388 protein-coding genes, 7 tRNA genes, 3 pseudogenes and 1 riboswitch (1 of these 399 cut by a window edge) are annotated in these 461,373 nt (G+C 51.9%); of the genes and pseudogenes, 237 read left to right on the forward strand and 161 right to left on the reverse strand.

Translation table 11 applies throughout. From position 1 onward, the window contains the following. Positions 1-166 precede the first annotated feature (166 nt). The 5 genes from PJU73_RS00330 to PJU73_RS00350 all read left to right on the forward strand — a co-directional run bounded on the left by PJU73_RS00330 (position 167) and on the right by PJU73_RS00350 (position 4,947). Positions 167-445: a hypothetical protein gene (locus PJU73_RS00330; RefSeq protein ID WP_237090270.1), complete on the forward strand. Its 279-nt coding sequence runs from the start codon at positions 167-169 to the stop codon at positions 443-445. 323 nt (positions 446-768) lie between these two features. Next, positions 769-1,863: a DUF7146 domain-containing protein gene (locus PJU73_RS00335; RefSeq protein ID WP_237090269.1), complete on the forward strand. Its 1,095-nt coding sequence runs from the start codon at positions 769-771 to the stop codon at positions 1,861-1,863. Between the two features lie 89 nt (positions 1,864-1,952). Next, entirely contained in the window at positions 1,953-3,743 is a 1,791-nt protein-coding gene (locus tag PJU73_RS00340; protein ID WP_237090268.1) for a DUF927 domain-containing protein, read from the forward strand. A 582-nt stretch (positions 3,744-4,325) separates the two neighbouring features. Next, complete coding sequence (locus PJU73_RS00345; RefSeq protein WP_237090267.1) at positions 4,326-4,712, forward strand: terminase small subunit; 387 nt, start codon at positions 4,326-4,328, stop codon at positions 4,710-4,712. Positions 4,713-4,722: 10 nt separating this feature from the next. Then, positions 4,723-4,947 carry a helix-turn-helix domain-containing protein gene (locus tag PJU73_RS00350; protein ID WP_237090266.1) on the forward strand — a complete coding sequence of 75 codons (225 nt, stop codon included), beginning with the start codon at positions 4,723-4,725 and terminating at the stop codon, positions 4,945-4,947. A 492-nt stretch (positions 4,948-5,439) separates the two neighbouring features. Here PJU73_RS00350 and PJU73_RS00355 read toward each other — a convergent pair whose 3' ends face one another. The 3 genes from PJU73_RS00355 to PJU73_RS00365 form a co-directional block, all read right to left on the reverse strand. Further along, positions 5,440-6,240 carry an IS3 family transposase gene (locus tag PJU73_RS00355; RefSeq protein ID WP_237092029.1) on the reverse strand — a complete coding sequence of 267 codons (801 nt, stop codon included), beginning with the start codon at positions 6,238-6,240 and terminating at the stop codon, positions 5,440-5,442. After that, positions 6,237-6,584, reverse strand: a complete 348-nt coding sequence (locus PJU73_RS00360; protein WP_272607428.1) for a helix-turn-helix domain-containing protein — start codon at positions 6,582-6,584, stop codon at positions 6,237-6,239. Before PJU73_RS00360 ends, PJU73_RS00355 begins: the two co-directional genes overlap by 4 nt. An 83-nt stretch (positions 6,585-6,667) precedes the next feature. After that, positions 6,668-7,477, reverse strand: coding sequence for a DNA ligase (locus PJU73_RS00365; RefSeq protein ID WP_237092007.1), 810 nt, complete (start codon positions 7,475-7,477; stop codon positions 6,668-6,670). 144 nt (positions 7,478-7,621) lie between these two features. On the opposite strand from PJU73_RS00365, the gene PJU73_RS00370 reads away from it, so the two are divergent. The 7 genes from PJU73_RS00370 to ptsP all read left to right on the forward strand — a co-directional run bounded on the left by PJU73_RS00370 (position 7,622) and on the right by ptsP (position 13,447). Next, positions 7,622-8,257 carry an MBL fold metallo-hydrolase gene (locus PJU73_RS00370; RefSeq protein ID WP_237092006.1) on the forward strand — a complete coding sequence of 212 codons (636 nt, stop codon included), beginning with the start codon at positions 7,622-7,624 and terminating at the stop codon, positions 8,255-8,257. 234 nt (positions 8,258-8,491) lie between these two features. Next, entirely contained in the window at positions 8,492-9,004 is a 513-nt protein-coding gene (locus PJU73_RS00375) for an outer membrane protein assembly factor BamE (RefSeq protein ID WP_237092005.1), read from the forward strand. 51 nt (positions 9,005-9,055) lie between these two features. Then, positions 9,056-9,451 carry a murein L,D-transpeptidase gene (locus PJU73_RS00380; RefSeq protein WP_237092009.1) on the forward strand — a complete coding sequence of 132 codons (396 nt, stop codon included), beginning with the start codon at positions 9,056-9,058 and terminating at the stop codon, positions 9,449-9,451. A gap of 711 nt (positions 9,452-10,162) precedes the next feature. Beyond that, the gene (locus PJU73_RS00385) at positions 10,163-10,726 is read left to right on the forward strand and encodes a hypoxanthine-guanine phosphoribosyltransferase (protein ID WP_237092004.1); all 564 of its coding nucleotides are present in this window, start codon (positions 10,163-10,165) and stop codon (positions 10,724-10,726) included. 123 nt (positions 10,727-10,849) lie between these two features. Then, complete coding sequence (locus PJU73_RS00390; protein ID WP_237092003.1) at positions 10,850-11,269, forward strand: PTS sugar transporter subunit IIA; 420 nt, start codon at positions 10,850-10,852, stop codon at positions 11,267-11,269. A gap of 143 nt (positions 11,270-11,412) precedes the next feature. Beyond that, positions 11,413-11,682, forward strand: coding sequence for an HPr family phosphocarrier protein (locus tag PJU73_RS00395; RefSeq protein ID WP_237092002.1), 270 nt, complete (start codon positions 11,413-11,415; stop codon positions 11,680-11,682). A gap of 1 nt (position 11,683) precedes the next feature. Further along, complete coding sequence (gene ptsP / locus PJU73_RS00400; RefSeq protein WP_237092001.1) at positions 11,684-13,447, forward strand: phosphoenolpyruvate--protein phosphotransferase; 1,764 nt, start codon at positions 11,684-11,686, stop codon at positions 13,445-13,447. Positions 13,448-13,515: 68 nt separating this feature from the next. Here ptsP and PJU73_RS00405 read toward each other — a convergent pair whose 3' ends face one another. The 3 genes from PJU73_RS00405 to PJU73_RS00415 form a co-directional block, all read right to left on the reverse strand. After that, positions 13,516-14,529 carry an IS110 family RNA-guided transposase gene (locus tag PJU73_RS00405; protein ID WP_272607434.1) on the reverse strand — a complete coding sequence of 338 codons (1,014 nt, stop codon included), beginning with the start codon at positions 14,527-14,529 and terminating at the stop codon, positions 13,516-13,518. Positions 14,530-15,103: 574 nt separating this feature from the next. Continuing rightward, positions 15,104-16,183: an iron-sulfur cluster carrier protein ApbC gene (gene apbC, locus PJU73_RS00410; protein ID WP_237091698.1), complete on the reverse strand. Its 1,080-nt coding sequence runs from the start codon at positions 16,181-16,183 to the stop codon at positions 15,104-15,106. Positions 16,184-16,238: 55 nt separating this feature from the next. After that, positions 16,239-18,065 carry a bifunctional chorismate-binding protein/class IV aminotransferase gene (locus tag PJU73_RS00415; protein WP_237091697.1) on the reverse strand — a complete coding sequence of 609 codons (1,827 nt, stop codon included), beginning with the start codon at positions 18,063-18,065 and terminating at the stop codon, positions 16,239-16,241. A 139-nt stretch (positions 18,066-18,204) separates the two neighbouring features. On the opposite strand from PJU73_RS00415, the gene ppk2 reads away from it, so the two are divergent. Further along, positions 18,205-19,134, forward strand: a complete 930-nt coding sequence (gene ppk2, locus PJU73_RS00420) for a polyphosphate kinase 2 (protein WP_237091695.1) — start codon at positions 18,205-18,207, stop codon at positions 19,132-19,134. A 235-nt stretch (positions 19,135-19,369) separates the two neighbouring features. On the opposite strand, the gene PJU73_RS00425 is transcribed toward ppk2, so the two are convergent. From PJU73_RS00425 to PJU73_RS00435, 3 genes are read right to left on the reverse strand one after another with little or no spacing between them, the layout of a single operon-like run. Next, positions 19,370-20,230 carry a PHP domain-containing protein gene (locus PJU73_RS00425; RefSeq protein WP_237091694.1) on the reverse strand — a complete coding sequence of 287 codons (861 nt, stop codon included), beginning with the start codon at positions 20,228-20,230 and terminating at the stop codon, positions 19,370-19,372. Positions 20,231-20,275: 45 nt separating this feature from the next. Further along, positions 20,276-20,497, reverse strand: a complete 222-nt coding sequence (locus tag PJU73_RS00430; RefSeq protein ID WP_237091692.1) for a hypothetical protein — start codon at positions 20,495-20,497, stop codon at positions 20,276-20,278. Continuing rightward, positions 20,475-20,708, reverse strand: a complete 234-nt coding sequence (locus PJU73_RS00435; protein ID WP_237091691.1) for an RNA-binding S4 domain-containing protein — start codon at positions 20,706-20,708, stop codon at positions 20,475-20,477. Before PJU73_RS00435 ends, PJU73_RS00430 begins: the two co-directional genes overlap by 23 nt. 167 nt (positions 20,709-20,875) lie before the next feature. Between PJU73_RS00435 and PJU73_RS00440 the strand changes: the two genes are divergently transcribed. From PJU73_RS00440 to PJU73_RS00465, 6 genes are all read left to right on the forward strand, one after another. Then, a complete protein-coding gene (locus tag PJU73_RS00440) occupies positions 20,876-21,064 on the forward strand; it encodes a YgaP family membrane protein (protein WP_237091690.1) in 189 nt (62 codons plus the stop codon). Between the two features lie 123 nt (positions 21,065-21,187). Further along, positions 21,188-21,736 (forward strand): rhodanese family protein, encoded by a 549-nt coding sequence (locus PJU73_RS00445; protein ID WP_237091699.1) that lies wholly within the window; start codon positions 21,188-21,190, stop codon positions 21,734-21,736. Positions 21,737-21,790: 54 nt separating this feature from the next. Further along, on the forward strand, positions 21,791-22,087 hold the full coding sequence (locus PJU73_RS00450; RefSeq protein WP_237091689.1) for an ArsR/SmtB family transcription factor: 297 nt from the start codon (positions 21,791-21,793) through the stop codon (positions 22,085-22,087). Positions 22,088-22,196: 109 nt separating this feature from the next. Further along, entirely contained in the window at positions 22,197-25,631 is a 3,435-nt protein-coding gene (gene dnaE, locus PJU73_RS00455) for a DNA polymerase III subunit alpha (protein WP_237091687.1), read from the forward strand. Positions 25,632-25,938: 307 nt separating this feature from the next. Further along, a complete protein-coding gene (locus PJU73_RS00460) occupies positions 25,939-27,324 on the forward strand; it encodes a GntP family permease (protein ID WP_237091685.1) in 1,386 nt (461 codons plus the stop codon). 9 nt (positions 27,325-27,333) lie between these two features. Next, positions 27,334-27,852, forward strand: coding sequence for a gluconokinase, GntK/IdnK-type (locus PJU73_RS00465; protein WP_237091684.1), 519 nt, complete (start codon positions 27,334-27,336; stop codon positions 27,850-27,852). 161 nt (positions 27,853-28,013) lie between these two features. On the opposite strand, the gene dtd is transcribed toward PJU73_RS00465, so the two are convergent. The 4 genes from dtd to parC all read right to left on the reverse strand — a co-directional run bounded on the left by dtd (position 28,014) and on the right by parC (position 34,606). Beyond that, positions 28,014-28,478 carry a D-aminoacyl-tRNA deacylase gene (gene dtd / locus PJU73_RS00470; protein ID WP_237091682.1) on the reverse strand — a complete coding sequence of 155 codons (465 nt, stop codon included), beginning with the start codon at positions 28,476-28,478 and terminating at the stop codon, positions 28,014-28,016. 326 nt (positions 28,479-28,804) lie between these two features. Further along, positions 28,805-30,979, reverse strand: coding sequence for a primosomal protein N' (locus PJU73_RS00475; RefSeq protein WP_237091680.1), 2,175 nt, complete (start codon positions 30,977-30,979; stop codon positions 28,805-28,807). 574 nt (positions 30,980-31,553) lie between these two features. Further along, entirely contained in the window at positions 31,554-32,306 is a 753-nt protein-coding gene (locus PJU73_RS00480) for a class I SAM-dependent methyltransferase (RefSeq protein WP_237091679.1), read from the reverse strand. Next, positions 32,303-34,606 (reverse strand): DNA topoisomerase IV subunit A, encoded by a 2,304-nt coding sequence (parC, locus tag PJU73_RS00485; RefSeq protein WP_237091677.1) that lies wholly within the window; start codon positions 34,604-34,606, stop codon positions 32,303-32,305. Before parC ends, PJU73_RS00480 begins: the two co-directional genes overlap by 4 nt. A gap of 197 nt (positions 34,607-34,803) precedes the next feature. On the opposite strand from parC, the gene PJU73_RS00490 reads away from it, so the two are divergent. Then, positions 34,804-35,487 (forward strand): 2,3-diphosphoglycerate-dependent phosphoglycerate mutase, encoded by a 684-nt coding sequence (locus PJU73_RS00490; protein WP_237091676.1) that lies wholly within the window; start codon positions 34,804-34,806, stop codon positions 35,485-35,487. A 170-nt stretch (positions 35,488-35,657) separates the two neighbouring features. On the opposite strand, the gene PJU73_RS00495 is transcribed toward PJU73_RS00490, so the two are convergent. The 6 genes from PJU73_RS00495 to PJU73_RS00520 all read right to left on the reverse strand — a co-directional run bounded on the left by PJU73_RS00495 (position 35,658) and on the right by PJU73_RS00520 (position 40,925). Further along, a complete protein-coding gene (locus PJU73_RS00495; RefSeq protein ID WP_237091674.1) occupies positions 35,658-36,044 on the reverse strand; it encodes a ClpXP protease specificity-enhancing factor in 387 nt (128 codons plus the stop codon). Positions 36,045-36,114: 70 nt separating this feature from the next. Next, positions 36,115-36,720 (reverse strand): glutathione S-transferase N-terminal domain-containing protein, encoded by a 606-nt coding sequence (locus PJU73_RS00500; RefSeq protein ID WP_237091672.1) that lies wholly within the window; start codon positions 36,718-36,720, stop codon positions 36,115-36,117. 579 nt (positions 36,721-37,299) lie between these two features. Continuing rightward, entirely contained in the window at positions 37,300-38,088 is a 789-nt protein-coding gene (locus PJU73_RS00505; protein ID WP_237091671.1) for a cytochrome c1, read from the reverse strand. Between the two features lie 14 nt (positions 38,089-38,102). Continuing rightward, positions 38,103-39,452 (reverse strand): cytochrome b, encoded by a 1,350-nt coding sequence (locus tag PJU73_RS00510; protein ID WP_237091670.1) that lies wholly within the window; start codon positions 39,450-39,452, stop codon positions 38,103-38,105. 17 nt (positions 39,453-39,469) lie between these two features. Then, positions 39,470-40,051 carry a ubiquinol-cytochrome c reductase iron-sulfur subunit gene (gene petA, locus PJU73_RS00515; RefSeq protein ID WP_237091669.1) on the reverse strand — a complete coding sequence of 194 codons (582 nt, stop codon included), beginning with the start codon at positions 40,049-40,051 and terminating at the stop codon, positions 39,470-39,472. A 124-nt stretch (positions 40,052-40,175) separates the two neighbouring features. Further along, positions 40,176-40,925, reverse strand: coding sequence for a Nif3-like dinuclear metal center hexameric protein (locus tag PJU73_RS00520; RefSeq protein ID WP_237091668.1), 750 nt, complete (start codon positions 40,923-40,925; stop codon positions 40,176-40,178). Positions 40,926-41,205: 280 nt separating this feature from the next. Here PJU73_RS00520 and PJU73_RS00525 point away from each other — a divergent pair, with 280 nt between their 5' ends. Together PJU73_RS00525 and mgtE are read left to right on the forward strand one after the other, a co-directional pair. After that, positions 41,206-42,147: a LysR family transcriptional regulator gene (locus PJU73_RS00525; protein WP_237091667.1), complete on the forward strand. Its 942-nt coding sequence runs from the start codon at positions 41,206-41,208 to the stop codon at positions 42,145-42,147. A gap of 333 nt (positions 42,148-42,480) precedes the next feature. Next, positions 42,481-43,938, forward strand: coding sequence for a magnesium transporter (mgtE, locus tag PJU73_RS00530; protein ID WP_237091666.1), 1,458 nt, complete (start codon positions 42,481-42,483; stop codon positions 43,936-43,938). An 89-nt stretch (positions 43,939-44,027) separates the two neighbouring features. Here mgtE and PJU73_RS00535 read toward each other — a convergent pair whose 3' ends face one another. The 3 genes from PJU73_RS00535 to wrbA form a co-directional block, all read right to left on the reverse strand. Beyond that, positions 44,028-45,107 (reverse strand): calcium:cation antiporter, encoded by a 1,080-nt coding sequence (locus tag PJU73_RS00535; protein WP_237091664.1) that lies wholly within the window; start codon positions 45,105-45,107, stop codon positions 44,028-44,030. A 321-nt stretch (positions 45,108-45,428) separates the two neighbouring features. After that, a complete protein-coding gene (gene xth / locus PJU73_RS00540) occupies positions 45,429-46,199 on the reverse strand; it encodes an exodeoxyribonuclease III (protein WP_237091663.1) in 771 nt (256 codons plus the stop codon). Positions 46,200-46,768: 569 nt separating this feature from the next. Further along, on the reverse strand, positions 46,769-47,377 hold the full coding sequence (gene wrbA, locus PJU73_RS00545; RefSeq protein WP_237091662.1) for an NAD(P)H:quinone oxidoreductase: 609 nt from the start codon (positions 47,375-47,377) through the stop codon (positions 46,769-46,771). Between the two features lie 114 nt (positions 47,378-47,491). Between wrbA and PJU73_RS00550 the strand changes: the two genes are divergently transcribed. The 3 genes from PJU73_RS00550 to PJU73_RS00560 all read left to right on the forward strand — a co-directional run bounded on the left by PJU73_RS00550 (position 47,492) and on the right by PJU73_RS00560 (position 52,116). Then, positions 47,492-48,724 carry a YihY family inner membrane protein gene (locus PJU73_RS00550; RefSeq protein ID WP_237091661.1) on the forward strand — a complete coding sequence of 411 codons (1,233 nt, stop codon included), beginning with the start codon at positions 47,492-47,494 and terminating at the stop codon, positions 48,722-48,724. A gap of 182 nt (positions 48,725-48,906) precedes the next feature. Further along, positions 48,907-50,679 carry an extracellular solute-binding protein gene (locus tag PJU73_RS00555; RefSeq protein ID WP_237091659.1) on the forward strand — a complete coding sequence of 591 codons (1,773 nt, stop codon included), beginning with the start codon at positions 48,907-48,909 and terminating at the stop codon, positions 50,677-50,679. A gap of 423 nt (positions 50,680-51,102) precedes the next feature. Next, the gene (locus tag PJU73_RS00560; protein ID WP_272607443.1) at positions 51,103-52,116 is read left to right on the forward strand and encodes an IS110 family RNA-guided transposase; all 1,014 of its coding nucleotides are present in this window, start codon (positions 51,103-51,105) and stop codon (positions 52,114-52,116) included. A 401-nt stretch (positions 52,117-52,517) separates the two neighbouring features. Here the strand turns inward: PJU73_RS00560 and dnaK are convergent, their stop codons facing one another. Then, positions 52,518-54,443, reverse strand: coding sequence for a molecular chaperone DnaK (gene dnaK, locus PJU73_RS00565; protein WP_237090950.1), 1,926 nt, complete (start codon positions 54,441-54,443; stop codon positions 52,518-52,520). Positions 54,444-54,649: 206 nt separating this feature from the next. Between dnaK and PJU73_RS00570 the strand changes: the two genes are divergently transcribed. Beyond that, positions 54,650-55,048 carry a hypothetical protein gene (locus PJU73_RS00570; protein WP_237090951.1) on the forward strand — a complete coding sequence of 133 codons (399 nt, stop codon included), beginning with the start codon at positions 54,650-54,652 and terminating at the stop codon, positions 55,046-55,048. Here PJU73_RS00570 and grpE read toward each other — a convergent pair. Next, positions 54,985-55,545, reverse strand: a complete 561-nt coding sequence (gene grpE / locus PJU73_RS00575; RefSeq protein WP_237090952.1) for a nucleotide exchange factor GrpE — start codon at positions 55,543-55,545, stop codon at positions 54,985-54,987. The two genes, PJU73_RS00570 and grpE, sit on opposite strands and share 64 nt — an antisense overlap. A 221-nt stretch (positions 55,546-55,766) precedes the next feature. Here grpE and cysE point away from each other — a divergent pair, with 221 nt between their 5' ends. Beyond that, the gene (gene cysE, locus PJU73_RS00580) at positions 55,767-56,585 is read left to right on the forward strand and encodes a serine O-acetyltransferase (RefSeq protein WP_237091058.1); all 819 of its coding nucleotides are present in this window, start codon (positions 55,767-55,769) and stop codon (positions 56,583-56,585) included. Positions 56,586-56,784: 199 nt separating this feature from the next. Here cysE and PJU73_RS00585 read toward each other — a convergent pair whose 3' ends face one another. Next, entirely contained in the window at positions 56,785-57,666 is an 882-nt protein-coding gene (locus PJU73_RS00585; RefSeq protein WP_237090953.1) for a lysophospholipid acyltransferase family protein, read from the reverse strand. 451 nt (positions 57,667-58,117) lie between these two features. On the opposite strand from PJU73_RS00585, the gene metK reads away from it, so the two are divergent. From metK to PJU73_RS00615, 6 genes are all read left to right on the forward strand, one after another. After that, entirely contained in the window at positions 58,118-59,287 is a 1,170-nt protein-coding gene (gene metK / locus PJU73_RS00590) for a methionine adenosyltransferase (RefSeq protein ID WP_237090954.1), read from the forward strand. Positions 59,288-59,422: 135 nt separating this feature from the next. Further along, positions 59,423-59,719: an accessory factor UbiK family protein gene (locus PJU73_RS00595; RefSeq protein ID WP_237090955.1), complete on the forward strand. Its 297-nt coding sequence runs from the start codon at positions 59,423-59,425 to the stop codon at positions 59,717-59,719. Between the two features lie 6 nt (positions 59,720-59,725). Next, positions 59,726-61,216, forward strand: coding sequence for a YifB family Mg chelatase-like AAA ATPase (locus PJU73_RS00600; RefSeq protein ID WP_237090956.1), 1,491 nt, complete (start codon positions 59,726-59,728; stop codon positions 61,214-61,216). A gap of 151 nt (positions 61,217-61,367) precedes the next feature. Then, entirely contained in the window at positions 61,368-62,381 is a 1,014-nt protein-coding gene (locus PJU73_RS00605) for an SPOR domain-containing protein (protein ID WP_237090957.1), read from the forward strand. Between the two features lie 31 nt (positions 62,382-62,412). Next, on the forward strand, positions 62,413-63,030 hold the full coding sequence (locus tag PJU73_RS00610; RefSeq protein WP_237090958.1) for a thiol:disulfide interchange protein DsbA/DsbL: 618 nt from the start codon (positions 62,413-62,415) through the stop codon (positions 63,028-63,030). 294 nt (positions 63,031-63,324) lie between these two features. After that, entirely contained in the window at positions 63,325-64,149 is an 825-nt protein-coding gene (locus PJU73_RS00615) for an undecaprenyl-diphosphate phosphatase (RefSeq protein ID WP_237090959.1), read from the forward strand. A gap of 194 nt (positions 64,150-64,343) precedes the next feature. Here the strand turns inward: PJU73_RS00615 and PJU73_RS00620 are convergent, their stop codons facing one another. From PJU73_RS00620 to PJU73_RS00630, 3 genes are all read right to left on the reverse strand, one after another. Then, entirely contained in the window at positions 64,344-64,535 is a 192-nt protein-coding gene (locus PJU73_RS00620; protein WP_237090960.1) for a zinc-finger domain-containing protein, read from the reverse strand. A 168-nt stretch (positions 64,536-64,703) separates the two neighbouring features. After that, positions 64,704-65,702 carry a branched-chain-amino-acid transaminase gene (ilvE, locus tag PJU73_RS00625; RefSeq protein ID WP_237090961.1) on the reverse strand — a complete coding sequence of 333 codons (999 nt, stop codon included), beginning with the start codon at positions 65,700-65,702 and terminating at the stop codon, positions 64,704-64,706. A 222-nt stretch (positions 65,703-65,924) separates the two neighbouring features. Then, a complete protein-coding gene (locus tag PJU73_RS00630) occupies positions 65,925-66,158 on the reverse strand; it encodes a hypothetical protein (protein ID WP_237090962.1) in 234 nt (77 codons plus the stop codon). Between PJU73_RS00630 and PJU73_RS00635 the strand changes: the two genes are divergently transcribed. Beyond that, positions 66,157-66,480: a LapA family protein gene (locus tag PJU73_RS00635; protein WP_237090963.1), complete on the forward strand. Its 324-nt coding sequence runs from the start codon at positions 66,157-66,159 to the stop codon at positions 66,478-66,480. The two genes, PJU73_RS00630 and PJU73_RS00635, sit on opposite strands and share 2 nt — an antisense overlap. Positions 66,481-66,482: 2 nt before the next feature. Further along, positions 66,483-67,652 carry a lipopolysaccharide assembly protein LapB gene (gene lapB / locus PJU73_RS00640; RefSeq protein WP_237090964.1) on the forward strand — a complete coding sequence of 390 codons (1,170 nt, stop codon included), beginning with the start codon at positions 66,483-66,485 and terminating at the stop codon, positions 67,650-67,652. Positions 67,653-67,820: 168 nt separating this feature from the next. Here lapB and PJU73_RS00645 read toward each other — a convergent pair whose 3' ends face one another. Further along, positions 67,821-68,615 (reverse strand): thymidylate synthase, encoded by a 795-nt coding sequence (locus PJU73_RS00645; protein ID WP_237090965.1) that lies wholly within the window; start codon positions 68,613-68,615, stop codon positions 67,821-67,823. Between the two features lie 336 nt (positions 68,616-68,951). Here PJU73_RS00645 and gdhA point away from each other — a divergent pair, with 336 nt between their 5' ends. Beyond that, a complete protein-coding gene (gene gdhA, locus PJU73_RS00650) occupies positions 68,952-70,286 on the forward strand; it encodes an NADP-specific glutamate dehydrogenase (RefSeq protein ID WP_237090966.1) in 1,335 nt (444 codons plus the stop codon). 489 nt (positions 70,287-70,775) lie between these two features. Here gdhA and PJU73_RS00655 read toward each other — a convergent pair whose 3' ends face one another. After that, positions 70,776-71,705: an AEC family transporter gene (locus tag PJU73_RS00655; protein WP_237090967.1), complete on the reverse strand. Its 930-nt coding sequence runs from the start codon at positions 71,703-71,705 to the stop codon at positions 70,776-70,778. Between the two features lie 255 nt (positions 71,706-71,960). On the opposite strand from PJU73_RS00655, the gene PJU73_RS00660 reads away from it, so the two are divergent. The 15 genes from PJU73_RS00660 (at position 71,961) to PJU73_RS00730 (ending at position 90,834) form a co-directional block, all read left to right on the forward strand. After that, on the forward strand, positions 71,961-73,274 hold the full coding sequence (locus tag PJU73_RS00660; protein WP_237090968.1) for an NCS2 family permease: 1,314 nt from the start codon (positions 71,961-71,963) through the stop codon (positions 73,272-73,274). A gap of 582 nt (positions 73,275-73,856) precedes the next feature. Continuing rightward, positions 73,857-74,732 carry a methylisocitrate lyase gene (gene prpB / locus PJU73_RS00665; protein WP_237090969.1) on the forward strand — a complete coding sequence of 292 codons (876 nt, stop codon included), beginning with the start codon at positions 73,857-73,859 and terminating at the stop codon, positions 74,730-74,732. 206 nt (positions 74,733-74,938) lie between these two features. Next, complete coding sequence (prpC, locus tag PJU73_RS00670; protein WP_237090970.1) at positions 74,939-76,087, forward strand: bifunctional 2-methylcitrate synthase/citrate synthase; 1,149 nt, start codon at positions 74,939-74,941, stop codon at positions 76,085-76,087. A gap of 166 nt (positions 76,088-76,253) precedes the next feature. Next, positions 76,254-78,857: a Fe/S-dependent 2-methylisocitrate dehydratase AcnD gene (acnD, locus tag PJU73_RS00675; RefSeq protein WP_237090971.1), complete on the forward strand. Its 2,604-nt coding sequence runs from the start codon at positions 76,254-76,256 to the stop codon at positions 78,855-78,857. 293 nt (positions 78,858-79,150) lie between these two features. Continuing rightward, positions 79,151-80,104 (forward strand): bile acid:sodium symporter family protein, encoded by a 954-nt coding sequence (locus tag PJU73_RS00680; RefSeq protein WP_237090972.1) that lies wholly within the window; start codon positions 79,151-79,153, stop codon positions 80,102-80,104. 129 nt (positions 80,105-80,233) lie between these two features. Then, a complete protein-coding gene (gene prpF, locus PJU73_RS00685; RefSeq protein ID WP_237090973.1) occupies positions 80,234-81,406 on the forward strand; it encodes a 2-methylaconitate cis-trans isomerase PrpF in 1,173 nt (390 codons plus the stop codon). An 87-nt stretch (positions 81,407-81,493) separates the two neighbouring features. Then, positions 81,494-82,117, forward strand: a complete 624-nt coding sequence (locus PJU73_RS00690; RefSeq protein WP_237090974.1) for an L-threonylcarbamoyladenylate synthase — start codon at positions 81,494-81,496, stop codon at positions 82,115-82,117. A 429-nt stretch (positions 82,118-82,546) separates the two neighbouring features. Beyond that, complete coding sequence (locus PJU73_RS00695) at positions 82,547-83,200, forward strand: site-2 protease family protein (protein ID WP_237090975.1); 654 nt, start codon at positions 82,547-82,549, stop codon at positions 83,198-83,200. A 190-nt stretch (positions 83,201-83,390) separates the two neighbouring features. Continuing rightward, positions 83,391-84,389 carry a tRNA dihydrouridine synthase DusB gene (dusB, locus tag PJU73_RS00700; RefSeq protein WP_237091059.1) on the forward strand — a complete coding sequence of 333 codons (999 nt, stop codon included), beginning with the start codon at positions 83,391-83,393 and terminating at the stop codon, positions 84,387-84,389. Positions 84,390-84,532: 143 nt separating this feature from the next. After that, positions 84,533-84,778: a Fis family transcriptional regulator gene (locus PJU73_RS00705; protein WP_237090976.1), complete on the forward strand. Its 246-nt coding sequence runs from the start codon at positions 84,533-84,535 to the stop codon at positions 84,776-84,778. After that, positions 84,775-86,031, forward strand: a complete 1,257-nt coding sequence (locus PJU73_RS00710) for a chloride channel protein (protein ID WP_237090977.1) — start codon at positions 84,775-84,777, stop codon at positions 86,029-86,031. Before PJU73_RS00705 ends, PJU73_RS00710 begins: the two co-directional genes overlap by 4 nt. Positions 86,032-86,231: 200 nt before the next feature. Beyond that, the gene (locus PJU73_RS00715; RefSeq protein WP_237090978.1) at positions 86,232-87,101 is read left to right on the forward strand and encodes a DMT family transporter; all 870 of its coding nucleotides are present in this window, start codon (positions 86,232-86,234) and stop codon (positions 87,099-87,101) included. Between the two features lie 425 nt (positions 87,102-87,526). After that, complete coding sequence (gene purH / locus PJU73_RS00720; protein ID WP_237090979.1) at positions 87,527-89,104, forward strand: bifunctional phosphoribosylaminoimidazolecarboxamide formyltransferase/IMP cyclohydrolase; 1,578 nt, start codon at positions 87,527-87,529, stop codon at positions 89,102-89,104. A gap of 86 nt (positions 89,105-89,190) precedes the next feature. Then, the gene (locus PJU73_RS00725) at positions 89,191-89,325 is read left to right on the forward strand and encodes a hypothetical protein (RefSeq protein WP_272607451.1); all 135 of its coding nucleotides are present in this window, start codon (positions 89,191-89,193) and stop codon (positions 89,323-89,325) included. Positions 89,326-89,571: 246 nt separating this feature from the next. Continuing rightward, positions 89,572-90,834, forward strand: coding sequence for an NRAMP family divalent metal transporter (locus PJU73_RS00730; RefSeq protein WP_237090980.1), 1,263 nt, complete (start codon positions 89,572-89,574; stop codon positions 90,832-90,834). A gap of 791 nt (positions 90,835-91,625) precedes the next feature. On the opposite strand, the gene PJU73_RS00735 is transcribed toward PJU73_RS00730, so the two are convergent. Beyond that, entirely contained in the window at positions 91,626-92,768 is a 1,143-nt protein-coding gene (locus tag PJU73_RS00735; RefSeq protein WP_237090981.1) for an extracellular solute-binding protein, read from the reverse strand. A gap of 319 nt (positions 92,769-93,087) precedes the next feature. On the opposite strand from PJU73_RS00735, the gene rpsT reads away from it, so the two are divergent. The 17 genes from rpsT (at position 93,088) to PJU73_RS00820 (ending at position 111,957) form a co-directional block, all read left to right on the forward strand. Further along, positions 93,088-93,351, forward strand: a complete 264-nt coding sequence (rpsT, locus tag PJU73_RS00740) for a 30S ribosomal protein S20 (protein ID WP_237090982.1) — start codon at positions 93,088-93,090, stop codon at positions 93,349-93,351. Positions 93,352-93,487: 136 nt separating this feature from the next. Continuing rightward, positions 93,488-94,627: a phospholipase A gene (locus tag PJU73_RS00745; protein ID WP_237090983.1), complete on the forward strand. Its 1,140-nt coding sequence runs from the start codon at positions 93,488-93,490 to the stop codon at positions 94,625-94,627. Between the two features lie 185 nt (positions 94,628-94,812). After that, positions 94,813-95,496, forward strand: a complete 684-nt coding sequence (locus PJU73_RS00750) for a DUF502 domain-containing protein (protein WP_237090984.1) — start codon at positions 94,813-94,815, stop codon at positions 95,494-95,496. Positions 95,497-95,616: 120 nt separating this feature from the next. Beyond that, the gene (gene aspS / locus PJU73_RS00755; RefSeq protein WP_237090985.1) at positions 95,617-97,425 is read left to right on the forward strand and encodes an aspartate--tRNA ligase; all 1,809 of its coding nucleotides are present in this window, start codon (positions 95,617-95,619) and stop codon (positions 97,423-97,425) included. Positions 97,426-97,618: 193 nt separating this feature from the next. Next, positions 97,619-98,326 carry a UDP-2,3-diacylglucosamine diphosphatase gene (gene lpxH / locus PJU73_RS00760; protein WP_237090986.1) on the forward strand — a complete coding sequence of 236 codons (708 nt, stop codon included), beginning with the start codon at positions 97,619-97,621 and terminating at the stop codon, positions 98,324-98,326. Between the two features lie 404 nt (positions 98,327-98,730). Further along, entirely contained in the window at positions 98,731-99,492 is a 762-nt protein-coding gene (gene recO / locus PJU73_RS00765; RefSeq protein WP_237090988.1) for a DNA repair protein RecO, read from the forward strand. Between the two features lie 89 nt (positions 99,493-99,581). After that, positions 99,582-100,796: a DUF711 family protein gene (locus PJU73_RS00770; protein ID WP_237090989.1), complete on the forward strand. Its 1,215-nt coding sequence runs from the start codon at positions 99,582-99,584 to the stop codon at positions 100,794-100,796. A gap of 74 nt (positions 100,797-100,870) precedes the next feature. Continuing rightward, positions 100,871-101,599, forward strand: coding sequence for a pyridoxine 5'-phosphate synthase (gene pdxJ / locus PJU73_RS00775; protein ID WP_237090990.1), 729 nt, complete (start codon positions 100,871-100,873; stop codon positions 101,597-101,599). A gap of 228 nt (positions 101,600-101,827) precedes the next feature. Continuing rightward, positions 101,828-102,211 (forward strand): holo-ACP synthase, encoded by a 384-nt coding sequence (acpS, locus tag PJU73_RS00780; RefSeq protein WP_237090991.1) that lies wholly within the window; start codon positions 101,828-101,830, stop codon positions 102,209-102,211. A 48-nt stretch (positions 102,212-102,259) separates the two neighbouring features. Next, positions 102,260-103,063: an NUDIX domain-containing protein gene (locus tag PJU73_RS00785; RefSeq protein WP_237090992.1), complete on the forward strand. Its 804-nt coding sequence runs from the start codon at positions 102,260-102,262 to the stop codon at positions 103,061-103,063. Between the two features lie 36 nt (positions 103,064-103,099). Continuing rightward, complete coding sequence (locus tag PJU73_RS00790) at positions 103,100-103,519, forward strand: hypothetical protein (protein WP_237090993.1); 420 nt, start codon at positions 103,100-103,102, stop codon at positions 103,517-103,519. A 209-nt stretch (positions 103,520-103,728) separates the two neighbouring features. Next, positions 103,729-104,349 carry an Abi family protein gene (locus tag PJU73_RS00795; RefSeq protein ID WP_237091060.1) on the forward strand — a complete coding sequence of 207 codons (621 nt, stop codon included), beginning with the start codon at positions 103,729-103,731 and terminating at the stop codon, positions 104,347-104,349. A gap of 152 nt (positions 104,350-104,501) precedes the next feature. Beyond that, a complete protein-coding gene (locus PJU73_RS00800) occupies positions 104,502-105,641 on the forward strand; it encodes a THUMP domain-containing class I SAM-dependent RNA methyltransferase (protein WP_237090994.1) in 1,140 nt (379 codons plus the stop codon). Between the two features lie 267 nt (positions 105,642-105,908). Then, a complete protein-coding gene (locus PJU73_RS00805) occupies positions 105,909-106,472 on the forward strand; it encodes an opacity family porin (RefSeq protein ID WP_237090995.1) in 564 nt (187 codons plus the stop codon). An 841-nt stretch (positions 106,473-107,313) separates the two neighbouring features. Then, positions 107,314-110,382, forward strand: coding sequence for a formate dehydrogenase-N subunit alpha (gene fdnG, locus PJU73_RS00810; protein ID WP_237091061.1), 3,069 nt, complete (start codon positions 107,314-107,316; stop codon positions 110,380-110,382). 10 nt (positions 110,383-110,392) lie between these two features. After that, on the forward strand, positions 110,393-111,313 hold the full coding sequence (gene fdxH, locus PJU73_RS00815; RefSeq protein ID WP_237090996.1) for a formate dehydrogenase subunit beta: 921 nt from the start codon (positions 110,393-110,395) through the stop codon (positions 111,311-111,313). Next, a complete protein-coding gene (locus PJU73_RS00820; RefSeq protein WP_237090997.1) occupies positions 111,313-111,957 on the forward strand; it encodes a formate dehydrogenase subunit gamma in 645 nt (214 codons plus the stop codon). Before fdxH ends, PJU73_RS00820 begins: the two co-directional genes overlap by 1 nt. Before the next feature lie 94 nt (positions 111,958-112,051). Here the strand turns inward: PJU73_RS00820 and PJU73_RS00825 are convergent, their stop codons facing one another. Beyond that, positions 112,052-112,516 carry an Lrp/AsnC ligand binding domain-containing protein gene (locus PJU73_RS00825; RefSeq protein ID WP_237090998.1) on the reverse strand — a complete coding sequence of 155 codons (465 nt, stop codon included), beginning with the start codon at positions 112,514-112,516 and terminating at the stop codon, positions 112,052-112,054. Between the two features lie 241 nt (positions 112,517-112,757). On the opposite strand from PJU73_RS00825, the gene PJU73_RS00830 reads away from it, so the two are divergent. From PJU73_RS00830 to PJU73_RS00845, 4 genes are all read left to right on the forward strand, one after another. Further along, on the forward strand, positions 112,758-114,014 hold the full coding sequence (locus PJU73_RS00830; protein ID WP_237090999.1) for a D-amino acid dehydrogenase: 1,257 nt from the start codon (positions 112,758-112,760) through the stop codon (positions 114,012-114,014). A 94-nt stretch (positions 114,015-114,108) separates the two neighbouring features. Beyond that, positions 114,109-115,167 (forward strand): alanine racemase, encoded by a 1,059-nt coding sequence (gene alr, locus PJU73_RS00835; RefSeq protein ID WP_237091000.1) that lies wholly within the window; start codon positions 114,109-114,111, stop codon positions 115,165-115,167. Between the two features lie 233 nt (positions 115,168-115,400). After that, positions 115,401-115,673 (forward strand): ACT domain-containing protein, encoded by a 273-nt coding sequence (locus PJU73_RS00840; protein ID WP_237091001.1) that lies wholly within the window; start codon positions 115,401-115,403, stop codon positions 115,671-115,673. A gap of 15 nt (positions 115,674-115,688) precedes the next feature. After that, positions 115,689-117,044 carry a PFL family protein gene (locus tag PJU73_RS00845; RefSeq protein ID WP_237091002.1) on the forward strand — a complete coding sequence of 452 codons (1,356 nt, stop codon included), beginning with the start codon at positions 115,689-115,691 and terminating at the stop codon, positions 117,042-117,044. A gap of 322 nt (positions 117,045-117,366) precedes the next feature. Here PJU73_RS00845 and PJU73_RS00850 read toward each other — a convergent pair whose 3' ends face one another. The 3 genes from PJU73_RS00850 to secA form a co-directional block, all read right to left on the reverse strand. Then, on the reverse strand, positions 117,367-117,819 hold the full coding sequence (locus PJU73_RS00850; RefSeq protein WP_237091003.1) for a ProQ/FINO family protein: 453 nt from the start codon (positions 117,817-117,819) through the stop codon (positions 117,367-117,369). Between the two features lie 108 nt (positions 117,820-117,927). Continuing rightward, positions 117,928-119,025, reverse strand: coding sequence for a chorismate synthase (gene aroC, locus PJU73_RS00855; RefSeq protein ID WP_237091004.1), 1,098 nt, complete (start codon positions 119,023-119,025; stop codon positions 117,928-117,930). Between the two features lie 104 nt (positions 119,026-119,129). Further along, positions 119,130-121,889, reverse strand: coding sequence for a preprotein translocase subunit SecA (gene secA / locus PJU73_RS00860; RefSeq protein WP_237091005.1), 2,760 nt, complete (start codon positions 121,887-121,889; stop codon positions 119,130-119,132). Positions 121,890-122,190: 301 nt separating this feature from the next. Between secA and PJU73_RS00865 the strand changes: the two genes are divergently transcribed. The 7 genes and pseudogenes from PJU73_RS00865 to PJU73_RS00895 all read left to right on the forward strand — a co-directional run bounded on the left by PJU73_RS00865 (position 122,191) and on the right by PJU73_RS00895 (position 127,695). Next, positions 122,191-122,619 carry a DciA family protein gene (locus tag PJU73_RS00865; protein ID WP_237091006.1) on the forward strand — a complete coding sequence of 143 codons (429 nt, stop codon included), beginning with the start codon at positions 122,191-122,193 and terminating at the stop codon, positions 122,617-122,619. Positions 122,620-122,833: 214 nt separating this feature from the next. Then, on the forward strand, positions 122,834-123,418 hold the full coding sequence (gene azu, locus PJU73_RS00870) for an azurin (protein WP_237091007.1): 585 nt from the start codon (positions 122,834-122,836) through the stop codon (positions 123,416-123,418). Between the two features lie 78 nt (positions 123,419-123,496). Continuing rightward, positions 123,497-124,009, forward strand: a complete 513-nt coding sequence (locus tag PJU73_RS00875) for a hemerythrin domain-containing protein (RefSeq protein WP_237091008.1) — start codon at positions 123,497-123,499, stop codon at positions 124,007-124,009. A gap of 41 nt (positions 124,010-124,050) precedes the next feature. Next, positions 124,051-124,668, forward strand: a complete 618-nt coding sequence (locus PJU73_RS00880) for an HI_0552 family protein (protein ID WP_237091009.1) — start codon at positions 124,051-124,053, stop codon at positions 124,666-124,668. Between the two features lie 257 nt (positions 124,669-124,925). Beyond that, a complete protein-coding gene (gene dapE, locus PJU73_RS00885; protein ID WP_237091010.1) occupies positions 124,926-126,074 on the forward strand; it encodes a succinyl-diaminopimelate desuccinylase in 1,149 nt (382 codons plus the stop codon). 91 nt (positions 126,075-126,165) lie between these two features. Then, positions 126,166-126,675, forward strand: a pseudogene (locus tag PJU73_RS00890) (methylated-DNA--[protein]-cysteine S-methyltransferase); the annotation flags it as partial. 24 nt (positions 126,676-126,699) lie between these two features. Then, positions 126,700-127,695: an ornithine carbamoyltransferase gene (locus tag PJU73_RS00895; RefSeq protein ID WP_237091011.1), complete on the forward strand. Its 996-nt coding sequence runs from the start codon at positions 126,700-126,702 to the stop codon at positions 127,693-127,695. 41 nt (positions 127,696-127,736) lie between these two features. Here PJU73_RS00895 and PJU73_RS00900 read toward each other — a convergent pair whose 3' ends face one another. Continuing rightward, positions 127,737-128,522: an AraC family transcriptional regulator gene (locus PJU73_RS00900; protein WP_237091012.1), complete on the reverse strand. Its 786-nt coding sequence runs from the start codon at positions 128,520-128,522 to the stop codon at positions 127,737-127,739. Between the two features lie 184 nt (positions 128,523-128,706). Between PJU73_RS00900 and PJU73_RS00905 the strand changes: the two genes are divergently transcribed. The 5 genes from PJU73_RS00905 (at position 128,707) to PJU73_RS00925 (ending at position 135,059) form a co-directional block, all read left to right on the forward strand. Beyond that, on the forward strand, positions 128,707-129,660 hold the full coding sequence (locus PJU73_RS00905; protein ID WP_237091013.1) for a 4-hydroxyproline epimerase: 954 nt from the start codon (positions 128,707-128,709) through the stop codon (positions 129,658-129,660). Positions 129,661-129,775: 115 nt separating this feature from the next. Beyond that, a complete protein-coding gene (locus PJU73_RS00910) occupies positions 129,776-131,032 on the forward strand; it encodes an NAD(P)/FAD-dependent oxidoreductase (protein ID WP_237091014.1) in 1,257 nt (418 codons plus the stop codon). A gap of 74 nt (positions 131,033-131,106) precedes the next feature. Then, positions 131,107-131,976 carry a 4-hydroxy-tetrahydrodipicolinate synthase gene (gene dapA / locus PJU73_RS00915; protein WP_237091015.1) on the forward strand — a complete coding sequence of 290 codons (870 nt, stop codon included), beginning with the start codon at positions 131,107-131,109 and terminating at the stop codon, positions 131,974-131,976. 7 nt (positions 131,977-131,983) lie between these two features. After that, on the forward strand, positions 131,984-133,468 hold the full coding sequence (locus tag PJU73_RS00920; protein WP_237091016.1) for an aldehyde dehydrogenase family protein: 1,485 nt from the start codon (positions 131,984-131,986) through the stop codon (positions 133,466-133,468). A 145-nt stretch (positions 133,469-133,613) separates the two neighbouring features. Next, entirely contained in the window at positions 133,614-135,059 is a 1,446-nt protein-coding gene (locus PJU73_RS00925; protein WP_237091017.1) for an alanine/glycine:cation symporter family protein, read from the forward strand. 190 nt (positions 135,060-135,249) lie between these two features. Here the strand turns inward: PJU73_RS00925 and PJU73_RS00930 are convergent, their stop codons facing one another. The 3 genes from PJU73_RS00930 to aroE all read right to left on the reverse strand — a co-directional run bounded on the left by PJU73_RS00930 (position 135,250) and on the right by aroE (position 137,714). Then, entirely contained in the window at positions 135,250-136,068 is an 819-nt protein-coding gene (locus PJU73_RS00930; protein WP_237091018.1) for an HpcH/HpaI aldolase/citrate lyase family protein, read from the reverse strand. 135 nt (positions 136,069-136,203) lie between these two features. Then, positions 136,204-136,905 (reverse strand): monofunctional biosynthetic peptidoglycan transglycosylase, encoded by a 702-nt coding sequence (mtgA, locus tag PJU73_RS00935; protein ID WP_237091019.1) that lies wholly within the window; start codon positions 136,903-136,905, stop codon positions 136,204-136,206. Then, the gene (aroE, locus tag PJU73_RS00940; RefSeq protein WP_237091020.1) at positions 136,905-137,714 is read right to left on the reverse strand and encodes a shikimate dehydrogenase; all 810 of its coding nucleotides are present in this window, start codon (positions 137,712-137,714) and stop codon (positions 136,905-136,907) included. Before aroE ends, mtgA begins: the two co-directional genes overlap by 1 nt. A 226-nt stretch (positions 137,715-137,940) precedes the next feature. On the opposite strand from aroE, the gene glnA reads away from it, so the two are divergent. Then, a complete protein-coding gene (glnA, locus tag PJU73_RS00945) occupies positions 137,941-139,359 on the forward strand; it encodes a type I glutamate--ammonia ligase (RefSeq protein ID WP_237091021.1) in 1,419 nt (472 codons plus the stop codon). 215 nt (positions 139,360-139,574) lie between these two features. Here glnA and PJU73_RS00950 read toward each other — a convergent pair whose 3' ends face one another. Together PJU73_RS00950 and PJU73_RS09625 are read right to left on the reverse strand one after the other, a co-directional pair. Beyond that, positions 139,575-140,294: an IS256 family transposase, variant Zn-binding type gene (locus tag PJU73_RS00950; RefSeq protein WP_443094053.1), complete on the reverse strand. Its 720-nt coding sequence runs from the start codon at positions 140,292-140,294 to the stop codon at positions 139,575-139,577. Next, positions 140,219-140,410, reverse strand: a pseudogene (locus PJU73_RS09625) (IS1/IS1595 family N-terminal zinc-binding domain-containing protein); the annotation flags it as partial. The gene PJU73_RS00950 and the pseudogene PJU73_RS09625, both read right to left, overlap by 76 nt. A gap of 232 nt (positions 140,411-140,642) precedes the next feature. On the opposite strand from PJU73_RS09625, the gene PJU73_RS00955 reads away from it, so the two are divergent. Next, on the forward strand, positions 140,643-140,936 hold the full coding sequence (locus tag PJU73_RS00955) for a DUF2288 domain-containing protein (RefSeq protein WP_237091023.1): 294 nt from the start codon (positions 140,643-140,645) through the stop codon (positions 140,934-140,936). Positions 140,937-141,054: 118 nt separating this feature from the next. Here the strand turns inward: PJU73_RS00955 and PJU73_RS00960 are convergent, their stop codons facing one another. Continuing rightward, positions 141,055-141,537: an Lrp/AsnC family transcriptional regulator gene (locus tag PJU73_RS00960; protein ID WP_237091024.1), complete on the reverse strand. Its 483-nt coding sequence runs from the start codon at positions 141,535-141,537 to the stop codon at positions 141,055-141,057. A 342-nt stretch (positions 141,538-141,879) separates the two neighbouring features. Further along, a riboswitch (glycine riboswitch) is annotated at positions 141,880-141,975 on the forward strand. Positions 141,976-142,146: 171 nt separating this feature from the next. On the opposite strand from PJU73_RS00960, the gene gcvT reads away from it, so the two are divergent. From gcvT to recC, 7 genes are all read left to right on the forward strand, one after another. Continuing rightward, a complete protein-coding gene (gene gcvT, locus PJU73_RS00965; protein WP_237091025.1) occupies positions 142,147-143,247 on the forward strand; it encodes a glycine cleavage system aminomethyltransferase GcvT in 1,101 nt (366 codons plus the stop codon). An 80-nt stretch (positions 143,248-143,327) separates the two neighbouring features. Next, positions 143,328-143,519 carry a YqaE/Pmp3 family membrane protein gene (locus PJU73_RS00970; protein ID WP_237091026.1) on the forward strand — a complete coding sequence of 64 codons (192 nt, stop codon included), beginning with the start codon at positions 143,328-143,330 and terminating at the stop codon, positions 143,517-143,519. 79 nt (positions 143,520-143,598) lie between these two features. Continuing rightward, the gene (gcvH, locus tag PJU73_RS00975) at positions 143,599-143,982 is read left to right on the forward strand and encodes a glycine cleavage system protein GcvH (protein WP_237091027.1); all 384 of its coding nucleotides are present in this window, start codon (positions 143,599-143,601) and stop codon (positions 143,980-143,982) included. Positions 143,983-144,054: 72 nt separating this feature from the next. Beyond that, positions 144,055-144,606 (forward strand): DNA-3-methyladenine glycosylase I, encoded by a 552-nt coding sequence (locus PJU73_RS00980; RefSeq protein ID WP_237091028.1) that lies wholly within the window; start codon positions 144,055-144,057, stop codon positions 144,604-144,606. A 151-nt stretch (positions 144,607-144,757) separates the two neighbouring features. Then, complete coding sequence (locus PJU73_RS00985; RefSeq protein WP_237091029.1) at positions 144,758-145,912, forward strand: MFS transporter; 1,155 nt, start codon at positions 144,758-144,760, stop codon at positions 145,910-145,912. A gap of 117 nt (positions 145,913-146,029) precedes the next feature. Then, positions 146,030-148,873 carry an aminomethyl-transferring glycine dehydrogenase gene (gene gcvP / locus PJU73_RS00990; RefSeq protein ID WP_237091030.1) on the forward strand — a complete coding sequence of 948 codons (2,844 nt, stop codon included), beginning with the start codon at positions 146,030-146,032 and terminating at the stop codon, positions 148,871-148,873. Between the two features lie 159 nt (positions 148,874-149,032). Further along, positions 149,033-152,260, forward strand: a complete 3,228-nt coding sequence (gene recC / locus PJU73_RS00995) for an exodeoxyribonuclease V subunit gamma (protein WP_237091031.1) — start codon at positions 149,033-149,035, stop codon at positions 152,258-152,260. A 343-nt stretch (positions 152,261-152,603) separates the two neighbouring features. Here recC and PJU73_RS01000 read toward each other — a convergent pair whose 3' ends face one another. Both PJU73_RS01000 and hemN read right to left on the reverse strand, forming a co-directional pair. Next, entirely contained in the window at positions 152,604-152,852 is a 249-nt protein-coding gene (locus PJU73_RS01000; RefSeq protein ID WP_237091032.1) for a DUF1289 domain-containing protein, read from the reverse strand. A 242-nt stretch (positions 152,853-153,094) separates the two neighbouring features. Further along, positions 153,095-154,501, reverse strand: coding sequence for an oxygen-independent coproporphyrinogen III oxidase (gene hemN / locus PJU73_RS01005; RefSeq protein ID WP_237091033.1), 1,407 nt, complete (start codon positions 154,499-154,501; stop codon positions 153,095-153,097). Between the two features lie 202 nt (positions 154,502-154,703). Between hemN and fnr the strand changes: the two genes are divergently transcribed. Then, entirely contained in the window at positions 154,704-155,438 is a 735-nt protein-coding gene (gene fnr / locus PJU73_RS01010; protein WP_237091034.1) for a fumarate/nitrate reduction transcriptional regulator Fnr, read from the forward strand. A gap of 165 nt (positions 155,439-155,603) precedes the next feature. On the opposite strand, the gene PJU73_RS01015 is transcribed toward fnr, so the two are convergent. After that, on the reverse strand, positions 155,604-156,554 hold the full coding sequence (locus PJU73_RS01015; RefSeq protein WP_237091035.1) for a CysB family HTH-type transcriptional regulator: 951 nt from the start codon (positions 156,552-156,554) through the stop codon (positions 155,604-155,606). 427 nt (positions 156,555-156,981) lie between these two features. Here PJU73_RS01015 and PJU73_RS01020 point away from each other — a divergent pair, with 427 nt between their 5' ends. The 8 genes from PJU73_RS01020 (at position 156,982) to PJU73_RS01055 (ending at position 164,701) form a co-directional block, all read left to right on the forward strand. Then, the gene (locus PJU73_RS01020) at positions 156,982-157,743 is read left to right on the forward strand and encodes a DUF561 domain-containing protein (protein WP_237091036.1); all 762 of its coding nucleotides are present in this window, start codon (positions 156,982-156,984) and stop codon (positions 157,741-157,743) included. 128 nt (positions 157,744-157,871) lie between these two features. After that, positions 157,872-158,840, forward strand: coding sequence for a thiamine-phosphate kinase (thiL, locus tag PJU73_RS01025; RefSeq protein ID WP_237091037.1), 969 nt, complete (start codon positions 157,872-157,874; stop codon positions 158,838-158,840). Continuing rightward, positions 158,827-159,318 (forward strand): phosphatidylglycerophosphatase A family protein, encoded by a 492-nt coding sequence (locus PJU73_RS01030; RefSeq protein ID WP_237091038.1) that lies wholly within the window; start codon positions 158,827-158,829, stop codon positions 159,316-159,318. Before thiL ends, PJU73_RS01030 begins: the two co-directional genes overlap by 14 nt. Before the next feature lie 28 nt (positions 159,319-159,346). Continuing rightward, positions 159,347-160,153, forward strand: coding sequence for a glycosyltransferase family 2 protein (locus PJU73_RS01035; RefSeq protein WP_237091039.1), 807 nt, complete (start codon positions 159,347-159,349; stop codon positions 160,151-160,153). Between the two features lie 201 nt (positions 160,154-160,354). Then, positions 160,355-161,647, forward strand: a complete 1,293-nt coding sequence (locus tag PJU73_RS01040) for a paraquat-inducible protein A (RefSeq protein ID WP_237091040.1) — start codon at positions 160,355-160,357, stop codon at positions 161,645-161,647. Further along, on the forward strand, positions 161,637-163,298 hold the full coding sequence (gene pqiB / locus PJU73_RS01045; RefSeq protein ID WP_237091041.1) for an intermembrane transport protein PqiB: 1,662 nt from the start codon (positions 161,637-161,639) through the stop codon (positions 163,296-163,298). The genes PJU73_RS01040 and pqiB overlap by 11 nt, the downstream gene beginning before the upstream one ends. Beyond that, positions 163,298-163,816: a PqiC family protein gene (locus PJU73_RS01050; RefSeq protein WP_237091042.1), complete on the forward strand. Its 519-nt coding sequence runs from the start codon at positions 163,298-163,300 to the stop codon at positions 163,814-163,816. The genes pqiB and PJU73_RS01050 overlap by 1 nt, the downstream gene beginning before the upstream one ends. 117 nt (positions 163,817-163,933) lie before the next feature. Further along, a complete protein-coding gene (locus PJU73_RS01055) occupies positions 163,934-164,701 on the forward strand; it encodes a sulfite exporter TauE/SafE family protein (RefSeq protein WP_237091043.1) in 768 nt (255 codons plus the stop codon). A gap of 50 nt (positions 164,702-164,751) precedes the next feature. Here PJU73_RS01055 and PJU73_RS01060 read toward each other — a convergent pair whose 3' ends face one another. From PJU73_RS01060 to PJU73_RS01110, 11 genes are all read right to left on the reverse strand, one after another. Then, entirely contained in the window at positions 164,752-165,243 is a 492-nt protein-coding gene (locus PJU73_RS01060; RefSeq protein ID WP_237091044.1) for a disulfide bond formation protein B, read from the reverse strand. Positions 165,244-165,248: 5 nt separating this feature from the next. Then, positions 165,249-166,502 (reverse strand): glutamyl-tRNA reductase, encoded by a 1,254-nt coding sequence (hemA, locus tag PJU73_RS01065; protein ID WP_237091045.1) that lies wholly within the window; start codon positions 166,500-166,502, stop codon positions 165,249-165,251. Positions 166,503-166,867: 365 nt separating this feature from the next. Beyond that, complete coding sequence (gene rpoH, locus PJU73_RS01070; protein ID WP_237091046.1) at positions 166,868-167,734, reverse strand: RNA polymerase sigma factor RpoH; 867 nt, start codon at positions 167,732-167,734, stop codon at positions 166,868-166,870. A 365-nt stretch (positions 167,735-168,099) separates the two neighbouring features. Further along, positions 168,100-169,701, reverse strand: coding sequence for an apolipoprotein N-acyltransferase (gene lnt, locus PJU73_RS01075; protein ID WP_237091047.1), 1,602 nt, complete (start codon positions 169,699-169,701; stop codon positions 168,100-168,102). 66 nt (positions 169,702-169,767) lie between these two features. Continuing rightward, complete coding sequence (locus PJU73_RS01080) at positions 169,768-170,640, reverse strand: DUF808 domain-containing protein (protein ID WP_237091048.1); 873 nt, start codon at positions 170,638-170,640, stop codon at positions 169,768-169,770. A gap of 291 nt (positions 170,641-170,931) precedes the next feature. Beyond that, entirely contained in the window at positions 170,932-172,017 is a 1,086-nt protein-coding gene (nagZ, locus tag PJU73_RS01085) for a beta-N-acetylhexosaminidase (protein WP_237091049.1), read from the reverse strand. A gap of 94 nt (positions 172,018-172,111) precedes the next feature. After that, positions 172,112-173,632, reverse strand: coding sequence for a Na+/H+ antiporter NhaC family protein (locus PJU73_RS01090; protein ID WP_237091062.1), 1,521 nt, complete (start codon positions 173,630-173,632; stop codon positions 172,112-172,114). Between the two features lie 363 nt (positions 173,633-173,995). Continuing rightward, on the reverse strand, positions 173,996-175,486 hold the full coding sequence (locus PJU73_RS01095; protein WP_237091050.1) for a DegQ family serine endoprotease: 1,491 nt from the start codon (positions 175,484-175,486) through the stop codon (positions 173,996-173,998). A 254-nt stretch (positions 175,487-175,740) separates the two neighbouring features. Further along, positions 175,741-176,373 carry an endonuclease III gene (nth, locus tag PJU73_RS01100; RefSeq protein ID WP_237091051.1) on the reverse strand — a complete coding sequence of 211 codons (633 nt, stop codon included), beginning with the start codon at positions 176,371-176,373 and terminating at the stop codon, positions 175,741-175,743. A gap of 26 nt (positions 176,374-176,399) precedes the next feature. After that, the gene (gene nqrM / locus PJU73_RS01105; protein WP_237091052.1) at positions 176,400-176,630 is read right to left on the reverse strand and encodes a (Na+)-NQR maturation NqrM; all 231 of its coding nucleotides are present in this window, start codon (positions 176,628-176,630) and stop codon (positions 176,400-176,402) included. After that, positions 176,627-177,679 (reverse strand): FAD:protein FMN transferase, encoded by a 1,053-nt coding sequence (locus tag PJU73_RS01110; RefSeq protein WP_237091053.1) that lies wholly within the window; start codon positions 177,677-177,679, stop codon positions 176,627-176,629. The genes nqrM and PJU73_RS01110 overlap by 4 nt, the downstream gene beginning before the upstream one ends. 219 nt (positions 177,680-177,898) lie before the next feature. Here PJU73_RS01110 and PJU73_RS01115 point away from each other — a divergent pair, with 219 nt between their 5' ends. Continuing rightward, positions 177,899-178,360, forward strand: a complete 462-nt coding sequence (locus tag PJU73_RS01115) for a DMT family transporter (RefSeq protein ID WP_237091054.1) — start codon at positions 177,899-177,901, stop codon at positions 178,358-178,360. Positions 178,361-178,506: 146 nt separating this feature from the next. On the opposite strand, the gene PJU73_RS01120 is transcribed toward PJU73_RS01115, so the two are convergent. Then, positions 178,507-178,950 carry a hypothetical protein gene (locus PJU73_RS01120; protein WP_237091055.1) on the reverse strand — a complete coding sequence of 148 codons (444 nt, stop codon included), beginning with the start codon at positions 178,948-178,950 and terminating at the stop codon, positions 178,507-178,509. A gap of 233 nt (positions 178,951-179,183) precedes the next feature. After that, a tRNA-Ile gene (locus PJU73_RS01125) sits at positions 179,184-179,259 on the reverse strand. A 211-nt stretch (positions 179,260-179,470) separates the two neighbouring features. Between PJU73_RS01125 and ubiD the strand changes: the two genes are divergently transcribed. Both ubiD and pepN read left to right on the forward strand, forming a co-directional pair. Beyond that, positions 179,471-180,949 (forward strand): 4-hydroxy-3-polyprenylbenzoate decarboxylase, encoded by a 1,479-nt coding sequence (ubiD, locus tag PJU73_RS01130; protein ID WP_237091056.1) that lies wholly within the window; start codon positions 179,471-179,473, stop codon positions 180,947-180,949. A 69-nt stretch (positions 180,950-181,018) separates the two neighbouring features. Further along, entirely contained in the window at positions 181,019-183,640 is a 2,622-nt protein-coding gene (gene pepN / locus PJU73_RS01135) for an aminopeptidase N (RefSeq protein ID WP_237091057.1), read from the forward strand. A 231-nt stretch (positions 183,641-183,871) separates the two neighbouring features. Here the strand turns inward: pepN and PJU73_RS01140 are convergent, their stop codons facing one another. The 8 genes from PJU73_RS01140 to PJU73_RS01175 all read right to left on the reverse strand — a co-directional run bounded on the left by PJU73_RS01140 (position 183,872) and on the right by PJU73_RS01175 (position 197,201). Beyond that, the gene (locus PJU73_RS01140) at positions 183,872-184,834 is read right to left on the reverse strand and encodes an IS110 family RNA-guided transposase (protein ID WP_443094073.1); all 963 of its coding nucleotides are present in this window, start codon (positions 184,832-184,834) and stop codon (positions 183,872-183,874) included. Positions 184,835-185,091: 257 nt separating this feature from the next. Continuing rightward, positions 185,092-187,107 (reverse strand): BCCT family transporter, encoded by a 2,016-nt coding sequence (locus PJU73_RS01145; RefSeq protein ID WP_237091623.1) that lies wholly within the window; start codon positions 187,105-187,107, stop codon positions 185,092-185,094. A gap of 766 nt (positions 187,108-187,873) precedes the next feature. Then, positions 187,874-191,362 carry a chromosome segregation protein SMC gene (gene smc / locus PJU73_RS01150; protein WP_237091625.1) on the reverse strand — a complete coding sequence of 1,163 codons (3,489 nt, stop codon included), beginning with the start codon at positions 191,360-191,362 and terminating at the stop codon, positions 187,874-187,876. 124 nt (positions 191,363-191,486) lie between these two features. After that, positions 191,487-192,893 carry a PepSY-associated TM helix domain-containing protein gene (locus PJU73_RS01155; protein WP_237091626.1) on the reverse strand — a complete coding sequence of 469 codons (1,407 nt, stop codon included), beginning with the start codon at positions 192,891-192,893 and terminating at the stop codon, positions 191,487-191,489. Positions 192,894-193,257: 364 nt separating this feature from the next. Continuing rightward, positions 193,258-194,094 carry a phosphoserine phosphatase SerB gene (serB, locus tag PJU73_RS01160; protein ID WP_237091628.1) on the reverse strand — a complete coding sequence of 279 codons (837 nt, stop codon included), beginning with the start codon at positions 194,092-194,094 and terminating at the stop codon, positions 193,258-193,260. Between the two features lie 179 nt (positions 194,095-194,273). Continuing rightward, on the reverse strand, positions 194,274-195,566 hold the full coding sequence (gene hisD, locus PJU73_RS01165) for a histidinol dehydrogenase (protein WP_237091630.1): 1,293 nt from the start codon (positions 195,564-195,566) through the stop codon (positions 194,274-194,276). 250 nt (positions 195,567-195,816) lie between these two features. Beyond that, complete coding sequence (gene hisG, locus PJU73_RS01170; protein ID WP_237091631.1) at positions 195,817-196,470, reverse strand: ATP phosphoribosyltransferase; 654 nt, start codon at positions 196,468-196,470, stop codon at positions 195,817-195,819. 89 nt (positions 196,471-196,559) lie between these two features. After that, positions 196,560-197,201 (reverse strand): SCO family protein, encoded by a 642-nt coding sequence (locus PJU73_RS01175; protein WP_237091632.1) that lies wholly within the window; start codon positions 197,199-197,201, stop codon positions 196,560-196,562. 250 nt (positions 197,202-197,451) lie between these two features. On the opposite strand from PJU73_RS01175, the gene PJU73_RS01180 reads away from it, so the two are divergent. From PJU73_RS01180 to PJU73_RS01230, 11 genes are all read left to right on the forward strand, one after another. Continuing rightward, a tRNA-Leu gene (locus PJU73_RS01180) sits at positions 197,452-197,536 on the forward strand. Positions 197,537-198,052: 516 nt separating this feature from the next. Further along, the gene (gene ilvB / locus PJU73_RS01185; RefSeq protein WP_237091633.1) at positions 198,053-199,837 is read left to right on the forward strand and encodes a biosynthetic-type acetolactate synthase large subunit; all 1,785 of its coding nucleotides are present in this window, start codon (positions 198,053-198,055) and stop codon (positions 199,835-199,837) included. After that, positions 199,834-200,325 (forward strand): acetolactate synthase small subunit, encoded by a 492-nt coding sequence (gene ilvN, locus PJU73_RS01190; RefSeq protein ID WP_237091634.1) that lies wholly within the window; start codon positions 199,834-199,836, stop codon positions 200,323-200,325. Before ilvB ends, ilvN begins: the two co-directional genes overlap by 4 nt. A 145-nt stretch (positions 200,326-200,470) precedes the next feature. Then, entirely contained in the window at positions 200,471-201,484 is a 1,014-nt protein-coding gene (gene ilvC / locus PJU73_RS01195; protein ID WP_237091635.1) for a ketol-acid reductoisomerase, read from the forward strand. 604 nt (positions 201,485-202,088) lie between these two features. Beyond that, complete coding sequence (locus tag PJU73_RS01200) at positions 202,089-204,440, forward strand: NosR/NirI family protein (RefSeq protein WP_237091636.1); 2,352 nt, start codon at positions 202,089-202,091, stop codon at positions 204,438-204,440. Between the two features lie 116 nt (positions 204,441-204,556). Then, on the forward strand, positions 204,557-206,515 hold the full coding sequence (gene nosZ / locus PJU73_RS01205) for a TAT-dependent nitrous-oxide reductase (RefSeq protein WP_237091637.1): 1,959 nt from the start codon (positions 204,557-204,559) through the stop codon (positions 206,513-206,515). Positions 206,516-207,005: 490 nt separating this feature from the next. Continuing rightward, positions 207,006-208,355, forward strand: a complete 1,350-nt coding sequence (locus PJU73_RS01210; protein ID WP_237091638.1) for a nitrous oxide reductase family maturation protein NosD — start codon at positions 207,006-207,008, stop codon at positions 208,353-208,355. Between the two features lie 114 nt (positions 208,356-208,469). Then, the gene (locus PJU73_RS01215; RefSeq protein WP_237091639.1) at positions 208,470-209,357 is read left to right on the forward strand and encodes an ABC transporter ATP-binding protein; all 888 of its coding nucleotides are present in this window, start codon (positions 208,470-208,472) and stop codon (positions 209,355-209,357) included. Beyond that, entirely contained in the window at positions 209,354-210,187 is an 834-nt protein-coding gene (locus PJU73_RS01220) for an ABC transporter permease (protein WP_237091641.1), read from the forward strand. Before PJU73_RS01215 ends, PJU73_RS01220 begins: the two co-directional genes overlap by 4 nt. Further along, complete coding sequence (locus PJU73_RS01225; protein WP_371871511.1) at positions 210,187-210,684, forward strand: nitrous oxide reductase accessory protein NosL; 498 nt, start codon at positions 210,187-210,189, stop codon at positions 210,682-210,684. The genes PJU73_RS01220 and PJU73_RS01225 overlap by 1 nt, the downstream gene beginning before the upstream one ends. A 243-nt stretch (positions 210,685-210,927) precedes the next feature. Then, entirely contained in the window at positions 210,928-211,932 is a 1,005-nt protein-coding gene (locus PJU73_RS01230) for an FAD:protein FMN transferase (protein WP_237091643.1), read from the forward strand. A gap of 393 nt (positions 211,933-212,325) precedes the next feature. Here PJU73_RS01230 and PJU73_RS01235 read toward each other — a convergent pair whose 3' ends face one another. The 5 genes from PJU73_RS01235 to folP all read right to left on the reverse strand — a co-directional run bounded on the left by PJU73_RS01235 (position 212,326) and on the right by folP (position 218,753). Then, the gene (locus PJU73_RS01235) at positions 212,326-213,663 is read right to left on the reverse strand and encodes a sodium-dependent transporter (RefSeq protein ID WP_237091644.1); all 1,338 of its coding nucleotides are present in this window, start codon (positions 213,661-213,663) and stop codon (positions 212,326-212,328) included. Positions 213,664-214,150: 487 nt separating this feature from the next. Continuing rightward, positions 214,151-215,140, reverse strand: a complete 990-nt coding sequence (locus PJU73_RS01240) for an asparaginase (protein ID WP_237091645.1) — start codon at positions 215,138-215,140, stop codon at positions 214,151-214,153. Positions 215,141-215,502: 362 nt separating this feature from the next. Beyond that, a complete protein-coding gene (locus PJU73_RS01245; RefSeq protein WP_237091646.1) occupies positions 215,503-216,180 on the reverse strand; it encodes a DedA family protein in 678 nt (225 codons plus the stop codon). 82 nt (positions 216,181-216,262) lie between these two features. Then, positions 216,263-217,600, reverse strand: coding sequence for a phosphoglucosamine mutase (gene glmM, locus PJU73_RS01250; RefSeq protein ID WP_237091647.1), 1,338 nt, complete (start codon positions 217,598-217,600; stop codon positions 216,263-216,265). Between the two features lie 298 nt (positions 217,601-217,898). Beyond that, complete coding sequence (gene folP, locus PJU73_RS01255) at positions 217,899-218,753, reverse strand: dihydropteroate synthase (protein ID WP_237091648.1); 855 nt, start codon at positions 218,751-218,753, stop codon at positions 217,899-217,901. Positions 218,754-218,880: 127 nt separating this feature from the next. Here folP and PJU73_RS01260 point away from each other — a divergent pair, with 127 nt between their 5' ends. Further along, positions 218,881-220,068, forward strand: coding sequence for an amino acid aminotransferase (locus tag PJU73_RS01260; RefSeq protein WP_237091649.1), 1,188 nt, complete (start codon positions 218,881-218,883; stop codon positions 220,066-220,068). Between the two features lie 47 nt (positions 220,069-220,115). On the opposite strand, the gene PJU73_RS01265 is transcribed toward PJU73_RS01260, so the two are convergent. After that, positions 220,116-220,191: transfer RNA gene (locus PJU73_RS01265), tRNA-Arg, on the reverse strand. 280 nt (positions 220,192-220,471) lie between these two features. On the opposite strand from PJU73_RS01265, the gene PJU73_RS01270 reads away from it, so the two are divergent. After that, on the forward strand, positions 220,472-221,323 hold the full coding sequence (locus tag PJU73_RS01270) for a c-type cytochrome (RefSeq protein ID WP_237091651.1): 852 nt from the start codon (positions 220,472-220,474) through the stop codon (positions 221,321-221,323). Positions 221,324-221,439: 116 nt separating this feature from the next. On the opposite strand, the gene PJU73_RS01275 is transcribed toward PJU73_RS01270, so the two are convergent. Further along, complete coding sequence (locus tag PJU73_RS01275) at positions 221,440-221,850, reverse strand: YqaA family protein (RefSeq protein ID WP_237091657.1); 411 nt, start codon at positions 221,848-221,850, stop codon at positions 221,440-221,442. 160 nt (positions 221,851-222,010) lie between these two features. Between PJU73_RS01275 and PJU73_RS01280 the strand changes: the two genes are divergently transcribed. The 7 genes from PJU73_RS01280 to PJU73_RS01305 all read left to right on the forward strand — a co-directional run bounded on the left by PJU73_RS01280 (position 222,011) and on the right by PJU73_RS01305 (position 228,354). Beyond that, entirely contained in the window at positions 222,011-223,237 is a 1,227-nt protein-coding gene (locus PJU73_RS01280) for a sugar MFS transporter (protein WP_237091653.1), read from the forward strand. Positions 223,238-223,861: 624 nt separating this feature from the next. Next, entirely contained in the window at positions 223,862-225,241 is a 1,380-nt protein-coding gene (gene nhaC, locus PJU73_RS01285; protein ID WP_237091655.1) for a Na+/H+ antiporter NhaC, read from the forward strand. Positions 225,242-225,431: 190 nt separating this feature from the next. Further along, on the forward strand, positions 225,432-225,656 hold the full coding sequence (locus tag PJU73_RS09630; RefSeq protein WP_443094078.1) for a transposase-like zinc-binding domain-containing protein: 225 nt from the start codon (positions 225,432-225,434) through the stop codon (positions 225,654-225,656). Positions 225,657-225,704: 48 nt separating this feature from the next. Then, positions 225,705-226,184 carry an IS256 family transposase, variant Zn-binding type gene (locus tag PJU73_RS01290; protein ID WP_272607472.1) on the forward strand — a complete coding sequence of 160 codons (480 nt, stop codon included), beginning with the start codon at positions 225,705-225,707 and terminating at the stop codon, positions 226,182-226,184. A gap of 195 nt (positions 226,185-226,379) precedes the next feature. Next, the gene (locus PJU73_RS01295; RefSeq protein WP_237091386.1) at positions 226,380-227,393 is read left to right on the forward strand and encodes an IS110 family RNA-guided transposase; all 1,014 of its coding nucleotides are present in this window, start codon (positions 226,380-226,382) and stop codon (positions 227,391-227,393) included. 123 nt (positions 227,394-227,516) lie between these two features. Beyond that, a complete protein-coding gene (locus PJU73_RS01300; protein WP_237091385.1) occupies positions 227,517-227,825 on the forward strand; it encodes an IS630 transposase-related protein in 309 nt (102 codons plus the stop codon). Continuing rightward, on the forward strand, positions 227,725-228,354 hold the full coding sequence (locus PJU73_RS01305) for an IS630 family transposase (protein WP_237091384.1): 630 nt from the start codon (positions 227,725-227,727) through the stop codon (positions 228,352-228,354). Before PJU73_RS01300 ends, PJU73_RS01305 begins: the two co-directional genes overlap by 101 nt. 217 nt (positions 228,355-228,571) lie before the next feature. Here the strand turns inward: PJU73_RS01305 and nqrF are convergent, their stop codons facing one another. Genes nqrF through PJU73_RS01335 form a run of 6 tightly spaced genes read right to left on the reverse strand, consistent with a single transcriptional unit; the run spans position 228,572 to position 234,372 of the window. Next, positions 228,572-229,789: an NADH:ubiquinone reductase (Na(+)-transporting) subunit F gene (gene nqrF, locus PJU73_RS01310; protein WP_237091383.1), complete on the reverse strand. Its 1,218-nt coding sequence runs from the start codon at positions 229,787-229,789 to the stop codon at positions 228,572-228,574. Positions 229,790-229,802: 13 nt separating this feature from the next. Beyond that, positions 229,803-230,396 (reverse strand): NADH:ubiquinone reductase (Na(+)-transporting) subunit E, encoded by a 594-nt coding sequence (gene nqrE / locus PJU73_RS01315; RefSeq protein ID WP_237091382.1) that lies wholly within the window; start codon positions 230,394-230,396, stop codon positions 229,803-229,805. 3 nt (positions 230,397-230,399) lie between these two features. Next, positions 230,400-231,026 (reverse strand): NADH:ubiquinone reductase (Na(+)-transporting) subunit D, encoded by a 627-nt coding sequence (locus PJU73_RS01320; protein ID WP_237091381.1) that lies wholly within the window; start codon positions 231,024-231,026, stop codon positions 230,400-230,402. After that, entirely contained in the window at positions 231,026-231,802 is a 777-nt protein-coding gene (locus PJU73_RS01325; RefSeq protein WP_237091380.1) for a Na(+)-translocating NADH-quinone reductase subunit C, read from the reverse strand. The genes PJU73_RS01320 and PJU73_RS01325 overlap by 1 nt, the downstream gene beginning before the upstream one ends. Further along, positions 231,795-233,027, reverse strand: a complete 1,233-nt coding sequence (locus tag PJU73_RS01330) for an NADH:ubiquinone reductase (Na(+)-transporting) subunit B (RefSeq protein ID WP_237091379.1) — start codon at positions 233,025-233,027, stop codon at positions 231,795-231,797. The genes PJU73_RS01325 and PJU73_RS01330 overlap by 8 nt, the downstream gene beginning before the upstream one ends. 1 nt (position 233,028) lies before the next feature. Further along, positions 233,029-234,372 carry a Na(+)-translocating NADH-quinone reductase subunit A gene (locus PJU73_RS01335; protein WP_237091378.1) on the reverse strand — a complete coding sequence of 448 codons (1,344 nt, stop codon included), beginning with the start codon at positions 234,370-234,372 and terminating at the stop codon, positions 233,029-233,031. Positions 234,373-234,949: 577 nt separating this feature from the next. On the opposite strand from PJU73_RS01335, the gene ettA reads away from it, so the two are divergent. Beyond that, complete coding sequence (gene ettA, locus PJU73_RS01340) at positions 234,950-236,626, forward strand: energy-dependent translational throttle protein EttA (protein ID WP_237091377.1); 1,677 nt, start codon at positions 234,950-234,952, stop codon at positions 236,624-236,626. 231 nt (positions 236,627-236,857) lie between these two features. Here ettA and PJU73_RS01345 read toward each other — a convergent pair whose 3' ends face one another. Further along, positions 236,858-238,273, reverse strand: a complete 1,416-nt coding sequence (locus PJU73_RS01345) for a sodium:proton antiporter (protein ID WP_237091376.1) — start codon at positions 238,271-238,273, stop codon at positions 236,858-236,860. Positions 238,274-238,678: 405 nt separating this feature from the next. After that, entirely contained in the window at positions 238,679-239,314 is a 636-nt protein-coding gene (gene mtrR, locus PJU73_RS01350) for a multidrug efflux system transcriptional repressor MtrR (protein ID WP_237091375.1), read from the reverse strand. A gap of 166 nt (positions 239,315-239,480) precedes the next feature. Here mtrR and PJU73_RS01355 point away from each other — a divergent pair, with 166 nt between their 5' ends. The 4 genes from PJU73_RS01355 (at position 239,481) to dacB (ending at position 247,256) form a co-directional block, all read left to right on the forward strand. Continuing rightward, positions 239,481-240,725: an efflux RND transporter periplasmic adaptor subunit gene (locus tag PJU73_RS01355; RefSeq protein WP_237091374.1), complete on the forward strand. Its 1,245-nt coding sequence runs from the start codon at positions 239,481-239,483 to the stop codon at positions 240,723-240,725. Between the two features lie 13 nt (positions 240,726-240,738). After that, positions 240,739-243,939, forward strand: coding sequence for an efflux RND transporter permease subunit (locus PJU73_RS01360; protein WP_237091373.1), 3,201 nt, complete (start codon positions 240,739-240,741; stop codon positions 243,937-243,939). Between the two features lie 56 nt (positions 243,940-243,995). After that, positions 243,996-245,423, forward strand: coding sequence for an efflux transporter outer membrane subunit (locus PJU73_RS01365; protein WP_237091372.1), 1,428 nt, complete (start codon positions 243,996-243,998; stop codon positions 245,421-245,423). Positions 245,424-245,852: 429 nt separating this feature from the next. Then, entirely contained in the window at positions 245,853-247,256 is a 1,404-nt protein-coding gene (gene dacB, locus PJU73_RS01370; protein ID WP_237091371.1) for a D-alanyl-D-alanine carboxypeptidase/D-alanyl-D-alanine endopeptidase, read from the forward strand. A gap of 84 nt (positions 247,257-247,340) precedes the next feature. Here dacB and PJU73_RS01375 read toward each other — a convergent pair whose 3' ends face one another. Next, positions 247,341-247,673, reverse strand: a complete 333-nt coding sequence (locus PJU73_RS01375; RefSeq protein WP_237091370.1) for a DMT family transporter — start codon at positions 247,671-247,673, stop codon at positions 247,341-247,343. A 710-nt stretch (positions 247,674-248,383) separates the two neighbouring features. On the opposite strand from PJU73_RS01375, the gene putP reads away from it, so the two are divergent. Continuing rightward, positions 248,384-249,901, forward strand: a complete 1,518-nt coding sequence (gene putP / locus PJU73_RS01380; protein WP_237091369.1) for a sodium/proline symporter PutP — start codon at positions 248,384-248,386, stop codon at positions 249,899-249,901. Positions 249,902-249,972: 71 nt separating this feature from the next. Here putP and lhpI read toward each other — a convergent pair whose 3' ends face one another. After that, a complete protein-coding gene (gene lhpI / locus PJU73_RS01385) occupies positions 249,973-250,917 on the reverse strand; it encodes a bifunctional Delta(1)-pyrroline-2-carboxylate/Delta(1)-piperideine-2-carboxylate reductase (RefSeq protein ID WP_237091368.1) in 945 nt (314 codons plus the stop codon). A 287-nt stretch (positions 250,918-251,204) separates the two neighbouring features. Here lhpI and putA point away from each other — a divergent pair, with 287 nt between their 5' ends. Then, complete coding sequence (putA, locus tag PJU73_RS01390; RefSeq protein WP_237091367.1) at positions 251,205-254,813, forward strand: bifunctional proline dehydrogenase/L-glutamate gamma-semialdehyde dehydrogenase PutA; 3,609 nt, start codon at positions 251,205-251,207, stop codon at positions 254,811-254,813. 101 nt (positions 254,814-254,914) lie between these two features. Here putA and PJU73_RS01395 read toward each other — a convergent pair whose 3' ends face one another. Further along, on the reverse strand, positions 254,915-255,256 hold the full coding sequence (locus PJU73_RS01395) for a helix-turn-helix domain-containing protein (protein ID WP_237091366.1): 342 nt from the start codon (positions 255,254-255,256) through the stop codon (positions 254,915-254,917). A gap of 139 nt (positions 255,257-255,395) precedes the next feature. Here PJU73_RS01395 and PJU73_RS01400 point away from each other — a divergent pair, with 139 nt between their 5' ends. Next, positions 255,396-255,818, forward strand: coding sequence for a hypothetical protein (locus PJU73_RS01400; protein WP_237091365.1), 423 nt, complete (start codon positions 255,396-255,398; stop codon positions 255,816-255,818). A gap of 221 nt (positions 255,819-256,039) precedes the next feature. On the opposite strand, the gene hemH is transcribed toward PJU73_RS01400, so the two are convergent. After that, positions 256,040-257,050 (reverse strand): ferrochelatase, encoded by a 1,011-nt coding sequence (gene hemH / locus PJU73_RS01405; protein ID WP_237091364.1) that lies wholly within the window; start codon positions 257,048-257,050, stop codon positions 256,040-256,042. 357 nt (positions 257,051-257,407) lie between these two features. On the opposite strand from hemH, the gene PJU73_RS01410 reads away from it, so the two are divergent. Next, positions 257,408-258,727, forward strand: a complete 1,320-nt coding sequence (locus PJU73_RS01410; protein ID WP_237091363.1) for a dicarboxylate/amino acid:cation symporter — start codon at positions 257,408-257,410, stop codon at positions 258,725-258,727. A gap of 148 nt (positions 258,728-258,875) precedes the next feature. On the opposite strand, the gene tgt is transcribed toward PJU73_RS01410, so the two are convergent. Together tgt and PJU73_RS01420 are read right to left on the reverse strand one after the other, a co-directional pair. Beyond that, positions 258,876-259,991 (reverse strand): tRNA guanosine(34) transglycosylase Tgt, encoded by a 1,116-nt coding sequence (tgt, locus tag PJU73_RS01415; protein WP_237091362.1) that lies wholly within the window; start codon positions 259,989-259,991, stop codon positions 258,876-258,878. Between the two features lie 272 nt (positions 259,992-260,263). Then, positions 260,264-260,491: a hypothetical protein gene (locus tag PJU73_RS01420; protein WP_237091361.1), complete on the reverse strand. Its 228-nt coding sequence runs from the start codon at positions 260,489-260,491 to the stop codon at positions 260,264-260,266. Between the two features lie 31 nt (positions 260,492-260,522). Between PJU73_RS01420 and thrS the strand changes: the two genes are divergently transcribed. From thrS to PJU73_RS01480, 12 genes are all read left to right on the forward strand, one after another. Next, the gene (gene thrS, locus PJU73_RS01425) at positions 260,523-262,436 is read left to right on the forward strand and encodes a threonine--tRNA ligase (protein WP_237091360.1); all 1,914 of its coding nucleotides are present in this window, start codon (positions 260,523-260,525) and stop codon (positions 262,434-262,436) included. A gap of 20 nt (positions 262,437-262,456) precedes the next feature. Beyond that, positions 262,457-262,975: a translation initiation factor IF-3 gene (gene infC / locus PJU73_RS01430; protein ID WP_272607653.1), complete on the forward strand. Its 519-nt coding sequence runs from the start codon at positions 262,457-262,459 to the stop codon at positions 262,973-262,975. Positions 262,976-263,122: 147 nt separating this feature from the next. Continuing rightward, a complete protein-coding gene (gene rpmI, locus PJU73_RS01435) occupies positions 263,123-263,320 on the forward strand; it encodes a 50S ribosomal protein L35 (RefSeq protein ID WP_165008337.1) in 198 nt (65 codons plus the stop codon). A gap of 11 nt (positions 263,321-263,331) precedes the next feature. After that, positions 263,332-263,691: a 50S ribosomal protein L20 gene (rplT, locus tag PJU73_RS01440; protein ID WP_016687291.1), complete on the forward strand. Its 360-nt coding sequence runs from the start codon at positions 263,332-263,334 to the stop codon at positions 263,689-263,691. A gap of 724 nt (positions 263,692-264,415) precedes the next feature. Beyond that, positions 264,416-265,405, forward strand: a complete 990-nt coding sequence (gene pheS / locus PJU73_RS01445) for a phenylalanine--tRNA ligase subunit alpha (protein WP_237091358.1) — start codon at positions 264,416-264,418, stop codon at positions 265,403-265,405. A gap of 65 nt (positions 265,406-265,470) precedes the next feature. Beyond that, positions 265,471-265,878, forward strand: a complete 408-nt coding sequence (locus PJU73_RS01450) for an HI0074 family nucleotidyltransferase substrate-binding subunit (RefSeq protein WP_237091357.1) — start codon at positions 265,471-265,473, stop codon at positions 265,876-265,878. Further along, positions 265,875-266,174 carry a nucleotidyltransferase family protein gene (locus PJU73_RS01455; protein WP_237091356.1) on the forward strand — a complete coding sequence of 100 codons (300 nt, stop codon included), beginning with the start codon at positions 265,875-265,877 and terminating at the stop codon, positions 266,172-266,174. The genes PJU73_RS01450 and PJU73_RS01455 overlap by 4 nt, the downstream gene beginning before the upstream one ends. Positions 266,175-266,241: 67 nt before the next feature. Then, a complete protein-coding gene (pheT, locus tag PJU73_RS01460) occupies positions 266,242-268,605 on the forward strand; it encodes a phenylalanine--tRNA ligase subunit beta (protein ID WP_237091355.1) in 2,364 nt (787 codons plus the stop codon). A 110-nt stretch (positions 268,606-268,715) separates the two neighbouring features. Next, positions 268,716-269,018 (forward strand): integration host factor subunit alpha, encoded by a 303-nt coding sequence (locus PJU73_RS01465; protein WP_237091354.1) that lies wholly within the window; start codon positions 268,716-268,718, stop codon positions 269,016-269,018. Continuing rightward, a complete protein-coding gene (locus PJU73_RS01470) occupies positions 269,002-269,319 on the forward strand; it encodes a helix-turn-helix domain-containing protein (protein WP_237091353.1) in 318 nt (105 codons plus the stop codon). The genes PJU73_RS01465 and PJU73_RS01470 overlap by 17 nt, the downstream gene beginning before the upstream one ends. Positions 269,320-269,660: 341 nt before the next feature. Continuing rightward, complete coding sequence (locus tag PJU73_RS01475) at positions 269,661-271,004, forward strand: DUF2868 domain-containing protein (protein ID WP_237091352.1); 1,344 nt, start codon at positions 269,661-269,663, stop codon at positions 271,002-271,004. Between the two features lie 20 nt (positions 271,005-271,024). Further along, positions 271,025-272,359 (forward strand): DUF3482 domain-containing protein, encoded by a 1,335-nt coding sequence (locus tag PJU73_RS01480; RefSeq protein WP_237091351.1) that lies wholly within the window; start codon positions 271,025-271,027, stop codon positions 272,357-272,359. 744 nt (positions 272,360-273,103) lie between these two features. On the opposite strand, the gene rfbD is transcribed toward PJU73_RS01480, so the two are convergent. After that, complete coding sequence (gene rfbD, locus PJU73_RS01485; protein WP_237091350.1) at positions 273,104-273,961, reverse strand: dTDP-4-dehydrorhamnose reductase; 858 nt, start codon at positions 273,959-273,961, stop codon at positions 273,104-273,106. Positions 273,962-274,424: 463 nt separating this feature from the next. Between rfbD and PJU73_RS01490 the strand changes: the two genes are divergently transcribed. The 4 genes from PJU73_RS01490 to recN all read left to right on the forward strand — a co-directional run bounded on the left by PJU73_RS01490 (position 274,425) and on the right by recN (position 279,598). Then, positions 274,425-275,288 carry a phosphoribosylaminoimidazolesuccinocarboxamide synthase gene (locus PJU73_RS01490; protein ID WP_237091349.1) on the forward strand — a complete coding sequence of 288 codons (864 nt, stop codon included), beginning with the start codon at positions 274,425-274,427 and terminating at the stop codon, positions 275,286-275,288. A 23-nt stretch (positions 275,289-275,311) separates the two neighbouring features. Beyond that, the gene (locus tag PJU73_RS01495; protein ID WP_272607490.1) at positions 275,312-275,443 is read left to right on the forward strand and encodes a hypothetical protein; all 132 of its coding nucleotides are present in this window, start codon (positions 275,312-275,314) and stop codon (positions 275,441-275,443) included. Between the two features lie 110 nt (positions 275,444-275,553). Further along, complete coding sequence (gene pnp, locus PJU73_RS01500; protein WP_237091389.1) at positions 275,554-277,674, forward strand: polyribonucleotide nucleotidyltransferase; 2,121 nt, start codon at positions 275,554-275,556, stop codon at positions 277,672-277,674. A 262-nt stretch (positions 277,675-277,936) separates the two neighbouring features. Next, a complete protein-coding gene (recN, locus tag PJU73_RS01505; RefSeq protein ID WP_237091348.1) occupies positions 277,937-279,598 on the forward strand; it encodes a DNA repair protein RecN in 1,662 nt (553 codons plus the stop codon). 267 nt (positions 279,599-279,865) lie between these two features. Here recN and PJU73_RS01510 read toward each other — a convergent pair whose 3' ends face one another. From PJU73_RS01510 to PJU73_RS01540, 7 genes are all read right to left on the reverse strand, one after another. Further along, positions 279,866-281,773 (reverse strand): ATP-binding cassette domain-containing protein, encoded by a 1,908-nt coding sequence (locus tag PJU73_RS01510; protein WP_237091347.1) that lies wholly within the window; start codon positions 281,771-281,773, stop codon positions 279,866-279,868. 180 nt (positions 281,774-281,953) lie between these two features. Then, positions 281,954-282,745 (reverse strand): NAD(+) synthase, encoded by a 792-nt coding sequence (gene nadE / locus PJU73_RS01515; protein ID WP_237091346.1) that lies wholly within the window; start codon positions 282,743-282,745, stop codon positions 281,954-281,956. A 519-nt stretch (positions 282,746-283,264) separates the two neighbouring features. Next, positions 283,265-283,341 (reverse strand) — tRNA-Pro (locus PJU73_RS01520). Positions 283,342-283,567: 226 nt separating this feature from the next. Then, positions 283,568-286,024, reverse strand: a complete 2,457-nt coding sequence (locus tag PJU73_RS01525) for a heavy metal translocating P-type ATPase (protein WP_237091388.1) — start codon at positions 286,022-286,024, stop codon at positions 283,568-283,570. A 408-nt stretch (positions 286,025-286,432) separates the two neighbouring features. Continuing rightward, positions 286,433-287,602 (reverse strand): GTPase HflX, encoded by a 1,170-nt coding sequence (gene hflX / locus PJU73_RS01530; RefSeq protein ID WP_237091387.1) that lies wholly within the window; start codon positions 287,600-287,602, stop codon positions 286,433-286,435. A 205-nt stretch (positions 287,603-287,807) separates the two neighbouring features. After that, entirely contained in the window at positions 287,808-288,593 is a 786-nt protein-coding gene (locus tag PJU73_RS01535; RefSeq protein WP_237091345.1) for a phosphatidylserine decarboxylase, read from the reverse strand. Between the two features lie 251 nt (positions 288,594-288,844). Then, positions 288,845-289,075 (reverse strand): hypothetical protein, encoded by a 231-nt coding sequence (locus PJU73_RS01540; RefSeq protein ID WP_237091344.1) that lies wholly within the window; start codon positions 289,073-289,075, stop codon positions 288,845-288,847. Positions 289,076-289,280: 205 nt separating this feature from the next. Between PJU73_RS01540 and uvrA the strand changes: the two genes are divergently transcribed. From uvrA to PJU73_RS01560, 4 genes are all read left to right on the forward strand, one after another. Continuing rightward, a complete protein-coding gene (gene uvrA / locus PJU73_RS01545) occupies positions 289,281-292,124 on the forward strand; it encodes an excinuclease ABC subunit UvrA (protein WP_237091343.1) in 2,844 nt (947 codons plus the stop codon). A gap of 271 nt (positions 292,125-292,395) precedes the next feature. Further along, complete coding sequence (locus PJU73_RS01550) at positions 292,396-293,811, forward strand: Fic family protein (protein ID WP_237091342.1); 1,416 nt, start codon at positions 292,396-292,398, stop codon at positions 293,809-293,811. 375 nt (positions 293,812-294,186) lie between these two features. Continuing rightward, positions 294,187-295,200, forward strand: coding sequence for an IS110 family RNA-guided transposase (locus PJU73_RS01555; RefSeq protein ID WP_272606889.1), 1,014 nt, complete (start codon positions 294,187-294,189; stop codon positions 295,198-295,200). Between the two features lie 112 nt (positions 295,201-295,312). Beyond that, positions 295,313-295,380 (forward strand) — tRNA-OTHER (locus tag PJU73_RS01560). 167 nt (positions 295,381-295,547) lie between these two features. On the opposite strand, the gene PJU73_RS01565 is transcribed toward PJU73_RS01560, so the two are convergent. Then, entirely contained in the window at positions 295,548-296,135 is a 588-nt protein-coding gene (locus PJU73_RS01565) for a transposase (RefSeq protein WP_307727557.1), read from the reverse strand. Continuing rightward, positions 296,027-296,377: an IS630 transposase-related protein gene (locus tag PJU73_RS01570; RefSeq protein ID WP_237091995.1), complete on the reverse strand. Its 351-nt coding sequence runs from the start codon at positions 296,375-296,377 to the stop codon at positions 296,027-296,029. The genes PJU73_RS01565 and PJU73_RS01570 overlap by 109 nt, the downstream gene beginning before the upstream one ends. 435 nt (positions 296,378-296,812) lie before the next feature. On the opposite strand from PJU73_RS01570, the pseudogene mqo reads away from it, so the two are divergent. The 3 genes and pseudogenes from mqo to PJU73_RS01585 form a co-directional block, all read left to right on the forward strand. Beyond that, a pseudogene (mqo, locus tag PJU73_RS01575) lies at positions 296,813-298,354 on the forward strand (malate dehydrogenase (quinone)); the annotation flags it as partial. Positions 298,355-298,674: 320 nt separating this feature from the next. Beyond that, positions 298,675-298,983 carry a hypothetical protein gene (locus PJU73_RS01580; protein ID WP_237091999.1) on the forward strand — a complete coding sequence of 103 codons (309 nt, stop codon included), beginning with the start codon at positions 298,675-298,677 and terminating at the stop codon, positions 298,981-298,983. A 303-nt stretch (positions 298,984-299,286) separates the two neighbouring features. Then, positions 299,287-300,273: a malate dehydrogenase gene (locus PJU73_RS01585; protein WP_237092000.1), complete on the forward strand. Its 987-nt coding sequence runs from the start codon at positions 299,287-299,289 to the stop codon at positions 300,271-300,273. Positions 300,274-300,535: 262 nt separating this feature from the next. Here the strand turns inward: PJU73_RS01585 and PJU73_RS01590 are convergent, their stop codons facing one another. Continuing rightward, the gene (locus tag PJU73_RS01590; protein WP_237091996.1) at positions 300,536-301,645 is read right to left on the reverse strand and encodes a methyltransferase; all 1,110 of its coding nucleotides are present in this window, start codon (positions 301,643-301,645) and stop codon (positions 300,536-300,538) included. Between the two features lie 265 nt (positions 301,646-301,910). Here PJU73_RS01590 and PJU73_RS01595 point away from each other — a divergent pair, with 265 nt between their 5' ends. Both PJU73_RS01595 and PJU73_RS01600 read left to right on the forward strand, forming a co-directional pair. After that, on the forward strand, positions 301,911-303,701 hold the full coding sequence (locus PJU73_RS01595) for a 2-isopropylmalate synthase (RefSeq protein ID WP_237091997.1): 1,791 nt from the start codon (positions 301,911-301,913) through the stop codon (positions 303,699-303,701). A 600-nt stretch (positions 303,702-304,301) separates the two neighbouring features. Then, the gene (locus tag PJU73_RS01600; RefSeq protein ID WP_272607494.1) at positions 304,302-305,315 is read left to right on the forward strand and encodes an IS110 family transposase; all 1,014 of its coding nucleotides are present in this window, start codon (positions 304,302-304,304) and stop codon (positions 305,313-305,315) included. Positions 305,316-305,487: 172 nt separating this feature from the next. Here the strand turns inward: PJU73_RS01600 and rraA are convergent, their stop codons facing one another. The 4 genes from rraA to PJU73_RS01620 all read right to left on the reverse strand — a co-directional run bounded on the left by rraA (position 305,488) and on the right by PJU73_RS01620 (position 309,263). Continuing rightward, positions 305,488-305,997, reverse strand: a complete 510-nt coding sequence (rraA, locus tag PJU73_RS01605) for a ribonuclease E activity regulator RraA (protein ID WP_237091858.1) — start codon at positions 305,995-305,997, stop codon at positions 305,488-305,490. A 271-nt stretch (positions 305,998-306,268) separates the two neighbouring features. Further along, positions 306,269-307,150, reverse strand: coding sequence for an ABC transporter permease subunit (locus PJU73_RS01610; protein ID WP_237091859.1), 882 nt, complete (start codon positions 307,148-307,150; stop codon positions 306,269-306,271). Continuing rightward, complete coding sequence (locus tag PJU73_RS01615; RefSeq protein WP_237091860.1) at positions 307,150-308,121, reverse strand: ABC transporter permease subunit; 972 nt, start codon at positions 308,119-308,121, stop codon at positions 307,150-307,152. The genes PJU73_RS01610 and PJU73_RS01615 overlap by 1 nt, the downstream gene beginning before the upstream one ends. A 17-nt stretch (positions 308,122-308,138) precedes the next feature. Beyond that, positions 308,139-309,263 carry an ABC transporter ATP-binding protein gene (locus PJU73_RS01620; RefSeq protein ID WP_237091861.1) on the reverse strand — a complete coding sequence of 375 codons (1,125 nt, stop codon included), beginning with the start codon at positions 309,261-309,263 and terminating at the stop codon, positions 308,139-308,141. 591 nt (positions 309,264-309,854) lie between these two features. Here PJU73_RS01620 and radC point away from each other — a divergent pair. Then, positions 309,855-310,532 carry a RadC family protein gene (gene radC / locus PJU73_RS01625; RefSeq protein ID WP_237091862.1) on the forward strand — a complete coding sequence of 226 codons (678 nt, stop codon included), beginning with the start codon at positions 309,855-309,857 and terminating at the stop codon, positions 310,530-310,532. An 18-nt stretch (positions 310,533-310,550) separates the two neighbouring features. Here radC and PJU73_RS01630 read toward each other — a convergent pair whose 3' ends face one another. Beyond that, a complete protein-coding gene (locus PJU73_RS01630; protein ID WP_237091863.1) occupies positions 310,551-311,051 on the reverse strand; it encodes a DUF1841 family protein in 501 nt (166 codons plus the stop codon). Positions 311,052-311,294: 243 nt separating this feature from the next. Here PJU73_RS01630 and greA point away from each other — a divergent pair, with 243 nt between their 5' ends. Further along, on the forward strand, positions 311,295-311,771 hold the full coding sequence (gene greA / locus PJU73_RS01635; RefSeq protein ID WP_237091864.1) for a transcription elongation factor GreA: 477 nt from the start codon (positions 311,295-311,297) through the stop codon (positions 311,769-311,771). A gap of 150 nt (positions 311,772-311,921) precedes the next feature. Next, positions 311,922-312,347, forward strand: a complete 426-nt coding sequence (locus PJU73_RS01640; RefSeq protein ID WP_237091865.1) for a DUF4149 domain-containing protein — start codon at positions 311,922-311,924, stop codon at positions 312,345-312,347. Between the two features lie 169 nt (positions 312,348-312,516). Here PJU73_RS01640 and PJU73_RS01645 read toward each other — a convergent pair whose 3' ends face one another. From PJU73_RS01645 to PJU73_RS01665, 5 genes are all read right to left on the reverse strand, one after another. Further along, positions 312,517-313,002: a hypothetical protein gene (locus PJU73_RS01645; RefSeq protein ID WP_237091866.1), complete on the reverse strand. Its 486-nt coding sequence runs from the start codon at positions 313,000-313,002 to the stop codon at positions 312,517-312,519. Beyond that, positions 312,999-313,352 (reverse strand): hypothetical protein, encoded by a 354-nt coding sequence (locus tag PJU73_RS01650; RefSeq protein WP_237091867.1) that lies wholly within the window; start codon positions 313,350-313,352, stop codon positions 312,999-313,001. Before PJU73_RS01650 ends, PJU73_RS01645 begins: the two co-directional genes overlap by 4 nt. 31 nt (positions 313,353-313,383) lie before the next feature. Further along, the gene (locus PJU73_RS01655; protein WP_237091868.1) at positions 313,384-315,306 is read right to left on the reverse strand and encodes an ATP-binding cassette domain-containing protein; all 1,923 of its coding nucleotides are present in this window, start codon (positions 315,304-315,306) and stop codon (positions 313,384-313,386) included. A 203-nt stretch (positions 315,307-315,509) separates the two neighbouring features. Then, on the reverse strand, positions 315,510-316,094 hold the full coding sequence (gene mog / locus PJU73_RS01660) for a molybdopterin adenylyltransferase (protein WP_237091869.1): 585 nt from the start codon (positions 316,092-316,094) through the stop codon (positions 315,510-315,512). A gap of 95 nt (positions 316,095-316,189) precedes the next feature. Continuing rightward, positions 316,190-317,260: an AI-2E family transporter gene (locus PJU73_RS01665; RefSeq protein WP_237091870.1), complete on the reverse strand. Its 1,071-nt coding sequence runs from the start codon at positions 317,258-317,260 to the stop codon at positions 316,190-316,192. A gap of 220 nt (positions 317,261-317,480) precedes the next feature. Between PJU73_RS01665 and purM the strand changes: the two genes are divergently transcribed. Beyond that, positions 317,481-318,515 carry a phosphoribosylformylglycinamidine cyclo-ligase gene (purM, locus tag PJU73_RS01670; protein WP_237091871.1) on the forward strand — a complete coding sequence of 345 codons (1,035 nt, stop codon included), beginning with the start codon at positions 317,481-317,483 and terminating at the stop codon, positions 318,513-318,515. 316 nt (positions 318,516-318,831) lie between these two features. Here the strand turns inward: purM and purE are convergent, their stop codons facing one another. From purE to PJU73_RS01690, 4 genes are all read right to left on the reverse strand, one after another. Next, complete coding sequence (purE, locus tag PJU73_RS01675; RefSeq protein WP_237091872.1) at positions 318,832-319,314, reverse strand: 5-(carboxyamino)imidazole ribonucleotide mutase; 483 nt, start codon at positions 319,312-319,314, stop codon at positions 318,832-318,834. Between the two features lie 374 nt (positions 319,315-319,688). Beyond that, positions 319,689-320,420 (reverse strand): tetratricopeptide repeat protein, encoded by a 732-nt coding sequence (locus PJU73_RS01680; protein ID WP_237091873.1) that lies wholly within the window; start codon positions 320,418-320,420, stop codon positions 319,689-319,691. Between the two features lie 2 nt (positions 320,421-320,422). Then, the gene (locus tag PJU73_RS01685; protein WP_237091874.1) at positions 320,423-321,091 is read right to left on the reverse strand and encodes a class I SAM-dependent methyltransferase; all 669 of its coding nucleotides are present in this window, start codon (positions 321,089-321,091) and stop codon (positions 320,423-320,425) included. Between the two features lie 12 nt (positions 321,092-321,103). Then, entirely contained in the window at positions 321,104-321,289 is a 186-nt protein-coding gene (locus tag PJU73_RS01690) for a DUF3460 family protein (protein WP_237091875.1), read from the reverse strand. Between the two features lie 351 nt (positions 321,290-321,640). Here PJU73_RS01690 and PJU73_RS01695 point away from each other — a divergent pair, with 351 nt between their 5' ends. Then, a complete protein-coding gene (locus PJU73_RS01695; RefSeq protein WP_237091876.1) occupies positions 321,641-322,993 on the forward strand; it encodes a polynucleotide adenylyltransferase PcnB in 1,353 nt (450 codons plus the stop codon). A gap of 178 nt (positions 322,994-323,171) precedes the next feature. Here the strand turns inward: PJU73_RS01695 and PJU73_RS01700 are convergent, their stop codons facing one another. Continuing rightward, positions 323,172-323,573 carry an RNA-binding S4 domain-containing protein gene (locus tag PJU73_RS01700; RefSeq protein ID WP_237091877.1) on the reverse strand — a complete coding sequence of 134 codons (402 nt, stop codon included), beginning with the start codon at positions 323,571-323,573 and terminating at the stop codon, positions 323,172-323,174. Between the two features lie 354 nt (positions 323,574-323,927). Between PJU73_RS01700 and PJU73_RS01705 the strand changes: the two genes are divergently transcribed. The 4 genes from PJU73_RS01705 to PJU73_RS01720 all read left to right on the forward strand — a co-directional run bounded on the left by PJU73_RS01705 (position 323,928) and on the right by PJU73_RS01720 (position 328,032). Beyond that, positions 323,928-324,887, forward strand: coding sequence for an acetyl-CoA carboxylase carboxyltransferase subunit alpha (locus tag PJU73_RS01705; RefSeq protein ID WP_237091878.1), 960 nt, complete (start codon positions 323,928-323,930; stop codon positions 324,885-324,887). A 264-nt stretch (positions 324,888-325,151) separates the two neighbouring features. Next, positions 325,152-326,477, forward strand: a complete 1,326-nt coding sequence (gene tilS, locus PJU73_RS01710; RefSeq protein WP_237091879.1) for a tRNA lysidine(34) synthetase TilS — start codon at positions 325,152-325,154, stop codon at positions 326,475-326,477. A gap of 75 nt (positions 326,478-326,552) precedes the next feature. Further along, the gene (locus PJU73_RS01715; RefSeq protein ID WP_237091880.1) at positions 326,553-327,335 is read left to right on the forward strand and encodes a TrmH family RNA methyltransferase; all 783 of its coding nucleotides are present in this window, start codon (positions 326,553-326,555) and stop codon (positions 327,333-327,335) included. Positions 327,336-327,375: 40 nt separating this feature from the next. Next, positions 327,376-328,032, forward strand: a complete 657-nt coding sequence (locus PJU73_RS01720; protein WP_237091881.1) for a YecA family protein — start codon at positions 327,376-327,378, stop codon at positions 328,030-328,032. Positions 328,033-328,334: 302 nt separating this feature from the next. On the opposite strand, the gene PJU73_RS01725 is transcribed toward PJU73_RS01720, so the two are convergent. The 3 genes from PJU73_RS01725 to PJU73_RS01735 all read right to left on the reverse strand — a co-directional run bounded on the left by PJU73_RS01725 (position 328,335) and on the right by PJU73_RS01735 (position 331,388). Next, complete coding sequence (locus PJU73_RS01725) at positions 328,335-329,348, reverse strand: IS110 family RNA-guided transposase (protein ID WP_272607501.1); 1,014 nt, start codon at positions 329,346-329,348, stop codon at positions 328,335-328,337. 668 nt (positions 329,349-330,016) lie between these two features. After that, positions 330,017-330,589 carry a hypothetical protein gene (locus tag PJU73_RS01730; RefSeq protein WP_237092027.1) on the reverse strand — a complete coding sequence of 191 codons (573 nt, stop codon included), beginning with the start codon at positions 330,587-330,589 and terminating at the stop codon, positions 330,017-330,019. Between the two features lie 139 nt (positions 330,590-330,728). Further along, complete coding sequence (locus PJU73_RS01735; RefSeq protein WP_237092026.1) at positions 330,729-331,388, reverse strand: hypothetical protein; 660 nt, start codon at positions 331,386-331,388, stop codon at positions 330,729-330,731. A 538-nt stretch (positions 331,389-331,926) separates the two neighbouring features. Between PJU73_RS01735 and PJU73_RS01740 the strand changes: the two genes are divergently transcribed. Then, a complete protein-coding gene (locus tag PJU73_RS01740) occupies positions 331,927-332,940 on the forward strand; it encodes an IS110 family transposase (protein ID WP_272607494.1) in 1,014 nt (337 codons plus the stop codon). Positions 332,941-333,195: 255 nt separating this feature from the next. Here the strand turns inward: PJU73_RS01740 and argS are convergent, their stop codons facing one another. Further along, a complete protein-coding gene (gene argS, locus PJU73_RS01745) occupies positions 333,196-334,914 on the reverse strand; it encodes an arginine--tRNA ligase (protein WP_237091135.1) in 1,719 nt (572 codons plus the stop codon). 144 nt (positions 334,915-335,058) lie between these two features. Beyond that, positions 335,059-336,660: an FAD-dependent 5-carboxymethylaminomethyl-2-thiouridine(34) oxidoreductase MnmC1 gene (gene mnmC1, locus PJU73_RS01750; protein WP_237091209.1), complete on the reverse strand. Its 1,602-nt coding sequence runs from the start codon at positions 336,658-336,660 to the stop codon at positions 335,059-335,061. 90 nt (positions 336,661-336,750) lie between these two features. On the opposite strand from mnmC1, the gene PJU73_RS01755 reads away from it, so the two are divergent. Together PJU73_RS01755 and PJU73_RS01760 are read left to right on the forward strand one after the other, a co-directional pair. Beyond that, positions 336,751-337,392 carry a phosphoribosylanthranilate isomerase gene (locus PJU73_RS01755; RefSeq protein WP_237091136.1) on the forward strand — a complete coding sequence of 214 codons (642 nt, stop codon included), beginning with the start codon at positions 336,751-336,753 and terminating at the stop codon, positions 337,390-337,392. Between the two features lie 165 nt (positions 337,393-337,557). Beyond that, the gene (locus PJU73_RS01760) at positions 337,558-338,172 is read left to right on the forward strand and encodes a DNA glycosylase (RefSeq protein ID WP_237091137.1); all 615 of its coding nucleotides are present in this window, start codon (positions 337,558-337,560) and stop codon (positions 338,170-338,172) included. Between the two features lie 1,116 nt (positions 338,173-339,288). Here the strand turns inward: PJU73_RS01760 and PJU73_RS01765 are convergent. The 3 genes from PJU73_RS01765 to PJU73_RS01775 form a co-directional block, all read right to left on the reverse strand. Then, the gene (locus PJU73_RS01765) at positions 339,289-339,858 is read right to left on the reverse strand and encodes a hypothetical protein (RefSeq protein WP_237091138.1); all 570 of its coding nucleotides are present in this window, start codon (positions 339,856-339,858) and stop codon (positions 339,289-339,291) included. A 137-nt stretch (positions 339,859-339,995) separates the two neighbouring features. After that, complete coding sequence (locus tag PJU73_RS01770; protein ID WP_237091139.1) at positions 339,996-340,646, reverse strand: hypothetical protein; 651 nt, start codon at positions 340,644-340,646, stop codon at positions 339,996-339,998. Between the two features lie 243 nt (positions 340,647-340,889). Next, complete coding sequence (locus tag PJU73_RS01775; RefSeq protein ID WP_237091140.1) at positions 340,890-342,821, reverse strand: TonB-dependent copper receptor; 1,932 nt, start codon at positions 342,819-342,821, stop codon at positions 340,890-340,892. Positions 342,822-343,137: 316 nt separating this feature from the next. On the opposite strand from PJU73_RS01775, the gene trpB reads away from it, so the two are divergent. From trpB to scpB, 10 genes are all read left to right on the forward strand, one after another. Beyond that, the gene (gene trpB, locus PJU73_RS01780; protein WP_237091141.1) at positions 343,138-344,340 is read left to right on the forward strand and encodes a tryptophan synthase subunit beta; all 1,203 of its coding nucleotides are present in this window, start codon (positions 343,138-343,140) and stop codon (positions 344,338-344,340) included. A gap of 137 nt (positions 344,341-344,477) precedes the next feature. Next, positions 344,478-345,761, forward strand: a complete 1,284-nt coding sequence (gene bioA, locus PJU73_RS01785; protein WP_237091142.1) for an adenosylmethionine--8-amino-7-oxononanoate transaminase — start codon at positions 344,478-344,480, stop codon at positions 345,759-345,761. Beyond that, positions 345,758-346,402 carry a dethiobiotin synthase gene (gene bioD, locus PJU73_RS01790; RefSeq protein ID WP_237091143.1) on the forward strand — a complete coding sequence of 215 codons (645 nt, stop codon included), beginning with the start codon at positions 345,758-345,760 and terminating at the stop codon, positions 346,400-346,402. The genes bioA and bioD overlap by 4 nt, the downstream gene beginning before the upstream one ends. Beyond that, positions 346,396-347,013, forward strand: a complete 618-nt coding sequence (locus PJU73_RS01795; protein ID WP_237091144.1) for a chorismate--pyruvate lyase family protein — start codon at positions 346,396-346,398, stop codon at positions 347,011-347,013. The genes bioD and PJU73_RS01795 overlap by 7 nt, the downstream gene beginning before the upstream one ends. Positions 347,014-347,107: 94 nt before the next feature. Beyond that, a complete protein-coding gene (gene ubiA / locus PJU73_RS01800; RefSeq protein ID WP_237091145.1) occupies positions 347,108-348,007 on the forward strand; it encodes a 4-hydroxybenzoate octaprenyltransferase in 900 nt (299 codons plus the stop codon). 257 nt (positions 348,008-348,264) lie between these two features. Beyond that, complete coding sequence (ptsN, locus tag PJU73_RS01805; RefSeq protein WP_237091146.1) at positions 348,265-348,714, forward strand: PTS IIA-like nitrogen regulatory protein PtsN; 450 nt, start codon at positions 348,265-348,267, stop codon at positions 348,712-348,714. A 6-nt stretch (positions 348,715-348,720) separates the two neighbouring features. After that, positions 348,721-349,683, forward strand: coding sequence for an HPr(Ser) kinase/phosphatase (gene hprK / locus PJU73_RS01810; RefSeq protein ID WP_237091147.1), 963 nt, complete (start codon positions 348,721-348,723; stop codon positions 349,681-349,683). Further along, the gene (gene rapZ, locus PJU73_RS01815) at positions 349,664-350,518 is read left to right on the forward strand and encodes an RNase adapter RapZ (RefSeq protein ID WP_237091148.1); all 855 of its coding nucleotides are present in this window, start codon (positions 349,664-349,666) and stop codon (positions 350,516-350,518) included. Before hprK ends, rapZ begins: the two co-directional genes overlap by 20 nt. Positions 350,519-350,617: 99 nt before the next feature. Next, positions 350,618-351,601 carry a ribosome biogenesis GTPase YlqF gene (ylqF, locus tag PJU73_RS01820; protein ID WP_237091149.1) on the forward strand — a complete coding sequence of 328 codons (984 nt, stop codon included), beginning with the start codon at positions 350,618-350,620 and terminating at the stop codon, positions 351,599-351,601. Then, positions 351,598-352,209 carry an SMC-Scp complex subunit ScpB gene (gene scpB / locus PJU73_RS01825; protein ID WP_237091150.1) on the forward strand — a complete coding sequence of 204 codons (612 nt, stop codon included), beginning with the start codon at positions 351,598-351,600 and terminating at the stop codon, positions 352,207-352,209. Before ylqF ends, scpB begins: the two co-directional genes overlap by 4 nt. A gap of 107 nt (positions 352,210-352,316) precedes the next feature. On the opposite strand, the gene pyrG is transcribed toward scpB, so the two are convergent. From pyrG to PJU73_RS01865, 8 genes are all read right to left on the reverse strand, one after another. Continuing rightward, on the reverse strand, positions 352,317-353,951 hold the full coding sequence (pyrG, locus tag PJU73_RS01830; RefSeq protein WP_237091151.1) for a CTP synthase: 1,635 nt from the start codon (positions 353,949-353,951) through the stop codon (positions 352,317-352,319). 116 nt (positions 353,952-354,067) lie between these two features. Continuing rightward, entirely contained in the window at positions 354,068-355,738 is a 1,671-nt protein-coding gene (locus PJU73_RS01835) for an AMP-binding protein (protein WP_237091152.1), read from the reverse strand. A gap of 102 nt (positions 355,739-355,840) precedes the next feature. Next, positions 355,841-356,944, reverse strand: coding sequence for a tRNA 2-thiouridine(34) synthase MnmA (gene mnmA / locus PJU73_RS01840; RefSeq protein ID WP_237091153.1), 1,104 nt, complete (start codon positions 356,942-356,944; stop codon positions 355,841-355,843). 156 nt (positions 356,945-357,100) lie between these two features. After that, a complete protein-coding gene (locus tag PJU73_RS01845; protein ID WP_237091154.1) occupies positions 357,101-357,571 on the reverse strand; it encodes a copper chaperone PCu(A)C in 471 nt (156 codons plus the stop codon). 239 nt (positions 357,572-357,810) lie between these two features. Further along, positions 357,811-358,215, reverse strand: coding sequence for a diacylglycerol kinase (locus tag PJU73_RS01850; RefSeq protein WP_237091155.1), 405 nt, complete (start codon positions 358,213-358,215; stop codon positions 357,811-357,813). Positions 358,216-358,240: 25 nt separating this feature from the next. Further along, entirely contained in the window at positions 358,241-359,197 is a 957-nt protein-coding gene (gshB, locus tag PJU73_RS01855) for a glutathione synthase (protein ID WP_237091156.1), read from the reverse strand. A 36-nt stretch (positions 359,198-359,233) separates the two neighbouring features. Next, a complete protein-coding gene (gene paeA, locus PJU73_RS01860) occupies positions 359,234-360,538 on the reverse strand; it encodes a polyamine export protein PaeA (protein ID WP_237091157.1) in 1,305 nt (434 codons plus the stop codon). Between the two features lie 52 nt (positions 360,539-360,590). Beyond that, entirely contained in the window at positions 360,591-361,892 is a 1,302-nt protein-coding gene (locus PJU73_RS01865; protein ID WP_237091158.1) for a replication-associated recombination protein A, read from the reverse strand. 271 nt (positions 361,893-362,163) lie between these two features. Here PJU73_RS01865 and thrC point away from each other — a divergent pair, with 271 nt between their 5' ends. Together thrC and PJU73_RS01875 are read left to right on the forward strand one after the other, a co-directional pair. Next, the gene (gene thrC / locus PJU73_RS01870; protein WP_237091159.1) at positions 362,164-363,576 is read left to right on the forward strand and encodes a threonine synthase; all 1,413 of its coding nucleotides are present in this window, start codon (positions 362,164-362,166) and stop codon (positions 363,574-363,576) included. A 230-nt stretch (positions 363,577-363,806) separates the two neighbouring features. After that, positions 363,807-364,583: a ferredoxin--NADP reductase gene (locus PJU73_RS01875; protein ID WP_237091160.1), complete on the forward strand. Its 777-nt coding sequence runs from the start codon at positions 363,807-363,809 to the stop codon at positions 364,581-364,583. 323 nt (positions 364,584-364,906) lie between these two features. Here PJU73_RS01875 and PJU73_RS01880 read toward each other — a convergent pair whose 3' ends face one another. Then, entirely contained in the window at positions 364,907-366,283 is a 1,377-nt protein-coding gene (locus tag PJU73_RS01880; protein WP_237091161.1) for an FAD-binding oxidoreductase, read from the reverse strand. A 91-nt stretch (positions 366,284-366,374) separates the two neighbouring features. Next, entirely contained in the window at positions 366,375-366,665 is a 291-nt protein-coding gene (locus PJU73_RS01885; protein ID WP_237091162.1) for a hypothetical protein, read from the reverse strand. Positions 366,666-367,326: 661 nt separating this feature from the next. On the opposite strand from PJU73_RS01885, the gene PJU73_RS01890 reads away from it, so the two are divergent. After that, positions 367,327-367,806, forward strand: a complete 480-nt coding sequence (locus tag PJU73_RS01890) for an FKBP-type peptidyl-prolyl cis-trans isomerase (protein WP_237091163.1) — start codon at positions 367,327-367,329, stop codon at positions 367,804-367,806. A gap of 104 nt (positions 367,807-367,910) precedes the next feature. Here the strand turns inward: PJU73_RS01890 and clpP are convergent, their stop codons facing one another. From clpP to PJU73_RS01915, 5 genes are all read right to left on the reverse strand, one after another. Then, positions 367,911-368,534 carry an ATP-dependent Clp endopeptidase proteolytic subunit ClpP gene (gene clpP, locus PJU73_RS01895; RefSeq protein ID WP_237091164.1) on the reverse strand — a complete coding sequence of 208 codons (624 nt, stop codon included), beginning with the start codon at positions 368,532-368,534 and terminating at the stop codon, positions 367,911-367,913. A gap of 148 nt (positions 368,535-368,682) precedes the next feature. Beyond that, positions 368,683-369,990 carry a trigger factor gene (tig, locus tag PJU73_RS01900; RefSeq protein WP_237091165.1) on the reverse strand — a complete coding sequence of 436 codons (1,308 nt, stop codon included), beginning with the start codon at positions 369,988-369,990 and terminating at the stop codon, positions 368,683-368,685. A gap of 255 nt (positions 369,991-370,245) precedes the next feature. Next, positions 370,246-370,716: an acyl-CoA thioesterase gene (locus PJU73_RS01905; protein ID WP_237091166.1), complete on the reverse strand. Its 471-nt coding sequence runs from the start codon at positions 370,714-370,716 to the stop codon at positions 370,246-370,248. 70 nt (positions 370,717-370,786) lie between these two features. Further along, entirely contained in the window at positions 370,787-373,204 is a 2,418-nt protein-coding gene (locus tag PJU73_RS01910) for a DNA translocase FtsK (protein ID WP_237091167.1), read from the reverse strand. 268 nt (positions 373,205-373,472) lie between these two features. Then, entirely contained in the window at positions 373,473-375,728 is a 2,256-nt protein-coding gene (locus tag PJU73_RS01915) for a nitric-oxide reductase large subunit (protein WP_237091168.1), read from the reverse strand. Between the two features lie 394 nt (positions 375,729-376,122). On the opposite strand from PJU73_RS01915, the gene nirK reads away from it, so the two are divergent. The 6 genes from nirK (at position 376,123) to PJU73_RS01945 (ending at position 382,360) form a co-directional block, all read left to right on the forward strand. After that, positions 376,123-377,274 carry a copper-containing nitrite reductase gene (gene nirK, locus PJU73_RS01920; protein WP_237091169.1) on the forward strand — a complete coding sequence of 384 codons (1,152 nt, stop codon included), beginning with the start codon at positions 376,123-376,125 and terminating at the stop codon, positions 377,272-377,274. A 146-nt stretch (positions 377,275-377,420) separates the two neighbouring features. Further along, a complete protein-coding gene (locus PJU73_RS01925) occupies positions 377,421-377,846 on the forward strand; it encodes a c-type cytochrome (RefSeq protein ID WP_237091170.1) in 426 nt (141 codons plus the stop codon). Between the two features lie 47 nt (positions 377,847-377,893). Beyond that, positions 377,894-378,646 (forward strand): formylglycine-generating enzyme family protein, encoded by a 753-nt coding sequence (locus PJU73_RS01930; RefSeq protein WP_237091171.1) that lies wholly within the window; start codon positions 377,894-377,896, stop codon positions 378,644-378,646. Positions 378,647-378,983: 337 nt separating this feature from the next. Then, positions 378,984-379,253, forward strand: a complete 270-nt coding sequence (rpsO, locus tag PJU73_RS01935; protein ID WP_237091172.1) for a 30S ribosomal protein S15 — start codon at positions 378,984-378,986, stop codon at positions 379,251-379,253. A 334-nt stretch (positions 379,254-379,587) separates the two neighbouring features. Further along, positions 379,588-381,648, forward strand: a complete 2,061-nt coding sequence (locus PJU73_RS01940) for a TonB-dependent siderophore receptor (protein ID WP_237091173.1) — start codon at positions 379,588-379,590, stop codon at positions 381,646-381,648. Between the two features lie 178 nt (positions 381,649-381,826). Next, a complete protein-coding gene (locus PJU73_RS01945) occupies positions 381,827-382,360 on the forward strand; it encodes a glutathione peroxidase (protein ID WP_237091174.1) in 534 nt (177 codons plus the stop codon). A 123-nt stretch (positions 382,361-382,483) separates the two neighbouring features. On the opposite strand, the gene PJU73_RS01950 is transcribed toward PJU73_RS01945, so the two are convergent. Together PJU73_RS01950 and PJU73_RS01955 are read right to left on the reverse strand one after the other, a co-directional pair. Further along, the gene (locus PJU73_RS01950) at positions 382,484-383,278 is read right to left on the reverse strand and encodes a basic amino acid ABC transporter substrate-binding protein (protein WP_237091175.1); all 795 of its coding nucleotides are present in this window, start codon (positions 383,276-383,278) and stop codon (positions 382,484-382,486) included. A gap of 88 nt (positions 383,279-383,366) precedes the next feature. Continuing rightward, complete coding sequence (locus tag PJU73_RS01955) at positions 383,367-383,618, reverse strand: NGO1151 family protein (RefSeq protein ID WP_237091176.1); 252 nt, start codon at positions 383,616-383,618, stop codon at positions 383,367-383,369. A gap of 90 nt (positions 383,619-383,708) precedes the next feature. Between PJU73_RS01955 and PJU73_RS01960 the strand changes: the two genes are divergently transcribed. The 3 genes from PJU73_RS01960 to PJU73_RS01970 are packed head-to-tail and all read left to right on the forward strand — an operon-like array spanning position 383,709 to position 385,672. Beyond that, entirely contained in the window at positions 383,709-384,497 is a 789-nt protein-coding gene (locus tag PJU73_RS01960; protein WP_237091177.1) for a hypothetical protein, read from the forward strand. 24 nt (positions 384,498-384,521) lie between these two features. Beyond that, positions 384,522-384,995 (forward strand): DUF3465 domain-containing protein, encoded by a 474-nt coding sequence (locus tag PJU73_RS01965; protein ID WP_237091178.1) that lies wholly within the window; start codon positions 384,522-384,524, stop codon positions 384,993-384,995. Beyond that, on the forward strand, positions 384,995-385,672 hold the full coding sequence (locus tag PJU73_RS01970) for a sulfite exporter TauE/SafE family protein (protein ID WP_237091179.1): 678 nt from the start codon (positions 384,995-384,997) through the stop codon (positions 385,670-385,672). Before PJU73_RS01965 ends, PJU73_RS01970 begins: the two co-directional genes overlap by 1 nt. A 549-nt stretch (positions 385,673-386,221) precedes the next feature. Here the strand turns inward: PJU73_RS01970 and PJU73_RS01975 are convergent. Continuing rightward, a complete protein-coding gene (locus PJU73_RS01975) occupies positions 386,222-387,250 on the reverse strand; it encodes an IS1595 family transposase (RefSeq protein WP_237091180.1) in 1,029 nt (342 codons plus the stop codon). A gap of 245 nt (positions 387,251-387,495) precedes the next feature. Between PJU73_RS01975 and PJU73_RS01980 the strand changes: the two genes are divergently transcribed. Together PJU73_RS01980 and PJU73_RS01985 are read left to right on the forward strand one after the other, a co-directional pair. Continuing rightward, a complete protein-coding gene (locus PJU73_RS01980) occupies positions 387,496-388,710 on the forward strand; it encodes a hypothetical protein (protein ID WP_237091181.1) in 1,215 nt (404 codons plus the stop codon). Then, the gene (locus PJU73_RS01985; RefSeq protein ID WP_237091182.1) at positions 388,707-389,279 is read left to right on the forward strand and encodes a hypothetical protein; all 573 of its coding nucleotides are present in this window, start codon (positions 388,707-388,709) and stop codon (positions 389,277-389,279) included. Before PJU73_RS01980 ends, PJU73_RS01985 begins: the two co-directional genes overlap by 4 nt. A gap of 595 nt (positions 389,280-389,874) precedes the next feature. Here PJU73_RS01985 and PJU73_RS01990 read toward each other — a convergent pair. Further along, on the reverse strand, positions 389,875-390,768 hold the full coding sequence (locus PJU73_RS01990) for a chorismate mutase (protein ID WP_237091183.1): 894 nt from the start codon (positions 390,766-390,768) through the stop codon (positions 389,875-389,877). A 174-nt stretch (positions 390,769-390,942) separates the two neighbouring features. On the opposite strand from PJU73_RS01990, the gene PJU73_RS01995 reads away from it, so the two are divergent. From PJU73_RS01995 to trmA, 5 genes are all read left to right on the forward strand, one after another. Further along, positions 390,943-393,048 (forward strand): AsmA family protein, encoded by a 2,106-nt coding sequence (locus PJU73_RS01995; protein ID WP_237091184.1) that lies wholly within the window; start codon positions 390,943-390,945, stop codon positions 393,046-393,048. Positions 393,049-393,061: 13 nt separating this feature from the next. Then, on the forward strand, positions 393,062-393,814 hold the full coding sequence (locus tag PJU73_RS02000) for a TatD family hydrolase (protein ID WP_237091210.1): 753 nt from the start codon (positions 393,062-393,064) through the stop codon (positions 393,812-393,814). A gap of 97 nt (positions 393,815-393,911) precedes the next feature. Next, the gene (gene prfA, locus PJU73_RS02005; RefSeq protein WP_237091185.1) at positions 393,912-394,988 is read left to right on the forward strand and encodes a peptide chain release factor 1; all 1,077 of its coding nucleotides are present in this window, start codon (positions 393,912-393,914) and stop codon (positions 394,986-394,988) included. Positions 394,989-395,198: 210 nt separating this feature from the next. After that, positions 395,199-396,230, forward strand: a complete 1,032-nt coding sequence (gene pta / locus PJU73_RS02010) for a phosphate acetyltransferase (RefSeq protein WP_371871498.1) — start codon at positions 395,199-395,201, stop codon at positions 396,228-396,230. Positions 396,231-396,511: 281 nt separating this feature from the next. Beyond that, complete coding sequence (gene trmA / locus PJU73_RS02015; protein ID WP_237091186.1) at positions 396,512-397,597, forward strand: tRNA (uridine(54)-C5)-methyltransferase TrmA; 1,086 nt, start codon at positions 396,512-396,514, stop codon at positions 397,595-397,597. 82 nt (positions 397,598-397,679) lie between these two features. Here trmA and lolA read toward each other — a convergent pair whose 3' ends face one another. Next, complete coding sequence (gene lolA, locus PJU73_RS02020) at positions 397,680-398,300, reverse strand: outer membrane lipoprotein periplasmic chaperone LolA (protein ID WP_237091187.1); 621 nt, start codon at positions 398,298-398,300, stop codon at positions 397,680-397,682. A 243-nt stretch (positions 398,301-398,543) separates the two neighbouring features. Between lolA and PJU73_RS02025 the strand changes: the two genes are divergently transcribed. From PJU73_RS02025 to PJU73_RS02040, 4 genes are all read left to right on the forward strand, one after another. After that, positions 398,544-399,374, forward strand: coding sequence for a ferritin-like domain-containing protein (locus PJU73_RS02025; RefSeq protein WP_237091188.1), 831 nt, complete (start codon positions 398,544-398,546; stop codon positions 399,372-399,374). Positions 399,375-399,448: 74 nt separating this feature from the next. After that, a complete protein-coding gene (locus PJU73_RS02030; RefSeq protein ID WP_237091189.1) occupies positions 399,449-400,099 on the forward strand; it encodes an HAD family hydrolase in 651 nt (216 codons plus the stop codon). Between the two features lie 124 nt (positions 400,100-400,223). Continuing rightward, entirely contained in the window at positions 400,224-401,417 is a 1,194-nt protein-coding gene (locus tag PJU73_RS02035; protein WP_237091190.1) for an amino acid aminotransferase, read from the forward strand. A 449-nt stretch (positions 401,418-401,866) separates the two neighbouring features. Continuing rightward, positions 401,867-402,154 (forward strand): hypothetical protein, encoded by a 288-nt coding sequence (locus tag PJU73_RS02040; RefSeq protein ID WP_237091191.1) that lies wholly within the window; start codon positions 401,867-401,869, stop codon positions 402,152-402,154. 7 nt (positions 402,155-402,161) lie between these two features. Here the strand turns inward: PJU73_RS02040 and PJU73_RS02045 are convergent, their stop codons facing one another. Next, positions 402,162-402,698, reverse strand: a complete 537-nt coding sequence (locus tag PJU73_RS02045) for a gamma carbonic anhydrase family protein (protein WP_237091192.1) — start codon at positions 402,696-402,698, stop codon at positions 402,162-402,164. Between the two features lie 169 nt (positions 402,699-402,867). Here PJU73_RS02045 and adk point away from each other — a divergent pair, with 169 nt between their 5' ends. From adk to rfaD, 4 genes are all read left to right on the forward strand, one after another. Further along, positions 402,868-403,515 carry an adenylate kinase gene (gene adk / locus PJU73_RS02050; protein WP_237091193.1) on the forward strand — a complete coding sequence of 216 codons (648 nt, stop codon included), beginning with the start codon at positions 402,868-402,870 and terminating at the stop codon, positions 403,513-403,515. Positions 403,516-403,896: 381 nt separating this feature from the next. Next, entirely contained in the window at positions 403,897-404,637 is a 741-nt protein-coding gene (gene pyrF, locus PJU73_RS02055) for an orotidine-5'-phosphate decarboxylase (protein ID WP_237091194.1), read from the forward strand. 16 nt (positions 404,638-404,653) lie between these two features. Next, entirely contained in the window at positions 404,654-405,616 is a 963-nt protein-coding gene (gene rfaE1 / locus PJU73_RS02060) for a D-glycero-beta-D-manno-heptose-7-phosphate kinase (RefSeq protein WP_237091195.1), read from the forward strand. A gap of 58 nt (positions 405,617-405,674) precedes the next feature. Further along, on the forward strand, positions 405,675-406,679 hold the full coding sequence (rfaD, locus tag PJU73_RS02065; protein ID WP_237091196.1) for an ADP-glyceromanno-heptose 6-epimerase: 1,005 nt from the start codon (positions 405,675-405,677) through the stop codon (positions 406,677-406,679). A gap of 262 nt (positions 406,680-406,941) precedes the next feature. On the opposite strand, the gene kdsB is transcribed toward rfaD, so the two are convergent. From kdsB to lpxK, 3 genes are all read right to left on the reverse strand, one after another. Beyond that, positions 406,942-407,700: a 3-deoxy-manno-octulosonate cytidylyltransferase gene (kdsB, locus tag PJU73_RS02070; protein WP_237091197.1), complete on the reverse strand. Its 759-nt coding sequence runs from the start codon at positions 407,698-407,700 to the stop codon at positions 406,942-406,944. Beyond that, positions 407,697-407,879: a Trm112 family protein gene (locus tag PJU73_RS02075; protein ID WP_237091198.1), complete on the reverse strand. Its 183-nt coding sequence runs from the start codon at positions 407,877-407,879 to the stop codon at positions 407,697-407,699. The genes kdsB and PJU73_RS02075 overlap by 4 nt, the downstream gene beginning before the upstream one ends. A gap of 84 nt (positions 407,880-407,963) precedes the next feature. Then, complete coding sequence (lpxK, locus tag PJU73_RS02080; RefSeq protein WP_237091199.1) at positions 407,964-409,145, reverse strand: tetraacyldisaccharide 4'-kinase; 1,182 nt, start codon at positions 409,143-409,145, stop codon at positions 407,964-407,966. A gap of 166 nt (positions 409,146-409,311) precedes the next feature. Here lpxK and xseA point away from each other — a divergent pair, with 166 nt between their 5' ends. Beyond that, positions 409,312-410,667 (forward strand): exodeoxyribonuclease VII large subunit, encoded by a 1,356-nt coding sequence (gene xseA, locus PJU73_RS02085; protein WP_237091211.1) that lies wholly within the window; start codon positions 409,312-409,314, stop codon positions 410,665-410,667. A gap of 384 nt (positions 410,668-411,051) precedes the next feature. Here the strand turns inward: xseA and ligA are convergent, their stop codons facing one another. The 3 genes from ligA to ampD all read right to left on the reverse strand — a co-directional run bounded on the left by ligA (position 411,052) and on the right by ampD (position 415,557). Beyond that, complete coding sequence (ligA, locus tag PJU73_RS02090) at positions 411,052-413,490, reverse strand: NAD-dependent DNA ligase LigA (protein WP_237091200.1); 2,439 nt, start codon at positions 413,488-413,490, stop codon at positions 411,052-411,054. A 143-nt stretch (positions 413,491-413,633) separates the two neighbouring features. Then, on the reverse strand, positions 413,634-414,803 hold the full coding sequence (locus PJU73_RS02095; RefSeq protein WP_237091201.1) for a cell division protein ZipA C-terminal FtsZ-binding domain-containing protein: 1,170 nt from the start codon (positions 414,801-414,803) through the stop codon (positions 413,634-413,636). A 181-nt stretch (positions 414,804-414,984) separates the two neighbouring features. After that, on the reverse strand, positions 414,985-415,557 hold the full coding sequence (gene ampD / locus PJU73_RS02100; protein ID WP_237091212.1) for a 1,6-anhydro-N-acetylmuramyl-L-alanine amidase AmpD: 573 nt from the start codon (positions 415,555-415,557) through the stop codon (positions 414,985-414,987). Positions 415,558-415,724: 167 nt separating this feature from the next. Between ampD and mltG the strand changes: the two genes are divergently transcribed. The 8 genes from mltG (at position 415,725) to rho (ending at position 424,074) form a co-directional block, all read left to right on the forward strand. After that, positions 415,725-416,720: an endolytic transglycosylase MltG gene (mltG, locus tag PJU73_RS02105; protein WP_237091202.1), complete on the forward strand. Its 996-nt coding sequence runs from the start codon at positions 415,725-415,727 to the stop codon at positions 416,718-416,720. A 105-nt stretch (positions 416,721-416,825) separates the two neighbouring features. Next, positions 416,826-417,455: a dTMP kinase gene (tmk, locus tag PJU73_RS02110; RefSeq protein ID WP_237091203.1), complete on the forward strand. Its 630-nt coding sequence runs from the start codon at positions 416,826-416,828 to the stop codon at positions 417,453-417,455. A gap of 102 nt (positions 417,456-417,557) precedes the next feature. Further along, on the forward strand, positions 417,558-417,989 hold the full coding sequence (locus tag PJU73_RS02115) for an OsmC family protein (protein WP_237091204.1): 432 nt from the start codon (positions 417,558-417,560) through the stop codon (positions 417,987-417,989). Between the two features lie 222 nt (positions 417,990-418,211). Continuing rightward, on the forward strand, positions 418,212-418,925 hold the full coding sequence (locus PJU73_RS02120; RefSeq protein WP_237091213.1) for a GntR family transcriptional regulator: 714 nt from the start codon (positions 418,212-418,214) through the stop codon (positions 418,923-418,925). A 132-nt stretch (positions 418,926-419,057) separates the two neighbouring features. After that, on the forward strand, positions 419,058-419,957 hold the full coding sequence (locus PJU73_RS02125) for a LysO family transporter (RefSeq protein WP_237091205.1): 900 nt from the start codon (positions 419,058-419,060) through the stop codon (positions 419,955-419,957). A 45-nt stretch (positions 419,958-420,002) separates the two neighbouring features. Further along, complete coding sequence (locus PJU73_RS02130; protein WP_237091206.1) at positions 420,003-420,782, forward strand: DeoR/GlpR family DNA-binding transcription regulator; 780 nt, start codon at positions 420,003-420,005, stop codon at positions 420,780-420,782. A 111-nt stretch (positions 420,783-420,893) separates the two neighbouring features. Then, entirely contained in the window at positions 420,894-422,585 is a 1,692-nt protein-coding gene (locus PJU73_RS02135) for a glutamine--tRNA ligase/YqeY domain fusion protein (RefSeq protein WP_237091207.1), read from the forward strand. A gap of 229 nt (positions 422,586-422,814) precedes the next feature. Next, complete coding sequence (gene rho / locus PJU73_RS02140) at positions 422,815-424,074, forward strand: transcription termination factor Rho (protein WP_237091208.1); 1,260 nt, start codon at positions 422,815-422,817, stop codon at positions 424,072-424,074. A 232-nt stretch (positions 424,075-424,306) separates the two neighbouring features. Here the strand turns inward: rho and PJU73_RS02145 are convergent, their stop codons facing one another. Further along, entirely contained in the window at positions 424,307-425,320 is a 1,014-nt protein-coding gene (locus PJU73_RS02145; RefSeq protein WP_272607434.1) for an IS110 family RNA-guided transposase, read from the reverse strand. Positions 425,321-425,949: 629 nt separating this feature from the next. On the opposite strand from PJU73_RS02145, the gene PJU73_RS02150 reads away from it, so the two are divergent. The 4 genes from PJU73_RS02150 to PJU73_RS02165 all read left to right on the forward strand — a co-directional run bounded on the left by PJU73_RS02150 (position 425,950) and on the right by PJU73_RS02165 (position 432,539). Further along, entirely contained in the window at positions 425,950-426,912 is a 963-nt protein-coding gene (locus tag PJU73_RS02150; protein WP_443094073.1) for an IS110 family RNA-guided transposase, read from the forward strand. 909 nt (positions 426,913-427,821) lie between these two features. Beyond that, positions 427,822-429,270 carry an oligopeptide:H+ symporter gene (locus PJU73_RS02155; protein WP_237091919.1) on the forward strand — a complete coding sequence of 483 codons (1,449 nt, stop codon included), beginning with the start codon at positions 427,822-427,824 and terminating at the stop codon, positions 429,268-429,270. Between the two features lie 110 nt (positions 429,271-429,380). Next, positions 429,381-431,168 carry an aminopeptidase P family protein gene (locus tag PJU73_RS02160; protein ID WP_237091918.1) on the forward strand — a complete coding sequence of 596 codons (1,788 nt, stop codon included), beginning with the start codon at positions 429,381-429,383 and terminating at the stop codon, positions 431,166-431,168. A 156-nt stretch (positions 431,169-431,324) separates the two neighbouring features. Continuing rightward, positions 431,325-432,539: a PDDEXK-like family protein gene (locus PJU73_RS02165; protein WP_237091917.1), complete on the forward strand. Its 1,215-nt coding sequence runs from the start codon at positions 431,325-431,327 to the stop codon at positions 432,537-432,539. An 85-nt stretch (positions 432,540-432,624) separates the two neighbouring features. Here the strand turns inward: PJU73_RS02165 and PJU73_RS02170 are convergent, their stop codons facing one another. Both PJU73_RS02170 and PJU73_RS02175 read right to left on the reverse strand, forming a co-directional pair. Then, positions 432,625-433,113, reverse strand: coding sequence for a nuclear transport factor 2 family protein (locus PJU73_RS02170; protein ID WP_237091916.1), 489 nt, complete (start codon positions 433,111-433,113; stop codon positions 432,625-432,627). 95 nt (positions 433,114-433,208) lie between these two features. After that, the gene (locus PJU73_RS02175; protein ID WP_237091920.1) at positions 433,209-433,865 is read right to left on the reverse strand and encodes an NAD(P)-dependent oxidoreductase; all 657 of its coding nucleotides are present in this window, start codon (positions 433,863-433,865) and stop codon (positions 433,209-433,211) included. 167 nt (positions 433,866-434,032) lie between these two features. Here PJU73_RS02175 and PJU73_RS02180 point away from each other — a divergent pair, with 167 nt between their 5' ends. Then, a complete protein-coding gene (locus PJU73_RS02180; RefSeq protein WP_237091915.1) occupies positions 434,033-434,404 on the forward strand; it encodes a winged helix-turn-helix transcriptional regulator in 372 nt (123 codons plus the stop codon). Positions 434,405-434,478: 74 nt separating this feature from the next. Here PJU73_RS02180 and PJU73_RS02185 read toward each other — a convergent pair whose 3' ends face one another. Further along, the gene (locus PJU73_RS02185) at positions 434,479-435,171 is read right to left on the reverse strand and encodes a hypothetical protein (RefSeq protein ID WP_237091914.1); all 693 of its coding nucleotides are present in this window, start codon (positions 435,169-435,171) and stop codon (positions 434,479-434,481) included. A 121-nt stretch (positions 435,172-435,292) separates the two neighbouring features. On the opposite strand from PJU73_RS02185, the gene PJU73_RS02190 reads away from it, so the two are divergent. From PJU73_RS02190 to PJU73_RS02205, 4 genes are all read left to right on the forward strand, one after another. Beyond that, positions 435,293-435,838, forward strand: a complete 546-nt coding sequence (locus PJU73_RS02190) for a TetR/AcrR family transcriptional regulator (RefSeq protein ID WP_237091913.1) — start codon at positions 435,293-435,295, stop codon at positions 435,836-435,838. Between the two features lie 120 nt (positions 435,839-435,958). Further along, a complete protein-coding gene (locus PJU73_RS02195) occupies positions 435,959-437,317 on the forward strand; it encodes a deoxyguanosinetriphosphate triphosphohydrolase (RefSeq protein WP_237091912.1) in 1,359 nt (452 codons plus the stop codon). A gap of 151 nt (positions 437,318-437,468) precedes the next feature. Beyond that, a tRNA-Arg gene (locus tag PJU73_RS02200) sits at positions 437,469-437,545 on the forward strand. Positions 437,546-437,558: 13 nt separating this feature from the next. Continuing rightward, a tRNA-Glu gene (locus PJU73_RS02205) sits at positions 437,559-437,633 on the forward strand. Between the two features lie 168 nt (positions 437,634-437,801). Here the strand turns inward: PJU73_RS02205 and PJU73_RS02210 are convergent. Next, positions 437,802-439,070: a glutamate-5-semialdehyde dehydrogenase gene (locus PJU73_RS02210; RefSeq protein ID WP_237091911.1), complete on the reverse strand. Its 1,269-nt coding sequence runs from the start codon at positions 439,068-439,070 to the stop codon at positions 437,802-437,804. A 92-nt stretch (positions 439,071-439,162) separates the two neighbouring features. Next, complete coding sequence (gene waaF / locus PJU73_RS02215; protein ID WP_237091910.1) at positions 439,163-440,182, reverse strand: lipopolysaccharide heptosyltransferase II; 1,020 nt, start codon at positions 440,180-440,182, stop codon at positions 439,163-439,165. Positions 440,183-440,561: 379 nt separating this feature from the next. On the opposite strand from waaF, the gene PJU73_RS02220 reads away from it, so the two are divergent. The 5 genes from PJU73_RS02220 to PJU73_RS02240 all read left to right on the forward strand — a co-directional run bounded on the left by PJU73_RS02220 (position 440,562) and on the right by PJU73_RS02240 (position 445,454). Beyond that, positions 440,562-441,188 carry a CatB-related O-acetyltransferase gene (locus tag PJU73_RS02220; RefSeq protein ID WP_237091909.1) on the forward strand — a complete coding sequence of 209 codons (627 nt, stop codon included), beginning with the start codon at positions 440,562-440,564 and terminating at the stop codon, positions 441,186-441,188. After that, positions 441,181-443,253, forward strand: a complete 2,073-nt coding sequence (locus PJU73_RS02225; RefSeq protein WP_237091908.1) for a glycosyltransferase — start codon at positions 441,181-441,183, stop codon at positions 443,251-443,253. Before PJU73_RS02220 ends, PJU73_RS02225 begins: the two co-directional genes overlap by 8 nt. A gap of 2 nt (positions 443,254-443,255) precedes the next feature. Next, positions 443,256-443,543, forward strand: a complete 288-nt coding sequence (locus tag PJU73_RS02230; RefSeq protein WP_237091907.1) for a hypothetical protein — start codon at positions 443,256-443,258, stop codon at positions 443,541-443,543. Between the two features lie 58 nt (positions 443,544-443,601). Continuing rightward, a complete protein-coding gene (gene kdsA, locus PJU73_RS02235) occupies positions 443,602-444,456 on the forward strand; it encodes a 3-deoxy-8-phosphooctulonate synthase (RefSeq protein WP_237091906.1) in 855 nt (284 codons plus the stop codon). A 62-nt stretch (positions 444,457-444,518) separates the two neighbouring features. Then, a complete protein-coding gene (locus PJU73_RS02240) occupies positions 444,519-445,454 on the forward strand; it encodes a KpsF/GutQ family sugar-phosphate isomerase (RefSeq protein ID WP_237091905.1) in 936 nt (311 codons plus the stop codon). A 69-nt stretch (positions 445,455-445,523) separates the two neighbouring features. On the opposite strand, the gene PJU73_RS02245 is transcribed toward PJU73_RS02240, so the two are convergent. Further along, positions 445,524-446,537: an IS110 family RNA-guided transposase gene (locus tag PJU73_RS02245; protein WP_272606690.1), complete on the reverse strand. Its 1,014-nt coding sequence runs from the start codon at positions 446,535-446,537 to the stop codon at positions 445,524-445,526. A gap of 409 nt (positions 446,538-446,946) precedes the next feature. On the opposite strand from PJU73_RS02245, the gene PJU73_RS02250 reads away from it, so the two are divergent. Next, the gene (locus PJU73_RS02250; RefSeq protein ID WP_237090818.1) at positions 446,947-449,013 is read left to right on the forward strand and encodes a capsule polysaccharide biogenesis protein; all 2,067 of its coding nucleotides are present in this window, start codon (positions 446,947-446,949) and stop codon (positions 449,011-449,013) included. A gap of 313 nt (positions 449,014-449,326) precedes the next feature. On the opposite strand, the gene PJU73_RS02255 is transcribed toward PJU73_RS02250, so the two are convergent. Together PJU73_RS02255 and PJU73_RS02260 are read right to left on the reverse strand one after the other, a co-directional pair. Next, positions 449,327-450,496 (reverse strand): NAD(P)H-dependent flavin oxidoreductase, encoded by a 1,170-nt coding sequence (locus PJU73_RS02255; protein WP_237090819.1) that lies wholly within the window; start codon positions 450,494-450,496, stop codon positions 449,327-449,329. A 519-nt stretch (positions 450,497-451,015) separates the two neighbouring features. Next, a complete protein-coding gene (locus tag PJU73_RS02260) occupies positions 451,016-452,212 on the reverse strand; it encodes an acetate kinase (protein WP_237090820.1) in 1,197 nt (398 codons plus the stop codon). 267 nt (positions 452,213-452,479) lie between these two features. Between PJU73_RS02260 and PJU73_RS02265 the strand changes: the two genes are divergently transcribed. Genes PJU73_RS02265 through PJU73_RS02275 form a run of 3 tightly spaced genes read left to right on the forward strand, consistent with a single transcriptional unit; the run spans position 452,480 to position 454,294 of the window. Beyond that, positions 452,480-452,797: an HLGFF motif protein gene (locus tag PJU73_RS02265; protein WP_237090821.1), complete on the forward strand. Its 318-nt coding sequence runs from the start codon at positions 452,480-452,482 to the stop codon at positions 452,795-452,797. Further along, positions 452,797-452,994 carry a cbb3-type cytochrome oxidase assembly protein CcoS gene (gene ccoS, locus PJU73_RS02270; RefSeq protein WP_237090822.1) on the forward strand — a complete coding sequence of 66 codons (198 nt, stop codon included), beginning with the start codon at positions 452,797-452,799 and terminating at the stop codon, positions 452,992-452,994. The genes PJU73_RS02265 and ccoS overlap by 1 nt, the downstream gene beginning before the upstream one ends. After that, positions 452,975-454,294 (forward strand): MFS transporter, encoded by a 1,320-nt coding sequence (locus tag PJU73_RS02275; protein ID WP_237090823.1) that lies wholly within the window; start codon positions 452,975-452,977, stop codon positions 454,292-454,294. Before ccoS ends, PJU73_RS02275 begins: the two co-directional genes overlap by 20 nt. Before the next feature lie 79 nt (positions 454,295-454,373). Here PJU73_RS02275 and ppsR read toward each other — a convergent pair whose 3' ends face one another. After that, positions 454,374-455,195 carry a posphoenolpyruvate synthetase regulatory kinase/phosphorylase PpsR gene (gene ppsR, locus PJU73_RS02280; protein WP_237090824.1) on the reverse strand — a complete coding sequence of 274 codons (822 nt, stop codon included), beginning with the start codon at positions 455,193-455,195 and terminating at the stop codon, positions 454,374-454,376. Between the two features lie 423 nt (positions 455,196-455,618). On the opposite strand from ppsR, the gene ppsA reads away from it, so the two are divergent. After that, positions 455,619-458,009 carry a phosphoenolpyruvate synthase gene (ppsA, locus tag PJU73_RS02285; protein WP_237090825.1) on the forward strand — a complete coding sequence of 797 codons (2,391 nt, stop codon included), beginning with the start codon at positions 455,619-455,621 and terminating at the stop codon, positions 458,007-458,009. 214 nt (positions 458,010-458,223) lie between these two features. Next, positions 458,224-458,958, forward strand: coding sequence for a toxin-antitoxin system YwqK family antitoxin (locus PJU73_RS02290; protein WP_237090826.1), 735 nt, complete (start codon positions 458,224-458,226; stop codon positions 458,956-458,958). Between the two features lie 246 nt (positions 458,959-459,204). Here the strand turns inward: PJU73_RS02290 and prmB are convergent, their stop codons facing one another. The 3 genes from prmB to PJU73_RS02305 all read right to left on the reverse strand — a co-directional run. Next, complete coding sequence (gene prmB / locus PJU73_RS02295) at positions 459,205-460,104, reverse strand: 50S ribosomal protein L3 N(5)-glutamine methyltransferase (protein WP_237090827.1); 900 nt, start codon at positions 460,102-460,104, stop codon at positions 459,205-459,207. A 190-nt stretch (positions 460,105-460,294) separates the two neighbouring features. Further along, positions 460,295-461,263 carry an SPFH domain-containing protein gene (locus PJU73_RS02300; RefSeq protein WP_237090828.1) on the reverse strand — a complete coding sequence of 323 codons (969 nt, stop codon included), beginning with the start codon at positions 461,261-461,263 and terminating at the stop codon, positions 460,295-460,297. Between the two features lie 12 nt (positions 461,264-461,275). Then, a protein-coding gene (locus PJU73_RS02305) for an NfeD family protein (protein WP_371871487.1) crosses the window boundary here: on the reverse strand, positions 461,276-461,373 show its end. The gene runs 334 nt beyond the window's last position; the window shows 98 of its 432 coding nt (coding positions 335-432); its start codon lies off the right edge, out of view — the gene reads right to left on this strand; the stop codon is at positions 461,276-461,278.

Here is a 461,373-nt window from a genome sequence, read left to right on the forward strand (position 1 = left end):
GCCGGCAATTTCCCGACCTATGCACAATCGTAGGCACAGCGAAATTATCGGACGGCTATTCAAGCTATGGCGGTGTCTGCTAACCGTAAGGCGCAGGCTGGACTTTTCGACCAGAGAGAGCACCGCCCCCTAATGGGCTTCTCAATCTCTAAAATCGGAAAACATCATGACTTCAAAAAACCAAATCCCCAACACCCAATCCCCAAAAACCCACGAAGTAAGCGAAGAGCTGCTGGCACGCTTGAGCAATGCCGCCTATTTTCTTGAAACGGCAAGATACAACATCGCCCGTTCTTATATCCCTGTCTTAAAACATCTGCTGCAACACAATCAAACCTATCTGGCTGATAACCTGCTAGACGCACTGAATGACTATCTTATCGAACTGGAACAACACAACGGCGAACAGGCGAGCATAGACATCAACGAACTAATGCACGGCTGATTTTTCCGCCCCTGCTATTGCTGATATGCGTTACAGCAGGGCAAAACCACATCTTCAATTTGGCGGGCGTGTTTATAAGTGATTGATTTTAATCAGCACCAATCAGCCCGCCCGAACATGGGAAAACCATCATGAAACCCACTATCAAAATCCTGTTATTGCTTTCCGCCTTTGTATGCCTGCACTACTGCACCGCCCCCGCCGTAGCAGAGCCGCAGCAGAGCGTAGAAGAAGCCGCCCAAGCCTAACCCCTTGGACTGGACGGAAAACCCCACCGCAGCCATCGTTTACGAGCCTGTAAACGATATGGAAGGAGAACAGCCATGAAATCCCAACGCTTAGACTTTACCGCCGTGAAGCAGCAGGCACAGGGCAACTGGCGGGCAATCCTGACCGCCTTAGGCATACCCGCCGAGAGTCTGACCGACAAACACCAGCCTTGCCCCGCTTGCGGCGGTAAAGACCGTTTCCGTTTTGACGACCGCCACGGCAACGGCGGCTTTATCTGCAACCATATGGACGGCCTAAGCGGCGACGGCTTCACGCTGTTAATGCACGTTTACGGCTACACCTATCCCGAAGCAGTAAGAGCCGTAGCAGGCGTGTTGGGCATAGATAAGGCAGAACCCTACCGAGCCGCCCCCTTGCCGCCTACAGCCCCCGCAGAGCCGCCCCAAGACCGCAGCGACAAACTGGCCGCCGTGTGGCACGCCGCCCAAGAGCTGCAACACGGCGACCCCGTAACCCAATATCTGGCAGGGCGGGGCTTGGATATGGGCAGCGAGCTACCGCAGTCAATCCGCTATCACGCAGCCTTGCCCTATTGGGTGCAATGTTCGGACGGCTGGCAGGAAACAGGCCGCTATCCCGCCATGATTGCCGCCATAACCGAAGCAGACGGCACATTAGCAGGCCTGCACACAACCTACCTCAAACCCTGCTACACCCCGCCCGCAGGCGACAACGCCGCCCATGCCTTGAGTCATACCAAACTTAACGCCCACCACCCCGAAACAGGCGCATTATTGCCCGCCAAGAAAATGCAGACCCGTTTCAGCGGTATAGGCTGGCTGACAGGAAAGGCGGTAAGGCTGTATCAGCCCCATCATGGAGAACTGTTGGTGTGCGAGGGCATAGAAACCGCCTTAGCCGCACGGGAGCTGACAGGCTGGCCGTGTTATGCCGCCTTGAGTGCCAACGGCATGGCCGCTTTCCAGTGGCCTGAAAACCTGCAAACGCTGCTGGTGTGTGCCGACCATGACACAGCAGGCCTAGCCGCCGCCGAGAAGCTGGCAAGACGGGCAAAACTGGCAGGCCTCAACGTCTATACCATGACCCCGCCCAATCCCGATACAGACGCACTGGATTTACTCAACGCCCGCAAAGCCGCAGAGCAGGCAGGCGGCATAGATGATTGAGACGGACAAAGGCCGTCTGAAAATCACTTCCAGACGGCCAACCCCAGTTGCACACCAAATTCATAGAAAACTCAAGAAACGAGGATATTATGACTAAAAACACCAACCAAAACAAGAGCCAAGCCCCACATTTGAAACTTTTAAAGGGCAATCCCGCCCTGATTGAAGAATACCGCTTAAAGCCCCGCTATGAATGCACCGCAGGCGGCGTGAACTATATCGCCATCGAAACCGACAAAGAGGGCAACACCAGCGAAAAAGCCCCGCTGCACCTGTCCGACCCAATCCGCCTGATTGGCCGAGGCACAGACCACAGCGGCAACCATTACCGCATTATCCAATGGCAAGACCGCATTACCCGAGCCAAACGCACCGCCGCCCTACCCATGGCAGAAATCGGCACACAGCAGAGCTGGCAGAAGCTGCAAGGCAGCGGCATAGCCATCAACAGCCAACGCCGCAAACGGGAGCTGCTGGCCGACTATCTGCAAACCGAGGGCAAACAAACCCCCTATACCGTAACCGACAAAAGCGGCTGGTGTAAAACCGCCTATATCCTACCCAACGGCGAAATCATCGCCCCCACCGACAGCGACAGCCCCAACATCATCTACAACGGCGACACCGCCCACGCCTATCAGAGCAGCGGCACGCTGGAGGAATGGCAAACCCACATTGCCCGCTATGCCGCAGGCAACAGCCGCCTATGCCTGATGATTGGCGCAGCCCTTGCCGCCCCGCTGCTGCACCTGATGGGCATGGAATCGGGCGGCTTCCATCTCTTCGGCGACAGCAGAGACGGCAAAAGCACCGCCGCCAAAGCCGCCCTAAGCGTATGGGGCAAACCCGCCGAGCTGATGGCAAGCTGGACAGGCACATCACTAGGCTTCAGCAACCTAGCCAACGCCCGCAGCGATAACCTGTTAGTCTTAGACGAAATCGGGCAGGCCAACCCCCGCCATGTATCGCAAACCGCCTATGCCGTGATTAACGGCGTTTCCAAAATCCAAGGCGCAAAAGACGGCGGCAACCGAGACATCAACCGTTGGCGGCTGCTGCTGCTTTCCACCGGAGAAAAACCGCTTGATATGTTTCTGCACAACGCAAAAGAAGACTGGAACGCAGGCCAAGCCGCCCGCCTACCGTCTGTCCCTTCAGATGCAGGGCAGGGCAAAGGCATCTTTGACACCCTGCACGGTTACGACAAAGGCAGCCACCTAGCCGAAGCCATTACCCAAAACGCCGAACGCTATCACGGCACAGCAGGGCGGGCATTTATCCGCCTGCTTACCGACAAGCCCGACACCATCGCCGAAGCCCGCCACCTGCAAGCCGGCTTTATGGCAACCCTACCCGATATGGACGGCCAAGCCCGCACCGTTGCCACCCGCTTTGCCCTTGTCGCCGCCGCCCTAGAGCTGGCCGCCCGCCACGGCATCACAGGCATTTCAGACGGCCTAGCCTTTCCCGCCGTCAAACAATGCTTTGATGATTGGCTGGAACGCAACGGCAGCGGCAAATTTGAAGACCGCCGCATTATGGAAAACGCCCTAGCCTTTGCCCAAATCCACTTTGACAGCGGCCGCTTTGTTTCCCTGTCCGCCGCCCAACCATACGACCTACCGCACAACTTCGCAGGATACCGCCGCTTTACCGACAACCAAGACGAAGACCAGTTCTACATTGTCCCCAAAATCTTTCTAGAAGAAATATGCCAAGGCTATGACAAAGACAAAGTATGCAGCGTTTTACATCACGCCCGCTGGCTGGAACGCAACCAAGCAGGCAACCGCTGGAAACACCAGCTAAGAGGCAAAGGCCGCCTGTACAAATTCAAGGGCAAACTACCGCCCGAAGAGCTGGCAGAAGAGCAGCCGTAAACAGCCAAACCTAAGAGCAGCGGGGATTTCCCCGCTTTTTTCATGCCCACCCAAGCCCGAAAAACACCCCCGAAAAAAAAGTGCATATATAAAGAACGCAAAAACAGCGGTTACAGCGGTTACATAACAAAACTTAACTATGAAAACCCTTATACCATAAGGCTTACAGCGGTAACCGTTACAAAAAAAAGCAGCGGTTACCGAGCGGTTACAGCGGTTACACATTTAAAAACAAAGATTTATGGAAAGGCGTAACCGCTGGTAACCGTTGGTAACCGCTAATGTAACCGCTAAAAAACGTTAAGAAAAAAATTAAACCGTTTAAAAACAGAAGATTATTTGTAAAGTAACCGCGTAACCGCTGTAACCGCTGGTGTTTCTGTATATATACACTTTTTTTATTGCCGTTTTTTTACCGCTTTTTTACCGTTTTCACTATCAACACCGGCAAAGGCCGTCTGAAAACCTGTCTTGCAGCATGGCGGCTAACCCCTACATTTCATTACTTTTCAGACCCCATAAAAACTTGCAGCGCAGCACGGAAGCCGTACAATGGCCTATTCAGCAACAGGGAAACCCAACATGGCACGACCAAGCGAACTAACAGCGGAGCTTATCGCCGCCGCACAAACCTACATTGCGAACCTACCCGCAGGCGAAACCCTACCCACCTTAGCAGGCCTAGCCCTATACCTAGGCAAAAACCGCAGCACACTGGCCGAATATACCCGCCAAAGCCCCGAAATCGCCGCCGTAGTAGAGCAAGTGCAGACCATGCAGGAAATGCGCCTGATTAACGGCGGATTAACAGGCGAATATAACGCCGCCTTTGCCAAACTGCTGCTTACCAAGCACGGCTACAGCGACAAGCAGGAAATCGACCACACAGGCGCAGCCGTCAGCCCGCCGCCGCCATTGAGCGCAGCCGAAATGATGGCCTTATTGGAAAAAGCCAAAGAAATCCTATGAGAGAACAAACATGACCCCCGAACAAATCCGCACCATACGGCACACCGTCAAACTGACCGGCCGCCACCCACTGCACACCACCACCCAAACCGAATTTGCTCGCCTGCTCAACACATCGGCGCAAACCGTCCAATCATGGGAGCAAGGCCGCCGCCACCCCAGCGGCACAGCCCTGAAACTTCTGCACCTGCTGCACCAATCCCCCAAACTGGCCGAACAGTTACAGACCATCTGAACAGGCAACACTTTCCAAATTGGAAAATAACCGCCCTGCAAGCCGTCTGAAAAACGGGTAAAAAAGTAATCACGGTTTAATCACGATTTAATCACTTTTACCCCCAAAAAACGGGTAAATCTGAAAACGGGTAAAAAATTAACCACGGATTAACCACGGATTAACCACGGATTAACCACGGATTAACCACGGATTGACCACGGATTGACCATTTCCAGACCAAAAAAACCGCTAATCTACCCCTGCAACTATCACACCAAGAAATTTTGACTTTGACAAAATGGGGGTATTTTTGGGGGTATTTTTGAATTTAACCAAAGTTATATTGTTTAATAACATATATTTATTTCATTAATTCAAGTCTCGATGTCAACCGTCTGATTTTCAGGCGGTTTTTCTTTATATGTGTAGTCGGCAGGCCGTCTGAAAACCAAGGTTGGGCAACAACCAAATGAACTGCCCCCCAATACTTGGACAAGTTAAGAATCTTTCTCAAACAGCCTTTTCAAGCTGGGTTCTGTAGCCGACAGGACTCAGCTTTTTTAAGTTTAAACTAATCCGCTCATGATTGTAGTAACGTATGTAATCATCTATTACCTCTGTCAGCTCTGCCACCGACAACGCACCTTCCTGATAGAAGCTCTCTTCTTTTAATGTACCGAAGAAACGCTCCATCGGCGCATTGTCCCAGCAATTTCCTTTGCGCGACATGCTTTGCACCATTCCTTTCTCAGCCAGTTTCGCCCGATAAGCCCCGGTGCGGTAAAGCACACCCCGGTCGGAATGCAGCAGCGGCGTTTGGCCTTTCAGACGACCAAATGCTTTATCCAACATTTGCGCCACCATTTTACTGTTTGCTCTGCGGCCTAAAGAATAGGCCGCAATCTCCCGATTAAACACATCCAATATCGGCGACAAGTAAAGCTTCCCGTCTGTGCATTTGAACTCCGTCACATCGGTCAGCCATTTGTCTGCCGGTTTGCCGGCAGTAAATTCACGATTAAGAATATTATCCGAAGCCTCTCCTGTTACCTGCGGACGGTAGGCTTTTTTGCTGCGGACTTTGGCTTTCAGTCCCAACAAACCCATAATGCGCTGCACTTTCTTTTTGTTCCACGACAATACGGCGGCAATCCGCCGATGACCGTAGCGGCCTTTGTGTCGGCGATAGACTTCACTTACTGCGGTTTTGGCCGCCGCATCGGGATCGGCTTTGCCGATATGGTAATGAAAGCTGCTTTTGGGAATGCCGGCACTGTGCAGCAGATATTTCAGCGGGTGCTTCGCTCTCAACGTTTGAACGGTTTCGCAGCTTTGGCGGCGTTCTTTTCGTTGAGGGCTTTCATGTGCTTTAGGTAGTCGTTCTCCGCCCTCATGTAACGTAACTCTTCAATCAGTTCCGCCCGGGTTTTTTGGTGGTCGGGTTTGTCGGCGATAAACGGGTTTTTGCGTTTGGTCTTCATAAACGTAGCCTGCGGGTGTTGAAGTGCGGCGATACCGCCTTGCCGATAGGCGGCTATCCAACGGCGCAGGTGGGTGCGCGAGACGTTGAAGTGCTCTGCGGTGCGCTGTTGGCTGTGCACTTGGTGATAATGGAGTACGGCTCGGTATTTGAAGTGTAGGTTATATTTGGACATAAGAAAACTGCACCTTTTAAAGTTGGAGGGGTGTCCAACTTTTGGGGTGCAGTTCATGGTTTTCAGACGGCCTGTTTTGATACTTAACGGTCGCTGCGTTTGCGGAAATAAGTGGCAAATCTTGGTGTACCTTTTTTGGTAAAGCCACGATAGCGGTAGGTGATGACCGAGCCGACGGGTGGTGGGTTGAGGCGGTCGGCATCTTTGAAACCGCTACCGATTTTGAATTCGCCCAGTTGGTTTTTACAGCCGATTGCGCCCAGTTTGCCGCTGTTTTTACCTTTGCCTTCGTAGTGGCGGGTTACGGTGCATTCAGCATCCTGAATGCTTTTGAGTTTGAGCAGTTGGTCGCTGCGGCCGCCGGTATAGGCAAGATTGGGGTTGCGTAGCATCACGCCTTCGCCGCCCAAGGCTTCGATTTGTTTCAGGTATTGGAACACATGTTCCCGATTTTTGACGGGTATTTGTTTGATGATGACAATCGGGGCTTTGGGATGGGCGTGCAGCCATTTTTGCAGTACAGCCAGACGTTGGTAAAGGTTGCCTTGGGCGGCGGGTACGTCGAAAACGTGCAGTTTGATGTCGTGCCAACTGCTGTTGTGGCGGCGGACGGTGGCGGAAATGTGTTCAAACTGTTGGCGGCCGCTGTACAATTCGCCGTCCAGCGGATAGGGCGGAAAATCGGCGGTATAGCCTTGGGGTGGCGTGAAGGCGTAACCTTGGCGGCTGATGAGTTTGTTGCCGTCCCAATAGGCACGCACGCCGTCCAGTTTTTCGCTCATTGCCCAATGGGTAACATCTTGGGTGGTATATTGTTTGGCCAACAGAAAATCAACGGCAGTGGCGGGGGAGGCGGCCAGAGCAATGGCCAATATGGGGATTAGGGTTCTCATATTTCTCTCTTTTATTTATGTTGCTGCTTATTTTATAAAGCATTTTATGGTATAACAGGCCGTCTGAAAACAGCTTTTCCGGTAAGAGAGTGGATTTTTACCGGAATGTTGAGATGAAAACGACAATAAAAACAGGTATTTTTTATGGCTCTGCAATTTGAAATCAATGCGGTAACGCCGTTTCGGCAAAACTGTACGTTATTATGGGACGATGAAAGCGGCGAGGCGGTATTGACCGATGTTGGCGGTGATGTGCCGTTTCTGCTGCAAAGTGTCGCAGATAAGAATTTGAAATTGAAAGAAATCTGGCTGACGCACGGGCATTTGGACCATGCCGGCGGCGTGGTGGAATTTTTAAAACACTGCGATGTGGCGGTTTTGGGGCCGCATGAGGGTGATGATTTTTTGCTGCAGTCGCTTCCTGAAACAACCGCCCAATACGGTTTCCCCGTTTCGCCTGTGCCGCAGACCCGTTGGCTTAATGAAGGTGAACAACTGGCGGTCGGACGCTATGTGTTTGATGTACTGCATATTCCGGGGCATACACCCGGCCATGTGGTGTTTTACTGCAGCGAAGCAGGGTTGCTGATTGCCGGTGATGTCTTGTTTTACGAAACCATAGGCAGAACCGATTTCCCAAGAGGCAATCACGCCGATTTAATCCACAATATCCGTGAAAAACTGCTGACCTTGCCCGAAGAAACCCGTGTTATCGCCGGACACGGCAGAATGACAACCATCGGCCACGAAAAACGGCATAATCCGTTTTTGCAAGCATAAAAAGCATTTTCGGGCGAAGAAAACGGCAATGGGCAGATAATGTTGTAAAAAATACCAATAATCAGACGGCTAAGGCCGTAAATCTTGACATTTTTGCGTTAAATTGATAAAAAGCACACTATCCAGACGTACCGTGTGTATGACTGTCGAGAAATTTATTTAGCAAACGGAAACCAACCGCACCCGGATATTTTTTGAAAACAGGGCGGGAGAATTCCCAAAGGATATAACATCATGAACAAAAAGCAAATTTTCAAACTGGGTTTGTCAGTGTTGGCAGCCGGCCTGTTGGCTGCGTGTGCGACCAAAAGCCATGTAAAACCGGACGGTACAACCGACGAGCCGGTGTTCCCAAAACCATACTCGCTGACTTTCAATAACGACCGCGGTACATTCCCGACTTACGACGAACTGGATCAAATGCGTCCGGGTCTGACTAAAGACGACATCTACAAAATTTTGGGTCGCCCTCACTATGACGAAGGCCTGTACGGCGTGCGTGAATGGGATTACCTGTTCCACTTCTACACTCCGGGCGTAGGCGTTGATCCTGACAACACTTCAGGTGTTGAAGGCATTACTACCTGTCAATACAAAGTGATTTACGACAAAGACAAATTCGCACGCAGCTTCTACTGGAATCCGGTATTCCCTAAAGATGCCGCTTGTCCGCCACCTGCACCTAAAGCAGAGCCGCAAGTGATTATCCGCGAAATCGTGACTACACCGAAACGCATTCGTCAATAATCGGAAAAAATGCTGAAAAAACTGACTTTGGCGGCCACGCTGCTGCTTGGTATGGGTATGCACGCACATGCTGAAAACGATGCGGTAAATGCCTACATCATGTCTAAGAAAGTGATTGTCCATAAAGACAAAGCGGAATTGTGTTTTGCCGACGACAAACAGTGCCATCCGGTGCTGGTCGGTAAAACCACGCCCAGAGGTACGTTTGATTTAACGTTGATGAAAACCGAAAAACCCGGCTACGGCGGAGAAGTAATCGGCTTCAAGCAGGATAAGGATTTTCTGTTTGCCCTGCATCGGGTTTGGACTCGGATTCCGGCAGAGCGGCGTTTGGAACGCATTGCTTCGCCGCTGGTCGCTGATCGGATTATGACCAACGGCTGCATCAATGTTACCAACCCGGTTTACGATAAATTGCGTAACTACTTTGTGTTGGAAGTAATTTAAGGCCGTCTGAAAACGGGTATTGCTTAAGCAATACCCGTTTTTCTATGGGAAAAGAGTGGACGTTGGTAACGCTGTTTTCCATGGTAATCAAAAAAATCGCCACGATATAGTGGATTAACTGAATAATCCATACCATTTAATCCGGCACTTGTAGAGTGTGTACCAAAGTACGCACGGGTTCTGTGCATTTTATATCGAAGCCGTCTGAAAATCTGATTTTAGCTGCGCAGAAACTCGTTACCCTCGTTTTCAGACAGCATTCATGTGGAATTTAAAGAACACGTGCATGCTTAGGCAAGCACGTTATAGTGAATCCACTTAATAAACCGTACGATTTTCAAACATACTTGTCATTCCGACGAAAGTCGGAATCCATCTGTCAGATTCAGAAACCGTAAAGAAAAACAGTTACCTAATCCGCCGAAATGGATTCCGACTTTCGTCGGAATGACGGGCATGTTGGGTTTGATATGTACTGGAAATTTGGCTAATTCACTATACACACCGTTCCCCGTCCCGCTGGCAGGAAGGGTGGTTCTCTTGGGTTGTAATATTTTTTGGTTAATTCACGATATAGTCAATCCACTATACCCTTCCAAGCCCAAGCTACGCCTGATTTTATATGGAAAATAAAGTATTTCCGCAATATATCGGTTTGTACCGAATTCCTCTATAATAAAGGTTTTCACTGATTTTAACGAATGCGGGAAGATGATGGATTTGGAAGTCAAACGCCGTGAAACGCAGGCCATGCTTGATCAGGCCGAATTATTGTTCAACGAACAGCAGTGCCGTGCCGCACTTTTGCGCCTTGCCAATGAAATCGGCCGTGATTTGGGCGACAAATATCCGCTGCTGTTGCCGGTGATGGGCGGGGCGGTGGTGTTTACCGGCCAGTTGTTGCCGCTGTTACGCTTTCCTTTGGATTTTGACTATGTGCATGTTTCCCGTTACGGCGATAAATTGGCGGGCGGTGCATTTCATTGGAAGCGGATGCCGTCTGAAAATCAGATTAAAGGCCGCCATGTGGTGGTGTTGGACGATATTCTCGACGAAGGCCATACCATGTCGGCGATTTGTTCCAAGCTGCTGGAAATGGGGGCGGCGAGCTGTCGTTCGGCGGTATTTGCCAATAAGCTGATTTCAAAAGAAAAACCGATTCAGGCGGACTATGTCGGCTTGGATGTGCCGGACCGTTATGTATTCGGCTACGGTATGGATGCCGCCGGTTGCTGGCGCAATTTGGGCGAAATCTACGCTCTGAAACAAGAATAAAACGGTTTTGTTTGCAATCAGGTAGAGCGGTTTTTATCTATTGCTTTGTAATCAAAAAAATACAAGCCTTGCCGGATCCGCTGTCTGCAAAACGGCGGTCGGCGGGCAACGAGAATAATACAAATGATTAGTTTGCTGGTTATCACACACGAATCTGTCGGCGAAGCCTACCAAGGTTTGGCACGCCATTTTTTTGCCGGAGGATTGCCTGATTATGTGCAGATTCTCGGCGTACAGCCCGACGAAGATCAAGACGACATCATCAATCGGGCGATTGCGTCTCTGCAGGATTTCCCGCCCAACCACGGCGTATTGATTATGACCGATATTTTCGGTGCGACCCCGTGCAACGCTGCCCGCAGAATGGTGCGGGAAAACAAATCGGCGATTTTGACCGGCCTGAATGCGCCGATGATGATTAAAGCCATGCAGTATGCGCCGCAGGCAGAAGATTTGCAGGCGTTTACCGAAACCGTGCGGGAAGCCGCCGTAAAAGGGATTTTCGCCATTACCGCCAGACCCGACGATTTGCAGTGCTGCTGACTTGAGGCCGTCTGAAAAACGGGTTTGCGGTTGGAAAAAGTAGGGCGGCAAATCAAAACGAAACAATAGTGTTTATACAGTGCGACACAATACCGTATAACCATAAAAGTCCGAACCATACCGCCGATTTGGAAAGAAAATTTATGCTGAAACAAGAAATCGAAATCATCAACAAACTGGGGTTGCACGCCCGAGCGTCCAGCAAATTTACCCAAACCGCCGCCCAATTCCAAAGCGAAGTGTGGGTTACCAAAAACGGCAACCGCATCAACGGCAAAAGCATAATGGGCTTGATGATGCTGGCCGCCGCCAAAGGCTCGGTTATCGAATTGGAAACCGACGGACCGGACGAAACCGCCGCCATGCAGGCGCTGGTAGAACTGATTAACGACTATTTCGGCGAGGGCGAATAAAATGAGTATCGTGCTGCACGGCGTAGCCGCAGGCAAAGGCATTGCCATCGGACACGCCCATTTGGTTACCCGGGGCAGCGCAGAAGTGCCGCAATACGATGTTGCCGAAGAACACCTAGACAGCGAAGTTGCCCGCTTTGAAGCCGCCGTCAAGGCCACCCGCCGGGAGCTGGAACAGCTGCGTACCGCCATTCCCGAAAACGCCCCCACCGAATTAGGCGCATTTATTTCCCTGCACATCATGCTCCTAACCGATGTAACCCTCTCCCGAGAGCCGGTGGACATCTTACGCAGCCAAAAAATCAACGCCGAATGGGCGCTCAAACTGCAAAGCGACAAACTCGCCGCCCAGTTCGACAGCATCGACGATGCCTATCTGCGGGAACGCAAACAAGATATGCTGCAAGTCGTACAGCGTATCCACAACAATCTGGTCGGCCTGAGCAACGAATTAAACCTCGCCAACCACCTCTTCGAAGACACCATACTCATCGCCCACGACCTGTCGCCCGCCGACACCGTATTGTTTAAAGAACAACACATCATGGCATTCGTAACCGATGCCGGCGGCCCGACCAGCCACACCGCCATCCTCGGCCGCAGCCTCGACATACCGTCCGTTATCGGCCTGCACAACGCCCGCAAACTCATTACCGAAAACGAAGTCGTCATCGTGGACGGCATCAACGGCATTCTGATTATCGACCCCGACGAAATCATCTTACAGGAATACCGCAAACTCGAACGGGCCTACCGCAGCCACAAACGGGAACTCAACAAACTCAAAAAAACCGCAGCCACCACCGCCGACGGCATCAACATCGAACTCTCCGCCAACATCGAATCCGCCGAAGACATCAAAGCCCTGCACAACTTCGGTGCCGACGGTGTCGGCCTGTTCCGCAGCGAATTTCTCTATCTCAACCGCGACAACATGCCGTCTGAAGACGAACAATACGAAGTGTACAGCGCCATCGTCAAAAAAATGAAAGGCAAACCCATCACCATTCGTACCGTCGATTTAGGCGTAGACAAAAACCCCCGCTGGTTCGGCCAAAACAGCACACCCAACGGCAGCCTCAACCCCGCCCTCGGCCTTACCGGCATCCGCCTGTGCCTTGCCGAACCCGTCATGTTCCGCACCCAAATGCGAGCCATACTGCGGGCCGCCCAACACGGCAACGTCCGCATCATGTGGCCGATGATTACCTCCGTATCCGAAATCCGCCAATGCCTGACCCACTTAGAAACCGCCCAAAAACAACTCAAAGAACGCTTTGAAACCTTCGGCGAAGTCAGCATCGGCTGCATGATCGAAATCCCCTCCGCCGCCATGACCGTCGGCAGCATACTCAAACTCGTCGATTTCATCTCCATCGGCACCAACGACCTGATTCAATACGTCTTATCCGTGGACAGGGGCGACGACAGCGTCAGCCACCTCTACCAACCCAGCCACCCCGCCGTATTGAAAATGCTGCAACACATCATCCGCACCGCCAACCGCATGGACAAAAGCGTCTCCGTCTGCGGCGAAATGGCCGGCGACACCACCTTCACGAGAGCCTTACTCGGCATGGGGCTGCGCTGCTTCTCCATGAACCCCAACAACCTTTTGGCGGTCAAAAACATCGTCTTACACAGCGACACCATGCAGCTCGAAAACCAAACCGCCAAACTCCTGCGCAACGAAGATCCCGAAAAATCCGAAAAACTGCTAAAAACCCTCAACAGCCTCGAAATGGATGAAACCAAGGCCGTCTGAAAATATATCGTTCAAATACCGGATTTCTATGCCAAATTAGGATTAGATACTATAAGCCCCCCAACAAATCAAGCCTTATCCAGACACATTTTCGCATAGCGTTCTTCATTAAAGGGTTGTTGGTACTTCAATACAGATTGGGCAATGGTCACGAGTTTACGCATCAGAGCCACAATCACGGCTTTTTTCGCCAGTTTATTACGCTCCAGCAAGCGTTGGACAAACGGGCTGTAAATACTGTCTTTATGTATGCCGAAGCAAAACACCATCGCAGGCATATAGAGTATCTTCCTCAAATCACTCTGTCCGATACGGGAGATACCGACCCGCTTATCTACACTCGTTCCCGATTGTCTGACCATCGGGGTCAGTCCGGCGTAGGTCGCAGCAGCCCTTCCATTTTTAAACCGAGTGCCGTCGCCCAGTATGGCGAGCAGCCAACAGGCTGTGGTTTTGCCGATGGCGGGAATACTGCTCAACAGACGATGGTTGTGTTTCAACTGATCATCCTGTTTCACCAACTGATGAATATGTGTTTCAACGGTTTTGACTTCGCACTCAAGAAAAGCAATCAGACGTTCGGACGAAACCATTGCATACTCGTCCAACAGCATCTGCAGCCGGACTTTTTCTTTGGTCAGCGCTGCTTTTAAATGTTCGAGATGGCGAAGTTGGCGCAATAAGGCTTTTTCGTTATTGCCCTTCGGTTGCCACAGGTCAAATTCATGAACATAGCTTTCGGCTAAGCGGGCAAGTAATTTGGCATCCGCTTTGTCGGTTTTGGAACGTAAGTTCAAACCTTTGGCAAAGTTGGCGGCACATTTGGGATTAATCACGACTACCGAATGTCCGGCCGTATATAAGTATTCGCACAACCTTTCGTGATAGACGTTTGTCGCTTCCATCACGATATAGAGCGGCTTATCTGAAAAGCTGTTCAGCCATTCGCTCAAAGCAGCAAATCCTTGAGGATGGTTCTCAAACCGGTGGTGTTGATACACTTTTGCGGATTTTTTGACCGCAACATCGAACTTTAACTTGGCAATATCGATGCCGATAAAATAAAATGGGGTGTCCATCATGCTCCTAACCTTGTGAATGCAGACTATGCACAGCATGTCTATGATACTATTCGGGGTGTTTGGACATTGAAAACAGGCTTTTATCTACGTCGCGGGCTTTGAAGCCCAAGGTTGGCGTACAACTCTGTTTTCAATCCCGCCCCTGATAGCTGCTTCTGTCGGGGGCTTTTTATTTTATCTTGTGGTTGGTGTTTCTTATACAAGGTTGAGTTAGCGAGGCACGAGCGTAACCCAACAAAATCTTATGTTTCCAAGGTATTTTCAATCGTGTTGGGTCTCGACCCAACCTATTCCCTGTTTAAAAACCGTATGAATTATTCAGTATATTCACTATAGTTAAAACACTGAATTTTCTGTACAAGCCAGTAAGCTAATGCCATCCTTCCCCTAACCCCTTCCCGCCAGCAGGACGGGGAACAAAGTGCAGGTGGACCAATTTAGCTTGCCGATTTGTACAGAAAATTCGGTGTTTTAACTATATATAATACTGGCGAAAAAGAAAGCCGTCTGAAAACTGCGTTGCTGCGTTTTCAGACGGCCTTTTGTTATCCAAACGGTTTTGTTTTTCTCAGCTTTATTCAACCACGATTTTCGGGAAGCGGCTGCTGAAGTCTTTGCCTTTGTCGGATACGGCGAGGGCGAGTTGGAAGGCGGCTTGGGTATAGACGGCTTCGATTTGCGGCTGTTGTTCAAACAGGGCGGTGGCGGTGCCGTTGTCCATGGCTTCCCGTACGGGGAGGCTCAGGGGGAGTTGGCCCAAGAGCGGGACGTTGAGTTTGGCGGCGAGGTTTTTGCCGCCGTCGCTGCCGAAGATGGCTTCGCTGTGGCCGCAGTTGCTGCAGATGTGGACGGACATGTTTTCCAATACGCCGAAAATCGGGATATTGACTTTGTGGAACATATCGATGGCTTTGCGGGCATCAATCAGGGCGATGTCTTGCGGGGTGGTTACGACCACCGATCCGGTTACGGGGATTTTTTGCGACAGGGTCAGTTGGATGTCGCCGGTGCCGGGCGGAAGGTCGATAAAGAGGTAATCCAAATCGTCCCATTCGCTTTGGAACAGTAATTGCTGCAGGGCTTGGCTCAACATCGGGCCGCGCCAGACAACGGCTTGGTCGGTATCGACCAAAAAGCCGATCGACATTACCTGTATGCCGTTGTCGGCGGTTACGGGAATCAGTTTTTGGCTTTTTTGGTCGGGTTTGCGTTCTGCTACGCCGAGCATGGTCGGTTGGCTCGGGCCGTAGAGGTCGGCATCCAACACGCCGACACGGGCGCCCATTTTGGCCATGGCGGTGGCGAGGTTGGCGGTGGTGGTGGATTTGCCGACGCCGCCTTTGCCGGAGGCGACGGCGATGATGTTTTTCACGCCTTTGATGGTTTGGATGCCGGGTTGGACTTTGTGGGTGGCGATGTCGGTGTGTATGCTTAAATGAATGTCGGTTTCGCCGATTTGGGCGAACACGGCTTCTTGCACGAGGTTGGCGATGTCGCTGCCGATGTGGGCAACGGGAAAGCCGAATTGCAGGTCGATGTGCAGGCCGTCTGAATTTTGGCTGATGTTTTGAACGGCTTTTTCGCTGCCCAAAGTACGTTGTGTGGCGGGGATAACGAGGGCTTCGAGGGCGCTTTGTATGGCTGGGATATTCATGGTTTGCTCTGTTCTGGGTTTGTGTGGCCTATAAATCGGGACGTGTCGGCAAATTTCAAGTTTCGGGGCGGATAATGCGGGCTTCCATCACGCCCCGCAGGGCGTTGCTGATGCAGATGTGTTCGGCGTTTGCCAGCATGTCGGCGCTGATACGGCTTTCTGCAACGCTGTCTGCACCGAGATAATGCTGTGGATTATCCAGAATTTCCTGCCGCATCACGCCGTTGAGAATGTCCAAATCCAAGGCGGGGGTGTGCCATTGGCCGTTGATTTTGACAAACACGCTGCTTCTGCCGCCTTCGAGCAACACGCCGTCGGTATTGAACAGCAGGCTGTCGAATGCGCCGTGTTGCTCGGCGGTCTGCCACGCAGCGTCAAAAGCGGCACGGCGGTCGGTTTTGAAGCGGCGCAGATAGTCGCAAACGGGTAGGGCGTTTGGTGAGAGCAGCAGGTTTTGGATGCCGGAAACGGGCTGAATCGGTGCATGGCTGAAGCTGAGGCCGTCTGAATTCAAGCTGATTTTCAGGCGGCTGTTTTCAGACGGCATGGCGGCGAGATAATGTTCGATTTGCTGCACATAATCGCTTGGAAGCCGGAGGTTTAAGGCGTGGGCGGCGGTTTTCAGACGGCCTAAATGGCGGTGCAGCAGGCGGCATTGGCGGTTGCGGACGTTTAAAGTTTCAAAAATGCCGAACGGCGGCGCAAGCTCGGTCAGGAAACGGGCTTTCCAGCCGCATTCCTGATATTCGCCCTGCGGGTCGCTGTCGATAACAATCCCCGAACCGACACCGTACACACCATGATAAACGTCGGCCCGTTCGGTTGGGGTCAGGCTTAAGGTGCGGATAACCACGTTCAACACGCCTTCAAAACCCAAGCCGCTGCCGCAGGGATTGAGATAGCCGATGCTGCCGGTATAAAGCCCCCTTGCTTCGCTTTCCAATGCCTGAATAATCTGCATACTCATGCGTTTGGGTGCGCCGGTAATCGAGCCACAGGGAAATGCCGCTCGAAAAATATCGGCTGCGCCGGTTTGCGGCTGCGCCTGCGCACTGATGGTGCTGGTCATTTGCCAAACGCTGCCGAAACGGCTTACTTTCAGCGGTTCGGGAACACGCACGCTGCCGGTTTGCGAAATTTTGCCCAAATCGTTGCGCAGCAAATCGACAATCATAATGTTTTCGGCACGGTTTTTCGGGTTGCTCTGCAAGATTTCCGCCCGCTGCTCGTCCAAACCGTCGTGCAAAATCGGCGCTGTGCCTTTCATCGGCTCGGTGGTGATTTGGCCGTCTGAATGGATTTTGAGAAACAGTTCGGGCGAAAAACACAGCGTCCAGCCGGTTGCCCCGTTTTGATCGGGCAAACAGGTCAGGGCGGCGTAGGGAACGGGTTGGCGCAGGCGGCGGTAAAGTGCAATCGGGCTGCCGTAGGTGTCGAAATGCAGGCGGGTGGTGTAATTGATTTGGTAAGTGTCGCCCCGGCGGATGGCATCGTGAACCGCCGCCACTGCCGCCAGATAATCCGCTTCGTTTGTGGACGATTGCGGCGTGGAAATACCGGCAAGGCCGTCTGAAAATTGATTCAGCCAGTCTTCAATGTCTACCTCGGCGCAATCGGCAAACCAATGCACCGCCAATACTCCGGATGCGTTTTCAGACGGCATGCCCATCAATGCCTGACCGAAAGTGTAGTCTGCACACAACACGGCATGCAGCCCGCTTTGCCAGCCCTGCTGTAAAACGTTATCGAGAAGGTGTAGGGAATCCGCAGTCAGGAAACGACTGTCTTTATGATTTTGATAGCATTTTGTCCGACCCGAAACAGCATCGTCGAACACAGCAAAAAAAGACGCAGCCTTGCTGCAAATATTTTCATTATACATGGTTTTTACATAAATTATCAGATGACGGCGGAAAAATACCGGAAATGTAATTTTCTGTAGTGTTTATCGGCGGGGTATGCGTTAAAATAAACCCAGAAAAGACAATCATATCATTCTCAAACACCAAACAGGAGCAAATATGACCGATCATCAGTTGAAACCATTCGAAGAAATCCAGTTGGACGACAAACAGGACAAATTGGAAATTTTTGAAAAATCCGTTTTGGAACACGAAGGTAAAGGCGAAGCCGAAGATTCCAACCGTGCGCCGCTGCCGGAAAACTATCCGTACAAACACCGTATGCGCCGCAGCGTTTACGAAAAAGAAAAGCAAAAGCTGCAAATCGAATTGTTGAAAGTACAAAGCTGGGTTAAAGATTCCGGCCAACGTGTCGTATGCCTGTTTGAAGGTCGCGATGCCGCCGGTAAAGGCGGTACCATCAAACGCTTTATGGAACACCTCAACCCCCGCGGCGCACGGGTGGTGGCATTGGAAAAACCGACCGACACCGAGCGCGGCCAATGGTATTTCCAACGCTACGTGCAAAACCTGCCGACTGCCGGCGAAATGGCATTCTTCGACCGCTCATGGTACAACCGTGCCGGCGTAGAACGTGTAATGGGTTTCTGCGAACCGAACGAATACCTGCTGTTTATGCGCCAAGCTCCTGAATTGGAACGCATGTTGGTGGCCAGCGGTATCCACCTGTTCAAATTCTGGTTCTCCGTAAGCCGCGAAGAACAGCTGCGCCGCTTCATTTCCCGCCGCGACGACCCGCTGAAACACTGGAAACTGTCGCCTGTGGACATCCAATCCCTCGACCGTTGGGACGATTACACCGAAGCGAAAAACGCCATGTTCTTCCACACCCACACCGGCGATGCACCGTGGACGATTATCCGTTCGGACGACAAAAAACGTGCCCGTCTGAACTGTATCCGCTACTTCCTGCACCAGCTGGACTATCCGGGCAAAGACGAAAAAGCCATCGGCAAAGTGGACGAAAAAATCGTTTTGGTACCGAATACCCGTTACAAAGAAAAAACCATGGATGTCGGCGTAGATTGATTTAAACGCTGAACGGAGATAAAAAGCGGCAAGAGCATTGCCGCTTTTTTTGCGTGTTTTTTTGGGAGGAGGAAGTTTACGGAATGGTTTTTCAGACGGCCTATAGTTAATCAACCGAAAAAATATGACACCACAGCGAGCCACCCTTCCCCTAACCCCTTCCCGCCAGCGGGACGGGGAACAAAGTGCAGGTGAACCAACTTAGCTTGCCGATTTGTACAGAAAATTCGGTGTTTTAACTATCTGCCGACAAGCCCCTGCTTGTTCCCCGAAATTCCTTCCAAACTGCCCGACAGTTATCAGGTAAGGGCGGGCAAGCGCCGAGGGTGCCGCCGCTGAAATCGCCTTGGCGGTGGAAGTCGCTGCCGCAGCTTGCCGACAGGCCGTAGCGTTCGGCGAGCAGGGCGTAGTTGAGGCTGTCGTTGCGGCTGCAGCTGCCGCTGTGGACTTCGATGCCGCTGCCGCCCAGTGATTTGAATTCTTCAAACAGGTTGCGTTTGGCGGTGGCGGAAAGTGAATAGCGCATCGGGTGGGCAATAACGCTCAATCCGCCGGCGGCTTTAACGGCGGCAACACAGTCGGCGAGTGTTGCCCATTCGTGTTTGACAGCGCAGGGTTTGCCTTCGCCCAGATATTTGGTAAACGCCTGCTGTTTGTTGCGTACATGGCCGCCGTTGATGAGAAATTCGGCGATATGGGTGCGGCTGGCCATTTCGGGGTTGGCGGCCAAGGCAAGCGAGCCTTCGTATGCGCCGGTGATGCCTTTCTTTTCCAGCTTTTCGGCAATCGCTGCCAGCCTTTTCAGACGGCCTTGGCGCACTTGTGCCAACAGGTTTTGCAGTGTGTCGCAGCGTTCGTCAAAATCCAAGCCGACCACATGAATGGTGCGGCCCCGCCATGTTACCGAGATTTCCACGCCGTTGATAAAGCGTAAACCGAGTTTGTCCGCTTCGGCACGGGCTGCGGCCAAGCCGCCGGTGTGGTCGTGGTCGGTCAGCGAGAGCATGGTGCAGCCGTTGGCATGTGCCAGCCGCACCACTTCGGCGGGGCTTAATGCGCCGTCTGAGATATTGGAATGGCAATGTAGGTCTATCATGGTTTTTTCTGTGAAAAGGCCGTCTGAAATTTGGTTCATTGATTTTCAGACGGCCTTGGAATCAATGTCTGCTGGTTGTTCTTCCGCTGCCGACAAAGCCTGCAAACGCCGTTGTTGGGCATCATAGGCGGCTTTGTCCTGCCAGTAAATGGTTTGGATGCACGCATCGCCGCAGTCCGAACCGCAGCATTCCCAGCTTTCGGGGCGCACGGGTTCGGCCAGCAGCGGCTCGCCCAACAGGGCTTCAGGCTTCGGGGTCGTATCCATCGGCAACTTCCAAGACTGCGCCGTCAAACTCAATCACTTCGCCGCCCCGAATTTTGGCGGTTTTGCGGGTTTCCACTTCGCCGTTGCGCAACACCAGCCCCTCGGCAATCAGGGCTTTTGCCTGTCCGCCGCTTTCGGCAAGACCGGCCAGTTTCAATAAGTCGCATAAGGCGATGTATTCGTTGGCTTCGAGATAAACCGTGGCTTCCATTTGGGATTTCCTGTTGATTTTTGTGCAATATTGTAGCATAGGCCGTCTGAAAACCGCAGGTTTCGCTAAAATTCGTTTTGCTCATTTTTCAGACGGCCTTGACAAGCATTCCGCTTCATATTATATTTTTGTAACATTTAAAAAAACTGATATAAAAGGAGTTGGATATGAAACGCAATGTCGGCGGTTTGGACCGTGCAATCCGCATTATCGTAGGCTTGACATTAATCATCGCTGCGGCGGCCGGTGTGATTGGCTGGTGGGGGTGGCTGGGCGTGTTGGTATTGGCCAGCGGGGTGTTTTCGTTTTGCGGTTTGTACAGTTTGCTTGGTGTGAATACGTGTCCCCGCAAATAGGCTGAGACCTTTGCAAATTCCCTATCTTTGGTACATTTCTTCGTTATGCGCTGCTATAACTTCGAACTGTACTCAAATCTAGGGTTTTGCAAAGATCTCATGCCGTCTGAAAAAGGTAAAATGATGAAAATTCAAACTATTTCGGCTGAAGAAGTGCAGCAGAAGCTGGCTGCCGGTGCGGTGTTGGTTGATGTACGCAGTGCGGCCGAATACGGGCGGGAATATATTGACGGTGCGGTCAATGTGCCGCTGGATCAACTCGGGAAACACGGTTTGCCGGACGGATTGGCCGGTGCTGCGGCGGTGGTGTTTCATTGTCAGTCGGGTATGCGTACGGCGCAAAATGCGGAAACATTGGCGCAGTCGGCGCAGGGAAAAACGGCGTATATTTTGGAACGGGGCATACAGGGCTGGAAGGATTCAGGTTTTGCCACGGTTATCAACCGCAGTCGGCCGCTTGATTTGATGCGGCAAGTGCAAATCGGTGCAGGCTCGCTGGCTTTGTTCGGCGCATTGGGCGGTTGGCTGGTGTCGCCGTGGCTGTATGTGTTGTGCGGTATGGTCGGTGCGGGGCTTTTGTTTGCAGGGCTGACCGGCTTTTGCGGCTTGGCACGGCTGCTGTTGCTGATGCCGTGGAACCGGAGTTTGCGACAACAGGCAAAATCAAGCTGATGTGTCTGCCATTGTGGTAAAATACGGCACGATATTTTTCATTTCAGCAACATTATGAACGTTGAAGCCCCACCGTATGCCGAGGCGGCCGACTTTTTGAAACTGTTGGCCAACTCCAACCGCTTGGCCGTGTTGTGCAAGCTGCACGAGCAACGCCGCAATGTAACCGAGCTGGCGCAGATTGCCGGTCTGCCGCAGGCCGCCATGTCCAGCCAGTTGGCCTTGCTGCGGGAAGCGGGTTTGGTCGCTTGCGAAGTCAATCATCGGGAGCGGCTTTACTATATTGCCGATGATCGTGTCGGCAAAATGATTGAATTGCTGTATTCGTTTTACTGCACGCCGTCTGAATAAGCGGCGCAGCCGACAAAGGCCGTCTGAAAATCATTTTTCAGACGGCCTTCGGTATGTCAAACCTGCTACAATACCGTTTCCGATTTTCTTCTGCACAACATAAATCCCTATGAATGCCCCAACCTATATTCCCCTGCGCCTGCACACTGAATTTTCGATTACTGACGGTATGGTGCGGATTAAAAACGTGGTTGCCCAAGCCAAGGCATACGGTTTGCCGGCGTTGGGCATCAGCGACCTGATGAATGAATTCGGGCTGGTGAAATTCTACAAAGCCTGCCGTGGGGCGGGGATTAAGCCCATCGGTGCGGCGGATGTGTGGATTGAAAATCCGGCTGCGCCCGACAAGCCTTTCCGTGCCATGCTGATGATCCGCAACACGCAGGGTTATCTGCGTTTGAGCGAGTTATTAACGGCGGCGTATGCGGGCGAGGGACGCAATGTTCATCATGCGGAATTGAAACAGAGTTGGCTGGCGGAGGGCGACAACAGCGGCTTGATTTGCCTGTCGGGAGCGCATTACGGCGAAGTCGGGGCGAATTTGCTCAACGGCAATGAGGAAGCGGCGGAAGCGGCGGTTCGGAAATATGCGGCGTGGTTTCCCGATGCGTTTTATCTGGAACTGCAACGCCTGCCCGAACGTCCCGAATGGGAAGTGTCGGTATCGGGAAGCGTGAAACTGGCGGAGCGTTTCGGCCTGCCGGTAGTGGCGACGCACCCGACGCAGTTTATGGACGAAACCGATTTTCAGGCGCACGAGGCACGGGTGTGCGTGGCGGGCGGCTGGGTGCTGACCGATAAAAAACGCCCCCGTGATTTTGCGCCGAGCCAGTATTTTATTGCGCCTGAAGTGATGGCCGAACGTTTTGCCGACCTGCCGGAAGCCTTGGAAAATACGGTGGAAATCGCCAAACGCTGCAATCTGCATATTACTTTGGGCAAAAACTTTCTGCCGCAGTTTCCCACGCCCGAGGGCATGAGTTTGGACGATTATCTGACGGTATTGTCCAACGAGGGGCTGCGGGAACGCATGGCGCAGCTGTATCCCGATGAATCGGAGCGGGCGGCAAAAATGCCCGAATATCAGGCACGGCTGGATTTTGAGTTGAACATCATTATCCAGATGGGTTTCCCCGGCTATTTCCTGATCGTACAGGACTTTATCAACTGGGCGAAAAACAACGGCTGTCCGGTCGGGCCGGGACGGGGTTCGGGTGCTGGCTCGCTGGTGGCGTATTCCCTGAAAATTACCGATCTCGATCCTTTGAAATATGCGCTGCTGTTTGAACGTTTTCTGAATCCGGAACGGGTGTCCATGCCCGACTTCGATGTCGATTTCTGTCAGGCAAACCGCGGGCGGGTGATTGAATATGTGCGGGAAAAATACGGTGCAGAGGCGGTGAGCCAAATTGTTACTTTCGGCACGATGTCGTCAAAAGCCGTGTTGCGGGACGTGGGGCGGGTATTGGAATTGCCGTTTATGCTGTGCGACAAACTGTCCAAGCTGATTCCGCTGGAGGCCAACAAGCCGCTGAGTCTGGAAAAGGCGATGGAAGCCGAGCCGCAGATTCAGGAAGTGATTGATGCCGAAGAAGCCCACGAGTTAATCGATTTGGCGAAAAAGCTGGAAGACCTGACCCGGGGCTTGGGGATGCACGCCGGCGGTGTGTTGATTGCGCCGGGCAAAATTTCCGATTTCAGCCCCGTGTATCAGGCGGACGAATCCGCTTCGCCGGTGTCGATGTACGACAAAGGCGACGTGGAAGATGTCGGTTTGGTGAAATTCGACTTTTTGGGTCTGCGCAACCTGACCATTATCGAAATGGCGCAGAACAACATCAAAAACACCACCGGTGAAACGGTCGATGTCGGCAAAATCCCGCTCGACGACCAAGCAGCCTATCAAATTTTCCGTGATGCCAATACCACCGCCGTGTTCCAGTTTGAATCGACCGGCATGAAAAAAATGCTGAAAACGGCGCACACCACCAAGTTTGAAGAACTCATCGCCTTCGTATCGCTCTACCGTCCCGGCCCGATGGACAATATTCCCGACTTTGTGGCACGCATGAAAGGTCAGCAGTTTGAATATATCCACCCGCTTTTGGAAGGTATCCTCGAACCGACTTACGGCATTATGGTGTATCAGGAACAAGTGATGCAGGCGGCGCAGATTATCGGCGGCTACTCGCTCGGCGGTGCGGATTTGTTGCGGCGTGCCATGGGTAAGAAAAAGCCCGAAGAAATGGTCAAACACCGTGAAATCTTCGCCGAAGGTGCGGCGAAACAGGGCATTCCCCGTGAAAAATCCGACGAAATTTTCAACTATATGGAAAAATTCGCCGGCTACGGTTTCAACAAATCCCACGCCGCCGCCTACGCCCTGATTTCCTACCAAACCGCATGGCTCAAAGCCCATTATCCCGCTGAATTTATGGCGGCAACCATGTCGAGCGAGTTGGACAACACCGACCAGCTCAAACATTTTTACGATGATTGCTGCGCCAACGGCATCGAATTTTTACCGCCCGACATCAACGAATCCGACTACCGCTTCATGCCGTTGGGCGGCAAGCAGATACGCTACGCACTCGGTGCTATTAAAGGCACGGGCGAGGCGGCGGTCGAATCGATTATTGCCGCCCGAAAAAGCGGCGGAAAATTCACCGGTTTATTGGATTTCTGCGAACGGGTCGGCAAAGAACACATGAACCGCCGCACCATCGAAGCACTGATTCGGGGCGGTGCATTCGATGCACTCGACCCCAACCGTGCCAAATTATTGGCCAACATCGAACTGGCGATGGGCAACGCCGACCAAAAAGCCGCCAACGCCAATCAGGGCGGGCTGTTTGACATGATGGACGATGTGATTGAGCCGGTCAGACTGCTCGAAGCCCCGATGTGGAGCGAATCGGAAAAACTCGCCGAAGAAAAAACCGTAATCGGCTTTTATCTGTCCGGCCACCCCTTCGGCCCGTATGAAGAAGAAGTCCGCCAGATTGCCCCGATCAAAATCAGCCGTCTGAAACCGCAAGAGAGCGTACGCATTGCCGGATTTGCCACCGCCATCCGCACCATGATGGGCAAGCGGGGCAAAATCGCCTTTATTACCTTGGAAGACCTGAGCGGCCAAGTCGAAATCCTGATTAGCGGCCAAGCCTTGGAACACTGCGCCGACATTCTCAAAGCCGACCAAGTGCTGATTATCGAATCCAGAGTCAGCAAAGACGACTATGGCGGCGGCGACGGCCTGCGGATACTCGGCAACCAAGTGATGACCCTGCAGATGGCACGCCAAAACTACGCCCGCAGCCTCAGCCTCAGCCTGCGCCCCGAACACGACATCGCCGCATTGGCCGCATTGTTGGGTGAAAAACCGCAGGCGGGCGGCAACATGATTCCGCTCAAACTCGCCTACGGCAACGAACACGCTTACGGCGAACTTGTGCTTCCACCCAAGTGGCGGATTCAGGCAAACGTCGATTTATTCGACCGCCTCGAACAACTGCTCGGCAGCCGTGCCGTCAGAGTGAATTGGTAAGCGGCGTAAACAGGCCGTCTGAAAACGGGATAGTCCGATTTTCAGACGGCCTTTTGTCGGGCGAACGATATCGGATAACAAAAAACCCGCCAGCCGCCAATCTGATGTAATACAAAGTTTCACGCTGCGGTTTTGATATGGGTTAGTAAATCAGATATTGCCGGAAAAATTTGTGATTAAAAATAAACAGGTTATTTTTTGTTAAAAAATGGCAGATTATTTTAGGGGGAATCTGTGATAAGGTATTTCCGATTGATGTAATGACGACAATAATCTGTATTTTTCTTACAGGGAAAGGCCTCAAAAAATGGAAAATTGGACGCAGACTCTAAGCACCCAGTCTTTGCTGGGTATTGCGGCGGCGGCGATTGTGCTGATTTTGGTGTTAATCGTCAAATTCCGCCTACATGCGCTGCTGACGTTGGTGTTGGTCAGCCTGCTGACGGCAGTGGCGACCGGCTTGCCGATGAACAGCATTGTGAACGATGTGTTGGTTAAAAATTTCGGCGGCACGCTCGGCGGCGTGGCGCTGCTGGTCGGCTTGGGTGCCATGCTCGGCCGTTTGGTGGAAACTTCGGGCGGGGCGCAGTCGCTGGCGGACGCTTTAATCCGTGTGTTCGGCGAAAAACGGGCACCGTTTGCCTTGGGCGTGGCATCGCTGATTTTCGGTTTCCCGATTTTCTTTGATGCCGGTTTGGTGGTGATGTTGCCGATTGTGTTTGCAACCGCCCGCCGCATGAAGCAGGACGTGTTGCCGTATGCGATGGCCTCTATCGGCGCATTTTCGGTGATGCACGTGTTTTTGCCGCCGCATCCGGGTCCGATTGCGGCATCCGAGTTTTACGGCGCCGGCATCGGCCAAGTATTGTTGATCGGTTTGCCGATTACCCTGATTACTTGGTATTTCAGCGGTTTTCTGCTGGGTAAAGTGTTGGGCCGTACCATTCATGTGCCGGTGCCGGATTTGCTCAGCGGCGGTGCGCAGGATGACGATTTGCCGAAACAGCCCGCCGGTGCGGCAACGGTTGTCGGCATTATGCTGATTCCGATGGTGCTGATTTTCCTGAATACCGGTTTGTCCACCTTAATCAGCCAAAAAGCCGTGGCCGCTGATGAAACGTGGGTGCAGGTGCTGCGTATGCTCGGTTCGACACCGGTGGCACTGCTGATTTCGGTATTGGCGGCACTGCTGATTCTGGGTGCAAAACGGGGCGAAAAAGCCGGCGCTTTGGAAAAAACGATAGACGGTGCGCTTGCGCCGGTCTGCTCGGTGATTCTGATTACCGGTGCCGGCGGTATGTTCGGCGGCGTGCTGCGTGCTTCGGGTATCGGTCAGGCTTTGGCCGACAGCATGGCGGATTTGGGCATTCCCGTATTGCTGGGCTGCTTCTTGGTAGCGCTGGCGCTGCGGATTGCCCAAGGCTCGGCAACCGTGGCACTGACTACCGCCGCTGCGCTGATGGCACCTGCAGTGGCGCAGGCAGGTTTCAGCGACTGGCAGCTCGCCTGCGTGGTTTTGGCAACCGCCGCCGGTTCGGTCGGCTGCAGCCACTTTAACGATTCTGGCTTCTGGCTGGTCGGCCGCCTGCTGGATATGGACGTACCGACCACGCTGAAAACATGGACGCTCAACCAAACTCTGATTGCCCTGATCGGCTTTGCCCTGTCGGCACTGATGTTCGCCATCGTTTAGGAGCGTGGAATGACCGTACATTTCGTGATTATGGGCGTATGCGGCTGCGGCAAAACCACGGCGGCACGCTCGCTGCAAAACAAACTCAACCAATGCCCGTATGCCGAGGGCGACGATTTCCACACGCAGGCCAACCGCGACAAAATGGGTGCAGGCATTCCGCTGACCGATGAAGACCGTTACCCGTGGCTCGGTAATCTGCGGGATTGGATGACGCAGCGGGCAGAAGAGGGGGCGGCGTATTCCGTGGTAACCTGTTCCGCCCTCAAACGCCAATATCGGGATATTCTGAGGCAGGCGCAAGGGCAGGTTGCCTTTATCCACCTCGCCCCGCCGCAGGCAGTAAACCTCGAACGGATGCTGGCTCGCAAAGGCCATTATATGAAAGCCGGTATGCTCGACTCGCAACTGGCGATTTTGGAAGAACTCGCCGCCGACGAATACGGCGTGAAAATCAGCAACCCCGGCAGTCCCGAAGCCGTAGAAGCCGATATGCTGGCTTGGCTGCAGGCTGAAAAACTGCTGTAGTATTTCCGTATCGCCAAATCAAACCATGCCGTCTGAAAACTCGCTTTGTTCGTTTTCAGACGGCATGGTTTTTTGGAAACATTATAGTGAAATAATTCCAAAGCAAAACAAGGCAGTAAGTCGAATCCAGCGCTGTAGTGCTTTGAAGTTATTTCACTATATCAAAACATCTTCTGCGAATCCAACAACAGCGTAACCGGCCCGTCGTTGCACAGCGACACCTGCATATGCGTTTGAAAACGCCCCGTCTCCACCGTCAGCCCGTGGCTGCGGAGCAGATCGGCAGTGTGGCGGTAGAGCGTGTCCGCCTGAGCGGCGGGCGCGGCGGCGGAAAAAGACGGCCGCCTACCGCTGCGGGCATCGGCATACAGAGTAAACTGCGACACCAGCAGCACCGAACCGCCGACATCTTTCAGCGACAGATTCAGCTTGCCCGCATCGTCTTCAAAAATTCGCAAATGAGCGATTTTATCGGCAATATAACGGGCATCGCTTTCCGTATCGCCGTGGGTTACGCCCAGCAGCACCATAAACCCCTGAGCGATCGCACCGGCCGTTTCTTTCGCCCCGTTCTCATGGCAGACATCGACTTGGGCATGGCTGACTTTTTGAATCACTGCACGCATTGTCGTTCCTTTGTATGAAATGATGGGAAATCATATAGCGAAAACGGGTTGTTTGCCAGATAAAGTGAAGTTATATCGTGAATTCACTTTAAAAGTATTACAGCGTTGGCTCGCACGGCTCAAAGAGAACGGTTTTTGTAACCGGATGAAACAACAATCCGGACAAAACCTGTCCCGTACTACCTGTACTGTCTGTGGCTCGCCGCCTTGCCCTCTTTTAAATTTCACATTGATGCCGTCTGAAAACCGTAGGTTTCGCCAAAACGAGTGTAGCGAGTTTCTGCGAAGCTAAAACCCGATTTTCAGACGGCCTTTTTTTATGCTTCCTACATTTCCTGCACATCAACATCAACCGACCAGCGGATATTGGGCTGACGGTTTTGCTGCAGCATTTGAACCCACAGCGAAACGGCTCGGTGCAGATCTTTGCGGGACGGGGATTCGAGGAAAATCTGCGCCCGTTCCCGTTCGGCGAGGCGCACCATCAGCATGGGGACTGCGCCGAAACAGGCAACGTTTTCGGGTAACAGGAGTTCAAGTTCTGCTTTGATTTCATTGAGAAAACCGGCGGCTTCGGCAAAGGTCGGGGCATCGGCACGGATAGCGGTTTGGAAACCGAAGGGCGGCATGGAAAAGGGTTGGCGTTCCAGCAGCGCCTGTTCGGCAAAGCGGCGGTAGTCTTGCGCTTTGACGGCGGCGAAGACGGGGTGATCGGGCAGTTGGGTTTGGATTAACACGTGTCCGGCGCTGTCGGCACGTCCGGCACGTCCGGAAACCTGCATCAGTTCGGCAAACAGGCGTTCGGGCGCACGGAAGTCGGAGCTGTAGAGGCTTCCGTCGGCGTTGAGGACAATCACCAGATTGAGGCGGGCGAAGTCGTGGCCTTTGGCGAGCATTTGCGTGCCGACCAGAATGTCGATTTCTTCGCCGGCGATTTGGCGGTAGAGTTCCGCCCAGTCGTTTTTGTGGGCGGTGCTGTCGCGATCGACCCGCACCACTTTGGCATTGGGAACGGCCAGCCGCAGGGTTTCTTCGACACGCTGCGTGCCGAAGCCGACGGCAGTCAAATCCTGATTGCCGCAGTCGGGGCATTTGTAGGGAACGGGCTGGCGGTAGTCGCAATGGTGGCAGCGCAACTGTTTGGCACGCTGGTGCAGCACCATTTTGGCGGAGCAGTTGGGGCAGCCGAAAGTGTGGCCGCAGTCGCCGCAAAACAGGGCGGGCGCAAAACCCCGCCGGTTGAGGTACACCAGCGACATGCCGCCTTGTTGGTGATTTTGCTGCAACAGTTTCAACGCCTGCGGCGAGAAGCCGTTGTCCATTTTCAGGCGGCCTACATTGAGGATTTCGACTACGGGCAGACGGGCGGCGGCATGGCCGCGGCGGGTAAGTTCGAGCAGGCGGTAGGTGCCGCTTTGGGCTTTGTGCCAGCTTTCCAGACTCGGCGTGGCGCTACCCAACACAATCGGGCAGTTGTGCTGTTTGGCACGCCATACCGCCAAATCACGGGCGTGGTAGCGCAGCTCGTTGTCTTGTTTGAACGAAGTATCGTGTTCTTCATCGACCACAATCAGCCCGACATCGGGCAGCGGCGTAAACACGGCAAGGCGGGTGCCGATAATCAGCCTTGCCTGACCGAGCAGCGAGCGCAGATAGTCCTGCGTACGTTTGCCGGCGGCGGTTTGGCTGTGCAGCACAGCCAGCGGCACATCGCCGAAGCGTTCGCCGATGCGTTTTAAAAGCTGCGGCGTGAGGTTGATTTCGGGCAATAGAAACAAAACCTGTTTGCCCGAAGCCAAGACTTTTTCCACCGCATCGAAATAGACTTCGGTTTTGCCACTTCCGGTAATGCCGTAGAGCAGAAACGGTTGGAATCGGCCGAAGGCCGTCTGAATTTCGGCGGCGGCGGCCTGCTGTTCTTCGTTGAGGGTATGGCGAGGGGCGGCGGCGTGCGGCGGAATTTCGGCGGTGCAGTCTGTCCAGCCCTGCTGCTGCCATGCGGCAACGGTTTTTTCCGCCTGTGCATGAATCCGTTTCAAATCTGCCATGTCCACGCCGTGCGCCGTTTCCGCCAATGCCGCCCACAGCGCCGCCTGTTTGCGGAAACGGGCGGGCGGTGCGGGCTGTTGCCGTCCGATGGCATTGAGGCGGTAAAACAGCGGCGGCTGCGGTAGGGCAACGGCTTTGGGTTCTTTCAAACCGTGCGGTAGCGCCGTAAATACCGCCTGCCCGAGCGGATAATGGTAATAGCGTGCCGTAAACGAAAGCAGCGCCTGCCAGTCGGGAGGGAGCAGCGGTTCGCCGTCAAAAACTTCCTGTATTGGCAGGATTTTCGCCGCCGCAATCTGCGGCTCAACCCTCGCCGCCCACACAACCCCCACCTGCGGCCGGTTGCGGAACGGCACGACCACCCGCCGCCCGACAGGCAATGCTTCGGGGTGAACATAAGTCAAAAGGCCGTCTGAAAGCGGCACATTGAGGGCGATATGGTGGTAAATCATGATAATCGGCAATCGGTGGCGGGTTGGGGGCGTAGTTTGTCGGATTTCATGCCGTCTGAAAATCTATAGTGAAATAACCGAATTTTCCATACAAAAGCAGGGCAAGGCGCAGGCTGGGTTGTAATCCGGCATAATGTGAAATCCAGCGACCCCGTGCGTGCTTTGGCACACACGCTACACCGAACTCATCAGTAGCACAGGTCTGTTAATGTATCGTGAATTTAAAAAGTGTGCGTGAAATTTAGTTAATTCACAATATAGTGAATCCACTTAATAATCCATACAATTTAATCCGATACTTGTAGGGTGCGAGCCAAAGCACGCACCTGTTCTGTGAGTTTTATGTCGAAGCCGTCTGAAAATCTGATTTTAGCTTCGCAGAAACTCGCTTTGCTCGTTTTCAGACGGCTTTCATGTGGAATTTAAAGAACACGTGCCTGCTTAGGCAAGCACGCTACACACCGTTCCCCGTCCCGCTGGCGGGAAGGGTGGTTCACTTTGGTTGTAATATTTTTTTGGTTAATTCACTATATATTGCTGAACGGCATACTTTTGCTCCCCGACAATTCCCCGTTTAATCATGTTCGGGAAAGTCGGGTAAATACACATCGAAGCGGGTGCTTTTGCCTTCGTAGCAGTAGGCGGGCGTTTGGCCGGCGAGGTGTGTGCCGAGGCGGGGGCGTTTGACCACCACCCGTTTTTTGGCAACGGCTTTGGCGGCGGCGAGCAGGCCGGTTTCGTCTTGGGCTTCGGCAATCAGGCCGTGGAAATACGCCATTTCTTTTTTGACGGCGGCGGATTTTTTGCGTTCGGGATACATCGGGTCGAGATACACCACATCGGGGCGGCATTCGGCGGCGAGTGCTTTCATCAGCGTGCAGGCGTTGCCGAAGTGCAGCGTGATGCGTGCGGCTGCTGTGGCGGTGTCGCTGTCGGCGGCTGCGGCACGGTTGAGGCCGTCTGAAAGCAGACAGGCAACGGCGGGGTTTTGCTCGAATGTGGTAACGTTCAGACCCAGCGAGGCCAAGACGAAGCTGTCCCGCCCCAAGCCGCCGGTTGCGTCCCACACGGTGGGGCGGGCGGTGTGGGCAACGGCTTTGGCAATCAGTTCGCCGCCGCCTTTGGTGCGCCGGTATTGGGCTGTACCACCGGCAAAGTCCACCCGCACCCTGCCTTTTTCTCCGGCACGGCACAAGCTGATGCCGTCTGAATCCGCCGTCAGATATTCGCCTTGCGGCGGCGGGGCGGATATGCTCGGCAAACCGAATGCGGCGGCTTGAGCTGTGGCGTTTGCGGGTGCATCGGGGGCAAGGTAGAACGGGGTCATAACGGGTTACCCAGCGTTTTCAGACGGCCTGTAAACGGGAGGGCTTTGCCTTTTTTGCCCCGTTTGCCGCCGATGTCGGCAAGGGAAATGCGGTGCTGATGGGCGGCACCCCGTTTGCCTTCGCTTTCGGCGTGGATTTCGGGCGTGGAGACAACGGCGGTAAACGCCAGTTGGTCGCCTGCGTCGAGACTCATCAACTGTAAACCTCTGCCTTTTGCCATAACTTTCAATTCGTTGAGGGTGAAGGCGAGGGCTTTGAGGCCGTCTGAAACGGCAACGACTTTGCAGTCGGGGTTAATCAGCGAGGAGGCGAATACGCTGACCGGCGGCAAGACGGTTTCGCCTGCGTCCAAGCTCATCACGGCTTTACCGGCTTTGATTCTGCCGCTCATGTCGCCGAGTTTGGCGATAAAGCCGTAGCCGCCGCTGCCCGCCAGCAGGTAATGTTGTTCGGGAAGGCCGGTCATCATGGCGGCGGCCTGTGCGCCGTTTTGCAGCTCGATGAGCGAGGACACGGGTACGCCGTCGCCCCGTCCGCCGGGGATTTCGGCGGTATCGAGGGTGTAGGTTCTGCCTTGGGTGTCGAGTATCACCACCGGCCATACGGTGCGTCCTTCGATGACTTGTTTGAGGCTGTCGCCTTCTTTAAACGAGGTTTGGCTCAGGTCGAGATTGTGTCCGGCACGGCTGCGTATCCAGCCTTTTTGCGACAGAATCAGCGTAACCGGCTCGTCGGCGGTGGTGTGTGTGAGTGCGGCACGGTCGGCTTCCTGCACCAGTGTGCGCCGCTCGTCGCCAAACTGTTTCATGTCCGCCTGCATTTCTTTGATGATGAGCTTTTTCTTTTCGTGTTCATCGGCAAGCAGCAAATTCAGACGGCCTTGTTCCGCCAATAATTCGTTTTGTTCTTTTTCCAGCTTGAAGCCTTCCAAACGGGCAAGTTGGCGCAGGCGGATTTCCAAAATGTCGTCGGCTTGGATTTCGCTCAGGCCGAATGCCGCCATCAGTTCGGGCTTGGGTTCGTCCGATTCCCGAATCACTTTGATGACTTCGTCGATATGCAGGAATACGATAAGGCGGCCGGCGAGAATGTGCAGGCGTTTTTCCACTTGGGTGAGGCGGAAGGCAAGGCGGCGGGTAACGGTGGCAACACGGAAATCCAGCCATTCCTGCAAAATGGTTTTCAGGTTTTTCTGCGCCGGACGCTGATCCAAGCCCATCATCACCAGATTGACGGAAACATTGCCTTCCAGCGAGGTTTGCGCCATCAGCGTGTTCATAAAGGCATGAGGGTCGAGGCGGCTGGATTTCGGTTCGAACACCAAGCGGATCGGGTGTTGCCCGTCGCTTTCGTCCCGCACTTTTTCAATCAGGTCGAGCATCAGTTTTTTGGTGTTGAGCTGGTCTTGCGAAAGCTGTTTTTTGCCTGCTTTCGGCTTAGGGTTGGTCTGCTCTTCGATTTCGGCAAGGATTTTCTGGCTGCTGGTGTTGGGCGGCAACTGGGTAACAATCACCCGCCATTGGCCGCGCGCCAGTTTTTCGATTTCATAGCGGGCGCGTACCCGCACGCTGCCTTTGCCGCTTTCGTAAATCTGCTGCAAATCGTGGGCGGGCGTGATAATCTGACCGCCGCCGGCAAAATCGGGAGCGGGAATATACTGCATTAAATCAGCGGTTTGCAGAGACGGTTTTTTCAGCAGCGCAATCGCCGCCTGAGTTACTTCGGTTAGATTATGCGGCGGGATTTCGGTCGCCATGCCCACGGCAATGCCCGAAGCGCCGTTGAGCAGCACCATCGGCAATCTGGCCGGAAGCTGGGTCGGTTCTTCAAATGCGCCGTCGTAGTTCGGCACAAAATCCACCGTTCCCTGATGGATTTCCGACAGCAGCAATTCGGCAATCGGCGTGAGTCTTGCCTCGGTATAACGCATCGCCGCCGCACCGTCGCCGTCGCGCGAACCGAAGTTGCCGATGCCGTCGATTAGGGGATAACGCAGGGTAAAATCCTGCGCCATGCGCACCATCGCTTCATACGCCGAGCTGTCGCCATGCGGATGGTATTTACCTAGAATTTCGCCGACCACACGGGCGGATTTCACCGGTTTCGCACCCGAAACCAAGCCCATATCCCGCATGGCATATAAAATCCGCCGCTGCACCGGTTTTTGGCCGTCTGAAACTTCAGGCAAGGCCCGGCCTTTGACCACGCTCATGGCGTATTCCAAATAAGCACGCTCGGCATAGCGGCCGAGCAGCAGACGTTCGCCGTCAATCGGCGCGGCAACAGTTTGATCGTTCATGGTTGGCACATAGAAATAAGAATGGGCATATTGTAAAGCAAAACCGGTTTTTCTGCTAAACCGTCGGAGCGCTTAGGCCGTCTGAAAACAAGTAAGCCGAGTTTCTGCGCAGTTAAAACCGCAATCGGCTTTCCCCATGCCGAAAGCCGCAAAATATGTTATAAATAAACTTTTCACAAATACTTTTGGGAGAAGCTATGGAATTGGTATTTATCCGCCACGGACAAAGCGAATGGAACGCAAAAAACCTGTTTACCGGCTGGCGTGATGTCAAATTGAGTGAAAAAGGCTTGGCCGAAGCCGCCGAAGCCGGCCGCAAACTGAAAGAAAAAGGCTACGAATTCGATATCGCCTTTACATCAGTGCTGACCCGTGCCATCAAAACCTGCAACATCGTATTGGAAGAAAGCGACCAACTGTTTGTGCCGCAAATCAAAACCTGGCGTTTGAACGAGCGCCACTACGGCCAGCTTCAAGGTTTGGACAAAAAACAGACCGCCGAAAAATACGGCGACGAACAAGTCCACATCTGGCGCCGCAGCTACGACACCCTGCCGCCATTGTTGGACAAAGACGACGAATTTTCCGCCCACAACGACCGCCGCTACGCCCACTTACCGAGCGATGTCGTGCCTGACGGTGAAAATCTGAAAGTAACATTGGAACGGGTTTTACCATTCTGGGAAGACCAAATCGCCCCCGCCATTTTGAGCGGCAAACGGGTTCTGGTCGCCGCCCACGGCAATTCCCTGCGTGCCTTGGCAAAACACATCGAAGGCATTTCCGATGAAGACATCATGGGCTTGGAAATCCCGACCGGTCAGCCGCTGGTGTATAAACTGGACGACAATCTGAACGTGATTGAGAAGTTTTATCTGTAAAACCTCAAGCTAAAATATTCGGCTTAAACCGAATACCGGAAAACAGGCGGCAAAATTAGATTTTGCCGCCCGTTTTGTTTCGAGCTTGAGTGGTCGAGATAAGGAAAAAGCCGTCTGAAAATTGATTTTCAGACGGCCTTTGTTGCATGGTATTTGTATTGGAAGTCGGATTATTTGACCAAACGCAGTTTGGTTTTTTTGTCGGTTTTAGGTGTGTCTTCGGGGGGAGGGGGGGCGTTTTGTTCCAAGGGAACAACTTCAAAACCCATGCCTTCGCCGCTTTCTCTGCCGAAGATGCTGACAACGTGGCCGATGGGAATCCAGATGTCTTGTGCCACGCCGCCGAAGCGGGCGGAAAAGTTGATCCATTCGTTGTCGATATTCAGCTGGCGGCAGGCGTTTGGGCCGATGTTGAGGACGATTTCGTTATCCCGTACATACTGCATGGGTACTTTGGTATGTTGGTTGACCCAAACGACGATATGCGGGGTTTGGTTGTTGTCCAAACACCATTCGTATAAGGCTCGGATCAGATAGGGTTTGGTTGAGCTGCTCATATTTTTCCTTGCTGGCTAGGGAAATAAACGGCGGCAGCTCTGGGGAAGCTGCCGCATGGTGGCTGCGGGTTTATTTGCGCATGGCTTTTTCGGCCGGAGTCAGGGCTTCGATAAAGGCCTCGCGCTGGAAAATGCGTTCGGCGTATTTGAGAAGTGGGGCGGCGGTTTTGCCCAGTTTGATTTCGTAATGGTCCAAACGCCACAGCAGTGGGGAGAGGGCAACGTCGATCATGGAGAAGTCGTCGCCTAAGATGTATTTGTTTTTGGCAAATGCGGGGGCAAGCATGGTCAGGCCGTTGCCGATAGCTTCACGGGCTTTGGTTTTTTCTTTGGCGCTGGCTTCGGGATTTTCCAGTGTTTGCACCAGGCTGAAGAGTTCTTTTTCCATGCGGTGTAAGACCAGACGGCCGCGGCCGCGCATTACGGGATCGCCCGGCATCAGTTGCGGGTGGGGGAAGCGTTCGTCGATGTATTCGTTGATGATGTTGGATTCGTGCAGAATCAAATCCCGCTCGACCAAAACGGGTACTTGGTTGTAGGGGTTCATCACGGCCAAATCTTCGGGTTTGTTGAAGATATCGACATCTTTGATTTCAAAGTCCATGCCTTTTTCGTATAAAACGAAGCGGCAGCGTTGGCTGAACGGGCAGGTGATGCCTGAGTATAAAGTCATCATAATCGGAAGCTCCGAGGCAAAACCGTCTTTTCAGACGGCCTGTTTGTGTTGGGTTTACTGAATTTTGTGGAAAGGGGTAACGGCGAAAGGTCTCGGGCGATATTGCCTTGTATCGAAAACGTTTATTCGCTGAGTTGATTTTGGTATTATAGACAATTATGAATGTTTAATCCATGATTTCGTTTTAGTATATTGTTTTTAATGGGAATAATGGTATAGTGAAATAAGCTCAAAGCACTACAGCGTTGGCTTCGCCCGGCTCAAAGAGGACGGTTTTATAACCGGATGAAACGACCATCCGGATAAAACCTGTCCCGTATTAATCATACTGTCTTCGGCTTGCAGCCTTATATTGCTTTTGGGCTATTCCACTATAGTAAATCAACCGAAAAAATATGACACTACAACGAGCCACCCTTCCCCTAGCCCCTTCTCGCCAGCGGGACGGGGAACAAAGTGCAGGTGGACCAACTTAGCTTGCCTGTTTGTACAGAAAATTCGGTGTTTTAACTATATATTTGGTGCTGAGTGGACAAAAAAAGGCAAACCTTATGGTTTGCCTTTTTGATGTTTGCCGGATTAGTGGACATCTTTCCAGTATTCTTTTTTCAGGAAGTATGCCAACGGCAGCATGATTGCCAACAGGAAAATCATCACGATATAGCCGGTGCGGTGGCGTTGCAGTTGTGCAGGCTCACCCATGTACACCAAGAAATTGACCAAGTCGCGAGCGTAAGCGTCGTATTCTTTTTCAATTACTTTGCCGTTTGGCAGGCGGCGGCTGTGCAGGCCGGTGGATTCCCAGTAGAGTTTAGGCTCTTTGACACCGTGTTCGTTTTCAACCCAAACCGGTTGGCCTTTGGCATCCAGCTCGACGGCTTTCACACCTTGTTGTTCCCACAGTGGGTGCGGCATACCTACTTTGTCGAATACGGTGTTGTTCCAGCCGCTCGGACGGGTAGGGTCTTTATAGAAGCCGCGCATGTAGGCATACAGGTAGTCTGCGCCGCGGGAACGGGCAATCAGCGTCAAATCAGGCGGTGCGGCACCGAACCATTTTTGCGCATCTTTCGGGTTCATTGCACCCATCATGACATCGCCGACGTTGTCGGTGGTGAACATCAGGTTTTTCTTGATTTCTTCATCAGACAAACCGATGTCTTTCAGACGGTTGAAGCGCATGCCGCTTGCAGAGTGGCAAGACAGACAGTAGTTGGTGAAAATCTGTGCGCCTCGTTGCAGGCTGACTTGGTCGCGCAGGTCGATATCGACTTTTTCATACGCAGCATGGCCGCCGGAAGCAACTGCTGCACTCATCGGTACTGCCAACAGCAAGGCAGCAAACCAGTTTTTAAGCGTTTGTTTCATTTTAGCTGCCCTCATCAGATATTGGTTGCAAACAGGTAAGCACCTACTGCGGTAATCGCAACATAAACAAAGAACATGATTTTTTGTTTGCCGGTGCTCATGGTTACACGTTGCGGTACTTCTTTGTTGATGTCCAGCTTGGTGTAGAAAGGCATGCCCAAGAAGAACGCAAAGTAGATAACAGACAGGATTCGTGCAACCAGCGTGCGGGTGTCGGTAGCAACCATTGCGCCCAAGATACCCAAGCCGATGAAGGAAATGATGAACAGGACAACGGCGGTTTTGAAAATCGGACCGCGGTAGCGGATAGATTTAACTTCGCCTTTATCCAGCCAAGGCAGCAGGGCAATCAGAACCACGGCTGCACCCATGCCGATTACGCCCCAAACCTGTGTACCGAGGAAAGACGGAATGGCACGCAAAATGGCGTAGAACGGGGTGAAATACCATACCGGCGCAATGTGCGGCGGGGTTTTCAGCGGGTTGGCTGCATCGAAGTTAGGCGCTTCGAGGAAGTAGCCGCCGCCTTCCGGTGCGAAGAACAATACGGCACAGAATACGATCAGGAATACCACAACGCCCAATACGTCTTTGACAGTGTAGTAAGGGTGGAACGGAATGCCGTCCAAAGGTACGCCGTTTTCGTCTTTCAGTTTTTTGATTTCCACGCCGTCAGGGTTGTTGGAACCGACTTCGTGCAGGGCGATCAAGTGGGCAACTACCAAGCCGATCAATACCAGCGGCACGGCAATGACGTGCAGGGCAAAGAAGCGGTTGAGGGTAACGTCGGACACGTTGAAGTCGCCTCGAATCCAAGTAGAAAGGTCAGGACCGATTACCGGAATGGCGGAGAACAGGTTGATAATCACCTGTGCGCCCCAGTAAGACATTTGACCCCAAGGCAGCAGGTAGCCCATAAAGGCTTCAGCCATCAGCGCTAAGAAAATCAGCGAGCCGAAAATCCACACTAATTCACGGGGTTTTTTGTACGAACCGTACACCAAGCCGCGGAACATATGCAGATAAACCACGATAAAGAAGAATGATGCACCGGTAGAGTGCATGTAGCGGATAATCCAGCCGCCGGATACGTCGCGCATGATGTATTCGACTGCGGTAAAGGCGGCAGGCAGGTGGTAGCTGTTCAGGTTACCGTCCGGCTTGTAGTTCATGGTCAGGAAAATACCGCTGACGATTTGAATCACCAGCACCAAAAGTGCCAGCGAGCCGAAGAAATACCAGAAGTTGAAGTTTTTCGGTGCGTAGTATTGACCGACATGGTCGTTCCACATTTTGGTCAGGGGGAAGCGTGCGTCCACCCAGTCCAGCAATGCTTTTGATTTGCTATTGGTTTGGTTTGCCATAGTTCAGTTCCTTATTTTTAGTCTTCGCCAACCAAGATGGTGGTGTCGCTCAGATATTTATAAGGCGGCACGACGAGATTGGTCGGTGCAGGAACACCTTTATATACGCGGCCGGCGAGGTCGAATTTCGAGCCGTGGCAAGGGCAGAAGAAGCCGCCTTTCCAATCGGCACCCAAGTCGGCAGGGGCGATGTCGGGACGGAAAGTCGGCGAGCAGCCCAAGTGGGTACAGATACCGATGGCAACCAGAATGTTCGGTTTGATCGAACGGGTTGCGTTTTTAGCGTATTCAGGCTGCTGGTCTGCATCTGAAGCAGGGTCGGCCAGTTGGCTGTCGAGCGATTTCATGTCTTTGAGCTGCTGATCCGTACGGTTGAGCACCCAAATCGGTTTGCCTTGCCATTCGGCGGTAAGCAATTGGCCTGCTTCGATTTTGCTGACATCTACTTCAATGGCAGCACCGGCGGCTTTGGCTTTTTCCGATGGGAAAAAACTTGCCACAAAAGGCGTTACCACGCCCAAGGCGGCCACACCGCCCGCACCGCAGGTTGCGAGTGTCAGGAAACGGCGGCGGCCGTTATTGATTTCTTGATTATCCATATATTCAGTCGTCCTAATGTTTGGGAATACCGATCCATTAAACAGTGTAATTCTACCTAGTTTGTTGTAATACTGAAAGCATTATTTAAAATAAGGTAAAGTTTTTGTGGTATTTCTCAATCACTCATGCCGGATTGGCTTCGTCAAAATGAATGACTTCGACCGCAAATGCCTGTTTGAGGGCTTCGCCGAGCGCCCGTACGCCGTAGCGTTCGGTGGCGTGGTGGCCGGCGCTGATAAAGGCCGTGCCGCTTTCGTTGGCAAGGTGGTATTGCGCTTCGGAAATTTCGCCAGTGATGTAGGCATCGACACCGGCATCAACCGCCTGCTGAAAGAAACCTTGCGCACCGCCGGTACACCATGCGGCGGTGGTGATAAGCCGGTCGGGGTTGCCGACGACGGTCGGACGGCGCTCAAGGGCGGCTTCGATGCCGTCTGAAAATTGCGCCAGCGTCTGCGGGGTTTTCAGACGGCCTGTGTTGAACAGATTCTGTTCGCCGCAGCGGTTGTCGGTCTGTAAACCCAATACCGCCGCCAGTTGCGCATTATTGCCCCATTCGGGGTGGGCATCCAGCGGCAGGTGGTAGCCGACCAGATTGATTTGGTGGCGCAACAATGCTTCAATACGGGCTTTTTTCCAGCCGGTGATGGTTACAGGTTCGCTTTTCCAAAACAGGCCGTGATGCACCAGCAATATATCCGCCTGCTGTTCGGCGGCAAACTCAATGGCGGCAAGGCTGGCGGTAACGGATGTGGCGATGGTGGCAATCTTTTCCTTGCCTTCGACCTGCAGGCCGTTGGGGGCGTAGTCTTTGAATTGTGCGGTTTGCAGGGCGTTGTCGCACCATGCGAGGATTTCCTGTCGGGAAACCATAGGCGTACTCCTTCAAAATGTGTTTTGTTCGGGCGGGATTGTAGCGAAAAACCGGCACAGATGGCGGAAAAATCGGCGGCGGTTTGATGGCGGTCAGGTTTGTCGGTGTTTCTGTATGAATGGTTTGCATGGAAACATGAATTATTTTATAGTGAATTAAATTTAATTCACTATAATCCGGTACAACGGATAAGCAGCCGATGCCGTCTGAAAATCCGTTTTTCAGACGGCATCGGCCGAGCGTAAAAAATAACGGCTTTATTAACATCAACAGGAATTTATGGATTCAATTATCGAGCTGCGGCACTTGAAAACGCTGCTGGCATTGGAAGAAACCGGCAGCGTGTCGCTGGCGGCAAAGCGTATGTTTCTCACCCAGTCGGCGCTGTCGCACCAAATCCGTGCGTTGGAAAACTATTATGAAACCCCGCTCTTTGAACGCAAATCGTCGCCGATACGTTTCACACCGGCGGGCGAGCGGCTGTTGCAGCTCGGGCGGGAACTGTTGCCGCTGGTGGCAACCGCCGAGCGGGACTTGGCGCAGATTATCGAGGGCGAAGCGGGCGAATTGCGGCTGGCGGTGGAATGCCATACCTGTTTCGACTGGCTGATGCCGGCGATGGGCGAATTTCGTCCGCTGTGGCCGCAGGTCGAATTGGACATCGTTTCCGGTTTCCATGTCGATCCGGTCGGGCTTCTGCTGCAGCACAAAGCCGATGTGGCGATTGTGTCCGAAGCCGAACCTCAAGCCGGTATCCGCTACCGGCCGCTGTTTGCCTACGAAATGGTCGGCATTTGTGCCAAAGACCATCCGTTGGCGGCAAAGGCCGTGTGGGAAGCCGGGGATTTTGTCGATGAAACCTTGATTACCTATCCCGTTCCCGACGATATGCTCGATTTGCTGAAAAAAGTGCTGTTGCCCCAAGGCATCAATCCGCCCCGCCGCCACAGCGAGCTGACGATTGCGATTATCCAACTGGTGGCCAGCCGACGGGGTGTGGCGGCGTTGCCGTATTGGACGGTGATGCCGTATCTGGAAAAAGGCTATGTGATTTCCCGCCAGATTACCGAAACGGGGCTGCACAGCGAACTGTATGCCGCCACCCGCAGCGAAGACAGCGGCAAAAGTTATCTGGACAATTTCTGTCAGATTGTCCGCGACCGCAGCTTTGCCGACTTGCCGGGTTTGACGGTATTGGAATGGAAAGAGGGCGGAAAATAAGGTTTTGCTTTGAGGCCGTCTGAAAATCGGGTCGAGGTTGTTTTGCTACACAAATCACGGTGCAAACGGTTTTGCTTTGCAGAAATTCAGTTCCTCTGTTTTCAGACGGCATATTCATTGGCGGGCAAACGTTAAGATGTGCTAAAATAGCAGCAGATTTTTATATTATGCAGCCCGCCAGTTTATTACTGAACCCGCTGCAATTCACATTCAACAATGCCTGACAAGGCAGGCTGCTATGGATTATCCCAGTTCGGCAATAATGCCCCGTATTTTAAAAACTGACTGACATCCTGTCCCGACGTTCCGCCGTCTGCGACAGGCGGAGCGCTTATGAGCTTAGAAAACCAACCACTTTCCCCCGAACAAGAAACCGAAAACGGCCGCGATGTAGAACGCATTTCCGCCGATTTCGAGCGTATTCACAATCTTTGTGCCGTTTTAGAACCGGCGTTTGCCCAAATCGAAGCCGGACAGCCGATTGAAGACGAAAACCTGCGCAGCCCGTTTACCGAATTATCGGCACTGCTGGCAGCGCTGCACCCGGCCGACGTAGCGGCGGTGTTGGAATCCTTGCCGCAGCGGGAACGCCATATCGTCTGGCTGCTGGTTGCGCCGGAAGACGACGGCGAAGTCTTGCTGGAAGTGTCCGACTCGGTGCGGGAAACGCTGATTGAGTCGATGAACGAAGACGAGCTGCTGGCGGCGGTGGACGATTTGGATGCCGACGAATTGGCCGAACTCGCCGACGATTTGCCGCACCAAGTCGTTTTTGAAGCCTTGCAGACCCGTGATGAAGAAGAGCGGGCGCAGGTGCAGGCGGCGATGTCGTATAAAGACAGTCAGGTCGGCGCAATTATGGACTTCGAACTGGTGAGCATCCGTGCCGATGTCGCCTGCGAAGTGGTGCTGCGCTACCTGCGCCGATTCGACAGCTTGCCCGACCATACCGATAAAATCTTCGTGGTCGATGAAGACGATATTCTGCAAGGCGTGTTGCCGATCCGCAAATTATTGGTGGCCGACCCTGATGAATTGGTTGAAAACGTGATGTCCACCGATGTGGTGCGCTTCCGTCCGGAAGACGATGTCGAAGAAGCAGCGCAGGCGTTTGAACGTTACGACTTGGTAACCGCCCCCGTTATCGACGAACACAAAAAACTCATCGGCCGGATTACCATTGACGAAATCGTGGACGTAATCCGTGAAGAATCCGAAGCCGATATGTTGAACATGGCCGGTTTGCAGGACGAAGAAGACCTGTTTGCACCGGTGTGGGATTCGGTGAAAAACCGCTGGATGTGGCTGGCAGTCAATCTCTGCACCGCCTTTCTCGCCAGTCGGGTCATCGGTGCATTTGAAGGCAGTATCGAAAAAATCGTCGCCCTTGCCGCCTTGATGCCGATTGTGGCGGGTATCGGCGGCAACTCAGGCAACCAAACCATCACCATGATTGTGCGGGCGATGGCAGTGAGCCAGATTTCCGGCACGCAGGCACGCCGCCTGTTGCGCAAAGAAGTCGGCGTGGCACTGGTAAACGGCGTGATTTGGGGCAGCGTGATGGGCTTGGTGTCGTGGCTGCTTTACGACAGCATCGGCATCGGTCTGGTGATGGTGGCCGCCATGACGCTCAACCTGCTGCTGGCAGCGACAGTCGGCGTATTGATTCCGGTGTTGATGGAAAAATCCGGCCGCGATCCGGCGCTGGGCAGCTCGGTTTTGATTACCGCCGTTACCGACTCCGGAGGCTTCCTGATTTTCTTGGGCTTGGCGACCATGTTTTTGCTGTAGAACCGATTTGGTTGATATACCAAACCAAAGGCCGTCTGAAAACCGCATGATGCAGTTTTCAGACGGCCTTGCTGTATCGTTTGAATCCGTCAGGGAACGATAACGGTGAAAATATACGCCGCCAGATTCACCAGCAAGACCACGCCGTAGAGCATGTTTGAGCGGCCGTGGTTGAGCGATACCATCACCACAAAGGCAGATAAGGCGAGCAGAATCATGGATGTCCAGTCCAGCCCCAATACGAGGTTGATGTCGTAGAGCAGGCAGACGAGAACAACGGCAGGAATGGTCAGGCCGATGCTGGCGAGTGCCGAGCCGAGGGCAAGGTTGACGCTGGTTTGCAGGCGGTTGCGTCCGGCGGCAGTGAGGGCGGCGAGGCCTTCGGGCATCAGAACCACGGCGGCGATAATCACGCCGACCAGTGATTGCGGCGCACCTGCGGCGGCAACCATCTGTTCGATGGCGGGCGACAGGGCTTTGGCCAGCAGCACGACAATGCCCAAACAGATAATCAGCAGCAACAGGCTGGCCAGCGCAATCCGTGTCGAAGGCGGCGCAGCGTGGTGTTGAGGGTTGTCGCTCTCGGCAAGGAAATAGTCGCGGTGGCGGCCGGTCTGCACCATAATGAATGTGCCGTAGAGAATCAGCGAGGCGATGGCGACAAAAATCAGTTGGTAGTCGTTATAGGTCGGGCCGTTGGAGCTGACGGTGAAGTTGGGCAGGATCAGGGTCAGCACCAAAATCGACATCAGGGTAACGAGGGCGGTGCTGATGGATTTTTTGCTGAACGACTGTTCATGGTGTTTCAAGCCGCCAATCAGCAGGCAGCCGCCGAGAATGCCGTTGAGAATCAGCATGATGGCGGCGAAAACAGTGTCTCGTGCCAAAAAGGCGGCGCTATCGCCGCCGGCGACCATCAGCGAGATAATCAGGGCGACTTCGATAACGGTAACGGCAAGAGCGAGAATAATCGTGCCGAACGGCTCGCCGACTTTGTGGGCGACCACTTCGGCATGGTGGACGGCAGACAAAACACTACCGATCAACAGCATACCGGCGGCAAGTTGCCAAATCAATTCGGTTTTCATGCCGGTAAAATAAACCGCCCAAGCGGCGACGGGCAGGACAACGGACCAAAGGGGCAGTGCAGAATGGGTTTTGCTGGACATAAAGGTGTGGGCCTCCTGTGAAGTGGGAAAATCGGGTTGAGGTGGATGGCGGACACGGATAAAAGGTTGAGGTGCCGCTTGAATAATGATTATTTTTCTATCGTGAATTCACTTTAAAAGTATTACAGCGTTGGCTCGCCCGGCTCAAAGAGAACGGTTTTTGTAACCGGATTAAACAACAATCCGGACAAAACCTGTCCCGTACTACCTGTACTGTCTTCGGCTCGCCGCCTTGTACTACTTTTAAAGTGAATCCACTATAACAGGCCGTCTGAAAACCGCTACGATGCCGTTTTCAGACGGCTTTAATGGTTTGCAACATCAGTCGGCAAACGTTGCCGTTACCGGCGCATGGTCGCTCGGACGCTCTAAGGCACGCATATCGAGTTCGACTTCCACATTTTCCAAAACGGCGGCGAGTGCCGGCGTAATCAGCAGATGGTCGATACGCAACCCCTGTTTACGCTGGAACATTGCGCCCCGATAGTCGAACCAAGTATAAAACGCCCCTTCGGGGTGGATTTGGCGCAGGCTGTCGGTCAGACCCAAATCGAGCAGGGCTTGGAACCACGAGCGTTCTTCGGACGAGCAGTGGATTTTTTCATGCCATTTTTCTGGGTCGTAACAGTCGGCATCGGCAGGAGCGATATTGAAATCGCCCAGCAGCACTAGCTTGTCGTGGCGGCTCATTTCGTCCCGTACAAAAGCCGTGAGGGCGGCGAACCATTCCCGTTTGTAGGCGAATTTCGGGCTGTCGAGCGCTTCGCCGTTGACGCAGTACACATTGATGATCCGCACGCCGTCAATCGTAGCGGCAATCACCCGCCGTTGCGGGTCGTCGGGCATCAGCGGCAGGCCGGTATGGACATCCTGCGCTTGGCTGCGGCTGATGACGGCAACGCCGTTGTAGGTTTTCTGACCGCTCCACACCGTTTGCCAGCCCATCATATTGAGGGCGGCGGCGGGAAACTTGTCCTGATCGAGTTTCAATTCCTGCAATACCAGAATATCGGTGCGGCCGTCGGCAAGGAAATTCTGCACATGCGGCAGGCGGACATTAAGCGAATTGACGTTCCAAGTGGTGATTTTCATAGCGTTTCCTGAAATGCGGTGCGACAGGCCGTCTGAAAAACGGGTTTGGCGGTTTTAGCTTCGCAGAAACCCGCTTTGCTCGTTTTAGCAAAACCTGCGGTTTTAGCTTCGCAGAAACCCGCTTTGCTCGTTTTAGCGAAACCTGCGGTTTTAGCTTCGCAGAAACTCGCTTTGCTCGTTTTCAGACGGCATCAATCGGCGGAAAGCCTGAAATTATACAGCAAAACCGCCCGACAGACGGGCTTCGGGCGTATTTTTCAGACGGCAGGAAAATGGTGTTTTCTGTATCGGAAAGCCGGTTTCTGCAAAATAAACGGTGTATTACCTTATTCGCCGGTTCAAATTTGCCATAGTGAATTTACTTAAAAAGAGAACAAGACATGGGCTAAGTATGCCCCGGTATGATGTGAAATTTAGAAAACCCGTGCGTGCTTTGGCACACACGCTACACCAAACTCGGCGTAGCGTGCATGCCAAAGCATGCACGGGTTCGCTGACGACACAACGCTATCTATTCCCAAGCTGCATTGCTTTGTAGTTAATCCACTTAATATAAAAAATAATTCTGATTATTCCGCCGCCAGTTTCACCGCCAATTCCGCCAGCCGCCGCCCTTGGGCAAATGCCAGTCTGCTTTCGTCTTCCGTCAGTTCCGCCGAGTGGTCCGAACCCGCCACATGGCTTGCGCCGTAAGGCGTGCCGCCGCTTCGGGTGTGGCTGAGGGCGGTTTCGCTGAACGGTATGCCGCTGATAATCATGCCGTGGTGCAGCAGCGGCAGCATCATGCTCAACAGCGTGCTTTCCTGTCCGCCGTGCAGGCTTGCGGTGCTGGTGAACACGGTGGCGGGTTTGCCTGAAAGTTCCGCCCCAATCCATTGTGGAATCGTGCCGTCGATAAAATATTTCACCGCCGCCGCCATGTTGCCGAAACGGGTCGGACTACCCAGTGCCAGTCCGGCGCAATGGCGCAAATCTTCGGCGGCGGCATAAGGTGCGCCGTTGTCGGGAACGCTGTCTTCGACCGCTTCGCAGACGGTGGAAACTTTGGGAACGGTGCGCAATACTGCTTCGCAGCCGCCCACGCTTTCGATGCCTCTGGCGATTTGCAGGGCGAGATTGCGGGTAGCGCCGTGTTGCGAATAGTATAAAACAAGGATTTTTAATGGGTTTGGGTTCATGGCGGGTTTCCGTTACAATATGGTTTTTCAGACGGCATGCCGTCTGAAAAACAGTATTTCGACAAAGTGCAATCACATACTTGCACCAAAAGTAAAAATAAAGAGGAAAAGGGTATGCGGTTTTTCAAGCATTGGCAAGGGCTGAAGGATAAAAAAACGGTGGCGTTTCTGGGCTTTGTGGCGAAACGTTTCCGTGACGAGCGGGTGCCGCAGGTAGCTTCCAGCCTGACGTTTACCACGCTGCTGGCGCTGGTGCCGGTATTGACGGTTACGGTGGTGGCGGCTTCGGCGTTTCCGGTGTTTGACGAATGGAGCGGCTCGTTTGTCGAATTTGTCAACCGCACGATTGTGCCGCAGGGTGCGGACGTGGTGTTTGACTACATCAATCAGTTTAAGGAAAAAGCCACCAAGCTCACCGCCATCGGCAGCGTGATGCTGATGGTTACGTCGCTGATGCTGGTACAGACCATCGACAGCGTGTTCAACCGCATTTGGCGGGTCAATACGCAGCGGCCGCTGGTTTATCAGTTTTTGGTGTATTGGACGCTGCTGACGTTCGGGCCGCTGTCGCTGGGCGTGGGGCTGTCGTTTCTGTTCGGCTCGGTACACGCCGTGAGCGTGGGCGGTTTGCCGATACAGGCGGTGGAACTCTTGAAAACGGCAGCATCGCTGGCGTTCAGCACCATCTTGCTGGGCAGCCTGTATTGTTTCGTGCCGAACCGTTTTGTGCCGCTTCGCCACGCCGCCATCGGGGCGTTTGTAACGGCGCTGTGTCTGGAAATCGCCCGCTCGCTGTTTGCGTGGTATATGCGCAATTTTGACGGCTATCAGTCGATTTACGGGGCGTTTGCGGCGATACCGTTTTTCTTGGTGTGGCTCAACCTGCTGTGGTCGCTGGTGTTGGCGGGGGCGGTGCTGACCTCGTCGCTTTCCTACTGGCAGGGCGAAGCCTTCCGCCGCAATATCGATGCCCGCGGGCGGTTTGACGATGTATTGAAGATTTTGCTGCTGCTCGATTCGGCGCAGCAGGAAGGGCGGGCGATGCCGGTGCAGGAATTCCGCCGCCACATCAATATGGGCTACGATGAATTGGGTCAGCTTTTGGAAAAACTGGCACGCCACGGCTATGTTTATTCCGGACAGCAGGGTTGGGTATTGAAAACCGGTGCCGATGCGGTCGAATTAAACAGCCTGTTCCAACTGTTTGTATACCACCCCGCCGCAGTGCAGGCGCAGGACAGGGTCAATCAGTCGGTACACCACATCATGCAGCCGTGTTTGGACGCTATGAATATGACGCTGGCGGAATTCAGGGTGCATACCGACAGGCAGAACAAGACCGTCTGAAAATGAGGGTAACGAGTTTTTGCGAAGCTATAATGAAATAACCCAAAGCAATACAAGGCGGCAAGCCGAAGACAGTACAAATAGTACGGCAAGGCGAAGCCAACGCTGTAGTGCTTTGAGGTTATTTCACTATAAATCGGATTTTCAGACGGCATAAGAAATTACAGCAGAAAAGGAACAGCATGAACAAACTGTGGACGGCGTTGCTGGCCTTGGCGGTTTCGCCCGCATGGGCAGCGTATGCCTTGAGCTTGGGGCAGCCGCCGAAATATCCGGCCGGATTTCAGGCGTTTGACTATGTCAATCCGAACGCCCCCAAAGGCGGCAGCCTGTCGTTGCCGGTGGCGGGCGGTTTCGATACGCTCAACCCGTTTACCCTCAAAGGCGACCACGAAAGCGGCATTTCGCTGACGATGGATACGCTGATGGAAAAAAGTCTGGACGAACCGTTTGCCGTGTACGGCCTGCTGGCGCAGGACGCAACGCTCGCTGCAGACGGCCTTTCGGTTACCTTCCGCCTGAATCCCAAAGCCCGTTTCCACAACGGCGACCCTGTGCTGGCAAAAGACGTGGCGGCCTCTTTCCACACCCTGACTCAGGACAAAGCCGCTTCGCCGGTGTACCGCTTTTATTGGAACGATGTGGCGAAAGTCGAAACGCCCGACAGCCGCACCGTCGTGTTCCGCTTCAAACAACGCAACGCCGAACTGCACATGACGCTCGGCTCGCTACCGGTGTTTTCCCACAAAAGCTATCCCAAGGGCTTGGCCGCCGCCGCCAACCGTTTGCCCATCGGTTCCGGCCCCTACCGTTTTGCCAAAGCCGAAAGCGGCCGCCTGAGCGAATACCGCCGCGATCCGCATTATTGGGCGCAAAACCTACCCACACGCAAAGGCCGCTACAACTTCGATACCGTCCGTTTCAAATACTACAAAGACGACAGCGTCCGCATCGAAGGCATTAAAGGCGGACAATATGATTTTGTACAGGAAAACATCGCCCGCAACTGGGCCAGAGCCTATCCCGAAAGCATTTTGCAGAAACGGCAGTTATCCAAACACGAATGGCGGCACAGCAATACCGCCGGTATGCAGGGCTATGTAATGAACCTGCGGCGGCCGCCGTTTGACAATATTCTGGTGCGCCAAGCCATGATCGCCAGCTTCGATTTTGAAAGCCTCAACAGCCGCCTGTTTTACGGCAGCTACCGCCGCAGCAACAGCTTTTTCACCAACAGCAATATGGCGGCAACCGGCAAAGCCGAGGGCGACGAAAAAGCCTTGCTGGAACAAGTCGGCAAACAGCTTCCGCCGGAAGTTCTCACCCGCAACGTTCCCGAACCGCCGACTACCGCCGCCGAGGGCGTACGCCCCAACCTGCTTAAAGCCCGAGCCTTGCTGGAACAGGCAGGCTACCGCTACCACAACGGCAAACTGGTCGATAAACAGGGCAAACCGCTGCGTTTTGAATTTCTCTCGCCGGGCAAAACCTACGAGCGGGTCAATGCCAAATGGCAGCGGGATTTGGCAAAAATCGGCGTAGAGATGGCCATCCGCACCGCCGATTCCGCCGTATTCCAAAAACGGCTGGGGCAGTTTGATTTCGACATGACGATTACCGTTTACGCCAACAGCGAAAGCCCCGGCAACGAACAGTTCAACTTCTTCAGTTGCCAAGCCGCCCAAACCCAAGGCAGCCACAACTGGGCAGGCGTGTGCCACCCTGCTGTTGAAAAAATCCTGAAAAACTTCGAACATTTCGACAACCGCCGCCAACTTACCGCCGCCGCCCGTGCGCTCGACCGGGTATTGCGCCACCAATACATTATCGTACCGAATTGGTTTGCCGACCGCCATCGGGTGATTTACCGCAACACTTTGGGCATCCCCACAACCTTGCCGAAATACTACAGCCCGACCGACTGGGTATTAAGCAGCGCATGGCAGAAACAGTAGCGGGCGATGGAGTGAGGCCGTCTGAAAACGAGTGTAACGAGTTTTCAGACGGCCTTGTGATGAAAAGCAGGACAGTTCGGCTTGTTTTCCACTATATAGTTAAAACACCGAATTTTCCATACAAAAGCAGGCGTAGTTTGTGGTTAGCGAGGCACGGGCGTAACCCAACAAAATCTTATGTTTCAAGGTATTTCCAATCGTGTTGGGTTGCGACCCAACCTTGTATAAGAAACACCAACCACAAGATAAAATAAAAAGCCCCCGACAGAAGCAGCTATCAGGGGCGGGATTGAAAACAGAGTTGTACGCCAACCTTGGGCTTCAAAGCCCGCGACGTAGATAAAAGCCTGTTTTCAATGTCCAAACACCCCGAATAGTATCATAGACATGCTGTGCATAGTCTGCATTCACAAGGTTAGGAGCATGATGGACACCCCATTTTATTTTATCGGCATCGATATTGCCAAGTTAAAGTTCGATGTTGCGGTCAAAAAATCCGCAAAAGTGTATCAACACCACCGGTTTGAGAACCATCCTCAAGGATTTGCTGCTTTGAGCGAATGGCTGAACAGCTTTTCAGATAAGCCGCTCTATATCGTGATGGAAGCGACAAACGTCTATCACGAAAGGTTGTGCGAATACTTATATACGGCCGGACATTCAGTAGTGGTGATTAATCCCAAATGTGCCGCCAACTTTGCCAAAGGTTTGAACTTACGTTCCAAAACCGACAAAGCGGATGCCAAATTACTTGCCCGCTTAGCCGAAAGCTACGTTCATGAATTTGATCTGTGGCAACCGAAAGGCAATAACGAAAAAGCCTTATTGCGCCAACTTCGCCATCTCGAACATTTAAAAACAGCGCTGACCAAAGAAAAAGTCCGGCTGCAGATGCTGTTGGACGAGTATGCAATGGTTTCGTCCGAACGTCTGATTGCTTTTCTTGAATGCGAAGTCAAAACTGTTGAAACACATATTCATCAGTTGGTGAAACAGGATGAGCAGTTGAAATACAACCATCGTCTGCTGAGCAGTATTCCCGCCATCGGCAAAACCACAGCCTGTTGGCTGCTCGCTATATTGGGCGACGGCACTCGGTTTAAAAACGGACGTGCTGCTGCGACCTACGCCGGACTGACCCCGATGGTCAGACAATCGGGAACGAGTGTAGATAAGCGGGTCGGTATCTCCCGTATCGGACAGAGTGATTTGAGGAAGATACTCTATATGCCGGCCGTGTCGTTTTGCTTTGGCAAATATAAGGACAGTATTTACAGCCCGTTTGTCCAACGCTTACTAGAGCGTAATAAACTGGCGAAAAAAGCCGTGATTGTGGCTCTGATGCGTAAACTCGTAACCATTGCCCAATCCATATTGAAATACCAACAACCCTTTAACGAAGAACGCTATGCGAAAATGTGTCTGGATAAGGCTTGATTTATTGGGGGGCTTATAGTATCTACGTCCTGTTTAAAAACCGTATGAATTATTCAGTATATTTACTATAGTGGATTCACTTTAAAAGTAGTACAAGGCGGCGAGCCGCAGACAGTACAGATATAGTTAAAACGCTGAATTTTCTGTACAAGCCAGTAAGCTAATGCCACCTGCACACTGTCCCCCGTCCCGCTGGCGGGAAGGGGTTAGGGGAAGGGTGGCTCGCTGCGGTGTTATATTTTTTAGGTTAATTGACTATAACCCTATTCTGATTGTTATTAGCTCGTTGAGCGGTACAAAATTCGGTTGATTTACTTATTACCTGAACCATAATTTCCCTGCAGAAAAATAAAAAAGCACAAACCATACGGTTTGTGCTTTTCGGTTTTCAGACGGCCTGATTATTTCTTGTCGTCTTTCACTTCTTCAAAATCGGCATCAACGATGTCGTCGTCTTTTTTCGCTGACGAATCTTGTGCCTGTTCGCCGGCTTGGGCTTCGGCTTGAGCCTGTGCGTACACCATTTCGCCCAGTTTTTGGCTGGCTGCGCCCAGTGCTTCGGCTTTGGCATCGATGTCGGCTTTGTCGTCGCCTTTTACGGCTTCTTCGGCTTCTTTCAGTGCGGCTTCGATTTTTTCTTTCTCGGCAGCGTCGAGTTTGTCGCCGTAGTCGGCCAGCGATTTTTTCACGGAGTGAATCAGGGCTTCGGCTTGGTTGCGGGAAGCGACCAATTCGGTCAGTTTTTTATCTTCTTCGGCGTTGGCTTCGGCATCTTTCACCATGCGTTCGATTTCTTCTTCGCTCAAGCCTGAAGAACCTTGGATGGTGATATTGGCAGCTTTGCCGGTGCCTTTGTCTTTGGCCGAAACGTGCAGGATACCGTTGGCATCGATGTCGAAGGTTACTTCGATTTGCGGCATACCGCGCGGTGCGGGTGCGATGTCGCCCAAGTTGAATTGGCCCAAAGATTTGTTGGCGGAAGCACGTTCGCGCTCGCCTTGCAGCACATGGATGGTTACTGCGCTTTGGTTGTCTTCGGCAGTCGAGAACACTTGCGATGCTTTGGTCGGAATGGTGGTGTTTTTCTGAATCAGCTTGGTCATCACGCCGCCCATGGTTTCGATACCCAGCGACAGTGGGGTAACGTCCAGCAGCAATACGTCGTTGCGGCCGCCGCCCAATACTTCGCCCTGAATCGCAGCGCCCACGGCCACAGCTTCATCTGGGTTTACGTCTTTGCGGGGTTCTTTGCCGAAGAAGTCTTTAACGGCTTCCTGTACTTTTGGCATACGGGTTTGACCGCCGACCAGAATCACGTCGTCGATGTCGCCGGTGCTCAAACCTGCGTCTTTCAATGCGATGCGGCAAGGTTCGATAGAGCGGGCGATCAGGTCTTCTACTAGACTTTCAAATTTGGCACGGGTGATTTTCAGCACCAAGTGTTTCGGGCCGGTGGCATCCATGGTGATGTACGGCAGGTTGATTTCGGTCTGTTGGCCGCTTGAAAGCTCGATTTTGGCTTTTTCGGCAGCTTCTTTGACACGCTGCATCGCCATCGGGTCGCCTTTCAAATCAATGCCTTGTTCTTTTTTGAACTCGGCGATGATGAAGTCGATGATGCGTTGGTCGAAGTCTTCGCCGCCCAAGAAGGTGTCGCCGTTGGTGGCCAATACTTCAAACTGTTTGTCGCCGTCCACATCGGCGATTTCGATGATGGAAATATCGAAGGTACCGCCGCCCAAGTCGTAAACCGCTACTTTGCGGTCGCCGCCGGAAACTTTGTCCATACCGAATGCCAGTGCGGCTGCGGTCGGCTCGTTGATGATGCGTTTTACGTCCAAACCGGCGATGCGGCCTGCGTCTTTGGTAGCTTGGCGCTGGCTGTCGTTGAAGTAGGCCGGAACGGTAATCACGGCTTCGGTTACTTTTTCGCCCAAGTAGGCTTCGGCGGCTTCTTTCATTTTGCGCAATACTTCGGCAGAGATTTGCGGCGGAGACAATTCTTTGCCTTGCGCTTTCACCCATGCGTCGCCGTTGTTGGCTTTGACGATTTCAAACGGCATGGTTTCGATGTCGCGTTGGACTTCTTTGTCTTCAAATTTGTGGCCGATCAGACGTTTGGCGGCGTAAACCGTATTTTTGGCGTTGGTTACGGCTTGGCGTTTGGCCGGTGCGCCGACCAGAATTTCGCCGCCGTCCAAATAAGCAATCACGGAAGGGGTAGTGCGTGCGCCTTCGGCGTTTTCGATTACTTTGGTTTGACCGTTTTCAGAGATGGCCAAACAAGAGTTGGTTGTACCTAAGTCGATACCGATTACTTTTGCCATTGTTGATTACTCCTAAAAATATTTAAATCAAATTCAATTTTCAAATCAGTTGCGGGCAAGCGGTTTGCCCGTGCGAGCGTTGCGCTCAGATGACCAGTAAATAGGGTTTTTCGGGAATTTTTCAAGGCTTGGATTTAAATTTTTTTGTATTTTAATTCAAGTGCTTGATTTATTTATCCACAAGATGGGTATGATGATTGGGCCTTGTGGGTAAACTGTTTTCCGTTTCTTTTGTTTTGGTCGGGCTTGGCGGCTGCTTCGGTTTTGCTGCTTTGCGTTGCAAAACTGGTTTCACTACTTGTTCCACTTGTTTTGGCTTCGCAGAAACCCGTTTCGCTCGTTTTGGCGAAACCTTCGGTTTTAGCTTCGCAGAAACCCGCTTCGCTCGTTTTGGCGAAACCTTCGGTTTTGGCTTTGCAGAAACTCGCTTCGCTCGTTTTCAGACGGCCTTGTCGGGCTTGGGCAGTGCCGGTGTGCTGCGTTTGACGGGTTTAGGCCGTCTGAAAACGGTGTATTTGATGAAACAGGCCAAGCGGTGCTTTCAATCTTCTTTTTTCGCCACGGTAACCATCGCCGGACGCAATACCCGTTCGGCAAGGGTGTAGCCTTTTTTCATTACGCTGACAATCGTGTTCGGCTCTTGTTCGCTGACCACGGTCTGCATTGCCTGATGGTGGTGCGGGTCGAGTTTGTCGCCCACGGCGGGGTTGATTTCTTTGATTTGGGTGGCATCAAATGCTTTTTGCAACTCGTTCAAAGTCATCTGCACGCCCATTTTCAGTGCATCGAAATTACCGCTTTGATCCAGCAGTGCCATTTCCAGATAGTCTTTTACCGGCAGCATTTCGGCGGCGAATTTCTGACCGGCGAATTTGTGGGTGTTGGCGATTTCTTCCTGATGGCGGCGGCGCAGGTTCTGCTCGTTGGCCAAGCCCCGTAGCTGTTCTTCTTTGACTTGGGCTTCCAATTCGGCGATACGCTCTTCAAGCGCTTCGTAAGACGGTTTTTCCGCTTCGCTGTTTTCAACGGCGGTTTCAACGGTTTCAACTGCTTCGGCAGTTTCGGCGGCTTCCGTTTCAACGGTTTGGTTTTGTTCGGTCATTTTATTCGTCCTTAATGTGGGATACACGTCAATGCCCGATATATAAGGCCGTCTGAAAAAATTTCAAGTCGTGTTTGGTATGGCGGCGGGTGTTTTGGGTGTACAGGGGGCGTGCAGACAAGGTAAGATATATCGTGAATCCATTAGCGGGTTCACCATGCAAAACAGACAACACACGCATTGACCGCCCGTTTTCAGACGGCCTTTCTTTAGGGGAAATTATGAAAAAAGATCATCTCAACACCGAACATTTCGACCTCTGGCAGACCATTCGCGAAGAAACCGAAGCAGCGGCCGCCGCCGAGCCGATGCTGGCGAGTTTTCTGCACCAAACCGTTTTGCGCCACGAATCTTTGGATTCCGTGTTGGCATACCACCTTTCCAGCAAACTGAGCAGCGCCATTATGGATGCCCGCGCCTTGTTTGAAATCTACCAGCAGGCACTGTGTTGCGATCCCCAAATCAGCCGCTGCGTGGAACGGGACTTAAAAGCCATTTACGAACGCGACCCCGCCTGCGACGAATATTCGTTACCGCTTTTGTATTTCAAAGGCTTTCACGCCATTCAGGCGCACCGCATCAACCACTGGCTCTACCAAAACGACCGCAAAACGCTGGCATATTTCCTGCAAAACCGCATGTCCGAAGTGTTCGGCACCGACATTCACCCGGCGGCACGCTTCGGCCACGGCATCATGCTCGACCACGCCACCGGTTTCGTCGCCGGCGAAACCGCCGTATTGGGCAACAATATTTCCATTCTCCACGGCGTAACCTTGGGCGGCTCGGGCAAAGAGAGCGGCGACCGCCATCCGAAAATCGGCGACGGTGTGATGATTGGTGCGGGCGCTTCGATTTTGGGCAACATCAAAATCGGCGAAAACGCCAAAATCGGTGCCGGCAGCGTGGTGGTGGCCGATGTACCGTCCGCCATTACCGTGGTCGGCGTACCCGCCCGTCCCGTGGGTCGTTCGCTGAAAGTACCGTCTGCGGATATGAATCAGAATATCGAAATTTTACATTTGGATTTTGTGATTTAAAACAGATATAGTTAAAACGCTGAATTTTCTGTACAAGCCAGTAAGCTAATGCCACCTGCACACTGTTCCCCGTCCCGCTGGCGGGAAGGGGTTAGGGGAAGGGTGGCTCGCTGCGGTGTCATATTTTTTAGGTTAATTTACGATACATCAAGGCCGTCTGAAAATCCGGTTTTCAGACGGCCTTGATGTATCGAACAACTCAATCCTGCGGCGCAGACGGCGCACCGGCGGGCTGTTTGTAGCGGTTGTACATAAACAGATACTGCAATGGAAAGCGGCGTATCCAGCGTTCCACATTCTGATTGACCGTGCGGGCATCGTGGGCTTTGTCGCCGTTCAGCTCCCCTTCGAGCGGGCGGATATGCAGGGCGAAGCCCCGACCGTTCGGCAGCCGCTCGCCGACAAAAAACAGGGTGCTTACGCCCTTAACCTGCGCCAGCTTGCCCGCCAGCGTCATGGTGTAGGCCGGTTTGCCGAAAAAATCCACCCACACGCCGTCGCCGCCTTCGGCCGGATCGGGAACATGGTCGGGCAGCACAATCGTTGCCTCGCCTGAACGCAGCGCCTTGATAATCTGCTTCACGCCCTGAATGCTGGTCGGTGCCGTTTTGCCCTTGCCCCGCACCCGTCCTGCCTGCATCACTTGGTCGAACGCCTTGATTTTTGGCGGTTTGTACATCGCCGTCAGCGGAAAGGGCAGACGCTGGCTGATGTAGCGGCCCGCCAAATCGTAGCTCCCCAGATGCGGCGTGATAAACAGCAGGCCGTTGCCCGCCGCCAGTGCCGCCTCGACATATTCCCAGCCGTACACTTGGCGGAACAGCGTTTCGATTTCTTCAGGCCGTCTGAAAAACGCCACCGGCAATTCCAAGCCGCTTTTGGCGGTTTCACGGAAAACGGTTTTCACAGCCGCCGCATGATTCGGCAGCCCCGCCTGCGCCAGATTAGCCCGCACCCGCCGCCTGTCGGCAGGCAGCAGATAATACGCCAAACCGCCCAACAAATTGCCGAGCCTGTGCAGTAGCGGCAGCGGCAGAGCGGCGGTCAGGCGGAACAGAAAGGAGAGTAGGGTGTGAGTCATACCAAATATTTGAAAACGAACGTGCTGGCGATTGTATCACTAACCCGCCAACAACGGCCTGTTTCTTAAACACGCCGCCAACGCCGTGCCGCCCAATCTTGCAGCGCAGCGGGAAATCTGCTAACATCGCCGCTGCATTAAGAGTTGGGAAATTCCATGCCAACCTGCTGTTGCGGTTTTCGCAAGGTAAGGTGGACGGCGGTTCGAGCCGATGTGGTCTGCGGTTTTGCGGCAGACAATCCGACATTCCCGCTTAATGCGGGTATTTTTTTGCCCGTTTGAAACGTGTTTTGATTTTCAGACGGCCTCGGTTTGAAAATCCCCGCATCTTGCACAGCAGGCGGCAGCGAGGCCGTCTGAAAAACGTATTTGAAACCTATTTATATTTAACAGTGCCGCCGTTTAGATTGCGGGCGGCGTTTGCAGCGATTATTTTTGGGAACCATTAAAAATGAGCGAATTTCTGTTTACCTCTGAATCAGTATCCGAAGGCCATCCGGACAAAGTGGCGGATCAGATTTCCGATGCAATTTTGGATGCGATTTTGACGCAGGACCCGAAAGCCCGTGTGGCGGCGGAAACCTTGGTAGCAACCGATTTGTGCGTGCTGGCGGGCGAAATTACCACCAGCGCCAAAGTGGATTACGAACAAGTGGCACGGGAAACCGTGCGCCGTATCGGCTACAACGATCCGGCGCTGGGCTTTGCCGCCGATACTTTCAAATTGGTGCTGAACTACGGTGAGCAGTCGCCCGACATCGCCCAAGGTGTGAACGAAGGCGAAGGTTTGGATTTGGAACAGGGTGCGGGCGACCAAGGTCTGATGTTCGGCTATGCCTGCGATGAAACGCCGGTATTGATGCCGCTGGCGATTTATTACAGCCACCGCCTGATGCAGCGTCAAAGCGAGTTGCGCCGGGACGGCCGTTTACCTTGGCTGCGTCCCGATGCCAAAGCGCAGATTACCGTGGTGTACGACAGCGAAACCGGCAAAGCCAAACGCATCGATACTGTGGTATTGTCTACCCAGCATGATGAAAGCGTATCGTATGACGAATTGCGGGAAGCCGTTATCGAGCAGATTATCAAACCGGTTTTGCCTGCGGAAATGCTGACCGACGACACCAAATATCTGATTAACCCGACCGGCAAATTCATCATCGGCGGCCCGCAGGGCGACTGCGGTCTGACCGGCCGTAAAATCATTGTCGATACCTACGGCGGCGCAGCGCCGCACGGTGGCGGCGCATTCTCAGGCAAAGACCCGTCTAAAGTGGACCGTTCCGCCGCCTATGCCTGTCGCTATGTGGCGAAAAACATTGTGGCCGCCGGTTTGGCAAGCCAATGCCAGATTCAGGTTTCCTACGCCATCGGCATTGCCCAACCGACTTCGATTTCCATCGATACTTTCGGTACGGGCAAAATCAGCGAAGAAAAACTGATTCAGATTGTGCGCGAACATTTTGACCTGCGCCCGAAAGGCATCGTGAAAATGCTCGACCTGCTGCACCCGCGTTACCAAAAATCCGCCGCCTACGGCCATTTCGGCCGGGAAGAACCGGAATTTACTTGGGAACGCACCGATAAAGCCGCTGCATTGAAAGCCGCCGCCGGTCTGTAAACCAAACCCAACAGCCATGCCGTCTGAAAATCCGATTTTCAGACGGCAATTTACTTTTCGCCAACGGCGGTTTTCAGACGGCCTGTTTCACTATACAATAAGCCCATTCTGATATTTGAAAAAAGGACTACCGCCATGTTCGGTAAACAGTTATTTGAAGAAATCGGCAACAAATTGAGTGAAACCATTGCCAACAGCCCGGCAAAAGACATGGAAAAAAACGTCAAAGCCATGCTCGGCAGCGCCTTTAACCGCATGGATTTGGTTACCCGTGAAGAATTCGATATCCAGCAGCAGGTGCTGATTAAAACCCGTACCAAACTGATCGAACTGGAATCCCGTCTGGCACGTTTGGAAGCCGCCTTGCCGCAGGAAACCGCCGCCCAAGCCGAAACGCCGGCCGCCGAAGCAGCCGAAACCGCAGCGGAATAAACCGCCGTGTCGCTCGCTCTGGTTTACAGCCGCGCCCTCAGCGGTATGGACGCACCCTTGGTCGAAGTGGAAGCCCATCTTGCCAACGGCTTGCCTGCGTTCAATATCGTCGGCTTGCCCGATACCGAAGTCAAAGAAAGCCGGGATCGGGTGCGGGCGGCAATTATCCAGAGCGGCTTTGATTTTCCCGCCAAAAAAATCACCGTCAATCTCGCCCCCGCCGATTTGCCCAAAGAATCCGGCCGCTTCGATTTGCCGATTGCCTTGGGCATTTTGGCCGCTTCGGGGCAGATTGATTCAAGCAAACTGGCGCAATACGAATTTGCCGGCGAATTGGCATTGTCAGGATTGTTGAGACCGATACGGGGTTCGCTGGCCATGGCGTGGCAGGGCGGCAGAGCAGGGCGTTCGTTTGTATTGCCGTCTGAAAATGCCGTTCAGGCAGCGGTCATGCAGGGCATCAACGTGTACGGCGCAAACACTTTGGCAGAAGTAGCCGCCCATCTCAACGGCATCGCGCCGCTGACGCTTGCCCAAGCCGCCGAAAGGCCGTCTGAAAATCAGGTTTTGCCCGACTTGAGCGATGTCAAAGGCCAGCATACCGCCCGACTGGCACTGGAAATCGCCGCCGCAGGTGGCCACAGCCTGCTGATGGTCGGTCCGCCGGGTACGGGCAAATCCATGCTGGCGCAGCGTTTGCCCGGCATTTTGCCGCCGCTCACCGAAGCAGAACAGATTGAAGCATGGGCGCTGCGTTCGCTCTTGCCCCAGCACCAACAGGACTGGAGCAGGCAGCGGCCGTTCCGTTCGCCGCACCACAGCGCCAGCGCCGTGGCCATGGTCGGCGGCGGTTCCGATCCCCGACCCGGCGAGATTTCGCTGGCTCATCGGGGCGTATTGTTTTTAGACGAATTGCCCGAATTTGACCGCAAAGTGCTGGAGGTCTTGCGCGAGCCTTTGGAAAACGGCGAAATCCATATTTCCCGTGCCGCCAAACAGGCCGTCTATCCGGCACGTTTCCAACTGGTCGCCGCCATGAACCCCTGTCCGTGCGGCTATTTGGGACACAACACCAAACCGTGCCGCTGCACGCCCGAAAGCATCGCCCGCTACCGCAGCAAAATTTCAGGGCCGCTGCTCGACCGCATCGATTTAACGATAGAAGTACCGAGCTTGTCGGCGGCCGAGCTGACCCAGCAGCAGGCGGGCGAATCCAGTGCGTCGGTGTTGGCAAGAGTACTGGCGGCACGGGACAGACAATATGCAAGGCAGGGTAAAGTCAATGCCGATTTGAGCGTAACCGAGCTGGACAACGCCGCCGCCATCGAAGCCGAGGCCCGCAATGCCTTGGCGGAAATGCTGGAAAAACTCTCGCTTTCCGCCCGCAGCTTCCACCGAATCCTGCGGGTCGCCCGCACGCTGGCAGACTTGGCGGGCGATGAAACCGTCAGCCGCCGCCATATTTTGAAAGCCATCGGTTTCCGCCGGGCTTTGTAAAATTTAATGTTCCGTGCCGAATCGGCAACACAAACGCACAAATCAGGGCGGGCAGTTTTCCGAATGTAGCGATTATTGGTAGAATATCCCCCATCAGACAGAAACCGGCGGCAAAGTCGGTTTCACTTTCCTGAAAACATTAAGGTAAGCTATGAACAAACACGCACAATCCGGCAAAGGACTTTCCGGATTCTTATCAGGCCTGCTGTTGGCAACCGCCATCATCGCCGGCATTTTATATTTCCTCAACCAAAGCAGTCAGAACGTTTTTAAAGAACTACCGCAACCCGAAAAACCGGGCAAACCGGAAGTTTTGAAACCGAAAAGCACCGCCAAGCCGGAAGCGCCTAAAGCCGATACAGCAGCAGAACAGAAAGCACCGCAGACGGCGGTTGAAAAACCGGCCGAGAGCGGGAAACCGGCGGTAGAAAAAGCCGACGATAGGCCGTCTGAAAAAGCCGCCGAGCCGACACCGGCAGAACGCAGTGAAGCGCCGGACACCGCCAAAGCCGAGCAAGGCGGCCGTGAAAACAGTGCGGCCAAGCAGGAAGCCGAAGCCGATAACGCCGCCAAAGCCGCCGAACAGGCCGCCACCCGAGAAGCAGCCAAGCGGGAGCGTGAAGCCGCCGCTGAAGCCGAACGCAAACGGGTTCAGGCCGAAAAAGCCAAAGCCGAACGCCTGAAAGCCGAGAAAGCCCGTTTGGAAAAACAGGCCGAAGCCAAGAAAAAAGCCCGTTTGGAAGAACAGCGCAAACTGGAAGAGAAAAAGGCCGCCGAACGCCGTGCCGCTGAAAAACAGGCTGCTTTGAAAAAAGAAGCCGCCCAAAAAGCAGCCAAACCGACCCCTGAGCAGATTTTAAATGCCGGCAGCATTGAAAAAGCCCGCAAGGCAGCGGCCAATGCGCAAAACAAAGACACATCAACAGCGGCTTCGGGTAAAAAAGTCGTGGTGCAGATGGGTTCTTACGGCGACCGTGCCGCAGCCGACAGCCAGCGTGCCAAACTGGCGCTGTTAGGTGTGCAGTCGAATGTGGCGGAAGCGTCGGCAAACGGCAAAAAAATCTACCGTGTCCAAAGCGGCAGCATGAGTGCCGAAGCCGCCAAACGTGTGCAGCAAACCTTGCAAAAACACGGTGTCAGCAGTTTGACCCGCAGCGTTCAATAATGATTTCCGCCGGTAATCGGGAGGATAAACGATGAAAAAAGCAGCATGGCTGGTGCTTTTACCTGCTTTGGCTCAGGCAGCAGTGGTGGGCGAGGATTACACGGTTTTGGCAAAACCGATTCCGCAGCTTCAGCCCAATAAAGTGGAAGTGTTGGAATTTTTCGGCTATTTCTGCGTGCATTGCTACCATCTTGATCCGATTCTGTTGAAACACAGCCGCTCGTTTGCGCCCGATACCTATCTGCGCACCGAGCATGTGGTGTGGCAGCCGGATATGCTGGGCTTGGCAAAAGTAGCGGCGGCGGTGAACCGTTCGGGTCTGAAATATCAGGCGAATCCGGCGGTGTTCAAAGCGGTTTACGAACAGAAACTGGATTTGGCCGATGCTGATGAGTTCCGCAAATGGGCAACGGCACAAAAAACCTTTGACGGCAAACGCCTTTGGGTAGCCTATCAGCAGCCGCAAACGGCAACCGTTGCCAAAAATATGCAGAAGCTGACCGAAACCTACCAAATTAGCGGCACACCGACAGTGATTGTCGGCGGCAAATACCAAATCAAATTCGATAAAGGTTTCCCGCAAGGCATGAAAACGATGGACGAGCTGATTGCCAAAGTGCGTGCCGAACGGGGGTTGAAAACGCATTAAACCGTTTTTGCAGTGAGCATTGTGAATGAGTTAAATCAGGGCAGGCGGATAACGCTGTACCGGTTTAACTCATTTTCGATAAATAAAGAACAGACGGTTGTACTTATATAGTGAGTTCGCCGAAAAAGTATAACAACACAGTGTGTAGATTGTGGTTAGCGAGGTATGAGCGTAACCCAATAAAACCTTATATTTTAAGGTGATTTAAATCGATGTTGGGTCTAGGCCCAACCTATGCCCGTTCTCTTTATTAAGTGAATTAACCGTATTCGCAGGCCGTCTGAAAAGAGCATTATGGATATTTTAATCTTATTCAAAGCCCTGATTTTGGGCATTATCGAAGGTTTGACCGAATTTTTGCCGGTGTCCAGCACCGGCCATTTGATTGTGTTCGGCGATTTAATCAATTTCCACAGCAACGGCAAAGTATTTGAAATCGCCATCCAGTTGGGGGCGGTGTTGGCAGTGGTATTTGAATACCGCCGGCGTTTTCAGCAAGTGATGACCGGTATCGGCAGAGACCGTCAGGTAAATCGTTTTGTTGTCAATCTGGCGGTGGCGTTTGTTCCGGCGGCGGTGGTCGGATTGCTGTTCAGCAAACAGATTAAGCAATATCTGTTTAACCCGCTGACCGTGGCAGCAATGCTGGTTTTGGGCGGCCTGTTTATCTTGTGGGTGGAAAAACGCCAAAGCAGCCGCACGCCGAAAGTGAAGACCGTAGAAGAAATGCGTCCGATTGATGCTTTGATGGTCGGCTGCGCCCAAATCTGCGCCCTGATTCCCGGTACGTCCCGTTCCGGCAGTACAATCATGGGCGGTATGCTGTGGGGCATCGAGCGCAAAGCGGCAACTGAGTTTTCCTTTTTCCTTGCCGTGCCGATGATGATTGCGGCAACAGGTTATGATGTTTTGAAACACTACCAATTATTCACTCTGCAGGACATCGGCCTGATTGCTGTCGGCTTTACCGCCGCCTTCTTCGCCGGCCTGCTGGCAGTGAAAGCCTTGCTGAAATTCGTATCGAGCAAAAACTATGTACCGTTTGCCTATTACCGGATCGCCTTCGGCGGCCTGATTCTGCTGACTTGGGCGACAGGCTGGGTCAGCTGGGGCGAGTAGAAAATATAGTGGATTCACTTTAAAAGTAGTACAAGGCGGCGAGTCGAAGACAGTACAGGTAGTACGGCTAGGCGAGCCAACGCTGTAATACTTTTAAAGTGAATCCACTATAATTGAATAAAACCATGCCGTCTGAAAACCGCGTTTGAACACGCAGTTTTCAGACGGCATTGATTTGGGATTTAATCAGCGGATTAAGAATGATGGTGCGGAATTTCCCCGTCCAAACGGTAAACCGTGCCGCAATACGGGCAGGCGGTTTCGCCGTTGGATTCAATCGGCAGAAACACTCTTGGGTGGCCGTTCCACGTTTCATGATTCGGGCCGGAGCAGTATAAAGGTAGGTCTTTCGGTGTAATCACCACCGGTTGGCTGGTGTTTGGCATTTGGTTTGTCCTCGTAAAATTTGCTTTATTATATCGCCGGAAAAATGAATTTTCCATATTGAACACAAGTGCAGATTGGTTTGAAATTGAACCACTCTTACGCAACAAGCCGTCTGAAAATGCAGTTTTCAGACGGCCTCGGCTTTATGTCAAACGTTGAACCGGCAATCAGCAGACTTCAACCAGCCAGCCGTATTTGTCTTCCGCCAAACCGAATTGGATGTCGGTAACGGCTTTGCGGATGGCATAGCCGCGCTCTTGGCTTTTGACTTCGATTTCTTTGCCGTCAATCACAAACGAGGTAATCGGCGAAATCACGGCGGCGGTGCCGGTTAAGATGGCTTCTGCGCCGTTTTCAACCATGGCTTTCAGTTCGTCCACGGTGAAGTTGCGTTCGCTGATGCGGTAGCCCAAATCGGCGGCAACGGTTAAAACGGATTGGCGGGTAACGCCGTGCAAAAACTCGTCAGTCAGCGGTTTGGTAACGATTTCGTCGCCGTTAATCACCATAAAGTTTGATGCACCGGTTTCCTGAACGTCGCCGTTCGGGCAGAACAATACTTGGCTGGCACCGTGTTCGGCTTTGGCTTTCAAAATCCACGGCATGGCGGAAGCGTAGTTGCCGCCGCATTTCACCCGACCCATGTGCGGTGCGCAGCGGATATGTTCGGTTTCCACCAGAATTTTGACCGGCGAACCGGCTTTGAAATAATCGCCGACAGGGGAGGCGAGAATATACAGCAGGGCAGTTTCAGACGGCGCACCGGCTTTGCCGATAACCGGATCAGTGCCGATTAAGGTCGGGCGCAGATAGAGCGAGGCGGGCGCATCGGGGATTTCGTCGGCGGCACGTTTGACCAGTTCGACCAAGGCGGCTAAAAACGGCTCGGTTTCCGGTTTCGGCAGCGACAGGATTTCGGCGCTTTGCTGCATACGTTTGATGTTTTCGGTCGGGCGGAACATCACGATTTTGCCGTTTGCCTGACGGAAGGCTTTCAAGCCTTCAAAACATTCGCTGCCGTAGTGCAGGGCGTGTGCGCCGGCGGGCAGAGTCAGGTCTTGGGAAGATTGCCAGCGAACCGGCTGCCATGCGCCGTCTTGGAAAGCGATAACGGGCATTTGGGCATGAAATACGCTGCCGAATACGGCGGGAACGGGTCTGCTCATGATTTGTAGCCTTTCTTTTTTTCTGATGGTATCGGATTCGGTTGTCGGCAGGCAGTGTATTCCGCCTGCAATCATTTGATAGATGAAAGGCTAAACAATACGCCTGAAAACCTTAGTTTGGCAAGCGGAAAAAGCGGATTTTTGCGGGGCGGATAAGCACAGATTTGACCATAACCGTGTCGGATGCGGCGGCCGGTGGCTATCCTAAAAGCGGCAAATCGTTTAAACTGTTGCACCGTGATGATTGGCGGGTGTGTTGAAATTCGTTACACTTATTTCGGTTGCGCTGAAACCCGCTTTGCTCGTTTTGGCGAAACCTTTGGTTTTAGCTTCGCAGAAACCCGCTTTGCTCGTTTTCAGACGGCCTGATTGCCGAAAGATGTTTTTCTGTGCAGTATCGCCCCGATTGATTTGGAAAACACATTTCGCCGTAACCGGATTTTCGGAGAATTTCATGAAAATTGTATTAAATGTGATTAAAATTTTGGTATTGCTGGTATTTTTGCTGCTGGCAGTCAGCAATACGCAGACAGTTTCCCTGTTTTACTTACCGGGCCAGCCGCTTGAGTTGCCGCTGATTGTGGCGCTGTTTGCCGCTTTTGTGATCGGTATCGTATTCGGACTGTTTGCCCTGTTTGGCAGACTGCTGGCGCTGCGCAGCGAAAACAACCGCCTGCGTGCCGAAGTGAAAAAAACGGCGGTTATTACCGAGCAGGAAATCCGTGCCGCAGCGCCGGTGCAAACGGTTCAAACCGCAGAGCAGGCGGCTAAGGAATAAGTATGGAAAACGAATTATGGTTTTTTCTGCTTCCGGTGATTCTGTTGCCGGTGTTTTTCGCCATGGGCTGGTTTGCCGCACGAGTGGACATGAAAACCGTGTTGAAACAGGCGAAAAGCATTCCCAGCGGCTTTTACCGCAGCTTGGATGCGCTGGTTGATCACAACAGCGGCCGTGCCGCACGGGAACTGGCGGAAGTGATTGACCAGCAGCCTCAGTCTTACGATTTAAACCTGACTTTGGGCAAACTCTACCGCCAGCGTGGGGAAAACGACAAAGCCATCAGTATGCACAAAGCCCTGCTCGATTCGCCGGATACCGTGCATGAAAAGCGGGAACAGGTATTGTTTGAGCTGGCGCAAAACTACCAAAGCGCCGGATTGGTCGATCGTGCCGAACAAATTTTTCTCAGCCTGCTCGAAGGCGATATGGCACGCCAAGCCTGCCAGCATTTGATGAGCATTTACCAGCAGGATAGAGACTGGGAAAAAGCCATCGACATGGCGCAGCGGCTGAATAAAGACGATCAGACTTATCAGTTTGAAATTGCACAATTTTATTGCGAATTGGCGCAAGCGGCGCTGTTTAAATCCAATTTCGATGTGGCACGTTACCATGTCGGCAAAGCATTGGAAGCCAACAAAAAATGCACCCGTGCCAATATGATTTTGGGCGACATCGAATACCGTCAGGGCAATTTCGCTGCAGCGGTGGACGCATACAGCGCCATCGAACAGCAAAACCATGCCTATCTGACCATGGTGGGCGAAAAATTATACGAAGCCTACGCCGCACAAGATAAGCGGGAAGAGGGTTTGAACCAGTTGTTCGGTTATATGAAAACCTTTCCCGATCTCAATCTGATAGACGTGATTTACGAAAAAGCCCTGCTGCTCAAGGGCGAGAGCGAAGCAGCGCAGCTGGCCTTGGAACTGGTGCGGCAAAAACCCGACTTGGGCGGCGTGTACCGCCTGCTCGGTTTGAAACTCAGTGATATGAATCCGACGTGGAAAGCCGATGCCGATATGATGCGCTCGGTGATCGGCCGCCAACTGCAAAAAGCCGTGATGCACCGTTGCCGCAACTGCCATTTCAAATCGCAGGCATTTTTCTGGCTCTGCCCGGCGTGCAATAAATGGGAAACGTTTACGGCAAATAAAATCGAGGTTTGATGGGATTGGTTTAATCTGAAAAGGCGGACGTGATAAGCGTCCGCTTTTTTGTTTTGACTGATAATGCCGTCTGAAAAACGGCATGGTATAGTGGAATAATCCCAAAGCAATACAAGGCGGCAAGGCGAAGCCAACGCTGTAGCGCTTTGGGGTTATTTCACTATATTTTCAGACGGCCACCGCCGCTTTGATATGCGGGTGCGGATCGTAATCGGTCAGCTCGAAATCTTCAAAAGTAAAGTCAAGCAGATTATCAACGTTCGGATTCAGCTTCATTTTCGGCAGCGGTCGGCAAGCCCGCTGAAGTTGCAGCTGCGCCTGTTCAAAATGGTTGCTGTATAAATGGGCATCGCCGAACGTATGGATAAATTCGCCCGTTTCCAAGCCGCAGACTTGGGCGATCATCATGGTCAGCAGGGCATAGCTGGCGATGTTGAACGGCACGCCTAAGAAAATATCGGCGCTGCGCTGGTAAAGCTGGCAAGAAAGTTTGCCGTCGGCAACATAAAACTGAAACAGGGCATGGCATGGCGGCAGCGCCATTTCGTCTACCAACGCCGGATTCCAAGCCGACACAATCAGGCGGCGGGAATCGGGATTGTTTTTGATTTGATTAACCAAATTGGTAATCTGGTCGATATGGCGGCCGTCGGGTGCGGGCCAGCTGCGCCACTGGTAGCCGTAAACCGGCCCGAGATCGCCGTTTGCGTCCGCCCATTCGTCCCAAATCGAAACATTGTTGTCTTTCAGATATTTGATATTGGTATCGCCTTTGAGAAACCACAGCAATTCGTGAATAATCGAACGCAGATGCAGTTTTTTGGTGGTCAGCAGGGGAAACCCTTGGCTTAAATCGAAGCGCATCTGATAACCGAATACCGAGCGGGTGCCGGTGCCGGTGCGGTCGGCTTTGTCGGTTCCGTGCGTCAGCACATGGTTCATCAAATCGAGATAGGCTTTCATGGCAATCCTTAGGTTGGTGGGGCGGGTATTTTAGCACAGCGGCGGAATATGCTGCTAAAACCGCTGCGCTGTCGGCATGATTTCAGCGTAAAACGGCTTAAAACAGCTTTGCAAGGCTTTGGAGCTTTGGAATTTAGGTCTAAAAAAGTTCCATATTTGAAATTAAATTTTGAGGTTTACGAAAAAATACCTTTTAAAATCCAACGATAATCAAATTGTAAAGAAATATTGTCAACAATTTTACAAAAAAATATTGGCAAGCAAAAAAAATAGGTTTATATTTGAAACTCATAATTTTAGACGTTTTGTACAACTTTTTTCTTTGGAGAATTAAAAATGACAGATTTAAATGCCCTGTTTGCCGGTCTGAAAGCCCGCAACCCGAATCAGGAGCCGTTTCACCAAGCGGTTGAAGAAGTCTTTATGAGTCTTGATCCGTTTTTGGCGAAAAACCCGAAATACACCCAGCAAAGCCTGCTGGAGCGTTTGGTCGAGCCGGAGCGGGTGATTATGTTTCGAGTTACTTGGGTGGACGACAAAGGTCAGGTTCAAGTCAACCGAGGCTACCGCATTCAGATGAACTCAGCTATCGGCCCGTATAAAGGCGGCCTGCGCTTCCACCCGACCGTGGATTTGGGTGTATTGAAATTTCTGGCATTCGAACAAGTGTTCAAAAACGCCCTCACCACCTTGCCAATGGGCGGCGGCAAAGGCGGTTCGGATTTTGACCCGAAAGGCAAATCCGATGCCGAAGTGATGCGTTTCTGCCAAGCCTTTATGACCGAACTCTACCGCCACATCGGCCCGAATACCGACGTTCCCGCCGGCGACATCGGCGTGGGCGGCCGTGAAATCGGTTTCTTATACGGCCAATACAAAAAAATCCGCAATGAATTTACTTCCGTGCTGACCGGCAAAGGTCTGGAATGGGGCGGTAGCCTGATTCGTCCTGAAGCCACCGGCTACGGCGCTGTTTATTTCGCCCAATCCATGCTTGAAACCCGCAACGACAGCTTTGCCGGCAAACGTGTCGTGATTTCCGGTTCGGGCAACGTCGCACAATACGCCGCCGAAAAATCCATCCATTTGGGCGCAAAAGTGCTGACCGTATCCGATTCCAACGGCTTTGTCCTGTTTGCCGACAGCGGCATGACCGAAGCCCAGCTGGCTGCTCTGATTGAATTGAAAGAAGTACGCCGCGAACGTTTGGCCGTATATGCCCAAGAACAAGGCCTGAAATACTTTGAAAACCAAAAACCGTGGAACGTCGCCTGCGAAATCGCCCTGCCTTGCGCCACCCAAAACGAGCTGGACGAAGCAGATGCCAAAACTCTGCTGGCAAACGGCTGTTTCGTGGTTGCCGAGGGTGCAAACATGCCATCGACACTGGGCGCAGTCGAGCAGTTTATCAAAGCCGGTATCTTGTACGCACCGGGCAAAGCCTCAAATGCCGGCGGCGTAGCCACATCCGGCTTAGAAATGAGCCAAAACGCCATCCGCCTTTCATGGAGCCGCGAAGAAGTCGATCAACGCCTGTTCGACATCATGCAAGCCATCCACGAATCCTGCGTGAAATACGGCAAAGAGGGCGACAAAGTCAATTACGTCAACGGTGCTAATATCGCCGGTTTCGTCAAAGTTGCCGATGCCATGCTGGCTCAGGGGATTTAAAACGGTTTGAGTTTTAAATAGTCCGTATCATTGAGGCCGTCTGAAAATCGAGTTTTCAGACGGCCTTGTGTTATCTTGTGTTATCTTGTGTTATCTTGTGTTATATAGTGGATTCACTTTAAAAGTAGTACAAGGCGGCGAGCCGCAGACAGTACAGGTAGTACGGCAAGGCGAGCCAACGCTGTAATACTTTTAAAGTGAATTCACGATATATAGTGGATTAACTGAATAATCCATACCATTTAATCCGGCACTTGTAGGGTGCGGGCCAAAGCACGCACCTGTTCTGTGCATTTTATGTCGAAGCCGTCTGAAAATCTGATTTTAGCTGCGCAGAAACTCGCTTTGGCGAAACCTACGGTTTCAGACGGCATTCATGTGGAATTTAAAGAATACGTGCATGCTTAGGCAAGCACGCTACACACCATTCCCCGTCCCGTTGGCGGGAAGGGTGGTTTACTGGGGGGGTAATATTTTTTGGTTATTTCACTACACAATCCACTGATAAAGCACGATAATCAGCGGCATGGTCAGGATACACAGCAGGGTGGTTACGCCGTAGATGGCGCTGGCTTTGGCGGCGTTTTGCTTATACACCACGGCCATTTGGGTGATGGTGGCGGCGGCGGGGCTGATGGTGGCGAGGAAGCTGATTAAGACTACGGTGCGGCTGTGTGCGTCTTGACCTGCGAGTCCGGACAGTTTGACGGCAAACATTAAAATCATCGGAATCAGCAGCCGCAGAAAGGCGATCAGGTAAATGCGTTTGGACAGCATAATCTGTTTGAGCGGCAACGAGGCAATCAGCATACCTGCCACCAGCATGGCCACCGGCCCGATCATGCTGCCGACGGTTGCCAATGCGCCGTCCACTATTTTGGGTAGTTTGATTTGGAGGCTGAACAGGATTACGCCGCAGAGCATGGACAGAATATTGATGTTGCGCAGCAGGCTTGTCCATGAAACTTTGCCGCTGCCGCAGATTAAGAGCCGCAAGTGCGTCCAAAACAGCAGCATTTGCACGATAATGAATCCGCTGGTGTAAATCACCCATTGCGGCCCGAAAATGGACATCACCAGCGGGATAATGAGGTTGCCGGAATTGGTATAGATGGTAGCGGCGTGTTCGAGGGCATCGAGTTTGAGCAGATGGCTGAACAGTTTGCCTAAAATAATCAGTAGGATATGGAATAATACCGCCAGTTTCAGCGACAGCCACAAGCCGTCGAGGATTTCGGGCGAATAGTCGGCTTGGAAGGCGTGTATCATCACCGAGGGGCTGATGAGGTAGAGGGCGATGACGGACAGCGGGTAGCTGTTTTCGGTTTTGAGCAGTTTGAATTTCACCAGCGCAATGCCCATCAGTACAATCAGCGTGAGTTCGGTAATTTTTCCGGCAAGCAGCAGGGCGGTTTCCATAGTGTTTGATTCGGGACAAAAGGTGGATTGTACGCTTTAGTCTGCAAGGGGGAAAGCGTGAGGCCGTCTGAAAACGGGGTGTGGCCGGCATGGTTGCGTTGCGCCGCTCTTCCTTCTGTTTTCAGACGGCCTGACAGGAGAGTGGTGCGATTTCTTTACTTGTCGATAAAATTGTCAACAAAACTTTACCGAAACCGGGCAAAGTTCAGTATAATGTGCGCCTGAATTTTTTCCTCTCTCTATCAATCTATTTATATGAATACTTCAAATAATCATTTACTTGAGCGAATTTTTAATTTGCGAGCCAGCGGGACCGACGTACGGACGGAACTGATGGCGGGTCTGACGACCTTTCTGACTCTGTGTTACATCATCATTGTCAATCCGCTGATTTTGGGCGAGGCGGGTATGGACGTGGGCGCTGTGTTTGTCGCAACCTGTATTGCAGCGGCTGTGGGCTGTTTTGTGATGGGTTTTGTCGGCAATTATCCGATTGCGCTGGCACCGGGCATGGGGCTGAATGCGTATTTTACCTTTGCTGTGGTCAAAGGCATGGGTGTACCTTGGCAAGTAGCATTGGGTGCGGTCTTTGTATCGGGCCTGATTTTTATTGTGTTTAGCCTGTTTAAAGTCCGTGAAATGCTGGTCAATGCGTTGCCGACCGGTTTGAAAATGTCGATTGCCGCCGGTGTCGGCCTGTTTTTGGCACTGATTGCGCTGAAAGGGGCGGGCGTGATTGTCAGCAATCCGGCAACTTTGGTCGGTATGGGCGATATTCACCAACCGTCTGTGCTGCTGGCGATGGGCGGCTTTGTGCTGGTGTCGGTGTTGGGCTATTTCCGTATCCGTGCCGCCATCATCATCACCATTCTGGCGATTACTGCGGTTTCTACGCTGCTGGGTTTGAGCGAGTTCAAAGGCGTTGTCGGAAGCGTGCCGAGCATTGCACCGACCTTTATGCAGATGAATTTTGAAGGTCTGTTTACCGCCAGTATGGTCAGCGTGATTTTCGTGTTTTTCTTGGTGGACTTGTTTGACAGTACCGGCACGCTGGTCGGCGTGTCGCACCGTGCTGGCTTGTTGGAAAACGGCAAACTGCCCCGCCTGAAACGTGCATTGCTGGCCGATTCCAGCGCCATTGTGGCGGGTGCGGCATTGGGTACGTCTTCTACCACGCCTTATGTGGAAAGCGCCGCCGGTGTGGCCGTCGGCGGCCGTACCGGTCTGACGGCGGTAACAGTCGGCGTATTGATGCTGGCGGCTTTGGTCTTCTCGCCGCTGGCGCAAAGCGTGCCGACCTTTGCCACCGCACCGGCGCTGCTGTATGTCGGCGTGCAGATGCTGCGCAGTACCAAAGATATCGATTGGGAAGACATGACCGAAGCGGCACCGGCATTTTTAACCATCGTATTCATGCCGTTTGCCTACTCGATTGCCGACGGTATCGCCATGGGCTTTATCAGCTACAGCCTGATCAAACTGCTCTGCGGCCGTGCCAAAGACGTGCCGCCTATGGTGTGGATTGTTACCGTATTGTGGGCCGTGAAATTCTGGTTCTTGGGCGCATAAAACGTTTGTTTTGCAAAAGCCTGCCGCAACAGCGGCGGGCTTTTTTGTCGTTATTTTGTAAAAATATCGACAAAATGCCGTCTGAAAACGGCTTTTTGCAAACTGTTTAAAATAAATTAAAAACTTCAAGTTTCAAAAAAGTTACATTTAAATTATATTAAATTCAATTATATATATAATAGTTAATGAGTAATTGTTATTAATGTTTCCCCAATTTTTTTCAGGCCGTCTGAAAATTAGTATGGAAAGGCTAAAAAAGTATTTGACACTCAAATAATTATGAATTAAATTTTGTTAATAATAAAACTACACCATACTACATAAGAAAAACACAGGAGCAACCATGAACAGCCAATCTCATCACCGCCGCTTCCGGCAACCGCTTTTCCGTTCCGCCCATGCAGCGCTGCAGCCCGCAGCAGCATATTAACCAATCCCCACCCGATTTGAATGACCGAAACCGTTTTCCGTTAAACGTTTTCTGTTTTGCCGTATCTTAACCCTGTGCGGCGCAGGAAGCAGCCTTAAACACAACCGGCTGTTTCACAAGAAGTATTCCGAATATAAATAGAGGAGAAAAACATGACTCAATCATCTGCCGGTTTGCGTTTCCGCGAGGCCGTTCGAGATTCCAATCCGCTGGCCGTTGTCGGCTGTGTCAATGCCTATTTTGCCCGTTTGGCAACCCAAAGCGGCTTTAAAGCCATTTATCTGTCGGGCGGCGGCGTGGCGGCGTGTTCGTGCGGCATTCCCGATTTGGGCATTACCACCATGGAAGACGTGTTAATTGATGCCCGCCGCATTACCGACAATGTGGATACACCGCTGCTGGTGGATATCGATGTGGGTTGGGGCGGCGCATTCAATATCGCCCGCACCATCCGCCAGTTTGAACGTGCCGGCGTGGCGGCGGTGCATATCGAAGACCAAGTGGCGCAAAAACGCTGCGGCCACCGTCCGAACAAAGCCATTGTTTCGCAAGCCGAAATGGTGGACAGAATCAAAGCGGCGGTTGATGCCCGTGTTGATGAAAACTTTGTGATTATGGCCCGCACCGACGCTTTGGCGGTGGAAGGTTTGGATTCGGCAATCGAACGGGCGCAAGCCTGCGTAGAGGCCGGTGCCGATATGATTTTCCCGGAAGCGATGACCGACTTGGGCATGTACAAACAATTCGCCGAAGCGGTAAAAGTGCCGGTGTTGGCGAATATTACCGAGTTTGGCGCAACGCCGCTCTACAATCAAAAAGAATTGGCGGAAAACGGCGTATCGCTGGTGCTGTATCCATTGTCGTCTTTCCGTGCGGCCAGTCAGGCGGCTTTGAATGTGTATCAGGCGATTATGCGGGACGGTACGCAGGAAAACGTGGTGCAGACCATGCAGACCCGTGCCGAACTCTACGAACATTTGGATTATCACGCATTTGAACAGAAGCTGGACCAACTGTTTCAAAAATAAATTCGGTTTTCAGACGGCCTGATGAGAGAGGCCGTCTGAAAACTGCAAAACACAATATTAAAGTGGACTCACGATAAAAAGGGCGGGACAGCCCGAACGGTCGGTTAGAGAGGAAGCCGCCCGATGTCTGCAACTGTTTCAACCGGTGCTGCAACATTGTCGTTCCGGCTTAAATATACGCTGTTTCCAGTAAAAGGAGAAAAATCATGACAACCGAAACCCCGACTTTCAAACCGAAAAAATCCGTAGCTCTTTCAGGCGTGGCGGCGGGCAATACCGCATTGTGTACCGTAGGCCGTTCCGGTAACGATTTGAGCTATCGAGGCTACGACATCTTGGATTTGGCCGAACACTGCGAATTTGAAGAAGTCGCCCACCTGTTGATTCACGGCCATCTGCCCAATACGTTTGAACTGGCGGCCTACAAACAGAAACTGAAATCGCTGCGCGGCCTGCCGATTCGGGTGATTCAGGTATTGGAAAGCCTGCCGGCGCATACCCACCCGATGGACGTGATGCGTACCGGCGTATCCATGCTCGGCTGCGTTCACCCCGAGCGTGAAAGCCAGCCTTTGAGCGAAGCCCGAGACATTGCCGACAAACTGATCGCCTGCTTGGGTAGTATGCTGCTGTATTGGTATCAGTTCTCGCACAACGGCAAACGCATCGAAGTGGAAAGTAAAGAAGAAAGCATCGGCGGCCATTTCCTGCACCTGCTGCACGGCAAACGCCCGACCGAATCGCAAATCAGAGCCATGCACGTTTCCCTGATTCTGTATGCCGAACATGAATTCAACGCTTCCACCTTTACTTCCCGTGTGATTGCCGGTACCGGCTCGGACATCTATTCCGCCATCACCGGTGCCATCGGCGCATTGAAAGGCCCGAAACACGGCGGTGCCAACGAAGTGGCATACGATATTCAAAAACGCTACCGCAATGCCGACGAAGCCGAAGCCGATATTCGGGAACGCATCGCCCGCAAAGAAATCGTGATCGGTTTCGGCCATCCGGTGTACACCATTTCCGACCCCCGCAATGTGGTGATTAAAGAAGTGGCACGCCGCCTGAGCGAAGAAAAAGGCGATATGCGCCTGTTTGACATTGCCGATCGTTTGGAAACCCTGATGTGGAACGAGAAAAAAATGTTCCCGAATCTGGACTGGTTCTCCGCCGTTTCCTACCAAAAACTGGGCGTACCGACCGCCATGTTTACGCCGCTGTTTGTGATTTCCCGCACCACCGGCTGGGCTGCCCACGTTTTGGAACAACGCCAAGACGGCAAAATCATCCGTCCGAGTGCCAACTACACCGGCCCTGACGAATTGGCTTTCGTTCCGCTGCAAGAACGCTAATCCGCAAAAAGGCTGCCTGAAACCCTGTTTTCAGACGGCCTTTTTTGTTTACCAGTATAGATAATGATAAATTTTTATTAAAAACAGTCGGATATTATTTTAAATCACAGTTCCCGACTGAAAGCATTTTCCCCAAACAAGAAAAACATAATTGAAGGAGTAACGCATGTCTGCCAACCAAACCTACCGCAAACCCTTATCCGACAGCAATCTGCATTATTACGATGCCCGCCAAGCCTGCGAAGATATTCAGGCGGGTTCTTATGACAAGCTGCCTTATACAAGCCGTATTCTGGCGGAAAACCTGATTAACCGTGCTGAAAACGTGCCGCTGGAAACCTTGCAGTCATGGCTGAAGCAGTTGATTGAAAACAAACAGGAGCTGGATTTTCCGTGGTATCCCGCCCGTGTGGTGTGCCATGATATTTTGGGACAGACGGCATTGGTCGATTTGGCGGGGCTGCGTGATGCGATTGCCGACAAAGGCGGCGATCCGAGCAAAGTCAATCCCGTGGTGCAAACCCAGTTGATTGTCGATCACTCGCTGGCGGTGGAATGCGGCGGCTACGACCCCGATGCTTTCCGCAAAAACCGTGAAATCGAAGACCGCCGCAACGAAGACCGTTTCCACTTCATCAACTGGACGAAAACCGCTTTTGAAAATGTGGACGTGATTCCGGCGGGCAACGGCATTATGCACCAAATCAATCTGGAAAAAATGTCGCCCGTGGTTCAGGTGAAAAACGGCATTGCCTTTCCCGATACCTGTGTCGGCACCGACAGCCACACGCCGCATGTGGACGCTTTGGGCGTGATTTCGGTGGGTGTGGGCGGTTTGGAAGCGGAAACTGTGATGTTGGGTCGGGCTTCCATGATGCGCCTGCCCGATATTGTCGGCGTAGAATTGACCGGCAAACGCCAAGCGGGCATTACCGCCACCGATATTGTGTTGGCGCTGACCGAATTTCTGCGTAAAGAACGGGTAGTCGGTGCATTTGTCGAATTTTTCGGCGAAGGCGCACGCAGCCTGTCTATCGGCGACCGAGCCACGATTTCCAACATGACCCCCGAATTTGGTGCAACCGCCGCCTTATTTTCGATTGACGAACAAACCATTGATTATTTGAAATTAACCGGCCGTGATGAGGCGCAGGTCAAATTGGTGGAACAATACGCCAAAACTGCGGGTTTGTGGGCCGATGATTTGAAAACCGCCCGCTATCCCCGTGTGCTGACTTTCGATTTGTCGTCGGTTACCCGCAATATGGCGGGGCCGAGCAATCCGCACGCCCGTTTTGCCACCGCCGATTTGGCGGCCAAAGGTTTGGCGCAGCCTTATGAAATTCCGGCCGACGGCAAAATGCCTGATGGCGCAGTGATTATTGCGGCGATTACTTCGTGTACCAACACGTCCAACCCGCGCAACGTGGTGGCCGCCGCTCTGTTGGCTCGCAATGCCAACCGTTTGGGCTTGAGCCGCAAACCGTGGGTGAAAACTTCGTTTGCTCCCGGCTCGAAAGTGGCGGAAATCTATTTGAAAGAAGCAGGTTTACTGTCGGAAATGGAACAACTCGGCTTCGGCATTGTCGCCTTTGCCTGCACCACCTGCAACGGCATGTCGGGCGCACTCGATCCGAACATCCAGCAGGAAATCATTGACCGTGATTTGTATGCTACTGCCGTATTGTCGGGCAACCGCAACTTTGACGGCCGTATCCATCCGTATGCCAAACAGGCATTTTTGGCATCGCCGCCGTTGGTGGTGGCGTATGCGATTGCCGGTTCGATCCGTTTCGACATTGAAAACGATGTATTGGGCATTTCAGACGGCAAAGAAATCCGCCTGAAAGATATTTGGCCGAGCGATGAAGAAATCGATGAAATCGTTGCCCGATATGTGAAACCGCAGCAGTTCCGTGATGTGTATATCCCGATGTTTGACACCGGCGAAGCGGAAAAAGCACCGTCGCCGCTGTATGACTGGCGGCCGATGTCCACCTATATCCGCCGCCCGCCGTATTGGGAAGGCGCATTGGCCGGAGAGCGCACACTGAAAGGTATGCGCCCGCTGGCGATTTTGCCCGACAACATTACCACCGACCATCTTTCGCCAAGTAATGCCATTCTGCCGACCAGTGCAGCCGGCGAATATCTGGCGAAAATGGGGCTGCCCGAAGAAGACTTCAACAGCTACGCCACCCACCGCGGCGACCATCTGACCGCCCAGCGTGCCACGTTCGCCAATCCTAAGCTGTTTAATGAAATGGTGAAAAATGAAGACGGCACCACCCGCCAAGGTTCGCTGGCAAGGGTCGAACCAGAAGGCAAGGTGATGCGCATGTGGGAAGCGATTGAAACCTATATGAACCGCAAACAGCCGCTGATTATCGTGGCGGGTGCGGATTACGGGCAAGGCTCAAGCCGCGACTGGGCGGCAAAAGGCGTACGCTTGGCCGGTGTGGAAGCGATTGTTGCCGAAGGTTTCGAGCGTATCCACCGCACCAATCTGATCGGCATGGGCGTGTTGCCGCTGCAATTTAAAGACGGCACCAACCGCCACACGCTGCAACTGGACGGTACGGAAACTTATGATGTTATCGGCCAACGTGAAGCCCGCTGCGATTTGACGCTGGTGGTTCACCGCAAAAACGGCGAAACACTGGAAGTTCCCGTAACCTGCCGCTTGGATACCGCCGAAGAAGTGTTGATTTACGAAGCCGGCGGCGTGTTGCAGCGCTTTGCCCAAGATTTTTTGGCGGGGAATGTTTAACTTCGGGTTAATTTGTGTAAAATGAAACAGATCGGCGGATAAGTTGTCTGCAGGCGGCTTATCCGCTGTGTAATCCGTTCGGGTTTCCGCAATCCGATACCGGTTTTCAGACGGCCTTGAGGCCGTCTGAAAACAGACACGGTTGGTTTTTGTGTATTTGGATTTGTATCATTGCCAAAACGGTTATATAGCCAAAATATAAATTCCATATTGCCGACCGATGCAGTATGGAAATAACCGTTTTCAGCAGCCGGACGATGTTTTATCTGTTTGATTTTACGAGGTGAAAATATATGCAGTCTTTAGTATGGATCAGCCGGCAATTAACCCGCCTGACCGCATGGGTGATTATTCTGGCGGCACTGGTGGCGATGGCCGAACCGGCAACATTTGCTTGGGTAAAAGGCGATACGCAGGTTGCCGTGTTGGGCGTGATTATGCTCGGCATGGGCATGACGCTGGGTAAAGAGGATTACCGCATTTTGGTGCAGCGGCCGCTGGATATTCTGATTGGCGCTGTAGCGCAATACACCATTATGCCGCTGCTGGCGATTGCGGTGGCGAAAATATTGGGTTTGTCGCCGGGGCTGACTTTGGGCTTGGTACTGGTCGGCACTTGCCCGGGCGGTGTGTCGTCCAACATTATGAGTTTTCTGGCAAAAGGCGATGTAGCATTCTCAGTGGGCATGACCACGGTTTCCACGATTTTAGCGCCGGTGATGACACCGCTGTGGATGACGGTTCTGGTCGGCCAAACCGTGGATATGGACGGCTGGGGCATGTTCCGCTTTATGCTGCTGGTTACGCTGTTGCCGGTGGTGTTGGGTTCGGTTGCCAATATCCTGCTGCAACGCAAACACTGGTTTGAAGATGTCCGCAACATTATGCCCGGCGTAGCGGTGCTGGCGTTTGCCTGCATTGTCGGCGGTGTGGCGGCGGTACACGGACATCACTTCCGAAATTCCGTTGCCGTGATGCTGGTGGCGATTGCCATTCACAATATTGGCGGCTATGTTTTGGGCTATTACAGCGGCGCACTGATGGGCATGAGTACCGCCAAAAAACGCACGCTGGCGATTGAAGTCGGCGTACAGAATGCCGGTTTGGCAACCGGATTGAGCGCCAAATTCTTCCCCGGCAATGCCGAATCCGCCGTTGCCGCCGCAGTCGCCTGCGTGTGGCACTCAGTTTCGGGAACGGTGTTGGGCAATCTGTTTGCCTTTTGGGACAAACGCCGAAGCCGATGACACTTGAAACCGGTGTGAACTTTGCAGAAACTTGGTTTTCAGACGGCCTTCGGGCGGTATGCCGTTTTGTCTAAGGGTAATATAGGCTGTTTGTTGATTTTTTAAAACACAAAACAAAGGAGAAATACCATGCCGCAAATCAAAATTCCCGCCGTGTATTATCGGGGCGGTACATCAAAAGGTGTGATTTTCAAACGCAGCGACCTGCCGCAGCAAGCGCAGCAGGCGGGGCGGGTGCGCGATCAGATTTTGCTGCGGGTTTTGGGTAGTCCCGACCCTTACGGTAAACAGATAGACGGTTTGGGAAATGCCAGTTCGTCCACCAGTAAGGCCTTGATTTTGGATAAATCTTCCAAGCCGGATCACGATGTGGATTATCTGTTCGGACAAGTGTCGATTGACAAACCGTTTGTCGATTGGAGCGGCAACTGCGGCAATATGACGGCGGCGGTCGGTGCGTTTGCCGTGTCGCAGGGCTTGGTGGACGCGGACAAAATTCCCGAAAACGGCATTTGCACGGTGAAAATCTGGCAAGCGAATATCGGCAAAACCATCATTGCCCATGTGCCGATACAAAACGGCGAAGTGCTGGAAACCGGCGATTTCGAGCTGGACGGCGTAACCTTTCCCGCCGCCGAAGTGGTAATTGAATTTTTAGACCCCGCCGACGATGCGGGTAGCCTGTTTCCAACCGGCAATGTAGTGGATACTTTGGAAATCCCCGGTATCGGCAATATTCAGGCGACACTGATTAATTCGGGCATTCCCACCGTGTTTGTCAATGCCGCCGACATCGGTTACAGCGGTACGGAACTGCAGGACGACATCAACGGTGATGCCGAAAAACTCGCCTTTTTTGAAACAATCCGTGCCTACGGCGCATTGAAAATGGGGCTGATTGCCGATTTGGACGAGGCCAAAACCCGCCAGCATACACCGAAAGTCGCCTTTGTCGCCCCCGCTGCAAGCTACAGCGCTTCCAGCGGCAAAACCGTTGCGGCGCAAGACATCGATTTGCTGGTGCGTGCTTTTTCTATGGGCAAACTGCATCATGCAATGATGGGGACGGCTTCGGTTGCGATTGCCACCGCCGCCGCCATTCCCGATACGCTGGTCAATCTTGCCGCCGGTGGCGGAGAACGTGAAAGCGTGTGCTTCGGCCACCCGTCCGGCACGTTGCGGGTCGGTGCCGCCGCCGCTGTGGAAAACGGACAGTGGGCGGTGAAAAAAGCTGTGATGAGCCGCAGCGCCCGAGTGATTATGGAAGGTTGGGTGCGGGTGCCGGAAGAAGCGGCGGTATAAACCGTTTCCGCCCATGCCGTCTGAAAACTGCGTTTTCAGACGGCATTCTGTTATGATGTAGGCTGTGATTGAATGTAAGGAAACCTCATGGCACAATTTTTCGCCATTCACCCCGATAATCCGCAAGAGCGCCTGATTAAACAGGCGGCCGAAATCGTCCGCAACGGCGGCGTGGTGGTTTATCCTACCGATTCCTGCTACGCCCTCGGTTGCCGTTTGGGCGACAAGGCGGCGATGGAACGGATTTTGCAGATCCGCAAAATCGACCTCAAGCACCACCTCACGCTGATGTGTGCCGATTTGAGCGAATTGGGAACTTATGCCAAAGTGGACAACAGCCAGTTCCGCCAACTCAAAGCCGCCACACCCGGAAGCTACACCTTTATTTTGGAAGCCACCAAAGAAGTGCCGAACCGCACATTGCACCCGAAACGCAAAACCATAGGCCTGCGTGTGCCGGACAACAAAACCGCTCTGGCGCTGCTGGCCGAATTGGGCGAACCGCTGTTGAGCTGCACCCTGATTTTGCCCGAAGACAACGGCGAGCCGCTGACCGATCCGTATGAAATCCGAGACCGTTTGGAACACAGCGTCGATTTGGTGATTGACGGCGGCTGGTGCGGCACCGAGCCGACCACGGTAGTGGATATGACCGACGGCACCGAGTTGATTCGGGAAGGCAAAGGCGACAAAAGCCTGTTCGGATTTTAAGCCGCAACAGGCCGTCTGAAAATCATGTTGTCTGTGTTCAGCCGCTACGGCAAACCGCTGTTTACTTTCCCGAAACAATCGGCAAAAACCGTTTCGGTTGATGAGATAATCTGGCAGTTTGACGAAAAAAACAAGACCAAACAGATTTGGAATAAGCTGTTTGGAAAAAATATAACTATAGTCAAAATACCGAATTTTTTGTACAAATCGGCAAGCTAATGACAGTCGTCATATGTGGTGGGCGACAAGCTAAGTTGGTCCACCTGCACTTTGTTCCCCGTCCCGCTGGCGGGAAGGGGCTAGGGGAAGGGTGGCTCGATGTGGTGTCATATTTTTTCGGTTGATTTACTATGATTGTTAAAAATAAAGCCGTCTGAAAATACGCCCTGCACATTTTCAGACGGCCTCAAATCAGGAAAAATAAAAAATATGTTTCAAAAATTCGATTTAGGCATCTTTTTATTGGCCGTGTTGCCGGTATTGCTGGCGCTGGTCGGGCGTGAAGTGGCAAAAGGCTATATGGCAAGGCATTGGGGCGACCCGACCGCCGAGCAGCACGGTTTTCTAACCTTCAACCCGTTGCCGCATATCGACATCGTCGGTACCATCATCGTGCCGCTGTTCACCTTTATGCTCACACCGTTTATGTTCGGCTGGTGCAAACCGATTCCCATCGATTCGCGCAATTTCCGCAACACCCGTCTGGCATGGCGCTGGGTGGCGGCTTCCGGCCCGCTGGCCAATCTGGCGATGGCGTTTTTCTGGGGACTGATTTTGGTGCTGGTGCCGCACGCCCCGACCGATTTCCAATATCCTTTGGGCGAAATGGCAAAATACGGCGTGCAGATCAACGCCGTACTGACCGCCCTGAGCCTGTTACCGATTTTACCGTGGGACGGCGGCATCATCATCGACAGCTTCCTCCCCGCCCACTTGTCGCAACAATACCGCAAAATCGAACCATACGGCACGCTGATTGTTATCCTGTTGCTCATCAGCGGCCTGCTGGGCAGCATTATCCAACCGCTCTACACCCTGATTGTCGGTCTCGTCAGCTTGCTGGTCAGCCTGCTCGGCGGATAGTTTGTTCAATATTCCAAACATTAAAGTAAGGCCGTCTGAAAACTTAATTTTCAGACGACTTGGTTTTTTTGTTTTAATTTGATTGTCCGAATGCTCTGTTTTTTCCATTTTCCCTGTCGCTAAAGATTGGAAAAACTGCTTAAAAATTGTACAATCCCTACCCTTTTTGCCTTTCTGTTCCGTTACCATGATGAAAATCGGCGATTATTCCATTGCCTGCCCGGTTGCGCTTGCGCCGATGGCGGGGATTACCGACAAACCGTTCCGCAAACTCTGCCGTGATTTCGGCGCGGGGTGGGCGGTTGGGGAAATGCTGACCAGTGATCCGACGTTGAGAAATACCCGTAAAACTTTGCGCCGCAGTGATTTCAGTGGTGAAAACGGGGTGGTGGCGGTGCAGATTGCCGGTAGTGTTCCTGAGCAGATGGCGCAGGCGGCCCGTTATAATGTGGCGTTGGGGGCGCAGGTGATTGATATTAATATGGGTTGCCCTGCTAAAAAAGTCTGCAATGTGCAGGCGGGTAGTGCGTTGCTGCAAAACGAGCCTTTGGTGGCGGCGATTTTGCAGGCGGTGGTGGCGGCGGTGGACGTTCCCGTTACCCTGAAAACCCGTTTGGGCTGGCATGATGAGCATAAAAATCTGCCGGTGATTGCCAAAATCGCCGAAGAGAGCGGCATTGCGGCGCTGGCGGTACATGGTCGTACCCGTACGCAGATGTATCGGGGCGAGGCGGAATATGATTTGATTGCCGAGGTGAAAGGCCGTCTGAAAATCCCGTTGTGGGTCAATGGCGACATCACGTCGCCGCAAAAAGCCGCCGCTGTGTTGCGGCAAACCGCTGCCGACGGGGTGATGATCGGGCGGGGTGCGCAGGGGCGGCCGTGGCTGTTTCGGGACATCAAATATTTTCTGGAACACGGCGAATTGCCGCCGCCTTTGGATTTGGCACAATGCAGCCAAACTGCTTTAGACCATTTGCGGGCGATACACGATTTTTACGGCGACTATGCCGGTGTGCGCATTGCCCGCAAACACATCGGCTGGTATATCGGCGCTTTGCCCGAAGGCGAAGCCGCCCGCCGGGCGATAAATACGGTGGACGAAGCCGCCGCCCAATATGATGCTTTGGCGGCTTATTTGGAACGCTTGCCGGAATATACGGATTCTTGGCCGTGCAGCTATCGGTAAACCAGCTGAACAGCGTGTCCGCCATACCGCCGAGGCCGTCTGAAAACCGATATATTGCGTTTGCGCAAAATATTGATATCCATATTTTTTTACAATCTCATCATTCATTATTGAAATCTCAAAATCCAACAGAAAGACCGAATATGAATACGCAAACAGTCGATATCGCTCAATGTATTACCCAAAACCTGCAGCAGTATTTTCACGCCTTGGAGGGGGAAACGCCGTGCAATGTATATGATATGGTGCTGACCCAAGTAGAAAAGCCGCTGCTCGAATGCGTGATGGCGCAATGCGGCGGCAATCAATCCAAAGCCGCCGCCGTATTGGGGCTGAACCGCAATACGCTGCGTAAAAAGCTGGCGCAATACGGTATGTTGGGCGTATGACGCAGCAGAAGAAACTATGGGCGGCGCTGCTGCTGACCGGCATTGTCGGCGGCGTGGTCGGCATGGTGCTGACCGAACTGATGCACTTTATCCAGCACCACGCCTACGGCTATACCGCATTCGGGGCAGACGGAACGCCTATTTCTTTTCGGGAGGGCGCAGAACAGGCCGCACCGCTGCGGCGTTTGGCGGTGTTGGCAGGCTGCGGGGTTGCAGTCGGCTGCGGCTGGTGGGCTTTGCAGCGTTTCGGCAGACCGCTGGTCAGTATTCAGACGGCCTTGAAGCGGCCGCTGGCAGGTTTGCCGTTTGGCGAAACCGTGTGCCATGCGCTGCTGCAGATTATCACTGTGGCGCTGGGTTCGCCGTTGGGGCGGGAAGTTGCCCCGAGGGAAATGAGTTCGGCGTTTGCCTCGCTGTGGATTAAACGCTTGGGGCTGGACGAAGACAGCGCCCGCCTGCTGATTGCCTGCGCTTCCGGTGCCGGTTTGGCGGCGGTGTATAACGTGCCGCTGGCAGGAACGCTGTTTGTGCTGGAAACCCTGCTGGGCGTGTGGACGCAGCAGGCGGTGGCGGCGGCGTTGCTCACTTCGGTATTGGCAACGGCGGTGGCCCGCCTCGGTTTGGGCGATGTGCAGCAATATCCCTTGCCCGAATTGGCAGTCAATCAGGCTTTGCTGTGGTGGGCGGCGGCAGTCGGGCCGCTGCTGGGCGGTGCGGCAATACTGTTTCAGCGTACGGCCAAACCGTTTCCCCTGCTCAAGCGGGACAATATCCGCATGGTGCCGCTGGCATTGGCGGCATTTGTTGCGATTGGTTTCATCAGCATGTTTGTTCCCGAAATTCTGGGCAACGGCAAAGCGGGCAATCAGCTGGTGTTTGCCGGTTTGATTGACTGGCAGGGCAGCCTGACGCTGACGGCATTGAAATGGGCGGCGGTTTTGCTGGCGCTGGCGGCCGGTGCATACGGCGGCCTGATTACGCCCTCGATGATGCTCGGCAGCACGCTGGCGTTTGCGTCCGCCGCTTTGTGGAACACATTTTTGCCGCACATGCCGTCTGAAACCGCCGCCGTGGTCGGGGCAACCGTATTTTTGGGCGTGTCGATGAACATGCCGCTGACCGCCGTGGTGTTTATCTTAGAGCTGACCCGTGCGCCCGCCGCCCTCTTAATGCCGCTGTGCGCAGGCATGGCTACCGCCGTTGCCGCCGAAAAGGCTTGGAAAAGCCGCTATAGTGGATTCACTTTAAAGTAGTACAAGGCGGCGAGCCGCAGACAGTACAGGTAGTACGGCAAGGCGAGCCAACGCCGTAATACTTTTAAAGTGAATTCACGATAATCGGCGTAGTATGGGTAAAGTGTTGTAAATAAAAATACGCCGAGGCCGTCTGAAAACCGAGTGGCGCAAAATCCCGTTTTCAGACGGCCTGTCAAAGCGAATCAAAGGAGAACAAAATGCTTTACCTGATTGCGGCGCTGCTGATTTGGAGCAGTTCGTTTGTGGCGGCGAAATATGCCTACACCATGCTCGATCCGGCGCTGATGGTGGAAGCGAGGCTGCTGATTGCCGCTTTGCTGGCATTGCCGTTTTGCCGCCGCCATTTCGGCAAAATTCCGAAAAACAAACGCAAAACGCTGTTGTGGCTGGTATTTGTCAATTATGTGCTGGTGTTGCTGGGGCAGTTTATCGGCGTGAAATACACTTCGGCGGCAAGTGCGGCGACCATCGTCGGTTTGGAACCGGTTTTGATGGTGTTTGTCGGCCATTTCTTTTTTCGCGACAAAGCGGCATGGTATCACTGGGTGTGCGGGCTGGCAGCGTTTGCCGGTGTGGCGGTGATGATTGCGGGCGGGTCGGAAGCGGGCGGCGGGATTGATTTGCGGGGCTGTCTGCTGGTGCTGCTGTCGGGTTTTGCGTTCAGCATGGTGTTCCGCCCGACGCAGAAATTTATCGCCGAAGTCGGCGCACCGGCCTTTAGCGCCGTTTCGTTTGTGGCGGCTGCGGTATTGTGTTTGCCGTTTTCGCTGCTTTTGGCGGAAAGCTACCGCATTAATTGGAACTGGCAGGGCATGGCGGCGCTGCTGTATTTGGGCGTGGGCGCAAGCTGGCTGGCATACCGTTTGTGGAACAAAGGCATCGGCAGCGTGTCGGCGAACGTGTCCGGTATCTTGACGGCGCTCGAACCGGTGTTCGGCGTGTGTATGGCGGTGCTGCTGTTGGGCGAACGGATTTCGCCGGTATCGGGAATCGGCATTTTTATTGTGATTTCCGCCACATTCTTTGCCGTGCTGATTCCGAAAATCATCTTAAAAAATAACCGTTAAACTTATTTTTAACGGAAAACGGCAACAGAGGCCGTCTGAAAATTGTCAACATTTTTACTGCAAAAAAACGCAAAATAACGGATAATAGCGGCGGCTGGAAAATCGGCCTGTTTTAAGGGTGCAGCCGTTTGCATGATACGTTTTCAGACGGCCTGCTGCTTTGCGGCGGTTTTCATTCTCTATTGTGAATTCATCATAATAGTGAATTCACTTTTAAAGTATTACAACGCATACCACCTTTTCCCTATTTTCAAACGGCACTTATGTGGAATTTAAAGAACACGTGCATGTTTGGGCATGCACGCTACACACTGTTCCCCGTCCCGCTGGCGGGAAGGGGCTAGGGGAAGGGTGGCTCGCTGCGGTGTCATATTTTTTAGGTTAATTCACTATATCTTCCCGTTTTTTATTAAAAAGGAATACAAATGGCAAGCGTAAAACGTGCCCTGATCAGTTTGTCCGACAAAACCGGCGTGGTCGAATTTGCCCAAACCCTCAACCGCTTGGGCGTGGAAATCCTGTCCACCGGCGGTACGGCGAAATTATTGGCTGAAAGCGGCGTTCCCGTGATTGAAGTGGCGGATTACACCGGCTTTCCGGAAATGCTCGACGGGCGTGTGAAAACGCTGCACCCGAAAATCCACGGCGGCATTCTCGGCCGCAGGGATTTGCCGGAACACGTTGCCAAAATGGAAGAACACGGCATCGGCAACATCGATTTGGTGTGCGTAAACCTGTATCCGTTTGCCGCCACCATCGCCAAGCCCGACTGCACGCTGGAAGATGCGATTGAAAACATCGACATCGGCGGCCCGACCATGGTGCGTTCTGCGGCGAAAAACTGGAAACATGTTGCGATTGTAACCGATACCGCCGATTTTCCTGCAGTGGCCGCCGAATTGGAAGTAAACGGCGCATTGAGCGACAAAACCCGTTTCAACCTTTCCCGCAAAGCCTTCAGCCACACCGCTCAATACGACGGTATGATTGCCAATTATCTGACTGCGCTGTCGGACGAAAAACTCAGCGGACAGCCTGAAAGCAGCCTGTTCCCAAGCCAATTCAACCAAAGCTGGGTTAAAGTTCAGGATATGCGCTACGGCGAAAATCCGCACCAGCAGGCGGCGTTTTACCGTGATATTGCCCCTGCGGCAGGCAGCCTGAGTGCCTACCGCCAGCTTCAGGGCAAAGAATTGTCGTATAACAACATTGCCGATGCCGACGCTGCTTGGGAAGCGGTCAAAGCATTTGACGAACCCGCCTGCGTGATTGTCAAACACGCCAATCCGTGCGGCGTTGCCGTTGCCGCCGACACGCTCACCGCCTACCGCCTTGCCTACGCCACCGATACCACCAGCGCCTTCGGCGGTATTATTGCGTTTAACCGGGAAGTGGACGGCGAAACAGTCAAACAGATTACCGACAATCAGTTTATGGAAGTATTGATGGCACCGGCATTCACCGCCGAAGCCTTGGAAATCGCCGCCGCCAAGAAAAACGTTCGGGTGTTGGAAGTGCCGTTGAGCGCAGGTGCCAACCGCTTCGAGCTGAAACGTGTCGGCGGCGGCCTTCTGGTGCAAACGCCGGACATCCACCAATTAAGAGCAGCCGATTTGAAAGTGGTCAGCAAACGCCAACCAACCGAACAAGAGCTGAAAGACTTGCTGTTTGTGTGGAATGTGGCCAAATACGTTAAATCCAACGCCATCGTGTTCGGCAAAGGCGGCCAAACCTACGGTATCGGTGCTGGTCAGATGAGCCGTGTCGATTCCACCCGCATTGCCGCCCGCAAAGCCCAAGATGCCGGTTTGGATTTGCACGGCGCATGTGCCGCTTCCGATGCCTTCTTCCCGTTCCGCGACGGCGTGGACGTGATTGCCGAGCAGGGCATTAAAGCGATTATCCAGCCCGGCGGCTCAATGCGGGACGAAGAAGTGTTCGCCGCCGCCGACGAACACGGCATCGCCATGGTGATTACCGGCGTGCGCCATTTCCGCCACTAATCGCTGATGGTCTGAATGCCGTCTGAAAATGCCGAAATGCGTTTTCAGACGGCATTGGCTTTAGAATAATGAAAGAATCAAACATTATGAACAAACATCTTTTTCTCGCCGTTTTGACCGCACTGATACTCGCCGCCTGCAGCAACGCCCGCACCGGCGGTTTTTTCGGTGCGTCCAACAATGGTGCCGCAGGCGGCATTACGCAGTCGTTCAGATGGTGAGTTCGGATTTGCCTGAAAAATAACCCGTTCACGATAAAAACAATTTTACATTTTGATTTTCAGATTATTGAAATATAGAAATAATATTTCTTCATTTAGTGAAGCATTTAACCAAAGTATTAAAATTTCAGGCAGATTATTTTAATGCGATGGAAAGTGTTAAGATTAATTTACGCTAAAATGCCGATTTATTTAAATTATTTTCAATCTGATTTTATATGCCGTCTGAAAAGGCGGGAGGTCATCATGAACACATCTTCTTCACACACTTCAACATGGCGCAGCCGCATGAATGCGCTGGGGCCGGGCATTATGATGGCTTCGGCGGCAGTGGGCGGCTCGCACCTGATTGCGTCCACGCAGGCGGGGGCGCTCTATGGCTGGCAGTTGGCGCTGATTATTATCCTGACCAACCTGTTCAAATATCCGTTTTTCCGTTTCAGCGCACACTATACGCTCGACAGCGGCAAAAGCCTGATTGAAGGCTATGCCGAAAAAAGCCGGCTGTATCTGTGGGTGTTTCTGATTTTATGTTTCGCAGCGGGAACCATTAATGCCGGTGCGGTGGCGATTGTAACGGCGGCGATTGTGAAAATGGCGTTGCCGGGGCTGGCCTTGGACACCGGCATGGTGGCGGGGCTGGTGATGCTTTCCTGCTTGCTGATTTTGGTCAGCGGCCAATATAAGGCTTTGGACAATGTTTCCAAAATCATCATCGTCAGCCTGACGATTGCCACCGTGGCGGCGGCGGGCATTGCCATGTCGCGCGGTATGCAGATGCAGCCCGACTTCATCGAGCCGTCGCCTTGGAATCTGGCAGGCTTGGGCTTTTTGATTGCCCTGATGGGCTGGATGCCGGCACCGATTGAGATTTCCGCCATCAATTCGCTGTGGGTAACGGCAAAACAGAAAATCAACCCGTCCAGCTATCGCGACGGCATTTTCGACTTCAACGTCGGCTTTATTACCAGCGCCGTATTGGCAGTGGTGTTTTTGGCACTCGGTGCGTATGTGCAATACGGCAACGGCGAAGAAGTGCAGATGGCAGGCGGCAAATATGTCGGCCAGCTGATTAATATGTATGCCGTAACCATCGGCGACTGGTCCCGTCCGCTGGTAGCGTTTATCGCCTTTGCCTGCATGTACGGCACCACGATTACCGTGGTGGACGGCTACGCCCGTGCCATTTCGGAATCGGTGCGTCTGGCACGCCGCAAACAGGAAGAAGTCGGCAGCAAAGAGCTGTTTGCATGGGACATCTGGGTAGCCGGCAGCGGCATGGCCATCATTTTGTGGTTTAACAGCGCCATGGCAGAACTGTTGAAATTTGCCATGATTACCGCATTCCTCGCCGCCCCCGTGTTCGCATGGCTGAACTACCGTTTGGTATGCGACGATAAAAAACACGTTTTAAGCACCGGCATGAAAGCCTTGAGCATTATCGGCCTGATTTACTTAATCGGCTTCTCGGTTATTTTTATCCTGAACTACGTCGGCATCTTGGCTTGATTGCGGGAATAAATAAAAAACAGGCAACGGTTCGGTTGCCTGTTTTTATGGGGAAATAATCGGGAAAACGATAGTGTAAATCCGTTTAATAATCCATACGATTTGCAGATACCCCGTTATTCCGACTTTCGTCGGAATAACGGGCGTGTTGGGTTTGGAGTGTACTAGAAATTTGGTTAATTCACTATATATCGTGAATTCACTTTAAAAGTATTACAGCGTTGGCTCGCCCAGCTCAAAGAGAACGGTTTTTGTAACCGGATTAAACAACAATCCGGACAAAACCTGTCCCGTACTATAGTGGATTAACTGAATAATCCATACAATTTAATCTGGCACTCGTAGGGTGCGAGCCAAAGCACACACCTGTTCTGTGCATTTTATATCGAAGCCGTCTGAAAATCTGATTTTAGCTGCGCAGAAACTCGCTATGCTTGTTTTCAGACGGCATTCATGGGGAATTTAGAGAACACGTGCATGCTTTGGCATGCACACTACACACAATTCCCCGTCCCGCTGGCGGGAAGGGTGGTTCACTTGGGTTGTAATATTTTTTTGGTTAATTCTACCTGTACTGTCTTCGGCCCGCCGCCTTGTACTACTTTTAAAGTGAATCCACTATATATTAACGGACACGTGCATACTGAGGCATGCACGCTACGACTTTTCGGTATGCTGGCGCTGAATGTGTCGTAGCGTGCGTGCCTCAGTACGCACGTGTTCTGTGAACTTCATATTAAAGCCGTCTGAAAATCAGATTTTCAGACGGCTTTGCTTATCGGCGGACTAAATCAGTTTGAGCCGACTTTGATTTTTTGCCACAGATTGACGGTCAGTTTTTTCGCATCGCTGCTCATTTGCGGCATTACGAAACCGTTTTGCATATCTTCCGAAGTCGGGAAGATGGAACGGGTATTGACCAGTTCGGCAGGCATTTTTTCGCGTGCCGGTTTGCTGGCAGGGGCGAAGGTTACGGCGATACCGTTTTTCGCAGCGATTTCCGGATCCAGCGTGTAGTTGATGTATTTGTGGGCATTGACAACGTTTTTCGCATCGGCAGGAATCAGCCAAGATTCAATCCAGAAGCCCATGCCTTTCGGGGTCAGTACTTCGATGCCGACGTTGTTTTTCACTTCTTCCGAACGGGCTTTGGCCAAGTTCAGGTCGCCGCCGTTACCGGCCGCCAAGCAGATGTCGCCGCGTGCCAACTCGTCAATGATAGACGGGCTGAAGCGTTTCACGTCAGGGCGGATGGCTTTCAAGACTTCGGCTGCGGCTTTGATGTCGTCAGGGTTGCTGCCTTTAGGGTCTTTGCCTAAGTAGTTCAGCAGCAGCGGGAACATTTCAGACGGCGTATCCCACAAGGCGATGCCGCATGATTTCAGCTTGTTGGTGTATTCCGGTTTGAACAGCAGATCCCAGCCGTTTTCAGGCAACTGGCCGCCCAGCAGCTCTTTGCCTTTGGCGGTAATCGCCAAGGTATTGACACCGGAGAAGTAAGGCACGGCATATTGATTGCCCGGGTCGGCGCTTTCCAGCATTTTCAGCAGCTCGGGATCAATGTTTTTGTAGTTCGGAATCAGGTCTTTATTGACTTTTTGGTAAGCACCTGCTTCGATTTGGCGAGGCAAAAAGGCGATGCCCGGTACAACCAAGTCGTAGCCGGATTTACCGGTCAGCATTTTGGCTTCCAGAGCTTCGTTGTTTTCATACAAGTCGTAGGTCAGCTTGAGGTTGTTGGCTTTTTTGAAGTCTTCAACCGTGCTTTCATCAACGTAGTTGGACCAGTTGTAGATATTTAAAGTGTCGGTAGCGTCTGATTGAACATTGGCAGCAGGCTCGCTACCTGCTTGAGGTTGTTCGGCTTTGTTTTCGCTACCACCGCAGGCGGCCAGTGAAAATGCGGCCAATACGGCTAATACAGATTTTTTCATACGGGTTGTTTTCCTGATGAAAGGTTGGATAAAAATAAACAACACTTGTGCCCCATAAATACCCCAGCACAGTGCAGGCCTATTGTAATGTAAGTGTAATGAAACGCAAAGCAAAATCTGTCTTATACGCCGAAAAACCGGATACCGTGCCTTAAAACGGCTTTGAGGCCGTCTGAAAATCGTGATTCGGGCGGTGAGTGTGGCTTTTGCGTAAAATTATCCGCCGATTTGGCGGATTTGCGGATAAAATACTTGCACAAAGCGGTGTTCCTCTTTAGAATAATGCGTTTACAGAATTTATTTTTAGGAGATATTCACTATGGCAAACAGCGCACAAGCCCGCAAACGTGCCCGCCAGTCGGTTAAACAACGTGCCCACAACGCCAGCCTGCGTACCGCTTTCCGTACTGCAGTTAAAAAAGTGTTGAAAGCAGTTGAAGCCGGCGACAAAGCTGCTGCTCAAGCAGTTTACCAAGAATCTGTTAAAGTCATCGACCGTATCGCCGACAAAGGCGTTTACCACAAAAACAAAGCAGCTCGTCATAAGAGCCGTTTGTCTGCCAAAGTAAAAGCCTTGGCTTAATTTTTGCAGAATCGGCTGCACCTGATGCGCAGCCGGCCAAATGCCCCTGACGAACCTTTCCAGTTTCAGGGGCATTGTTGTATGGAAATATGAATGGCGGCGCTTAACGGCTGCCTTGCAGTAGAAAGATTTGCGAATGAACAGGCTGAAACATTATCTGCCTGCCGGTGCATTATTGCTGACGGCGGTATCGGCGGCGTGGGGCGAAGCGCCGGCACTGGCGTGTACTTCGATTACCGACAATACCCTGCGTTTGGCGTGTTACGACAAAATCTACGCTGCCCAATTACCGCCGAAATCGCCGCTTACCGAATCCCCCGATGTTGCCCCAAAAACGCCGGTGGATTTGGAAAAAACGGTCGATGCCAGTTTGGAGGGCAAATCGGCAACCATTGTATTCGACCAAAATCAGCCGATTTTTTCGCAACAGGATTTAATCGAGGCGGCGGATGCTTACACGCCTTTGAGCGAACTGTATGATTTGGATGCCAATAATGCCTCCGGCCTGCTCAGTGTACGGGAACACAACCCGATGTATCTGCTGCCGGTTTGGTATCATTCCAGCCCGAACTATACGCCCGAATCACCTTCGCGCGGCGTTACCGCTGCCGAGCGGTTCAAAACCCAAAAACGGCTGGAAACCAAAATGCAGATTTCTTTCAAAAGCAAGATTATGGAAGATCTGTTCAAAACCCGTGCCGATTTGTGGTTCGGCTACACGCAGAAATCCGACTGGCAAATTTACAACCAAGGCCGCAAGTCTGCGCCGTTTCGCAATACCGATTACGAGCCGGAAATTTTCCTGACCCAGCCGGTGAAAGCCGATTTGCCGTTTGGCGGTAAATTGAGAATGGTCGGTGCCGGTTTTGTCCACCAGTCCAACGGCCAGAGCCGCCCTGAATCCCGTTCGTGGAATAGAATTTACGCCATGGCGGGCATGGAATGGGGTAAATTGACCGTGTTGCCGAGAGTATGGATGCGCACCGACCCCAACGGCAATGACGACGACAATCCCGACATCAACCAATATATGGGTTACGGCGATGTGAAACTGCATTACCGCCTGAACAATCAGCGCAGCGTGTATTCGGTGTTGCGTTATAATCCGAAAACAGGGTATGGGGCGGTGGAAGCGGCCTATACTTTTCCGATTAAAGGTAAACTCAAAGGCGTGGTACGGGGTTTCCACGGCTATGGCGAGAGCCTGATCGACTATAACCACAAACAAAACGGTCTGGGCTTCGGTTTGATGTTTAACGGGGGCGACGGTCTGTAACGCAGGCCGCAGAGGGAAAGCTGAAAAATTTATTAAAAATACTCGTTTCTTGGCGGTCAAATGCGTATAATGGTTCGCTTGGCCGCAGGGTTTTTATGGTCGGCGGTTGGGAAGCAGAGCGGCGTAAGTCGATTGCGCCGGATTGCCCCTTATGCTTGGCCGGAAGATTTTTCGGGTAGATGAACATGGCTGAAAAAAAGGCTGACAGCGGAAAAGTAGCGAACGCATTGAAAAAATATCTGATTACCGGCGTGTTGGTGTGGCTGCCGATTGTGGTTACGATTTGGGTGATAACCTATATTGTATCGGCTTCCGACCAACTGATTAACCTGTTGCCGCAGCAATGGCAACCGAAACAGGTTTTCGGCTTCAATCTGCCTGGTTTGGGCGTGATTGTGGCGGTGGTGGTTTTGTTTGTAACCGGCCTGTTTGCCGCCAATGTGCTGGGTAAACGCATTATTTCGTTGTGGGACAGCGTGTTGGGGCGGATTCCGGTTGTCAAATCAATTTATTCTAGCGTCAAAAAAGTTTCCGAATCGCTGCTTTCCGACAGCAGCCGTTCGTTTAAAACCCCGGTGTTGGTGCCGTTTCCGCAGCCCGATATTTGGACGGTTGCCTTTGTGTCCGGCAATATTCCGACCGAAGTTGCCGCTGCGCTGCCCGAAAGCGAATATGTTTCCGTGTATGTACCGACCACGCCCAATCCGACCGGCGGTTATTACATCATGGTGAAAAAAAGCGATGTCCGCCCGCTCGATATGAGTGTGGATGAAGCCCTGAAATATGTGATTTCGCTGGGCATGGTGCAACCGGATCAGCAAACCGCTCTGCTTGCCAAACCTGCAGCAACCGAAAGCGAAACCGAATAAACAACCATAGGCAAAGCCGTGGATGCGGTTTTGCAGCAATATAAATACACAGGCCGTCTGAAAATCAGGCGGTTTGTCCGTTATCCCTGATTTTAAATCAACATCATAAAAGGTGATTGTATGCGTACCAATTATTGCGGCTTGATCAGCGAGCAATATTTAGACCAAACCGTAACCGTAAAAGGTTGGGTACACCGCCGCCGCGACCACGGCGGGGTGATTTTTATCGACTTGCGCGACCGTGAAGGCATCGTACAGGTGGTGATCGACCCTGATACCAAAGAAGCATTTGAAACCGCCGATTCCGTGCGCAACGAATACGTTTTGAGCATTACCGGCCGGGTGCGCAACCGTCCCGAAGGCACGACCAATGACAAAATGGTTTCCGGCAAAATCGAAATTCTGGCCAAAGAAATCGAAGTATTGAATGCCGCTGCAACGCCGCCGTTCCAAATCGACGATGAAAACATCAGCGAAAACGTGCGCCTGACCAACCGTGTGATTGACCTGCGCCGTCCGGTGATGCAGCACAATCTGAAACTGCGTTACCAAGTTGCCATGGGCGTACGCCGCTATCTGGACGAACAGGGCTTTATCGACATCGAAACCCCGATGCTGACCCGTTCCACCCCCGAAGGCGCACGGGATTATCTGGTGCCGAGCCGTGTCCACCCCGGCGAATTTTTCGCCTTGCCGCAATCGCCGCAGCTGTTCAAACAACTGCTGATGGTGGCCGGTTTCGACCGCTATTACCAAATCACCAAATGCTTCCGTGACGAAGATTTGCGTGCCGACCGTCAGCCCGAATTTACCCAAATCGACTTGGAAACCTCGTTTTTGAACGAGGACGAAATTATGGACATCACCGAAGGCATGGCGAAAAAAGTCTTTAAAGATGCCATCGGTGTCGAATTGGGCGATTTCCCGCGTATGCCGTTTTCCGAAGCCATGTTCTATTACGGTTCGGACAAACCCGATTTGCGTATCAGCCTGAAATTTGTCGAGCTGACCGACTTGATGAAAACCGAAGAATTTAAAGTTTTCCGTGGTGCAGCCGATATGAAAGGCGGCCGTGTGGTGGCGCTGCGTGTGCCGAACGGTGCCAAACTCAGCCGCAAAGAAATCGACGAATACACCAAATTTGTCGGCATTTACGGTGCAAAAGGTCTGGCATATATCAAAGTCAATGATGTAAGCAACCTGAGCAACGGCGAAGACAGCGGCTTGCAAAGCCCGATTGTCAAATTCCTGTCTGAAGCGGCCTTGAAAGAAATCATCGAGCGCACTCAGGCGCAAAACGGCGACATCATCTTCTTCGGTGCCGACAAAGCCAAAATCGTTAACGAAGCCATCGGCGCATTGCGCATTAAAGTCGGCTTGGAACACGGCGCAGAAAACGGCTATTTTGCCGATGAATGGAAACCTTTGTGGGTGGTCGATTTCCCAATGTTCGAATACGACGACGAGGCCGACCGCTATACCGCCGTCCACCACCCGTTTACCGCCCCGAAAGCCGGCCACGAAGATTTGATGGAAAGCGAACCGGAAAACTGCTTGGCACGAGCCTACGATATGGTATTGAACGGCTGGGAAATCGGCGGCGGTTCAATCCGTATCCACCGTGCCGACGTTCAGGAAAAAGTATTCTCCGCCCTGAAAATCAGCCCGGAAGAGCAGCAGGAAAAATTCGGCTTCCTGTTGGACAACCTGAAATTCGGCGCACCGCCGCATGGCGGTTTGGCTTTCGGCTTAGACCGTTTGGTAACGCTGATGGCGGGTGCGGAATCCATCCGTGATGTGATTGCCTTCCCGAAAACCCAGCGTGCGCAATGTCTGCTGACCAACGCACCGAATGCGGTTGATGAAAAACAACTGCGCGAACTGAGCCTGCGCCTGCGTCAGAAAGCTGCGGAAAACAAAGAAGCGTAATTGAAGCGCAGCGAGGCCGTTTGAAAACGGGTTTGAATATTCAAACACAGTTTTCAGACGGCTTTTTTACGGTATGGCAGGCGGTCGATTTGGTTTATCGAGCCGGATTGCCAATAATCCGCAACACTTTTCCCCATATGCCGCCGCATTCCGCTATATAATGCCTGTTCCGTTTCCATCACAGAATATTCCCATGCCGATTTATTTTATTGCCGATTTACATTTGAGCGAAGGGCGGCCGGATTTGCTGGCGCTGTTTCTGCAGTTTCTGCAGGGGCGGGCGTTGCGCTCGGAGGCGGTGTATATTCTGGGCGATTTGTTTGATTTTTGGATTGGCGATGACGAGCATTCCGAACTCATCGATACCGTGGCGCAGGCGTTGCGGCAGGTCAGCAGCAGCGGCGTGCGCTGTTATTTCGTCCACGGCAATCGGGATTTTTTAATCGGGCGCAAGTTTGCCGAAAAATGCGGCATGACGCTGTTGCCGGAATATCATACGCTCGACCTGTTCGGCACTAAGGCGCTGATTTGCCACGGCGATACGTTGTGCATTGACGATATACGCTATCAGCAGTTCCGCCGCAAAGTCCATCAAAAATGGCGGCAGCGGCTGTTTTTGTGCTTGCCTTTATCATGGCGGCTGCACATCGCCCGCAAAATCCGCAGTGTGAGCAAACAGGACAAACAGCACAAATCCGCCGAAATTATGGATGTGAACCCCGAATTTACCGCCGCCACCGTGCGGCAATACGGCGTGCCGCTACTGATTCACGGCCACACCCATCGCGAGGCGGTTCATCGTGAAAACGGTTGGACGAGAATTGTGCTGGGCGATTGGAAAAGCGATTACGCTTCGATTTTGAAATATGATAAAAACGGTTTTGAATTTGTCGGCCGATAACAGGCCGTCTGAATTTGCCGCCCTGTTTTCAGACGGCCTGTTGTGCCGCCAGCCGTGTGTCGGGCGGCTAAAAACAGCAGGCGTAGCTTGGGTCGAGACCCAACATTATTTAAACACCTTGAAACATAAGATTTTGTTGGGTTACGCTCGTGTTTCGCTATCGTGAATTCACTTTAAAAGTATTACAGCGTTGGCTCGCCTAGCCGTACTACCTGTACTGTCTGCGGCTCGCCGCCTTGTACTACTTTTAAAGTGAATCCACTATAACCGCAATCTACCCCCGATTTTGTAGGGAAATATCGTGTTCAGCTATATCCCGCCTGCGTGTCGGACAGTTGAAAACAAGGTAAGATAGCCCTGAGTTCCCTTAACAATAACCCGAATTTCCGCTTTGATAATCCGCCATGACCGCACACCGTATCAACCACGAACCCGTTTTCCTGCTCGCCGCTGCGCCGTGGCGGGAAAGCAGTCTTCGGCTGGAAGTATTCAGCCGCCATTACGGGCGGGTGGCGCTGTTGGCACGCAGCGCCCGCAAGCGGCAGAGCGAACTCAGGGGCGTATTGGTGCCGTTTGTGCCGATAGACGCTTCGTGGTACGGCTCGCAGGAACTCAAAACGCTGCACCGTGCCGAATGGGTGGGCGGCTGGCCGCAGCCGCAGGGCAGGGCGGTGTTCAGCGGCTTGTATCTCAACGAAATCATGCTCAAGCTGACCACCCGCGAAGACCCGTTGCCCGAACTTTACGACAGTTTGGCACACACCATGCGGCAAATCTGCAGCGGCAACGACCACGCCGCCGCCCTGCGTGCCTTTGAGTGGGAACTGCTCGGCCGCATCGGCTATGCCCCCGATTTAACGCAGGACAGCAACGGCAGCACCATCGATCCCGAAATGCAATACTGGCTGCGCCCCGAAGAAGCCGTGATGCCGCTGGCCTTGGCACACCGTTTGGATGTCCACCGCAGCCGGGGACTGGTTGTCGCCGGCGAAGCCCTGATTGCTTTGCGGGAAAAACATTTCGCAACCGGCAACAGCCTGCAGCAGGCGTTGCGGATTACCCGTTTCCTGCTTGATTTCCGCATTCCCGAAGGGATTAAGTCCCGACAAGTGCTGCAACAGCTTCAGCAGCTCGAATTCGGCGGAACGCAGGGCGGAAACGGTTGAAACATCAATTTGAGGCCGTCTGAAAATCGGGTTTGCCCGTTTTCAGACGGCATTGTTAAGCAAGTAGTCATTAAATAAAGGAGAAACTGATGAACGAATTATGCAGAGTGCGGGCGATTACCGCTTTTACCTCGCTTTCCCCCGACCGCAATACTTGGGAAGCAGTGCTGACCGAAGCCAAGCAGCAATGCGATGCCTTGAGCGGCGCATTGGCGGCGGCGGGTTATACGGTGCAGTCGGTGCGGATTGTGTCCAACCCGTTCGGCGAATACATCGATACGTCGGACAGTGCGGCGGCCAAGCGGGATTTGGCGCAGATTCAGGATATTCTGCAACGGATTAACCGGGGCGGGCTGCGTATCCGTTTTGCCGTCGGAGAGGCACGCAATGAGCAGGAAATTGCGCTGTTGCCCGAACTGATTCGGGATTACGGCGACTTGTGCAATGCCTGCGTTAATGTCGAAACCGATGAACACGGTTTTCTCAATCAGGAAAAAATCCGAATCTGCGTGGAAGCTGTGCAGAAAATCGGGGCGATTACGCCGCGCGGTGAAGGGAATTTCAATTTTACCGTTAATTTCAACTGCAAATCCTATATCCCTTATTTCCCAGCAGGTTATCATCGGGGCGAGCGGGGTAAATGTATTGTTATCGGTTTGGAAACGCCCGATTTGCTGGTGGCCGCTTTGCAGGATTTGGAAAACCGTCCTACCGAGCATGCCGACTATTTCCAAGCGGCTTATCAGGCAATGAGTTGCGCCCTGCAGCAGCATGTCGATACCGTTCAGGCAGTCGTGGCAGCAACGCCTTTGGCGGCAGGCTGGCAGTATATCGGCATGGATACGTCCGCTGCGCCGTCGAAAAACTGCGCTTCGATGGTGGACGTGTATAAATTGCTGCGTGTGCCGTATTTCGGTGCGGCGGGAACAGTAGAAGCCTCGGCGCTGCTGACACGGGTGTTTAAATCGCTGAAAGGCGTTGAAGCCGTCGGTTTTTCCGGCCTGATGCTGGCAGTAACCGAAGATGAGGGCTTGGCGGCGGCGACCCGTGCCGGACAATTCGATATCCGTGCCTTGCTGACATACAGCAGCGTGTGCGGCATCGGTTTGGACACTGTGCCGGTCGAGGGCAATACGTCGGCCGATAAAATCGCCGCCATCATGCGGGATACCGGCACCATGGCATTCCGCCTGAACAAGCCGCTGACCGTGCGCCTGTTTCCCGTACCGGATTTGCAGGCAGGAGAGATTACGGCGTTTGAAAGCGATGATTTGTGTAACTGTGCAGTGTTGGCCATACCGTAACCGTTTGCCGGCCTGTATCTTTTCAGACGGCATTAAGGCCGTCTGAAAACCATGATTGAACGAAAGGAATTGTTATGTTGTTGGGCGTGAATATCGACCATGTGGCGACTGTACGCAATGCACGGGGAACGGTGTATCCGAGTCCGGTAGAGGCGGCGCTGATTGCCGAAACCCACGGGGCGGACCTGATTACCATGCACTTGCGTGAAGACCGCCGCCATATCAAAGATGCCGATGTGTTCGCAGTCAAAAATGCGATTCGCACCCGCCTGAATCTGGAAATGGCGCTGACCGAAGAAATGCTGGAAAATGCCTTGAACGTGATGCCGCAAGACGTGTGCATCGTGCCGGAAAAACGGCAGGAAGTAACCACCGAAGGCGGTTTGGACGTTTTGGCGCAGCAGGAAAAAGTAGCGGAATTTACCCGCATTTTGAGCGATGCCGGCATTCGGGTGTCGCTGTTTATTGATGCCGACGAAGCGCAGATTCGGGCGGCGAAAGAGGCGGGCGCACCGGTGATTGAAATCCACACCGGCGCTTATGCCGATGCCGCCAACCATGCTGAACAAATGCGGCAGTTGCAGCGGATTGAAAACGCCGCCCATTTTGCCAATGATTTGGGCTTGGTGGTCAATGCCGGACACGGGCTGACGATTCACAACGTAACCCCGATTGCCCGCATTTTAGCGGTTCGGGAACTGAATATCGGCCACGCCCTGATTGCCCAAGCCGTGTTTTTGGGTTTGCCCGAAGCCATCCGCCAGATGAAAGACGTGATGTTTAAAGCCCGCCAATTACCTTGAGGCCGTCTGAAAACCGTGTTTTTAGTGGATTTGCCTTGGGTGAAACATCGAAGTTTCTATGCAAATCGGTAAACTGATGACAATCTGAAAATAATTGGTGTGCAACATTGCGTTATGCGGCACACTATTCCCCGTCCCGCTGGCGGGAAGGGGATAGGGGAAGGGTGGCTCGTTGGATTATCATTTTTTGATTATTCCACTATATATTGAAAAAACAGAGGAACAGCCATGATTTACGGTATCGGAACAGATATAGTGTCGCTGCGCCGCATTGAGCGGCTCTACCGCAAATACGGGCAGGCGCTGGCGCAGCGGATTCTTACGCCCGAAGAATTGTTGGAATTTCCGCAGGCAGCGCAGCCGGAGCGTTATCTTGCCAAACGGTTTGCCGCCAAAGAAGCGTTTTCCAAAGCCGTCGGCACCGGCATTCGGGGCGCAGTGGCGTTTGACCGCATCGGTGTCGGGCATAATGCCTTGGGCAAACCGGAATTTTTCTACGCCCCGCCGCTGGAACAATGGCTGCAAGAACAGGGAATCGGCTGTGTCAGCCTGAGTTTGAGCGATGAAGAAGACATGGTGGTGGCGTTTGCCGTTGCCGAACAGGCAGACTAAGCTGCGACCATTTTATTGCACGACCATCAATCGGAAAGCAAACCCCAAATGACCCCAAACGACCCACGCCCCTTAGTTCGGGTGGTTGCCGGAATCGTGTTGAACGAAAACGGCGACTATCTGCTCAGTTCCCGCCCCGAGGGCAAACCCTATGCCGGATATTGGGAATTTGCCGGCGGCAAAGTCGAAGCCGACGAAAGCGAATTTGCCGCCCTGCAGCGTGAATTTGCCGAAGAACTCGGTATCCGCATTCACCGAGCCACGCCGTGGCTGACCAAAATCCACGCCTACGAACACGCCCATGTCCACCTGCGTTTCCTGCGGGTGGCGGCACACGAATGGTCGGGCGAATTGCAGGCAAAAGAAGGGCAGCAGTGGAGCTGGCAGAAAGCAGGCGATTTCACCGTATCGCCGATGTTGCCCGCCAACGGCCCTCTGCTCAAATCCCTGTCGGTGCCGACCGTATTGACAGGCCGTCTGAAAACCGCCGTTTGCGGCGAAAACCGCATGGGTGAATACCGTGTCGTGCCGTATCATTTGGCAGAGCCGCACCACCGCCGCCTACTGATAGACGCAGCAGAATGGGGCGGCAAACCCTTGCCCCAAGCCGAAAGCATCTGGCTGCTGATCCGTTCGCCCGAAGAATGGCCGCAGGTGCAGGATGCCGATGTCGTGGTGTGGCAGGTTGCCGATCCGCAGACGGCAGAAGCCGTGGCGGCACGGCTGACGCAGGGCGTATCATTGCCGCTGGTTGTCGCCGCCCCGCCGCCCCTGCTGGCGCAATACCGTTCACGTTGGCTGGCCGCAGGAGCGCACGCCGTATTGGCAGACGAAGAAACCGAGGCCGTCTGAAAACGACCTGCAGCGAAAAACAAAGGCTTTGCAAAAATGAGTACACGCAAATTATTCACCATCGGCATTGCGCTGCTGGTGTTTGCCGCCATCAAACTGATCCTGCTGGATATTTTCTGGCAGCAGAGCGCCGCCGAACAAACCGCCTGCGATGTCCGACAAGGCTGCACCTTGCCCAACGGCGCATACGTCAAATTCAGCGGCACTGTCTCGGCAAAAACACCATTTAGCGTCGAACTGCGCAACGTTGCCGCCGAAGTCGGCGAAGTCAGCGTCAGCTTCGCCATGAAAGATATGGATATGGGCTTCAACCGCTATCCGCTGCAACGCAGCACAGACGGCGCATGGCAGGCCGACCATATCCGCCTTCCCCTGTGCGTTGCCGGACGGCGGGACTACCTCGCCGACATCAATATCGGCGGACAGGTTTTTCAGACGGCCTTTAGTGCGGAATAGGCCGTCTGAAAATGGTATGGGGCAATTTCATTATTAATGAAATTGCCCCATCGTCATGACCTGCTGTGCAGGAATTAATGCTACAATTATAAATCAGATTTTTCCCAATTACAAATCAATTCATGAAAAGCAGGGTTTTTGAACAACTGATTTCCAGCGAACGTTTTTTACGTTATCAGGCAGCAAGTGCATATAATAATCGCAAAGCAATGATATTGTACCGCTATAATTTGCAGCTTTCGCAAGAGTTGTTCAGCATGATTTCCATATTTGAAATCATTTTGCGCAATAAAATCGACCAAGAAATGTCGCAAAGCGACTGGCTTAGAGATGCCGTGCAGAGCGGGGGAATTTTTGACACGCCGGCCTGCATCAAAACCAAAGAAATCATTGAGAAAAAATATAGAAAAATTCATCGCAACGGATCATATTCACATGGAAAATTGATTGCCGAACTGAATTTTGGTTTGTGGACCAATCTTTTTCAGCCGAATCAATACAATGCTGTTTTGAATACCGGTAAGGACATTAGTCGGATTGCAGTATTGTCATCGGTTTTGCCTTTGATAAATTGTTCCGGCGACAACAAACGTGAGCAAATCCATAAAGTATTGGGTGAAATCAACCAAATACGCAATAGAATCGCACATCATGAACCGATTTGTTTTAACCGCCGATTAGGCAGACATACCCGCAAAAATACCTATTATGTCCGCAAAAAATATCAGCTGATTATCAATATGTTGAAAGATATGAGCGTGGATACCGACGGTTTGTTTTACGGCTTGGATCATGTACTGAAAATCTGCGATAAGATTGATGCACTTTAAAAAAACGAGAATAAAAAATCTGAAAAATAAAAATTTGAGAAACCGTAATCTGCACTAGAATCCGCCGCTTTACATTTATTCCCCTCTAAAATACAGTAAATTCACAACACAATACAGAAAGCCTGTGTTGCCCAACCCCGAAAGGAAACCCCATGACCCAATATTCCCTGTTTGCCACCTGTCCGAGAGGTTTGGAACAGCCTTTGGCAGACGAGCTGGCCGCCTTAGCGTGCCAAGAAATCCGCCCTGTGGAGGGCGGCGTGGCCTGCAAAGGCACGTTGGAGCAGGTGTACCGCATCAACCTGCATTCACGGGTTGCCAGCCGTGTTTTACTGCGCCTGAGCAAAGCCGCTTACCGCAACGAAAACGACATCTACAAACTGGCGAAAAATATCCGCTGGTTCAACTGGTTTACCCTTGAACAAACCTTCAAAGTCAAAGTCGAAGGCAAGCGGGCCAATGTTAAAAGTCTGGACTTCACCGCCCTGAAAATCAAAGATGCCGTGTGCGACGCTTTCCGTGAAATCTACGACCAACGCCCGAATGTCGGCAAAATCCACCCCGATATCCGCATTCATGCCTTTATCGCCGAGCGGGAAATCGAAATCTTTATCGACACTTCAGGCGAAGCCCTGTTCAAACGGGGCTACCGCCAAGACACCGGCGAAGCCCCGCTGCGGGAAAACCTTGCCGCCGGACTGCTGCTTTTGGCAGGCTACAACGGCAGCCGGCCCTTTCAAGACCCGTTTTGCGGCAGCGGCACGCTCGCCATCGAAGCCGCATGGATTGCCGCCAACCGTGCGCCGGGACTGATGCGCCGATTTGGTTTCGAGCAGCTGCAAAACTTCGACAAAGCCCTGTGGGTCAAACTGCGCCAAGAAGCCAAAGCCGCCCTGCGTCCCGTTGCCGCTCCCATCGGCGGCAGCGACAACGACCGCCGCATGATACACGCCGCCAAAGCCAATGCCGAAGCTGCAGAAGTGGCAGAATATATTGATTTTGAAATCAAAGATGCCCAAGCCGTCCGACCCAACGGCGACAACGGCATCATGCTGTCCAACCCGCCCTACGGCGTACGCCTCGCCGAAGTCCAAGCCCTGCAGGCCCTGTATCCGCAACTCGGCTCGTGGCTCAAACAACATTACGCCGGCTGGCTGGTCGGTATGTTTACCGGCGATCGGGAAATGCCCAAATTCATGCGCCTGTCGCCGAAACGCAAAATCCCGCTCTACAACGGCAATCTTGATTGCCGGCTGTTTCTGATGGACATGGTCAAAGGCTCAAACCGCTGACCGTTGATTGTTAAGGCCGTCTGAAAATAGGGAAATTTCCGTTTTCAGACGGCCTTTGTTGTATTGGTGCAACAAAAAAATCAGAAAAAGAGTAGATAAAACAATTAGGTAAGTAAATATGCCGTCTGAAAACCGTTATCATCGGGCATCAAGGCGGCGTTTGATTGCCAACACCGGAAGCGGCGGTTAGAATGAAAAACACCAACACACTTGTTGGTAAAGTCTGAAGCTGTTGAATATACCGATATTTTGATAAGGAACAGAGACATGAAACAAAAAATTTTCGCCGCTGCACTGGCAATCGCATTACCTGCTGCCGCATTGGCACAAAGCACTCCGGGTTTTTACGTTCAAGGCGATGTAGGCCATGCGACTTTGAATGGTAAAGTAGCCAATGGTGTAAATAATAAAGTAAAAGGCTTTAGTCCACGAGTTTCCGTCGGTTATGATTTTGGCAACAACATTCGTGCAGCAGTAGATTATACACACTACAAAAATCGTAAAAATAATTCTGAAAATTTTAGCAGCGAATTTAAGCCTTATGGTGTAGGCGTATCTGCGATTTATGATATTGAAACAGGGTTGCCTGTAAAACCTTATGTTGGTGCGCGTTTGGGCATTAACCATGTTTCAGCAAAAGTAAAAATTCCTGGCAGAGATCTTTCTTATAGTGAAACCAAAACCGGTATCGGTGCTTTAGTTGGTGTCAGCTATGATGTTACCAGCAACATTGCACTGGACGCTGGTTACCGCTACAACTACTGGGGTAAATTCGGTGATGTGAAACTGCACAGCAACGAATTCCACGGTGGTGTACGTGTGAAATTCTAATCTCTAAACAGATTGCAGGTCGTCTGAAAATCGGATTTTCAGACGGCCTTTGTGTATTTTGGAAAAGCAGGTATTTGAAAATCATTTTATATATAGTGGATTAACTGAATAATCCATACCATTTAATCCGGTACGTGTAGAGTGCGAGCCAAAGCACGCACCTGTTCTGTGAGTTTTATGTCGAAGCCGTCTGAAAATCTGATTTTAGCTGCGCAGAAACTCGCTTTGCTCGTTTTGGCGAAACCTTCGGTTTTAGCTTCGCAGAAACTCACTTTGCTCGTTTTCAGACGGCATTCATGTAGAATTTAAAGAACACGTGCCTGCTTAGGCAAGCACGCTACACATTGTTCCCCGACCCGCTGGCGGGAAGGGTGGTTTACTGGGGGGTAATATTTTTTGGTTCATTCACTATAGTGAATTTAGAGTGTGTTAGAAATTTGGTTCGTTCACTATATATATTCACGAACACGTGCATGTTTTGGTATGCACGCTACCACTGAGTTTGGTGTGGCGTGTGTGCCGCAGCACGCACGTGTCTCAACTTGTGTCTGGATTTCTATAAAAAATTCGGTGTTTCAACCATATTGCTTTAGGGCATTTACGGCAAGGCCGTTCGTTGCCGTTTTCTGTCTTGTATTACTTGAGCGATTTACTCTGTTATTAAGAATAAAAATCAATAATTTAAACTAAATAAAATTAGACTATGAAGTATGAATGCCTTACAATTTAGGGTAACAGCTTTGATAGTAATAATAGATATGGCTGCAAAAATATCTGCAAAACGGTATTGGCGCAGTAAAAGGCCGTCTGAAAAGCGGCTTGGTGATTGAGGAACACAATGATGAATGTATCAAGACGGCAGTTTTTTAAAGTTACCGCCGCCGGCGCAGGGGCGACGGGTTTGGCGGTGATGGGTGCGATGCCGACCAATGCGTGGGCGGAAGTGCGGCAGTACAAGCTCGCCCGTGCGACCGAAACCCGCAACAACTGTACTTACTGTTCGGTAGGCTGCGGCACGCTGTTGTACAGCATGGGCGATGGTGCGAAAAATGCGAAAAAGGTAATTTTCCATATTGAGGGTGATCCGGATCATCCGGTGAGCCGTGGTTCGCTGTGTCCGAAAGGGGCTTCGCTGCTGGATTTTGTGCATAGTCCCAACCGTGTGCTGTTTCCGGAGGTGCGCGAGGCGGGCAGCAATGAGTGGAAACGGATTTCATGGCATGAGGCGCTGACCCGCATTGCCAAACATATTAAGGCCGACCGTGATGCCAATCTGATTGTGCAGAACGAAGCGGGCGTGCCGGTTCACCGTTTGCCGACTTTGGGGATGCTCACGGCTTCGGCTTCTTCCAATGAAACCGGTATTCTGACGCAAAAATGGATGCGTTCGCTGGGGATTGTGGCGACTGATGCGCAGGCTCGGGTGTGCCACGGTCCGACGGTGGCGGCGCTGGCTTCGACTTTCGGTCGGGGTGCGATGACGAATACGTTTGTCGATATCCAACACGCTGATTTTATTATGGTGATGGGCGGCAATGCGGCAGAAGCGCACCCTGTAGGCTTTAAATGGGTGATTGAGGCGAAAAAGAAAAAAGGCACGAAATTATTTGTGGTCGATCCCCGCTTCAACCGTACGGCTTCGGTAGCGGATTTTTATGCGCCGATACGTTCCGGCTCGGATATTGCGTTTTTGGGTGCATTGATTAATTGGTTGGTCGAAAACGATAAAATTCAATGGAAATATGTCAAAGCCTATACCAATGCTTCGTTTATTGTGGCGGAAGGTTTTGATTTCAATGAAGGTTTGTTTTCGGGTGCAGGCGATTTGCCGAGTGCGGCAAAAGGCGGTTTCTACGACAATGAATCGTGGTTTTATGAGTTGGACGGCGAAGGCCATGCTAAAACCGATCCGACGCTGCAACACCCGCGCTGTGTGTTCCAGTTGATGAAAAAACATTATTCCCGCTATACGCTGGATATGATGACGGCGACCTGCGGCACGAGCAAGGAAGATTTCCTGAAAGTGGCCGAAGCATGGGGCGAAATGTCGGCACCGGACAAGGCGGGTACGATTCTGTATGCGTTGGGCTGGACGCAGCACACTACAGGCAGCCAGATTATCCGTACCATGGCGATGATTCAGCTGCTGTTGGGCAATATCGGTATGTCGGGCGGCGGCGTGAATGCTTTGCGCGGCCACTCGAATATTCAGGGTTTGTCGGATTTGGGACTGCTTTCTACTTCGCTTCCGGGCTATTTGGTATTGCCGAACGAGAAAAACCATCCGACTTTCCAAGATTATCTGGCCAAGCAGACACCGAAAGCCCTGCGTCCGGGACAGTTGAACTATTGGCAGAATACGCCGGCGTTTATGGTCAGCTTCCTGAAATGGATGTATGGCGAACATGCGCAGAAAGAAAACAACTGGGGTTACGACTGGTTGCCGAAATGGGACAAAATGTATGATGTGATGCAGTTGGTCGAGCTGATGTATCAAGGCAAAATCAACGGCTTGCTGGTGCAGGGTTTCAATGCGCAGGCTTCTTTCCCCGATACTAACCGGGTTACCGAGGCATTTTCTAAGCTGAAATATATGGTGGTGATGGACCCGATGAAAACCGAAACGGCTTCGTTTTGGGAAAACCACGGCGAAGCCCACGAAACCGATCCTGCCAATATCCAAACCGAAGTATTCCGCCTGCCGACTCCGTGTTTTGCCGAAGAGGCCGGTTCGATTGTGAACTCGTCCCGCTGGCTGCAATGGCATCATCCGGGTCAAAACCCGCCGGGCGAAGCATTGCCTGACTTGGATATTTTGGGCGAATTGCACGTGTTGCTTAAAGAAATGTATGAAAAAGAGGGCGGCACAGCGCCCGAGCCGATTACCAAACTGGCATGGCATTATCAAAATCCGAATGCGCCGACGCCGGAAGAAATGGCAAAAGAGTCAAACGGCTATGCACTTGCCGACATCAAAGATTCAGACGGCAATATCGTCCGCCGCAAAGGCGAGCTGCTTGACGGTTTCGCCCAGTTGCGGGATGACGGAAGCACATCGTGCGCCACTTGGATTTTTTCCGGTTCGTGGACGCAGGCGGGCAACCAGATGGACCGTCGGGACAATACCGATTCCGGTTTGGGCAACACGCCGAAATGGGCGTGGGCATGGCCGGCCAACCGCCGCATTCTGTATAACCGTGCTTCCTGCGACCCGAGCGGCAAGCCGTGGAATCCGCAGCGGGAATTAATCCGCTGGGACGGCAAAAAATGGACGGGTGCCGATGTGGCGGACTTTAAAGCCGACGCTGCGCCTGATTCGGGTATGAATCCGTTTATTATGAACGAAGAGGGCGTAGGCCGCCTGTTTGCCGCCCGCAAGCTGGTGGACGGCCCGTTCCCGGAACATTACGAGCCGGTCGAATCGCCGATTGCGACCAATCCGCTGCACCCGAAAGTGGTGCAGACACCGGCCATGCGCCTGTTTGACAGCGTGAAAGAACGTATCGGCAACAAAGAAGAGTTTCCGTATGTCGGCACGACATACCGTCTGACCGAGCATTTCCAATTCTGGACGAAATCCGTGAAGCTGCTGATGATTGCCCAGCCGGAACAGTTTGTCGAAATCAGCGAAGAATTGGCGCAGGAAAAAGGCATTGTCAAAGGTGATTGGGTTAAAGTCAGCTCAAAACGGGGCTTTATCAAAGCCAAAGCGGTGGTTACCAAACGGGTGAAACCGCTGACCGTAAACGGCCAAACCGTCCATCAAATCGGTATTCCGCTGCACGGCGGTTGGGAAAACGTTTCGGGCCGCCAGCAGTTTTTGGTGAACTCGCTGACCCCGTTTGTCGGCGACTGCAACACGCAGACCCCCGAATACAAAACCTTCTTAGTCAATATTGAGAAAGCATAAGGAGCGGAAAATGGCATTACAATCATTAGACATCAAACGCCGCTCTGCTACTTCCGGCGTTACCCCGCCGCCGGGCGTACGTAAGCCGACAGAAGTGGCCAAGCTGATTGACGTGAGCAGCTGTATCGGCTGCAAAGCCTGTCAGGTTGCCTGTTCGGAGTGGAACGATATCCGTGACGAAATCGGCGAGAACATCGGTGTGTACGACAACCCTGTCGATTTGACGGCAAAAAGCTGGACGGTGATGCGGTTTAGCGAAACCGAAGAAAACGGCAAGCTCGAATGGCTGATCCGCAAAGACGGCTGTATGCACTGCGCCGATCCGGGCTGTTTGAAAGCCTGTCCGTCGCCGGGGGCGATTATCCAGTATGAAAACGGGATTGTGGATTTCCATCAGGAAAACTGTATCGGCTGCGGTTATTGCGTGGCGGGTTGTCCGTTTAACATTCCCCGTATCAACAAGGAAGACAACCGTGCCTATAAATGCACGCTGTGTTCCGACCGGGTGGCGGTCGGCCAAGAGCCTGCTTGTGTGAAAACCTGTCCGACCGGTGCAATCCAATTCGGTTCGAAAGAAGACATGAAAGCCGTGGCTCAAGAGCGGATTGAAGATTTGAACCGCCGGGGTTTTGCCAATGCCGGCCTGTATGACCCGCAAGGCGTGGGCGGTACGCATGTGATGTATGTGCTGCACCATGCCGACAAGCCGAATCTGTATCACGGTTTGCCGGAAAATCCGAGCATCAGCACCACGGTCAAACTGTGGAAAGGCCTGCTCAAACCATTGGCGACGTTCGGTATTGCCGCCGCCGCTGTAACCGGCTGGATGCACTATATTACCGTCGGCCCGAACCGTGCGGTAGAGGAGGGCGAAGAGCCGGAAGTAATCGGCAAAGACGGCAAAATCTTATCGCGTGAGGAGGACGCATAATGAAAGAAAAGCTGATTCAACGCTATACGCGTCCCGAACGGATCAACCACTGGGTGGTTGCCCTGTGTTTTGTGCTGCTGGCGATTTCCGGTTTGGCATTTTTCTATCCCGCCTTTTTCTGGCTGACCGGCGTATTCGGTACGCCGCAGCTGGCAAGAATGGTGCATCCGATTATCGGCGTGGTGATGTTTTTGGGCTTTGCCCGCCAGTTTCTGCGTTATTGGCGGCATAACTTTTTCAGCGGCGATGACTTCAAATGGATGATGTCGGTGTGGAAAGTGTTAAACGGCCACGAAGTCGGCGATACCGGCAAATACAACGGCGGTCAGAAAGGCATGTTTTGGCTGATGACGGCGTGTATGCTGGTGTTGGTGGTAACCGGCATTATCGCTTGGCGGCCGTATTTCGCCCCGCATTTTCCGATTCCCGTTATCCGCTTGGCGCTGCTGGCGCATGCTTGGGCGGCTACGGTATTGATTGCGGGTATTATCGTCCATGTGTATGCCGCCATTTGGATTAAAGGCACGATTCGGGCGATGGTCGAAGGTGTGGTAACGCAGGCTTGGGCGAAAAAACACCACCCGAAATGGTATCGTGAAATGCTGGCGAAATCGCAGCAGCAATCGGGCAGCGATAAGCCTTAATCGGGCATAAAGCCGACAACAAAGGCCGTCTGAAAACCGTGTTTCTTGTTTCGCAAACTTGAAACCACGGTTTTCAGACGGCCTGTTCTTGTTTTCAGATTTCCAAAAATCCCCCGTTTTCCTTGACTTCTTCCATCACCACATAGCTGCGGCTTTCGGCGGCGGCGGGCAGTTGCAGCAGAATATTGCCCAGCATATCCCGATAAGCCGACATATCCGACAGACGCACTTTAATCAGATAGTCGTATTCGCCCGAAACCAGATGGCATTCCAAAATCTGCGGAATACGGAGTACTTCGCGGCGGAAGTCTTCAAAAATATTGCCCGATTTGGAACGCAGCTTGATTTCGACAAAAACCAGCAGATTTTGCCCCAACGCATTCGGATTGAGGCGGGCGTGGTAGCCGGTGATGAAATTGTCCCGTTCCAAGCGGCGCACCCGCTCGGTAACCGGCGTGGTCGAGAGGCCGACTTTTTCCGCTAGCTCGGTCATCGGCAGGCGTGCATTTTGTTGGAGCAGCTTGAGGATTTTCAAATCGATTTTATCGAGTTTTTTCATATTGCCAATCTCTTTTTACCGGATATTATTTAGGGATAAAACCAAAAAAAATCGGAAAATAAAGTGAAATAAACTATGAAAATTTCACTACACTAGACTACGTTTTGCTGCTTGAAGCAGCCGGCAGCAGTATATCAGGAAAACTGCTGTTGATTGCAAATAAACAGAGTGTCCGGTGATCGTTGGCAGCGATATTTCCCAGATATTTTATGCCTGACGATACCCGCAAAGGAGAGAAACAATGAAAACAGTTGTATTGGGTGCCGGTATTGCCGGTGTCAGCACCGCATGGTTTTTGCTGCAGGCTGGGCATGAAGTAACCGTTATCGACCGTGCCGAATCATCGGCGATGGAAACCAGTTTTGCCAATGCCGGCCAGCTTTCCTACGGCTATACCACGCCGTGGGCTGCGCCGGGGATTCCGACCAAGGCGGCAAAATGGCTGTTTAAAGAACATTCGCCGCTGATTCTGCGTCCGGACGGCAGCCTGTATCAGCTGCAATGGCTGCTGAAAATGCTGAAAAACTGCAACGAGGCCAGCTACCACATCAACAAAGAACGCATGGTGCGGATTTCGGAATACAGCCGTGAAATGTTCCGCCGCTTCGAAGCCGAAACAGGCCTGAATTTCGAAGGCCGCAACAAGGGAACCCTGCAGATTTTCCGTACCGAAAAAGAAGTGCAGGCGGCAGAGAAAGATATTGAAGTATTGGCGGCTTACGGCGTGCCATACAGCCGTCTGAAAGCCGAAGAATGCCTGCAATTCGAACCGGCGCTGCATCATGCGGTGAACAAAATCGCCGGTGCGCTGCATTTGCCAAACGATGCCACGGGCGACTGTCATCTGTTTACCCAACGATTGCAGAAAATGTGCGAAGAAAAAGGCGCTGTGTTTGCCTTTAACCGCAACATCGAGCGGATTGAAACGGCGGGCAAACGGGTAACGGCGGTTTATGCGGGAGGCGAACGTTTTGAAGCAGAACATTTTGTCTGCGCCTTGGGCAGCTTCAGCCGTCAGGCAATGGCGCAGCTGGGCTTGGATTTGCCGGTGTATCCGGTCAAAGGCTATTCGCTGACCTTGCCGGTCGTTAATAGCGACGAAGCGCCGGTGTCCACCATTTTGGATGAAACCTATAAAGTCGCCATTACCCGCTTCGACAACCGCATCCGTGTCGGCGGCATGGCCGAATTGTCGGGCTACGGTCTGGCATTGCCGCAAGAGCGTTACGAAACCCTGAGCTTGGTGGTCAATGACCTTTACCCGAACGGCGGCGATTTGTCGCAGGCAAAATTCTGGAGCGGCCTGCGTCCGATGACACCGGACAGCACCCCGATTATCGGCGCTACCCGTTTCGACAATCTGTTTTTAAACACCGGCCACGGCACTTTGGGCTGGACAATGTCGCTCGGTTCGGCAAAAATAACCGCCGATTTAATCTGCGGCGTGCAGCCGGAAGTGCGCTATGATGATTTGGCACTGACACGCTACGCAGCCTGACCTATCGTGAATTCACTTTAAAAGCATAACGGCGTTGGCCGCCTTATCCTACTTTTGAATTGAATTCACTGTATTTTGCAACAGGAAACCGATTATGCGCCCACTAAACGCCCAAATCCGCTTGGATTATCTGAGAGAAAACTATCAAACCCTGAAAAATCTTCACGGCGGCAAAATGCTGGCGGTGGTCAAAGCCGATGCCTACGGCCACGGTGCAGTACGCTGCGCCCACGCCTTGGCCGATTTGGCAGACGGTTTTGCTGTCGCCACTTTGGACGAAGCGGTCGAACTACGGAAACACGGTATCAAGCAGCCGATTGTGCTGCTCGAAGGCGTGTTTGAAGCCGAAGAATACGCCAAAGTCGATGAATACCGCCTGTGGCCGGCGGTCGGCAGTCAATGGCAGCTTGAAGCCCTGATTGCCTATCCGTGGCAGCAGCCGGTCAAAGTCTGGCTGAAAATGGATTCGGGTATGCACCGGGCCGGTTTTTTCCCGCACAACTATTCTTCCGCCTATACCGCCCTCAAACAATGCCCGAATGTTGCAGATATCGTCAAATTCAGCCATTTCGCCTGTGCCGACGAACCCGAAAACGGCATGACCGAAATGCAGCTCGAAGCCTTTGATTTGGGCTGCGAGGGCTTGGCAGGCGAAGAAAGCCTCGCCAATTCCGCCGCCATTTTGAACGTGCCTCAGGCTCGGCGGGACTGGGGGCGTGCCGGTATCGCCCTGTACGGCATTTCCCCGTTCGGCGGCACAGACGAACGCCTGAAACCGGTGATGCGGCTGGTTACGCAGGTATTCGGCGAACGGGTTTTGCAGCCACACTCCCCAATCGGCTACGGCGCAACGTTTTACACCAGCAAATCCACCCGTGTCGGCCTGATTGCCTGCGGTTACGCCGACGGCTATCCCCGCCGTGCTTCCACCGACTCGCCCGTTGCCGTGGACGGTAAACGCAGCCGTGTGATCGGCCGAGTGTCGATGGATATGATGACCATCGAACTCAATGCCGCCCAAGATGGCTTAGGGCATGAAGTCGAACTGTGGGGCGATGTGGTCAATATCAACGAAGTCGCCCAAGCCGCCGGTACGATTGCCTACGAATTATTGTGCAACATCAAACGGGCAAAATTCACGTATTATGAATAAAACCGTTTGGTTTTGACGATAAGGCCGTCTGAAAATCGCATTTTCAGACGGCTTTTTAGTGGGTTCACGATATATCTCATCAATTTTGCAATCTGTTCCCCGTCCCGCCGACGGGAAGGGGGTTAGGGGAAGGGCGGCTCGTTGTATCATCATATTTTTTGCTTAATTCACGATAGCTTTCCGGTTTTGTTTCACTATATAATGAACCACATTTTCATTTGCGGAGCAAACCCATGAGCCATTCTGTGATTACCGTTATCGGCAAAGACCGTGTCGGCATTGTCTATGACGTATCCAAAATTCTTGCGGAAAATCAAATCAATATCCTCAATATCAGCCAGCAGCTGATGGATGATTTTTTCACCATGATTATCTTGGTGGATACGGCGCAATGTCCGAAATCCCGTCAGGAAATGTTGGACGTGTTTGCGGCCGAGAGCCAAAAACTGGCACTGGATATCCGTATGCAGAACGAGGAAATTTTCCAAGCCATGCACCGTATTTGAAAGGCCGTCTGAAAAATGAGTATCCAGTCCAACGAGATTTTAGAAACCGTCAAAATGGTTGCCGACCAGAATTTTGACGTACGCACCATCACCATCGGCATTGATTTGCACGACTGTATCAGCAGCGACATCAATGAGTTAAACCAAAATATCTACAACAAAATTACCACCGTCGGCAAAGATTTGGTGGCAACCGCCAAACATCTGTCGGCAAAATACGGCGTACCGATTGTGAACCAGCGCATTTCCGTTACGCCGATTGCCCAAATTGCCGCAGCGACCAAAGCCGGTTCTTACGTCAGCATCGCCCAAACGCTCGACAAAGCCGCCAAAGCCATCGGCGTATCGTTTATCGGCGGCTTTTCCGCCTTAGTGCAGAAAGGCATGTCGCCGGCGGACGAAATCCTGATCCGCTCGATTCCCGAAGCCATGAAAACCACCGATATTGTGTGCAGCTCCATCAATATCGGCAGCACCCGTGCCGGTATCAATATGGATGCGGTCAAACTGGCGGGCGAAACCATCAAGCGTACGGCGGAAATCACCCCCGAAGGGTTCGGCTGTGCCAAAATCGTCGTATTCTGCAATGCCGTTGAAGACAATCCGTTTATGGCAGGCGCATTCCACGGTTCGGGCGAAGCGGATGCAGTGATTAACGTCGGCGTATCCGGTCCGGGCGTGGTGAAAGCGGCTTTGGAAAATTCAAATGCGGCAACGCTGACCGAAGTTGCCGAAGTGGTGAAGAAAACCGCTTTTAAAATCACCCGTGTCGGCGAATTAATCGGACATGAAGCGTCTAAAATCCTCAATATTCCGTTCGGTATTTTGGACTTGTCGCTTGCCCCGACTCCCGCCGTCGGCGATTCCGTCGCCCGCATTCTCGAAGCCATGGGCTTGAGCGTCTGCGGCACGCACGGCACGACAGCGGCTTTGGCATTGCTGAACGATGCCGTGAAAAAAGGCGGTATGATGGCTTCAAGCGCAGTCGGCGGTTTGAGCGGCGCATTTATCCCCGTTTCCGAAGACGAGGGCATGATTGCCGCCGCCGAAGCAGGCATACTGACGCTGGACAAACTCGAAGCTATGACCGCCGTCTGCTCCGTCGGGTTGGACATGATTGCCGTTCCCGGCGACACACCGGCGCACACGATTTCGGGCATTATCGCCGACGAAGCCGCCATCGGTATGATTAACAGCAAAACCACCGCCGTGCGCATCATTCCGGTAACAGGTAAAACCGTCGGCGAAAGCGTCGAATTCGGCGGTTTGCTGGGCTATGCACCGATTATGCCGGTGAAAGAAGGCTCGTGCGAAGTATTCGTGAATCGGGGCGGCCGAATCCCCGCACCGGTGCAGTCGATGAAAAACTGACAGATACAGAAAACGGCGGTTCGGGCGAACCGCCGTTTTTATATAGTGAATCAACCGAATTTCCAGTACACTTAAAATCTAATGCACCTGTCATTCCGACGAAAGTCGGAATCCATTTGTCGGCTCAAGTAACTGTTTTTTCTTTACGGTTTCCGAATCTGATAGATGGATTCCGACTTTCGTCGGAATGACGAGTGTATTTGGAAATTGTATGGATTTTTGAGTGGATTTACTATGGTGGGAATATTTCAGAGACAGGCAAAGGCCGTCTGAAAATACGCAAAGCGAATTTTCAGACGGCATGGTTATCAAAGCGGCAGGCTTATTCCGCAGCAGGGGTTTCGGAAACTGCTTCTGCTGCTTCAGCAGGGGTTTCTACAGGCGCTTCGGCTGAGGCTTGTTCGGCTTTTTTAGCGGCTTGGGCGGCTAAGGTTTGCTGTACGGCCGGGTGTTGTTGGGCGATGGCTTGCTCTTCCGGGCTGACTTCGCCTTTGAAACGGTTGTTCAAATCAAAACGTTTGCCGCCTCGTGCCAAGGCTTTGAGGTAGCGGGGGCGGCGGCAGTGGTTGGCCAACACTCGGGCAATCAGCGTCGGATCGAATTGCGGCAGGGCGGCGACCAGATCTTGGTCGATGCCGACGGCCAGCGGTTTGAACCGTTTGAACACGTCGTATTTATTGTAGATATGATCGGCGATCATATCGGTCTGTTTCTTTTTGCTCATGGTTTGGACGGCAGATTTCAATGCGGCGCCCAAGGCGGTTTCTTGTGTCATGTTGCTTGTATTCCTGTCAATGAAAGGCGTGCACGTCCGACGGCACGATAATGGTTGCCATTGTATTATAAAAACTCGGGTTTTGGCTAACGATTCGTGTGTTGCGGTTTATTTTGCCCGTGTAATATCGGGCGTGGCTACGGATACATCGGCATTTTGCGCACGCTGGCGCAGGGCGTGGTCGATCAGCACCAAAGCCAGCATGGCTTCGGCAATCGGGGCGGCACGCAGGCCGACGCAGGGGTCGTGGCGGCCGTGGGTGGCGAGTTCGACCGGATTGCCGTCGATGTCGATGCTGCGGCGGGGCGTAGCAATGCTGCTGGTCGGTTTGACGGCAATATTGATGTGGATATCCTGTCCGGTGCTGATACCGCCGACTACGCCGCCGGCATGGTTGGACAAAAAGCCCTGCGGTGTCAGCTCGTCGCCGTGTTCGCTGCCTTTTTGGCTCACGCAGCCGAAACCGGCACCGATTTCTACGCCTTTGACGGCGTTAATACTCATCATGGCGTGGGCAATGTCGGCATCGAGGCGGTCGAAGACCGGTTCGCCCAAGCCCAGCGGAATGTTTTTCGCTTCGATATGCAGCTTGGCCCCGACCGAATCCAAAGATTTGCGCACGCTGTCCATATATTGTTCCAAGTCTTCGATTTGGCTGTGGTTGGCGGCAAAAAACGGGTTTTGGGCAATCCATTCGTAGCCTTCAAAGGCGATTTCTTTTTCGCCGATTTGGGTAACATAGGCGGTGATTTCTACGCCGAAAGTTTCCCGCAGCCATTTTTTGGCCACAGCACCGGCGGCAACACGGGCGGCGGTTTCACGGGCGGAGCTGCGGCCGCCGCCACGATAATCCCGAATGCCGTATTTGTGCCAATAGGCATAATCGGCGTGGCCGGGGCGGAAACTTTGGGCGATGTTGCCGTAATCCTTGCTGCGCTGGTCGGTGTTGCGGATTAACAGGGCAATCGGCGTGCCGGTGGTTTTGCCTTCAAATACGCCGGAGAGGATTTCCACTTGGTCGGCTTCGCGGCGCTGGGTAACGTGGCGGCTGGTGCCGGGTTTGCGCCGGTCGAGATCGCTCTGAATATCGGCTTCGCTCAGAGCCAGCCCCGGCGGACAGCCGTCGATAATGCAGCCCAACGCCGGGCCGTGGCTCTCGCCGAAAGTGGTTACGCTGAAAAGTTGTCCGAAAGTATTGCCTGCCATATATTTCTGCTCTGTGGATTGGATAGATAAAGGAATAAGATGGGGATTTTAGCATAAAAGGCCGTCTGAAAATCGGTTTTCAGACGGCCTGTTTGATGCTTTTATCAGCTTAGTTTGCCGTGGCACTGTTTGTATTTCAAACCGCTGCCGCACGGACACGGGTCGTTGCGGTGGATGACGATGCCGGCGGCGGCGAGGGCATCGGCGCTGTAGTCGGCGGTTTGGTTGGGGTCGAATGCTTCGGTTACTAAGTCGGTTTTGGAGTTGCCGAGCAGCTCTTCCATATCCGGCGCTTGGGAGTGGACGGTCTGGATGTCGGTTGGTGCGTGTTCGGCGGTTTCTTGGGCGACGTTTTCGTTGCGTTCGATTTGGACGGCAATCAGCAGGGAGGCGATGTTTTGCTTGATGCCCTGCCACAGGTTTTCAAACATGGCGAAGGCTTCCCGTTTGTATTCCTGTTTCGGGTTTTTCTGGGCGTAGCTGCGCAGGTGGATACCTTGGCGCAGGTAGTCCATTGCGGCTAAGTGTTCCCGCCATTGGTTGTCGATGACCTGCAGCATGACGTTGCGTTCGAAACCGGCCATGGCGTGTTTGCCGACCAGTTCGACTTTTTCGGCGTATTCCTGTTCGACTTGGGCAATCAGGCGTTCTTTGATGTCTTGGTTGTCCAAGGTGTTTTCGGCTTTCAGCCAGCCTTGAATGTCGGCGGCAAGGCGGAATTCGGCGGCAAGCTGCTGCTCGAGCGCTGGGATTTCCCATTGTTCTTCCATGGTATCCGGCGGCATGTGCAGATCGACAAGATCGCTGATGATTTCTTCGCGAATGTTTTTCGCTAAATCGCTTACGTCTTGATTGGTCAGGATTTCGTTGCGTTGGTGGTAAATCACTTTGCGCTGGTCGTTGGCAACGTCGTCGTATTCCAATACCTGTTTGCGCATATCGAAGTTGCGGCCTTCGACTTTGCGTTGTGCGCCTTCGATTTGGCGGGTCAGCAGGCTGTGTTCGATGGCTACGCCGCGCTCGGGAGCGAGGCGGTTGAGAATGGCGGCGGCTCGGTCGAGGGCAAACAGGCGCAGCAGCGGGTCTTCAAACGAGAGGTAGAAGCGGCTGGAGCCGGGGTCGCCCTGACGGCCGGCACGACCACGCAACTGGTTGTCGATACGGCGGCTTTCGTGGCGCTCGGTGCCGATGATGTGCAGGCCGCCTGCGGCCATTACTTGGTCGTGTTCTGCCTGCCAGCCGTTTTCCAGTCCGGCAATTTTTGCCTGTTTGTCTTCATCGCTGAGTGCGGCATCGGCATGAATGGCATCGATTTGGTGCTTGAGGTTGCCGCCCAAGACGATGTCGGTACCGCGACCCGCCATATTGGTGGCCACGGTAATCGCACCGACTTTGCCTGCCTGCGCCACAATCAGGGCTTCACGTTCGTGTTCTTTGGCGTTCAACACGTTGTGTGGAAGACCGGCCTGTTGCAGCAGGCGGGAAACTAATTCTGAATTTTCGATGCTGGTGGTGCCGACCAAAACCGGTTGCCCACGTCCGTAGCATTCGGCAATGTCTTTGACAACGGCTTCGAATTTTTCTTCGGCGGAACGGAAAATCTGGTCGTTGAAGTCTTTGCGCTGTACCGGACGGTTGGTCGGGATAATCACGGTTTCCAAGTTGTAAATGCTTTGGAATTCAAAGGCTTCGGTGTCGGCGGTGCCGGTCATGCCGGAGAGTTTGGTGTAGAGGCGGAAATAGTTTTGGAAGGTGATGGATGCCAGCGTTTGGTTTTCACGCTTGATGTCCACGCCTTCTTTGGCTTCTACGGCCTGATGCAGGCCTTCCGACCAGCGGCGACCCGCCATCAGACGGCCGGTAAATTCGTCCACAATCACGATTTCGCCGTCCTGAATCACATAATGCTGGTCTTTGTGGAACAGCGAATGGGCGCGCAGGGCGGCCATCAGGTGGTGCATCAGGGAAATATTGGCGGCGGAGTAGAGCGAATCGTTTTCCTGCAGCAAGCCCATTTGGGTGAGAATCTGTTCGGCGTGTTCGTGGCCGGCTTCGCTCAAAATCACTTGGTGGGCTTTTTCGTCCACCCAGTAATCGCCTTCGCCGTCTTCGGTTTCTTGGCGTACCAAATGGGCCGGTACGGTGTTCATTACTTGGTAAAGCTGGATATTGTCGTCGGCCTGACCGGAAATAATCAGCGGCGTGCGGGCTTCGTCAATCAGAATCGAGTCCACTTCATCGACAACGGCGAAATTCAGTTCACGCTGCACTTTGTCGTATTGGTCGGTTACCATATTGTCGCGCAGGTAGTCGAAACCGAATTCGTTGTTGGTGCCGTAAGTGATGTCGGCACCGTAGGCGTTTTGACGGTCAAACGGCTGCAGGTCGGCAAGAATCACGCCGACAGTCAGGCCTAAGAAGTTGTAGAGCGGCTGCATGGTCGCAGCGTCCCGTGCGGCGAGGTAGTCGTTGACAGTAACAACGTGTACGCCTTTGCCGGACAGGGCGTTGAGGTACACTGCCAGTGTGGCAACCAGCGTTTTGCCTTCGCCGGTACGCATTTCGGCGATTTTTCCGTTGTGCAGCACCATGCCGCCGATCAGTTGCACATCAAAGTGGCGCATACCCAGCACACGGCGGCTGGCTTCGCGACAGACGGCGAAGGCTTCGACCAAAATGTCGTCCAGCGTCTGACCGTCGGCAAGGCGTTGTTTGAATTCGGCGGTTTTGGCCTGCAATGCGGCATCGTCCAAGGCTTGGAGGCCTTCTTCCAGCGCATTGATTTTGGCTACGGATTTACGGTATTGTTTCAGCAGGCGGTCGTTGCGGCTGCCGAAGATTTTTTTAGCGATATTTGTCAGCATGTATAGAAATTCCTACGCCTGATTCTGATAAAATAACCGGTGAAACGCCTGATTTTCCATGCAGGGCAAACCTGCGGTGCATGAAAAACGGTGCTTTTGACCGAGACCCTGTCGGGGCGGAATGTGGCGAAACTGTGATTTTAACACAAGCGGCGGGATAAAGTGGAAACGGCTGTAAAATGATGGCGGTTTGGCGGATTTCAATATGGGTTTGAAACAAAATCGGTTTTGGCATAGGCCGCATGGCGGCTGAATGTTGCCGCACCGCTTCAGGCCGTCTGAAAAACAAAAAAGGAATATCATGGATTTAACCCGCTTCGGTAGGAAAGACCACCATTTGTCGGGATTGCTGCAGCAGGCGCAGCAGTGGCGGCTGCTCGATGGCCGGATTAAAGAATTGCTGCCCGCCAATCTGCGCCCCCATTTTCAGACGGCCTGTGTCAAGCAGGGCTGTTTGGTGTTGCTGGCGGCCAACGGCATGGCTTCGTCCCGCCTGAAAATGATTGTGCCTTCATTGCTGCCGCAGTTGCAGCGTTTGGACGACCGGATAGACGAAGTGCAGATTCGGGTGCTGCCCCGTAACAATCCGCCGCCCAAGACCAACCGTTTGCAGTTGAGTACGGCGGCGCTTTCGGCTTTGGAACAGACGGCGCAGCAGGTTGGGGCAAAACATCCCGAGTTGTCGGCGGCGTTGTCGGCATTGGCGGGTAAACACCGCAACGGAAGTTAAATTGTGTAAATAACGTTCTGTGAGTATCGGGGTGATGGGTGATATGGGTGAATGTTTTATGTAAACGGATGTAAAGTCCGGTTGAAATTTTGATTTAGATTAAAGTTTGTAGCAGAATAAAACAGCATACTGACCGCAGTATGGGATAATACTGCAGGAAAATGCCTGTTTTAATCCTTTTTAAACGATTTGACCCTTGATTTAGGAGATTTTGATGAAAGCTTATTTGGCTCTGATTTCTGCCGCCGTAATCGGTTTGGCTGCCTGCTCACAAGAACCTGCTCCTGCCGAGCAGCCTGCTGCCGAAGCTGCTGCTTCTGAAGCCGCTTCTGCCGAAATGCCTGCTTCTGAAACTGAAGCTGCGCCTGCTGCCGAAGCTGAGGCCGCTGCTGCCGATGCTGCTGCACCTGCCGGTGATTGCGCAGTAACTGTTGAATCCAACGACAATATGCAGTTCAACACCAAAGACATTCAAGTCAGCAAAGCATGTAAAGAATTCAGCGTAACCCTGAAACACACCGGCACCCAGCCTAAAGCCAGCATGGGCCACAACTTGGTAATCGCCAAAGCCGAAGATATGGACGGCGTATTTAAAGACGGCGTGGGCGCAGGTCCTGATGCAGACTACATCAAAGCCGGCGACGAGCGCATCGTTGCCCACACCAAACTGATCGGCGGCGGTGAAGAAGACACCGTAACCTTCGATACAGCCAAACTGGCCGAAGGCAGCTACAAATTCGCCTGCACCTTCCCAGGTCACGGCGCTTTGATGTCCGGTACCGTTACTTTGGTTGACTAATCCGACCGAAGCATGATTTGCCTTGCAGCCTGTGTCCGAACACAGGCTGTTTTGCTTCCCGAACCGATTGGAAAAAACATGAATCCTTTTGAAACCCGCAGCGTAACCTTTGCCGAGCCGATTGAAATGCTGTATGCCTGTCACGGCAAAGTACGCCGTTTTTGCAGACAAGTCGGCATGTTGTCGGCCTATCTTGAAGAAAACGGCTGCAACGATGTGGTTTTGCAGAGCATACGCAGTATCCGCCAGTATTTTGATGTTGCCGCACCGCTGCACCATCAGGACGAAGAAAACGATTTTTTCCCGCTGCTGCTGCGTTATGCACCGCAGGCGCAGGAAGGCGTGGACGAATTGTTGCGCCAACACGCCGCACTGCACGACAACTGGCAGGCAGTGGCCGCCGAATTCGAGCGTTTGGAACACGACCGCAGCTACAGGCCGTCTGAAAAAGTGCTGGCAAGGTTTGTCGGCAGCTACGATGTACATTTGGGCATTGAAGAACCGCTGTTCGAGCTGGGCAAACAGTTTGTACCGCAGGAAGAACTGGCAAAAATCGGCGAACGTATGGCCGCCCGCCGCCGCCCGAAGTAAACAAGGCCGTCTGAAAAACAACCATTAATCAAGGAACAACCATGCTGAGTCCCGCAAGTTGCGACTTATTCAATATCCCGTTTTTCCAGTTTGCCCAACTCAAAAAATACCAACCTGAAACTATCGAGCCGTTCAAAGCGGAATACAAAGCCCGCTGGCAGGTGTGGCAGCAGCTGATTCAGGCGGTGGCGGCGGATTTGGGCGAACCGTTTGCGCCGCCGCATATCGAACGCTGGTGCAACGGCTGGCAGGTGCGGGCGCACTTTTTTGCCTATTTCAAATATGCCCAATATCAAAATTCCGCCGCCATTTTATCGGTGCTGCTTAACCGCCGCCGCCTGACCGTCAGTCTGGATTGGCACTGCTACAAAGCCGGCGTGTCGCCGATTGCCTTGCCGCAATACAATCAGTGGCTGGACGGGCTGGACACGCAGCGTTATGCCGATTGGGATATGTGGCACGGCAGTGAGAGCGAATATGCCGACTATGCCCGTGTGGGCGAACAAAACGACAGCCAACGGATTTTGCAAAATGCCGATGATTTTTTCTGCATCGGCAAACACATCGAGCGGGACGATTTGGGCAAACAGGACGAAGAACGTTGGATTGCAGACAGCATCAGGGCATTAACGCCTTTATACGAAGCCTGTTTTAAATAAATATAGTGGGTTCAATTCAAAAGAGGACAAGGCGGCGAGCCGCAGACAGTACAGGTAGTACGGCAAGGTGAGCCAACGCCGTAGTCTTTTGAATTGAACCCACTATAATTTGCGCCTTGACCCGCCAATCCGCTTATCGTTATCATCTTTGTTTCCCGATACAGGCCGTCTGAAAACCTGTTTTCAGACGGCATTCCTTCCTTTTGCAGCGCAGCGGCCAAACACCTGCGCCGCCCGAATATGAAAAAAGAACCATCATGAGCGAAACCCAATCTCTGGCACTGGCAAAAGCACTGATTGCCCGCCCGTCCGTTACCCCCGACGACCAAAACTGTCAGCAGCTTTTGGCAGAACGTCTGCAGAAAATCGGTTTTACCGTTGAAGAAATGAATTTTGGCGACACCAAAAACATCTGGCTGCGGCGGGGCAGCGCCGCACCGCTGGTGTGTTTTGCCGGACACACCGACGTTGTGCCGACCGGCCCGCTGGAAAAATGGGATTCGCCGCCGTTTGAGCCGACCGAGCGAGAAGGCCGGCTGTTCGGGCGGGGCGCAGCGGATATGAAAACCAGCATCGCCTGTTTCGTAACCGCCTGCGAACGATTTGTGGCGGACCATCCCGACCATCAAGGCAGCATTGCCCTGCTGATTACTTCGGACGAAGAGGGCGACGCTTTGGACGGCACCACCAAAGTCGTGGACGTTTTGAAAAACCGGGGCGAAACCATTGATTACTGCGTGGTCGGCGAGCCGACCGCCGTCAGCCGTTTGGGCGATATGCTGAAAAACGGCCGCAGAGGCTCGCTGTCGGGCAATCTGACCGTAAAAGGTAAACAGGGCCATATCGCCTACCCGCATCTGGCGGTCAATCCCGTGCATACCTTCGCTCCGGCGCTTTTGGAACTGACGCAGGAAGTTTGGGATGCGGGCAACGAATATTTCCCGCCGACCAGTTTCCAGATTTCCAATATCAACGGCGGCACCGGCGCAACCAACGTGATTCCGGGCGAATTAAACGTCAAATTCAACTTCCGTTTTTCCACCGAATCAAGCGAAGCGAGCCTGAAACAGCGGGTACACGCCATTTTGGACAAACACCGCTTGGATTACGATATACAGTGGTCGTGTTCCGGCCAGCCGTTTCTGACCCACGCCGGCCGCCTGACCGATGTCGCCCGCAGTGCCATCAGCAAAATCTGCGGTGTCGAGGCCGAATTGTCCACCACCGGCGGCACGTCTGACGGCCGTTTTATCAAAGCCATCGCCAAAGAATTGATTGAACTAGGGCCGAGCAATGCCACCATCCACCAAATCAACGAAAACGTATTGTTGGACGATATTCCCAAGCTCTCCGCCGTTTACGAAGCCATGCTGCAAGCATTGTTGAGCGGGAACGACCATGCCTGATATGCCGTCTGAAAACCGCAATTCCCCCGAGTTGCCCGCTATTTTGACCGCCGCCCCGAGCGGCAGCGGCACGCCTTTGCCGTACAGCCTGATCGACACGCCGCTCGGTACTATGCTCGCCATTTTCGGCAACAAGGGTTTGTGTGCCTTGGAATTTTCAGGACAAAAATGGCTGGATCGGGAATTAAACGCCGTGCAGCAGGCTTACGGCAGCAGCGGTTTTGTCCAAAGCGAAAGCGAATACAGCGGCCTGCTGCGGCAGGAATTGGCCGACTATTTCGCAGGCCGTCTGAAAACCTTCAGCGTGCCGTTGGAAATGATCGGCACAGCGTTTCAGCAGCAGGCATGGCAGGCATTGCTGGCGATTCCCTACGGCGAAACCCGCAGCTACAAACAGCAGGCAGAATTTATCGGCAAACCCAGTGCCGTGCGGGCGGTTGCCGCCGCCAACAGCCAAAACAAAATTTCCATTCTGATTCCCTGTCATCGGGTCATCGGCAGCAACGGCAAACTCACCGGCTACGCCGGCGGCGTAGAACGCAAACAGTTTCTGTTGGCGGTCGAGCAGCGGCAGGTTGAGCCGGATTTATTTGAACAATAATTCACGATATACAAAGGAAGTTTTATGAACCTGAAAAACCGCCATTTTCTCAAACTGCTGGATTTTACCCAAGCCGAAATCCAATACCTGATCGATTTGGCCGCCGAACTCAAAGCCGCCAAAAAAGCCGGTTGCGAACAGCAAAAAATGAAAGGTAAAAACATCGCCCTGATTTTTGAAAAAACCTCCACCCGCACCCGCTGCGCCTTTGAAGTCGCCGCCCGAGACCAAGGCGCAGGCGTAACCTACCTCGAACCCAGCGGCAGCCAAATCGGCCACAAAGAAAGCATCAAAGACACCGCCAGAGTATTGGGCAGAATGTACGATGCCATCGAATACCGCGGCTTCGGGCAGGAAATCGTCGAAGCCTTGGCGCAACACGCCGGCGTTCCCGTCTTCAACGGCCTGACCAACGAATACCACCCTACCCAAATGCTGGCCGATGCCCTGACCATGCAGGAACACAGCCGCAAACCACTGTCGCAAACCGCCTACGCCTACGTCGGCGATGCCCGCTACAACATGGGCAATTCCCTGCTGATTTTAGGCGCAAAACTCGGCATGGACGTACGCATCGGCGCTCCGAAAACCCTGTGGCCGTCTGAAAACATCATTGCTGAAGCCCGTAAAATCGCTGCCGAAAGCGGTGCCAAAATCCTGCTTACCGAAGACCCGCAGGCCGCCGTCGCCGGCGTTGATTTTATCCATACCGACGTATGGGTCAGCATGGGCGAACCGAAAGAAGTATGGCAGGAACGCATCGAACTGCTCAAACCCTATCGGGTTACCCCCGAACTGATGGCCGCCTCCGGTAATCCCGATGTCAAATTCATGCACTGCTTACCCGCCTTCCACAACCGAGAAACCACCGTCGGCGAATGGATTTACCAAACCTTCGGTCTCAACGGCGTAGAAGTAACCGAAGACGTATTCGAAAGCCCCGCCAGCATCGTCTTCGATCAGGCCGAAAACCGAATGCACACCATCAAAGCCGTTATGGTTGCCGCCTTGGGCGGATAATCAAAGGGTTGTTTCACAACAGGCCGTCTGAAAAGTGATTTTCAGACGGCCTTGTTTCTTTCCTGATGGGTCTTACGGAAGGTCAGCGGCGAAACGCCGGTAAGCTGCTTAAACTGGCGGCTGAATGCGCTGTGGTCGGCATAGCCGCACATCACGGCAATTTCGACAATCGGGTGCTGCGTGTCTTTCAACAAGTTCAGTGCCGCTTCCAATCTCATTTTCTGAATCATTTGCAGCGGTGTAATCTGCAACACCGATTTAAACAGCCGTTCCAAACGGGAAACGCTGATGCCGGTGTGCTGCGCAATCAGCGCAACGCTCAGTTTCTGATCCAAATGTTCCCTGATACAGTCCACGGCCGCCGCCAGTTTTTTGTGCCGCCGAAGCTGGTGGCTGTCGTCTGGTGCCAAATCAATCGACACGCCCGCCATCGCCGCAATATTGCCTGCTGAATCGTAAATCGGAATTTTGTGGGTCATGCACCAGCCTAATTGTCCGGAACGGTAATTGTGCAGTTCCAGCTTGTTTTCAATCACTTTCCCCGCCAATACTTTCAAATCCTGCAAAGTGTATTCCAAACCCTGTTGCCCGCTGAAAATTTCGCCCGGTGTCAAACCGATCAGGTCTTGTTTGCTGCTGAAACCCGAACGCTCCAGCAGGGTTTGATTGACTAAAATATATTGTGCCTGCGGATTTTTGATGAAAAAAACCACATGGTTCATGCTGTCGAAAAGCGGCATCAGTATTTCGATGTGCCGGATAAATTGTGCAGGATCGCTGCAGCGGTGGAAATTGCTGATTAATCCAACGGCGGTCGGCGGGTTCATTATTTTCTCCAATATTCTGATTTATTGATGTCTTTGTATCCGAAAACTATAAAACGTTTCCGTCAAAAAAGCCATGCCGTCTGAAAATTGTGCAGAAATCGGCTTTTTTTCGTCAAGAAGCGACAAGAGCCGTTTGAAAAAATCCCGTAATATCAAAAACAGTTTGATTGCCAAGGAATATGCCATGACCGAAACACTGCACACCTTCCACATCATTGATTCCCACACCGGCGGCGAGCCGACCCGTATGGTTTATGACGGTTTCCCCGAACTGCAGGGCGTTTCGCTGCGTGAAAAACTGACAGACTTCCGCAACCGTTACGACCATCTGCGCCGTGCCGTGATTCTCGAACCGAGAGGACATGATGTGATGGTGGGGGCGCTGTTGTGCCGGCCGGAAAATCCGCAGGCAGCGGCCGGCGTGATTTTTTTCAACAACGAAGGTTATCTCGGCATGTGCGGCCACGGCAGTATCGGCGTGCTGGCATCTTTGTTTTATCAGCAGAAAATCACTCCGGGTACGCATCTGTTGGAAACGCCGGTCGGTACGGTAACGGCGGTTTTGCATGAAGACGGCAGCGTCGGCATTACCAATGTACCGTCTTACCGCTATCGAACGAAAGTAGCGCTTGATGTGCCGGAAATCGGGCGGGTTCACGGCGATATTGCATGGGGCGGCAACTGGTTTTTTCTGGTGGACGACCACGGGCAGCGCATCACCGCCGACAATGTACAGCGTCTGACTGAAACCGCATTGCAGATTAAACGGGCTTTGGAACAAAACGGTATTTGCGGCGAAGACGGTGCCGCCATTGACCATATCGAACTCTTCGGCGGCAGCGAAACAGCAGACAGCAGAAGTTTTGTATTGTGTCCCGGCGGCGCATACGACCGCTCGCCCTGCGGCACGGGAACCAGTGCCAAGCTGGCGTGCTTGGCGGCGGACGGAAAATTGCAGCCGCAGCAGAAATGGAGGCAGGAAAGCGTAATCGGCAGCATTTTTGAAGCAGATTTTGTTGCGGCGGAAGGTGAGGATAAGCCGAATGCGGTGATTCCGACCATCAAAGGGCGGGCGCATGTGTGTGCCGAAAGCCGTCTGATTATTCAGGCAGACGATCCGTTTGCTTACGGATTTTAAATTGACCGCAGAACAGTCAGCCTGCTTTGGTATGGGACGCAGAAAATAAACGGTTTCGCAAGATTAAAAACGGCAAATCCGATTTTCAGACGGCTTAGTTGGTGGAGAAAAGGTAATGAAACAGAATGCGCAGGTTTATGTTATCGGCGGCGGCATTGTCGGCTTGTGCAGTGCATTAAAACTGCAAAGTTCGGGTGTGCCGGTGGTGTTGCTGGAAGCGCAGACCGTATGCAGCGGCGCATCATTCGGAAATGCCGGACATTTAGCCTCGGAACAGGTATTCCCGATTGCCGGGCCGGAGGTTATCCGCCGTATTCCCGCCATGCTGCTCGATCCCTTGGGGCCGCTGCGTCTGGATGCCGCCTATTTGCCCCGCCTGATGCCGTGGGCGTTGCGGCTGGTGTGGAATATGCGGCCGCAGGCGTTTGAGCGGATTCATCAGGCATTGCGGCAGATAAACGGTTTGAGTATGGCGGCGTGGCAGCGGTTTGTAGAGGAATGGCAGTTGGCGGCGTATATCCGCTTTCAAGGTTCGCTGTTGTGCAGCGAAACGGCGGCAGGAGTACAGGCACTCCGGCATCACGGTGAAAAACTGGCGGCAATCGGCGTGGCAAACCGTTTTCTGACGCAGTCGGAGTTGGCCGCCGCCGAACCGTCTCTGTCTGCGGCGCAACAGGGGGCATTGCTGTTTCCCCAAACGGGACACGTTACCGATTTGTCGGGCGTTGCAGCGGTGTTGCTGCGGCACTTTTTGGAAGCGGGCGGCACGGTGTACGAGCATTGCCGTGTTCATGCGGCAACCCCGTTTTCAGACGGCATCGTGCTGGATACCGAAGCGGGGCAGTTTAAAGCAGACCATGTTTTACTGGCGGCAGGAGCATTTGCCAAACCGTTTGCCGAACAGCTCACCGGCGTGCGTGTGCCGCTGGATACCGAGCGGGGCTACCACCTGATGTTGCCCAACGAAACCGGCAGGCTGAATCTTCCTGTAACCAGTTGGGAGCGGCGGTTTATCATGACACCGATGGACGGCGGGTTGCGGCTGGCGGGAACGGTCGAATACGCAGGACTGAATGCCCCACCGAATATGGAAAGGGCGCACAACCTGCTGCGGCTGGCGCAGCCGATGTTTGCCCGACCGTTGGACGCAGGCGGACAAAATCCTTGGATGGGATTCAGACCGTCCACCGCCGATTCTTTGCCGGTAATCGATAAAGTCGGGCGGGTATTGTGCAATTTCGGCCACCAGCATTTGGGTTTGACACAGGCGGCGGTCAGTGCCGAATGGATTGCCGATCTGTATTTCAACCGCCGTTGCGCCGCCGATTTGACCCCGTATGCCTTGTCCCGCTTCGGCAAACCGAAGATTTGATTTTCAGACGGCATCATCAGGCCGTCTGAAAATCAGCATTTTAAATTTAATTGACTACACAGGAGCAATTCATCATGGATATGACCGGTATTTTCGTTCCCATCGTTACCCCGTTTGATGCTGACGGGCAGATTGATACCCGACAACTGGCGGAACTGGTGCGGGCATTTGTCGACAAAGGCGTGGCGGGTATTGTTGCCTGCGGCACGACCGGCGAATATTACACCTTCAGCCCACAGGAGCGGGAAACGGTATTGCGTACCGTTGCCGAAGCGGCACAGGGCAGAGTGAAACTGATTGCCGGCATCAACAGCCTTTCCACCGACCATTCCATCGAATTGGCGGAGCAGGCAAAAGCCTTGGGTTATCAGGGACTGATGTTGTCCGCCAATCCCTACAGTTTGCCCGATCAAAACGGCATCGCCGCCCATTTTGAAAAAGTGGCGGACACCGTAAACATGCCGATTGTGATGTACAACTTTCCGGCACGGGTCGGCGTGAATATCGAATTTGAAACCGTGCAGCGGCTGGCACGCCACCCTTCGATTATCGGCATTAAAGAGAGCAGCGGCGACTTCAGTCAGGCATTGCGGCTGCTGCAGGCGGATTTTGAAAATTTCGAAGTAGTGTGCGGCTGCGACGATCAGGCATTGGATTTCTTCTTTTGGGGTGCAAAAAGCTGGATTGCCGGTGCCGCCAACGTGTTTCCCGAAGAACAGGTGGCTTTGCTGAATGCAGCATTGGCGGGTAACTGGGAAGAAGCACGCCGGATTATGCGGGCTATGTATCCTGCGATTCAGTCTATGGAGTCAGGCAACTACAACCAAAAAGCCAAAGCCGGCTGTCTGAAAGGCGAAGCCGACGCAGGCGGCGTGCGCTTGCCGTTGAGCAATATGGCGGCGGATGAAAAACAGGCATTTCTTGCCTTGGTCAAACATGTTTGAGGAGCAGATGATGACACACGTTGTAAGCAAAGAAACCGTATTTGCCCGAGCGGCCGCAGGCAGCCTGTTTGCCGGAAATCTGATTGCCGGAGCAAGTTCGGACGGCACGGTCGATAACACCACGCCGATTGACAACAGCGTTATCGGCAAAATCGGCGATGCCGTCGCTGCAGATGTCGATATTGCCGTTGCTGCCGCCCGCCGCTGTTTTGAAAACGGCGAATGGCGGCAGCTTGCTCCCGCCGAGCGCAAACAGATTATGCTGGCATGGACGGAACTGATGACCCGGCATGCCGAAGAATTGGCAGCGTTGGACTGTATTGATGCAGGCAAACCGATTACCGAGTGCCTGAACACCGATTTGCCGGCGACTTTGGAAACCTTCCGCTGGTATGCGGAAGCGGCAGACAAAGTGTTCGGTAAAACCGCTCCGGCAGGCAATGCTTGGTCGTGGATTGTCAAAGAGCCGATAGGCGTGGTGGCAGCGGTTTTGCCGTGGAACTTTCCGGCGCAGATGTTTGCCTGGAAAGTCGCCCCGGCACTGATTGCAGGCAACAGCGTGATTGTCAAACCCGCCGAGCTGACCTCGCTTTCCGCCTACCGCATGATCGAGCTGGCGCATCAGGCAGGTGTTCCCGCAGCGGCACTGCAAATGGTGTGCGGACGAGGCGAAACCGTCGGTGCCGCCATCGGCAGACACATGGACATCGATATGGTGTCGTTTACCGGTTCGACCGAAGTCGGACGGCTGTTCCTCACTTATGCCGCCCAAAGCAATTTGAAAGAAATCGTGTTGGAATGCGGCGGCAAAAGCCCGCAGATTGTGTTTGAAGATGCAGTATTGGACGAAGCGGCGGTCGGCAATATTCTGTCGGCGGCATTTTGGAATATGGGCGAAAACTGCAGCTGCGGCTCTCGATTGCTGGTACACCGCAGCCGCAAAGATGAATTGGCGGAAAAACTCAAAGCCGGTTTGTCGGGCTGGCGTTTGGGCGACCCGAGAGAAGAGGGCGTGGCTTTGGGGCCGATGATCGAACAGGCGCATTTCGACAAAGTGGCGGCATATCTGCAAACCGCCGAACAGCAAGGCGCACAGCGGATTATCGGCAACGGCGTCCGCACCGATTTGGGCGGCTGGTATATCGAACCGACCGTATTTGACAATGTCCGCCCCGATTCGTCGCTGTTTCAGGAAGAAGTGTTTGGGCCGGTGCTGGCGCTGACGGTGTTCGACAGCGAAGAAGAAGCTGTGGCACTGGCCAATAACAGCGTTTACGGTTTAGCCGCTTCGTTTTACACGCAGGATGTGAAACGGGTATTGCGGGTGGCCTCTGCGCTTCAGGCAGGCACAGTGTCGGTAAACGGTTTTTCCGAAGGCGACATCACCACACCTTTCGGCGGCTACAAACAGTCCGGCTTCGGCGGTCGGGATAAAGGTTTGGAAGCGCTGGAACAATATTGTCAGACCAAAACCGTATGGGTGTGTGAATAAAGCAGGCACGATGCCGTCTGAAAACCGCTTTGTCTGTTTTCAGACGGCCTTGCCCGATAAATTGATGAAAACGGTATCCATTCGACAAAAAACGTATTCCGGCTGAAATACGTTTCAGCCATAAACGGCGATAAAGGAGAAAATCATGGAAAAAATCATCAACGACATAGTCGGCTATATTTGGAGTGATGCGCTGGTTTATCTGGCGTTGGCGGTCGGCATTTATTTCACCGTTGCCACGCGCGGCGTGCAGTTTCGCTATTTGCGGGAAATGATACGCCTGCTGTTTGATAAATCCCATTCCAAACAGGGGATTACATCGTTTCAGGCATTCTGTATGGCATTATCCGGCAGGATCGGTGTCGGTAATATTGCCGGTGTGGCGACTGCAATTTTTTCGGGCGGCCCCGGTTCGGTGTTTTGGATGATTGTGATGGGTCTGTTGGGCAGCGCCAGCGCTTTTATCGAATCGACACTGGCGCAGATTTATAAAGAAGACCTCGGCGGACAATATCGGGGCGGCTCGCCTTACTATATTGCCAAAGGCTTGAAATGGAAACGGTTTGCCGTATTGGCATCGGTTATTACCGGCGTATCCTACGGCGTGCTGGTGCCGGGCGTGCAGGTCAATACAATTACCGACTCTTTTCAGACGGCCTTCGGCCTTTCCGCAGGCGTAACCACGGCGTTGGTGGTGTTGCCCTTGGCGTTTATCGTCTTCGGCGGCATTAAACGCATTGCCCGTTTTGCCGATATTGTCGTACCGTTTATGACGGTTGCCTATCTGGTGATGATGGCCGTGGTGCTGCTGGTTAATTTGCCGAACATTCCGGCGATGTTTGCCCTGATTGTGAAAAGTGCGTTTGGCATGGATGCCGTTTTCGGCGGTATGGTCGGCACTGCGGTATCATGGGGCGTACGCCGTGCGGTATTTTCCAACGTGGCAGGGGCAGGCGAGGCTACATTCAGTTCGGCAGCCGCCGAAGTATCGCACCCCGCCAAACAGGGTTTGGTACAGAGTTTTTCCGTGTATGTCGATACCGTAATGGTCTGCACGGCAACGGCAGTGATGATTTTATCGACCGGAATGTACAACGTTGCCGCCGCCGACGGTTCGTTTTTGGTTGAAAACCTACCCGGCGTGCGTGCCGGAACGGCATTTACCCAAGCCGCCGTGTCCACCGTATTCCCCGATTTCGGCGCAGGTTTTGTGGCATTGGCAGTGTTTCTGTTTGCCTTTACCTGTTTGATTGCTTATTACTATATTGCCGAAACCGCATTGGCCTATCTTGACCAAAAAATGCGTTATCCCCTGATTCGGCCGCTGCTGAAAATCATTTTCTTGGGTGTTTGTGCCTTCGGCGGCATCAAATCCGCCGGTATGATGTGGGCATTGGGCGACATCGGCTTCGGCAGTATGTGTTATTTCAACTTCATCGCCATTGTTTTGCTCGGCAAACCGGCATTCAAAGCCTTGAAAGATTACGACCGCCAGAAAAAACAAGGGCTGGATCCAGTATTCGATCCCGAACGGGCAGGTATAGAAAACGCCGCTTTCTGGTCGGAATATTGCCGACGCAAGCAGGATTAATGCCACTATATATCGACATGTAGATAAGGCCGTCTGAAAACCGGGTTATAGTGAAATAACCTCAAAGCACGACATCGTTGGCTTCGCCTTGCCGTACTATTTGTACTGTCTGCGGCTTGCCGCCTTGTATTGCTTTGGGGTTATTCACTATGTATTAAACCCCGTTTTCAGACGGCCTTGTTTATTCGGATTACCGGTTTTCCGCCAAAACCTGTTTGGCCCAAGCGATGACGGGTTCGTCCACCATTTGCCCGTTTACCTGAAACACGGCTGCGCCGCTGTGTTCGGCCTGTTGCACGACTTCTTGTGCAAAGGCGAGGGTGGCTTCGGTGGGGGCGAGGGCGGTTTGGGTGGCGGCGACTTGTTTGGGGTGGATGCACAATACGCCGCCGAATCCCATGTCGTGCCAGTGGCGGGTGTGGCGGTGCATGATGTCGGGGTTTTGGAAGTCGGGCAGGGTGGTTTCCAGCGGCGGATGCAGGCGGTTGATGCGGCTGTGCAGCAGCAGGTCGCTGCGCAGGCGGTCGAAGAATGCGGCAGCGGCGGGCGAGCCGTAGCGTATGCCCAAATCGTTGGCTAAGTCGAGGCAGCCGTAGGTCAGGGCGAACGTGCCTTTGGCTTGTGCCAGTTCGGCTACCGCCGCCATGCCTTGTGCGGATTCGATGTCGGCAATGACGGGTTTGCCCAGTGCTTGATAAACGCTTTCGATTTCGGCGGCGGTTTCGGTTTTGCCCAATATCACGCCTTTCAGATTCGGGATTTCGGCGGCGGCACGCAAATCGTCGGCGTGGTGCGGGCTGCGTGCGGCATTGAGCCGCAGCCAGAACGACGGGGCATTGCTGCTGCGGGCGTAGGCTGATGTGTGCGTACGTGCGGCGGCTTTGTCGGCGGCGGCGACGGTGTCTTCCCAGTCGATGATGATGTCGTCTGCGCCGCTGGCAAAGGCTTTGTCAAACCGTTCTGGGCGGGTGGCGGGGACGAACAGGAAGATTTTGGTTGGGCGGGACATGGGGGTTTCCTTTGGATTGAGGCCGTCTGAAAACGGGCGTGTTGGGTTTGGAATGTGCTGGAAATTCGGTTGATTTACTATATTTCGCAGCAATTCATTTTTCAGACGGCATAAATTTTGTGTCGGCAATTATTCCTATTCCAAATCGCTTTCAGGCAGGGCGGCGGAACCCATGCGGCGCAGGATGATGTTGGTTTTGTTGTGCAGCCGTTTGCTTTTGGGGTTGTCGGCGTAAAACAGCGGGGCGGGAACTCGGGCGGCGAGTTTGGCGGCCTGCTGTTTGCTCATGGATTCGGCGGGTTTTTTGTAGAAATATTGGGCGGCGGCTTCGGCACCGAAGATGCCGTAATGCCATTCGATGGCGTTGAGGTAGAGTTCGAAAATGCGGTCTTTGTCGGTAACGGCTTCCATCATGGCGGTGATGGCGGCTTCTTCGCCTTTGCGGATATAGCTGCGGCTTTCGTTGAGAAACAGGTTTTTGGCAAGCTGCTGGCTGATGGTCGAGCCGCCGGATTGGATTTTGCCGCTTTTTTGGTTGCGTTTGAGGGCGGATTGGATGCCGCTCCAGTCGAAGCCGTCGTGTTCGGCAAAACGGGCATCTTCAGAGGCAATCAGGGCTTTTTTGAGGTTGGTGGAAATGCGGTTGTAGGGAACCCAGCGGTAGTCGAGTTCGATGTCCCGCCCTTCTCGGGCAAACTGGTTCATGCGCATACTCATAAATGCGGTTTGGTGCGGGGCGACGGCACGGTAGGTGATGATGTTGCCGTAAACGTAGGCGTTGAAGAGAATAAATAGGGCAACGGGCAGGGCGAGCAGCCATTTGAGCAGACGCAACATCAGACGTGTTCCTTCATATAGGCGAAAACCGGACGGATATCGGGTTGGAACCCCCGCCATAATTGGTAGGAAAAGGCGGCTTGGCCGATCAGCATTCCCAAGCCGTCTGCTGTTTGGCGGGCGCCTGATTGGCGGGCAAACTGTAAAAATGTTTCGGCACCGCTACCGTAAACCATGTCGTAGGCGAGGGTGCAGTTTTGGAAAACACCGGCGGCAACGTCGGGAAGCTGCTGGCTGAGGCCGCCCGATGTGCCGTTGATGACGATGTCGAAATGGGCGGCGGGCAGTTGTGCCAAAGGCAGGGCTTCGACACCGAATGCGGCGGCAATGTCGGTGGCTTTGCTGTCGGTACGGTTGCTGATGACCAGTTGTGCCGGATTTTCGGCCAGCAACACGGGAACAACGCCGCGTACTGCGCCGCCTGCACCCAAAATCAGGATTTTTTTGCCTTCGAGCGGGATATTCCGTATTCGGGTGATGTCTTGCACCAAGCCCACGCCGTCGCTGTTGTCGCCGAGAAACTTGCCGCCGCCCAGCGGAATGATGGTATTGACGGCACCGGCGGCTTTTGCCCGTTCGGAATGTTCGTCCACAAAGTGATAAGCATCGATTTTGAAGGGAACGGTTATGTTTGCGCCCAAACCGCCTTCGGCGAAGAAACGGTGTGCCGCTTCATCAAATGCGCCGATTTCGGCGTAAATGCGTTCGTATTCGATGTCGGCGTGTTCCTGCAGGGCAAACTGCTGATGGATTTGCGGCGATTTGCTGTGGGCAATCGGGTTGCCGAATACGGCGTAACGGTCGGACATGGCGTTTCCTTAGCTGCTGAATGTATCTGATGCCGTCTGAAAATGCGGCTCACTCATTTTCAGACGGCATGGATCAGTTTTTTCAGATTGTACGTTGTTTTGACGGTTTTCAAAATATCGGCGTTCACTTTTATTCTGGCAAGATATTTTACTACCGCAGCAACGGCGATTGTGGCACAATAAAACCCGTTCAATTCTTCATTATTTTCGCCACAGGAGCTTTAGAATGTCGATTAAAGATGTAGTAACGATGATAGAAGAAAACGAGGTGCGTTTTATCGACCTGCGTTTTACCGATACAAAAGGCAAACAGCATCATTTTACCATTCCGGCACGCATTGTTTTAGACGATCCGGAAGAGTGGTTTGAAAACGGTCAGGCATTTGACGGCTCGTCAATCGGCGGCTGGAAAGGCATTCAGGCTTCTGATATGCAGATGCGCCCCGATCCCGATACCGCCTTTATCGATCCGTTTTACGACGACACCACGTTGGTGCTGACCTGCGACGTTATCGACCCCGCCAACGGCCAAGGCTACGACCGCGACCCCCGCTCGATTGCCCGCCGTGCCGAAGCCTATCTGAAATCTTCCGGTATCGGCGACACCGCATTCTTCGGCCCCGAACCGGAATTTTTCGTGTTTGACGGCGTAGAATACGAAACCGGCATCAACAAAACCCGTTACGAAATCACCTCCGAATCCGGCGCATGGTCGAGCGGCAAACATCTTGACGGCCAAAATACCGGCCACCGTCCGGCACTCAAAGGCGGCTACGCACCGGTTGCCCCTGTGGACAGCGGCCAAGACCTGCGTTCGGCCATGGTAAACATTCTCGAAGAAATCGGCGTAGAAGTCGAAGTACACCACGCCGAAGTCGGCACCGGCAGCCAAATGGAAATCGGTACCCGCTTCAACACACTGGTGCGCCGTGCCGACCAAACCCAAGACATGAAATACGTGATTCAAAACGTAGCACACAACTTCGGCAAAACCGCCACCTTTATGCCCAAACCGATTTTGGGCGACAACGGCAGCGGAATGCACGTTCACCAATCCATCTGGAAAAACGGCCAAAACCTGTTTGCTGGCGACGGCTATGCCGGTTTGAGTGAAACAGCACTTTACTATATTGGCGGCATCATCAAACACGCCAAAGCGCTCAACGCCATCTGCAACCCTTCGACCAACTCCTACAAACGCCTCGTGCCGCATTTTGAAGCACCGACCAAGCTGGCCTATTCCGCCAAAAACCGCTCGGCCTCAATCCGCATTCCCGCAGTGAGCAGCCCCAAAGCCGTGCGTGTCGAAGCCCGTTTCCCCGATCCGACCGCCAACCCGTATCTGGCATTTGCCGCCTTACTGATGGCAGGCTTGGACGGTATCCAAAACAAAATCCACCCCGGCGATCCGGCCACCAAAAACCTCTACGACCTTCCGCCGGAAGAAGACGCTCTGGTGCCGACCGTCTGCGCCTCTTTGGAAGAAGCCTTGGCAGCATTGAAAGCCGACCACGAATTCTTAACCCGAGGCGGCGTGTTCAGCCAAGACTGGATCAACAGCTACATCGAATTTAAAGAGGAAGACGTCCGCCGCATCCGCATGGCACCGCACCCTCTGGAATTTGAAATGTATTACAGCCTGTAATTTGTTCGGGATTGGGTATTGTGAAATAACTTCAAGCACTGTATTGCTTTAGGGTTATTCACCATGCCGTCTGAAAACGCAGTTTTCAGACGGCATGGTTTGTATTAAGGTTTTAGGCTTAATGGACATTTAGGTTGGTTTTCCAACCATTTTGTCCGTTCAGATACCCTCAGATCCCAAAAAAATTATCAATAAACAGTTTCTTAGTTTCCCTACTAATCTCCGCATGACAGCGCTTTTTTGGTTTTTAACTTACCAAACTTTGCTTCAAGCCGGTTGGCAGTGTTCGGCATCATCAACTCCTGATTCTGCTCATATGTGAATAAATAGCCCGGATTGCGTTTTAGGCTGTTGTAGGCACTTCTCAATCTCTTATGGGTATACCGTTTCTGTCCTCCGTCAGAGCTATACCTGACTTCGTCCAAGTAACTTTTATACCGTCTATGCCACAGCTTCAGTTCCTGTTCAAAGTCGGAATAAGACGCTGTGAACAAACTGTCTGTCAATGCTTTTAATTCTTTCGCTGCAGCAGATTTTGGGCGGCGAGTCAGGTAACGGCGGATGGTTTGCTGTTGATGGAATTGACACAGTTGGAAAGGAATTTCGGGAAAGAGTTTTGCCAATCCTTTAAAAGCGTCTGCAATGATGCTTTGAATATGGATGCCTTTATCCATCACAGCCCTCAATCCTGACTCATAAAGTGCTGCATTTTCTCGGCTGACGCATTGCTTATGAATGATTTGATTATTGAGGCTGTTCATCAATACCATAACGCCGAAACCTCTGCCGAAATAGGTGATATCCATGATGATGTCGGCAACAGGATGCAATTTGACATCAGGTGGCGGTATACTTTGTTTCAGACGGCGTTGTATGGTTTTGATGCTGCATTGATGGCGTGTGCATAGGTTTGTTTGGGATGTATGTATTCGTATAGGAGTTGGCGGCTGTCAGGCTTGTTGGAAACGGGTAAGAATTTGCTGCAGACGGAGCATCTGTATCTTTGTCTGCCTTTTCTGCGACCGTATTTGATGAGGGTGTTTTGACTGCAAAACGGGCATTTTTTACGAACATTGGCAAAAAACTACTGAAATGTCCGTATGGTAAGGCTTTCAGCAGTTTTTACCAACCTAAATGTCCATTAAGCCAGTTTTTAACTTTTTTGTTAAGGATAGGTTGAACAATAATGAGGGAAAAATGATGAAATCTGTTTCGGAAAAGTTATAGTAGGATAAAAATATAATATTTTTGTGTACAAGTAAAATTTTTAATTTAGGAAAAATATGTCATCAGATTTGTTAAATGAAAAGCTGAATTTGGAAACAGCAAAAATCGACTGGCAGATGTTGCAGCCGCATTTTGCCCGTGGTGCTGCGGTGTATGTGGCACCGGATTTGGATTTGATAACCGTGGCTCGTTATGTGGCCGATGATTGCGCAGCAAAATTGTCACCGCTGATGGCAGCAGGTCAGTTTCAGCTTGTCAGTGATGAACAGGCAAAGACGTTTTTAGCGGCTAATCAGGAAATGTGGGCAGTGGTGGTTGCGCCTTGGGTATTGGTGCAACCTGTATTGTGAAGCCACTATAACCATTTAAAATGTAAGCCAAGGCCGTCTGAAAATGCCGAGTTGTGCATTTTCAGACGGCTTTGGTTGTATTCTAAGAATTTAATTCAAACCAGTTCCAACCCGAATTTCAGTCTTTCTGCAAATGCTGCAGCGGTAGGGCGGTGGTGTGTTTGATTTCTTTTAAGACGAAGCTGGATTTGGCATCCTGTACGCCGTGGTGGGAGAGCAGGGTATCTAATACGAAATGCGAAAAGGCGTTCATATCGGTGAAAAAGGCGTGCAGTAGGTAGTCGGTTTCGCCGGTGAGGGCGAAGCAGCTTAAGACTTCGGGCCAGGTTTGGACGGCGTTGGAGAAGTCTTCCCGTGCGTCTTTGGCTTTGCTGATGGATACCCGGATAAATGCCTGCAGGCCCAGTTGGACGGTAACCGGCGAGAGCAGGGCGGCGTATTTGCGGATAATGCCGGCATCTTCAAGCTGTTTGAGGCGGCGCAGGCATGGCGAGGGCGAGAGGGCGACCCGTTCGGAAAGCTCGACATTGGTCAGGCGGCCGTTTTCCTGTAAAACCTGCAGGATTTTTAAGTCGGTTTTGTCTAAAGTGATTTGCGTCATGATGTTTTCTCCTTTTGCAACCGGCTTGGCCGCCGGTATTTTGTGTGTCGTTTATTTGCAAATGATACAGCCGAAATGCCGGTTGGATACGGCATGAATCTGCTTTGCCGTATGGTCGGAACCGGATTGTTTGCAATCTGAATAACGTGCAAACGGCGGTTAAACTGAATAGTATTGGAAATATATTTGATATACAACCCCAAAATAGCCGAAATTTTAAAAATATTCTGTGTTAAGCGGCGGTGTTTTGTTCAGTTTCGTTTAATTTCAGCGGTTTTTGGGTGCGGCGGCGGAAATATTTGGTTCAGGGCTTGCCGAAAAAACAGAATTTCTCCATAATCAGGCTTGTGTGCAGGAGAGTGCTGCGTCTGACTAATGCAGCCACCGAAGGCGCAAATGCCCTTAAATCGCTCAGGTATCAGGGACTGCACGCTGAAATAAAACATCTGGAGAGAGGCACCCGTTGCCCACCGAAGGGGAGAAGGCTCTGAACCACCATTCAGAAATGCGCCAGTGAGCAGACTGCGCAGCCGAAAATCTCAGGTTGAAAGGACAGATAGGGTTATTCCTGCGTTTGCAGGTGTAACAATAATATCGGAGAATGTAGCGATGACTGCCCTGAAAACCACCCCGTTCCACCAAGCCCATATCGATGCGGGCGCCAAACTGGTTGATTTTGCCGGTTGGGATCTGCCTGTCAATTACGGTTCGCAAATCGTCGAACACGAAGCCGTGCGCACTGATGCCGGTATGTTTGACGTATCCCATATGCTGGTAACCGATGTTACCGGCGACAAAGCCAAAGATTTTTTCCGCAAACTGATTGCCAACGATGTCGCCAAGCTTTCTTTTGTCGGCAAAGCCCTCTATTCCGCTTTGCTCAACGACAACGGCGGCGTGATTGACGATTTGATTGTGTACCGCACCAACGAAGCCGAAACCCAATACCGTATCGTATCCAACGGCGCAACCCGTGAAAAAGACTCTGCCCAGTTTGCCAAAGTCGGCGAAGCATTCGGCATCAAATTAAACCCTCGCTACGACTTGGGTATGCTGGCTGTGCAAGGTCCGAAAGCCGTTGAAAAACTGCTGGCCGTCAAACCCGAATGGGCGGAAACCGTGAACGGCTTGAAGCCGTTTCAAGGTGCCGATTTGGGCAACGATTGGTTTGTCGCCCGCACCGGCTACACCGGCGAAGACGGCGTGGAAGTGATTCTGCCTGCCGCCGAAGCCGGCGCATTCTTCAAAGCCCTGCATGCCGCAGGCGTTCAGCCTTGCGGCTTGGGCGCACGCGATACGCTGCGTATGGAAGCGGGCATGAACCTTTACGGCAACGATATGGACGACGACACCAGCCCGCTGGAAGCCGGTATGGGCTGGACGGTTGATTTGAAAGACGAAAACCGTGATTTTGTCGGCAAAGCCGCACTTGTAGCCTTGAAAGAAAAAGGCGTTGCCGTGAAACAGGTTGGCCTGCTGCTGGAAAAAGGCGGCATTCTGCGCTCGCACATGGAAGTGGTTACCGACAAGGGCAACGGCGTAACCACCAGCGGCGTATTCTCGCCGAGCCTGAAACAGTCCATCGCCATCGCCCGTGTGCCGAAAGATTTTGACGGCGACGCTGCCAAAGTGATTATCCGCGGCAAAGAAGTGGACGTGCGTGTCTTGAAACTGCCGTTTGTCCGCAACGGTCAGAAACAGTTTGATTAAATCTCAACCCCTGTTTTCAGACGGCATAGCTATTGAGTCAGGCCGTCTGAAAACGGCTTTTGATTTTACAAGGAACAAGAATGCGTTTGATTTTAGCGATTTTGCTGCCGTGGCTGCAGTTTTTTACCATCGGCCGCCCGTTTGCGGGCATTATCTGTCTGATTTTGCAGGTTACGCTGGTCGGCTGGCTGCCTGCGGCGATTTGGTCGGTTTATGCTTTGAGTCAGTATAAAACCGATCAGAAAATCAAAAACGCCCTGCATAAGCGCTGAACACTGTTATCAAAGTTATTAAATTCGTTCATTCGTTCCGAACACATTTACCGCAACATTTTCCAAAAGGAGAACCACCATGAGCAATATCCCAGCAGAATTGAAATACGTTGCCAGCCACGAATGGCTGCGCCCTGAAGCAGACGGTACGGTAACTGTCGGCATTACCCACCATGCCCAAGAATTGTTGGGCGACATCGTATTTGTCGAATTGCCCGAAGTCGGTGCCGAATTGGCGGCTGAAGATCAGGCGGGCGTAGTGGAATCGGTGAAAGCCGCTTCCGATGTGTATGCGCCGATTGCCGGCGAAGTGGTGGCGGTAAACGAAGATTTGCCGAGCGCCCCTGAAGCGGCCAACAGCGATCCTTACGGCGAAGGCTGGTTCTTCCGTATCAAACCGGCCAACCCTGCCGATTTGGACGGCTTGTTGAGTGCCGACGAATACGCTAAAGAAGTGGATTAATTAAAAAAAGGCCGTCTGAAAACCGTTTTTCAGACGGCCTTCTTTGACAATGTCTGCCGATTGGAACAAACGATGACATATTGCCGTTTTGTTGCCGCCCTGCCTGAAGACACGGATAACCCCAACAAGCATTATCACGATTGCGAATACGGTTTTCCGGTTACAGACGATAATGAGCTGTTCAAACGGCTGGTGTTGGAAATCAATCAGGCGGGATTGAGCTGGACGCTGATATTGAACAAACAGGCCGAATTTCAGACGGCCTATTGCGGTTTTGACATTGCCGCCGTGGCGGCATTTGGCGAAGCGGAACGGACACGGCTGCTGAACGATGCCGGTATCGTGCGCAACCGCCTGAAAATCGAGGCGGCAATCTACAACGCCCGCCAAATCCTGTTGCTGCAACAGACGCACGGATCGTTTTACAACTGGCTGGCGGCGCATCATCCCTGTTCTAAAAACGAATGGGTGAAACTGTTTAAACAGCATTTCAAATTTGTCGGCGGCGAAATCGTTGGCGAATTTCTGATGAGTATCGGCTACCTGCCCGGTGCGCATGAAACCTGTTGTCCGGTTTTTGCCGAAGTGATGAAGCGTAAGCCTAAATGGGCGGAAGCCGTCTGAAAAGCTGATTTGACAGTGGCTTAACTAAAAAGTATCACGCTGGTTTACCTTATGGACGGTATTGTTTTCAACACCGGCTTTTTCAGTTAATCCATTGCTGCCCGAAATAATCTGAGCCATATCAAGCGGGTGGAGAATAAAAGAAAACCTAATGAAACTCAACCGCTTATTGAAATATGCCGTTTTTCTGGTCGGCATGTCTGCCTTTATCCAAGTGTATTCGGTGCAGGCGGTGTTGCCGCTGTTGATGGCGGAATTACACGCCGGAGAAGTGCAGGCGGGTTTGGCGGTGGGCGCGACGGTGTTGGGCGTGGCGCTGATGTCGCCGTTTATGGGTATGCTTTCGGACGCTTTCGGCAGAAAATGGCTGATTGTCGGCTCGGTACTGTATCTGGCATTGCCTACGGCGTTGCTGGCGTTTGCGCCGAATATCGAAATATTGACCCTGTTCCGCCTGCTGCAAGGCTTGGCCGTGCCGGGGATTACTGTGGTTTTGATTGCCTATATCGGCGAGGAATTTAAAAAACACGAAGTGGTGCAACTGATGACACTGTATGTGTCGGGAACAGTGTTCGGCGGTTTTTCCGGCAGATTTATGCTCGGACATTTGACCGAATGGCTGGGCTGGCGCAGCGCATTTCTGGTGATGGCGGCATTAAGCGCCGCCTGCGCCGTGTTTGTGTGGAAACAGTTGCCCAAATCGCAGAATTTTGTCGCCAAACCGCATATTCAGACGGCTTTGGCAACGCTGAAATCCCATTTGCACAATCGGGTGGTACTGGCGGCGGGCGCATTGGGCGGCTGCGTGCTGTTTTCGCTGGTCGGCTGCTTTACCTATATCAACCTGCACTTGGCGCAGCCGCCGTATGCCTTGGGCAGCAGCGCTTTGGCGAATATTTTTACCGTGTATTTAATCGGTATGGTGATTACGCCCTTGTCGGCAAAACTCATCCGCAGCTTCGGCAGCCGAATCACCATTTTTATCGCCGTCGGCCTGTCGATGGCGGGCGTATTGCTGGCGTATGCCCAACCCCTGTGGCTGATTGTTGTCGGCTTAACCATGATGTCGTCCGGCGTGTTTATCACGCAGGCGGCAACGATTAACTACATCGCCGAACATGTGAAAGAAGGCCGATCGCTGGCTTCAGGGCTGTATTACATGGCGTATTACAGCGGCGGCACCATCGGCGCATGGCTGTGCGGGCTGGCGTATGCCGCCGGACAGTGGACGGCGGTGATATGCGTGCTGCTGTCGGTGCAGACCGCCGCCCTGCTGATTGCCAAAAAAGGCATGCAGGCCGTCTGAAAACCGCATTGTTCCGCAAACCGCATTTTCAGACGGCATCGTGCCGCCAACAACCCATGAAAATAAGGCAGGCCGTTGCCGACGGCATTGCTGTTTACTGTAAAGGAAAGAAACGATATGGACTTGAACGAACTTTTTAACCCCAACGAATTTGCCGCCCGTCATTTGAGCTTCAAAGATGAAGCGGAACTTTTGGCGGCACTCGGCGAAGAGAGCATGGAAACTTTTGTGGACAACACCGTGCCGCAGAGTATCCGTATGCCGTCCGAACTCGACTTGCCCGAAGCGCTGACCGAAGCGCAGGCATTGGCCAAGCTCAAAAGCATTGCCGCCAAAAACAAAGTGGCGAAAAGCTATATCGGTTTGGGCTATTATCCGACCCGTTTGCCGAACGTGATTTTGCGCAATGTCTTGGAAAATCCGGGTTGGTACACCGCCTACACCCCGTATCAGGCAGAAATCGCCCAAGGCCGTTTGGAAGCCTTGCTGAATTTCCAACAAGTCTGTATCGACCTGACCGGCTTTGAAGTAGCGGGCGCATCGCTGCTGGACGAAGCCACCGCCGCCGCCGAAGCCATGGCAATGGCAAAACGGGTCGGCAAAGTCAAAAGCAATCAGTTTTTCGTTGACGAACGGGTGTATCCGCAAACCTTAGACGTGATGAAAACCCGTGCCAAATACTTCGGCTTTGAATTGGTGGTCGGCAGTCTGGCGCAAGCCGCCGAGGGCGAATATTTTGGCGCACTGCTGCAATATGTCGGCAAAGACGGCGACGTTGCCGATTTGGGCGGCGTGATTGCCGGTTTGAAAGAAAAAGGCACAATCGTTGCCGTTGCCGCCGACATCATGAGCTTGGTATTGCTCAAATCGCCGGCCGAACTCGGTGCCGATATTGCACTGGGCAACACCCAACGTTTCGGCGTACCGATGGGCTTCGGCGGCCCGCACGCCGCCTATTTCGCCTTTAAAGACGAGTTCAAACGCTCTGCTCCCGGCCGCATCATCGGCGTGTCCAAAGACGCTTCCGGCAAACCGGCGCTGCGTATGGCACTCTCTACCCGCGAACAGCATATCCGCCGCGAAAAAGCCACGTCCAATATCTGTACCGCCCAAGCGCTGCTGGCGAATCTGGCGGGCATGTATGCCGTGTACCACGGCCCCGAAGGCGTGAAACGCATTGCCAACCGCATTCACGCCTTGGCCGCCGCATTTGCCGATGCGCTGGTTTCAGACGGCATTCAAGTGGTGCATGAAGTCTTCTTTGACACCGTATTGGCAGACTTGGGCGAGCGTGCCGAAAGTGTGTACCAAAATGCCCTCAACGCAGGCTACAACCTGCGCCGTGTCGGCGGCAACCGCTTGGCCGTTGCATTCAGCGAAGAATCCGACCCGCAGGAATTGGCAGAACTGGTGCAGCTCTTTACCGGAAAAGCCTTTGCCGCAAAAAGCATTGAAGGCCGTCTGAAAACCGACCTGCTGCGCAGCGACGACATTCTCACCCACGAAGTGTTCAACCGTTACCATACCGAACACGAAATGCTGCGCTACCTGAAAAAACTCGAAGAGCGAGATTTGGCGATGAACCGCAGCATGATTTCACTGGGCAGCTGCACCATGAAACTCAACGCCACCGCCGAAATGTTGCCGGTAACTTGGGCAGAATTTGCCAATATCCACCCGTTTGCCCCGCAAGAACAGGTCGCAGGCTACCGTGAAATGCTGGCGCAACTGACCGGTTTCCTGAAAGCAATTACCGGTTTTGATGCCATATCCATGCAGCCGAATTCCGGCGCACAAGGCGAATACAGCGGTATGCTCGCCATCCGCCGCTACCACGAAGCCAACGGCAACCCCGACCGCAACGTTTGCCTGATTCCGAAATCGGCACACGGCACCAACCCCGCCACCGCCGCCATGCTCGGCATGAAAGTCGTGGTGGTCGATACCGACGAACACGGCAACGTCAAAGTGGACGATCTCAAAGCCAAAGCCGAACAATACAGCGACACCCTCGGCGCATTGATGATTACCTATCCATCGACCCACGGCGTGTACGAAGAAAGCATTCGCGAAATCTGCAGCATTATCCACGACCACGGCGGCCAAGTGTATATGGACGGTGCCAACCTCAATGCCCAAATCGGCATCATGCAGCCGGCCGAAGTCGGCGCAGACGTGTTGCACATGAACCTGCACAAAACCTTCTGCATTCCGCACGGCGGCGGCGGCCCCGGCATGGGTCCGATCGGCTTGAAAGCCCACCTCGCCCCATTCGCCCCCGGCCATGTCCTGACCGACAACGGCAGCGAAAGCGCCACCCAAGGCGCAGTATCCGCCGCCGCATTCGGTTCCGCCAGCATTTTGCCGATTACCTGGATGTACATCACCATGATGGGCAAACAAGGCATGAAACAGGCAACCCGTTGGGCGCTCCTAAACGCCAACTACGTTGCCAAATCCCTGAGCGAAGACTACCCGATTCTCTACACCGGCAAAAACGGCAGAGTAGCGCACGAATGTATCGTTGATCTGCGTCCGCTCAAAGCCGAAAGCGGCATCACCGAAACCGACATCGCCAAACGCCTGATGGACTACGGTTTCCACGCCCCAACTGTGTCCTTCCCTGTGGCAGGCACACTGATGGTCGAACCGACCGAGTCCGAAAGCAAAGCCGAACTCGACCGCTTTATCGCCGCCCTGAAACAGATCAAACAGGAAGTGTTGAAAGTGCAAAACGGCGGCTGGCCGCAAGACGACAACCCGCTGGTCAACGCCCCGCACACCGCCGCCAACGTTACCGCCGCAGAATGGACGCACCCATACAGCCGAGAAGAAGCCGTATTCCCGCTGCCGTATGTCCGTGAAAACAAATTCTGGCCGAGCGTGAATCGGGTGGACGATGTGTACGGCGACCGCAACCTAATCTGCACCTGCCCGCCGATTGAATCCTACGAAAGCTGATTGCCGCTAGGTTAGCGTGCATAAACCAAGCCGTCTGAAAACTTAATTTTCAGACGGCTTTTTTCATAGCAAGAGTTTGCCGTTTTGCCGGCCTGCTTTGTCTGAAATACGGTGATTTCGGCTATAATGAACCTACTATTTTTGCCGGGTCGCTATCTTATGTTTTATCTGTATCAATCCAACCGTTTGGAATCGCTTGCGGCGCTGTTTTGCCGTATTCAGAAAATCAATCCGCTGTCTGATCCGTGGGCGGAAGAGGAAGTGGTGGTGCAGAGTCAGGGCATGCGCCGTTATTTGAGCGCTTGTTTGGCAAGGGAAACGGGGGTGGCGGCGAATTTGAAATTCAGTTTGCCGGCGGGGCTGACGTGGCGGCTGATGCGGCGGGTGTTGCTGGATATTCCGGAAAACAGTCCGTTTGCGCCGGAGGTGATGCGTTGGCGGCTGGTGGATTTGTTCCGCAGTGATGGTTTTCAGACGGCCTCTGAATTTGCGCTCAGCCGTGCAGCGTTGCAGAGTTATCTTGCGGGCAGCGAGTCGGCGGATTATCAGTTGGGCGGGCTGCTGGCGGATATTTTCGACCAGTATTTGGTGTACCGCCCGCAGTGGATTGAGGCGTGGCGGCAGGGGAAACTGCTGGATTTGGGCGGCGATGAGGGCTGGCAGGCGGAGTTGTGGCGTTATCTTGACGACGGTTCGCAGTCGGCGCTGCACCGTGTGGCGTTGTGGGCGCAGCTTTTGCAGCGGTTGGAACAACGGCATTTGCCCGAACGGCTGTTTGTGTTCGGGATTTCGACGATGGCGCCGATGTATCTGCAGCTTTTGCAGAAGATTGCCGAACATTGTGATGTGTTTATGTTTGCCTTGAACCCGAGTGCGCAGTATTGGGGCAATGTGATTGAACCGGCGCAGATTCTGCAGGGCGGCGACGAGGCGGATTTGACGCAGAGCGGCCACCCGCTGCTGGCTTCGTTGGGCAAACAGGGGCGGGACTTTTTTGATTTTCTGTCGGAAATCGAGATGGAAACGCCGGTGTTTGAAAGCGATGACGTTGAGGGTGCGCCCGGTCTGCTGCACCGTTTGCAGCAGGATATTCAGAATCTTCGGATGCCGTCTGAAAATCGTGAGGATAATGTCGGCAGTCTGCACGACGGTTCGATTCAGATTGTGTCGGCACACAGTCCGCTGCGGGAATTGCAGATTCTGCGGGATAAACTGTTGAAAATGCTTGCCGACCATCCGGATTGGCAGCCGCACGATATTGCGGTGCTGACACCCGACATCAGCCCGTACACGCCGTTTATCGAAGCAGTGTTCGGCAAGGCGGCGGGCGGCGGGCAGCCGTTGCCGTATTCTGTTTCCGATGTCAAAATCAGCCGCAACCAGCCGTTGCTGACCGCATTGGCGCAACTGCTGGCATGTTTGGAAGGGCGGTTTGAAGTCGATCAGGTGTTGGCTTTGCTGGACAACCGTTTGGTGCGGGAACGCTTTGAATTGTCGCAAGACGATATGCCGCTTTTGAAAGATACGGCGGCGCAGCTCAATATCCATTGGGGCTGGGACGGCAGTATGCGTGGCGGAGGCGACAATCTGTTTACTTGGCAGCAGGCGCTGGAACGTTTGGTGTCGGGCTGGCTGATGCCCGAAGGGGCGGCGATGTGGCACAACATCAGCGCATGGCATGCCGACATCAACCGGCTGGCGGTGTTTGCCCGTTTTACCGCATTTGTCCGCACGTTGGCGGAAATCTATCAGGCTTGGCAGCAACCGGCCGATACGGCGGTTTGGGTGCAGCGTATCCGTGATACGTCGGCGGCGCTGTTTGCACCCGATAAAGCAGATCAGGCAGCATTGCAACAGTTTGAACAGGCGCTGGCGGCGTGGCAGCAGGATACCGATACCGCCGGTTTCAACGGAGATTTGCCGCTGCATACCGTAATCCGCCACATCAGCCGTTTTCTCAACAGCGAAAGTCAGGCAGGCTTCCTGCGGGGCGGGATTACTTTTTGCAGCATGGTGCCGATGCGCAGCCTACCGTTTAAAGTGATTTGCCTGCTGGGACTGAACGACGGCAGTTTCCCCCGCAATACCCGTGCCGCCGAATTCGACCTGATTGCCCGCCACCCGCAAAAAGGCGACCGCGCCCGCCGCGATGACGACCGCTATCTGTTTTTAGAAGCCTTAATCAGCGCACGGGACGTGCTGTATCTGTCGTATGTCGGCCGCAATATCCGCACCGATGAAGCACTTGCCCCCTCGCCGCTGCTCAACGAACTGGTCGATACCGTGGCCGCCATGACCGGCGTTTCCGGCAAAAACCTGTTGGAAAACTGGATAGAGCAACACCCGTTGCAGGCGTTTTCGCACCGCTATTTTGCCGCAAGGCCGTCTGAAAACGGCGTTTCCGCCTTTATCAGCACCCGCAGCGACTACGCCCAAGCCCTTGCCCAAGCACCTGAAACAGCGCAGCCGTTTTGGGTGGAAGCATTAAACGAAGCCGAACCCGAAACCATCATCGCCCAACACCGTTTGACCGCATTCTGGCGCAATCCGCTGAAATATTGGCTGCAACACAATCTGGCGTGGCGGGAACCGTATTTTGACGAAACATTGGCTGCAGGCGAACCGTTTGAGCCGGAACATACCGAAAAAATCATGGACGCTTATCTCGAAGCCCGCCGCAACCGGCAGGATTTTGCCGAAACCGCCGCCCGCCTGCAGGCCGAAAGCCTGTTGCCTTCGGGCGAACTCGGCAAATTGTGGCAGCAGGATTTCCAAACGCTCGCCAAACAAATCGACGGCGAACTGCTCGACAGCCGCCTGTTACCGCCGCAAACCTATGAACTGACCATCGGCGGCGCAACGCTGCACGGCAGTCTCAGCCATCTGCATCAGGCGGGCAGAATCATCTTTAAAAACCGCAATCTAAGCTATCCCGACAAAGTCGCCGCTTTGCTCGAACATTTACTGTTTTGCGCCGTAAGACCGTCTGAAACCGACAGTTGCCGCACCTATTGGGTTATCGGCGGCGAAACCCAAATCCTGAACGACATTCCGCAGCAGCAGGCATCGGCATTTCTGGAAAGCTGGGTGCAGTATTTCCAAATCGGGCAACAACGCCCGCTACCGTTTTTCGCCCGCCTAAGCTGGCAGACGGCGGAAAAATACTGTAAATCCGAATCCGATTGGGATACCGCCCGTCAAGAAGCATGGACGCTGTATCACGGCAAGAAAAACCAAACCGCCCAAAAAAGCTATACCGAAGCAGCGCTGGTGTTCGGCAATGATGAACAAGAACCGGTGGAAACGCCGCTGTTCCGACATCTGATTGAAGATATGCTGGCACCGGCAATGGCAGCAGCGTTTGGGGAAGAAAAAGCAGCGGAATAAATAAAAGAAGAGAGGCCGTCTGAAAACCGTAGGTTTCGCTAAAACGAGCAAAGCGAGTTTCTGCGAAGCTAAAATCGTGATCGTGCAACGGGCTTGATTTATGGTTGAAATCCCGAATGTTCCGTAAAAATCGGTAGCTATAGGGCGTAGGTTGGGTCTCGCCCCAACATTATTGAAAAAACCTTGAAATATAGTGGATTCACTTTAAAAGTAGTACAAGGCGAGCCAACGCTGTAATACTTTTAAAGTGAATTCACGATATAATATTTTGTTGGGTTACGCTCGTACTTCGCCCGCCGCAGCCTACGCTGGTTTTGTTTGGAAAATATAGTTCCATTCAGTCTTAAAACCCGAAATCCATCTGAATATCGTCCGGATTCACGGTTTCGCCGGATTGGGCGGCACGCTGGCGGATTTTTGCCCGCCGCTGTGCCAACAGCCGCATTACTTGGTGTTTTTGGTCGTCCGACATCTGCAGCCAATACAGCCGTTCTTCACGGCTGCGCAGGCAGCCTTTGCAATAGCCTTTGGCATTGGCTTGGCATACGCCGATACACGGGCTGGGAATGGTAAAAAAATCGGGCTGCTGCATAAGGGTGTCGGATACGCAGGAATAATGGTTTGATTGTATATAGTGAATTTACTTTAAAAGTATGACGGCGTTGTCTCGCCTAGCCGTATTATTCATACTGTCTTCGGCTCGCCGCCTTGTCCTACTTTTAGTAAATTCACTATAGCAGAATCGGTAAAAAAGACAAACCGAAAATATCTGTCTGATGTATCAATGCCGTCTGAAAATCGGGTTTTCAGACGGCATCATCGTTTCGGTTTTATCTAAACCGTTTGCGAATATTTGGCGGTGGTTTCTTTATGCCGCAGGTGGTAGTCGAACACCATTGCAATATTGCGGATTAGGAAGCGGCCTTTGGGCGTAACCTGCAGGCCGTTGGCTTTGAGCTGCACCAGTCCCAATTCCGCCATCTGCTGCAAATCGGCGAGTTCGTCTTTGAAATAAACGGGAAACGGGATGCCGAACATATCTTCGTACAGGGAAAAATCCAGTACGAAGCGGCACATCAGGTCTTGAATGATGTTGCGGCGCAAGATGTCGTCTTGGTTGAGCTGGTAGCCCCGCATAACGGGTAGGCGGCCTGCGTCGATGGCGGCGTAGTAGGCATCGATGTCCCGCTCGTTTTGGGCGTAGGTACTACCGATTTTGCCGATACTGGATACGCCGATGGCCACCAAATCGCAGTCGGCATAAGTCGAATAACCTTGGAAGTTGCGTTGCAGCCAGCCTTCTCTGAGGGCGATGGAAAGCTCGTCGTCGGGTTTGGCGAAATGGTCCATGCCGATAAAGACATAGCCGCGCTCGGTCAGGGTTTGTACGCAGTATTGCAGCATATCGAGTTTTTCTTCGCTACCGGGAACGGCGGCGGTGTCGATGCGGCGCTGCGGTTTGAAAATGTGCGGCAGGTGGGCGTAGTGGTAGAGGGCGAGCCGGTCGGGGTCGAGGCTCAATACGGTGTCGATGGTGGTTTTGATGCTTTCGACCGACTGGTGCGGCAGGCCATAAATCAAATCGACACTCACGGATTTGAAACCGGCTTCGCGGGCGGCATCAATCACTTCTTTGGTTTCTTCAAAACTCTGAATGCGGTTCACGGCTTCTTGAACTTTGGGATCGAAATCCTGAATGCCCACGCTCATGCGGTTGAAGCCGAGTTTGCCCAAATGCAGCACGGTTTCCCGGCTGACTTTGCGGGGGTCGATTTCGATGGAGTATTCGCCGTTGGGAATCAGCTCGAAGTAGGTGCGGATCATGGCGAAAACCCGTTCGAGCTGGTCGTCGCTCAAAAAAGTGGGCGTGCCGCCGCCGAAATGCAGTTGCGCCAGTTTTTGCCGGCCGTTGAGGTGCGGCGCAAGCAGTGCCATTTCTTTTTCGAGATACTCGATATAGGCATCGGCACGGGATTTGTCTTTGGTGATGATTTTGTTGCAGCCGCAGTAGTAGCAGATGGTGTTGCAAAAAGGAATGTGGATATAAAGCGAAAGGGGCTTGTTTAAAGCCCCTAAGTTGCGCAAGCTCAGAGCGTGGCGGTATTTTTCTTCGTCAAAGCCGCTGTGGAAACGGTCGGCGGTAGGGTATGAAGTATAGCGGGGGCCGCTTTGGGGCAGGCTGGCAATCAGGTCGCGGTCGAACTCGGGTTGTTCGCTGTTTTTGATGGTAATGATTTTCATATTATAAAAAGCAGTGTGTGTTAATGAAGGGATTAGTAAAAAAGCAGATAATTTGATAGAATGCCACACTACCATATTATGGTAAACCTGCATTGATGTATGTCAATCATGGATAAGTTCCCTTCAAACGGGGTATGCCCGCTTTCGGGCCGCTACTTCAATCAGCCGCTGCAAGAAGTTTAGAAAAAAGGTATTCTGCGTTATGACCGCTCACAACCCTCCGTCTCAGATGAAAGCACTCTGCTCAACGTGTTCGCTGCGTGAGCTTTGCCTGCCTGTCGGCCTGCTGCCCGGCGAGTTTTCGCAACTCGATGCCGTTATCCGCCAAAGCCGACGTCTGAAAAAGGGTGAATACCTGTTTCGTGCCGGCGAGCCGTTTACCTCGCTGTTTGCCATTCGTGCGGGCTTTTTCAAAACCACCGTTGCCAGTCAGGACGGTCGGGATCAGGTAACCGGCTTTTTTATGTCGGGCGAACTGATCGGTATGGACGGCATTTGTTCGCATGTCCACAGCTGCGATGCGGTGGCGCTGGAAGACAGTGAAGTGTGCGAGCTGCCGTTTGCCCATATGGAAGAGTTGGGTCAAAATATCCCCAGCCTGCAAACCCATTTTTTCCGTCTGATGAGCAGGGAAATCGTCCGAGATCAGGGCGTAATGCTGCTGTTGGGCAATATGCGTGCCGAAGAGCGGCTGACCGCATTTCTGCTGAACCTGTCCAACCGCTTGTATTCCCGTGGCTTTGCCGCTAATGAATTTGTCTTGAGAATGTCCCGTGAAGAAATCGGCAGTTATCTGGGCCTGAAACTGGAAACCGTCAGCCGCACATTGTCCAAGTTCCATAACGAAGGCTTGATTTCGGTGGAACACAAACACATTAAAATCCTCGACCCGCAGGCGCTGAAAAAAATCGTGTCCGGATGTACGCAGGCGATTTAAGACAAGATTTGGAATACAAAAACAGCAGCGGAATGCTGCTGTTTTTTAGTGTCGGATAAATCACCAAGGCCGTCTGAAAACCTGATTTAGCTTCGCAGAAACTCGCATTACCCGTTTTAGCGAAACCTACGGTTTTCAGACGGCCTCTTAACATCAAACCGGATATTAAATCGAGAAATCCTCTTCAATCGGCGCATACAGCATACGGTCAATCGTTTCACGGGTCAGTTTCGGCGCAAACATATTGATGAAATCATAAGCATAGCCGCGCAGATAGGTATCTGCACGCACCGCCACCCAAATCGGCGAAGCATCAAACAAATGGCCGGCATCGACCAGCTGCAAATCGGCATCGATAGTTGGGTCGTAAGCGATTTTCTCGATAATGCCGACCCCCAAACCCAGTTTGACATAGGTTTTCAACACATCAGTATCGTCCGCCGACAACATTTTTTCCGGCAAAGGCAGGCGTGCTTTTTGAAATGCACGGGAGATATTGCTCTGCGGATGAAAGCCGAATTCGTGCATAATCAGCGGAAATGTTGCCAAATCTTCGATTTTCAAAGGATTTCGGCACTCAAGCAGTGGGTGGTCGTGCGGCACGATAACGGCGTGTCCCCACTCGCCGCAAGGCAGTTTGCGCAGTTCGGGGTGGATTTCCACGCTTTCGGTGATGATGGCCAAATCCGCCTCATTATTACCGACCATCTGCGCCACCGCCGACGGGCTACCCTGTTTGACGGTCAGATTTACCTTGGGATAACGTTTGACAAACGCCGCCACCACCGCCGGTAAGATATAACGTGCCTGCGTATGCGTGGCGGCAACCGCCAGCGAGCCGCTGTCGTGGTCGGTAAATTCGCTACCGATGTTTTTAATGTTTTGCACATCACGCAAAATCCGTTCAGAAATTTCCAACACCGCCTTGCCCGGTTGCGAAACCGATACCACCCGCTTGCCGCTGCGGATAAAAATCTGAATGCCCAATTCTTCTTCCAAAAGCCGGATTTGCTTGGAAATGCCCGGTTGCGAAGTAAACAGCGCCTCCGCCGCCTCCGATACATTAAGGTTGTGGCGGTAAACTTCGAGGGCGTAGCGGAGCTGTTGTAATTTCATAATAATCGGTGTGGGTTTTATGCGACAAAACGGTGTCTAATTTAGCATATTTTCCCCGCTTCTGCGCCGGTTGCGATAATTAATGGATTAAATTTTTGTTTTTAAAAAAATTATCCGTACGGTTTGATAGGCGGTAGGCCGTCTGAAAAAGCTAATGTTGTTTTTGTACAACGAGAATGGCAGCAGAGCGGCAATTTCCGCTTAAATAAATGACACGGCGTTGATTTTTCGGCATGATTAACGCTGAGGAAGCAGACGGTCGGAGAGTGGTTCAGAGGCATTCAGTCTTGACGTTTGCCCCTTGCTTCTTTATAGTGTAATCCGACATATCCGATTTGCCGACATTTTATATGCGGCCTGTATATTGGTAATTTGCGGCGGTTGCCTTCAGTATCCGTTGCATAATAAATTTTGATGAGGGAATAAAATGACCAAACAGCTGAAATTAAGCGCATTGTTTGTTGCCTTGGTTGCATCTGGTACTGCAATGGCAAGTGAAGCACATACCAAACACGGTTACACCGTAAGCAGCAAATCTCAAGAAGTTGTTCGCAACAACTACGGCGAGTGCTGGAAAAACACATACTTCGACAAAGCCTCTCAAGGCCGTATCGAATGTGGCGACCGTGAAGCCGTTGCTGCTGTTGAGCAAGCTCCTGAGTACGTTGAAGAAACCGTATCTCTGTCTTCTAAAACTCTGTTCGGCTTCGACAAAGACGCTCTGCGTGTAGAAGCTCAAGAGAACCTGAATACTTTGGCTCAACGTTTGAGCGATGTTAAAGTACAAACTGTACGTGTTGAAGGCCACACCGACTTTATGGGTTCTGACGAGTACAACCAAGCCCTGTCTGAGCGTCGTGCCAATGTTGTAGCCAACTACTTGGTGGCTCAAGGCGTACCTTCAAGCAAAATCTCTGCTGTAGGTTTGGGTGAATCTCAAGCACGCATGACTGCTGCTTGTGAAGCCGAAGTTGCCCAACTGGGTAAAAAAGTTTCTAAAGCTAAGAAACGTGCTGCTCTGATCGCATGTATCGAGCCTGACCGTCGTGTAGATGTGAAAATCCGCAGCGTGGTAACCCGCCAAGTTGCTCCGGGTCAATCTGTTGAAGGCCAAGGCGAGCGTCCTGCTGTTGATGAAGGTTGGATTCCTTCTCCATACAACGGCGTACACGGTTACGCTAAACCTTAATCAGGTTTGTGAAAAATCCCCGCTTTTGCGGGGATTTTTTGTTGGGTGGAGATGTATTCGCAACAGGGCAAAACTTCACGCCTGCTTTATCGGCTGGTATGATAACCGGCTTTCGGAAAGGATAAACGATGACGGAATTTGATTTTATCCGGCGTTATTTAAAACAGCAAAACGATGCTGATGTGGTGTTGGGTATCGGCGATGATGCGGCGATTGTCCGACCCCGCAGCGGCTTCGATTTGTGTTTCAGCAGCGATATGCTGCTGAAAAACGTCCATTTTTTTGCCGATGTTTCGCCTGAAGATTTAGCGTGGAAAGTGTTGGCGGTCAATATTTCCGATATGGCGGCGATGGGTGCAGTGCCTCGCTGGGCGCTGCTCAGCGCCGGTTTGCCAGAATTGGAAGCCGATTGGCTGCAGCGTTTTTGCGACAGTCTGTTTGCCTTGGCGCAGCGTTTCGGGGTTACACTGATTGGCGGCGATACCACACGGGGCGATTTGGTGTTTAATGTTACGATTGCCGGAGAGTTACCGCAGGGGCAAGGCTTGCAGCGACATGCGGCGCAGGCGGGGGACGATATTTGGGTCAGCGGTAGAATCGGCTTGGCGGCGGCGGCGTTGCAATGCCGTCTGAAAAAGTGCGAATTGCCGCCGGCGGTGTTTGCCGTTTGCGAACAGGCGCTACTGCGGCCGTTTCCCCGTGTGGCGTTAGGGCAAGCCGTGTTGCCGTTTGCCCGTGCCGCTTTAGATATTTCAGACGGCCTTGCCCAAGACCTCGGGCATATTCTGCAGGCTTCGGGTGTGGGCGCAACAGTGTGGCTGGACGCTTTGCCGACCTTGCCTGAATTAAAAACGCTGTTGCCCGAAGCCCAATGGCAAGCTTGTGTGTTGGCGGGCGGCGATGATTACGAGCTGGTGTTTACCGCACCCGCCGAGCAACGCCGTGCCATTTTGGAAGCGGCACAACGCAGCAATACGCCGGTCAGCAGAATCGGCATTATTACCGAAACAGGCCGTCTGAAAATCACCCGTTCGGCCGATGACGATAGCGAAATTCAATTAACGAATACAGGATTTGATCATTTTGACTCCATTTAAACCGACTTTCTCATGGTTGCGCCAGCGGCCGCAGTGTCTGCTGGCATTCGGCTTCGGGAGCGGCTTGGCACCGAAAGCCCCCGGTACATTCGGCACGCTGGCGGCGTTGCCGATTGCCTTTGTTGCCCATTTATGCGGCATTTCCGGCGGATTGCTGGCAATAGTGAGCATGCTGCTGTTTATTCTCGGTATCGGCATTTGCAACCGTGCCGAGCGGGAACTGGGTATTCAGGACTACGGCGGCATCGTGTGGGACGAAATGGTCGCCATGTGGCTGATACTCGCCTGCGTGCCGTTTAAATGGTCGTGGTGGCTGGCGGCGTTTGTCTTGTTTCGGATTTTCGATGCCGCCAAACCGTGGCCGATTAAATGGTTTGACCGGCGGGTACACGGCGGTTTCGGCATTATGCTGGACGACATTATCGCTGCCCTGATGACCATGCTGGTGCTGCATAGCGCCGCATGGCTGTTCGGTTGAATACTTCGATATTGAAACGGAAGACCTGATGCCTCCGAAATTAGATGTCGTGATCCCTTGTTACAACGCCGAAGCCACGCTGCCTCAGGCGGTGGCTTCGGCGGCGGCGCAATCGACAGTCGCAACCATCTGGCTGGTGGACGACGCTTCGCAAGACGCTACCCGCAGTGTTATGGCGCAACTGGCGGCACACTATCCGCAAGTTCGCTGCGAATATCTGGCGCAAAACGGCGGCGCAGCCAAAGCCCGAAATTGGGGCGCATTGCAAAGTCAGGCCGATTTTATGGCATTTTTGGACGCAGACGATGTGTACGAACCCAGCGTATTGAGTGCCGCCTATCATTCATTGGCGCAATTCGGCTACTTGGGTGCTGTGCGGTTAAAATTGCAACCGGTCGGTTTCCCCGAACATTATTTGGCACACAGCGGTTTTGCCGAAGCATGGCGGCGTTTGGAAATGACCGTCGGCGGCAATATGGTCTGCCGCCGCAGCCTGTTTCTCGCCTGCGGCGGCTTCCCGCAAGACGAACTGTTCCGCCGCTTCGGCGGCGAAGATGCCGCATTGGGCATCGCCCTGACCCGCAGCAGCGTGGTCGGAACACTGTTTTCCGAACAAGATGCCGCCGTCCACCACATCTACCGCCCCGGTATCCACGCTGAAAAACTGCTCGATTCCGCCCTGTTCGGCATACAAAACCCGAATTTGACGGCGCAACACCTCGAACAGGCGGAAGCCGTTACCCAAACCATCTGCCGCCGCCTGAACGAACTCGCCGCCCATACCGCATTTGAACAACGGGGAATTATGCCTTTGCAGGTGAACTATGCCGTCTGAAAATTGGGTTTTCAGACGGCATCTGCCTGTATTAATGTTTAAATTTACATTCCGCCGTGTATTTCTTAAGGTTTTTTCCATTATAATAGCCGCCCGAATACTTGCTCTATTGTAAATTCACGCTATTGCGTCCGGAATATGTGCCGGACGCATTTTCAGACGGCCTTGCGGCGCTGTTTCGAGTGCCGGAATTGTTATTTTATGAATTGGATTGCCAACACTTTATCCCGCTGGCGGGTGAAGGCTTACCGTGATGATGCGGTGTTGCCGGCGCATACGGTGGACTGTCCCGATTGCGGTACCCGTATCGCTATTCCTCCTTTGAAACAGGGGCGGGAGGCGTTTTGTCCGGCGTGCGGGCATGAGGTGGTGCAGGTGGAGGACAATCCTTATGTTGCGCCGCTAGCGTATGCCGTTGCTTCGCTGATTCTGCTGGCGTTTGTCAGCGGCATGATGTTTGTGCAGGTGGAAATGGCGGGTGTGGCATCGATTTTGTCGCTGCCGGAAATGATGCGGCTGCTGATTGCGCAGGATTTCGGTTTTTTGGCGGATGTGATGTTTGTTTTGACATTCGGCACGCCGCTGCTGTTTTTGCTGTTGTGCGTGTATGTGTACACTGCCTTAATCCGCAATCTGATGCTGCCCGGCCTGTTGCGGGCGACCCGTCTGCTGGTGCGGCTGCGGCATTGGATGATGGTCGATGTGTTTTTTATTTCTACGCTGGTGGCGTATATCAAACTTTCGGCGGTGGCGCAGGTTACGTTCGGGCCGGCATTTTATCTGATGTTGGGTTTGGGCGTGATGTTGATACGTACTTCGGTGTCGATTCCGCAGCATTGGGTGTATTATCAAATTCATCAGATTTTGGGCAACAATGCCGTTCAAGAGGCTTCTGAAGATAAAATCTGCTGCAGCCGCTGTCTGTATTTCCGTGATAAAGATGAGGAAACCTGCGGGGTGTGCGGTGCGGATTTATACCGCCGCCGCCCGCACAGTCTGCGCCTGTCGTCGGCATTTCTGCTGACGGCGGCGATTCTTTATGTGCCGGCAAATCTGTTGCCGATTATGATTTCGTCCAATCCGACCAATCTGCAGGTCAATACCATTTTCAACGGCATTGTGTATATGTGGAACGACGGCGACAAGCTGATTGCGGCGATTATTTTCAGCGCCAGCATTATGGTGCCGGTGTTGAAACTGATTGCGATGGCGGTGTTGATTGCGTCCGCTTATTTCAAACCGCCGCTCGATGGCGGCAAAATGTCCCGCCTGTATCGGATTACCGAGGCGGTGGGGCGGTGGTCGATGATTGATATTTTTGTGATTATTATTTTGATGAGTGCGTTTCACACCAATCTGGCACGGGTCGTGCCGGGCGAGGCGGCGGTTTATTTCTGTCTGGTGGTATTGCTGACCATGCTTTCCGCCTATTTTTTCGACCCTCGCCTGATTTGGGACAAGATTTCAGACGGCATAAAACACGATGAACGATAAAGCAAACAAAGCCGTGCCGGTCAAAACGGCACGCACCCGTAAAACCAATGTTTTTACTTCGGTGGTCTGGATTGTGCCGCTGATTGCGCTGGCGGCCGGCGGCTGGCTGGCGGTGAAACATATCCGCAACACCGGTCCGAAAATCACGCTGCTGATGGACAGCGCCGAGGGTATCGAAGTCAATAATACGGTGATTAAAGTATTGAGCGTCGATGTCGGCCGGGTGACCAAAATCAAACTCCGGGAAGACCGAAAAGGTGTGGAAGTAACCGCCCAGCTCAATGCCGATGCCAAGGAAATGATGCGCAGCGACACCCAGTTTTGGGTGGTGAAACCCCGTATCGACCAAAGCGGCGTAACCGGCTTGGGGACGCTGCTCTCCGGCTCGTATATTGCGTTTACACCGGGAACGGGCGAGGCGGTGAAAGATGTGTTTGAAGTGCAGGATATTCCGCCGATTGCCGCCATCGGCCAAAGCGGCGTGCGGCTGAAACTGGTCGGCAAAAACGACAAAATCCTCGGCGTGGGCAGCCCGGTTTTATACGAAAACTTTATGGTCGGCCAAATCGAATCCGCCCGATTCGAGCCGAGCGACCAAACGGTTCACTACACCATTTTTATCCAAAGCCCCAACGATAAACTGATCCGTTCCGACAGCCGTTTCTGGCTCGACAGCGGTTTGAGCGTGGAAACATCGGGCAGCGGCATCCAGCTCAATTCGCCGCCGTTGCCGGCACTGCTTTCCGGTGCGATTTCGTTTGATTCCAACCCCAAAGCCGACAGCCGCCAAGTGGAAAACGAAGCGCAGTTTACGCTTTACGGCAGCCGCAGTGAAGTGGTCAATCTTCCTGACGAACGTTCGCTGTATTACACCGCCTTTTTCAAACAGTCGGTACGGGGCTTGGCGGTCGGCGCACCGGTGGAATACAAAGGCATCAATGTCGGCGTGGTGTCGGATGTGCCTTATTTCGAGCGCAACGCCAGCTTGAAGCTGTTTTCAGACGGCATGGTGCCGGTGCGTATCCGCATCGAGCCGTCCCGTTTGGAAATCAATGCCGAAACCCAAAGCAAAGCCCATTGGGAACAGCAGTTTCAGACGGCCTTAAACCGAGGCCTCAGCGCCGTGATTGCCAGCAATAACCTTTTGACCGGCAGCAAAATGATTGAACTGACCGACCATGCGGGTGCGTCGCCCAAACTCAAACCGTACGGCGTGTACGGCGGCCATACCGTGATTGCCACCCAAAACGGCGGCTTGGACGACTTGCAGGCGCAGCTGGGCGATTTGCTGGCGAAATTCAACAAATTGCCGCTGGAACAAACCGTTGCCGGATTAAACGGCTCGCTGGCGGAACTGAAAAACACCCTGAAATCCGCCGACACTACCCTGCGTTCGGTCAATACTTTGGTAAGCCGTCCGCAAACCCAAAACATTCCCAACGAGTTGAACCAAACCTTGAAAGAATTGCGCCAAACCCTGCAAGGCGTGTCGCCACAGTCGCCGGTTTACCGAGACGTTCAAAATACGCTCAACAGCTTGGACAAAACGCTGCAAGACGTGCAGCCTTTGGTCAATACCTTGAAAGAAAAACCGAATGCACTGATTTTCAACAGCCGCATTCAAGACCCGATCCCGAAAGGAAGCCGATAATGCGCCGCCTGACAGCCGCCGCAGCCGCCTTGCTGCTCGCCGCCTGCGCCACACCAGCGCCCCAGTATTTTGTTTTGCCCGACAGCCAATACAGCAAACCCGCCGCCCGCAGCGAAGAGCTGGCATTAAAAGTGATACTCGCCGAGCCGCTCAACAACGGCGGGCTGGTGTACCAAACCGATGCCTACCACATCAATTTCGCCCGCAACCATTTATGGGCGGCATCTCTGAACGAAGCCTTAGCGGCCAGCCTGAGCAACAAACTCAACCGCTTGGACAGCCGCTATCTCTTTGTTCCCGCCGGACGCAGCCAAAGCAGCAAAACGCTGACCGTCTATATCGAATCGTTTAATGGAAGCTACACTGGCGAAACCCAAGTCGGTGGCTACGCCCAATGGCCCGACGGCCGCAGCACGCCTTTCCTAATCCGCACGCCGCAGCAGGGCGACGGCTACACGGCCATGGTCGAATCTTTGGAACAGGGGCTGAATCGGGCTGCGGCAAGCATTCTGTATTAAACCGCAGCCGAAATCATGCCGTCTAAAAACGCTGTTTTCAGACGGCATTCTATTTGAGTATCTGTCGTACTTTATCGATGTTCGCTGTACAATACCGCCAAACAATCGGAGAACAAAATGGATGAGATGATTTACGGTTTGCTGGTAATCGGCTTTCTGGCCGGTTTGATGGATGCGGCGATTGGCGGCGGCGGGCTGCTGCAGATTCCGGGGCTGTTTAACCTGTTGCCCTCGTCCACGCCGGTGGCGACGGTGTTGGGCGTGGGCAAAGTGGCTTCGTTTTCGGGAACGGCAATGGCGACGCAGCAATATGTGCGGCGCACCGTGATGCCGTGGGGCATGCTGTTACCGGCGGCGGTGTTGGCGTTTGCCGCCTCTTATTTTGGCGCAAAGTCGGTGGCGTATTTTCCGGTGCAGTATTTAAAACCGTTGATGCTGGTGATTATGGTGGCGATGTGTTGTTACACGTTTCTGAAAAAAGATTTGGGACAGTTGGTGCGCACCGAGCCTTTAAGCCGCAGCGAAAAACGCTGGGGACTGTTTTTCGGCGCATTAATCGGTTTTTACGACGGCATTTTCGGGCCGGGAACGGGAAGCCTGCTGGCGTTTGTGTTCGTCCGTTTTTACGGCTACGATTTTCTGGCGGCGAACGCTTCGGCCAAGGTGATTAATTCGACCACCAATCTGGCGGCGCTGGCGTTTTTTATTCCCCACGGCCATGTGGTGTGGGCATGGGCGCTGCCGCTGGCGGCGGCCAATCTGTTCGGGAGTTTTATCGGCGCTAAAGTAGCCATCCGCTGCGGCACACGCTTTTTGCGGGTCGGGTTTATGGTGCTGCTGTGTTTGATGATCGGGAAATTTACTTGGGATTTGTTTCATGTCTAACCGAAGGCCGTCTGAAAATCGTGTTTTCAGACGGCCTTCGGTTTAGAGGTTTAGCAGCGGCGGCTTTTCCACCAAGCAAAAGCCACCAAGGCAATTACGAAGCCGAAATAGGCGATGCTCCATACCGGTAAAGCGATGCCGAGGAAATAGTCGGGGACGGCGCAATCGCCGAAGCCACGCACCACAAATTCCCAATAGTCAAACAGCGGCCAGTTGCGCAGGCGGAAGGTCCACGGCGCGCCGCAGGCGGGGGCGGTGCCGGGGGGAAGGCTTTGCAGCCATAATTGATAGGCGGCCACACCGGCACCGGCGGCGGCGGGGGCAATCAGCAGCAGGGCGCTGAAGGTGCGGACGCAGGCGCTGCGTTGGCGGTTGAATGCCGTCAGCAGGGCGGCAAGGCCGACTGCCAATACGGCGAGCCGCTGCAAAATGCACAAGACGCAGGGGTTCATGCCCAGCAGGTATTGCGAGGCAAACGAGCCGCAGGCGGCCAGTACTGATAAAACGGCGGTAAAACACAGGGTTTTGCGGAAGCAGTTCATGCGGATTACTCGTGTTGGTCCAGGCGGTAGATTTGGGCGACAGCTTCCACCAGATTGCTGTCGGCCGAGCCTGCCTGACTGAGGGTGCGGGTCGGGGAATGCAGCAGTTTGTTGGTAAGCTGCACCGACAGGCGTTCCAATACTTCTTCGGCGGATGTGCCTTTGGCCAGCTGTTTCATGGCGTTTTCCAACACTTGGCGGCGGGCTTTTTCGCCTTCGTCTCTCAATGCCCGAATCAGCGGCACGCTTTCCCGGCTTTTCTGCCACTCGATAAATTCGCCGACTTTGGCCTCTACCATTGCTTCGGCGGAGGCGGCGGCTTTTTGGCGGGCTTCTTTGCCGTTTTGGACAATGCCCATCATGTCGTCCACGGTGTAGAGATAGGCATCGTTCAAATCGCCGACTTCGGCTTCAATGTCTCTCGGTACGGCCAAATCCAGCAGAAAAACAGGCATATTCATACGCTGTTTGAGCGCACGTTCGACCATGCCTTTGCCGACCAGCGGGAGCTGGCTGGCGGTGGAAGATACAATCACATCGTATTCATGGAGGATTTCGGGAAGGCGGTTGAGCAGGCACGGTTCGGCGTGTACGCTCAGTTTGTCGCACAATTCCTGCGCACGGGGTAGGGTGCGGTTGGCAACGGTAATCAGTTTCGGCGATTTGGCGGCAAAGTAAGTGGCGACCAATTCAATCATTTCGCCTGCGCCGATAAAAAGGACGTTTAAATCGGCAATATTGGGGAAAATCTGTTCGGCCATTTTGACCGAAGCCGATGCCATCGATACCGAATTTTCACCCACCGAGGTATCGGTGCGTACTTCTTTGGCAACGGAAAAGGTTTTTTGAAACAGGGAATTGAGCCGGCTGTTGAGGCTGCCTTGCTCTTGTGCGATGCGCACGGCATCTTTAATCTGCCCCAAAATCTGCGGTTCGCCCAATACCATGGAATCCAGACCGCAGGCCACACGGAAGGCGTGGCGGACGGTGTCGGTGCTGTCCAGCGTGTAGAGATAGGGGCGGATTTCTTCAATCGGAAGCTGGTGGAACTCGGCCAGCCAAGAGATGATGTGTTCGCTGTCGCCGACGCAGTAAAGTTCGGTGCGGTTGCAGGTGGAGAGAATCACGGCTTCTTTGGCCGCTCGGCTGCCAATCAGGTTGCTGACCGCTTCGGGTAGCGCCGCAGCGGCAAAAGCCAGCCTTTCGCGTATGCTTAAAGGTGCGGTTTGGTGGTTGAGTCCGACGGCGGTAAGTTGCATGGTGGGCTGATAATGGGTTGAAAAGCGATAGAGTGCGTATTATAGCCTAAGTTGGCGTTGAAATATATCTTTGAGGGGCAAAGACTATCGTGAATTCAATTTGAAAGTAGGACAAGGCGGTGAGCCGCCGACAGTATGAATAATACGGCCGGGCGAGCTATAGCGGATTAACTTAACTTTCGCTACGGCGTTGCTGCGCCTTGCCGTACTACTTGTACTGTCTGCGGCTTGCTGCCTTGTATCGAAAATTAATTAAATCCGCTATAACACAGTCATGCTTTTAAAATGAATCCGCTATATGCTGCTGAAGCCGGAGGCCGTCTGAAAATCGGTTTTCAGACGGCCTCTGACGGGAAGCGGTAATTTTAAGCGACGGCTTCGCTTTCTTCGCTCAGGTAGCCCCGCAGTTTCTGCATGGCTTTGGCTTCGATTTGGCGGATGCGTTCGGCGGAAACGCCGTATTCGGCGGCCAATTCGTGTAGGGTCAGACCGCCGTCGTCCTGCAGCCAGCGGCTTTCGACAATGCGGCGGCTGCGGTCGTCCAGTTGCGCCAAGGCGTTTTGCAGGCCTTCGGTTTGCAGGGTGTAATGGGCTTTTTTGGCGATTTGGCGGGTCGGTTCAGCATCGTGGTCGGCGAGCCAGTCGATGGGGGCGAAGTTGTCGTCGTCATCGCTGCTGTCGGCCATAATGCCGATGTCGTGGCCGGTCATGCGCTGTTCCATTTCCAATACTTCGGAAAGTTTGACACCCAAATCGTCGGCGATGTCCTGCGCTTCTTTCGGCGACAGGGCATTGAGGTTTTTGCGCATGCTGCGCAGGTTGAAAAACAGTTTGCGCTGCGGCTTGGTGGTGGCAACACGCACCAAGCGCCAGTTGCGCAGGATAAATTCGTGGATTTCGGCTTTGATCCAATGCACGGCAAAGGAAAACAGGCGTGCACCGCGGTTGGGTTCGTAGCGTTTTACGGCTTTCATCAGGCCGATATTGCCTTCCTGAATCAGGTCGGCTTGGTTGAGGCCGTAGCCGTCGTAGCCCCGTGCGATGGAAACCACGACACGCAGGTGGGAAAGAATGAGTTGTTTGGCGGCGTTGAGGTCGCCTTTTTGCTGGCGCTCGGCCAGTCGGGTTTCTTCTTCGGCCGACAGCATAGGAATATTATTGACGGTATGAATATACTGCTCGAGGCTGCCGTTGCCGCTGTGGACGGCCGGTAATGCGAAAGCGTGATTCATCAGTGTGGGTTTCCTTTCAGAATGGCTCTGTCGAGATGCTGTTGCAGCTTGAACGGTGCAGTATAGCATTGCTCTTGATGTTTTGGGTAGTGTCAGACGCCGGTGTGTTTAAATGGAGATGTTTTGTTGCTTTTATTGTGTGTTTGGCGATGCTTAAAATATCTGAGTAATTTTGTCGGGATTGGGTAATTATAAAACATTCATTGATGAATGTATAGCGTTTGGCGGCGGGAACAGGGTAAAAATGTTTGGGGATAACTTAAAAAGAATTAACAAATAATAAATTGATTTTATTGGGAATTGGTTTGCTTTGATTTTCAGACGGCCTGATTGGGGACAGGCCGTCTGAAAACAGGGTGTTGCATTTAGTTTTCTGTTGCTTCGGTTTCGTCTTCCGCTGCCGGACCGGCGGTTTGGGTTTTGGTTAAGTGCAGAGCAAATCTGCCGAGCAGGAAGAGCAGGGCGGCGAGGGCGGCGAGAGCGCCGATTAACGGCCACGAACTGCCCATTTTCATATACGGGGTTTCGCCGGTATAGCCTTTGATGTGGCCTTCCAACACGGTTTCGGTGTTCGGCTCGGCTTGGGCGACGATGCTGCCTTGTGGCGAGATGATGGAGGTTGCGCCGGTATTGGTGGCACGCACCATATAACGTCCTAATTCCATTGCCCGTGCCTGAGATTGCTGCTGCTGTTGGTACATGGCATTGGAGTCGCCATACCATGCCATATTGCTGCTGTTGGCGAGCAGGGTGGACTGTTTGGCGGTGGCGATTAAGTCGTCGCCGAAACCGTCTTCATAGCAGATGTTGAAGGCGACTTTTTGGTCTTTCATCTGCAGCGGCGCTTGGCCTTCGCCGCCTTTTTTCATGTCGGAAAGCGGCATGTTCATCATACGGTAGAGCGGTTCGGTGATGAAAGGAAGCGGTTTGTATTCGCCAAACGGCACGAGGTGGTTTTTGGCGTAATACGGGATTTCGTTGCTGGCGCTGTTGTTGTAGTTGCTCAGGTTGATGACGACGTTTTCATAATGGTTGCCGTCGGGCGTGTATTGGGCGATGCCGACTGCCAATGCGCTGCCGTTTTTTTGCGATTGGTCGGCAAGGTTGGTTAAAACGTTTTCAGGTAGATTTTGCCGCATTGCGGGAATGGCGGTTTCGGGCAAAATCACCAAATCGGCGGTGGTGCGGCCGATGTGTTCGTAATATTTCTGAATGGTGGGGAAGGTTTGATCGCTGTCCCATTTCAGCGTTTGTTCGATGTTGCCCTGAATCAGAGCGACGGTGCGGGTGCTGCCGTCGGGGCGGGTAAATTCGGTGTTTTGGGCGGTGTAGCCGACAATGCAGAGCAGCAGCGACAGGCACAGCGGAATCAGGCGGCGTTGCGGCGATTTGCTGCGGGCGAACATCAGCAGCAGCCATGCGCCGATCAGGGCGGTGGTGAATGTAACCAAGTGTATGCCGCCCAAAGGGGCAAAACCGGCGAGCGGGCTGTCTTTGGTGATTTGCGAGTAGCCCAGTGCGCCCCAGCCGAAGCCGGTTAAGAAGCGTTCGCGGGCAAATTCGGTCAGTGTCCACAATACCGGCAAGGCCAAACCGATTTTCAGGCTGCGGGGAAGGTGGAATTTTTTCAGCAGCCAGAAACAGGCGGCGGGGTAGAGCGCCAGATAGGCGGGGAACAACAGGGTCAGCGGCAAGGCAAACAGGTCGGAGAGGCCGGAAATGTCGTGCAGGGCGGTGTGAATCCAGTAAAACTGGGCGGTATAGCCGACAAGGCCGAACAGGTAGGCCGTCTGAAAACTGCGTTCGGGGCGCAATTCGGTCAGATGAATCAAAACGGCAAACAGCAGCGGCATCAGCCAAAACCAGTAATAAGGGGCAAACGTCAGCGGCGTGGCGGCGGCGGTGATGATTACCGACGGCCAGTAAATCAGCGGGTGTTTCCAGTAGTGGTTGAGGGTACGGATCATATTCGGTACTTTAAATCGGGGCGGTTGCGGCGGCTTGCTTTGCCGCCCGGTGTCTTTCTGTTTGGTTTATGACGAATGTTTTTTGCCGAATGCGGCACTAATCGGTAGAACAACGGCACACACGGCGGCACCGACCAGCAGTCCGGCGGCGAGATTGGCGGTTTGTCCCGCCCAACCTGCGTCCCAATGGACGGCGTGCAGCCAGTCGTGCAGCGGCGCAAAATTATGGGTAATCAGCCCGCCGCCGACCAAAAACATCGCCAGTGTGCCGACTATGCTCAACAGCCGCATAAACCACGGCATAAAGGCAATCAGGCTTTGGCCGAAAGCACGGGCGGCACGGCCTTTGTTTATCAGATACAGGCCGAAATCGTCGATTTTGACAATGATGCCGACCAAGCCGTACACCAACACCGTCATCGCCAAGCCGATGGCGGCCATGGTCAGGCATTGGGTGGTGATGCTGTATTCGCTGACCACGCCCAGTGCAATAATGATGATTTCGGCGGACAGGATAAAATCGGTGCGGATGGCACCGCTGATTTTGGCTTTTTCGTCTATCAATTCATCAGGGCGATGGTCGGTGCGGCTGTTTTCATGGCGGTGCAGCAGTTTGTGCAGGATTTTTTCCACGCCTTCAAAACACAAATATGCGCCGCCGATCATCAACAGCGGCGTAATCAGCGCCGGTGCAAAGGCCGAGAACAACAGGGCGGCGGGAACGAGTATCAGTTTATTGACCAGCGAGCCTTTGGCAACCGCCCAAATAATCGGCAATTCCCGATCGGTGGGAACGCCGGTAACCTGATTGGCATTGAGCGCCAAATCATCGCCGACCACGCCGGCGGTTTTCTTAGCGGCCACTTTGGTCATCAGTGCCACATCGTCCAAAACGGCGGTAATGTCGTCCAATAGGGTGAGCAGAGAGGCAAATGCCATGATGTGTTCCTAGAAGGTTTGAAAGCAGAAAACGGGCGGAAAAAGCAGTTTACCGATTTTCCAAAGCGCGCAGTTTACCTGAATTTGCCGCAGGCATGGGCGGCTTTTGCAGAAACTTACGCCTTGGTTGGGGATTTTTGGCAAAATGTATAGCGGAATAACCCCAAAGCAATACAAGGCGAAGCCAACGCTGTAGTGCTTTGAGGTTATTTCACTATAAAACCTGTTTTCAGACGGCTTGGCTGAAAGATTGACTGTCAGGCCGTCTGAAAACAGGTGTGGTTTGTTGCGTTAAAACGCTTCGCCGACCTGAACGCCGCCTGCGGTGTCTTTCGGCGAGGCAAGGGCGGCGGTTAAGGCTTGGGCGGCTTGGAAATCCGTCTGTTGCAGCATTTTTTCGGCGGCGGCCTGTCCCAGCGTGTTGGCCATATATTGCCAGCGGCGTGCCAAATCGGGGTTGTCAGGCATTTTGAATGCGGCACGCAATTCGTCCACCAAATCAGGGCGGTTGCACACCAGCGCAATATCGCAACCGGCGGCAAAGGCGCTGTCGGCACGTTCGCAAATGCCGCCGGCGGCGCAAGCGCCTTCCATGGTTAAATCGTCGGTGAAAATGACGCCCTGAAAGCCGATTTGCTTGCGCAGAATGTCTTTCAGCCATACGGCGGAAAAACCTGCAGGACGGCTGTCGATTTGCGGATAAACAACGTGGGCGGGCATCACGGCAGCCATGCCTGCGTCGCTCAAACGTTGAAACGGCAACATGTCTTCAGCGGCTAATTCCGCCAGCGTGCGTTTGTCTGACGGGCGGTCGAGGTGGCTGTCGCCCTCGGCGAAACCGTGGCCGGGAAAATGTTTGCCGCAGGATTTCATACCGCCGCGGTTTAAGCCCCGCTGCAGCGCCAGCGCCAGTTCGCTCACGATTTCGGCATTGCGGTGGAAACTGCGGTTGCCGATAACGGCGGATTTGCCCCAGTCTAAATCCAATACGGGGGCAAACGATAAATCTATCCCGCAGGCGCTCAATTCGGCGGCCAAAACCCAGCCGACCTGTTCGGCATAATGTTTGGCAGCGGCTTCGCCCTGCGTATCCCAAACTTCGCCCAATACGCTCATGGCGGGCAGGCGGGTGAAACCGGGGATAAAGCGTTGAACCCGTCCGCCTTCGTGATCGACGGCGATAATCAGTTCGGGTTGGCGCAGGGCTTTGATTTCCCGAATCAGATTCTTGAGTTGGTCAATATTTTCAAAATTGCGGCGGAACAGAATAATGCCGCCGATGGCCGGATCGAGCAGGCGTTTTTTTTCTTCCGGAGTCAGGGCAAGGCCTTCGACATCGGCCATCACCGGGCCGCGCGGCAGAGAGGGTGCAGACATGGTTGGGTTTCCGTAATATTGCCGAAACAGCTCGGCTTTAAAATTTCAGACGGCCTCAAGAGGCCGTCTGAAAACCGACATGATACCGACATCATCAGGCAGGCCGGTTTTGTTTGTTTTTCAGCAGCAGAATCAGGCCGAACATGGCGATACCGCTGACAATAAAGCCAAGCAGGGCAGATTGGGTAAAGCCCAGCGCCAGATAACCGACGGTGGCCGAAGCGGCGACGGTCAGGGCGTAAGGCAGTTGCGAAGTAACGTGGTCGATGTGGTTGCAGTGTGCGCCGGTGGACGACAGAATGGTGGTGTCGGAAATCGGCGAACAGTGGTCGCCGCATACTGCGCCCGCCATCACCGCAGACATACACGGTACGGTCAGCGACGGATCGACTTTCACCGCCATTGCAGCGGCAATCGGCAGCATAATGCCGAACGTACCCCAGCTGGTGCCGGTGGCAAACGCCATCACGCTACCTAGCAGGAACAGAATCGCCGGCAGCAGGGCAGGGTTGATGTTGCCCGCAACCAGTTTGGAAAGGTATTCGCCGGTGTGCATATCGCTGACCACGATGCTGATCAGCCATGCCAAAATCAGAATGGTAATCGCCCCGATCATGGATTTCATGCCTTGGAATACGGCGTGCGGGTAGTCTTTGCCCGCAATCGTGCCGATTGTACACAGCAACACCGCCGATACGCCGCATACGCCGCCGAATACCAGAGAAGTGTTCACATCGGTGTTTTCAAACGCACCCAGCAGGCTGAAGCTGTCTAAGGCCTGCGCACCGGTGTAGAGCATGGCGGCAATAGTTGAAAAAATCAGCACCAAAACCGGAATAATCAGTGCATAAACCCGACCTTGGCCGTGGCTGCTTTCTGTTGAATCACCGGCTTCGCTTTCACGGGCGGCACGTTCCAATTCCGCCATCGAGCCGATGTCGAAAGAGAAATAGGCCACGGTGAACACCATCAGCAGGGCAAACAGGGCGTAGTAGTTCATCAGACTCATGGAAACAAACAGCCCCATCGGCGTGTAGCCGGTGATGTGGTAGGTAACCAGCAGGCCGGAAAGTGTGGCGATAATCGAAGCGCCCCAACTGGAAACCGGCATCAAAACGCACATCGGCGCAGCGGTTGAGTCGAGAATATACGCCAGCTTGGCACGGGAAACTTTGAATTTGTCGGTTACCGGACGGGCAATCGCACCGACGGCCAGGCTGTGGAAATAGTCGTCGATAAAGGTTACGAACACCAGGCAGGCAGTCAGCATTTTGGCACCGCGTTGGTCTTTGATATGCTGTTTCGCCCAGTCGGCAAATGCCTGATTACTTCCGGAATAGGTCAGCAGCGAAGTGAAAATGCCGAGCAGCAACAGGAAAATCAGGATTTTGAGTTTGCCCAAAGACCAGTCGTTGCCGTCCCAAATCAGCGAAACCGCCATTGATTTCAACTGCGCTGCAGCGTCCAGCGGCGCACCGCCGACCAGCATAAACACGCCGACCAAAACGCCGATACCCAGTGAAAGCAGCACCCGACGGGTGATAATCGCCAGTGCCAGCGCCAGAAAAGCCGGTACGACGGATAAAAAAGAATCAGAGTAGTCAATTAGTTGCATGGTATTTAATATCATCAAGTTATTAAAATAGTTATTGTCTCGCCATTTACCCGAGCCGTGCCGGACGCTGCTTCTCCCTTGCGTTCGGCGGATACAGCTATATTCCGCCGTACGTTGCGGTACGGCAGAATAGGGGACGTTCATCGGCTTGGTGGAAAACAGGCCGTCTGAAAACGGCTGTTTGACAGTGAGTTTGCTACAAATAAAGCCGAAACGGGCAGCCTGTAACATAACCGCAGTCGGCGGGTATCGTCAATCATATTCAAAACGATGCCCGCAGATTGTGCAGCGGCTTAACCGATTATGGTTTGATACGCTTCAGTTTTATTACAAACCGTTTGTTTTGTCCTGAAATATGCTGTTTTATTGCAGATTTAGGGCTAAAAACACAGTATCGTTGTTGCGTTGGATCAGCAGCGGAACATTTTTGCCGCTTTTTGCCAAGGCATTGCGCAGCGTGGTTTCGTCTTCAACCGCTGTTTGGCCGATGGCGAGAATCTGGTCGCCCCGTTTCAGTCCGGCACGTTCGGCTGCACCTGCTGCGCCGGTTACCACTACCAACTGTTTGCCGCCGGCAATGCGGGTTTGCAGGGTTAATCCGGCTTCTTCCACGCTGAAATTGCGTACGTCGTCCTGATAAGCAGGGTCGTCGTGAATGATTTTGCCGCCGGCATTCAGCGGCTCGACGCTGGCAAGTTTGACGCTGATGTCGATCTGTTTGTCTTTGCGCCAAATACCCAGTTTCACTTCGTTACCCGGTGTAAACGAGCCGACCATCACCGGCAAATCGCTGGAAGCACGCACTTCTTCGCCATTGACGCTCAATACGATGTCTCCGGTTTGCAGGCCTGCGGCTGCGGCGGGGCTGTTGGGCAGTACTCGGGCAATCAGTGCGCCGCCGGCTTTTTCCAAACCGAAGGATTGAGCCAAGGCATACGATACTTCCTGAATAATCACGCCGAGTTGGCCGCGTTGGACTTTACCGGTGGTTTTGAGCTGTTCGGCAACATTCATCGCCACGTCAATCGGAATGGCAAACGAAATGCCCATAAAGCCGCCGCTGCGGCTGTAAATCTGTGAATTGATGCCGACAACCTGACCTTTCAGGTTAAACAGCGGGCCGCCGGAATTGCCGGGGTTGATGGCAACGTCGGTTTGGATAAACGGCGTGTAGTTTTCGTTCGGCAGGCTGCGGCCTTTGGCGGACACGATACCGGCGGTTACGCTGTTGTCAAATCCGAATGGTGCGCCGATGGCGGCCACCCATTCGCCGGGTTTCAAATCGTGGGCGTTGCCGACTTTGATGGTCGGCAGATTGTCGGCATCGATTTTCAGCAGGGCTACGTCAGACTGGCTGTCGGCACCGATTAATTTGGCGGAATATTCCCGTTTGTCGTTGAGCATGACTTTAATGTTGTCCATGCCGTTGACAACGTGGGCATTGGTTAAAATATAGCCGTCGGCACTGATGATGAAGCCCGAACCGAAGCTGGCGTTGCTCTCGGGGCTGTCATCTTGGCCGATGTCGGGCATATTCGGCACCAAGCGTTTGAAAAATTCGTAAAACGGATCGTTTTCGGGAAACTGGCTCAAATCCATGCCGCTTTCGTTGCCTGAGTTTTGGCGGTTCGGCAGGGCTTGGATATTGACGACGGTTGCGCCTTCGTTTTGTACCAGTTGGGCAAAGTCGGGCAGCAGCATACCGATGGTGTTGTCGTTTTTCGGTTCGATACGCTGCACCGGCGTTTCGTCTGTTTGGCTGTTGCCGAAAAAATGATCGACTTTGTCGCACCCGCCCAGCGCAAACAGGGCGGCGGTGGCAAGGGCGAGGTAGGAAGATGCGGGTTTGTTCACGGTGTTCCTTTGGATGCGGATGGTGTGTGCGGCAGGAAACCCCTGCTGCTTTATTTTGGAAATATGCTTTTGAATTTTACAGCTTATGGATATTTTTTCAAGATATTTTAGCGGTGTAACTGTTGCCGCAAGGCCGTCTGAAAATGAGCAGAGCGAATTTTAGCTCCGCTTATTTTGGCGAAACCTACGGTTTTAGCTGCGCAGAAATTCGCTCTGCTCATTTTCAGACGGCCTGCGTACGGCGGCTTGATTGGTCAGACGGTTTTGCCTTTGTATTCGCACAAATCGTTAATCAGGCAGCGTTCGCATTGCGGCTTGAGGGCTTTGCAGGTGTAGCGGCCGTGTAAAATCAGCCAGTGGTGGGCATCCATCAGAAATTCTTTGGGGATAAAACGCATGAGTTTGTCTTCCACTTCGCGCACGTCTTTGCCGGGGGCGATTTTGGTGCGGTTGGACACCCGGAAAATATGCGTGTCCACCGCCATCACCGGCCAACCGAAAGCGGTATTGAGTACCACATTGGCGGTTTTCCTACCCACGCCCGGCAGCGCTTCCAAGGCTTCCCGGTTTTCGGGAACTTCGCCCTGATGGCGGTTGAGCAGGATTTGGCAGGTTTCGATAATGTGTTTGGACTTGGTTTTGTAGAGGCCGATGGTTTTGGTGTATTCCATCACGCCTTCCAAGCCCAAATCCAGCAGCGCCTGCGGCGTGTTGGCAACGGGAAACAGCTTGGCGGTAGCTTTGTTCACGCCGACATCGGTGGCTTGCGCCGAGAGCAGCACGGCAATCAGCAGCTCAAACGGACTGCTGAAATTCAACTCAGTGGTCGGGTGCGGATTGGCGGCTCGGAAACGCTCGAAAATTTCTTGGCGTATGGTTTTGTTCATGGTTTGCGTGTGGTGGATATGAGAAATCAGCGATCGACACGGATGCCGTTTTCAGACGGCCTGTTTTGTGCCGCCGCTTCGTCTAATTTTTTCTGCAAGGTGTCGCAGGGCGTGTCGCAGTCGCACATTTTTTTCATGCCCAGCGAGGAAATGCCGCCGCAGCTTCCTTTGATGGTGCGGCGGGAAAAAATATAGCCGACCGCCATGCCGAAAATCACCAGCAGAAACAGGGCAAAAGTTAGCAGTATGGTTTTCATGGTTTGTGTTCCGTTACAAGTTTTCTAAATGCGGAGGACATGGCGGTGCGGTAGCCGTCTTGGTCGCGGATAATCAGGAAGACCGCCAGATTTTCCGCTTCCGCCAGTTTCAGCGCCGCCTGTTCGCCCAAAACAAACAAGCCCGTAGAAAGCCCGTCGGCGGTCATGGCATTGTCGGCGACCACGCTGATGGAGGCCAGATTGTGGCTGATGGGGCGGCGGGTTTGCGGATTGATGATGTGCGACAGGCGTTTGCCGTGCGCATCGGTGTGGAAAATGCGGTAGTCGCCCGAAGTGGCCAGCGAACGGTTGTTGAGCGGCACCACGATTTGGGCGGCCCCGCCCTGAACGATATTCGGCTGCTCGATGCCGACCCGCCATGCCTCGTTTTGGGCATTATGCCCCTTGCCGTGCAGCTCGCCGCCGATTTCCACCAGATAATTGTCAATCTCGGCCTGTTCCAGCGTGGCCGCTACTTTGTCCACGCCGAAGCCTTTGGCAATCGAAGACAAATCCAGATATACGCCGTTTTCGGTTTTTGCCAGCATTGCCTGCGTGCCGTTTTGCGACAAAGCAATTTTATCGATACCGCTCACACGGGCAGCGGCTTCGATTGCTTCGGCACTCGGCTCTTTAACGACCTCCTTGCCCGGCCCGAAGCCCCACAGATTGACCAAAGGTCCGACCGTTACGTCCAACGCCCCCTGCGTAATCCGGTTCAGACGGATTGCCTCGGCGGTTACTTCGGCAAAATCCGCCGAAACCGCCAACGGCGTTTCGCCCGCCGCCGCTTGGTTGAAGCGGCTGATTTCCGAATCTTCCCGATAAGTGGACATTTGGCGGTTTACTTCCTCCAGCGCTTCGTCAATCTGCTGCTGCAATTTCGCCGCCGCAGGCGTTTTACCGCTGCTTGGCGGCAGATATTTCACAGTATAAGTCGTCCCCATCGTCTCGCCCTGCAGGGTTACGGTTTGCGGCGTTTTGTCGCAGGCGGCAAGTGCCGGCAGAAGCAGCAGAGCGGCAAAAAATGCAGTCGGTTTGTTCGGCATAATCGGGTTTGGTTTGGAATAAGGCCGCTATTTTAACGTATTGCCGGATAAATACAAAACAATCCGCCGGCTGATTTTTAGCTGCGCAGAAATTCACTGCGTTCATTTTAGCGAAACCTACGGTTTTAGCTTCGCAGAAATTCACTGCGTTCATTTTCAGACGGCCTCAAGCCACTTCGTTATATAATCAGACCATCTTTATCAAAACGGAATATCAAAATGTTTGCACTGTATCTGTTGATTGCCCTGTCGGCCGGGCTGGCATTGCCGATTCAGGCGGCGGTAAACAGCCGTTTGGCGGCAGCCGCAGGCGGCGAAACTTTGGTGGCAACTTTTGTTTCATTCGCCGTCGGCACTCTATTTCTGTTTTTCGCAGCGTGGGCAAAAACCGATTTATTCGGCCATCTCGCCACCGTCGGGCAACAGCCGTGGTGGAAACTGAGCGGCGGCCTGCTGGGATCGCTGTTCGTGTTCACCACCATCCTGCTCGCTCCCAAACTCGGTGTGGCAAATATGCTGTTCGTCATCATCATCGGCCAGCTCACCGCCGCCGCCATTATCGATCACTTTGGTTTAATCGGCATGGCGGCACGGGAAATCAGCTTCAGCAAACTGCTCGGGCTGGGCATCATGGGAATTGGGCTGGCAGTGTTTTCGTTTGGCGATAAGATTTTGAAGTGAAGAGAGAAACCAAAGCCGTCTGAAAATGCGCAAGTCCGTATTTTCAGACGGCCTATTCAAGCCACAGAATCCGTTTATATTTCAAATATCCACGCTGCAACGAAAAAGGTCGGATTTGAGAATCCGACCTACTCAAGCATGAATGATTAATTACATAAAGTATCGTAGAGATAACTGGCAAGCGAAGCGTTACTGTAAGTTTCCCACTCCAAATTGCTTGGCAGTTTTTGGTTAAAGACCAGTTTGTCGTTTTTCCAAAATGTGGCTGATTGTATATTGCCTAAGCGGTATTTCTGCAGCGGGCTGCAGGAGATTTTGGTTACGACTTGCTCTTCATCGACATATAAGCCGATAGTATCGTTATACCAAGCAGGACTAAGTCTTGAGGCATATTTCACCTGCACATAGCGGGTTTTATAGCCGTCTTTAAAGGTAGCGTAATCATAGCGGACGGAATCGGAATCGTACCAGTAGGTAGCTTTGCTGTTGCCGATAGTTTCATTATTACCGCCAATCCGCACCCAGTTGGTGGCGAATGCGGGTTGGGCGAGGGCGAGGGTGATCAGGCTGAGCAGTAGGGTTTTTTTCATGGTTGGTTTTCCTTTTTTGTAGAAAAAAATTATTCTATTTTTTTTTTTTTTTTTTTTTTTTTTTTTTTTCAACAGTTTAGGAATTTGATTAGAATCAGGGCATGAAAATCGGGGATAGGGGTTTGTTTTTTATGAAAATATCGTTGGTTGGCGGTGTTGTGGCGGGGCAACAGTGGGCGTGCGGCGGCTGAATATGAGAAGAGCCGCAGGAAAAAATCCATGCGGCTTGAATGTGGTGGGTCCGGTGGGTTTCGAACCCACGACCAAGGGATTATGAGTCCCCTGCTCTAACCCCTGAGCTACAGACCCGATACGGAGTAGGGGCGTATTGTAGCATAATTTTGGTATCGGGCAACGGTATTGTGGATAAGATGTGGTGGATTCGCTTTAAAACAGCGCAGCGTCGGCTCGTTTGGTCGGTATGGAAAATGAAGTGTTTCGGCTATAATGCAGCATGATTTTGGATGCCGTCTGAAAACCTGTTTCGTTTGTTTTTCAGACGGCATGGCATGGGGAAGATATGAAATATCGTGATTTGAGAGAATTTATCGCCCGTTTGGAAGAAACGGGGCGGCTGAAGCGGATCGGTGCGCCGGTGTCGCCTTATTTGGAAATGACGGAAATTGCCGATCGGGTGTTGCGTTCGGAAGGGTCGGCGCTGTTGTTTGAAAAACCGGTGCGTTCGGACGGTTCGGCGTATGAGTTTCCGGTGTTGGCGAATCTTTTCGGTACGCCGGAGCGGGTGGCGTTGGGCATGGGGGCGGATAGTGTCGCCAAGCTGCGTGAAATCGGGCAGACGCTGGCGTATTTGAAAGAGCCTGAGCCGCCAAAGGGGATTAAGGATGCTTTTTCCAAGTTGCCGCTGCTGAAGGATATTTGGAGCATGGCACCGAATGTGGTGAAAAATGCGCCGTGTCAGGAAATTGTGTGGGAAGGCGGCGAGGTGGATTTGTTCCGCTTGCCGATTCAGCATTGCTGGCCGGAAGATGTTGCGCCGTTGGTAACGTGGGGGCTGACGGTAACCCGAGGCCCTTATAAAAAGCGGCAGAATCTGGGGATTTACCGCCAGCAGCTGTTGGGTAAAAACAAGTTGATTATGCGTTGGCTGTCGCACCGGGGCGGGGCTTTGGATTATCAGGAATTCCGCCGTCTGAATCCGGATACGCCGTATCCGGTGGCGGTGGTGTTGGGCTGTGATCCGGCAACGATTTTGGGGGCGGTAACGCCGGTTCCCGATACTTTAAGCGAGTATCAGTTTGCCGGTTTGCTGCGGGGCGCGCGCACGGAACTGGTGAAGTGTATCGGTAGCGATTTGCAGGTGCCGGCACGGGCGGAAATGGTGTTGGAAGGTGTCATTTATCCGAATGAAACGGCGCTGGAAGGCCCTTACGGCGATCATACGGGTTATTACAACGAGCAGGATCGTTTTCCGGTCTTGACGGTGGAACGCATTACCATGCGCCGCGATCCGGTTTACCACAGCACTTACACCGGCAAACCGCCTGATGAACCGGCGGTATTGGGTGTGGCGTTGAACGAGGTGTTTGTGCCGCTGCTGCAGAAGCAGTTTCCCGAAATTACCGACTTTTATCTACCACCAGAGGGCTGTTCCTACCGCATGGCGGTGGTGAGCATCAAGAAACAGTATGCCGGACACGCCAAGCGGGTAATGATGGGCTGCTGGAGTTTTCTGCGCCAGTTTATGTACACCAAATTTATTATTGTGGTGGACGATGATGTAAATGTGCGGGACTGGAAAGAAGTTATCTGGGCGGTAACCACCCGCATGGACCCCGTTCGGGATACGGTATTGGTGGAAAATACGCCGATCGATTATCTCGATTTCGCCAGCCCGGTGAGCGGCTTGGGCGGCAAAATGGGCTTGGACGCAACCAATAAATGGCCGGGCGAAACGCAGCGAGAATGGGGTCGGGTGATCTGCAAAGATGCCGGTGTGGTGGCGAAAGTCGATGCCATGTGGCAGGAACTGGGTTTGTAAACCGAGAGAGCGAGGCCGTCTGAAAACCACGGTTTTCAGACGGCCTGTCGATAAACACGAGAAGATAAAATGAGCAAAACCGTACACTATTTAAAAGATTACCAAACACCGGCGTATCAAATCAGCGAAACCAGTCTGCATTTCGATATTCAAGACAGCCAAACCGTGGTAACCGCAACTTTGCAGATTGAGCCGCAACGCAGCGGCGAATCGCTGGTGTTGGACGGTTCGGCGGAACTGTTGTCGCTGAAAATCAACGGCGAAGCGGCGGAATACTGTTTGGCAGACGAAAAACTGACGGTGGAAAATGTGCCGCACGAGCCGTTTTGCGTGGAAGTGCAGACCCGCATTTTGCCGGAGGCAAACAAATCGCTGATGGGGCTGTATGCTTCGGGCGGCAATCTGTTTACCCAGTGCGAGCCGGAAGGTTTCCGCAAAATCACTTATTATGCCGACCGTCCTGACGTGATGGCGAAATTCACCACCACCATCGAGGCGGATAAAACACGTTATCCCGTGCTGCTTTCCAACGGCAATCCGGTGGCAAAAGGCGAAAGCGGCAGCCGCCATTGGGTGAAATGGGTCGATCCGTTTGCCAAGCCGAGCTATCTGTTTGCTTTGGTGGCGGGGCAGTTGGCGAAAACCGAAGATACCTTCGTTACCCGCAGCGGCAAAACCGTCAAAATCGAGTTTTACACCGCCGCCGCCGACCAAGCGAAAGTCGGCTTTGCGGTCGAATCGTTGAAACACGCCATGAAATGGGACGAAACCCGCTTCGGTTTGGAATACGATTTGGATATTTTCATGGTGGTGGCCGTCGGCGATTTCAATATGGGGGCGATGGAAAACAAAGGCCTGAATATTTTCAACACCAAATATGTGCTGGCCGACAGCCGCACTGCTACTGACAGCGATTTTGAAGGCATCGAATCGGTTATCGGACATGAATATTTCCACAACTGGACGGGCAATCGGGTTACTTGTCGGGACTGGTTCCAACTGTCGCTCAAAGAAGGGCTGACGGTTTTTCGGGATCAGGAATTTTCCGCCGACCGTGCGAGCCGTGCCGTGCGCCGGATAGACAATATCCGCCTGCTGCGCCAGCACCAGTTCCCCGAAGATGCCGGCCCGACCGCCCATCCGGTGCGCCCCGCAAGCTATGAGGAAATGAACAATTTCTACACCATGACCGTCTATGAAAAAGGGGCGGAAGTGGTGCGCATGTATCACACTCTGTTGGGCGAGGCGGGTTTTCAAAAAGGTATGCAGCTCTATTTCCAACGCCACGACGGGCAGGCGGTAACTTGCGACGATTTCCGCATGGCGATGGCGGAAGCCAACGGCATTAACCTCGATCAGTTTGCCCTATGGTACAGTCAGGCGGGAACACCGACGCTGGACATTACAGGCCGTCTGAAAAACGGCGGTTTCGAATTAACGGTCAAACAAAGCATTCCGCCAACCCCCGATATGGCAGACAAACAGCCGATGATGATTCCGCTGAAAGTGGCGCTGATCAAACGCAACGGCGAAGCGGCGGCGTTTACATATCAGGGCAAAACAGTTGAAGAGACGGTATTGCTGCTGACCGAAGCCGAGCAGACTTTCCGTTTGGAAGGCGTGGCAGAAGATGTTGTTCCCTCGCTGCTGCGGGGATTCAGTGCGCCGGTGCATTGCCGTTATCCTTACAGCGAAGCCGATTTATTGCTGCTGTTGGCACACGATACCGATGAATTTTCCCGTTGGGAAGCGGGGCAAACCCTGTTCCGCCGAGCCGTTGCCGACAATCTGCAGGCGCTGGCGCAGGGCGAGGCCTGTCCGCCGCATCAGGGCTTGGCAGCGGCAGTGAAACAGATTTTGAACGACCAAACCTTAGATGCCGCATTTAAGGCGGTATTGTTGAGCGTGCCGGGCAGCAGCGAATTGTGGGACGGTGCCGACAATATTCATCCGCTGCACTACCATCAGGCACGGGAAACGCTGCTCGATACGCTGGCGCAAGCGTGTGCAGAAGAATTGGCGGCGGTGTATCAATGGGCAGCGGCGCAGGAAGCCGAAAGCGGCTTGGCGCAGCCTTACGAATATCACCCGCAGCTTGCCGGCATACGCTCGCTGCTCGCCGCCCTGCGCCTGCTGTTGGTGCGTACGCCGCAGGGCGGGGGGTATGTGCAGCAATATTCAGACGGCTACGAACAATTTGCCCGCAACATGACCCACGAAATCAGCATTTTAAATGCCGTCAATCATTTGGATAACGAAGCCGCAGCGCAACTGTTGGCAGACTTCGGCCATCGTTTTGCCGATGATGCGCTGGTGATGGACAAATATTTCGCCCTGATCGGCAGCAGCCACCGCAGCGACACGCCGCAGCGGGTAGAAGCCGCCTTGCAGCACCCGAAATTCAGCTTGGAAAACCCCAACAAAGCCCGTGCCTTAATCGGCAGCTTCAGCCGCAATGTGCCGCATTTCCACGCCGAAAACGGCAGCGGTTACCGCTTTGTGGCAGATAAAGTGATCGCCATCGACCGCTTCAACCCGCAAATCGCCGCCCGACTGGTGCAGGCGTTCAACATCTGCAAAAAGCTCGAACCTCACCGCCGCAGCCTGATGAGCGCCGAGTTGCAGCGCATCGCCGCTCAACCGTCGTTATCAAAAGATGTCGGCGAAATCGTCGGCAAGATTTTGGCATAACGATATGGCGCAAGGCCGTCTGAAAATCGGGTTTGGCTGATTTTCAGACGGCCTTGATGAGGAATTGAGCAAACATGTGCGTACTTAAGAATGTATCGTGAATTCACTTAATAATCCATACAATTTAATCCGATACTTGTAGCAACTGTATTTTTCACCCCGTCGGGCAAAAATACAAAAACGGTTAGTCTGAAGGCCGGTCTAAACAAAACCGGCAATACTTCAACATGATCAAACAGCACTCACTGCCGCCAAACGATCCCGCATCATCGCATTCAGAATCGTCAGCAGCTTACGCATACAGGCCGTTACCGCCACTTTGTACGGCTTACCCCGCAAACGCAGACGTTGGTAGAAGTCCTTAATCCTCGGTTCGTAGTGTGCCGCCACCATCGCCGCCATATACAGCGTTTTGCGTACAGCACTGCGCCCGCCGAAACAGCGGCTTTTAAACTTCATTGTGCCGCTTTCTTTCACATAAGGGGCGACACCTACCAAACCGGCAATCTGTTTATGCGATACTTTGCCCAATTCCGGCAACATCGCACATAAGGTCGCCGCAGTAGTCGGGCCGATACCTTTGATGCTTTGCAGCAGACTGCTTTTGTCGCCAAAATGAGTGTCGTTATGTTCTTCGATCTGTCTGTCCAAAGCAGCAATTAGTGCGTCGAAATGTGCGATCAGTGCTTCAACACTTTGAATCTGTGTTTCATGTACCTGCTGCAAACGGTTTTTTTCGGCACTGCGCATTTCAACCAGTTGAGTGCGGCGGCTGATTAAGGCTTCGAGGATTTCTTCTGCCTCACTCGGCGGCGTATAGAGCTGCCGTTCCCAATCGGGCTTTTGTGTGATTACCTGTGCGTAAAACGCCAACATTTTGGCATCGGCCGCATCGGTTTTGGTGAGTGATTGCGACTGTGCGAATTGGTGCGTCTGACGGGGATTGGCAATGATGACTTTGAATCCTGCCCGGTGCAGTGCTTTGGCCAATGGGATTTCCAGTCCGCCGGTGCTTTCCATCACAACCAGTGAGACCTGATGTTTTTTCAGGTATTCGATGGTGTGGAGAAAGCCTTTTTGGTTGTTGGTCTCGGTTTTGGTCTTTTTGGAAGACGTGATGCCGATAACGAAGTTTCGTTTGGCGATGTCGATACCGCCGTAGTTTTGGGTACTCATCATAAACCTGTCTTGCATTCGGTTGTGTTGTCGGGCAACTGTCCGGTTGTGTTGATGGGTTGCCCGGCTTCCCTAAGCTACACAGCGGTTGTTGAACCTTGGGTGCGCACGGGTGGCGGCCGGGCGGGTGTTGCTTGTTATGATACTGGAAGTTGGATATACAAGGGTGCGAGCCAAAGCACGCACCTGTTCTGTGAGTTTTAGTCGAAGCCGTCTGAAAACCAAAAAAGCAAGGGAAAAGTTCCCTTGCTTTTTTCTTGCCTCAAGCGGTTGCTTTATTCCGCCAGTTCGGTTTGCTCGTGCGCCATGATGTCCTGACCGACGTGTTCCATCAGGCTCAGGTAGCGTTCGTATTGTTTGAGAATGTCGGCAATCAGCTCTTCACGGGACATATATTGCACATCGTAGCCGTTGCGGCCGTCTGAAAAATAGGTAACGGGCGCATAGCTGCTGGTGCTTTGGATATGCGGCAGATTGCCTTCCTGCACCATTTGTTCGGCAACCTGATATTGCACGGATTTGATGCCGTAAATGAAGTTGCGCATGGTGGATTTTTCAATCACCAGTTCCAGCGAAGGTTCGTTTTGGTCAAACTGGGTGTTGATTTGCACCGACAGGCCGTAAACCGTATCCAGTTCCCGTCCCAATTCGCGCATGGCGGGCAGGGCAGTGCGTTTGAGAAAAGCGAGGATATCGTGTTCTTGAGATTGGCTGAGCATTTTGCCCAAACGCTCTTTCCAGCGTGCGCCGCTCCAGAAAATGCTGGTCGGGGTAACATTGGTGGCGAAGTATTTTTTATCGGTTTCCAAGGCTTTCCACAAGCTGAATGCCATCACAATCATCAATACGGTAAACGGCAGGGCGGTAATCAGGGTCATGGTCTGCAACACGGCCAAGCCGCCGGAAGCAGTAAGGGCAATGGCGACCACCGACATCAACACGCCCCACATCACTGCTTGCCATTTCGGCGAGGCCATGCTTTTGTCTCGGGAAGCGATGTTGTTCAACACATAAATGCCGGAATCGGCGGAAGTGATGAAAAACAGGGAAATCACGATTAAGGCCACGATGCTGGTCAAGGTCGGCAGCGGCAGATAGCTTAAGAAGACAAACAGTAATTGTTCGGGGGCAGAAGTCAGCTGCGCCAATGCACCGTTGGCAATGTGGGTATCGAGCCAGATGGCGCTGTTGCCGAAGACGGTAAACCACAAGACGCAAAACAGGCTGGGTACGGCCAATACGCCGAAAATAAATTCACGCACGGTGCGGCCTCGGGAAATGCGGGCGATAAACAGGCCGACAAACGGCGCCCACGAACACCACCACGCCCAGTAGATAATCGTCCAAGCGTTGAACCAGCCGTTGTTGTCCGGTTCGTACACATAGGTTTTAAAGCTCAATTCGATTAAATTCGAGATGTACACGCCCAAATTGTTGCTGAACGCCGAGAGCAGGTGCAGGGTCGGGCCGCTCACCAATACGAATACCATCAGCAATGCCGCCAGCACCAGATTGGTTTCGCTCAGGATTTTCACGCCTTTGCCCACGCCGGAAATGGCAGACAATACCGCCAGCGTCATCACGGAAAAAATCACCACCACCTGCACGGTGAAATTATTTTCCGACAGCAAACCGATTTGGTGCAGCCCCGAACCGAGCTGCGCAGCGCCGAAACCCAAAGTAGTGATGATACCGAACAGCGTGGCGACCAGTGCCAAAATGTCCACCATATCGCCCCAGCGGCTGTTGATTTTGTCTTTCAGCAGCGGATAAAAACACGAACGCAGCGCCAACGGCAGCTTGTAGCGGAAAGCAAAATAGGCAAGCGCCAGCGAAATCACCGCATACACCGACCAAGCATGAATGCCCCAGTGGAAAAACGTATGCAGCATCGCCTGCTGCGCCTGTCCTTTGCTGATCGGATCGGCATAGTGCATTAAAGGTTCGGCAACACCGAAAAACATCAGACCCACGCCCATACCGGCGGCAAACAGCATGGCCAGCCACGACATAAACGAAAATTCCGGTTCTTCTTCATCAGTGCCGAGCTTGATACTCCCCAAATTACTGATGGCAAGCAGAATCAGGAAAAACAGAAACAGAGAAAAAGTCAGAATATAAAACCAGCTGAAATTCCTGAAAATCGCCTCTTTAGCAACATTCAGCAGGCTTTGAATCTGTTCCGGCGCAATCAGCGTAGCCGCCAACAACAGCATAACCAGAAACAGGGTAACTGTAATCACCACGGGATTAAACGATGATTTTCGCTGGATAAGTGAATTGAAACTCATAAGGTTCTCCAGTGTTTGATAGTGAACGACAGCCGAAACACATTTCATACGCAGAATGATGCAACAATATGAAAATAAAGTGTTTTGACCGTAAGCCTGAACAAGCATTATTCTTTGCCGCACGCAGCAGCATACTTCAGACTTAAAAGCAGAGCGGGCAATGTATGGCGGTCAGCGTCAAAAGCCCAAGATTGAAATATTGCCGAAGCATGTTATTTTCCCCTAGCAATCGCACGCTTGATTAGGAAAACAACTGTTTCAGCGATAAATGCGGAAACAACCCGCACGGCAGGCCGTCTGAAAATCATGCCGCTCAACGGCAGCCAAACAGCCCATGAAGTTTGAAGAAAAGTGAAACGCAGCCTGGCAAACCAAAGCGGTATCCACAAAAAAGTCTGATGCCGACAGAGCGGCATAAATTGAAAAAATAAATCAATTAAAATCAAACGATAGCGTATTGTAGCAAAAAAAGGGAGGTTTGTAAAATTGCTGATAAATCAAATAGATTTGGATTAAAGTAGGTTTGGAATATTTGAAATATATATAGTGGATTAACTGAATAATCCATACCATTTAATCCGGCACTTGTAGAGTGTGAGCCAAAGCACGCACCTGTTCTGTGCGTTTTATATCGAAGCCGTCTGAAAATCTGATTTTAGCTGTGTAGAAACTCGCTACGCTCGTTTTGGCGAAACCTGCGGTTTTCAGACGGCCTCGATGAGGAATTCATCGAACACGTGCATGCTTCGGCACACACGCTTGCGTGTTAAGGTTCGGCCATTTGCAGCGCTTGTTGGATATTGACGGCGACGATGCGGGATACGCCTTCTTCCTGCATGGTTACGCCGACCAGTTGTTCGGCCATTTCCATGGTCAGGCGGTTGTGGGAAATGTAGAGGAACTGGGTTTGTGCCGACATTTCTTTGACCAGATTGCAGAAACGCAGGGTATTGGCATCGTCCAGCGGTGCGTCCACTTCGTCGAGCAAACAGAAGGGGGCGGGGTTGAGGCTGAACAGGGCGAACACGAGGCTGATGGCGGTCAGGGCTTTTTCGCCGCCGGAGAGCAGGTGGATGGTGCTGTTGCGTTTGCCCGGCGGCCTTGCCATGATGGATACGCCGGCGGTGAGCAGGTCGTCGCCGATCATTTTCAGGCTGGCTTCGCCGCCGCCGAACAGGGTCGGGAAAAATTCTTGGACTTTGGCGTTGGCGGCATCAAAGGTTTCTTTGAAACAGGCTTTGGTTTTGCTGTCGATTTGGCCGATGGCTTCTTCCAACAGGGCAATGGCGGACTGCACGTCTTCGCTTTGGCTGCGGTAGTATCCGTCCCGCTCGCGGGCTTCTTCCAATTCCTGCAGGGCGGCGAGATTGACCGGTTCCAAGGCTTCGATTTGGCGGCTCAGGCTGCCGATGTTGCTGTTGAGCGTATTCAGACGGCCTGCGTTTTGCGCCAGCTCGGCGAGGTTGTCGAAATCGGCTTGGCGCTCGATCAGGTTTTGGTGGAAACGTTTGGCGTTGAGCAGGGCTTCCTGTTGTTGGAGCAGGGCGGTTTGGGTGGCGGCCTGAAGCTGGGGCAACTTGGCCTGCAATGCCTGTTGGCGGGCGTATTGTTCCCGCCCTTGCGCTTGAATGTCCGCCAGTTTGGTGTGTTGTTCGGCGTAACTGTCGTCCAGTGTCAGCGCCGATTCGGTGAGTTGTTCCAGTTGCAGGTGTTGTTCGTCGTCCTGCATTTCGCTTTCGTAGGCGAGGGCGAGTTCCTGCTGGCGTTCCTGCAAATCGGCTGCCTGTTGGTTGAGGCGGTCGGTTTGCTGCTGCAGGTTGAGTTTGTGCTGCTGAAGTTTGTGGACATCGACTTCTGCCAAACCGTAGCGGCGCTTGGTTTCCAGTAGGGCGAGTTGCGCCTGTTTCAGACGGCCTTGCTGGGTTTGGCGGCCGTGGGCGGCATTTTGCTGCTGGTGTTCCAATTCGGCGAGGGTGTCGTGCAGGGCGGCGATGTCGTCCTGCAGACTGTCGGCGCTGTGCTGCAACACGGCTTGTTCGTTTTCCAACTGCGCCAGTTCCTGCTGGATATGCTCTTGGCGAAGCTGGCCTTGATTGGTGCGTGCCAGCAGTTCGGCGGCACGCTGTTGGGCTTGGCGGTATTGCTGGCTGTGCTGTTTTTGCAGGCGGTTGAGTTCGGTATAGCGGTTTTCCGCCGCCGCCAAATCCTGCTGCGCCTGTTGATACGCCGCTTGTGCCTGTGCGACTTGGGGCGATAGTTGTTCCAGTTCGGCGCTTAATCCGTCCAAGCGGTTTTTCTGGGCGATGAGGTTGTCGGCGGCGGCTTCGGCGTAGAGCCAGACGCTGACTTTGTCGATGCGGTGGCCTTCGGGCGTGAGCCAGATTTGGCGGTCGCTCAAATCTTGGCGGTGCTGCAGGGCGTAATCGAGGTCGGGGGCGCACAATACGCCGTCGAGCCAGTGGTGCAAGGCCGTCTGAAAAGGGGCTTGTGCTTGAAGTTGGTTGAGCAGCGCCTGCGCCGGAAGCGATTTTTTGATGCCGCCGCTCAAGGTGTCGGCTATCCACACGGCTTGGGCGGCGGGAAGCGGCGAGGGCGGGGTGAAACGGCCGGCAACGCTGCGGCTGTGCAGACGTTCGTCCAGCATGACGCTCAGGGCGTGCTGCCATTCGGGGGTAACGTGGATATGCTGCCAAAGCTGCGGCGCTTCGGGTTCGCCGGCTGCCTGCCAAAAATCGGCGGCTTGGCGGTTTTGCGACAGGATTTGTGCCAGCGCCTGCTGTTGCGCCTGCAGGGTAATATGTTGCTGCTGCAGGGTTTGAAACTGCTCGGAGGCCGTCTGAAAACGGTTGCGCAATCCGGCGAGTTGTTCCTCGGCGGCGGCGGTTTCTTCTTCGTAATGCAGCTCTTGGCTGTGCAGCAGTTCAACGGTTTCACGGGCGGCGGCGGTTTCGCTGCTGTCGGGGAGGTTGAGCGCCTGATGCTCGGTTTTCAGACGGCCTATGCGGGCTTCTGCCTGACGGTATGCCTGTTCGGCATGGGCAAGCTGCTGCTGTTTGAGCGCCAGTTCACGGCGGAAACGGTTGATTTCGTCCTGCTGGTCGGTAAACGCAGCGTTGGCGGCGGCTTGGGCGGCTTCCAGTTCGGGCAACTGCGTTTCGTATTCGGCAACCTGCACCGCCCATTCGGCCAGTTCGGCCTGTTTGTCTTCTATCTGGATGTCGCTTTCTTCCAGTTGCGATTCGATGGTTTTTTGTTCTTGAACGATGCGTTGAAGCTGGCCTTGGGCGGTTTGGCGGTCCCGTTCGAGCCGCTGGCTCAAGTTGCGCCGGTGGCGGATTTGTTCTTCCAGACGGGCAATCTGCTCGCGCAAGATGCCTCGGCGGTTGTTTAATTCATGGAGCTGCTGCTGGCAATTTTGTTCGTCCGCCTGCAGGGTATGTACGGTTTCGCTCAGATTTTGCACGGCGGCGGCGGTTTCGTCCTGCTGTGCCTGCAATGCCTGATGGCGCTCTGTGGCTTTGTCGGCATCGGTCAGCGACTGCTGCCATTGGGCATAGTCGAGCAAATCCTGCTGTTGGTTGAGCTGTCGGGTCAGTTGTTGGTATTGTTCGGCGGTTTGAGCCTGTTTTTCCAGCTTTTCGACTTGGCGTGCCAACTCGTTTTGCAAGTCGCTCAGACGTTGCAGATGTTCCCGTGTGTCTTTCAGACGGCCTTCGGTTTCCCGCCGCCGCTCTTTGTATTTGGATACGCCGGCGGCTTCTTCGATGTAGGCGCGCAATTCTTCGGGGCGGGCTTCGATAATGCGGGAAATCATGCCCTGTTCGATAATCGCATAGCCTCTTGCGCCCACGCCCGTACCTAAAAACAGGTCGGTAATGTCCCGCCGCCGCACCACTTGGTTGTTGATGAAATAGGTCGATTCGCCTTGGCGGGTGAGCTGGCGCTTGATGCTGACTTCGGCATACTGCCCCCAAGCGCCCTGCAGGCTGTGGTCGCTGTTGTCGAACACCAGTTCCACCGAAGCCCTCGGCGCAGGACGGCGGGTGGCGGCACCGTTGAAAATTACGTCCTGCATACTTTCGCCCCGAAGCTGCTTGGCGGAAGCCTCGCCCAACACCCAGCGCACGGCATCGATGACATTCGATTTGCCACAGCCGTTCGGCCCGATAACGGCAACCAACTGCCCGGGAACGTGAATGGTGGTCGGGTCGGTAAAAGATTTGAAACCGGAAAGTTTGATATGGGTCAGTCGCATGGGCGTGGCTTGGGGAAATCGTCAGAAGGGCTGTATTTTAACCGAAGGACGGGGATTTGGGATATAGCAATGCCGTCTGAAAATTGAATTTTCAGACGGCATCGGTTTTCAGTTTAAACGGCAATCAGTGAAACCATTTTTGCAAAGCCGGAATGCGGGCGACAATCAGCGTATCGAGCAGCCAGAAAAACAGAATCACCATAATCGCCGCCGGAAATGCCGCCGCCAGCACCAGCAGCGGCAAGGCCATGCCCCACCAAAACGGCAAATCGTTTTTGTCTGCAGGCGCAGCCAAGCCGGCACCTTGCGGACGGCGTTTCCACCACATCACCAAGCCGCTGATGCACACCGCAATCACGCTCAGGCAAAACACGACATTAAACGCAATACTCCACCAGCCCAGCGTTCCCATGTGCAGCGCAATGCTGACCGCCATAAATTTGCCGAACCAGTTGTAATCGTCGTAACGGATGTCGGCAAGGATTTTGCCGCTGTATTGGTCGATATGCACCGTGCGGTCGATAAACGGGCTGTTGGCATCGTAGCTCATCGAGTCTTGCGTCAGCGTCCACACGCCGGTTTCGCCTTTGGGAAGATTCAGCTGATAGCGGCCTTTGAAACCGATTTCGCGGGCATAGCGGTCGAGTGTTTCCAAAGTCAGCGGCTGGTCGGCGGCAACGCCGTTTTCCCCCAGTGTACTGCCCGACTGCGGCATCGGTGTCAATTCCAACACCCAAGGCACTTCCTTGGTTTTACCGTCGTTCAATAACCGGCCGTGGGTAACGACATCTGATTCAGGGTTCGGTGCAATGCCCCATTTGCCTGCCGGAAACTGACTCCACGCCTGTACCGCCTTACCGCCCCAAATACCCGCCCATGCCAAGCCGGACAGGCAAAACAGCAGTAAAATCAAACTAATCCAACCGCCGATTGCACCATGCAGACTGCGCCACGCATTGCGGCCGCTGCCGATTTCCGGCAACAGCATCTTTTTCAGACTGCCGCTTTTGCGCCACCACAGATAAATCCCGCTCACCATCAGCAGAATCGTCAGCGAAGCCGCCGCCTCAATCAGAAAATCGCCGAATGTGCCAAGCAGCATATCGCCGTGAATATCGTCCATCAAATGATAAGCATTCTGATTGCGGGGATTGACCGCCACCGCTTGCGCCGTATAAGGATCGACCGACACCATAAACGCTTTGTCGCCGTTATTGACACGGAACACCGCCACCATATCCTCACTGCGGGGCGCAATATACTGCGCCACCGAAGCCGTATCCGACTTCAAGGCACTGCGTGCCGCTTCCGCCTGCAGCGACAAAGGCTGCACCACTGCCTGCGGCGTAACATGAGTGCGCTCGTTGTCCCGCCCGATGGTATTGGCAAACAAAATCATCGCCAGCCCCGTAGCGGCAAGCAGAATCAGAAACGGTGCGCTGAACAGACCGGCATAAAAATGCCAACGCCAAACCGCAAGATAACGGCGGTTTGCAGAACGCTGGGCGTGATTGGTGGATTGGTGTGCCATAATCGGGCCTTTTGTGGGAATAAATGTGAAGAAAATGCGTATTATATTGCTCAAAATAGTGAATTTACTTTAAAAGTATGACGGCGTTGGCTTGCCGCCTTGTCCTACTTTTAGTAAATTCACTATAGTTATAAAGAACTATTTTAACCTGATTTAACCGGAAAGCGGGAATGATACACCATAATGAGTCGGAAAGGCCGTCTGAAAATTGGATGAATTCACTATATATCCCAAAGAAAACTGAAATTAAGTGTGTAAGATTTGTGGATAACGTGCTTATCTGATTATTTTTTCTGAAATTATTCGCAAAAAACAATCCCTGCTTAAAATTTAGGCAGGGATTGTTTTTTGCGGCATTCAAATTTTATCTGAACCAGTAACGTATGCGTTCCAAGCCGCCGAAGTTGATGCAGGCGTCGGCATGGGATTGGGTTTTGGGTTTTGCACGGTAGGCGATGCCGAAGCCTGCGGCTTCAATCATCGGGATGTCGTTGGCACCGTCGCCCATTGCCAGAGTGCGTTCCATTGGAATGCCGAGTTGTTCGGCGTGTTGCCGCAGCAGTCGGGCTTTGGCTTGGGCATCGATAATGCCGCCGAGCAGGTTGCCGGTCAGTTTGCCGTTTTGGATGTCCAAAATATTGGCGTATTGGTAGGCGAAGCCCAGTTGTTGTTGCAGGCGTTCGGTAAAGAAGGTGAAGCCGCCGGAGACGAGCATAAAGGGGACGTTGTGGGCGTGGCATTCGGCGAGCAGAAATTCTGCGCCGGGAGAGAGTTGTAATACTTGGTCGTAAACTTGTTGTAAAACGTTTTCGTTCAAACCGGCGAGCAGGGCGACACGTTGGCGCAGGGATTGTTCGAAATCCAATTCGCCCCGCATGGAGCGTTCGGTAATTTCGGCAACTTGGTTTTTGAGGCCGACACCGGCGGCGATTTCGTCCACGCATTCGATGGTAATCAGGGTGGAATCCATATCGCTGACAATCAGGCCTAAATCGGCGAAAGCGAGATCGGGTAAAACGGCGAAGTCGATTTGTTGCTGCGCCAGCTGGTCGGCGACTGATTGCGGCAGGGTAAAATCGGTGGCAACGGGGAAACGCAGACTGTGGCGGCATTCGGTCGGTTTGCCCAGTGGCAGTTGGTCGAGTATGCTCAAATCACATTGTTTGAGGTCGGTATGCTGAAGGATTAAGGCGTGGGGCATGGTGTGTTTTTTGGGTAAACAATGATTGGAGGCCGTCTGAAAACTCGCTTTGCTCGTTTTGGCGAAACCTACGGTTTTAGCTTCGGAGAAACTCGCTTTGCTAGTTTTGGCGAAACCTACGGTTTTAGCTTCGCAGAAACTCGCTTTGCTCGTTTTCAGACGGTATGATTTTCGGCTGTTCAGTCTTTCAAACGGAATTCTGCGGCTCGGGCGTGGGCGGTGAGCATTTCGCCGTGTGCCAGTATGCTGGCGGTTTTGCCGAGTTTTTGTGCGCCGTCTTCGGAAACCTGAATCAGGCTGGTGCGTTTTTGGAAATCGTATGTGCCGAGCGGGGACGAGAAGCGGGCGGTGCGGCTGGTCGGCAGAACGTGGTTCGGGCCGGCGCAGTAGTCGCCGAGGCTCTCGCTGGTGTATTTGCCCATGAAGATTGCGCCGGCGTGGCGGATTTTTTCCGCCCACTGCTGCGGATGTTCAACAGAAAGCTCCAAGTGTTCCGGTGCGATGTAGTTGGCGATTTCGCAGGCACGGTCGAGGTTTTCCGCCAGAATGAATGCGCCTCGGTTGCCCAGCGAGGCTTCGATGATGGCTCGGCGGGGCATGGCTTCGATGAGGGTGTCCATCGCTGCTTTGACTTCGTCCAGATAGTTTTGCGAGGTGGCAATCAGAATGGCTTGGGCGATTTCGTCGTGTTCGGCTTGGCTGAACAAATCCATGGCCACCCATTCGGCGGGCGTGGTGCCGTCGGCAATCACCAGAATTTCAGACGGCCCTGCGACCATGTCGATGCCGACTACGCCGAATACCCGGCGTTTGGCGGCGGCGACAAAGGCGTTGCCGGGGCCGGTGATTTTGTCCACTTGGGGAATGCTCTGTGTGCCGTAGGCAAGGGCGGCAACGGCTTGTGCGCCGCCGACGGTGAATACTTTGGTTACGCCGGCAACATAGGCGGCGGCCAATACGATATCGTTGCGTTCGCCTTTCGGGGTTGGTACAACCATGATGATTTCGCCGACACCGGCAACGTGGGCGGGCATAGCGTTCATGATGACGCTGCTCGGATAAGCGGCTTTGCCGCCGGGAACGTAAATGCCGACCCGGTCGAGCGGGGTGATTTTTTGCCCCAGCAGCGTGCCGTCTTCGTCTAGATAGTGCCACGATTCCATTTTTTGGCGGCGGTGGTAGCTTTCTACACGGCGGGCGGCGGTTTGCAGGGCGGTTTGTACGTTTTCGGGCAGGCGCTCGAAGGCGTTTTTCAAGTCGTCTTGAGACAGGGTTAAGTCGGCGAGGGTGCGTGCGCAAGTGCCGTCAAAACGGTTGGTGTATTCGATGACTGCTGCGTCGCCCCGTTGTTGAACGTCGGCGCAGATGTCGGCAACGATTTGATCGATTTTCGGGTCTTGGGCGGTTTCAAAAGCCAGTAGGGCTTCCAATTCGGCTTGGAAATTTTCGGATTGGGCGTTGAGCAGTTTCATGGCAGGATTCCTTGTAGGTGTGTTGTTTCGTTATTGTGAATGAAAAACAAGTATTGTGAATTCATTTAAAAGTCTGACAGCATTGGCTCGCCTTGTTTTACTTTCAAATTAAACCCACTATATTTTATCAGCCCGCCGCTTGGCATGGTGCTTGGTTTTCGTTCATCATCATTTTCGGTAAAACGTGTTTTTCAGACGGCTTTGCAGTTGGCTGCATCATATTGATGTTGATGCCGTCTGAAAACGGGCTTCAATCCCGGCATACAGCGCCAGAAAACGCCTGAATAATCGGTTCGATTAAGGCGTATTTGGTTTTGAGGGCGGCTTTATTGACCACCAGTCGGCTGGAAATATCGACAATGTGTTCCACCGCTTCCAAATGGTTGGCTTTGAGGGTGTTGCCGGTTGAAACCAAATCGACAATGGCATCCGACAGGCCGACCAGCGGGGCGAGTTCCATCGAGCCGTAGAGTTTGATGATATCGACGTGTACGCCTTTGGCGGCGAAATGTTCGGCGGCGATATTCGGATATTTGGTGGCAATGCGCAGGCGGCTTCCGGGTTGGGCGGCTGCGGCGTAGTCGTAACCTTTGCGCACGGCAACCATCATGGCGCAGCGGGCGATATTCAAATCCAGCGGCTGATGCAGCCCGTCGCCGCCGTGTTCGATCAACACGTCTTTGCCGGCGATGCCGAAGTCGGCCGCACCGTATTGCACATAAGTCGGCACATCGCTGGCACGCACAATTACCAAACGGATATTGTCGTGATTGGTGCCGATAATCAGTTTGCGGGACTGTTCGGGTGCTTCGGCCGGAACAATGCCGGCGGCGGCAAGCAGCGGCAGGGTTTCTTCAAAAATGCGGCCTTTGGACAGGGCGATGGTTAAAGTATTGTCGGACATGGTTTCTCCGGTTTTCTTCTTTATCTTATTAATATTAAAGTGATGCCGTCTGAAAAAGGCAAAACACATTTTTCAGACGGCATGGGCGGTTACAGCAGGGTTTTAATGTCGGCGGCAATGGCATCGGGTTCTGCGCCATACGGCAGGAAAATCGCCGCTTCGCCGTTTTTATCGATCAGATAAGCGCCGGAAGAGTGATCGACCAAATAATTGTCGCTTTCTTGGGCATTGACTTTGGCGGACACCACCCGATACTGCTGTTTAATCACCGGCAGGCTTTGGCCTTCGGTGGCGGTAATGCCGATGAAGTCGGGGTTAAACTGTTTGGCGTATTTGCCGACCAATTCCGGCGTATCGCGTTCGGGATCGACGCTGGCAAACACCACTTTGACATCTTTCGCCTGTTCGCCCAACTGTTTCAGCGCATCGCTGTAGGTTAACAGCTCGGTCGGGCAGACATCGGGGCAGTGGGTGTAGCCGAACGAGAGCAAGACCACATTGCCTTTCAAATCGCTGAGGCGGAACGGTTTGCCTTCGCCGTCGGTCATGGTAAAGTCGCCGCCGATGTCTTCTTTGCGGATGTCGCTGCCTTTGATGGTGCTTTTGGTGGCGGGTGCTGCTTCGGAAGCAGGAGTGGTGGCCGGTTCGGCAGAATTTTGAGACGGCTGGCAGGCAGCGAGCAGCAGCGCCAAAGCGGCGGTTAAGACGGCAGGTACGGTGTTTTTGTTCATGGTTGCGTTCCGTATGAAAAGTGGGAAATCAATTTAGCCAAACGAATGCTGTATCTTATCGTGTTTTCCGGATTTAATGTAGGGGAAAAGCGGAGTTTTGCGGAAGAAAAACCATACTGTTTTCAGACGGCCTGTTGCGAAGAGAATTTATTTTATTAAAAATCAGCAAATTGAATTAAATATTGAAAAAAATCCCGCCAAACCGGTTTACAAAAATTTCAAAGCAGATATAATGGCGACTTCTTCACCTGCCCAGGTGGCGAAATTGGTAGACGCAGGGGACTCAAAATCCCCCGCCGCAAGGTGTGTCGGTTCGAGTCCGACCCTGGGCACCAAATTGATGAAAAGCAGCTTTCAAAGCTGCTTTTTTTACGTCTGTAATCTGCTGCAAAATTTTGCGGCGGCATTCTTCATAAATTCCAAATACCGGTTTTAGTTTCGCAGAAATCCGCTTCGCTCATTTTAGCGAAACCTTCGGTTTTAGCTGCGCAGAAATTCGCTTCGCTCATTTTCAGACGGCCTCAAACGGTTTGCGATATTCCGTTCTCTATTCAGTTTGAAATTAAACAAATGTTTCTTTGAATAAAATCAAACATTAATCACAATTTATGGAAAATAAGGTTAAAAATAGGAAAGATTGGGTCTTGCCTGCAGTGTCAGATTCGGTTATTGTTTACACTTCTTAATCTCGATTAAACAATGTGCCTTAGGCCAACTGTTGAATTTTCTGATTGCTGTTGTGTTCCTCCAATGCGCGTACCCTAAACCGCTGCTTGGCGGACTTGCATTAAAGATGCTGTGACGGGGCGGACGATTCCACTTGGTTTAACGCCGTATAAAAAGAGGTCGTTATGCAATTATCAGGTGCACAAATCATAGTGCAAAGTCTCAAAGCGGAAGGCGTGGAATACGTTTTCGGCTATCCCGGCGGTGCGGTTCTCGAAATCTACGATGCCATTTACCAACTCAATAAATTCAAACATATTCTGACCCGACACGAGCAGGCGGCAGTCCATGCGGCCGATGCGTATGCCCGCACCAGCGGCAAAGTCGGCGTGGCGCTGGTTACTTCCGGCCCCGGTGCAACCAATGCGGTAACCGGCATTGCCACTGCGTATTCAGATTCGATTCCGATGGTGGTGATTACCGGACAGGTCGGCACGCCGTCTATCGGTACAGACGCTTTCCAAGAAGTCGATACGGTCGGCATTACCCGTCCGTGCGTCAAACACAATTTCTTGGTAACCGACATCAACGAGTTGGCACCGACCATTAAAAAAGCCTTCCAAATCGCCGCCAGCGGCCGGCCGGGTCCGGTTGTGGTCGATGTGCCGAAAGACGTTACGCAGGCGATGGCGAAATTCAGCTATCCGCAGGAAGACATCTTTATCCGATCCTACCAGCCGGTGGTGCAGGGGCATACCGGTCAGATTAAAAAAGCCGTACAGATGTTTGCTTCGGCAAAACGCCCGATTGTTTATTTCGGCGGCGGCATTATCTTGGGCAACGCCAGCCAAGAGCTGATGGATTTTGTCCGCCTGACCGGCGCACCGTGTACCGGCACGCTGATGGGTTTGGGCGGCTTCCCGTCTGACGACCGTCAGTATTTGGGTATGCTCGGTATGCACGGCACTTATGAAGCCAATCTCGCCATGCAGGAAGCCGATGTGGTATTGGCAGTGGGCGCACGTTTTGACGACCGTGTGGTGTCCGTACCGTCCAAATTCCTTGAAAAACCGAAGAAAATCATTCATATCGACGTTGATCCTTCCAGCATTGCCAAACGGGTACGTGTCGATGTGCCGATTGTCGGCGATGTGAAGAATGTATTGGCAGAAATGATCGGTTTCTGCGGCAAACAAAACGCCGTACCCAACCGGGATCATTTGGATAAATGGTGGAAAACCATCGAAAACTGGCGCAGCCGCAACTGCTTGTGGTTTGACGACAGCAGCGAAACCATCAAGCCGCAGTATGTGGTGAAAAAACTGGCGGAAATTACCAACAATTCGGCGATTATCACTTCCGATGTCGGCCAACACCAAATGTTTGCCGCCCAATATTACCCGTTTACCCGTCCCCGCCAATGGCTCAATTCGGGCGGTTTGGGTACAATGGGTGTGGGTTTGCCGTATGCGATGGGTGCGAAATTGGCAGCGCCTGAGCAAGACGTATTCTGTATTACCGGCGAAGGCTCGATTCAGATGAACATCCAAGAGCTTTCCACCTGTTTCCAATACAAAATCCCGATTACCGTGGTTACGCTGAACAACGGCTATCTGGGCATGGTGCGCCAATGGCAGGAACTGTATTACAGCAACCGTGAATCCGAAACCTATTTCGATTCGCTTCCCGATTTTGTCAAACTGGCAGAGGCCTATGGCCATGTTGGTATGCGTATCGAAAAAACGTCCGAAGTAGAAGCAGCGCTGCGTGCAGCATTGCAGCACAACCGTGAAGGCCGTCTGGTATTCATGGATTTCATTACCGATAAAAAACAAAACGTGTTCCCGATGGTCGGCAACGGCAAAGGCTTGGACGAAATGGTCTTGCCGGTGCATATGCGCGAAACCAAAGCCGACAGCGATGTCAATGATGTTACCGATCGGAATTACGACACAAGGAGCGTGCCATGAGAAGGATTTTATCGGTTCTGATTGAAAACAAATCAGGCGCAATGAGCCGTGTGGTGGGTCTGTTTTCCGCACGGGACTACAATATCGACTCGCTGTCGGTGGCGGTAACGGAAGACAAAACCCTGTCCCGCATGACCATCGTAACCCACGGCGACGAAACCGTTATCGAGCAGATTACCAAGCAGCTCAACAAGCTGATTGAAGTGATTAAAGTGGTGGATTTGAACGAAAGCCGTTTTGTCGAGCGTGAACTGATGCTGGTCAAGCTGCGTGCCGCAGGCAAAGACCGTGACGAATTTCTGCGTTTGGCGGAAATCTACCGCGGGCGTGTCGTTGACGTAACCGACCGCACCTACACCATCGAAATTACCGGCGCAACCGACAAACTCGATTCGTTTTTGGAGACCGTCGGCCAAGCCCAAATTTTGGAAACCGTCCGCACCGGTGCAGCCGGTATCGGCCGGGGCGAGCGGATTCTGAAAATTTAACAACAGCATTTTCAGACGGCCTGTTTAACCTGAAAGGCCGTCTGAAAACAGAGCCGCAACACATTTTCCATTGCGTGAAAACCAATGTTCCGGCTTTGAACAAATAGTTATCGACACCCAAAACCCCAAAATAAAAGGAAACAACATGCAAGTTTATTACGATAAAGACGCCGATTTGTCTTTGATTAAAGGTAAAACCGTTGCCATCATCGGTTACGGTTCCCAAGGCCACGCCCACGCCGCCAACCTGAAAGATTCAGGCGTAAACGTGGTAATCGGTCTGCGCCAAGGCAGCTCTTGGAAAAAAGCCGAAGCCGCCGGTCACGACGTACGCACCGTTGCCGAAGCCACCAAAGCAGCCGACGTCATCATGATTCTGTTGCCGGACGAAAACCAACCGGTTGTGTACAAAAACGAAATCGAACCAAACCTGAAAGAAGGTGCGGTATTGGCATTCGCCCACGGCTTCAACGTACACTACAACCAAATCGTGCCTCCGTCTAACGTGGACGTGATTATGGTTGCGCCAAAAGGCCCGGGCCACACCGTACGCAGCGAATTCCTGAAAGGCGGCGGCGTACCGTCTCTGATCGCCGTATATCAAGACCAATCCGGCAAAGCTCGAGACATCGCCCTGTCTTATGCAGCAGCCAACGGCGGCACCAAAGGCGGCGTGATCGAAACCAACTTCCGCGAAGAAACCGAAACCGACCTGTTCGGCGAACAAGCCGTATTGTGCGGTGGCGCAGTAGAGCTGGTGAAATGCGGTTTTGAAACCTTGGTTGAAGCCGGTTACGCCCCTGAAATGGCTTACTTTGAATGTCTGCACGAGCTGAAACTGATTGTGGACTTGATGTACGAAGGCGGTATTGCCAACATGAACTACTCAATTTCCAACAATGCGGAATACGGCGAATACGTTACCGGCCCTGAAGTGGTAACCGCCGCAACCAAAGAAGCAATGAAAAAAGCCCTGTACCGCATTCAATCAGGCGAATATGCGAAAATGTTCATCCAAGAAGGCGCAACCAACTACGCCTCAATGACCGCCCGCCGCCGCCTGAACGCCGATCACCAAATCGAAAAAGTCGGCGCACAACTGCGCAGCATGATGCCTTGGATTGCCAAAAACAAACTGGTTGATTTGGACAAAAACTAATTTGTTTTGAATATCCGACAAAAGCCTGTTCGATGATTCGGACAGGCTTTTTTGATTTCCAGACGGCTTTTGTTAGGGAAGGGTGGCTTGCTTGCTTGCGGTGTTATATTTTATAGTGAATCAACCGAATTTCCAGCACACTCCCAATCCAACACGCCCGTCATTCTGACGAAAGTCGGAATCCATTTCAGCGGCTTAGGTAACTGTTTTTCTTTACGGTTTCTGAATCTGATAGATGGATTCAGACTTTCGTCGGAATGACGAGAGTATTTGAAAATTGTATGGATTATTAAGTGAATCCACTATATATACTCAAACAGGCCGTCTGAAAACCCGATTTTCAGACGGCCTGTTTTTAGACATTTAATTCTTTCTAAATGAATCTTTAAGTAGCAATAGATGCTTTCTTTGAGTGTTGTAGAGTATAAATTCGGCAATAAACAATTATTATTCCTGTTTGTGATAATTCTTCTAGTTATAAAGGATTAGTTAAGAATTTTAAACGGGCTATAAGCATTGTAAATTTGATTTATATCAAATAATGCTGTTAAAATGGTTCATATAATATCAATATTATTGAGTATCGGGGCGGAGGAGAGCCATCATGCCCGTTGGTGAAAACAGAATCGGCGTATCTGTGCTGAAAACGTGGATACTGACTTTATGCACGGCCGTTGTTTTGGCGCTGGTCAGTGCGCAGGCGTTTGCCGAGCGTTTGCCGGAATTTTTAAATAAAGTGCCGCCGGCTGAGATTTTTCCGGGTGCAGACCGCTATGGTACGCCGGAGGGCAAACCTATGGCGGCTCGGGTATATCAGGGCGACAAGCAGGTGGGCTTGGTGTTTATTACCACCGATGTGGTGAATACCCGAGGCTATTCGAGCAAGCCGATTGATACCATGGTGGCGCTGGCGAACGACGGTACGATTGCCGGTGCGAAGCTGGTGGCGCACAACGAACCGATTATGCTGATCGGTATTCCTCAGTCCCGTGTCGATAAGTTTATCGACAACTATGTCGGACTGAATTTCCTGAAAGACCCGCCGAAACCGGGCGTTGCGCCTGCTGATATTATCAGTGGGGCAACGGTTACGCTGATGGTGATTAACGACAGTATGCAGCGTGCGGTAAAAGCGGTTGCCCATCAATACGGTTTGGGTACAGCGGCAGCAACACAGGCAGGGCAGGGCGATACGGCGGCTTCTGCGGCAGCGGCGGCAGAGCCGGAAGTCAAAACCCGACCCCGCCGTATGGTAAATCCGGACAAGCAGGACGTGCAATCTTGGCAGGCGCTGCTGGATCAGAAAGCCGTGGTCAAAATGCACATGACGGTGGACGAGGTTAACCGTCTGTTTGAGCAAAACGGCAAAGCCGGTTCCGCCGACCACCCCGAGCAGGGCGAGGGCAGCGATACTTTTATCGATCTTTATGTGGCCTTGGTCAGCCAGCCCTCAATCGGTAAAACCTTGCTGGGCGAACAGGGTTGGGATAATCTGCAACGCCGTCTGAAACCGGGCCAACAGGCCGTGTTGGTTGCCGGTGAAGGCCATTATTCTTGGAAAGGTTCGGGCTATGTGCGCGGCGGGATTTTCGACCGTATCGAGATGATTCAGGGCGAAACCAGCTTCCGCTTTACCGATGCGCAACACGAACGTGTGGTGGCATTGGCGGCACAAGGTGCGCCGGCATTTAAAGAAGTATCGTGGTTTACCATTCCCGAAGATGTGGCGTTTGACGCAGCCGAACCGTGGCGCTTGCAACTGATGATTCAGCGGGTGTTGAGCGTCAATGATAAGGCCTTTGTTACCGCCGATGTGGCTTACGAATTGCCCGAAGGCTATTATGCGGACGACCCGAAAGCCGAGCCGGTGGCGGTAAGTGCGCCGGTGGAAGCGGCAGCGCTGCAGGTTGAAGCCGCCGGACAAACCGCCGGTATCGCCGATGCGGCGAGCGAAGACGGTGCGGCCAATCAGCTTTGGAAAGAAATCTGGAAAGCCAAACAGGGGCAGATTATCGTGGTCGGCATTGCTTTGGCCATCTTGCTGACCGTGTTCCTGTTCCAAGATGTATTGACCCGTTATGAAAAATGGTACGACCGTTTCCGTCTGTGTTTCCTGACATTTACCCTGTTCTATATCGGCTGGTATGCGCAGGCGCAGCTTTCGGTGGTGAATACGCTGACCTTGTTCTCGGCGATTTTGACCGATTTCCGCTGGGACTTTTTCCTGATGGATCCGCTGGTGTTTATCCTGTGGCTGTTTACGGCAGCAACCATGCTGCTGTGGAACCGAGGCACATTCTGCGGCTGGCTGTGTCCGTTCGGCTCTCTGCAGGAACTCACCAACCGCATTGCCAAAAAACTGGGCGTGAAACAAATCAGCGTGCCGCATTTGCTGCATACCCGCCTGATTTCGGTAAAATATGTGATTTTCTTCGGTCTGTTGGCCATATCGCTCTACGATTTGGGCTTGGCGGAACATTTTGCCGAAGTCGAACCGTTTAAAACCGCAATCATTCTGAAATTTATGCGGGAATGGTGGTTTGTCTTGTTTGCAGCGGCATTGCTGCTGGCGGGGCTGTTTATCGAACGCTTCTTCTGTCGTTATCTTTGCCCGTTGGGTGCAGCGATTGCCATTCCGGCACGCCTGAGGATTTTCGACTGGCTGCGCCGCTATAAAATGTGCGGCAATCCGTGCCAAATCTGTACCCACGAATGTCCGGTGCAGGCGATTGCGCCGGAAGGCGACATCCACCCCAACGAATGTATCCAGTGTCTGCACTGTCAGGTGATGTACCACCACGATCAGCGTTGCCCGCAAGTGGTTGCCACCAATAAGAAAAAACAGCGGCAGGCTGCGGCGAAAAACCAGCCGCAGGAAACGGCAGAACCTCAGGAACAAGTTGTTCATTTTGTGAAACAGAAACAGATTCCGCTGGAAAAACAGCAGGAAGTTTGATGCGCAGTGCAGTGTAAAACAGATTATTAAATTTGCGTTTGCTTTGCAGTAAGCGTTTTCCCGGGGAGGCCGTCTGAAAAAAGGCCCAAACCCCATTTCATCTAAGGAGAGTTGTTATGTCAGATATTAAATCAGAACAACACGGTTTAAGCCGCCGTTCGTTTTTAGGTACGGCCGCCGCTTCGGGTGCCGGTATTGCAGGCGCAGGTATTTTGGGCTTGGCCGGCTGTTCGCCGAAAGAAGAAGGTCAGGCCGCAGCTTCTGCAGCCAAAGCCGACAGCCCTGCTTCTGCGGCAGCGCATGATGCTTCAGTGGTTGGTCCGGGAGAATTGGATCAATACTACGGCTTCCTGTCGGGCGGTCAGTCAGGCGAAGTCCGTCTGATCGGTTTGCCGTCTATGCGCGAGCTGATGCGTATTCCGGTATTCAATATGGACAGCGCCACCGGTTGGGGCCGCACCAATGAAAGCCTGAAAATCATCAACGCCCACAATACGGCTGAAACCAATGCGTTTCTGAAGGCTTCCGGTCTGCGCTGTATGCCTAACGGCGACCTACACCACCCGCACCTGTCGTTTACCGACGGCACTTACGACGGCCGCTACGCTTATGCCAACGATAAAGCAAACAACCGTGTTTGCCGTATCAACCTGAGCATTATGAAAACCGACCGCATTATCGAAATTCCGAATGCGTCCGGTATCCACGGTCTGCGTTTGCAGCGTTACCCGAAAACCGGCTATGTATTTGCCAACGGCGAACACATCAAACCGGTAAGCGGTGTCGGCTCACTGGCAGACGAGAAAACATGGAATGCGGTTTATACTGCGATTGACGGCGAAACCATGGAAATCGCATGGCAGGTATTGGTGGACGGTAACTTGGACAACGGCGATGCCGACTACCAAGGTAAATACTCGTTTGCTACCTGCTACAACTCAGAACGTGCGCTGACCGTACAAGGCATGACCGCCAACGAGCAAGACTGGTGCGTGGTGTTTGACTTGGCAGCGATTGAAGCCGGTATCAAAGCAGGCGACTTTAAAGAAGTGAACGGCGTGAAAATGTTGGACGGCCGTGCCGAAGCCAACTCCAAATACACCCGCTACATTCCTGTACCAAACTCGCCACACGGCTGTAACGCTTCTCCAGACGGCAAATACATCATGCTCAACGGTAAACTGTCTCCAACCGTTACCGTGGTTGATGTCAGCAAACTGGACGACCTGTTCGCCGGTAAAATCAAAGAACGCGATGTTGTAGTAGCCGAGCCGCAACTGGGTCTGGGTCCGTTACACACCGCATTTGACGGCCGAGGCAATGCCTACACCACGCTGTTTATCGACAGCCAAATGGTGAAATGGAACATCGAAGATGCCATCAAAGCCTACAAAGGCGAAAAAGTTGATCCGATCCGCCAAAAACTGGACGTTCATTACCAACCGGGCCACAACCACAGTACCATGGGTGAAACCAAAGAAGCCGACGGTAAATATCTGGTATCGCTGAATAAATTCTCTAAAGACCGCTTCCTGAATGCCGGTCCGCTGAAACCTGAATGCGACCAACTGATCGATATTTCCGGTGACGAAATGGTCTTGGTACACGACAATCCGACTTTTGCCGAACCGCACGACTTGTGCTTGGTTGCCGCTTCTAAAGTGAACCCAAGTAAAACTTGGGACCGCCAACGTGATGCTTGGTGGTGGCAAGATGCTGAAGAACAGGCGAAAAAAGACGGTGTGGATTTGACCAAAGCCGCCAAAGTGGTACGGGAAGGCAACAAAGTGCGTGTGTACATGACCGCCGTTGCACCTGCATTCAGCGTACCTCAGTTTGAAGTGAACCAAGGCGACGAAGTAACCGTTTACGTAACCAACGTGGAAACCATCGAAGACTTGACTCACGGCTTCACGCTGGAAGGGCACGGCATTGCAATGGAAATCGGCCCGCAACAAACTTCTTCGGTAACCTTCATTGCCGCACGTCCGGGCGTACATTGGTACTATTGCCAATGGTTCTGTCATGCGCTGCACATGGAAATGGCCGGACAAATGATTGTCAAACCTAAATAACAAACGATTGATATTGACGGTTTGAACTCAGGCCGTCTGAAAACGGCAGTGCGGTTTCGGTTTTGCCGAGCGCCGCAAGGCTTCATTTTCAGACGGCCTTTTTCCCAAGCAGCCGGAGCAAAAATATGTGTTGGAACAGATATTTTTGCTGCGATTGTTTTGTAATAATTGATATAGCGGATTTAATTAATTTTCGATACAAGGCAGCAAGCCGCAGACAGTACAAGTAGTACGGCAAGGCGCAGCAACGCCGTAGCGAAAGTTAAGTTAATCCGCTATAGATTAAATAATACAGCGAATACTGATAAAATACGCCAACTTAAATAAAGGGCGTATTATTTGGCTGATTCAGAAACCTGTTCCCCGTTCCGCAGGCGGGAAAGGGTTTGGGGAAGAGCGGTATGCCGCCTTATCGTGTTTGATATTATTGACAAACCCCCCGTATCAACAGCAATATTTGCCAACCGCCGTATCCACACACCGAGAAACCATGTCCGTATTCCATTCTGTCCAATCCTGCTGCACAGCTTTGCTGCTGGCAGCGTATGCCTGTTTTCAGACGGCCTCTGCAGCCGTAATCGATGTTTCGCCCAAAGACGATTTGGCCGAAATCGTCAAAAGTGCGGCTGCGGGCGATGTATTGCGCTTGGCATCGGGAAAATATGCCGCCAAACTTTATCTTGATAAAACATTGACTTTGGAAGGGCCGGCCGACGGTTCGGCGGTGATTGAAGGCGACGGCAGCGGCCGCACGATTGATGTCCGTGCGCCGAATGTGGTGTTACGGCAGCTGACGATTACCCGTTCGGGCATGAATCTGGCGGCGATGGATGCCGGTGTGTATTTGGAAGAAACGGCAGTCGGCGCAGTCGTAGAAAACAACCGCATTTTAGAAAACTCAGTCGGCGTGTTTATCCACGGCGCTAAAGATGCTTTGGTGCGCAACAACCGCATTGTCGGCGACAGCCGCCTGCGGGTCAATGAACGGGGCAATGGTGTAACCGTGTGGAATGCGCCGGGTGCAAAAGTTATCGGCAACGATATTTCCAAAGGGCGGGACGGCATTTTTTCCAATACTAGCACTTTTAATATCTATCGGGGCAACCGCTTCAGCGACTTGCGTTTTGCCGTGCATTATATGTACACCAACGACAGCGAAGTGTCGGACAATATTTCTATCGGCAACAATATCGGCTATGCGCTGATGTTTTCCGAACGCCTCAAAGTATCCGGCAACATCGCCGTAAACAGCCGCGATCAGGGCATTATGCTCAATTACGTCAATCAGTCGGAAATTGCCGACAACATCATCTATAAAGCCGACAAATGCGTGTTTTTCTACAATGCCAACTATAATCAGATTCACGGCAATTATTTCGAACGCTGCGCCATCGGCATTCACTTTACCGCCGCCATCGAAGGCACGGTGTTGCAGGACAATTCCTTTGTAAACAACGAAAGTCAGGTCAAATACGTCAGCACCCGTTTTCTCGACTGGGCCGAAGGCGGGCGGGGCAATTATTGGAGCGACAACAGCGCCTTTGATTTGGACGGCGACGGTTTCGGCGACAATGCCTACCGTCCCAACGGCATTACCGACCAGATTATCTGGCGTGCGCCGGTGGCAAGGCTGCTGATGAACAGCCCAGCAATGAGCGTGGTCAAATGGGCGCAGGCGCAGTTTCCCGCCATTTTGCCCGGCGGCGTGATTGACAGCAAACCGCTGATGGAACCGTATCAAAACCCGACCATGCCCAAATATTTGAGCATCAAGACAGAGCTGGAACAGTCGGCGGCGCAGCCTTCGGCGTGGGCAGGCGAAACTTCGGCACAGCATTAACCGTATTGTGCCTCCCAAAGTACGACAGCGCCGACCCGCCTTGTATTACTTCGGGATATTCCACTGTATTTTCAGACGGCATGCCGTCTGAAAACGGCAATCAAGGAACAAGCAATGAATCATCATGTATCACTGCAACACGTTACCAAACGCTTCGGCAGCCATTGCGCCGTCAAAGATTTGGATTTGGTGTTGAAAGCAGGCGAAAGCGTCGGGCTGGCAGGGCATAACGGTGCCGGCAAGTCCACGCTGATCAAGCTGATTTTGGGGCTGATTACCCCCGAAGAAGGCGAAGTGCGGCTGTTGGGCGAAACCGCCGGCAGCAAAGCCGGTGCCGCCGTCCGCAGCCGCATCGGCTACCTCCCCGAAACCGTTGCCCTACATCCGTCGCTGACCGGTTTGGAAACCATGGCGTTTTACGCCAAACTGAAAAAACAGTCGCCCGCCCGCAATCAGGAACTGCTCGAACGTGTCGGCATTCTGCAGGCGGCAGGTCGGCGGGTCGGCACCTATTCCAAAGGTATGCGCCAGCGGCTGGCGTTGGCACAGGCGCTGTTGGGCGAACCGCAGGTTTTGCTGTTTGACGAACCGACCACCGGCCTCGACCCCGCCTCGCGGCAGATGTTTTACGAAGTGGTGCGCGAACTCAACGGCAGGGGTGCAACCGTATTGCTGAGTACCCACGCTTTGGCGGAACTCGACGGCCACGCAGATAGAATTGTGGTGATGCGCAACGGCGTAAAAGTGGCAGACGGCAGCATGGACGAGCTGCACGTCCAAAGCGGCTTGCCGCTGACCGTCAGCGTGCGTCTCAAACACGAACGCCCGCTTTCGCCACGCTGGCAGTTTTCAGACGGCCTCTATCAGGCGCAATGCCCGGCGCAGGAACGCATGGCGCTGCTGGCGGAATTGGGCGATATTTCCGATTTGGCGTATCTCGATATCCGCACGCCGACGCTGGACGATATGTATGCACAATTCTTAAAAAGGGAAGATGTATGAATCCGATTGCGATTATCACCGGCAAAGAAGTACGCGACAGTCTGCGCAACCGCTGGGTATTGGCAGCGGCGCTGCTGCTGGCGGCGCTGGCGCTTTCGCTCGGCTTTTTGGGCAGCGCCCCGACCGGTTCGGTCAAAGTCGATCCGCTCACCGTAACCGTCGTCAGCCTGTCCAGCCTGTCGATTTTCCTGATTCCGCTGATTGCCATGCTGCTTGCCTACGATGCCCTGATTGGCGAAATCGAGCGGGGAACAATGGCGCTGCTGCTCAGTTACCCGATTTCCCGCCATCAGATTTTGGCAGGTAAATTTCTCGGCCATCTGATTATCTTAACTTTGGCCACCACACTGGGCTACGGCTTGGCAGGCATTACCCTGCAACTGGCGCACGGCGGCGGCATCGATGTAGCGGCGTGGAAACCTTTTGCGCTGCTGATTACCGCCAGCGTGGTATTGGGTGCAGCCTTTTTGGCCATGGGCTATTTAATCAGTGCCAAAGTCAAAGAACGGGGAACGGCGGCCGGCATTGCCATCGGCGTATGGTTGTTTTTCGTGGTGATTTTCGATATGGCGCTGATGGGCATTTTGGTCGCCGACAGCCAACAAATCCTCACCGCCCCGATTGTCGAAACCGTTTTACTGTTTAACCCGACCGACATCTACCGCCTGCTGAACTTGACGGGCTACGAAAATACCGCTATGTATGCAGGTATGGCAGGCCTGAGCGAACAAATCAGCCTGAGCGTGCCGGTTTTATTGGCCGCACAATTTTTGTGGGTCATCATTCCGCTGCTGTTGGCGGCTTGGATTTTTGGAAAGCGACAAATATGATCAAACACACCATCTGCGCCTGCGGCATCGCAGCCGCACTTGCCGCCTGCGGCAGCAAAACCGAAACCGCCCCGCCGCCTGCGCCGCAAAGCATCAGCAGCGAATCCATCGGGCATTACTGCACCATGAATCTGGCCGAACACATCGGCCCCAAAGCGCAAATTTTCCTCAACGGCAAACCCGACAAACCGGTGTGGTTTTCCACCATCAAACAAATGTTCGGTTACACCAAATTGCCTGAAGAACCGAAAGGCATCGCCGTGATTTACGTTACCGATATGGGTCAGGTCGGCGACTGGAACAAACCCAACGCCGACGGTGCATGGATTGATGCCAAAAAAGCCTATTATGTGATTGAAAGCGGCTTTATCGGCGGCATGGGCGCAGAAGATGCCCTACCGTTTGCCGACAAAGCCAAAGCCGAACAGTTTGCCCAAGAAAAAGGCGGACGGGTAGTCGGTTTTGACGATATGCCCGAAGCCTATATCTTCCAATAAACAAAACGAGGCCGTCTGAAAAACGGGTTTTCAGACGGCCTCGTTTTGCTATTGTGTAAAAACAGCAACCATAATTGCCCCTCTTCAATCTGTTCCTGCTCTCTGTAGGAGCGGGCGGCAGTCGGCAACGTTTAAAGCCACGCAGGGTATAGTTAAAACACCAAATTTTCTGTACAAATCGGCAAGCTGATGGCAGTACTTGCCCGCCATTTTCTAATCTCAAATTCCCATTAATATTCAAACATGAATGATTCCACCCGCCGCCGTTTCCTCACCCTGTGTGCCGCCGCCATGCTCTCCCCGCTTGCCGCCTGCAACAGGCCGTCTGAAAAATCAGGCGGTCGGGATAATCAGTTGGGCGAAACACTGTGGAAAGGCATTGCACTGGGTTCGGGGGCGGAACTCAGGCTTTACCACCCTGACCGCAAACAGGCAGAGCAGGCAGTCAATCGGGCGTTGGCGGAAACAGCAAGATTAGAAAAAATCTTCAGCCTGTATCGGGACGACAGCCTGATCAGCCGCCTGAATCGGGAAGGCCGTCTGAAAAACCCGCCGTCCGATTTATTGGCAGTATTGAGCCTGAGCAGCGAAATCCACCACCTGACCCAAGGCGCATTTGACCCGACCATTCAACCCTTGTGGAACTTATATGCCGAACATTTCCGCCGCTACCCCAATGCCGACGAACCGCCGTCCGCACAGCAAATGAAACAAACCCTTGCCTTGGTCGGTTTCAAACACATCACGTTTGACGAAGACGAAATCCGGTTCCACCGCAAAGGCATGGGTCTGTCGCTCAACGGTATCGCCCAAGGCTATATCACCGACCGCATTGTCGCCGTATTGCGCCAAAGCGGTATCCGGCAGGCATTGGTCGATATGGGCGAAATCCGAGTATTTGACGACATCGGAGAACGGACGTGGACAGTCGGAATCCGCAACCCCGAACAGGAAAACGCCGTCCTGCAAACCCTAACACTGAAAAACGCCGCCTTCGCCACTTCCGGCGGCTACGGCACGACCATGGACGAAGCCGGCAAATTTACCCATCTGTTTGACCCCCGCACCGGCATCAGCCGCCCGAAATACCGCAGCATCAGCGTGATGGCAGAAACCGCCGCCGTCGCCGATGCCTTTTCCACCGCCTTTTCCATCATGCCCGAAGCAGAAATCCAAGCCGCCGCACGAGCCAAACAGGCCAAAGTCTGGCTGCTTATGCCCGACAACCAAATGAAAGCCTTGGCATGAAATCGTTAAAACACCGAATTTTCTATCCAAATCAGTAAACTATAGTTAAAACACCAAATTTTCTGTACAAATCGGCAAGCTAAGTTGATCCACCTGCACTTTGTTCCCCGTCCCGCTGGCGGGAAGGGGCTAGGGGAAGGGTGGCGTGTTAGAGTGTCATATTTTTTCGGTTGATTTACTATAATAACAATCAAAACGATGATTGGTAGGCAACAAGTTGCACCGACCTGCATATTATTACCCGTCCCGCCGACGGGGCGGGTGGTTTGCTGAATGGTCATATTTTTTCAGTCATTCCACGATACAAAGAGCAAACAAAAGCCGTCTGAAAATCCGATTTTCAGACGGCCTGTGTTTATCCGGATGTTGCTAAAGTGAATTCACGATAACCCACTAAATCCAGCCCAAGGTGTTGGCAAATACCAAAATAATCGCAATCGGCGCAAGGTAGCGTAAAGCGTTGAGCCACAGGGAAATAACGGCACGGGGGACGGTGCTGCCCTCGCTGATGTTTGCCAAAACCTGCTGTTTGTTTTGCACCCAGCCGGTGAAAATGGCGATGCTTAATGCGCCAATCGGCATAATCAGGGCGGAGATGATGTAGTCCCACAAATCGAACACGGTTTTGCCGAAGATTTTCAGGTCGGCCAATGCGCCGAACGAGAGGGCAGAAGGAATGCCGACTGCAAAAATCGCCAGACCGATGCCCCAAGTGGCACGGCTGCGTTTGCTTTCGTCATGGCGGATTAAGGCGGCAATTACCGTTTCCAGCATGGAAAATGCCGAAGTCAGCGTGGCAAACAGCACCAAAACCATAAATACGGCGAATAAAACCGTACCGAACGGAATTTTCATAAACACCGCAGGCAACACGATAAAAATCAGCCCCGGTCCTTGCCCCGGCTCGAAACCGAAAGCAAACACCGCCGGAAAAATCACCAAACCCGCCAGCAGCGAAACCAGCAGATTCATCCACATAATGCTGTTGCCCGAACGGAACAAATCCTGATCTTTACGCAGATACGCCGCATAAGTAATCATGGTCGATACGCCGATGCTCAACGCAAAAAATGCCTGCCCCAATGCCGTGAGCATGGTTTGCGGTTCAAAAAACTGCCAATCCGGTTTCAGCAGAAATTCCACGCCCTGCATTGCGCCCGGCAACGTGAGTGAGCGCACCGCCAACATCAAAAACAACACAAACAGCGCCGGCATCAGATAACGGTTGGCCTTTTCGATGCCGTCTGAAACGCCGCCTTTGACCACCCAAATCGTCATCAGCATAAACAGAAACTGATAAAACAGCGAACCGGCAGGGCTGGCGATGGTTGCGCCAAACAACGCCCCAAAGTCCGCTCCGGCATGAATCTCGCCGCTAAACGCATGAACCGTATAATTAATTACCCAGCCGCCGACCACGCTGTAAAACGACAGCAGCACAAAACAGGCGGCAACGCCCATCCGGCCGACCCACGGCCATTGCGATTTGGGCGCAAGCGATTTGAAAGCGTCCACCGCATTCTGCCCGCTGGTGCGGCCGATATAAAATTCCGCCAGTTGCACCGGCAGCGCTACCAAAACCGTAAACAGCAGAAACAGCAGAAAAAACACCGCACCGCCGTTGGTACCGGCGGTATAGGGGAATTTCCAAATCGCCCCCAAACCGATTGCCGAACCTGCCGCAGACAGCACGAAACCGATTTTAGACGACCAAGAAGCAGCTTGGCTCATATTGAATCTCACTTATGTTAAAAAAATATTGTGAATTAACCTAATAATCCATACGGTTTTTAAACAAGGCGTAGGTTGGGTCGAGACCCAACATTAATTTAAAAAAAACCTTGAAACATAAGATTTTGTTGGGTTACGCTCGTGCCTCGCTAACCACAACCTACGCCTGCTTTTGTATGGAAAATTCAGTGTCTTAACTATATAACGGATTGTAACAAAGCCACCCCTTGCCGTGCAGCCCTTGCAGACGGCGATGCCGCATTACGCACAGATGGTGCAGAAAAGTAGTATAAAATGGCGTGATGATTTATTTTTTATTTTAAATTGGCATTAAGTGTTTGGTATATGAAAAATATTGATATTTTATTCTTAATTGAGAAGATGGGTTTGGGGCGAGGCCGTCTGAAAAGTGATTTTCAGACGGCTTGATTTTTGGGTTTGGGGCGGGGGGAATTTACTATAGTACATTACTGCTGTAATGCCGTTTTCAGACGGCCTCAACTAAGCCCAGTTGTTGCAAGATTTGGCAAATGGTGTGGTTGTCCCAATCGTTGGATACGGCGAGGGTGAGTAGGGCGGTGGCGGTTTCGAGGTTGCATTTGCCGCCGGTGATAACGCCGGCATGGCGCAGGGCGTTGCCTTGGGCGTACACGGCGGCGGCGCAGCCTTGGGGGACTTGGCTGATATTGAGTACCCGCCCGCCTTGTCGGATAAAGTTGCCGAGGGCTTCAATCATGGCGGGATCGGCGGGGGCATTGCCGTGGCCGTAGCTTTGCAGGATCAAGGCTTGGGTGGGGGTGTGGTTTAGGATGTGCGCCAAGTGGTTGGCGGAGAAACCGGGGATTAGAGGGTAGGCGAATATTTTTGCCTGCGGGTTAATTGTTAGGATATGGAAACCGCCGTTGGTTTGCGGGGTGGGGGCGGCGGCGGACAGGCGGCCTTCGGGGGACAGCTCGGCAAGTGCGCCGAAATGGGGGTTGTCGAAACCGGCGGCGGTTTGGGTGCTGACTTTGCTGCTGCCGACAGCGGGGTAGAGTTTGCCGTTGAAGGCGATGGTAACTTGCGGTAAGCCGAGTTGCAGAGCGGCGACGGCGGTGGCGAGGTTGAGCGGTGCGTCGCTGTTGTCGGCGGTGTAGGGCCATTGTGAGCCGGTGAGGACGATGGGTTTGTCGAGGTTGCAGCAGGCGAGGGCGAACAGGTTGGCGGTGTAGGCGAGGGTGTCGGTGCCGTGCAGGATTAAGAAGCCGTCGTAGCGGGCGATGTTGCGGCCGATGAGTCCGAGCCAGTTTTGTTGGTCGGCAAGGGTAACGGCGGATGAGTCAATCAGGGGATTGCAGACGTGCCAGTCGAATTCGAGGCCGTCTGAAAACGGCTGCAGGGCTTGGTGAACGAGGGCGGTGTCGGGGGTCAGGCCTTGGGGGCTGTGTTTCATGCCGATGGTGCCGCCGGTGTAGAGGACGAAAATTTTTTTGTTCATGGTGTGGGAGTGAGGGTTTGTAAAATGTCTGTCAAGGTATGGTGAATGAACTGGAAAAATATGGCACTCGGCGAGCTGCTCTTTCCCTAACGCCTTCCTGCTGATGGGGCGGATAACGGTGTGCAGGGTGGTGCGGCTTGTTGCCAAGTAATCACCGGTTTGTACAAAAATTCGGTGTTTTGATTATATAGTGAATTCACTTTAAAGTATTACAACGCAAGCTATCTTTTCCCGATTTTAGCTTCGCAGAAACCCGCTTTGCTCGTTTTCAGACGGCATTCACGTGGAATTAAAGAACACGTGCATGATTTGGTATGCTGCTCTACTATTGCGTTTGGTGTGGCGTGTGTGTGTCGCAGGGTTCAGTTTTGGCGGGCTTTGCGTTCGGCTCGGGCGGCTTTGCGTTTGGCGCGCATTTCTTGTAGTTTGGTTCGGTAAAATTGGATACGCCGCCGTTTGCGCCACCAAAACCAGAGTAATACGGCCACTGCCAAGCCGATAAAAATCATCAGGCCGGATTGGAAGCCGTGGACTTTCATCATCAGCCAGTCGATGTTGTTGGCACCGTATTCGCCCAGATAAATCCAAACGGGAACGGAAATCAGGGCGGCGAGGCCGTCCATCATGATGAAGCGCCAGTAGGAAACTTTGCGGCTGATGCCGGCGGTGATGTAGATGGGGGTGCGCAGGCCGGGGAGAAAGCGGGCGGCAAATAATACCCAGTTGCCGTATTTGTCGAATTTTTCCTGCACTTGGGCGTAGCGTTTCGGGGTCATGATGCGGGCGATGGGTTTGAATTGGAGGATTTTGTGTCCCCAAATCCGTCCGGCGGCAAACATGCAGCCGTCGCCGACCAATACGCCGAGCATACCGACGGCGACCATGATGTGGACGTTGGTGTAACCCAAGCCGGAAATCACGCCGCCGGTTACCAGCGTGATGTCTTCGGGAATCGGTACGCCGAAGCCGCAGGCAACCAATACGGCGAATACGGCGGCGTAACCGTATTGAATAAAAAAGGCTTCTAAAAAGGCAAACATTGGCGGCGGTGTCTCCAAAAAGAAGTGGGCGGCCGGGTTTTCAGACGGCCTGACGGTGGATGGTTCGGGCGGCGCTCAAACCTCAGCCTGCCTGTTGAATGGCGGCGGCAATGCGTTCGGCGGCATCTTTTGCCAAGTCGGACTGTTTGGCTTCGACCATCACCCGCACCACCGGCTCGGTGCCGGAAGCACGCAGCACGACTCTGCCTTTGCCTTCAAGCTCTTGCTCGACCGCAGCCAATACGTCTTTAGATGCTGCCTGCCAGTCTTGGCCTTTTTTAATGCGCACGTTAATCATGGTTTGCGGATAGGGCTGCCAGTCGGCGCACACGGTTGCCAAATCCTGCTGCAGAATCCGCAGCGCTGCCAATACCTGCAGGGCGGAAATAATGCCGTCGCCGGTATTGTGTTTGTCCATGCACAGAATATGGCCGCTGGCTTCGCCGCCGATCAGCCAGCCCCGTTGTTGGAGCTGTTCCAAAACATAGCGGTCGCCGACTTTGGCGCGGCAAAACTGAATGCCCTGTTTGTTGAGGGCGATTTCCATTGCCATATTGGTCATCACGGTGCCGACTACGCCGCCGATGTTGATGCCTTCGTGGGTACGGGCTTTGGCAATCACATAAATCAGGCTGTCGCCGTCATAGACTTTGCCGTTGCGGTCAACCATCATCAGGCGGTCGCCGTCGCCGTCCAGCGCAATGCCGTAATCCGCATCATGCTGCAACACGGCGGCCTGCAGGGTTTTCGGATGGGTTGCCCCGCATTTTTCATTGATATTGTAACCGTTCGGCTCGTTGCCGATGGCAATCACCGCCGCCCCCAGTTCGTGAAACACTTTCGGGGCAACCGAATAGCCTGCGCCGTTGGCGGTATCGACCACCAACGTCAGCCCGCGCAAATCGAGATTGGCGGGGAAGGTGGATTTGCAGAACTCGATATAACGGTCGTCCGCACCGCTGATACGGCGGGCCCGTCCCAAGCGTTCGGAAGGCTGGGTGAGCATTTCTTCATCGATTTTGGCTTCGATTTCCAGCTCGACTTCGTCATTCAGTTTCACGCCGCCTTCAGCGAAAAACTTGATGCCGTTATCGGAATAGGCGTTGTGGGAGGCGGACAGCATCACGCCTGCCGACAGGCGCAGCGCACGGGTCAGATAGGCAACGCCCGGTGTCGGCAAGGGGCCGGTCTGTACCACATTGACACCGGCGGCGGTAAAACCGGCAACCAGCGCCGCTTCGAGCATATAGCCGGAAATGCGGGTGTCTTTGCCGATTAACACGGTCGGTTTCTGGCCGTTGTCGTGCTGCACCAAAACTTTGCCGGCGGCATAGCCGAGTTTCAATACAAAATCAGGGGTAATCGGGAATTGTCCGACTTCACCGCGCACGCCGTCGGTGCCGAAATATTTTTTTGCCATGTGGCCGCTCCGTTGGAAAGTCGTTTTCAGACGGCTTGATGAGTGTGATGCCGTCTGAAAACCGAGGATTTCTGTATTTTGAGTTTTACAAAGCTGCATTATACAGGGCAATAGCTGCTGCCAAAAGGCAAATATCGTGAATTCATTTAAAAGTATGACAGCGTTGGCTCACCTTGCCGTATTGCTCATACTGTCTTCGGTTCGCCGCCTTGTCCTACTTTTAACTGAATCCACTGGCGAGCCTGCAGTTTTGTTTTATCGGGTAAAGTTTTTCAAAACTTCGCTGCGTCTGCGGATTTCAAACGGCGGAAACGCCCAACGCCTGCCAGACTTTGACGGCATCGGCGGTGGCTTTGACATCGTGTACCCGAATAATCTGCGCTCCCCGTGCAACGGCGGCCAAGGCGGCGGCAACGCTGCCCGATTGGCGTTTGGCGGCTTCGTTTTCGCCGGTCAATTCGCCGATCATGCGTTTGCGGGATACGCCGATTAAGAGCGGCAAACGGGTTTGCGCCATCAGTTCGGGCAAGTGCTGCATTAGAAGGATATTGTGTTGCAGGGTTTTGCCGAAGCCGAAACCGGGGTCGAGGGTCAGCCGTTCGGGGGCGATACCGGTGGCGGTGCAGACGGCGGCACGGTCGTTGAGATAGCGTGCCACTTCGCCGACTACGTCGCCGTATTGCGGATTGTGCTGCATATTTTCCGGCAAGCCCTGCATGTGCATCAGACAAATGCCGGTATCCGCCTGCGCTGCCAGCAGTTCGACTGCGCCCTCGTCGGTCAGGGCGGCAACGTCGTTGATGATGTCGGCACCGCCGGTCTGCAAAACCTGTTTCATCACGGCGGTGCGGCGGGTGTCGATACTGATGGGGACGTTCCAGCGGGCGACTTCTTCTAAAATCGGGCGGAGGCGCTGCCATTCTTCTTCGGGGGAAACGTAATCTGCGCCGGGGCGGGTGGACTCGCCGCCGATGTCGAGAATGTCGGCACCGTCTTTCAATAATTGTTCGGCGTGGGCGAGTGCGGCGGAAACGTTTCGGGAATAAGTGCCGCCGTCTGAAAACGAGTCGGGCGTGAGATTGACGATGCCCATAATGTGCGGACGGTTAAGCGTGAGGCGGAAGCGGCCCGCCTGCCAGATGTTGGTGTGCATAATCGGATTCCTTGCATGAGAGGCCGTCTGAAAATCGCTGTGTCCGTTTTCAGACGGCCTGTTTGATTGTCAAGTATAGCCGATTGTGCCACTATATTGGAATTGCCAACTGTAGCAAGGAAAGAAAATGTACCGCCATGTCGAATTTTATGCGGGCGACCCGATTTTGAGCTTGGTCGAGGTGTTTAATCGGGATACCTGCCCCGAAAAAGTCAATCTGAGCATCGGCATTTATTTTGACGAACACGGCAACATGCCGGTGTCGGACTGTATCCGCCAAGTGGAACACCACCACAGCGGCAAACCGCTGCCGTATCTGCCGATGGAAGGTTTGGCGGATTACCGCACGGCGGTGCAGAAACTGCTGTTCGGCACGCACTCGGCGTTGAGTGAGGGGCGGATTGCGACGATTCAGACTTTGGGCGGTTCGGGTGCGCTGAAAATCGGTGCGGACTTTTTACACCGCTGGTTTCCCCATGCCAAAGCCTATGTCAGTGATCCGACTTGGGACAATCACCGCGGCATTTTTGAAGGCGCAGGTTTTGAAGTCGGCACGTATCCTTATTACGACCCGCAGACCATAGGCGTGAAATTTCAGGAAATGCTGGCGTTTTTCCGCAACCTGCCGTCTGAAAGTGTGGTTTTGCTGCACCCTTGCTGCCACAATCCTACTGGCGTTGATTTAACCCAAACGCAGTGGGACGAATTATTGGCGGTGGTGGCCGAAAAAGGGCTGATTCCGTTTATGGACATTGCTTATCAGGGTTTCGGCGAAGATTTGGCGCAAGATGCCTATGCCATCCGCAAAGCAGTCGATATGGGCTTGCCGCTGCTGGTGAGCAACTCGTTTTCTAAAAACCTTTCGCTGTATGGCGAGCGGGTCGGCGGCTTGAGCGTGGTGTGTCCGAGCAGGGAAGAAGCCGAAACCGTGTTGGGTCAGCTCAAACTGGGCGTGCGCCGCATTTATTCCAGCCCGCCGTCAAACGGGGCATACATCGCCGCCGGCATTATGAACAGCGAGCGGCTGTTTGCCGCTTGGGAAGCGGAAGTGTACGCCATGCGCGACCGCATCCGAGCAATGCGCCGCCGTTTGCACCAAGCCCTGAGCGAAAAAATGCCGCACCGCAATTTTGACTATTTCATCAAGCAAAAAGGCATGTTCAGCTACACCGGACTGACTGCACAACAAGTCGCCCGTCTGCGTGACGAATTTGCCGTGTACCTGATTGATTCGGGGAGAATGTGCGTTGCCGGATTAAATTCGGGCAATATCGACTACGTTGCCGAAGCGTTTGCCAAAGTGTTGGCCGAATAAAAAACAGGCCGTCTGAAAACTGATTTTCAGACGGCCTGTTTCAAATTTGGCGCACCCAACAGGGATCGAACCTGTGACCTCCAGCTTCGGAAACTGACACTCTTCCAACTGAGCTATGGGTGCGGAAAAACGTAAGATTACCGCAATTTTCGCAAAATGGCAAAAATATCTGCATCCGTGTCTGAAAGCACACACCCGCCGCCGTTTGCAGAAAGCACGATATTTTCATAACTTACAAACAGTTAAACCGAATTCGCTCAAGCAGTACGCAAAAAAATCACACAAATTCCATCATATTGATTGGAAAGCACACATGAATTCAGTATAATCTAGCAAAATATTGTTAATTCCTATTAACTATTAATAAATAGCACAACCTAACCTAACGGCGAGGCCTACCAAAATGAAACAACTCAGCAACAGCAAAGCCCAAGGCTCGGCATTGTTTGTCCTTGTGAGCGGTATCGTAATCCTAATTGCATCGGTTTTCTTCTTCATCAAACTGGCGGGCAGCGGCTCGTTCAGCGATGTGGATCAAACCACCGAATCCGCCACCCAAACCCGTATCCAACCGAGCGGACAAGTCGTATTGGGCGACGGCATTCCGGTTGGCGAACGCCAAGGCGAAGCCATCTTCAACAAAATCTGTATCCAATGTCACGCAGCCGACAGCATCGTACCGAACGCTCCGAAAGTTACGCACAACAGCGACTGGGCGCCGCGTATCGCACAAGGCTTCGAAACCCTGTTCCAACACGCACTCAACGGCTTTAACGCCATGCCGGCCAAAGGCGGTGCAGCCGATTTGACCGACCAAGAACTCAAACGGGTAATTACCTATATGGCCAACCAATCCGGCGGTTCGTTCCCGAATCCTGACGATGCCGCTGCACCGGCCGATAATGCCGCCGCAGCCGCCGAAGGCGAACAGGCAGCGCCTGCACCTGCAGCCGAAGCTGCAGCACCGGCAGAAGCCGCACCTGCTCCGGCCGCCGCTGCTGTTGACGGTAAAGCCGTATTCGAAGCCAACTGCGCAGCTTGCCACGGTGCAAATTCCGCCGTTCCGGGTATCCCTCGTGTAACCCATAAAGACGAATGGGCTCCACGTATCAAACAAGGCAGAGACACCCTGCACAAACACGCTCTGGAAGGCTTCAACGCCATGCCGGCCAAAGGCGGCAACCCAAGCCTGAGCGATGATGAAGTAAAAGCAGCAGTAGATTACATGGCCAACCAATCCGGCGCTAAATTCTAATCTGCTTAACCATAAAAAACGCACCGTTCTCAAACGGTGCGTTTTTTTATTATTTGTACGGTGTGTCAGGCCGTCTGAAAATCTCAATCCCTGTTTTTCAGACGGCCTGATTGGTTTTAAACCAAATAAACCAAACTCCAAGCGATTACCCCGTAGCGCAGGGCTTTGCCGATCAGCAGAATTATCAAGCATTTAAACCAGTTCAAACGCAGCCAGCCGGCAGCGATGGGCAGGGCATCGCCGATGATGGGAACCCATGCCAGCAGCAGCGACCACACGCCCCAGCGTTCAAGATGGCGCAACACTTTTTCAGACGGCCTTTTTTTGTCGGGCAGTAGTCGGCCCAGCCAATAAGAAACCATGCTTCCCAAACCGTTAAACAGTGCAGCGCAAAACCATGCGCCGTAAAGCTGCTTAGGATATTGATAAAGAAAAGCAGCAAATGCGGCTTCAGATGTGCCGGGCAGAATGGTGGCAGAAGTGAAAGCGGAAAAGGCAAGGGCGGCGTAGGCGTAGGTCTGCATAATGGTGTGGGCGTTTATTTGCGATAGGGCAAATGATGGCATGATAACAGCTTAATAATGGTTTTCAACCTACTAAAATATCAGTATGATTCTGTCCGTTATCTTAACAGGGGTTTGTCCGTTTTCAACGGCATACCGTTTATACAGAAAGAGAAAGGCAATCATGTCTACGCAATCACAACAAAATCATACTCCGGCACTGGTCGTGCTGACTTCCTTATTCTTCATGATGGGTTTCATTACCTGCATGAACGATATTCTGATTCCGCATTTGAAAGCGATTTTCGACCTGACTTATGTACAGGCCATGCTGATTCAGTTCTGCTTCTTCACCGCTTACGCCGTGATGTCGATTCCGATGGGCAAAGTGGTTGAAAAACTGGGTTATAAAAACGGCGTTATCGGCGGCTTTTTGCTGACTGCAGTCGGCTGTATGCTGTTTTATCCTGCGGCGGGTAGCCATTCTTACCCGATTTTTCTGGGTGCGCTGTTTATTTTGGCATCCGGTGTAACCCTGCTGCAAGTAGCGGGCAATCCGTATGTAACCCTGCTGGCGAAACCGGGCAAAGAATCGGCAACGCTGACGCTGGTTCAGGCGTTTAACTCATTAGGTACGACCATTGCCCCGCAAATCGGCGCATTCCTGATTTTGGCCGATGCTGCGCAAACTGCTTCCAAAGCCGAACAGATTGCTTCGGTGCAAATCCCTTATTTAGGTTTGGCCGGTTTGCTGATTATTTTGGCCGTTGTCGTGAAAATGATCCGCTTGCCGGACGCACGCAAAATTGCCGAAGCAGAATCCGAAGCCAACCACGACGGCAAAACCAGCGTATGGCAATACCGCCATCTGGTGTTGGGTGCGGCAGGCATTTTCTGCTACGTCGGCGCAGAAGTGTCCATCGGTTCGCTGCTGGTAAACGTGATGGGTTTCTTAAAAGGTTTGGATCATGCTTCTGCGGCAAAATACCTGTCGATTTACTGGGGCGGTGCTATGGTCGGCCGTTTCTTGGGTTCGGCAGTTATGGCGAAATTTGCGCCAAACAAATATCTGGCATTCAATGCCACAGCAGCGGTTGTGTTGCTGCTGGTGGCGATTTTGGCAGGACAAGGTACACCTGATTTGGCAATGTGGGCGCTGCTGGCAATCGGTTTCTTCAACTCGATTATGTTCCCGACCATTTTCTCATTGGCAACCAAAGGCTTAGGTAAATTTACCGGTACGGCTTCCGGCGTGATTTGTACGGCGATTGTCGGCGGTGCGATTGTTCCTGTAATGCAGGGCTGGGTAGCCGACCATTACGGCCTGATGGTATCGTTTGTGGTATCCGCCGTGTGCTACCTGTATATCGTTTATTTTGCGGTGCAAGGCCATAAAGCAGACGAGGCTTAAAATAGAGTGAATAACCTCAAAGCACGACATCGCTGGCTTTGGGTTATTCCGCTCATTATTACGGCTGTCGAAGCCGTCTGAAAATCAAACCGGATAGTGTGCAGACATTATCCGGTTTTGTGTTTGAAGAATAAATAACCGTTTCCGCTGTATAGTGAATCCACTTAATAATCCATATACTTTTCAGACAACCCACGTCATTCCGACGAAAGTCGGAATCCATCTGTCAGATTCAGAAACTGTAAAGGAAAAACAGTTGCCTAAACCGCCGAAATGGATTCCGACTTTCGTCGGAATGACGGCTGGGTTGAATTTAGAGCGTGCTGGAAATTCAGTGAATTCACTATATTCCATTAAAAATAGAAATATTATTTTTTAAAAATTTAATATTTGGAATATTATTCCAAAATAATCTGAATAATCACAGTTTGGCGGCGGATATTCAGCGATGTCTGACTGATAACAGCCTTTTATGCCGTCTGAAAAAGCGATTTTCAGACGGCATACTTGAAAGAAAATGTTAAAATGCGGTAACGAAAGTTAATGCTTCCTGCGGGTAATGGCCTGATTGCAGCTTCTGCGCCCGCAGGGAATCGGTTCAATTCTATCAACTGAGCGACAAATATGTTTCATTTCAAATCTTTATTGAACATGCAGCGCGGCGAAGCCTTGGCGGTTGCCGTGGTGCTGGTCGGCCTGTTGGGTTATTCCATTATCTCTCTGGGCTGGTTGCCGCATATGTCGATTATTGCAGCAATTACGCTGCTGCTGTTTTACGGCCTGATTCGCGGTCTGAAATATGTGGATATGCAGGACGGGATGATTGGCGCAGTCGGGCAGGGCATGGGTGCGCTGTATCTGTTTTTCTTTATCGGGCTGATGGTCAGCGCCCTGATGATGAGCGGTGCGATCCCGACGCTGATGTATTACGGTTTCGGCATGATTTCGCCGACTTATTTCTATTTCTCGGCATTTGCCCTGTGTTCCGTGATCGGCGTGGCCATCGGCAGCAGCCTGACCACTTGTGCTACCGTCGGCGTGGCCTTTATCGGCATGGCAACCGCATTTCATGCCGATTTGGCGATTACGGCGGGGGCGATTGTGTCCGGTGCATTCTTCGGCGATAAAATGTCGCCGCTGTCGGATACCACCGGCATTGCCGCTTCGATTGTCGGTATCGATTTGTTTGAACACATCAAAAACATGATGTTCACCACCTTACCGGCATGGTTGATCAGCGCCGCCCTGATGATTTGGGTCTTGCCGGGTATCAATGCCGAAAATTTAAACAGCGTGGAAAATTTCCGCAGCCAGCTTGACGCAACCGGTCTGGTTCATGCCTATTCCCTGATTCCGTTTGCCTTATTGGTGGTGCTGGCGCTGATGAAAGTCAATGCGGTTGTGGCAATGCTGATGACGATTGTGGCTTCTTTGCTTGTAACCTATTTCCACAGCAGCCCGGATTTGCAGCAGTTGGGGGCATGGTTTTACAGCGGCTACAAAATCGAAGGCGAAGCCTTCCAAGACATTGCCCGCCTGATTTCGCGCGGCGGCTTGGAAAGCATGTTCTTTACCCAAACCATCGTGATTTTGGGCATGAGCTTGGGCGGCCTGCTGTTCAGCTTGGGCGTAATTCCTGCGCTGCTCGATGCCATCCGCCACTTCCTGAATACCGCCGGTAAAGCCACATTCAGCGTTGCCGCCACTTCGGTCGGCGTTAATTTCCTGATTGGCGAACAATATCTGAGTATTCTGCTTTCCGGCGAAACGTTCAAACCGGTTTACGACAAACTCGGCCTGCACCAGCGTAACCTGTCGCGTACGCTGGAAGATGCAGGTACGGTGATTAACCCGCTCGTACCGTGGAGCGTATGCGGCGTATTTATCAGCCACGCTTTGGGTGTGCAGGTGTGGGAATATTTGCCGTATGCCTTCTTCTGCTATCTGTGTCTGATTCTGACCCTGATTTTCGGTTGGACAGGTCTGACTTTGAGTAAAAAATAAGGCTTAGCCATCATAATCAGTAAAACAGGCCGTCTGAAAATCAGGTTTTCTGTAAGCAACCCCGATTTTCAAACGGCCTGTTTTATGTTGGTTGAATGATAAAGTGAATTCAGGACTAATGGACATTTGGGATAATAAAAATCGCTGAAAGCACCGAATTATGGTACTTTCAGCGATTTTTTACCAATAAATACAAAAATGCCCCTTTTGCCTCAAAAACACCCTGGTCAAAAACGGCCGTAAAAACGGCAGGCAAAGATATAAATGTTCCCAATGCAAACGGTATCGCCCACAGAATGAAAGACCGGATAACCGGCTTTTACTGTACCAATATATCCATCACAAACAAACCTGTTCCCATCTGGCACAACACCATCACTGCCGCATCAAAACCATCCGCCGTCGCATCAGATAGGCTTCGCTGATTCACTCCCGTCTTCCCCATCCGGTTGCCAACATCGTAATGAATACAACTTATTTCGGACGCAGCTTCGGCGTTACCGTATTTATGAACAGTTTGGACGGCAGCATCGTCCATATCAGCTATGTCCGACATGAAATACTTGCCCATTACCACCAAGGTTTATGTTCCATTATCGACAAAGGCATCCATATTCAAAGCATTATTGCAGACGGCTTTAAAGGTATTACGGCTCTGTTTCCCGATATACCGTTCCAATTGTGTCAGTTCCACCAACAACAAACCATACGCCGCTATCTGACTTCAAAACCGAAATCGGCCGCTTCCCGGGCGTTAAAACGACTGAGCGACAATATCTTTTATACAGATGCAGTTGCTTTCAAACAGGCATTGGAGGGTTGGGACGAAACATACCGGGATTATTTGGATGAAGTCAGCTACAGCGAAGACGGCAGTAAAAAGTGGTATACCCATAAAAGGTTGAGAAGTGTCTATCGCAGTTTGAAACTCACCCTTGTATAAGAAACACCACCCACAAGATAAAATAAAAAGCCCCCGACAGAAGCAGCTATCAGGGGCGGGATTGAAAACAGAGTTGTACGCCAACCTTGGGCTTCAAAGCCCGCAACGTAGATAAAAACCTGTTTTCAATGTCCAAACACCCCGAATAGTATCATAGACATGCTGTGCATAGTCTGCATTCACAAGGTTAGGAGCATGATGGACACCCCATTTTATTTTATCGGCATCGATATTGCCAAGTTAAAGTTCGATGTTGCGGTCAAAAAATCCGCAAAAGTGTATCAACACCACCGGTTTGAGAACCATCCTCAAGGATTTGCTGCTTTGAGCGAATGGCTGAACAGCTTTTCAGATAAGCCGCTCTATATCGTGATGGAAGCGACAAACGTCTATCACGAAAGGTTGTGCGAATACTTATATACGGCCGGACATTCGGTAGTCGTGATTAATCCCAAATGTGCCGCCAACTTTGCCAAAGGTTTGAACTTACGTTCCAAAACCGACAAAGCGGATGCCAAATTACTTGCCCGCCTAGCCGAAAGCTATGTTCATGAGTTTGACCTGTGGCAACCGAAAGGCAATAACGAAAAAGCCTTATTGCGCCAACTTCGCCATCTCGAACATTTAAAAACAGCGCTGACCAAAGAAAAAGTCCGGCTGCAGATGCTGTTGGACGAGTATGCAATGGTTTCGTCCGAACGTCTGATTGCTTTTCTTGAATGCGAAGTCAAAACTGTTGAAACACATATTCATCAGTTGGTGAAACAGGATGAGCAGTTGAAATACAACCATCGTCTGTTGAGCAGTATTCCCGCCATCGGCAAAACCACAGCCTGTTGGCTGCTCGCCATACTGGGCGACGGCACTCGGTTTAAAAACGGACGTGCTGCTGCGACCTACGCCGGACTGACCCCGATGGTCAGACAATCGGGAACGAGTGTAGATAAGCGGGTCGGTATCTCCCGTATCGGACAGAGTGATTTGAGGAAGATACTCTATATGCCGGCCGTGTCGTTTTGCTTTGGCAAATATAAGGACAGTATTTACAGCTCGTTTGTCCAACGCTTGCTGGAGCGTAATAAACTGGCGAAAAAAGCCGTGATTGTGGCTCTGATGCGTAAACTCGTGACCATTGCCCAATCTGTATTGAAGTACCAACAACCCTTTAACGAAGAACGCTATGCGAAAATGTGTCTGGATAAGGCTTGATTTGTTGGGGGGCTTATAGTATCTACGTCTGCTTTTGTATGGAAAATTCGGTGTTTTAACTATAGCCAATCCACCTAAAATAAATTACAATTTAGCCGACATTGATTCACCCAATTCCTCCCCATGACCTACTCAACAGACTTCCGCAAACCCGCCCCAGCCAAACTCAAACAAGGCCTTTCCATCCGCAAAGCAGCCAAAGAACTCGGTATCGGCAGCGATACCCTGTTCAGATGGACAAAGAACCCTATCCCTAAAACCTACCCCAAAGACAGAAAACCTTTCAAAATCACAAAAGAAGCACTGTTTCTAGATGTCGAACAATACCCCGATGCCTATTGCTACGAACGGGCAGAGCGGTTTAACTGTTCAACCAGTGCTATTCATAAAGCACTGCAAAAATACGGTATCAGCCGAAAAAAAGACCAATAAACACCCAAAGGCAAATGTCCGGCTCAGAAGACGGTTTATCAGACTCAAACACCGTTTTCATCTGAAAAAACGTCCGATTGTCTGTTTGGATGAAAGTGGATTCAGAACCTCCGTCCACCGTCCTTATGGGTATGCACCCAAAGGCAGCCTTTGCATCAATACTTATGATTGGCAGGGACGTAATCAAACCAATGCCATCGGTGTTCTGTATGGCGGCCGACTGTTTGCGGTCGGTTTGTTTGACTGCAGTATCAACAGCAGGATATTTGATACTTGGGTAGAACAGCTGCTGATACCGCAGCTGCCGGATAACAGTGTGGTGGTCATGGATAATGCGGTGTTTCATAAGGGTAAGGTCGAAGCGTTGTTGAAGGATAAAGGACATACTGTCCTGTGGCTCCCTCCTTACAGTCCCGACTTAAATCCGATTGAGAAGAAGTGGGCTTGGTTAAAGGCTGGACGGAGGAAGTTTGGGGTGATGTCTGTGGATGAGTTGTTTAGGGGGGGGTATTTAAATTTGGTGGATTGACTATAGTATCTTTGGTGAGAGATCAGTTGTGTGTAGGCTATATTGCAATATTTCTTGTCAGGAAAGGCAGTATGCTACCTCATACTGGCCTTTTCTGTTATTGGAAAGTTGCACTTGTTAGGCGAATGTAAGGCCGTCTGAAAATCGGGTTTTCAGACGGCCTTGTGCAAAGAAAAAGGAAGAAACCGGAGTTTCTTCCTTTTTTTTGTTATGGTTTTTAGCCGCCGAAGTCGTCCAAGAGGATGTTTTCGTCTTCTACGCCCAAGTCTTTGAGCATTTTGATCACGGCTGCGTTCATCACCGGCGGGCCGCACATGTAGAATTCGCAGTCTTCCGGTGCTTCGTGGTTTTTGAGGTAGTTCTCATACAGCACGTTGTGGATAAAGCCGGTGTAGCCGTCCCAGTTGTCGTCCGGTTGCGGGTCGGAGAGGGCGACGTGCCATTCGAAGTTGTCGTTTTCGGCTGCCAAGCCGTCGAAGTCTTCGACGTAGAACATTTCCCGTTTGGAGCGTGCGCCGTACCAGAAGGAGATTTTACGTTTGGATTTCAGGCGTTTGAGTTGGTCGAAAATGTGGGAGCGCATCGGTGCCATACCTGCGCCGCCGCCGATGAAGACCATTTCGGCTTCGGTGTCTTTTGCGAAAAATTCGCCGAATGGGCCGGAAATGGTTACTTTGTCGCCCGGTTTCAGCGACCAGATATAAGACGACATTTGGCCGGGGGCGACATCTGGGTTGTTCGGCGGCGGGGTGGCAATCCGCACGTTGAGCATGATGATGCCTTTTTCTTCAGGGTATGAAGCCATGGAGTAGGCACGCAGAATCGGCTCGTCCACTTTTGAAACGTAGCGCCACAGGTTGTATTTATCCCAATCTTCGTGGTATTCCTGAGGGATGTCGAAGTCTTTGTAGGCGACGGTGTGCGGTTCGGCTTCGATTTGGATGTAGCCGCCGGCACGGAAGGGGACTTCTTCGCCTTCGGGAATGGCCAGTTTGAGTTCTTTAATAAATGTGGCTTTGTTGTCGTTGGAGATAACGGTGCATTCCCATTTTTTCACGCCGAACACTTCTTCGGGGACTTCGATGTCCATGTTGGTTTTGACGTTCACTTGGCAAGACAGGCGGCAACCTGCTTTGGCATCGCGTTTGCTGATATGGGAAAGTTCGGTCGGCAAGATGTCGCCGCCGCCGCTATTGACCACGACACGGCATTGGCCGCACGAGCCGCCGCCGCCGCAGGCGGAAGGGACGAAGATGCCTTCGTTGGCCAGCGCACCCAAGAGTTTGCCGCCGGCGGGCATGGTCAGCTCTTTTTCGCCGTTGATTTTGATGGTGATGTCGCCTTCGTTGACGAGCTTGGATTTGGCAAACAGAATCATCAGTGCCAATACCAAGACAATCACGGTAAACATCACGATACCTAAGATAATTTCCATGCTTTACCTTTCGTTATAACTGGATACCGGAGAATGACATAAATGCCATTGCCATCAGGCCGGCGGTAATGAAGGTAATGCCCAAGCCTTTTAGCCCTTTGGGCGTATCCGAATATTTCATTTTTTCGGTAATGCCGGCGAGGGCGACGATGGCGAGCATCCAGCCCAGACCTGCGCCGAAGCCGTACACTACGGATTCGCCGAAGTCGTATTCACGCTGCGCCATAAACGATACGGCACCGAAAATGGCGCAGTTTACGGTAATCAGCGGGAGGTAGATACCCAATGCGTTGTAGAGGGCGGGGACGAATTTGTCGAGGAACATTTCCAAAATTTGTACCAAGGCGGCAATCACGCCGATGAAGGTAATGAATTTCAGGAAGGTCAAATCGACACCTTCAACAATCGCACCGTCTTTCAACAGGGAATACACCAGTTGGTTGGCGGGTACGGACAGACCCAATACGAAGGTTACGGCCACGCCCAAACCGAATGCGGTGGATACTTTTTTCGATACCGCCAAAAAGGTACACATGCCCAAGAAGAAAGAGAGGGCCATGTTTTCCAGAAAGACGGATTTTACAAAAAGGCTTAAATAATGTTCCATGTGTTATTCCTCCGCCTGTTCCGGTTTCCAAGTGCGCAGCGCCCAAACCAAGAGGCCGATCAGGAAGAAGGCGCTGGGGGCGAGCAGAAACAGGCCGTTGGTTTGATACCAGCCGCCGTCCTGTACGGTTTGGAAAACGGTGAAGCCAAAGAGTTTGCCCGAACCGATTAATTCGCGAATGGTGGCAATCACAATCAGCAGCATACCGTAGCCTGCGCCTTGGCCGATACCGTCCACCAAACTTTCCAGCGGCGGCTCTTTCATGGCGAACGCTTCGGCACGACCCATCACGATACAGTTGGTAATAATCAGGCCGACGAATACCGATAATTGTTTGGACAGCTCGTAGGCAAATGCCTGCAACAGTTGGTCAACCAAGGTTACCAGCGAGGCGATAATCGCCATCTGCACGATAATGCGGATACTGTTGGGAATGTAGTTGCGCACCAGCGAGATGAAAAAGCTGGAAAAGCCGGTTACCAGACTAACGGAAATACCCATCACGATGGCCGTCTGAAGTTTGGTGGTTACCGCCAGTGCCGAACAAATGCCCAATACCTGAAGGGCAATCGGGTTGTTGTCGATAAAGGGCGAAAACATTAAATGTTTCAAGCGTTTCATATCCGCCATTATTGTACTCCTGCTGATTTCAGTTTGTTCAGATACGGAATGTAGCCGTTTTCGCCGAACCAGTAGGCAAACGAACCTTGCACGCCTTTACTGGTCAGAGAAGCGCCGGAGAGGGCATCCACGCCGTGTTCTTTATCGGCACTCGCACCTTTGCCGACGTGCAGAGCCAGTTTGCCGTTTTCGTCAAACAGTTTTTTGCCGACAAATTTCTGTTGCCATAAAGGATTGGAAATTTCGCCGCCCAAGCCCGGGGTTTCGCCTTGGTCGTAGTAGGTAATGCCGTTGACGGTGTTGCCGTCGGGTTGAATGGATACGAAGCCGTACATCACCGACCACAAGCCGTTGCCGTGCATCGGCAATACGATTTGGCCGACTTTGCCGTTTTCATCTTTTACTAAATACACTTCGGTATATTTGGCACGGGTTTTAAGACCCGCCAAATCGTCTTCCGGATTGATTTTGATGCTTTGCTCAGGGTCTTTCACGGCCACACGAGCGCTGAAGTCGGCGGGGGCATCGGCGACATATTCGCCGCTGGCCAAATCGACAACACGCTGTTCGATGCGTTCGTTATACACTTTGCTGATGTCGGTGTTTTCGTCCAGCAGACCGGCAACGCTCAAGATGTAGCTTTGCTTGTCTTTAACCTTTTCGGCCGTCTGAAAAGGCTTCAGACCGACGACGGCACCGGCGACGATGACCGAACAAATCAGGCTGACCGCCAATACGACAATCAGCGTACCGCTGAAGCTGTCTTTATCAAATTTCTTAGCCATTGCTGCGTGCCTTTCTGCGTTTGATGTTCGCTCGTGCCACAAAATAGTCGAAAATCGGGGCAAACAGGTTGGCAAACAGAATCGCCAACATCATGCCTTCGGGGTAGGCCGGATTGAAAACACGGATCAACACCGCCATCACACCGATTAAAATGCCGTACCACCATTTGCCGGTGTTGGTAAATGCCGCCGACACCGGATCGGTTGCCATAAACAGCATACCGATGGCAAAGCCGCCGACCACCAAGTGCCAATACCAAGGCATAGTCAGCATCGGGTTGGTTTCCGAACCGATAAAGTTACACAGCGAAGACATTGCTACCATGCCGATCATCACACCGGCGATAATCCGCCAAGAGGCGATGCGGGCGAAGACGATGATTGCGCCGCCGATTAAGAGTGCCAGCGTGGAAACTTCGCCGATTGAGCCGGGCATATTGCCGATAAAGGCATCAAGCCAGGTAATCGGTTGGCCGGTGGCCACGTTTTTCAAGGCTGCAGCGCCGCCGTTGGCCCATTGGGCGAGGGCGGTTGCGCCGGAAAAGCCGTCAACCGCCGTCCAGATGGTGTCGCCGCTGATGTTGGCGGGGTACGAGAAAAACAGGAAGGCACGGCCCGCCAGTGCAGGGTTCATAAAGTTTTTGCCCGTACCGCCGAAAACTTCTTTGGCAATCACCACGCCGAAGGTAATCCCCAAAGCGGCTTGCCACAGCGGCAGGGTAGGCGGCACGATTAAGGCAAACAGAATCGAAGTAACGAAGAAACCTTCGTTGATTTCGTGTTTGCGCACCATGGCGAACAAAACTTCCCAAAAACCGCCGACCACAAACACAACAGCGTAAATCGGCAGGAAAAACAGCGCACCAAACAGCATTTTGCTGCCTACGCCGGCATCGGCCGCCATATTGATGCCCAAACTATCAGCCAAGGCATAATGCCAGTCGTTGGCGATGCTTTGCTGCAAGAGTTCCGGCGTTAATGCGCCAAAGGCTTGCGCACCGACGTTGTACATGCCGTAAAACATTGCAGGAAACAGCGCCAGCCACACCAGAATCATCATGCGTTTGGAATCCAAGGCATCGCGGACGTGCGCCGCTTTGCGGGTAACCGTGCCTTGGGTGTAGAAAATGGTCGTTACCGCTTCATACAGGGCATACCACTTTTCGTGTTTGCCGCCCGGCAGGAAGTTCGGTTCGATTTTTTCCAAAAAATGTTTCAAGCCCATATCAGCCTTCCTTCTCAATGGTCTCTAATACTTTGCGTAACAGAGGGCCGTATTCGTATTTGCCGGGGCAGACGAAGCTGCACAAAGCCAAATCTTCTTCGTCTAATTCCAAGCAGCCCAAATCCTGTGCGCTGTCGGTATCGCCGACAATCAGATCACGCAGCAGCAGGGTGGGCAGAATGTCCAAAGGCATCACCCGCTCGTAAGTGCCGATCGGCACCATCGCACGGTCGCCGCCGTTGGTGGCGGTGTTGAAGTTGAACAGTTTGTTTTTCAGGAAATGGCCGATGGTGGTGCGGGTAATCGAATATTTGTCCGGCTGCGGCGCAACCCAGCCGAAAAACTCTTTTGTCCGACCTTCTTCCAATACCGAAACCTGATTGTGGAAACGGCCGAGATAGTCATGCACGCCTTGGGCAACCGAGCCGTTTAACACCGAACCGGAAATCACACGGTTGTCGCCTTGCGCCAGTTCGCCCTCGGTCAGTTGCGATACTTTGGCACCGGCAACCGTACGCAGCAGGCGGGGATTGTTCACCTGCGGGCCGCCCAGAGCAATAATCCGCTCGCAATTCAGACGGCCTGTGGTAAACAGGCGGCCGATGGCGATTACGTCTTGATAATTAATCGTCCATACCGTTTTATTCGGGCCGACCGGCTCGATAAAGTGGATATGCGTACCGCTCAAACCGGCAGGGTGCGGGCCGTCGAATTCGTGTACCGCAATATTGGCGGCATTTTCAGACGGCCTTGCTGTACCTGCGGCCTGACAAACGTGAACCGTACGCTCGGTCAGTCGGCTCAACACACGCAGACCATAGTTGAAATCGGCTTGCGCAGCGGCAATCACGACCTGAGGGTCGGCGGCCAGCGGATTGGTGTCCATCGCATTGACGAAAACGGCCGCCGGTTCGGCATCGGCCGCCGGTGTTTTGCTGAACGGACGGGTACGCAACGCCGTCCACAAGCCTGACTGAATCAGGTTGCGGCGCACATCTTCGCTGTTCAGGTTTGCCAAATCTTCGGGCTCATATTGCTCGAAAACCACTTCATCATCGCCGCTGACACTGATGACGACAGACTGCAATACACGTTTGTCGCCACGGTTGATGGCGGATACTGTGCCTGCGGCCGGAGCGGTAAACACCACGCCCGGATTTTTCTTGTCTTCAAACAGAACTTGGCCTTTTTTGACGGTGTCGCCTTCTTTGACCTTCATCGAAGGGCGCATACCGACATATTCTTCGCCAAGCAACGCGACTTCGGTAATGACCGGACCGTCATAAACGGCTTGTTCGGGTCTGCCCGCAATCGGCAGATCTAAGCCTTTTTTTATCTTAATCATAGAGATGCGTTACTTTTTGCTGGTTTAAAAATAGGGTTTCGGCGCACGCCGTATGCTACGGGAGGCCGTCTGAAAAGTGTGTGTCCGCCGTTTTTCCGCAGGGAAATCAACGGAAAAGCGTATTTATTCAACACGCAAAACGGGATAAGTTAAATTTTTCAAATTTTCAATTCTAACAGGAAATCCGTTTTTATGGCGAAAAACGGCACGGATTTTTTCGGAAAACTACTGTTTTTCGACGGCAGATAAACCGCTATTTGCCTGATTCTGCGGAAAGAAAAGCAAAAATTGGCAGCATGGTCGGATTCGGGCGGCAATCGGGGCAGGAAATGGCGGAAGACAGTGTGGTTTTTGAGGGACGCAGCGGTGTTGCAAATCAACTGTAAACGGAAACGCTAAATCGGGTAGAATACGGGCATTGCTGTATGCGTTTTCAGACGGCCTAGGCCGTCTGAAAAACAGGCCGGACGCAGATTTTCGCCGGATACAGCCAAGTATTTACTATGTTGAAACCGTCAAAAAGCAAGCTGCGCATTAACTTGACGATTTCATGATATATCGTTCAGAGAGGGTGATTATGAGCCAACAATATGTATATTCCATGCTGCGGGTAAGCAAGGTCGTGCCGCCGCAGAAAAGCATTATTAAAGACATTTCGCTGTCGTTTTTCCCCGGCGCCAAAATCGGCTTGCTCGGTTTGAACGGTGCGGGCAAGTCCACCGTGTTGCGGATTATGGCGGGCGTGGATAAAGAATTTGAAGGCGAAGCCGTGCCGATGGGCGGCATTAAAATCGGCTATCTGCCGCAAGAGCCGGAGCTTGATCCTGAAAAAACCGTGCGTGAAGAAGTGGAAAGCGGTTTGGGCGAAGTGGCGGCGGCGCAGAAGCGTTTGGAAGAAGTGTATGCCGAATATGCCAATCCCGATGCCGATTTTGACGCTTTGGCGGAAGAGCAGGGACGTTTGGAAGCGATTATCGCCGCCGGTTCGAGTTCGGGCGGCGGTGCGGAGCATGAGTTGGAAATCGCCGCCGACGCTTTGCGCTTACCCGATTGGGACACCAAAATCGGCGTGTTGTCGGGCGGTGAAAAACGCCGTGTCGCCTTGTGCAAACTCTTGTTGAGCAAGCCCGATATGCTGCTGTTGGACGAGCCGACCAACCACTTGGACGCTGAATCGGTAGAGTGGTTGGAGCAATTCTTAGTGCGTTTCCCCGGCACGGTGGTCGCCGTTACCCACGACCGCTATTTCCTCGACAACGCCGCCGAGTGGATTTTGGAACTCGACCGAGGACACGGCATTCCGTGGAAAGGCAATTATTCTTCATGGCTGGAACAAAAAGAAAAACGCTTGGAAACCGAAGCCAAAACCGAAGCCGCCCGTGTCAAAGCCATGAAGCAGGAATTGGAATGGGTGCGCCAAAACGCCAAAGGCCGCCAAGCTAAATCCAAAGCCCGTTTGGCACGTTTTGAAGAAATGAGCAATTACGAATACCAAAAACGCAACGAAACGCAAGAAATCTTTATTCCCGTTGCCGAGCGTTTAGGTAACGAAGTGATTGAATTTGTGAAAGTTTCCAAATCATTCGGCGACAAAGTGCTGATTGACGATTTGAGCTTCAAAGTGCCTGCGGGTGCGATTGTCGGCATTATCGGCCCGAACGGTGCGGGTAAATCCACACTGTTTAAAATGATTTCCGGCAAAGAGCAACCCGATTGTGGCGAAGTGAAAATCGGGCAGACTGTGAAAATGAGCCTGATTGACCAAAGCAGGGAAGGTCTGCAAAACGACAAAACCGTGTTCGACAACATCGCCGAAGGACGGGATATTTTACAGGTCGGACAGTTTGAAATCCCCGCCCGTGCCTATTTGGGACGCTTCAACTTCAAAGGCAGCGATCAGAGCAAAATCGCAGGCAACCTGTCTGGCGGCGAACGGGGGCGGCTGCACTTGGCGAAAACGCTGTTGAGCGGCGGCAACGTCTTGCTGCTGGACGAACCATCCAACGACCTCGACGTAGAAACCCTGCGTGCCCTCGAAGATGCCCTGCTCGAATTTGCCGGCAGCGTGATGGTGATTTCCCACGACCGTTGGTTCCTCGACCGCATCGCCACCCATATTCTCGCTTGCGAAGGCGATTCCAAATGGGTGTTCTTCGACGGCAACTATCAGGAATACGAAGAAGACAAAAAACGCCGGCTCGGTGAAGAGGGTGCGAAACCGAAACGTATCCGCTATAAACCGGTAACACGTTGATGGTTTAAAACCATTCAATAAACCGATGCCGTCTGAAAACTGCGTTTTTCAGACGGCATTTTGCGTTTGAATTTTTGCAGGCCGTCTGAAAATATAGTGAATTTAATTTAAAAGTAGGACAAGACGGCGAGCCGCAGACAGTACAGCTAGTACGGCAAGGCGAGCCAACGCAGTAATACTTTTAAAGTGAATTCACTATGGCACGACTGCATTTTCAGACGGCCTGAGGGCTTAAAATATCTGCCACACAAAGAAAATCAGGGTGTGGAGGATAAACAGCGGGGTCAGGATACCGAACGACCATGCCATATAGCCGAAGAAGCTCGGCATTTTTACGCCCCGTTGTTCGGCGATGGCTTTCACCATAAAGTTCGGTGCATTGCCGATATAGGTGAGTGCGCCCATAAACACCGAACCCATGGATACGGCAAGCAGGGTGTGGGTCATACCGGTCATCAGGAACGCAGGGTCGCCGCCTGCCATATTGAAAAACACCAGATAAGTCGGGGCGTTGTCCAAAAAGGCGGAGAGAATGCCGCTCATCCAGAAATACATAATGTTAATCGGATCGCCTTGGGCATCGTGAACCAAAGACACTACGCTGTGCAGCGCTCCGCTTTCGCCGGCTTTCAAAATCGCCAATACCGGCGCAATGGTGATGAAGATGCCCAAAAACAGTTTGCCGACTTCGGCAATCGGTTCAAAGTTGAACTCATTACCGGCACGCACCTGTTTCGGCGTAAACATCAGGGAAATACCGGCCAGCAGCAGTAAAATAATGTCCCGGGTCAAGTTCGGCAGGGAATAATGGCTGCCTAAAATGCTGAAACCGGGGTGCGACGGTTTCCATACGCCGGACATCAACACGGCGGCAACCACGCCGAAAAGCAGCAATAAATTGAATTTGCCGAAAATTTGCAACTTGCTGTCGGCAGTCGGGTCTTTGGCGGCGATTTCGTCTTCTTTACTGAAAAAATAGCTGTCCAACAAATAGAAGACGGTCAGCAAAACCACAACGCTGATTAATACGGGTACGGCCATGTGTTTCACCGTCCACATAAAATCCACGCCTTTCAAAAAGCCGAGAAAGAGCGGCGGATCGCCCAAGGGTGTAAGGCCGCCGCCGATATTGGCAACCAAAAAGATAAAGAATACAACCACATGGACTTTGTGCTTGCGGTTGTCGTTGGCACGGATCAGCGGGCGTATCATCAGCATCGCAGCGCCGGTTGTCCCCATTAAAGAGGCAAGCAGTGTGCCGATGGCGAGCAGGCCGGTGTTCAGCTTGGGCGAGCCGTGCAGATTTCCCCACACCAAAATGCCGCCGGAAATGGTGTACAGAGCAAACAAAATGATGATAAACGGGATATATTCTTCAATCATGGCATGGGCAACGGTATGGATACCAGCCTGTGCACCAAACGTGTAGGTAAAGGGAATCAGGAACAACAAGGTCCAAAAAGCCGTGATTTTGCCGAAATGGTGATGCCAAAGATGCGGCACCAAGAGCGGGCCTAAGGCAATAGACAGCAAAATTAAGGCAAACGGCAAACCCCACAACAGCGGCAGTGCAGCGCCGTTGAAATCGGCAGCCTGAGCCAACGAGGGCAGCAGAAGCAGGGGAAGCAAAACAGGTAGTAAGCGCATGTTTTTCCTTTTTATAGTGAACTAAAATAAGAAACCTACTGCGTGGGTTTGCCCAGCCGTTTCGGTTGTACCGTCTTCGGCTTGCGGCCTTGTATTTTTCTTATGTTATTTCACTTTATCGTAAAAAGTATTCAGCACCGTTTGAGCAATGCGGCACTGTTCAAAAGCGGCACGAAGGTGCAACTGGATTTGATTGTAAAGGAAACATGGGTAGGAAACTAGGTAAAACGACGTTTGTTTGAAATAATTTGCTAAAAATAACAGAATAATTGCATTCGGTAGGGTTGATGCTTTAGGTGGTATGATGAATCCACCATGGTTTGAAACCATTTAATTCAATAAACCGAGGCCGTCTGAAAATCGGATTTTCTGATTTTCAGACGGCCTGTTTTATTCAGCAAGGGTTTATGCTTGTTGTTGAATCAGGGCGTGGGTTTTCAGGGTGTCCAGCATGATTCGGATCAGGCGGGGGGCGGCTTCGCTGAGGCGGAAATCCTGTGGTGAGGAGAGCCATTGTTTGATTAAGCCGTCGGTGTTGGATTTGATGAAGATGATGGCAAAATTGATGTCGAGGCTGGCGGGCAATTCGCCTTCCTGAATGCAGGCGTTCAGGATGTCGGTGAGTTTGTCGTGCCAGATGGAATGGTATTTTTGGATAATTGCGGTAATGGCGTGGTTTTTTTCAATGCGTTCGCATTTGAAAAAGAGAATGGTGTAAAACTTGTTGTGGATGTCGTTGTGTTCCAAGCGGGTAAAAAATTTGTCTAACAATTGCTCGAAACTTTGCCAGCTGCTGCTGTTGTTTTGCTGCAAATCGTTCTGCATGCAGTTTTCTATGTCTTGGCAAATGCGTTGGAACAAGGCATCGAAGAGGTCTTCTTTGTTTTTGAAATGCCAGTAGAGTGCGCCCCGGGTTACGCCGGCGGTTTGGGCGATTTCGTTGAGCGAGGTGCGGGCGATGCCTTTGTCGTAGAAGGTTTCAAGGGCGGCCAGCATTAAATGCTCGCGGGTTTTTTGGGCTTCGATTTTGGTTTTTCTCATTATGGTTACCGTGGTAGTGGTCGCTTAAACGCTTATTATAAAAAATAACTTTCTAACATGCAAGGTTGTATGTATAATGGCGGCTTATCATTTCGACTGATGATGTTTTTTCGTGGTTGGCCACGATGTATTGATTGATAACGATAGGAAAAAAATAGGAAAAAACATGGTTTTTCATGCTTCTCATAAAACAATGAAGGCGGCGGCTTTGGCCGTCGCCGCTGCTTTGGCGCTGGGCGCTTGCGGCAATAAAGACGAACAGGCAGCCGCTCAGGCGCAGGCTCAACAAGCGCCGGCTCCGGAAGTGGGCGTGGTAACGGTTTACCCGCAAACGGTGTCGCTGGTAACTGAATTGCCGGGCCGTTTGGAATCGGTGCGTACGGCGCAGGTGCGGGCGCAGGTCGGCGGTATTATCGAAAAACGTTTGTTCCAAGAGGGCAGCTATGTGCGTGCCGGTCAGCCGCTGTATCAAATCGACAGCTCGACTTACGAAGCGGCTTTGGAAAGTGCCAAGGCGCAACTGGCTTCGGCTGAGGCGGCATTGTTGAAAGCCGATGCGGATATTGCCCGCTACAAACCTTTGGTTGAGGCGGATGCCATCAGCCGTCAGGAGTTTGATGCGGCGATAACGGCACGCCGTTCTGCCGAAGCGGGCGTGAAAGCGGCCCGTGCGGCGATTAAGTCGGCCGGTATCAGCCTGCGCCGCAGCCGGATTACGGCACCGATTTCCGGTTTTATCGGTCAATCGAATGTGTCGGAAGGTACGCTGGTAAATGCGGGTGATGCAACGGTGTTGGCAACCATTCAGCAAAACAATCCGCTGTATGTCAATGTTACCCAGTCTGCCACCGATATTATGCAGCTGCGTCAGGATTTCGCCGAGGGCAAGCTGCAAACGGTGAATGGCGGTATCGAAGTGGGCATTAAGTTTGAAAACGGTAAGATGTACAACCAAACCGGCCGCCTGCTGTTTGCCGACCCGACTGTGAATGAATCTACCGGTCAGGTAACGCTGCGTGCGGCAATTCCGAATGATGATAATGTATTGCTGCCGGGGCTGTATGTGCGTGTGCTGATGAATCAGGCCGATGTTGCCAATGCGTTTGTCGTGCCGCAGCAGGCGGTAACCCGTGGGGCGAAAGACACGGTGATGATTGTCAATGCACAAGGCGGTTTGGAGCCTCGTGAGGTAACTGTGGCGCAACAGCAGGGAAGCAACTGGATTATCACTGCCGGTTTGCAGGACGGCGATAAGGTAGTGGTGGACGGTACGATGATTGCCGGTATGATGGGTGCGAAAAAAGTAACGCCTAAAGAGTGGAAACAGCCGTCTGAAAATGCCCCTCAAATGCCTGCGGCACATAATCACGCTGCCTCTGAAGCCGAACAGGCTGCTTCCGACAGCAAATAATTGAGGAGGCTGCATGTCTAAGTTTTTTATTGAGCGGCCCATCTTTGCATGGGTTATCGCCATTTTCATTATCGCCGCCGGCTTTTTCGGGATTAAAAGCCTGCCGATTTCCCAATATCCGTCGGTGGCATCGCCGACCATTACCCTGACCGCCACTTATCCGGGTGCTTCCGCCAAAGTGATGGAAGACAGCGTATTGTCGGTAATCGAACGCAATATGTATGGCGTGGACGGTTTGGACTACATGACCACATCTGCCGATTCGAGCGGTAGCGGTTCGGTAACGTTGGCTTTTACGCCGGAAACCAATGAAGATTTGGCGCAGGTCAATGTGCAGAACAAACTTTCGGAAGTAACCGCTTTGCTGCCGGCGACCGTGCAGCAATACGGCGTAACCGTATCCAAAGCCCGTTCCAACTTCCTGCAGGTGGTGATGCTCACTTCCGAGAGCCAGTCTGTCGAAGAAATGAACGACTATGCCCAACGCAACGTCGTGCCTGAATTGCAGCGTCTTGACGGCGTGGGCGGTGTGCGTCTGTTTGGTGCACAGCGTGCGATGCGGATTTGGGTTGATCCGAAGAAACTGGAAAACTTCAATCTCTCGTTTGCCGATGTGTCTGCCGCCATCAGCGCCCAAAATGTGCAGATTTCTGCCGGTGCGCTGGGTGCGCTGCCTGCCAACGAAGGCCAGACCATTTCGGCAACCATTACCGCACAAGGCCAGTTGAGTACGCCTGAAGAATTCGGCAACATCATGCTGCGTTCCAATACCGACGGTTCTAACGTTTATCTGAAAGACGTGGCGAAAATCAGTTTGGGCATGGAAAACTATGCTACCGCCGCCAAACTCAACGGCTCGACCACCACCGGTATGGCGGTATCGCTGTCCAACAGCGGTAATGCCTTGGCAACGGCTAAAGCGGTGAAAGCCAAAATGGAAGAGCTGCAAAAATTCTTCCCCGAAGGCATGAAATGGGTGGTGCCTTACGATACGTCCACATTCGTCGATATTTCGATTGAAAAAGTGATCCAAACGCTGGTAGAAGCCATCGTATTGGTGTTTATCGTGATGTATCTCTTTCTGCAGAATATCCGCTACACCCTGATTCCGACAATTGTGGTGCCGATTTCCCTGATGGGGGCGTTTGCCGTGATTGCGTATATGGGCATGTCGATTAACGTATTGACCATGTTTGCGATGGTATTGGTGATCGGTATTGTGGTCGATGATGCCATCGTGGTGGTGGAAAACGTCGAGCGGATTATGGTGGAAGAGGGCTTGTCGCCGAAAGAAGCCACCAAAAAAGCGATGGGACAGATTTCCGGTGCGGTTATCGGTATTACGGCGGTATTGATGTCGGTATTTGTACCGATGGCGATGTTCAGCGGCGCAACCGGTAATATTTACCGCCAGTTTTCGGTAACGATGGTGGCGGCGATTGCATTCTCGGCATTCCTTGCTCTGACGCTGACTCCGGCATTGTGTGCCACCATGCTCAAAGCGATTCCGAAAGGCCATCACGAAGCGAAAAAAGGCTTTTTCGGCTGGTTTAACCGTAAATTTGACAGCGCAACCCACGGCTACGAAGGCTGGGTGGCAAAAATCCTGCGCAAAACCGGCCGTATGGCGGTGGTGTATGTGGCATTGTCGGCCATCGGCGTATTCCTGCTGACCCGCCTGCCGGGATCATTCCTGCCGGAAGAAGACCAAGGCTTTGTGATGGTGAGCGTGCAACTGCCTGCCGGTGCGACCAAAGAGCGTACCGATGTAACGCTTGATCAGATTACCAAAATCGCCCAATCCATGCCGGAAGTGGAAAACGTAATCGGCGTATCCGGTTTCAGTTTCAGCGGTTCGGGTCAGAATATGGCGATGGGCTTTGTGATTCTGAAAGACTGGAGCGAGCGTAATGCACCGGGTAGCAATGCGGCGGCGATTGCCGGTAAATTGACCGGTGCCGCTATGGGTACGGTTAAAGACGGTTTTGCGATTGCGATTTCTCCGCCTGCGATTATGGAACTGGGCAACGCTTCGGGCTTGTCGTTCTACCTGCAAGACCGCACCAACAGCGGCCATGAAGCCTTGCTGGCAAAACGCAACGAATTGATCGGCAAAATGCGTCAAAGCCCGATTTTCAATCCGCAAACCGTGCGTGCCAGCGGCTTGGAAGATGCGCCGCAACTCAAAATCGACATCAACCGTCAGGCTGCTGCTGCACAAGGCATTGATTTTTCCAGTATCCGCAGCGTATTGGGTACGGCATTGGGTGGTTCGTATATCAACGACTTCCCGAATCGGGGCCGTTTGCAGCGGGTGATGGTTCAGGCTGAAGCCGCCGGCCGTATGCAGCCTGCTGATGTGTTGGCACTGACCGTGCCGAACCGTCAAGGCGTTGCTGTGCCGCTTTCGACTTTTGCGACCGTGTCTTGGGAAAACGGTATGCAGCAGAGCGTACGTTTCAACGGCTATCCGGCGATGGAGCTGACCGGTGCGCCTGCTCCGGGCCATTCGACCGGTGCCGCTATGGTTGCCTTGCAGCAGATGGTTGAAGAATTGGGCGGCGGTTACAGCTTGGAATGGGGCGGCCAGTCTCGCGAAGAGGCGAAAGGCGGTTCGCAAACCATGATTCTGTATGCCTTAGCCGGTGCCGCTATTTTCTTGGTATTGGCTGCGCTGTATGAAAGCTGGTCGATTCCGTTGGCGGTGATTCTGGTGATTCCGCTGGGCTTGATTGGTGCTGCGTTTGGTGTGAGCGGCCGCAATCTGCTTGATGCGCTGTTGGGCGGCATTCCGGCGTATGCCAACGATATTTACTTCCAAGTCGGTTTTGTAACCGTGATGGGTCTGTCGGCGAAAAATGCGATTCTGATTATCGAGTTTGCCAAAGACTTGCAGGATCAGGGCAAAACGGCGTTGGAAGCAGCGCTGAAAGCGGCGAACCTGCGTTTCCGTCCGATTCTGATGACCTCGTTTGCCTTTATTTTGGGCGTAGTGCCGCTGTATCTCGCTTCGGGTGCCAGCTCGTCCAGCCAGCGTGCCATCGGTACAACGGTATTCTGGGGTATGCTGATCGGCACATTGCTGTCGGTATTCTTGGTGCCGCTGTTTTATGTGGTGGTTCGAGGCTTCTTCAAAGGCAAACAGCCGACTGAAGCACTCGCAGCCGAAAGCGGCGTGATCGAACACACCGCCGGTAAAAAACGCCATAAGTAAACTTGAAACAGGCCGTCTGAAAAACGGTTTTTCAGACGGCCTCAAGGATTAAAAAGATGAAAAAAATCAATTTCACCCCCGCACTCAGCGTTTTGACCGCCGCCGTATTGTCGGCATGTACGCTGATGCCCAAATACGAGCAGCCGCAGGTTGCCGTGGCTGAAACCTTTAAATACGATGTCGCCGAACCCGGCATTCAGGCAGCGGCTCTGGGTTGGCAGGATTATTTTGCCGATCCCCGCCTGCACCGCCTGATTGAAACCGCACTCGAACGCAACACCAATTTGCGTGCCGCCGTATTGAATTCGGAAATCTACCGCAAACAATACATGATCGAGCGCAATAATTTATTGCCCAGCCTCAACGGCAACGGCAGCGGCACACGTTCCCGCACCGCCGCCGATTTAAGCCCGACCGGCAGTGCCAACCATACCAACGCCTACACCGTCGGCTTGGGCATTGCCGCTTATGAACTGGACTTGTTCGGCAGAGTACGCAGCAGCAGCGAAGCCGCCCTGCAAGGCTATTTCAACAGCGCCGCCAACCGTGATGCCGCCCACTTGACGCTGGTGTCGTCCGTTGCCAAAGCCTATTTCAACGAACGCTACGCCGAAGAAGCCATGGCCTTGGCGCAACGGGTATTGAAAACCCGTGAAGCGACCTACAGCCTGTCTCAGCTGCGCCACAAAGCCGGTGTGATTTCCGCCATCGACCTGCGCCAACAGGAAGCCTTGATCGAATCGGCCAAAGCCGACTATGCCAAAGCCGTGCAGGCACGGGAACAGGCACGCAATGCGCTGGTGATGCTGATTAACCGTCCGTTGCCGGAAGATTTGCCGCAAGGTTTGCCGCTGAACAAACAATTTAAAATCAGCCGTTTGCCTGCAGGCTTGAGTTCCGAAGTTTTGCTCAACCGTCCTGACGTGCGTGCCGCCGAATTTGCCCTGAAACAGGCAAACGCCAATATCGGTGCCGCCCGTGCCGCATTCTTCCCGTCCATCAGCCTCACCGGCACGCTGGGCTTCGGTTCGACCGAACTGGATCAGCTGTTTAGAGGCAGCAACCGCATGTGGTCGTTCGGCCCGGCGATCAACTTGCCGATTTTCAACTGGGGTACAAACAAAGCCAATCTCGATGTGGCCAAGCTGCGCCAGCAGGCACAAGTTGCCGCCTATGAATCAGCGGTGCAGTCTGCATTCCGAGACGTTTCCGATGCACTGGTGGCACGCGAACAGCTGGATAAAAACCACACCGCATTGGGCAAACAGAGCCGTGCCTACGCCGACACGCTGCGTTTAGTCAGCCTGCGCTACAAACACGGCGTATCCAGCGCCTTGGATTTGCTGGATGCTGAACGCAGCAGCTATGGCGCAGAAACCGCCGTTTTGGCCGCCCAACTGACCCGCTTGGAAAACATGGCAGACCTGTATAAAGCCTTAGGCGGCGGTTTGAAACGATACACCAACGAAACCGCTACACAATAAACCCGAACGGGGTGAAGCTATAGTGGATTCACTGAATAATCCATACCATTTAATCCGGCACTCGTAGGGTGCGGGCCAAAGCACGCACCTGTTCTGTGCATTTTATGTCGAAGCCGTCTGAAAATCTGATTTTAGCTTTGCAGAAACTCGTTACCCTCGTTTTAGCGAAACCTTCGGTTTTAGCTGCGCAGAAACTCGCTATGCTTGTTTTCAGACGGCATTCATGGGGAATTTAGAGAACACGTGCATGCTTTGGCATGCACACTACACACAATTCCCCGTCCCGTTGGCGGGAAGGGTGGTTCACTTGGGTTGTAATATTTTTTTGGTTAATTCACTATAGGCCGTCTGAAAATCCGATTTTCAGACGGCCTTTGTCTTATTCACGATATAATGCCAACCTTTTACCAACCCGTTTCCCTTTTTCTCATGATGAATAAACGCCATCTCTTTTCCGCCTGTCTTGCCCTGTGTTCCCTAAGCGCTTCGGCATGGGATTTCGGGCGGATTCCGCCGGAAGAAGCGGCGGTGTATGTGCAGCAGCTCGACAACGGCAAAATCTGGGCGGCGCACCGTGAAGATACGCCCGTCAATCCCGCTTCGACCATGAAACTGGTTACGACCTTTACCGCCTTGAACATTTTAGGCAGCGATTACCGTTGGAACACCGAATTCAAAAGCAGTGCCAAAATTCAGGGCGATACTTTGGACGGCGATCTGTATTGGCAGGGCAGCGGCAACCCGACTTTGGAACAGGACGATATTGCCGCAGCGCAGCAGCAGTTGCGGGAACAGGGTATCCGCCATATCAAAGGCAGTCTGGTACTCGACCGCAGCCTGTGGGGCAGCGTGCCGAATCCCCCCGAATTTGCCGACGATGAGGGCGAAACATTTATGACCCCGCCCGACCCGAATATGCTGGCGTATAAAGTGGTGTGGCTCACGCCGCAAACAGACGAAGCGGGCAATGTGCAGATTCACACCAAACCGCCGCTACCCGACATCCCGCAGGACAACCAAGTCCGCCTGAGCCGCTCTACTGCAGCTTGCCCGTCGCTGGCAAACCATCTGCAGGCAAGGTTTTCAGACGGCATACTGCATCTTACGGGCAATTTACCGAGCGCCTGCTTGGGCAAAGAAATGTTCGTCAATATGCTGACCGCCCCCGATTTTGCCCGCCGCAGCTTTATCAACCAATGGCGGGAGAACGGCGGCCGCATTTCAGACGGCATGGCAGCGGCGGACACCCCGAAACAGGCAAAAACACTGGCCGCCGCCCCATCCAAACCACTTGCGGAAATCCTGACGGCGATGAACAAACATTCCAATAATCTGATTGCCCGCTCAGTATTTCTGAAACTGGGCAAAGCCGAGAACGCCCGTACCGCCGCCCGCCAAGCCGCCGAAGCCGTGAAGCAGGAACTGGCGCTGTCCGGCGTGGACGTGTCGCCCTTAATCTTGGAAAACGGATCGGGCTTGTCCCGCCGCGAGCGGGTGAGTGCCAAAATGATGGGGCAGATGCTGGAAAAAGCCTATTTCAGCCCGTTTGCCGCCGACTTCATCGACACCTTGCCGATTGCCGGAGAAGACGGCACACTCAAAGGCCGTCTGAAAATCCTAGGCCACCCGCTGCGCCTGAAAACCGGCACGCTCAAAGACGTGCGTGCGCTCGCAGGCTATTGGTTGGGCGACAAACCGCTGGTCGTCGTCGTGATCATCAACAGCCCGAAAGCCACGGCATATCTGAAAGATTTGGACAGACTGGTTACGCAGATAGTGAACGAAATCCAAGCAACGCAGGAAAGCGAAACACCGCCGACAGACAGTAATTAAACAGAATTTATTATGCAGAAAACCGCCGAAGCCGTCTGAAAATACAGTTTTCAGACGGCTTCGGCGATATCATTCCAATTAATGTTAATGTGCAGACGAGCGGGAAAACAGATTAATCACCAACACCCCGCTGATAATCATCGCCATACCGATCAATCCCGCCAAATCAGGTTTTTGCCCGAAAACAAAAAACGCTACTGCAGCCGTCAGCACAATCCCCACGCCCGACCACACGGCGTACACAATGCCGAGCGGCAATGTGCGGGTAATCACCGACATCAAATACAGGGCAACCACAAAAGCACTCACGGCGATAACCGCAGGCAACGGTTTGGTAAAACCATCGCTGGCTTTCAGGCAGTTTGTGCCGATTACTTCCGAAACAATCGCACCGGCCAATAAAATCCACGGGTTCATCGTTGTCTTCCGAATAAAATGGTTGAGAAAACAGGCATTCTAACAAAAAATCATTTTTTGAACAGTTTTGATTTTTGGTGAATTTTCGTGGCAAATTCGTGATTTTGCCGCTATTTTTATTCAAAAATCAGTGATGCTTCAAACCCCGAAAAAACCTGAAATTTTGTACAAAGGTTGCACCGGTTTTCTGAGTCTCACATTTCTATGCCGTCTGAAAAATCGATTTTCAGACGGCATGAATGAAAAGCGGGCAAACCGTCTAAAAAACATTCCGACTATAGTTAAAACACCGGATTTTCCATACAAATCGACAAACTAATGACAGTCGTAATATGTGGTGGGCAACAAGCTAAGTTGCTCCATCTGCACTTTGTTCCCCTTCCCGCTGGCGGGAAGGGGCTAGGGGAAGGGTGGCTCGCTGTGTGTCATATTTTTTCGGTTGATTTACTATAAAAACCCGCCGGTTATTGATAAGAAAAACAGCAGGTTCTTGTTGTTCGGATATTATCGTGTTAAATTTTGAAAAACTTGTCAAAATATCGTTTGCTGGTTACAATCGCCTACAGTGTTTTCAGAAAATGGTTTTTATTTATAGTGGATTAAATGAAAACCGCTACGGCGTTCCCGCCTTATCCTGCTTTTAATGAATTCACGATATTCATCAGAAGAAAAAATGCCGGCAGCGCCGGTTTCTTAATAAGGAGTCATACATGAATCCCATGTATATCACGTTTGGGCTGTATCTGATTGCGGTTTTGCTGATTGGCTTGGCCGCCTATTTCTCAACCCGCAACTTTGACGACTATATCCTCGGCGGCCGCAGCTTGGGTTCGTTTGTTACCGCCATGTCGGCGGGTGCGTCGGATATGTCGGGCTGGCTGCTGATGGGCTTGCCCGGTGCGATTTATGCCACCGGTTTGAGCGAGGCATGGATTGCCATCGGCTTGACCATCGGCGCTTGGGCCAACTGGCTGCTGGTTTCAGGCCGCCTGCGGGTGCATACCGAATACGCCAACAATGCTTTGACCTTGCCGGATTATTTCTATCACCGCTTCGGTGCCAAAGGGCAGGCGATGAAAGTGATTTCGGCACTGATTATCCTGTTTTTCTTCACCATTTATTGCGCTTCCGGCGTGGTGGCGGGCGCACGCCTGTTTCAAAGTCTGTTTGAAGGCATGAGCTATGAAACCGCCATGTGGCTGGGCGCAGGTGCGACCATTGCCTACACCTTTATCGGCGGCTTCTTGGCGGTGAGCTGGACGGATACCGTACAGGCAAGCCTGATGCTGTTTGCCCTGATTTTAACCCCGGTTATGGTGTATCTCAGCTTGGGCGGCGCAGCCGAAATGACCGCCGCCGTTCATGCCGTTGCCGCCGAAACCGGCAAAGAATACGGCAGCCTGTTTGCCGGAACGACTTTCCTCGGTATTATTTCCACCGCCGCATGGGGCTTGGGCTATTTCGGTCAACCGCATATTCTGGCACGCTTTATGGCGGCTGAAAATGTCAAATCCCTTACCAACGCCCGCCGTATCGGCATGACTTGGATGATTATCTGTTTGGGCGGTGCCGTTGCCGTCGGTTATTTCGGCATTGCCTATTTCGGCGGCCATCCGGAGCAACTCAGTGCCATGGGCGGCAACAACGAACGCATTTTCATCGCCTTGGCAACGCTGCTGTTTAACCCTTGGATTGCCGGCATTATCCTGAGCGCCATCTTGGCCGCCGTGATGTCCACCCTGTCTTGCCAACTGCTGGTATGTTCCAGCGCCATCACCGAAGACTTTTACAAAGGCTTCCTGCGTCCGAACGCCGAACAAAAAGAGTTGGTATGGGTCGGCCGCCTGATGGTGTTGTCGGTTGCCGTGATTGCCATTCTGATTGCCGCCAACCCCGACAGCAAAGTATTGGGGCTGGTATCCTACGCATGGGCCGGTTTCGGTGCTGCTTTCGGTCCGGTGGTGATTTTATCGGTATTGTGGAAACGCATGACCGCCAACGGCGCATTGTTCGGCATGATTGCCGGTGCCGTTGTGGTGGTATTGTGGGCGCAGCTCGCCAACCCCGCCCTTGCCGCTGCCGGTCTGCCGACCATGTACGAAATCGTTCCCGGCTTTATCGCCTGCGGATTGGTCGTATTTGTCGTTTCCCTGCTCGGCAAACAGCCTGATGCGCACATTCTGGAAAAATTTGAAAAAGCCGATGCACAATATCGTGCCGAACGCTGATTTGAATGAATGAAATAAACCCTGAGGCCGTCTGAAAACCTGATTTTCAGACGGCCTCAGGGTTTAAGGTTTCAAGGGTTTAAGGTTTCGTAAGCCAAAACCGCAGCCGCCAGATCTTCCAGCGCCGAGCCGACTGATTTGAACACGGTAATTTCATGCTGATTCAGACGGCCTTGATGGTGGTTGCGGCATAAATCGCTCAAAGTTGCTTTGACTTGTTCGGGCGCAAAAATACCGGCCTGAATCGGCGACAGCAAATCGCCGGCTTTCATTAAGGCTTCTTCGGTATCGACAAATACGCTGGTGTCGGCAAAACAGGCATCATCGCTTTCCCGCATTTCGGGCGTAAAACCGCCGATTAAGTCCAAATGCGTTCCCGGCCGCAGCCATTCCCGTTTGATCAGTGGAGTGGTGGACAAGGTGGCGCAACTGACAATATCCGACTGTTTTACCGCCTCTTCCAAGCTGGACACCGCTTCTGCAGCCAGCCCTTTTTTCTGCAACCGGCTGGCTAATGCTTCTGCTTTGTGGTGCGTTTGATTCCAAATCAGGAATTTCTGAATCGGGCGGACGCTCAAATAGGCTTCGGCCAATAATTCTGCGACCCAACCGGCCCCGACAATCAGCAAAGTCCGGCTGTTTTCCCTGCTTAGATAACGGGCGGCCAGTGCAGACGATGCGGCCGTCCGGCGGGAAGTGATGCTGTCGCCGTCAAAAATTGCCGCCGGTTTGCCGGTTTGGGCGCTGTATAAAATATAGACTGAATGCAGGCCGGGTAGATGATGTTGATGATTGCCGGGAAAAATTGAAACCGTTTTGACACCCAGCCAAGATTGCGGCTGCCATGCGGGCATTAATAAGAGTGTGCCGAGTTTGCCGCCTTCGGCGTTATTGATGGCATGGTTGTGGCGTAAAGGCACTTCGCAGCCGTCTGAAAACATCTTTTTGATGGCCTGTACCAGTTTGGGAAACGGGAGGGCGGCGGAAGTTTGTTGTGAATCATAGTGCAACATCATTTTTTGCCTTTTAAAGTGAATTGGCTATTTTATAAAAATTTCTATATGAAAACTTATCCTGTCAAAACCAAGCATGTCAATTTGCCCGAATGAACATTTGCATAGATGTTTTCAATCAAAAAGTTAAAAACAGCACCAATCAGAAAAATTCTTTCAGCAATAATTAACTTAAATCAAAAAATAATAAGAAAATCGCTTTCATTTGCATTAGAATATCAAAGTTCGGCCGTTTGGCCGCTGCGTTTAAGAAATCGAGCATTTTCATTTTGTTCAGGAGAAACCCCATTATGTTCCACTTTGCCCATCAGCAACAAAGCGCTTTGCGCGATGCGGTAACCCGTGCCTACCGTCGTGATGAAATCGAAGCCGTGCAGGATATGCTGCAGCAGGCGCAGATGAGTGATGAAGAGAAGCAGGCCGCCGACAGTTTGGCGCGCCGTTTGGTCACGCAGGTGCGGGCGAGCCGTACTAAGGCCAGCGGCGTAGATGCGCTGATGCACGAGTTTTCGCTGTCGAGCGAAGAGGGCGTGGCGCTGATGTGTTTGGCGGAGGCGTTGCTGCGGATTCCGGATAAGGCAACCCGGGATAAATTGATTGCCGACAAACTTTCAGACGGCAATTGGAAAAAACACCTCAACAACAGCCCGTCTTTATTTGTTAATGCAGCGGCGTGGGGCTTGCTGGTAACGGGCAAGCTGACGGCGAAAAGTGACGAACAGAGCCTTGGTGCGGCGCTGACCCGCATGATGGGCAAGGGCGGTGCGCCGTTAATCCGCAAGGGCGTGGATTATGCGATGCGTCTGCTGGGCAAGCAGTTTGTAACCGGACAGACGATTGAGGAAGCGCTGCAAAACGGCAAAGAGCGTGAAAAAATGGGCTACCGTTTTTCGTTCGATATGTTGGGCGAGGCGGCTTATACGCAGGCGGATGCCGACCGTTATTATCAAGACTATATCAATGCGATTCATGCCATCGGCAAAGATGCAGGTGCGGCGGGCGTGTATGAGGGCAACGGCATTTCGGTGAAACTGTCCGCCATTCACCCCCGTTATGTGCGGGCGCAGCACAAGCGGGTGATGGAGGAATTGCTGCCCCGCCTCAAAGCGCTGTATCTCTTGGGTAAACAATACAATATCGGTATCAATATCGATGCCGAAGAAGCCAATCGGCTGGAATTGTCGCTGGATTTGATGGAAGCGTTGGTGTCCGATCCCGATTTGGCGGGCTACAACGGCATTGGTTTTGTGGTGCAGGCATATCAGAAACGCTGCCCGTTTGTGATTGATTATCTGATTGATTTGGCACGCCGCAATAATCAGAAACTGATGATTCGTCTGGTTAAAGGCGCATATTGGGACAGCGAAATCAAATGGGCGCAGGTGGACGGTATGAGCGGCTACCCGACCTATACCCGCAAAGTGCATACCGATATTTCCTATCTTGCCTGCGCCCGCAAACTGCTGGCGGCGCAAGATGCCGTGTTCCCGCAGTTTGCCACCCACAATGCCTACACGCTGGCGGCGATTTATCAAATGGGCAAAGGCAAAGATTTTGAACACCAATGCCTGCACGGCATGGGCGAAACCCTGTACGACCAAGTGGTCGGCGAGAAAAACCTCGGCCGCAGAGTGCGGATTTATGCGCCGGTCGGCACGCATGAAACGCTGTTGGCGTATTTGGTGCGCCGTCTGCTCGAAAACGGGGCAAACTCTTCATTTGTCAATCAAATCGTTGATGAAAAAATCAGCATTGACGAATTAATCCGCAGTCCGTTTGACACCGTGGCGGAACAGGGTATCCACCTGCATCCGGCGTTGCCGCTGCCGAGAGATTTATACGGCAAAGGCCGTCTGAATTCGCAAGGTTTGGATTTGAGCAACGAACACATTCTGCAAGAATTGCAGGAACAGATGAACCAAGCGGCGCAACAGCATTTTCAGACGGCCTCTCTGGTGAATGGAGAAAGCCGCAGCGTTGCCGCCGAACAGCCGGTACGCAATCCGGCGGATCACAGCGATGTGGTCGGCACGGTCAGCTTTGCCGATGCCGATTTGGCGCAAGAAGCCGTTGCCGCTGCCGTTGCCGCCCAAGCTCAATGGAACGCAACGCCGGCTGCCGAACGTGCCGCCTGCCTGCGCCGCATTGCCGATTTGTTTGAACAGAATATGCCGGTGCTGATGATGCTGGCGGTGCGGGAAGCGGGCAAAACGCTCAACAACGCCATTGCCGAAGTGCGGGAAGCCGTCGATTTCTGCCGCTATTATGCCGACGAAGCCGAGCAGACCTTACCGGCCGATAATCAAAGTTTGGGTACAGTAGTTGCCATCAGCCCGTGGAACTTCCCGTTGGCAATTTTTACCGGCGAAGTCGTGTCCGCACTGGCCGCAGGCAATACCGTGGTTGCCAAACCCGCCGAACAAACCAGCCTGATTGCCGCCTACGCCGTATCCTTAATGCACCAAGCCGGTATTCCTGCCGCCGCATTGCAGCTGGTATTGGGCGCAGGCGATGTCGGCGCAGCATTGACGCAGGACGAACGCATCGGCGGCGTGATTTTCACCGGCTCGACCGAAGTGGCACGCCTGATTAACCAAACCTTAGCCAAACGTGCCGACCAGCCGGTATTGATTGCCGAAACCGGCGGCCAAAACGCCATGATTGTCGATTCCACTGCCTTAGCCGAGCAAGTATGTGCCGATGTCTTGAATTCCGCCTTCGATTCGGCCGGTCAGCGCTGTTCCGCCCTGCGGATTTTATGCGTACAGGAAGACGTTGCCGACCACATGATCGGCATGATTAAAGGCGCAATGAACGAGCTGAACGTCGGCAACCCGCGCTGCCTGATCACCGATGTCGGCCCCGTAATCGATGCCGAAGCCCAACAGAATCTGGCGGCACACATTGCCAAAATGAAAACCGTCGCCAAGGCATACCACGAAATCAGGCCGTCTGAAAATGTTGATGCGGCACAATCCACCTTTATTGCGCCGGTGTTGTTTGAACTGAACAACCTCAACGAATTACAACGGGAAGTGTTCGGCCCCGTGTTGCACGTTATCCGCTACCGTGCCGACCAGCTCGACAACCTGATCGACCAAATCAACAGCAAAGGCTACGCCCTCACACACGGCGTACACAGCCGGATTGATGCCACCATCGACCATATCCGCAGCCGTATCGAAGCCGGTAACGTTTACATCAACCGCAACATTGTCGGCGCAGTGGTCGGCGTACAGCCGTTCGGCGGCCACGGTTTGTCTGGCACCGGCCCGAAAGCCGGTGGCCCGTTCTACCTGCAACGCCTGAGCCGTCTGCAAGAATGGGTTATGCCGACCCTGAGCAAAATCGGTCAGGCAGACCAAGCCGCCCTCAAACGACTGGAAGACGTGTTGCACAGTTTACCGCTCTTGGTAGACGAACAAAAAGCCGCCGCAGCCGCATTGGGTCAGGCACGCATCCGCACCCTGCGGCAAGCCCAAAGCATATTGAGCGGCCCGACCGGCGAACGCAACATCCTAAGCTGGCACGCCCCGAAACGGGTATGGCTATACGGCGGCACACTGGCGCAAGCCTTCACCGCACTGACCTACCTCGCCGCCGCAGGTGTGATGGCCGTGGTCGGCAACGACAGCCCGCTGGCCGAACATGCCGACAAACTGAACGGCCTATTGCTCGTCAGCGCCCAACCGCAGCAAGCCGGTATCAGCCACATCGCCGCACTGGAAACCCTGCCGGTCGAAATCAAACAGACCGCCGCCGCCACCGACGGCCCGCTGATTCGAATCCTACCGTCTGAAAACGGCTTGGACATCGTACAGGTGTTTGAAGAAATCTCATGCAGCATCAACACCACCGCCGCCGGCGGCAACGCCAGCCTGATGGCAATGGCGGATTAAATCCGTATCGGCAAAAAAAGCTGCCCGAAAAAAATCGGGCAGCTTTTTTATGCCGTCTGAAAATAGAGGTAAGATCGGTGGTGCGTTATTTATATTCCACTTCAGTAATTTTTGTTATGTGTTTGAATCAGGCTAATAATTAATTGATGAAGGGTATTTTGTATTTCAGATGGAAGTTGAATAAACAAACTGTCAATAGGCATATTTTGCCAATTTTTTTGTATATCTTCATGTTTTTCCAATTGTTCGGCTAACAAGAAAATTTGTGATACTGAACAGCCGAAGGCTTTAGCTAAATATTGAAGTATTGCAGGGCTGTATCCTTGGTTTCCATTTTCCAAGTTTGAAATATTACTTTTAGAGGTATTGGCAAAGTCGGCAAGTTGCTGTTGTGTCCAACCTCTTTGCTTACGTAGATAGTGTATGGCGGTTCCGATATTCATTCCTTAATGGTAAGAAAATACGATAAAAATTTGTATCTAATCACAAAACTATTTGCATAATAAGTATTGTTATGCAATACTTCTGTTTTGTAATACAGAATTTTTAGATTTAGACTATTTTAATTTAAAGAGGTGCAAGATGAAATTAAGATATTTATCGCTGATGATTATGCCTTTATTATCTGCCTGCGGGGGATTGCCTGCTTGTGATTCAAAGGAGGCAAGGAATTTAATTGAGCAAATAATCAATCAACGTTCTATTGAAGTCGGAAAATTTGTCAAATTAGATGAAATTGAAGAGTCTGCATATGGAACAATTCCTGCAAAGAAACCATTTAAATACCAAAGTTTACGTGATCTGCGTAAAAATGAAAATGGTGAGCTTTATGTTGTTGGAGAATCTGCTAAAGTTGATGAGATTAATGCTAAGAACTATAACGAGAAATCTGAAGTTCGTGTTTGTACGGCAGACCTGATTACAACTTATGGAACTGAAAATATTACTTACAACATTTCTTGGCAAGATAAAGATCAGGGTATGTTTGAGGTAGAAGTAAGATAATTTTGAATAAAAAGGAAGTTTTGTAGAGGGCAACTTGTTGCCCTCTAATTTCAAACAGCGTGTAGCATATATGCTCAGTATGTACGTGGCTGTTGGGTTTTGCTATGCTGTTTGAAAAGGAATAAGGGTGGTGCTACGGTTAACAATCAGATTTTATCAAAGCCGGTAAATATTTTAGGCCGTCTGAAAATCGATTTTCAGACGGCCTATTTGATACAGAATTACTCCCAGCCTTGCAGATTGCGTTTGGCTAAATCGGTTAGTGCCGCAATCCAAGCCGGATTATCGTTGAGGCAGGGGATGTAGTGGTATTGTTTGCCGCCGGCTTCGTGGAATTCTTCCCGTCCGGCCAAGGCGATTTCTTCCATGGTTTCGAGGCAGTCGGCCGTAAAGCCGGGGCAGAAGACATCGAGTTTGGTAATGCCTTGTTTGGGAAGCTGTTTGAACAGTGTCTGGGTGCTGGGAGCAATCCATTTGGCTTTGCCGAACTGGCTTTGGAAGGAAACGACATAATCGTCTTCGCTCAAACCCAAGCGTTGCGCCAGCAGGCGGGCGGTGTGGCGGCATTCGTCGGGGTAGGGGTCGCCGTCGTCGTGGTTTTTCTGCGGAATGCCGTGGAAACTCAGCATCAGTTTTTCGCCGCGGCCGTTTTGCGACCAATAGGCTTGGATATGCTGCGCCATGGCATCGATATAGCCGCTGTCGTCATAAAAACGGGAAACGGTACGCAGGCTCATTTGGTTGCGCTGCTGCAAAAGCTGCGCCAAAACTTTATCGACGGCGGCACCGGTGCTGGAGGCGGCGTATTGCGGATATAGGGGAATGACCAGCAGTTTGCCGACACCTTGGTTTTTTAAATCCTCTAAAACATCGGCTACGCTCGGATTGCCGTAAGTCATGGCGTGGCGGACAATGATATTGGGGAGGGCGGCGGCTAGGGCTTGGGTTTGGCGTTCGGTATAAACGGCCAGTGGCGAGCCTTGGTCAAACCAGATTTTTTGGTAACCGTGGGCGCTTTTTTTCGGGCGCAGGGTTAGCACTAAGCCCCGCAAAATCGGTTGCCACAAGAGTGTGGGCAATTCAACCACCCGCTGATCGGAGAGAAATTCTTTGAGATAGGGTTTCACCGCCTGCGCTGTCGGCGCATCGGGCGTGCCTAAATTCAGCAGCAAAACGGCGGTTTGGGTTTGTTGGGTGTATTGCAGGGCGGGTTCGTTTAAAAAGCGGGACATGGTTATCAGCTTAATCGGTGGTCGGAATAAAGCCGTATTCTAGCAATAATCAGGCCGTCTGAAAAACGGCATATTAAAGGGAATTGTTGCGGCCTGTAATCTGAAAAGTATGCAGGATTCGGGTTAAGGCATGTTAAATCAACTGTGGGAAAATGGTTTTTCTATCTGAATGGTTGGTGGATTGGGGTAAAATTGTCAACAAAATAAAAATATTATTCTAATATTTTCATAAATATAGATTTTAACTATCTATTATTATTTGAAATTTTAATAAATTGACGATAAATTACAGTTTTATACAAATTCAACTTTAAACCCGATTATTTTTCTTCTTCTTTTCCAAAAAAGGAACAGACCATGTTACATCTTGATACAGACGAGCTGAACAGTCGGCCGCCTAAGCAAAAATTTTATCAAGTGCTGTATGTGCAGGTGATTTTTGCGATTGTTGTCGGCATTTTGTTGGGGCATTTTTACCCGAGCATCGGCGAAAGTATGCAGCCTTTGGGTACGGCGTTTATCAAGCTGGTGAAAATGATTATTGCGCCGGTGATTTTCCTGACGGTGGTAACCGGCATTACCGGCATGGGTAATATGAAGGCGGTCGGACGTGTGGCGGGCAAAGCCATGATTTACTTCCTGACTTTTTCCACACTGGCACTGGTGGTCGGATTGATTGTCTCCAACATTATCCAGCCGGGTGCAGGTTTGAATATTGACCCGAGTACGCTCAATTCAGACAAAGTATCGGAATACCTCTCCAAAGCACATGAAAGCACCATTACCGGCTTTTTGATGAACATTATTCCGACCACTGTGTTAAGCCCGCTGATGGGCGGCGACATTCTGCAGGTTTTGTTTGTTTCTGTATTGTTCGGTTTCGCACTGGCTTCGGTCGGCGACAAAGCCCAACCGGTGATTCAGTTTCTGCAAGACTTGTCCGCACCCGTATTCAAAATGGTTTCGATTTTGATGAAAGCTGCGCCGATTGGTGCATTCGGCGCAATGGCATTCACCATCGGCAAATACGGCATCAGCTCTATCAGCAATCTGTTTATGCTGGTAATGACTTTCTATATCACCTCGATTTTGTTCGTTATCGTGATTTTGGGTGCAGTGGCACGCTACAACGGTTTTTCCATCATCAAAATGATTCGTTATATTAAAGACGAATTGTGGCTGGTGTTGGGTACATCGTCTTCCGAATCTGCCCTGCCGACCCTGATGCAGAAAATGGAAGCTGCCGGTTGCGAAAAATCCGTAGTCGGTCTGGTAATTCCGACCGGTTACTCGTTCAACCTTGATGGCACCAATATCTATATGACCATGGCGGCACTGTTTATTGCCCAAGCCACCAACACCGATTTGACCCTTACCCACCAAATTACCCTGCTGCTGGTGGCGATGCTCAGTTCCAAAGGTGCGGCGGGCGTAACCGGAGCCGGCTTCATCACACTGGCGGCAACCTTGTCTGTCGTGCCGGGTTTGCCGGTAGAAGGCATGGCACTGATTTTGGGCATCGACCGCTTTATGTCCGAATGCCGTGCTTTGACCAACCTTGTCGGCAACGCCTGCGCCTCAATTGTTGTCGCCCGCTGGGAAAATGCTTTGGATAAAGACAAACTCGATGCGGCATTAAACGGTAAATTGAAAGTGAACACCGATTCAAGCCATTAATCCTAATTCTTGAGTTATAGTGGATGAACTTAACTTTCGCTACGGCGTTGCTGCCTTGTATCGAAAATTAATTAAATCCGCTATAGAAAAAACGAGGCCGTCTGAAAATGCGATTTTCAGACGGCCTCGTTTTATGTTGCTTTGCTTATCAATCCACGCCTTTGGCACGGTTTTCGTGGAATTGTGCCTGCCAGTCGGCGAATCTGCCTTGTTCGATGGCTTCTCTCATTTCGGCCATGATGACTTGGTAGAAATGCAGGTTGTGTATGGTGTTGAGCTGTGCGCCCAAGATTTCTCCGGCACGGTGCAGGTGGTGCAGGTAGGCACGGCTGAAATTTTGACAGGCGTAGCAGGTGCAGGTTTCGTCTATCGGGCGGGTGTCGTGTTTGTGTTTGGCGTTTTTGATTTTCAAATCGCCGAAACGGGTAAACAGCCAGCCGTTGCGGGCGTTGCGGGTGGGCATGACGCAGTCGAACATATCCACGCCGTGCGCCACGCCGTACACCAAATCTTCCGGCGTACCCACGCCCATCAGGTAATGCGGTTTGTGTTCGGGCAAAATCGGACCGACGGCACGCAGCATACGGTACATTTCGGGTTTGGGTTCGCCGACGGACAAGCCGCCGATGGCGAGACCCGGAAAGTCGAACTGTTCCAGCCCTTTGAGCGATTCTTCCCGCAAATCTTCATACATCGCACCTTGCACGATGCCGAACAGGGCGTTGGGGTTGTTCAAATCTTCAAAGGCTTTTTTGCTGCGTTCCGCCCAGCGCAGGCTCATTTGCAGCGATTTTTTGGCCTGTTCATACGTTGCCTCGCCCGGAGTGCATTCGTCCAACTGCATCACAATATCGGAATTGAGGACGGTTTGGATTTTCATCGAGATTTCAGGCGACAGGAAGAGTTTGTCGCCGTTAATCGGGCTTTTGAAGGTACAGCCTTCTTCGGTGAGTTTGCGCATATCGGACAGCGAGAAAACCTGAAAACCGCCTGAGTCGGTCAGAATCGGTTTGTCCCAGCCGATAAATTGGTGCAGACCGCCGAATTGTTCGATTACTTCCAAACCGGGGCGCAGCCATAAGTGATAAGTGTTGCCCAAGATGATTTGGGCTTTGATGTCGTGCAGGTTTTGCGGGGTCATGGCTTTGACCGAACCGTAGGTGCCGACCGGCATAAATACCGGCGTTTCGATTGTGCCGTGGTTCAGCTCCAACGTGCCTCGGCGGGCGTGGCCGTCTTTTTTGTGCAGGGTAAATTTCAACATAATGTCGGTTTTGTTTAAAAGTCTGAAAATAGAATAGGGCGATTATAGTCAATTTACGGGAAAACTGCATAACGAATGCAGACCGGTTTTGCATGATTGGCGGCACAGTATCGTCTGCTTGCGGGAAAAGTGCGGCGAAATTCAGACGGCATGGGCGATAGGCCGTCTGAAAAACAGGTTTCGTGCTTGCCAAGTTAAGGGGCAATCATATAGAATTACAGACCATAGTGGAACTACCTCAAGGTACTATAGCGTTGGCTTGCCTTGCCGTATTACTCATATTGTCTGCGGCTCGCCGTCTTACTATTACCTTGAGGTAGCTCCACTATAAATTTTGCCGAAATCCGCCTTGCTGCTAAAACACTTGTTTTTTGTGCAGCACCGGCTTGTTTAACAGGGAAAATTCCCGCTGACAGGCCGTCTGAAAATAAAGACGCTGCGGTTTCGGTGCAGCAAACGATTTTATACGGCTGTGCAATGCCGGAAAATACCGCACCCACGCACGGCACTTCTCAATTTGGAGCTTTTTTGATGTTGAACATTACCTTGCCCGACGGCTCAGTCCGCCAATATGAATCACCGGTTACCGTGGCGCAGATTGCCGCCTCAATCGGCGCAGGATTGGCGAAAGCAACGGTGGCGGGTAAAGTCAACGGCAAGCTGGTCGATGCCTGCGATCCGATTACTGAAGACGCTTCCGTGCAGATTATCACGCCGAAAGACAAAGAAGGCGTGGAAATTATCCGCCACTCTTGCGCCCACTTGGTCGGCCACGCTGTCAAACAGCTTTATCCGAATGCCAAAATGGTTATCGGTCCGGTGATTGAAGACGGTTTTTATTACGATATTGCGACTGAAAAACCGTTTACGCCGGAAGATGTAGCAGCGATTGAAGAGCGCATGAAGGCATTGATTGCGCAGGATTATGATGTCGTTAAAGTAATGACGCCCCGTGCCGAAACCATCAAAACCTTCCAAGAGCGCGGCGAAGAATACAAACTGCGCCTGATTGACGATATGCCCGAAGTCGAAGCCATGGGTCTGTATCATCATCAGGAATATGTCGATATGTGCCGCGGCCCGCACGTTCCCAATACCCGTTTCCTGAAAAATTTCAAGCTCACCAAACTGGCGGGCGCTTACTGGCGAGGCGACAGCAACAATGAAATGCTGCAACGTGTGTACGGCACAGCTTGGGCAAGCAAAGACGAGTTAAAAGCCTATATCCAGCGGATCGAAGAAGCTGAAAAACGGGATCACCGCAAACTGGGTAAACAGTTGGACTTGTTCCACTTGCAAGACGAAGCGCCGGGCATGGTGTTCTGGCACCCGAAAGGTTGGGCATTGTGGCAGGCGATTGAGCAACACATGCGCAAAGAGCTGGATGCCGCCGGTTATAAAGAAGTCAAAACGCCCCAAATCATGGATAAAACCTTTTGGGAAAAATCCGGCCATTGGGATAATTACAAAGACAATATGTTCGTAACCAATTCGGAAAAACGGGAATATGCGGTTAAACCGATGAACTGTCCGGGTCATGTGCAGATTTTCAACAACGGTCTGCGCTCATACCGTGATTTGCCGATGCGTTTGGCAGAATTCGGTTCATGCCACCGCAACGAGCCGAGCGGTGCGCTGCACGGCCTGATGCGTGTGCGTGGCTTTGTGCAGGACGATGCACATATTTTCTGTACCGAAGAGCAAATCGTTGCCGAAGCGCAAGCCTTTAACGAATTGCTGGTGCGGATTTACAAACAGTTCGGCTTCCATGATGTATCGGTAAAACTGTCGCTGCGTCCGGAAAAACGTGCCGGTTCCGATGAAATTTGGGACAGAGCCGAACAGGGCTTGCGTGAAGCTCTGACCGCCTGCGGCGTAGAGTGGGAAGAATTGCCGGGCGAAGGTGCATTCTACGGCCCGAAAATCGAATATCATGTTAAAGATGCCTTGGGTCGTTCTTGGCAGTGCGGCACATTGCAACTGGATTTCGTATTACCCGAACGCCTGAACGCCGAATACGTTACCGAAAACAACGACCGGGCCCGTCCGGTGATGCTGCACCGTGCGATTTTGGGTTCGCTGGAGCGCTTTATCGGCATCTTGATTGAAAACCATGCCGGTTCGTTCCCGCTGTGGCTGGCGCCGGTGCAGATGGTGATTATGAACATCACCGAAAATCAGGCAGACTATTGCCGAGAAGTCGCCGCCAAACTGCAGGCCGCAGGCTTCCGTGTAGAATTGGATTTGCGTAACGAAAAAATCGGCTACAAAATTCGGGACAACAGCCAATACCGTTTCCCTTACCAAATCGTTGTCGGCGATAAAGAGAAACAGGAAAACAAAGTGGCCGTGCGCCGCAAAGCAGAAGACTTGGGTTCGCTCGATTTAGATGATTTTATTGCAAAACTGCAACAGGAAATCACCGAATCCCTCGTTAATCATTAATCTTTAAAAGGAGTATCATCATCGCTCAAGAACGCGAAGCACGAATCAACGGCGAAATTACCGCCAAAGAAGTGCGATTAATCAGTGATTCAGGCGAACAGTTGGGAGTAGTGTCTGTTCGTGAGGCTTTGGCTATGGCTGAAGAGCAGGACGTGGATTTGGTGGAAATTTCCCCCAATGCCAAACCGCCCGTGTGCAAACTTATGGACTACGGTAAATACAAATACCAAATGGCCAAAAAGCGGGACGAAGCCAAGAAAAACCAAAAACAGGTTCAGATTAAGGAAATCAAATTCCGTCCGGGTACGGATGAAGGCGATTACCAAATCAAAATGCGCAACATCAACCGCTTTTTGGCAGACGGCGACAAGGTAAAAGTAACCCTGCGTTTCCGCGGTCGTGAGATGGCACACCAACAACTGGGCGCACAGCTTCTGGAGCGGGTGAAAGAAGATTTGGCCGAAGTAGTGCAAATCGAGTCTTTCCCGAAAATGGAAGGCCGCCAAATGGTAATGATGATTGCGCCGAAGAAAAAATAAGGCTATAATTCTCGGCTTATTCCGATTGCCGCACGGAATAGGCTTGAAAAAAGCGGCAAAAACCGTGGTGTTTGGGTTTCAAGTGTTTGAAAGATTGAAAATTTCAAAGCCCCTTATGCCTTATCTAATAATGAATGGAGTTTTCCCATGCCTAAAATGAAAACCAAGTCGAGCGCGAAAAAACGCTTCAAAGTACTGGGTAACGGTGGTGTAAAACGCGGTCATGCGTTCAAAAGTCATATCCTGACCAAAAAAACCACAAAAACCAAACGCCAACTGCGCGGCACCTCTATGGTGAACGAACGCGATTTGGCTTCTGTTGCTAAAATGTTACCTTACGCTTAAGGAGTTAAACTATGCCACGCGTAAAACGCGGTGTAACCGCTCGTGCCCGTCACCAAAAAATCTTCGCTTTAGCCAAAGGCTACCGCGGTCGTCGTAAAAACGTTTACCGTGTTGCCAAACAAGCGGTAATGAAAGCCGGTCAATACGCTTACCGTGACCGCCGCCAACGCAAACGCCAATTCCGTCAACTGTGGATTGTGCGTATTAACGCCGGTGCCCGTGAAAACGGTCTGTCTTACAGCAAATTCATGAACGGCTTGAAACGTGCGGCTATCGAAATCGACCGCAAAGTATTGGCTGATTTGGCTGTATTCGACAAAGCGGCATTTGCCCAACTGGTTGAAAAAGCAAAAGCTGCTCTGGCTGCTTAATCCAAACAGCGTAAAAAAGGAAACCTCGGTTTCCTTTTTTTATTTTCTAAAACAAAATATCAGCAAATTAGGCCGTCTGAAAACCGGAAACAGATTGTAATATTTGTTTTTTATATAGTGAATTAACTGAATAATCCATACAATTTAATCCGATACTTGTAGGGTGCGGGCCAAAGCACGCACCTGTTCTGTGCATTTTATGTCGAAGCCGTCTGAAAATCCGATTTTAGCTTCGCAGAAACTCGCTACGCTCGTTTTGGCGAAACCTGCGGTTTTCAGACGGCATTCATGTGGAATTTAAAGAGCACGTGCATGCTTAGGCAAGTACGCTACACACCGTTCCCCGTCCCGCTGGCGGGAAGAGATTAGGGGAAGGGTGGCTCGTTGTGGTGCCATATTTTTTTCGGTTGATTTACTATATTTGCTCCCGATTTTCAGACGGCCTCTATCCGATAGGTTGTTGATTTGTTTCAAAGCCTGTTTTTTTATGGCAATTTACGTTAAAATACGGCTCATTTGTTAAACGGATTGGCCTATTATTCGGGCTGTCTGAAACGCTTCGGCTGATTTGCTCATCAAATAAGAAATCCACCACGCTGCTTAGTGTGGCATTTTCTTATTCCAACGTTATCGGCAAAGCGGACAGGCGGCCTTGTTTTTATTGGATGATATTAAAAGCCAATGGGGCAGAGAGCCATCAACCACAAACGCTAAAAGAATCATTATGGAAAATGTAAACCGTATCGTTGCCGAAGGCATTACCGCTGTAGAATCTGCGGCCGATTTCAACGCCTTGGAACAAGTCAAAGCCCAATATTTGGGCAAAACCGGCCAATTAACCGGCTTATTGAAAACCTTGGGTCAAATGTCGCCGGAAGAGCGCAAAACCATCGGTGCGCATATCAATGAATGCAAAAACCAATTTCAGACGGCCTACAACGCCAAGCGTGATGCCTTAAACGAAGCCAAACTGCAGGCGCAGCTGGCGGCCGAAGCCTTGGACGTTACCTTACCGGGGCGTGGACAGGCGGCGGGCGGGTTGCACCCCGTAACCCTGACCCTGCAACGTGTGGTGGAACTCTTTCACGGCATGGGTTTTGAAGTGGCGGACGGCCCCGAAATCGAAGACGATTTCCACAATTTCCAAGCCCTGAACATTCCTGCAAACCACCCCGCCCGTGCCATGCAGGATACCTTTTATGTGGAAAACGGCGATGTATTGCGCACCCACACCTCGCCGATTCAAATCCGCTATATGCTGGACAAAAAAAATCCCCCAATCCGCATTATCGCCCCGGGTCGGGTGTACCGTGTGGACAGCGATGCCACCCACTCGCCGATGTTCCACCAAGCCGAAGGTTTGTGGGTGGAAGAGGGCGTAACCTTTGCCGATTTGAAAGCCGTGTTCACCGATTTTATCCGCCGCTTCTTCGAGCGGGATGATTTGCAGGTGCGCTTCCGTCCGTCCTTCTTCCCGTTTACCGAACCTTCCGCCGAAATCGACATCATGGGCGAAAACGGCAAATGGCTGGAAGTCGGCGGCTGCGGCATGGTACACCCGAATGTGTTGAAAAACGTCAATATCGATCCTGAAAAATACACCGGCTTCGCCTTCGGTATCGGCCTCGACCGCTTCGCCATGCTGCGCTACAACGTCAACGACCTGCGCCTGTTTTTCGATAACGATTTGAATTTCTTGAAACAGTTTAAATAAACCGACAGGCCGTCTGAAAATCTACTTTCAGACGGCATACCCAACAAAAAACATAAAGTTTTCCAATGAAAGAATTAACCATTCAGCCGCTGATAAACGCCATCAACCGCCTGCAAGAGGGTTGGCTGCGTTATCTGCAAGACACGAGTGATACGCAAATTCGTGATGGCTTAATTCAACGTTTTGAATTTACTTATGAAATCAGTCATAAAATTTTAAAGCGTTATTTGGAGAACACATCAGCGAATCCTGAACAATTCGATATGATGAGTTTCCAAGACTTAATCCGAACCGCCAATGAACAATCTTTATTGCTTGGCGATTGGCAGGATTGGAAACAATATCGAGATATGCGAGCCAGAACCAGCCATACCTACGATGAAGCCATTGCGCTTGCCGTGGTGCAAGGGATTGAGAAATTTCTCGCCGAAGCGCAATTTTTGGCGCAGCAGTTACAGCAAAGGCAAGCATGATCACCATCGCTCCCGAAGATTTGCAGATGGTGCAAAACATTCTGCGGCAATATATTCCTCAGCGCACCGTTTGGGCATTTGGTTCACGGGTCGTAGGCAATGCCAAACCATATTCTGATTTAGACTTGGCTATTTTGGGTGATAACCCTTTGTCTTTGCAAGAACATGCCGATTTGGCGGACGCATTTTCCCAAAGCGATTTGCCGTGGAAAGTGGATTTGGTGGATTGGCACTTAATCAGCGAAGAATTTCGCAACATTATCCGGCAAAAATATTGGATTATTCAGGCCGTCTGAAAATTAAAAAATAATATTTTTCTTTATTATTCAGTGAGTTTCAATAACTCTAAAAAGGTTTCAAATTATGCAATTTTCTTATTCGTGGCTGAAAACGCAAGCCGATCCGAAGTTGTCTGCTGATGAGTTGGCGCATTTGCTGACCATGGCAGGCTTGGAAGTGGAAGAAACCGAAACGGCTGCGCCGGCGTTTAGCGGCGTGGTGGTGGCAGAAGTGAAATCGGTGGAAAAACACCCCGATGCCGACCGTTTGAATGTAACCCAAGTTGATGTGGGGCAGGGCGAATTGGTGCAGATTGTCTGCGGTGCGCCGAATGTGAAGCCGGGGATTAAAGTGCCGTGTTCGCTTCCGGGTGCGGTGTTGCCGGGCAACTTCAAAATCAAGCCGACCAAAATGCGGGGCGTGGTGTCCAACGGTATGCTGTGTTCTACCGATGAATTGGGCTTGCCTGATGATGGTGTCGATGGCTTGCACATTTTGCCTGACGATGCGCCGATCGGTGCGGATATTCGGGAATATCTGGATTTGGACGACACGCTGTTTACCCTGAAAATCACGCCGAACCGCACCGACTGTTTGAGCGTGAAAGGCATTGCCCGCGAAGTATCGGCGCTGACGCAGTGTGCGGTGGCGTTTCCTGAAATTCAGACGGCCTCGGTGTCAAGCGGCAGAAAACAGCCGGTGCGTATTGATGCGCCGCAAGACTGCGGCCGCTTTATCAGCCGAGTGATTGAAAATGTGAACGCCAAAGCCGCTACCCCGGCGTGGCTGAAACAGCGTTTGGAGCGCAGCGGTATCCGCAGCATTTCGGCGTTGGTGGATATCGGCAATTATGTGATGTTGGAACTGGGCCAGCCGATGCACGTTTTCGATGCGGATAAAATCCACGGCAGTCTGATTGTGCGTCGTGCCGCTGAGGGCGAAACGCTGGCGTGTCTGAATGAAAAAACGGTTACTTTGTCCGCTAACACTTTGGTGGTGGCAGACGAGCAGGGCGCATTGAGCATGGCCGGCCTGATGGGCGGCGAGGCGAGTGCGGTTTCTGACGACACGGTTAATATCGTATTGGAAAGTGCGTATTTTGCGCCGGAAATAATTGCCGGAAAATCCCGCCAATACGGTTTCGGCTCGGATTCTTCATTCCGCTTCGAGCGGGGCGTGGATTGGGCGTTGCAGGCAGATGCCATTGAGCGGGCAACGGAATTGGTGTTGCAAATCTGTGGCGGTGCGGCAGGCGAAAGCGTGGAAGCTGTGGGCGAGTTGCCGACTGCTAATCAGGTTGAACTGCGGTTAAGCCGTTTGGAAAAAATGCTCGGCGTGGCCGTTGCGCCGCAGCAGGTGGAAACCATTTTGCAGCATTTGGGTTTGAATCCGGTGGCAACGGAAGCCGGTTTTACCGTTACCCAGCCGAGCTTCCGCTTCGATATTGAAATCGAAGCCGATTTGGTGGAAGAAATCGGCCGGGTGTACGGCTATGAAAATATCCCTGACGATTACACATCAGGCCGTCTGAAAATGCTGGCTTTGCCAGAAACCCGCCGCAGCCGCTTTGCGGTGTATAACGAAATGGCCGCCAGAGGTTATCAGGAAGCGGTGAGCTATGCTTTTGTCGATGAAGCATGGGAGCGTGATTTTGCCGCCAACGATAATCCGATTCGTCTGCAAAATCCGCTGGCGGCACAATATGCCGTGATGCGTTCGACCTTAATCGGCGGTTTGGTGGAAATTCTGCAAAACAATTTAAACCGCAAGCAAAACAGAGTGCGTGTATTTGAAATCGCCCGAGTGTTCAGCAAAGACGAGCAGGGCAGTTTCGTGCAGAACGAACGCATCGGCGGCCTGTGGTACGGTTCGGTCGAGCCGGAACAATGGGGCAGCAAAACCCGTGCCGCCGATTTTTACGACATCAAAACCGATGTTGAAAATCTGTTGAAAAACAAACAAGTGGCATTTGTTAAAGCCGAACATCCGGCATTGCACCCCGGCCGCACCGCCAATATCGTTTCAGACGGCAAAGTAATCGGTTTTGTCGGCGAACTGCACCCGAAATGGCTGCAAAAATACGATTTGCCGCAAGCACCGCTGGTGTTTGAAATCGATATGGATGCTGTGTTAGAGCGGGAAAAAACCCGTTACCGTCCGGTATCCAAATTCCAAGCCGTGCGCCGTGATTTGGCATTTGTTATGCCCGAGAGTATGAGCCACGATGATTTGCTGGCGGCCTTAAACGGCGCAGCCAACAAGCTGGTTCAGGAAATTACCGTGTTTGACGTGTACCGTGGCGCAGGCGTGGCAGAAGGCATGAAGAGCGTGGCAGTGAAAGTGATTCTGCAGGACATGGAAACCACGCTGACCGACGAAACTGTCGAGCCGCTGGTGGCCAAACTGATTGCCGCCGCCCAAAGCACCGGTGCGCAACTGCGAGGCTAGGCATATTTAAAAAAATCGGCGGGCCAGCCGCCGATTTTTCTATTTTGATACTTGATTTCTAAGAAAAAATTAGTGATAATCTGCACCTAATTAAAAACGAAGGTAATAATATGACACTGACTAAAGCTGAGTTGGCCGATATTTTGGTGGACAAAGTAAGCAATGTAACCAAAAACGATGCCAAAGAAATTGTCGAACTCTTTTTTGAAGAAATCCGTGCAACCTTGGCGCGCGGCGAAGAAATCAAAATTTCCGGCTTCGGCAATTTCCAATTACGCGACAAACCGCAACGCCCCGGCCGCAACCCGAAAACCGGCGAAGAAGTGCCGATTTCCGCCCGCCGTGTCGTTACCTTCCATGCCAGCCAAAAACTCAAAGGCATGGTGGAGCATTATTATGACAAACAACGCTAATCTTTCGATTCCGGCAAAACGTTATTTCACCTTGGGCGAAATGTGCGAACTGCTGCAAATCAGTCCCACGCAGTTTGCCCGCTGGCAGCAGGAACACGGTGTTGCCGTCGGTTACGGCGGCGAGCGTTATACCCGTTTGGACGTGGTCAAACTGCTGCAACTGAAAGACACATTTGCACCGTTTGTCGATCCGTTCAACCAAGCCGCTTTGGACGAACAGGGCGAACCGGCAGCCGATGCACAAGAAGTCAAAGCCAAACTGCAGGCGGTTTTAGACGACTTGCAGCAAACCTTGGCCTGATTGATCACAGCGTAACCACAAACCGATTGCCAGAAGCAATCGGTTTTGTTTTGCCGCCATCAAAGGCCGTCTAAAAACGGGAGTTGAGCGGTAGGTTGAATTTAAAGTTCGCTAAAAATTCAGTTACTTCACTATCGTGAATCCACTTTAAAAGTATTACTGCGTTGGCTCGTCCGGCTCAAAGAGAACGGTTTTTGTAACCGGATTAAACAACAATCTGGACAAAACCTGTCCCGTACTATCTGTACTATCTCCGACTCGCCGCCTTGTCCTACTTTTAAAGTAAATTCACTATATATGTTAAAATCAGAGCCGTTTTCAGACGGCCTAAAGAGGGGATTATGCCGGATTTTTCAAGAAAATTAACCGAAACCGTGCGGATATTGGAGGAAAGCGGCCATGTGTTTCCGGCCGATCCCGAAGCGGTTACGCAGGCGTTGCACCATGTGGCAGATGATGCGGGGCAGAAGCTGATCCGCCGTGCGCAGATGATTGATCGGGACGGTGCGGTAGCGGCGGCATTGCTGCGGGCGCAGGCGGTGTCGTTTTGGCTGAAAGCGGCAGCGGCGTTGTTGCTGTTTTGCAGTGGTTTTTCGGCAACTTATCTGCTGATGGACAGCGCCGGTCTGAATTTCTTTTTGCTGTTGGGCGGCATTTTGGGGACGAATACGCTGATGTTGCTGCTGTGGTTGGTGTTTGCCGTATGCCGCATCAAAATGCCGGCCTTACCGTTGTTGCCGACGTGGGGGCAGGGCAGCAGTGCGGTCGAGCAGGCGTTGATCCGTCTGTATGGCGACGAAATGCGGCAGCCCTCGCTGCGCTGGCGGCTGGGTGCGTTGTCGCACGCTTTGTGGCTGTCGGCGCTGACGGGGATGCTGTCGGCGGTATTGCTGCTGCTGTTGGTACGCCAATATACGTTTAACTGGGAAAGTACGCTGCTGACCGATACGCTGTCGGTACGGTTGGTGGCGGCGTTGTCGTGGTTGCCGCAGCATTTAGGATTGCCTGTTCCCGATGCGCAAACCGTGTTGGGCAGCCGTTCAGCAGGCCATGCGGCGAATGCACGGGCGTGGGCAGGGCTGCTGCTGGGCAGCATTGCGGCATACGGTATCTTGCCACGGGCAGCGGCATGGGCAGTGTGCCGTTTGCTGGCGAAGCTCTCGCCCGCCCGCTTGCCTTTGGAACAAAGTTATTACCGCCATATTCTGCAACAATGGCAGCGACAAGTGGTGGACAGCGATGATTATCAGGAACATTTGCCGAGCGCAGCGCCGCAGATTCAAATCAGTCAGGCGGAAAAATGGGCGGTGATGTTGGAAACCGCATGGGACGACCCACATTGGTTCCGCCATATTTTAGGGCAGGAATGGCAGCTTCAAGACACCGCCGACAGCCGTGAAAAAGTGGCGGCGCTGGCGGCGGATTTGCAAAAACAGCCGGTGCAGCTGCTGATCGGCGTGCGAGCCAACACCGTACCCGATCGCGGCGTATTGCGGCAAATTGCCCAGTTGGCGCAGGCAGCACAGGGCGGGGCAGTGGTGCAGCTTTTATGGACGGAACGCAGCAGCGACACCGCCGCCGATGTCCGCCAACGTTTGGAAACATGGCAGCAGGCGCTCAACGGATTGCAGCTTTCATGGCTCAATCCTCCCGAAATCAGCCAAAAGCTGCGGCAGGCCGTCTGAAAACGCAAACAGGTTTTATCATGAAACATACCCCCTTATCATTGGCCGTTGTCGGCCACACCAATACCGGCAAAACCTCTTTGTTGCGCACCCTGTTGCGCGACAGCGGTTTCGGCGAAGTCAAAAATGCCGCCGCCACCACTCGCCATGTCGAACAGGCCGCCATTTCAGACGGCCTCGAAACCTTGGTTTACCTGTATGATACGCCCGGTTTGGAAGATGCCGGCGGCGTTGCCGCATGGTTGGAAGAACATACCGACAATCGGGCCGACGGTGTCGAACGTATTCAGCAGTTTTTGGCCTCGCCCGCAGCGCAAACCGAATTCAGCCAAGAGGCCAAAGTTTTGCGCCAGTTGCTGCAAAGCGATATGGCGCTGTATGTCGTGGATGCCAGAGAGCCGGTGTTGAACAAATACCGTGACGAATTAACCGTATTATCATGGTGCGCCAAGCCCTTGATGCCCGTGTTCAACTTTACCGCAGGGCAGGATACCGCCGCATGGACAGAAATGCTGGCCCGCCGCACGCTGCACGTCAGCAGCAGCTTCGACACCGTCGCCTTTGATTTTGAAGGCGAATTAAAATTATGGCGCAACCTCGGCATCATGTTGCCCAACCAAACCGTATTAGAGCGGCTCACCTCCATGCGGCAGCAGGAATGGGCCGGTTTGAACCATCAGGCACGTTATGAAATCGCCGACTTCCTGCTCAACGTCGCCGCCTACAAACAGGAAATCGGTGAAGACGACAACCCCCAGCCGACGCTGCACACCATGCAGGAACAAGTGCGGCAGCTTGAGCGGCAAATGCAGCAGCAACTCTTCCGCCTCTACCGCTTCTATCACAACGGCTCGGTCGGCGGCGACTGGATACTCAAAGCCTTCTACCCAAACCCATTCGACAGCGATTTATTAAAACAATACGGCATCCGAACCGGCACAGGTGCCGCCACCGGCGCACTGCTTGGTTTCGGCATTGACATCGCAACACTCGGCGGTTCGCTCGGCCTAGGTACCGCCTTAGGCGGCCTAATCGGCAGCGTATTGCCCAATATGCAGGACATTTCCGACAAACTCGCCGGCAGACAAACCCTGTATATCGACCCTGAAGCCCTCACCCTGCTGGCCGCCAGAGCCTTAGATTTACTCAACGCTCTGCAAACCCGAGGCCATGCCGCCCAATCCGAAATTACCCTCAACAGCGCCACCCCACCATTTACCCCCGACAAACTACCGCCCGAATTAAAAAAAGCCCGCCAACACAGCAAATGGTCATCACTCAACACCCAATCGCCCGAATCCAGCCGCCAAGAGCGCAAAGAAGCCGCCAACAGCCTGCAACAGCGTTTGGATTAAGGCGGTAAACCATCAAACGCTGAATACCGATTTTTTTCCATTGATTATTTTTAAGCAACGATAGCCTGAAAATCACCAAAAAAGAAAATATTTCAGATTATTCTACCTAAAAATAGTTCCAAAACGAAAAACAGAGAAGATAATGAAAACAAATTAACCGGAAATATGCCGAAATTTAGCAGAAAAAGTTATTTTTTGACGTATGTCAGATAATTTTTTGCCACAGCCACTTGACGAAGCCGCAGGATAAAGGCAAAATACGCCTCGTTGAGTTGCTTTACGCAGCTTGATTTTTCTCCTCTATTTCTCCTTTGTAGACTTGGCGCATATCCTTCCCGATATGCGCATTTTTTTGTCTTAAATTGTTGGAAACCGAAAAATATAGGTTCGTTAGTGAATATGTGATGGATTTGCTTAATGATTCATACAATTTTCAAATACATGCGTCATTAATTTGCGTAAACTAATGATGGGTTTATTTTAAAAAGCAGATGAAACAGGGGGATAATTAACTCATTTGCATTGTTATCGTGAATTTACTTTAAAAGTATTACAGCGGCGGCTCGCCCGGCTCAAAGAGAACGGTTTTGTAACCGGATTAAACAACAATTCGGACAAAACCTGTCCCGTACTACCGTACTGTCTGCAGTTTGCCGCCTTGTCCTTAAATTCACTATATAAAAATAAAGGGAGGCAACTTGTTGCTTCCCTTTATTTTTCTTAATTTTATAATGCTATATCTGATCAAGCCTTGCGCAGCATATCGTTTAAGGCTTTTTGCCAGTCAGACGGGGCGATGCCGAATTCGTTTTGGATTTTGTGGCAGTCCAATACGCTGTATGCCGGGCGTGCGGCCGGGGTGGGGTATTGTTCGCTGCTGACGGCGGAAAGTTGCGGAACCGGTGTGCCGCTGAGTTGCGAGGCCGTCTGAAAAACGGCTTGGGCAAATTCGTACCAGCTGACCGGGCGGTTGCCGCAGAAATGGTAGATGCCGCGCGGCGGGGTGGTTTCTTTTAACAGGCGGACGATGGCATCGGCGAGGTCGCCGGCGTAGGTCGGGTTGCCGATTTGGTCGTTCACAATGCTGAGGCTTTCCTGTTCGCCACCGAGTTTGAGCATGGTTTTGACGAAGTTGTGGCCGTATTCGCTGAATACCCATGAGGTACGGATAATCAGGCTGTCGGCATAGGCGGCGAGGGCGAGCAGTTCGCCGGCAAGTTTGCTTTTGCCGTACACATTTTCCGGGTTGGTCGGGTCGCTTTCTCGGTAGGGGCTTTTGCCGTTGCCGTCGAACACATAATCGGTGGAAATATGGATAAAGCGTGCCTGCGCTTCTCGGGCGGCCTGCGCTAAGTGGGCGACGGCGGCGGCGTTGGTGGCAAAGGCGCTTTCTTTTTCGCTCTCGGCTTTATCGACGGCGGTAAAGGCGGCGGCATTGACGATTGCATCGGGCTGAAAGCTATGCACCATTTGGCGGACGGCTTTGCTGTCGGTAATGTCGAGCGAGGCGGAATCGGTGGCAATCAGTTCCCAGTCTTCAGGCAGGCGGTCGCGAAAACAGCGGGCAAGTTGGCCTTTTGAACCGGTCAGTAAAATTCTCATGTGGCGTCTCCTTAAATCGGGGCGTAACGGGCGGCATCGTTTTCAGACGGCCTTGCTGACAAAAAATCCGCCGTGAACATCGGTTTTTGCCCGTTTTGCAATATTTCGGACTTTATTATAGTGCAAATTGCGGCGCAGAAATCGGGTTGGCGGCAAATTTTTTGTCGGCAAGGCCGTCTGAAAATGATGGTGGCGGTTTTATCGTCAATTTATGGTGGGTTCACTTCAAAAGACTACGGCGTTGGCTCGTCCGGCTCAAAGAGAACGGTTTTTGTAACCGGATGAAACAACAATCCGGACAAAACCTGTCCCGTACTACCTGTACTGTCTGCGGCTCGCCGCCTTGTCCTCTTTTGAATTGAACCCACTATACTATATCTGTTTCGTTGCGCCAATTTCGGTTAGAATACGGATTTCCGTTATTGTTGAAGTCTTCATTTTCCATATTTCCAAAGGGTTTGCTATGTCTGAAATCAGTTTGAAAAAAATTTATTCCGGCAAGGTGCGCGATCTGTATGAAATCGACGATAAACGCATGTTGATGGTGGCTTCCGACCGTTTGTCGGCATTTGATGTGATTTTGGACGACCCGATTCCGGGCAAAGGCGAAATTCTGACGCAGATTTCCAATTTCTGGTTTCAAAAACTGGCGCATATTATGCCGAACCATTTTACCGGCGATACCGTGAACGATGTTTTGCCGGAAAACGAAGCCAAAGTATTAGAAAAGCGTGCCGTTGTAGCGAAAAAACTCACGCCGGTTAAAGTTGAAGCGATTGTGCGGGGTTATCTGGCGGGCAGCGGCTGGAAAGATTATCAGAAAACCGGTGCGGTATGCGGCATTCGTTTGCCGGAAGGTATGCAGGAAGCGCAGCAGTTGCCGGAAGTGATTTTCACGCCTTCGACCAAGGCGGAAGTCGGCGATCATGATGAAAACATCAGTTATGAACAATGCGAGCAGATTATCGGTAAAGAGTTGGCGGCGCAGGTGCGTGCCAAAGCCGTGCAGCTTTATACCGAAGCCGCAGAATACGCCCGTTCGAGAGGGATTATCATCTGCGATACTAAATTTGAATTCGGTCTGGACGAAAACGGCACGCTGACGCTGATGGATGAGGTGCTGACTCCCGATTCGAGCCGTTTCTGGCCGGCTGACCAATATCAGGTCGGCAGCAATCCGCCGTCGTTCGACAAACAGTTTGTGCGGGACTGGCTGGAGCAGAGCGGTTGGAACAAACAAGCCCCTGCACCGAAAGTGCCTCAGGAAGTCATTGACAAAACCGTTGCCAAATATCGGGAAGCGTTGAATTTGCTGACGCAGGCATAATGCCCGCAGAGGCCGTCTGAAAAATGAAATCTTGTCTGCAAGTGCAAAATTTTGATTTTCAGACGGCCTTGCTGTATGAACCGGCGTATTCCCAATCACACAAACCGATTATTTTATGGCATAATTCCGCTCGTTTGGGCGGCGAAGCCGTCTGAAAATAATTTGATTAACTTTATTGCCGCTGTCTGTCTGAAACCCTACTCATGCGTATTGCTTCGCAGTATTCATGATTAGTGTTTTAGCGGCAGCGGCGGAGAAAGCAAATATGTTTGAAAAACACATTAAAACCTTCCAATACGGCGACCAAACCGTAACCTTGGAAACCGGCGAAATCGCCCGTCAGGCGGCCGCCGCCGTTAAAGTGTCCATGGGCGATACCGTGGTACTGGTTGCCGTAACCACCAACAAAGACGTGAAAGAAGGCCAAGACTTTTTCCCGCTGACCGTGGATTATCTGGAACGCACCTACGCTGCGGGCAAAATCCCCGGCGGTTTCTTCAAACGCGAAGGCAAACAGAGCGAAAAAGAAATCCTCACCAGCCGCTTGATTGACCGTCCGATTCGTCCGCTGTTCCCCGAAGGTTTTTATCACGACATTCAAATCGTTGCCATGGTGGTATCGGTTGATCCTGAAATCGATTCCGATATTCCTGCTATGCTGGGTGCTTCCGCTGCGCTGGTGTTGAGCGGCGTACCGTTTGCCGGCCCGATCGGTGCCGCCCGTGTTGGCTATGTCAACGACCAATACGTGTTGAACCCGACCAAAGCCCAACTGGCCAAATCCCGTTTGGACTTGGTGGTAGCGGGTACTGAAAAAGCCGTGTTGATGGTGGAATCCGAAGCTGACATCTTGTCTGAAGAAATCATGCTCGGCGCAGTGGTGTACGGTCACGACCAAATGCAGGCCGCCATTCAGGCGATTAACGAATTTGCCGATGCAGTGAACCCTGAAGTTTGGGATTGGAAAGCACCGGAAACCAATGAAGAACTGGTTGCCAAAGTGCGTGAAATCGCCGGTGAAACCATTAAAGAAGCCTTCAAAATCCGTTCCAAACAAGCCCGTTCCGCCAAATTGGACGAAGCATGGTCGGCTGTAAAAGAAGCCTTGATTACTGAAGAAACCGACACTTTGGCGGCCAACGAAATCAAAGGCATTTTCAAACATCTGGAAGCCGATGTGGTACGCGGTCAGATTTTGGACGGCCAACCCCGTATCGACGGCCGAGACACCCGCACCGTACGCCCGCTGAACATCCAAACCGGCGTATTGCCCCGTACTCACGGCTCGGCATTGTTTACCCGCGGCGAAACCCAAGCCTTGGCGGTGGCTACTTTGGGTACGTCCCGTGATGAACAAATCATCGATGCCTTGAGCGGCGAATACACCGACCGCTTTATGCTGCATTACAACTTCCCGCCGTATTCTACCGGCGAAGTTGGCCGTATGGGCGCACCGAAACGCCGTGAAATCGGCCATGGCCGTTTGGCAAAACGTGCATTACTGGCGGTGTTGCCTGCGCCGGAAGATTTCAGCTACACCATGCGTGTGGTATCCGAAATCACCGAATCCAACGGTTCGTCTTCCATGGCTTCAGTTTGCGGCGGCTGTTTGAGCCTGCTGTCCGCCGGTGTGCCGCTGAAAGCCCACGTTGCTGGTATCGCCATGGGTCTGATTTTGGACAACAACAAATTCGCCGTGCTGACCGATATTCTGGGCGACGAAGACCATTTGGGCGATATGGACTTTAAAGTAGCGGGTACGACCGAAGGCGTAACCGCTCTGCAAATGGACATCAAAATCCAAGGTATTACCAAAGAAATCATGCAGATTGCGCTGGCGCAAGCCAAAGAAGCCCGCCTGCATATTCTGGCGCAGATGAAAGAAGCCGTTGCCGGCCCGCAAGAGCTGTCGGCACACGCTCCACGCCTGTTCACCATGAAAATCAATCCGGACAAAATCCGTGATGTTATCGGTAAAGGTGGCGAAACCATTCGTGCGATTACCGCTGAAACTTCAACCGAAATTAACATCGCCGAAGACGGTACGATTACCATCGCCGCCACCACCCAAGAAGCCGGTGATGCCGCCAAAGCCCGCATCGAACAGATTACCGCAGAAGTGGAAGTCGGCAAAGTGTACAGCGGCACAGTGGTGAAAATCTTGGACAATAATGTCGGTGCCATCGTATCCGTGATGCCGGGCAAAGACGGCTTGGTACACATCAGCCAAATCGCCCACGAGCGTGTGAAAAACGTCAGCGATTACCTGCAAGTCGGCCAAACCGTTGATGTGAAAGCGCTGGAAGTGGACGACCGAGGCCGTGTCCGCCTGTCCATCAAAGCCCTGCTGGAAGCACCGGCTCGTGAGGAAAAAACAGCAGAATAAATTCTGCTCTTAATCTGCTTACTAACCGCTTGTCTGAATCTGTTCAGACAAGCGGTTTTTGTTGCCAGTAAATAAGGATAAGGCCGTCTGAAAATACGTATGAGCAAGTCAAAAAAATCTATATTCTGAAATTCTAACTAAGATTAAATAAACCAATATAAGAAAAATCTTAAAATTTTTCTTGAAATATAGAAAATATTAGCTATAATTCAGGATATATAAAGTGATTGGTTTGAAACTCAGTTAATTTAAAGGTGTAACGATGCTTTTGGCACTTTCTCTGCGTGATTTTGTGATTGTTGAAAACCTGCATCTGGATTTTCAAAACGGATTTACCGTCTTGACCGGCGAAACCGGTGCAGGCAAATCCATTACCCTAGATGCCTTGGGTTTGCTGTTGGGCGATAAGGCAGATTACGGCCAAATCCGCAACGGTGCGGCGGAAGCGCATTTATCCGCATTATTCGACATCGGCAAGTTGCCGCTTCTGCAAGAGCAGCTTTGCGAACAGGGCTTGCTGGAGGCGGGAGGGGAAGAGCTGAGTGTCCGCCGAATTATTGATATTAAAGGGAAAAGCCGCAGCTATATCAATAATCAGGCGGTTACGTTGTCGCAGTTGAAAGCAATTGGCAGCCAATTAATTGATATTCACGGGCAAAATGCCCATCATTCGCTGAATCAGGAAGCTGCACAGCGACAGTTGCTCGATGCCTTTGCCGGTAGCTTGGAACAGGCGGAAACGGTAAAACGCCATTATCAAAACTGGGTTCATGCCAAGAAAATGCTGCAGGAAGCGCAAACCCAATCCGAACAGATGACTTTGGAACGGGAACGCTTGGAATGGCAGTTTCAGGAATTGAGCCAGTTGGAAGTCAAACCAGATGAGTGGGAAACCCTCAGCCAAAGTTACGACAGCTTGGCACATGCCGCCGAATTGCTGACCAATGCCCAAGAAGTCGATGAAATGATAGACGGCGATCACGGCTTGCGCCGTCAAGTATATCAGTGCCAAAAAAAGCTCGGCAGCTTGCAGGAAATCGAACCGAGATTTGCCGAAAGTCTGGAAATGCTTGCCAGCATTGAAGCGGAATTGGTTGAAATCAGTGCCAATATGCGCCATGTTGCCGGACGAACCGATCTTGATCCGGTACAACTGGCAGAGCAGGAGCGCCGCATGGGTGAATTGATGTCTATGGCAAGAAAATACCACATCGAGCCGGAAGAGCTATATCACAAAGTAGAAGAAGTTTCCGAACAGCTGGCCGGTTTGCAGGCGGCGGGCGATTTGGCGGCGCTGGAAGCAGCGGTAGAAAATGCAATGGACGAATACAACGAAGCGGCTCATGTTCTATCCGCCATGCGCCATCAGGCAGCCACCCGTTTGGGGCAGGAAACCACTTATTATATGCAGTATCTGGCGATGAAAGGTGCGCAATTTGAAATTGCCCTGTTGCCGTCTTCACCGACCGCACACGGCTTGGAGCAGGTTCAATTCCAAGTTGCCGCCAATAAAGGCAGCCAAATCCGTCCACTCAACAAAGTAGCTTCCGGCGGCGAATTGGCCCGTATCAGTTTGGCATTGCAGGTGGTAACCAGCCAATATACCAAAGTACCGACCCTAATTTTTGACGAAGTCGATACCGGTATCGGCGGCGGTGTGGCCGAAATGGTCGGCAAAGCCCTGCGTACTTTGGGACGCCGCCATCAAGTGTTGGCCGTAACCCATTTGCCGCAAGTCGCTTCCTGCGGTGAACATCACTGGAAAGTGCAAAAACACAGCGAAGGCGAGCAGACTGTCAGCGAAATTAACATTTTGGACGGCAGCGACCGGATCGAAGAAATCGCCCGTATGCTCGGCGGCGAAACCATTACCGATACCACCCGCAGCCATGCCGCCGAACTGCTGACACTGGCGGCGGCATAGAAAAAACAGGTTTGTCCGTTGTGGAACAAACCTGTTTTTCTATTGATACTGCGGGAGTACGGTATTTGCCATCCGGTAAAATTATAGAGAAATATCCCCAAAGTAATACAAGAGAATAAACCGCAGATAGTATGGGTAATTCGGTTACAAAATCGTCCTCTTGAAATCGAATCGGGCGAAGACAACACTGTAGTGCTTTGAGGTTAGTTCTCTATACAAAACATCATACCGATTTTCAGACGGCTTGAAGCCGTCTGAAAATCCTCATCAGGCTGATGAATTTTGTTTGGCTTCGAGCAGTTCCCAACGTTCGAGTTTTTCCAATAATGCCGTTTCGATTTCTTCGGCACGGCTGTTGAGTACTCCGGCTTTGGCGTAGTCTTTGAAAATTTCGGGATCGGAAAGCTGTTGGTTAATGCTGTTCTGCTCGGCTTCCAAAGCGGCGATTTCATCGGGTAGGGCATCGAGTTCCCGTTGCTCTTTATAGGAAAGTTTGACGGTTCGGTTGGCTTTGGGTTTTTCTTTGACGCTCTCGACGGTGTTCGGTTTCGGGGCTGAGGCCGTCTGAATTTTGCTTTCCCGCTCTTTGGCATCGATGTAGTCCTGATAACCGCCGATGTATTCTTTCAGTCGGCCGTTTCCTTCAAAAACAATGCTTTGGGTAATTACGTTGTCGAGGAACATACGGTCATGGGAAACGAGGAAAACTGTGCCTTGATAGTCCCGCAGCAGCTCTTCCAGCAATTCCTGCGTGTCGATGTCCAAATCGTTGGTCGGTTCGTCCAAAACCAGAATATTGGCGGGTTTGGTAAACAGCTTGGCCAACAACAGGCGGTTGCGTTCGCCACCGGAGAGCGAGGAAACCGGGCTTTGCGCACGGGCGGGGTGGAACAGAAAGTCTTCCAGATAGCTCATCACATGTTTTTTCTTGCCGCCGATTTCGACAAAGTCATTGCCTTGGCCGAGGGTGTAAAACACAGTGTCGTTTTCGTTAAGTGCGCTGCGGAATTGGTCGAAATAGGCAACTTCCTGTTTGCTGCCGATGCGGATTCGCCCGTAAGTCGGCTGTAGCTCGCCCAAAATCAGCTTGAGAAACGTGGTTTTGCCGATGCCGTTGGGGCCGATTAAGCCGATTTTGTCGCCGCGTTGGATAATGGCGGAGAATTTATCCATAATGGTTTTGTCGCCGTATCCGAATGAGGCATGTTCTAATTCGGCGATGATTTTGCCGCTTTTTTCGCCGCTGTCGAGTTTAAAATTGACTTGGCCTTGCACGTTGCGGCGTTCGGCACGCTGGCGGCGCAATTCTTCCAAACGGCGTACCCGCCCTTCATTGCGGGTGCGGCGGGCTTCAATGCCTTTGCGTATCCACGCTTCTTCTTGGGCGTGGAATTTGTCAAACAGTCGGTTGTGTTCGGTTTCGACCGCCAATTCCTGCTCTTTTTTCTCGCTGTATTTGGAAAACGAGCCGGGGTAGGAGCGCAATACGCCCCTGTCCAATTCGACAATGCGGGTAGCGGTATTGTCGAGAAAGCGGCGGTCATGGGTAATCACCACCAAGCTGCCTTCAAAGGCTTTGAGCAGGTTTTCCAGCCAGATGATGGCATCGATGTCCAAATGGTTGGTCGGTTCGTCCAGCAGCAACACATCGGGTTTCTGCACCCAAGCCTGCGCCAGAGCAACACGTTTTTTCTGGCCGCCGGAGAGGTTGCCGATTTTTTCATCTTCGGGTAAACCCAGTTCGCTGATGGTCTGCTTGACAGCTGCATCAAGTTTCCAACCCTCCTGCGCCTCGATTTCAAGCTGCAATTCGTTCAATTCTTTTAACAATGTTTCATCACTACCATTTTCCAGAGCATGGCTGACCTGATGATAGCGGCGCAGCAGATTACGGATTTCGCCCAAACCTTCGGCAACGGTATCAAATACTGTCATGCCGTCTGAAAAAAAACTTTCCTGCGGCACATAAACGATTTTCAGATTGTTTTGAATAATAATCTGCCCGTCATCCAACTTCTGCACGCCTGCCAGAATTTTCAGAAACGAAGACTTACCGGCACCGTTGCGGCCGATCAAACCGATTTTTTCGCCACTGTCGAGCTGGAAAGCGGCTTTGTCCAACAGAGCGACATGGCCGACGGCAAAAGAGGCGTTTTCAACTTGCAGGATATTCATGGGCAAACCGGATAATGATTAGGAAAGAGCGTATTTTAGCGGATTTCGGACGGATTTACTAAGGGTATGGCCAAACAGTCGAACGATATTGCTGCTTCATCTTCCTGTATTGATGAAATCAATAAGCAAAGGCCATCTGAAAATGAATGATCGCATTTTCAGACGGCCTTTATTCTGTTTCTAACCCAACAATGTTTCAGGAATTTTACACACCGGAATCGGTTGGATTTTATGCTGCATGGCACGGTGCAGGCGGGTGTAGATTTCCAATACTTCACGCTCTCTGCCGCTGAAGTCTTCGGGCTGATGGGTCTCGTATACGCTCATGGCCCATTCCAGCTCGGGATAGCTGGCGCCCATCTGTTCTTCATCGGTGCGTTCGGTGTCCCACAAACCATCGGTCGGTGCGGCTTGCTGTATCGATTCGATAATCTCTAATTCTTTTGCCAATTCATAAACTTGGGTTTTGGTTAAGTCGGCAATCGGGCTGATGTCCACGCCGCCGTCGCCGTATTTGGTGAAAAAGCCGACTCCGAAATCTTCGATTTTGTTGCCTGTTCCCGTAACCAACAGGCCGTGGAGCTGGCCGTAATAATAAAGCGTCAGCATACGCAGGCGGGAGCGGGCGTTGGCGAGGGCAAGCTGTTTGTTGGGGAAGGCGTGTTCGTCCACTTCGACACCGGCGGCAAAAGTGTCGAAAGTCGGGGTCAAATCCACACTCATACCCGATACATTGGTGAACCGCTGCTGCAAATCGGCAATATGTGCCTGCGCCCGGCTGACTTGGTCGGGTTGTTGGCGGATCGGCATTTCCAGTAGCAATACCGGTAATCCGGTGCGAGCGGCGAGGGCGGATACCACGGCGGAATCGATGCCGCCGGATACGCCGACAATAAAACCTTTGGCCCGGGCTTTCCCGGTATAGTCTTTCAGCCAGCCGACAATATGGCGGATAACGGCTTGGTTGTGCATAAATCATCTCCTGTGGGCGAATGGCGTAATGATATAGTGAAATTAAATGAAAAATCTACATATATAGTGAAATGGCCCCAAAGTGATACGGCATTGGTTTCGCTTAGTTAAAAGAGAGTGGTCGTGTAACCGGATTAAACCATAATCCGAATAAAACTTGTCCCGTATTACCTATAATTAAAACACCGAATTTTCTGTATACATCGGTAAGCTGATAACAATCAGAATAGGATTGGTAGGCAACAAGTTCACTGCCCTTTCCCGCCGGTGGGAAGGGGCTAGCGGAAAGATGGTTTGTTGCGGTGTCATATTTTTTGGTTGATTTACTATAGTGGATTCACTTTAAAAGTAGTACAAGGCGGTGAGCCGAAGACAGTACAGGTAGTACGGCAAGGCGAGCCAACGCTGTAATACTTTTAAAGTGAATTCACGATACAGTCCGAATTTGGACATATCTCCTACCGTTACTGATTATAGAAAAAGCAGCCCGAAAATACATCAGGCTGCTTTTTTTATATTTGGTCGGAATGAGAGGATTCGAACCTCCGACCCCCTGCACCCCATGCAGGTGCGCTACCAGGCTGCGCTACATTCCGATTGGGAAATCGGGATTATAAGCATTCTGATGCGGTTTGGCAAATGGATTGTTAGAAAGAGCGGATGAATTGTGTTTGGAATGTGCTGGAAATTCGGTGGATTAACTATAGTAATCCACCATATCCTAAAACCGCAATGCCGTCTGAAAATCGGATTTTCAGACGGCATTGTGATAAAAAGCCTGCGCAAATCTGTTTGGTAACGGTTTTTGTGAGCCGCTCATGATTATGTTTTGCGTTTTAGCAGGCGCAGGGCGTTGGCGACGACGACCAGTGAGCTGGCGCTCATGCCGAGGGCGGCGATCCAGGGTTGGACGTAGCCGAATACGGCGAGGGGGACGGCGATGATGTTGTAGGCGCTGGCCCAGCTGAGGTTTTGCTGGATAATCCGCCGTGTTTTTTTGGCACGCTCTATCATCATTGGCAAGACCCGTAAGTCGTCGTTGAGTAAGACGACATCGGCACCGTCCCGGGCAACATCGGCACCTTCGGCAACGGCAACGGATACGTCCGCCTGCACCAAAACGGGGGCATCGTTGATGCCGTCGCCGACCATCAATACTTTGCGGCCGGTGCGCTGCAGTGCGGCAACGTAGGCGAGTTTGTCTTCGGGGGCAGCTTCGGCTTGGTGGGCATCTAGGTTTAAGGCGGCGGCGACGGCGGCAACGGCGGCTTGGCGGTCGCCGCTCAACAGGTGCAGGCGGATGCCTTGTGCTTTGAGGGCGGAAATCATGTGTTCGGCGCCGTTTTTGATTTCGTCTTCGAGCAAAAAGGCCGTCTGAAAACCGCTTTGGTTGCCGAGAAAGACCATGCTTCCGTTGTGTTCGATGGCGGCACAGGGCGGCAATGCACCGGCGATTTCGGCGACAAATCCGGCTCGTCCCAATGCCCAGATTTGGCTTTCGCCGTTAATGGTGAGGTGGGCGCTGACACCGTGTCCGACACGGTTGATTTGGCGGGCGATTTGGATTTCGGCGGCTTCGCTGCTGTTTTCGGGCGTGTGGCGCAGAATGGCTTTGGCAATCGGATGTTCCGATTGTTGTTCGAGGGCTTGGGCAATCTGCAGGCCGATGCCGGTTTTCAGACGGCCTAGGGCGACAATGCGGCTGACGGTGAGTTCGCCTCGGGTGAGGGTGCCAGTTTTGTCGAAGACGACATCATCGATTTGCGCCAGTGTTTCCAGACTTTGGCTACCGCTGATCAATACGCCTTCGCCCGCCAATGCGCCGGTGGAAGCGGCGAGTGCAGTCGGTGTGGCCAGCGACAGGGCGCACGGGCAGGTAATCACCAACAGGGCAACGGTAATCCATAAGGCGGTTTGGGCATCGGCGTAGAAAGTCCAGCCGATAAATACCGGCACAGCCAGCAGCAATTCGGTGAACACAAAGGTCGAAGCGTATTTTTCGGCCAACTCGGCAATGCGGGGTTTTTGTGCCAAAGCACGGTCGAGCAGTTTGACGATGTGCGACAGGCGGGTGTTGCCGCCCACGGAATCAGTGCGGACAATCAGCGGACCGGAAGCGTTGAGCGTACCGGCGGTGATTTTGTCGTTGGTGCGTTTGGCGACGGGCAAACTTTCGCCGGTGAGCATGGCTTCATTGACTTCGCTTTCGCCGGATAAAACCGTGCCGTCCACCGGAATCACTTCGCCCGGTTTCACCAAAATCACATCGCCGACCGAGAGCTTGGCCACCACGGCTTCTTCGCTCTCTTGGCTTTCGGGATAGCGGCCGAGTTTGTGGCAGAATGCGGGAACAAGTTTGACCAGCCGTTCGGCAGCGTCGCCTGCTTTGCGGCGGGCAATCTGTTCCATAAAACGGCCGCCGAGCAGGAAAAACATCAGCATGGCAATGGATTCAAAATACATGCCTTCTCCGGCATTGGTCGCCACGCTGTACAAACCGGCGACAAACATCATCACCACCGCCAATGCAATCGGCGTATCCATGCTGACACGGCGGTTTTTCAAATCCCGCCATGCGCCCTGATAAAACGGCTGGGCGCTGTAAAACACCACCGGCAGCACCATCAGCAGGCCGCTCCAGTGCAAAACCTGCAAATACATCGGCTCGATGTCGTTGCCGTAAAGATAGGTCGGAATGGCAAACATCATGGTCTGCATCATGCCCATGCCCGCCACCGCCAGCCGCACGATAAACTGTTTGCGTTCTTTCTGCGTCTGCACTTCCATTTTTTGGGCATCATACGGCGAAGCGGAATAGCCGCTGGACTGAATCCGCAGCAGAATATCCGACAGGGCGATGCGGCTGTTGTCCCACACCACTCTTGCCCGATGGGTGCTGTAATTCAAATCCACCCGCACCACGCCTTCGAGCCGCAGCAACTGCTGTTCAATCAGCCACACGCAGGCGGCGCAGGTAATGCCGCTGAGCATCAATACGATTTCACGCTCGTCTCCGGCACCGTGTTCCACAAATCCCGCCTGCATTTCGGGCAGATCGTAGAGTTTGAGCTGATCCAAAATATCCTGAGGCGGCAGGGCGGCCTGTTCGGCTTCGGCGGTACGCTGTTTGTAGTAATTGCCCAAACCGGCATCGATAATGCTCTGCGCCACCGCCTGACAGCCGGCGCAACAGGTTTCGTGTTCCCGCCCTTCAAAAGTTACAGGCAGGTGGATACTTTCCGGCACATCAAGGCCGCAGTGAAAGCAGTTTTTTTTCATCATGGATCAACCGTTATCGGAAAAAGGCGGCGCACGCAGCGCACGCAGATGTTCAGTATTTTACACAAACGCAGGGCGGCTTCAATTTATTTCTGATTGATGGCGAATGCACAATACAAGATAATCTTCCCGATTATCCGGCAAAACACTGAAATCCGGTTTGATATACATCATTGACCCGCAGCCGTTTCGCCTGCATACTTCGGCAAACCCATCATCAACGGATAGCGAAATGTTTGACCGACTGATGCCCCTTTTTGCCGTCATCGGCGTGTTTTCTTCCCTGCTGTATCTGATTTTGGCGGCGTGGGCGGTGTATCGGAAACTGTTCAAAAAACGCCGCTGACACCGGCAGCAGGCCGTCTGAAAATTATCATGATTTTCCGTTTGCACACGGCGGATCGATTTTCAGACGGCCTGACCGTTTTCAATCAGCGCATATTCCGTCATCGCTTCCCGCAATTCGGGCAGGCCTGCGGCTTTTGCAACCGAAACATACACCGCCGCCGCTTTGCCGCCTGCGTTGCGGACAATACCCGCTTGCCGTTTGTCTGGCGGCAGCAAATCGATTTTGTTATACACCAAAAGCTGCGGAATGTGTTCCGCCCCGATTTCCCGCAATACTTCGTTCACATCGTCTATTTGCCGTTCGCATTCGGGATTGGACGCATCGACGACGTGCAGCAGCACATCGGCCAGTGCCGTTTCTTCCAGCGTGGCTGAAAATGCCGATACCAATTTGTGCGGCAAATCCCGCACAAAGCCCACAGTGTCGCTCAAAATCACGCTGGCTTCATGGCTGAGAAACAGCCGCCGTGCGGTGGTATCGAGCGTGGCGAACAGTTGGTCTTGCGCCAACACGTCTGCTTTGGTTAAGCGGTTGAACAGGCTGGACTTTCCGGCATTGGTGTAGCCGACGATGGCAAAGGTTTTCAGACGGCCTTGCTGACGGGATTTGCGGCGGGTGGCACGCTGTTTTTTCACTTCCTGAAGCTGTTTTTTTAAGGCGGCGATTTTTTGGGCAATCAGGCGGCGGTCGGTTTCCAACTGCGTTTCACCCGGCCCCTTCATGCCGATGCCGCCTTTTTGGCTCTGCAAATGCCCGTAGCCCCGAACCAGCCGCCCGCTCAAATGCGAAAGCTGCGCCAGTTCTACCTGCAGCTTGCCTTCCTGCGACTGCGCCCGTTTGGCAAAAATCGCCAAAATCAGCCCGACCCGATCCAAAACACGGCATTGCAGCGCTTTTTCCAGATTGCGTTCCTGCGTCGGCGTGAGTTCGTGGTTAAACACCGCCAGCTCGATATTGTGCTGCTTGACCGCCGCCGCCAGTTCTTCCGCTTTGCCGTTACCGACAAAATACGCCGTCTGCGCCCGATCCCGCTTAGATGTTTCGACCTGCACCAAATCGCCGCCGGCGGCTTTGACCAGCTCGGCCGCTTCCGCCAAGGCCGTCTGAAAATCGGCCTGACGGCGCTCGTTGCTACCGGCATAATCAGCGTCCAACATCACGCCGACCAACATCACCCGTTCGGGTTTTTCCAAGGATTTATCGACTGAAAATAGGTTTTTTCTGCTCAAGGGAATGCCTCTGTCGGATATGATTTCAGACGGCATGTTCAGGCCATGCCGTCTGAAAATACGTTTTATCGTGAAATCACACAAAGCACGACGGCGTTGGCTTTGCCTTGCCGACTTGTATGGTTTTGGGCTGATTTCACTATGTCGTGAATGAGTGAAACCGGTTCAGCCACCCATTCACAATCGTGCGGACAAGCAAATGCCGTCAGTCTTTAAATTCCTGCGCCACAGCATGGCGCACTTTCTCGGCAGCGGCTTCGATTTCCGCCTGTGCCACTTCGGTATTCGGGCGGGAAGCGGTTTCGGCAGCAGCTTCGGTTTGCGGTGCGGCAGCTTCAGGTGCGGTCAGCGGCAGATGTGCCAACACCGTGCTTACGCCGGTAACTTTGTCGCCAATCACCACTTTCGCCTGCGCATCAACCGGCAGGTAAACATCGACTCTCGAACCGAAGCGGATAAAGCCGTAACGCTCGCCGCGGCTCAAACGGCTACCGGGTGTGGTGTAACACAAAATTCGGCGGGCCACCAAGCCGGCCACTTGGACAAAGGTGATTTTGCGGCCGGAAGCCGTGGTCGCCAATACGGCGTTGCGCTCGTTTTCCACGCTGGCTTTGTCCAAATCGGCATTTAAAAACTTGCCTTTGTTGTATTCCACCGCTTCAACGGTACAATCCGCCGGTGCTTTTTGCGAATGGACGTTAAACACGTTCATAAAAATGCTGATTTTCAGCGCTTCGGTATGGCGGTAAGGGTCGGTCGCACGCTCGACCACCACCACCCGTCCGTCCACCGGACTCAACACGGCTTCTGGGTCTTGCGGAATCGGGCGGGACGGATCGCGGAAAAACTGTAAGGCAAACACGGTAAACAGCCAAAACGGCAGCGCCAGCCAGCCGCAGCAGAAACTCAGCAGCACGCTCAATAAAAATGCAATGCCGATAATCGGCCAACCTTCTCTGGCAATAATCGGGTGGGGATAAAAATGCTTCATGCGATTGTTGTCCTTATAAAAGATAAAGTTTGTGCCATTATAGCGGATTCTCGGCGGAAATGCCCTTAACGGCGGATATTTTCCGCAAGGCCGTCTGAAAATCGGGTAAAGGGGCGGTTTTCAGACGGCTTGATAATGAAAAATCCGCAAGAAAAATATCTTGCGGACGGGAAATCAGTTTTCATTATGGATTTTATTTGCCATATAGGCGATAAATCCGCCGATTAATGCAAAAACAATTAAGCCGAATGTCATTTTCGATCCTTTCGCTGTAAAGTCTGTCTGAACAGGCGGCCGCCTAACAAACAAGTGTAAATCCCTGTTAATAATAGCAGAGAATTAAAGAATTTTAACGGAAAAGGGTCTGTGCCATATAGTACCACTGGAATTGCCAAAATTGCTACCTTAGCAACATCATCTGCTAATTTTGCCCAAGCTTCCAAGCTGGCATTTTCTATGGGGCGTTTAAACAAATTATACATACCGCTCCTTTCCAGAAAATTCATGCCCAAGCATACTGGTTTTACTTGTATTTATCAAGACAACTCCTCAAACAACCCCATTCAGACCGCTCCGATAAAGTGCTACAATGGCGGATTATTTCAAACCGCCGCTGCGTTTGACGCAAGGCTGTTTTTCGGATTTTCAGACGGCCTTCGCCGACCATCAGCAGGAAGCAGCAAGATTATGTGCAATCACAAACACCACGACAACGACACGATCCGTATCCGCGGCGCGCGTACCCATAATTTGAAAAATGTCGATTTGGACATTCCCCGCCACAAGCTGGTGGTGATCACCGGCCTTTCGGGCAGCGGCAAATCGTCGTTGGCGTTTGACACGCTGTATGCCGAGGGGCAGCGCCGCTATGTGGAAAGCCTGTCGGCGTATGCCCGCCAGTTTTTGCAGATGATGGACAAACCCGATGTGGACTTAATCGAAGGCTTGTCGCCGGCGATTTCCATCGAACAAAAATCCACCAGCCACAACCCCCGTTCGACGGTCGGCACGGTTACTGAAATCCACGATTATCTGCGCCTGCTTTATGCCCGTGTCGGCACGCCTTATTGCCCCGAACATAATCAGCCGCTTTCCAGCCAAACCGTTTCTCAGATGGTGGATACGGTGTTGCAGTTGCCCGAAGACACCCGCATGATGATTCTTGCACCGGCGGTGCGGGAACGCAAAGGCGAGTTTGTCGAGTTTTTTGCCGATTTGCAGGCGCAGGGTTTTGCACGGGTGCGGGTGGACGGCGAAGTTTATACTTTGGACGAAGTGCCGAAGCTGGAAAAAAACATCAAGCATAATATTGATGTGGTCATCGACCGCATTAAAATCAAAGCCGATATCCAGCAGCGTTTGGCGGAAAGTTTTGAAACGGCGCTGCGTTTTGGCAACGACCGTGCGCTTGCCTTGGAAATGGATTCGGGCAAAGAACATTGGTTTTCCGCCAAATTCGCCTGTCCGGTCTGCTCATACAGTTTGCAGGAATTAGAACCCCGCCTGTTTTCGTTTAACAATCCGATGGGTTCATGTCCGACTTGCGACGGCTTGGGCAGCATGAATTTCTTCGATCCGAAACTGGTGGTGATGCACCCCGAATTGTCCTTGGCAGCCGGTGCCGTCAAAGGTTGGGACAAACGCAACACCTTTTATTTCCAAATGATTCAGTCGCTGGCAAAACATTACGGCTTTGATGTGGATACGCCGTTTGAAGATTTGCCGAAAAAAATCCAAAACATCATTCTTAATGGTTCGGGCAAAGAAGTGATTGCCTTTACCTATCTGAGCGAGCGGGGCGGCACGTTCCAGCGGGAACACGCATTTGAAGGTATTTTGCCGAATTTGGAACGCCGCTATCGGGAAACCGATTCGCCGACTGTGCGTGAAGAATTGTCGCAATACCAAAGCCACCGGGCCTGTCCGAGCTGCGGCGGCGCACGGTTGCGCAAAGAAGCCCGTTATGTTTATGTCGGCGGGCAGCCCTTGCACGAAATTTCTTCATGGCCGCTGAACAAAACCTTAAATTTCTTTGAACATCTGGAATTAAGCGACAACAAACAGCAAATTGCGGAAAAAATCCTGAAAGAAATCACCGAACGTTTGGGCTTTCTGATTAACGTCGGCTTGGATTACCTTAATCTTTCCCGTTCCGCCGAAACTCTGTCCGGCGGCGAAGCCCAACGTATCCGCCTTGCCAGCCAAATCGGCAGCGGCCTGACCGGCGTGATGTATGTGTTGGACGAACCTTCCATCGGCCTGCACCAGCGGGACAACGACCGCCTGCTCGCCACCCTCAAACGCCTGCGGGATTTGGGCAACAGCGTGATTGTGGTCGAACACGATGAAGATGCCATTCGGGAAGCCGATTTTGTGGTCGATATGGGTCCCGGAGCGGGCGAACACGGCGGTACAGTGCTGATTGCCGATACCCCCGCCAAAGTCGCCGATTGCCCTGATTCCGTAACCGGACAATACCTAAGCGGCCGCAAAGCCATTCAAGTGCCGTCTGAAAGAACGCCGGTCAATCCCGACAGAATGTTGGTGTTGAAAGGTGCCAGCGGCAACAACCTGAAAAACGTTACCCTCGAATTACCGCTGGGGCTGATTACCTGCATTACCGGCGTATCCGGCAGCGGCAAATCCACCCTGATTAACGACACCCTTGCCAAAATCACCGCACGGGAACTCAACCGAGCGCAGCAGGAACCGGCGCCTTACGAAGAAATCCACGGCTTGGAACACCTCGACAAAGTCATCAACGTCGATCAATCCCCCATCGGCCGTACTCCCCGTTCCAACCCCGCCACCTACACCGGCCTGTTTACCCCGATTCGGGAACTTTTCGCCGGCGTACCCGTATCACGGGAGCGGGGCTACAACGTCGGCCGCTTCTCATTCAACGTCAAAGGCGGCCGCTGCGAAGCCTGTCAAGGCGACGGCGTGATTAAAGTCGAAATGCACTTCTTGCCCGATGTCTATGTCCCCTGCGAAGTGTGCCACGGCAAACGCTATAATCGGGAAACGCTGGAAGTGCAATACAAAGGAAAAAACATCAGCGAAGTCTTGGACTTAACCGTCGAAGAAGCACGGGAATTTTTCGATGCCGTCCCCACCGTCGCCCGCAAACTGCAAACCCTGATGGATGTCGGACTCGGCTATATCCGCCTCGGCCAATCCGCCACCACCCTCTCCGGCGGCGAAGCCCAACGGGTCAAACTCGCCTTGGAATTATCCAAACGAGACACCGGCCGCACCTTATACATTTTAGACGAACCCACCACCGGCCTGCACTTCGCCGACATCGCCCTGTTGCTGGAAGTCATAGGCCGTCTGAAAGGCAAAGGCAACTCGATTGTCATCATCGAACACAACCTTGATGTGATTAAAACCGCTGATTATATTGTTGATTTAGGCCCGGAAGGCGGCGACGGCGGCGGCAGGGTTATCGCCAAAGGCACGCCGGAAGAAGTGGCTAAGGTTAAGGGGAGTTATACAGGGAAGTATTTGAAAAGCATTTTGAATGCTTGATTTCAAAAAGATGCGGATTGGACGTCAAGCCCGACCTACGGGATTACAAAACGAAAAGCAGCCTACACTACCAAACGACAGGGCTGGTTGCTTTTTTTACTTCAGTCCCTTATTGTAACAAGTCACTATCCCCATTCTGCTGCATTCGGTTTCAAATTGATGTGTATTTAATACAATGATTTCCGTATACTTTGTTAAAATACTTTCCATCCTCCTTCAATATGACTAAAATCACTCAATTGTAAAAAATTGCGCAATCTTGGTATATATTATGAAAATCTCCACACCCCCCGACTTTGCTCTATTGCAACAAGAATATATACAGCATTTTACCGAAAAGATGGAGCAAACCGCCAAGCTAATTAACTCTGCCACAAATAATCCTGATATGGATATTTCTAATTTTCTTTCTGAAATCAAAGATTATTCCGAATTTTCCGTTACAGATGAGAATGGAAAATATCTGCATTGGGACAAATTCCGTAGGATTCATAGAGAAGATACACGGATGAAATGGCGAGCAGTGAAAGAAAGTCGCAGAAAAATCCAAAAACCGATAGATTTCCCGTATAGACATCAATTTAGATTTTGTATTCCCGACTCTTTACAGGCACGTCTTCATTTGATTGATAAAAGCTGCGGCAGCAATATCGGCACATCTAACTTGGGTGGTTTCGACAGAAGCGATCAGAACAGGTTTTTACTCAAGTCTTTAATTATGGAAGAGGCGATTACATCTGCACAATTAGAAGGTGCGGCTACCACGCGTAAAGTAGCCAAGGATATGCTCAAGTCGCAGCGCAAACCCAAAACCAAAGATGAAATCATGATAGTTAACAACTATCACCTGATGAAAGAAGCGGTAAAGTTGAAGAATACGCCGTTAAGCATTGAAATGATTTTGGATTTACATCGTACTGCTACTAAGAATGCCATTGAAAACCATGCTGAACCTGGACAATTCAGGCAAGATGATGAAATATTTATTGCTGATATCGATGGCAATAGCCTGTATCAGCCGCCGCCACATGAACAGGTTTATGAACTAATGGAGGCAGTATGTACATTTGCCAACAACACCTATGATGGTGCAGAAAATCCATTTATCCATCCTGTTGTCCAAGCTATCATCCTGCATTTCCTTATCGGCTATATCCATCCGTTCGGCGATGGCAACGGGCGGACGGCGCGCGCTTTATTTTATTGGTTTATGCTTAAAAACGGTTATTGGCTGTTTGAATATATATCCATCAGTCGCTTGCTGAAAAACGCTCCTGCCCGATACGCCAAATCCTATTTGTACGTAGAAACTGACAATTTGGATTTAACCTATTTCATCTACTATCAATGTGACATTATCAAGCGGGCGGTTGCCGATTTGGAAAACTATATTTCCAACAAACAGAAACACCAACAGGAATTCAAAGCAGCAATTGCTAAATATACTGAAAAGATAGGAAAGTTAAACCAGCGGCAAATCGGTATTCTGCAGAAAGCAGTGGAAGAAAGCGGAAAAATTTTTACCGCACTAGAAATTGCCAATCAATATGGTGTTTCTTTAAATACTGCTCGCAGCGATTTAAGCAAACTAGGAAAGTATAAATTCTTAGTGCCGTTCAAATCAGGAAATGCTTTAGAATATGTCGCCCCACAAGATTTATTGGAACGACTGGAGAGAAAGGGGTAGATAAAGCAGATGCCGAAGTCTTTTTTAGCAAACGAGCAAGCGTAGGTTGGGTTGAACTCCACATTTCAGGATTACGAAAAATGCATGCCATTATCACTGCCCTTCTGAAACACGTCATTGGTGTAAACCCATCATGTAGAAACATTCCGAAGCGGTGGGTTTACACCCACCCTTGTATAAGAAACACCAACCACAAGATAAAATAAAAAGCCCCCGACAGAAGCAGCTATCAGGGGCGGGATTGAAAATAGAGTTGTACGCCAACCTTGGGCTTCAAAGCCCGCGACGTAGATAAAAGCCTGTTTTCAATGTCCAAACACCCCGAATAGTATCATAGACATGCTGTGCATAGTCTGCATTCACAAGGTTAGGAGCATGATGGACACCCCATTTTATTTTATCGGCATCGATATTGCCAAGTTAAAGTTCGATGTCGCAGTCAAAAAATCCGCAAAAGTGTATCAACACCACCAGTTTGAGAACCATCCGAAAGGATTTGCTGCTCTGAGCGAATGGCTGAACAGCTTTTCGGATAAGCCGCTCTATATCGTGATGGAAGCGACAAACGTCTATCACGAAAGGTTGTGCGAATACTTATATACGGCCGGACATTCAGTAGTGGTGATTAATCCCAAATGTGCCGCCAACTTTGCCAAAGGTTTGAACTTACGTTCCAAAACCGACAAAGCGGATGCCAAATTACTTGCCCGCTTAGCCGAAAGCTACGTTCATGAATTTGATCTGTGGCAACCGAAAGGCAATAACGAAAAAGCCTTATTGCGCCAACTTCGCCATCTCGAACATTTAAAAGCAGCGCTGGCGAAAGAAAAAGTCCGGCTGCAGATGCTGTTGGACGAGTATGCGATGGTTTCGTCCGAACGTCTGATTGCTTTTCTTGAGTGCGAAGTCAAAACTGTTGAAACGCATATTCATCAGTTGGTGAAACAGGATGAGCAGTTGAAACACAACCATCGTCTGTTGAGCAGTATTCCCGCCATCGGCAAAACCACAGCCTGTTGGCTGCTCGCCATACTGGGCGACGGCACTCGGTTTAAAAACGGAAGGGCTGCTGCGACCTATGCCGGACTGACCCCGATGGTCAGACAATCGGGAACGAGTGTAGATAAGCGGGTCGGTATCTCCCGTATCGGACAGAGTGATTTGAGGAAGATACTCTATATGCCGGCCGTGTCGTTTTGCTTTGGCAAATATAAGGACAGTATTTACAGCCCGTTTGTCCAACGCTTGCTGGAGCGTAATAAACTGGCGAAAAAAGCCGTGATTGTGGCTCTGATGCGTAAACTCGTGACCATTGCCCAATCTGTATTGAAGTACCAACAACCCTTTAACGAAGAACGCTATGCGAAAATGTGTCTGGATAAGGCTTGATTTGTTGGGGGGCTTATAGTATCTTGTTTCAGATGGCCTTGCTATTAGCAAACCTAATCCTGTTCCCGTTTGCCAAACCACCCGACAAGCTTTATAATTCCTACTTTTCAGCCGGAATGTAGTGCAGCCTGGTAGCGCACCTGCATAGGGTCGGAGGTTCGAATCCTCTCATTCCGACCAATCTTTTGAAAAAGCAGCCTGATATGTATTTTCGGGCTGCTTTTTTATTGCCCTAATCAATCTTATTATTCTGAGGCTGGGACCTTTGCAAGCCCCCCATCTTTGGCACATTTCTTCGTTATGCGCTGCTCGAAAGCTTGCCTACCTTCATGATATAGCAAATAAACTTATTTATCGATATACATCCGAAACAGCCAATCCACATCCGTAATCCGCAGCCGATTCCTAACACCTTTAATCCAAGCCCGCTTTTTCTCTATCTGATTCAGATCGGGGCTATAGGGCGGAAGCCATAATACAGTATGGCCTTTCTCCTTCAGAAGCGCTGAAGCACGCCCCTTATGAAACGTCGCATTGCCCATCACCACCACACTGTTTTGCGGCAGCTCCGGAATCAAAATCCGCTCCACCCAAGCGTCAAATATCCGGCGGTCAATACTGCAGTCAAACAACCCGACGGCAAACAGTTTGCCGTGAAATAATGCGCCAACGGCATTGGTCTGATGATGTCCCTGCCAGTCATGAAGCACATAACAACGCCGGCTTTTTGGCGCATAAGCGTAAGGCCGGTAACAGGATTTTCCGAATCCGCTCCCGTCTGAATAAACAACCGGACGGTTACGGCGGATGTAGCGGTGCAGTAACTTCAGGAAGTTTTTTCTGAGCCCTCTGTCGGCTTTCGGATGGCGGTTGGTCTTTTTTTGTAGCTGATGCCGTACCGCTTTAATGCTTTGTGTATGGCAGTGTGGGAACAGCCGAAGCGTTGCGCTCTTTCATAGCAATAGGCATCAGGATAACGCTCGACATCTTCGGGCAGTGCCTGGGCGCTGATTTTGCGGGTTTTCCGTTGCTTTGGAGGGGCTTGAGGAGCCGGAGGGCGTCTCCAAAGCGTAATGGTGGAGATGGCGATGCCGAATGCTTTTGCGGCTCTGCGAATCGTCCATCCTTGACGGAGTTTTTTGAGTACGGGTTGTTTGAAGTCTTCTGAACAGGCCATGGTGGAATTGTATCGAAGAATATGTTTATTTACTATAGTGAAATAACCTAATAATCCATACGGTTTTTAAACAGGGCGTAGGTTGGGTCGAGACCCAACACGATTGAAAATACCTTGAAACATAAGATTTTGTTGGATTACGCCCGTGCCTCGCTAACCACAATCTACGCCTGTTTTTGTATGGAAAATTCGGTGTTCTAACTATATATGTCTGCACCTTCTGCACTGCTCTAACTTCGAACTGCACTCAAATCTGAGGAGCTTGCAAAGGTCTCAGACCATTTGAAATTTTGCAACATTCAGACGGCCTCTTTTGTTTATTTCAATCGTCAAGATTTGATTTATATCAAGTTTTATATGGTACAATCGCTGCGTTTTTATCTTTTAAATACATACACATCATGAGAAAAAATATTAAAATTCTTCATTTTACTGCTGGCGCTTGCTGTTGCAGCTGCTGTAGTTTTCTTAAATTGGCCGCTGGTCAAACCGAATAAACCGCAAGCTGAAAACGAGCAGCCGGTAGATGTGGTGGTAATTGGCGGCGGTATTATGAGCATGACGCTGTCAACGTTACTGCAAGAGCTGGAGCCGGATTGGAAAATCGAGGCGTTTGAACGCTTGGATGCGGTGGCTTTGGAAAGCTCGAATGGCTGGAACAATGCCGGTACCGGCCATGCTGCCTTTGCTGAGTTGAACTACACACCGGAGAAAAACGGTGTAATCGAAACCGAACGTGCTTTGCGCATTACCGAACAATTTGAGGTATCCCGTCAATTATGGGCGCATTTGGTACGGGAAGGCCGTTTGGGCAATCCGCAGGATTTCATCAATGCCGTGCCGCACATGAGTTTTGTTTGGGGTGATGCCAATATCGAATTTTTGCGCAAACGCCATGCGGCGCTGACGCAGCATCCGATGTTTTACGGTATGGAATTTTCGACTGACCAAGAACAAATCCGCAAATGGGCGCCTTTGTTGATTGAAGGCCGCGACCCGAATCAGAAAGTAGCGGCGACTTATATGCCGTTGGGTACGGATGTAAACTTCGGTGTGATTACCAAACAGTTGGCGGCTTCTTTGCAAAAAAGCCCGAATTTCAAGCTGAATGTGCAGCATGAAGTGCGTGCATTGAATCAGAACGACGATAAAACGTGGAATGTAACGGTATTGAACTTGGCCAACGGTCAGGAAAAAACGGTTAAAACCAAATTCGTGTTTATCGGTGCAGGCGGTGCGTCATTGAAATTGCTGCAACTTTCCGGCATTCCTGAATCGAAAAACTATGCAGGCTTCCCTGTGGGCGGCCAGTTTTTATCGTTCCAAGATGAAGAATTAGCCAAACGCCACCGTGCGAAAGTGTATGGCCAAGCGGAAACCGGTGCGCCGCCGATGTCAGTGCCGCATTTGGATACACGTTTCCTTGACGGCAAGCAATCGATACTGTTTGGCCCGTTTGCGCTGTACAGCACAAAATTCCTGAAATCCGGCACATGGTTTGATCTGTTCAGCTCGGTGAACAACAACAATGTGATTCCGATGTTGAAAGTCGGTTCGGACAATTTGGATTTGGTGAGTTATTTGGTACAGCAGGCAGTACTGAAAGATGCCGACCGCCAAACGGAATTACTGAAATATTATCCCAGTGCGAAACAGGATTCTTGGAAGCTGATTACCGCCGGTCAGCGTGTGCAAATCATCAAAAAAGATCCTGAAAAAGGCCCTGTTTTGTAGTTTGGCACGGAAATCGTGGCCGATAAAGACCACACCATTGCCGCTTTGCTCGGCGCATCGCCGGGTGCTTCCACTTCGCCTTCCATTATGTTGAGCCTGTTGCCGAAAGCATTCCCTGAGCAGATGGAACAAGGCTGGGAAGCGAAATTGAAAGAAATGGTGCCGTCTTACGGTCAAAAAATCAACGACAGCGCCGCATTGACCAATGAAATCCGCCGGGCTACCAGTAGTGCATTGAACCTGCCGTTTATAGAAGTGCCGGCTGATTTGGGGGCGGGAAAAGTACCGGCCGCAACGGTTATTGAGCCGAAACCGGAAAAAAATCTGAATAAGGAAGAGCAGGCTTTGTAATTTTGTAGCGATCATTCAGCCTGATAGGCCGTCTGAAAAATTTCAGACGGCTTTTTATAGTGAAATAAGCTCAAAGCACGACAGCGTTGGCTTCGCCTTGCCGCCTTGTATTGCTTTGAGCTTATTTCACTATATCAAACTTGATACCCAAGCTTCTGATTTTTGAGATTCGGTTTTATAATGGCAAGATGAATTCGTTAAAGGAAGATATGATGAACCATGTTTTTAAATGGGTGCTGATGGCGGCAATGGCGGCTTCGGTTTCAGCAGTTTCAGCGCACAGAATGCACAAACACAAGCCTTTGGCTTTGGAAGAATTGCCGCCGGTTTGCCAAGAATATTTCAAACGGGCCGAGATGTGTTACCGCAAGGTGGGGGAGGACAAGGCGTTGTTTCAAAGTGGGAACACGACTTTTTTGCGTCAATCGTTGCCTGCTGCGGATGAAAACCAGCGGGTAAAAATGTGTGAAATTGCACTGCATGATTTTCCGGAAAAAGTCAAAAATCTGAAGTGTGAATAATCATGCCGTCAAGGCCGTCTGAAAAGCGGAAATATGTTGCTGCTTTTCAGACGGCCTTTGCTATTTTTGCCATATTATTGCGGTCAGTCTTTGCTATAATCCTATCGTGAATTCACTTTAAAAGTATTACAGCGTTGGCTCGCCCGGCTCAAAGAGAACGGTTTTTGTAACCGGATTAAACAACAATCCGGACAAAACCTGTCCCGTACTATACCTGTACTGTCTTCGGCTCGCTGCCTTGTACTACTTTTAAAGTGAATCCACTATATTTCTTTAAACTTTTGTTTTTTGCGGAGATTGATGATGACTTTGAAACCCCCTGTCCGTATTGCGGTTACCGGTGCGGCCGGACAAATTGCGTATGCGACTTTGTTTCGCATTGCCGGCGGGATTATGCTGGGGCGCGACCAGCCTATGATTTTGCAGCTTTTGGATTTGCCGCATGCGCAAAAAGCTTTGCAGGGGATCATCATGGAAATGCAAGATTGCGCTTTTCCGCTGTTGCTGGATGTGTTTGCCACCGATGATCCGGAAGTGGCATTTAAAGATGCGGATATTGCGATTTTGATCGGTGCCCGTCCGCGCACGCAAGGCATGGAACGTTCGGATCTGCTCAATGCCAATGCGGCGATTTTTAAAACACAGGGCGAAGCCTTGAACAAAGTGGCCAGCCGTGATGTGAAGGTTTTGGTAGCAGGCAATCCGGCCAATACCAATACTTACATTGCCATGAAATCGGCACCGGATATTCCGAAGAAAAACTTCAGCGCCTTGATGCGTCTCGACCATCACCGTGCAGTCAGCCAAATTGCTGAAAAAATCAATCGTTCGGTTACCTCAGTAGAAAAAATGTGCGTATGGGGCAACCACAGCCCGACCATGTATGCCGATTACCGCTACGCCACCAGCAACGGTGATTCGGTGGTCGATATGATTCAAGATGAGGCTTGGTACACCGATGTTTATATGCCGAAAATCGCCAAACGCGGCGCAGCCATTATCGAGGCACGCGGCGCATCTTCGGCGGCTTCGGCAGGCAATGCCATCATCTACCACTTGCGTGATTGGATTTTGGGTACCAGCGGCAAATGGGTTACCATGGGCGTGCCGTCGGATGGTTCATACGGCATTCCTGAAGATGTGATTTTCGGTTTTCCGGTGATTTGTGAAGACGGCGATTATCAAATTGTGCAAGGTTTGGATTTATCCGATGAATTCAGCCGGCAACGTATTGCCTTGACCTTAAACGAATTGTTGGAAGAGCAGGAAGCGGTAAAAGATTTGGTATAAGCCCATCATTGATGAGGCCGTCTGAAAAGTATGGGAACCGACCATGCTTTTCAGACGGCCTCGAATGATGATTCTATTTGCATCAAAAATATGCCGTAATCCAAAGTTTATCCGTATTTATCAAACCGAAGCCTGCATAAACTTCAATTCCGTCTGTGGGGTGTACGCCGTGCGTACACCTGTTATTTCACTATATCTTCATTCTGATGCCGTCTGAAACACTATTTTCAGACGGCATCGTGTTTAACATTTAACCCAACCATCAACTGCTGCATGTTCTCAACCGATACAGAAAAGTCGTTTCTTGGCTGCGGGCGAAGGCGAGTGGGTCGGCGGGGTCGGCAGCTTTTTTGTGGGCGGGGCGGGTGTGCAGGGTATCTATGATTTCCAGCGAGGCCGTCTGAAAACAGTCGGTGAGGAAACTGTTGTTGCGCAAGTGCAAGTGTTCCGCAAGATCGGAAATAACCAGCCATGCTTCGCCGTTGTCGTTCAGGTGCTTGCTTACGCCGTTGAGAAAGGCTTTGAGCATGGCGTGGTCGGGGTCGTAGAGGGCGGTTTCGATGGTGGAAGTCGGTTTGGCGGGCAGCCACGGGGGATTGCAGACAATCAAATCGGCTTTTCCGGCGGGGAAAAGGTCGGTTTCTGTCAGCGTAACCTGTTGTGCGCAGCCCAAGCGTTGAAAGTTGGCACGGGCGCAGCGGATGGCTCGGGGATTGGTGTCGGTGGCGGTAATGTGGGAAATGCCCCGTTTGGCGAGCAGGGCGGCAATCACGCCGGAGCCGGTGCCGATATCGAAGGCCGTCTGAAAACCGTTGATCGGTGCTTGGGCGATTAAGTCGAGATATTCGCCGCGCAAGGGGGAGAATACGCCGAAGGGAACATGGATTTTGCCGTTCAGTTGGGGCAGGTCTATGCCTTTTTTATGCCATTCGTGTGCGCCGATAAAGCCGAGCAGTTGGTTGAGCGGCAGCAGAAACGGGCGGGTATTTTCGGTTTCGTACACATCGGCCAGAGCGGCTTTGACATCGGGCGCACGGGGCAGCGAGAGTTGGAAACCGCAGTCGATTTCAACCGCCAGCATATTGAGAATACGGCTTTGCTGCGCCTGCTGCATCCGGTGGGTATGAAACGCCGTCTGAATATCGCCGCCGGTTTTGGCGGGTCGGCGCAGGCGTTTTTTGATGGCGGCAAGCACTTGTTTGGCTTGATGAAAATCGCCTTGCCAAATCACGGCGGTGTGTTCATAAGCCGCTTTCAATACTTTGTCGGCACCGGCTTCCCGCAGGAAGATAACCTGTTTGGGCGGTTTTTGCGTGCTTTCGTTGCGCCATTCCCATGATACGCCGTTGTGGTCGGAAATCAAATCAGCCATAAAATCATACTCTTTATTCAAATGTGGGCAGAGTTTACTATATTTTTGCGGCAAAGACGGATTTTGTTTTCAGACGGCTTCAGCATCAGGCCGTCTGAAAACGGGACTATAGCGTATATTCATTTCAGCGTAAATTATACAATTTGTCTAAAATAAAATAATTCAATCATCAGATAAAACAAAATATGCAAAAAACGGTTGCCGTTTTGTCTAATTTACGTATAATGGCACTCAGATTAATCTGTTTTTTAAGTTAAGGAACACTATGCAACTGGACATTGACCGCTTGGTCGCTTATTTCGGCGGCGTAAACGCCTTGGCGGAAGCATTGCAGCAGCATGACCCTGAAAATGCGGCAACCACGGCAGCCATCTATAAATGGCGTACCCGCGGCTCTTTGCCTTTGGCGCAGCTTCAAAAATTGACTGCTTTGGCGGAAGCGCAGGGCAGACCGATTGATTTGAATGCGTTTTTACACAACCAAAACGCTCTGGAGAGAAGCGAAATGACACAAACAAACCGCGTTATTATTTTTGATACCACCCTGCGCGACGGCGAACAGTCGCCGGGTGCCGCCATGACCAAAGAAGAAAAAATCCGCATTGCCCGCCAGTTGGAAAAAATGGGTGTCGATGTGATTGAAGCAGGTTTTGCCGCCGCCAGCCCGGGCGATTTTGATGCAGTTCATTCGATTGCTAAAATCATCACCAAATCTACCGTCTGCTCATTGTCCCGTGCGGTAGAGCGGGATATCCGCCAAGCCGGCGAAGCGGTTGCGCCTGCGCCGAAAAAACGGATTCACACCTTTATCGCCACCAGCCCGATCCACATGGAATACAAGCTGAAAATGAAGCCGAAACAAGTGGTTGAAGCGGCAGTGAAAGCAGTGAAAATCGCCAAAGAATACACCGATGACGTGGAATTTTCCTGCGAAGACGCATTGCGTTCCGAAATCGACTTTTTGGCGGAAATCTGCGGCGCAGTGATTGAAGCCGGTGCCACCACCATCAATCTTCCCGATACCGTCGGCTATTCGATTCCGTATAAAACCGAAGACTTTTTCCGCGAGCTGATTGCCAAAACGCCGAACAGCGACAAAGTCGTGTGGTCCACACATTGCCACAACGACTTGGGTCTGGCGGTGGCCAACTCGCTGTCGGCACTCAAAGGCGGCGCACGCCAAGTGGAATGTACCGTCAACGGCTTGGGCGAACGTGCGGGCAATGCCTCGGTTGAAGAAATCGTGATGGCATTGAAAGTGCGCAACGATGTGTTCGGCTTGGAAACCGGAATCGACACCACCCAAATCGTGCCGTCTTCCAAACTGGTATCCACCATTACCGGCTATCCGGTGCAGCCGAACAAAGCCATTGTCGGTGCCAACGCCTTTGCCCATGAATCCGGCATTCATCAGGACGGCGTGTTGAAACACCGTGAAACCTATGAAATTATGTCCGCCGAATCAGTGGGTTGGGCAACCAACCGCCTGAGCTTGGGCAAACTTTCCGGCCGCAACGCCTTTAAAACCAAACTGCAGGAATTGGGCATTGAACTGGAAAGCGAAGAAGCCCTCAACGCCGCATTTGCCCGTTTTAAAGAACTCGCCGACAAAAAACGGGAAATCTTTGACGAAGATCTGCACGCTTTGGTATCCGATGAAATGACTTTGGCGACCGAGCAGTATAAATTCATTTCGCAAAAAATCCATACCGAAACCGGTGAATTGCCGACTGCTGAAATCGTGTTCAGTGTAAACGGCAGCGAATACCGTGCCACCGCCAACGGTTCCGGCCCGGTGGATGCCATTTTCAAAGCCATCGAAAGCGTGGCACAAAGCGGCGCAACCCTGCAGATTTATTCGGTCAACGCCGTTACCCAAGGTACGGAAAGCCAAGGCGAAACTTCCGTCCGCCTGCAGCGTGGCGAGCGTGTGGTAAACGGACAGGGTGCCGACACCGACGTTTTGGTCGCCACCGCCAAAGCCTACCTTTCAGCGTTGAGTAAACTGGAATTCGGTCAGGCCAAACAAAAAGCCCAAGGCAGCGGCTTGATTTAATCTGTCGTTAAATTGACAAACCCGAAGCCGTCTGAAAATCGAAACAGGTTTTCAGACGGCTTCGGGTTTGTATATGACGGGTATGGGTTAATGAAGTTATGCTGGAGCATATAGTGAAATAACCTCAAAGCACGACATCGTTGGCTTTGCCCGGCTCAAAGAGGACGGTTTTGTAACCGGATGAGACTATCCGGACAAAATCTGTCCCGTATTACTCATACGGCCTTCGGCTTACCGCCTTGTATTGCTTTGGGGTTATTTCACTATAGTGAATACACTGAATAATTCATACGGTTTTTAAACAGGGCGTAGGTTGGGTCGAGACCCAACATTAATTTAAAAAACCTTGAAGCATAAGGTTTTGTTGGGTTACGCTCGTGCCTCGCTAACCACAACCTTGTATAAGAAACACCAACCACAAGATAAAATAAAAAGCCCCCGACAGAAGCAGCTATCAGGGGCGGGATTGAAAACAGAGTTGTACGCCAACCTTGGGCTTCAAAGCCCGCGACGTAGATAAAAGCCTGTTTTCAATGTCCAAACACCCCGAATAGTATCATAGACATGCTGTGCATAGTCTGCATTCACAAGGTTAGGAGCATGATGGACACCCCATTTTATTTTATCGGCATCGATATTGCCAAGTTAAAGTTCGATGTTGCGGTCAAAAAATCCGCAAAAGTGTATCAACACCACCAGTTTGAGAACCATCCGAAAGGATTTGCTGCTCTGAGCGAATGGCTGAACAGCTTTTCGGATAAGCCGCTCTATATCGTGATGGAAGCGACAAACGTCTATCACGAAAGGTTGTGCGAATACTTATATACGGCCGGACATTCAGTAGTGGTGATTAATCCCAAATGTGCCGCCAACTTTGCCAAAGGTTTGAACTTACGTTCCAAAACCGACAAAGCGGATGCCAAATTACTTGCCCGCTTAGCCGAAAGCTACGTTCATGAATTTGATCTGTGGCAACCGAAAGGCAATAACGAAAAAGCCTTATTGCGCCAACTTCGCCATCTCGAACATTTAAAAACAGCGCTGACCAAAGAAAAAGTCCGGCTGCAGATGCTGTTGGACGAGTATGCAATGGTTTCGTCCGAACGTCTGATTGCTTTTCTTGAATGCGAAGTCAAAACTGTTGAAACACATATTCATCAGTTGGTGAAACAGGATGAGCAGTTGAAATACAACCATCGTCTGCTGAGCAGTATTCCCGCCATCGGCAAAACCACAGCCTGTTGGCTGCTCGCTATATTGGGCGACGGCACTCGGTTTAAAAACGGACGTGCTGCTGCGACCTACGCCGGACTGACCCCGATGGTCAGACAATCGGGAACGAGTGTAGATAAGCGGGTCGGTATCTCCCGTATCGGACAGAGTGATTTGAGGAAGATACTCTATATGCCGGCCGTGTCGTTTTGCTTTGGCAAATATAAGGACAGTATTTACAGCCCGTTTGTCCAACGCTTACTAGAGCGTAATAAACTGGCGAAAAAAGCCGTGATTGTGGCTCTGATGCGTAAACTCGTAACCATTGCCCAATCCATATTGAAATACCAACAACCCTTTAATGAAGAACGGTATGCGAAAATGTGTCTGGATAAGGCTTGATTTGTTGGGGGGCTTATAGTATCTACGCCTGCTTTTGTATGGAAAATTCGGTGTTTTAACTATATAACTTCATTCATCGTGTTTTTCCTGTATTCACCATGAACAACCCCCGATTTTCAGACGGTTTGTTTAACAGTCATGCCGTCTGAAAATCGGGGGAATGATTGGTCAATCAGTAATCGATTGGCGGTAACTCGCCTTCGATCGGGTTGTCGCAGACGAGAATGCCGTCTTCGTCGCTGTACAGGTATTGGCCGGGGGTGAAGATGACTTCGCCGAAGCTGACCGGTATGTCGGTTTGGCCTTGGTATTCGGTCGGGCTTTTGCGGGGGTTGGTGCCGAGGGCTTTGACGCCGAAGTCGAGTTGGTTGATTTCGACGCTGTCTCGGATAACGCCGTAGATAATCACGCCCGCCCAGCCGTTGCGCATGGCTTTGGCGGCGAGGCGGTCGCCCATCAGTGCGCCGAAGCGGGAGCCGCCGCCGTCCACGACTAATACTTCGCCGTCGGACGGGGTTTCGCTCATGCGGCGTACGAGGCCGTTGTCTTGGAATACTTTAAGGGTGCGGATGCGGCCGCAGAAGCGGCTGCGTTTGCCGTATATTTTGAAATCGGTTTCACAGGAGGCGGTTTCGGGGGCGATGTCGATTAAGTCGGCATTTAAGAATGATTGTTCCATCATGATTTCTCCGTTTGTTTGTTTTTTTAAAAACGATTGTGTTTGATTTGGTAAGGGTTTTGTTTGTTCGGTTTTCAGACGGCCTGTGGCTGAAAACGGCTTGTTCATTTAAGTTGAAGCATTATTGTAACGTGAAATTTGTGGGGAAGTAAAACGGGGCGGGCGGTTTTTTCGGGGAAGAAAAGGGCGGAAAACCGATGTTTTCCGCCCTTTTTGTTTTTTTAGGCCGTCTGAAAACGGCATGGGAAAATATTGTGCTGTGAAACCGGATATATTATGCGGATTCTGCTAATTTTTCCTGACGGTAGGCTTCTGCGGCTTCCCGTTCCCGTTTGGTTGCCTGACGCATCATCCAGTAGTTGACGACGATCACCAGTGTGCCGATAAAGCCGATTAAGATGGTCGCCAAGACGTTCATCTGCGGGTCGAGACCGAGTTTGATTTTGGAGAAAATCACTTGCGGCAGGGTGGACGAGCCGGGCCCGGAGAGGAAGGAGGTAATCACCAAGTCGTCCAGCGAGAGGGTAATGCCCAGCAGGAAGCCGGAGGCGATGGCGGGGGCAATCAGCGGAAGGGTGATGACGAAAAAGATTTTCAGCGGCCGTGCGCCCAAGTCCATGGCGGCTTCTTCCAGCGATTGGTCGAGTTCGACCAGTCGGGAGCGGATTACCACGGTGATGTATGCCATACACAGGGTGGTATGCCCCAAGAAGATGGTGAAAAAGCCCCGGTTAAAGTAAAGCGCCTGCAGCCATTCGCTGTTTTGCAGAAACATCTGCACTTGGATAATCAGCAGCAGCATGGAAAGGCCGGTAATCACGTCGGGCATAACCATGGGTGCGGAAATCATGCCGGCAAACAGGGTGCTGCCTTTGAAGCGTTTGATGCGTGCCATGGCGTAGCCCGCCAGTGTGCCGAGAATAACCGCCGCCAGTGAGGACACTAATGCAATCCGCAGCGAGAGCCATGCGGCTTCCAAGATGGTGTCGTTTTGCAGCAGTTCGCCGTACCATTTGGTCGAGAAGCCGCCCCAAACGGTAACCAGTTTGGATGCGTTGAACGAGTAAATCACCAACACGGCCAGCGGAATATACAGAAATGCCAGCGAAAGCAGCAGCATCAGTTTGAGAAACCAAGATAATTTCGTTTTCTGCATTATTTGGATCCTTCTTCAATTTCACGGTTTTCGTAGTGCTGGAACAAGACAATCGGAATCACCAGCAGCGCCACCATGGTTACGGCAACGGCGGAAGCCAGCGGCCAGTCGTTGCGGTCGAAGAATGTCTGCCACAGGACTTTACCGATCATTTGGCTGTCGGTGCCGCCGACCAGTTCGGGAATCACATATTCGCCCACGGCGGGAACGAATACCAGCATCGAGCCGGCGATAATGCCGGTTTTGGAAAGCGGCAGGGTAATGGTGAAAAACGATTTAATCGGCCCTGCGCCCAAGTCGGAGGCGGCTTCGAGCAGGCGGTTGTCGAGTTTTACCAACTGGGTGTAGAGCGGCAGAATCATAAACGGCAGATAGGCGTACACCATCACCAGATTCAGCGAGAAGGTGTTGTAGAACAAATCCAGCGGCGCATCAATTATGCCGTATTTCATCAGGAAGTTATTGACGATACCGTTGGTACTCAGCAGGCCCATCCAAGCGTACACCCGCAGCAGGAACGATGTCCAAAACGGCAGCATAATCGCCAGCAGCAAACCGTTGCGTACGGAAGGGTGCGCACGGGAAATGGCGTAGGCGGTCGGGTAGCCGACCAGAAGGCAGATAATGGTGGTGGTCAGCGCCGTTTTAATCGATAGCCAGTAGGCCTGAAGGTAGATATTGTCGCCGTGGCCGCCGAACGGGTTGAACATTTCGCCCAATGTGGACCAGAAATTTTGGAAAATTTCGGCGTAGTTGCGGTAGCTGATGACGATATTCAGACGGCCTAAGTCTTCGTCAAACGAGGTCAGCGAGGTAAACGGCGGAATGGCGGTTTCCTGTTCGGCAAAGCTGATTTTCAAAACGATGACGAACGGAATCAGAAACAGCACCAGCAGCCAGATATACGGCACGGCAACCACCGAGCTGCGTCCCGGTCGCCGGAACAGGTTTTTTAAGTTTTTCAGAATCATATCAACACCCTCTGCAATCAACGGAACAGCGGAGTCGGTTGGTTTTCGGGCCAACTGATGTACACGGTTTCATCCCAAGTCGGCGGCGTGATGTTGCGCACATACCAATAAGGTGCCGGCACTTGGCTTTTAATCACACGACCGTTGGCAAGTTTGATGTGGTAAATCGCAAAGCTGCCCAAATAGGCGATTTCTTTAACCGTACCCTGCGCCCAGTTGTAATTGCCCAAGTGTTCCGGTTTTTCTTTATACACATCAATATCTTCCGGACGGATGCTGACCCATAAATCCTGTTCGGCCGGGCCGCCCAAACCGTGGTCGATACGGACTTGGTTTTCCAAGCCTTCGCATTCGATAACCGCATAATCGGCATGGTCTTCAATTACCACACCTTCAAAAATATTGGTTTCGCCGATAAATTCAGCGGTAAAGCGGCTGTTCGGATAATCGTACACATCGCTCGGTGTGCCGACTTGCTGCAGTTGGCCGTCAGACATAATCGCAATGCGGGTTGCCATCGTCATCGCTTCTTCTTGGTCGTGGGTAACCATAATGCAGGTTACGCCGACTTGCTCCAACGTATTGACCAATTCGAGCTGGGTTTGCTGGCGCAGTTTTTTGTCCAAAGCGCCCAGAGGTTCGTCCAACAGCAGGATTTTCGGGCGTTTGGCCAAACTGCGTGCCAGAGCGATACGCTGTTGCTGACCGCCGGAAAGCTGGTGCGGTTTGCGTTTGGCAAATTTGGTCATCTGCACCAGACGCAGCATTTCTTCGACACGCTCGTCGATTTCGCCTTTGGGCATTTTGTCTTGTTTGAGGCCGAAAGCGATGTTTTGCTCGACCGTCATGTGCGGAAACAGGGCGTAGCTTTGAAACATCATATTAATCGGGCGGTCGTAGGGAGCCAGTTTGGTAATGTCTTGGCCGTCCAGAATGATTTTGCCCTGATTCGGGATTTCCATGCCCGCCAGCATACGCAGCAGCGTGGATTTGCCGCTGCCCGAGCTGCCCAAAAGAGCAAAGATTTCATGTTGATAAATGTCTAAGTCGATATGATCGACAGCGTAATTGTCACCAAACTTTTTCACCAAGCCTTGGATTTGCAGATAAGGTTTGGCAGAAGTCGCAGTTGTTGCGGTCATAATGGCAATACTCCAAATGATAAAAACGAGTACCGGCAAAACGGATTTTCGATGGGTGATAAAAAGCTGTTTGATTGCTGGAGGGGTTCGGTCGGGCAAAGGCCGTCTGAAACCTTATGGAGCGCACGGGCAGCATGAACTGGAAACCGTCGGGGATTTCCAAAATTCAATGCTTTGCAATCAGGCCGGCAAAACATTGAATTTTGAAAACCGAAATTTTCGGCGAACTTAGTATTATATTAGCCTGCAAGGCTTTGGGGCAACCGAAATCGGGAAAATGTCTGATTTTTGCTGCAAACGGCGGGGGAAGTGTTGTCATTGTGTCGGGAAAATCCGTATGATGGCCTAATATAGCGAAATAACCTCAAAGCACTACAGCGTTGGCTTCGCCCGGCTCAAAGAGGACGGTTTTATAACCGGATGAAACGACCATCCGGATAAAACCTGTCCCGTATTGTCCATACTGTCTGCGGCTTGCCGCCTTGTATTGTTTTGGGGTTATTTCACTATCAAAAAAGGCCGTCTGAAAAACCGCATTTTCAGACGGCCTGTCAAAACCGTTTCGGCAAAGGAAAAAATAAGGAGAAAATAATGAGCATCAAACACTGGCCGGAGGGCGAACGCCCCCGTGAAAAACTGTTGGCACGGGGTGCGGCGGCGTTGAGCGATGCGGAACTGTTGGCAATATTGCTGCGGGTCGGCACACGGGGCATGAGTGCCGTGGATTTGGCCCGTTATCTGCTCGGCGAGTTTGGTAGTTTGGGGCGGCTGATGAGTGCCGATGCCCGCACGCTGTCGGCATTTAAGGGCATGGGGCTGGCGAGTTTTACCCAATTTGCCGTGGTTAGGGAAATCGGGCGGCGGATTTTAAGCGAGGAATTGCAGCAAAACACCGTTTTGGGCGATCCGCAGGCGGCGGCCGATTATCTGCGGCTGCATTTGGGACACGAAAAAGTCGAGGTCAGTGTGGCGCTGCTGCTCAACAGTCAGCAGCAGCTGATTGCCATGCACGAGCTTTCACGGGGAACGGTGGCGGAAAACACGGTGTATGTTCGGGAAATCGTCAAGTTGGCGCTCGATGAATACGCCGCAGGTCTGATTCTGGCGCACAACCACCCCGGCGGCTCGGCCATGCCGTCTGAAAGCGATATTGCCCTGACCCGCCGTTTGCAGCAGGCACTGGCGCTGGTCGATGTTTCCCTGCTCGATCATTTTGTGATTACCGCACAATCAGCCTGTTCGATGAAAATGGGCGGCTGGCTGGGTTAGCTTGGTTTGGTAACGCAGTCAGCGGTGGCTGATTTTGTCCGACAACCCGACTTCGTGCGGATTGATGCGGGCATGGTCTTCCTGCCCCAAACCAATCAGGCGGCGCAGGCGGGTGATGTAGGCATTGACATCCAACCCTTTGCCGTAGCGCTGCGCTTCCCATAAAGTTTCCGCCAAAGCGTCCATCATCTCGTGTTCCGCTTTGACCCAGTCGCCGCCGTGTTGCGCACATAATGTTTGATGAATGGCACGAATCCCCGGCGGCTGGTCGATGGCGGCCTGTTCCTGCAGCGACAAATGCAGCGACATATGCAGAAACGGGTTGCTCTCGCCTTCGTCGGGCAACCAGTTTTTATCCAGATAACGTTCGATGTCGGCCAGATAATGCTGGTATTCGGGGTGGGCTTCGATAATGCGCAGCGCTTTTTGCTGCAAACCGTCTAGCTGCAGCGGCTGGAAACGCTGCTGCCAAACGCCGGCGAAAAAGCGGCGCACATCGTGGGTATTGACATCATACATGGTTTGATATTCGGGAAAACACAATCAGAGCATTGTACCGCAAAGCCGGATAAAAAATATACGGCAAAATTACCCTGCCGCCGTTGCGGTTTCCGTGTTTTTTGGTACAATACGGCATAGGATTTACAGCAAGCCGCCATCGGGCGGCTTGCATTTATTTTGACTGTATTCGGATTCGGCCGCCGCCGTGTCCGCAGATGAAAAACACATTCAAAGCGGCTGCGCCGTTTTGCGGAGATGATTATGCAGAAGATTCCATTAACGGTTCGCGGTGCCGAGCTGCTCAAACAAGAATTGCAACACTTGAAAAGCGTTGCCCGTCCGGAAGTGATTGAAGCGATTGCCGAAGCCCGTTCGCACGGCGATTTGTCGGAAAACGCCGAATACGAAGCCGCCAAAGAGCGTCAAGGCTTTATCGAAGGCCGTATTTCCGAATTGGAAAACAAGCTGTCTATGGCGCACATCATCAATCCTGCCGAAATCCACGCCGACGGTAAAATCGTGTTCGGCACAACCGTTACGCTGGAAGATTTGGAAAGCGGCGAGCAGGTGCGCTACCAAATCGTCGGCGAAGACGAAGCCGACATCAAAGAGCGCAAAATTTACGTCGGCTCGCCGATTGCCCGTGCCTTAATCGGCAAAGAAGAGGGCGACGTTGCCGAAGTGCAGGCCCCGGGCGGCGTGCGAGAATACGACATTATCGCCGTAGAATATATTTAACGGCCGATTGCTGTTTATGCCGTCTGAAAACCGGTTTTCAGACGGCTTTGTTGCGGCTGTATTTGTCTGATATGGCAAGTGGATTGTTTTTACGCTATAGTGGATTCACGATATGATTTCAGACAGTCAAAATATACAAGGAATACGGAAATGAAACATTTATCTACCGCACTCGCCGCTTTTTGGCTCGGTTTACAGGTGATGGCGGGCTATATCGCCGCCCCCGTTTTATTCGGCGCATTGCCGAAAATGCAGGCGGGCATGATTGCGGGTAAGCTGTTTGATGCCGTTTCCTATATCGGTTTGGCGGTGTGGGCGGCGGCATATTTTTTAGCGGGCAACCGAAAATGTCTGCGGATACCGGCCGCTGCATTGCTTGTCCTGATTGCCGCCAACCAGTTTTTGGTAACGCCTGTGATCAATGCCCACAAAACCCATACTGAAAACTGGCTGCTCTCGCTGACCGGCGGCTCGTTCGGCATGTGGCACGGTATTTCCAGCCTGCTGTTTCTGATGAGTGCCGTATCGGCATTGGGGTTTATCATGTCGGCGTTGAGACAGAAAAACGGGGCATGAGATACATTGATTATACAAAGCCGTCTGAAAACTGATTTTCAGACGGCTTTGTTATGCGGGAAAGAATACGTGCCTGCTTAGGCAAGCACGCTACACACCGTTCCCCGTCCCGCTGCGGGAAGGGTGGTTCACTTGGGTTGTAATATTTTTTTGGTTAATTCACTATATATTATTTCCTGCTTAATTCCCGTTGTAATGCCTGAATATTTTGCTGGCGGTCGGATACGGCGGTTTGCAGGGCTTGGATTTGTTGCGGGTCGTTGCCGTGTTGTGCCTGTATCAGGCGGGATTGGACTTCCTGCAGGGCTTTGCGTTCGTTGGCCAGTTCTTCCTGCAAGATGGTTTGGCGGCTGCTGCGTGCGGGTGCGGCTTCAGCAGGGATTGGGGCGGCTGCAGGAATAACGGGGGCTGTCGGGTGCTGAACGGGGCGGCGGGTTTTGCGTTTGGCGCTCGGTGCGGCGGCGGGTTCGTTGTGTAGATAGCCGCTGTAACTGCCGATGGCGGGTAATTGCACAAGGCGGCAACTGGCGGAGGGGCGGGAGGTGTACACGGTCAGGCCGCCGATATGGCAAGTATAGACTTGGGCGGCTTGGGCGGTGAATACGCTAAAGCAGAGGCCGAATACGGCGGTGTGGCGGAAAAAACGGGTGTTCATTTGGCGCTCCGGGGATTGGGGCGGCGGCGGTTTTTCTGCCGTTTGGCCGGTCGGGTGGCGGCTTCGTCGGTTTGTCCGTCGGCTGGTAAGATGGTTTTCGGGCGTTTGACTTTTTTGGTTTCGTTTTTTTCGGCTTTGGTTTTGGACGGTGTATCCAGTTTGTAGCCGCCGCTTGAATAGCTGCTGATGGCGGGGAGTTCGGCACGGTTCAGACAGGGGGCGGCGGGTTCGGTGGTGTAGAGCGGTACGCTCCGTTGCGGACAGCGGTACACATCGGCGGCTTGGGCGCAGGCCGCTGCGCAGAATAGGGCGGCGGAAAAAAAGCATCGGGCGTATAGTGGGCGGGACATGGTTTTTCCTCAACTATTGCGGTTGTCTGGCTCAAGCGGCGGCAAATTCGGCATCGATTTCGGCGTTAATCTGTTCCAACTCTTCCTGCCAGCCCAGCCAGTTTTCTTCGCATTGCGCCAGTTTGCTTTTGGTTTCTGCCAGTTTGGCGAGGGTTTCCTGCAGTCGGGCTTTGTTTTCTTCGGCGTAGGCGGATTCTTGTGCCAAAAAGGTTTCGCAGGCCGTCTGAATTTCGTTCAGGGTGGCCATTTCTTTTTCGGCTTTGTCAATTTTTTGTTGGACGGGTTTGCAGCGTTTGGCTTTTTCCTGCCGGATTTGGGCTTCGAGACGTTTGGTGTCTTTGCGGCTCAGGCTTTGGGCGGATGCGGCGGGTGCGTTGGCGGCGTTTTCCTGCGCCAGCCGCCATTGGCGGTAGTCGTTGAGGTCGCCGTCAAAGGTTTTCAGACGGCCTTGGTCGATCAGCAGGAAGCTGTCGGTGGTGGCTTCGAGCAGGCTGCGGTCGTGGGACACGACAATCAGTGCGCCTTGGAAACTCTGCAGCGCCAGCGTGAGGGCGTGGCGCATATCCAAGTCGAGGTGGTTGGTCGGTTCGTCAAGCAGCAGCAGGTTGGGTTTCTGCCATACAATCATGGCGAGTGCCAAACGGGCTTTTTCGCCGCCGGAAAAGGGTTCGATTTTTTGCAGCGCCATGTCGCCGACAAAGTTGAAACCGCCTAAAAAGTTGCGGATTTCCTGTTCTTTGACTTCGGGCGAGAGCTGTTGAATATGCCATACGGGGCTTTGGTCGTCGCGCAGAATGTCGAGCTGGTGTTGGGCGAAATAGCCGATGTTGAGTTTTTCGGCACGGATGATGTTGCCCGACTGCGGTGTCAGCTCGCCCGCCAAGGCTTTAATCAGGGTGGATTTGCCGCTGCCGTTTACGCCGAGCAGCCCGTAGCGTGCGCCGCTTTCGAGCGACAGGTTGAGGTCGGCGAGCGTGGTGCTGCCGTTGTAGCCGAGCCGGATGTGTTCTAGTTTTAAGAGCGGGTTGGGTAGGTGGGCGGGGGTGTCGAAGGCAAAGGAAAATTCGCTGTCCAAGTGTGCCGGTGCGATGCGTTCGAGCTTGGCGAGGGCTTTGATGCGGCTTTGTGCCTGCGTGGCTTTGGTGGCTTTGGCTTTGAAGCGGTCGATAAACGACTGCAGGTGTTTGATTTGTGCCTGTTGTTTGGTGTAGGCGGCCTGCTGCTGCGCCAGCCGCTGCGCCCGTTCGTTTTGGTAGAAATCGTAGTTGCCGCCGTATTGGGTCAGTTTTTGGTTGGACAATTCTATGGTGTGGTTGGTGGCGGCGTTGAGAAAATCCCGGTCGTGGGAAATGATGATTTGGGTGCAGGGTAGGGCGGAGAGGTGGTTTTCCAGCCACAATACGGTTTCCAAATCGAGGTGGTTGGTCGGTTCGTCAAGCAGCAGCAGGTCGGCACGGCACATCAGTGCCTGCGCCAGATTGAGCCTCATCCGCCAGCCGCCGGAAAAGGCTTTGACGGGTTTGGCGTGTTCTTCTTGGGAAAAACCCAAGCCGCTGAGTAATTTGGCGGCACGGGCGGGGGCGGTGTAGGCATCGATTTCGTCGAGTTTGGCGTGGTATTCCGCCTGTTTCATGCCGTTGTTTTCCGCTTCGGCCTGCGCCAAGGCCGTCTGAAAATGCTGTAATTCGGCATCGCCCTGCAAAACATAATCCAGTGCGGAAATGTCCAAGGCGGGCGTTTCCTGAGCTACGGCGGCGAGTTTCCAGTGTTTGGGAACGGAGACATCGCCGCTGTCGGGTGTGATTTCGCCTTTCAACAGGGCAAACAGGCTGGATTTGCCGGTGCCGTTTTTGCCGATCAGGCCGACCCGCCAGCCGGGATTGACGGTGGCGGCGGCGTGTTCCAGCAATACTTTCAAGCCTCGTTGCAGGGTCAGGTTTTTCAGCTCGATCATGTTCGGTTTCCGCAGCAGGTAAAACCGCTATTTTACCCGAACTTTGCCGGAATGATGAATGATGCCGTCTGAAAATGAGTGAAACCCGCTGCGCCTGTTTTGGTTTCGCCGAAACCCGTTGGCTCGTTTTGGCGAAACCTGCGGTTTTAGCTGCGCAGAAACTCACTGCGTTCGTTTTCAGACGGCATGATGGTCGAAACGGTTTATTTCTGCTTGGGGCGGAAAGCCTTGCTGATGTTGCTGTCGGTTTCGATAAAGCCTGCGCCAATCAGATCGAGGCAATAGGGAATGGCGCTGAACAGGCCGTGAACTTGGATTTCGCCTGTGTCATTGCGCACGCCGCCCAGCGTCTCGGCGATGGCTTTGGGGCGGCCGGGCAAATTGACAATCAGGGTTTTGCCCCGTATGCCGGCGGTTTGGCGGGACAATATGGCGGTCGGCACATAATACAGGCTGATTTGGCGCATTTGTTCGCCAAAGCCGGGCATTTCTTTGTCGATAACTTTAAGCGTGGCTTCGGGGGTAACATCACGCAGGGCGGGACCGGTGCCGCCGGTGGTAAACACCAAGTCGCAGGCGTGGCGGTCGGCCATGTCGATCAGGGTTTGTTCGATCAGACTCTCTTCGTCGGGAATCAGTGCTTCGATAAAGTTGATCGGATTGTTTACCGCCTGCGTGAGCCAGTCTTTCAGGGCGGGAATGCCCTCGTCGGCATATACGCCGCTGCTGGCACGGTCGCTGGCGGATACTAATCCGATGGTAATGGTGGCAAGAGTAGGTGTGGTCATGATGATAAATAAAGGATTGGGTTGATTGAAAAAAACAGCAGGCCGTCTGAAAATCCATTTCACTTGTTGTAGCGAAATTCAGACGGCCTCACACATCAGCGGTGGCGGTAGAAGCGGCTGAGGAAATAGGCGGACACGCCTTCGCGCAGCAAAACCAGTGTTACCGCCGCCAGCGGCAGGCCGACCAGCATACCGACAAAGCCCATCAGTTGGCCGAACGCCATCAGCGAGAAAATCACCCAAAACGGCGACAGGCCGATACGGTCGCCGACGATTTTCGGCGTGATGAAAAAACTTTCCAAAAGCTGGCCGACGGCAAATACGCCCCAGACCAGAAAAATACCTTGCCACGAACCGAATTGCAGCATGGCGGCAATCGTTGCCAGTAAAAGGCCGGTAAATGCGCCCAGATAGGGAATAAAGACCAAAATACCCGCCACCATGCCGATGGCAAAGCCCGATTCCAAACCGGTGAGCATCAGGCCCGTGCCGTATATCAGCCCCATAATCAGCATGACCATCAGCTGGCCGCGCAGAAATTCGCTCAACACCTGATCCATATTGGACGTAATGCGGGTATAGCTGTCGATAAAGCGGCGGGGAACAAGGGCGCTGATGCCGTAAGACCAGCGTTTCCAGTCCAGCAGAAAATAATAGAGCAGAAACGGCAGCAGCAACAGATTGCTGATGCTGGTAATCACATTCCCGCTTTGACGCATAATCGCCGGCATCATATTTTTCAGCGTCTGGCTCAATTCGCCGGTGTGCGACTGCAGCCAGCGGATAATCGAATCACCGTCCAAGCTGATATAGTCGCCCGCCACACGGTTAATCAGCGGCAGCAGCACATTCTGGGTAAAATGGACAATCAGCGGCAGACGTTCCAGCAGATTGTTAAACTGTCCGACCAGCATCGGCACGATAATCAGCACCAGCGACAGCAATACCGCCAGCGCCGACACCATCACCAGCATAGACGCAATGCCCCGTTTGAAACGGTGGCTTTCCAGCCAACTGACCAGCGGATTGAGGACATAAGCCAGCACCGCCGCAATAATAAACGGTGTCAAAACATCGCCCAGCGCATGAATCAGCCACACAAAACCGGCAATTACCAATACCGCAACCGACCACGGCAGAACGGCACGTTTTTTCTTTTGATACATAAATCCAGATTCCGAACCCAAGTTCATCAGTCATCAAAGTATAGCAGAAGATTGGCGGTATGCCGTCTGAAAATATGGCGAAAGAGCGAAACCGGGACAGCGTTTCCCCGTCTTGCCGCACTGCTTTTAAAGTAAATGCACGATAGTATAAAAATCAGTTAAAATAGCACCATGATTGCTTCCCCATTTTTCACCATCCCTAGAGCGAGGAATATTCCGCATGAACACTTCATTGAGCTACCGTGATGCAGGCGTCGATATCGATGCAGGCGACCAACTGGTTGAAAACATCAAACCCTTTGCCAAACGCACCATGCGCCCTGAAGTGTTGGGCGACTTGGGCGGCTTCGGCGCACTGGTCGAAATCGGCAAAAAATACCGCAATCCCGTATTGGTCAGCGGTACCGACGGTGTCGGCACCAAGCTGAAACTGGCATTTGATTGGGACAAACACGATACCGTCGGCATCGATTTGGTGGCAATGAGCGTAAACGACATTCTCGTTCAAGGCGCAGAACCCCTGTTTTTCCTAGATTATTTCGCCTGCGGCAAACTCGATGTCGCCCGTGCCACCGACGTGATTAAAGGCATTGCCCAAGGCTGCGAAGAATCCGGCTGCGCCCTGATCGGCGGCGAAACCGCAGAAATGCCGGGCATGTATCCCGAAGGCGAATACGACTTGGCAGGCTTTGCCGTCGGCGTGGTCGAAAAAGACCGTGTGATTAACGGCCGCAGCATTGCCGCAGGCGATGTCGTGTTGGGCTTGGCTTCCAACGGCGCACATTCCAACGGCTATTCCCTGATCCGCAAAATCATCGAGCGCGACAATCCTGATTTGGATGCCCAGTTCGACAACGGCAAAACCCTGCGCGAAGCTATCATCGCCCCGACCCGCCTGTATGTCAAACCGATTTTGGCCGCTTTGCAACAATTCGCCATTAAAGGCATGGCACACATCACCGGTGGCGGCATCACCGAAAACGTACCCCGCATTTTGCCGCAAAACACCGTTGCCCAAATCGATGCCGCTTCATGGGCATTGCCGAAACTCTTCCAATGGCTGCAACAGGCAGGCAATGTCGAAACGCAGGAAATGTACCGCACCTTCAACTGCGGTATCGGCATGGTGGTCGTCGTTGCCGCCGAAGATGCCGATGCCGTGCAGGCATTCTTGAGCGAAGCAGGCGAAACCGTGTACCGCTTGGGCAAAATCCGAGAACGCAACGGCGACGAACACCAAACCCAAGTCGCTTGAGACGGGTAAGATACAGACAGTTTGAAAAAAATCGGAACGATTTAAGCGTTCCGATTTTTTTGTTTGGACTTTCATTATCAACCCAAGCCGTCTGAAAATCATGTTTTCAGACGGCTTGTTGTGGAATTTAAAACACGTGCATGCTTGGGCATGCACCCTACCTATATGAAATTTAAGGGAATTCATCGTAGGGTGCACGCTGTTGCGTGCACGTGTTAGTAAAACATGCGTTTTTAGCTTCGCAGAAACTCGCTTTGCTCGTTTTGGCGAAACCTGCGGTTTTCAGATGGCATTATTATGATTTGCTGCGGGAAAATTACGCAGGCAGCTCCATTGCCAACACGGTTTGTTCCTGTTTGGTACGGAATGCGGCGAGTTTTTCCGCCAATTCGGGATTATCGTTGGCGAGCAGGGCGATGGCGAACAGGGCGGCGTTGGCAGCGCCGGCTTCGCCGATGGCAAAAGTGGCCACGGGTACGCCTTTGGGCATTTGGACGATGGACAGCAGCGAATCTTCGCCGCGCAGATATTTGCTCGGTACGGGTACGCCCAAGACGGGGACGGTGGTTTTGGCGGCAACCATGCCTGGCAGGTGGGCAGCACCGCCGGCACCGGCAATAATTGCTTTAATGCCCCGCTCCCGAGCGGTTTCGGCGTATTCAAACATCAAATCGGGCGTGCGGTGGGCGGAAACGACTTTGGCCTCGAATTCGATACCGAATTCGGTCAGAAATTGCGCAGCCTGCTGCATCACCGGCCAGTCGCTGTTGCTACCCATAATAATGCCTACTTGAACCATGATTGCTCCTTGTGGGGAAATTGTTGGGGAAATATCGTGAATTATCAATAATCAATGCCGTCTGAAAACGAGCAAAGCGAGTTTCTGCGAAGCTAAAACCGCAGGTTTCGCTAAAACGAGCGAAGCGGGTTTCTTCGAAGCTATAGTGAATATACTGAATAATTCATACGTTTTTTTAAACAGGGCGTAGGTTGGGTCGAGACCCAACACGATTGTAAACACCTTAAAACATAAGATTTTGTTGGGTTACGCTCGTGCCTCGCTAACCACAACCTACGCCTGCTTTTGTATGGAAAATTCGGTGTTTTAACTATAAAACCGCAGGTTTCGCCAGCACCGTGAAAGTTTACCTAAACCGCCGTTGCCGCATCAGCCTAACGCTGCTGCAATCTTGCGGCGGCCTGTTTGGCGGCGTTGCTGTCGGGGTATCGCTGTATCAGTTTGCGCCAAGTGTTGCGGGCGATGTCTTTCTGCTGCATGGCGTATTGGCATTGGCCGATGCTGTAAACGGCATCGGGGGTTTGGTGGCTGCTGTGGAAACGGTTGGCGTAGCGGCCGCCGATTTCGATGACCGATTCGCAGTTGCCCAGCCGTTGTTGGCTTTGCAGCAGCAGATACATATTGCGGCGGGCGGTTTCGCTACCGTTGCCGCCGTCAGCGCCTTTGAGCAGGGCGGCTGCGGCTTGGTAGTTGCCTTGGCGGTAGCGTTGCAGCGCCTGTTCGTAAAGGCGGCGCTCATTGGCGGAAACTGGGTCGTCTTGTCCGTTTTCGGCGGCGGTATCCGCCTGATAGTGTTTTTTCAGGGCGGCATCGTCCAAACGTTGTACGCCCATGCTGCGTTTGGCGGGCGGTTTGGCTTTGGCACTGTGTTCCAAGCGTTGGATGCGGTTGGTCAGCAGCCCGATTTCTCGTTCCAAACGGGCAATCTGTATGCTCATTTGGTCGATTTGGGTTTGTTGGTCGATGGCGGGATAGGGAATGGCTGTCTGATTGCTTTCCTGCGGTAAATCGGGTAATACGGTGTCGCCGTCCACCGTTGGTGCGGCGTTGGCGCAGGCAGCGGAAAGGGTGAGTGCTAAGGCAAGGGCGCGGGTGTGTCGGTTCATTATTATTTTTTCAGTAAAAGGGTCAGGCCGTCGCCGACAGGCAGGGTAATCGGCACGATACGGGCATCGTGCGGCAGGTTTTGGTTGAAGGTTTTTAATATTGCCAGACTCGGCGGGGCATTGCCGCCGTGTTCTTCCATCACCCGGCCGCCGAGCAGGATATTGTCGATGGCGATGATGCCGCCGCTGCGCACCAGTTGCAGGCAGCGTTCGAAATATTGCGGAGTAGGCGGTTTGTCGGCATCAATCAGCGCCATGTCGTATTGGCCGCTTTGACCCTGTTCGATCAGCGTATCCAAAGTGAGCAGCGCCGGTTGCAGGTGCAGGCTGATTTTGTGGGCAACGCCTGCGGCCAGCCAGTGTTCTCGGGCGATGTCGGTAAAGGTAACGTTGATGTCGCAGGCGGTAATGCGGCCGTCTTCGGGCAGGGTCAGCGCCATGGCGGTGCTGCTGTATCCGGTAAACACGCCGACTTCCAAATAACGGCGTGCCTGAATCAGGCGGGCAAGCCAAGTCAGCAGGGCGGCCTGCTCCCGAGCGATGGCCATTTTGCCCAGCCGGTGTCGGGCGGTGTGTCGGCGCAGGGCGGCTAACACGGGGTGTTCGGTTTCGCCTATGCTGTTGAGATAGGTTTGCAGCGCCGGAGCGACGTTGAGGGTGTGGGTGGTCATGCCGTCTGAAAATTACAGTTTGTAGTAAGTGTAAGGTTCTTTGGCGACTTTGGCGGCTTCAAAACCGGCCTGTTCTTCAGGGTTGAGGGCAACGTCCCACAAAAGGTTGCGGTTGCTCAGGCGTTCCTGTTCCAATTCGGGACGCTCTTTAATCAGGCTGTCTAAAAACTGGGTGGCATCGGATTGGTAGTGGTACATTTTTTGCTCCAAACAACGGACAGTGTCAGATAAGAGTGGTATTATAGCTGAATTTTTCCGGCGGTGGGGCTGGCCGGACAAGAAAACCATGTGCTGCGGCAGCGTTGGAATCTTTTGTTTCCCGAAGGGTTTTATCGGGAGGGAAAACCGTTCCGGCAGCCCCGATTGTCCCGTGCCGCACTGCAACAGGCCGTCTGAAACCTTTGCACAATGTTTTTGCAGCAGAGAAGATTGTGCAAAGGTTTCCGATTACGGAAACACCGTTTCTGTTCCGCCTAAACGGGTTATTCATGATCCGTTCGGGCGGAATCCACGGTTTCAGACGGCCTGCATATTGAAAGAGATACCCTTATGCTGAAAAAATGGCTGCATAAAATGTTGCCCGCCAAATCAGGCAGACAGACCGTCCGCAAACAGATTATTCCGTTTCGGGAACACCGCATCAGCGCCGAAATGCTCAGTTTTGCCGCCGAAAAAGTCGTGAGCCGCTTACACGAAGCCGGTTTTCAGGCTTATGTTGTCGGCGGAGCCGTGCGGGATTTGCTGCTCGGTGTCGAACCGAAAGATTTTGACGTTGCCACCGATGCCACGCCCGAACAGGTCAGAAAAATTTTCCGCCGCAGCCGCATTATCGGCCGCCGTTTCCAAATCGTCCATGTTATGGTCGGGCCAGAAACCATTGAAGTAACCACCTTTCGGGGCGGCGACAAAGCCGTGCAAAACGCCCAAGGTCGGATTATGAAAGACAACACCTACGGCAGCATCGAAGAAGATGCCATGCGGCGGGACTTCACCTGCAATGCCCTGTATTACGACCCGATCCGGCAGGAAATCCTCGATTTCCACCACGGCGTGCAGGACGTGGCAGCCGGACGCTTGGTAATGATCGGCGAACCGGCGGCACGCTATCAGGAAGACCCCGTGCGGATTTTGCGGGCGGTCAGACTGTCCGGCAAACTCGGTTTCGATGTGGAAGAACGCACCGCCGCCCCGATTGCCGAATACGCAGGCCGTCTGAAACACGAGCCGGTCGCCCGACTGTTTGATGAAATCCTCAAACTGCTGTTTTCCGGCCACGCCCGCAAGTGTCTGCAACAAATCAACACCTTGGGCTTGCCCGACGACATCCACCCGCTGCTGACGGCGCTGAAATCGGCAGCCAAATCCGAAAACCGCATTATCTCGCTGGCGCTGAAAAACACCGACGAGCGGCTGCGTGCCGACAAATCCGTGTCGGTCGGTTTCGTATTGGCAGCCGTGTTGTGGCCGCAGCTTAACCGCTACTGGCAGCAATACCGTGAAGCAGGATATAAACCGGCGGCGGCAATCAATGAAGCCGTCAATACTTTGAAAGACACCATCGAACAAGGCTGGGGTGTGCCGCAGCGGTTTTCCGCCACCATGCGGGAAATCTGGCAGCTTCAGCCGCAGTTTGAGCATACACGGGGCGCACGCCCGCACCGCCTGCTGGCCCAAGCCCGTTTCCGTGCCGCTTACGATTTTCTCGTCTTGCGCGGGCAGACCGGCGATGCCGATCAGCAGCTGATACAGTGGTGGACGGATTTCCAACACGCCGATGAAAGCGTCCGCACCGAAATGACAGCAGCTTCACGCCCCGAGAAAAACGCAGCGTCCGGCGACAAGCCCAAACGCCGCCGCCGTCGCAGAAAGAAAAGCCCAAGCGGTGAAAACGCTGCGGCGTAAGTACAAACAGGCCGTCTGAAAATCAGGTTTTCCGATTTTCAGACGGCCTGTTTTAAAGCCGACAGCTATAGCGGATTTAATTAATTTTCGATACAAGGCAGCAAGCCGCAAACAGTACAAGTAGTACGGCAAGGCGCAGCAACGCCGTAGCGAAAGTTAAGTTAATCCGCTATAAAAATTACCAACTTTCCCGTTTCATACGATCAAGCTGGCGGCGGTCCCGCTTGGTCGGGCGGCCGTCGGGATAAGCGGCGGTAACACGGCTGGCCTGATCGAGCAATTTGATGGCTTCCCGTTTGGCGGCGGTTTGCCCGTCTTCCTGATACAGCAGCCGTGCTTCGGGCGCAGGGCGGCGCTGGTGGTTGAGGGCGGCGACGGTAAAACGGTAGGGCAGCGAATTGAGCGTAACATCGACCACATCGCCGACACCGATATATTTGCTGTTTTTGACCTTGGCACCGTTTACCTGCACCCGCCCTAATTCAATGTGTTTTTGAGCCAGCGCACGGGTTTTGAAAAAACGTGCCGCCCAAAGCCATTTGTCCAAACGCATGGTCGTGCTGTCGGTTTGGTCTTTCATCACAATCCTTTCTTGATTTTGCCGTTGCAGAAAAATAGCGGGAATGCGGTTTGTCTATTATAATTTACCGGACAAAGAGCGGATTGGGACAAGCACCGCCGCTTTTTCATCCACAATTCAAACGCTGTTCAGTTTATCACAAAGCCGGCAGGCTTGATGAATTAGTGTATTTGTACTAATCTATCGCAAAAATAATGATGCCCGAACCGGCGCAGCGTGAAAAACAACGGTTCCGGCTATACCGAAAAAGCCGCCGTTTCGGCGAATTTAGTGTGCAGCAGTGCTGATAATGCTGCTAAAAACGCCCGAATAGCGTATGATTAGGTTCACCCCATTCATTGAGAACGTTACTTTATGAAACCCGTTTTTTTGGACTTTGAACAACCCATCGCCGAGCTGACCAACAAAATCGAAGAATTGCGATTTGTACAGGGCGAGTCGGCCGTGGACATTTCAGACGAAATCCACCGTTTGCAGAAAAAAAGCAACGATTTGACCAAATCCATTTTCAGCAAGCTCACACCGGCGCAGATTTCCCAAGTATCCCGCCACCCGCAGCGGCCTTATACGCTGGACTATATCCAAGCGATTTTTACCGATTTTGAAGAGCTGCACGGCGACCGCCATTTTGCCGACGATGATGCCATTGTCGGTGGTTTGGCACGTTTTGAAGGACAAAGCGTGGTGGTAATCGGTCATCAGAAAGGGCGGGACACCAAAGAAAAAATCCGCCGCAATTTCGGTATGCCCCGTCCCGAAGGCTACCGCAAAGCCCTGCGCCTGATGCAGACTGCAGAAAAATTCAACTTGCCGGTGATGACGTTTGTCGATACCCCCGGCGCTTATCCCGGCATCGGTGCAGAAGAACGAGGCCAGTCGGAAGCCATCGGCCGCAATCTGTACGAACTGACCCGCCTGCGGGTGCCGGTATTGTGTACCGTTATCGGCGAAGGCGGTTCGGGCGGCGCATTGGCGATTGCCGTCGGCGATTACGTCAATATGCTGCAATATTCCACATATTCCGTGATTTCGCCGGAAGGCTGCGCCTCGATTCTCTGGAAAACCGCCGAAAAAGCCGCCGATGCGGCGCAGGCATTGGGCATTACCGCCAAGCGTTTGAAAGAACTGGATTTAATCGATACCGTGATTGATGAACCTTTGGGCGGAGCGCACCGCAATTTCGATGCCGTGATGCAGAGCGTGAAAAACGTTTTGAGCGGCCAGCTTCACGAAGCGCAATCCATGCCGATGGCCGATTTGCTCAACCGCCGTTTCGACCGGATTATGGCATACGGCCAATTTATCGAAAAATAACGTCTGTTTCCGCCTGATTGGAAGGTCTGGTCGAAACACCGGATTTTCTGTATCAGTCGGTCAGCTAATGCAGTCAGAATATGATTGGTGGAAAACACGTTGCGCCATTCTGCACACGCTTCCTCTTCCCGCCGGCGGGAAGAGGTTAGGGGAAGGGTGGTTTGCTGCGTTGTGTGCCACTAATTTATCATAGAGACAGATATTTGTTCCCAATCCAAGCAGGCAGCTTTGCCTGCTTGTTTTTCTAACCAAACAGGAAAACCCATGCCGTCTGAAAATGTGCCGGACACACATCTTTGCTTGGAAACGGTCGCCGCCGCATGGCTCGGGCGGCGGCCGACGCATATCGAAGTCGGATTCAGCGGCGGCTTGGATTCAGTGGTGCTGCTGCACATTTTGGTTACGCTGCGGCAGCAATACGGTTTCCGTGTGCAGGCAGTACACGTTCATCACGGCCTGAATCCCGCCGCAGACGATTGGGCGGCATTTTGCCGCCGCTGCTGCGAAGAGTGGAACGTGCCGCTGCGGGTGGTGCGGGTGCAGGTCAATCCTGAACGCTTGGGCGTGGAAGCAGCGGCGAGAGCCGAGCGTTATCGGGCGTTTGCAGCGTCGGATTGTACCGTATTGGCGTTGGCGCACCATCAAAACGACCAAATCGAAACCTTTTTGCTGGCGGCGGCACGCGGCGGCGGCATTCGGGCGTTGGCAGCAATGCCCGAATGGCGGGCATTAAACAGCGATATTCAGATTTGGCGGCCGCTGTTGCCGCTTTCCCGCAACCGGTTGGCAGATTATGCAGCGGCACACGGTTTGACCTATGTTGAAGACGACAGCAACGGCGATCCCGCCTATCTGCGCAACTGGCTACGCCATCAGGCATTGCCCGCATGGCGGCAGCGGGTGGCGCATATCGACCGGCAGATTTTGGCAAATGTGCGGGCTTTGCAGGACGATTTGGCGTTGCTGGACGAACTGGCCGAAGCCGATTGGGCGCAAGTGTGTTTGGGCGGACGTTTTTCACTGGCAGCGTGGCGGCAGCTTTCCGAACGCCGCCGCCGCCATCTGCTGCACTTTCTGCTGCAGCGGCACGATATTCACGTTTCCCGACAATATCTGCATGATTTTGCACGGGTATTGTCAGAATCGGAAAGCGGCAGTTGGACGGTCGGCAGTAAGCAGATGATTGCCTACCGGCAAATCCTGTTTATCGTACCGGAACACATCGGGCAGAGCGTAACATGGGCAGACAAGCCGCTCACAGGCCGTCTGAAAACGCTGCTGCAGGCGCAGGGCTTTGTGTTGCAGCCGCAGCGTGGCGGACTGAGCGAAACGGTTTTAAATTCAGACGGCATGATTCGAGTTCCCGCCGCCGCCGATAAAATCCCGATTCATTCCGGCAGCAAAAGCGTGAACAAAATTTTGCAGGAAGCCCGTGTTTTGCCGCCGCTGCGGGCATATTGGCCGCTGATTGCCGCCACCGACGGCACTTGCCTTGCCGTTGCCAACCTGCGGGTTCGGCAAGACATTCAGGCAGAAAACGGCTGGCTTCCGGTATGGCCGCAATGGCAGGATTATTGCGGCATCAAATAATCCCAAACAGAAACCGCAGTTTTCAGACGGCCTAGGCATATCTAGGCCGTCTGAAAATCGTTATAATGCAGCCCTATGAAAACCATTATTTCCGCCCACAACGAGCAGCTCAAACATCTGGCGAAGCTGCTCACCCAAAGCAAAACACGTTTGCAGCACCGTCAGGCAGTGTTGGAAGGCGTACATCTGCTGCAAACTTATCTGCAAAGCGGCGCTTTGCCCGAACAGGTTTACCTTTCGCCGACACGGGCGGCACACCCCGAAGCGGCAGAGCTGTTAGCGCAGCTTCCGCCAGAAAAAATTACACTGGTTGAGGGCGAAGCGCTGGCAAAAATCACCAGCCTGACCGAGGCCGATGATGTAATGAGCCTGATTGCCTTGCCCGAAGCCAAACCGCTACCGCAAAGCGGCGACTGCGTGGTGCTGGCAGGCGTGCAAGACCCCGGCAATGCGGGAACGATTATCCGCAGCGCCGCCGCCGCAGGCGTGAAACAGATGATTGTCGGCAGCGGCAGCGTGGATATTTGGTCGCCCAAAGTGCTGCGTGCCAGCATGGGCGCAGTGTTTTTGGCGGAAATCCATACCCGTGCCGACATTGCCGACTGGCTTTGCAGCTATCGGGATACCGTGTGGGCGACCGCCTTGCGCGAGCAGCATCAGGTCAGCCTGTATCAAGCCGATTTGCGTGTACCGTCGGCATGGATTTTCGGCAACGAAGGCAGCGGCATCGCACCCGAAATCTTAGCAAAAGTGCCGTTTGCCGTCCGCATACCGATGGCGGAGGGAACAGAATCGCTGAACGTAGCCATGGCGGCAACAGTGTGCCTGTTTGAACAAATGCGGCAACGCTTACAGTAAAATAATATACAATAATATCAAATAATTAAGGAATTAAATTATGCAAAACCAAACCGACAGCGAATTATGGCAGCAGCTTGCCGAGCTGCTCGACACCAAAGCCGAAAACGGCAGAGTCATGCGCAGCGACGAAGTACAGGCCTTTATGATGGCAATCGCTTCCGGGCCGGACGCATTGGCAGAGACCGACTGGCAGCCCGAAGTATTGGGCGAGGGACCGTTTGACGAAACCGAACGCCAAGCCGTTATCAAATTATGCGAAACCCTGTTCGCCGACATCAAAACCGCCATTGCCGGGAAAAAACTCCCCGATTTATGGCTCTATCAAGACGAAGCAGGCAATGCCGATGTTTATACATGGTGCAACGCCTACCTTTACGCCTTGGACATCGTCCCGACCGATTGGTTTGAAACAGCCGATCAGGAAGAATTTGAAGACCTGTTCTACCCGATAATGGCACTGGGCGGCATTTACGACGAAGAAGAAAACGGCGAAGTCATCGTTCATTTCAGCGATAAAGAACTGATCCAACTCGAAGCCGAACTCCCGCAGGCCCTGCTCGAAATCGCCCTGTATTGGCACGCCGTTATCAACAAACCGACCACCGTCCGCCGGGAAGGCGGAAAAATCGGCCGCAACGACCCATGCCCGTGCAGCAGCGGCAAAAAATACAAAGCCTGCTGCGGCAAAAACTGAAACAGGGCAGCGGAGAGTAGCCGCTATATCAAAGCCAAGCCGTCTGAAAACGAGCAAAGCGAGTTTCTGCGAAGCTAAAACGAGGGTAACGAGTTTCTGCAGCTAAACCCCATGTAGCGTGCATGCCAAGCATGCACGGGGTGGTGGATAAAATGGGGTTGTGGATCAAGCGGCACACATTTCCCGCCATCAATTCTCAAAAACAAGCCGTCTGAAAATCATTTGATATTGGCGGCAACGGGTTGCCCGCTGCACATTCCTGTTTTGGCGATAGGCGTAGATACTATAAGCCCCCCAACAAATCAAGCCTTATCCAGACACATTTTCGCATAGCGTTCTTCATTAAAGGGTTGTTGGTACTTCAATACAGATTGGGCAATGGTCACGAGTTTACGCATCAGAGCCACAATCACGGCTTTTTTTGCCAGTTTATTACGCTCCAGCAAGCGTTGGACAAACGGGCTGTAAATACTGTCCTTATATTTGCCAAAGCAAAACGACACGGCCGGCATATAGAGTATCTTCCTCAAATCACTCTGTCCGATACGGGAGATACCGACCCGCTTATCTACACTCGTTCCCGATTGTCTGACCATCGGGGTCAGTCCGGCATAGGTCGCAGCAGCCCTTCCGTTTTTAAACCGAGTGCCGTCGCCCAGTATGGCGAGCAGCCAACAGGCTGTGGTTTTGCTGATGGCGGGAATACTGCTCAGCAGATGATGGTTGTGTTTCAACTGATCATCCTGTTTCACCAACTGATGAATATGCGTTTCAACGGTTTTGACTTCGCACTCAAGAAAAGCAATCAGACGTTCGGACGAAGCCATCGCATACTCGTCCAACAGCATCTGCAGCCGGACTTTTTCTTTGGTCAGCGCTGCTTTTAAATGTTCGAGATGACGAAGTTGGCGCAATAAGGCTTTTTCGTTATTGCCCTTCGGTTGCCACAGGTCAAACTCATGAACATAGCTTTCGGCTAAGCGGGCAAGTAATTTGGCATCCGCTTTGTCGGTTTTGGAACGTAAGTTCAAACCTTTGGCAAAGTTGGCGGCACATTTGGGATTAATCACGACTACCGAATGTCCGGCCGCATATAAGTATTCGCACAACCTTTCGTGATAGACGTTTGTCGCTTCCATCACGATATAGAGCGGCTTATCCGAAAAGCTGTTCAGCCATTCGCTCAAAGCAGCAAAACCTTGCGGATGGTTCTCAAACTGGTGGTGTTGATACACTTTTGCGGATTTTTTGACCGCAACATCGAACTTTAACTTGGCAATATCGATGCCGATAAAATAAAATGGGGTGTCCATCATGCTCCTAACCTTGTGAATGCAGACTATGCACAGCATGTCTATGATACTATTCGGGGTGTTTGGACATTGAAAACAGGTTTTTATCTACGTTGCGGGCTTTGAAGCCCAAGGTTGGCGTACAACTCTGTTTTCAATCCCGCCCCTGATAGCTGCTTCTATCGGGGGCTTTTTATTTTATCTTGTGGTTGGTGTTTCTTATACAAGGGTGCGGGTAACCGCACCATATCGGGGCAAGGCGAACAAGATTGCAGTTTTAATGATGAAGTAAAGCGGTGCGGTTACCCGCACCCTACGACCTGAAAACGAGCAAAGCGAGTTTCTGCAGTCAAACCCCATGTAGCGTGCGTGCCTCAAGCACGCATGGGCTTGGTTGATCAATCGGCATAAATCAATCTCACCAATCCCAAACCCAAAAACAATGCCGTCTGAAAACTGTATTTTCAGACGGCTTCGACATAAAATGCACAGAACAGGTGCGTGCTTTGGCACGACACCCTACAGGGTAAATAAATATCCGTAGAAAATCTAATATTTCTACGGATATTTATTTGTGTGTGATTGAAGTATTGCGGTGGCGGGCAATGTTTTAATCACGCACAAATTTAAAGTGAGATGTTTATCTTGTGCGTTTAGGTAAAGCACCTTTCCCTTACGGCAATCGCCTTTCCCTATGGCAAAGGTTTAATATATTTGGCTTTGTTTTGTTCCAGTCTAGGATCTAATCTTTTGTCTTTATTTAAACCTTTTTTAATGTTTTGCACAGTAGGTTGGAAGTTTTTATCGCATTTACTCCAATCTTTTCTTTGTTTTTGCAAATCACTTAGTGTCATTTTATAAACATCTACGTCAACAATACCGTGGTCTTTACCAAATTGGCAGAAAGCAACCCGCATATTTTTTGAGCTTGGCAACATACTTGGATTTTCAACGGCTTCATTCCATAGCTCCATATAACGTATTGCTTCAAACAATGCTACTTGCCGAGCCCCTATTTCAGGATCTTTCTTTACTTTATCCCAGTTATCTTTATCCAAAAGCCATATTGAACCAGCTTTATTTACGACGGGATCATGTGCATTTGATATCTTGGTTTTCCATTCACTTACAGTAATTTCTTCATTGTAAGGATTATCATTATAGGGTTTTGTTTGGGCTGTTTTGGCGGATGGTTGTGCATAAATACCGCCGGATAACATCATGCCGCAGAGGGCGGCACTCATCAGTTTGCAGATTGGATTCATTATTGCTTCCTTGTATTGATGGCGGAAACGCCGTGTTTTTAATATAGCCATTTGTTGTTTAGGACATAACCCGACCAAACATTCGGTTTCGGTTACCGGTAAGGTCGGGCTGCGTTAAGCAGTGCTTTATCTATTAAGGTCAGACCTTATTTTCGGTTTTTGTTTTGTTGCGAAACCAGAAATGAGCAATCAAGTCCACCATGTAACTTCCTGACAAACCACCAATGGCACTAATAATTAGATTTTCATAATTTTTAAATCCGGCAACCGATGGTGGTAAGTCTCCTAATTTCCAAGCAAAAAGAACAAGCAGGATGAGACAGAGACTGAAAACGCCTGCTGTTTTCAGTGCTGTCTTCCATACAGGACAAGAGCAAAGAAGCGATCGGATAGATTGATTATTCTTGACGGAAATTGCTAATTGTTTTCTTTTATAAAGGAAGAAGTAATAGAGTATCCTGAAAATACCATCAAATACTGCTGTTATACTGAAAGCACCTAGAAAGAATAAAGGCAATTTGGCTTTATCATCAGGAAGGGGAAGGAAGCACACGACTACGAAGATCAGTGCAACGGTACACACAAACGCCAGTTTTCCTAAAATAACGTAATCTACGGGTTCCAAAAGTTCTTCTTGAGAAGTACCGGTTTTGTTTTCCGTTTCCGACTGTCCCGTGTCGTTTTCGGTGGGCTGCGTAGCACCTGTCTGCTTTGCTTGCCCCTTTTGCTCGATAGTCGGTTCAGCGGCATTGCTGTTTACAGGGTTTTCTACTTTGGATCCAGGGTGTTTTGAGGTCATTTTCAGTGTCCTTTGCGGTTAAAACCTGATTCTATTTTTTTTCAATAGGTTATTTTAATTTTTATGATATTTTATTGTTTTTTATGGTGAAATAGGGGGGCGGGTAGAAAAACCGGCGGTGTGGATTTGGGGCGGCGGCGGGGGTGAAAAAAAGCCGTCTGAAAACGCAGTGAAGCGGTTTTCAGACGGCTTGATGTGGAATTTATCGTAAATTCACTTAATAATCCATACGGTTTTTAAACAGGGCGTAGGTTGGGTCGAGACCCAACATGATTGGGAATACCTTAAAACATAAGATTTTGTTGGGTTACGCTCGTGCCTCGCTAACCACAACCTTGTATAAGAAACACCAACCACAAGATAAAATAAAAAGCCCCCGACAGAAGCAGCTATCAGGGGCGGGATTGAAAACAGAGTTGTACGCCAACCTTGGGCTTCAAAGCCCGCGACGTAGATAAAAGCCTGTTTTCAATGTCCAAACACCCCGAATAGTATCATAGACATGCTGTGCATAGTCTGCATTCACAAGGTTAGGAGCATGATGGACACCCCATTTTATTTTATCGGCATCGATATTGCCAAGTTAAAGTTCGATGTCGCAGTCAAAAAATCCGCAAAAGTGTATCAACACCACCAGTTTGAGAACCATCCGAAAGGATTTGCTGCTCTGAGCGAATGGCTGAACAGCTTTTCGGATAAGCCGCTCTATATCGTGATGGAAGCGACAAACGTCTATCACGAAAGGTTGTGCGAATACTTATATACGGCCGGACATTCAGTAGTGGTGATTAATCCCAAATGTGCCGCCAACTTTGCCAAAGGTTTGAACTTACGTTCCAAAACCGACAAAGCGGATGCCAAATTACTTGCCCGCTTAGCCGAAAGCTACGTTCATGAATTTGATCTGTGGCAACCGAAAGGCAATAACGAAAAAGCCTTATTGCGCCAACTTCGCCATCTCGAACATTTAAAAACAGCGCTGACCAAAGAAAAAGTCCGGCTGCAGATGCTGTTGGACGAGTATGCAATGGTTTCGTCCGAACGTCTGATTGCTTTTCTTGAATGCGAAGTCAAAACTGTTGAAACACATATTCATCAGTTGGTGAAACAGGATGAGCAGTTGAAATACAACCATCGTCTGCTGAGCAGTATTCCCGCCATCGGCAAAACCACAGCCTGTTGGCTGCTCGCTATATTGGGCGACGGCACTCGGTTTAAAAACGGACGTGCTGCTGCGACCTACGCCGGACTGACCCCGATGGTCAGACAATCGGGAACGAGTGTAGATAAGCGGGTCGGTATCTCCCGTATCGGACAGAGTGATTTGAGGAAGATACTCTATATGCCGGCCGTGTCGTTTTGCTTTGGCAAATATAAGGACAGTATTTACAGCCCGTTTGTCCAACGCTTACTAGAGCGTAATAAACTGGCGAAAAAAGCCGTGATTGTGGCTCTGATGCGTAAACTCGTAACCATTGCCCAATCCATATTGAAATACCAACAACCCTTTAATGAAGAACGGTATGCGAAAATGTGTCTGGATAAGGCTTGATTTGTTGGGGGGCTTATAGTATCTACCCCTATCGCCAAAACAGGAATGTGCAGCGGGCAACCCGTTGCCGCCAATATCGAATGATTTTCAGACGGCTTGGTGTGGAATTTAAAATATGGGTGCATACTTGGGTATGCACCCTACCTGTATGAAATTTAAGGATAATTCAGATGTAGGATGCACGCCGTTGCGTGCATCTGTTTGGTGGTTTTACCTTAAAAAATTCCGGCAATATCTTGGCAATATCTTCCGCTGTTACATCATTTCCAACGTGTCGATGCCCAGCAGTTCCAAGCCCTGTTTCAGGGTTTCGCCGGTCAGTTTGGCCAGTTGCAGGCGGGTGTTGCGGGCGTTGCCTTCGGCTTTGAGAATCGGGCAGGCTTCGTAGAAGCGGCTGAACAGGGTGGCGACTTGGTAGAGGTAGGCGGCCAGATAGTGCGGATAGGCGGTGTCGGCGACGTTGTTTAATACGTCTGCAAATTTTAAGAGTTCGACCGCAAGCTGTTTTTCCAGCGGCTCGGTCAGGGTCAAACCGGCCTGCGTATCCCATTCGCCGGCTTTTTTGAATACGCTTTGCACACGGGTGTAGGCGTATTGCAGGTAAGGGGCGGTGTTGCCCTCGAAACTGAGCATAGCGTCCCAGTCGAACACGTAATCGCTGGTGCGGTTTTTGCTCAGGTCGGCGTATTTCACTGCGCCGATGCCGACGGTTTTGCCGATGGCGGCGGCTTGGTCTGCGGCCAAGTCGGGGTTTTTGCTGTTTACCAAAGCGGTGGCACGCTCGACTGCTTCGTCCAGCAAATCCACCAGTTTCACGGTATCGCCGGAGCGGGTTTTAAACGGTTTGCCGTCTTTGCCCATCATGGTGCCGAAGCCGATAAATTCGGCTTCTACGTTTTGCGGCAGCCAGCCGGCTTTGCGGGAGGCGGTGAAGAGTTGGGCAAAGTGCAGGGCTTGGCGGTGATCGACCACATACAGCAGCCGCTCGCCTTTCAGACGGCCGACACGGTAGCGCACGCACGCCAAGTCGGTGGAGGCATAGAGAAAGCCGCCGCCTTTTTTCTGCACGATAAATGCCGCCGGTTCGCCTTCTTTGTTTTTAAACTCGTCCAAAAACACCACTTTGGCACCGTCGTCTTCCACCGCCAAGCCAAGAGCGGCCAATTCGTCCACCACCGGCTGCAAGTCGTCATTGTAAATCGACTCGCCCGCCACATCTTCGGGGCGCAGTTTCAAACCCAGCGTATCGTAAACATTTTGCGCATGGCTCAGGGAAATTTCGACAAACTGTTTCCACAGTTTCAACACCTGCTCGTCGCCGCCCTGCAGTTTCACCACATATTCACGGGCGGTGTCGGCAAATTCGGGGCTTTCGTCAAAACGCACTTTGGCGGCACGGTAAAACTGTTCCAAATCGGAAAGCTCAAACGCCGCATTGTCCTGCTGCTGCTCGACCATATACGCTACCAGCATACCGAACTGCGTTCCCCAGTCGCCGACGTGGTTTTGGCGGATAACTTTGTGTCCCATAAATTCCAACACACGGGAAATGCTGTCGCCGATAATGCTCGAACGCAGATGGCCGACGTGCATTTCTTTGGCCAGATTGGGCGACGAATAATCAATCACCACGGTTTTCGGCGTATCGCTTGCCGCAACGCCGCAGCGCGGCGCATTTAAGGCCGTCTGAATATGAGCGGCAAGAAAGTCAGCGTGCAGACGCAGATTGATAAAGCCGGGGCCGGCCACTTCCGCCTGCGCAATCACGGCGCTACCGGCCAATGCCTCGGCCACTTTCTGCGCCAGCTCGCGCGGATTCTGCTTGGCTTTTTTCGCCGCACCCATTACGCCGTTGATTTGGAAATCGCCAAAGTCGGCATTTTTGGCAGGCTGCAAAACCACAGGCTCGCCGCCGATTCCGGCAACAGCAAACGCCTGCTCGATTTCGCAGGCGACGGTTTGGTGTAAATTCATAGTGGAAAAGTCTCAATAATGGTTCAGGCGGTATTTTAAAAGAAATTGCGTGATGAAAACAGGGTTTTGTTGGGGAACATTCGGGCAATGCCGTCTGAAAACAGCGTTCGGCATAATAAAATAGCTGTTTTCAGACGGCCGGTTTCACCGTTGCCCTTTAATAATCGCCCGAATCAGGTGGCGGTTGGGGTGGAGGGCGGTGCGCAGGCGTTGGGAGAGCGGGTTGGGTAGGTTGAGGATTTCGGCAACGAGGGCGGCGGCGCAGATGGGGGCGGTGGTCAGACCCCGTGTGCCGTGGGCAGTGTTGATGTAGGCATTGGGCAGGTAGGGGCAGGGGGTGTCGAGGCGGTAGTTTTTGTCCAGCGCCAGTTTGGCGTAGGCGGTTTGCAGGGCGGCGGCATCGGCGATCGGACCGACGGTGGGTAGGTGGTCGGGGCTGTCGCAGCGTACGGCGGCGTGGCCTTCGGCGGCGGCAGGCGGATGGTGTGCGAATAAATCGGCGGCCAGTTCGGGGTTGAGGGCGGCGAGGGTGGCTCGGTTGGCGGCTTCGTCCTGTTCCAGCCAACGGCTGTCGCTGCTGTTGAGGATAAAGGTTGCGCCGTAGCAGTGGCGGCCTTGCCAGCTTGGGCTGATGTAGCCTTCGGCGGAGAGTGCGCAGCGAAGCTGTTGTGAAAACGGGGTGGCGTTTGCCACGCCGGTTTGCCCGCGGATTTGGCGGAACGGTAAGGCGGCGACGTTGGCTTCGGGCGAAATAGGGCTGGCAGCGCCGGTGCAATAGATGATGTGGCCGGCGCTGAAATGGCCGGTCGGTGTGGCGGCGTGCCACATATTGTTTTGGCGGGAGACGGCGGTCAGCGGCGTGTTTGGGTAAACTTTAATCAGCGGGTGATCCAGCAGGCTGTGTATCCATGCGGGCGGGTTCAGCCATACGCCCTGCGGCCAGTAGAGGCCGTCTGAAAATGCGGTTTGGCGGGGAAAACCGGCAAGGTCGGCGGCTTCGGCGGCGGAAACGCTGCGGTAGAGGTGGGCGTGGTGGCTTTGGCCGCCGAGTGCCTGATTGCGGCGGCGTTCGGCTTCGTTGTAATTAAGGTGCAATACGCCGCCACCGCCCCAGCTTTTGGCTTGCGGTAGCGATTGCTGCAATAGGCGGCGGGTGTAGCCGTAGCCTGTGAGCAGCAGCTCGGTTTGTTCGGTATTGTGCGGCGAAATTTTGGCATACAGCAGCCCTTGGCGGTTGCCCGAAGCGGCGGCGGCAATTTCGCCCGCTTCCAAAACGCAGACGGCAATGCCGTGTTCCGCCAGCAGTCGGGCGGTGCTGGCACCGGCAATGCCTGCGCCGATAACCAACACCCGTTCGGGGCGGGTGTGGCGGTTTTCAGACGGCCTCAGCCACGGTTTGAGTGTGGCGGCGGGGCGTTGCGGCAAGGCTTCGGTTTGCCAGCAAAGCGGGTGTGTGCCGAAATGCTCGTGGAGGCGGTCGGCGCATTCGGGCGGTGCAAGCCAGAAGTGGACATCGGGCAACACATTCGGCAAATAATTGATGCTGTTAAACTGCAAACAGGCTTGCGCTTCGATTAAAGCGGTTTTCAGACGGCATAAATCCGCTGCGGCATGGTTCGGCAACGGCCATTCGGGGCGGCGTTTGTCGGGAAGGCAAACCACCAAATGCAGCGGTTTGGGCTGCGTCTGAATCAGGTTCAGCAGTTCGGATAGCGGCGGCCGGTTGCGCCAAGCATAAATCTTCATCATATCGTGCCGTCTGAAAAGGAGAGCGTGTATTGTACCATTTCGGGCTATAATACAGGCCGTCTGAAAACCGATTTTAAGGAGTACGGCATGGGCAAAATCCGAAGCAAAATCTGCGGCATTACCCGCCCCGAAGATGCACAGGCGGCCGCCGCCGCAGGCGCAGACGCAATCGGGCTGGTGTTTTACGCCAAAAGCAAACGGGCGGTAACGGTTGAACAGGCGCAGCAAATCGTTGCCGCCTTGCCGCCGTTTGTCAGCGTGGTTGCCCTGTTTGTCAATGAAACCGCCGAGCAGATTCAGGCAACGCTTGCCGCCGTGCCGGTGGACGTGATTCAGTTTCACGGCGATGAAAGCGACTGCTTTTGCCGACAGTTTAACCGTCCGTATCTCAAAGCCGTGCGGGTCAGAAATGCCGACGATATCCGCACCGCCGCCGCCAAATTTCCCCATGCACGGGCGATTCTGTTTGACGCTTACCACCCCGAAGAATACGGCGGCACAGGCCTGAGCTTCGATTGGACGTTGTTGGCGCAATATCGGGACAAACCGTGGATACTCGCCGGCGGCCTGACCCCCGGCAACGTGGCGCAGGCCATCCAAATCAGCGGCGCAGCAGCGGTGGACGTTTCCGGCGGCGTGGAAATCAGCGGCGGGATAAAAGATAAAGCGAAAATTCAGGCATTTATTGATGCCTGTTCGGATATTGGCGAATATGGTGAAAATACTTAATTTTTCATACAGCATCTATCGTAGATTGGCGTTAGCGAGGCACGAGCGTAACCCGACAAAACCTTATGTTTTAAGGTATTTCCAATCGTGTTGGGTCTCGACCCAACCTACGCCCTGTTCTCTTTTTCAGTGAATTCACCTAGTTTATTCAGTCGGGAAAACAACATGACCGAAGCCATCATCGAAACCCACCCCTTCCCGCCGCTTTTGCCGCCGCACGCCACCGTAATGCTGATGGGAACGTTTCCGCCCAAGGCCGACAAACACGCCATGGCGTTTCACTACCCGAATTTCCAAAACGATATGTGGCGCATTTACGGCTTGGTGTTTTTCAACAATGCGCAATATTTCCAAAAAAGCGGCGAAAAAGCCTTCGATGCCGACAAAATCAAAGCCTTTTTATGGGAAAAAGGCATCGCTTCCTGTCCGACCGTCGCCAAAGCCATACGCCTGCAGGACAACGCTTCCGACAAGTTTTTAAAAATTGTCGAAACCGTTGATTTGGAAAAAGTTTTGGCGCAACTTCCCGACTGTCGGAAAATCGCCACCACCGGCGGCAAAGCAACCGAAGTTTTGCTGGACATCATGCCGTCTGAAAACGGGCAAAGCGGCAAATCAGCCGCCCAAATGCCCAAAACCAACCAAACCATCGTTTATCCCTTCGGCGGTCGGGATTTGACCTTAACCCGCCTACCGTCCACTTCCCGTGCCTACCCCCTGAGCCTCGCCGCCAAAACCGCCGCCTATCGGGCGTTTTTTGAAGCAGCAGGTCTGGTGTGAGTTGGCGATTGAGGATAGCCCATTCACTTTAAAAAACAAGGCATGGCGAGCCGGTCGGATAAAAACCGATTTAAAACAATGTGTAGCGTGCATGCCAAGCATGCACGGGGTGGTTGATAAAATGGAGTTATGGATAAAGCGGCACACATTTTCCGACATCAATTCCAAAAACAAGCCGTCTGAAAATCATTTGATATTGGCGGTAACGGGTTGCCCGCTGCACATTCCCGTTTTGGCGATAGGGGTAGGGTGCGGGTAACCGCACCATATCGGGGCAAGGTGAACAAGATTGCAGTTTCAATGATGAAGCAAAGCGGTGCGGTTACCCGCACCCTACGACCGATTTTTAGCTTCGCAGAAAACCGTTCCCCTCATTTTCAGACGGCATGGCGAGCCGGTCGGATAAAACCCGATTTAAAACAATGTGTAGCGTGCATGCCAAGCATGCACGGGGTGGTTGATAAAATGGGGTTGTGATAAAGCGGCACAAATTTCCCGCCGCCAATCCCCCAAAACAAGCCGTCTGAAAAATGGATAAGGTTTTCAGACGGCATGAATATAAAATGCAAAGAACAGGTGCATGCTTGGGCATGCACCCTACGACCTGCAGCCAAACCCCATGTAGCGTGCGTGCCTCAAGCACGCACGGGCTTGGTTGATCAATCGGCATAAATCAATCTTACCAACCCCAAAACCCAAAAACAATGCCGTCTGAAAACTGTATTTTCAGACGGCTTCGACATAAAATGCAAAGAACAGGTGCATGCTTGGGCATGCACCCTACGACCTGCAGTCAAACCCCATGTAGCGTGCGTGCCTCAAGCACGCACGGGCTTGGTTGTTCAATCGGCATAAATCAATCTCACCAACCCCAAACCCAAAAACAATGCCGTCTGAAAACTGTATTTTCAGACGGCTTCGACATAAAATGCACAGAACAGGTGCGTGCTTTGGCACGACACCCTACGGGGGAAATAAATATCCGTAGAAAATCTAATATTTCTACGGATATTTATTTGTGTGTGATTGAAGTATTGCGGTGGCGGGCAATGTTTTAATCACGCACAAATTTAAAGTAAGATTTTTATCTTGTGCGTTTAGGTAAAGCATTTTTCCCTATGGTAAGGGTTTGATATACTTGGATTTATTTTGTTCTAAACGTGGGTCGCTTAGAACTATTGGGCTTAAACCTCTTTTAATGTTTTGCACGGTAGGTTGGAAGTTTTTATCGCAATTACGAAAATCTTTAGCATATTTCTTCCATTCGTTAAACTTCCATTTTGGATTCATATCAATAATGCCATGTTCTTTTCCAAACTGGCAAAATGCTACGCGCATATTTTTTGAACTTGGCAACATGCTTGGATTTTCAACGGCTTCATTCCATAATTCCATATAACGAATGCCTTCAAATAATGCAACTTGAGCTCTTCCAATATTAGGGTCTTTCTTTACTTTATCCCAGTTATCTTTATCCAAAAGCCATATTGAACCGGCTCTCTTAACAACAGGATCATGAGCTTCTGATATTTTTGCCTTCCACTCACTTACAGTAATTTCTTCATTGTAAGGATTATCACTATATGGTTTTGTCTGGGCTGTTTTGGCGGATGGTTGGGCATAAATACCGCCGGATAACATCATGCCGCAGAGGGCGGCACCCATCAGTTTGCAGATTGGATTCATTATTGCTTCCTTGTATTGATGGCGGAAACGCCGTGTTTTTTATATATAACTACTTGTTGCGTGGACGTAACCCGACCACTTCGGTTTTATTTGCCGGTAAGGTCGGGCTGCGTTAAGCGGTGCTTTATCTATTGAGGTCAGACCTTATTTTCGGTTTTTGTTTTGTTGCGAAACCAGAAATGAGCAATCAAGTCCACCATGTAACTTCCTGACAAACCACCAATGGCACCAATAATCAGATTTTCATGACTTTTAAGTCCAGCAACCGATGGTGGTAAGTTGCCGAATTTCCAAGCAAAAAGAACAAGCAAGATGAGACCGAGACTGAAAAAGCCTGCTGTTTTCAGTGCTGTCTTCCATACAGGACAAGAGCAAAGAAGTGATCGAACGGATTGATTTTTATCGATAAAAGTCTCTAATTGTTTGTTTTTTTGAAGAAGGTAACAATAGAGTATTCTGAAAATACCATCAAATACTGCTGCTATGCCGAAAGCACCTAGAAAGAATAAAGGCAATTTGGCTTTATCATCAGGACTGAGAAGTAAGTACACGACTGCGAAGATCAGTGCAGCGGCACACAGAAATGCCAGTTTGCCTAAGATAGCGTAATCTACGGGTTTTAAAGACTCTTCTTTGGCTTTCTTTTCGGTATCCGACTGTCCTGTGTTGTTTTCGGTGGGCTGCGTAGCACCTGTCTGCTCTGCTTGCCCCTTTTGCTGGTTAAACTGTTCGACGGCATTGCCGTTTGTAGTGTTTTCTACTTTGGATTCAGGGTGTTTTGAGGTCATTTTCAGTGTCCTTTGCGTTTAAAAACTTTTTTTTTTTTTTTTTTTTTTTTTTTTTTTTTTTTTTTTTTTTTTTTCAATAGGTTATTTTAATTTTTATGATATTTTATTGTTTTTTATGGTGAAATAGGGGTGGCGGGTAGAAAAACCGGTGGTGTGGATTTGGGGCGGCGGGGGTAAAAAAAGCCGTCTGAAAACGCTGTGAAGCGGTTTTCAGACGGCTTGTTTTATTAAATTCAGTCAGATTCAGAATGTTGCCTGCAAACGTATCCAGCTTTGGCGGCCGGGTTCGTTGACTCTTGTGGTTTGCGTACCGGCGGCGGCATTGCCCCCTCGGCTGACAAATTCGGCGTAGTTTTTGTCGAACACATTGTCGATACCCGCTTGCAGCGTGGCGTGTTTGTTGATGCGCCAGCCGCCGTGGAGGGAGAGTGTGCCGAAGCCTGCGGAGCGGCCGATGTCTTGGCCGATGATGTTGCCTTGTCCGGCGGCATAGCGGTGTTGGGCGGCAACGCCGCGCCAGAGCAGGCCTGCGCTGTAGGTGCCGTTGTCCCAATCTAGGGTGGCTTTGGCTTCCAGCGGCGGGGTTTGTGCCAGAGGGCGGTGGTCGGTGGTGTTTGTGCCGTAGGTGTAGGCAAGGCTGCCGCCCAGTGTCCAATGCGGCAACAGTTGATAGCGGGCTTCGGCTTCTGCGCCGTAGCGGTGGGCATCGATATTGCGGCCTGTGCGCGACCGGCCTTGGCTTTCAATCAGGATAAAGTTTTTGATTGTTCCGGCAAACAGCGATAGGGAAGTGTGCCAGCGGTCGTTTTTCCAAATTACGCCGGTATCGATTTGGGTGTTGCGTTCGGGTTTGAAATCTTCGGATACGTTGCGTTCCCAATAGTCGGGCGCACGCTCGGCGCTGCCGATACCGGCGTAGTATTTGCCGCCGTTGTGCTGCGTTTCCCAGCGGATAAAGCCGGAGTTGAGACGGTAGCGCTGAGTTTTAGCGGGGTCGCTGTGCGGATAGGGTTCGTAAACGGCTTTGACTTGGTCGTGGCGCAGACCGGCTGTCCAAGTCTGTTCGGCGGTTTTTGCCCATGAGGCTTCGGCAAATGCGCCCCATTGTGTGAAACTTTGGGTCGGCGTGTAGGCTTTTTCGGCGTAGTCGGTACCGGAGCGGGCGGCGTGTTTGTCGTTCATATAATCAATGCCGGTTTGCAGTTGGACGTTGTCCCAAGCAAAAGTGCTGTTCAGTTGGGCGGTGTCGGTATCCCGTTTGGGATTGGAGAGCATTTTCATGCCGTGGTGGCCGGGTGTCCGCAGGCTGAAATTGTCCATGATGTGATCGACTTTGCTTTTGCCGTAGCGCAGTTCTAATTTTTGCCAAGTGTCGGTGAGGTTGCGTTGTGTGGCACGGATGTTCCACGCATCTCGGTCGAATTGGCTGCCGTCCATCATGCGGTCGGCGTAGGCGGCTTCGCCCCGGCTGCGTTCGTAGGTGGCGGCCAGTTCGCTGTCGGTATTCGGCGTGAGTCCGACTTGCAGCATTTGGCTGTTGCGTTTGAAACGGGAATGGACACGGTTGCCGCTGCCATCTTGATAATCATCGGATTTGTTGTAGGAGGCGTTGGCACGGACGTAAGCAAGCGTGCTGCCGAGCGCTGCTTCAGCCAAACCATCAATTCTGCCGTGGCTGCCGACAGTGGTGCTGACGGTTAAATCGTATCCCTTATCTGAAAAATCGGGCTTTTCACGCACAAACTGCACTGCGCCGCCGACCAAGCCCATGCCTTGTGTAACCGATTGCGGGCCTTTGGTAATCACGACTTTGTCGTAGGCGGTGGGGAAAACATAGGCGGTCGGCGGATCCATGCGACCGCCGCAGCCGCCGTAGATAAACTGGTCGTCTGCCCGAATCGACAGACGAGAGCCGCCCAAACCCCGAAACAGCGGGTCGCCCGAGCTGCCGCCTTTGCGGATAATGCTCATATTCGGTACGGCTTTCAAGAGATCCGCACCATCATTGGCCGGTAGCGGCTGAATTGCCTGACGGGTTTTAAACTGTATGGTGTTGGCTTTTTCCTGACGGGTGCCGGTTACTACGACCGGCTCCAAATCTTGCGTTGCCAAACCGTCTGCCCAAGCGGTTTGCAGGGCGAGTGCCAAAGGGGCGGTCAGAAATATTTTGTTCATTGCGGTCAGCCTTATCGGGGAATGGTTCGTTGTGATGATTTAATATACTACTTTAGTAGTAATTTCAGATAGTGAATTATATTTAATTTTTCTCCGGTAAACCTGATTTATGTCAAAGGTATGGGAGAAAGTTTTATTTTTCAGACGGCCTGTTTGGTATCTGATTTCGGGGAATGTTGCCGGATTGCCGTTGCGCAGGGGAGAATGGCTGACAAGGCGGCATAATCTTTGTTAATATTGATGTTTGATTTTTACAGCCTGTTTTTCAGACGGCATGAAGGCCGTCTGAAAAGGTATTGAAAAAAGGATAAATCAGATGAAAAACTATCAAGCACCCGACCAACAGGGTTTTTTCGGCGAACACGGCGGGCTGTATGTGTCGGAAACGCTGATTCCGGCGTTGAAGGAATTGGCGCAGGCGTATGAAGAGGCAAAAAACGATCCTGAATTTTGGGCGGAATTCCGCCGGGATTTGAAACATTATGTCGGCCGTCCGAGTCCGGTTTATCATGCCGAACGCTTGAGCGAGCATTTGGGCGGGGCGCAGATTTGGCTGAAACGAGAGGATTTGAACCATACCGGTGCGCACAAGGTGAACAACACCATCGGTCAGGCGCTGTTGGCCAAACGCATGGGCAAAAAACGGGTGATTGCGGAAACCGGCGCCGGTCAGCACGGCGTGGCTTCGGCAACCGTGGCGGCACGCTTCGGCATGAGCTGCGATGTGTATATGGGTGCGGACGATATTGTCCGTCAGGCACCGAACGTGTTCCGTATGAAGCTGCTGGGCGCAAACGTGGTCGGCGTGGACAGCGGAAGCCGTACGCTGAAAGATGCGATGAACGAAGCCATGCGGGAATGGGTCGCCCGTGTCGATGATACGTTTTACATTATCGGCACCGCCGCCGGCCCGACACCGTATCCCGAAATGGTGCGGGATTTCCAATGCGTGATCGGCAACGAGGCGAAAGAGCAGATGAAAGAAGCCATCGGCCGCCAGCCTGATGTGGCGGTGGCGTGTGTCGGCGGCGGCTCGAATGCCATCGGCCTGTTTTATCCCTATATCGAAGAAGAGGGCGTGCGGCTGGTCGGCGTGGAAGCCGGCGGTTTGGGCGTGGATACGCCGGATCATGCCGCCCCGATTACTTCGGGTGCGCCGATTGGTGTATTGCACGGTTTCCGCAGCTATCTGATGCAGGACGAAAACGGTCAGGTTTTGGGAACGCATTCGGTGTCCGCCGGTTTGGATTATCCGGGCATCGGGCCGGAACACAGCCATCTGCACGACATCAAACGGGTGGAATACACCGCCGCCAATGATGATCAGGCGCTGGAAGCATTTGACCTGCTTTGCCGCTTCGAGGGCATTATTCCGGCCTTGGAAAGTTCTCATGCGCTGGCGTGGGCGGTGGCGAATGCGCCGAAGATGAGCAAAGACCAAGTGATTTTGGTCAATCTGTCCGGCCGCGGCGACAAAGACATCAACACCGTTGCCAAGCTCAAAGGCATTGAGCTGTAAAGCGGCGGGATAACGTTTGCCACAATCCGAACAGGCCGTCTGAAAATCCGTTTGAGGTAAAACTTGCCATGCCCGTTTTGGCGAACCCACCTATTTTCAGACGGCCTTCGCCGCCCTCAAGCACAAACGGAGAAACGATGAACGAGAGCGAATTATGCGGTTTCGACCGCACCCATCTGCTGCATCCTTATACTTCGATGACCCGCCCGTTGCCGGTGTATCCCGTAAAACGTGCCGAAGGCGTGTGGATTGAATTGGAAAACGGCACTCGGCTGATTGACGGCATGTCGTCTTGGTGGTGCGCCATTCACGGCTACAACCACCCCGAATTAAACCGTGCGGTGAAGCAGCAGTTGGACAATATGTCGCATATCATGTTCGGCGGGCTGACCCACCGTCCGGCGGTGGAATTGGGCAAGCGGCTGCTGAAGATTCTACCGCAGGGCGTGGATCGGATTTTTTATGCCGATTCCGGTTCGGTGTCGGTGGAAGTGGCGTTGAAAATGGCGGTGCAATACCAGCAGGCACGGGGTTTGGCGGCGAAACAGAATATTGCCACCGTCCGCAGAGGCTACCACGGCGATACGTGGAATGCGATGTCGGTATGCGACCCCGATACCGGAATGCACCATATTTTCGGACAGGCATTGCCGCAGCGTTATTTTACCGACAGCCCGCAAAGCCGGTTCGGCGGCGAATGGCATACGGAAGATTTGGCACCGGTGCGCCGCCTGTTTGAAGCCCGCCATGCCGATATTGCCGCCTTTATTATCGAACCCGTGGTGCAGGGCGCAGGCGGCATGTATTTCTACCACCCCGAATATCTGCGGGGCTTGCGCCGCTTGTGCGACGAATTCGACATTCTGCTGATTTTGGACGAAATCGCCACCGGCTTCGGGCGCAGCGGCAAAATGTTTGCCTGCGAACACGCTGATGTTGTTCCCGATATTATGTGTATCGGCAAGGGGCTGACCGGCGGCTATATGACGCTGGCGGCGGCAGTTACCACCGCCAAAGTCGTGGAAACCATTTCCGGGGGCGAGGCTTCGGTATTTATGCACGGTCCGACTTTTATGGCCAATCCCTTGGCCTGTGCCGTTGCCGCCGCATCCATCGACATTTTGCTCTCGCAAGACTGGCAGGCGAATATCGGGCGGATTGAACGCATTTTAAGCGAACGCCTGAATGCCGCAGGCCGTCTGAAAAACGTGGTTGATGTGCGGGTATTGGGTGCAATCGGCGTGATCGAGCTGACAAACGGCGTGGACATGCCCCGTTTTCAGGCAGAATGCGTGGCGCAGGGCATTTGGGTGCGGCCTTTCGGCAAACTGGTGTATCTGATGCCGCCGTATATTATTTCAGACGGCCTGTTGGCCGAATTGGCAGATAAAACCGTTGCCGTTTTGGAGAAACTGTCATGAAAGGCGTATATTTTATCGGCGGCATCGATACCGATGTCGGCAAAACCGCCGCCACCGGCAAACTGGCGCAACAGTTGCAGCAGCAGGGCATCAGCGTGATCACTCAAAAACTGGTGCAGACCGGTTGCCTGCACGATGCCGAAGACATCTTGACCCACCGCAAAATCATGGGCATTCCCCTGCAGGAAGCTGACCGGCAGCGGCTGACCATGCCGCAGGTGTTTGCCTATCCCGCTTCGCCGCATTTAGCAGCCAAACTGGAAAACCGCAGCGTTTCCCTAAACAGCGTTACCGCCGCCACCGAACAGTTGGCGCAGCAATACGATGTCGTCTTGCTTGAAGGCGCAGGCGGGCTGATGGTGCCGCTGACCGAAGACTGCTTGAGCATAGATTATGTGCAGCAGCGGCAATATCCCGTTATCCTCGTTACCGGCGGCCGTTTGGGCAGCATCAACCATACTCTGTTGAGCCTGTCGGCCATCCGCCAATCCGGCCTGACGCTGCATTCGGTGGTATTCAATCATTATCACGACAGCAGCGATCCGCTGATTGCCGAAGAAAGCCGCCGCTATCTGCAAAATGCCGTCAAACAGGATTTCCCGCAGGCAGAATGGGTGGATTTGGAAACCTTGGCATGGTGAGCAAACCGAATATCCGGATTGAGTGGTCGGCACAATGCCGCCCCGACCCGCAGCACGGCTGGCCGCCGCAGGCCGCCGGTTTTTTGAACACACAATCGCTCACGCAGGCGCTGCGTGCCTTGCCGCATCATTTTTCCGTGCAGCCGCTGCATTTGGGCGAATGCACCGAAGATATATGGCTGAGGCCGTCTGAAAATGCGTACGGAGCGGCCGATTTCGGCGAAACAGTATTTGTGCGGGACGTATTATTGTGTTTGGACGGAAAAGCTGTGGTTTGGGCGCGCAGCATGTGCGCCGCAGATTCCCAACGCTGGCGGGAGCTGCTCGACTGCGGTACGCAGCCTTTGGGCGAACGCCTGTTTGACGGCAGCTTGCCGCTGCAGCGTTCGCCGTTTGAATTCTGCAACACCGTTCCCGAAAACGTATCCGTTCCGCAGCAATCCGCCCAAGCCGTTTTAGCGAAACCTACGGTTTTAGCTTCGCAGAAACGCACTTCGCCCGTTTTCAGACGGCCTTTGGCCGCACGGCGGTCGTGGTTTGACTGGTCGGGCGAAACGCTGGGCTTGGTAGAATGTTTTTTACCGGGTTTGCCCGATTTTCTGCGGCGGTGATGATTCTTAAGCTACGATAAAACCATACCTTGATACGCCACCCGCCTTATTTCCCCGCCCTGTGGGAGCGGGCAAAAGCATTTTTCAATAAATTATGAACAAACAACCCTTTTTTTTCCGTTACTGTTCCGATGATTGGCGCAAGCGTTTATCGGTGTATATCCGCCTGATGCGTGCCGACAAACCGATTGGGACGCTGCTTTTGCTGTGGCCGACCTACTGGGCGCTGTGGGTGGCGGCCCAAGGCGTACCGAATATCGGCATTTTGCTGGCGTTTACTTTGGGAACTTTTTTCATGCGCAGCACCGGTTGCGTGATTAACGATTTTGCCGACCGTGATTTTGACGGAGCGGTCGAACGCACCAAAAACCGACCGTTTGCCCGAGGCGAAGTGCGTCCGAAAGAAGCCCTGCTGCTGACGGCGGCGCTGTGTCTGGCAGCGGCTGTGTGCCTGTTGCCGCTGAACCGCCTGACTTGGCTGATGAGCTTGCCGGCGCTGTTTTTGGCGATGACTTATCCGTTTACCAAACGCTTTTTCCCGATTCCGCAGTTTTATCTGGGGCTGGCGTTTTCCTTCGGCATACCGATGGCGTTTGCCGCCGTGAGCGAAAGCGTGCCGTTTGTTGCGTGGCTGATGTTTGCCGCCAATGCTTTGTGGACGCTGGCTTACGATACCGTGTATGCGATGGCGGACAAAGAAGACGATTTGAAAATCGGGATTAAAACCTCGGCGATTACCTTCGGCGATAACGATATTGCCGCCGTGATGGCGTTTCATGCCGGATTTACGCTGCTGATGTTACTGCTGGGCGGCATGATCGGCGCAACCTTGCCGTATTGGCTGGCGGCTGCGGCGGTGGCGGTGTGCCAAGTACGGCAGTATTTCCGTATCCGAGGCCGCAACCGCCAAATCTGTTTTCAGACTTTTGTGGGCAACAACCGCATCGGCTGGCTGTGGTTTGCCGGTTTGGTGCTGCATTATGCTTTTGCCTGAACCGAGGCCGTCTGAAAATGAGTGAAGCGGGTTTCTACGCAGCTTGACCAAATATCCGCAAAACTGCTGTTTTAAAAATTATCGCTGACTAATCATTAAAATAGAGAAAACCGGCGCTATTGTTTTCCGTTAAAAAACCGTAAACAACGGTATCGAAATGTTAGCGTCGCCAATGTAAATTGTCGCTTTTTGATTGAGATTTGCGCCGACAATCGGTACAATTCCAACTTGTTTTACTGCCTCTTAAAGAGAATCTTATGAGCCTGATCGGCGAAATTTTACCTTTACCGCACATTGTTTTGGATTTGGATGTCAGCAGCAAAAAACGCCTGTTCGAGCAGGCCGGTCAGTTGCTGGAAAACGAAGCCGGTTTGCCCCGTGCCGACGTATTCGAATGCCTGTTTGCCCGAGAAAAGCTGGGAACAACCGGTTTGGGACAGGGTGTTGCCATTCCGCACGGCCGCCACGCCTGCGTCAAACAGGCAGTCGGTGCATTTTTCCGCACCAAAGAGCCGCTTCCTTTCGATGCGCCCGACGGCAAACCGGTGTCGCTGGTATTTGTTTTGCTGGTGCCGGAACATGCCACTTCCGAACATTTGGAAGTGTTGTCCAAACTGGCCGGCAAGTTCTCGCAAAAAGCGGTAAGAGATGCGCTGGCTGCGGCGGAAAGTGCCGAAGCAGTGCGACAGATTTTGGTGGAAGAGTAAGCATTTATGCCGAGTATTTCCGTACGCCGTCTGTACACCGACAATCAGCATAAGCTCCAGCTGGCTTGGGCGGCAGGCAATTCGGGTGCAGACAACCGCATCGGCGTAGAGGCCGACAAGCCCATTTTGGCGCTGGTCGGCCATTTGAATTTTATCCACCCCAATCAGATTCAGGTTGTCGGCGCAGCCGAAGCCGAATACCTCAGCCGCTTGGAAACGGGCGAGCTGCACTATGAATTCAGCGAATTATTCGATATTCCGATGGCGCTGGTGATTGTGGCAAACGGATTATCGGTGTCGTCCAAACTGCGGGATTATTGCCACAGCAACAATATCCCGCTGCTCACTTCCACGCTCGAAAGTCCGTATCTGATGGACGTGCTGCGGATTTATCTGCAGCGCACGCTGGCGGCCTCAACCGTCAAACACGGTGTGTTTCTCGATGTCTTTGAAATCGGCGTGCTGATTACCGGCCAGTCGGGGCTGGGGAAAAGCGAATTGGCGCTGGAACTGATTTCCCGCGGGCATAGTCTGATTGCCGATGATTCGGTCGAACTGTTCCGCACCGGCCCGGAAATGCTCGAAGGCCGCTGCCCGCCGATGTTGCGCGACTTTTTGGAAGTGCGGGGATTGGGCGTGTTGAATATCCGCCATATTTTCGGTGAAACCTCCATCCGCCCGAAAAAAATCCTTCATCTGATTATCAATCTGGTCGCAGCCAACGATGAATACATGAAGCAGCTCGACCGGCTCAGTATCCGTACCGAAACCGAATCGATTTTAAATGTTAATGTCCGCTCGGTTACACTACCGGTGGCGGTCGGTCGAAATCTGGCTGTTTTGGTTGAAGCCGCTGTGCGCAACTATATTCTGCAGCTTCGGGGTAAAGACAGTACACGGGAATTTTTGGAGCGACATCAATCCTTTATGCGGGAAAACGAGCAGAAAAATGAAAATCGTCCTGATTAGCGGCCTTTCCGGTTCGGGCAAATCGGTTGCACTCAAACAGTTGGAAGATGTCGGCTATTATTGCGTGGACAATTTGCCGATGGAATTACTCCCCTCATTGGTGGCGCTGCATGACGAACGCAACGGCGGCAGCAACTTGGGCATCAGCGTGGACATCCGTTCCCGTATCGACATCGGGCAGACGCAGCAGCAGATTCAGCTTTTGCGGGACAAAGGCCATCAGGTGGAAGTATTGTTTTTAGAAGCCGAAGAGGGCGTATTGCTGCGCCGTTTTTCCGAAACCCGCCGCTGCCATCCGCTTTCCGGCCCCGGAATGAGCCTGATTGAAAGCCTGAATGAAGAACGTGCATGGCTGTTTCCGCTGCGCGAACTGGCATACTGTATCGATACCTCGAAAATGAATTCCCAGCAGCTGCGTTATACCGTGCAGCAGTGGCTGAACATCGAACGCAAAGGGCTGCTGGTGGTTTTGGAATCCTTCGGCTTCAAATACGGTGCGCCCAATAATGCCGATTTTATTTTCGATATGCGCAGCTTGCCCAATCCTTATTACGACCCGCAGCTGCGGCCGTTTAACGGCATGGACAAACCGATTCAGGATTACCTCGACTGTCAGCCTTCGGTGCAGGATATGGTCGGCGACATCGAAGGCTTCCTCAAACGCTGGTTACCGAATATGCAGCAGGAAAGCCGCAGCTACGTAACCGTTGCCATCGGCTGCACCGGCGGGCAGCACCGCTCGGTTTATGTGGTCGAACGTTTGGCGCAGGCATTGGCAGGCGAATACGAATTGCTGGTGCGCCACCGTCAGGCGCAAAAACTGGCAAGCTGCTAAACCACATCAGCGGGCTGGCCGGCCGGAAACGGTTGCGCTTGCCCTGTTTGCACTTTTCAGACGGCCTCAAAGCAAAAATAAACAGGATAAAACGAAAACATGGCAATTCAATGGTTTCCCGGACACATGAACAAGGCAAAAAAAGCCATTGCCGAACGTGTCAAAAGCGTGGATATGGTCATCGAAATGCTGGACGCACGATTGCCCGCTTCCAGCGAAAACCCTTTGCTGGCGCAGCTTTCCAAAGGCAAACCCAAGCTGAAGATTTTAAACAAACAGGATTTGGCCGATCCAGAACGCACCCGAATCTGGCTCGATTACTACAATAATAAAGAAGACACCCGTGCCATCGCCCTAGATTCTTCCGAAAAAGGCGCAACCGCCAAAATCACCCAAGCGTGCCGCAATATGATGCCCAACCGCAGCGGCATTGCCAAACCGCTGCGGGTCTTGATTTGCGGCATTCCCAATGTCGGCAAGTCCACCCTGATTAACGGCATGATCGGCAAAAAATCCGCCAAAACCGGCAACGAGCCGGGCATTACCAAAGCCGAACAGCGGCTGTTTTTGGCAGACGATTTCTGGCTCTACGACACGCCCGGCATGCTGTGGCCGAAAATCATCGTTGAAGAGTCCGGCTATAATCTCGCCGCCTCCGGCGCAGTCGGCAGAAATGCGCTTGACGAAGAAGAAGTAGCGCTGGAACTGCTCGACTATCTGCGCCGCCACTATCTCCCCCTGCTGCAAAACCGCTACCAAGCCGACAAAGACCCGTCCAGCCATTGGAACGATGTCGAATGGCTGGAATGGATTGCCAAAAAACGGGGTGCCGTTTTGAGCGGCGGCAGAATCGACTACCAAAAAATTTCCGAAAACATCCTCACCGATTTTCGGGACGGCAAAATCGGTGCCATCACGCTGGAAACCCCCAACCAATGGGAAACATGGCTGAAAAAAGCCCGCCAGAAAGAAGCCGAACTCAAAGCCCTGCGGGAAGCCAGAAAGCTCGAACGCAAAGGGCAGAGGCCGTCTGAAAATGAACAAAGCGAATTTCAGCCAAGCGAAAACCGAGAGCAGCCATGAGCGACAAACTCACTCCCGATGCCCTGATTGAAGCAGCGCTGCTGACCCAGACCGAACCGCTCAGCGAAAAAAACATGCGGGAATTATGCAGCCCGCCGCTGTCGCAAGACAAACTGATTGATGTTTTAGCACAACTCAAACTGCGTTGGCACAATCGGGCGCTGCAACTGGTGCATACCCATGAAGGCTGGCGTTTCCAAATCGCCCAAGCCGCATTCGAACGCTTGGGCAGCCTGCAGGAACAGCGTACCCCCCGTTATTCCCGAGCCGTGATGGAAACCTTGGCGATTATCGCCTACCAACAGCCCGTAACCCGGGGCGACATCGAAAGCATACGGGGCGTTGCCGTGTCGCAAAACATCATGCAGACCCTGCAGGACAGAGGCTGGATTGAAATCATCGGCCAACGGGACAGCGTCGGCAAGCCCGCATTGTGGGCAACCACCGCCGCCTTTCTGACCGACCTGCGTCTGGACAGTCTGGAAGACTTACCCCCGCTGACCGAACTCGGCGACCTCGTCTTACCCGATTTAATCGAACCCGCCCCAAGCGGCGAAGAAGACGAAGCCTTAAGCGAAGAAGCCCAAGCCACAGTTTCCATTCATTAAACAGAAATCAAACAAGCCGTCTGAAAATCGCATTTTCAGACGGCTTGTTTTATATAAATATCCCATAAAAAAGCACCTGAATTTTTCAAGTGCTTTTTTTCAACTTATCAGCCTTGTTTGTTGTTTAACGCTGCTTTGACGAAAGCGGTAAACAGCGGGTGGCCTTTGCGTGGGTTGGAAGTAAATTCCGGATGGAACTGGCAGGCGAAGAACCATGGGTGTTGCGGCAGTTCGATGGTTTCGACCAGACGTTCCCGTCCCATGGACACGCCGCCGATGACCAAACCGGCTGCTTCTAAAGCGGGTACGAAGTTGTTATTGACTTCGTAGCGGTGGCGGTGGCGTTCGCGGATGTGGGTGTTGCCGTAGATTTTGGCGGCGAGGCTGTCTGCTTTGAGTTCGACATCTTGTGCGCCCAAGCGCATGGTGCCGCCCAAGTCGGCGTGTTCGTCACGGGTTTCGACGCTACCGTCGGCAGTTTGCCATTCGTCAATCAGGGCAACGACCGGTGAAGCGCATTTGAGGTCGAATTCGGTCGAGTTGGCATTGGGCAGGCCGGCAACATCACGGGCGTATTCAATCAGGGCAATCTGCATACCGAGGCAGATGCCGAGGTATGGGACGTTGTTTTCACGGGCGTAACGTACGGCGGCGATTTTGCCTTCTACGCCTCGTGAACCGAAGCCGCCGGGTACCAAAATGGCATCCATGCCGTGCAATACGGAAACATCGCCGCCGTTTTTCTCGATGGCTTCGCTGTCGATAAAGCTGATTTGTACATCGGTTTCGGTGTGGATACCGGCGTGTTTCAGGGCTTCGATCAGCGATTTGTAGGACTCGGTCAAATCAACGTATTTGCCGACCATGGCGATTTTAACGGTATGTTTCGGATTTTGAATGGCATGGACGATTTTTTTCCATGCAGTCAAATCCGCCTGCTGTACGTTTAATTGCAGCTGCTCGGTGATGATGGCATCGATGCCTTGGTTGTGCAGCATTTCGGGGATTTCGTAAATGCTTCCGGCATCATAGCTTCCGACCACGGCACGCTCTTCCACATTACAGAAGAGGGCGATTTTGCGGCGTTCGTCTTCCGGCATGATGCGGTCCATGCGGCAAATCAGGACATCGGGTTGAATGCCGATGCTGCGCATTTCTTTTACCGAATGTTGGGTTGGTTTGGTTTTGATTTCGCCGGCGGCGGCGATAAACGGAACGTAGCTCAAGTGGGCAAACAGGGTGTTGTTGCGGCCCAGTTGGCTGCGCATTTGGCGGATGGCTTCGAGAAACGGCAATGATTCGATGTCGCCGACCGTGCCGCCGATTTCGACGATGGCGACATCGTATCCGGCTGCGCCTTCGTGAATGCGGCGTTTGATTTCGTCGGTGATGTGCGGAATCACTTGCACTGTGCCGCCCAGATAGTCGCCTCGGCGTTCTTTGGCGATTACGTTTTCATAAACCTGACCTGCGCTGAAGCTGTTGCGTTTGTACATGGTTGAGTTGATGAAACGCTCGTAGTGGCCGAGGTCGAGGTCGGTTTCGGCACCGTCGTCGGTTACGAATACTTCGCCGTGTTGAAACGGACTCATGGTACCCGGATCGACGTTGATATAGGGGTCGAGCTTGAGCATGGTTACGCTCAGGCCGCGCGATTCGAGGATGGCGGCAATAGAAGCGGCGGCGATACCTTTACCCAATGAGGAAACGACGCCGCCGGTTACGAAAATAAATTTAGTCATGATGTGGAAACCCATGTTGGAATGTGTAATTTTACCTTGAAGCAATCCTGCTGGCAACGTTGCGTGAAACAGGCCGTCTGAAAACGGGGGAACCACATTTTCAGACGGCCTCGGGCTTAGGAAGCGGCGGTTTGGCGCAGCTCCCGGCGGAGGATTTTGCCGACATTGGATTTGGGCAATTCGTTGCGGAACTCGATATTTTTCGGCACTTTGTAGCCGGTCAGCTCTTGGCGGCAGAAGGCAATCAGTTCGGCTTCGGTCAGCGACGGGTCTTTGCGCACCACGAATACTTTCAGTGCTTCGCCGGTTTTGGCATCGGGAACGCCGATACAGGCGACTTCCAAAACTTTGTCGTTGTGGGCAATCACTTCTTCGATTTCGTTCGGATAAACATTAAAGCCGGAAACGACAATCAAATCTTTTTTGCGGTCCACCAGTTTGAGCCAGCCTTTTTCGTCCATCACCGCAATATCACCGGTTTCCAGCCAGCCTTCGGCATCGATGGCTTTGGCGGTTTCTTCGGGGCGTTGCCAGTAGCCCTGCATCACCTGCGGGCCGCGTACCCACAATTCACCCGGCTGGCCTTGCGGCACGGGCGAGCCGTCGGCGTTGCGCAGCATCACTTCGGTAGAGGGAACGGGCAGGCCGATGCTTCCGCTGTATGCGTCGATGTTCAGCGGATTGCAGCACACACCGGGGCTGGCTTCGGTGAGGCCGTAGGCTTCGACAATCGGTGTGCCGGTGATTCTTTTCCATTTTTCGGCAACGGCTTTTTGGGTGGCCATGCCGCCGCCCACAGTCAGTTTGAGGGCGGAGAAATCGATTTCGGCAAACTCGGGGCGGTTGGCCATGCCGTTAAACAGGGTATTGACCCCGACAAAGATGGTAACCCGTTCTTTTTTCAGCTCGCCGAGAAAGGTTTTCATGTCTCTGGGGTTGGTAATCAGCAGGATTTTCGAACCGAAATTGGCGAAAATCATCAGGTTTACGGTGAGGGCGAAAATATGATACAGCGGCAATGCGCCGATCACGGTTTCTTCGCCTTCTTTGAGGCGGTTTTTAATCCATTCGCCGGCCTGCAGCATATTGGCGATGATGTTGCCGTGGCTGAGAACGGCACCTTTTGCCACGCCGGTCGTGCCGCCGGTGTATTGCAGCAGGGCGGTGTCTTCACGCTTGAGTCCGACCGGCGTAAAAGTATGTGCCGCACCGGCTTTCAAGGCTTCTTTAAAGGTAATCGTTTGCCCGATTCGGTATTCCGGCACCATTTTTTTGATTTTGCGGATCACGAAATTCATCAGCGCCCCTTTGAGCGTGCCGAACATTTCGCCGACCGAAGCGATGATGACGTGTTTGATGTGCGTGCGGGGTAATACCAATTCCAGTGTATTGGCGAAGTTTTCCAAAACAACGATGGTGGTGGCACCGCTGTCTTTTAACTGGTGTTCCAACTCTCGGGGCGTGTAGAGCGGATTGGTATTGACCGCAATCATGCCCGCCTGAAGAATGCCGAACAGCGCCACCGGATATTGCAGCAGGTTGGGCATCATCACGGCCACCCGCTCGCCTCGGGGCAGCTTCAACACGTTTTGCAGATAAGAGGCGAAATCGGTAGCCAGTTTGGCGGTTTCCGCATAGGTCAGCACTTTGCCCATATTTTGAAATGCCGGTTTGGCGGCAAATTTTTGCGCACTTTGGCTGAACACGTCGCTGATGGATTGATAGCGGGTGAGGTCGATCTCATGGGCAACGCCCGTTTCGTAGCTTTGAAGCCAAGGTTTTTCCATGGGTTGCTTTCAATAATCGGGAAACCGTGCGGCGGTTTCGCCCGAGGTTGGGAATGCCGTCTGAAAACCTGCTGTATTCGTTTTTCAGACGGCCTGAATCAGTCAGGCGGTGATAATCACCGGTTTGTCGGTGGACATAATAATGCCGCCGCCCAAGCAAATGTCGCCGTCGTACAATACCGCAGACTGTCCCGGCGTAACCGCCCATTGCGGTTCGTCAAAAACCAGCTCGATTGTCTCATCGTCAAGATAACGCAGCTCGCAGGCGGCATCCGCCATACGGTAGCGGGTTTTGCAGGTATAGCGGCCTTCCTGCGGGCGTTGGGGCAGGGTAAAACTCAAATCGTTCATTATCAAACTTCGGGTGTAGAGCAGCGGATGTTCGTGACCCTGCACCACAATCAGCTCGTTTTTCGCCAAATCTTTGGCAGCGACAAACCACGGTTCGCCTGCGCCGCCGATGCCCAAGCCTTTGCGCTGGCCCAGCGTGTAAAACATCAAGCCGACGTGTTCGCCGACGGTTTTGCCTTCCGGCGTAACCATTTTACCGCTGTTGGTCGGCAGGTATTTTTGCAGAAATTCACGAAACGGGCGTTCGCCGATAAAGCAGATGCCGGTGCTGTCTTTTTTCGCTGCGGTCGGTAATTTGAACTGTTCCGCCAAGCGGCGCACTTCGGGTTTTTCCAAACCGCCCAGCGGGAAAATGGCACGCTCAAGCTGAAACGGTTTGAGGCGGTAGAGGAAATAGCTTTGGTCTTTATTGGCATCCAAACCTTTGAGCAGGTAATGAATGCCGTCTTTTTCCAGCTTGCGGGCATAGTGTCCGGTGGCAATCACATCAGCGCCCTGTTCGATTGCATAATCGAGAAAACATTTGAACTTGATTTCCGCATTGCACAATACATCAGGATTGGGCGTGCGGCCGGCGCTGTATTCTTTCAGGAAATAGGCAAAGACATTGTCTTTGTATTGGGCGGCGAAATTGACGATGTCGATGTCGATACCGAGAATGTCGGCAACGGCAATCGCATCAAACGAATCTTGTTTGATGCTGCAATATTCATCGTTGTCGTCGTCTTCCCAGTTTTGCATAAAAACGCCGCGAACATGGTGGTTTTGCGCCTGCAGCAGCGCCGCAGTAACCGAAGAATCTACGCCGCCGGAAAGGCCGACAATGATATTTTGGGGAGTGTGTGTGTGTGCCATAAATGCCGATATGGGGGAAAAACTGTTTCATTTAAAGGCGGATTTTAGCATAGATGGAGCGGAACGTGGAATGAATGCCGCAACAGGCAAGGCCGTCTGAAAATCCGGTTTTCAGACGGCCTGTCGTTCACACGTTTCGATTGAATGGCGGGTGGTTTAATGCTGGTGCGCTTCGCCGTGATGATGGTGCTGTTCGGCTGGGGCCGGTGCGTTTTTCACTTCAAACGTAACGGTTTGCGGTTTGTCGTGTTTGAATTTCAGCGTAACCGGAAACTTGTCGCCTGCGGTCAGCGGTTTTTTCAGACCCATAAACATAATGTGGTAGCCGCCCGGTTTCAGAGCAACGGAGGCTTTCGGCGGCAAGGCAACGCCGTCTTTGGCCTGACGCATACGCATTACGCCGTTGTCGTTGATGTGGGTGTGGATTTCGACACGCTCGGCAACCGGCGAAGCAGCGCCGGTGAGGGTGTCGGCGGTGTTTTTTTCGTTGTGGACGACAACGAATGCGCCGCCCATTTTCATGCCCTCAACCGTGGCACGCGCCCAAGCGTCGTGGGTGTGGATACCGGCTGCGGCTGCGCTGTGGCACAAACCGGCGATGATGAGGGTAGTGAGCAGTTTTTTCATGGCTTTTCCTTTACATTAAGGTATGGCAACCGGCTTGGTTTGGCGGCCGGATGCCGTCTGAAAACGGTGTTTCGGATTAAAGCTATCGTTCCGGAATAATACTTTGGTATTAGTTTGAAAGATGTAGTTTACTAGGCCGTCTGAAAATCGGCAAACGGTTTATTGCAAAAACCTTGTTTTTCCGTTGCGGCGGTCAGGCGGAAAATGCGGCAATGCCTGACGGGATAAGGATTTCGGCCTTACCAAAGATTCAGCCCGTAATCCCGCCACAAGGCAATCAGCCACACAATACCCAGCAACACCAGCGCCAGCAGCTGCGCCGCCGAGCCTGCATCTTTGGCACGCTTTGCCAACTCGTGTTTGGCGGTGGAAGTATGGTCCACAGCGGCTTCGATGGCGGTGTTGAACAATTCGGTAATCAGCGAAACAAACGATGCCATAATCAGCAGAATGCGGGTCGCCGGGCCGAAATCGAGCAGCAGGCAAAGCGTGATTAACACGGTGTGCAGACAAACGAGCTGTCGGAAGGCGCTTTCGTGGCGGAAAGCAGCGGCGAGGCCGTCTATCGAATAGCCGAATGCGTTGATAATGCGGGCAAAGCCGCCTTTGCTTTTCTTTTGTCGGGCGTAGTCGTTGGGTTTCATAGCGGTAATAATCCGTTGCGAACAATCAGCGTGCCGACCGGTTTTGCACCGCATCGGCAAACATGGCGGCAACGTCAAAACCTTTTTGTTTCATGATTTCTTGGAAACCGGTCGGGCTGGTTACATTGACTTCGGTCAGATTTTTGCCGATGACGTCCAAACCCGCCAACAGAATGCCTCGGCGTTTGAGTTCGGGGGCGAGGGTTTCGGCGATTTCACGGTCGGTGTCGCTGAGTTCCTGCGCCACGCCTCTGCCGCCAGCCGCCAGATTGCCCCGTGTTTCGCCGTTTTGCGGAATGCGTGCCAAGGCAAACGGCACAACTTCGCCGCCGATAATCAGAATGCGTTTGTCGCCGTCAACGATTTCGGGGATATAGCGCTGCGCCATAATGGTGCGGCTGTCGAGTTTCATCAGCGTTTCCAAAATGCTGCCGATATTCGGATCGGACTCGGTCAGGCGGAAAATGCCCATGCCGCCCATGCCGTCCAGCGGTTTGACGATAATGTCGCCGTGTTCCCGCAAAAAGCGGCGCACGTCGGCGGAACGGGTGGTAACCAGTGTCGGCGCAGTAAAACGGCTGAAGTTTAAAATCGCCAGTTTTTCGTTGAAATCCCGCATCGCCTGCCCGCTGTTATACACTTTCGCTCCTTGCTGTTCGGCAAGGGTCAGCAGTTGGGTGGCATACAGATACTGCATATCAAACGGCGGATCGGTGCGCATAATCACCGCATCGAAATCGGTCAAGGCCGTCTGAAAAGCGGGTTGGGCGGCAAACCAGTGATGGTCGTGGTCGTTTTTTGCACCGATAAACTCAAACGCCGCCGCCTGCGCACAAACCTGCCCCTGCTGCACCGACAATTCGCCGCTCAACGTGTGAAACAGTTTCCAACCCCGCCCCGCCATTTCGCGCATCATGGCGTAGGTGGTGTCTTTGTAGGTTTTGAAAGTCGCCATCGGATCGGCGATAAACAGGATGTTCATGATTGTCCTTTTATTTTAATAAGTTGAATTTGGCTTCTAGCGTGTGCTTTTCTCGGTTTCCATCGGGTGTCGGGAAACCAGCAGTTGGTCGATTTTCAGGTTTTCGGTGTCGATGATTTCAAATTTGAAGCCATTGTAAATCAGAAAATCGGTGCGTTTGGGAATTTTACGCAGGGAATACATCATAAAGCCGGCGATGGTTTCGTAGTTTTCCGAGTGGGGAAAGGCTTCGATGCCGAGGGCGCGCATGACATCTTCCAGCGGGGTGGCGCCGTCGATCAGCCAAGTGTCTTCGGTGCGGCGCATGATTTGCGGTTCTTCTTCGGTATTGACCAGTTCGCCCATCACGATGCTCATCACGTCTTTGAGGGTAACGACACCGACAACCAGTGCATATTCGTTGATGACGACGGCAAAGTCTTCGCCGGAGGTTTTGAAGGTTTCCAATACGTCGTAAAGTGAAAGTGTGTCGGGGATAAACAGGCATTTGCGCAAGACCCGTTTGTCGGTCAGGCGGACGTGTTTTTCTTTAAGAAACAGGGTGAGCAGGGTGTGGGATTCGATGTAGCCGATGACCCGTTCCAAGTCGCCGTCGCAGACGAGGAATTTGCTGTGCGGTTTGTCGGACATGGCTTCGATAACGGTTTCGCTGCTGTCGTTTTTGTCGAAATAGGCGATGTATTCGCGGGTACTCATGGTGGAGGTTACCGTACGTTCCTGCATATCGAAGATGTTTTCGATGAGGTAGTGTTCCTGCTGTTTCAAGACACCGGCCTGTGCGCCGGCATCGACCATGGCGTAGATGTCTTCCGAGGTCAACTGTTCTTGGCGGACGGTGGAAATATGCAGGATTTTGAAGAGGGCGTTGGCCAGCCCGTCAAAAAACCAGACGAAGGGTTTGAGCAGGAAAATCAGGAATATCATCGGCCGTACGATGCGGACGGCGACGGCTTCGGGGTGGGTGATGGCGAGGCGTTTGGGCATCAGGTCGGCAATTAGAATAAAGCTGCCGGTTACCAGCGCAAAGGTGAGCAGCGAGGCCAGCGTGCTGCCCCACGGGTCGAAGCGGGCGAGCAGGCTGTCGAAATAGGGACGCACTGCCGCTTCGCCGACAATACCTGCCAAAATGGCGACGGCGTTCAAGCCGATTTGTACGATGGTGATGAAGCTGCCGGGCTGCTGCTGCATGTTCAATACGTCTAAGGCACGGATATCGCCGTCTTTCGCCATGACCTGCAGTTTGATTTTGCGGGCGGAGGCGAGGGCGAGTTCGGAGCAGGAAACAAAGGCGCTGATGACAATCAGTACGCACAATAAAATCAGGGCTTCTAAGATATTCATAAATCTCGGGTTTCAGGTTGCGGGGCGGCGAGGCCGTCTGAAAACTGCATTTTCAGACGGCATCTTCGTCTAATTGTTTCAACCATGCCAGTTTTTCGCTGATTTTGATTTCCAAACCCCGATTGACGGGGCGGTAGAAATCGGGTTCGGGAAGGTGGTCGGGCATATAGGTTTCGCCGGCGGCGTAGGCGTGGGGTTCGTCGTGGGCGTAGCGGTAGGCTTTGCCGTAGCCCAATTCTTTCATCAACTTGGTCGGTGCATTGCGCAGGTGTACCGGCACTTCGTGGCTGCCGTTTTCTGCGACAAAGCGGCGCATTTGGTTGTAGGCGTTGTAACCGGCGTTGGATTTGGCGGCGGCGGCAAGATACAGCACGGCCTGCGCCAGCGCCAGTTCGCCTTCGGGGCTGCCGAGCCGTTCGTAGGTTTCGGCGGCATCGTTGGCAAGCTGCAAGGCACGGGGGTCGGCCAACCCGATGTCTTCCCACGCCATGCGGACGATGCGGCGGGCGAGATAGCGGGGGTCGGCACCGCCGTCAAGCATACGGCAAAACCAATACAGGGCGGCGTTGGGGTGCGAGCCGCGTACGGATTTGTGCAGCGCCGAAATCTGGTTGTAGAAACTTTCGCCGCCTTTGTCGAAACGGCGGATTTGCGTGCCGAGACTGTCGGCGAGAAAACCGGCACCAATCTGATTCACGCCGCCGGTTTGGGCGGCACGCAGTAATTGTTCGAGAAGGTTGAGCAGGCGGCGGGCATCGCCGTCGGCGGTGGCGGCAAGCAGTTGCTGCGCTTCGTTATCGACCGTCAATCCTTGATATTCGGGTAATTTCAGGGCTTTTTCAATCAGGCGCAGCAAATCGGCTTCGGCCAAAGGCTGCAAGACATAAACCTGCGCCCGGCTCAACAGGGCGGGATTGACTTCAAACGACGGGTTTTCGGTGGTCGCACCGATAAAGGTCAGCAGGCCGCTTTCGACATGGGGGAGAAAAGCGTCCTGCTGGGATTTGTTGAAACGGTGGACTTCATCGACAAACAAAATGGTGGCACGTCCCTGCTGCAGGGCGATTTCGGCTTTGTTGATGGCTTCCCGGATTTCTTTCACGCCGGAAAATACGGCGGATACGGGTAGAAACTGGGCATGAAAACTCTGTGCTAAGATTCTTGCCAGCGTGGTTTTGCCGACACCGGGCGGCCCCCACAGCAACATGGAATGCGGCTTGCCGCCGGCAACGGCGGTGTGCAGCGGTTTGCCGATGCCGATTAAGTGCTGCTGGCCGATAACGTCGTCCAGCGACTGCGGCCGCAGGCGTTCGGCTAGCGGGGCATCGGGTTGGCGGGAAAATAAGTCGCTCATGATCGGTCGGGTTCACTTTATCGGGGTGGGCGGCGGCAAGTTCAGGCCGTCTGAAAATCGGACAGGCGGATTTTCAGACGGCTTGCGGATGGTAACAAATTTAAATTTGTTACTATTATAACCCATAACGCAAACATTCCCACTTAGGTTATAATATGCCGGTTTTCAGACGGCCTGATTGCCGGAAGTTTTTTATTTTTCCGCCGCTTTGCCGAGTGCAAAAAAGGTTTCCGGCATTTCGATATTTTCCCCTTTTCAGAGAAGAAACGATATGAAATACATCAGCACACGGGGCGAAACCGCACCCAAATCGTTCAGCGAAGTTTTATTGATGGGTCTTGCGCCCGACGGCGGCCTGATGTTGCCGGAACATTATCCGCAAATCAGCGCCGATACTTTGAACCAATGGCGCAGCCTGAGCTATCCCGAACTGGCGTTTGAAATCATCAGCCTGTTTGCCACCGATATTCCGAGCGAAGATTTGCGGGACATTATCGGGCGGACTTACACCGAAGCCGCTTTCGGTACGCCGGAAATCACGCCGGTGCGCACGCTTTCAGACGGCATCAAAATCGAAGCCCTGTCCAACGGCCCGACGCTGGCGTTTAAAGACATGGCGATGCAGTTTCTCGGCAATGCTTTTGAATATGTGTTGAACAAAGAGGGCAAGCAGCTCAATATTTTGGGCGCAACCAGCGGCGACACCGGTTCGGCGGCGGAATATGCGCTGCGGGGCAAAAAAGGCGTGAATGTGTTTATGCTCTCGCCGGAAGGCAAAATGAGCGATTTCCAGCGTGCTCAGATGTTCAGCCTGCAAGATGAAAACATCCACAACATCGCCGTCAAAGGCATGTTTGACGATTGCCAAGACATTGTCAAAGCGGTGCAGAACGATGCCGCTTTCAAACAGCAATACCATATCGGTACGGTCAATTCCATCAACTGGGGACGCATTGTGGCGCAGGTGGTGTATTATTTCGCCGGCTATTTCCGTGCCACCGACAACAACAGCCAGCAAGTCAGCTTCTGCGTGCCGAGCGGTAACTTCGGCAATGTCTGCGCCGGCCACATCGCCCGCCAGATGGGTTTGCCGGTTCGCCGCCTGATTGTGGCGACCAACGAAAACGATGTGTTGGACGAGTTTTTCAAAACCGGCCGCTATCTTCCCCGCAGCACCGAACACACCCACGTTACCTCCAGCCCGTCGATGGACATTTCCAAAGCCTCCAACTTCGAGCGTTTCGTATTTGATTTGAGCGGCCGCAATCCGCAGCAAATCCAAGCCTTGTGGGCGGACGTGGCTTCCGGAAAAGGCTTTGATTTGGGCGGCGAAATGGAAAAAGTGCGCACGCAATACGGCTTTGTTTCCGGCAAATCTACCCACGCCGACCGTTTGGCAACCATCAAAACTGTGTATGCCCAAGACGGCGAACTGATTGATCCGCATACCGCCGACGGCGTGAAAGTGGCACGGGAAGTGCGTGAAGCGGGTGAAACCGTGGTGTGTCTGGAAACCGCACTGGCGGCGAAATTCGAGCAAACCATTCACGAAGCGGTTGGCAGCGTGGCCGTTCCCCGTCCGGCGGGTTTGGAGGGTTTGGAAAACCTACCGCAGCGGGTGCAGGTTGTCGAAAACGATACCGAAGCCGTCAAAACCATTATCCGTACTGCTTTGCAGGGATAAACTACGCTTCGGAATACGGCGCTTTTATCCATATTCCGAAGCGTCCGGCTGTTCTGCGGGCGTTGTGATGATAAACGTTTTCGTTTAGAATGGTGCGTTTACTCTAAGAGCCGCCGTGTGCGGCGTGTGCATTCAAACAGGGCGGCGAGGCCGTCTGAAAACGAAGTTTGACAGTTTAATTTATTATGCGGCCGGCTTTTCAGACGGCCTTTATCTGACAGGAAACCGACATGGCAGCATTCAATACCCAGAAAGTGTTGTCCGTCCACCATTGGACAGACGCTTATTTTACCTTTACCTGCACACGAGACGACTCGCTGCGTTTTGAAAACGGCCAGTTTGTGATGATCGGCCTGATGGTGGACGGCAAACCGCTGATGCGTGCCTACAGCGTGGCCAGCGCCAACTGGGAAGAACATCTGGAATTTTTCTCGATTAAAGTCCAAGACGGCCCGCTGACCAGCCGTTTGCAGCATTTGAAAGTCGGCGACGATATTCTGGTCAGCAAAAAACCGACCGGCACGCTGGTGTTGGGCGACCTTAATCCGGGCAAACACCTGTATCTGCTCTCAACCGGCACCGGCATCGCTCCGTTTTTGAGCGTAACCAAAGATCCTGAAGTGTATGAACAGTTTGAAAAAGTGATTCTGGTTCACGGCGTACGCTACAAACAGGATTTGGCGTATTACGACCGCTTCACCAAAGAATTGCCGGAGCACGAATTTTTGGGCGAACTGCTGCGCGACAAACTGATTTACTATCCCGTGGTTTCCCGCGAACCGTTCGAACACCAAGGCCGTCTGACCGATTTGCTCAAAAGCGGCAAAATCTTCGAAGACATCGGCCTGCCGCCGATGAACCCGCAAGACGACCGTGCCATGCTGTGCGGCAGCATGGCGATGAACAAAGATACTGCCGCCATTCTCGACAGCTTCGGTCTGACCGCTTCACCGAAAACCGGCCAGCGTGGCGATTATCTGATTGAACGGGCATTTGTGGATCAGTAATTTGGTTATTGCATGATTGATTGTGGAACAAGCCGTCTGAAAATCAGGTTTTCAGACGGCTTGTTTATACGGGAAGATTATATAGTTAAAACACCGAATTTTCTGTACAAATCGGCAAACTAATAACAGTCGGAATATGTGGTGGGCAACAAGCTAAGTTGGTTTACCTGCACTTTGTTCCCCGTCCCGCTGGCGGGAAGGGGCTAGGGGAAGGGTGGCTCGCTGCGGTGTCATATTTTTTAGGTTAATTTACTATATATAACAGCTAAAACCAAGCCGTCTGAAAATCAGGTTTTCAGACGGCTTGGTTTATGTAGAAAAGATTATTCAGAATCCGGCAGCAGTTTGCCCGGATTCATTATATTGTGCGGGTCAAGATGGGCTTTGACGGCACGCATCAGGCTCAGTTCGGCAGGGTGGCGCACGGCGTTGAGCCAGTGTTTTTTAATCATGCCGATGCCGTGTTCGGCGGCGATTGTGCCATGGTGGTTCAGCACTTGGCGGTACACGGTTTGATTGACGGCATCCTCGTAGGCATACACTTCGTTGCTGACAATGTTGGGTAAAAAAGTATTGTAGTGCAGGCTACCGTCGCCGAGATGGCCGAAGCAGACGATTTTAATATCGGGAAACTGCTGCACCAAGTCGGCGGCGCAATGATGGACAAATCCGGCAACTTCGCCGATGGGAACGGCAATATCATGCTTGATGCTCGTTCCCAAATCACGCTGGGCGGCAGAAATGTTTTCCCGCAAGGCCCATAATGTTTGCCGTTCCTGTTCGGATTGCGCCAAGATGCAGTTTTCACGGCCGTGTTCAAACAGAAATTCAGCCAAAGCATCGTGCAAACCGCTGTCGGGCAGACTGTCGGTCAGTTCCAATAAAATATGCCATTCAGCATCAGTCGGCTGTTGGGCCTGTAAAAAGCCGGACGAGAGCGACAGGGCGAAGCGGCTGATTAATTCAAAGCTGCACAGGCGTTCGGCAAAATGGGTTTGAACATCGGTGAGCAGGCTGACGGCATCGTCAATACTATCGACACCGACCCATGCGGTGGCGGTGGTTTGCGGTTTGGCAAATAGTTTCAGCGTAGCGGCGGTGATCACGCCCAGCGTGCCTTCGCTACCGATAAACAGATGGCGCAAATCGTAGCCGGTGGTGTTTTTGTGCAGCGGGTGCAGATGGGAAACCAGCGTGCCGTCGGGAAAAACGGTTTCCAAGCCCAATACCAGATCACGCATACTTCCATAGCGTAAAACGTTTAGCCCGCCGGCGTTGCAGGCGATGTTGCCGCCGATTTGGCACGAACCCTCGCTGGCCAAACTCAACGGAAACAGCCTGTCGGCACGGTCGGCGGCTTCCTGAACGTGTTGCAGAATGCAGCCGGCTTCCACGGTTATGCTGTTGTCGGCAAGATTGACTTCCCGAATCCGGTTGAGACGGGAAAGATTCAGCAACACGCCGCCTTGCGCTACGGCAGCCCCGCACAATCCGGTGTTGCCGCCCTGCGGGGTTACAGGAATTTTCTGCTCGAAGCAGTGGCGCATAATCTTTTGCACGCTCTCTACCGAATGCGGCTGCAAAACCATATCGGGTGCGGCGGTAAAACGGCGGCGCTGGTCGGCAAGCTGGACATCGGATAGAGACAGGATTTCAGACGGCTTTAAAAAGGTATGGAAAGCGTTCAGGTCGGCAGGCATGGCGGCAATCGTCAGTGAATGTACGATAAAAGAAAATAATAAAAACGGGAAGCGCAAACTTCCCGTTTTTATCAGTTTTTAAAGACTGCTATTATTTAGAAGCTTCGGCTTCGCTGGCAGCGCCTTCAACGGCAGAAGCAGCAGCGTCCATGGCTTCGGTAGCAGCAGAAGCAGCAGCTTCAGTTGCAGAAGCAGCGGCATCCATCGCTTCGTTAGCAGCAGAAGCGGCAGCGTCCATAGATTCGCTGGCAGCAGAAGCAGCAGCGTCCATCGCTTCGCTGGCGGCAGAGGCAGCAGAAGCAGCAGCTTCTTGAGCAGGTTCAGAGTGACAAGCAGCCAATGCCAAAGACAACAGAGCAGCAGCAAACAGTGATTTTTTCATTTTTTAAGACCTTTTAAATCGATTTAAATAACACTAAAAAACGGCCGCAAGCGGCCTGAGGAATCTACATGATGAAATTCATTGCTGAATTTTTGCTATTATGCCCGACTGAATTGGCGAATGCAACCGCCCGAAGCGTCAGGCAGTCGGGAATTTGGCGGATAAATGCCTCAAAATAACAGGCAGATAGGGTGCTTGGGCGGAAATATCGGTAACAGGGAAAGGGCGCTTGTTGCAAAAGTGAATAAATATCAATCGGTTATTTTTGTGTATGGAATAGGAAACGATAAACGGCTGTTGAATAGGCCGCTTAAGTTTTTTGTTGTGCAATATCATGAAGTTGTAAAAAAGCAACAAAAAATTGTCTGATAACGGCAAAATTGATAAATATTTACTTGCAGCGGCGAGAGGCCGTCTGAAAAACGGGTTTTGTGAAGTTGTGTAAAGGTTGTGTCGTACGTTACAACATTTCGGCGGCAGTAGGTTTACTATGTTCGGTTTTGGGGCGGGCTTATGGTAGAATGGCGCAGCATAGCAGGAAGAATTTATCGCTGAGAGCGGAAACGGTTTACGGCAAGGTAAGAGAGACACCGTGTTGCGGCATTCTTATTTTCGCCATATTTTTGCTATATTTTTCAGAATAATACACAAGGATTATAAAATGGCTGTTGCTAAAAATAGCGTGGTAACGCTGCATTATGAAATGTTTGACGCAGATAATCAGTTGCTGGACAAAACCGAAGAGCCGATTGCCTACCTGCACGGCGGCTACGACGGCATTTTCCCGTTGGTTGAAGAAGCGCTGCACGGCAAAGAAGTGGGCGACAGCGTGGATGTAACTTTGTCGCCTGACGATGCGTTTGGCGAGCAAGACCCTGAATTGGTGCGTATTGAAGATGTGAACGTGTTTCCGGTGGAAGTGGAAGCCGGTATGATGTTTGAAGCCGATGATCCGGAAACCGGCGATGTGGTGATTTACCGTGTAACCGATGTGGCAAACGGCAAAGCCGTTGTGGACGGCAACCACCCGCTGGCCGGTATGCGTCTGCGTTTCAAAGCCACGATTGAAGAAGTGCGTGAGGCAACGGCAGAAGAAATCGCCCACGGCCATGTTCACGGTCCGCACGGTCATCATCATTGATTTTGGCTGTTGTTTGAACGATAAGCCGTCTGAAAATCGGATTTTCAGACGGCTTATTTTATTGGGTCTTTCGATAGATAGAAAGTTGTCCCAACAATCAAAACTTACTCTGCGGCAAGGGCGGCACGGCTTTCCAAAACCTGATCCACTAAGCCGTAGTCTTTGGCTTCTTCGGCAGACATATAGTTGTCGCGGTCGGTGTCCCGTTCCAAATCGGCCAAGTCCCGATCGCAGTGTTTGGCGAGCAGGCGGTTGAGTTTGTCTTTGATTTTCAACAACTCTTTGGCGTGGATTTCAATATCCGAAGCCTGACCGGAAAGTCCGCCGCTGATGAGTGGCTGGTGAATCATAATGCGGCTGTTGGGCAGGGCGAAGCGTTTGCCTTTTTCGCCGGCGGAGAGCAGGAATGCGCCCATGCTGGCGGCTTGGCCGAGACACAGGGTCGATACGTTCGGCTTGATGAAATTCATGGTGTCGTAAATCGACATACCGGCAGTTACCGAGCCGCCCGGCGAGTTGATGTAGAAGAAAATGTCTTTATCAGGGTTTTCGCTTTCCAAAAACAGCAGTTGGGCGACAATCAGATTGGCAGATTCGTCGGTTACCGGGCCGACCAGAAAGACGATGCGCTCTTTCAGCAGGCGGGAATAAATATCGAATGCCCGTTCGCCTCGTCCGCTTTGTTCGATAACGGTCGGCACCAGGTAATTTTGGATTTCGGGAGTCATGCGTTTTCCTTTCGGGGGAACTTCATAAGCAAAAAGCACCCCGACAGACAGGAGGCGCTTTGGTGCGGGAACAGGCCGTCTGAAAACCGGCGGATTTTTGCCAAACAAAAATTGTCCGGTTGATTTTCAGACGGCCTCGGTGTGCCGTTTAGGCTACGCCCATTACTTCGTCAAAAGACAGGGCTTTTTCGGTAACTTTGGCTTTGCTCAAAACAAAATCAACGACTTTGCTTTCTACAGCCAGAGAAGTCGGGCCTTGCAAACGGCTTTCGTCAGCGTAGTACCAATCAATCACTTCTTGCGGGTCTTCGTAGCTTTCGGCAAAGTTGGCAACCACGGCTTTGATTTCTTCGGCAGTCGGTTCGAGTTTGTTTTCTTCAACCACTTTTGCCAAAATCAAGCCCAATGCCACACGGCGTTCGGCCTGTTCTTTGAACATATCCAAAGGCAGATCCAGATTGGCAGCGTCGGCCATGCCTTGGTTGGCAAAGTTTTGTTTCATGTCGTTGGCCAGACGTTGGGCTTCTTCATTCACCAATGCGGCAGGAACTTGCAGCTCAACGGCTTTGAGCAGGGCGTTCATTACCGATTCTTTGGTTTGGTCTTGAGTGCGGCGCTCAACTTCGCGGCCGACGTTTTTCTTCACTTCTTCACGCATTTTGGCTACGTCGCCGTCTTCAATGCCCAAGGCTTTGGCGAAATCTGCGTCCACTTCCGGCAGGGTAGGCTCGGATACGTTGTTCAGCGTGATGGTGAATACGGCGGTTTTACCGGCAACATCTTTGCCGTGGTAATCTTCAGGGAAGTTGACATGAACGTCTTTGCTTTCGCCTTCTTTCAAGCCGACCACGCCTGCTTCGAATTCAGGCAGCATTTGGCCTGCGCCCAATACGAATGCGTAGTTTTTGGAAGAGCCGCCGGCAAACGCTTCGCCGTCGATTTTGCCTTCAAAGTCGATGATGACACGGTCTTCGTTTTGCGCCGCACGTTCAACATGGTTGAAGCGGGTGCGTTGTTTGCGCAGGATTTCTACGGTTTGATCCACTTCGGCATCGCCCACGGCAGCGGTTACTTTTTCTACTTCTTGGGCAGACAGATCGCCGACTACGACTTCCGGGAATACTTCAAAAATGGCAGCGATTTGGAAGTTTGCTTCGTCGTTTTGCTCTTCAACGGCTTCAAAGCGGGGGAAACCGGCCACTTTCAGTTTTTCGTTTACGGCGATGTCGTAGAAGGCACGTTGTACCAATTCGTTCATCACATCGTTTTGTACACCGGCACCATACATGGAAGCCACCATTTTCAATGGTGCTTTGCCGGGGCGGAAACCGTCGATTTTGACGCGGCGTTGGGTTTGTTTTAAACGTTTGTCGGTTTCTGCGTTGATGCTTGCCCAAGGCAGAGACACGATTACTTTGCGTTCCAGATTTTCTAAAGTTTCTACAGTTACGCTCATCGTAAGCCCTTAAAAAGTTTTTTCAAATGGTTTGATGGGAAACCCTGTTGCAGACCGGTTTTTCTCAAAACGGGACAAACGGCGTTGCGTCTGCAAGGGAAATATTCAGTCGGGCAGTATATCACAATGTTGCTGTTGTGGGCGAGATGGCGGGGCAAATTAAATGATGGAAATCAGTTCGGCAGTGTGGGGAAGGCCGTCTGAAAACCGCATCCGCCGGTTGCGGGATAACAGGCGGATGCGGGCGTTTTTTCGTCATCGGTTTTCGATGTTCAGAGCGGCCTCTTTGCGGCGCAAGGCGCGTTCGTAGCGGCAGCGTTGGATATTGCTGGTGATGTTCAGCGGCGGCACTTGGGTCGGTTTGCCGTTTTCCATTGCCACCATGGTGAAATAGCAGCTGTTGGTGTGGCGCACTTCCCGGGTGTTGATGTTTTGCGCTTCAACACGGATGCCGACTTCCATCGAGCTGCGGCCGGTGTAATTGACGCTGGCGAAAAACGTAACCAGTTCGCCGACGTGAATCGGCTCTTTGAAGACGACTTTATCCACGGAAAGGGTAACGCAGTAGTGGCCGCTGTAGCTGCTGGCGCAGGCATAGGCGACTTGGTCGAGCAGGCGGAGGATTTCGCCGCCGTGGACGTTGCCGCTGAAATTGGCGGTGTCGGGCATCATTAAAACCGACATGGTCAGTTCGTGTGAGGGCAGGGTGCAGCTGATGGTTGTCATGTGAATGTTCCTTTTGATTTTTAAATGAAGAAACCGTCTTTTCAGACGGCTTCCGATTGGTCGGGAAATGTTACAGCAAATCTTTCTGCGTGATGATTTTGCGGTTGCCGCCTAAATCGGGCGGGGTAACGACACCGGCGTTTTCCAAGGCTTCCATCAGATTGGCGGCACGGTTGTAGCCGATACGCAGTTGGCGTTGCAGCGCAGAAATCGAGGTTTTGCGGCTTTCCAAGACAAAAGCCACCGCCTGATCGAATAATTCGTCGCTACCGGCATTGGGGCTGACGATGTTTTGCGATTCCAGCGCCGCTTCGCCGCTGAGCAGGCCCTCAATATAGTTTGTCGGAGCTTGTGATTTGATGTGTTCCACGATTTGGAGGGTTTCTTCGTCGGATACGAATGCACCCTGCAGGCGCACCGGTTCGGGCGAGCCGGGGCTGGAAAACAGGCAGTCGCCGTATTTCAGCAGTTCGTTGGCACCGGCTTGGTCGATAATGGTACGGCTGTCGATTGCCGTGGTTACGGTAAAGGCAAGGCGGGTCGGGATATTGCTTTTAATCAGACCGGTAATCACATCCACGCTCGGGCGCTGGGTGGCGATAATCAGGTGGATACCGGCGGCACGAGATTTCTGCGCCAGCCGCACGATTTGCTGCTCGACGGTTTTGCGTTCGGTCATCATCAAATCTGCCAATTCGTCAATCACCACCACAATCTGCGGCAGTTTTTCCAGCGGTTCGGGGTTGTCGGGCGTGAGGCTGAACGGATTGAGCAGCGGTTTGCCCTCGGCTTTGGCTTCGACCACTTTTTGGTTGAAACCGTCTAAATTGCGTACGCCCGCATGAGACAGCAGACGGTAGCGTTTTTCCATTTCCGCCACGCACCAGTTCAGCGCCTGACCCGCTTCCCGCATATCGGTTACCACCGGACAGAGCAGGTGCGGAATGCCTTCGTAAATGCTGAATTCGAGCATTTTCGGGTCAATCATCACAAAGCGGACTTCTTCCGGCGTGGCATTGTACAGCATGGAAAGAATCATGCCGTTTACCCCCACGGATTTGCCCGAACCGGTCATACCGGCAACCAGCAGGTGCGGCATTTTCGCCAAATCGCCGATAACGGCGGTGCCGGTGATGTCTTTGCCCAAAGCGACGGCAAGTTTGGAACGGGATTGGGTAAAGGCTTCGGACGACAATAATTCGCCCAAACCGACTTCTTGACGGTGTTCGTTGGGCAATTCGATGCCCATGGTGTTTTTACCGGCGATGGTCTCGACAATGCGGATGCTCTGCACCGACATCGTGCGTGCCAAATCTTTGGCCAGTGCCACAATCTGGCTTCCTTTCACACCTTTTGCCGGTTCGATTTCAAAACGGGTAATGGTCGGACCGGCGGTGGCGGAAACGACTTGGACGCTCAAACCGAACTCGGCGAGTTTGGTTTCGATGCGCTCGGCAGTGGCTTCCAAAACTTTCGGATCGATTTCGGCCGGTTTGCCGCTGGGTGCAGCCAGCAGCGACAGGCTCGGTTTTTGGTATTCACCGGTTGCGGCCTGAACCCGGTTTTCAGACGGCATATTGACTTTAGGCGCAGCGGCAACCGATACCGTCAGCGATTTTTTGCGGTTACTGCTGCTTCCCTCGACCGCCGCCACCGGCTCGGCGGTGATGATGTCTTTGGTTTCTTTTAAGAGACGGCTGCTGTCTTTCAGCGGCACGGTTTCGGCTGCGTTTCGGCGTTGGCGCAGAGTGGAAAAGGTTTGTTGCAGACGGTTGAACCCGTTTTTCAGACGGCCTAAAAGAGCTGATGCCAGCTCCAGCCACGACACCTGCGTCAGCAGCGACACCGCCAGCAAAACCAGTGCCGCCATAATCAGCAGGCTACCCGATTTGCCTAAAAACTGTTCCAGCTTCGCCCCCGCAAACACGCCAATCACGCCGCCGGCACCCACCGGCAGGCTGTCGGCCCACAGAGTATTGAGTGCAAAATATTCCACAATCGGGCTGCCGACCAGCAGCAACAGCAAAGCCAGTGCCGCCAAACCGTGATTGTACGGCTTGCGGTGTTCCTGCTTCATCAGCGGGCGGAAATTCTTGTAGAGAAAAATATAGGAAGCGGCAATCAGCCACCAAAACGACATCCCGCACAGATAATAGCCGATGTCGGAGAGATACGCACCGAAGAGGCCGCCGAAGTTTTGCACCCCGCCCGCCGCCGACACGCTGCGCGACCACGCCGGATCAGCCATATCGAAGCTGAACAGCGAAATAGTCAGATAAACCGTTACCACCAGCCCGAACAGCCATGACGCATCGTGAAGCAGATTGGCAACATGCTCCGGCCGGGCTTTTTTCTGTTCCTCTTTTTTCAGCGCCTTGGCCTCGTTCAAACTCACCGAAAGTTTGCTCTGCGGCAGGGACTTACTGCGGGCGGAGGCAGGCTGTTTTTTAGCGGAAGCAGCATTTTTTTTAACGTTTTTGGTAGCCATAGCGGAAAATCGTTCGAAAGCCGGAAATAAAACGGTTCATTATACAGGAATCGAAAAGGCTTTGGCTGAATCTTGCTGCTGTCGTCAGTTTACTTTGTTGTATCGTGAATTCACTTGAAAAGTATTACGGCGTTGGTTCTCGACCTTATATGAAAAAGTAGTTTGAGTTACGGCTATAAAATATTGTTGGCTAAGAAAGGAAAAAAAGACTGAACACCTTGCAGCGTCCAGTCTTTTCTTAATCAGCCGTTTTCAGACGGCCTCGGGTTTATTTTTTGCGGCTGAAGATGATTTTGGTTGCTTGCCATGCGACGCAGAATGCACCACCGATAAAGATTAAGTCGGCTGCGGTGCGTACCCAGCGCAGGGTGTCCAAAATTTCCATCTGCATAAATTCTTCGCTGCGGGCATACCACAGACCGTGGGTAATCGAAGCGGTTGCTTGGATGACACCGACCGGCAGCAGGCTGATGGCGATCATGCCGACCAAGCCGCCGTTGAGCAGCCAGAAGCCCCAAGTCATCAGTTTGTCGTCAAACTGTGCTTCCGGTTTCAGGTAGCGGGCCACCAGCAAGACGAAGCCCAGTGCCAAGAAACCGTATACGCCGAAGAGTGCTGCGTGGGCGTGAACGGCAGAGGTGTTCAGGCCTTGGATGTAGAACAGGGAAATCGGCGGGTTGATCAGGAAGCCGAATACGCCGGCACCGATCATGTTCCAGAATGCTACGGCAACGAAGCACATCAGCGGCCAGCGCAGACGTTTCGCCCAAGCGGCGGCATTTTGGTAGGACCAGTGTTCGTAGGCTTCGCGGCCGAGCAATACCAGAGGCACAACTTCCAAAGCAGAGAAGCAGGCACCGATTGCCATAGAAGCGGAGCTGGTACCGGTGAAGTAGAGGTGGTGCAGTGTACCCGGTACGCCGCCGAGCATGAAGATGGCAGCGGCAGCCAGTGTGGAAGCGGTGGCGGTGCTGCGGCGGACAAAGCCCATGTTGTAGAACACGAAGGCAAATGCTGCGGTGGCGAATACTTCGAAGAAGCCTTCTACCCACAGGTGTACCACCCACCAGCGCCAGTATTCCATTACGGCAATCGGTGATTTTTCGCCGTAGAACAGACCCGGTGCGTAGAATACGCCCACGCCGACCATAGAGGCTACGAAAATGGCGAGCAGGTTTTTGTCAGTGCCTTTTTCTTTAAAGGCGGAAACGGTGCAGCGCAGCATCAGGAACAGCCACAGCAGCAGGCCGACCATCAGCAGCAGTTGCCAGAAGCGGCCCAAGTCCAGATATTCGTAACCTTGGTGGCCGAACCAGAAGTTCAGCTCAGGCGGCAGAATGTGGGTCAGGGCGAAGAAGTTGCCTGCGTATGAACCGCCGACCACGATAAAGAGGGCGATATACAGGAAATTCACGCCGGCACGTTGGAATTTAGGGTCTTTACCGCCATTGACAATCGGTGCTAAGAACAGACCGGCAGTCAGGAAGCCAGTCGCAATCCAGAAAATGGCGGATTGGATGTGCCATGTGCGGGTCAGGGCGTATGGGAACCAGTCGGCCATTTCAAAGCCCAAAGCGGTGTCGATGCCGTAGAAACCTTGGCCTTCAACGGTATAGTGTGCGGTCAGACCGCCCAGCAATACTTGTACGCAGAACAGCGCTACGGTCAGGAAAACGTATTTACCCAAGGCTTTTTGCGAAGGGGTCAAAACGATTTTGCTGATCGGGTCTTCAGACGGCGTTTGCACTTCTTCGTGTTTGGTCAGGAACGAATAACCCCACATCAAAAGGCCGATACCCATCAGCAGCAATACCACGCTGGTAAACGACCAGATGTAGTTTTCAGTGGTCGGCACGTTGTTAATTAATGGTTCGTGCGGCCAGTTGTTGGTGTAGGTAAAGGTTTCGCCCGGACGGTTGGCAGAAGCAGACCATGCAGTCCAGAAGAAGAAGTTGAACAGTTTTTGACGTGCTTCAGGGCTTGGCAATGTGTTGTTTTTCATTGCAAAGTGTTCGCGCGTCGTTTGGTAGGCCGGATCGTTGCTGTACACGCCGTCATAGTAAGGCATAATCGCTTCGATGGCTTTCATGCGGGTGTCGCTTACCACAACGCTGCCGTCTTCCTGAACGGCGCTGTTTTTGCGGTATTCGTCTGCCAGACGGGTTTTCAATACGGATTGTTCGGTTTCGCTCAAATCAGCAAAGTTTTTACCGTGTTCGGCTTGGGCGGTGATGTTCAACCATGCCTCCAGCTCGCGGTGTAGCCAGTCGGCGGTCCAGTCCGGCGCTTGATAAGCACCGTGGCCGAGAATCGAGCCGACTTCCATACCGCCGGTGGTCTGCCATGCAGACTGGCCGGCAAGAATATCGTCTTTGGTCATCAAAACTTTGCCGGAAGCGGTAACGACTTTTTCAGGATAAGGCGGCGCTTTTTTGTAGATTTCGCTGCCCATATAGCCAAGTATAGTAAAGCAGACTACCAGTACTGCAAAAAGCAGATACCAGAGCTTTTTATACTGTCCCATTTGGAACTCCTTTTTGGTAATAAAAGTGGTTGGTTATTCATTCATTGAATATGAATGTTAAGGATTGTATCACGCTTTGAACAGTAAAGAAAATATTTATTGCGCCAGCTTGCGTAAAGACAGCAGCAGTTTTCAGACGGCCTGTTGTGCTTTGGTAAAAAATGCTTAAGATTTTGGTGTGGAATTGAGACAAAAAATAAATCTTCAGGCTAGTTTTTAGTATATTTTAACTAGTTCAAAAGGATTATTTTAGTTAGATTAGATTCATATTTGATGAATTATTTGATTTAAGTCAAATAATGTAAAGCCGGACGCATAGATAATGACGGCAAGACATCAATCGGTGTTGATTGAACCCAATCACCCACATTCTCCATATAGAAGGAAAACCACTATGAAACGCCAAACTTTAGCTGCAATCGTTGCTTCAGTATTTGCCTTGGCTGCCTGCGGTCAGCAAGCTGCCGACAAACCGGCCGAAAACGCTGCCAGCGTGGAAGCTGCTGCTTCTGCCGCTTCTCAAGCTGCCGATACACCGTCTTCCGAATTGCCGGTGATTGATGCCGTGGTTACCCACGCACCTGAAGTACCGCCTGCTATCGACCGCGATTATCCTGCCAAAGTCCGTGTAAAAATGGAAACCGTTGAGAAAACCATGAAAATGGCCGACGGCGTGGATTACCGCTACTGGACATTCGACGGCGACGTTCCGGGCCGCATGATTCGTGTACGTGAAGGCGATACCGTAGAAGTTGAATTCTCTAACCACCCAACTTCAACCGTACCGCATAACGTGGACTTCCACGCAGCAACCGGTCAAGGCGGTGGCGCAGCGGCAACCTTTACCGCTCCGGGTCATACTTCAACCTTCAGCTTCAAAGCGCTGCAACCGGGTCTGTATATCTACCACTGTGCCGTTGCCCCTGTGGGTATGCACGTTGCCAACGGTATGTACGGTCTGATTTTGGTTGAGCCTAAAGAAGGCCTGCCTAAAGTGGACAAAGAATTCTACATCGTTCAAGGCGACTTTTACACCAAAGGCAAATACGGCGAACAAGGCCTGCAAGCCTTCGATATGGACAAAGCAGTTAAAGAACAACCTGAATACGTTGTCTTCAACGGCCATGTCGGTTCGATTGCCGGCGACAACGCTCTGAAGGCCAAAGCTGGCGAAACCGTACGTATGTACATCGGTAACGGCGGTCCAAACTTGGTATCTTCGTTCCACGTAATCGGCGAAATCTTCGACAAAGTATATGTTGAAGGCGGCAAACTGATTAACGAAAACGTACAAAGCACCATCGTTCCGGCCGGCGGCTCTGCAATCGTAGAATTCAAAGTCGATATTCCGGGCAGCTACACCATCGTTGACCACTCACTGTTCCGTGCCTTCAACAAAGGCGCACTGGGTCAACTGAAAGTAGAGGGCGAACCTAACCCTGAAATCATGACCGAAAAACTGAGCGACACCGTTTACCAACCTGAAGGTGCTTCCGCTCCTGCTGCACCGGCTTCCGCCGCTTCAGCAGCCAACGCCTACGAATAAGCAGGCAATACACGGTAAACCGCTGCTGCATAGGCAGCAGCGGTTTTTTTCCAAGATTGATAGTGAAATAACCCCAAAGCAAAACAAGGCGGAGCCAACGCAGTAGTGTTTTGAAGTTATCTCACTATACCCAGTAAAGAAACCGCATGAACAAATACTGTCTGTCAGCACTCTTACTCTGCATGATTGCAGGTTGCAGCGGGCAGGATAGGGCAAAAACCGCTTTTCAGACGGCTTCGGCGCAACAAACCGAATGGTCGGCCGGAGAGCAAATCTATCAGACCAACTGCGCCGCCTGTCATGGCACAAACGGTGAAGGAAAGGGCGACAATTTCCCGCCGCTGGCACAATCCGACTATATCGCCGGAAAGCCGCAGGCAGTGATACAGGCAATGGTCAAAGGCATAAACGGAAAAATTACCGTCAACGGTAAAACCTACGATAATTTTATGCCCGCAAGCGCATTAAACGACGAAGACACCGCCCAAGTTACCAATTACATCATCAACCGTTTAAATAACGGAAACAGCAACATCAGTGCCGCAGAAGTTGCCGCAGAACGCAGCAAATAGGCCGTCTGAAAATTGATAACAACACACACCGCTTACAGGGAAACCACATGAACATCAAACACATATTCCTGCTCGGCAGCCTGTATTTATGCACTCAGGCCCTTGCCGCCGATATGGTCAGAATCGAAGGCGGCAGCTACCGCCCCCTGTATCTCAAACCCAACACCCCGCTGATTAAAGTATCCGCCTACCAAATCGACAAATACCCCGTAACCAACGCCGAATTTGCCGCCTTTCTCAAAACCCACCCGCAATGGCAGAAAGGCAAAATCAGCAGCAAACAGGCAGAAAGCTCGTACCTCCAACACTGGGTGAAAAACGACGGCAGCTACGCCCCCAAAGCCGCAGAACGGCAGCACCCCGTAACCAACGTCTCATGGTTTGCCGCCAACGCCTACTGCGAAGCCCAAGGCAAACGCCTACCGACCATTGACGAATGGGAATTTGCCGGACAAGCCTCCACCACCCAAGCCAACGGCGCTTCCGAACCCGGCTACAACCGTACCATCCTCGACTGGTACGCCGACGGCGGCCGAAAAGGCCTGCGCAACATCGGTCAGAGCAAACCCAACTACTGGGGCATCTACGATATGCACGGTCTGATTTGGGAATGGACGGAAGACTTCAACAGCAGCCTGCTCACCTCCGGCAATTCCAGCAGCCAAATGTTCTGCAGCGGTGCCGCCGTCGGCTCCAGCGACCCGAGCAACTACGCCGCCTTCCTGCGCTACGGCATCCGCACCAGCCTGCAATCCAAATATGTACTGAACAACTTAGGTTTCCGCTGCGCCAAAAAATAAACCCTGATGCAAGTATTTGACACAAATACTTTTTCCGATTTCCAATGACTCAAGCAGCTTAGGCGATACTGAACAGTATCGCCGTTTTTTTGTCAGGCCGTCTGAAAAACAGGGGGATTTTCAGACGGCATAAGAGAAGTGTATTTTGAAGCAGCCATAACAAAAATTTACCGCAACAGCCCCAAAAAAATTCTACCTGAAATCGTACACAAAGCCTAAAAACTATGGCATAATCCCCGCTTGCCGTAAAAGCGGCAAATCAGGAGCTTTATCCGGTTTCGGCTGGTTGAGCTTGTCTTGAACCGAAAGGTTCGTTTTATTTTCGGAGTTTTCCATCATGGCATTGACCGTAGAACAAAAAGCACAAATTGTTAAAGATTTCCAACGCAAAGAAGGTGATACCGGTTCTTCTGAAGTACAAGTTGCACTGCTGACTTTCCGCATCAACGACTTGACCCCGCACTTCAAAGCCAACCCTAAAGACCACCACAGCCGTCGCGGTTTGTTGAAAATGGTAAGCGCACGCCGCCGCCTGCTGACTTACCTGCGCCGTACCCAACCGGACACTTACCGCAACCTGATTACCCGTCTGGGTCTGCGTAAATAATTTATGCTTCGGTAAAACACCGTTTTATCGGACACACCGCAAAAATCAAATGATTTTTGCGGTGTGTTTTTTTATGGGTTGCCATATTGTTGTATGAATGAAACAAATGTTAAAACTAAGTTTATTTGAATAAATTTAATATTATTATCTTGTTTATCATCATTTTTTTAAGCGGTATTGCGGTTTTTCAAAAAAGTCGTTTCATATTAGATTAATTAAATTTGAAAACTATTATTATTTATGTTGACGATGTATTTATATTATTTTAGCATTCTTAATATTAATAATTTTGATTATTAATTTCCTTTTAATATAGATATGGAGCAATGCAGGAATGAAGAAAACGATTTTGGCTGTGTTAATCAGTAATGTCTTTATTGCGCCGGTTTGGGCGGATACGGCAGCAAAAAATAATGTAGATTTGCAGGAAGTTACGGTCAAAGGCGACCGGCAGGGTGTGAAAGTGCAGACCAATGTGGTTACTTTGCAGGAAAAAGATGAAAGCACGGCAACCGATTTGCGGGGACTGTTGAAAGACGAACCGGCGATTGATTTTGGCGGCGGTAACGGGACATCGCAATTTTTGACTATTCGCGGTATGGGGCAGAATTCGGTGGACGTTAAAATCGACAATGCGTATTCCGACAGCCAGATTTTATATCATCAAGGCCGCTTTATCGTTGATCCGTCGTTGGTGAAAGTCGTTTCCGTGCAAAAAGGCGCAGGTTCGGCAAGTGCCGGTATTGGCGCAACCAACGGTGCCGTGATTGCGAAAACGGTTGATGCTTTGGATTTACTCAAAGGCAGCGATAAAGATTGGGGCGTGAAGCTGAACGGAGGCTATGCAAGCAATGACGGCCGTACTTACGGTGCCGCCGTGTTTGGCAAAGCCGGTTATTTTGACGGTTTATTTGCGATGAACCGAAATGATGAACATGATTATCAAGCCGGTAAAGGTTTTGATAACGGCAGCGGCAGCAAAACGGTTTTATACAGTGGTTTGGACAAACGCAATTATCTGGCGAAAGTGGGTGCAACATTCGACAATCACCGCATTGTATTGAGCCGTTTGCAAAACCAAAACCGGGGTGTCCGTACCGTTCGTGAAGAATTCAGAGTGATTCCGGGGCATAAGAAACGAGACTATTCTAATCAGTTGCCGGCTTATCGTGAAGTAACGTTGGAAAACAACAATCTGGAATATATCGGCAAAAACTTAGGCTTTATTGATGAGCTGACCGCTAACGCCTATGTAATGAAAAACACCCGTTATTCGGCAAACGACGATGGCATCGGCTATGCGGGTTTTTCTCCAAAAACCGGTGAGGTTATTCCGACCAATACCGTGATGGCCACCAAAGGTGCAAACATCAATTTCGACAGCAGCATCGGCGACCATACCGTATTGAAATACGGGGCAAACTACCGCCATCAAGATGTCCGTCCCGACCGCTTTCTCAATCCGAACGTGAAAAACAATCCGGAAAAAACCGACAGTGGCGTTTATGTTGAAGCTATCAACGAATTGGGCGATTTTACGCTGACAGGCGGTCTGCGTTACGATCATTTCCATATCAAAACGCATGACGGCAAAAGCGAGTCCAACCACAATATCAACCCGAGTCTGGGTGTGATTTGGCAGCCATTGCCGACTTTCAGCCTGAGTGCCAGCCATAACTATGCCAGCCGCAGCCCCCGCCTGTATGACGCTTTGCAGTCGCACGGTAAAAGAGGCATTATTTCGGTGGCAGACGGTATCAAAGCCGAGCGGGCCAGAAATACCGAAATCGGTTTCAACTATAATGACGGCATGTTTGCGGTAAACGGCAGCTATTTCTGGCAAACCATCAAAGATGCCGTAGTGAACCCGCAAGACCGCCACGGTACTTACAAACTCAGCGAAGCAGTCAATTCTGGCACCATCAAAAATCACGGTTACGAACTGGGCGCATCCTACCGCAACGGCGGCTTGACCGCCAAACTCGGCGTGGCGCACAGCAAGCCCCGTTTTTATGATGTGTTAGTCAAAGCAGATGCCAACAATCCTAACCCTGAATTTGCCGCACAAGTCGGCCGTACATGGACGGCTTCGCTGGCATACCGTTTCGACAAACCAAATCTGGAAATCGGTTGGCAAAACCGGACGGTAGAAAAAACCGATGGTTCAACGCTGGTGATCAAGGGCAAGTTGATTCCGGCAGGGGAGCGTGCCAGTTATAACGTGAACGATATTTTTGCCAACTGGAAACCTTTGGGCAAAGATACACTGAATGTGAATTTCTCGGTGAACAATATATTCAACAAATACTACCATCCGCACAGCCAGCGTTTGGCAACCGATACCTTGCCGGGTGTCGGCCGGGATGTACGTTTGGCGGTAAATTACAAATTCTAAGCCGAAATATTGCGTCACCTGATATAACGGGCAGCGCAGCAAACGGCTGAAGGGGCGGGCAACCGCCCCTTGTTTTTGCTGTATTTGCCTATATTTCGTGGAAATAGGGCGGAGAGGCCGTCTGAAAACGGGGTTTCGGTAAAATAAACGAAACCCCCGAACTTTACAGGAGCGTTTGATGAATATCTATGATTTTGCGGTAAAAGATGCCAAAGGGCAGGACATCAGTCTGTCGGATTATCGGGGCAAGGTGTTGCTGATTGTGAATACCGCTACCCGCTGCGGTTTGACACCGCAGTATGAGGAGCTGCAAGAGCTGTATGCCCGTTATGCTGGACAGGGTTTGGAGATTTTGGATTTTCCGTGCAACCAGTTTCGCGAACAGGCACCGGAGAGTGGCGAGGAAATTACGCAGATTTGCCAAACCAAATTCGGTACGGCGTTTAAAATCTTCGATAAAATCGAGGTTAATGGCGAACATACCCATCCGCTGTATGCTTATCTGAAAGCGCAAAAGCCGGAAGACAAAGGCAACCATCTTTTTAAAGATTTGCTGCTGCGGCTGGCTTCGCTCGGTGAAAAACGGGAAGGCAGCGACATTAAATGGAACTTTACCAAGTTTTTGATCAACCGCAACGGCGACGTGGTCGAACGTTTCGCTCCGAGTGTGAAGCCGTCTGAAATCGAGGACGATATTCGGGCTTTGCTGTAAAGTTGCCCATATTCAATATTGTTGCCGAGTTTGGAAACAGTGATTGATAACTGTTAAAAAATATGCCGTCTGAAAATCGATTTTCAGACGGCATAGCTGTTTTATCAAATGCGGCAACAGGGATTATTTGCTTTCTTGGGCAAAGTATTTGCTGTAGATTTGGTCGTATTCGCCGCTTTCACGCACTTTTTTCAGGGCTTCGTTCAGCATGGCGATGGTGGCTTCGTCGTTTTTGCGGGTGGCGATGCCGTAGTTTTCAACTGTGAAATCGGGCAAAGTGATGAAGTCCATGCCTTTGGTCGGGTTGTTTTTCACATAGTTGGCAATCACGGCGCTGTCGCTGACGACGGCATCCAAGCCGCCGTTTTCCAATTCTTTGATAATCAGCGGCACGGTTTCAAAGCGGGCGATTTTCGGATTGTCGCTACCCAAAAGTTTGGATACTGAGAAATCGCCGGTGTAGCCGGTTACCACGCCGACTTTTTTCAGGTTTTTCAGTTCTTCCGATGAGGCGATTTTTTTGCCTTGCGGCACTAACACGACTTGGGTGATTTCAAAATACGGATCGGAGAATGCCATAGACTGTTTGCGGTCGTCAGTGATGGTTACGCCGGACATCACGATGTCGATGTCGCCGTTGTTCAGCGCCGGGAACAGGGTGTCCCAAGGCTGGTGTTTGAAGGCGACTTTGAAATTGCCGGCTTTGGCCATGGCGTTCATCAAATCGACATCAAAGCCTTCGACATTGCCGGCGGAATCCAAGGATTCAAACGGGGCAAATTCGGCATTCATGGCAACTTGATAGACTTTGTCGGACGCAGCCGCCGGGGCGGCAGCTTCCTGTTTTTGTCCGCCGCAGGCGCTCAGAATCATTGCCGAGCAGACGGTTGCTGCGGTAAGCCATTTTTTCAGGTTCATGGTATTACTCCTTTGTTTCGGTAAACAGATAAAAATTGCTGACAATTTGAGTTTAACATAAATTGACAGATGATGCTTGGGGAATGATTCAGCGTTCTTTTTCGCGGAAAAAGGCGTAGGTTACATCGTGGAACAAATCGGTGTGCGGGCTGTCTTCGTAGCTCAATTCCGCCAAGGCATCTTCAAATGCCAGTTGGATGGATTCGACCGCATCTTGTGCGGTGTCGGCGGGCAGGGCGCGGATCAGGCCTTTGAGGGCAGTGGACAAAACGTGGTTCTGCATCCGCAGCACATCATTGGCTTCTTCCAAATATTCGAGACGTTGTTCGATGCTGTTCATGATAGTTTCCTAGGAATCTGATAGAATGCCGCATTATAGCAAATCGGCAGCGTTTGTTGCCGCCGCAACCGCCTGTGTAACGAGATAAACATGAAAGACCGTCAAAAATCCGCCGTGCAAACCGAAGAACATATCAACTGGGAACAGCGTTTGGAACAGCTGCGCCAAGCCCGCCAAACGGGTGCTTTGCCGCCGAAAACGCCTGCTGTGCCGAACAATCCGCCCCAAGCTGCGTCAAAACCTGCGCCCGCTTTAGACGACAAAATGCGTAAAAAAGTGCTGCAGGCTTATTTGAACAAATGGCAGCAGGAACACAATATCGGCATCGAGCAGGAAGAACACGCCGAGCCGGACAGCATGGTATTGTTTGAAGAAAACTGGCTGCATGCCCAATCGGCGCTGCAGATGCAGGCATCTGAAAAATATATCGAATCGACCCGTTCGGTGTGGCTGAATCCGAAACGCCAAACGGTTACCTTCCCCGAACCGGAAGCCGCCGAAACGCAGGAAAACGCCGAAAGCGAAGCGCAAGCCGATGCTGAAGAAACGCCGTTTTCAGACGGCCTTGCCGAAGCAGAGGCAGAAAAAATCGTGGTCAATATCAACGTTTTGAACCCGCAGATGATCAGCCGCAAAGAAGTGTACTGCATTTCCGAGCGGGATTTGGAAGCCCGGCTGATGAAGCGGCTGCGTACGCACTTAACCGATGCCGTCAATGGCATGATTCGGGTGGCAATGCAGAAACAGATGGCGATGCAGACCTATCAGCTGCAGCAGATTTTGAACGATCAGGCACCGAAACTGGTGGAAGAAGTGTTGGAACACAATCTGCAGAAAATTTTGTCCGATATCAAACAAGAAATGAAATATAAATCTTAAGGCGGCAGACAACGGGTAACGAATATGATGAAAAACATCATCACTTGGCTGGCGCTGGTTGCCGCCGGGTTCGGGCTGTTTCACTATCAGCCGTGGCAGAACGAAGCCGGCACGTCGCCGCAAAGCGTCGCAGGGGAGCAGGCAAGGCCGTCTGAAAACGGCGCAGCCGAGCGGATTTTGCAGCAGGCATTTGCCGAACGCCGCAGCGATATTCAGATTGAAGGCGAGGGCGTGGTAAAAAAAGTTTTGCCCGACGACAACAAAGGCAGCCGCCATCAACGTTTCATTCTGCGACTAAACAGCGGGCAAACCCTGTTGGTGGCACACAACATCGATTTGGCGGATAAAATTACCGGTTTGCAGCCGGGCGATACCGTGCAGTTTTACGGCGAATACGAATGGTCGAAGCAGGGCGGCGTGATTCATTGGACACACCGCGATCCGGCAGGCCGCCACGCCGACGGCTGGTTGCGGCACAACGGTAAAGTTTATCAATAATGGACGGCAGCATTCAATTTTTCACCCTGTTTCTGCTCGGCTTTTTCGGCGGCGGGCATTGCGTGGGCATGTGCGGCGGCTTAAGCAGCGCCTTTGCCCTGCAGCTTCCGCCCCATCTCAACCGCTTCGGGCTGATTGTTTTGCTGAATTCGGGCAGAATCGCCAGCTATGTCGCCATCGGCTGCATGGTCGGATTAATCGGGCAGTTCGGCATGGCTTTAGACGAAACCCGCTGGCTGCAAAACGGCCTGTATCTTGCCGCCAACGTATTGCTGCTGCTGTTGGGACTGTATTTGGCCGGATTGTCCGCCGTTGCCACCAAAATCGAAGCCTTGGGCAAACCGGTGTGGAAACGGCTGAATCCCTTGCTAAACAAACTGTTGCCGATCCGTTCCGCCAAAGCCTGTTTTGCCGTCGGCATGCTGTGGGGCTGGTTGCCCTGCGGCTTGGTGTACAGCGCCTCGCTTTATGCACTGGGCAGCGGCAGCGCCGCAAAAGGCGGCATGACCATGCTGGCGTTTGCCCTCGGCACCTTACCGAACCTGCTGGCAATGGGCTGGTTTGCCACCCAACTGAAAAACCTGCTGCAAAAACGCAGCGTCCGCCTGTGCGCCGGGCTGCTGGTTGCCGCATGGGCAGCGTGGCGGCTGGCGGTGTTTGTCGGGACATGGCATTGAAATTCGGAATATATAAAGCCGTCTGAAAATCTGATTTTCAGACGGCTTCAGGTTTATTACAATAGTCCCTGTTGAGTGGTTCAACAAGCGGAAACGCCCACCGTTTCCGATGAGCGCTCACAGAGGAAAATGAAATGAATAGCACAATTATTCAAATCATCTTCTTACTGGCTTTGTTAATGGTAAGCGGTAACGCTTACTAAAGCCCAGTAAGGCTGGGGCGGTCTGACCACCGTCCCAGTTCCTCAATCTTACAAAACTCTCCACCCGAAAGCAAGCAGAATTTCCGGCTTACCAACCTAAGTACCGGCCGTTTCAGACATCTCCTGTCCAAACCGATCCTTCATCTGTCGGCGCAAAGCCAAACGCTCATAAAACCAACGGTAATGCAGTATGAAATAAGCTCAAAGCACCACTGCGTTGGCTTCGCCTTGCCGTACTATCCGTACTGTCTTCGGCTTGCCGCCTTGCTTTGGGTTATTTCACTATAAAATAGGGTATATTCTACCCAAGTATTGATACCACCCAAAAAAAACAAGCGTGCTGCGCCTACACTCGCCGCACAAGCGAGCGTAGCCCACCCCGCACCGGCATTTCAAGAATAAAATTAAACAACACCCCACACTTACTCTTAAAATTTCCCTTCGCAAAATTCACAAAATTATGATAAATAACATAATTATTCAAATACTTAGTTGAAACCCCATGAAATCGGCAATTAACCAGCTTCTTCAACATCGAATGATAACTATTAATCGTCTGAACATCAAAAATATGCGCAGCTTGCGGCGAGCGCTCCGCACGCGGCGCAGCACAACGCATTCCCGAAGGCACAGGAATATGCGACAACCCCATCACATCAGCAACCTTCTGATAAACAGAATTAGAATCAGTAACCAAAATCGAACGCTCCGCAATCCGCCCGTCCAAAACCCCAAGCACATCATTGCCGCTAGGCTTACCCAAATTCGACACCCTTCCCACCGAAAGTCCGTCCAAATTCACCGCACAAGGCACACAAACCTGATCACGAGACAAACCCCGTCTTCTCTGCCTTACCCCGACACGCCCCAAAAACTCACCCTTCAACTTCTTCTGACCCTTAAACGACAACCGGAAAAAAGTCTCATCAGCCTGCACCACACCATTCAACATCACCTTATCCATCATCGCCTGCAGCACCCCCAAAATCCGGTGCCGCCAAGAAAAAGCAGTATGCAAACAAATCCCACACTCCTCAGCACAACGCTGCAGCGGCAACTTATTCAACATACAACGAATATACTCATACCAAACCTCCAACCCCTTTTTCGACCGATAAAAAACCGTTTCCGCCCGCTCCCCAAAAGTCCTCCCACAAATACGGCACAAAAAACGCTGCCGCCCATCCTTTTTCCCATTTTTCACATAATCCTTTTTACAACAATGAGGACAACGCGCAACCCCCTGAGAAAACTCAGAAACACGATTCGGATCATCCCCCGCCACCACCAATCGCAAAAAAATATTACGCTCAACCGGCGGCAACCTCCTAAAAAGCTGAATCAACACATCAACATCACGAGTAACCACCGCCATAGCCAAACCCTCCAACCAAAAAATAACCAATTAAATAAAGCAATCAATAAAATACTACCAAAACCAATAAAATACTGTTAGCATAAGCAAAATAAGCGTAAAGAGCATAAAGCCAACCCCAAAATTCAGACGGCATTTGCACATAATTTTACAAACCCAAACAACATATATACATAAAATTCAAAAACATGATAAAATATACCCATTAACTAACCAAAACCAAAAACAAGCTGCAAGGTAACAATATGAACAACAAACAAACAGCACACTTCCAAACACGAGAACAACTCGAAATATTCATCAAACAAAACCCAAGACGATTCCTAGACGAGCTCGAAAGCAGCCCCCCCCTAAGAGAAAACTACAAAATCCTCCTACAAGACTTTAACAATTCCGACCTAATCGCCATCGGCACCGCACTACAAGGCCGAGAAGTCCGCAATCCCATCAACAACAAACTCATGCTCACCGAGCCAAACGTCAAAGACTTCTACTACTGGTCTTCCCACAACATGAAACAAATGCAGGAAAATCCTTATCACGAATTAACTGATTATAAAGAATTTGTTAAGCGATTGCGTGAACAAGAATTAATCAATGAAGAAAATGAAAAAAAAGCTAAGCGTGAGATGATTAAGACAATTAGCGAAGAACTAAAACGCCACCAAAAACAAGTCGAACAAGCACGCGACTTCATGATGCAAAAAGAATTCTTGGATAATTTAGATAGAGCTTGGAAACTGCTAAGTATTCAAAAACAACAGCAACTTACCGAAAGTGCCGAAGCATTAAATGATTTGATGGTAAATACCGAAATTGGTAGATATTTATCGCAAGACCCACGTTTTAGTCAACTCGAAGAAAACCAAAAAAGGTTAATTCAAAAAGGTCTTTCCGTTATAGGCGAAAACATCAATAATGATGAAAAATTTAGCAAAACAATAAAAGAACTAGGTTTAAAAGAAGAAGATAAAGAAAAATATAAAGAATTTCTAGCTGATCCAGTTAAATTTGCAGCAGAACATCCTGAAGAAGCAAGTAGATTTACTGAAGTTACTTTAAACTGGACAGCGAAAATAGCACAAAAACGGGTGCAAAACGAGAAAAATGCTGCAGAAACAGCAAAGAATACTAAAAATGGAACAGATGAGTTTAATAAAATTGAACTTAGAAGATATTATCAAACAATAAATGCAGAAAAATCCACGTCTGCTTTTGAATCGAAACTAACCAATCCAGAGAATACCGATGCTGCTAAACCGATAAGCACTTCAAAAGAACAAGTTAAAAAAGAACTTAATGAACATCAAGAAGGCGTTGGAGCAGTAAACACAATAGCAAACGCAGCATTAGATTGGTCTAAAAACTTTAAACGAAATACAACAGAAGAACAATCGCAGCAAGAGCAAGCGCAACTACATAGCGCTAGCACTAATCCAACAATGGGGAATAAAATATGAAAAGAATAACAAAAGAATTTATCACTGCTTCAATATTGGCATTAAGCGCAGGCGTAGCTGTAGCAAAGGGCACTGCTACACCGCATACTAAAATAAATCCATATAGTAATAACCCATATAATGAAGAAATTACTGTAAGTGAATGGAAAGATAAAATTTCAAAAGCACACGACCCCGTTGTTGAAAAAGCATTTGCTATATGGGGTTTAACAGATGATAACTTGGAAAGAGTGAAGAAAGATCAGCGTATCGGTTATGCTCAAATGGCGTTATTTGAAGCAATACGTTATATGGAATTATGGAATGAAGCCGTTGAAAATCCAAGTATGTTACCAAGTTCAAAAAATATGCGGGTAGCTTTTTGTCAATTTGGAAAAGATCATGGAATTGTAGATGTTAATCCTAATTGGACATACGAAGAAAGCAGACGGCATGCTAAAAATTGGAGTAGTTGCGACAAAAACTTCCAACCTACCGTGCAAAACATTAAAAGAGGTTTAAGCCCAATAGTTCTAAGCGACCCACGTTTAGAACAAAATAAAGCCAAGTATATTAAACCTTTACCTTAACGGAGCGGGTGCGTTAATCACAGTTTCAGTGCTGGTTCAAACATTGCCCGCCACCGCAACACTTGAACCAAGCACAAAATAAATAGCTGTAGAAAATAAACTTTTTTACAGCTATTTATTTCCCCTGTAGGGTGTCGTGCCAAAGCACGCACCTGTTCTGTGCATTTTATGTCGAAGCCGTCTGAAAATACAGTTTTCAGACGGCATTGTTTTTGGGTTTGGGGTTGGTGAGATTGATTTATGCCGATTAAACAACCAAGCCCGTGCGTGCTTGAAGCACGCACGCTACATGGGGTTTGACTGCAGGTCGCAGGTTGCGGTTAGCGAGAGCGAAGCCGAAGCCGAGCGTAACCCAACAAAACCTTATGTTTCAAAGTATTTGCAATCATGTTGGGCCTCGACCCAACCTACACACTGTTTAAAACCCGTATGAATTATTCAGTGGATTGACTATAAAACCGCACAACGAAGACGAAGGCGCAGCCCTAAAAACCGAAAATTTTTACCATCAATACTTAATTAAAAAATCCCTAAAATCTAAAACAAGGCCGTCTGAAAATCTGATTTTCAGACGGCTTGGTTTTATGTTTACCGGCTATGCTTCCTGCGGCAGCGGCAGGGTGCTGACAATGCCGCATACGCCGGCGGCTGCGGCGAGTTTGTAGAGGATATGTTGCGGCATATCGTGGTGAAACAGGCGGGTGATGTTGGCGATAACCGGCAGATGAGTTACCCGTCGGGCGCGGACGATGGCATCGATATCGAGGCGGTAGGCGTTGTCCGGCTCGAAACTGAGCGTACCGGCTTCGCCTAAGATAATGTGCAGGTTGCCGCGGGAAGCGATGTGTTCGGCGGCGACCAGCCAGTCATCGACACGGTGGTGTTTGTCTTTGCACAACACCACCGGCGTATTCAGACGGCCTACCTCGTCCTGCAATGATCGGTTGCCCATCAGTTCGCCGCCGAGGTAGAGAATATCGGCTTCGGCATCAAGCGCCGCTTCGATTTGGCGCACGTCCCGTATCCGCACCAAAACCGGTTTGCCGTCTTGATGGCAGTGGCGGATTTGGTTCTGCATGTGCTGGATTTGGTGTTGCTGTCCGCTCAAATCTTCGCCGGCGTAGGGGCGGGCTTCGAGATAAAAAGGATCGGTGAACACGGCATCGGCGGCTGCGCTTGGTCCGGCTGCGGTGCAGATGTCCAACATTTTGCCGCCGCCGAACGCCACGCCCCGTACGGTAATTACGCTGTTGTGCGCCTGATGTTCCCGGCTGATGGTTTTCCAATCGTTCAGCACCCGAATGGCACGCTCGACCCCGGGCAGGTTTTCGACTTCGTTGTGGCGGAACACACGTTCGTCGCCGACCGCACCGATAATCGTGCGCTCTTCGCCTTGGGAAATGTGTTCGTGCAGCCCTCTGCTGCGGATAAATTCGACAACGTGGGCGATTTCGGCAGCACCGGCCTGTTTTTGCATGACGATAATCATTTTCGGCTTGCGTAGAGTGGGAAAGACAGATTGATTATATAGTGAAAATCCGTTCTTTCCCATACGCCGCAGCGGCGGATTGTTTGCGTCATATCAAGGCGGAAAACCGCCGCTGCTTAATTTTCAGACGGCCTATGTTATACTGACCCCCGTTTTTATTTGTCTTGGCGCAAAATGCGACTGTTTGGTATCAGAAAACTTTGGCTGAAACTGGCGTTCTTCGGCGTGCTGACTTCGCTGCTGATGATCATCGGCATGTCTGCGTCTGTTTACCGCCTGTTCAGTGCCGAGCGGATTCAGGCGGTGGCGGATTCGGCGTTTGCCCACGGCGGGCGCAGCGTCCGTTTTGAGGGCGACATCGGCCGCCGCTGGTTTCCCCGTCCGACCGTTTCCCTGAAAAATCTGAAAGTGGTGCCGTTAAACGGCATCCGTCCCGATATTGAAATTCAGGAAGCGAGCATAGGTTTGGCGTGGGAAAGCCTGTGGCGCAGCGTGCCGGTGGTGGACAAGCTGCGGCTGGACGGCTTGACGCTGACGCTGGAGCGGCGGGACGACGATACTTGGAATCTGCAGGATTTATGGCAGCAGGGCGGCTCGCAGCGTTTTGAATTAAACCGGCTGCAGGTGGAAAATGCCGCCCTGAATCTGCGGCTGGCGCACAACGAATACACGCTGGACGGCGTGAATTTGAAAGTGTCGGACGAAGAATCCGAAGGCAGAATGTTTACCCTGTCGGGGCGGCTGCGGCAGAGCGATTTGCCGCTGGCGTTTCAGGGGCAGGGAACATTGTCGGCCGAGGGCGGCGTTTGGCGGGTTCCGCTGTTCCGTCTGACGGCGGAAGGCAAGTTTGATCAAGACAGCGTAACCCTCGCCGCCGACAGCAGTCTGAGCTGGAGGCCGTCTGAAAATCTGTTGCGGGCGGATAAAGTCAATCTGCGGCTCGACAGTTCGTATCACAATTTCCATATCACGGCACAAATTCCCAAGTTATTGTTGAACCATCAGAAAATCCATCTGGATAGGCTCACCGGCGCATTTACCGCTGCGCAGTGGAACGGTTCGCTGCAACTTAATCAGATAAACCTGCGCCGCAATCTGGCGACGCTGAACGGTTTTGAACTGAATGCCGGCCATCAGGGCGAAAAATGGCAAACCGGCCTGAAAGCCGCCGGTTCGCTGCTGTGGGAACATCAGGCGGGCTTGAGCGTGAAAGACATTGCCTTCAATCTGATTCAGGACAGTTTGGACAAATCCGCAGTGCCGAGATTAAACGGCAATTTGAAAGGCATGTTGAACCGCAGCGCAGCAGGGGCGTGGCAGGGCAGTTTTGACGGCCAGTTTGACCGCCAGCCGGTGCGGCTGGTGTTGCAATATTTGCCGCAATCGGGGCAACATCCCAAGCTGGAAGCCGGTATCAGCCTTAAAAAACTGGTGCTGCAGCCCTATTGGCAGGATTTTCAGGCACAATCGGGGCAGATTTATCCCGATTTTCTCAGCCACCCGCTGATGCCCGCCGTGGAAGCGCAGTTAAACATCAACCAACTGCAGATGCCGGGCGTGGTGTTGGACAAAGTCGATACGCTGGTTTCCGCCGACAGCCGCCATATTGCCCTGAGTAATTTCACCGCCGAGCTTTACGGCGGCAAAACCGAGGGCGGTATCAGCATGGCGAACACCGAACCGGTTTCCTACCATCTGCAGCAGGACGCACGGGGCGTGGAAATCCGGTCGCTGCTGGAAGATTTGTTCGGCTTTCACAATTTCAGCGGTACGGGCGACGCAGTGATCGACATTACCGCCAAAGGAAGCGACCACAAAAGCCTGATCCAATCGCTCGACGGCACGCTCACGCTCAATGTTTCAGACGGCGCATGGGTCGGCATTGATATGAACAATATCCTGCAAAGCGGCAAAATCAGCAAACAGACCGACAAAATATTGCAGACACCGTTTAAAAAATTCACCCTCAACAGCCTGATTGTCAAAGGCGTGAGCCATCATCTGAATGCCGAGCTGCTGTCCGACAGCCTGAAAGTGCGCAGCAGCGGGCAAACCGATCTCTACCGCAAGGAAATGGCGGAAGAAATGCTGATTTACAATGTCCAAAAACCGCTTTCCAAACCGATTCCGCTGAAAATCACCGGCCCGGTCGATAATCTTTCGGTAACGCTCGACTACGCCCGCCTGACCGACGGCCTGAACACGCCGCAGGAAAAACAGAAAGCCTTGGAAGAAACCTTCCGCGAGCAGTGGCAATGGCTGGTGCCGAAGAAAAAATAGGCGGCGGAAGATGATCACCCTGACCGATACCCACTGCCATCTGGCGGACAAACTGTTTGCCGCTGCGCTGCCGGACATTATCCGCCAAGCGCAGACGCAGGGTGTCTGCCGTTTTATCGTTCCCTCGGCAAACAGCGGCGATTTTGCCGCCGTTACCCGACTGGCGGCGTTACCGCAGGTGTATCCTGCATTCGGCATACATCCGTGGTTTGCCGATACGGCGGACGAAACCGCTTTTGATATGTTGGCGGCACAGTTGGAACGTTATCCGCAGGCGTGGGTCGGCGAAACCGGTTTGGACTTTCTGCACGCTGCCGATGAAGCGGCAAAAACCGTGCAGCAGGCGGTTTTCAGACGGCATTTGGACTTGGCACAGCAGATCGGACGGCGGGTGATTGCCCACAATGTCAAATCCACCGCCGCACTGACCGCTGCCGTGAAACACTGCGGCTTTACGCAGGGCGGGATTGTCCACGCTTTTTCCGGTAGTTTGGAAGAAGCACGGATTTTGGTGCGGCTGGGTTTCAAAATCGGTATCGGCTCGCTGCTGCTGAATCCGAATGCCAAAAAAGCACGGGAAGCGGCGCAAAAGCTGGATTTGCAGGATATTGTGTTGGAAACCGACAGCCCGTTTATGCTGAAAAACCAAATCAACACACCTGCCAACCTGTATCGGATTGCCGAAACTGTGGCGGCACTGCGGGGCATTCCGCTGGCGGAATTGGCGGCGGCAACCGAGCGGAATGTGGATATTTTATTATCGTAAATTCACGATAGATGAAAATCGGCTATAATACGCCGCATTCTCTAAACAGGCCGTCTGAAAACGGATTTTCAGACGGCCTTTGCAACGGAAAAAGAATATGAAACCGTCTATTTTAGAAAAATTACAGCAGCTTGCCGAACGTTTGGAAGAAGTTACCCATCTGCTCGGCCAGCCCGAAGCCACCGACGATATGGACAACTACCGCAAGCTGACGCGCGAACACGCCGAAATCACGCCGGTGGTGGAAGTGTTCCAAAGTTACCGCTTGGCGCAGAGCGATTTGGCCGATGCCGAAGAAATGCTGCAAGACCCTGAAATGAAAGAGTTTGCCGCCGAAGAAATCGAAGCGGCAAAAGCCAAAATCGACACTTTGGATACCGAGTTGCAAAAACTGTTGCTGCCCAAAGATGCCGACGACGACAAAAACATCTTTATCGAAGTACGCGCCGGAACGGGCGGAGACGAAGCCGCACTGTTTGCCGGCGATTTGCTGCGCATGTACAGCCGCTATGCCGAACGCAACCGCTGGCAAGTCGAAATTGTGTCCGCCAACGAGAGCGAACTGGGCGGCTATAAGGAGGTGATTGCCCGCATTATTGGGCTGGGCGCATACAGCCGTCTGAAATTTGAATCGGGCGGCCACCGTGTGCAGCGTGTTCCCGCCACTGAAAGCCAAGGACGGATTCACACTTCGGCGTGTACCGTTGCCGTGATGCCTGAAGCCGATGAGTTGGAAGATATTCAAATCAACCCCGCCGATTTGCGGATTGATACCTTCCGTGCTTCCGGTGCCGGCGGCCAGCACATCAATAAAACCGATTCGGCAGTACGCATTACCCACCTGCCGACCGGAACGGTTGTCGAATGTCAGGACGGCCGCAGCCAGCACGCCAACAAAGCGCAGGCGATGAAAGTGTTGGCGGCACGTTTGAACGATGCGCAAAAACGGGAAGCCCAAGCCAAAGAAGCCGCCGAACGCAAATCCTTAATCGGCAGCGGCGACCGCAGCGAACGCATCCGCACCTACAACTATCCGCAAGGCCGTGTTACCGACCACCGCATCAACCTGACCCTGCACAAACTCGATTTCATCATGGACGGCGATTTGAGCGAACTGACGGACGCTCTGATTGCCGAACACCAAGCCGAACTGCTGGCGATGATGGGCGATTAAGGCGGCGGCTGGGCCATGATGCCGTCTGAAAATGCGGTTTTAGCTACATCTACGATTTTCAGACGGCATCAATATCCGAATGCCCAAACCGATTGATTCTGCTTATGGCGCTGTCGGTTTTTTCTTGAGCGGCACGCTGTCAAGCACCGCTGCGAAGTGTTAAAATAAACCCCGATTTTATTCATGTATAAATGAAAAGGATACCTCAAAATGACAAACGAAGTGCAAAACGCCGAAGTATTGGCCGACCGTGTTTCACCGGAACAATTCCGCATCAATATGATGGACATCGCCCGTAAAGCAAACAAACGCATTGTGTTGCCGGAAGGCGCAGAACCCCGCACCGTGCAGGCTGCCGCCATCTGCCATGAAAAAGGCATTGCCCGCTGCGTATTGCTGGCGACCCGTGCCGAAGTCGAAGCCGTGGCTGCCGAGCAGGGCATTACCCTGCCGGAATCGCTGGAAATCATCGATCCGGCGACTTTGGTGGAACAATACGTTGCGCCGATGTGCGAGTTGCGCAAATCCAAAGGCCTGACCGAAGAGCAGGCACGAGAACAGCTTCAGGATACCGTGGTATTGGGTACGATGATGATGGCGCAAAACGATGTGGACGGCTTGGTTTCCGGCGCTGTACACACCACTGCCAACACCATCCGCCCGGCTTTGCAGCTGATTAAAACCGCCCCGAATGCGAGCTTGGTATCCAGCGTATTCTTTATGCTGCTGCCGGAACAAGTGATGGCGTTTGCCGATTGCGCCGTAAACCCGAACCCGACTGCCGAACAGTTGGCCGAAATCGCCATTCAAACCGCCGATTCCGCCAAAGCCTTCGGCATCAACCCGAAAGTGGCGATGATTTCTTATTCCACCATCAATTCCGGTAGCGGTCCTGATGTGGATTTGGTGATTGAAGCGACCAAAATCGCCCAAGAAAAACGCCCTGATTTGGCGTTGGACGGCCCGCTGCAATACGATGCCGCTACTGTGCCGAGCGTTGCCAAAGCCAAAGCGCCGAACAGCAAAGTGGCGGGTCAGGCGACCGTATTGGTGTTCCCTGATTTGAACACCGGTAACTGCACCTACAAAGCCGTTCAACGTGCCGCCAACATCGTCAGCGTCGGCCCGATGCTGCAAGGCCTGCGCAAACCGGTGAACGATCTGTCGCGCGGCGCATTGGTGGACGACATCGTGTACACCATCGCCCTGACTGCGATTCAGGCGCAACAAATGGCCGCCTGATTACCGCCGGTTGTTTGAGATTTGACCGTATGCCGTCTGAAAACAGGGTTTGCCTGTTTTCAGACGGCATTATTGTTGAACAGGGTGATGGAGTAAATTCACGATATATCCCCAAAGCCGCCGTATTGTCTTGTGTACGTTTTGTGGATAAATCCGTTTGATTGTTGAATTGGCTGAAAAAAATCGGTCTGATTAAAAAACAGTCAGAGTGTGCCGTTTCCTGATAAGTGGCGCTCTTTGCTATAATGGCGGCCGAAATCTATTGAGAGAATGCACTATCTATGAATGCTTACCAACAGCAGTTAAACCGTAAAACCGATTATTTAAACGATTTGTTTCAAGGCTTGGCGATGCCGCCGGTGGAGGTGTTTGCCTCGCCGGAGCAGCATTACCGGATGCGTGCCGAATTTCGGGTGTGGCATGAGGGAGACGAGATTTTTTATGCCATGTTTGAGCCGGGGCAAAAAGCGGGCGGGGCGAGTTTGATTCGTTGCGATCAGTTTCCGGCGGCGGCATTGTCGGTGAATGAATTGATGCCCGAGCTGATTGCGGCGGTCAGTGAAAGCGAAGTATTGAAAAAGCGTTGGTATGCGGTGGAATTTCTGGGCACGCTCAGCGGCGAAATGTTGGTAACGATGATTTACCACAAGCGGCTGGACGAGGAATGGGAAGCCGCTGCCCGCCTGCTGCAACAGCGTTTGGGCGTGTGGATTATCGGCCGCAGCCGGGGACAGAAGCTGGTGTTGGCGCAGGATTTTGTTACCGAAACGCTGAATGCGGCGGGTAAAACATTCCGTTACCGCCAGATTGAAGGGAGTTTTACCCAACCCAATGCGCAGGTGTGCGAAAAAATGCTGGCGTGGGCGTGTGCGGCGGCGGAAGGTTTGGGCGGCGATTTGCTGGAACTGTATTGCGGCAACGGCAATTTTACTTTGCCGCTGGCAACCCGTTTTCAGAAGGTATTGGCGACTGAAGTGTCGAAAACTTCAGTTGCGGCGGCGATGTGGAATATCGAAGCCAATCAAAGCGATAATGTGAAAATCGCCCGCTTGTCGGCGGAAGAATTTACCGAAGCCTATACGCAAAACCGTCCGTTCCGCCGCTTGCAGGAGCAGGGCATTGAATTGTCGGATTACCGTTTTTCCACTATTTTTGTTGATCCGCCGCGCGCCGGTGTCGATGATGAGACCCTGAAACTGGTGGCGCAGTTTGAACATGTGATTTACATTTCCTGCAATCCGCAGACGCTGCGGGCGAATTTGGATACCTTGTGCCAAACGCATACGGTGGAACGCTTTGCGCTGTTTGACCAGTTTCCGTTTACGCATCATATTGAGAGCGGTGTGTTGCTGAAGCGGAAAAAATAAATATGCCGTCTGAAAACGGGTATAACGAGTTTCTGCGTAGCTAAAACCTGATTTTCAGACGGCATGGTATGAAATTGCAGAATCAGTTGCTCAATACGTCCACGCCTTTGGGCGGGGTAAAGCGGAACTGGCTGCGTGAAAGGCTGGGGTGGGTGTTCAAGCCCGAAAAGCTGATGCTGGTTTGGTTGCCGAAGCTGTCTTTCAGCTGCATGGCCGCCAGATTGTCGCCTTTGAAACCGATGCGGATAAACTGATAACCGGCATTGTTTTTCTTCGGCGTGGCCAACACATAATCGATGCCCTCGCTGCTGCCGTCTTCTTTCAGCGTGTAGCTGCTGTCGAGCGCCGTTTTGTTGGACAGAATCGCCGCCGGGCTGTCGCCGATGGCTTGGTTTTGCGAAGATTTGGTTACTTGCGCCAAATCGACATCATACAGCCAGATGGTTTGGCCGTCGCCGACGATGGTCTGTTTGTAAGGCTTGGTGTATTCCCATTTAAACAGGCCGGGGCGCAGGATTTGGAACGAACCGTGGGTGGTTTGGGTTTTCTTTTTGCTTTTCACCGTTTGCGTGAAACTGCCGCTGAGGCCGTCTGAATCGTTGTTGAACTTTTTCAGAGCGTCCACCGCACCGGCGTGCGCCAGACCGACGGCGGCGCTCAAGCCCAAAGCGGCAAACAGGCGGATTGCAGAATGTGCTTTCATATTGACCTTTCTCAGGTGGGAAATCGGGTTGCGTATGGGATAAGTATAGGCGCAAATCGGCACGATGCAAGCCCGACTGACCGAATGTAAATTTTGTAAACGCCGCAGATTGTAGCTTAATTGTTTGAAAAACGGCTGATTTTTTATACTACCGCCGTTTTCGGTTTTCACAAAATTTTAATCAAACCGCCGTTCGGTTTGGGGTAAAACGGCGACACATGCCGCCGGATAAGGATTTTGCAGATGAACAACGGAATATATGATTTATTGGAGCAGGCGCTGTTATCGGATTGTCCGGATGAAAAAGGAAGATTGACCGAAGCTGCATTCGAACTCAGCCGCCGAAACGGTTTTCAGCCCGAAGCTGCCGGCCGGCCGCTGGATTTCCGTGTTGCCGGCCGGCCGCCTAAACCGCTGCTGGTTGCTCCGTCTCAGGTTACGCCGAGAAAAATGAACACGGTTGAGGGCTACGCTGCCATGCTGCACGCCATTACCCATATCGAGTTCAACGCCGTCAATCTGGCGCTCGATGCTGCCTACCGCTTCCGCCGTCTGCCCGCTGCTTTTGTGCAGGACTGGATTCGGGTTGCCAAAGAAGAGGTGTACCATTTCCGCTTAATGCGGGAACGGCTGCGCAGTTTAGGCTTCGACTACGGCGACTTTGAAGCCCACAACCATTTGTGGGATATGGCGTACAAAACCGCCTACGACCCGCTGCTGCGCATGGCCTTGGTGCCGAGGGTGTTGGAAGCGAGGGGCTTGGACGTTACCCCTGCAATCCGTGCCAAAGTGGCACAAAAAGGCGATCAGGAAACCTGCTCCGTGTTGGACATTATTTATCGGGACGAAATCGGCCATGTCGAAACCGGCAACCGCTGGTATCAACATCTTTGTCAAGAACGGGGGCTTGAGCCGGTTGCCCTGTTCCGCCGACTGATTGCCCGCTATGATATGTTTATTTTTCGGGGCTATGTGAACATCGAAGCCCGGGAACGTGCCGGATTCAGCCGCTTCGAACTGGATATGTTGGAAGATTTTGAAAAAAGTCTGAAACAGGGCAAAACAGGCAATTAAGCCGGAAACAGGCCGTCTGAAAATGCGTATGGCGGTTTTCAGACGGCCTGTTTAAATCTATTGAGGAAACCATAATGATTCAGGCAATATTATTCGATTTGGACGGTACATTGGCGGATACCGCCGCCGATTTGGGCGGTGCGCTCAACCGCCAACTGCGGCGGCACGGTAAAAACGAAGTGCCGTTGGAACAAGTACGCTCGGTTGCCACCCACGGTAGCGCCGCCTTTATCCGTTTGGGCTTCGGCATTGATGGCGACAGCCCTGATTTTGAAACGCTGCGACAGGAATATCTTGACGAATACCGGCAAAATTTTTGTCGGGATACGGTGTTGTTTGCGGGCATCAATCCGTTGTTGCTGGAATTGGCGGAACGGGGCATCAAATGGGGCATTGTAACCAACAAACACCGACAGTTTACCGACAATCTCGTTCCCGCCCTTGATTTTGCCGTCCCGCCGCAGGCGGTGGTCAGCGGCGACACCTGCACCGAGGCCAAGCCCAGCGCCATGCCGCTGCTGTATGCCTGCAAACTGATGAATGTCGAACCGGAAAATTGTCTGTATGTCGGCGATGCCGAGCGGGATATGCAGGCGGCGAAAAATGCCGGTATGCGGGCGGTGTTGGCTGAATGGGGTTATATCGCCGAGAGCGATTGTGTTGCCGAATGGGGCTGTGATGCGGCGGTTGCCACGCCCGATCAGCTTTTGGACTGTTTGGTATGAATCCGCAAAAGGCCGTCTGAAAATGCGTAAAACGGATTTTCAGATGGCCTGAAAGGGCGTAAAATTTAAAACTGTTGTTGATTGTATTTCAGCTTTGTTACCACGTTCCGCAAAAGGGAAAACCATGTTTTTTGAATCCATCCAAGCTGCACCCGCCGACCCGATTTTGGGTTTGGGCGAAGCCTTTAAAGCCGAAAACCGTCCTGAAAAAGTCAATCTCGGTATCGGCGTTTATAAAGACGCATCGGGCGCAACGCCGATTGTCAAAGCCGTTAAAGAAGCCGAACGCCGCCTGCTGGAAAGCGAAACCAGCAAAAACTATCTGACCATCGACGGCGTGGCGGAATACAATGCCCAAACCCAGATTCTGCTGTTTGGCGCAGACCATGAAATCATCGCCAGCAAACGTGCCAAAACCGCACAAAGTCTGGGCGGTACGGGCGCATTGCGGATTGCCGCCGAATTTGCCAAACGCCAGCTCAACGCCAAAACCGTTTGGATTTCCAACCCGACCTGGCCCAACCACAACGCCATTTTCAAAGCCGTCGGCATTCAGGACAAGCCTTACCGCTATTACAATGCCGAACAGCACGGCTTGGATTGGGACGGTCTGATTGCCGATTTGAGCCAAGCGGAAAAAGGCGACATCGTGTTGCTGCACGGCTGCTGCCACAATCCGACCGGTATCGACCCGACACCGGAACAATGGGACACGCTGGCAAAAATGTCCGCCGAAAAAGGCTGGCTGCCGCTGTTTGACTTTGCCTATCAAGGCTTCGGCAACGGCTTGGAAGAAGATGCCTACGGCCTGCGGACTTTCTTAAAAAATAATCCCGAATTGCTGATTGCCAGCTCGTATTCCAAAAATTTCGGGATGTATAACGAACGTGTCGGCGCATTCACCGTGGTTGCCGCCGATGCCGACACCGCCGAACGGGCGCACAGCCAAGTTAAAACCATTATCCGCACGCTGTATTCCAACCCCGCTTCCCACGGTGCCAATACCGTGGCATGGGTGTTGAAAGATGAAGGCCTGAAAGCCCAATGGATTGCCGAATTGGATGAAATGCGCGGCCGTATTAAAGCCATGCGCCAAAAATTCGTTGAGCTGTTGAAAGCCAAAGGTGCGAAACAGGATTTTGATTTCATTATGGAACAAAACGGCATGTTCTCGTTCAGCGGCCTCACGCCCGAACAGGTCGAGCGGCTGCAGAAAGAATTTGCCATTTACGCCGTCCGCTCCGGCCGCATCAACGTTGCCGGCATTACCGACGACAACATCGATTATTTGTGTGAAAGCATTGTGAAAGTGTTGTAAGGCATTTTTAGGCTGAATCACGCAAACCGATGCCGTCTGAAAATAGCATAATGGTGTTTTCAGACGGCATCGGTTTATCGGGATTGGTTTTTTGAACGATATATAGTGGATTAACTGAATAATCCATACAATTTAATCCGACACTTGTAGGGTGCGTGCCAAAGCACGCACCTGTTCTGTGCATTTTATGTTGAAGCCGTCTGAAAATCTGATTTTAGCTTCACAGAAACTCGCTTTACTCGTTTTGGCGAAACCTGCGGTTTTAGCTTCGCAGAAACTTGCTACGCTCGTTTTCAGACGGCTTTCATGTGAAATTTAAAGAACACGTGCATGCTTAGGCAAGCACGCTACACATCATTCCCCATCCCGCTGGTGGGAAGGGTGGTTCACTTGGGGGTGTAATATTTTTTTGGTTATTTCACTATACCTTTTTCAGACGGCATCAATCTATGAGTAAAGAAATTTTAGGCATTTTATTTATCCCGTTCGGGATTATCAGCATGTGTGCCGCAGCGGTGTGGCAAATGTATGTGATGCTCACCGAAACCCACACGTTAAACCAATATAAAAATCGGGCGCTGGTGTGGCGGGTAACGGCGCTGTTTTTGAGTTTCAGCCTTGCCGTTTATTGGCTCTGCCCGAACGCCCGCAAAAAAGGCATTGTGTTCTTCCTGCTCGGCGGCGGGGGGGCGCTGATGTATCTGTTGGCACGCCTGTGGCTGCCGTTTAAGCATTAACCGGCCATCAAGGATTTTCTGCCAGAAATTCCCCCGCCAAAGCGACATATCGTTCAGCGGAAGTCAGCAGGGCGGCACGTTCTTCGGGAGAGAGCGCCCGAACAGCTTTGACCGGCGAACCCATATACAGCCAGCCGCCTTCGAGTTTTTTGCGCGGCGGAACCACACTGCCTGCGCCAATCACTGTGTCGCTGCCGATTTCGGCACCGTCCAAAATCACGCTGCCCATGCCGATTAACACCCGGTCGCCGAGCGTGCAGGCGTGGACGGTGGCGTTGTGGCCGATGGTAACGTCTTCGCCGATCATCAGCATACCGTGTTGCGGATTATCATTTGTCGGGCCGGAAACGTGCAGCACGCTGCCGTCTTGGATATTGGTGCGCTTGCCGATGCGGATGCCGTTGATGTCGCCCCGTATCACCACGCAGGGCCAAACGGAAACCTGATCGCCCAATACGGTATCGCCGATGACCACGGCGGAAGAGTCGATAAACACATCTTGCCCCACTTGCGGGGTATGGTTGCGGAAAGAGCGGATATTCATTGTTTCAACCCTCAAGGCTTGTTTGATATATGTGAATTCACCGTAAACTATATCAAAAAATCCCCCAATCGGCGATTTATCCGCCTGCACACCTTTTCAGACGGCCTGTTAAGTATTAAGATGTTACCGATAACTTCAGCTAATCAACACAACCATTCAAAGGATAATCATGAAAGTATTGTTATTGGGCGCACCCGGCGCCGGCAAAGGCACTCAGGCGCAATTCATCACCGCAGCGTTCGGCATTCCGCAAATTTCCACCGGCGACATGCTGCGTGCGGCGATTAAAGCGGGTACGCCGCTGGGTTTGGAAGCCAAAAAAATCATTGACGAAGGCGGTTTGGTGCGGGACGACATCATCATCGGCATGGTGAAGGAACGCATTGCGCAAGACGATTGCGCCAACGGTTTTCTGTTTGACGGTTTCCCCCGCACGCTGGCGCAGGCCGAAGCGATGGTGGAAGCAGGCGTGGATTTGGATGCCGTGGTCGAAATCGATGTGCCGGACGGCGTGATTATCGACCGCATGAGCGGCCGCCGTGTGCATCTGGCTTCGGGCCGTACCTACCACATCAGCTACAATCCGCCGAAAGTCGAAGGCAAAGACGACGTAACCGGCGAAGATTTGATTCAGCGTGATGACGACAAAGAAGAAACCGTGAAAAAACGTTTGCAGGTTTATCACGAGCAAACCGAAGTATTGGTAGGCTTTTACAGCAAACTGGAAGGCGAACACGCCCCGAAATACATCAAAGTGGACGGTACGCAGGCGGTAGAAACCGTCAAAGCCGAAGTGTTGTCTGCTTTAGGCAAGTAAAAACCGTATGACAAGGCCGTCTGAAAAATATGATTTTCAGACGGCCTTTGTAATGAAAAAGCTGTTAAAATCGGCTTGAACGAATAGGCAACAGGCTGGGCTACCCTGCACGCTGTTCCCCGTCCCGCTGGCGGGACGGGGTTAGGGGAAGGGTGGTTCGCTGTGTTGTGATGTTTTTTACAAGTGAACACCGAATAAAGCACGATAATCCAGTAAGGCTGTACCGCTGCTGAATTCCGCAATCCGCTTCCCCGCTCCCAATCAGGAATGGGTCGTGAAAAAGAGTGCTTACCTTGCTGTGCTTGTCCGGTTGTTTCACAATGCCGTCAATTTTGAAAACCGGTTTCCCTTATTTCACTTCATTGATCATACGGAAAAAACATGAATCCTCTGATAACCGACCCGAATATGCCGACGCAGCACACGCCTGTGATTGTCGCCTTGGATTTCGCCGACGAACAAAGCACACTGGAATTTGTCCGCACCCTCGACCCGCAGCTGTGCCAAATCAAAATCGGCAAAGAACTGTTTACCGCCACCGGCCGCCCGCTGGCGGAAAAGCTGATTGCACAGGGCTTCAAGCTGTTTCTCGATTTGAAATACCACGACATTCCGCACACCGTAGCGCAGGCGTGTAAAGCCGCCGCCGAAATGGGCGTGTGGATGGTCGATATGCACGCCTCGGGCGGCCGTCGCATGATGGAAGCAGCGGCGGAAGCCGTTGCCGGATATCGGGAAAAACCGCTGCTGATCGGCGTAACCGTGCTGACCAGCATGGAGCAGAGTGATTTGGCGGAAATCGGTTTGGACATCACGCCGGAACAACAAGTATTGCGTCTGGCAAAACTGGCGCAAAGCTCCGGCTTGGACGGCGTAGTCTGCTCGGCGCACGAAGCCGCACCGCTGCGGCAGGCGCTGGGGCAGGAGTTTGTATTGGTTACGCCGGGCATCCGCTTGGACATCGCCGGCAACAATGACGACCAACGCCGTATTATGACCCCGCAACAAGCATTGGCAGCGGGTTCGAGCTATCTGGTGATGGGGCGGCCGATTACCCGTGCCGCCGATCCGATTGCCGTGTTGCGGGAAGTAAACCGCAGCGTATTTTCAGACGGCATCTAAACAGGCAGCAAAGTTTATGGCACAGACATTCCACAACGAAACACTGGCAGCGCAGTTTGCCCAAGCCAAAGTGCTGGTGGTCGGCGATGTGATGCTCGACCGCTACTGGTTTGGCGACGTATCCCGCATTTCGCCCGAAGCACCGGTGCCGGTGGCGAAAATCAACAAAATGGATCAGCGGGCGGGCGGTGCCGCCAATGTCGCCCGCAATATCGCCTCGCTGGGCGGGCAGGCAGCGCTGCTGTCGGTCTGCGGGCAGGACGAAGCGGCGGATGCATTGGCAGGCCTGATGACGCAGGCAGGCGTGGCCGCCCATTTAATGCGGGACGCAAGCATTGCCACCACCGTCAAACTGCGTGTTGTCGCCCGCAACCAACAGCTGATCCGCCTCGATTTTGAAGAATGGCCGCAAGACGAAATTCTGGCGCAGGTGCAGTCGCAATACCGCAGCCTGTTGCCGCAATACGATGCCGTGATTTTTTCCGACTACGGCAAAGGCGGGCTGACCCACATCGCCGATATGATCGATTGGGCCAAACAGGCAGGCAAACCCGTCTTAATCGACCCCAAAGGCGGCGATTATGAAAAATACGCCGGTGCCACCCTGATTACCCCCAATCGGGCAGAATTGAAAGAAGTGGTTGGAAGTTGGAAAAACGAAACCGAGCTGACCGAAAAAGCCCAATCCCTGCGCCGCCATTTGGAATTAGATGCCGTATTGCTCACCCGCAGCGAAGAGGGCATGACTCTGTTTAACCAAAACGAACCGGTTTACCAACCGACCCGGGCGCAGGAAGTCTATGACGTTTCCGGCGCAGGCGACACCGTGATTGCCGGTATGGGCTTGGGCATCGCCGCCGGCCTGACGCTCCCCGAAGCCATGCACCTTGCCAACACCGCCGCCGGTGTGGTCGTGGCCAAACTGGGGACGGCAGTATGCTCGTTTGACGAACTGACCACCGCACTGGCAGAAGAATAACCGTTTTCAGACGGCCTCAACCATGCCGTCTGAAAACCGATTGGAAAAGGAAAACAACATGACTATTATCGTAACCGGTGCCGCCGGCTTTATCGGCAGCAACATCATCAAAGCCCTCAACCAAAGAGGCATTACCGACATTGTTGCCGTCGATAACCTGAGCAAAGGCGAAAAATTCAAAAATCTCGCAGAATGCGAAATCGCCCACTATCTCGACAAACACGAATTTATCCGTCTGGTGCGCCAACACGCCTTGCCGTATGACGACATCAGAGCCGTATTCCATCAGGGCGCATGTTCCGACACCATGAACCACGACGGCCTGTATATGATGGACAACAACTACCAATACACCCTCGACTTATTCGACTGGTGCCAAGACGAACGCATTCCTTTTCTCTATGCCTCCAGCGCCTCCGTTTACGGCAAAGGCGAAATCTTCCGCGAAGAGCGGGAATTAGAAAAACCGCTCAATGTCTATGGCTATTCCAAATTCCTGTTCGACCAAGTGTTGCGCCGTCGCATGAAAACAGGCCTGACCGCCCAAGCCGCCGGTTTCCGCTACTTCAACGTTTACGGACAACACGAACAACACAAAGGCCGTATGGCATCAGTTGCCTACCACCATTTCCACCAATATCGGGAAAACGGCTACGTCAGCCTCTTCGGTGCCAACGACGGCTACGGCAACGGTGAACAAACCCGGGACTTCGTCAGCGTAGAAGACGTAACCAAAGTCAACCTGTTTTTCTTCGACCACCCCGAATTATCAGGCATTTTCAACCTCGGCACCGGCCGCAGCCAACCATTTAACGAACTCGCCGCCGCCACCGTCAACGCTTGCCGCATCGCCGAAGGCAAACCCGAAATGAGCCTGGAAGAGCTGATCGAAGAAGAACTCATCCGCTACGTACCCTTCCCCGATGCCCTCAAAGGCAAATATCAAAGTTTCACCCAAGCCGACATCACCCGCCTGCGGGAAGCCGGTTATCAGGAAGACTTCTTAGATGTCAAACAAGGCGTCAGCCGCTATGTCGCATGGCTGCTGGAAAATCAGGGGTGAGTAAAACATTGTTTTAATGAATAATATTTCTATCATGCGTGCCGCAGCACGCACAGGGTTGTTACACGGCGGATTAGAACCCCATTCCCGCCAATCCTGAAAATCTTTTACTCATTGAAATCAAAGAAACAAGCCGTCTGAAAACTTGGTTTTCAGACGGCTTGGTCTTATGGTTGAAATGAGAGAATAATTGGGGTCTGTGTAGGAAATCGGTTTTCAGACGGCCTCTCACAACCATCCCAACCCATCTATTCCAATTTCATCAACCCAAAAATACGGCCCGCACCCGTTCTAGGTCTTCCTGCGTATCGACACCGGCGGCGGGGGCGTGGTCGGTGATTTCTACGGCAATCGGGAAGCCGTGCCACAATACCCGCAGCTGTTCGAGCGATTCGATGTTTTCCAGCGGGGAGACGTTCATTTCGGCGTAGCGTTGCAGAAAGCCGGTGCGGTAGGCGTAAATGCCGATATGGCGCAGGGCGGGGGTTTCTTTAGGGAGGTCGGGCAGGTTTTCCCGCATGGTGTCGCGCGGATAGGGAATCGGGGCGCGGCTGAAGTAGATAGCGTTGCGGTTTTTGTCGAGCAGCACTTTTACAACATTGGGGTTGATAAATTCGCTGAAATCGGCAAGCGGGTGGGCGGCGGTGGCCATTTGGACGTTGTGTTCGACCAAGACTTCGGCGGTGCGGTCGATCAGTTCGGGATTGATCAGCGGCTCGTCGCCCTGCACGTTGACAACAATCAGGTGTTGCGGCAGGTTGAGGCGTTTGGCGGCTTCGGCAAGGCGGGTGGTGCCGCTTTCGTGTTTGTCGGAAGTCATCACCACTTCTACGCCGTGGGCGGCGCAGGCATCGGCGATGTCTTGATGGTCGGTTGCCACTACGATTCGTGCAGCACGGCTTTTGGCGGCTTGTTCGGCCACCCGCACCACCATCGGTTTGCCGTGAATATCGGCCAATGCTTTGTTGGGCAGGCGGGAAGACGAGAGGCGGGCGGGAATCAGAACGACAAATTCGGTCATGCTTCAAGCTCCTCTGCGCTCAGTTGTCGGGCTTCGTTTTCCAGCATATAAGGAATGCCGTCGCGAATCGGGTAGGCGAGCTTGGCCTGACGGCTCCACAATTCCTGCGTGTCTGGGTGGTATTCCAATTTGCCTTTGGTTACGGGGCAGACCAAAATGTCTAAAAAGCGTTTTTCCATGGTTTGTTTGCTTTCGTATTGATAACGGTAAAACTGTACTGACGGCCGGTTTCGGGAAAGCAGCCGCCGTTTTGCATTCGGGTATCAACTGCTTTCGCTCGGGTATTTGGTTTCCATTTTCAGACGGCCTAAAACAAATGCCGCCAAATCGGGTTCGATTATCGCACAAACGGGCAAAACCCACACATTTTCTGCTGCTTCGCCGCTTAATTTTACAGCATCTTTTTCAGTAATCAGCACTCTGTCGGCCTGCGGCAAATCCTGTTCCCGAATTTCGGCATGGTCGGGCAGGATAACGGTTTGCGCAGGCGTGATGCCGAGCGAAGCCAGCGTATCAAAAAAACGCTGCGGTTTGGCAATGCCTGCTAATGCAGCGATGGTCGGGGCCGGGTTGGTTTCGTTTGTGTTGGTTGGGGAGAAACTTTCGGTTTTGGCTGCACTGAAATTTGCTGCACTCATTTTAGCTTCGCTGAAACTCGCTTCGCTCATTTTGGCGAAACTTTCGGTTTTGGCTGCGCAGAAACTCGCTTCGCTCATTTTCAGACGGCCTGCGTGCCATTTTTGTTGCGGATTGTTCAGGCGGTAGATTTCCCCGGCTTCAATCCGGCTGCAAAAATGTGCCGCCGCCGATAATTTTTGCGCTGAACCGCCGCCGCTGATCACGATTGCGTCCACCGAGTTCAACCGCTGCAAAGGTTCCCGCAGCGGGCCGTTGGGCAATACGTCCAAACCGCTGCGCCCGACATCGGCACTTGGAAACACGGCAATTTCAATATCCCGCTGCAAGGCATAATGCTGCAAACCGTCATCGGCGACAATCAGTTCTATATCGGGATACGCCGCCAGCAATGCCCGCCCGGCCTCCGCCCTGCGGCTTCCGACCGCTGTCGGCGCACCGGTTTTGCGGTACAGCAGCAGCGGCTCATCGCCGGCATCTGCGGCGCTGCTATGTTGGTTCAACACATAGACTTCACGGCTTTTGCGACCGTAGCCCCGACTGATGATGCCGACTTTCACGCCCCGCTGCTGCAGCGCCGAGACCAGCGCCGCCACAATCGGCGTTTTCCCCGTTCCGCCAGCGTGGATGTTGCCGACCACCACCACCGGAACCGGCAAACGCTCGCTTTTCAAACGGCCTTTTGCAGCCGCTCGGCGGCGCTGCGCCGCTACGCAGGCAAACAGCAGCGAAAACGGCTTGAGCAGGCAACTGAGCCACCGTTTCGGCTGTTGCCAGTGTTGTTCGATAAGTTGATGAAGTTGCGACATCGCCCTGCCTGAAAAATTGCGGTTGGTGTGGCGTTGATGGTATCGCCGAATGGGCATACGGTCAAACGGATTGTCGAGCCAAAACAAAAGTACGGACACACCGCATTATGGGAAAAACGTATTTTTGCTATAATCCGAGCTTTTCCGCCCGAAATCCCGAATCATGATGCCCGAATTATTTGCCGCCGAAGCCGTTTCCGTGTCCGAACTCAACCGTTTGGCAAAAAACTTATTGGAAAACAACCTGTTCGGCTTGTGGGTGGCGGGCGAAGTATCCAATCTGACCCGTGCCGCCAGCGGCCATATCTATTTTTCGCTCAAAGACAGTCGGGCGCAGGTGCGCTGTGCCATGTTCAAAGGTGTGGCAAGCCGTTTGGCGGCGACGTTGAAAGAAGGCGATCATATTGAAATTTCGGGGAAAATCAGCATTTACGAGGCACGGGGCGAATTTCAGATTACCGTCAGCGAAGTCCGCCTGAAAGGTTTGGGGCAACTTTACGAAGCCTATGAAAAACTGAAAGCCAAACTGCAGGCCGAAGGCGTGTTTGCGGCGGAACGCAAGCAACCTGTGCCGCCGCAGCCGAGCCGCATCGGCATTGTTACCAGTCTTGCCGCCGCAGCGCTGCGCGATGTGGTATCCACGCTTAAACGCCGTGCGCCCGATATTCCCGTCTGCGTGTATCCGACAGCGGTTCAGGGCGCAGGCAGCGGACAACAGATTGCACAGGCAATCCAAACGGCGGCCAGCCGCAGCGAAGTTGATGTTTTGATTATCTGTCGGGGCGGCGGCAGCATTGAAGATTTATGGGCATTTAACGAAGAAATCGTGGTGCGGGCGGTAGCGGCCTGTCCGATTCCCATTGTCAGCGGTGTCGGCCACGAAACCGATTTTACGCTCACCGATTTTGCCGCCGATGTGCGTGCGCCTACGCCGACCGCCGCCGCCGAATTGGTCAGCCCCGACCGTGCCGCCGCCCTGCAACGGCTGGCGCAGGCCGAAGGCCGTCTGAAAACCGCCCTGCAGCAGCGCTATTACGATGCCGCCCAAAAACTCGACTGGCTCGCCCGCCGCCTGTACCACCCCGGCCAAAAACTGCAGGAACGGCAAAAACACCTCGTTGCGCTGGCGCAAAACCTGCGTTTTGCCATGCAGCAAAACCACCGCCTGCATACCCGACAATTTCAGCAGCACCAGCAAACTCTTGCCCGTCTGCGCCCCGATATTTCGGCGGCGCAGCAGCAATGCAGCCATTTTCAGACGGCCTTATCGCAATCGTTCCGCCAACTTCTTGAATTGAAACGGCAACAACTGATCCGCCAACAAGACCTGTTGCAGGCCGTGTCGCCGCAACATATTTTGGAACGGGGCTTTGCCATCGTCAAAAACGGCAGAGGACAAATCGTCCGCCACGCCGCCGACTTGAAACAGGGACAAAAACTGCACCTCATCTTTGCCGACGGAGAAACCGATGTACGGGTTACCGGCGAACAGGCACAACCCGATTTGTTTGATTTTTCATAATCCGGCGTGAGGTTTGACCCAACAGCGGACTTGCGTAAGATAACGAGAGCAGTTCTTGATTTATCTATGATTTTTAAAGCTATTTGTAGCATACGTGTTAAAGTATGCAAGGGTTTGTTGATAGATTAGCGAGAATTATAGTAAATCAACCGAAAAAATATGACACCACATCGAGCCACCCTTCCCCTAGCCCCTTCCCGCCAGCGGGACGGGGAACAAAGTGCAGGTGGACCAACTTAGCTTGCCGATTTGTACAGAAAATTCGGTGTTTTAACTATAACGCCTATTAATTTTAAAAAATATCTCACTCATTGAAATCAAAGAAACAAGCCGTCTGAAAACTTGGGTTTCAGGCGGCTTCTGTTTGGGGTTTTTAAACGGACTTTAGCCCAGCAGGGCTAATAAAGCGTTTTCGTCCAACACGGTAATGCCTAGGGCGTTGGCTTTTTCGAGTTTGCTGCCTGCGGCTTCGCCGGCGACGAGGAAGTCAGTTTTTTTGGAGACGCTGCCGGAGACTTTGCCGCCGGCGGCTTCGATCATGGCTTGTGCCTGATCCCGTTTGAGGGTCGGGAGGGTGCCGGTGAGGACGAAGGTTTTGCCTGCGGCGGGGGATTCGGCGGCGGTGTTGCCGCTGTCGTTTTCAGACGGCATGGCGGCGAGGAATTGTTCGATGTTTTGCAGCAAACGGTGGTTTTCGGCTTGGTTGCGCCAGTTTTGCCATTCGGCGGGTAGGGCTTTGTCGGTCAAAAGGCCGCTGACGGATTGGCCGGAAAGTTCCCACAGGGCGGTGGCTTTGGTTTCGCTGATTTTGAAACCGGGTAGGCGGGCGAGCCATTTTTCGGGGGCGGCGTAGCGGGCAAGCGGTAGGGTAATGGCTTGGGTTTGCGGGGTAACGCCTGCGGCGAGCAGTTCGTCGATTTGGCGTTGCTGTTCGCTTTGGGCGAAAAAGTGGGCGATGGAACGGGCGACGATGTTGCCGATGTCGGGGAGACAGGCGAGCAGCGGCTCGGGGGCGAGGCGGACGGTTTCGAGGCTGCCGAAGGCTTGTGCCAGTGATTTGGCGGTGCGTTCGCCGACGTGGCGGATGCCGAGTGCAAACAGGAAACGTGCCAATTCGGGGCGGCGGCTGTTTTCGATGCCCTCCAGAATATTCTGCGCCCATTTGACGGGCTGTTTTTTGGCGGTTTTGCCGGTTGGTGCTTCGTCTGATAAGGCTGTGGCGGGGTTTTCAGACGGCATGGTTTCGCTGCTTTCGGCGTTTTCTTTCATTTTTTGCAGGGTGGGAATGTCGAGGCGGTAGAGGTCGGCGAAATGCTGCACCAGATTTTGGGCGACCAAGGCTTCGATTTGTTTGTCGCCCAAGCCGTCGATGTCCATTGCTTTGCGTGAGGCGAAATGAATCAGCGACTGCGCACGCTGGGCGGCGCAGAGCATGCCGCCGCTGCAGCGGGCTACGGCTTCGCCTTCTTCTTTTTCGATGTCGCTGCTGCAAATCGGGCAAGTATCGGGCAAGCGGTATTGCGGGTGTAGCGGCACTTGATTTTCAGACGGCCTTGCTTCCGTAATTGCTCCGAACAAGTCGCCTTGCGGGTTGGATTGGGTTGCGGCGTGTTTCATCGGGCGGCGTTCGAAGACAACCCGCACGATTTCGGGAATCACGTCGCCGGCACGGCGCACGACGACGGTGTCGCCGACCCGAACGTCTTTGCGCTGGGCTTCGCCTTCGTTGTGCAGGGTAACGTTGGTAACGGTTACGCCGCCGACAAATACCGGTTTCAGGCGTGCCACGGGAGTAACGGCACCGGTGCGGCCGACTTGTACGTCAATCGCTTCGACTTGGGTCAATGCTTCTTCTGCCGGAAATTTGTGTGCCACTGCCCAGCGCGGCGCACGGGAGATAAAGCCCAAGGTTTCCTGTTGCGCCAAGCTGTTGACTTTAATCACCATGCCGTCGATTTCGTAGAGGAGCGACGGGCGTTTGTGCTGCATGGCTTCGTAAAATGCCAACACGCTGCCGATGTTGGGGAAGACGTTGTAATTGCCGTCGGGCAAACTGAAGCCCAGTGTTTTGAGCAATACCAGTTCGTCAAAATGGGTATGCAGCGTTTTGCCGCCTTGTTGTTCGGCAATGGAATAGGCGAAAAAGTGCAGACGGCGTTTGGCGGTGATTTTGGAATCGAGCTGGCGCAGGCTGCCGGCGGCGGCGTTGCGGGGATTGGCAAACAGTTTTTGATTGTTGACCGTCTGAAATTCGTTGAGGCGGATAAAATCGGCTTTCAGCATCAATACTTCGCCCCGAACTTCCAAAAATTCGGGAACATCGCCGCCGTGCAGCCGCAGCGGAATATTGGCAATGGTTTTCACGTTGCGGGTAACGTCTTCGCCCGATACGCCGTCGCCCCGTGTGGCTGCCTGCACCAGCAGGCCGTTTTCGTAAGTCAGGCTGATTGCCAAGCCGTCGAATTTCGGTTCGATAACATATTCGGGTGTTTCTCCGCCCAAGCCGTTGCGCACACGTTCGTCAAATGCCAGCATTTCGCTGTGGTCGAATACGCCGTCTTCGTTTTGCGGCGAAAAGGCATTGCTCAATGAGAGCATGGGAATGCGGTGGCGCACGCTTTGAAATTCGGGCAAGGGTTCGCCGCCGACACGCTGGGTCGGGCTGTCGGGCAAACGGTATTCGGGATAGGCGGCTTCCAAGGCTTCCAGTTCGCGAAACAGTCGGTCGTATTCGGCATCGGGAACGCTGGGTGCGTCTAATGTGTAATATTCGTAGGCGTAGCGGTTGAGCTGGGCGGTAAGTTCGTCAATGCGTTGTTTCATGGCGGTATTTTTCAGCGGAGGCGGTGGGGTGGAATCACCTTGGATTGGGTCTGGCTGCCGTTGATAACAAAGCACAAACCTGCGGGGTTTGTGCTTTGCTTAAACCGGAGCGTGTCGGATTTGGGAAATCCTGCCGGAATGAATCAGGAAAACAGTCGGCGGGCGGCGGGGCTGCCGGGTTTGATGTCGATTTTCAGCATTTCTTCCTGACGGGCGGCAATGTATTCGCCGGCGTTTTTAATCCATTCGGCGGAAATTTTTTCCTGTTTGTCGTTGACCCAGTCCAGATTCAGTTGCTCGGACAATACGCCCGCCAGTTCGATAAAGTGGTCGAAGGCTTTGCCGCCTGCCGGAACGTGCGGAATGTCAAACAGCATACTGAAGCCCCGATAGGCTTGGGAAGCGAGCAGGGCTTCGCTGAATTGGACGTTGTCGCTGCTGGCCAGCGTAAACAGCGGACGGCTGCCGCTGCCCGGGTAGTGGAATGTGCCGTCGGCATTGAGTTGGAAACCGGCGGATTCGGCAACTGTACGCAGTTCGCTGCCGCTGATGCCCGAAGGGGAAATCAGGTGGATGGCGATGGTTTGGTCCACGCGGGCGCAGAAAGCGTCTAAAACCTGTGCTACTTCGGTAAATTGCGCCAAATCGGTGTGGCGTACTTGGGCATTGACGGATTGGGCGAATGCGTCCACTTGGCGTTTGAAGTGTTCCAATTCTTCAACTGCGGCCAAACCGTTGCGGCTGACTGCCTGCACGCCCATGATAAAGCCTTGGTAATACACGCCCGGAATCGGCTCGGCGACTTGGAAGCGGTCGTCGGTGGTGCAGCCGATGATTTGGAAACGGTGGTGTTCGGAGAGGCGGGGTAGGGTGTGCAGTTCCTGCGGTTGTGCCGGTACGACGTATGCCAGATAGTCGAAACGGCAATCGAACCACGGCAAATCAATCTGCATCAATTCTTCGATGGTAACCGGCTGGTCGGCAACGGCGGCGGTTTGCGGCGCAGGCGTTGCGGCCGGTTTGCTGTCGGCGGCCTGTTTTTCTGCTGCCTGTTTCTGTTTGGCGGCAAACAGCTCGTCCTGCTCTTGGAGATTGCGCAGGGCGGCTTCGGATTTTTTCGGTTTTTTGATAAACAGACCCGTACCGCCTTTTTCGCCGCTGTCGCGGACATGATTGGTTTTGCTTTCCAACAGGGCATCTTTGTCGGAATGGCCGAACTGTTCGTTGACGTTTTTGCGGTATTGGTTTTCTTGGTACATATTGTAGATGATTACAGCCAAGATAACGGCGAGGCCTAAAACGATAATAATCATGTTGTCATCACTTTTGTAAAGATTGGGTTACATCATACCGCTGCGGGCGGATACAGGTATGCCGATTATAACGAAATTTGACAGTTGTCGCAGCAAATTCTCGTTATCGCAAATCCACTATAGGCCGTCTGAAAATGAGACGAATGAATTTTAGCTTCGCTGAAATTTGCTTTGCTCGTTTTCAGACGGCCTGATGTTCACGCTCTACCGGAAAACCGGCTTCAATCAGCCGCTGCCAGTCGAAAAAATGGCCGGGGTCGGTTTTGCGGTCGGGCGCAATGTCTTGGTGGCCGGTTACCGCCTGAATCGGATACTGTCGGCACAGTTCGTCCAGCAGGGTATGCAGCGTTTGGTACTGCATTTCGGTAAACGGTTCGAAATCGCAGCCTTCCAGTTCGATGCCGATGGAAAAGGCGTTGCATTTTTCCCGACCGGCAAACGAAGAAATGCCGGCGTGATACGCCATGTCGTCGCAGGAAACAAACTGCACTGCTTCGCCTTGACGGGTAATCAGAAAATGGCTGGAAACCTGCAAATGGGCAATGACACTGAAAAACGGGTTGTCGTCGGGCTTGATTTGATTGGTAAACAGCTGCTCGACGGCCGGGCTGCCGTATTCAAAAGGCGGCAAGGAAATATTGTGCAGCACCACCAGCGACACGGTTTCATCGGGGGAGCGGGCGGAAAAATTGGGCGAGGCGGCTTGGCGGGCGGGCAACCAGCGGCCGTTTTGCCATGCGGTTGGCGTGTTCATCGGGAAAAGACCTTTCGGAAAATGGGGCGGCTTGGGGCGGGAGCGTGCCGAGGCCGTCTGAAAAAAGGGTTTCTGCACAACACTGCCTGCAGTGGGAGCAGGAAAATATCGGCAAAATACTGCGCTTCGGTTATACTGTTGCCGAATTTTAATTTTGTAATCCTACCATGTTGAAAAAATTGTTTAAACGGGCGGTTTTGATTTTTATCTTGGCGGCGGTTGCCGTGGCGGTGCTGCTGTTTCTGCCGAAAGAAAACGCCGGCGGCTACCGGATCAAAGTTGCGCCTAATCAGGGCATTTCTTCGGTCAGCCAAAAGCTGGCGGACGATGATGCGGTGTACAGCCGCCATGTATTGGTATTGGCGGCATATGCCTTGGGTGTACACGACCAGCTGCATACCGGTAGTTACCGCCTGCCTAAAAGCGTTTCCGCTTGGGATATTCTGCAGCGGCTGCGGGGTGCGCATCCGGACACGGTCAGTGTGAAAATTGTCGAAGGCACACGCTTTGCCGCCATGCGCAAAATCATCAATACCGCCGAAAATGTGCGCCACGATACGGCGGGCTGGAGCGACGAGGAAATTATCCAAGCGGTTGATCCGCAGGCGGAACACAGCCATCCTGAAGGCCTGTTTTTCCCCGACAGCTACGAAATTGATGCCGACAGCAGCGATTTGCAGATTTACAAAGCCGCCTATCAGAAAATGAAAACCCGTCTGCAGGCGGCGTGGGACGAGCGCCGCAGCGGCCTGCCGTACCACAATCCGTATGAAATGCTGATTATGGCGAGCATTATCGAAAAAGAAACCGGCCATGCCGACGATCGGGCGCATGTGGCGGCGGTGTTTGTCAACCGTCTCGACATCGGTATGCGCCTGCAAACCGACCCGACTGTGATTTACGGCATGGGCAACGCCTATAAAGGACGCATCCGCAAAGCCGATTTGCGGCGGGATACGCCTTATAATACCTACACCCGCAGCGGCCTGCCGCCGACACCGATTGCCCTGCCGGGCAAAGCGGCTCTGGAAGCGGCGGCGCACCCGTCGCAGGAAGACTATCTGTATTTCGTATCGAAAATGGACGGTAGCGGCAAAAGCCAGTTCAGCCATACTTTGGATGAACACAATGCGGCGGTGCGTAAATATATCCTGAAAAAATAATCTGATAGGCCGTCTGAAAAACGGGAAACGGTTTTGCCTTGCAGAAATGTGTTCCGCTCGTTTTTCAGACGGCCTCAATCGCAAACATTTAAGAAAACCACAGCCATGAAAGCACAATTTATCACTTTGGACGGCATCGACGGCGCGGGAAAATCCACCAATCTGGCGGTGATTCGGAACTGGTTTGAAGAGCGCAAGCTGCCGGTGCTGTTTACCCGCGAGCCGGGCGGCACGCCGATAGGCGAAGCCCTGCGTGCGCTGCTGCTCAATCCGGCAACCAAAGTGAGCCTGCATACCGAAACCCTGCTGATGTTTGCCGCCCGCCGCCAGCATTTGGAAGAGGTGATTTTACCGGCGTTGGAGCAGGGTGTGCATGTGGTGTCCGACCGGTTTACCGATGCCACCTTTGCCTATCAGGGCGGCGGTCGGGGCTTGGATTTCAAGCAGATTGAAATCTTGGAAAACTGGGTGCAGCAGGATTTTCGGCCGGATTTGACGCTGCTGATGGACGTGCCGCTGGAGGTGTCGATGGCGAGAATCAGCCAAACCCGTGAAAAAGACCGCTTCGAGCAGGAACAGGCGGATTTTTTCACTCGGGTGCGGGCGGCGTATCTGCATCGTGCCGCCGCTGCGCCCGAACGTTATGCGGTGGTGGACGGTAATCGTGATTTGGCGGCGGTGCGTGCGGATGTCGAAGCGGTGTTGTGCCGCCACTTTCAGGCGTGTGCGTATTGAAATCGCTGCAAACGCCCCTATATCGTTGTCATTGTTTCAAAACCGGCGGTGCCGTCTGAATGGCGGCAAAACCTCCGGTTCGATTATTTTAGAAGGAAAATCATGCAGGTAACATCAAAATGGCTGGACGGAATGTGTTTTGTCGGCTCGACTGAAAGCGGCCACAGCGTGGTGATGGAAGGTTTGACCCAAGAGGGTGCAACCCGCAGAGGCCCCAGTCCGATGGAAATGCTGCTGTTGGGCGTGGCGGGCTGTTCGAGCATTGATGTGGTGATGATTGCCGAAAAACAGCGGCAAAAAGTGGTAGATTGTCAGGCGACGGTAACGGCAAAACGTGCCGAAAGTGTGCCGAAAGTGTTTACCGAAATCCATATTCATTTCAAGGTTATCGGTCGGGATTTGCAGGAAAAAGCAGTGGCCCGGGCGGTGGAAATGTCGGCGGAAAAATATTGTTCGGCATCGATTATGCTGGGCAAGGCGGCTAAGGTAAGCCACAGTTTTGAAATTGAAAATCTTTCGGAAGACGGCGAATAGGGCGGTTTGCCCGTGCAAAAATAAGCAGATATATTCAGCGCCGACCCGACCTGTGAATATATCTGCTTATTCGGATTTCTTCTCTCTCTATTGCCTTTATAATAACTTGGCATTTCTTTGAAGGGCATTGTGCAAGTTTTGTTTAGGATTGTCAACAATTATTAAGTAGTATAAAACATAACCCGCTATTGCACCGAAAGGGTGAGGGGAACAGTAATTATGATGAACAATGAAATAACGCTCAGCAGCGCACCGGCAACGTCTTCGCTGATTTTGGAAGAACGCCACGATTCGGAGTTGTTTCGGGTGTATGCTTCGATTTTGGACGGCATCACCGACCATATCCTGTTGCCGGGGAAAAAGCTGACCGAGTCGGATTTGTGCCGCCAGATGGTGTGTTCGAGAAACACCGTGCGCGGGGCGCTGTCGCTGCTGGCGCACGATAAAATTGTCGATTTGCAGCCCAATCGGGGGGCGTTTGTGCATGTTCCCGATGTGAAGGAAATGCGTGATGTGTTCAACGCCCGCATTGAAATGGAAACCATGATTCTGAGTATGCTGGCGGAAATGCCGGAGTTGGAAAAGCGGCTGGTGCCGCTGTATGCGATGATTGAACAGGAGCATCAGGCATCGAGCAGCGGCGACCGTGTGGGCTGGAACAGGTTGTCGAATGCGTTTCATGTCGAATTGGCAAGGCTGTTGGAAAACGATGTATTGTTTGACATTATGAACACGCTGTGCGCCCGTTCGTCTTTGATTGTGGCGGTGTGCGGTATGCAGGAACCCCGTTCCATCAACGACCATACCCATTCCGAACACCGTGAGATTCTGGACCTGCTGGTCGGCGGCAAGCGCAACCGTGCCGTAAAAATCATGCGCAAACATCTGACTGCGTGTATCGAGCGTTTGGAACTCAGCTTTGCTGCAGACGAATAATTGCCGCAGTTTTTCTGTGCCGCAAAGGCCGTCTGAAAACGAGTGTCGTGAGTTGCTGCGAAGCTGAAATCCGCCACACTCATTTTCAGACGGCCTCGTATATGCCGCTCAAACAAAAAATAAAGGAAGACAATGGAGAGCCTGATTACGCTGGTTTCGGTATTAACGCCGATGTTTGCCGGATTTTTTATCCGTGTGCCGAAACATTTGCTACCCGCCATCGATAAAGTTCTGACCCTGCTGGTGTATATCATTTTGCTGCTGATCGGCGTGTCGCTGTCGCAGGTGGAAAACCTGTTTGCCCGTTTGGATACCATATTGTGGCAAATGCTGCTGCTGTTTGGCTGCATTATCGGCATGAATCTGGTGGTATTGGTATGGTTTGACCGCCGCCATCCGTGGCAGCTTGAGGGCGGACGTAAAACCAGCGTCAGCATTTCCGGCAGTATCAAGCAGCTTGGGTGCGTTGTGGTCGGCTTTATCCTCGGCAGCCTGTTGCCGCAGGCGTGGCTTCCGCCGGAAAAAACGGGGATGTATTTCCTGATGGCGATGGTGCTGCTGGTGGGCATCCAGCTCAACGGCAGCGGCATTAAAATCCGTCAGGTTCTGATTAACAAGCGGGGCGTGCAGACCGGTTTGCTGCTGATGGCGTCTTCACTGGCGGGCGGGCTGCTGTTTGCCGCCTGCGTAGCGGAAGTATCGTGGACGCAGGGGCTGGCGATGGCTTCCGGTTTCGGCTGGTATTCATTGTCGGGTTTGGTGATGACCGAGGCCTACGGTGCCGTGTGGGGCAGCGTGGCGCTGTTGAACGATTTGGGGCGGGAATTTCTGGCGCTGCTGACCATACCGCTTTTAATGCGGCGCTGTCCGAGCAGCGCAGTCGGTATCGGCGGCGCAACCAGCTTGGATTTTACCTTGCCGGTGATTCAGGGAGCGGGCGGTTTGCAGGTTGTACCGCTGGCGATCAGTGCCGGTTTTCTGATTAACGTGGCAGCCCCATTTCTGATGGTGGTTTTTTCGTCTTTCGGTTGAAGCGTTTCACAGATTTTGGCAAAATTCAGACAAAAGGAACCCGCCATGAAACCAAGAATCCAAAGACATGAAAAAATCATCGCCTTGGTGCGTGAAAACCACTATATGTCGATCGAAGCGCTGGCAAAAATATTGGACGTAACGCCGCAGACCATCCGTCGGGACATCAATATCCTGAGCGAAGAAGACGTATTGCGCCGCTATCACGGCGGTGCGACCATGGGCGATATTCTGGAAAGCGAGCTGCACAGCGGCAAACGCAGCAGCCTGCAGGACGAGAAAAACGCCATTGCGCAGATGATTGTGGAACACATTCCCGACAATGCTTCGCTGTTTCTCAGCATCGGCACGACTATGGAAGCAGTGGCCGCCGCCTTGGTCAAACAGCGTAAAAACCTGCGCATCATCACTAATAATATCTATGTTGCCTCGGCCGCTTCGGCACGCAGCGATTACACCGTAATCATCACATCAGGCGTGGTGCGGCCGCTGGACGGCGGCGTAACCGGCGTGGCGACGGTGGACTTTATCAACCAATTTAAAGTCGATTATGCGGTGATGAGTACCCACGGCGTGGAACAGGACGGCTCGCTGCTGGATTACGACTATAAAGAAGTCAGCGTGATGCAGGCGATGATGAGCAATGCACGGGTACGCTTTTTGGGCGTGGACCATTCCAAATTCCAAAGCAATGCCTTGGTGCGGCTGGGTTCGATTAAAGATTTCGACAAAGTGTTTACCGACCGCCCTTTGGAAGAACACATGCAGAAAATTCTCGACGGTGCCGGCATCGAGTGCCGGATTCCGCAGCCTGTCGAGTGTTGATTTATCAAACCGCCCGATTCGGGTACAATAAACCCTTTACCCGAAGCAGCTCCGTTTTCCAATTTTCAGACGGCCTTTTCCGCCTGAAACAACCCTATTTAAAGACTGATTATGCTGAATAAAGAACAATTTGCCGACAATCATTTTATCCGCACCATTATCGAAGAAGACCTGAAAAGCGGCAAACACAGCGCCGTGCAAACCCGTTTTCCGCCCGAACCAAACGGCTATCTGCACATCGGCCACGCCAAATCCATTTGCCTGAATTTCGGTTTGGCCTATATTTACGACGGCTTGTGCAACCTGCGTTTTGACGATACCAACCCCGAAAAAGAAAGCGACGAATACGTCAATTCGATTAAAGAAGACGTGCGCTGGCTGGGTTTTGAGTGGGCCGGCGAGCCTCGTTTTGCTTCCAATTATTTCGACCAACTGTTTGATTATGCAGTCGGTTTGATTAAAGAAGGCAAAGCCTATGTCGATGATTTGACACCCGAGGAAATGCGGGAGTATCGGGGGACGCTGACGCAGGCGGGCAAAGACAGCCCCTACCGCAGCCGCAGCGTAGAAGAAAACCTCGATTTGTTTATGCGCATGAAAAACGGCGAATTTGCCGACGGCAGCAAAACCCTGCGCCTGAAAATCGATATGGCGGCGGGCAACATCAATATGCGCGATCCGGTGATTTACCGCATCCGCCGTGCGCACCACCACAACACCGGCGACAAATGGTGCATCTACCCGATGTACGACTACACCCACGCCATTTCCGATGCCATCGAAGGCATTACCCATTCGCTGTGTACGCTCGAATTTGAAGCCCACCGCCCGCTGTATGACTGGGTGTTGGACAATATCCCTGCGCCGCACGCCACCCGCCCCCGCCAATACGAATTTTCCCGTTTGGAACTCTTGTATTCGATTACCTCCAAACGCAAACTCAACCAACTGGTTGCCGACGGCCACGTCTGCGGTTGGGACGATCCCCGTATGCCGACCGTTTCCGGTATGCGCCGTCGGGGCTACACGCCCGAAGGTTTGCGCCTGTTTGCCAAACGGGTCGGCATTTCCAAATCGGAAAACATTGTCGATATGAGCGTGTTGGAAGGCGCAGTGCGTGAAGAATTGGAAAACTCCTCGCCCCGCCTGATGGCGGTGTTAAACCCACTCAAAGTAACCCTGACCAACTTTTCAGACGGCCTCACCCAAAGCCGCAGCGCCGCATTCCACCCGAATCACGAAGAAATGGGCAGTCGGGAAGTGCCGGTATCGAAAACCATCTATATCGAAGCCGACGATTTTGCCGAAGTGCCGCCCAAAGGCTTCAAACGCCTGACCCTCGGCGGCGAAGTACGCCTGCGCCACGGCTATGTGATTAAGTGCGACGAAGCGGTAAAAGACGCAGCGGGCAAAGTGGTGGAACTCAAATGCAGCATCGACCACGACACCTTGGGCAAAAATCCCGAAGGCCGCAAAGTCAAAGGCGTGATTCACTGGGTATCCGCCGAACACGCCGCCGAAATCACCGTGCGCCTCTACGACCGCCTGTTCAGCGTCGAACGCCCCGATGCCGTGCGTGGCGAAGACGGCGAATACTTACCGTTTACCGATTTTCTAAACCCCGATTCCGTGCAGGAAATCACCGCCTATGCCGAACCCGCCGCCGCCGACTTGCCGCCCGAAAGCCGCTGGCAGTTTGAACGCTTGGGCTATTTCGTTACCGACCGCAAAGACCATAGCACCGAAAAACCGGTGTTTAACCGCACGGTAACGCTGAAAGATTCTTGGTCGCCGAAAGCCTGAACGGTTTGCGTCTGAACAGACAAAAGGCCGTCTGAAAACCTGCTTTTCAGACGGCTTCGGCAATCCGGCGGAGACGGATTTCACGATATGATTTGACACACCGACCGCAACTACATACAATTCACCCTTTCAGAAAAATTGCGCCGCCTGCGGCCGCATGCTCATTTTCAGACGGTCTACCCGCCGCCTGTCTTCCCAATCTTAAAAATCCAAACCAAATCAAACTATTATGCACGTTTCCGAATTACAGACCCTACACATTTCCAAATTGTTGGAAATGGCCGAGCAGCACGGCATTGAAAATGCCAACCGCCTGCGCAAACAAGACTTGGTATTCGCCATTGTCCGCCAACTGATGAAGCAGGGCGAAAGTTTTACCTGTTCCGGCACGCTGGAAATTTTGCCCGACGGCTTCGGCTTCCTGCGCAGCGCCGACACTTCCTATCTGGCAGGCCCTGACGATATTTACGTTTCGCCCAGCCAAATCCGCCGCTTCAACCTGCACACCGGCGACACCATCGAAGGCAGCGTGCGGGTGCCGAAAGACAACGAACGCTATTTCGCACTGGTACGCTTGGATGCCATCAACGGCGACAATCCCGAAGCCTGCAAACACAAAATCCTGTTTGAAAACCTGACACCGCTGTTTCCGACCGAGCAGTTCAAACTCGAACGGGATATTAAAGCCGAAGAAAACCTGACCGACCGTGCCATCGATTTGGTTTCCCCAATCGGCAAAGGCCAGCGCGCACTGCTGGTTGCCCCGCCGAAAACCGGTAAAACCGTGATGCTGCAAAACATCGCCCATGCGATTACCAGCAACTACCCCGAAGCCGAACTGATTGTGCTGCTGATTGACGAGCGGCCGGAAGAAGTAACCGAAATGAGCCGTTCGGTGCGGGGCGAAGTGGTTTCTTCAACCTTTGACGAACCGGCGCAACGCCATGTGCAGGTTGCCGAAATGGTGCTGGAAAAAGCCAAACGCATGGTCGAACACAAAAAAGACGTGGTGATTCTGCTCGATTCGATTACCCGTTTGGCTCGTGCCTACAATACCGTTGTTCCCGCTTCGGGCAAAATCCTCACCGGCGGCGTAGATGCCAATGCCCTGCACCGTCCGAAACGCTTTTTCGGAGCGGCACGCAACGTGGAAGAGGGCGGTTCGCTGACGATTATCGCCACCGCTTTGGTAGAAACCGGCAGCCGTATGGACGATGTGATTTACGAAGAATTTAAAGGCACGGGCAATATGGAGTTGCACCTCGACCGCCGCATGGCGGAAAAACGCCTGTTCCCGGCCATCAACATCAATAAATCCGGCACCCGCCGGGAAGAGCTGCTGGTACCGAACGACCAGTTGCAGAGAATGTGGCTGCTGCGTAAATTCCTGCACCCGATGGACGAAATCGAAGCCACCGAATTTTTGGTCGGCAAGCTCAAAGATTCTAAAAACAACGATGAATTTTTTGAACTGATGCGCGGCAAATAATCCCGAGGCCGTCTGAAAACACCGTTTTCAGACGGCCTGTTTTATTGTAGCAAGGGTATGTATAGCGGATTTAATTAATTTTCGATACAAGGTAGCAAGCCGCAGACAGTACAAGTAGTACGGCAAGGCACAGCAACGCCGTAGCGAAAGTTAAGTTAATCCGCTATATATAGTTAAAACACCGAATTTTCCATACAAAAGCAGGCGTAGATACTATAAGCCCCCCAACAAATCAAGCCTTATCCAGACACATTTTCGCATAGCGTTCTTCATTAAAGGGTTGTTGGTACTTCAATACAGATTGGGCAATGGTCACGAGTTTACGCATCAGAGCCACAATCACGGCTTTTTTCGCCAGTTTATTACGCTCCAGCAAGCGTTGGACAAACGGGCTGTAAATACTGTCTTTATGTATGCCGAAGCAAAACACCATCGCAGGCATATAGAGTATCTTCCTCAAATCACTCTGTCCGATACGGGAGATACCGACCCGCTTATCTACACTCGTTCCCGATTGTCTGACCATCGGGGTCAGTCCGGCGTAGGTCGCAGCAGCCCTTCCATTTTTAAACCGAGTGCCGTCGCCCAGTATGGCGAGCAGCCAACAGGCTGTGGTTTTGCCGATGGCGGGAATACTGCTCAACAGACGATGGTTGTGTTTCAACTGATCATCCTGTTTCACCAACTGATGAATATGTGTTTCAACGGTTTTGACTTCGCACTCAAGAAAAGCAATCAGACGTTCGGACGAAACCATTGCATACTCGTCCAACAGCATCTGCAGCCGGACTTTTTCTTTGGTCAGCGCTGCTTTTAAATGTTCGAGATGGCGAAGTTGGCGCAATAAGGCTTTTTCGTTATTGCCCTTCGGTTGCCACAGGTCAAATTCATGAACATAGCTTTCGGCTAAGCGGGCAAGTAATTTGGCATCCGCTTTGTCGGTTTTGGAACGTAAGTTCAAACCTTTGGCAAAGTTGGCGGCACATTTGGGATTAATCACGACTACCGAATGTCCGGCCGTATATAAGTATTCGCACAACCTTTCGTGATAGACGTTTGTCGCTTCCATCACGATATAGAGCGGCTTATCTGAAAAGCTGTTCAGCCATTCGCTCAAAGCAGCAAATCCTTGAGGATGGTTCTCAAACCGGTGGTGTTGATACACTTTTGCGGATTTTTTGACCGCAACATCGAACTTTAACTTGGCAATATCGATGCCGATAAAATAAAATGGGGTGTCCATCATGCTCCTAACCTTGTGAATGCAGACTATGCACAGCATGTCTATGATACTATTCGGGGTGTTTGGACATTGAAAACAGGCTTTTATCTACGTCGCGGGCTTTGAAGCCCAAGGTTGGCGTACAACTCTGTTTTCAATCCCGCCCCTGATAGCTGCTTCTGTCGGGGGCTTTTTATTTTATCTTGTGGTTGGTGTTTCTTATACAAGGTTGAGTTAGCGAGGCACGAGCGTAACCCAACAAAACCTTATGTTTCAAGGTATAGTGAATTAACCAAAAAAATATTACAACCCAAGGGAATCACCCGTCCCGCCAGCGGGACAGGGAACGGTGTGTAGCGTGCTTGCCTAAGCATGCACGTGTACTTTAAATTCCACATGAATGCCGTCTGAAAACGAGCAAAGTGAGTTTCTGCGCAGCTAAAATCAGATTTTCAGACGGCTTCGGCATAAAACTCACAGAACAGGTGCGTGCTTTGGCTCGCACCCTTGTATATCCAACTTCCAGTATCATAACAAGCAACACCCGCCCGGCCGCCACCCGTGCGCACCCAAGGTTCAACAACCGCTGTGTAGCTTAGGGAAGCCGGGCAACCCATCAACACAACCGGACAGTTGCCCGACAACACAACCGAATGCAAGACAGGTTTATGATGAGTACCCAAAACTACGGCGGTATCGACATCGCCAAACGAAACTTCGTTATCGGCATCACGTCTTCCAAAAAGACCAAAACCGAGACCAACAACCAAAAAGGCTTTCTCCACACCATCGAATACCTGAAAAAACATCAGGTCTCACTGGTTGTGATGGAAAGCACCGGCGGACTGGAAATCCCATTGGCCAAAGCACTGCACCGGGCAGGATTCAAAGTCATCATTGCCAATCCCCGTCAGACGCACCAATTCGCACAGTCGCAATCACTCACCAAAACCGATGCGGCCGATGCCAAAATGTTGGCGTTTTACGCACAGGTAATCACACAAAAGCCCGATTGGGAACGGCAGCTCTATACGCCGCCGAGTGAGGCAGAAGAAATCCTCGAAGCCTTAATCAGCCGCCGCACTCAACTGGTTGAAATGCGCAGTGCCGAAAAAAACCGTTTGCAGCAGGTACATGAAACACAGATTCAAAGTGTTGAAGCACTGATCGCACATTTCGACGCACTAATTGCTGCTTTGGACAGACAGATCGAAGAACATAACGACACTCATTTTGGCGACAAAAGCAGTCTGCTGCAAAGCATCAAAGGTATCGGCCCGACTACTGCGGCGACCTTATGTGCGATGTTGCCGGAATTGGGCAAAGTATCGCATAAACAGATTGCCGGTTTGGTAGGTGTCGCCCCTTATGTGAAAGAAAGCGGCACAATGAAGTTTAAAAGCCGCTGTTTCGGCGGGCGCAGTGCTGTACGCAAAACGCTGTATATGGCGGCGATGGTGGCGGCACACTACGAACCGAGGATTAAGGACTTCTACCAACGTCTGCGTTTGCGGGGTAAGCCGTACAAAGTGGCGGTAACGGCCTGTATGCGTAAGCTGCTGACGATTCTGAATGCGATGATGCGGGATCGTTTGGCGGCAGTGAGTGCTGTTTGATCATGTTGAAGTATTGCCGGTTTTGTTTAGACCGGCCTTCAGACTAACCGTTTTTTGTATTTTTGCCCGACGGGGTGAAAAATACAGTTGCTACAAGTGCTGGATTAAATTGTATGGATTATTAAGTGGATCCACTATAGTAAATTAACCGAAAAAAGAGAACGGGCGTAGGTTGGGTCTAGACCCAACGTAGATTTAAATCACCTTGCAACATAAGATTTTGTTGGGTTACGCTCGCTCCTCGCTAACCATAACCTACGCCTGCTTTTGTATGGAAAATTCGGTATTTTAACTATAGTGAATCCACTTTAAAAGTATTACAACGCAAGCTACCCGTTCCCAATTTTAGCTTCGCAGAAACTCGTTACCCTCGTTTTCAGACGGCATTGAAGCAACTTTAAAGACTCCGTGCATGCTTGAGGCACGCACGCTACACCGTTCCCCGTTCCATTGGCGGGAAGGGGTAGGGGAAGGGTGGTTCGCTAAATTGTCCTATTTTTCCGGTTGTTCACTGTATAGTAAATCAATCAAATTTACAGCACATTCCAAACCCAACACGCCCGTCATTCCGACGAAAGTCGGAATCCATCTGGGCGGCTTAGGCAACTGTTTTTTCTTGACGGTTTCTGGATCTGAAAGATGGATTCCGACTTTCGTCGGAATGACGAGTCTGTTTGAAAATTGTACGGTTTATTAAGTGGATTTACTATAGTCCACCATGGTTTAAAAGGTAGGAGAAAACAGGCGGTCTGAAAATTTTGGCTTTGGGGCATGGTTATTTGATTGCACGATACCCAACCATCATTGACAATCCCGAGCCGATTTGCTAAATATCCAAGTCTTCATAAAAATAATTTACACTTCACTTTTTTCTGATTGTTCCGGTTCGGCCATAATAAGGAGAAACCTATGTCAAATTCCGTTTCCGAAAAACGCTTTTTCGGGCATCCGCTGGCGTTGTCCACGCTGTTTCATATTGAGTTGTGGGAACGCTTTTCGTTTTATGGTATGCAGGGGATTTTGCTAATTTACCTGTATTACACCATGGATAAAGGCGGCTTGGGGCTTGATCAGTCGCTGGCGGGCGGCATTGTCGGGGCGTATGGCGGCAGCGTGTATTTATCGACCATTTTTGGGGCGTGGCTTGCCGACCGTGTTTGGGGTGCCGAAAAAACGCTGCTGTTTTCGGGTCTGGTGGTGATGCTCGGACATTTGGCGTTGGCGTTTTTGCCGGGGGTTTATGGATTGCTCGCAGGCTTGGTGCTGGTGGCACTGGGCAGCGGCGGCGTGAAAGCGACCGCCAGTGCGATGGTTGGCTCGTTGTACGAAACGCCCGACACCAAGCCCTTGCGTGATGCCGGTTTTTCAATTTTTTATATTGCGATTAATATCGGCGGCTTTTTGGGGCCGCTACTGACCGGCGTGCTGCAAGAGCAATATGGCTTTCACTACGGCTTTGGCGTGGCGGCGGTCGGTATGGCGTTCGGTTTGTGGCGTTATTTGAGCGGCCGCAACAAATTGCCCGCTACCACTGTGCCAAATCCGCTCAAGCCCAACCAAGGAAAAATCGCCTTGGCGGTGGTTGCCCTTGGCGTGGCGGCACTGCTTGGCGTCATCCAAATCGGTTGGCTGAATCTGCAAAACTTCTCGCAAGTGCTGCTGTATGTGGTGATTGCCGCCGTAACGGTGTATTTTGTGCGTCTTTTGACTTCCAAACAAGTGGCGGCACAAAACAAGCGTTATATCGTGGCGTATATTCCGTTATTTTTGACCATTTGCCTGTTTTGGGCGGTGTGGTTTCAGGTGTACACGGTGGCGACGGTGTATTTTGATGAGATGATGAACCGTACCATCGCAGGCTTTACCATTCCTGTGTCGTGGAAGGATTCCTTGCAATCGGCATGGGTGATTATTTTTTCTGGGCTGCTTGCCGCCATGTGGACAAAAATGGGCGACAAACAACCCAAAACGCCGCTGAAATTTGCCATCGCCATGATGTTTGTCGGCGTGTCGTATTTGAGCTTTATTCCGTTTGTATCGGCAGGGGTGGCGATGCCGATGTGGATTTTTGCCTTGGTGATTTTGGGCATTACCATTGGCGAGCTGTGCCTGTCGCCGATTTCGCTGTCGTTTGCGACCAAAATCGCACCGCCGAATTTTAAGGCGCAAATGGTGGCGTTGAACTTTTTGGCGTTGTCCATCGGCTTTACCTTGGGCGGTGTGTTGTTCAAAAATTATTATCAAGCCGAGAGCATCATTGAGTTTTGCCAATTATTATGCACCATCGGCGTGGCAAACGGCTTGATTTTATTGCTGTTTGTACCGATATTAAACAAACTGCTCAACGGGGCGGATTGATAAATTGCCCAAGCCGTCTGAAAACCGCACTACGCATTTTCAGACGGCATGGTTATTGCCATTTAAACTTATCAAATTCAAATCAAACAAACCAACAAAAGGATACTTTTATGAATGTTCCCCAAAAACTTGCCGCCCTGCGTGCAGCGATGAAAACTCAAGGCTTGGACGCTTGGATTGTGCCGTCCGCCGATCCGCATTTGTCCGAATATTTGCCTGAGCATTGGCAGGCTCGTGTGTATTTTTCGGGCTTTACCGGCTCGGTCGGCACGCTGGTTGTTACCGCCGATGAAGCGGGCTTGTGGGCGGACAGCCGTTATTGGGAACAGGCAGCATCGCAGCTGTCGGGCAGCGGCATTGAGTTGCAAAAAATGGGTGAAGTTGCGCCATACAGCGACTGGCTGGCACAAGTTTTACCGCCAAATGCCACTGTCGGCGTGGCGGCGGACACGCTGTCTTTGAGTGCCAAGCGTGGGCTTGAGTCGGTTTTTGCCGCCAAAAATATCCGCTTGGATACCGCCCATGATTTATCTGACAGCATTTGGCACGAACGCCCAGATTTGCCAAATGGCAAGATTTATGTTCACGATGCGGCATTTGTGTCCGAAACCGCCGCCGAAAAGCTGGCTCGTGTGCGTGCGGCGATGGCAGAACAAAACGCAGCGTGGCATCTGATTTCATCATTGGACGACATCGCTTGGCTGACCAACCTGCGTGGCGATGATGTGTCGTACAATCCGGTGTTTTTGTCGTATTTGTTGATTGGCGGGCAAACGGCGACTTTGTTTGTCGATGAAAGCAAACTCAATACCGAAGCCAAAACCGCCCTGCAAGCCGCCGCCATCGATGTTGCCCCTTATGGCGACATCATCAAAGCCGTGGGCAAAATTTCAGACGGCCTACTGATCAATGCCGACAAAACCGCCGTCAGCACTTTGGCACAGCTACCCAGCACGGTTCAACTGATTGAAAACATCAATCCAAGCACCCTGTTCAAATCCATCAAAAGCGATGCCGATTTGGCACATGTGCGTGAAGCCATGCGTCAAGACGGTGCGGCATTGTGCGGCTTTTTTGCCGAGTTTGAACGCAATTTGGCAAACGGCACGGCAATGAACGAGCTGGACATCGACACCATGCTGCACGATCACCGCAGCCGCCGCCCGAATTTTGTGTCATTGAGTTTTAACACCATCGCCGGCTACAACGCCAACGGCGCTTTGCCGCATTATTCGGCAACGCCCGAAGCCTTCAGCCAAATCAGCGGCAACGGCCTGCTGCTCATCGACTCAGGCGCACAATACCTAGGCGGCACCACAGACATCACCCGTGTCGTGCCGGTCGGCGATGTCAGCGACGAGCAAAAACGGGATTACACCTTGGTATTAAAAGCCCACATCGCCCTAGCCGAAACCGTTTTCCCAGAAAACATCGGCTCATCACTGCTGGATGCCATTTGCCGCAAACCCTTATGGCAAGCACAATGCGAATACGGCCACGGCACAGGCCACGGCGTGGGCTACTTTATGAATGTCCACGAAGGCCCGCAAGTCATCTCATATCACGCCACGCTCAGCCCGCACCACGCCATGAAAATCGGCATGATCACATCCAACGAGCCGGGGCTGTACCGCAGCGGCAAATGGGGCATCCGCATCGAAAACTTGGTCGCCAACCGAGCGGTCGAAAACCCGCAAGAAACCGATTTCGGCAAATTTTTATACTTTGAAACCCTGACCCTTTGCCCAATCGACACCCGCCCGATTGACAAAGCATTAATGAGCGCCGGTGAAATCGCATGGCTCAACGCCTACCACGCCCAAGTCCGCGAAGCCCTGCTGCCACTGGTGGACGGCGAAGCCAAAGACTGGCTAATTTTGAGAACCGAAGCGATTTGATGGTTTGATTTGTTTGATAATTGGTGAAAATAATGCCGTCTGAAAATGGGTTTTCGGGCGGCATTGTTTTATATTCTTGAAAATCAGGAATATTTAAAATAAAAATTTGGTATGATATTTGGCGTGATCATTGTATCATCGCCCAAAGGAATAAAAATGCAACAACATTTGCTGACATTAAAGAAAATTGCTCAAATTATTGAGTATTACCAAAAACAAAGAGATAAAACGGCATTATATGATGCCAACCGTTTTAATCCTTTTCGTTTTATGAGAACAGATGAAAATGGATTATCAGCCATTCTTGCATTTTTACTCGATCCCAATCAAACGCACGGACAACAAGATCTATTTTTAAATGCTTTTTTGAAATATTTGAATTTAACGCAGTTTCTTGCCTATGATAGTGTTAGCGTTTTCACTGAAAAAACGGTATTAACAAAACGTAGGCACGATATTTTTATTGAAGGTTACATCAATCAGAAATTAGTTTGGGTAATTTCGATTGAAAATAAATTGAGAGATGCCGTAGATCAACCCAATCAACTTACAGATTATCTTGATGATTTAAAAAGCAAAAATGATCTCTTTTTTCTTATTTATTTGCCCAAATCAAACACAGCACCCGATAAATCTTCCATCAGCGAAACAGAATGGCAAGGTTTAATTGATCGCAATCAAGGCAAATCTTTATCCATTCAACATCTGATTGAATGGCTAGATCGCACACCAATTGTTGCCCCTAAAATAAGACAATTTTGTGATGATTTTAAAGACTTTTTAAAGGAAGATATTATGAATACTCCAGAAGACTCCAATCAACTTGTTCAAGAAATTATTAAAGACAAAGAATTGCTATATACCTCTCTCATCATTGCTCAATCTACCAAAGAATTATATCAACAGCTAATCAATCAATTAGAGCAAAAACTTAAAGAAAAAATTAAAACAGATTACCCGTCATTAACTCAAGCAGGCTGGGAATTGTACACAAAGAGTTATTTTAACAAGGAGATCAATTTTAACCTTTACTTTGATAAAGATAAATCTAAACAGGGTAAAAGTTGGGGTATCAGTATTGGCTTTGATAAAACTTGGTTTAATCAGGCTTTTTATGGAATATATGTAAATGAAAAAATGATCCCAGCTTCATCAGAAGAATATCAAAAATTAACCGATTTTTTCCAATCTCGTTTTCAAGGATTTGAAAGCACCGAGTGGTGGTTGAAACGGAAAAAATTTGATGGCGAATTATTCTCTTGGGGACCTGAAGTTTTGCGTCAAATTCCCTCTGGGGAATTGGCAAATAAACTTTTTGAACATTTAAAACCGTTACTTGATGCTGTCATTGAATATAATAAGCAAGTTTGAATAACAAATACCGCCTGAAATTTGCATTTCAGACGGCATTTATTTGCCGATTTTCAGCGAAATTTGAACGCTTGCAAATTGTCAATTAAAACATTCCTCGACCGCTTTCGGTTTTTTCTGGTACGGCTTGAATAACGTCCCAGTGTTCCACGATTTTACCGTTTTCATCTAAGCGGAAGATATCCACGACCGCTTCGCCACGATCTTTATCGTCCAGTTGGCTATGAACGTGCAACCAAACCAAATCGCCGTCCGCTACCACACGTTTTACCGTGGCTTTGGATTGTGGGTGTGATTTTAAGAACGGGGCGAAAGCGTCAATAAAGGCTTGTCCGCCGTCTGCGACCGTTGGATTGTGCTGTAAATATTCCGCCCCAACGTGCTTGCTCACCGCTTCTTGCAATTTGTGTTGGTTGAAGGCTAATTCGTAAAAATCCAACACGTTCGCTTTATTGCGTTCTAAGACGGATTGCTGAACGACTTGTGTGTTTTGCGTTGCAACACTGTTGCTTTGGGCTTGCACGCCAGTGCTTAATAAGGTTGCGGTGATTAAAGTAAAAATAAATTTTTTCATAAAATGTTCCTTTCCGAGCTAAATTAGCGTTTGCAAAATGTTGTGTAAAACCGACCGCTTGTTAAAAGAGCGGTCGATTTTTTTCGAGTTTTTCTTTACTTCGATGCCACGGTAAAACGCTGATGTAAATGGGCTTTTTGCTCTGTGTCATCGGCAATGGCAATCGCCAAATCCGCCACGCTGATCCCTGCTGGCATCTCGCCGTTCATCAATAACTCATTACCACCTAAACGATATTCGCCCGTACGTTCTTCGCTGAAACCTGCATCTGCACCGAGCATCGCTGGCGGCGAGATAAACGCCCAGTTTACATCGCGGCGATCTTGCAATTCGCCCAATAAAAGACGTGCTGCATTCGCCCCATCAAAGATCTCTTTTGGAAAATCAGGCGTATCAATCAGTTGCACGTTCGGGGCGACATATAGACTGCCTGCACCGCCGACAATCAATAAATAAGGCACATTCGCCTGTTTTGCCGCCGCTACAATCGCATTTGCCCCTTGCGTGAACTCAGCGGCGATATTCGGGTTCGTCCAACCGGGGTTGAACGCCGAAACAACCGCATCAAAACCCTGTAATTGTGCCGAAAAATCTGCACTGTTCACATCAAAAGCGACCGCTTGAATGTTGTCCGATGACTGCACTTTTTCCACATTGCGGGCAAAAGCGGTTACTTGATGTTGGCGAGCCGCAAGCTCGTTCACCACGGCTTGCCCCACATAACCTGTTGCTCCGATCACTGCAATTTTCATCATAAACTCCTATTCATTAAATTGATCTGAAAAAATATCTCGTTGCCGTTTGGCTTGATGTGGCGTATTATAGTCAGTAACTTACTTTTGAGAAGTACTTACAAAATTGTAAGTATGAGAATAATTTGAAAATTTTATCTAATTAATTGATTTTTAAGGAAATAAAAATGAGTGAAAATTTGCTTTATCCTGTTGAACGGGGCGATGTGCTTGCCGCTGCTTGCCCTTCCCGCCAGATTTTGCAACATCTCACCAGCCGTTGGGGCGTGCTGATTATGGTTGTGCTGAGAAACGGCACAAAACGTTTTAGCGAAATCCGCAACGCCATAGACGGCGTGAGCGAGCGAATGCTGACCCAAACTCTGCAAAACCTTGAACAGGACGGTATGCTGATCCGCAAATCCTATCACACCGTCCCACCGCATGTAGATTACACCCTCACCCCCTACGGCGAACAAGCCGCAGAGAAAATCTATCATCTGGTGGACTGGCTGGAAGAGAATTTAGAGGCGATTTTGGCGGAAAGCCCGAAAAGTTAAAAAATGCCGTCTGAAAATCCACTTTTCAGACGGCATGGTTATTGATAATTTTCCAAAAATTTTATCGGCTTACGCTACGCCCAATACCATTTTACGGTTTTATTCTGGCGGGCATACATCCACACCAAAATCAACGGCGGAATGATATAGCCGATGGTCACCAGAAAGCCGTGCAGCAGATATGCGGCCGGGTTGGGCAGGGTGGCGACGTGTTTCATTGGCGACAGCCACGGCGACATTTGCAGCGACACTGCGCTCAAAAACAGCGTTTGCCATTTTAAGCTGATGTTGTCTTTTGCCGAACGCCACCACGCAAAGGCCAGCAAGAGTGCCATAAACACGATTTCAATCACCCACGACCATTCGCCGTATTTTTCCCACCAGCCCCAGCCGAATTTAATATCGGAATAGGGATACAGCGCCAAATCCTGATTATGCACCGGCACATCGGCGCACCAGTGCAACATCGAGCAGAGAAACGCAAACCATGCAATGCGGCCGCTTTTATAAAAAACTTTGCACAATAAGGCAAACAAGCCCGACCAGATTAATGCCATCAGCAGCGAATGATCCCAGTCGATAAATACCAAATCGAAATACAGATACGGCAGCGTATTCGGATTGCCCCGCACCACGTCCGCTCCGCCGGCAATCATCAAGCCGTTCACAATATCAATCACGCCCGCACCGATAAACAGCGGCAGGGCAGGGACATTCGGTTTGGCGGCTTTTAAGGCGGCAGCCACTGCAAAATGACCAAAATACATGGTGTTATCCTTTTGTTTGTTGAGAAGCAGGCGTATTTTAAATAAAAATTCTGTATGATATAAGGAACAAAACCGCTGTTTTGTCGCACCATAAATCCAACCATTCCCCATAAGTTGAACCATGAAACCCCACACCGCTCCCGATAAAATCTGGCACGCTTTTTTAACCCTGCTTGCCGGGCATAGCCCTGACGACATCAGCGTCCAGCAGATTTGCGATGTGGCGCAGGTTCACCGTTCGTCTTTTTACCGCTATTTTCGGGATTTATACACGCTTGCCGATTACGGTTTCCGCCAAGTTGCCGAGCAGACGATGATGAGTGCCACCGATGCCCGTTCTACCTTGCTTTCCACCCGAAAATTTATTGATTTTGTGGACAGCCGCCGCCACGAGCTGTGCCATCTGCTCACCGCCCGTTATGCCAACCGCTTTCAACAGGCGATTTATCAGCCTTTGGAACGGCATATGCTCAGTGTGTTTGCGATGGCGGGCGACAGCTATATTCATCCTGCGCCACCTGAATATGTGGCTCGCTACCATATCGGCGGATTGGCAAGAATAATCTCAATCTGGCTGCAAACGCCGAATGCCCGCAAAGCTGAGTTGATTATGCAAATTGATGTACTGGCAAGGTATATGATGAAAGACTGTATGAAGAAAATGTGAGGCAGAATATTGAAATAATTAGGTTTTTGAATGGTATAATGCCGTCTGAAAATCCACTTTTCAGACGGCCTGATTTGGCGGTTGAACGTGATAAAACAGCAGGTAAATAAGGCAATCTTCATGACCCCTAAAATGAACTGGCAGAATCTGTTATCCAGCAAGCGTTTCCGAGAGAAAGACGGCGCAATCGTTGCCACCGTTACCCCGTCCACCCAAGAGGGCATAGACGCATTGCGTACCGATTTTCATATCGATTACGACCGTGTCGTTTTTTCCGGCGCATTCCGCCGTTTGGGGCGTAAAACGCAGGTTCACCCTTTGGCGGAACACGATTTGACCCACAACCGCCTGACCCACAGCGTAGAAGTGGCCAGCGTCGGCCGCAGTTTGGGTAATCGGGTCGGCGTGATGTTGCAGGCGGGCGGTTTTCTTCCGCCGGGGCATACGCCGAGCGACATCGGCGCAGTGGTGCAGGTGGCGTGTCTGGCGCATGATTTAGGCAATCCGCCGTTTGGCCATACCGGCGAAGACGCTTTGCGGGATTGGTTTAGAAAACCGCACAACAGCCGCTATCTGCAAGGTTTGAGCGAAGCCGAGCGCAACGATGTGCAGACTTATGAGGGCAACGCCCACAGCCTGCGGATTCTCGCCCGTTTGGAAATGTACCGCAACCAAGGCGGTATGCGGCTGACTGCGGCGACCGTCGGCACGCTGATGAAATATCCTTGGACAAGCAGCCACCCGTCGGGCAGAAAAAAATTCAATATTTACCAAAGCGAATTGCCGTTTATCCGCCAAGTCGCCGACGCACTCGGTTTGCCCGAAACCGCCGACAACCAATGGGCAAGACACCCGCTTTCTTATCTGATGGAAGCCGCCGACGATATTTGCTATGCCTTATTGGATTTGGAAGATGCGGTAGAACTCGGCTTATTGAGCGATACCGAAGTTGAAAGCGTATTATCGGAACTGACGTTTGCCGAAAGCACATGGCACGCCGCCGGCAGCCGCCAACGCTGCGCCATGTTGCGGGGCATTGCCATCGGCAAAGCCATCGACAACGTCGCCCAAACCTTTATGATGCACCAAACCGAGCTGCTGGCAGGGCAGTTTCAGGCAAAAGACCTGCTGGCCGTATGCAGCCCCGAAGTGCAGAATACATTGGAAAAAGCCAAAGAATTGGCACGCACCCGAATTTTCCGCCACCGCACCAAACTGATGACCGAAATCGCCACGTTCCCGTGTCTGGGCTCGATTCTCGATTTACTCGTTCCCGCCGCTCATGCCCATATTGTCGAACAAAAAACCGATGTCCGCCAATCGCTTGCCTTAGATTTACTGAAAAACGACGACCCAATCAGCCAAAGCGACAGCCTGTATCAAGCCTATATGAAAATTCTCGACTTCACCGGCGGCATGACCGACAACGCCGCAGCGCAAATGGCAAAAGACCTTTCCGGCGTGGGGATGCTGCGTTGAAGCATCGGAATGGGTAAAACTATATTTAATTTTATTTCAAAATCTTATTAAAAAAACCGAAAAAATCTTCCGCAAAGGCTGGACACGAAAAAAGAGTTCCTATATTATTCGGTCTTCTTGATTCACAGCGCAACAGCGAAGTGATGAGGATGCACCCGTAGCTCAGTTGGATAGAGTATCTGGCTACGAACCAGAGGGTCGGGCGTTCGAATCGCTCCGGGTGCGCCACAAGAAATCCTCTGCGCCCATCGTCTAGCGGTTAGGACATCGCCCTTTCACGGCGGTAACCGGGGTTCGATTCCCCGTGGGCGTGCCAGTTTATAAAAAGAGCTTCTATGAAAATAGAAGCTCTTTTTGCATTTTAGGATTGATGGTTTTGTAGATTCTGCATTAAGGCCGTCTGAAAATCTGATTTTCAGACGGCCTTAATGCAGGGTAGGCAATTTGTCGCCTACAGTTTTGTAGTATCGGCTATCTCAACCCATCAGCTCCGTACTTGACCGTTCCCCAAAACCACCCATTTTTGCGAGGTCAAACCGTGCAGGCCGACCGGGCCGCGGACGTGGATTTTATCGGTAGAAATGCCGATTTCTGCGCCCAAACCGTATTCAAAACCGTCGGCAAAGCGGGTGGAGGCATTGACCATCACGCTGGCGCTGTCCACCGAGCGTAGGAATTGTTGGGCATCGGTATAGGATTCGGTTACGATAGAATCGGTGTGGTGGCTTCCGTGGATGTTGATATGGGCAACAGCTTCCGCCAGCGAATCCACAATTTTCACCGCCAGTATCGGGGCGAGGTATTCGGTATCCCAATCGGCATCGGAGGCCGTCTGAATATTGGGTAAAACGGCAAGCGTGCGTGGGCAGCCGCGCAGTTCCACGCCTTTTCCGGCATATTTTTCCGCCAGTAGCGGCAGGATTTCGGCGGCACGTTTTTCGTGAACCAGCAGCGTTTCCATGGTGTTGCAAGTGCCGTAGCGTGAGGTTTTGGCGTTGAAAGCGATATTGACGGCTTTTTCGGTATCGGCGGCTTGGTCGATATAGACATGGCAAATGCCGTCCAAATGTTTGATAACCGGCACTCTGGCTTCTGCGGCGATGCGTGCCACCAGCGATTTGCCGCCGCGGGGAATAATCACATCAATCCATTCTGGGCTTTGCAGCATAGCGCCGACGCTTTCGCGGCTGGTGTTTTCAATCAGATTAACGGCGGCTTCGGGCAGGCCGGTTTCCGCCAATGCCTGTTTAATCAGTTTGGCAAGGACAAGATTGCTGTTGAACGCTTCACTACCGCCCCGCAGAATGCAGGCGTTGCCGGATTTCAAACACAGCGCCGCTGCATCGAGGGTTACATTGGGGCGGGATTCGTAAATAATGCCGATCACGCCCAGCGGTACACGCATTTTGCCGATTTGCAAACCGTTGGGGCGGGTGCGGAATTCGTCCATCTCGCCGACAGGGTCGGGCAGGGCGGCAATCTGCTGCAAACCGTCGCACATGGTTTGCAGCGTGTTTTCATTCAGTTGCAGGCGGTCGAGCAGGGCGCTTTCCAAACCTTTGGCTTCCGCCTGCTGCATATCCAGCCGGTTTGCCGCCAAAATATCTGACGAATGCTGGCGGATCAGTTCCGTCATCCGCAGCAAAGCGGCGTTTTTTTGGGCGGAATCCGCCGCCGAAAGCCGGTAAAAAGCCTGTTTCGCCGCCGCAGCGGTGGTGCGGACATATTCTTGGATATTGATTGTGTGTGTCATCGGAATGTCTTTGTCGAATCGGTTAAACGTTGGGCTATCATAATGAAAATAAGGCCGTCTGAAAAGATCAATCCGTTTTCAGACGGCATGGTTTAAGCAGCTTGGTTCAATCGGGCGATTGCCTGCTCAATCATATCGGGCGTGAGCCTGTTCAAACAATCAGTATGCCCGAGCGGACATTCCCGCTTGAAGCAGGGCGAACAATCCAAGTTTAAGCTGACAATTTCCGCCTTATCGCTCAACGGCGGCGTATGGTCCGCACTCGATGAACCGTAAACCGCCACCAGTTTCCGATCCAACGCCGCCGCCAAGTGCATCAAACCGCTGTCGTTGCAGACAACCGTTTCCGCACACGAAAGCAAATCAATCGCTTCGGCCAGCGAGGTTTTACCGCATAAATTCACACACAGGCCGTCTGAAAAACGGTTGATTTCATCGGCAATTTCAAAATCTTTTTGCGAACCGAACAGCCAAACTTGCCAACCCTGAACCGAATAACGGCGGGCAAGTTCGGCAAAATAACGTGCCGACCAACGCTTCGCCGGCCCGAATTCCGCTCCCGGACAAAATGCCAATACCGGCTTTTCCGTGTCCAAACCATATTTCGCCAACGCCGAGCGCCTGCTTTCCGGATTGACACTAAATTTCGGATAACCTGAATACCCGTCAAACTCCGCCTGAGTTGGATACGCCAAAGCAGTATAACGATCCACCATCAGCGGCAACGCCGCCTTATCTAATTTGCGGATATCGTTCAATAAAAAATAACGAGACTCGCCCACATAACCCGTACGCCGCCGAATACCCGTTGCCAGCGCAATCAGCGCCGACTTGAGCGAACCGGGCAAAACAATCACCTGATCATAGCCACGATGCCCCAGTTCCCGACCGAGCTGCCAGCGTTTTTTCAAATCCAAAGTCCCATGAGCGAACGGATTTTCCAAAATCTCACGCACCTGCGGCATACGCTCAAACACCGCCATCGACCACTTGGGTGCAAACACATCAATCACACAATCAGGATAAAGCGTATGCAAACGGCTCAACAGCGGCTGCGTCATTACACAATCACCAATCCAACTAGGCGAAATAATCAGAATTTTTTTAGACATAAACGGTAAAACAGTAGTGATTTTGAAGCATATTGTAATATGGTTTGCCCAAGCCGTCTGAAAAATGTTGCGGATTTGAGACGGTTTGGGGGTTTACGTTGGTTTACGATTGAGAGAAGAGGGTGTTAAAATATTAATGAAATGAGGGATGTATGAATTTGGGCAAGGGATATATTTATTGATTAGTGTAAAATTATTTAAATTAACTTTTAAGTAAATTTTGAGTATCACTATTGGTTTAATTAGATTATTAAAAAATATCTCTGAATAATGTAAAATGAACTCATCATGCAATTAGTAAGATTGTAATAAAGACAGCACAGTGATCGTATGATTTTTAGCTGGAACAATTTTTTTAAGACTTAATCCTTTATAAGTTATGACATACATATCAAAATCCGCTTACATCCACCCAAAAGCAACCATAGAGCAACCGGTTACGATTGGTAAGGATGCCGAAATTCATGATAGTTGTATTGTTGGTAAGTATACGCTGGTCAACAATAATTCTATTCTTTATTCCAAAGTTGAAATGGGTAGATACTGCTCAATAGCTCGATTTTGTGAAATTGGTGTAGCAGAGCACCCATCAAATTTTTTATCATCGTCTAGTTTTCAATATAGTACTGCCCTGTTTAAAAGACATCCTGATTTTTCTTTTAAAAGAAAAGCGCTTTTTCAAGGTAACAAAAATACCAAGATCGGTAACGATGTTTGGATAGGAGCAAAGGTAGTTATCAAAACTGGGGTTACTATTGGTGACGGAGCAATTGTTGCAGGATTATCTTTTGTTAATAAAGATGTACCGCCTTATGCAATTGTAGGAGGCATTCCTGCCAAAATTATTCGCTATCGTTTCGATGAAAAGATTATTTCCCAGTTATTATCACTAAAATGGTGGGAGCTTAGTCCTAAAGAAATGGCGAATGTATCTTTCGACAATATTGAATCAGCTATTCTTCAAATAAAACAAATTAAAGAAAAATCCGGGGTTATTTATGATTAAATTATCCGTTATCATTCCATTTCGTTGCGAAAATGAATCTACTAATTATTTAATAGATCGTTTAGAAAATCTACTTGATTCTTTCCCACAGAATTTGCCATTAGAGTTTATTGTTGTAGATTCAGGTTCGACTTTACACTATCAAGAACAATGCCAAAGTATTTGTGAAAAATACAATACTCGATATGTTTATCACGACACTCTCGGAAAACCATTCTCTATTGGAGCTTGTCGGGATTTTGGCGTACAGATTGCACAAGGAAAAGCCGTTAGCTTCTTAGATGTAGATCTTCGTGTAGCCCCTGATTTTTGGCAACGCTTGCTTGTCTTAATGGAAGCATGGGGTATTTCTAAATATAAAAAGAGCTTTTTAGCCATTCCTTGTTTATATTTAACGCAAGAAGGTACTGTTGAATTTTTACAGGCAGATCCTAATTTGAAATTTATGGATTTTTATCTTCGTTATTTGCAAGGAGATAAAATTGCAATTGAAAATATGGCTCTTTGTTCGTCTGTTATGATTGTTGATAGAAATCATTATTTGTCAGTTGGTGGGCACGATCCTGAGTTTAGAGGACACGGCTACGAGGACTTTGAGTTATATCATCGTTTATTATGCGAAGAAAATATTATTCCAAAAACAGAAGATTATTATTTAGATCAGAAAACATGGAATACATACTCATATAATGGGTTTAGAAGTCACTTAGCAATGGCTGCTAGACCTGCAATGATGGCTAATTTATTTGTTACCCATCTTTGGCATCCAAGACCTAAAAATGTGAGTTTTTATTCAAATTTAATGGTTCAAAATAGAACAATGTGGGCTGATAAATTTAAAAAATTTGCAGAAACTTCAATCCATCCCGAAACATTATCTATTTCTAATGCTAATGTATTATTCTTTGGTAAACCAAATACAAATGCAGCATTTTGTTTACGTGATGTATTTCCATTTCTAGGAAAAGTTACTTATGTAAGCGAATATGACTTTATAAATAAAGCAGGAGAATTTCTCAAAGATGATTTTGAGTATATGCTCAAAACAAGCAATATATCAAAGATTATTTTTCCTAATCCTTATGGTAATCCAGCTCGTTTAGAAGTATATAAATGGTGTCGTGAATCAGGTTTTCCTTTTTACTGCTACGAACGAGGAGCTTTACCTGATAGCTGGTTCTTTGATCCTAATGGTTTTAATGCCGATTCTTATAGTTATGCTGAAGAACATTGGAATAAACCTTTATCAGAAGAGCAAACTCAAGAAATTAAAGAATACATCAATAATTGTATCTTTGGCACAAATTTTCTTGAAAAACAATCGAACAGAATTGGCTCTGAAGCCTTAGCCAATAAATTACAAATCGGCTCTAAAAAAGTGTTGTTTGTTCCTTTACAAAGACCGTCTGATACTGTTATCAAATATATGTCGGGAAATATCCAGACATTTTTGAAATTTATTGAAACGGTAGATTCTTTAGCTCAGAAATTAATGTCTAAAGGCTGGGTGGTTTTATGTAAAAAACATCCGCTTGAAACAGAGACGCCACCATTGAAATATGCGAAATATGTTCCAGATGATACGCATTTTATTGATTTATTAGAATTGGCAGATCGAGTAGCACTGATTAACTCAGGGGTGGGTATTTATAGCATGATGCTGAATAAACCAACCTATATTTTTGGTGATGCTTTTTATGCACATAAAGAAGTTAATAGAACTGTTCCATATCTGATTGGTGAAGATGAAGAGATAGAAAATCTTGCTAAAGACATTATTCAGGGGTTTGATGTAAATAATGATAAAATGTTACGTTTTTTACATTATTTAGTTTACTCATTCTATTCTTTCGGTATTCCAAAAACAATTTCTCGGAAAGAAGCTGATGGTAGCTTAAGAACAATCACTACGGGTATTGATTTCTATAATTTAAAACTAGATGAAAAACTCATCTTTGAATATGAGTCTATTCCACGCCCTAAAATTGCATCAAGTGCACCAATGTTTGAGCGTTATGCACTAGATATTCATTTGAAAAAGAAGGTTGTTTCCACAAAAAAGTAGCATTGGAAGGCGGAAATAAGGTAAATCCTGTTTCACCGCCTTCCAAACAAGCTGATAAAAAAGTAGAGAAAAAGGAAGCTCATCCACCTAAAGCGGTAGATATTCCCAAAGCAGATACGCATACTGCAACTAAGATGTCGAGTGATATAGTTTCATATCAGAAGCCTGCTGAAGATGTAAGAAAAGCAAAATGGGCAAAATTTAAAAGAGATCCTTACTTATTTTGCGCAGATTCTAAAAATGGCTTAGTTCGTTTAGGACGAGTTTTCTTTACTAAAAAACAAAAATAAATATTTGCAAGCTCTTTAAATTATTTAAGAGATTGTTTTTACTAAAATAGGTAACATTATGGCTAATAAAATTATTAAACTCGACCATATCGAAATCGCCAACAACAAACCTTTTGTCTTGTTTGGTGGAATGAATGTACTTGAAAGCCGTGATATGGCAATGCAGGTATGTGAAAAATACGTAGAAGTTACACAAAAATTAGGTGTGCCTTATATTTTTAAAGCCTCATTTGATAAAGCAAACCGCTCATCTATTCATTCTTACCGTGGACCAGGTTTAGAAGAGGGCTTGAAAATTTTTCAAGAACTCAAACAGGCTTTTGGCGTAAAAGTAATTACGGATGTGCATGAAATTTATCAATGTAAACCAGTTGCTGAAGTCGCTGATATTATTCAATTACCTGCTTTCCTTGCTCGTCAGACTGATTTGGTAGAGGCAATGGCTCGTACAGGGGCTGTTATCAATGTGAAAAAGCCACAATTTCTTAGCCCAAGCCAAATGGGAAATATCGTAGAAAAAATTGAAGAATGTGGTAACGATAAAGTGATTTTATGTGATCGTGGTTCTAATTTCGGTTACGATAACCTGGTTGTTGATATGCTGGGTTTCAATATAATGAAAAAAGTTTCCAAAGGTTCACCGGTTATTTTTGACGTAACTCATTCATTACAATGCCGGGATCCCTTTGGTGCTGCATCTGGCGGTCGTCGTTCTCAAGTTACAGAACTTGCGAGAGCTGGTTTAGCTATCGGTTTGGCAGGGCTATTTTTAGAGGCTCACCCAAACCCAGATCAAGCTAAATGTGATGGACCATCTGCATTGCCATTATCTAAATTAGAAGATTTTGTATATCAAATGAAAGCAATAGATGATTTAGTCAAATCATTTGATGAACTTGATACAGCAAATTAAAACAACTCAAGAAAAGTGATTATTATTTGATAATCACTTTTTATCTTTAAAAGGAGAGATCAATGAATCATTTAGTTAATGCTCAAGAAGCACTCAGTTTGTATCAACAAGCTATTTCTAGACTTAATAACAATTTATCAGATTCGTTTAATCAGGCCATTGATTTAATCCTATCTTGCGAAGGAAGATTAGTAGTATCTGGTATTGGAAAGTCTGGATTAGTAGGTAAAAAGATGGTGGCAACATTTGCATCAACTGGCACGCCAAGTTTCTTTTTACATCCAACAGAGGCTTTTCACGGCGATTTAGGTATGTTAAAACCGATTGATATCGTGATTCTTATCTCATATAGCGGTGAAACAGACGATATCAATAAACTTATTCCAAGCCTAAAAAATTTCGGCAATAAAATTATTGCCATCACTGGTAAATCTGAATCTACATTAGCACAACATGCCGATATTGTTTTAGATATTAGCATTGAAAGAGAGGCCTGCCCAAACAATCTTGCTCCAACAACTTCTAGCTTGATCACAATGGCTTTAGGTGATGCATTAGCAATTGCACTAATTAAAGCTCGTGATTTCAAAGCGGAAGATTTTGCTCTATATCATCCTGGCGGTAGTTTAGGTAGAAAATTATTATGTCGAGTGAAAGATGTAATGATTAGAAAACTACCATTAGTTGCCCCAAATGCATCATTTGAAGAATGTCTAACCGCAATGAATGAAGGACGAATTGGTGTAGCTATTGTTGTAGAAAATCATCAACTTAAAGGAATTATCACTGATGGCGATATACGCCGATTATTAGCTAGACAAGGTGCAAATAGCCTGAGCTATATGGCTGAAAATATGATGAGTAAAAACCCTAAGACAATCTCTGAAGATGAGTATATAGGTAAAGCCGAAGAAAAGATGAAAGAACTACATATTCATTCCCTTGTTGCATTAGATGCACAAGGTCAAATTTCAGGTGTTGTTGAGTTTACTAGCTAAGAATTATTTTTCATAAATAGTAACAAGGTTGGGTTAATAACAAGTAGATACTATAAGCCCCCCAACAAATCAAGCCTTATCCAGACACATTTTCGCATAGCGTTCTTCGTTAAAGGGTTGTTGGTACTTCAATACAGATTGGGCAATGGTCACGAGTTTACGCATCAGAGCCACAATCACGGCTTTTTTCGCCAGTTTATTACGCTCCAGCAAGCGTTGGACAAACGAGCTGTAAATACTGTCCTTATATTTGCCAAAGCAAAACGACACGGCCGGCATATAGAGTATCTTCCTCAAATCACTCTGTCCGATACGGGAGATACCGACCCGCTTATCTACACTCGTTCCCGATTGTCTGACCATCGGGGTCAGTCCGGCGTAGGTCGCAGCAGCACGTCCGTTTTTAAACCGAGTGCCGTCGCCCAGTATGGCGAGCAGCCAACAGGCTGTGGTTTTGCTGATGGCGGGAATACTGCTCAGCAGATGATGGTTGTGTTTCAACTGATCATCCTGTTTCACCAACTGATGAATATGCGTTTCAACGGTTTTGACTTCGCACTCAAGAAAAGCAATCAGACGTTCGGACGAAGCCATTGCATACTCGTCCAACAGCATCTGCAGCCGGACTTTTTCTTTGGTCAGCGCTGTTTTTAAATGTTCGAGATGACGAAGTTGGCGCAATAAGGCTTTTTCGTTATTGCCCTTCGGTTGCCACAGGTCAAACTCATGAACATAGCTTTCGGCTAAGCGGGCAAGTAATTTGGCATCCGCTTTGTCGGTTTTGGAACGTAAGTTCAAACCTTTGGCAAAGTTGGCGGCACATTTGGGATTAATCACGACTACCGAATGTCCGGCCGCATATAAGTATTCGCACAACCTTTCGTGATAGACGTTTGTCGCTTCCATCACGATATAGAGCGGCTTATCCGAAAAGCTGTTCAGCCATTCGCTCAAAGCAGCAAAACCTTGCGGATGGTTCTCAAACTGGTGGTGTTGATACACTTTTGCGGATTTTTTAACCGCAACATCGAACTTTAACTTGGCAATATCGATGCCGATAAAATAAAATGGGGTGTCCATCATGCTCCTAACCTTGTGAATGCAGACTATGCACAGCATGTCTATGATACTATTCGGGGTGTTTGGACATTGAAAACAGGCTTTTATCTACGTCGCGGGCTTTGAAGCCCAAGGTTGGCGTACAACTCTGTTTTCAATCCCGCCCCTGATAGCTGCTTCTGTCGGGGGCTTTTTATTTTATCTTGTGGGTGGTGTTTCTTATACAAGGTTGGGTTAGCGAGCTTGCGAGCGTAACCCAACAATATAAATCAGTAGAGCTAAATGGAAACTTAATAGATTAAATTAGAAATGTTGGGTTACGCTCGTACCTCGCTAACCCAACCTACAAAATTGAATTAACCGACAAAAATACAAAAAATGTAGAAATTATAGATAACCCAACACACCCACAACAACGTTATCAAGCAATAATATGAATAACTCAACCACAAAAACCCTCATCCTCTCTCGTGGCATTCTGGCGATTCCACATCTTAAGGCGTTTTTTCCTGAATGGGATATTACGCACTCTGCTTTGTGGCGGAAACCTCAAGCTCAACAAGTTGCTGGCTGGGGATTACGTCCATCTACTCGTAAGGCTCGGGTGGTGGCGGAAAAGCAGGGCTTGCCGTTTGTAGCCTTGGAAGACGGCTTTCTACGCTCGCTTGGTTTGGGGGTAAATGGTGAACCGCCGTTGTCGTTGGTGGTGGACGATATGGGGATTTATTACGATACCACTCGCCCATCCCGCTTGGAACAGCTGATTTTACAAGCCGATCTTTCAGAAGAATGTTTGGCTCAGGCAAAAAGAGCGGGCGATTTTTTGCGAGTTTTTCAGCTGTCCAAATATAACCATGCCCCCGATTTTGTGCCGACGATGCCGTCTGAAAAAGTGGTGTTAGTAATCGATCAAACCTTCGGCGATATGGCGGTACGCTATGGTCAAGCCGATGAAAAGGATTTTCAGACGATGCTGGATTGTGCTATTGCGGAAAATCCCGATGCACAAATTTGGGTGAAAACCCATCCAGATGTATTAAGTGGGAAGAAACGTGGTTATTTGACGACGTTGAAGGATTATGGCGACAAAATTCGGCTATTTAGCGAAAATGTTAATCCGATTTCTTTGCTGAATTACGCGGAAAAAGTCTATTGTGTTACCTCGCAGATGGGGTTTGAGGCGTTGTTGTTGGGCAAACCTGTGGTTACGTTTGGCGTGCCTTGGTATGCGGGTTGGGGGCTGACGGACGACCGCAACCCCGCCGTTGCAACGCTCGGCGAACGCCGTCAGCCACGCTCGTTTTTGCAACTGTTTGCCTGTGCCTATCTGCAATACAGCCGTTATCTCAACCCTTATAATCAGCAACTCGGCACGATTTTTGATGTGATTGATTACCTCAAACAAGCCAAACAGCGTAATCAACGCTTGGCGGGCAAGGTTTATGCGGTGGGAATGTCGCTTTGGAAACGTGCGGTGGTTATCCCCTTTTTCAACACGCCTGCCTGCGAAATCGAATTTGTGTCTTTGGCAAAATTGCAGAAAATCAGCCAAAAACGACCGCTTGTAGGGTGCAAAATCTTAGTATGGGGGCAAGGAAAACCTGAGATTCTGGCATTTGCCGAGCAACATAATTTACCATTATGGCGAATGGAAGATGGCTTTATCCGTTCAGTCGGGCTGGGCTCAAATCTGGTTGCCCCGCTGTCCTTAGTGATCGATGATTTAGGCATTTATTTCAATGCCGAACAGCCCTCTCGTTTAGAGCAGATTTTACAAAACAAAGCATTTAATGCGGAAGAGCTGACAAGTGCAAAGCGTTTGCGTGAACAGCTGGTGGCGAGCCATATCGGTAAGTATAACGTGGGCAATAGCCGTTTTCAGCTGAATAGCCACGGCAAAAAAAGCCTGCTTGTGCCGGGGCAAGTGGAAGATGATGCCTCAATCCGCCTTGGTTCGCCACAGATTAAACGCAATCTGGATTTGCTCAAAACCGTGCGAGCCAACAATCCCGATGCCTATATTCTGTACAAACCGCACCCCGATGTGGTGAGTGGCAACCGTGTCGGCAATATTCCGACTGAAATCGCCCTACAATATGCCAATGAAATTGTGCTGACCGCCAATATTTTGGATTGTATTCAGCAAGTGGACGAAGTGCATACGATGACCTCGCTGGCGGGTTTTGAGGCATTATTACGCCATAAAACCGTCCATTGCTACGGCTCACCGTTCTACGCCCACTGGGGATTGACCGTTGATCATCTCGATCTTTCTCGCCGTAGCCGAACACTAACGCTAGACGAACTCACCGCCGGCGTGCTGTTGGATTACCCTGATTATCTTAATCCTCACACTCAAAAACTCACCAACGCCCCAACAGCGGTGAATATTTTGCTCGCCCAACGCAAAGCACTCAAAGACGGCGGACTACAACGCAGTTGGCTTGCAAAACAACTTGGTAAAGGGAAACAGTTGTGGCGGGTGTTATTTCGCCAATAGATGGCGATTATCTGTAAGAAATCCTAGCGTTGTTTGCAGTATTTGAAAGACAATACTGAATAAATATTCACTTGAAGTTTTATAGGCTTATTTTTCTCAAGCGGTTGTGTAAACAATGCGGTTGTTTCTTACAGGATTACTGTATCAGCGAGCAGAAAAACAGAAAATATGCCGTCTGAAAACGGATTGTATTTTTCAGACGGCATTGGCAATGTTTTTATAGTGGAATAAGCTCAAAGGCAATACATCGTTGGCTTCGGCTTACCGCCCTGTATTACTTTGAGCTTATTCCACTATACACTATTATTTGGAACTATTTGGCTGCGGCGGGCATCGTGCCGTTGAGCAGATATTGGACGGTTTCCCGCACCGTGCGTATGGTTTGGCCGAACGGAAGCGGGTCTTTACCCCGGAAAAACAATCCCTTATCCACTTCACCCCGCCATGCAGCAGCCAGTTGGATATCGATACAGAATTGGCCGATTTTGTCCAAACCGTCGCGCAGGCCGCAGGTGGAAAGGCAGTTCAAACCCTGCGTGCAGCGGCGTGGATCGGCTTTGGCGGCAGATTGCAACTTGCTTTCACGCTTGATATAACTGTCTAAAAAACGGGTGCGTACGCCTCGGGCGGGCAGGCCGGCAACCGACATAAATTCAACGATTTTTTCGGTGGTTGCACCCAGCAGCGTTTTTTTGAAATTATCGTGGGCATCGCCTTCTTTGGTTACCGCAAAAGCCGTGCCAATTTGCACGGCAGAAGCGCCCCAGCTTTTTAGGGCAGTGCTGACTTTTTCAAAGTTTGCCATGCCGCCGGCAAGCACCAGCGGAATTTTTTCGCTTTCCAAACCGAGGTTTTTAAAGACTTCAAACGTTTCTTCAATCACCCGTTTAAACTCAAATTTGGCATCGTTTACACCATTGACCGAAGCAGCGCCCAAATGTCCGGCGGCATGGGCAGGATGCTCAATCACAATGGCATCAGGCAGAATGCCTTTTTTCATCCAGCGTTTCAACACGATATTAATGCCCCGGGATTCGGAAAGAATCGGCAGCAGAGCGACATCTTTATGATAACCTTCGGTCATTTCGGGCAAATCCAGCGGCAAACCTGCACCCATCACAATCGCATCGGCTCCCGATTCGCAGGCTTGGCGAACATAAGCAGCATGGTCTTTCACCGCCTTCATCACATTCACCGCAATCATCCCGTTGCCTTGGGCATCGGCTTTGGCTTTGGTAATTTCGCGATCGAGGGCAATTCGGTTGAGGCGGGTATATTTTTCTTCGCTCGGATTGATTTTAGATTCCGCCAGCAAATCTTCATGCAGATGGCGCAAATCCACGCTGGCAATCGTACCGACACCGTTTTCCCGTGCCACGGCGCTGGAAAGGCCGGAGGCAGAAACCCCGATACCCATACCGCCCTGAACAATCGGTATAAGGGATTTGTTGCGAATAATCAACGGATCAAATGGTGTGTGCATGGTTTTCCTCTTTAAAATATCGGTCTGAATGCGGATTTGATGTGTCGGACAGGCCGTCTGAAAACGGCATTTGTTTGATTTTTAGGTATTGTACTCTAAAAAATGTAAAATTAGAGTAATAATACAAAATAAATTAAAAAGTTTTTGATTTTAAAATGATTATAGTGGAATAACCTCAAAGCAATACAAGGCGGCAAGCCGCAGACAGTACAAATAGTACGGCAAGGCGAAGCCAACGATGTAGTGCTTTGAGGTTACTCCACTATAGTGAATATACTGAATAATTCATACGGTTTTTAAACAGGGCGTAGGTTGGGTCGAGACCCAACACGATTGAAAATACCTTGAAACATAAGATTTTGTTGGATTACGCCCGTGCCTCGCTAACCACAATCTACGCCTGCTTTTGTATGGAAAATTCGGTGTTTTAACTATAGAAATTGGGGCTGTACATTTTTCATCCCATCAGGCAAAAGAAAAACCCCGCCATAAGGCGGGGTGAGGTAGAGATGAACGGGGTTACAGGCCGCTCAGACGGGCGGTGTCTTGAGCGATCATCAGTTCTTCGTTGGTTGGAATTACCACAGCGATGGCTTTGCTGTCGGCGGTGGTGATTACACCGGCATTGCCGAAGCGGGCTTTGGTGTTGGCTTCTTTGTCTTCGGTGAAGCCGAGGAAGCTGACGTAATCCAGCACTTTGCTGCGGATGATGTCGGAATTTTCACCGATACCGCCGGTGAATGCCAATACGTCCAAGCCGCCGGCGGCAACGGCCATGCTGCCGACATATTTTGCCAGTCGGTAAACGAATACTTCCAGCGCCAATTTGGCACCCGGATGGCCTTCCAGTGCGCCTTCTTCGATGGCACGGCAGTCGCTGGAAAGGCCGGATAAGCCCAGCAGGCCGGATTTTTTGTTCAGCAGGTCGGTGGCTTCACTGACGCTCAAACCAGCGTTGTCGGCGAGGAAGCCGAATACGGCGGGGTCGATGTCGCCGCTGCGGGTACCCATTACCAAGCCTTCCAGCGGGGTCAGGCCCATGCTGGTGTCTTTGGAAACGCCCTCGGCGATGGCGGAAATGGATGCGCCGTTGCCCAAGTGGGCGATGACCATGCGCAGGCTGTTTTTGTCTTTACCGAGGAAGCGGGCGGCTTCGTCGGCAACGTAGCGGTAGCTGGTGCCGTGGAAGCCGTAGCGGCGCAGGCCGTGTTGTTTGTACAATTCTTGCGGAACGGCATACATATAGGCGTGTTCCGGCATGGTTTGGTGGAATGCAGTGTCGAATACGGCAACGTTGGGCAGGCCTTTGAAGATTTCTTGGGCGGCACGGATGCCCAGCAGGTTGGCGGGGTTGTGCAGTGGGGCGAGCGGGATACATTTTTCGATACCGGCAATCACGGCTTCGTCAATCAGAATGGATTCGCTGTAGGTTTCGCCGCCGCTGACAACGCGGTGGCCGATGGCGGCGATGCTGCTGTCGAAGCCGTGTTTTTTCAATTCTTCCATCAAGGCTTCTACTGCGCCGGTGTGGTTGGGGTTGCTGCTCAGTTGGACTTTGTTTTTTTCGCCGTTGAATTTGAATGTGATGTAGGCATCGGGCAGACCTAATTTTTCACCCAGACAGCTCAAGAGAACGTCGCCGCTGGCGTTGTCCAATACAGCACCTTTCAGAGACGAGCTGCCGCAGTTTAAAACCAAAATCAGTTGTTGGGACATAAATTGCTCCTAGTGTTTTCAGACGGCCTTTGTGGGCGGATATTCTGTGCGGGCAGGAATGCCGATGCCGTCTGAAACGGGTTGATGAATAAAATAGTGCGTATTCTACCATTTTGTCGAAATAAGGCGAAATAAAATGTTAATCGGGGCGATAATATTTGCCGCAAAAACGGCTTCGCTCTTTTCAGGATACATTCAAACTGTTACATTAGACAGATTCGGGCGGTGTTGCGCCTACTGTAAAATATGAAAAATTAAGGCTTTACCATGCACTATTTCAGTCTCCATACCCAAGACGGCAGCCACTTGGGCTTTTTTGTGATGATTGCCGACGATGAAACGCAATCCCAACCGCAAAGCGGCAGGTTTACGCTCAAGCTGCAGAGCGAGAAGCCGTCTGAAAATCAGGCTGCCGCACAAGTGGTGTCGGCATTGGCCGAATCGGACGAACCGCTGTATTGGCGGGTGGAAAAAGACCATGTCGAACTGTTTGCCGGCAGCGAAAATATCGGCAGCATCCGCAACGAATATCTCACGCTTTCGGGCTGCCATTTGATTTTGAACGATTTGACGGGAATGATTTAATGGAAAGTATGTTTATTTTGGTGCCGATCAGTATTATTTTGGCATTCTGTATCGGCTATTTTTTCTGGTGGTCGGGCAAAAGCGGGCAATTTGACGATTTGGAAGGGCCGGCTTACCGTATTTTGATGGACGATGATTCCACCGATAAATTATTGGATAAAGATAAAGACGAAGCCGATGAGCATCAAAAAAGATAATCTCAATTTCCAAACGCAGCGGCGGTTTGCGCCGCTTTTCTGTACCCAGTTTCTCGGCGCATTCAACGACAATATCTTTAAAACCGCATTGTTTGTGATGATCAGCTTTTACGGCTTGGGGCAAAACGATATTCTGCCCGCCAGCCAAATGCTGAATCTCGGCGCTTTGCTGTTTATTCTGCCGTATTTTCTGTTTTCGGCTTTGTCGGGTCAGTTGAGCAACAAGTTTGACAAAGCTGTGTTGGCACGTTGGGTCAAAGTGTTGGAAATTGTCGTGATGGCGCTGGCGGCGTTTGGGTTTTATATTCAGTCGGCATCTTTGCTGTTGTTCTGCCTGTTTTGCATGGGAACGCAGTCCACGCTGTTCGGGCCGCTCAAATATGCCATTCTGCCCGATTATTTAAACGATAAAGAACTGATTATGGGCAACAGCCTGATTGAATCGGGAACATTTATCGCTATTTTGTTCGGCCAGATTTTGGGCACGGCGATTGCCGGTGTGCCGCCGCATATTGTCGGCATTGCAGTGGTGGCGGTGGCCGCCGCCGGAACGCTGTCCAGCCTGTTTATGCCGTCTGTCGCCGCCAAAGTGCCGGATACCAAAATAGAACGGAACATCGTCAAAGGCACTTCGGCACTGATTCGGGAAACCGCCGCACAGCCGCAGGTATGGACAGCGATTATCGGCATTTCGTGGTTTTGGTTTGTCGGCTCGGTTTATACCACGCAGTTGCCGACGTTTACCCAAATCCATCTAGGCGGCAACGACAACGTATTTAATTTGATGTTGGCACTGTTTTCCGTCGGCATTGCCGCCGGATCGGTATTGTGTGCCAAAATCAGCGGCGGCAGGCTCACACTCGGCTGGGTATCGCTCGGCACACTGGGTCTGACCGTCTGCGGTCTGCTGCTGGTGTGGCTGACATACGATACCCGTTTTCAGGAATTAAACGGCATCGGCTGGTTTCTGTCGCAGAGCAAAGCCTATCCGGTGATGGCGGTGATGGCGGCTATCGGCTTTTTCGGCGGCTTTTTTTCCGTACCGCTTTACACATGGCTGCAAACCGCCAGCAGCGAAACCTTCCGCGCCCATGCCGTGGCGGCAAACAACATCATCAACGGCATTTTCATGGTCAGCGCCGCCTTGTTGAGTGCCGTTTTATTGATGTTGTTTGACAGCATTACCTTGCTCTATCTGATTGTCGCCGTCGGCAATCCGGTGCTGCTGGCCTACCTGATTAAGCGTGAACCGCAGTTTTTATACGGCATTGCGGATGTGTTCCGCAGGAAAATTCCGTAAAAATAGTTGGTTGATACCATTGAGGCCGTCTGAAAATCATGATTTTCAGACGGCCTCGGTTTTATTGTGTTGTTATCAATCAAAACCGCCGTTTCAATTTGCATGCCTGCAGAATATGGACGGCGAGTTCTTCCACTGATTTGTCGGTGGTGTTGGTAAACGGAATATTGAACCGTTTGAACATCGCTTGTGCGTCGGACACTTCGCTGCGGCAGGTGTCGATTTTGGCGTAGGTGGAGTTGGGGCGGCGTTCTTGGCGGATGGCCTGCAGGCGTTCGGGTTGGATGGTCAGGCCGAACAGTTTGTCTTTGTAAGGTTTCACCATGCGGGGCAGGTCGGTGGATTCCAAATCGTCGGGAATCAGCGGATAGTTGGCGGCACGGATGCCGTATTGCAGGGCAAGGTAGAGACAGGTCGGGGTTTTGCCGGAACGGGATACGCCCATCAGAATGACATCGGCTTCTTTCAGATTTTTATCGCTTACGCCGTCGTCGTGGTTGAGCGAGAAGTTCACCGCTTCCATGCGGGCATCGTAGCGTTGGGTGTTGCCGATGCTGTGATGTCCTTGCAGCGACAGCGTGGCTTGGGCGTTTAATTCTTTTTCGAGCTGACCCAAGAATGTATCGAAGAAGTTGATCACAAAAGCATTGGCTTCTTTGATGATGTGGCGGATTTCGTGATTGACCACGCTGACAAAGGCAATCGGGCGCACACCGTGTTCTTGGGCGGAGCGGTTGACCTTTTCCACTACGGCCAGCGCTTTTTCCGGCGTATCGATAAATGGATAGGTCGAGCGTTTGAATTGCAGGTTGCCGAATTGGTTGAGCAGCGCTTCGCCGATGTTTTCGGCGGTCAGGCCGGTGCGGTCGGAAATATAGAAAACGTGTCGGGGAGTATTCATGGCGGGTCTTTCTGAATAAGGGAAAATTGACTGTTATCATAACAAGAGCGGCGGCGGGAATAAAGCGGCTACGGTAAAATTACAGATAATTACAACACAAAACCATAAAAAACTTAACGCATATTAATTTTAATAAAATAGATAAATTGAAATATAATGCCAAATATTTCCAAATAACGTAAATATTTAAAATTCATTGATTTGTTTCAAACGTTATGTTTTACAAGAAGATAAGGCCGTCTGAAAAGTATCGGTGTATTGGATTTCAATCGACTACACGGCCGGAAGCCGCAATTTTTCAGACGGCCTGTGCGGTAATAATCCTTGCGAAAACCGAAAAAATACATGACAGAGACAGTTTGAATCGCTTAGAATAGGCCAGCGGATTCATTTCTTTTTTAACATACACGAACTGGATGAAAAATGGCTGCAAACTATGTAATTTGGTTTGAGAACCTGCGCATGACCGATGTGGAAAGCGTGGGCGGTAAAAATGCCTCTTTGGGCGAAATGATCAGTCAGCTGACTGAGAAAGGCGTACGTGTTCCCGGCGGTTTTGCCACCACCGCAGATGCCTACCGTGCCTTTTTGGCGCATGAGGGTCTGAGCGACCGTATTTCCGCCGCACTGGCTGAATTGGACGTTGATGATGTTGCCGAATTGGCACGTGTGGGCAAAGAAATCCGCCAATGGATTTTGGATACGCCGTTCCCCGAGCAGCTGAACAACGAAATCGAAGCGGCATGGAACAAAATGGTTGCCGATGCCGGTAGCGAAGATATTTCCGTTGCCGTACGTTCTTCTGCCACCGCAGAAGACCTGCCGGACGCTTCGTTTGCGGGTCAGCAGGAAACATTCTTGAATATCAATGGTTTGGAAAACGTTAAAGAAGCCATGCACCATGTATTTGCTTCGCTGTATAACGACCGTGCCATTTCTTACCGTGTTCACAAAGGTTTTGAACACGACATCGTTGCCCTGTCTGCCGGTGTGCAGCGCATGGTGCGTTCCGACAGCGGTTCGTCCGGCGTGATGTTTACCATCGATACCGAATCCGGTTACGACCAAGTGGTATTTGTTACCTCGTCTTACGGTTTGGGCGAAAACGTGGTGCAGGGTGCGGTAAACCCTGACGAATTCTATGTATTCAAACCGACGCTGAAAGCGGGCAAACCGGCTATTCTGCGTAAAACCATGGGTTCGAAACAGATTAAAATGATTTTCACCGATAAAGCCGAAGCCGGTAAATCGGTGGCGAATATCGATGTGCCTGAAGAAGACCGCAACCGCTTCTCGATTACCGATGAAGAAGTAACCGAGTTGGCACATTACGCTCTGATTATTGAAAAACACTACGGCCGTCCGATGGACATTGAATGGGGTCGAGACGGTATCGACGGTAAACTGTATATCCTGCAAGCCCGTCCGGAAACCGTTAAGTCGCAGGAAGACGGTAGCCGCAGCCTGCGCCGCTATGCCATCAGCGGTGAGAAAAAAGTATTGGCCGAAGGCCGTGCCATCGGTCAGAAAGTCGGCCAAGGTAAAGTGCGTCTGGTCAAAGACGCTTCCGAAATGGAAAGCGTGGAAGCGGGCGATGTGCTGGTAACCGATATGACCGACCCGGATTGGGAACCAGTGATGAAACGTGCTTCTGCGATTGTAACCAATCGTGGCGGCCGTACCTGTCATGCAGCGATTATTGCCCGTGAATTGGGTATTCCTGCGGTTGTTGGCTGCGGCGATGCGACCAGCCGTCTGCATGCCGGTCAGGAAGTAACCGTATCGTGTGCCGAAGGCGATACCGGCCTGATTTACGAAGGTTTGTTGGAGGTAAACGTTACCGATGTGGCTTTGGACAATATGCCGAAAGCGCCGGTAAAAGTGATGATGAACGTCGGCAATCCTGAATTGGCGTTCAGCTTCTCAAGCCTGCCGAGTGAAGGTATCGGCTTGGCACGCATGGAATTTATCATCAACCGCCAAATCGGTATCCACCCGAAAGCCTTGTTGGAATTTGACAAACAAGACGACGAGCTGAAAGCCGAAATTACCCGCCGTATTGCCGGTTATGCTTCTCCGGTGGATTTCTATGTCGATAAAATCGCCGAAGGCGTGGCGACTTTGGCCGCTTCGGTTTATCCGCGTAAAACCATCGTCCGCATGTCCGACTTCAAATCCAACGAATATGCCAATCTGGTCGGCGGTAGCATTTATGAACCGCATGAAGAAAACCCGATGCTGGGCTTCCGCGGTGCGGCACGTTATGTGTCGGAAGATTTTGCCGACTGCTTTGCGCTGGAATGTAAAGCTCTGAAACGTGTCCGTGACGAAATGGGTCTGACCAACGTTGAAATCATGATTCCGTTTATCCGTACTTTGGCGGAAGCCGAATTGGCGGTGAAAGCGTTGAAAGAAAACGGTTTGGAACGCGGTAAAAACGGTTTGCGTCTGATTATGATGTGCGAAGTGCCAAGCAACGCATTGCTGGCCGAGCAGTTCCTGCAATACTTTGACGGCTTCTCCATCGGTTCAAACGACATGACCCAACTGACGCTGGGTGTGGATCGGGACAGCGGCGGCCCGATTGCGGCAACATTTGACGAACGCAATGCGGCGGTTAAAGTAATGCTGCATTTGGCAATTTCTGCCTGTCGCAAACAAAACAAATATGTCGGCATTTGCGGTCAAGGCCCTTCCGATCACCCTGATTTTGCCAAATGGCTGGTGGAAGAAGGCATCGAAAGCGTGTCTCTGAACCCTGATACCGTTATCGAAACTTGGCTGTATCTGGCCAACGAGCTGAACAAAGCCTAACAAGGCCGTCTGAAAAACGGTATGAAACCGCTCTGCATTGTCAGGGCGGTTTTTTTTTATGTTTGGTGGCTGAGTGGGTTTGGTTGGTTTGTTGCCTGCTTTGCTATATAATCACATTTTAATAATCAGGGATATAGTTGAAACATTTTATTGCACCGTATGGGCGATAATAGTTTCGGCTCTATTGAAACAAATCGGTTTTGAACAGAAAAATATGCACGGATTTCCTAAAATTGCTCTGGCTTCGGTATCGTTGGCTGTGTCGGTGAACGCATTTGCCCAGACGCATTCGGTTTATTTCAACCAATACGGAAAATTAACAGCGACGATGTCGGCGGTGGCGTATGTCCGGCAATATAAAATCGAATCCGGAATGGCGCAGGTTCAGGATTTTTACTATCCGTCGATGAAAAAATATTCCGATCCTTATCAGGTTTCTGCCGGACAGATTAAGGTATTTGTGCCGACGCTGAATAACGGCACGCTGACTTTATGGCATTTCAACGGCCAGAAAAAAATGGTCGGTAGCTATAAAAACGGCAAGCCCAACGGCGAGTGGATAAACTGGTATCCGAACGGCAAAAAATCGGCATTGATGCCTTATATCAACGGTTTGAGCGAGGGTGTCGGTTCACGTTATTACCGCAACGGGGTAAAAGAGAGCGAAATCCAGTTCAAACAGGATAAGGCCAACGGCTATTGGCGGCAATGGTATGCTGACGGTAAACCGAAATCTGAAATGGTGATGTCGGACAACAAGCCGGTGCGCATTGTCAGCTGGGACGAAGAAGGGCGGTTGCTCACGGATATCACCATCAGCAACGGTATGCGCAACGGCATTGTATTGGATTGGTATGAAGACGGCTCGAAAAAATCCGAGCTGCTGTATCAAAACGACAAAGTCATCAAAAAACGGACTTGGGATAAAGACGGTTATCAAACCGAATAAATCATGCCGTCTGAAAACCGGTTTTCAGACGGCATCAATTATCTATAGTCAATCAACCGAATTTTTAGAATATTCCAAACTTAATACCCCGTCATTCCGACGAAAGTCGGAATCCATTTCGGCGGTTTAGGTAACTGTTTTTTCTTGACGGTTACCGAATCTGAACGATGGATTCCGACTTTCGTCGGAATGACGAGTGTATTTGAAAATTGTATGGATTATTAAGTGGATTCACATATTTTCCGTTTATTCTTCGCCCAACAGCTGTTCCCTGGTCAACAGGAACACGAAGCCGTCGCCGCCGCTGGTTTCCAGCCAGGTAAACGGTAGTTCGGGATAGGCGGCTTCCAAAACATCACGGTTGTGGCCGATTTCTACCAGCAACACGCCATGCGGATTGAGGAATTTTGCTGCCTGCAGTAGGATTTCACGGGTAGCGTCCAGGCCGTCTTCGCCGCTGCCCAATGCCAGTTCCGGTTCGTGCAAATACTCGTCGGGCAATTCGGCAACCGATTCGGCATCGACATAAGGCGGATTGGAAACGATTAAATCATACGTGCCTTCCAAGCCTTCAAACAAATCGGTATGAATCAGGTTGATGCGGGATTCCAAGCCGTATTCTTCTACATTGACAGCGGCCACTTCCAAAGCGTCCAAACTCAAATCCACCGCATCAATTTCAGCGGCGGGATAATGGTGCGCCATTTGGATGGCCAGACAACCGCTGCCGGTGCATAAATCCAAGGCACGGTGAACCAGTTCGTCATGCTCGATCCAAGGCGTGAGCGCATCGCCCAATAATTCGTAAATAAACGATCTCGGCACAATCACCCGCTCGTCCACATAAAAATCAAAATCACCCTGCCAAGCTTGATTGGTCAGGTAGGCAACCGGAATATGCTCGGTAACACGGCGTTTGACCAGCGACAAAATTTCTTCTTTTTCGTGTTGCAGCAGCTTGGCATCCAAATAAGGCTCCAAACTGTCCAAAGGCAAATTCAGCGTGTGCAGAATCAGATAGGCGGCCTCATCGTGGGCATTGTCCGAACCGTGGCCGAAAAACAGCCCCGCATCGTTGAAGCGGCTGACGGTAAAACGGAGAAGGTCTCGGACGGTGGAAAGTTCTTGAGCGGCTTGGGTAAACATGATATTTGAAATTTTAGATAAAGAAAGCGGCATTATAACAGAGCGGTGCAGTATAGTGGGTTCACTTTAAAGCATAATCATTGCAGCAGGCCGTCTGAAAATGTACGGTTTTATAGTGAATCATAATAAAGCAAAAAAACCATCTGCAAACAGATGGTTTTTGATGATATTGCCAACAGTAGGAAAATGTTTACGGTTGTGCCGATTTTTGGCGCTCGACAATTTTCAAACCGGCGGAAACGAGGCTGCCGATGTCGGCGATGTTGGCGGGCATAATCAGGGTGTTGCTTTCTTTGGCCAATTTGCCGAAGGCTTCGACATATTGTTCGGCCACTTTCAGATTGACGGCTTCGTTGCCGCCCGGTGTCTGCAGGGCTTGGGCAATCCGGCTGATGGCATCGGCGTTGGCTTCTGCAACCAAGCGTAAGGCTTCGGCTTCACCCTGTGCCTGATTGATGCGGGCGATTTTGTCGCCGTTGGAAGCATTGATGGCGGCTTGGGCTTCGCCTTCAGACTGTTGGATTTGGGCTTCCCGCTGACCGCTGGCCAAGTTGATTTGTTCGATTTTGCGGCCTTCGGATTCGGCGATGCGGGCGCGTTTTTCTCGTTCGGCGGTGATTTGCGCCTGCATGGCACGCAGGATTTCCTGCGGCGGAACCAAGTCTTTGATTTCGTAACGCAACACTTTTACACCCCACGATATGGCGGCTTCGTCTAAAGCGGCGACTACAATGCTGTTGATTTCGTCCCGCTCTTCAAAGGTTTTGTCCAATTCCATGCGGCCGATAACCGAGCGCAGGGTGGTTTGTGCCAGCTGGGTAATCGCCATGATGTAGTTGCTCGATCCGTAAGAGGCCAGTTTGGGGTCGGTTACTTGGAAGTAAATAATACCGTCCACGGTCAGTTGGGTATTGTCTCGGGTAATGCAGACTTGGCTGGGAACATCGAGCGGGATTTCTTTCAGGGTGTGTTTGTAGGCGACACGGTCGATAAAGGGAATCAGAATGCTCAAACCCGGTGTCAGCGTTTTGTGGAAACGTCCCAAACGTTCGACAATATAGGCCTGTTGTTGGGGAACGATGACAAAGGCTTTGAAACCGAAAATCACAACGGCGGCCAGCAGAATCACCGGCAAGCTGAGCAATAAGTCAAAAATCATGGGGTTTCCTTTCTATGGTTGGGACGGTTGGTGCAGATGGATTAACAGGGTATTGGCCTGTTTGCCGACAATAACGGCGGATTCGGCGGCGTGGCCGTGGTCGTGATTGA

The sequence above is a fragment of the Neisseria lisongii genome (genome assembly GCF_028463985.1).
In the GTDB taxonomy this organism is placed as follows: domain Bacteria; phylum Pseudomonadota; class Gammaproteobacteria; order Burkholderiales; family Neisseriaceae; genus Neisseria; species Neisseria lisongii.

Excerpts from the sequence above, each read along its gene's own strand:
- PJU73_RS00630 (WP_237090962.1), bottom strand. The coding sequence starts at position 66,158 with ATGAAATTCTCCGAAAATCCGGTTACGGCGAAATGTGTTTTCCAAATC.
- PJU73_RS02170 (WP_237091916.1), bottom strand. The coding sequence starts at position 433,113 with ATGAAAAAATTTATTTTTACTTTAATCACCGCAACCTTATTAAGCACT.
- PJU73_RS00595 (WP_237090955.1), top strand. The coding sequence starts at position 59,423 with ATGTTCGGTAAACAGTTATTTGAAGAAATCGGCAACAAATTGAGTGAA.
- PJU73_RS00610 (WP_237090958.1), top strand. The coding sequence starts at position 62,413 with ATGAAAAAAGCAGCATGGCTGGTGCTTTTACCTGCTTTGGCTCAGGCA.
- pheS (WP_237091358.1), top strand. The coding sequence starts at position 264,416 with ATGGAAAATGTAAACCGTATCGTTGCCGAAGGCATTACCGCTGTAGAA.
- PJU73_RS01535 (WP_237091345.1), bottom strand. The coding sequence starts at position 288,593 with ATGAAGCATTTTTATCCCCACCCGATTATTGCCAGAGAAGGTTGGCCG.
- petA (WP_237091669.1), bottom strand. The coding sequence starts at position 40,051 with ATGGATAATCAAGAAATCAATAACGGCCGCCGCCGTTTCCTGACACTC.
- PJU73_RS01020 (WP_237091036.1), top strand. The coding sequence starts at position 156,982 with ATGACCAAACAGCTGAAATTAAGCGCATTGTTTGTTGCCTTGGTTGCA.
- PJU73_RS00715 (WP_237090978.1), top strand. The coding sequence starts at position 86,232 with ATGCTTTACCTGATTGCGGCGCTGCTGATTTGGAGCAGTTCGTTTGTG.
- PJU73_RS01245 (WP_237091646.1), bottom strand. The coding sequence starts at position 216,180 with ATGTTTGCCTTTTTAGAAGCCTTTTTTATTCAATACGGTTACGCCGCC.
- PJU73_RS01600 (WP_272607494.1), top strand. The coding sequence starts at position 304,302 with ATGATGGACACCCCATTTTATTTTATCGGCATCGATATTGCCAAGTTA.
- PJU73_RS00615 (WP_237090959.1), top strand. The coding sequence starts at position 63,325 with ATGGATATTTTAATCTTATTCAAAGCCCTGATTTTGGGCATTATCGAA.
- PJU73_RS00360 (WP_272607428.1), bottom strand. The coding sequence starts at position 6,584 with ATGTCCAAATATAACCTACACTTCAAATACCGAGCCGTACTCCATTAT.
- PJU73_RS01665 (WP_237091870.1), bottom strand. The coding sequence starts at position 317,260 with ATGTATCAAAAGAAAAAACGTGCCGTTCTGCCGTGGTCGGTTGCGGTA.
- lolA (WP_237091187.1), bottom strand. The coding sequence starts at position 398,300 with ATGAAAGCACATTCTGCAATCCGCCTGTTTGCCGCTTTGGGCTTGAGC.
- PJU73_RS01775 (WP_237091140.1), bottom strand. The coding sequence starts at position 342,821 with ATGAACAAAATATTTCTGACCGCCCCTTTGGCACTCGCCCTGCAAACC.
- bioA (WP_237091142.1), top strand. The coding sequence starts at position 344,478 with ATGAACGAGAGCGAATTATGCGGTTTCGACCGCACCCATCTGCTGCAT.
- xth (WP_237091663.1), bottom strand. The coding sequence starts at position 46,199 with ATGAAAATCACCACTTGGAACGTCAATTCGCTTAATGTCCGCCTGCCG.
- PJU73_RS00830 (WP_237090999.1), top strand. The coding sequence starts at position 112,758 with ATGAAAACAGTTGTATTGGGTGCCGGTATTGCCGGTGTCAGCACCGCA.
- PJU73_RS02030 (WP_237091189.1), top strand. The coding sequence starts at position 399,449 with ATGATTCAGGCAATATTATTCGATTTGGACGGTACATTGGCGGATACC.
- hemH (WP_237091364.1), bottom strand. The coding sequence starts at position 257,050 with ATGTCCCGCTTTTTAAACGAACCCGCCCTGCAATACACCCAACAAACC.
- rfaE1 (WP_237091195.1), top strand. The coding sequence starts at position 404,654 with ATGGCACAGACATTCCACAACGAAACACTGGCAGCGCAGTTTGCCCAA.
- hemA (WP_237091045.1), bottom strand. The coding sequence starts at position 166,502 with ATGCAACTTACCGCCGTCGGACTCAACCACCAAACCGCACCTTTAAGC.
- PJU73_RS01090 (WP_237091062.1), bottom strand. The coding sequence starts at position 173,632 with ATGCAACTAATTGACTACTCTGATTCTTTTTTATCCGTCGTACCGGCT.
- PJU73_RS00490 (WP_237091676.1), top strand. The coding sequence starts at position 34,804 with ATGGAATTGGTATTTATCCGCCACGGACAAAGCGAATGGAACGCAAAA.
- PJU73_RS01910 (WP_237091167.1), bottom strand. The coding sequence starts at position 373,204 with ATGGCTACCAAAAACGTTAAAAAAAATGCTGCTTCCGCTAAAAAACAG.
- hprK (WP_237091147.1), top strand. The coding sequence starts at position 348,721 with ATGCCGAGTATTTCCGTACGCCGTCTGTACACCGACAATCAGCATAAG.
- PJU73_RS01945 (WP_237091174.1), top strand. The coding sequence starts at position 381,827 with ATGAATATCTATGATTTTGCGGTAAAAGATGCCAAAGGGCAGGACATC.
- PJU73_RS01655 (WP_237091868.1), bottom strand. The coding sequence starts at position 315,306 with ATGATCGAGCTGAAAAACCTGACCCTGCAACGAGGCTTGAAAGTATTG.
- tmk (WP_237091203.1), top strand. The coding sequence starts at position 416,826 with ATGAAAGCACAATTTATCACTTTGGACGGCATCGACGGCGCGGGAAAA.
- ilvN (WP_237091634.1), top strand. The coding sequence starts at position 199,834 with ATGAGAAGGATTTTATCGGTTCTGATTGAAAACAAATCAGGCGCAATG.
- PJU73_RS00475 (WP_237091680.1), bottom strand. The coding sequence starts at position 30,979 with ATGATTTACCACCATATCGCCCTCAATGTGCCGCTTTCAGACGGCCTT.
- mnmA (WP_237091153.1), bottom strand. The coding sequence starts at position 356,944 with ATGGCACACACACACACTCCCCAAAATATCATTGTCGGCCTTTCCGGC.
- kdsB (WP_237091197.1), bottom strand. The coding sequence starts at position 407,700 with ATGACCGAATTTGTCGTTCTGATTCCCGCCCGCCTCTCGTCTTCCCGC.
- clpP (WP_237091164.1), bottom strand. The coding sequence starts at position 368,534 with ATGACTCCCGAAATCCAAAATTACCTGGTGCCGACCGTTATCGAACAA.
- PJU73_RS02245 (WP_272606690.1), bottom strand. The coding sequence starts at position 446,537 with ATGATGGACACCCCATTTTATTTTATCGGCATCGATATTGCCAAGTTA.
- PJU73_RS00395 (WP_237092002.1), top strand. The coding sequence starts at position 11,413 with ATGCTGAAACAAGAAATCGAAATCATCAACAAACTGGGGTTGCACGCC.
- pnp (WP_237091389.1), top strand. The coding sequence starts at position 275,554 with ATGTTTGAAAAACACATTAAAACCTTCCAATACGGCGACCAAACCGTA.
- PJU73_RS01155 (WP_237091626.1), bottom strand. The coding sequence starts at position 192,893 with ATGGCACACCAATCCACCAATCACGCCCAGCGTTCTGCAAACCGCCGT.
- gcvH (WP_237091027.1), top strand. The coding sequence starts at position 143,599 with ATGAGCAATATCCCAGCAGAATTGAAATACGTTGCCAGCCACGAATGG.
- PJU73_RS00370 (WP_237092006.1), top strand. The coding sequence starts at position 7,622 with ATGGCTCTGCAATTTGAAATCAATGCGGTAACGCCGTTTCGGCAAAAC.
- PJU73_RS02120 (WP_237091213.1), top strand. The coding sequence starts at position 418,212 with ATGAACAATGAAATAACGCTCAGCAGCGCACCGGCAACGTCTTCGCTG.
- PJU73_RS00910 (WP_237091014.1), top strand. The coding sequence starts at position 129,776 with ATGAAACAGAATGCGCAGGTTTATGTTATCGGCGGCGGCATTGTCGGC.
- PJU73_RS00585 (WP_237090953.1), bottom strand. The coding sequence starts at position 57,666 with ATGACTCACACCCTACTCTCCTTTCTGTTCCGCCTGACCGCCGCTCTG.
- hemN (WP_237091033.1), bottom strand. The coding sequence starts at position 154,501 with ATGAAAATCATTACCATCAAAAACAGCGAACAACCCGAGTTCGACCGC.
- dapE (WP_237091010.1), top strand. The coding sequence starts at position 124,926 with ATGAGCGAAACCCAATCTCTGGCACTGGCAAAAGCACTGATTGCCCGC.
- PJU73_RS00805 (WP_237090995.1), top strand. The coding sequence starts at position 105,909 with ATGAAACAAAAAATTTTCGCCGCTGCACTGGCAATCGCATTACCTGCT.
- PJU73_RS00460 (WP_237091685.1), top strand. The coding sequence starts at position 25,939 with ATGGAAAATTGGACGCAGACTCTAAGCACCCAGTCTTTGCTGGGTATT.
- PJU73_RS00390 (WP_237092003.1), top strand. The coding sequence starts at position 10,850 with ATGATTAGTTTGCTGGTTATCACACACGAATCTGTCGGCGAAGCCTAC.
- rraA (WP_237091858.1), bottom strand. The coding sequence starts at position 305,997 with ATGATGGAACAATCATTCTTAAATGCCGACTTAATCGACATCGCCCCC.
- PJU73_RS01995 (WP_237091184.1), top strand. The coding sequence starts at position 390,943 with ATGCGACTGTTTGGTATCAGAAAACTTTGGCTGAAACTGGCGTTCTTC.
- PJU73_RS00980 (WP_237091028.1), top strand. The coding sequence starts at position 144,055 with ATGACATATTGCCGTTTTGTTGCCGCCCTGCCTGAAGACACGGATAAC.
- PJU73_RS00450 (WP_237091689.1), top strand. The coding sequence starts at position 21,791 with ATGAACGTTGAAGCCCCACCGTATGCCGAGGCGGCCGACTTTTTGAAA.
- alr (WP_237091000.1), top strand. The coding sequence starts at position 114,109 with ATGCGCCCACTAAACGCCCAAATCCGCTTGGATTATCTGAGAGAAAAC.
- PJU73_RS01950 (WP_237091175.1), bottom strand. The coding sequence starts at position 383,278 with ATGAACCTGAAAAAATGGCTTACCGCAGCAACCGTCTGCTCGGCAATG.
- PJU73_RS01905 (WP_237091166.1), bottom strand. The coding sequence starts at position 370,716 with ATGACAACCATCAGCTGCACCCTGCCCTCACACGAACTGACCATGTCG.
- PJU73_RS01940 (WP_237091173.1), top strand. The coding sequence starts at position 379,588 with ATGAAGAAAACGATTTTGGCTGTGTTAATCAGTAATGTCTTTATTGCG.
- ppk2 (WP_237091695.1), top strand. The coding sequence starts at position 18,205 with ATGACCGATCATCAGTTGAAACCATTCGAAGAAATCCAGTTGGACGAC.
- PJU73_RS01765 (WP_237091138.1), bottom strand. The coding sequence starts at position 339,858 with ATGAATCCAATCTGCAAACTGATGGGTGCCGCCCTCTGCGGCATGATG.
- PJU73_RS01000 (WP_237091032.1), bottom strand. The coding sequence starts at position 152,852 with ATGCAGCAGCCCGATTTTTTTACCATTCCCAGCCCGTGTATCGGCGTA.
- rfaD (WP_237091196.1), top strand. The coding sequence starts at position 405,675 with ATGACTATTATCGTAACCGGTGCCGCCGGCTTTATCGGCAGCAACATC.
- PJU73_RS01175 (WP_237091632.1), bottom strand. The coding sequence starts at position 197,201 with ATGAACAAAAACACCGTACCTGCCGTCTTAACCGCCGCTTTGGCGCTG.
- PJU73_RS00620 (WP_237090960.1), bottom strand. The coding sequence starts at position 64,535 with ATGCCAAACACCAGCCAACCGGTGGTGATTACACCGAAAGACCTACCT.
- PJU73_RS01760 (WP_237091137.1), top strand. The coding sequence starts at position 337,558 with ATGACCGAAGCCATCATCGAAACCCACCCCTTCCCGCCGCTTTTGCCG.
- PJU73_RS01590 (WP_237091996.1), bottom strand. The coding sequence starts at position 301,645 with ATGGCTGATTTGATTTCCGACCACAACGGCGTATCATGGGAATGGCGC.
- gcvP (WP_237091030.1), top strand. The coding sequence starts at position 146,030 with ATGGACTTGAACGAACTTTTTAACCCCAACGAATTTGCCGCCCGTCAT.
- PJU73_RS01110 (WP_237091053.1), bottom strand. The coding sequence starts at position 177,679 with ATGCCGAACAAACCGACTGCATTTTTTGCCGCTCTGCTGCTTCTGCCG.
- waaF (WP_237091910.1), bottom strand. The coding sequence starts at position 440,182 with ATGTCTAAAAAAATTCTGATTATTTCGCCTAGTTGGATTGGTGATTGT.
- PJU73_RS00385 (WP_237092004.1), top strand. The coding sequence starts at position 10,163 with ATGATGGATTTGGAAGTCAAACGCCGTGAAACGCAGGCCATGCTTGAT.
- gshB (WP_237091156.1), bottom strand. The coding sequence starts at position 359,197 with ATGAACATCCTGTTTATCGCCGATCCGATGGCGACTTTCAAAACCTAC.
- recC (WP_237091031.1), top strand. The coding sequence starts at position 149,033 with ATGTTTTATCTGTATCAATCCAACCGTTTGGAATCGCTTGCGGCGCTG.
- fdxH (WP_237090996.1), top strand. The coding sequence starts at position 110,393 with ATGGCATTACAATCATTAGACATCAAACGCCGCTCTGCTACTTCCGGC.
- PJU73_RS00465 (WP_237091684.1), top strand. The coding sequence starts at position 27,334 with ATGACCGTACATTTCGTGATTATGGGCGTATGCGGCTGCGGCAAAACC.
- mnmC1 (WP_237091209.1), bottom strand. The coding sequence starts at position 336,660 with ATGAAGATTTATGCTTGGCGCAACCGGCCGCCGCTATCCGAACTGCTG.
- rplT (WP_016687291.1), top strand. The coding sequence starts at position 263,332 with ATGCCACGCGTAAAACGCGGTGTAACCGCTCGTGCCCGTCACCAAAAA.
- PJU73_RS01595 (WP_237091997.1), top strand. The coding sequence starts at position 301,911 with ATGCAACTGGACATTGACCGCTTGGTCGCTTATTTCGGCGGCGTAAAC.
- aroE (WP_237091020.1), bottom strand. The coding sequence starts at position 137,714 with ATGTCCGACCGTTACGCCGTATTCGGCAACCCGATTGCCCACAGCAAA.
- PJU73_RS01035 (WP_237091039.1), top strand. The coding sequence starts at position 159,347 with ATGCCTCCGAAATTAGATGTCGTGATCCCTTGTTACAACGCCGAAGCC.
- PJU73_RS00445 (WP_237091699.1), top strand. The coding sequence starts at position 21,188 with ATGAAAATTCAAACTATTTCGGCTGAAGAAGTGCAGCAGAAGCTGGCT.
- PJU73_RS01270 (WP_237091651.1), top strand. The coding sequence starts at position 220,472 with ATGAAACAACTCAGCAACAGCAAAGCCCAAGGCTCGGCATTGTTTGTC.
- PJU73_RS01140 (WP_443094073.1), bottom strand. The coding sequence starts at position 184,834 with ATGCAAGACAGGTTTATGATGAGTACCCAAAACTACGGCGGTATCGAC.
- PJU73_RS00925 (WP_237091017.1), top strand. The coding sequence starts at position 133,614 with ATGGAAAAAATCATCAACGACATAGTCGGCTATATTTGGAGTGATGCG.
- PJU73_RS01730 (WP_237092027.1), bottom strand. The coding sequence starts at position 330,589 with ATGAATCCAATCTGCAAACTGATGAGTGCCGCCCTCTGCGGCATGATG.
- hisD (WP_237091630.1), bottom strand. The coding sequence starts at position 195,566 with ATGAAACTGCTCAACGCCCAATCCGAAAATTTCCAAGCCGAATTGGAA.
- PJU73_RS01700 (WP_237091877.1), bottom strand. The coding sequence starts at position 323,573 with ATGAAAGACCAAACCGACAGCACGACCATGCGTTTGGACAAATGGCTT.
- PJU73_RS01720 (WP_237091881.1), top strand. The coding sequence starts at position 327,376 with ATGCAAAACCAAACCGACAGCGAATTATGGCAGCAGCTTGCCGAGCTG.
- PJU73_RS00985 (WP_237091029.1), top strand. The coding sequence starts at position 144,758 with ATGAAACTCAACCGCTTATTGAAATATGCCGTTTTTCTGGTCGGCATG.
- PJU73_RS00655 (WP_237090967.1), bottom strand. The coding sequence starts at position 71,705 with ATGGAAACCGCCCTGCTGCTTGCCGGAAAAATTACCGAACTCACGCTG.
- PJU73_RS00970 (WP_237091026.1), top strand. The coding sequence starts at position 143,328 with ATGCGTTTGATTTTAGCGATTTTGCTGCCGTGGCTGCAGTTTTTTACC.
- PJU73_RS01915 (WP_237091168.1), bottom strand. The coding sequence starts at position 375,728 with ATGGGACAGTATAAAAAGCTCTGGTATCTGCTTTTTGCAGTACTGGTA.
- glnA (WP_237091021.1), top strand. The coding sequence starts at position 137,941 with ATGTCGATTAAAGATGTAGTAACGATGATAGAAGAAAACGAGGTGCGT.
- PJU73_RS00770 (WP_237090989.1), top strand. The coding sequence starts at position 99,582 with ATGAACGAATTATGCAGAGTGCGGGCGATTACCGCTTTTACCTCGCTT.
- nhaC (WP_237091655.1), top strand. The coding sequence starts at position 223,862 with ATGTTTCATTTCAAATCTTTATTGAACATGCAGCGCGGCGAAGCCTTG.
- nosZ (WP_237091637.1), top strand. The coding sequence starts at position 204,557 with ATGTCAGATATTAAATCAGAACAACACGGTTTAAGCCGCCGTTCGTTT.
- lpxK (WP_237091199.1), bottom strand. The coding sequence starts at position 409,145 with ATGTCGCAACTTCATCAACTTATCGAACAACACTGGCAACAGCCGAAA.
- PJU73_RS01795 (WP_237091144.1), top strand. The coding sequence starts at position 346,396 with ATGGTGAGCAAACCGAATATCCGGATTGAGTGGTCGGCACAATGCCGC.
- PJU73_RS00635 (WP_237090963.1), top strand. The coding sequence starts at position 66,157 with ATGAAAATTGTATTAAATGTGATTAAAATTTTGGTATTGCTGGTATTT.
- PJU73_RS00520 (WP_237091668.1), bottom strand. The coding sequence starts at position 40,925 with ATGGTTTCCCGACAGGAAATCCTCGCATGGTGCGACAACGCCCTGCAA.
- secA (WP_237091005.1), bottom strand. The coding sequence starts at position 121,889 with ATGCTGACAAATATCGCTAAAAAAATCTTCGGCAGCCGCAACGACCGC.
- PJU73_RS00900 (WP_237091012.1), bottom strand. The coding sequence starts at position 128,522 with ATGAACCCGCCGACCGCCGTTGGATTAATCAGCAATTTCCACCGCTGC.
- parC (WP_237091677.1), bottom strand. The coding sequence starts at position 34,606 with ATGAACGATCAAACTGTTGCCGCGCCGATTGACGGCGAACGTCTGCTG.
- lapB (WP_237090964.1), top strand. The coding sequence starts at position 66,483 with ATGGAAAACGAATTATGGTTTTTTCTGCTTCCGGTGATTCTGTTGCCG.
- prpB (WP_237090969.1), top strand. The coding sequence starts at position 73,857 with ATGACTCAATCATCTGCCGGTTTGCGTTTCCGCGAGGCCGTTCGAGAT.
- PJU73_RS02155 (WP_237091919.1), top strand. The coding sequence starts at position 427,822 with ATGTCAAATTCCGTTTCCGAAAAACGCTTTTTCGGGCATCCGCTGGCG.
- PJU73_RS00875 (WP_237091008.1), top strand. The coding sequence starts at position 123,497 with ATGAATCCTTTTGAAACCCGCAGCGTAACCTTTGCCGAGCCGATTGAA.
- PJU73_RS01455 (WP_237091356.1), top strand. The coding sequence starts at position 265,875 with ATGATCACCATCGCTCCCGAAGATTTGCAGATGGTGCAAAACATTCTG.
- PJU73_RS01295 (WP_237091386.1), top strand. The coding sequence starts at position 226,380 with ATGATGGACACCCCATTTTATTTTATCGGCATCGATATTGCCAAGTTA.
- PJU73_RS01290 (WP_272607472.1), top strand. The coding sequence starts at position 225,705 with ATGAATACAACTTATTTCGGACGCAGCTTCGGCGTTACCGTATTTATG.
- PJU73_RS00695 (WP_237090975.1), top strand. The coding sequence starts at position 82,547 with ATGTTTCAAAAATTCGATTTAGGCATCTTTTTATTGGCCGTGTTGCCG.
- PJU73_RS00430 (WP_237091692.1), bottom strand. The coding sequence starts at position 20,497 with ATGGATACGACCCCGAAGCCTGAAGCCCTGTTGGGCGAGCCGCTGCTG.
- PJU73_RS00680 (WP_237090972.1), top strand. The coding sequence starts at position 79,151 with ATGCAGTCTTTAGTATGGATCAGCCGGCAATTAACCCGCCTGACCGCA.
- PJU73_RS00330 (WP_237090270.1), top strand. The coding sequence starts at position 167 with ATGACTTCAAAAAACCAAATCCCCAACACCCAATCCCCAAAAACCCAC.
- tgt (WP_237091362.1), bottom strand. The coding sequence starts at position 259,991 with ATGTTGAAATTTACCCTGCACAAAAAAGACGGCCACGCCCGCCGAGGC.
- thrC (WP_237091159.1), top strand. The coding sequence starts at position 362,164 with ATGAAATACATCAGCACACGGGGCGAAACCGCACCCAAATCGTTCAGC.
- pta (WP_371871498.1), top strand. The coding sequence starts at position 395,199 with ATGACAAACGAAGTGCAAAACGCCGAAGTATTGGCCGACCGTGTTTCA.
- argS (WP_237091135.1), bottom strand. The coding sequence starts at position 334,914 with ATGAATTTACACCAAACCGTCGCCTGCGAAATCGAGCAGGCGTTTGCT.
- PJU73_RS02075 (WP_237091198.1), bottom strand. The coding sequence starts at position 407,879 with ATGGAAAAACGCTTTTTAGACATTTTGGTCTGCCCCGTAACCAAAGGC.
- PJU73_RS02135 (WP_237091207.1), top strand. The coding sequence starts at position 420,894 with ATGCTGAATAAAGAACAATTTGCCGACAATCATTTTATCCGCACCATT.
- trpB (WP_237091141.1), top strand. The coding sequence starts at position 343,138 with ATGAAAAACTATCAAGCACCCGACCAACAGGGTTTTTTCGGCGAACAC.
- PJU73_RS00920 (WP_237091016.1), top strand. The coding sequence starts at position 131,984 with ATGATGACACACGTTGTAAGCAAAGAAACCGTATTTGCCCGAGCGGCC.
- PJU73_RS01280 (WP_237091653.1), top strand. The coding sequence starts at position 222,011 with ATGTCTACGCAATCACAACAAAATCATACTCCGGCACTGGTCGTGCTG.
- PJU73_RS02095 (WP_237091201.1), bottom strand. The coding sequence starts at position 414,803 with ATGATTATTATCGTTTTAGGCCTCGCCGTTATCTTGGCTGTAATCATC.
- lpxH (WP_237090986.1), top strand. The coding sequence starts at position 97,619 with ATGCCGATTTATTTTATTGCCGATTTACATTTGAGCGAAGGGCGGCCG.
- PJU73_RS00690 (WP_237090974.1), top strand. The coding sequence starts at position 81,494 with ATGGCACAATTTTTCGCCATTCACCCCGATAATCCGCAAGAGCGCCTG.
- PJU73_RS01960 (WP_237091177.1), top strand. The coding sequence starts at position 383,709 with ATGAAAGACCGTCAAAAATCCGCCGTGCAAACCGAAGAACATATCAAC.
- kdsA (WP_237091906.1), top strand. The coding sequence starts at position 443,602 with ATGGCTAATAAAATTATTAAACTCGACCATATCGAAATCGCCAACAAC.
- PJU73_RS00335 (WP_237090269.1), top strand. The coding sequence starts at position 769 with ATGAAATCCCAACGCTTAGACTTTACCGCCGTGAAGCAGCAGGCACAG.
- PJU73_RS00380 (WP_237092009.1), top strand. The coding sequence starts at position 9,056 with ATGGGTATGCACGCACATGCTGAAAACGATGCGGTAAATGCCTACATC.
- PJU73_RS00660 (WP_237090968.1), top strand. The coding sequence starts at position 71,961 with ATGAATACTTCAAATAATCATTTACTTGAGCGAATTTTTAATTTGCGA.
- PJU73_RS01540 (WP_237091344.1), bottom strand. The coding sequence starts at position 289,075 with ATGTATAATTTGTTTAAACGCCCCATAGAAAATGCCAGCTTGGAAGCT.
- PJU73_RS00500 (WP_237091672.1), bottom strand. The coding sequence starts at position 36,720 with ATGATGACTTTATACTCAGGCATCACCTGCCCGTTCAGCCAACGCTGC.
- tig (WP_237091165.1), bottom strand. The coding sequence starts at position 369,990 with ATGAGCGTAACTGTAGAAACTTTAGAAAATCTGGAACGCAAAGTAATC.
- mtrR (WP_237091375.1), bottom strand. The coding sequence starts at position 239,314 with ATGAGAAAAACCAAAATCGAAGCCCAAAAAACCCGCGAGCATTTAATG.
- paeA (WP_237091157.1), bottom strand. The coding sequence starts at position 360,538 with ATGAATATCTTAGAAGCCCTGATTTTATTGTGCGTACTGATTGTCATC.
- PJU73_RS01610 (WP_237091859.1), bottom strand. The coding sequence starts at position 307,150 with ATGCAGAAAACGAAATTATCTTGGTTTCTCAAACTGATGCTGCTGCTT.
- cysE (WP_237091058.1), top strand. The coding sequence starts at position 55,767 with ATGAAAAAAGATCATCTCAACACCGAACATTTCGACCTCTGGCAGACC.
- PJU73_RS01740 (WP_272607494.1), top strand. The coding sequence starts at position 331,927 with ATGATGGACACCCCATTTTATTTTATCGGCATCGATATTGCCAAGTTA.
- PJU73_RS01550 (WP_237091342.1), top strand. The coding sequence starts at position 292,396 with ATGAAAATCTCCACACCCCCCGACTTTGCTCTATTGCAACAAGAATAT.
- PJU73_RS00795 (WP_237091060.1), top strand. The coding sequence starts at position 103,729 with ATGATATTGTACCGCTATAATTTGCAGCTTTCGCAAGAGTTGTTCAGC.
- PJU73_RS01930 (WP_237091171.1), top strand. The coding sequence starts at position 377,894 with ATGAACATCAAACACATATTCCTGCTCGGCAGCCTGTATTTATGCACT.
- PJU73_RS02145 (WP_272607434.1), bottom strand. The coding sequence starts at position 425,320 with ATGATGGACACCCCATTTTATTTTATCGGCATCGATATTGCCAAGTTA.
- PJU73_RS01410 (WP_237091363.1), top strand. The coding sequence starts at position 257,408 with ATGTTACATCTTGATACAGACGAGCTGAACAGTCGGCCGCCTAAGCAA.
- PJU73_RS01495 (WP_272607490.1), top strand. The coding sequence starts at position 275,312 with ATGAAATCTTGTCTGCAAGTGCAAAATTTTGATTTTCAGACGGCCTTG.
- lnt (WP_237091047.1), bottom strand. The coding sequence starts at position 169,701 with ATGATCCGTACCCTCAACCACTACTGGAAACACCCGCTGATTTACTGG.
- PJU73_RS01115 (WP_237091054.1), top strand. The coding sequence starts at position 177,899 with ATGTTTGCACTGTATCTGTTGATTGCCCTGTCGGCCGGGCTGGCATTG.
- PJU73_RS01680 (WP_237091873.1), bottom strand. The coding sequence starts at position 320,420 with ATGAACCGACACACCCGCGCCCTTGCCTTAGCACTCACCCTTTCCGCT.
- nagZ (WP_237091049.1), bottom strand. The coding sequence starts at position 172,017 with ATGTCTGCACCCTCTCTGCCGCGCGGCCCGGTGATGGCCGATGTCGAA.
- PJU73_RS01490 (WP_237091349.1), top strand. The coding sequence starts at position 274,425 with ATGTCTGAAATCAGTTTGAAAAAAATTTATTCCGGCAAGGTGCGCGAT.
- PJU73_RS01015 (WP_237091035.1), bottom strand. The coding sequence starts at position 156,554 with ATGAAATTACAACAGCTCCGCTACGCCCTCGAAGTTTACCGCCACAAC.
- PJU73_RS01480 (WP_237091351.1), top strand. The coding sequence starts at position 271,025 with ATGAAACATACCCCCTTATCATTGGCCGTTGTCGGCCACACCAATACC.
- PJU73_RS01715 (WP_237091880.1), top strand. The coding sequence starts at position 326,553 with ATGAAAACCATTATTTCCGCCCACAACGAGCAGCTCAAACATCTGGCG.
- PJU73_RS01240 (WP_237091645.1), bottom strand. The coding sequence starts at position 215,140 with ATGAACAAAAAAATTTTCGTCCTCTACACCGGCGGCACCATCGGCATG.
- PJU73_RS01890 (WP_237091163.1), top strand. The coding sequence starts at position 367,327 with ATGGCTGTTGCTAAAAATAGCGTGGTAACGCTGCATTATGAAATGTTT.
- purH (WP_237090979.1), top strand. The coding sequence starts at position 87,527 with ATGGCAAGCGTAAAACGTGCCCTGATCAGTTTGTCCGACAAAACCGGC.
- PJU73_RS00510 (WP_237091670.1), bottom strand. The coding sequence starts at position 39,452 with ATGGCAAACCAAACCAATAGCAAATCAAAAGCATTGCTGGACTGGGTG.
- PJU73_RS00825 (WP_237090998.1), bottom strand. The coding sequence starts at position 112,516 with ATGAAAAAACTCGATAAAATCGATTTGAAAATCCTCAAGCTGCTCCAA.
- PJU73_RS02240 (WP_237091905.1), top strand. The coding sequence starts at position 444,519 with ATGAATCATTTAGTTAATGCTCAAGAAGCACTCAGTTTGTATCAACAA.
- putA (WP_237091367.1), top strand. The coding sequence starts at position 251,205 with ATGTTCCACTTTGCCCATCAGCAACAAAGCGCTTTGCGCGATGCGGTA.
- aspS (WP_237090985.1), top strand. The coding sequence starts at position 95,617 with ATGCGTACCAATTATTGCGGCTTGATCAGCGAGCAATATTTAGACCAA.
- PJU73_RS01365 (WP_237091372.1), top strand. The coding sequence starts at position 243,996 with ATGAAAAAAATCAATTTCACCCCCGCACTCAGCGTTTTGACCGCCGCC.
- PJU73_RS01465 (WP_237091354.1), top strand. The coding sequence starts at position 268,716 with ATGACACTGACTAAAGCTGAGTTGGCCGATATTTTGGTGGACAAAGTA.
- gcvT (WP_237091025.1), top strand. The coding sequence starts at position 142,147 with ATGACTGCCCTGAAAACCACCCCGTTCCACCAAGCCCATATCGATGCG.
- dnaK (WP_237090950.1), bottom strand. The coding sequence starts at position 54,443 with ATGGCAAAAGTAATCGGTATCGACTTAGGTACAACCAACTCTTGTTTG.
- lhpI (WP_237091368.1), bottom strand. The coding sequence starts at position 250,917 with ATGATGTTGCACTATGATTCACAACAAACTTCCGCCGCCCTCCCGTTT.
- PJU73_RS01640 (WP_237091865.1), top strand. The coding sequence starts at position 311,922 with ATGAAACATTTATCTACCGCACTCGCCGCTTTTTGGCTCGGTTTACAG.
- pepN (WP_237091057.1), top strand. The coding sequence starts at position 181,019 with ATGAGCAAAACCGTACACTATTTAAAAGATTACCAAACACCGGCGTAT.
- PJU73_RS01985 (WP_237091182.1), top strand. The coding sequence starts at position 388,707 with ATGAAAAGAATAACAAAAGAATTTATCACTGCTTCAATATTGGCATTA.
- dnaE (WP_237091687.1), top strand. The coding sequence starts at position 22,197 with ATGAATGCCCCAACCTATATTCCCCTGCGCCTGCACACTGAATTTTCG.
- PJU73_RS02160 (WP_237091918.1), top strand. The coding sequence starts at position 429,381 with ATGAATGTTCCCCAAAAACTTGCCGCCCTGCGTGCAGCGATGAAAACT.
- PJU73_RS01200 (WP_237091636.1), top strand. The coding sequence starts at position 202,089 with ATGCCCGTTGGTGAAAACAGAATCGGCGTATCTGTGCTGAAAACGTGG.
- PJU73_RS02265 (WP_237090821.1), top strand. The coding sequence starts at position 452,480 with ATGCACTATTTCAGTCTCCATACCCAAGACGGCAGCCACTTGGGCTTT.
- PJU73_RS01865 (WP_237091158.1), bottom strand. The coding sequence starts at position 361,892 with ATGAGCGACTTATTTTCCCGCCAACCCGATGCCCCGCTAGCCGAACGC.
- nqrE (WP_237091382.1), bottom strand. The coding sequence starts at position 230,396 with ATGGAACATTATTTAAGCCTTTTTGTAAAATCCGTCTTTCTGGAAAAC.
- PJU73_RS01355 (WP_237091374.1), top strand. The coding sequence starts at position 239,481 with ATGGTTTTTCATGCTTCTCATAAAACAATGAAGGCGGCGGCTTTGGCC.
- PJU73_RS01585 (WP_237092000.1), top strand. The coding sequence starts at position 299,287 with ATGACTTTGAAACCCCCTGTCCGTATTGCGGTTACCGGTGCGGCCGGA.
- ylqF (WP_237091149.1), top strand. The coding sequence starts at position 350,618 with ATGGCAATTCAATGGTTTCCCGGACACATGAACAAGGCAAAAAAAGCC.
- PJU73_RS01300 (WP_237091385.1), top strand. The coding sequence starts at position 227,517 with ATGACCTACTCAACAGACTTCCGCAAACCCGCCCCAGCCAAACTCAAA.
- PJU73_RS00850 (WP_237091003.1), bottom strand. The coding sequence starts at position 117,819 with ATGACACAAGAAACCGCCTTGGGCGCCGCATTGAAATCTGCCGTCCAA.
- PJU73_RS00895 (WP_237091011.1), top strand. The coding sequence starts at position 126,700 with ATGAACCTGAAAAACCGCCATTTTCTCAAACTGCTGGATTTTACCCAA.
- PJU73_RS01845 (WP_237091154.1), bottom strand. The coding sequence starts at position 357,571 with ATGAAAAAACTGCTCACTACCCTCATCATCGCCGGTTTGTGCCACAGC.
- PJU73_RS02300 (WP_237090828.1), bottom strand. The coding sequence starts at position 461,263 with ATGATTTTTGACTTATTGCTCAGCTTGCCGGTGATTCTGCTGGCCGCC.
- serB (WP_237091628.1), bottom strand. The coding sequence starts at position 194,094 with ATGCCCCACGCCTTAATCCTTCAGCATACCGACCTCAAACAATGTGAT.
- PJU73_RS02250 (WP_237090818.1), top strand. The coding sequence starts at position 446,947 with ATGAATAACTCAACCACAAAAACCCTCATCCTCTCTCGTGGCATTCTG.
- PJU73_RS01120 (WP_237091055.1), bottom strand. The coding sequence starts at position 178,950 with ATGAAAAAAACCCTACTGCTCAGCCTGATCACCCTCGCCCTCGCCCAA.
- PJU73_RS01755 (WP_237091136.1), top strand. The coding sequence starts at position 336,751 with ATGGGCAAAATCCGAAGCAAAATCTGCGGCATTACCCGCCCCGAAGAT.
- pheT (WP_237091355.1), top strand. The coding sequence starts at position 266,242 with ATGCAATTTTCTTATTCGTGGCTGAAAACGCAAGCCGATCCGAAGTTG.
- wrbA (WP_237091662.1), bottom strand. The coding sequence starts at position 47,377 with ATGAACCCAAACCCATTAAAAATCCTTGTTTTATACTATTCGCAACAC.
- PJU73_RS01080 (WP_237091048.1), bottom strand. The coding sequence starts at position 170,640 with ATGGCATTTGCCTCTCTGCTCACCCTATTGGACGACATTACCGCCGTT.
- PJU73_RS00750 (WP_237090984.1), top strand. The coding sequence starts at position 94,813 with ATGGCTGAAAAAAAGGCTGACAGCGGAAAAGTAGCGAACGCATTGAAA.
- PJU73_RS00960 (WP_237091024.1), bottom strand. The coding sequence starts at position 141,537 with ATGACGCAAATCACTTTAGACAAAACCGACTTAAAAATCCTGCAGGTT.
- PJU73_RS02195 (WP_237091912.1), top strand. The coding sequence starts at position 435,959 with ATGACCCCTAAAATGAACTGGCAGAATCTGTTATCCAGCAAGCGTTTC.
- PJU73_RS01145 (WP_237091623.1), bottom strand. The coding sequence starts at position 187,107 with ATGAGTTTCAATTCACTTATCCAGCGAAAATCATCGTTTAATCCCGTG.
- metK (WP_237090954.1), top strand. The coding sequence starts at position 58,118 with ATGAGCGAATTTCTGTTTACCTCTGAATCAGTATCCGAAGGCCATCCG.
- bioD (WP_237091143.1), top strand. The coding sequence starts at position 345,758 with ATGAAAGGCGTATATTTTATCGGCGGCATCGATACCGATGTCGGCAAA.
- recN (WP_237091348.1), top strand. The coding sequence starts at position 277,937 with ATGCTTTTGGCACTTTCTCTGCGTGATTTTGTGATTGTTGAAAACCTG.
- PJU73_RS00955 (WP_237091023.1), top strand. The coding sequence starts at position 140,643 with ATGTCATCAGATTTGTTAAATGAAAAGCTGAATTTGGAAACAGCAAAA.
- PJU73_RS02290 (WP_237090826.1), top strand. The coding sequence starts at position 458,224 with ATGCACGGATTTCCTAAAATTGCTCTGGCTTCGGTATCGTTGGCTGTG.
- PJU73_RS00820 (WP_237090997.1), top strand. The coding sequence starts at position 111,313 with ATGAAAGAAAAGCTGATTCAACGCTATACGCGTCCCGAACGGATCAAC.
- PJU73_RS01880 (WP_237091161.1), bottom strand. The coding sequence starts at position 366,283 with ATGCCTGCCGACCTGAACGCTTTCCATACCTTTTTAAAGCCGTCTGAA.
- PJU73_RS01325 (WP_237091380.1), bottom strand. The coding sequence starts at position 231,802 with ATGGCTAAGAAATTTGATAAAGACAGCTTCAGCGGTACGCTGATTGTC.
- PJU73_RS02255 (WP_237090819.1), bottom strand. The coding sequence starts at position 450,496 with ATGCACACACCATTTGATCCGTTGATTATTCGCAACAAATCCCTTATA.
- PJU73_RS01620 (WP_237091861.1), bottom strand. The coding sequence starts at position 309,263 with ATGACCGCAACAACTGCGACTTCTGCCAAACCTTATCTGCAAATCCAA.
- glmM (WP_237091647.1), bottom strand. The coding sequence starts at position 217,600 with ATGGCAAAAAAATATTTCGGCACCGACGGCGTGCGCGGTGAAGTCGGA.
- PJU73_RS02130 (WP_237091206.1), top strand. The coding sequence starts at position 420,003 with ATGAAACCAAGAATCCAAAGACATGAAAAAATCATCGCCTTGGTGCGT.
- PJU73_RS00365 (WP_237092007.1), bottom strand. The coding sequence starts at position 7,477 with ATGAGAACCCTAATCCCCATATTGGCCATTGCTCTGGCCGCCTCCCCC.
- PJU73_RS01735 (WP_237092026.1), bottom strand. The coding sequence starts at position 331,388 with ATGACCTCAAAACACCCTGGATCCAAAGTAGAAAACCCTGTAAACAGC.
- PJU73_RS01975 (WP_237091180.1), bottom strand. The coding sequence starts at position 387,250 with ATGGCGGTGGTTACTCGTGATGTTGATGTGTTGATTCAGCTTTTTAGG.
- PJU73_RS00930 (WP_237091018.1), bottom strand. The coding sequence starts at position 136,068 with ATGTCCCGCCCAACCAAAATCTTCCTGTTCGTCCCCGCCACCCGCCCA.
- PJU73_RS00555 (WP_237091659.1), top strand. The coding sequence starts at position 48,907 with ATGAACAAACTGTGGACGGCGTTGCTGGCCTTGGCGGTTTCGCCCGCA.
- rapZ (WP_237091148.1), top strand. The coding sequence starts at position 349,664 with ATGAAAATCGTCCTGATTAGCGGCCTTTCCGGTTCGGGCAAATCGGTT.
- fnr (WP_237091034.1), top strand. The coding sequence starts at position 154,704 with ATGACCGCTCACAACCCTCCGTCTCAGATGAAAGCACTCTGCTCAACG.
- adk (WP_237091193.1), top strand. The coding sequence starts at position 402,868 with ATGAAAGTATTGTTATTGGGCGCACCCGGCGCCGGCAAAGGCACTCAG.
- PJU73_RS00605 (WP_237090957.1), top strand. The coding sequence starts at position 61,368 with ATGAACAAACACGCACAATCCGGCAAAGGACTTTCCGGATTCTTATCA.
- PJU73_RS00480 (WP_237091679.1), bottom strand. The coding sequence starts at position 32,306 with ATGACCCCGTTCTACCTTGCCCCCGATGCACCCGCAAACGCCACAGCT.
- PJU73_RS01525 (WP_237091388.1), bottom strand. The coding sequence starts at position 286,024 with ATGAAAAAAAACTGCTTTCACTGCGGCCTTGATGTGCCGGAAAGTATC.
- PJU73_RS02260 (WP_237090820.1), bottom strand. The coding sequence starts at position 452,212 with ATGTCCCAACAACTGATTTTGGTTTTAAACTGCGGCAGCTCGTCTCTG.
- PJU73_RS01695 (WP_237091876.1), top strand. The coding sequence starts at position 321,641 with ATGCTGAAAAAATGGCTGCATAAAATGTTGCCCGCCAAATCAGGCAGA.
- PJU73_RS01885 (WP_237091162.1), bottom strand. The coding sequence starts at position 366,665 with ATGAAAAAATCACTGTTTGCTGCTGCTCTGTTGTCTTTGGCATTGGCT.
- ilvE (WP_237090961.1), bottom strand. The coding sequence starts at position 65,702 with ATGAGCAGACCCGTTCCCGCCGTATTCGGCAGCGTATTTCATGCCCAA.
- rpsO (WP_237091172.1), top strand. The coding sequence starts at position 378,984 with ATGGCATTGACCGTAGAACAAAAAGCACAAATTGTTAAAGATTTCCAA.
- pdxJ (WP_237090990.1), top strand. The coding sequence starts at position 100,871 with ATGTTGTTGGGCGTGAATATCGACCATGTGGCGACTGTACGCAATGCA.
- PJU73_RS01055 (WP_237091043.1), top strand. The coding sequence starts at position 163,934 with ATGGATGAGATGATTTACGGTTTGCTGGTAATCGGCTTTCTGGCCGGT.
- PJU73_RS00710 (WP_237090977.1), top strand. The coding sequence starts at position 84,775 with ATGACGCAGCAGAAGAAACTATGGGCGGCGCTGCTGCTGACCGGCATT.
- rfbD (WP_237091350.1), bottom strand. The coding sequence starts at position 273,961 with ATGAGAATTTTACTGACCGGTTCAAAAGGCCAACTTGCCCGCTGTTTT.
- PJU73_RS00645 (WP_237090965.1), bottom strand. The coding sequence starts at position 68,615 with ATGAAAGCCTATCTCGATTTGATGAACCATGTGCTGACGCACGGAACC.
- PJU73_RS01630 (WP_237091863.1), bottom strand. The coding sequence starts at position 311,051 with ATGTATGATGTCAATACCCACGATGTGCGCCGCTTTTTCGCCGGCGTT.
- PJU73_RS01230 (WP_237091643.1), top strand. The coding sequence starts at position 210,928 with ATGAATGATTCCACCCGCCGCCGTTTCCTCACCCTGTGTGCCGCCGCC.
- PJU73_RS01360 (WP_237091373.1), top strand. The coding sequence starts at position 240,739 with ATGTCTAAGTTTTTTATTGAGCGGCCCATCTTTGCATGGGTTATCGCC.
- rpmI (WP_165008337.1), top strand. The coding sequence starts at position 263,123 with ATGCCTAAAATGAAAACCAAGTCGAGCGCGAAAAAACGCTTCAAAGTA.
- PJU73_RS01210 (WP_237091638.1), top strand. The coding sequence starts at position 207,006 with ATGTCCGTATTCCATTCTGTCCAATCCTGCTGCACAGCTTTGCTGCTG.
- rpsT (WP_237090982.1), top strand. The coding sequence starts at position 93,088 with ATGGCAAACAGCGCACAAGCCCGCAAACGTGCCCGCCAGTCGGTTAAA.
- PJU73_RS01060 (WP_237091044.1), bottom strand. The coding sequence starts at position 165,243 with ATGAACTGCTTCCGCAAAACCCTGTGTTTTACCGCCGTTTTATCAGTA.
- ilvB (WP_237091633.1), top strand. The coding sequence starts at position 198,053 with ATGCAATTATCAGGTGCACAAATCATAGTGCAAAGTCTCAAAGCGGAA.
- PJU73_RS02125 (WP_237091205.1), top strand. The coding sequence starts at position 419,058 with ATGGAGAGCCTGATTACGCTGGTTTCGGTATTAACGCCGATGTTTGCC.
- PJU73_RS00345 (WP_237090267.1), top strand. The coding sequence starts at position 4,326 with ATGGCACGACCAAGCGAACTAACAGCGGAGCTTATCGCCGCCGCACAA.
- PJU73_RS00425 (WP_237091694.1), bottom strand. The coding sequence starts at position 20,230 with ATGATAGACCTACATTGCCATTCCAATATCTCAGACGGCGCATTAAGC.
- PJU73_RS00705 (WP_237090976.1), top strand. The coding sequence starts at position 84,533 with ATGAATACGCAAACAGTCGATATCGCTCAATGTATTACCCAAAACCTG.
- prmB (WP_237090827.1), bottom strand. The coding sequence starts at position 460,104 with ATGTTTACCCAAGCCGCTCAAGAACTTTCCACCGTCCGAGACCTTCTC.
- pyrG (WP_237091151.1), bottom strand. The coding sequence starts at position 353,951 with ATGACTAAATTTATTTTCGTAACCGGCGGCGTCGTTTCCTCATTGGGT.
- PJU73_RS00845 (WP_237091002.1), top strand. The coding sequence starts at position 115,689 with ATGAGTATCCAGTCCAACGAGATTTTAGAAACCGTCAAAATGGTTGCC.
- PJU73_RS01320 (WP_237091381.1), bottom strand. The coding sequence starts at position 231,026 with ATGGCGGATATGAAACGCTTGAAACATTTAATGTTTTCGCCCTTTATC.
- PJU73_RS02225 (WP_237091908.1), top strand. The coding sequence starts at position 441,181 with ATGATTAAATTATCCGTTATCATTCCATTTCGTTGCGAAAATGAATCT.
- PJU73_RS02150 (WP_443094073.1), top strand. The coding sequence starts at position 425,950 with ATGCAAGACAGGTTTATGATGAGTACCCAAAACTACGGCGGTATCGAC.
- nth (WP_237091051.1), bottom strand. The coding sequence starts at position 176,373 with ATGAACAAAACCATACGCCAAGAAATTTTCGAGCGTTTCCGAGCCGCC.
- nirK (WP_237091169.1), top strand. The coding sequence starts at position 376,123 with ATGAAACGCCAAACTTTAGCTGCAATCGTTGCTTCAGTATTTGCCTTG.
- PJU73_RS01925 (WP_237091170.1), top strand. The coding sequence starts at position 377,421 with ATGAACAAATACTGTCTGTCAGCACTCTTACTCTGCATGATTGCAGGT.
- ptsN (WP_237091146.1), top strand. The coding sequence starts at position 348,265 with ATGAGCCTGATCGGCGAAATTTTACCTTTACCGCACATTGTTTTGGAT.
- gdhA (WP_237090966.1), top strand. The coding sequence starts at position 68,952 with ATGACAGATTTAAATGCCCTGTTTGCCGGTCTGAAAGCCCGCAACCCG.
- PJU73_RS01395 (WP_237091366.1), bottom strand. The coding sequence starts at position 255,256 with ATGAATATCGGAACCGCCATACACTATCTACGTAAGCAAAGAGGTTGG.
- ubiA (WP_237091145.1), top strand. The coding sequence starts at position 347,108 with ATGAACAAACAACCCTTTTTTTTCCGTTACTGTTCCGATGATTGGCGC.
- PJU73_RS00525 (WP_237091667.1), top strand. The coding sequence starts at position 41,206 with ATGGATTCAATTATCGAGCTGCGGCACTTGAAAACGCTGCTGGCATTG.
- PJU73_RS00560 (WP_272607443.1), top strand. The coding sequence starts at position 51,103 with ATGATGGACACCCCATTTTATTTTATCGGCATCGATATTGCCAAGTTA.
- PJU73_RS01970 (WP_237091179.1), top strand. The coding sequence starts at position 384,995 with ATGGACGGCAGCATTCAATTTTTCACCCTGTTTCTGCTCGGCTTTTTC.
- thiL (WP_237091037.1), top strand. The coding sequence starts at position 157,872 with ATGACGGAATTTGATTTTATCCGGCGTTATTTAAAACAGCAAAACGAT.
- PJU73_RS00840 (WP_237091001.1), top strand. The coding sequence starts at position 115,401 with ATGAGCCATTCTGTGATTACCGTTATCGGCAAAGACCGTGTCGGCATT.
- PJU73_RS00865 (WP_237091006.1), top strand. The coding sequence starts at position 122,191 with ATGGATTTAACCCGCTTCGGTAGGAAAGACCACCATTTGTCGGGATTG.
- PJU73_RS00880 (WP_237091009.1), top strand. The coding sequence starts at position 124,051 with ATGCTGAGTCCCGCAAGTTGCGACTTATTCAATATCCCGTTTTTCCAG.
- PJU73_RS02115 (WP_237091204.1), top strand. The coding sequence starts at position 417,558 with ATGCAGGTAACATCAAAATGGCTGGACGGAATGTGTTTTGTCGGCTCG.
- PJU73_RS01345 (WP_237091376.1), bottom strand. The coding sequence starts at position 238,273 with ATGCGCTTACTACCTGTTTTGCTTCCCCTGCTTCTGCTGCCCTCGTTG.
- ccoS (WP_237090822.1), top strand. The coding sequence starts at position 452,797 with ATGGAAAGTATGTTTATTTTGGTGCCGATCAGTATTATTTTGGCATTC.
- apbC (WP_237091698.1), bottom strand. The coding sequence starts at position 16,183 with ATGAATATCCCAGCCATACAAAGCGCCCTCGAAGCCCTCGTTATCCCC.
- PJU73_RS01335 (WP_237091378.1), bottom strand. The coding sequence starts at position 234,372 with ATGATTAAGATAAAAAAAGGCTTAGATCTGCCGATTGCGGGCAGACCC.
- PJU73_RS00730 (WP_237090980.1), top strand. The coding sequence starts at position 89,572 with ATGAACACATCTTCTTCACACACTTCAACATGGCGCAGCCGCATGAAT.
- PJU73_RS00435 (WP_237091691.1), bottom strand. The coding sequence starts at position 20,708 with ATGGAAGCCACGGTTTATCTCGAAGCCAACGAATACATCGCCTTATGC.
- PJU73_RS01770 (WP_237091139.1), bottom strand. The coding sequence starts at position 340,646 with ATGACCTCAAAACACCCTGAATCCAAAGTAGAAAACACTACAAACGGC.
- PJU73_RS00340 (WP_237090268.1), top strand. The coding sequence starts at position 1,953 with ATGACTAAAAACACCAACCAAAACAAGAGCCAAGCCCCACATTTGAAA.
- pyrF (WP_237091194.1), top strand. The coding sequence starts at position 403,897 with ATGAATCCTCTGATAACCGACCCGAATATGCCGACGCAGCACACGCCT.
- putP (WP_237091369.1), top strand. The coding sequence starts at position 248,384 with ATGAATCCCATGTATATCACGTTTGGGCTGTATCTGATTGCGGTTTTG.
- PJU73_RS02165 (WP_237091917.1), top strand. The coding sequence starts at position 431,325 with ATGCAACAACATTTGCTGACATTAAAGAAAATTGCTCAAATTATTGAG.
- mtgA (WP_237091019.1), bottom strand. The coding sequence starts at position 136,905 with ATGTTGCGTCTGCTCAAATGGCTGCTCGCCCTGCCCGTTGCCCTATTT.
- PJU73_RS01510 (WP_237091347.1), bottom strand. The coding sequence starts at position 281,773 with ATGAATATCCTGCAAGTTGAAAACGCCTCTTTTGCCGTCGGCCATGTC.
- PJU73_RS01330 (WP_237091379.1), bottom strand. The coding sequence starts at position 233,027 with ATGGGCTTGAAACATTTTTTGGAAAAAATCGAACCGAACTTCCTGCCG.
- dapA (WP_237091015.1), top strand. The coding sequence starts at position 131,107 with ATGGATATGACCGGTATTTTCGTTCCCATCGTTACCCCGTTTGATGCT.
- radC (WP_237091862.1), top strand. The coding sequence starts at position 309,855 with ATGAGCATCAAACACTGGCCGGAGGGCGAACGCCCCCGTGAAAAACTG.
- azu (WP_237091007.1), top strand. The coding sequence starts at position 122,834 with ATGAAAGCTTATTTGGCTCTGATTTCTGCCGCCGTAATCGGTTTGGCT.
- PJU73_RS01850 (WP_237091155.1), bottom strand. The coding sequence starts at position 358,215 with ATGAAACCCAACGACTACGCCCGACAAAAGAAAAGCAAAGGCGGCTTT.
- PJU73_RS01705 (WP_237091878.1), top strand. The coding sequence starts at position 323,928 with ATGAAACCCGTTTTTTTGGACTTTGAACAACCCATCGCCGAGCTGACC.
- PJU73_RS02275 (WP_237090823.1), top strand. The coding sequence starts at position 452,975 with ATGAGCATCAAAAAAGATAATCTCAATTTCCAAACGCAGCGGCGGTTT.
- PJU73_RS01475 (WP_237091352.1), top strand. The coding sequence starts at position 269,661 with ATGCCGGATTTTTCAAGAAAATTAACCGAAACCGTGCGGATATTGGAG.
- PJU73_RS00405 (WP_272607434.1), bottom strand. The coding sequence starts at position 14,529 with ATGATGGACACCCCATTTTATTTTATCGGCATCGATATTGCCAAGTTA.
- PJU73_RS01400 (WP_237091365.1), top strand. The coding sequence starts at position 255,396 with ATGAAATTAAGATATTTATCGCTGATGATTATGCCTTTATTATCTGCC.
- ptsP (WP_237092001.1), top strand. The coding sequence starts at position 11,684 with ATGAGTATCGTGCTGCACGGCGTAGCCGCAGGCAAAGGCATTGCCATC.
- acpS (WP_237090991.1), top strand. The coding sequence starts at position 101,828 with ATGATTTACGGTATCGGAACAGATATAGTGTCGCTGCGCCGCATTGAG.
- xseA (WP_237091211.1), top strand. The coding sequence starts at position 409,312 with ATGCCCGAATTATTTGCCGCCGAAGCCGTTTCCGTGTCCGAACTCAAC.
- PJU73_RS01375 (WP_237091370.1), bottom strand. The coding sequence starts at position 247,673 with ATGAACCCGTGGATTTTATTGGCCGGTGCGATTGTTTCGGAAGTAATC.
- PJU73_RS01555 (WP_272606889.1), top strand. The coding sequence starts at position 294,187 with ATGATGGACACCCCATTTTATTTTATCGGCATCGATATTGCCAAGTTA.
- PJU73_RS01450 (WP_237091357.1), top strand. The coding sequence starts at position 265,471 with ATGAAAGAATTAACCATTCAGCCGCTGATAAACGCCATCAACCGCCTG.
- grpE (WP_237090952.1), bottom strand. The coding sequence starts at position 55,545 with ATGACCGAACAAAACCAAACCGTTGAAACGGAAGCCGCCGAAACTGCC.
- folP (WP_237091648.1), bottom strand. The coding sequence starts at position 218,753 with ATGCACACCAACATCTGGCAGGCGGGCCGCTTCCGCCTCACGCTTAAC.
- PJU73_RS02175 (WP_237091920.1), bottom strand. The coding sequence starts at position 433,865 with ATGAAAATTGCAGTGATCGGAGCAACAGGTTATGTGGGGCAAGCCGTG.
- PJU73_RS01685 (WP_237091874.1), bottom strand. The coding sequence starts at position 321,091 with ATGACCACCCACACCCTCAACGTCGCTCCGGCGCTGCAAACCTATCTC.
- prpC (WP_237090970.1), top strand. The coding sequence starts at position 74,939 with ATGACAACCGAAACCCCGACTTTCAAACCGAAAAAATCCGTAGCTCTT.
- trmA (WP_237091186.1), top strand. The coding sequence starts at position 396,512 with ATGAATGCTTACCAACAGCAGTTAAACCGTAAAACCGATTATTTAAAC.
- dacB (WP_237091371.1), top strand. The coding sequence starts at position 245,853 with ATGATGAATAAACGCCATCTCTTTTCCGCCTGTCTTGCCCTGTGTTCC.
- PJU73_RS00350 (WP_237090266.1), top strand. The coding sequence starts at position 4,723 with ATGACCCCCGAACAAATCCGCACCATACGGCACACCGTCAAACTGACC.
- ilvC (WP_237091635.1), top strand. The coding sequence starts at position 200,471 with ATGCAAGTTTATTACGATAAAGACGCCGATTTGTCTTTGATTAAAGGT.
- nadE (WP_237091346.1), bottom strand. The coding sequence starts at position 282,745 with ATGCACAACCAAGCCGTTATCCGCCATATTGTCGGCTGGCTGAAAGAC.
- PJU73_RS02025 (WP_237091188.1), top strand. The coding sequence starts at position 398,544 with ATGAACAACGGAATATATGATTTATTGGAGCAGGCGCTGTTATCGGAT.
- PJU73_RS01645 (WP_237091866.1), bottom strand. The coding sequence starts at position 313,002 with ATGAACACCCGTTTTTTCCGCCACACCGCCGTATTCGGCCTCTGCTTT.
- PJU73_RS01235 (WP_237091644.1), bottom strand. The coding sequence starts at position 213,663 with ATGAGCCAAGCTGCTTCTTGGTCGTCTAAAATCGGTTTCGTGCTGTCT.
- thrS (WP_237091360.1), top strand. The coding sequence starts at position 260,523 with ATGTTGAACATTACCTTGCCCGACGGCTCAGTCCGCCAATATGAATCA.
- mog (WP_237091869.1), bottom strand. The coding sequence starts at position 316,094 with ATGACCACACCTACTCTTGCCACCATTACCATCGGATTAGTATCCGCC.
- PJU73_RS00790 (WP_237090993.1), top strand. The coding sequence starts at position 103,100 with ATGAGTACACGCAAATTATTCACCATCGGCATTGCGCTGCTGGTGTTT.
- greA (WP_237091864.1), top strand. The coding sequence starts at position 311,295 with ATGCAGAAGATTCCATTAACGGTTCGCGGTGCCGAGCTGCTCAAACAA.
- prpF (WP_237090973.1), top strand. The coding sequence starts at position 80,234 with ATGCCGCAAATCAAAATTCCCGCCGTGTATTATCGGGGCGGTACATCA.
- PJU73_RS01835 (WP_237091152.1), bottom strand. The coding sequence starts at position 355,738 with ATGGAAAAACCTTGGCTTCAAAGCTACGAAACGGGCGTTGCCCATGAG.
- ppsR (WP_237090824.1), bottom strand. The coding sequence starts at position 455,195 with ATGAATACTCCCCGACACGTTTTCTATATTTCCGACCGCACCGGCCTG.
- PJU73_RS01305 (WP_237091384.1), top strand. The coding sequence starts at position 227,725 with ATGCCTATTGCTACGAACGGGCAGAGCGGTTTAACTGTTCAACCAGTG.
- PJU73_RS01040 (WP_237091040.1), top strand. The coding sequence starts at position 160,355 with ATGAATTGGATTGCCAACACTTTATCCCGCTGGCGGGTGAAGGCTTAC.
- PJU73_RS01260 (WP_237091649.1), top strand. The coding sequence starts at position 218,881 with ATGTACCGCCATGTCGAATTTTATGCGGGCGACCCGATTTTGAGCTTG.
- mgtE (WP_237091666.1), top strand. The coding sequence starts at position 42,481 with ATGAGCTTAGAAAACCAACCACTTTCCCCCGAACAAGAAACCGAAAAC.
- PJU73_RS01990 (WP_237091183.1), bottom strand. The coding sequence starts at position 390,768 with ATGATTATCGTCATGCAAAAACAGGCCGGTGCTGCCGAAATCGCCCAC.
- smc (WP_237091625.1), bottom strand. The coding sequence starts at position 191,362 with ATGCGACTGACCCATATCAAACTTTCCGGTTTCAAATCTTTTACCGAC.
- PJU73_RS00495 (WP_237091674.1), bottom strand. The coding sequence starts at position 36,044 with ATGAGCAGCTCAACCAAACCCTATCTGATCCGAGCCTTATACGAATGG.
- PJU73_RS01955 (WP_237091176.1), bottom strand. The coding sequence starts at position 383,618 with ATGAACAGCATCGAACAACGTCTCGAATATTTGGAAGAAGCCAATGAT.
- PJU73_RS00745 (WP_237090983.1), top strand. The coding sequence starts at position 93,488 with ATGAACAGGCTGAAACATTATCTGCCTGCCGGTGCATTATTGCTGACG.
- PJU73_RS01725 (WP_272607501.1), bottom strand. The coding sequence starts at position 329,348 with ATGATGGACACCCCATTTTATTTTATCGGCATCGATATTGCCAAGTTA.
- PJU73_RS00415 (WP_237091697.1), bottom strand. The coding sequence starts at position 18,065 with ATGTATAATGAAAATATTTGCAGCAAGGCTGCGTCTTTTTTTGCTGTG.
- ubiD (WP_237091056.1), top strand. The coding sequence starts at position 179,471 with ATGAAATATCGTGATTTGAGAGAATTTATCGCCCGTTTGGAAGAAACG.
- dusB (WP_237091059.1), top strand. The coding sequence starts at position 83,391 with ATGAAAATCGGCGATTATTCCATTGCCTGCCCGGTTGCGCTTGCGCCG.
- PJU73_RS01050 (WP_237091042.1), top strand. The coding sequence starts at position 163,298 with ATGCGCCGCCTGACAGCCGCCGCAGCCGCCTTGCTGCTCGCCGCCTGC.
- ettA (WP_237091377.1), top strand. The coding sequence starts at position 234,950 with ATGAGCCAACAATATGTATATTCCATGCTGCGGGTAAGCAAGGTCGTG.
- PJU73_RS02035 (WP_237091190.1), top strand. The coding sequence starts at position 400,224 with ATGTTTTTTGAATCCATCCAAGCTGCACCCGCCGACCCGATTTTGGGT.
- PJU73_RS00550 (WP_237091661.1), top strand. The coding sequence starts at position 47,492 with ATGCGGTTTTTCAAGCATTGGCAAGGGCTGAAGGATAAAAAAACGGTG.
- PJU73_RS02210 (WP_237091911.1), bottom strand. The coding sequence starts at position 439,070 with ATGACACACACAATCAATATCCAAGAATATGTCCGCACCACCGCTGCG.
- PJU73_RS01470 (WP_237091353.1), top strand. The coding sequence starts at position 269,002 with ATGACAAACAACGCTAATCTTTCGATTCCGGCAAAACGTTATTTCACC.
- PJU73_RS01570 (WP_237091995.1), bottom strand. The coding sequence starts at position 296,377 with ATGGCCTGTTCAGAAGACTTCAAACAACCCGTACTCAAAAAACTCCGT.
- PJU73_RS02045 (WP_237091192.1), bottom strand. The coding sequence starts at position 402,698 with ATGAATATCCGCTCTTTCCGCAACCATACCCCGCAAGTGGGGCAAGAT.
- PJU73_RS01875 (WP_237091160.1), top strand. The coding sequence starts at position 363,807 with ATGGCAGCATTCAATACCCAGAAAGTGTTGTCCGTCCACCATTGGACA.
- PJU73_RS00905 (WP_237091013.1), top strand. The coding sequence starts at position 128,707 with ATGACCGAAACACTGCACACCTTCCACATCATTGATTCCCACACCGGC.
- PJU73_RS01215 (WP_237091639.1), top strand. The coding sequence starts at position 208,470 with ATGAATCATCATGTATCACTGCAACACGTTACCAAACGCTTCGGCAGC.
- aroC (WP_237091004.1), bottom strand. The coding sequence starts at position 119,025 with ATGGCAGGCAATACTTTCGGACAACTTTTCAGCGTAACCACTTTCGGC.
- pqiB (WP_237091041.1), top strand. The coding sequence starts at position 161,637 with ATGAACGATAAAGCAAACAAAGCCGTGCCGGTCAAAACGGCACGCACC.
- PJU73_RS00440 (WP_237091690.1), top strand. The coding sequence starts at position 20,876 with ATGAAACGCAATGTCGGCGGTTTGGACCGTGCAATCCGCATTATCGTA.
- PJU73_RS00735 (WP_237090981.1), bottom strand. The coding sequence starts at position 92,768 with ATGAAAAAATCTGTATTAGCCGTATTGGCCGCATTTTCACTGGCCGCC.
- PJU73_RS02040 (WP_237091191.1), top strand. The coding sequence starts at position 401,867 with ATGAGTAAAGAAATTTTAGGCATTTTATTTATCCCGTTCGGGATTATC.
- PJU73_RS01690 (WP_237091875.1), bottom strand. The coding sequence starts at position 321,289 with ATGTACCACTACCAATCCGATGCCACCCAGTTTTTAGACAGCCTGATT.
- purE (WP_237091872.1), bottom strand. The coding sequence starts at position 319,314 with ATGGTTCAAGTAGGCATTATTATGGGTAGCAACAGCGACTGGCCGGTG.
- PJU73_RS00785 (WP_237090992.1), top strand. The coding sequence starts at position 102,260 with ATGACCCCAAACGACCCACGCCCCTTAGTTCGGGTGGTTGCCGGAATC.
- dtd (WP_237091682.1), bottom strand. The coding sequence starts at position 28,478 with ATGCGTGCAGTGATTCAAAAAGTCAGCCATGCCCAAGTCGATGTCTGC.
- rho (WP_237091208.1), top strand. The coding sequence starts at position 422,815 with ATGCACGTTTCCGAATTACAGACCCTACACATTTCCAAATTGTTGGAA.
- prfA (WP_237091185.1), top strand. The coding sequence starts at position 393,912 with ATGAAACCGTCTATTTTAGAAAAATTACAGCAGCTTGCCGAACGTTTG.
- PJU73_RS00725 (WP_272607451.1), top strand. The coding sequence starts at position 89,191 with ATGAACAAACATCTTTTTCTCGCCGTTTTGACCGCACTGATACTCGCC.
- PJU73_RS02220 (WP_237091909.1), top strand. The coding sequence starts at position 440,562 with ATGACATACATATCAAAATCCGCTTACATCCACCCAAAAGCAACCATA.
- PJU73_RS00375 (WP_237092005.1), top strand. The coding sequence starts at position 8,492 with ATGAACAAAAAGCAAATTTTCAAACTGGGTTTGTCAGTGTTGGCAGCC.
- nqrM (WP_237091052.1), bottom strand. The coding sequence starts at position 176,630 with ATGAAAACCATACTGCTAACTTTTGCCCTGTTTCTGCTGGTGATTTTC.
- PJU73_RS02190 (WP_237091913.1), top strand. The coding sequence starts at position 435,293 with ATGAAACCCCACACCGCTCCCGATAAAATCTGGCACGCTTTTTTAACC.
- ligA (WP_237091200.1), bottom strand. The coding sequence starts at position 413,490 with ATGAAACAACGCATTGACGAACTTACCGCCCAGCTCAACCGCTACGCC.
- PJU73_RS00535 (WP_237091664.1), bottom strand. The coding sequence starts at position 45,107 with ATGTCCAGCAAAACCCATTCTGCACTGCCCCTTTGGTCCGTTGTCCTG.
- PJU73_RS01980 (WP_237091181.1), top strand. The coding sequence starts at position 387,496 with ATGAACAACAAACAAACAGCACACTTCCAAACACGAGAACAACTCGAA.
- PJU73_RS02180 (WP_237091915.1), top strand. The coding sequence starts at position 434,033 with ATGAGTGAAAATTTGCTTTATCCTGTTGAACGGGGCGATGTGCTTGCC.
- PJU73_RS01650 (WP_237091867.1), bottom strand. The coding sequence starts at position 313,352 with ATGTCCCGCCCACTATACGCCCGATGCTTTTTTTCCGCCGCCCTATTC.
- purM (WP_237091871.1), top strand. The coding sequence starts at position 317,481 with ATGAACACTTCATTGAGCTACCGTGATGCAGGCGTCGATATCGATGCA.
- ppsA (WP_237090825.1), top strand. The coding sequence starts at position 455,619 with ATGGCTGCAAACTATGTAATTTGGTTTGAGAACCTGCGCATGACCGAT.
- ampD (WP_237091212.1), bottom strand. The coding sequence starts at position 415,557 with ATGAACACGCCAACCGCATGGCAAAACGGCCGCTGGTTGCCCGCCCGC.
- PJU73_RS01580 (WP_237091999.1), top strand. The coding sequence starts at position 298,675 with ATGAACCATGTTTTTAAATGGGTGCTGATGGCGGCAATGGCGGCTTCG.
- PJU73_RS00800 (WP_237090994.1), top strand. The coding sequence starts at position 104,502 with ATGACCCAATATTCCCTGTTTGCCACCTGTCCGAGAGGTTTGGAACAG.
- PJU73_RS01615 (WP_237091860.1), bottom strand. The coding sequence starts at position 308,121 with ATGATTCTGAAAAACTTAAAAAACCTGTTCCGGCGACCGGGACGCAGC.
- acnD (WP_237090971.1), top strand. The coding sequence starts at position 76,254 with ATGTCTGCCAACCAAACCTACCGCAAACCCTTATCCGACAGCAATCTG.
- hisG (WP_237091631.1), bottom strand. The coding sequence starts at position 196,470 with ATGTCCGACAATACTTTAACCATCGCCCTGTCCAAAGGCCGCATTTTT.
- recO (WP_237090988.1), top strand. The coding sequence starts at position 98,731 with ATGACCGCACACCGTATCAACCACGAACCCGTTTTCCTGCTCGCCGCT.
- scpB (WP_237091150.1), top strand. The coding sequence starts at position 351,598 with ATGAGCGACAAACTCACTCCCGATGCCCTGATTGAAGCAGCGCTGCTG.
- uvrA (WP_237091343.1), top strand. The coding sequence starts at position 289,281 with ATGTGCAATCACAAACACCACGACAACGACACGATCCGTATCCGCGGC.
- tilS (WP_237091879.1), top strand. The coding sequence starts at position 325,152 with ATGCCGTCTGAAAATGTGCCGGACACACATCTTTGCTTGGAAACGGTC.
- nqrF (WP_237091383.1), bottom strand. The coding sequence starts at position 229,789 with ATGGAAATTATCTTAGGTATCGTGATGTTTACCGTGATTGTCTTGGTA.
- rpoH (WP_237091046.1), bottom strand. The coding sequence starts at position 167,734 with ATGAATCACGCTTTCGCATTACCGGCCGTCCACAGCGGCAACGGCAGC.
- PJU73_RS02185 (WP_237091914.1), bottom strand. The coding sequence starts at position 435,171 with ATGTATTTTGGTCATTTTGCAGTGGCTGCCGCCTTAAAAGCCGCCAAA.
- PJU73_RS00505 (WP_237091671.1), bottom strand. The coding sequence starts at position 38,088 with ATGAAACAAACGCTTAAAAACTGGTTTGCTGCCTTGCTGTTGGCAGTA.
- mltG (WP_237091202.1), top strand. The coding sequence starts at position 415,725 with ATGTTGAAAAAATTGTTTAAACGGGCGGTTTTGATTTTTATCTTGGCG.
- PJU73_RS01965 (WP_237091178.1), top strand. The coding sequence starts at position 384,522 with ATGATGAAAAACATCATCACTTGGCTGGCGCTGGTTGCCGCCGGGTTC.
- PJU73_RS01220 (WP_237091641.1), top strand. The coding sequence starts at position 209,354 with ATGAATCCGATTGCGATTATCACCGGCAAAGAAGTACGCGACAGTCTG.
- fdnG (WP_237091061.1), top strand. The coding sequence starts at position 107,314 with ATGAATGTATCAAGACGGCAGTTTTTTAAAGTTACCGCCGCCGGCGCA.